This window comes from Rathayibacter sp. SW19, assembly GCF_030866825.1.
Lineage (GTDB): Bacteria > Actinomycetota > Actinomycetes > Actinomycetales > Microbacteriaceae > Rathayibacter_A > Rathayibacter_A soli.
Genome location: NZ_CP133020.1, coordinates 1435940 through 1897312, shown reverse-complemented (window position 1 = coordinate 1897312; position 461373 = coordinate 1435940). Strand labels below are relative to the sequence as shown.

Genomic DNA, 461373 nt, shown 5'->3' with positions numbered 1-461373 from the left:
CTTCCGCCGCCGGATAGCGCACGGTCTTCTGCGTCGCCGCCCTTCCAGACGATTTTGCCGAACTTTTCGCCGCATCGGCGCGCCCAGACGACCCTCCTCGCGACGTTGTGCCGCGAGAATTACGGGTCGGTTTGGTGCTCATAGCCATGGATTACACCGTACTTCCGCGCGCCGTCATTGACCGGGAGGCTGCGGCGAGTGTCATGGAGAGCGATGCTGAGAAGGTGTTCGTGCATTCGATTCCCCGAGGCTCCGCTTCGCTACGCCTCGATACTGTGTTTGCTGCTCAGCGAGGCTCCGCTTCGCTACGCCTCGATGACGAGCGGCACGATCATCGGACGACGGCGATAGCTGGTGTTCACCCATCGGCCGACGGTGCGGCGCACGACCTGCGAGAGGGCGTGCGAGTCGCGCACGCCGTTCTGTGCAGCATCGACCAGCGCGGCCACGATCTTCGGCTTGACAGCGTCGAACACCGTGTCATCCTCCGCGAAACCCTTCGCGTGGATCTCCGGGCCGACCACGACGCGACCCGTCGCGGCCTCCACCACGACGATGATCGAGATGAATCCCTCTTCGCCGAGAATCCTGCGGTCCTTCAGATCGGCATCCGTGATCTCACCGACGCTGGAACCGTCGACGTACACGAAGCCGAGATCGAGCTGGCCGACCACGCGTGCGACGCCGTCTTTCAGGTCGATGACGGTGCCGTCCTCCGCGAGGATGGTGTTCTCCGCCGGAATCCCCGTGTCTTGCGCAAGCTTCGAGTTGGCGACCAGGTGTCGATACTCCCCGTGAACGGGCAACACATTCTTCGGCTTGATGATGTTGTAGCAGTACAGCAGTTCACCGGCAGCGGCGTGCCCGGAGACGTGCACCTGGGCGTTCGCCTTGTGCACCACCGTCGCGCCCAGCTTGGTCAGCCCGTCGATCACGCGATACACGGCGTTCTCATTGCCTGGAATCAGGCTGGAAGCCAGGATCACCGTGTCGCCATCGCCGACCTCGATCTGATGGTCGAGGTTGGCCATGCGCGCCAGCACGGCCATCGGCTCACCCTGCGACCCGGTCGACATGTAAACGATCTTGTTGTCGGGAAGGTCCGCAGCCTTCTTGTAGTCAATGAGAATGCCCTCGGGCACCTTCAAGTAGCCGAGGTCGGCGGCGATCGTCATGTTCCGCACCATCGAGCGGCCCAACAACGCGACCCGGCGGCCGTTCGCCGCGGCAGCGTCGAGCACCTGCTGCACCCTGTGCACATGACTCGAGAAACTCGCCACGATCACCCGACGTGGAGCGCGGGCGATCACATTGTCGAGCACCGGACCGATGGACCGCTCGAGGGCGGTGAAGCCCGGGACATCCGCGTTGGTGGAGTCGACGAGGAAGAGGTCGACGCCGGCCTCGCCAAGCCGCGCGAACGCACGAAGGTCGGTGAGCCGCTTGTCCAGCGGCAGCTGGTCCATCTTGAAGTCGCCCGTGTGCAGCACGACACCGGCACTGGTCGTGATGGCGACCGCGAGCGCATCCGGAATGGAGTGGTTGACAGCAACGAACTCGAGCTCGAACGGCCCGAGCTTCTCGTGCTGCCCCTCCTTGACCGTGAGACTGTACGGCTGAATACGGTGCTCCTTGAGCTTCGCTTCAACGAGCGCGAGCGTCAGCCCGGAACCGATCAGCGGGATGTCGGCCCGCAGCCGGAGCAGATACGGAACGGCGCCGATGTGGTCTTCGTGTCCGTGCGTGAGCACGACGCCGACAACGTCGTCGAGCCGATCGCGCACCGGGGTGAAGTCCGGCAGGATCAGGTCGACGCCCGGCTGGTTCTCTTCGGGGAACAGCACACCGCAGTCGACAATCAGCAATTTGCCGTCGATCTCGAAGACCGTCATGTTGCGGCCGATCTCACCGAGCCCTCCAGTGGGGATCACGCGCAATGTCCCAAGCTGAAGGGCGGGCGGTTCGTATACGGAATTGGGCATATGCCCTCCTAGTCGGTGATGGATGCCATGTGGTCGCGCTCAGAGCGCACCTAGCGTGTCGTTCCGGCGACCTTGGGCAGAGCGCCGCCGGCCGCAGCGTTGCGATCGGGCCGGAAGTTTGTGAAGTCGAGGCCGGGGATGTCGTGGACGAAGTCGAGTTCCTCTTCGATCTGCGCAGCCTCGAAGTCCTCTGGGCCGACAAGCGGCAGCCGAACGCGCGGGCTCGCGATGCGCCCGAGTCCGTGCAGGATGTATTTGGCAGCCACCGTGCCCGGCACGTGTGTCATCACCGCACGCACCAGCGGTTCGAGCTTCTTGTGGGCAAGCGTCGCCGCAGCCAGGTCACCGGCGTTGACGGCGTCGACCATCTGCCGATAGGGACGTGCCGCGATATTGGCAGTCACTCCGACGAGGCCCGTTGCGCCGATCGACAGGTGAGGGAGCACGTTGGTGTCGTCTCCAGAGAAGTACAGCAGGTCGGTGTTGTTGAGAACGCGGCTGACCTCCGCGAAATTGCCCTTTGCATCCTTGATCGCGACAATGTTCGGGTGCTTGGCAGCGCGCAAGATCGTCTCGTACATGATCGGGATGCCGGTGCGCCCTGGAATGTCGTACAAGATGACCGGCAGGTCGGTTGCGTCTGCGATCATGCGAAAGTGCGTGAGCACCCCGGACTGGGTTGGCTTGTTGTAGTACGGCGTGACGATCATCACGCCGTCGGCGCCCGCCTTCTCGCTGGCCTTGTACAGCTGCATCGCGTGGGCCGTCTCGTTCGACCCACCGCCCTGGATCACCTTGGCCCGGCCCGCAGCAACATGCTTTGCCACCTCGATCAGACGCAGTTTCTCCGGGTCTGTCAAGGTCGAGGTCTCTCCGGTCGTACCCGAGATGACGATACCGTCGCAGCCTGCCGTGATGACGTCGTCGATGTGCTTCTCCACGCCGGGCCAATCGACTTCGCCGTCTGCCGTGAACGGCGTGACGAGCGCGACGAGTACTTGACCGAACGGGTTCCGGGACGCAGACATGTCTTTAGGTTATCGGGTCGGCCCAGGCGCGGTAACCCTCACCGTTTTGCCCCGCACTGCGTAATGTTGCGTCACAGATCACGCTTCTGCACAGCGCGAGCGTAGCGTGGATTCCATCATGAACGTTATGCTCGCCGTTGCGCTCGTCATCGGATTGGTGATGGTCACGACCGTGATCGGTCTTGTTGTGCGATCACGGACCGGCCGGATCACCGAAGCCAAAGCGGAGATCGTGCTTGCCGCAGACCTCCCGGCACCCGCCGCTCTGGGATCGCGGGCGACGCTTGTGCAGTTCTCCACAGAGTTCTGCTCGCCGTGCCGCGCAACATATCGCGTGCTCGGAGCGATCGCCGCCGAGCGACCCGGCGTCGAGCACATCGACGTGGATTTGACCGAGCACCCGCAGTTGGCGACGCGATTCAACATTCTCCAAACCCCGACGACACTGCTTCTGGATGAGACGGGGGTTGTGCGGGCGAGGATCGGCGGCGCTCCGCGCAGTGACGAACTGATCGGCCGTCTCGACAATCTGATTGGACGTTCCCATGTCTCAACCTGAGTTCACCCCTAACCGCGTCGGCATCGACCCGCGTGGCCCGAGATTCGGGGCTGCGATCACCGCGGTTCTGCTCCTGATCGTCATCGTGCTCGGCTTGATCGGCGCGAGCGTCGCGGCATTCGTGCTCCTTACCGTCATCGTCGCGCTCTTCGCGTGGGGTTCACTGGCAGGCGTGGCGCGGCATCCGTACGGTGTGCTGTTCAAAACTCTGGTGCGGCCCCGGCTGGCCCCGCCTGCAGAGCTGGAGGACCCGGCCCCGCCGACATTCGCACAGACCGTCGGACTCATCGTCACGGCCATCGGCTTGGTCCTTCAGCTCGTCGGCCTGCCCTACGGTCTCATCATCGCGGCCGCTGCCGCATTCGTCGCAGCGTTTCTCAACTCGGCGTTCGGATACTGCATCGGCTGCCAGTTGTACCTGCTGCTCGTGCGGCTGGGCCTGGTGCGCCGACACTCGGCAACCGCATAACGCGCTGGGCACGAGGCGCGGTGGCATCCGCTGTGAATCCCCCAGGTCCTCGGATCAGCGCGGTCGGCTCGACAGTAAGCTTGGTCACACTCGATGTGCGGGAGGTTTGCCATGGCGATAACAAGCGAGGCAACGACACTCTGGAACGGCGACTTGATGAGCGGGGAAGGAACGCTGGCCCTCGACTCGTCGGAGGCAGCACAGTTCCCAGTGAATTGGAAGGCGCGCTCCTCTGGTGAGACCGGAGTGACGAACCCGGAAGAATTGCTCGCGGCGGCCCATTCGGCCTGCTTCTCGATGGCGCTGTCCAACATCCTCGCAACGTTCGGCACGCCACCGACGAGCATTCAGACCACAGCCGCCGTGACATTCGACCCCGCGCAGGGCATCACGGGCAGCCACCTGTTGGTCAACGCGACGGTCCCTGGCATCGCAGACGAGGACTTCCAGCGCCTGGCAGACGAGGCAGGGCGCACTTGTCCGGTCTCGCGGGCGTTGTCGGGCATCCCGATCACCCTTGAGGCCAGCCTCGCCTGAGATGCCGTCAGCGCAGCCGTCGCAGCCCTTTGGCCCGCCGGTGCCCCCAACGGTCATGACCGTTCTGATCGCGGGCGCCTCCGGCCTGATCGGCACGGAGTTGCGCCGGCAGCTCGAGCAGCACGGTCACGCTGTTTGGCGACTCGTGCGGCGTCCCCCGCGCAGCGCGGGCGAGTTCGAATGGGATCCCCGTGCGCGCATCATCGACACCGCGTTGATCGACGGCGCTGACGCAGTCATCAACCTGTCGGGCGCGTCGCTAAGTCGCTTGCCGTGGACACCGCGCTACAAGCGGCGAATTCTCGAATCCCGGCTCCAGGCGACGAACACGCTGACGGATGCGATGCGGCTGGCCGCCCAGCCGCCGGTCGTCTTTTTGAGCGCATCCGCCGTTGGCATCTACGGTGATCAGCCGGGGCGCCCGCTCCGCGAAGACTCCGCGGCCGGTTCCGATTATCTTGCAGGCGTTGTTCGCCGCTGGGAGGCTGCTGCCGGACGCGCTCCGGAGTCGACCCGCACGGTCATGTTGCGCAGCGGCCTGGTGCTGGCGCGCGGCGGGGCGCTGCGGCCACTGCGCGCGCTAGCCCTCGTGGGGCTGTGTGGCCCGATTGGAACGGGAGCGCAGTACTGGCCGTGGATCAGTCTGCATGACGAGGCCGCAGCCATCCGCCATCTGCTCACCTCGAAGCTGGCCGGACCTGTCAATCTCGTCGGTCCGACCCCGGCCCGGGCTGAGCGCCTGCTTCGCAGTCTGGCTGCGGCGCTGCACAGGCCATACGGTATGCCGCTGCCGGAACGCGTCGTGGAGCTCGCCCTGGGCGACGCTGGTCGGCAACTCTTGCTGGCAGACCAGAACGTGTCAGCCGCGGCGCTGGTCAACGACGGGTTCGCGTTCCGCCACCAGCTCGTTGATCAAGCCGTCGCATGGGCGCTGGCCCGGTAGAGGCGGATCGCCTCGCGGAGTGCGTGTCTGGCACGCTTGCGGTCCCCGGATGCGTCGTATGCCAGTCCGAGCCGGAACCAAGCGCGCCAACTCTGCGGCTGCGATTCGACTTCAGCACGATATGCCGGGAACGTGGCGTCTGCCGCGTCGCGCAACGGACGACCACTGGCGCGATGCGGCAGGTCATCGACGGGCAGTGCACCCTCGGCCTCGAGGATGTGCACCAGCTTCTGCGTGCGCACCCCGAACGCCAACTCGCGCGCTATCGCCCAGATCGCGATCAGCGGGAACACGATCAGGGCAGACCCCATCACGACGCCGGCAGCCTGGCCCGAGAACAGCATCAGAACGGCCTGCTGCCCGACCAGCACGACATAAACCAACAGCAGCGCCGCCATCAGGATTGCGGCAATCCGGCCCTTCATTTCCGGCCCGCCTTCGCACCGCGTGTGTCGACTGAGCTCACACCTGAAGTGCGCGGAAGCGCAATGGACAGGTCGATCAGTTGGTCGAGGCCGACCAGAACACCACGCACCCCGACACTCGCGCGCAAGGCGCTGAGAATCCCGGCCTCATACGCGCTGGAATCGATGGTGTCGTGGCTGATCGTCACGACCTCACCTGGGCCGCCGAGAATCACCCGTTGACTGGCGACAACGCCCCGCAATCGCAGGCTGTGCACGGGGATGCTCGCAACCTGCTGCCCCCGCGCGCGCTGGTCGACGTGCGGTGCTTCGACCGGTCCGCGCGATCCGCGTGCTGCAGTGATCAGCTCCGCCGTACGCACCGCGGTGCCCGACGGCGAATCGATCTTGCCGGCACCGTGCGCTTCGACGATCTCGATGGAGTCGTAGAACCGACCGGCGGCGACCGCGAACGCCGTAGCAAGCGCGGACCCGATAGAAAAATTCGGGATGATGACAACGCCGGTCTTCGGCGCATCGCCGAGTGCGAATTCGAGCTTCGAGATCCGTTCCGAGGACCAGCCGGACGTGCCGACCAGAACATTCAGCCCGTGTTCAACAGCAAAATCGACGATGTCAGGGCTCACCGCGGGCAGAGTCACATCGAGCACGATATCGGTGGGGGCCGAATCCGTGCCGAGCATCGCCTGCAGCGGACTCGATGAATCGAGGGCGGCCACGAGTTCCAGGTCCGCAGCCGCCTCGATCAGGCGGGTTGCGACCGAGCCCAACTTGCCCGTCGCTCCGACGACCGCCACTCGAATTGTCATGGCTTCACGATACCAATCGCCGACGTCATACCCTCGCGCCGGGCGGCATCCGGCACCAGGGGATGCGTACGCTGGAAGCATGCTTCGCTTCATCGACACGGATGTGACGGATGCGCACGCGCACGCGCTGCTGACCGACTATTTCGCCGACCGCACCCGATCCTTCCCGGTGGCTCAAGGCGGATATCGGACGACGTTCCCGGACCGGGCGGCATTCATCCCGCCCGCCGGGGTGTTCTTGCTCGTCGTGACCGACGGCCCCGGCAACCGCGACAACGCGGTTGGCTGCGGTGGCATCCGCCGCATCAAGGCCGACGCTGCCGGAGAGACCCGCTACGAGGTGAAACACCTGTGGCTTCAGCCACGGGAACGAGGTAAAGGTGCCGGGCGCGCTTTGCTGCAGGAGCTCGAGGCCCGCGCTCGCCTGTTCGGCGCCACAGAACTCGTGCTTGACACGAACGTGAGTCTCCTGGCAGCCGACGGCCTGTATCGCTCGACGGGATTCGAGGAGATCCCGGCATACAACGACAACCCGAATGCGACGACCTGGTTTCGCAAGAGGTTGTAGCAGTCGCCGACGCGCGTCACACAGGCTGCAGCTCCGGCATCCCGGTGCGCAACTCGACCGGAAGGTGACCCAGATCGTTGTGCACGACGAGCACAGGAGGCTTAGCCGAACGCACCCGGATGATCGTCAGCCCGCAATTGGCCTGGTTCAGTCCCATCCAGCGCCAGGACGGTGCATCGAACACGTGCCGCACGAACCAGCCGATCACGAAGTTGTGGGTGATCAGAAGATCGTGGCGGTCGCCGCGAGCCGGTGTGAGGAATTCGCTGACAGCATCCGCCATCTGAGCGCTGCCAGCTTCAATCTCTGCCTCGGTCACGGCGCCGTAGAACGACTCGAAGGCTTTGGGCATGTCGGCGCTCGGCCCCGACGGAATGCAGTCGAACAGCAGATTGGACGGCTCTGGGTGAAGCGCCGGCATCCGCTCGCCGATGATCTTGGCCGTTTCAGCTGCCCGCCGCAATGGCGAGTGATACGCATTCGTGAACGGCACGCCGCCCAGGCGCTCGGCGATCAGTGCCGCCTGCCGCTGTCCTTTGGCCGAAAGCGGCCCGTCCGGCATGCCGTACTCGGCGTCCTGCTGTTCGCCATGACGTACCAAATACAAATAGTGGGGCACGAAAATCGGCCTTTCTTATGTCGTGCGTGGGTGTGTCGTGCATGATCGTGTCGTGCATTCGGCCGACGTCAGGATGCGATGCGGGAGAACGTGTCGTCATCGACAGTTCCCACCGCAGCCACCGAAATCGGCCTGTGGGCCAATTCAGCGGCAAGTGCCTGCACGTCTTCTACGGTGACGAGAGCGAGCCGCCGCAGGCTCTCATCGAGATCAGTGAATTCGCCAAGGGTGAGTTCGGCACGGCCAAGGCGCGACATCCGCGTGTCTGAATCTTCGAGTGCGAGTGCGGTGCTGCCGGAGAGCTGACCGACCGCGCGGTGCAGTTCCTCCGGGGTGACCGGGGTGTCGGCCATCCGCTGAAGTTCCGCCAGCATCAGTTCTGCCACCTGCGCGGCCTTCGCCGGCCCGCAACCGGCGTACAGGCCGAAGATCCCTGCGTCCGAGAACGATGCGGCAAACGAGTAGACGGCGTAGGCCAGACCCCGCTTTTCCCTGACTTCCTGAAACAGACGGCTCGACATGCCGCCGCCGAGGATGGAGTTGAGCACGTTCATCGTGCCGCGGCGCTCGTCTGCCGCGACCAGTCCAGGCATCCCCACGAGGATGTTCGCCTGTTCGAGCGGCCGCTGAACGGTCACGATCGACCGCGCACGGGAGATTGCGGCGGGTGCGCTGGGACGGCGCGGCACCGGGCTCGCCTCGGCATCCAGCGCCCAGTTCGCGTCGCGCAGCGCTCGTTCGACATCGGCGACCAGCTGCTCGTGATCGACGGCGCCGGCCGCGGTGATCACGAGATCGCGAGCGCGGTAGTTCGCCTGGTAGTGCTCGAATACGGCGGCGCGGGTTGCCGCCCGGATGGTCTCAGGGCTTCCACCGATCGGCCGGCCAAGAGGATGATCTCCCAGCACCGCTTGGAAGAGGCGTTCCGTCGCAACGTCGGCCGGATCGTCTTCCGCCATGGACAGCTCTTCGAGGATCACCCCGCGTTCGTTCTCAAACTCTCCAGGGTCCAGCAGTGACGACGTCAGCATGTCGGCAATGACCTCGACGGCCATCGGCAGATCGCGATCCTGGACCTTGGCGAAATAGCAGGTGTACTCCTTCGCCGTGATGGCGTTGTGTTCGCCGCCGACAGCGTCGAACGCTATTGCGATGTCCAGGGCGCTGCGCTTTGCTGTTCCTTTGAAGAGCAGGTGTTCGAGAAAATGGGTCGAACCGAAGCTTGCAGAACGCGCCGGGGTGCTTCCGCGTGCAACCCGCGCACCCTCCTCGTCCCGGGAGCCGACGGCAACCCAGTAACCGATCGTGGCACTACGTGCCCCGGGCACATGCTCGCTGAGAATGCGCACACCGCTCGGCAAAACCGATCGGCGAACGATGGCATCACCGGACGCTGTAAAAGAGAGTTCGGCCTTGCCGAGGGGAAGGTCAACGGCGCCGTTCATCACCTCAACCCTACGCTAGCGATTCAACACACCGGGTGTGTCCTCATAAATGCGGACACACCGACCATTCTGTCTGGTTATACTGAGTCGATCTGTTTTCTCAGCGCCGAGCCGAGCCTGCAAGAACCCCGAACTCCCGTCGCGGAGCAGCCTGAAAGGGAACCCCATGGAGACCGCCCACACTCGCGTCGAGAGGCCACCGGCACCGGCGAAGATCAAGATCCTCCAGGTTGCCGACGACCTGTTCTACACAGAGGGCATCCATACCGTCGGTGTGGACAAGATCATCGCCGCCGCCCACGTGACGAAAGCGACCTTCTACAAACACTACCGATCGAAAGATCTGCTGATCGTTGCGTACGTCACAGGACGCGACCGCATCGCCCGCGAATTCATCGCGAGCGAGCTGGAGTCACTGGGAGATGCGCGGGCCGTGCTGCGTTCACTGGCACGCAACATCGTCATGGAGGCGACGCGGGTCGGCTTCCACGGCTGCCCATACATCAACGCGGCGGCGCAGTTCTCAGATCCGACCCATCCGGTGCGAGTTGCCGTGACCGCGCACAGGCAGTGGTATCGGCAGACTCTCATCGACCTGCTCACGTCCATGAACCATCCGAACCCCGCTGAGGGTGCAGACGACCTGCTGCTTGCACGCGACGGTGCACTCTCCGGCGGCAACGTCGGCGACCCGGTGACTGCTGGCGCCGCCCTCTTGCGGGTCTTCGAACGGACGCTGACGGCAGCGTAGGGCGATCCTCGGCTGCGGCTCAGTCGGAGACGCGGTCGAGTTCGAGCATCTGAGCACGGGTGAGGCGGATGCCTGCGGCAGTCATCATATCGTCGACCTGCTCCGGACTGGTGGCGCTTGCGATCGTCGCCGTGACGCTTCGTTTCGCGAGCAGCCAGGCCAGCGCGATGCTGGCTGAGGTCGTCCGATGCATTGCCGCAACACGGCTCAACGCTGTGAGCACGCGGTTGCCTTTGCGACCCAAATAACTGAGCGCGTTCGCCGCCTGCGCCGCGCTTGTCGCCACGACATCTCTTGAGCGGTACTTGCCGGTGAGATAACCGCCGGCGAGTGACGCATACGGCATCACCGCGAGCGACTGTGCGGAGGCGACGACGCGCACATCACCCTCGAACTCGGCGCGGTGCATCAAGTTGTAGTGGGTTTGGATACTGACGAACTGCGGTAGTCCCGTCGACGAGAGGATGCGGGCCTCGATCAGTCGCTCGGCGGAGAAGTTTGCCGCAGACAGGTAGCGTACTTTCCCGGTCTCGATCAGCCATTCCGCGGTGGCCAAACTGTCTTCCAACGGCACTGTGCTGTCTTCGTCATGGAATACGAGGATGTCGATGTGGTCCGTGCCCAGACGAGCCAACGATGCCTCGACGGCTCGGATCATGCTGACCGACCCCAGCCCAGGGTTGTCTGCATTGCGCCCGATCTTGGTCGAAATCAAAACGTGATCGCGATTGCGGCGCGCCCGAAGCCAGCCGCCGATGATCAGTTCGCTGCGACCGCCCGCATAACTGTCCGCCGTGTCAATCAGGTTGCCGCCCTGGTCACTGAATCGGTCGAGGATGTGCATCGACGTATCGGCATCGACCGTCCAGCCGAATGTGCTGCCGCCCAGGGCAACAGGGAACACGGTCAATGCCGATTCGTTGACCCTGCGCTTGGCGACGATCGACAGCGGGCCGGTCAAATCGAAGTCGACCGGCGCGGCGGCGGTCGGTGGCAGCTTCTCCGTCGGAAGCGACTGGTCCGTCGGAAGCGACCGCTCCGTCGGCGACGACTGCTCCATCGGCGACGACTGCTCCATCGGCGACGTTTGGGCAGCGAACGCGCTCAAGCCCGGCCGACCGGCCCGGCTGTTCGCGGTCTGTTCGCGCGCACGAACGGAGAACGGCAACGCCACATTCCCCCCTTTCCGCGCCCGACCCCCGAGCGGACATACTCCCGACGAATCGCTTCGGTGCACCTCACTACGAGCGTAGGTCAGGCCACCGACAAAGCCTCGGGGCTCGCGGCAACTGTTATCAAATCTTTCGCATCGCGATCACCGACGCGCGCGGCGGAGCACCGATTCCGCGTGTCGGAGCACCGGCGCATCGACCATGCGGTCCCCCATCCGGAAGACACCGCCGTGCTCGCGGGCCGCCGCCAGAAGGGCGAGTGCGTCCGCCTCCTCGTCTGGGCTCGGCCTGTAGGCGCCACGAATCACGTCGACCTGACTCGGATGGATGCACGCACTTGCAGCGAACCCGCTGGCTGCGGCATCCTCCGCTTCGGCGCTCAGCCCATCGACATCCGCGATGTCGAGGTGCACGGTGTCGATCGCCGCTTTTCCGGCAGCGGCGGCCGCGATCAGTACCACAGAACGCGCGTATTCAGCGACCGGGCGGTATCGGCCGTCAGAAAATCGGCTCGTCGTTCCGCCGAGTGAGGCGATGAGATCTTCCGCACCCCACATCACGGCAGAGACGTTCGGCGCTGCGGCGATTTCGCGGGCAGCCGAGACGCCCGCCGCGCTCTCGCACAGCGCGATCACGGCCAGCGAGTCGTCAAAGTCCGCGATGCGGAGCAGGTCGGCGGGCGACGCCGTCTTCGGCAGCATCACGTGCGTGTAGCCGCTTGCCGCGACGGCGCGCAGATCCTCAGCGAAGTCGGCGGACTCCGCCGGGTTGATCCGCACGATCACCCGTGCTGCGTCCAAACCGCTGTTGCGCACCGCCTCGCGCGCGGCCGGGCGAGCAGCGGGAGCGACGGCGTCTTCAAGGTCGAGGATGACCGCATCCGCTCGATCGAACGCCTTCCGGAAACGATCCGGTCTGTCTGCCGGACAGAACAGCAAAGCGGGCCCGAACACGAATTGCGCTCGTCTCGGCGTCGGTGCGTGAGCCATCACGGTGTGCCGCCCACCGCCGCATGCGCAGCCTCACACCACATCAGGGCCGAGCGTGACGCGGTTGCGACGATCGTGCCATCCTGGTTGCGCCCGGTATGCGCGAGCGTGACGATGCCCTGACCCGGACGCGAAGCCGACAGTCGCTTGCCGACGACCCGAGTCTCCGAATAAAGCGTGTCGCCGTGGAAGATCGGATGCGGAAACGCGATCTCGCCGAACCCGAGATTCGCTACAAGCGTGCCCTGCGTCAGCTGCGCGACCGAGCTGCCGATCAACGTCGCGAGCGTCAGCATCGAGTTCACCAACCGCTGCCCGAACGGTTGCGTGGCAGAGAATGCTGCATCAAGATGAAGCGACTGCGTGTTCATGGTCAGGGTGGTGAACAACACGTTATCTGCCTCGGTCAGCGTGCGACCGGGTCTGTGGCGATACAGCGTGCCCGGTTCGAACTCCTCGTAGTACAGGCCTCGCTGGGTCACGATGTGCTCCGGCATGGGTTCGCTCATTCTGCATCGCCGCCCTCGGCCAGGCCGCGAGCGATCTGCAACGGGGCTCCCGTCGCCGCGACGATGTCGTCGACTCCGACACCCGGCGCACACTCGACCAGGCGCAGCGCGCCCGGGCCGCCCTCCGCCCGCACGACGTCGATCACAGCCAGATCGGTGATGATGCGGTCGACGCAGCGCCGTCCGGTGAACGGCAGGGTGCACTCGTCAAGGATCTTCGGGTTGCCCGCACGATCGACGTGCTCCATCATGACGATCACGCGCTTGGCGCCGAAGACGAGATCCATCGCGCCGCCCATCCCTTTGACGACCTTGCCGGGGATCATCCAGTTGGCCAAATCGCCATCCGCGGAGACCTGCATGGCGCCGAGAACCGCCAAGTCGACGTGACCGCCGCGGATCATGCTGAACGACGTCGCAGAGTCGAAGAATGCTGCGCCGGAGTTGACCGTGACGGTCTCTTTGCCCGCGTTGATCAGATCGGCGTCGATGTTCTCTTCTGTCGGGTACGGACCAACGCCGAGGATGCCGTTTTCCGAGTGCAACACCACTTCGATGCCATCCGGGATGTAATTCGGGATCAGCGTCGGCATGCCGATGCCGAGGTTGACGTATTGCCCGTTCCGCAACTCGAGAGCGACTCGGGCAGCCAGTTCCAATCGCGTCAGTGCCATCAGCGAGCCTCCTTCACCGGTGAGCCACCAGCGGGAGAAGCCACAGCATCGGAAGCGACCGTTCGACGCTCGATCCTTTTCTCATAGCCGGCCGCGAGCACCACCCGCTGCACGAAAATGCCGGGGGTGTGCACGCGACCGGGATCCAACTCCCCCGCGTCGACGATCTCTTCGACTTCGGCGATCGTGATCCGACCGCACATGGCGGCCAGCGGGTTGAAATTCATCGCAGACTCGCGGTAGATCAGATTTCCGTAGCGATCGCCTTGTGCGGCGTGCACCAGCGCAAAATCGGGCCTTACCGACCTTTCGAGAACGTAGTCGATGCCGTCGAAGTCGCGCACCTCGCGCGGCGCAGATGCCTGGGCGACACCACCAGCGCCGTCATAGCGCTGCGGTAATCCGCCCTCGCTGATCTGCGTGCCAACACCGGCCGGCGTGAAAAAGGCCGGTATGCCGGCACCGCCCGCACGCATCCGTTCGGCCAGAGTCCCCTGAGGCGTGAGTTCCACCTCGAGCTCGCCGGCGAGGAATTGCCGGGCGAACTCCTGATTCTCACCGACGTACGAACTGACGGTGCGTCGGATGCGATGATCAGACAGCAGGATGCCGAGCCCCCAGTCATCGACCCCGCAGTTGTTGGTGATCGTCTCCAACTCACGGGCACCGGCGTCGTGCAGTGCGGCGATCAATGCGGACGGGATGCCGCATAGCCCGAACCCGCCCACGGCGATGGATGCGCCATCCGGTATGTCCGCAACCGCTTCCGCGGCGCTCGAGACCACTTTGTCGATCATCTGCGACCTCCCTGTCTGGCTGTGTCTGAGTCTGGCTGTGTCTGAGTCTGGCCGTGCCGAGTCCGGCTACGATCGAGTCTGCCCTGTCCCAGTCTCGAATCCCAGCCTTCACGCGGTCGCTGAGGCGTCCGAGCCCTGCGCCGGTTCTTCGGTTGTGGCGATCGTGGCGACAATCTGATTCGCCTTGACCAATTCTCCGACGCGGATGCCGATGCTCACCGTTCCCGTGACCGGAGATACCAGTCGGTGCTCCATCTTCATCGCCTCGATCGTGGCGACACTTGCTCCTGCCTCCACCTGGTCGCCGTCTTCGACGTCGACGGTGACCACTGTGCCTGGCATGGGCGAGCGCACCTGCGGGCTGACTGCACTCACATCTCGTACGCGTGCCGCCAGCTGCTCCGCAAGCACCAGCGCGCGGTCACGAACCTGCAATGTTGCGCTGACCCCGTTCTCGGCCAGCCACAGCTGACCATTCTCACGAGCCGCCCAGAATGTGCGGGTGACACCGTCGAACTCCAACCGATTCGGCTCCAAGAATTCGGCACGGCCGGTGGAGTTGTCAGAGCCGGCCGAGCCGGCGATCGCGCGCTCGCCCACCCAAGCGGCCGGACGCAACTGCGCCGGCTCGCCGCCGGCCGCCCGCAGAACGCGCACGGAGGCATCCGTCGGAGCACCGAAGACTTCCACGGTTGCGCTCGCGTTGACATTGCCGCACTCTGCGAAACCGAATTCGTAGCGAGCCGGCGCTGGAGCGCCGACGCGCCATCCGGTCGGCCGCGACCACGGCGCATCCGTTCCGGCCGACCAGGCGGCCGCGTGCATCGCCAGGGCCGCGGCGATGAGCATGCCGTCTTCCACCGGACGGAATGCGATCGACGGCAGTGTTCGCTCGATCAGGCCGGTGTCGAGGTTTCCGGCCTGCACGGCGGCGTCCGCCAGCAGGGCGCGCAGGAATTCCAGGTTGGTGTGCACACCCAGAACGACGGTGTCCCCGAGCGCGTGCTGGAGTCGTGACAGTGCCTGCCCCCGATCCGCTCCCCATGCGATCACTTTGGCGAGCATTGGGTCGTAGCTCGGCGAGATCTCAAGGCCATCGGTCAGGGAACTGTCCACCCGGATGCCGGGTTCGCCACCGGCACCGGGCGACGGTTCGCGAAGCGCGACAATGCGCCCGCTGGACGGAAGAAATGCGTTATGCGGGTCCTCGGCGTACACGCGCGCCTCGATCGCATGGCCGTTCAGCACAACGTCCTGCTGGCCGAGCGTCAGTTTTTCCCCGGCGGCGATGCGCACCTGCCATTCGACGAGGTCGATGCCCGTAACTGCCTCCGTGACAGGATGTTCAACCTGCAGTCGCGTGTTCATCTCCATGAAGAAGAACTCGTCCGGCGCGGCATCAGACACGAGAAACTCGACCGTGCCCGCGCCCACATAGTCGACGCTGCGAGCGACGGCACAGGCCGCTTCTCCGATGCGCTCGCGAGTTGTGGGCGACAGCAGCGGCGACGGCGCCTCTTCGATGACCTTCTGGTGCCGGCGTTGCAATGAGCACTCGCGCTCGCCCAGGTGGATCACGTGGCCGTACGCGTCTGCGAGCAATTGCACTTCGATGTGCCGCGGCGTCGCGACCAAGCGTTCCAGGAACAGTGTGTCATCGCCGAATGCGCCTGCAGCGACCCGACGAGCCGCGGCAAGCGCGTCGGGCAATTCCGCCGCCCCGTGCACCTCGTACATTCCTTTGCCGCCACCGCCGGCGGACGGTTTGATCAGGATCGGAAATCCGATCTCGTCGGCGGCAGCGATCAGCGCTGCGTCGTCCAGCCCGGGTTCCGCGATCCCCGGAGTCACCGGCACGCCGTGGCCGGCGACCTGGTTCTTCGAACGGATCTTGTCGCCCATCGTTTCCAGCGCACGCTCGCCTGGGCCGATGAACACAAGCCCGGCCGCCGCACAGGCGCGCGCGAATTCCACGTTTTCGGAAAGGAACCCGTAGCCGGGATGCACGGCGCCCGCGCCCGTTCGTTGCGCAGCGCGGATGATCGCGTCGATCTTCAGGTAGCTCAATCGCGGCTCGGCAGGGCCGATCAGCACAGCGGCGTCCGCCATTGTCACGTGCAGCGCATTGCGGTCCGCATCGCTGTACACCGCGACGGAGCGAATGCCCATGCGACGCAGCGTGCGAATGATCCGGCAGGCGATCTCGCCTCGGTTGGCGACAAGCACCGTGTCGAAGCGCTCGGCAGCTGTGCGAGGGGTATCAGGGTGTTCTCTCGTCATGACGATCACATCCTGAACAGGCCGAAGGCGGTGTCGGGCAGCGGCGATCGCGAGCAGACGTCCAGGGCGAGGCCGAGCACGGTGCGGGTGTCCGCTGGGTCGATGATCCCGTCGTCCCACAGTCGAGCGGTCGAGTAGTAGGGACTTCCCTGCCGCTCGTACTGCTCGATGATGGGTGCCTTGAACGCGGCCTCATCAGCGGCCGACCAGTCTTCACCGTGTGAATCGAAACGCTCTCGACGAATCGTGGCGAGCACCGACGCTGCTTGCGCCCCGCCCATTACGGAGATCCGGGCGGCAGGCCACATCCAGAGGAAGCGTGGTGAGTAAGCTCGCCCGCACATCGAATAGTTGCCGGCACCGAACGACCCGCCGATCACCACGGTGAGCTTCGGCACTCTGGTTGTGGCGACGGCGGTGACCATCTTGGCGCCGTGCTTCGCGATGCCGCCCGCCTCGTAGTCGCGGCCGACCATGAAGCCGGAAATGTTCTGCAGAAAGATCAATGGCACGCCGCGCTGATCGCACAGTTCAATGAAATGGGCGCCCTTCAGGGCAGACTCGCTGAACAGCACGCCATTGTTAGCAACGATGCCGACCGGATGCCCGTGCAACCGGGCGAATCCGGTCACAAGAGTCGTGCCATATTCCTTTTTGAACTCGTGGAACTCGCTGCCGTCGACCAGTCGCCCGATCACCTCACGCACGTCGTATGGGGCTTGCACGTCCACAGGCACAACGCCGTAGAGTTCCTTCTCATCAAGGGCCGGTGGCACCTCGGGGGCAATGTCCCACACCGGAGCGGGTTCGGCAGGAAGTGTCGAGACGATGTCGCGGACGATGCTCAACGCGTGCTCGTCGCTTTCGGCCAAATGGTCGGTCACGCCGGAGACTCGCGAATGCAGGTCGCCCCCTCCGAGTTCTTCTGCTGTGACTATCTCGCCGATCGCCGCCTTGACCAGGGGCGGGCCGCCGAGGAAGATGGTGCCCTGATTGCGCACGATCACGGTCTCGTCGCTCATTGCGGGCACATATGCCCCACCGGCCGTGCACGAGCCGAGCACGGCCGCGATCTGCGGAATCTTCGCGGCTGACATCCGCGCCTGGTTGAAGAAGATGCGCCCGAAGTCGTCGCGGTCGGGAAACACCTCATCCTGTTCCGGCAGGAACGCACCCCCGGAATCCACCAGGTAAACGCACGGAAGCCGATTCTCGATTGCGATTTCTTGCGCTCGCAGATGCTTCTTCACCGTCAGCGGGTAATACGTGCCACCCTTGACGGTCGCGTCATTGCAGACGATGAGCACGTGTCGCCCGTGCACGAGACCGATGCCCGTGATCAGGCCCGCACCGGGGCTGTCGTCCTTGTACAGGCCGTTGGCCGCCAGCGGCGCAATTTCTAAGAAAGGGCTGGCGACATCGAGAAGTTCGTCGATGCGTGCGCGCGGCAGGAGTTTGCCGCGCGCAACGTGGCGGTCGCGCGAGCGCTCAGGGCCGCCCAATGCGGTCGCCGCCAGACGCTGTCGCAGCTGGGTCACCAACTCACGCTGCTGCGTTTCATTGGCGACGAAGGTCGGATCCGCGGCATCCGCGGTCGATATCAGTGTGTGCATGACAATGTTTGCACGTCAATTTCGGTTAGGGGTTAATAACTCAAACCACGTTAGCGTGTGTTAACTGAGTTGTCTATAGTGGAGGTCACCGAGAGGAGACGCGATGACGGGGACGGTGAACGATCTGCCCACCCAGCGCAGTCAAGCGAAGGCAGACCGACGAAACGCCTTGCTCGACGCGGCAGCCACACTCTTCGCTGAACACGGTTTCAACGGCGTTTCGCTCGAAGACCTCGGCGCGGCGGCCGGCGTCAGCGGACCGGCCGTGTACCGTCACTTTTCCGGCAAGCAGGCGGTGCTCGGGGCCATCCTCGTGGGCGTCAGCCAGAACCTGCTCTCCGGCGGCGAAACGGTGATTGCCGCTTCACACACCGCGGCCGACGCGCTGCGCGGATTGGTGCAATTCCATGTGGACTTCGCGTTGGACAACCCTGACGTCATCCGTGTGCAGGATCGCGATCTGGCCAGCCTGACCGATGCCGACCGGATCGCGGTGCGCACGCTACAGCGCATGTATGTCGAATTGTGGGTACGCGTGCTGACGCGCTTACACCCGGAAACGGATGCCTCGCAGTTGCGGATCAGAGCTCACGCCGTCTTCGGTCTGATCAACTCCACGCCGCACAGCGCGCACGCGCCCGGCTCCGGCGCCGCGCAACTCTCCCCCGAGCTGGTCGGGTCGATCCTGGAGCAATTGGCGCTCGCCGCGCTGACCGCCCCGGCGTGACGCGCCGACTAGACCATGGTCAACGCGAAGCCCGGTTCAGCCAGGATCGCACCGATGTCGGCCAGGAATCGCGAGCCCTGTTCACCGTCGACCATGCGGTGGTCGAACGAGAGGCTCAAGGTCATCACCTGGCGCAGCGCGATCTCACCGCGATACTCCCACGGTTGCCTGCGCACGGCACCCATCGCAAGGATCGCGGCCTCGCCGGGATTGAGGATCGGCGTCCCGGCATCGACACCGAAGACTCCGACGTTCGTAATCGTGATCGTTCCGCCGGTCAACTGGGCGGGAGCGGTGTGTCCGGCGCGCGCAGTCGCCGTCAATTCGCCGAGCGCCGCAGCGAGTTCGAGCAGGGTCAGTTGCTCGGCATCCGAAATGTTCGGTACGAGCAGTCCCCGGGGCGTCGCCGCCGCGATGCCCAGATTGACGTAGCCGTACTGCACGATCTCGGCTGGGGTCTCCGATGCGGATTCCACCCAGTGGGAGTTGACCGCCGGTGTTCGAGCGACGGCGATGCACAATGCCTTCGCCACCATCGTGAGGATGTTGATGCGTGCGTCACGAAACTCGCGCCGGGCCTTCAACGAATCAAGCAGTTCCATCGTCGGCGTGACGTCGACGGTCAGGAACTCCGTGACGTGCGGCGCTGTGAACGCACTCGCGACCATCGCCGCGGCCGTGTGTTTGCGGACGCCGCTGACCGTCATGCGCGTCTCACGCGGGCGATCACCGCCGCGGTGCAGGGCAGTTTCCGCACGGTCGCCGATTGCGCGCTGCTGGACGGCCGCGACCGCCGATCCGGATGCTGCAGAAAATGCCTCAACATCTGCCCGGGTGATCAGCCCACGCTCCCCCGTTCCGGTGACGAGAGTGAGATCAACGCCGAGATCGCGGGCGAGCGCGCGCACCGGCGGCGTGGACCGCGGGCGCTCGGCCGACTGCTGTGCCGGACCGGCAGCCGGCGTGGCAACAGGCTCGGTGGCAGGCGCTGTCGGCGTCACGGGGCCGCCGCCGCGCGCACGGCGTCGCGGCCGCTCACCCGTCTCGATCGCGGGCCCGTAGCCGACCAGCACTGCCTGTCGTCCTGCAGCGGCGCTCGCTGGCACGGTCGCAACGCTGGCAGCGGCATCCGCTTGGCTGGCAGCATCCGACGGTTTGGAGCTGCCCCCGTCCGGCGCTGAGTCGTCGTCGATCTCGAATGCGACGATCGGAGCACCAACCTGGACGGTCGCTCCGGGCTCTGCATACAGTTGGCTGACAACGCCGGCGAACGGCGATGGCAACTCGACGAGTGCCTTCGCGGTCTCGACCTCAGCGATGATCTGATTCAGGGCCACGGTGTCGCCGACGGCGACGTGCCAGGAAACGATCTCCGACTCGGTCAGGCCCTCACCGAGGTCGGGCAAAGCGAATTCTTTCAACACGCTCATGCGCTGTGGCTCCTGCTGCCGGAATTGCTTGCGACACCGTCGCCGGCAGGGCGCCAGTTGCTCAGTGAATTGTGCCGGCCGAGCACGCGGTCGACGGCGTCGAGGATGCGGTCGAGGTTCGGCAGGTATTCGTCTTCGAGTTCTGCGGGCGGGTAGGGCACGTCGAACCCGGTCACCCGTGCAGGGGCCGCCTCCAGGTACTCGAAACAGCGCTCCGTGATGCTCGCGGCGATCTCGGCGCCGACTCCGCCGAACTGTTGCGCCTCGTGGGTGATCACCAACCGGCCGGTCTTGCGAACGGATGCTTCCACTGTTGCGAAATCGACCGGCGACAGTGAGCGCAAGTCGATGACCTCGACCGAGATGCCCTCGTCCGCTGCGGCAACCGCAGCATCCTTCGCCGTCATCACGAGTGGGCCGTATGCAACGAGCGTGACATCGGTACCCGCTGTCACGACGCGCGCCGCCTCGAAGCTCGGCGCATCCGCCGGCAGGATCGGCTCGACAGGAGCCTTCGTCCAGTAGCGGCGCTTGGGCTCGAAGAAGAGCACAGGGTCGTCGGCCTGGATCGCCTGGCGGATCATCACGTACGCGTCCTGTGGATTCGAGCAGCTGATCACGCGCAGACCGGACGTGTGCACGAAATAGGCCTCCGGCGATTCGGAGTGGTGCTCGACCGAACGGATGCCGCCGCCGAACGGCACGCGGATCGTGATCGGCATCCGAACGGCACCCGCAGTGCGGTAGTGCATCTTCGCGACCTGAGTCACGATCTGATCGAACCCCGGGAAGATGAACCCGTCGAACTGAATCTCGCACACCGGCCGGTAGCCGCGATAGGCCAGCCCGACCGCCGTGCCGATGATGCCGGACTCGGCCAGTGGCGTATCGATCACCCGCCGCTCGCCGAATTCCTTCTGCAGACCGTCCGTGACCCGGAATACACCGCCGAGTTTACCGATGTCCTCACCGAGCAGTACCACTTTGTCGTCGGCGGCGAGCTCATCGTGCAAGCCCGCGGTGAGCGCCTTGGCGAGGGTCATTTCCGTAGCGGTCATGACTGCTCGCCGCCGAATTGCTGCAGATAGGCGGCATACTGGCTCTTCTGCCGATCGAGCCAGGTCGTCGGCTCTGTGAAAACGTTGTCGAACACGGTGAGCGGCTCTGGCTTGGTCATTGCGAGGCATCCTGCGCGCATTTCGGCGGCGACGGCATCCGCTTTCGCGGTGATGCGCGCGCTAAATTCGTCCGTCATCATGCCGAGAGACGTGAGGAGGGATCCGACCCGCTCGATCGGGTCCTTCTCGGCCCAGTCGGCGAGCTCCTCCTTGCTGCGATAGCGGGTCGGATCGTCAGAGGTGGTGTGCGGGCCCATGCGGTAGGTGACCGCTTCAATGAACGTGGGGCCGTCACCCTTGCGTGCACGCTCAAGCGCGATGCGGGTCGCTGCGAGCACTGCGAGCACGTCGTTGCCGTCAACTCGCATGCTCGGGATGCCGAACCCCGGTGCACGATCGGCGATCGGCGTCTGCGCCTGAAGCCCAACTGGTTCTGAAATGGCCCAGTGGTTGTTCTGGCAGAAAAACACGACGGGCGCCTTATAGGTCGCGGCGAAGATCAGGGCCTCATTCGTGTCGCCCTCGCTCGTTGCCCCATCGCCGAAGTATGCAATCGCCGCAGAATCGACACCGTCGAACTGGCAACCGAGAGCGTAACCGACCGCGTGCAGTGTTTGGGTGCCGATGATGATGGACGGCGTCGCCATGTTGATGTCGTACGGGTTCCAGCCGGAGAAGACCGAGCCGCGCCACACGCGCAGTAAGTCTGTGAGGTCGACGCCGCGCACGTAGGCGACACCGTTTTCGCGATAGCTGGAGAATACGAAGTCGTCGCTGCGCAGCGCGTGCGCCGAGCCGATCTGCGCGGCTTCCTGGCCGCGCAGAGGAGCCCACAGCCCCAACTGCCCCTGCCGTTGCAACGCGGTCGCCTCTGTGTCGATGCGACGCACGACGACCATGTCCTCGTAGAGCGAGGCGAGTTGCTCGCCGAAGACGTCGGCGACCCACGGATCGTAGTCCGGATCACTCAGTCGCACGCCTGACGGCGTCAACAACTGGATCAAGTTTTCTTCTCGAGTAAGGAGTTCTGCTCCTTGACGGGCACCCGGCATCATCGCACGCCACCTTTGTCTCGGTGTCGAGTTGATCTGGCTTGTGGCCGACCGACTCGCTTCCAGCATCCTTGCCAGAATTACTCTCAGGTTACGTCTGAAGTGCAGTGCGCACAATCACCGGCGTGTCGACTGAGCAATGTGCACTATCTCAGGCTGAAGCGCCGTGCTAAAGTTTCGCATCATGCCCAACCCGGATGCCACCGACCTTCGGCTGCTCGCCGCCCTCACGGACGAGCCGCGCAGCACGGTCGTCGCGCTCGCAGACACCCTCGGGCTCTCCCGCAACACCGTGCAGGCGCGAATGGCCGCCCTGGAGCGCTCGAACGTGTTCCTGCCGTTCGACCGCCGCATCAATCCAGAGGCGCTCGGCTATCCGCTTGCCGCGTTCATTGCGGTCCACGTGCAGCAGCAGAAGCTCGCCGCGATCGTGCAGGAACTGTCGCGCATCCCCGAAATCGTGCAGGCGCACGGCGTCAGTGGGCCGTCCGACCTGATTGTGCGGGTTGTCTGCGCCGACACCGATGAGCTGTTCAGGGTCAACGGCATGATCCTTGCGTGCGACGGGGTCGAGCGCACCGAGACGTCGCTCGACATGGGCGAGTTGATCCCGTTCCGGGTGGGTCCTCTGCTCGACCGCGGGCCGCGTCGCGACTGAGTGCTTCAGTGGTGCAGGCGGATGCCCGCTGTCGCATTCGCTGGACATGATTAGCCATACTTTTGGCCTAGATCGAGGTCATGACTACCGTTCCACTGGGCGAAGCCAAAGACCACCTGTCGGAGTACGTCTCGGAAGTCGAACGAACTCATGATCGCGTCACCATCACGCGGCATGGGCACACTGCCGCCGTTCTGAGCTCGGCTGATGACCTCGCCGCACTCGAAGAGACAATCAACATCCTCGAACACCCCATTCCGCCAGTGTTGCAAGGACCGCTCGAACCCAAGGAACCTCTATCGAGAATTCTCCGTCGCACAGCGATCGTCAACAAAGACGCGCCAAGAGTGGCTTACGCAGGACCGGTTAGCTCGCATTCGACGAGGTCGGCGACGATCATCATGCGACCGAAGTCGCCCTCCAAGGTATACGTCTGACATTGTTGGGTGAACTTGTCAACCCCGTCCCAGGATCTTGTCCCGTCCGCGTCCACCGCCTGTTTTGTGCGGTCAGTCCAGAGAAAATCCTTGACGCCGGTGAACCGGATTACGCCTTCAGGGTAGCGGGCCCATTCACCAGCTCTCGCAGGCAGTAGGTCGGGATGATCTCGAGCTAAAACGAGGTCGGCCTTCAGCTCAACCTTGCCACGGCTCTCGATCACCTCAAGAAAGTAGCTTTCCTCGAGCACATAGCTCGAAAGCGTGGAGATCTGTGTGTAGTCGATCACGCTCCCAAAGTACTCGAACGGTGAATCGCAAGCGCTTTCGTAAGCGGAACGTTGATCGCGCCGGTTTTCATGGCGTTGGGAGGCCTACCCTGACGCACCCCGGCCTGCGTCAGGAGTATGGCGAAGAGGGGGCCACTTCAATTTGACGGTTTCTGTCGCGTTACAGTGAGCACATGCCCCTGCATGTTGCGCGATCCGTCCGCGGACGGATGCGTTTCGCATCGGCTGTCGTCTTGGTTGCGGTGGTGGTCGCAGGGGTCACCGGGTGCACTGGTGGGAGTCGGGCGGCACCGGTGACGACCACTGCCACCACGGGGCAAGCGACTGTGACAACGGCGTCGTCGCATCCATACGCGTGCGCGGACACTGTGTGTTCAGGGTTGGTGGGCATCGGCCACGACCGCAGCATGTATCTGCAATGTCATGGCAGCGGCAGGCCGATCGTTGTCCTTGCGTCCGGTATGGGTGAGCGTGCGTCGAATTGGGCGGTGTTGCCCACAGGCGATTCGTTGGCGCCCAGCCCGGAAGCGGTCTACCCGCAGGTCGGCCGGTTCACGCGGGTGTGTGCCTACGACCGACCCGGCACGTCCAGTCCAACGCCGTCGGGAGGATACCAGGAGACCGCTTCTACTCCCGTGCGCCAACCGGTCACCGCGGCAGGTTCGGCAGCCGACCTTGCCGTCCTGTTGAAAGCCTCCGGCGAACACGCACCATTCCTTCTGGTCGGGCAGTCCTACGGTGGCGATGTCGTGCGGATGTATGCCGACGCGCATCCGGACCAAATGGCGGGGCTGGTTCTGGTTGACGCCCTGTCTGAATACTTGACAGACTACCTATCGCCCGCACAGGTGGCGGACTTCGAAAAACTGAACTCTCCAGAGGTGCAGAAAACCCCGGCCGGCGCCGAAAACCTGAACTTGGAGGCGACGTTCGCCCAGTTGCGCACAGCTACGGCCCCCACCGTGCCAGTGACCGTACTGAGCGCAGACATCTGGCCAATCACGGCCCAGGTCGTGGAGTCGCTCGGTCTGCCCGGTTCCCTGTCGGCGGCACTGTGGTCCGCGCAAGGCAAGGCGCAAGCCCGGCTAGCCGCCCTGTTCCCCGGCGACACCTGGGTCACGAAGACCAACGCCAGTCACTACATTCACCTCTACCAACCTGAACTGGTCACCAACTCGATTCACAACATCATCACAACCATCAGAAAGACACCGAACACCACGCCGGCCCCGCTCACACCAACCCCATTGCCACCGGAAACCACACCAGCAAACCAATAGCAGCACAGCGGTTTCAGTGCCAAGAAACATCACGGCCGGCCTACGCTACTCCACCAAAACACCCGCGTCCGGGGCGGGTGTGACCGCGGTGCCGGCTCAGCCAGGCGCAAGCCTGACGATCAGCAGGCAGGATCTCGACCACTCAGGCCGGCGTAATTGAGACCACTTTTCGGCCCAGGAGGCTGCCCGTAGCTGGAACCTGCTGGGGACAGAGCCATTTGTGTTGGAATCGTTCATGGGATGCTCCGGAGGTGAGTTCCTCCGTTACGTCCGCTTCAGGTACTAACCGATCGAGGAAGCGAAAATACCTGCATCGTTCGACCCGCGCAACGGTCTTTCCAGTGGCGGCGTAGCGCTTGGCGAGCGTTTTGCCCGCCTTTCCCCAACCGATGACCAGCAGGTCCACGTGCAGCGACGATGCCGTCATGATGTCCTCCGTCTGTCTCTGACGTCTGCCGCCGTCGGCCAGGCGACCGGCGGCGGCCTGGACGTCTTTTGCCTACGCGGCGTCCGGAACCAGCGTTGCCCGGACACGCCCGATTCACCACGCTGGGTATGGCCCGCCCGTGATGTCGGTGGAGCCGTATCGCGGTCGTCGCGCTTCGGCTCGATCGCCCCCCGAACGAACGCCCGCGCTGCCGCGGGAGTACATTGATGCCGTGCATGCCCGGAATCGAACGATGTTCGCAGTCACGGTGATCGCGCTGGCGATGATGTGCGCCGGCTGCACGAGTTGGTCGGGGGCGTCGTCGGGAGCACCCGAATCGACGGCGGCGGCCGCGGGCCCGACACCGACAGCGACCTACGCAGTGACGGCACTGCTTGTGGAGTCGATGGACACCGCCCAGATCGTGCGAGGAAGCGACGGCGCGAATCACGTCGAGTACAACCTGCGCCTCGACAACGGTTTCAGCGGCCCGGTCACTCTGACGTCTGTGACCGTGGTCGACCCCGATGGCCACGACCTGATGAAGGTCGACGGAGCGCGCCTCGCGGCCGCGACCCAGTCGTTGTTCGCTGGCACGTCGTCCGCGGTCATCGCCGCATCGGCAGCCGCCGTAGTGGAGGTCGATCTGGTGCTGCCAACCGGTAAGCCGGTCCCCGCCCACGTGTCCAATCAGATCGACTACACGCTTCCCGCGGGTCCCAATGCTGTGATCGTCGAGCGGACCCAGGTGGATGGCATCACAGTCCGGGTCGACCGGACCTCGGCTGTCCAGATCGCACCCCCGCTCACGGGGAACGGCTGGCTTGCCACCAGCGCGTGCTGTTCACCCAATCTGCACCGCGATCTTCGGCTGCCGGTGAACGGACGACGCGTGGCGACACCTGAGACCTTCGCGGTCGACTGGGCGAAAGTGAAGGGCGACCGCGTCTACGACGGCAGCGGAAACACCAACCAGGAGTTCTATGGCTTCGGTGCGAGCGTGCTCGCCGTTGCCGACGGGACGGTCGTGTCGGCCGTGGACGGTATTGCGGAGTCGACCCCGTTCGAGCCCAAAGCCGCCGAATCAAAGGAGAGTTTCGGCGGCAACGCGGTGATCCTCAAGATCGACGACGGCGTCTACGCCTTCTACGCCCACCTCCAGACGGGCAGCGTGACCGTGCATGTCGGCGACGAGGTGAAGACCGGCGATGTGATCGGCAAGCTCGGCAACACCGGCCCGTCAACGGGGGCGCATCTGCACTTCGGCCTTCTTGACAGTCTCGACATCGTCACCGGCACGAGCCTGCCGTTTGTTCTGACGAAAGCCACGCTGACCGGCACCGTCGATTTCGCAGCGATCACGGGCGACACGCTCGTGATCGCTCCTGAATCGCGCATCCTGCGCAAGGCATACCCGCTCTACGCCACCATCGTCGACTTCGAGTAGCCTCGACACCGTTCAGCCAGCTGGGTCAGACGCGACAGTCCGGCGGACCCGCGGCCTCGGCTGTGAAGCTCCGAGTTGCCCGCCAGTGGGTAGACGCCATTCTCAGACACTCAGCGGCTGGATGTCGCCGAGGATCCGCGAGATGCGCGCCTGGTCGCCGCGCAACTTCTCGAGCCGATTCGACGGCGAGGTCTCAGGCCCTGCAAATCCGCTGCTGCGTCTAACAGCTGGAGCTTGCGCACCAGACGCTTGCCGACTTCCGGCGGCACCCGTCGCGGCTCCGGGCTGCCGAACCAATACGCCTCGGTGACCCGGTCCGCGATCCTCATGGACGGATGCTGGTGTAATGGGAGTCGGTGACATGCATCGCTAATCACATCGGCAAGATCATGATGCGCTGGGCTAGCACCGGTTCTATCGAGTAACCAGAGTAGTCCGATATCTTCGCGTAGGTGGGTGCGCCCGTAACCGGGACGCCCACCGGGACACGTCCAGGCGGCTTCGCACATTTGCGATATCGAAACGGTCACTGGATCGTCGATTCCCGTAAGACCGACCGAGAAAGTGCCCGGTGAGGGCAGGCTAAACGCTACAGCAGAATGCATGGCCGAATTGCTCGTCGGCTAACGCGCGCGTCTCGACCAACGACCAGGTCGTGACCGCGCAGAAGAACGCCCTCGCCGCTCTCCGCGCGGACACTGAGATGACTTTCACGGACCACAGGCTCACCAGAACGAATCGCGCCGGGCCAGGACGGCAAGAGGCGCTCGCTACGTACCGGGCGGTGACGCTCTCGTGGTCACACCGCTAGGACGCCGGCGCTGAGTACCGCTAATAGTGCGGACGGATGCCCGTCCGCAGAACGCGGGACGGGCATCCTGCCGCCTTAGCTACAGGCCGTATGGGGCAAGCGCCCATGGGTAAGCCAGCAGATTGCCGAGGTAGTTCGGGTGGAAGTTGGCCGTGGCCAACAGCGGAACCGTCGTCAGATTTATGTATGGCAGCCGCGAGCCGATGCCGTGCCCGGCGAAGGCCGCCGTCGTGTCGACGTAGCTGATTCGTGAGTTTCCGACGGCTGCAACGGCTCCTTCGATGACACTGTTCAGCACGTCGCTCGCCGTGTTGACAGCATCACCGAGCGGTGGCTGCACTCCCGGGTTGAACAGGTGAGGATAGCCCAGCACAAGAATCTTTGCATTCGGTGCCCGTGCTGCGATCGCCCTGTAGAGAACCACAAGCTTCGGGCCGACCGTGGGCAGTGCTCCGGCTGCAGCCGCAAGCGCTGCGGCGCACGCCGGAGCGCTCGGATCGGGCGCGCAGGCCGCCAGCACAGCGTCCGAGCCGGCGTCGATGCCACCCACGGTCAGCGTGATGAGAGCGGTGTTCGCGGGAACAGCCGGCAACTGCAGTGCGGCCACGTCAGCGGTTGTCGCACCAGAGCATCCGAGATTCGCTGTCAGGCGATAGCGGCTGACTGCCGCCGCGATGGTTGGGAAACTCCCATAGCGCGAATGCAGACACGGGCCCGAGTCATAAGGCGGTGCGCCCTGTCCGGAGGTGAAGGAGTCCCCGAGTGCGACGTAGTTGCCCGCCGACGTGAACCACGATGTCCGTTGTAGACCTGCGGTGGATATGCCGCTTGTCGAGGCAGCACTTGTCGAGGCAGCGCTTGTCGAAACCGTGTCGACGGATGCGGCGTTGGCCGGGGCGGCCACCATCCCAATAACGAGCGCCCCCGCCACAATGGCCAGCGCGCTCAGGCGTGATGCAATTCCAAGCCTTTTCTGAGAACTCTTCATCATTGTCACAAGGTATGCCCGGGTGCATCTGATGGCAACAGAAACTTTCACCAACAAAACAGGCCCGCCTGCCGAAGCAGAACGGGCCTGTCTCTCCCGGGCGCGCCTGGCGAGAGGCGACCCGAGAGACCTGTGTGACCTACTCGGTTACAGAAACCTCGACCGGAGCAGCTGCGGGCGCCTCGTCGGCGATCACCGGCTGCAGTGACAGCTTGCCGCGGTCGTCGATCTTGGTGATCTCAACCAGGATCTTCTGGCCGACGCCGAGCACGTCTTCGACATTCTCGACACGCTTACCACCGGCGAGCTTGCGCACCTCGGAGATGTGGAGCAGGCCGTCCTTGCCCGGGAGCAAGGAGATGAACGCACCGAACGTGGCGATCTTGACGACGGTTCCGAGGAACTGTTCGCCGACCTCCGGGTTCGTCGGGTTCGCGATGGCGTTGACCTGCGCGCGAGCCGCCTCGGCGGAGGGTCCATCGACCGCGCCGATGTACACGGTGCCGTCTTCCTCGATCGAGATGTCTGCGCCGGTCTCGTCCTGGATGGCGTTGATCGTCTTGCCCTTGGGGCCGATCAACTCACCGATCTTGTCGACCGGGATGTTGACCGAGATCACGCGCGGCGCGGTCGGAGCCATTTCATCCGGCTGATCGATCGCCGCGTTCAGCACCGACAAGATCGTCGTGCGGGCATCCTTCGCCTGCTGCAGCGCGCCGGCCAGAACCGACGACGGCAAACCGGCGAGCTTCGTGTCCAGCTGGATCGCCGTGACGAACTCACTCGTGCCTGCAACCTTGAAGTCCATGTCGCCGAGAGCATCTTCAGCACCCAGGATGTCGGTCAGCGCGGCGTAGCGCGTCTCACCGTCAACCGTGTCTGAAACCAGACCCATCGCGATACCGGCGACGGGTGCCCGCAGCGGCACGCCCGCATTCAGCAGCGACAGGGTCGAAGCGCAAACAGAACCCATCGACGTCGACCCGTTGGAACCGAGAGCCTCTGACACCTGGCGGATCGCGTACGGGAACTCCTCACGGCTCGGCAGCACCGGCACGAGCGCGCGCTCGGCGAGGAAGCCGTGCCCGATCTCGCGACGCTTCGGGCTGCCGACACGGCCGGTCTCACCGGTCGAATACGGCGGGAAGTTGTAGTGGTGCAGGTAACGCTTCTTCGTGATCGGGCTCAGCGAGTCGATCTGCTGCTCCATCTTCAGCATGTTCAACGTGGTGACACCCAGGATCTGGGTCTCACCGCGCTGGAAGATCGCCGAACCGTGCACGCGCGGGATGACCTGCACCTCGGCGTCGAGCGGGCGGATGTCTGCAAGCCCACGACCGTCCATGCGGATGCCTTCGCGCAGCACGCGACCGCGGACGACTACCTTCGTGACGGACTTGTACGCTGCCGACACCTGCGCGTTGGCACCTTCGGGTAGTTCGCCCGCAGCAACCTTGCCTGCGATGAAGTCCTTGGTGCGGGACTTCAGAGCATCATCGGCGTCCTGGCGGGCGATCTTCTCCGCGATCTGGTAGACCTGCACAAGCTCGTCATAGGCGAAGCCGGCGACCGCATCGTAAGTGGCTTGCTCGTAGGGCGGAAACACCGGGAAGTCGAGAATCGCCTTCGACGATTGTGCCGCCATCTGCGATTGTGCGTCGACGAGCTGCTTGAGGAACGGCTTCGCCGCCTCGAGGCCCTGGGCCACGACCTCTTCGTTCGGTTTGGTGGCGCCGGCCTTGATCAGGTTCCAGCTGTGCTCGGTGGCTTCCGCCTCGACCATCATGATCGCGACGTCTTCCTGGCCGTGCGAGTCCGTCACAAGACGGCCCGCGACGGTGATGTCGAACACGGCCTCTTCCAGCTGCGACGCAGTCGGGAACGCAATCCACTGGTCAGCCGCGGCTCCATAACCGGGGATGAGGGCGAGACGCACGCCACCGATCGGACCGGAGAACGGCAGACCGGAGATCTGCGTCGACGCGGATGCCGCGTTGATCGCGAGCGCGTCGTAGAACTCGCCCGGCGCGATCGACAGCACGGTGATGACGATCTGCACCTCGTTGCGCAGCCCCTCGACGAAAGACGGGCGAAGCGGGCGGTCGATCAGACGGCAGACCAGGATGGCCTCCGTCGAAGGCCGGCCTTCGCGACGGAAGAATGATCCGGGGATCTTCCCAGCGGCGTAAGAACGCTCTTCGACATCCACCGTGAGCGGGAAGAAGTCGAAACCGTCCCGCGGATGCTTGCCGGCGCTGGTTGCGCTCAGCAGCATCGTGTCTTCATCCAGGTACGCCGCGACGGCGCCCTGTGCTTGCTGCGCCAGGCGACCGGTTTCGAACCGGACCGTGCGCGTGCCGAATCGACCGTTATCGAGAACGGCCTCGGCGTATTTGATTTCTGGACCTTCCATTGAGGTCTTACTCCTTAAGTGTTTTCCTCGCCATTCCGGCGAGCGAAACGCGACTGCCCGTGTGGCAGTCGGGTGTGTACTTTTGGAGCAGGGAAGTAGGCAAAACTTGAACCATCCGGCTCATGCTGGCCACCAGTAGAAGGACACGGACGCTTGCGCTTTCCGGATACCACCACCGAGGACCAGCTTCCTGCCAGCCTGCTCCGCACGGTAGGACTGCGCGTTCAGTCTCTGAGCGCGTAGTTAACCTCGTCAAGCTTAGCAGAGCGCGCGTTCTCAGCCTGGGAGCCAACGAGGCGGCCGCACCGTCGTCCCGGGCCGTCGAAGCCCTGCTCTGCTCGCCACTGACGAACTCGATGGCACCACGGCGATTCGCAGCCACGCGTGATCACGCGCTCTGCTCGTTCGCTTTCCTCAGCGCCGCGGCAACACTACCCAGATCCAGTTCGACGCTGAACGGCCGGTGATCACCGATGACGGCCGCCGGTACTCGCAGATAGCGCCCGTCTGCGCGCAATGGCACCAACAGTGCATCCCACTCTTCGCCGAGTTCTAGCGGTAGGAATCCGGCGTGGAAGATGCGCGCGTTCGCTCCGGCGATCAGGTGCACGGCCACGCGATAGCGTCGGCCGAGCCAGCGGGTTGCGCGCGGTACGAGCACAGCACTGAGTGAATCACCGCCGAATGCTGCCGCTGCGTCGATCGCATTCTGGTGACGGATGCTGTCCGCGACAACCGTGCGCGGAACATCGGATGCCGGGGCCGGCACGATGGTCAAACCGTTCAGCGTTGACAGGTTCCCATACGCATCCGGATTGAGACGGCCACGCGCACCCGGGCTGAACAGGCCGGCCACGACGACCAGTGCGGCGACGACGCTCAGCGCAACCAGGATCCAGAAGGCGAGGGCGGGCCCGGTCACCTGCAGCGCACTTGTGACGAACAGCAGCAGGAACAACAGGATGTAGCCGGCCGGCTCCCAGCGCCAGAGCGGTTTTCGACGGTGGGGCATGGGTTCACGATATCGCGCTGCGGTGCCGCGACTGCAGGCGCAGCAATCGGTGGCACGGTGCTCGGTGGCCCGACGCTTGGTCAGGCCGCTGGGACAGACTCTGTTGCGGTCGCTGTCCCCTTCGCCGCCGCAGTCGCCGAGAGGATCGCGTTGTAGTCGCCGCGCTTCCAGGTGTCCCAGTTCCACGCCTGCAGGAAACGCGTGCCACTGCCCAGCCCATTGCCGAACAGCTTCGCTTTGTCTGCCGCCGTCAGGTGGAAGTCCGTGGCTGTGTAGCCGGTCGTGTCCACGAAGATCGTGCGGGAGGCGAACGCCGGGTCCGCAATGTATACGCGATCGTGCGCATCTTGCATCGTGCTCAGGAGAGACTTCGCGAGCTGGAAGTTGTCAGCATCCGGATTCCACGTGCTCGAACTCATATTGCTGCGGGCGGAGAGTTTGACGCCGAGCGTCGGCCATCGCGCGGGCTGGCCGTCATCACGATCGAAGATGTCGATCGGATAGTTCGACAGCATGCCGCCATCGGTGCAGACGACCACGGCGTGGCGCACGATCGCCGGGTCGGCCTTGATCTGGAAGGGTCGAAAAAAGAACGGGATCGACGCGGACGCCCGCACCGCATCGGCGACGGGCTGCTGATCCGGGTCGACCCCGAGCAGCTCGCGGTAATCCCACGGAAGTCTCAGCATGAGGCCGCGGGAGACATCCGAAACGATTACGACGAGCTTGTAACGCTGGTCCGGTGGCAGGGAACTGCCCGGGTCGTCCTGCTTGAGGTCTGCCCAGGTGCGGATGCCGTGACTCTCGAGTGTCTGGGCGATCCACTGATGCAGAAAATCACCGACGAAGATCCCCTCATGGAAGATGAGGCCGAGCGCTCCGCCGAGGTGGGGGATGTGCGCGAACTCTTTCGGCTCGTCTTCGAATTGGGAGAAGTCGAGGTTGTCCATCGTCGTCTTGATCTCCGCGGCGCTCATGCCTGCTGCCACGAACGAAGCGACGATCGCGCCGGCCGACGTGCCGGCAACACGCTCAAAGGTGTATGGTTCCGTCGCCGTCGCGAGAGCGGTGATCGCACCGACCAGGCCCGACCCCTTCACTCCGCCGCCCTCGAGAACCAGGTCTGCTTGTGGCATTTCCGATCGCCCCTTCCCGCGTCACGGCTGTCGCGTTCGGCAGCCGTTCGTGCGTTACGTGCTGAGCGTGCTCCGCGTTGCGAGCGGTGTCAAGATGCAATTCGCGTGCAAAATATATCTTGACATCAAGATACTTTGTGGCAGAGTGAGAAGTGAGGTTAGGCAACCCTAATGAGCCTCCACTGGGGCTCGATTGCCTACGGAGCCGAGCTGATCATGACCGATGTCCGCCAAGCAGAATCCGAAGTTCCCCGGGTCGACTCGGTGACAGGGGTGCCCCCCTTGCCACAGGTACGCCAACTCGCCCAATTTGTCGACAACGCCGCATTCGATGATTTGAGCGCGGATGCACTGCAGCAACTCAAGATTCGCGTGCTCGACACGATCGGCGTGGCGATCGGAGCGCTTGACGCCCCGCCGATCGTTGCCATCCGCGCGCTCGTCGATGACCTCGGCGGCACGCCCACAGCCACGATGATCGGTGGCGGGCGCGCGTCGATCGATCGCGCAGCGTTCGTGAACGTTGCGCTCAGCCGCTACCTCGACTTCATGGATGCCTACCTCGCGCCGGGCGAAACGTGTCACCCCTCCGACAATCTCGGTGCTGTACTTGCGGCGAGCGAGTCCGTCGGCGGCACGGGCGCGGAGTTTCTCACAGCGCTGGCAGTCGCGTATCAAGTGCAGGCGAGGCTCAGCGACGTCGCGCCGGTGCGCGCAAAAGGATTCGACCACACCGTGCAGGGTGCGTACGCGTCCGCTGCGGCTGTGGCCAAGGCACTGCGGCTGCCGACCGACCAGATCGCGAACGCGATCGCCATATCCGGCACCGCGAACAACGCGCTGCGCGTCACACGCACGGGCTCGCTCAGCAACTGGAAGGGTCTCGCATACCCGAATACGGCAAAGGAGGGTACCTTCGCGGCACTGTTGGCCTCGCGCGGCATCACCGGACCGGAATTGGTCTTCGAAGGCAACAAGGGGTTCATGCAGTCCATCGCCGGACCGTTCGAGATCGACTGGTCCGCCGAGGACCTCGAGCGTGTGCGGATGACCATCGTGAAGCGGCACAACGCCGAGATCCACTCTCAGTCCGCGCTCGACGCCGCCATCGACATCCGTTCTCAAACGGGGTTCGATGCCGCACGCATCCGTTCGATTCACCTGCGCACATTCGCAGTTGCGTACTCGATCATCGGCGGAGGTGAAGAGGGCGACAAGCGCACGGTGCGCACCAAGGAGGAAGCTGATCATTCGCTCCCCTACTTGCTTGCTGCCGCTCTCGTCGACGGCGAACTCAGCCCGGCCCAATTCACGCAGGAGAGGATCGTCGCCGGCGACGTGCAGCGCCTGCTCCACACGGTGACGATCGTGCCAGACGACGATTTCTCGGCTCGCTTCCCCGCCGAAATGCCCGCCGACCTCGAAGTCACACTGGACGACGGAGCGGTCTTCCGATCTGAGCAGAACTCGTATGAGGGATTCCACACGAACCCGATGAGCTGGGCTGTCGCGCGCCGCAAGTTCGATGCAGTGGCGCTGCCGTTCACGACGGTTGCGCTCCGCGACCAGCTCGCGGCGACCATCCAGAACCTCGAACACGAACCCGTCAGCGCTCTGACCGCACTGCTCGCCCAGGTGAGCCGCACCCGTACGGCCTGATCCGTGCGTCACAAAACCAAAACAAGAAAGGTCACACCATGACCATCACCGATGCTCCCACCCGGAGCGCAACATCCGATCACGATCATGACGACGGCGCCGCGACGAACCGCAACGCCACCTCGCACGACGTCGCGTTCAACTTCGTCCCGCGCGCCTACCGCCCGGCGAAGCCGCGCACGGTCGGGCTCACCGAAGTGCGCGGCCCGTACTACTCGACGTATGGAACGCGGCACCTCGCCGATGTGCTCGACGTGGCCGGCCAATGGGTCGACGGCGTCAAGTGGGCCGGTGGATCGTTCGCCCTCCTCCCTCGCGAGCAGGTGCGTGCGTTCAGCGACCTCGCACACCAACATGAGGCGTACATCTCATCCGGTGGATGGCTGGAAACCGTGCTTCGCTACGGTCCGGATGCCGTCGACGCGTATCTGAAGGAGGCCAAGGAGGTCGGCTTCGACGTGATCGAAATCTCGGCCGGGTTCATCTCGGTTCCAACCTCGGGGTTGTTGCGGTTGATCGAGCGCGTCAAGAAGGCGGGGCTGAAGGCGAAGCCAGAACTCGGCATCCAGTTCGGCTCGGGTGGAGACTCCGGCGAGGCGGAACTCGCCGCTGAGGGCAAGAAGGACGTCGGCGATCTGATCGCGCGGGCGAACAAAGCCCTCGAAGCGGGCGCGGACATCATCATGATCGAATCGGAAGGCATCACCGAGAATGTGGTCGAGTGGAACACCCGGCCGGTTGCGGAGATCATCAATGGGGTCGGCCTCGAGCACGTGATGTTCGAGTCTGCGGACCCGCCCGTCTACGAGTGGTACATCAAGAACTACGGCAACGAGGTCAACCTGTTCGTCGACCACAGCCAGATCCTGCAATTGGAAGGCCTGCGCCAGAACATCTGGGGCAACAAGTCCACCTGGGGTCGCATCATCAACCCCGCGTGAACAACTGATGGCCGCCGAAGTGCTGGGCTCTAACCCAGCACTTCGGCTGCCAGCAGTTCGACGGCACGCAGCCGTGCCGGCGAAGACGCCACAGCTTCATCCTCGTGTGCAGACGCCACCAGATGCAGCATGACCTCGTCGACACCGAACTGCGAGGCAAGCGCGCGGATGCGGCGTGCCGCGTTGGCTGGATTGTCGATGATCCAGCTCGCGGACATCCGCTCGATCAGATCGGATTGGGCCGGAGTCGGAGTTGTCGCTGCTGCTTGTTCGACCGAAGGCAACTGTGTCAATGCAGCCCCGGTGCGCAGCTTCGCCATCTGCTGCATTTGCGGCAGAGCAAGGGCACGGGCCTCGTCGGCGGTCTCTGCCACGGACACGTTCAGGGTGAGGAAAGTGGTCGGCTGCGCAACCGTCTCGGACGCCGTGAAGTCGCGCCGATAGAGCTCGAGGGCCTCCGTGGTGCTGTCTCCGGAGAAGTGATTCGCGAAGACGTAGCGCATCCCCTCATGTGCGGCGAGGTTCGCTGAATAGCCGCTGGAACCCAGCAGCCACACCTCTGGAACAGAGTGAGCGACCGGCGTGGCGCTGAGTTCGTAGCGCTGCCCATTCTGCAATCCGAGAACTGCGCCTGCAGGATTTAGGAGTGCGGCGATGTCCGCGATGTTCTGGGCGAACGCATCCACATCACTGACGGCTCCGCTGGACCTCAACAACGCTGTGATCACCGGGTCGCTGCCCGGGGCCCGGCCGAGGCCGAGGTCGATGCGGCCGGGGAATGCGGCCTCGAGAATGCCGAATTGCTCGGCGATGACCAATGGCGAGTGGTTGGGAAGCATAACCCCGCCTGCGCCGACGCGGATCCGCTCGGTTGCCCCCGCGATGATGCCGATCAGCACAGGCGGGTTCGTCGACGCGACTGAAGGCATGTTGTGATGTTCGGCCACCCAGTAGCGTCGATAACCGAGTTCGTCGGCGCGCTGCGCAAGCTCGACGGTCGCGGCGATGGCATCCGCCGAACTCTGCCCTACCCGCACCGGGATCAGATCGAGCACCGACAGGCTTAGTCGGGCTTTGTTGGTTGCAGCGTCGTCGGTGGTATTCGTCACAGTAGTCATCATGCCGTGGAACCGTCCGGCACCCGCGCGTATTCCAACCGGGCGGTCCACGGAGGACGCACATCGGGCCGCCACCTTGAGGTGACGGCCCGATTGCAAGAAGTTCGCGTTGTCAGCGAGACCCTGTTCTCACCAGGGACCGCCCTTCGACAAGCTCAGGGACCGCAGAGACTTCTATCGACGGAGGCCGAGGCGCTCGATCAACGAGCGGTAACGGCTGATGTCGATTTCCTGCAGGTAACCCAGCAGGCGGCGACGCTGGCCGACCAGCAGAAGCAGGCCACGACGTGAGTGGTGGTCGTGCTTGTGCTCCTTGAGGTGCTCGGTGAGATCCTTGATCCGCTTGGTCAGGATTGCTACCTGAACTTCGGGGGATCCGGTGTCACCGGGGTGGGTCGCGTACTCTTCGATGATCGCCTTCTTGACATCTGCATCAAGTGCCATAAATGTGATCCCCTTTTCTCTCATTGCGCGGTGCCCGGGGCGGGATGCCTGGGCTCTCTTTATCCGCGGCCGTTCTACGGCAACCTCAAGAGTCTAACAGAGCGCGCCCGGGGTGGCTGTCGCGGGCTATTCGGCCAAAGCTGAGGCGGACGCTGCAGCGTCGCGAGCCCGCTCGATCAGGTGCATGTGCAGCGCGAAGAATCCGTACGCATACGCGAGCAGGAGCGAAATCCCGACAAAGAACCATGGCCAGGCGAGACTGATCGGCCTAGATGCCGTCACCACGACAGCAGCCACGAACGTCACAACGACAAGGGCACCGATCGCACCGCCGATCCATTTGCCGAGTTCACCACGCAGCCCGACCACCGCCTCTTTGTCGAGGGCAGCGAGACGACGTTGTGTTCGAGAATCTGTATACGCTTGCGTGCTTCGATAGATGCGATCCACCGTTGTGAAATACCAGACGGTCACGACGATGATCACGAGTGTCAGCCCTGCAGCCCAGCCGTAAGGCGTGGCGATAGCCCGACCTAGACCAATGGCTGCCGCCACGAACCACGCCGCGATCACACCGACGAACCCGTAGCCAAGCGCGGCCCAGCGCATCGTCCGGCCGAGATCGGCGATGATCTCATCGTCACCGGTCAAGAGTGGATCGTTCTGCAACTGGGTTGGCGTGAACACGGTGCGAGACTACTCGAACGAACTTCTAATCGGCTCTGGCCGCGCCATAATCCGCGACATTCCTCTGCGGCGGTTCATGCGACGGCCAGCTCGGCGTCTTCCGTCTCGGGAAGAGTACCGTCAACTTCGGACTCCCCGGCTGCGGGCTGAATCAGCGAGAACACCGCGCCTTGCGGGTCAGCAACTGCGGCCCACGATCCAACGCCGTCCGCTGAGGCGACTTCCGCGAGCACAGCGCCACCCAGCTCGCGCACCTGCTCAATGCGATCGGCAAGATTTGCGACTTCGAAATACACGCGCCAATGCGGTGGAAGGCCGACAACATCCGATGCACCGACTCCGGCGATCGTGACGCCTCCCACGTCGAGCATCGGATACCCGAGCTCTTCCGCAGAATCGTCCGAATCGCTCAGCGCCTCCGCCTCCGCATCCTCCGCTTCCGCATCGGCATCCTCCGCGAGCTCATCAACAGACTCCGCCGCGTCGGATCCCATCCGCGAAACGGATACGCCCAGAACGCTCTCATAAAACGGCAGCGATTCCTCCGCATGCTCGGCCAGCAGCTCAAACCAGCCGACAGCCCCCTCCTCGTCTCGCAACCATGACCCGGGGTACCCGGTGCCCTGCCACAGGCCGATGACCGCACCGCTGGGATCCGTAACGATCGACAACCGCACCCCGTTGCCGAGATCGCCGGGCGGCAACAACACAGTTCCGCCTGTCTCGCCGACCGCATTGGTCGCGGCATCCGCATCGTCAACGGCGAGATACGTCGTCCAGAACGGAACGGCGCCCTTCTCAGCAAGCGTTTGCGGCAGCAAACCGATCGCACAGACCGCGATCCCGCCGCGGTAAGCGAGCCGATAGCCTCCGGACTGCGCCGGCTCGTGCACCTCCCAGCCCAGCAAAGCAGCATAGAACTCCGCTGCAGCAGCGGAATCAATGCTCTGCAGGTCGACCCAGATGGGCGTTCCTTGGGGGAATCGAGTGACGGTCGGCATCGTGGTTCCTCTCACGCTGTGGACGTGCAACGCGTTCCGGTCGGATGTCGCGCATCCATCCACGCTACGCCGCGCGCACAGCGCCTGCCACCGCTGCACTGTAAGGTGCACCAGGAAGTCGCGCGATAACCGCGTGTGCTCCGGTGGTCCCTATTGAAACGAGATGACTTCATCACCCCAGGCGAGCCGGCGCTTGCGGCGCGGATCCCGAATGATGCGGTCAACCTTGTCGATCACGAGGGTGTTGCGCTGAACAGCGTCATAACTCGGCCAGCTCTGCAGAGCCGGAGGCGCGCTCGACACAGAACCTGCGACGGCGAGCGCATCGGTCGTCGAGTCGGTCGGATTCGGGTTGAGCGTGCGTGCGAAGCTCAGCCAGCGCGTCTGCATGCGAGCGGCGACAACCGCCGCTGTCCTGGCCCCGCCGAGCGGCACAACCGCCAACGGCAACCCGACCGGATTGCCCCAGACATAGGGCAACTCCGCCCCGTGCATCGCACCGAAGCCGATCGCCTTGACCAGGGGGCGAACATAGTCGAATTCGTACAACCAGGTCGGTGCATAGCTGCTGTGAGCGGTCGCCGCCCAGATGGTGGGCATGCGGAAGGCCGCATCCGTTGAAATGTGCAAAGCGCTCGCGCGGCTCGGATAGCCGTCGTACGCCGGGGGGATCATCCACGCTTCGGCGATTCCGAGATTCGCCACCATGGCTTCGATGTCGGCAACGCTGGTCGGCAGAATCGGCGAACGCAGCAGTTTGAACAGCAGCGCCTCATTGCGGTTGGTGCCGATGATCAACGGGATCGGCAGCGCCCTGCCTTCCTCGAAAGCGGTCAGGGGGTATTCCGGCACCAACTCGCCGTCGACGACCGGCGCCACCGCGATCGTGCCCGGATCGATTCCGGGATTGTTCCGCACCAACCGCTCGCACGCGCGCGTCAGCTGGTCCACCGGCACCAGGCGCAACCGGTCGATCTCGTGCTCGGGCACGTCGACAAGCTCGAGAAATCGGGCGGCGAACCGGTGCGCGCGCTCTTGCGAATAGACACTGCCCACCGGCGAGCTTTCCGCGATCGCCGCGCGGAACAGCCCTGTGGCGCTCGGTGATGCCATGAGAGTGGTGATCGCCCCGGCGCCGGCCGATTCTCCGAACACCGTCACGAGGTCCGGATCGCCGCCGAATGCGCCGATGTTGCGCTGCACCCAGGCCAAGGCGGCCAACTGATCGCGAAGCCCGATGTTGCTGTCGAACGATTCGCTCGCACCGCTGAATCCGCTGAAATCGAGAAAGCCGAGCGCGCCGAGGCGATAGTTAAACGTGACAACAACGACGTTGCCATGGCTGGCGAGGCCCGACCCGTCGAAGAGAGGGTCAGCAGAAGACCCGATGTAGTACGCGCCGCCGTGGATCCAGACCATCACCGGTAGCCCGGCGCCACCGAGCGCCGGCGTGAAGACGTTAATGGTGAGACAGTCCTCGCTCGCGGCCGGCAGACGGTTCATCAGCCCAACAGGCGCTGGTTTCGGTGCGGACGCCAGCCCCGGTTGCGGGGCGATGGCACCGAACTCCGACGCACCCAACTCACCATCCCAGGCTTCGGGCGGCCGGGGTGCACGCCAGCGCAGCGGACCAATCGGCGCCGCCGCATACGGAATGCCCTTGAACGAAGAGTTTCCCCCGCGCGTCAGCCCGCGCACGCGGCCGTATTCTGTGTCAATCACCGGTTCTTCGCGGCTCATCGCGACCGCGCCTGGCTCGCTCTTGCTCACTGAGCCAGCTTAGGACGCCGACGCACGAGAGCGCTCAGACGGGGTGTAGCTTCGGTATGCCGTGAAGGAACCGACCGAAACTGACAAGACGACGCGAACCCGTACGCGTGGAAGCTTGTTCGCCGACCTGGCCCCGCTCAAAGAAAGCCCACCGTTCGCGCGGCTCTGGCTGGGTGGGGCGATCTCCGGTATCGGCAGTCAGATGACGATCGTGGCAATCGGGTTACAGATCTACGACATCACCGCGTCCACTCTCGCGGTGTCGCTGGTCGCGTTGTTCGCGCTCGTGCCCATGGTCGTGTTCGGCATCTACGGCGGCATGCTCGCCGATGTCTTCGACCGAAGAAAGATCGCGCTCATCTCGGCAATCGTCGCGTGGACGTCGACGGCGGCGATTTCAATTCTGGCCTGGCTCCAGATCGACATCGTCTGGCCGCTCTACCTGCTGACGACGCTCAACGCTGTCGCTGCGACTGTGATCAGCAGCACGCGGATGGCCATACTGCCGCGCCTGCTCCCCGCTCGACTGTTGCCGGCCGCATCCGCCCTTGCCGGCATCAGCACGGGGGTGATGGTCACCGTTGGGCCGGCGCTTGCGGGCGTGCTCGTCGCCGCCGTCGGGTTCGGTTGGACCTACAGCGTCGACGTCGTGCTATTCGTGTTCGCGTTCCTCGGCATCGCAACTCTGCCGAAGATCGTGCCGGCGGCCGGCGCTCAGAAGCCAGGATTCCGTTCACTGATGGAGGGGGTGCGCTTTCTCCGGCGAGCACCGAACATTCGCATGTCGTTCATCGTCGACATCATTGCCATGACGTTCGGCCAGCCGCGCGTGCTGTTTCCTGCTGTCGGCGTCATGCTGCTCGGCGGTGGCGCCGTCACCGTCGGAATCCTGACGGCGGCCTACGCCGTCGGCGCGCTGCTCAGCAGCATCGTCTCCGGGCCGCTCGGCCGCGTGCGCTACCAGGGACGCGCGGTCGGCAAGGCGATCGTCACGTACGGCGTCTGCATCGCAGCGTTCGGCCTCGTACTCGCCGCGATGGCGACCGGATGGTTCGGCCCGGTCTCCGCATCGATCTCCGGCGCGAACATCCCCGCTTTGATCATCGCATCGGTCGTTCTGGTCTGCGCCGGCGCTGCAGACAACGTCAGCGCAATTTTCCGCATGACGATTCTGCAATCCGCGGCCCCGGACGCGATGCGTGGCCGCATCCAAGGCGTCTACACGGTGGTTGTCACCGGTGGCCCGCGAATCGGTGATCTGTATGCAGGCGTGCTCACCACGATCGCAGCGCTGTGGTGGCCGCCGCTGCTCGGCGGGCTCGTAATTATCGTTGCCGTCGGGCTACTGATGCGAGGCTCGCACACGTTCCGCAACTATGACGCGATCGCCCCGACTCCGTAGCAGCTGGATGCGACGAGGCGGCGCGCTTCAGGCTGGTGTCTCGGCAACACCCAGCAGGTCGATGACGAAAATCAATGTCTTGCCCTGTAACGGGTGTCCGACCGCCGTCGTCTCGCCGTATGCCATCCGCGGAGGCACGACCAGCTTGCGGCGACCGCCGACCTTCATGCCCGGAATGCCCTCGCGCCAGCCATCGATCAGGCCGAGCAACGGAAACGTGGACGGGGTGCCACGATTCCACGACGCGTCAAACTCCTCCCCCGACTCGTACTCGACACCGACGTAGTGCACGGTGACCGTGCCGCCCGGAACAGCCTCTCCGCCCTCCCCGACAACGATGTCGTCGATCTCGAGCAGGCCGGATGCCGGGCCCTCCGGCGCATCGATCTCAGGCTTGGAATTCAGGTCAACGGTCATGAGACCATCCAACCGCGTCGAGCGGGCGCACGTCAAAACGGCTGCCGCGCGGCGGCACTGCCGCAAACTCATGACCAAAACCGATCTTCGAGTTGCCCTTGCGCTTTGCCTGCAACAGAGGCACTCTAGTAGTCAGATCAGGATCATCGATCAATGATCAACTTGTCGTCCGGGAGAGTTGCAGGCATCGCCGCACCGCCGGACGATGAGTCTGTTAACGGCGCAGTCTGTTAACGGCGCAGTCTGTTAACGGCGCAGTCTGTTAACGGCGCAGTCTGTTAACGGCGCAGTCTGTTAACGGCGCAGTCTGTTAACGGCGCAGTCTGTTAACGGCGCAGTCTGTTAACGGCGCAGTCCAGGCCCGTCGACCGATCGTGCGGAACGTCAGCGCAGTGCGATGATCTCGTTGCGATCGGCGACTACCGCGGCCAGCAGCAGTTTTTCATCCTTGAGCGCTCCCCGCCGATCCCGGCCACTGACGATCCGCTGGCGGGTGTACGCCAGTCGTGTCGCGTCCTGAATAAAGCGCTTCATCAGCGCAGACGCAGACGGTTGCCGAGATTTCGCCCAGGCCCGTGCACCCCTGCGCCCGGTTGCCGTGCCCAACATGGTCACGTCGTGGCCGGTGAGCCAGCCCGCATTCGCGTATTCGAGCAGTCGTCGCCGAATCAGCCGCGCCTCGCGCCGCCGAAGCCACAGCACGAGCACGATGGCGAGAGCGAACATCGGCATTTGCACGAGCACGTAGTAGCCGATGAAATCTGCTGCAAGGTAGGCCGCGCTGTTCCACAAAGCATGCAGGAGCACCGCGGTGAGCAATCCGAGCACGAGCGCGATCGCGGTGCGCAGAACCCCCGGCTTGAGCGCGGCGATACCCAACGCCAAGCCGGTGCACGAGGTGAACATCACGTGCGCGAAAGGCGACATCAGCCCGCGCAGAAAAAATGTGCCTGCCAGCTCTCCCCCGCCGCCGTCCGCCAACGCAGACCCGAAATAGATGATGTTCTCGACAAATGCGAAGCCTCCTGCGGTCAACGCAGCGTAGACGACGCCGTCGACCGGGCCGTCGAAGGTGCGTTTCAAGACCAGGAAAAGGATGAAGACGCCGAGGCCTTTTGCGCTCTCCTCGACCAACGGCGCTTGCACGACTGCTTGGAAGAAGTCACTCGGCGGCGGTGCTCCTTGCAGATACTGGAAGACCTGCGAACCCAGGTCGACGAGCAACGCGATCGCCACGGCGGCCCCAGCACCCCACAGCAAGGCGAACCACTGGGCAGCGCTCGGTTCCGGTTCCCAGCGGTCGATCCAGCGAGTCGCCAGCACGACCAACGCGAGCGGAATCAACGCCAGAATGCCACAGCCGATCACGGCCGCCGCGCCGAGCGCCACCGACAGATAGACCAGCACGATCAGTAGAACGAGCGCCAGCGCGCTGAGTCCGACAACCGTAAACACGACGAGGAGAACGCTCGGCGCGATTGGTTCCGGCCGCGTCGCCGGATGCCAGAGCGGTGCGGCCGGTTGTCCTGCGGCCGGCGGCGTGGCGTGCGCGGGAGGCCTCCAGTGGTCGGATGACCCATCCCCCGAACTGAAAGTCATGAACTCACGTTAGAGGACGCCGGATCATTCCTCGAACATGACTCCGGGATTCAAGATGTCTGCCGGATCGAACATGGCCTTCAACTGTCGTTGCAACTGATACGAATCATCGCCCAGTTCCTCACGCAGCCAACGCCTTTTCAACACGCCGACGCCGTGCTCCCCGGTCAACGTGCCACCGAGTTTCAGGGCGGCGGCGAACAGTTCACCGGCAGCGTCCCACACGAACGCGGGAACCTGCTCACCCTGGAACACGAAGTTGGGGTGCAGATTACCGTCGCCGGCGTGGGCGACCGTCGGAATGGAGATCCCGTAGCGGTTCGAGATCTCCTGGATCGCGCTGAACATCTCCGGTAGACGCGATCGCGGAACGGCGACATCTTCAATCAGAACCTGGCCCTGGGCGGCGAGCGACGGGTGAAACGCCCGGCGAATCGCCAGTAGCCGGTCGCCCGTTTCCGGATCCGTCGAAGTGCGTGCTCGGCCCCCGGCATTCTCGATGCAACGCACCGCCTCCGCCCTGACAGCCTCGCACGCTCCGGCGTCGAACTGCACCAGCAGGTAGCTGCCGTCGCCGGTTGAGCCGATGCTTGCACGCATGACATCGTCGCCGATGTATGCCTGGATCACGGCGAGCGATGGCGCATCCAGCAACTCCATCACGGCAGGCCGAAGCCGCGTTGCCGTGATCGCTGCGGATGCGCGGGCGGCGGATGCGACATCCGGAAAAACGGCGCCGATCGTGATCGTGTCGCCCCGTGGGATCGGCAGGGTACGCACGGTTGCTTCGACGATGACGCCGAGGGTGCCCTCCGACCCGACAAATAGCGAGGTCAGATCGTAGCCGGTGACACCCTTGACGGTGCGATGCCCCGTGTGCAGGATGCGACCATCCGCCAGCACGACGGTGAGGCCGAGCACTGCCTCGCGGGTCACCCCGTACTTGGCACAGAGCAGTCCCCCCGCGTTCGTGGCGATGTTGCCGCCGATCGAAGAGATTGCTCGGCTCGCGGGATCGGGCGCGAACCACAGGCCGTACTCGGCGAGCGCATCGTTCAGGTCACCGTTCAACACGCCCGGCTGAACGACGGCGAGTTCATCGTGCGGCTCGATCGACAGAATGCTATTCAAGCCGGCCACGCTGAGCACGACGGAGTTCTTCGAACTGTTCGCCCCGCCGGCCAAGCCTGTGCCCGCACCTCGGGTCACGACGGGCACGCCGAACTCGGTCGCAAGCCGCAGCGTCGTCTGCACGTCAGCAGTGTCGCGTGCATTCACCAGCGCGATCGAGCTGAACTCCGAACGCCAGCCGGATCGATCGGTGCGCATCGCCTCCAACTCATCGGCCCGCACGCTGACGGCGTCGCCGAGCTCGGCGCGCAACCGGGAGAGAAACTCGGACACGATTAGATGATCCCCTGAGCCAGCATGGCGTCTGCAACCCGGATGAACCCTGCGATGTTCGCGCCGAGAACATAATTGCCTGGCTCGCCGTACTCTTCTGCGGTCGTTGCGCAGGACTCGTGAATACCGCGCACAATGTCGGCCAGCCGCTTCTCCGCGTAGTCGAACGACCAGGAATCGCGTGACGCGTTCTGTTGCATCTCAAGAGCCGAGGTGGCCACACCGCCTGCGTTCGCAGCCTTGCCCGGCGCGAACAGCACGCCGGCATCGGCGAAGACGTGCACGGCATCCGGCGTCGATGGCATGTTTGCGCCCTCCGCCACCGCCACAACCCCTCCCTTGACCAGGGTTTCGGCATCGGTCGCGTGCAGTTCGTTCTGCGTTGCGCACGGCAGCGCCACGTCGATGTGGGTTTCGGATGCGATGCTCCAGATATTTCCGCCTGCTCGGTATTCGGATGCGCTGCCACGTTCGTTCGCGTATTCGCTGAGCCGGCCGCGTCGCACATCTTTCAGGTCGTGGAGTAACTCGATGTCGACCCCGCAGGCGTCGTATACGACGCCCGATGAATCGGAGACCGCGACAACGGTTCCGCCCAGCTGATGCACCTTTTCGACCGCGTACAACGCAACGTTGCCCGACCCGGAGACCAGAACTCGGGCACCGTCGAAACTCTCTCCGCGGGTGGCAAGCATTTGCTCAGTGAAGTAGACGGCGCCATAGCCGGTCGCCTCCGTGCGCACGAGCGAGCCGCCCCAACCCACTCCTTTGCCCGTCAGCACGCCGGATTCGTACTGGTTGGTGATCCTCTTGTATTGGCCGAAGAGATAGCCGATCTCGCGGCCGCCGACGCCGATGTCTCCTGCAGGAACGTCACGGTATTCGCCGATGTGGCGATACAGCTCTGTCATGAACGACTGGCAGAAGCGCATCACTTCCGCATCGGACCGACCCTTCGGATCGAAGTCGCTTCCGCCTTTGCCGCCGCCGATCGGCATTCCCGTCAGCGCATTTTTGAAGATCTGCTCGAAGCCGAGAAACTTCACGGTGCCGAGCGTCACGGACGGATGGAAGCGCAAGCCGCCCTTGTAGGGGCCGAGCGCCGAGTTGAACTGCACGCGGAAGCCGCGGTTGATGTGCAAGCGCCCTTCGTCATCGCTCCACGGTACGCGGAAGATGATTTGCCGTTCGGGTTCGCAGAGACGTTCCAGAATCGACGCCTGCGCATAGACGGGATGCTTCACGATCACGCGGCCAAGCGATTCGAATACCTCACGGGTCGCCTGATGGAATTCGGCCTCTCCTGCGTTGCGGCGAAGAACCTCGTCGAAGATCGGCTGAATTGCGGGATCAAGCTCAGTCATACCGTGTGCTTTCTGAAGTTGGGGGTCTCATCGAGCCTAGCGCGCCCGCCGAGGTCGATTTCGAGCGCCGCCGCGCTCGCGCGCGTAGGATCGTTTGTACGAACACGACCCCGGATGTCCGATACGCATCCGCCTTGCGGGGAGGTGCGCACGTTGGGCTCGATCACCGTTGTGATACCTGTTCTGAACGACGCGGCCATGCTTGAGCGGGCGCTTGCGTGCCTGGCGGCCCAGATGCGGCCGGCGGACGAGGTGATCGTCGTGGACAATGGCAGCAGCGACGACTCAGCTGCGATCGCAGCGGCGGCCGGAGCCGTCGTGATCAGTCAGCCGACAACGGGGATCTGGCCGGCGGCCGCCGCCGGCTACGACGCGGCGCGCGGAGATATCATCGCTCGGATCGACGCGGACTCCAGAGTGCCGATCGACTGGCTGCTGCACATCGAGGCCGAGTTCACGGACTCCCCAGACGTCGGCGTACTCACGGGGCCCGGCGACTTCTACGACGGAAACGGCTTCGTCACACTGCTCGGCCAGAATCTGTACATCGGCGGGTACTTCTGGGCGATGTCACTGTGGCTCGGAAATACACCGGTGTTCGGATCGAACTTCGCCATGCGCCGGGACGTGTGGCTGGAGGTGCGCGGGCGAGTTCACAGTGACCTTCGTACCGTGCATGACGACCTCGATCTGAGTATGCACCTGCCACTGGACGCCGTCGTGAGGCTCGACGACACGCTGCGTGTGGGCATTTCAGCGCGCCCGTTCGCCTCCTGGAGCACGCTCGGACGCCGACTCGGCTGGGCCTACCTGACGTTGCGATTGCATTGGCCGGAGCAGACACCGTGGCATCGTCGCCTCGAGCGCGCTCGGCTTGCGGCAGACGAGGACGGGCTGACCGGGGCAGCCTGAGCCGGGTCGCTTCCGATCCTGCCCAGTCCGGTTCAGGGTGCCCAGTCCGGTTCAGGGTGCGGCGTCGAACAATCGCAGCATGTCGGCAGCCAGCTGGTGCGGGGCGGTCTCGCATGGGCTGTGCCCTGTCGCGTAGAGGGCGACCCGCGCTCCGATCTGAGCCGCGAACTTGGTATGCAATCGCTCGGGCCACAGGTCGTGACTTCCGGCTGCGACCAAGAGCGGAACCCCCGCTGCTCTCAGTGCAGGGCGCAGGTCCGGAACGCGCATCATCAGGGAGAGGATGTCGTTCACACTGGAGCGCGTTGTGGACGCAAATCGAGCACGCACGAATGCAAGGCGAGACGGCCCGACCTTGTTCTTGTTCGTGACGATGCCCCAGATCATCAGGCCGGCTGCCGTGCGCCCTCCGACGAAGCGGCTCAGCGGTCCGATCCAGCGCACTCCCCTGAACGATTCTCCGCTCAATGGTGGCGTGGTCAGCAGCGTCAGACTGCGAATCAACTCGGGGCGCACGGCGAGCACCAACTCTGCGACGACACCGGCGAAGGAATAGCCGAGCAGGTGCGCGGGCGCGCCGCTCTCGAGGAACGCGATCAGGTCACCGACGAACAGCGCGTAGTCGTAATGCCCCCCGCCCGGCCGGGGGCCGGCATCCGCCGACTCGTATTGACCAGCGAGGTCGAAACTCTGTACGAAGTACCCCGCTTCAGCGAGCAACGGCGCGACCAGCACGAAATCTTCCTTCGAACCGGTGACACCGGGTGCGAGCACGACGCGCGGGTTGCCCGGATCGCCGAGCGAGAACATGGCCAGCTCCCCGCTCGGCGCGGCGAACCAGCCGCGCACGGCGCCCTCCGGCAAGCGGAACCAATCGATATCTCCCAGCCGGGCGTCCAAACGCTCGGCGGCGGCCGCATTCGTACGCCAGCGAGAATCGCTCGAGGCGTCGTCTGCCTGCGCGCGGGCATCAATAGGCACGGTTCCAATCTATCGGCAGGTATGCAGCGACTAGCCTGAAGGAGTGAGATTTGCGCACCTCGGCGTCGATGCTGAGTCCCCGGCCCGGCTCGCGACCGTCATCGACGATCGTGCGATCTTTCTCGACGAGGTGATGGCGGATGCCCCGTGCGACCTCCAAGCAATGCTCGACTCGGGGGACGCGACCTTGGCGCGCGTGCGCGCATCCGTGGACGAGGCAGCCGCATCGGGCACCCGGTTTTCACTCGTACGGGAGTTGCGTCACGCATCCGCCATTCGGCGTCCACCGTTGATTATCGCGGTCGGCGCCAACTATGCTGCACACGCCTCCGAGTTGGCTCTGAAGGTGGAGAAGGCGCCAACCATTTTCGCACTGTGGCCCAGTTCGCTGACCGGTCACGAATCGACCATCACCTGGCGAGAAGATCTGACCTCCCAAGTGGACTACGAGGCGGAGCTCGGTGTGATCATCGGCAAACCGGCCAAAGACGTGAGCGAACGTGAAGCCCTCGACTATGTCTTCGGCTACACCGTCGTCAACGACGTGACCGCGCGCGATCTGCAGTTCTCGGAGGCTCAGTGGTCCCGGTGCAAGTCGTTCGACGGATTCACGCCGACGGGACCAGTCGTTGTCACCGCAGACGAGATCGGGGACCCGCAAGATCTGTGGCTCACCACGAATGTCGACGGGCGTGTGCTGCAGGATGCCTCAACCGGCGACATGGTGCGCTCGGTCGCTCAGCTCGTCTCCTACCTCTCGCGCACGGCGACTCTCCAGCCGGGCACGCTGATCTCAACGGGCAGCCCCGGAGGTGCCGGATATTCCCGGACTCCCCCGGTATTCCTGCGCGATCGTTCGACCGTTACGGTCACCATTGAGAAGATCGGCTCCCTGACCACATTCTGTCGCGTGATCTGAGCCCTTCGGCTACGCTCAGGGACCGACGCTTCGCGGTTCCTGAGGAGGCCCGGTCCCTGATCCCTGGGCTTGCCGAAGGGCGGACGTCTCGAAGGGCAGGGACCGATCCGAGACCCTCGGCTACTCCGCTTCGACCTCGATGACGGGGATGGCCATCGTGGTTGTCTCCAGTCCGCTCAGCCGCGCGGGAGAGAGCAGCCTGGTGACTTCTTCGCGACTCATCAACTTCGCTTCCACGACGAGGTCGGCGACGTTGTGGTTGGTCAGCAACGCGGTCTTGGCCAGCGCGGCAGCGGCCACGTAACCGATATACGGAGTCAACGCCGTGATCACCCCGACTGAGGAACCCACCATCGTCTCCAGGCGTTCCTCGTTCGCGGTGATGCCGTCGATGCAGTTCACCCGCAACGTCATGAACGACTGCGACATCCAGGTGATCGACTGCAGCAGCGAGTGCGCGATGACCGGTTCGAACGCGTTCAACTGCAACTGGCCCGCCTCGGCCGCCATCGTCACCGTCACATCCGATCCCGCAACGGAGAACGCGACCTGATTGACGACCTCCGGGATCACCGGATTCACCTTGCCCGGCATGATGCTGGAACCGGCCTGCATCGCCGGCAGGTTGATCTCCCCGAAACCGGCCTGGGGCCCGCTGGAGAGCAACCGCAGGTCGTTGCAGATCTTCGACAGCTTGATCGCGCTGCGCTTCAGCGCAGCACTGAACGACATGAACGCGCCGGCGTCACTGGTCGATTCGATCAGGTCAGGGGCCGTCTCCAAATTCAGACCCGTGATCTGATTCAACTGATCGACGACCGTGGCCGCATAGCTCGGGTCGGCCGTGATGCCAGTGCCGATCGCCGTCGCACCGAGGTTGATCTCCGACAACAGCCAGATGGTCTCCTTCAACCGGGCGTGATCCTCTGCCACCGTCGTGGCGAACCCGTGGAACTCCTGCCCCAGGGTCATCGGCACCGCATCCTGTAACTGCGTGCGCCCGACCTTCAATACGTGCGCGAACTCGACGGACTTGCGCACAAAAGCGTCATGCAACAACCACAACTGCTCCAGCATCCGATTCAACGAGAACGCCAGAGCGATCTTCAGCGCGGTCGGATAGGTGTCATTCGTGCTCTGAGACCGGTTCACGTCATCGATCGGATGCATGAATTGATACTCACCCTTGGCGTGCCCGCCCAACTCCAACGCCCGGTTGGCAATCACCTCGTTCACGTTCATATTTGTCGAGGTGCCGGCGCCTCCCTGAATCACACCGACCACGAACTGATCATGCAGCTTGCCATCGATGATCTCCTGGCACGCCTGATCGATCAGGTCGGCCTTGTGCTGCTCCAGCACGCCGATCTTCGCATTCGCCCGGGCAGCGGCCTGCTTGACACTGGCAAAGGCGACGATGAACTCGGGATACACCGAGATCGGCCGTTTGGCGATCGGAAAATTCTCCACAGCGCGCGAGGTGTGCACACCCCAATATGCCTCTGCGGGTATCTCTCGCGGCCCAAGAGAGTCAGTCTCGACTCGTACGGATTCTGCAGTTGCCGCATCCGGAATGACCGGGTTGGTCGTCGTCGGAAGGACAGGGTTGGGGGTATTCACTGGCTAGCTCCATTGCCTCACGGAAAGCGCTTGTGGCTCTTTTCCTACGGTAGCGACTTTACCCGAGCGAATCATGACGCGCGCATTGTCGGTTCGTCCGAATCTTCGGATGCGACACCACAGTCTGCGCGAAGCGTCGCTCAGCCCAGCTTGCGCAGCAACCCGCGAATGAAGTTGTCCTTCTTCTGGGTGTACGGCGGGTAGACCAAGCGCATGGTGTCCGGAGCGAGCGGCTTGGACAGAACCGCCTTCTCGTGGCTGAACGTTGCGACCGATCGCTCGCCATGGTAGGCACCCATTCCGCTGGCACCGACGCCTCCGAACGGCAGGCCCGGAACGACCAAGTGCGCCGCCGGAATGCCGAATCCGATCGCGCCGGAACTGGTTTCTGTGATGAACCGCCTGCGCACCCGATCCGACGAGCTGAAAACGTAGAGAGACAACGGTTTGTCGCCGCCACGGATGAACGCAAGCGCATCATCCAGTCCGCGCACCGTGATGATCGGCAGAATCGGCCCGAAGATCTCCTGCTGCATGACCGCTGAATCGCGCGCGACATCCGCAAGCACGGTCGGCCCAAGGTAGCGCGTGGCAGCATCCGACGCGCCTGCGACAACCCGGCGTCCCTCTCCAAGCAACGTGCCCAAACGATCGAACTGTGCGCCGTTGACAATGCGACCGTAGTCGGCGCTCCCCCGCGGATCGGCACCGTATAGGTCGGCGATCGCGCTCGTGAGAAGCGGTTCGAGCCGTGCCGCAACATCCGCGGCGGCAAGGAGGTAGTCCGGTGCCACACAGGTCTGCCCGGCGTTCATGAATTTGCCCCAGGCGATGCGAGCGGCGGCCGCGGCCAAATCGACGCTGTCGTCAACGTAAACTGGCGACTTTCCGCCGAGTTCGAGTGTCACCGGTGTGAGGTTCTTCGCGGCCGCGGTCATCACGATGCGACCGACGCGGGCGTTTCCGGTGTAGAAGATGTGGTCGAAGCGTTCCGCAAGTAACTGCGTCGTCTCGTCGACGGCTCCTTCAACGACTGCAACCGCGCGTGCGTCCAGGTACTTGGGCACCAGTTCTGCAATCGCCGCCGACGTCGCCGGCGCGAGTTCACTCGGCTTCAACACGACCGCGTTGCCGGCTGCGAGCGCACCGACAACCGGAGTGAGCATCAACTGAACGGGATAGTTCCACGGGGCGATTACGAGGACAACGCCGAGCGGCTCGCGTACGATCGACGCCCGAGCTGGAAGCACCGCGCCGGGCACGCCCACGCGACGCGGCCGCAACCACCGGCGCAAGTGTTTCAGGGTGTGGTCGATCTCCCCGATCACAAAACCGATCTCCACCAGAAAGGACTCGGTCGCGTTCTTGCCGAGGTCTGCGGCCAGCGCGGCCTCGAACGCCGAACTGTGTGTGGTCAGCATCGCCCGCATGGCCCGCAACTGCCCTATCCGCCAGGCGACCGGCTTGGTCGCACCAGCATCGAAACGATCGCGGAGGCCGGCGACGATACCGGCGACATCACCCTGAGTCATGGCTGCAATCCTAAGCTGCGGTGCTCGATGATCTTCGGCTCCCGACCTGGCAGCTCGAATCCGCCCCCGCGACCTTCAGTGGAATGCGTGTCAGTGGTGCAATGCCGGGATGATCAGATAGATGCCGAACAGTACTGCGGCACCGCACAAGGTGAAGCAGCTGTATGCGCCAATGAGCACCAACCGTTGTTGCGCACGGCTCAGTGGGTTGCGCTTGGCGGCCTTGCGGATGCGCTTGGCCTCAGCCGCCGCCTCCGCGGGCGTGACGATCGTGATGGCGTCTGTGAACTCGGCCGGAATCGCGAGTGGCGTCTTGCCCGCCGTGCTCAACAGGCGCAGTCCGAGCGAGAACAGCACAACGACGATGCACGCTGAGAAGATAGCCGCGAACGCGACGACGAAGAACGAGATCCAGTTGATCATGCGGCATCCCTCTTGTCGCTGCGCTTTCCCGTCGACTTCTTCGGCTTGACCTTCCTGATCCGCACCGCGTCAACCGACTGCGCCACTTCGTTGACTCCGCCGAGCGCGTTCTTGCTGTCGACCCTGTTGCGACTGGCGATGCCGAAGATGACGACGATGACGCCGATACCGACGATCCCGACGATCCCGATCCCGATCGGGCCGAGGTGCGCGATGAAGGCGGCAGCTGCCCCGACGACCGCAGCACAGGGAAGCGTCATCAACCAGCCGGTGCCGATCCGGCCCGCCGTACGCCAGCGCACAGACGAGCCCCGGCGGCCGAGCCCCGAGCCGATCACCGAACCGGAAGCGACCTGCGTTGTCGAGAGCGCAAAGCCGAGGTGTGTCGACGCGAGAATGGTCGCTGCGGTGCTCGTCTCAGCGGCGAAGCCCTGCGCGGGCTTCACCTCGGTCAGCCCGGTTCCGAGCGTGCGGATGATGCGCCAACCGCCCGTGTACGTTCCCGCAGCGATCGCAAGCGCACAGGCGAAGATCACCCAGAACTGCGGATCGGTGCCCTGCGCCTGTAGTCCCGCGGAGATCAAAACGAGCGTGATCACGCCCATGGTCTTCTGTGCGTCATTCGTTCCGTGCGCGAGTGCGACCAGCGACGATGAGAAGATCTGCCCGTAGCGGAACCCGGCACGGCCATCCGGTCGATTGTCATAGCGCCGCGTGATCGCATACGCGAGCTTTGTCGACAGATAGGCCACAAACCCGGCAATCAGCGGGGCAAGCAGCGCCGGAAGGATCACCTTGTCGACGAGCACGAGATAGTTGACAGAGCTGAAACCGGCCCCGACAATCGCGGCGCCGATCAGCCCACCGAATAGCGCATGAGACGAGCTTGACGGAAGACCGAACAACCAGGTCACCATGTTCCAAATGATGGCGCCGACGAGACCGGCGAAGATCATTTCGGGGGTGATGCTGACGCCACCGGGTCCTTCATTGATGATGCCGCCGGAGATCGTCTGGGCCACAGCCGTGGAGAGGAACGCACCGACCAGGTTCAAGCACGCGGCGAGGGCGACAGCAACCTTCGGACGCATCGCCCCCGTTGCGATCGGAGTCGCCATCGCGTTCGCTGTGTCATGGAACCCGTTGGTGAAGTCGAAGAACAGCGCCAGTGCGATCACCAGCACCACGATCAGGGTGAGATCCACCGGCGTCTTTCTGTGTGGGTGCGCACAGTCAATCCCGCCCTTCGACACGGGAAGGTGTCGAATTCATCGGGATTTCATGTAATGGAGGTGGCATCGCTTGGTAGCCAACTCGATACTCACACCTGAAACCCGCGAGGTCAACTTGATAGGGCTGCGACCAGAGAAGACGTAGTGTTGCCACGTGAGTAACACGGCGCCCGCCAGTCGCGGAATCAGGGCATGGATGCTCGACGGGCTGATCGACCCCAACGGAACCCACCAAGGCCCGCACGCGCGCGCACCGGAGAAGACGCACTCCTGGTGGCGAGTGATGTGTCTGACCGGTCTCGACTACTTCTCCACACTCGGCTATCAGCCGGCGATCGCGGCGCTTGCTGCCGGACTGATTTCGCCGTTCGCCACTATCGTGCTGGTGATCCTGACCCTGGGCGGAGCGCTGCCGGTGTATCTGCGCGTGTCGAAGGAGAGCTTTCGCGGTTCCGGATCGATTGCAATGCTCGAACGATTGCTGCCGTGGTGGGCGGGCAAACTCTTCGTGCTGATTCTTCTCGGATTCGCCGCGACCGACTTCATGATCACGATCACGCTGTCTGCCGCGGATGCGACTGCCCACGCGATCGAGAATCCATTTGCACCAGCGTGGTTCCACGGAGCACAGGTGCCGCTCACGCTGATCCTCATCGCTCTGCTTGGGGCCGTGTTCCTCAAAGGCTTCAAAGAGGCGATTGGAATTGCGGTCGTCCTGGTCGGAGTCTATCTCGCGCTGAACGTCGTCGTCGTCGCGGTGGCGTTCGGGCAGGTGGCGCAGCATCCGGTCGTGATCACGGACTGGTGGGGTGCCCTGACAGCGCAGCACGGCAATCCGCTGCTGGTCGCCGGAATCGCGTTGATCGTTTTCCCCAAGCTCGCACTCGGCTTGTCCGGCTTCGAGACCGGCGTCGCCGTGATGCCACAGATCACGGGAGCGCCTGGAGACACAGCGGATGCGCCGCGCGGGCGGATCCGAGGCACCGGCCACCTGCTCGCAACCGCCGCGATCATCATGAGCGCCTTCTTGGTCTCCTCCAGCCTCGCCACGACGCTGCTGATTCCGCAAAAGGAATTCCAGCCTGGAGGAGCGGCGAACGGGCGTGCACTGGCCTATCTCGCCCACGAATACCTCGGCCCCGCATTCGGGACGGTCTATGACCTGAGCACGATCTTCATTCTCTGGTTTGCGGGTGCATCGGCGATGGCCGGGCTGCTCAACCTCGTGCCTCGCTATCTGCCACGCTACGGAATGGCACCGCAATGGGCACGCGCCGTTCGGCCACTTGTCATCGTATTCATCCTGATCGCGTTTTTGATCACCCTTATCTTCCAGGCCAACGTCGACGCCCAGGGCGGCGCGTACGCGACCGGGGTGCTCGTGTTGATCACCTCAGCCGCCGCTGCCGTAGCTCTGTCTGCACGGCGAAAACGCCAGAAGTGGCGCACGATCATGTTCACGATCATCGCGGTCGTCTTCGTGTACACGACCGTGGCCAACATCTTCGAACGCCCTGACGGCGTGCGGATCGGTGGCCTGTTCATCCTCGGAATCATGGCCGTCTCGCTCGTGTCGCGCGTGCGCCGATCTTTTCAGTTGCGAGCGACCTCTGTCACGATCGATGACGAAGCCGCGGGTTTCGTGCTGAGAGATGCGGAAGACAACGATTCCATTCGAATCGTCGCGCATGAGCCGAACAAGCGCAGGGACGACGACACGGCGAAGGAGTATCAGGACAAGAGCAGGGATGAGCGCCGCTTCAGTCATATTCCGCAGCGCTCTCCGATCATCTTCCTCGAGGTCCTGCCGTCCGACTCGTCGGATTTCGAGGAGGATCTCATCGTTCGCGGTGTCTCACGCCACGGTTTCCGGGTGCTCGAGGTACACAGCGGCAACGTGCCGAACACGATCGCTGCGATCCTGCTCGAGATCAGAGACTTGACCGGAGTCGTGCCTGAGGTCTACTTCGAATGGACAGAAGGCAACCCGATATCGAATATGCTGCGATTCCTGGTCGCCGGCGCCGGCGAGGTCGCGCCGGTGACGCGCGAGGTGCTCCGCGAGGCGGAGAAGAACGCGAAGCGCAGGCCGTCGGTGCACGTGAGCTAGACGATGATCCGCGGGGTGTCAGCGCAGGCTCACCCGGCGGCCACCGCGGTCACCGGCGCGCTCGTGACGCTGCGCACGAACTGCTGCAGTCGCCGGTACACCTCTTGCGACTCCGGGTAGCGGTAGTTCTGCTGCCAGGTGTGTTCCGTATTGCGGCGGGAACCGTCGAACATCAGCGTCTCGACTCGCACGCCGTGTCTTCGCAGCGCCTCGACGAAGTTCAGGTTCGCCCGATAGAAGAAGTCACGTTCACTTGTCGTGACGAGCACGGGGGCGAAACTCTGATCGAGCCAGTCGATCGGCGAGAGCCAACGCGCGGCACGGGAAAGGGTGAGTCCGCGGCCCTTGCCGGGCAACAGCATCCGCACGAAGCCGAGGCCCATGATGAAACCAGGCTCGAACACGACGGAGAAGTCGAGCGCGCCGCAGTGCAGCACGAGCCCGGTCAGACTGCGGCGCGCCAACGCCGGTGTCAACTCGTAGTGGTCTGCAAGTTCGGCCCGCGTCGACATTGCGGCAAGCAGGGCCGCGATCTGACCGCCTGCGGAGTCGCCGGCAAGCACCAGATTGTCAGGGTCGCCGCCGAATTCCGCAATGTGATCGCGCACCCAGGCGAGTGCATCGTTGCCGTCGTGCAGCAGGTGCTTCATATCGAAGCGGCCTGCCATCCGATAGTTGACGTTGACAACGACCATGCCCTCCGCCGCCTGGCTGGCACAGTATTTTGTCAAAGGCAGCTTGTCGCCGGCGATCCATCCTCCGCCGTGGAAGTACACGTATACCGGCAATCGCTGGCTCGTGCCGCGCGGGCGGAGAACATCGAGGCGATGCGCCCTGATGGCGTCTCCGACATAGTCGATGTCGAGCCGATAGTCGACCGCTTCAATCGGTTCGGTGTTGAAGTGCCGCGTCTGAAAACCGTGCAACTGCGCCATGAGCGCACGCCAGGCCCAAACGGGAACGCGACTCAGCATCGGTCGGGAGTACGGCACAGCGATCACGATAGGCGTCGAATCCTTGTGAGGGCTGGGAATACGCGGATCGAGGCTGGCACCACGGCGAACACCGCGACACGCGGGCGAGCGTCAGGCGAGAGGGGACGTCGAATGCAGAACGAGCGCGAGCAGCGCGAGGGCGTAAGCCTGTGCTGGCTCATCCGCCACGAATTCAGACTGACGGCCCTCGAGCAGCGTCAGCACTCGATAGCGCCCGTCTGACAGTCTGGTCAGTGACAGGAACGCGGCACCAAGCAACTGCCGCAATTGGTCTTCGCGTGGCAGCCAGAGCGCACGCTCGATCGCAACAGAATCCAGTGCCCACTCCGTCGTGCCGTTGAAGCCGAGTATCGTGCCTGTGTCGAACTCGTGTGCCTCGATCGTCATCTCGCTGACAGTGAACACGTCGGATTCGAATTCGGCCGAATCGATGCGAAATGCGTCTCCTGACAATGGATGCCAGCGCAGTCCTGCGTCGCGGAGCCTGCGAGCGAGCTCTGTCGAGATCATGACCCCATTATCCTGCGGCTTCGTCAGCGGCTCGCCTGCGGTTGACCGCTCACATCTCTTCGTGGGTGTTCGGGTCGCCATCGAATAAGCGGCCTGTGTCGCGGCCCAGCGCCGTGATCGCAGTGACTTCTTCGGAGCTGAGGTGGAAACTGAACACGTCGATATTCTCACGTTGCCGCTGCATGTTCGCGGTCTTCGGGATAGGCAGCACTCCTCGCTCAACCTGCCATCGCAGAATCACCTGGGCTTCGGTCACACCGTGGGCCCGGGCCGTCGCGACAATCACATGCTCCTCGCGGATCGGTGCGCGCTTGCCGAGTGGGCTCCACGCTTCTGTGCGGATGCCGTGCTGCTCGTGGAAGGCCAGCAGCTCGACTTGGGGAAAGAACGGATGCAACTCCACCTGGTTCACCACCGGTAGCACGCCTGTTTCGTCCTGCAGCCTGGTCAGAAACTCTTGTGTGAAGTTGGACACACCGATCGAGCGCACCCTGCCCTGCTCCTGCAGCCGAATCATCGCCCGCCAGCTGTCGACGAACTTGCCGACGCTCGGGTTCGGCCAGTGGATCAGGTAGAGGTCGAGGTAGTCGACGCCGAGCGCCGAGCACGAGCGGTCGAACGATGCGAGCGTCTCGTCAAAACCATGATCGCGTCCTGGCAGCTTGGTGGTGAGCTGAACCTGGTCGCGCGGCAGCCCGGACGCTGCAATTCCGCGGCCGACGGCATCCTCGTTCTGATAATTGACCGCGGTGTCGATCAACCGGTACCCGGCATCGATCGCAGAAGCAACGGCCCGAACCCCTTCGTCGCCCTTCAGCGGGTAGGTTCCGAACCCGATCGCCGGCAACGTGCTGCCATCGGAAAGTGTGTATTGCGGAATCTGACTCATAGGTTCCCACTCTGTCACAGGCTGAATGGTGACGAACTGCTCGGTGCCAAGCTACTCGGTGACGACCTATTCTGTGACCAGCACGATTTTGCCGCGCACGTGCCCGGACTCGAGCCTCTCATATGCTTCACGCACGCGCTCGAGCGGATAGATCGAGTCAATCGGCAATTCCAGCTCACCGTCTGCGAGCAACTGCGCCACGTGCGACAGATCATCAGCCGTCGCAGCGGCTCCGCCGACCACCAACACGCCCTCATAGCCGTACGCGGCGATCGTGTTGATCCGGTTCAGCGGAACGCCGAGCCCGACCGCCACCTCGATCGTCGCCGGCCCGTGGTTGTCGAGCACGGCCGTGATGCCCTGCGGTGCGGCTTCGCGGATGCGATCGGCCAAGCCGTCGCCGTAGCCGACCGGCACAACACCGAGCGATCGCAAATAGTCATGATTTGCGGTACTCGCGGTGCCGACGACCGTCGCACCTCTCGCCAGCGCCAGCTGCGCAGCAAGCACCCCGACTCCGCCGGCCGCGGCGCTGACCAGAACCGTGTCGGCTGGGGAGAGCTTGAGTGCGTTGACGCTTGCCCACGCGGTCCGACCCACTACGGCAAGCGAGCCCGCGACCTCGAATGGCAGCCCGGCCGGTTTCCTGATCAGCACGCCGGCGTCGACCACGACGAAATCTGCCTCGGCGAAATTCCTGGAACTGCCGAACACCTCGTCTCCCAGACTCCATTCCGTGACGCCGTCCCCGAGTTCGTCGATCACACCGGAGAAATCGTTGCCGACACCGGAAGGCACGACGGCACCGTATGCCGCCGCAACCGGTCCGCCGTGATAGATCTTGAAATCGACCGGATTCAGTCCGGCAGCGAGCACCCGCACCCGCACCTGCCCAGCGCCGGGATGCGGCGGGTCGACTTCGGCGACTTCAATGACGTCTGGGCCGCCGAATTGCTGATATTGCACGAATCTCGACACGGTCATCCTCTCGCGCGGCGCCAGTGCGCCGCATTGTCTCGGTGTGCGCAACCATCTGGCGCCGCAGATGATTCCCACCATGCGCGGCCGGTACGGTGGATCCATGAAGCACTCGACCGCTCCCGTCGCTCTGCGCGTTCCGCACGAGCGCATCCACCACGGCGACACCGTCATCGACCAATACGAGTGGCTGCGAGAGAAGGACGATCCGCGCGTCATCGCGCACTTGACGGCAGAGAACGCGTACGCCGCCGAGCAGACCGCACACCTGGAGGCTCTCCGCGAGAGCATTTTCGGCGAGATCAAGGCCCACACCCAGGAGACGGATTTGTCCGTGCCGACTCGGCGCGGTGCCTGGTGGTACTACTCCCGCTCTTTCGAAGGCAAACAGTATGCTGTGCACGCCCGGGCGCCGATCACAGACAACGCAGATTGGGCACCGCCGAACATCGCGGGCGCGCCGGCAGACGAACCTGCGCTGCCGGGTGAACACATCCTGCTCGACGGCAATGTCGAGGCGGAGGGTCACGACTTCTTTTCGCTCGGCAGTTTTGACATCTCCGCGGACGGCACGCTGCTGGCATATGCAACAGACACGGTCGGCGACGAACGGTTCACCCTTCGCGTCCGCAACCTGGAATCCGGCGATGACCTCGCGGATGAAGTGCCGAACACCTCGCACGGGGCCGTGTTCTCGCCGGACGGCCGCTTCGTTTTCTACACAACGGTTGACGACGCCTGGCGCCCCGACACTGTGTGGCGGCATGAGGTCGGCGCCGCCGCCAGCGCAGACACCACCGTCTTCTTAGAACCGGACGAACGGTTCTGGGCGGGCGTCGGCAGCACCAGGAGTCGCCGGTATCTGGTTGTCGAGCTCGGCTCGAACATCACCACGGAATACCGCCTGTTGGATGCCGCCGATCCCACCGGCGATTTTCGCGTGGTCTGGCCGCGCCAGGACGGCGTCGAGTATTCACTCGAGCATGCCGTCGTCGGAGGCGAGGACCGCCTGCTGATCCTGCATAACGACGGCGCCCGGAACTTCGAACTGGTGGATGTCGCCGCCAGCGACCCGACCGGCCCGCGCCGGGTCATCCTCGCCCACGATCCTGCAATCCGGTTGGAGTCGGTCGACGCGTTCTCTGATCACCTGGTGGTGGAGTACCGGCGCGACGCACTGTCCCGGCTGGGGGTCATACCGATCACTGCGGCGGGCTACGGACCACTTGAAGAACTGACCTTCGACGAACCCCTGAACACCGTTGGTGCCGGGAGCAACCCGGAGTGGATGCAACCGACGGTGCGCCTCGGCTACGGGTCGCTGGCGACACCGTCGAGCGTGTTCGACTACGACATCACAACCGGCCAGCGACGCCTGCTCAAACAGCAAGCCGTACTCGGCGATTACGATCCAACCCTGTATGCGCAGCAGCGGGAGTGGGCGGTCGCTTCTGACGGCACCCGCGTACCGATCTCCCTGGTTTACCGCCGCGACCTCGTCACTCCGGGCGTGCCGGCACCCCTGGAGCTGTACGGCTACGGATCCTACGAGTCGAGCATCGACCCGGCATTCTCAATCGCCCGTCTAGCCCTGCTGGATCGCGGCGCCGTCTACGCGATCGCCCACGTACGCGGTGGTGGCGAACTGGGTCGCGCCTGGTACGAATCCGGCAAAACCTTGGCCAAGAAGAACACCTTCACCGATTTCGTCGCAGCGGCAGAGCAGTTGATCGCTGCGGGCTGGACGACGAGCGACCGTTTGGTCGCGGAGGGCCGCAGTGCGGGAGGATTGTTGATGGGCGCGGTCGCGAATCTTGCACCGCAGACATTCGCGGGCATCCTCGCCGGAGTCCCATTCGTCGACGCACTGACCTCGATCCTCGACCCGTCTCTGCCGTTGACGGTGATCGAGTGGGACGAGTGGGGCGACCCGCTGCACGATCCCGCTGTGTACGCATACATGAAGTCATACTCGCCGTACGAGAACGTCCGAGAGGATGCGCGCTATCCACGCATCCTTGCAGTCACGAGTCTGAACGACACCCGAGTGCTCTACGTCGAACCGGCCAAATGGGTCGCGCGCCTGCGCGAAGTCGACGCCGCCGTACTGCTCAAGACGGAGCTGAGCGCCGGCCACGGCGGCGTCAGCGGACGGTATGCGGCCTGGCGGGAACGCGCGTGGGAACTCGCTTGGGTTCTGGACGTTCTCGGGCTCGGCGAGACGCCAGTCAGCTGAACGGATTCGCATCGGCAGACGTGACAGCGGCCGGTGCGAGATCGACGGGGCGAGCATCGAGCGCCGACAAGCGATGTCTGCGCTCGATGCGCTGTGCCCACCAAGCACCCACCAGAATCAGGATGCCGCCGCTGACGCCCAGTAGCCCGATCGCCTCGGCACCCAGAGTGACGGCGATGATGACCGCCCACAGCGGTTCGGTTCCGAGCAACAGGCTCGCACGGGTAGCCGACGTGCGTCGGATTGCCCAGAGCTGTGCGAGAAAGGCGAAAACGCTGCAAGCCAGTGCCAGGTAGATGACGCCAACCCAGTCCGCCGGGCCGAACGAGCGCAATGCGGTGCCGAGCCCGCGCGCATCCGCCAGCGAGAATACGAGCGCACAGACCGCCGACTGCACGAGTGTCAGCGTGAGCGAGCTGTGTGTGGTGCCCGCAGTCAGTCTCGCCATCACGGTTACATGAACCGAGCGCACGAGTGCCGCAGCCAGCATCAGGGCGTCACCGACCCCAGGCAGTTGGAAGCCTCGGTCGGAGACGAGAAGCGCCACGCCGACGACGGCGACGACCGCGGCGACGAAGAACGCCGGTGGCAGCCACGCGCGCGCGGCCACCGATTCCAGGATCGGCGTGAACACCAGTGTCAGGCTGATGATCAAACCGGCGTTCGTCGCACTCGTCCGGCTGACCCCGAACGTCTCCAGCGCAAGAATCGCGGCCTGGGTGCAGCCCAGCACACATCCGACCGCTATTTCACGCCGGCCAGGATGCCGCAGGCCCACCCGCCCGGGTGTGCGACCGCTGCCACGCAGCCGCCAGATCGCCCAGACGATAACCATCGCGAGCGTCGTGAGCAGAAATCGCAGCGCAAGCACCGGCAGCACACCGCCATGCTGAGTCAGGTCCTTCGTCGCCAGATAGCTGCTCCCCCAGACGACGGCCACAGCAAGCAGCAGCAGGTCGACACGGAAGCGGGACACGATCGAGAACAGCACGTTTCATGGTGCGTCGTGATAATCACTTAGATCAAGGCTCAGTCTCTAACATGATCATTTAGAATTGCTAAATGGAATTCAGTGGACTTCGAGCCCTGCGCGAGTTGCAGGATCGCGGAAGTGTCGTCGCCGTCGCACAGTCGTTACACGTCACCCCGTCGGCGATCTCTCAGCAACTGGCTGCACTGCAGCGTGCAGCGGGAATCCCTCTCACCCGCAAGCGCGGTCGAGTCCTGGAGTTGACGGATGCCGGCAGGCAACTCGCCGGAGCAGCTGTTGCGGTCTCGAGCGCCCTGGCTCAGGCCGAGAACGCAATCAGCGAATTCCAGGCCGACGAGAATCAAATCGTCACCGTTTCGGCATTCCACAGCGCAGGTACGGCCTGGTTCGGACCGCTCATCGCCCAGCTGCGCGAGGCCGACGGGCCTGCCGTCAGTTGTAGTGATGAGGATGTTGCGCAGCAGGAGTTCCCCACGCTGACGGTCGACCATGACATCGTTATCGCGCACCGCCTGCCAGGGAGTCCGCAATGGCCGAGCTCGGTAGCCAGCACAGCGCTCGCGTTCGAGCCGTTGGATGTCGCACTGCCCGCGACGCATCGGCTCGCCGGACAGCGCTCTGTGACGCCGGCACAGCTGCGCGACGAGCGCTGGATTGCCGTGCATGACGGCTTCCCTTTGATGGACGCGCTGAACACGATCGGCGCAATGGCAGGTGCCAGTCTGTCGATCGCCCACCGCATCAACGACTTCTTCACCGCCGCGAGCATTGTGCGCGCCGGCGACGCTGTCGCGCTCCTTCCGCGCTACACAGGAGCGCAACGAGCGCGCTCCGGCGTCGTACTACGCCCGATTCGGGGAGTACGACTCGGTCGGCACATCGACGCGCTCATACGCCCCGAGTCCGCCTATCGGGCTTCGGTGCGCGCCGTTGTCAAGGCGATCATCGCAGTCGTGGGCGCTGAGTCGAACGCGAATGCCTCGCTGCGCGACGGTGCTCAACCGAACAGAGGCGCCCAGCCGAACAGTGGCGCCCGGCTGAACAGCAGCGCTCAGCCGAACAGCAGCGCGGCCTCGTCATAGCGGTACTGCGGCACGGTGTTGAGCCCACCGGTCGCATCGGCGATGGAGACGTTGACGACATCCGTGCCCTTCAATGCGACCATGGACCCCCACCGCTGATCGACCACGGCGTCGATCGCCGACATTCCCAGCCGCGTCGCCAGCACCCGGTCGTATGCACTCGGAACTCCGCCGCGCTGGATGTGTCCGATCACTGTTGCGCGCGACTCGATGCCCGTGCGCTCCTCGATGAGCGGCGCGAGCATTTCACCGATGCCACCAAGCCTCGGGCGGTTGAACGCGTCCAAGCCCTTGTGCGAGTGCGCCTCCTCCATCGTGTCGAGGTGGAAGCCCTCCGACACGACGATCGTTGGTGCGCGGCCGCGATCCCGCACATGCTCCACCCACGCGCAGATCTGTTCAATCGACTGCGGCTGTTCCGGAATGAGGATGGCGTGCGCCCCGCCTGCCATCCCGGAGTGCAACGCGATCCATCCGACGTGGCGACCCATAACCTCGACGATCATGCAGCGCTGGTGCGACTCGGCCGTCGTTCGGAGCCGGTCGATCGCCTCTGTTGCGATCTCTACAGCAGTGTCGAATCCGAATGAGTAGTCGGTGGCTGCGAGGTCGTTGTCGATCGTTTTGGGCACACCGACGATCTTGAGGCCTGCATCGGTCAGCCGACGGGCGGCGGTGAGTGTTCCTTCGCCGCCGATCGCGATGACCGCGTCGATGTCGTTGTCGTCCAGCATCCGCTGAATATTTTCAGGGCCGGAGTTCTCACCCTCGAATGGATTGGTGCGGCTTGAGCCGAGAATCGTGCCGCCCTGCCGCGAGAGGCCTCGCACACTGTGCCGGTCCAGCGGCATGATGTCGCCGTTGACGACGCCGCGCCAACCATATCGGAATCCCGAGAACTCCGCACCGTAGACACGATCACCCTTGAGTACCGCTCCCCGGATGACCGCGTTGAGCCCGGGACAGTCGCCGCCGCTGGTCAAGATTCCGATTTTCACCGATTTGCCTCCGTAGTCCCCGCATCGATCTTGCCCGAGGCGGCGGGTTCGCACCAAAACGCGCGTGATCCGAAAAGCGGCCTACGAAGTCGCTTCATCGACACCGAGGGCACGAGCCAGCTTAGACGAACTGGGCGACACGACCGCACCGGAGGACAGCAGGATGGCTTCGATTTCGCCGAGCAACGCCGCGCGCTTTGCGCGGGTATCGGGTGCCGCCGCCAGCAGTTCGACTTCCCACTCGCGCCATTCGCGAGTGGCAGCCGTGATGAGGTTTTCAGCGTGAACGTGATCGTCGCTGAGTTCGGCCACTGGATAGCCTGCTGCATCGAGCAGTCTGCGATTCTCGCGCCGGTTCGTGATTCGCGCGACGGCGCGCAGCGGATGCCCGGCCGTCAGCGCCTCAACCTCGGCTTGGAGTTCGGCTGGCACCGCATCGACCTCGCCGGTACCGGCGCGCTGGCCGATCGGCCAGTGCAGCTCGGTACGGCCTTCGGCCTCAGGCTGCTTGATCTTGATGTGCCAGCCCGCGTCGCTGCCGCCTTCACGGCGTCGCAGCGCGACACGATTCGCGGCAAGCTGAAACTCGTCGGTATCGTAGTAGACCGCGTCCAAGTCGATGATTTCAACAGCTTCGACGACTGCGATGGTTCCCGCACCGACCAGATCGGGTATCTCGATCATCGTTGCCACGTCATATTTGCGCTCGATCTCCACCTGGCTGCTGCGACTCATACTTCTTGTCTAGCGCAGGCCGCTCTGCTGCACCAATTCCGGCCGGGTTCGTTGCGTGAACGAGACTGCGCGCGGGCTACTCGGCCGGCGACGGCTCGATCGCGCCGCGCTGACAGCATCGACGATCTGATTCCGCGCTGCACTACTTTCGATTGATGCCCGCCCGGCAACCCACTGGCTAGGCTGACCGCAATGAATAATTCAGCCCCAATTCATTCAGCGCAATTTCATTCAGCGCAAATTCATTCAGCGCTGACGCCGGTCTTCACCGCGCTGCGCGTTGGGCTGCACATCCTGTTCGTCGGGCTCACCCTGTTCGTCGTCGTGCACGCGATGCTCACGGGCGCTGCGGCCGGCGCTTCCAGCACCATCGCTGTCATCGTGCTCGGCCTCGCGCTGCTTGTGGTGTACGGCTCCGCATCGTTCTTCCACCTCTCGACGTCGAAACTGCTCTGGCCGATCTGGCTGGTCGTGCTGGTCGTGCTGTGCCTGTCGCTGATGGCGTTGACGGCGGATGCCGCGTACCTCGTTTTCCCGCTCTTCTTCCTGTTGCTGCACCTGATTCGGCAACCATGGAACGTGATCGCCGTCGCCGCGTTGACCGCATGTGCGATCATCGCGCTCGCCTGGCACATCGCGCTCTCAGTCAGCGTCGTCGTCGGGCCGATCATCGGTGCGGCCGTAGCTGTCGCGATCGGCGTCGGGTATCAGGCGCTCTACCGCGAAGCTCGTGAGCGAGAGGCGTTGATCCGTGATCTCGTGGCGACTCGTGAGCAACTCGCTGCGACGGAACGCGAGGCCGGCGTGCTCGCAGAACGCGCCCGGCTTGCACGCGAGATCCATGACACCGTTGCGCAAGGGCTTTCCAGCATCCAGCTGCTGCTGCACGCGGTCGAACGGGCCGACGAGCATCACCCGGCGATCGACCACGTGCGACTGGCCCGGGAGACGGCGGCCACGAACCTGGCAGAGACGCGGCGATTCATCCGGGAACTGACACCGCCGGCGCTCGAAGAGCAGACGCTCGAGGGGGCGTTGCGCCGGCTGGCCTCGCGCACGACGGAGACGGCAGGCCTGCCGATCCATGTCACCATCAGCGGCGACCCGATCTCCCTGCCGATGGATGTCGAGACGGCCCTTTTGCGGATCGCACAAGGATCTCTTGCGAACGTCACTCAGCACGCGCGCGCGAGTCAAGTGGAACTCACGCTGAGCTACATGGACGATTCCGTCAGCATCGACATCGTCGACGACGGCCAAGGTTTCGACCCGACCGCGCTGCCTGCTCACCCGGGCAGCACACATGAATCGTTCGGACTGCGGGCAATTCGCGGTCGCGCCGAACAATTGGGCGGGTATGTCGTCATCGAATCCCGGCCCGGATCGGGCACCGCCGTCGCCGTCTCCCTACCGCTACCAGAACACGACGACTCGACCATGCGTTCGGAGGAGCCATGATCCGCCTGTTACTCGCCGATGATCATCCTGTCGTGCGCGCGGGGCTGCGCGCGTTGTTCGGCCTCGAAGACGACATGGTCGTGGTCGGCGAGGCTGCGACGGCACGCGACGCGGTGATGCTCGCGGAGCGCGAACGCCCGGATGTCGTGCTGATGGATCTGCAGTTCGGCGGCGATCTTCAAGGTGGTGGCCTTCAAGGTGCTGAGGCGACGCGCCTGATCCGGGCGGAGGCGCGCCCGCCCCACGTACTGGTGCTCACCAACTACGACACGGATGCCGACATTCTCGGGGCCGTTGAGGCGGGAGCCAGCGGCTATCTCCTCAAAGACGCTCCGCCCGAGGAACTCATCGCAGCGGTGCGCGCGGCGGCCGCGGGTGAGAGCGCTCTGGCTCCTGCCATTCAGAACCGCCTGGTCATGCGCGTGCAGGCCTCCGAGGGCCAGCTGAGCCCTCGCGAACGCGAAGTGCTCGCCTTGGTCGCGGCCGGGGCATCCAATCGCGAGATCGGTGAGCGGCTGTTTCTGTCCGAAGCGACTGTGAAGTCCCACCTGGTTCATATCTTCACAAAACTGGGCGCGGCCTCGCGCACCTCGGCCGTTGCCAAGGCTCGTGAATTGGGGCTCATCCGAAGCTAACGCGACGCGATTGGGCGGACGCGTCGGTGAGCACGCGCGGCAGTGCGAGCGAGTTCTCGACCGTGCGACGGCAGCGGCGTACCCTGGTTTCATGAGTGATTCCGGAGTGGAGCGGGACCTTGACGACGACTTCATCAGCGCCCAGAGCGGCGACTATGAGCCGGCGGACGACCCGTTCGAAGATGAAGATGAACGAGCGATAGACGAAGAATTCGACGACGATTTCGACGACGAATTCCCCGACGATGAACGGGTCGTGTACATCGACGATGACGACGAACTCGACGACGGCTGACTCTGCCGAGCACTGACGCGGCCTAGCACGGGCGTCGCCGGAAACGACGTCGCCCGGCATCGGCGTTGCCCGGCATCGGCGTTGCCCGGCTCGGTCGGGAATGAAACGGCTAAGCCACCGCGCCCAGCGCATCCGTCAAGAGTGCGATCAGCGCGTCGAGTTGCACAGAGTCCGCTGACCCCGGTTCGACGTCCGAGCCGTCGAGAGCGCGGGCGGCGAGGCCCTGTTTCGCGTCGATGAGTTCAGCGATCTTGGAGTCGATCGTCTGCGCCGCAATGATGCGCCACGCTGTGACCGGCTCTTCCTGGCCGATACGATGCACGCGGTCGATCGCCTGGGTCTGTTCAGCGGCGGTCCAGCTGAGCTCCGCAAGCACGACGTTGGATGCCGCCTGCAAGTTGAGACCGACTCCGGCGGCAGTGAGCGAGCAAACCGCAACCGACACGGACGGATCGTTATTGAAGGCGTCGATCTCCTTTTGCCTGGCGAGCGCGGTCTGGTCCCCGCGAATCGAGATCGACCGCAGGTCGCGGGCGGCGAACAGATCTTCCGCGGCATCCATCACATCGATGTGCTTGGCAAAGAAGACAACCTTGCCCACCGATCGGGCCAGCTGCGCCGCGTAGTCGGATGCGAGACCCGCCTTGGCCTGACCGATCTTGCGCACCATGGTGAACACGTTCTCACCGTTGGTGGTGCCCTTCGACTCCTCCAGTTCGGCGTGCGCAACCATGCGGATGAGGTGAGCGCGGTGCGCGTCTGCGTCGCCTTCGAACGCGCTGCCGATCCCGGCTGCAGATGCCCGCCGAAATCGAGCGACCAAGCGCGCTGCAAGTTCACGCTCAGCTTCACGGATAGAGCGGCCCAGATCGTCGTCGAGCTCGACCGGCAGGTCGACGACGCGTCTGGACGGCAGATCAGACGCGACATCGAGCTTGCGGCGACGTACGATGCCCATGTCTATCACTGCTGCGCGCGCCTCAGGATAGAACGCTGCATCGGCTGGCGTCAGTCCGGTTTCTTCGAGCTTTTCCATAAGCTCCGCCGTCGGCTTGTTCCCGTCGATCCAGCCGAGAAACTGCCAAATCGCCCGGAAATCGTCGATGTCGTTGATCAAGGGAGTTCCCGTCAAGGCCATCAGCAGCGGGTCACCGGCTGGCGCCGTGTGCCGAATCGCGTCGGCCAGCCCGAGCACGTACTTCGATCGCTGCGAGTGCAGGTTCTTGATGAAGTGCGCTTCATCGACAACCATGCCTCTAAAACCGAGGCGGCTCAGCCAGGAAAGGTGCCGATCCAGCACTTCGTAGTTGACGATGACAACGTCAGCGAAGGCGTCAAGGCCCTGGCCGTCGCCGTGAATCACGGTAGCCCGACGCTGCGGCGTCCACAATTCCACCTCGCGCGCCCAGTTCATCTTGACAACGTTCGGTACGACAGCAAGCAATGGATAGGCGCCGGCAACCGAGGCGGCCAGCACGGACTGCGCCGTCTTGCCGAGGCCGGGCTCGTCCGCAAGTAGGAAACTCCGGTGGCCGAGACGCACGCTTTCGATCACGCGCGCCTGGTGTTTCATCAGTTCCATACCGCGAGGAGAATACCTGTCAACTGCGGGCGCGGGCGGCAGATCCATGCTGGCTGCCTGACCGCCAGACCCGCTTTCAAAGGATTTGAACAGCGGACCGAGCAGTTCCCATGAGTCCAGACGTCTCCGCGGGTGGGCTGCCGTTTCAGATATGTGCGAGAAATCCGGCGCAAGGAACGGGTTCGACATCACCCTGGCTCGTACAGATTGCGGGATCACCTGACGGTCCGCGAGCTCGGGGGGCACAACGGTTTCTTGTTTCACCTTCGGGGCTTCGGTGGTGATGATCAGGTCGTCCGGGCTGAGCTGCGTTCCGGATTCCAGCAGCCAATCGCGGCGCATCTTTTGTGCGCTCGCGCTCGGGGATGCCGTGCTTTCCAGCAGGGCGATCAGCGAGGTGTCACGCGCAGCAGTCTTTGCCAGGATTGTGGCGATACCGTCAAGCCTCTTGAGTTGTTCGAGGCGGGCGGCATCTGTGAGGTCGTGGTCGGCTTTGGCCCGCGCACGTTCTTCGCGCATGAGCAGCGCGATCACTTGGAATTTCGTGCGATTGGTCGGGCCGAGTTTCTTGCCGTCCGCAGCCTTCGCCTCGACTTCGCGAACACGCCGCGCGAGCACCGGAATGAGACCGTCGTTGTTGGCGTGCCGCGATCGGTTGGATGACCGGGATTGGGTCTGCGTACTGCGATCGCCGGAGCGAGGCATGTTCCTCCTGTGAGAGCGGGCAAGCACGAGTCGCACCTGCGGCGCGCTGCCCTGGACTCGAAACGCGCCCAAACGATGACCACGGACCGTGCCTGTGTTCAGCTCCATGTCGCAGCCGTCCGCAACCCCAGGAACCCGCCGACTTTCATCGACGTGCTGGGGCATCGACCGTGCTTGAGCGGACACCGTCGTCACGACGGACTCACGCGCGCTCTTTAGTTTACGCGGGTGTCGACCTGCGTGCTACTCCGCCTCGCCGAGATATTCGAGCAGGGCCACGGCCTGATTGGCCTCCTGGTCGTGCGCCGAGTACAGCAATGTCACGACCTCGTGTTCTGAAGCCCACGAACGTAGCGTCGCTACGGCGGGATTCCGATCGAGCTCGGATCCGTAGCGCGCTTGGAACTCGGCGAACTTCGCCGGCTCGTGGCCGAACCAGGTTCGCAATTCGTTGGTCGGAGCAATGTCCTTCAGCCATTCGTCCAGCTGCGCACGCTCCTTGCTGAGCCCTCGCGGCCACAGGCGATCCACCAGAACCCGGAAGCCGTCGGAACTCGACGGGTTGTCGTACACGCGCTTCACCCGATACGTCATGACTCCACTCTCCCACGCAATGCACAGGATCGGGTAGCGCCGACGGCCTTACTGCTCAGGAACCTTGATGGCGACTCCTGCCGCGACGAACACCGCTGCGCCGACGATGTGCAGCATCCGCAGCAGTAGATCATCGAGGGTGATCGGCCACACCGGGTTCCACAAGACCGCGAGCGGGATCAGTCCGAAGTACCACCAAAACTGCTTCGCCTGCGCGGCGAACACGCACATGATCAACGCAAGGATGCTGGTCGCATAGAGAACGCCGATGTACCAGGCGCCGCCGATCACGGCAAGACCGGCAAGGAGGACGATCGCGCCCAGCAGCCCGGGAATCAGGGCCATCCGCGTGTAAACAGGTTGTGCAGGTGGTCGTGGCATGTCGCTGACGAGTCTACGGCTCCTGAATCGGCGCAGCTTGCAGCGCGAGGATACGCTCACGGGTCGGAATCGAGGACACCGCCCCTGCCTGCTGCACGGCGAGCGCCGCGGCCGCACTCGCGAACGCCGCAGCATCGATCAGGTCGGCGCCGGCGTCGAGCTCGGCGACGAGTGCGCCGCAGAATGTGTCGCCAGCTCCCGTCGTGTCGACGGTTGTGACCGGCATCGCCGGAACGTGCGCGGCAGGCGCGTCGCCCAGCTCTCGGGTCAGAACAACTGCTCCTGCCGCTCCGAGCGTCACAACGACTGCGGGAACCGCGCTCAGCAGGATGGCAAGGATGTCACGCGCGCCGTCCACGGAGATCGCGCGCGGCAACACGTTCGCCGGAGCGAGTTGGGCGGCGCACAAGAGTGCCTCGTGCTCGTTCACGATCAGGATGTCCACGTTGCGCGTGAGCTCGGTCGGCAGTGCCTGCATCGGGGCGGCGTTCAGCACCACGGTGGTGTTGCTCTCGTGTGCGATCGCAGCCGCGGCGACAACTGTGCGGAGCGGGATCTCCAGTTGCATCAGCAGATAGTCCGCGTCCGCGATCGCTGCGCATTCGGCCGCCGTCAAATCGACAAGCGCCGCGTTGGCACCGGGATTGACCACGATGCTGTTCTCGCCTGCGTCGTCGACCGTGATCAGTGCAGTTCCGGTCGGCTCGGCGATCCGCCGCACCAGCTGGTCGACGCGCGCGGAAGTGAGCGTGGCAGACAGGAGGTCACCGTGGCTGTCGTCTCCGATCGCCGCGATGAAGCAGGTGTTCGCTCCGGCTCGTGCCGCAGCAATCACCTGATTGTTGCCCTTGCCACCTGCATGCTCCGAGTACCCTCGCGCAAGCACGGTCTCGCCGCCGCCGGGGAGGCGCCCAACTCGGTACACAAGATCGAGGTTGGCACTTCCCACAACGGCGACGGTCACGCGTCTACGCTAGCAGCGCCCCCTTTTGAAGCAGAAACGCCGTTGACGACGTATCGTCGCCCGCGACCACAGTGAGTTTGGAGTGCTCAGCAAGGCCGGCGAAGGCATCCGGTTCGAGGCACGCCATCGTCACCCTTCGCAGTTCTGCGTCCGCGGCAATACCGCGAACGGCGAACGCCACGTCGGGTAGTTCGCCCTCCTCGGCACTCGCGTCAAGGAAGACAATGGGAGACTCTTCTCCCTTGCCCAGCGGCATGATACTTAATATGGCTATTGCAGCCGCCTCCATTGTTGCTTCTCCCATGTCGACGATTGCAGAATCCGCTGATCGTTCGGAGTAAGTGCGGCCTACTAGGGTTAGCCATTCTCCGGGTTTCATCGAATCTATCGTCGTCAAGAGTTCACCAGACAACAGAGGGTTAATGTTCTTCAGCAAAGTCGGGCCTTTCCTGGATACTGAACGTTACTCAACCCCAGCGTGAGCCTATCGTCTGCGATCAGACCCTTCTAGCCCCCCAAAGGGGAGTAGCGCTCAGCTGATCCGGCCGCGACGTGACAGAAATTCCGGCGGCAGCGGTATCGAACTGCTCATCGGCGGGTGGCTCCGCAGCCGTTCCAGCCCCGGCCGCAGCTCCGCCAGCCAGGCGTCATATCCTGCGTCTTCCAGATGAAGACTGTCCGCAGAATATTCCGGATTCAGAGATCCGTCTTCGAGTGCGAACACCGGCCACAGATCGAGGTATTGTGCGCGCAGACTCGGCGCGAACTGTCTCAGATGCCGGTTGATGTCCTTGATCACATTGGCGTAATCGCGTTCGCGTGGGAGCACCGACTGCACGAGAAGGTAGGACGCCGGCAGCCCCTGGCGTAGTCGTGCCAGAATCGTCTCGATGTTGCGCACGATGTACTCGCTCGACCTTCGCCAGGCGAGGTCGTTCGTGCCGACCATGAGGACGACGCAGGTCGGCATCGCCGCGACGACGTCAGGTATCCGCTCGATCACGTCGTCTGTCGTACTACCGCTGACACCGAAATTCAGGGTCGATTCGCTCGGGAACCAGTCTTCCCAATGACCGCCTGCCGTGATGCTGTCACCGACGAACGCAAGCAGGTCTGCTTCGGGCATCTGGTCCACCCTCCTGTCGCGGCGCTGACTTAATCATCACCCGGATGGCGGATGGGCGCCAGCCCCACGGCACAGCGTTGGGCAGACCTACAGCATGCTCTTCGGATGCCAGACCGTCTTGGTCTCCGTGAAGGCGACGATCCGATCGATGGATGCTGCTGCGGCGTCGCTGCCCTGCTCGGGTGGCAGTACGCGCTTGAGCGTTTCTGCCGCTTGGATCTGGAGGTCTACCCAATCCAGGTCGCCGGCTCCGACCAGGTCGAGAGCGTTGACGTCTGCGTGCGATGCAAGCCAGGGCGCGATCTCGGCAGCGGAACCGGTAAGGATGTTCACGACTCCGGCGGGCACGTCGCTGGTGGCGAGCACCTCTGACAGGCTGATGGCGGCCAGCGGATGCCGTTCGCTTGCGATCACGACCACCGTGTTCCCGGCAACCAGCGCAGGTGCGATCGTGGCAGCGAGCCCGAGCAGTGATGGCGTCTGCGGTGCGACGATCGCGACGACGCCGGTCGGTTCTGGCACGGACAGGTTGAAGAACGGCCCGGCAACGGGGTTGCCGCTGCCGGCGACTTGAACGAATTTGTCTGCCCAACCGGCGTACCAGACCCAGCGGTCAATCGCCTCGTCGACCTGGGCGGCCGCGTCGCGCGCGCTGAGCCCTTCGGACTGGGCGACCTCGTCGATGAACTGGGCGCGGCGCCCCTCGAGGAGTTCGGCGATGCGGTAGAGCACCTGGCCACGGTTGTATGCGGTCGCCGACGACCAGCCGGCCACGGCGCCGCGCGCGGAACGCACAGCATCCCTGGCGTCTTTGCGCGACGCCTTGGCCGCATTGGCGAGGAAGTGTCCTTCCGCGCTGACGACCTCGTAGGTGCGACCGGACTCGCTGCGCGGGAAGGCGCCGCCGATGTACAGCTTGTAGGTCTTCGGAATGGCCAAACGGCTCATTTCGCGGCCCCCTTCTTGGTGCGGCCCGGTGATCGAGTAGCGCGCTCAGCGCGCGTATCGAGATCCCCTGCGGTGCGGCGGGCCTCGATACGCTCGCTGGCGCTCCCTCCGCGACCCACAGGCGACGCAGCGGGCTTCAGGTACGCAGTCAGTCCCTGCCTGCCGCCTTCCCGCCCGTAGCCGGATTCCTTGTAGCCGCCGAACGGACTCGCCGGGTCGAACCGGTTGAACGTGTTCGCCCAGATGACACCGGCCCGCAACTTGTCTGCGACGGCCAGGATCCTGCTGCCCTTGTCGCTCCAGATTCCGGCCGACAACCCATAGGGGGTGTTGTTCGCCTTCGCGATCGCCTCTGCCGGCGTGCGGAAGGTGAGTACGGATAGCACGGGGCCGAAGATCTCGTCGCGAGCGATCCGGCTCGAGGTGGAAACGTTAGTGAAGATCGTCGGGGCGAACCAGAAACCGGCATCCGGAATGACGCAGTCAGAACTCCACCGCTCTGCGCCCTCCTGTTCGCCGATGTCGGACAACGTGCGAATACGCTCCAACTGCTCCGCGGAGTTGATCGCGCCGATGTCGGTGTTCTTGTCGAGCGGGTCTCCGAGCCGCAGGGTCTGCAGGCGCGTCTTCAACCGGTCAACGACCTCGTCGTGCACGCTCTCCTGCACGAGCAGTCGGCTGCCCGCACAGCAGACATGCCCCTGGTTGAAGAAGATGCCGTTGACGATTCCCTCAATGGCCTGATCGATCGGGGCGTCGTCGAACACGATATTCGCCGCCTTCCCGCCGAGTTCGAGCGTGACTTTCTTCTGCGTGCCCGCGACTGCGCGCGCGATCTGCCTGCCCACAGCGGTCGACCCGGTGAACGCCACTTTGTCAACATCCGGATGCTCGACCAGCAGCTTGCCGGTCTCCCCGGCACCCGTGACGATGTTGACGACACCGGCCGGCAAGTCCGCCTGCTGCAGGATCTCCGCGAACAGAAGGGCGCTCAACGAAGTGGTCTCCGCCGGCTTCAACACGACGGTGTTGCCCGCAGCCAACGCCGGCGCGATCTTCCACGCGAGCATCATCAGCGGGAAATTCCACGGGATCACCTGCGCCGCCACGCCGAGCGCCTGCGGGGCAGGCCCGAAACCGGCATAGTCGAGTTTGTCAGCCCAGCCCGCATAGTAGAAGAACCAGGCCGCCACCAGCGGAACGTCGACGTCGCGACTCTCCTTGATCGGCTTGCCGTTGTCCAAGCTCTCCGCCACGGCGAGTTCGCGGGCGCGCTCCTGCACCAGGCGGGCGATGCGGAACAGGTACTTGCCCCGATCTCGACCAGACATGCGAGACCAGACACGGTCGTAAGCGCCACGAGCGGCGGCAACTGCGGAATCGACATCCGCCGCATTCGCGGTTGCAATGGTCGCCAGGTGTTCCTCGGTGGCCGGCGAGATCGTCGAGAACGGGGTGCCGTTGCCCGCGACGAACTCGCCGCCGATGAACAGGCCATAGTCGCTGCGCGGGTTCAGTATCGCGCGCGACTCGGGGGCCGGCGCATAGTCAAGAAAGCTCATGTTCAGTCCACCGTCACATAGTCAGGGCCGGAATAGTGGCCGGTCTTGATCTTCTGCCGCTGCAGCAGAACATCGTTCAAGAGGCTGGATGCCCCGAATCGGAACAGGTGGGGCTGCAGCCATTCCTCCCCCGCTGTCTCAGCGACCGTCACGACGTATTTGACAGCATCCTTCGACGTACGGATGCCGCCAGCCGGCTTCACGCCGATCTTCTCGCCGGTCAGCTTGTACCAATCGCGCACGACCTCCAGCATCAGAAGGGTCACCGGCAGGGTGGCCGCCGGCGAAATCTTGCCGGTCGAGGTCTTGATGAAGTCCGCACCGGCCAGGATCGCCAACCAGGATGCCCGCCGCACATTGTCATACGTGTTCAGTTCACCGGTCTCCAGGATCACCTTGAGATGCGCGTCGCTGCCGTTCGTGCGCCGGCAGGCGTCTTTCACCGCGACGATCTGGTCGTACACCTCGCCGTAACGTCCAGCCAGGAACGCACCTCGGTCGATGACCATGTCGATCTCATCCGCTCCCGCTGCGACGGCGTCCGCCGTATCTGCGAGCTTGACGGCCAACGATGCCCGCCCGCTCGGGAACGCGGTTGCGACGGCCGCGACACTGATGCGGCCGGCGGCGTCAGCGCCGTGTGCACCGCCGAGAGCGGCGATCGCCGTCGGCACCATGTCGCCGTAAACGCAGACCGCTGCCACACGCGGGCAGCTCAGATCCGACGGATCCGGAATCATCGCCTTGGCTACCAGTGAACGCACCTTTCCGGGCGTGTCCGCGCCTTCGAGGGTGGTCAGGTCGATCAGAGAGATGATGGTGTCAAGCGCCCACGCCTTCGAAGTCGTCTTGATCGAACGAGTTCCCAGCGCTGCTGCGCGCTGCTCGAGCCCGACCGCATCAACCCCCGAGATGCCGTGGAGAAAACCACGCAGGCTCGCTTCCGTCAGCTCACCACCCACGAGCTGCCTGGCCAGCATCGGCCGGTCCGTTGTTCGGGCGAGATCGAGTGTCATCGCGTCCCATTCCTCATCTGTCGCCCCTCATTCTGCAAGACCTGATTCTGTAAGGCCTCATCGGGTTGTTCGTCGTTCTGTGCCGCGTCGTCCTGCGTAGCTTCGCCGGATTCGCCGTCGGAATTCGCAAGTAAATAGCCCGCCGTGCGGTCATCGGTCACGAGGATCGAGCAGATTCCGCTGGTGACCAACGCCCGGGTGACCGCGTGCTTGCCCTCACCCGATACGACCGCGATGCTCGTCTCCGCGCTGCGCAGGGCTTCGATGTCCAGGCCGACCGTGCGTGAGTCCAGATTGGCATCCACGGGGTAGCCATCTGCCCCGATGAAGCGGCCGACGACGTCGCCGACCGCGCCCTTGCCGACGAGCACCTTGACGTCTTCAGGGGCCAGATAGCCGCTGACGACAAGAGCAGAGTTGTCGGTCGCCTCGCCGGCGCTGAACAGGTATGCGGATGCGTGCGCGGCGCGATCCAGCACCCCAGCGACGGCGCGATCGCGTTCGATGCCACGCTTCGTCTCGACGTGTTCGAGGATGGCGGGGATCGGCAGCACGTGCGCGGAGCCTGCCGCCTTCTGCGCAATGGTCATCGCCGTCGCTGCAGCCGGGCTGCCGCTCGGGGTCAGGCTCAACCCGCCGTTGATCTGCACGACGCCGACCCCGCGCGCCCAGCCGACCGGCAGGCAGGCAGCGACGTCACTCATGGTGCGACCCCAACTGACGCCGAGCGTCGGCGGCACCGGACGCAATGCCGTCAGGAAGTCGGCGGCGGCCTGAGCCACACGTCGCTGGAGTTCGGCGTCACCCGCGACTCCTGCCGACGACACGACGACGACGTCACGCAACGCGAACCGGTCGCGCAGCTCTCGCTCAACGAGCACACGTCGCGCACGCGGGTGCACGATCTCGATGCGCACAATGCCCTGAGCTCGCGCCTGCGCGAGCAGCCTTCCGACCTTCCAGCGGGTCAGATGCAACGCCGTGCCGATCTCGTCTTGAGTGAGATTCTCGTCGTAGTACATTTCGGCGGCGCGCACGGACAGCAGCTCGTCGGTATCGGTCACTGCCATCCTCGTTCCTGCATCGGGTCACCATACTGCGGCCACTCCATCCCAGAATAGGCGCGAATCGCGCGTGCATCCACATCCGTTGCCCTCTTTGCTCATTTGAGCAGAGCAGTGCGGTCAGCGAATGAGCGTGCGACCCATGATGGCGGCGGCGAGCGCGTCGACGGGCTCCTTCGCGGCGAGCGGATTCGACAGTAGAGTGAAGTCCACTTCGCCGACCTCGGGCAGGCCGAGCCGGTTGGTCACCTTGCGCAGATCCTCCGGGATCAGGGTGCGCGGAAACACGGCGACGCCGAGGCCGGCGCGCACGGCGGCCAGCACGCCGTTAACCTCACGCGTATTGCACGTGATCTTCCAGGTGCGCCCTGCTCCCTCGAGCGCGTCGATCGCCATCTGCTTGCTGATGCTCGGATCCTGGTACGCGATGAGAGGTACAGGCTCGTCCGCGTCGATCTCCGTCTTCTCCAGGCCGATCCAGACCATGGTGTCCGTACTCACCCTGCTGCCCTCTGTGGACCCCGGCGTCTGTTTGATGAAGATCAAGTCGAGCTGCCCCGCCTTCAGCCTGCGATACAGGGGGCCGCTCTGGCTCACCGTCAACTCCATATTGATGTTCGGATGCAGTTGGCGAAAGTCCCGCAGGATGCGCGGCAACTGCGTGATCGCCAGGTCGTCCGCGGCACCGAAGCGCAGCCTCCCGCGCATCGCGGAGCCGGTGAAATAGCTTTCAGCAGCGGCATGAGCGGCCAGGATGCTTCGAGCGAAGCCCGCCATCGCATCCCCGTTGTCTGTCAGACGCACGTCCCGGGTGTCGCGTGCGATCAGCGTCCGGCCTGCCGCCTGCTCGAGCCTGCGCACGTGCTGGCTCACTGTCGGCTGACTCAGCTGCAAACGGGCCGCCGCTTTGGTGAAACTGCGCGTCTCTGCGACGGCGAGAAACGTGGTGAGCAGTGCAGGGTCGAACATCCCGACCTCTATTCGATAATCCAATAGTAGTTATAGGTCCAATTTACTGCCGGAATAATCACACTGCCTATAGCGTCGTACAAGACGCACTCGAAATCGCTACGATACTTGACGCTGGATTCCATACGTGACCTCCGCTACACACACCTTTCTTCCGACTGAGCCGATCCCGGTTATTGCGAATCGCCCGCCATGGCGCGAGACGTTCTCATCACTTCGTGTTCCGAACTTCCGGCTCTACGTCAGCGGCCAGGTGATCGCAACGACCGCGCTGGGAATGCAGCGCGTGACGCAGGACTGGCTCGTGCTGCAGTTGTCCGGTTCGGTTGCCGCCGTCGGAATCACGGTCGCGATGCAGTTCGCACCGATGCTGTTCTTCGGCCTGATGGGCGGGGTGATCGCCGACCGCCACTCGAAACGGCGCCTCCTGATCATCACGCAGAGCACGGCTGCGGCCATCGCTGCGATGCTCGCCGTACTCGTTCTGACGGGAGGCATTCAGGTTTGGCACATCTGGGCGCTCGCGTTCGTGCTCGGACTGGTCACAGTGATCGACAACCCGGCCCGCCAGGTGTTCGTCAATGAGATCGTGGGACCGCGCAACATCCGTAATGCGATCAGCGTCAACTCGTCGACGTTTCAGCTCGGCAGCCTCATTGGGCCCGCGCTCGGTGGCATCGCGATCACGGCGGTGGGCAGCGGCTGGGCGTTCGCGATCAACTCGGCCGCGTGCGTCGTGGTCGTTTGTACGATAGTCGCGATGAACCCAGCCCGGCTGTTGCGCATTCCTCCGATGCCGCGCAGCAAGGGGCAGCTTGTTCAGGGACTGCGTTACGCCGCGCGCAAGCCGGCGATCCTGTGGACGCTGGTCGTGCTGAGCGCTGTCACGATGTTCGCTTTCAACATGCCCGTGCTTTTGGCCGCGTATGCCGACAACGTGTTCCACGTCGGAGCCGGCGGCTACGGGCTGTTCAATGCAATGGTGGCGGCCGGGGCGCTCGGCGGAGCAATGGCATCCGCTCGTCGCGTTCGATTCGGATTGCGCACGACAATTCTCGGTGCCGCCGTGCTTGGGCTGATCCAAGGTGCTGCCGGGTTCGTTCCCGCAATCGCCCCGTTCACCATCATGATCGTGGCAGCAGGCGCCGCGAGCCTGCTGTTCTTCACTGCCGCGAACACGCTCGTGCAGATCTCGTCGAACCTCAGTATCCGAGGTCGCGTGATGGCGCTGTTCATCCTGGTACAGCTGGGCGGGCAGGCAATCGGCGGCCCGATCATGGGCGGACTCGTCGAAGCGTTCGGCGCCAATGCCGGCATGGTGATCTCCGGGGCAGTCCCTTTGGTCGTCGCGTGCGTAGCAGGCGCGATCCTTGCGCACAAGAACCACCTGACCGTCGGCATTCGCGCGGGGAGTCGGATGCGGCGACTTGCGATCGTGCCCCGGAACGACGCGCACGCACAGCACTGATCACCGGGTTGAGTTGATCATCAAGCTCGGCACTCAGCCGTTGCGCACGAACTCCAGTGCTTCGGTGGCGAGCAGTGTCCACGGGCGTGTCGTGCCCACATCGAGCATCAGCCACTGTTTCATCGGCACGCGCTTGTTGGCGTCGTACCGAGTGCCGGCACCGTCCGCAACCAGTTCGTCCACTCGCGCCGTCGGCAGCTTGAGCACGAGCTGTGCGCGGACCAGCATCGCGAAGATCTTGCCGTCGATCCGTAACGCCGACGAACCGAAACCGTCCCCGACACCGGGAGGAATCACGCCGGGCATCGACGCGAAAAACTCCACGAGGTCACCGAATCGGGACTCAGGCAGGCGCCCCACGGCATCCGCGCCAGTCGCAGCGTCATGGTCAGAACCCGCGCCGGCAGTCATCGGCCCCTCCTTGTGAAGTCGGAGATTTGCGATATTCCCAGTCAAGCAGATCGACGGTTGCCTGACGACCCCAAACATCGCACTCGACCCGACGGGCAGCGTCGATGCTGACTATTCGCAAATCCAATAGCAGTTATAGGTTCGATTTGGTATCAAAATACGTATTGCGCGCATAGCCTCGAAGTGAACAATACGAAACTCGTCTAAGAATTCTGACACTTCAGCGCCACACGTGACTTCCCCCTCCGACTCTCTCTTGCCGACGGAGCCGCTCCCTGTCGTCAGTCGAGGTGATTCACATGGCGAGATGTTCTCTTCGCTCCGGGTTCCCAATTTTCGCCTCTACGCCGGTAGTCAAGTGCTTTCGACGACGGCGCGCGGAATGCAACGCGTCGTGCAGGACTGGCTTGTTCTCGAACTGACCGGCAGCGTCACAGCTGTCGGCGTGACTGTGGCAATGCAGTTCGCGCCAACGCTGTTCTTCGGACTCTATGGCGGCGTCATCGCGGATCGGTACCGCAAACGGCCGCTGCTCATCGTGACGCAAAGTCTCGGCGCGGTCATCGCTGCAACTCTCGCGGTGCTGATCTTGACGGGCAGCATCCAGGTGTGGCAGATCTGGGCGCTCGCTTTCGTGCTCGGGCTTGACACCGTGATCGACAACCCTGCCAGACAGGTGTTCGTCAACGAGATCGTCGGCCCGCGAAACCTGAGCAATGCGATCAGCCTGAACTCGTCCACCTTCCAACTCGGCAGCCTGATCGGGCCCGCCCTCGCAGGAGTTGCCATCACAGCGGTTGGCAGCGGTTGGGCGTTCGTCTTCAACGCCGCCGCATACGCGGTGGTCGTGCTCGCACTGATCGCGATGAACCCGACGAAACTGATTCGCACTCCGAAGATCCCGCACAGCAAAGGGCAACTCGTCGAGGGTCTGCGCTACGCAGTCAAGAAGCCGCCGATCCTTTACACCCTGATCGTGCTGGCCGCCGTCGCCACGTTCGCTTACAACATGCCGGTCATTCTCACCGCATTCGCGAACTCTGTGTTCAAGGTCGGTGCCGGGGGTTACGGCCTGTTCAACGCCCTGGTGGCGGCGGGCGCACTGGCTGGTGCGCTGGCGTCGACACGGCGCATCCGGGTGGGGCTACGCACCACGATCTTCGGTGCGATTGCTCTCGGTTTGATCCAGGCCTGCGCAGGTGTGATGCCGTCGATCGCCACGTTTGCGCTCCTGATCGTTGCCGCCGGTGCCGCGAGCATGCTGTTCCTCACGGCGGCGAACACCCTGATTCAAACCTCGTCGAGCCTCAGCATTCGGGGTCGGGTCATGGCACTTTACGTTCTCGTGCAGCTGGGCGGCCAGGCCATTGGCGGGCCGATCATGGGCTGGTTGATCGAACAACTCGGCGCTGACACCGGCATGGTCCTCTCCGGGTTGGTGCCGCTGCTCGTCGCCTCGACCGTCGGCATCATCATCGCCCGCAGGGAGCACCTGTCCATTGCGTTCAGCTGGAGGGGCGCCTGGCCGGGGCTCGCCATCATGGCCCGACCTGAACCCCGCGGGCATGAGCTTCGCAGCCACAAGCTGCTGAACCGTCACCTGCATGCCCGCGGCTGAGTGTGCAGCCTAGTCGCGGCGGACGCCCAGTCGATCCTCAAGCATGTGCGGGCGTGCCACGACGACGCCGGCAACCGCTGCCGCGAGCGCGGTGCACAACAGGAAGACGATCGAGAGCGTCCAGCCGCCGCTGAACTGGTGAAACACGCCGAAGAGTAGGGGGCCCATCGCCGCGATGATGTAGCCGACCCCCTGAACGAAACCGCTGAGGGCTACGGAGCCCTCATGGGTACGAGTGCGCACATTGATCAGCGCGAGTGCCAACGGGAACGTCAACGGCCCGAGCCCGGCCAGTGCGACCCACAGCCAGGTTGCGGTGCCCGGAATGAAGATCAGGCCGAGGTAGCCGACCACGTAGAAGGCCACTGCCAAATACACCAGCAGCGCGACGTTCTTCATCCGGGTGGCCAGCATCGGAACGAAGATCGCCGAGACCAGCCCCATCGCCGCGTACAACGACAACAGGATGCCCGCCTGTGTCGGACTGGCACCCACCGTTTGTGTCAGCACGGCCGGCAGCCAGGCGAACAGGGCATACACGTTGATCGAGGAGACGGTGAAGATCACCATGATGGACCACGCGATCGACGAGCGCCACAGACCGGTCACTGCGGCCCCGATGGGCAGTTCCATCGCCTCGACACCGTTCGCACGGGCGATGCGAGCCTGCCGCCGCATGCCGACGAATGGCACGAACGCGATTAGAACCACAAGCGCCCACACGCCGACCGAGATTCGCCAGCCGGCGGCATCCGCAATCGGCACCGCGACCAGCGGCGGCACGAACGTACTGATCGAGATGACAACGACGTACAGCGAGGTCATCAGGCCGATGCGGTCGGGGAAATAGCGCTTCACCAATGGAGGCAGCAACACATTGCCTACGCCCATGCCCGCGAAGACGACGACGGACCCCACGACCAGAAGCAGAAACGAACCGGCCGCCGCGCGCAGCAGGTCGCCCACGAGCATTGCGGCGAGCGCGAGCACGGAGGTCGCCTCGAGACTCAGCCGCCTGGTCACGAACGGCGCCGCAAAGCCGAAGACGGCGAAACAGATCGGCGGCAGCATGCCCAGCACGCCGACGTCCACACTGTTCAGCGGGATGTCGGCATTGATGTGGGCGATGATCGGCGATAACGCGGCAACCGCAGATCGAAGATTCAACGCGATCAGCAGAATAGCCAGCAGCGCGAGGGACCGGCCGTGCCAGAGCGGTAGTCTTCCCGAATCCGGCATTACCCCATCGTATCGGCCGTCGACAGCACGCCCTCCCGTGCAACAATGCTGCGGCGCAGCGCTATGCCAAGATGCGGCGGGCCCGCTCCACGTCGGCGCCGATCTGATCGATCAATGCGTCCACGCCGGTGAAGGCCACCATGCCCCTGATGTGATCCACGAAAGACACTGCCACGACGCGATCGTAGAGGTCGAGGTCTCGATCGATCACGTACGCCTCGACCTGCCGCTGCGGCACACCCTCGAAGGTCGGGTTGTTGCCCACCGAGATTGCCGCAGGATACCGTTGGTCGCCCACCTCGAGCCAGCCCGCGTAGACACCGTCCGCTGGAATCAGGCCCTCCAGTTCGGCCGACAGATTTGCGGTCGGAAAACCCAGCTCGCGCCCGCGTTTCGCACCGTGCACGACGATGCCGCGCACGAAATGCAGGTGTCCGAGAAGTCGCGCCGCCTGCGCGACATCACCGGCAGCAAGTAACCTCCGGATGCCCGTCGACGAGACCCGCTCGCCCCCCGGCGGCCGCACGTCATCGATCAGATCGACCTCGAAGCCGTACTTCTCGCCAAGGTCGCGCAGGACAACGACGTTGCCGCTGCCACCCGCCCCGAAGCGGAAATCGCTGCCGACCATCACAGTCACGGCACCCAGCCCGTCGACCAAGATGTCCTTGACGAACTCCTCGGCGGTGCGCCGCGAGAGCGCCCGATCGAACGTCAGCATGAGCGTCGCGTCCAGCCCGCTTTCGGCAAGCAGGTCAAGCTTTTGCGGAACGCTCACGAGCGACTCAGGGCACTTGTCCGGCGCCAAGACTTCGAGCGGATTCCGGTCGAACGTCACAACGGCGGATGCGAGCCCCCGCGCGGCCGCGACCCGCTCCAGCTCCGCGATCACGGCGCGATGCCCGGTGTGAACTCCGTCGAACTTTCCGACCGTCACCGCGCTCGGCCCGAAATCCGCCGGCACCTCGGCGGGCGAACGAAAGACCCTCATGCGCTGTCCGTGCGGGTGCCGGCGCCAGCGGCCGGACGGTGCGTTGCCAGCCAGGTGATCCCGAGAATCGGCAACACCAACGGAATGAACAGATAGCCCATCCCGAACACTGACCACACGGTTGAGTCGCGACCGAAGGCATCCGCAGTCGAAGCGCCGAGAACGTCTGGCGCGAAGACACTCAGCGCGCCCACGATCAGCACGCCTGCCAGTTCGAAGCTGATCGTGATCCAGGCGACGCGGTACCAGGTGCGTCCGGGCGTGATCAGCGCGATCGTTGCCACGATATAGACCAGCGCAGAAAGTGCAGACAGCGAGAATGCGACCGGAGCCTCGCCGAACCGGTCGATGATCTGGAAGACGCTGCGACCGGTGGCCGCAAGTGCAAGAACCCCGTAGACGAGAACGAGAACCCGGCCCCACCCACTGATCCGTCGCTGCGGCTTCTTACGGGCGGGGACTCGCTGCGTCAGTTGTTGAATCATGGCTGCTCAATTATTGCAGGCGGCGCTGCACTCGCGATTGCAGCCGCTCACATGCCCTGCACGAACCAGATCTGCCCCATCCGGTACAACATCACCGCGAGTGCAAGCCCGATCAAGCCCAGAATGATGGTGCTCCAACGCGAGCGTTCGATCAGCGCCCAGAAGCCGCCAGCCACGGGCAGGATGATCGCCGAAATCAGATAGACGTAAAACTCCGCGAGGTTGCCGCGCGGCTCGTTGCCGACAAGAGGTGCGACAATCGTCACGACGAGTTGCGCAACCAGCAGTACGGTCACCAGCGCGATCGAGCCGAGGCTGAGGTCGCTCGGCACACGTCCGGCGAAGCCGAGCCCCAGGCACAGCAATCCGGCCAGCAGGGCGACACCGATCTGCACGGCCATGTACCATTCGATCACGCGTCATCCTCCGGTTGCTCAAGGCCCGCTGGCTGGACCGTCCCTGCCGCCTGGTCAGTGCCTGCCGGTTTGACAGTCACTGTCGGCGGCGGCCCGTCGTTCTGCGGAAAGTTCACAAGCGAGCGTGCCGTTGACCCGCGGAACTCGATCAAGCCGACCAGTCGGCCGTTCGGTGCGATTGCCGCCAGCGGCACACCCTGGGGCTGCTCGAACGCCGTAGCGAGCTTCTTGCCATGACCGAGGTCGATCGCCTGCTCCTGCGTCAGAGTGTAGCGGCCGAACAGGATCGTCGCCGCATCGGCGGGCGCGATCAGCGCGCTTCGGACATCGACGCTTTCCAGATCGGATGCCGCAGCCACCACGAACGATCCGACCCGCGTGCGGCGCAGTACCGTCAGATGCCCGCCGACGCCGAGATCTTTGCCGAGATCGCGCGCCAACGCCCGCACGTAGGTGCCGGATGAGCATTCGATCCGCACGGTGAGGTCGAGCGCATCCGCGCCAGCGTTGGCGGCACCCACCGCCACCTGCTCAAGGAGTTCGAAAATTGAAACCGTGACCGGCCTGGCCGGCAGCACGACGTCTTCTCCTCCGCGCACTCGTGCATACGCCCGCTTACCGTCGATCTTGATGGCGCTGACGGAGCTTGGAACCTGCTGAATGCGCCCGGTGAGGCGCGCAATAGCTGCGGTGACGGCATCCGTCGTCAAGTCGGCGAGCGCCCGCGCCGACGCGACGCCGGTGAACTCGCCCTCTGCATCGTCGGTCGTCGTGGATGCGCCAAGCCGGATTGTGGCCGTGTATTCCTTGTCGGCTCCGACCAGATAGGTCAACAGCCGGGTCGAGGAGCCGATGCCAAGAACCAGCAGTCCTGTCGCCATCGGGTCGAGCGTTCCGGCATGACCGACCTTGCGCGTGCCGGCCAGGCGCCGCACCCTGGCGACGACGTCGTGGCTCGTCCAATCCTGCGGTTTGTCAATCAGCAGGATGCCGCTGCGCACGCTGCTCGCGCCGCTTGCGCCGCTTGCGCCGCTCACGCCGTTTTCACGCTCGACGGGCGCGCCGACGTCGTGGCGCTCGCCTGTGCCACAACACCCAGAACAAGGTCGAGTTTGGTTCGGAACGTGCAGTCGATCAGTTCGTCCACTTGCGCGTCTGCACCGTAGGCGTCCGTCATTTTCATCGCGATCAACGTGTTGAAGAGCATGCCGTGTGCCAAGAAATCCACGACGTCATCCGGCTCCAAGCCGGCTTCGTCTCGCAAAATACCGTAGATCGTGAGAAACCCCGTGCGAGCATGCTCGCCAACGACGGGGTCGTGCCCCATGATGAAACCCTGCATCAGCGAGAGCAGAATGCCGCGATCCGAGATCAGATCGGCGTAGGCGGCGCCGATGCGGGCGCCTCGTTGCTCGACGTTCTCGCCTGCCGCCGTACTGTCGGCGATCGCCGCACGGAACGCGAGCACGAGCTTGTCGAGCGCACGCTCGAGCACCTCGACGAACAGGTTCTCCTTGCTGCCGAACATGCGAACGACATACGGCTGAGAGATGCCCGCGGCCTGCGCCACTTGGTCGGTGGTGGCACCCACGTAGCCGCGTTCGCCGAACACGCGGCTCGCTGCCGCGAGAATCTGCTCGCGGCGCTCGCCCGCAGGAATGCGTTCAGCGGCCGCCGGACTCTTCTCTGTCGAACCTTCACCAACAAATGTCGAACTCATGCTTGACATGTTATCAGTCGATAACTAACGTGTCCTCTTGTAATCATTCGATTACCACCATCTTAATCGATTGGAGTGAAGATGCCCTCGTCTCGCATCCGCCGTGTGCCGGTCTGGCTGGCCATCGTGACGGCATCCCTGCCGATGTTCATGGCCACGCTCGACAACCTCGTCGTCACCAACGCCCTGCCGGTGATCAGCCGTGATCTTTCGGCGAACATCCAAGAGCTGCAGTGGGTGATCAACGCCTACGCCCTTGCCTTTGCCACGTTCATGCTTCTTGCGGTCGCGCTCGGCGACAGGTTCGGCCGCCGCACCGTATTCGTGATCGGAATCGCGGTGTTTACCGGAGCATCCGCTCTCAGTGCGCTCAGCACAGAACCCTGGATGCTGATCGCGTCGCGCGCTATCCAGGGGGTCGGCGCAGCTGCGCTCATGCCCCTGTCGCTGACATTGCTCGCCGGATCCGTCAGCGAGAAACTGCGCCCGGCCGCCATCGGCATCTGGGGCGGTATCTCCGGTTTGGGCGTTGCTCTGGGCCCGCTGATCGGCGGAGCCGTCGTGCAGGGCTGGAACTGGCAGGCCATCTTCTGGCTGAACGTGCCGCTCGGCATCATTGCAGTTCCGTTGATCTTCCTGGTCTTGCCGAACAGTTTCGGCGAACGTGTTCGGGCGGATGTCGTCGGCGTCGCCCTTGCAGGCCTCGGCGTGTTCGGGCTCGTGTATGGGATCGTACGCGGCAACGACGCGGGCTGGGACAGCTTCGAAGTGCTCACCACCCTGATCGGCGGCACTGCTCTGTTGCTTGTCTTCATCTGGTGGGAGGGCCGCACGGCCTCCCCGCTGCTGCCGCTGCGGCTGTTCCGCGACCGCAGCTTCACCGTCGCCAACCTGGTGGGCATCGCGTTCAGTTTCGGCATCTTCGGCGCAGTGTTCATCCTGATCCAGTACCTGCAGATCGTGCAGGGCCACACTCCGCTGGAGGCGGGCGTGATGACCATGCCGTGGACGATGGCCCCGATGATCGTCGCACCGCTTGCCGGTCTGCTCGCCCCGCGCATCGGCACCCGGCTGCCGATCGTTGTCGGCCTCGTGCTCTTGGCCGGCGCGCTGACCTGGATTGCCATGACGATGACTCGCACCACGCCGTATGACGAGCTGTTCCCGGCGTTCGCTGTCGCCGGTATCGGCATGGGGCTCGTCTTCGCCCCGAGTGCAACGGCGGTTCTCGCCAACATGCCGCCAGAAGATCACGGCAAGGCCTCTGGCACCAACTCGACTCTGCGCGAGATTGGAACGGCCCTTGGGGTCGCCGTACTCACCGCCGTCTTCACCGGAGCGGGCGGCCAGCTGACGCCGACCGGCTACGTGGATGCCGCCATCCCCGCCGTGTATGTCGGTGCGGCAGTGCTCGCAGCGGCCGCTGTGATCGCACTTGCCCTGCCGAACGGCCGTCGGCCGCGTGTCGCGTCGTCTGGGCCCATCGCGGAGACAGTGGAAGACGAGCTAGTGGCTCTCGGTAGGAGTTCGGTGCTCGAGTAGGCCGCCCGCGGCCGTATCGAGACCGGTACCGCCGGTCGAGTAACGAGCGCCAGCGAGTGTATCGAGACCCGTATTCGCTACGCTCATGCGATCCTCAACCACCGGTACCGCCGGTCGAGTAACGAGCGCCAGCGAGTGTATCGAGACCCGTGCCATACCGGCGCGCTACTCGACCTACGAAGGCCAGCGCACCGCATAGGCTGATTCCATGCGAATCGGAGTGATCGGCGCCGGAGCCATTGGCGGTACGATCGCCGCGTTGCTGGATCGAGCCGGGCACGAGGTCGAGGTGACGGCGCGCGGACGGGGGCTGGCGGCCATCCGGTCGGGCGGATTGCACTTGACTGGGAGGTGGGGCGATCACGTGGCTGCGATTGCGGCGAACGAAGCGCTCACCAGCACGCCCGAACTGGCATTCATCTGCACCAAGGCGCAGGATGCTGCGGCAGCGATCGACACGAACTCGTCCCGTTTGGCGGGCATCCCCGTCGTGATCGTGCAGAACGGTCTGGAGGGGCTGGAGGCAGCAGCGGCCAAGCTGCCGAACTCGACCTGCATCGGAGCGCTCGCACTCTACGCAGCAAACTACACACAGCCAGGATCGGTCATGGTGACCGCGACCGGCAACACGTATCTCGGAGCGGGCACGCTTGAGCCGACCGCCGCCATCCGGACGACGGCGGCGCTGCTCGACACGGCGATGCCGACGCAGGCGGCGGCGAATTTCGTCGGCTGCCAGTGGACCAAACTCATCATCAATGAGGTCAACGCGATGCCGGCCATCACCGGGCTGAGCGTGCAAGAGACAATCGCCGGCCGACACCTGCGCCGGATCATCACAGCCGCAATGCGCGAGGCGGTGCGGCTCGGAATGGACATCGGCATCCGCTTCGGTTCGCTGCAAGGACTCAATAACGCGGCGCTGCGCGCTTTTGCGCGGATGCCGTTGACCGTCGGTCAAGTACTACCCGCGCTGATGGCCCGGCGGATGGGTGCGACCCCGAACCTCGGGTCGACTTTGCAGAGCCTCAAGCGCGGTCAAGCCACCGAAATCGACTACCTGAGCGGAGCCGTCGTTTCCGCGGCAGTCGCGCACGGTCGGCGGGCGCCGGTGAATGCTGCGCTGGTCGCGCTCGTGCACGAGGTCGAACGCACTGGCAGCTTCGCGTCGGTCGACGAGGTCGTCACGGCGGTCGGTCGCTGAGGTCGTCACGGCGGTCGGTCGCTGAGGTCGTCGCGGCGGTCGGTCGACGAGGTCGTCGCGGCGGTCGGTCGCTGAGCGCAGCCGAAGCGCCGACCTGCACAACCGGGAGCCCAGATGCACAGCCAACCCTTTGAGTGCACTCGGGGAACGGGAGTTCGCTCAGGCGCAGGCGCAGCCGTTGTCAGGGAAAATGCGACGTGGATGCACCGGGTCGGTGTTATCGACGACTGCAGAGGCCGCGAACAACGGCGCTGCTTCAGCTACATAGAGCTCCCTGCCGCCGACGTAGCGGGCGTTGGCGGCAGAAGCCGGGTCGGGATCCCGGTTGTCGCGCTGGGCAAGACGCTCGTATGCAAGAGCCGGCGGCACGTCGATTGCGATGGTGTAGTTCCACATTCCGATCAGTTCGGGGCGCAGCAGGAAGACGCCGTCGATGATCAGGATGCCGTCGGGGTCCGCGGTCTGCCAACTCGTCACGACCGGTGCGTCCCGCTTCAGATCGAACGCCGCGGTCTGGAATCCGGTGCTGCCGGCCATCCGAAACGGGTCGATCAGCACACGTCGCAGAGTGCGGTAGTCGTACGAATCCTGGTAGTAGCCCTCCGGTGAGGTGCGGCCGGCCTGGTAGCGGTCGGCGCGCGGTCGGTGGAAGTCCTCCATCGATGCTCGAAAGGTCTCGCGCCCAGTCTCGGCGTACACACGGGACAATTCGTCGGCGAATTCCCCGGCTCCCGAGCCGGCCATGCCGTCGACGGCGACGATCACCCGACCGTGGCCGTAGTTGTGGTCGATCTCTGTGCGAAGGCCGCGGAGAAAGTCGACGAGGGGCGTGGAGACCAGTTGTTGCATACTGTGAGCCTATTCCGCTTCGGCCGTACCTGTGCTGTGACACCAGTTCGACGCCATCGCGTGAACTTGAGAGCGCATACGCTTGCTCTGTGCCTGTTGCGGAAGACCCTTACCCCGCCGCGGTGGCCGCCGGCGTCGCTACTGGGACGCAGCGTGGCCGCTCCTCGCAGGCAACAGGCGCGAGTGCGCTCGCCGTGCCGGCGTCTTCAATGCAGGGCATGGTGATCACGTGGTTCCGCGAGAACGCGCGCGACCTCCCGTGGCGTCGTCCTGGTTTCAGCGCCTGGGGCACGCTGGTCAGCGAGTTCATGCTCCAGCAGACGCCTGTCAGCCGGGTGATCCCCCGTCTGACCGAGTGGCTCGAACGCTGGCCGACACCCGCCAGCCTCGCCGCGGAGCCGCCCAGCGAGGCCCTGCGCGCCTGGGCGTCGCTCGGCTACCCGCGCCGCGCTCTGTGGCTGCACGCCTGCGCAGTCGCGATCGTCGAGCACCACGGCGGCGCCGTACCGAGCGACATCGACGCGCTTCTGGAGTTGCCGGGCGTCGGCGACTACACCGCACGAGCTGTCGCCGTCTTCGCGTACGGCAGGCGGCATCCGGTCGTCGACACCAACATCCGCAGGGTCATCGCTCGCGCGATCGACGGGCAGGGCGAACCAGCACCGCCCAATGCGCGCCGCGACTTGTCGGCAATGAGCGCGCTGCTCCCCCACGACGATGCGGATGCCCGCACCTTCAACGCCGGAATGATGGAGCTCGGCGCGGTCATCTGTGTCGCACGCACCCCGCGCTGCGACATATGCCCGCTGCAGATTGTCTGTGCCTGGCGTGCGGCCGGCTATCCGGAGTATCGCGGACCCCGCAAGGTCGTTCAGAAGAAGTACGAGGGCAGCGACCGGCACGTGCGAGGCCTGATCATGCGCGAGCTGCGTGCCACCCATCGTCCCCTTACTGACGCTGAGATCGAGTCATTGTGGGCGGATGCAACACAGCGCGCCCGCGCGTTGGACGGACTTCTCGCCGACGGTCTCGCAGTGCAGGCGCAGGGCGGCTACGTCCTGCCCGGTCACTAGCGCCGGACTGCCCGTCGATGGTTGCGGACGTCACTCAGCGAGTGTCAACCGGAGGCTGAGCATGCTTGCAGCGTGCAATCGCTATTCTCGAAGAACGACCACCGATTGCCGCAACGCGAAAGTGAATAACCCGAATGCCCGAAAGTCCCCTCTCCGCCTCACCGTATGAGGTGCTGGGGGTCGCCGCATCCGTCAGCCAGGAAGAGCTCAAACGTGCGTATCGCCGTGCGCTGCGGGCGACGCATCCTGATGCCGGTGGCACGGCCACGGCATTCCATGCTGTGCAGCTCGCCTGGCAGCGCATCGGCACATCGCAGAGCCGCGCCGAATACGACCGGGGCCGTTCCTCCGGCGCAACGTGGCAGACCGCATCCACCGATTCGGGCACCCACGTCTGGGAGACCCCTGCGCATCGGCCTCCACGACAGGATTCGCGGCCGCACGCCCGCACCTACGGGCATCCGGGCGGTTGGCGTCGCGAGCACTTCCTCACGCTGATGCGCGAATGGGTTGGACGCGGAGTTCCGATCGCCGACCCGTACGATCCGGCGCTCGTGCGCAGCGCACCCCGCGAGATCCGGCATGCATTGGCGGATGCCCTTGCTGAGGAGGCGACGGCACGGTCGCTGACGACGCTCGGCATCGGCTACACGGTTTGGCACGACGTTGCGGTGCCCGGCGGTCGACCCGGCCAGAAGATCGACCACGTCGTGCTGGGGCCGACAGGCCTGTTCGCCGTTCAATCGGAGGACTGGGGCGGGCGCGTGACCGTTCGACGCGGTGAGCTGACCGGCGACGGTGTCGACGGGCAGCCGCTTCGCTCACTGGCGGCCGACGCGCGCGCCCTCGGCAAGGCGACCGGAGTGCGCGTCGGCGTGGCGGTCGTTGTCGTCCCAGACGACGCAACAGATGATTCATTCACGATCGTCGGCAAGAGCCAGAAGGCGCAGCTGGTGCTCACGAAGCAATCGTTCGTCGCTGCGCTCATGCGCATGGGCGTGCCCAAGACGCCGCGGCCGGATGGAAACGAGTTGTTCGAGGTGCGCACCCGGCTGCAGAACGGCATCCGCTTCGTTTAGGGACGAGGCGGCGCTTCGGCTGCGCTCAGTGACCGGGTGGGTCCCACGCTGCGCCAACTCGTGCGTTGTGCGCCACTACAACTGGCGCACGGCGCTACAGGTGGCGCAGGCGACGCCCTGCCGCGCTTCGACTGCGCTCAGCGACCGAGGTCGCCGAGCTCGTTGTCCTCGTCGTCGAGCTCGCGCGGCTTCACGTACGGGTCTTCGTCGCCGGCGTATTCTGCCGTTGCGGCGATCCCGGCCACTTCTGCATCGCGGTCTCGTGCCTGGCGTAGCAGGCCTTCGATCTGCGCGGCGTTCTCCGGGATCGCATCGAGGAAGAACTCCAGGCTCGGCGTGAGCCGCGCTGTGATGTTCTTGCCGACCTCACTGCGCAGCATACCGGTTGCAGCCTTCAACGCCGCAGCCGTGTCGTTGCGTTCTTCCTCTGTGCCGTACACCGTGTAGAACACGCTCGCGTGCTGCAGGTCGCCGGTCACCTGCACGTCCGTGATCGTGGCGAAGCCCATTCTCGGGTCGCGCAACCCCCGCTCGAGGCGCTTGGCGATGATCACCTTGATTCTGTCGGCGAGTTTTCTCGCCCGTGCCGGATCTGCCATGAGTTCCTTCTCTCCTCGCAGGCGTGCGATCGAACGTGCCGACCCTCGGATGACCAAGGGCCGGCACGGGTTCGATTACGAGCGCGGCTTCTCCCGCATTTCGATCGTCTCGATCTCGTCACCGATCTGGATGTCGTTGAACTTGCCGAGGCCGATACCGGCTTCGAAGTCCGTGCGCACCTCGGTGACGTCATCCTTGAACCGACGCAGAGACTCGATCACAAGGTTGTCGCCGACGACGACGCCATCACGGATGACGCGTGCCTTGGCATTGCGCGTGATCGTACCGCTACGCACCACGACTCCGGCGATGTTGCCGAACTTGGAGGAGCGGAAGATCTCGCGGATCTCCGCGACACCGGACTGCACCTCTTCGAACTCTGGCTTGAGCATGCCCTTGAGCGAGTTCTCGATCTCGTCGATCGCGTTGTAGATGACCGAGTAGAAACGGATGTCCACACCCTCACGAGCGGCACGCTCGCGCGCCTTCGGGTCGGGGCGAACATTGAACCCGACGATGATCGCGTTATCGATCGTTGCGAGGTTGACGTCCGACTCGGTGATCGCGCCGACACCGCGGTGAATGATCCGCAGCTGAACGCTGTCGTCCACCTCAATCTTCATCAGCGACTCCTCCAGCGCCTCGACGGCACCGGAAACGTCACCCTTGATGATCAGGTTCAGCGACTCGACCTTGCCCTCTTCAAGCGCACGCGTGAAGTCCTCGAGCGAAATACGCTTGCGGGCCTTCGCCAACTGTGCATTGCGCTCTGCGGCTTCGCGCTTCTCGGCGATCTGGCGGGCAGTGCGGTCCTCGTCGGTGACGAGGAACGTGTCGCCGGCTCGCGGAACACTGGACAGACCCTGCACCTGCACCGGGCGGGACGGGAGTGCCGCTTCCACCGGGTCGCCGTTCTCGTCCATCATCGCGCGGACGCGGCCATAGGCCGTTCCTGCGACGATCGAGTCACCGACGTGCAACGTTCCGGACTGGATCAGCACGGTTGCAACAGCACCACGACCCTTGTCGAGCTTCGCCTCGATCGCGACGCCGCGGGCATCCTTGTTTGGATTAGCGCGCAAGTCGAGCCCGGCATCCGCTGTCAGCAGCACGGCATCCAGAAGCTCGGTGATGCCGATATTCTCACGAGCAGACACGTCGACGAACATGACGTCGCCGCCATACTCCTCGGCGACCAGGCCGAATTCAGTCAGCTGCTGGCGCACCTTGGCTGGGTTGGCGTCAGGCTTGTCGATCTTGTTCACGGCCACCACGATCGGCACGGCCGCTGCCTGAGCGTGGTTAAGCGCCTCAATCGTCTGCGGCATGATGCCGTCGTCGGCCGCGACCACGAGGATCGCGATGTCCGTCACCTGCGCACCACGAGCACGCATGGCGGTGAACGCCTCGTGACCAGGGGTGTCGATGAAGGTAATGGCACGGTCGCGACCGTCGTGCTCCGCGACCACCTGGTAGGCACCGATGTGCTGGGTGATGCCGCCGGCCTCGCCCGAGACCACGTTGGCGTGCCGGATCGCGTCGAGAAGACGCGTCTTACCATGATCGACGTGGCCCATGACGGTGACAACCGGCGGGCGGACCTCGAGGTCCTCATCGGTTTCCTCGTCGAGTTCTGCCTCGAGGTCGATGTCGAAGCCTTCGAGCAGCTCTTTGTCCTCGTCCTCCGGGGACACGATCTGGATCTTGTAGCCCAGCTCTTCACCCAGGATGCCGAACGTCGCCTCATCGAGAGACTCGGTCGCCGTTGCCATCTCACCGAGGTGGAACAGCACGGTCACCAGGTTGCCCGGGCTCGCATCGATCTTGTCCGCGAAGTCCGAAATGGATGCGCCGCGGCGCAACCGCACAATGGTGCTCCCGTCGCCGCGCGGAACACTCACGCCGCCGAGCGACGGCGCCTCGCGCAGCTCGAACTCTTGCCGCTTCGTACGCTTCGACTTGCGGGCACGGCTCTTGCCGCCGCCGCGACCGAATGCACCGGCAGTGCCGCCGCCTGGGCCACGACCGCGGCCGCCACCACCGGATGGGCGCGGGCCGCCGAAGCCGCCGCCAGGGCGCTGGAAGCCGCCGGCACCGGCGCCGCCTGCGCCGCCGGGGCGCTGGAAACCGCCGCCGGTGCGTGCGCCACCGGGGCCACCGGTACGCGGGGCACCGGGGCGTCCGGCACCGGCCGGGCGGGGTGAACCGGGGCGCGGTGAACCTGGACGCGGGGCGGCCGGGCGTGGGATGTTGCCCGGGGTCGGCCGCTGCCCCATGCCTTGCGAACTCGCAAACGGGTTGTTGCCCGGTCGGGGCACACCGGCTGGGCGCTGCCCCATGCCTTGTGAACTCGCGAACGGATTGTTACCTGGGCGGGGCGTGCCAGGGTGCGGTGCGGATGCGCCGGGGTGCACGGCCGGAGCGACCTTGTGCTCGCCCTGCGGCTCGTGCGTTGCGGCCGGCGCGGCTTCTGCCGCCACGGTGGCAGGCTTCGCCTCGGCTTTCACCGCGGGCGCCGCAACGGATGCTGCCGCCTTCTCCGCCTGTCGGGCACCGGGAACGGGGACTCTGCCTGCTGATGACGGTGTCGGCGCGCCGGACGACGCGGGCTTCGCCGCATCCGGAGCCGAGGCTGTCGCCTTCGCAGCCGTCTTGACTGCGGTGGCGACCGGCGCCGCGGCGGCTTGTGCCGCCGACGCCTTTGCGCCGTCGGCCTCGAGGGCAGCCCTCAGTTTTCGGGCAACCGGAGGTTCAATGCTCGACGACGGGCCCTTGACGAACTCACCCAATTCCTTGAGTTTCGCCAGGGCGACCTTGCTGTCGACGCCGAACTCGCTTGCGACTTCGTGTACGCGTGGTTTTGCAGCCACAATTCTCCTCTTCCGGGCCTGACCCCGGAAAAGGGCAGACCGTTAGTTCTGGACGGGACTCATTTCGAGCCGCTCATTAGTTGTCACTCATTTGATGCCACTGTGCCGTTCAGCCTGTTCTCTAGTAATACTGTTTCAAGCGCGGTCGTTTCGAGTGTTGCGGTTGTCCGCAGTGCCCGCCCGAAGGCTCGGCGCTGCACGGCTTTCCGATAGCACTCGATTCTCGGATGCAGCCACGCACCTCGCCCAGGCAAGGTGGCGGATTCATCCACCACGAGTTCTGAGCCCCGGGCTACAACCCTCAGAAGTGAGGACCGGGAAGCGCGCGAACGGCACCCAATGCACGTTCTAACGGCTTCCATCTTACCCCCTCCGGTTGGCAGCTCCTGCCGCCGCCCTGTGCTCTTCCGCGGCGCCTGCGCCACAGCACGCGTCATGCGCCAGTTGAAGTGGCCCACGACGCCGAAACTAGCGCAGCCCGCTCGCGCGGTCAGTCCTGGTCGAGTACAGAGTCCGGCTGGATGTCCCAACATTCAACCGAGAGCTCGACGCTGGCGCGTCTCCCGCTCGGCGCGAAAATCGACATCACGAGTCCTGGTCGAGTACAGAGTCCGGCTGGATGTCGATTTTCGCGCCCGTCAGCTTCGCGGCGAGTCGGGCGTTCTGGCCCTCTTTGCCGATCGCTAGCGACAACTGGTAGTCGGGCACTAGCGCACGCACGGCCTTGAGCGATTCGTCGATGACGAACGCCTTTGTCACCTTGGCCGGCGACAGCGCACTTGCAACGAACGTCGCAAGATCCGGCGAGTAGTCGACGATGTCGATCTTCTCGTTGTTCAACTCGGCCGTGACGGAGCGCACGCGCTGCCCGAGTTCGCCGATGCACGCACCCTTCGCGTTGATTCCCGGCTGGGTCGCACGCACCGCGATCTTGGTCCGATGTCCCGCTTCGCGGGCGAGCGACACGATCTCCACGACGCCGCTGGCGATCTCAGGAACCTCGAGTGCGAACAACTTACGGACCAACGCCGGATGCGTACGGGACACAGTGATCTGCGGACCCTTGAGCCCCTTTGCCACGCTGGTGACATAGACGCGAATGCGGGAGCCGTGTGCGTAATCCTCTCCCGGAACCTGCTCCTCCGGCGGCAGGATCGCCTCGACACTGCCGAGATCCACGTGGATCATCCGCGGGTTAGGCCCCTGCTGGATGACGCCCGCGACGATGTCGCCTTCGCGCCCGCGGAACTCGCCAAGCACAGCCTCATCCTGAATGTCGCGCATCCGCTGGTTGATGACCTGCTTCGCGGCGAAGGCCGCGATACGGCCGAAGTCGCGAGGGTCTTCTTCCGACTCGCCGATGATGGCGCCCTCGTCGTCGTATTCAGGAACAAAAACAGAAACGTGGCCGGTCTTGCGGTCGAGGTGCACGCGGGCTGGTACCGGTTCCGTCGCATGGCCGTGGTGGTGTTCCGCCTGATCGGTGTGCTTCAGGTATGCGGTCAAAATGGCCTGCTCGATAATCTGGGCGAGTTCGTCGAACGGGATCTCCCGCTCTCGCTCCATCAAACGCAAGACACTGAGGTCGATGTCCACAGCCGGCCTCCTCTATTCAGATAATTGCCCGCTCACCTCCGTGACGGGTCAGTCTTCTACCGTACCCGACAGCGGGGCTTTGCGTCATGCCAGGCGCGTCGCGATATCGGTGATCGGAACCTGTGTGCGTTCTCCCGTTCGACGATCCCACAGCTCGACGAGACCCTCTGCCACGCCGCGACCTGCAATGACGATGACCGGCACACCGATCAGCTCTGCGTCACCGAATTTCACGCCCGGTGACACTTTCGGCCGGTCGTCGAACAGAACATCACGGCCGCTGCGCTCGATGTCAGCGACGATCGATTCCGCGGCCTCATAGATCGCCGGATCCTTGCCCGTCGCAATCACATGCACGTCGAACGGCGCGACAGATGCCGGCCAGATCAAGCCCTTAGCGTCGTTGTTCTCCTCCGCGATGATCGCGAGGATGCGTGTGACGCCGATTCCGTATGAGCCCATGGTCACCGTGACGAGTTTGCCGTTCTCGTCGAGCACCTTCAGGCCGAGCGCCTCCGCATACTTCCGGCCGAGCTGGAACACGTGGCCGATCTCCATGCCGCGGGCCAGCTCGACCGGTCCGGAGCCGTCCGGTGCCGGATCGCCCGGCAGCACTTCGGCCGCCTCGACGGTGCCGTCCGCAGTGAAATCGCGCCCAGCAACCAGGCCGAACACGTGCTTGCTGTCGAGATTCGCGCCGGTGATCCAGCCGGAACCGTCGGAGACCCGCGGGTCCAGCAGATAGCGGATGCCGGTGCTCGACTTTGCACCGAGCACAGGGCCGGCAGCTGACCACGGCCCGATGTACCCCTTCACCAGGCCGGGATGCCGTGCGAAGTCGGCCTCCGTCGCAGCCTCGACCTCGGCCGGCGCGAACGCGACCTCGGCACGCTTCAGATCGACCTCGCGGTTTCCCGGCAGCCCGATGACGACGAGTTCGCGCGAGCCGTCGAGGTGCACGAGCGCGAGCACCACGTTCTTCAGCGTGTCAGCCGCCGCCCAGGCGCGACCATCCGGCCTCGGGTGCTTCTGGTTGGCGACCGCGACCAGCGTTTCGATGGTCTCGCTCTCCGGAGTGTGGAGCACCTCGGCAGGTGTGAGCTTCTCGTAGCCGCGGGCGGCAGGTGCGATCGTCGTGAACGCTTCGACGTTCGCGGCATAGCCGCCCGCCGATCGCACAAATGTGTCCTCGCCAACGGGAGTCGGGTGCAGGAACTCTTCGCTGCGCGATCCGCCCATCGCACCGGCATCCGCTTGCACGATCACGTAGCTGAGGCCGAGCCGAGCGAAGATTCGTTCGTACGCGTCGCGCTGCTTCATATACGCGATGTCGAGGCCGGCGTCGGTGTAGTCGAAGCTGTAGGCGTCCTTCATGGTGAATTCGCGGCCGCGCAGCAGGCCGGCGCGCGGCCGGGCTTCGTCGCGGTACTTGTCCTGGATCTGGTAGATCGCCAGCGGCAGGTCCTTGTAGCTGGAGTACAGGTCTTTCACCAGGAGGGTGAAAGCTTCCTCATGCGTCGGCGCAAGAACGTAGCCCGCGTCTTTGCGGTCGGAGAGCCGGAACATCAGCGGGCCGTACTCGCCGTAGCGGCCGGTGACCTCGTACGGCTCCTTGGGCAGCAGTGCGGGAAAGTGGACCTCGTGCGCCCCCGCGACCGTCATCTCCTCGCGGATGATCTGTTCGATCTTCGCCTTCACTCGCAAGCCAAGCGGCAACCACGCGAAAATCCCGGCTGACTGCCTGCGGATGTACCCGGCGCGCACCAGCAGCTTGTGGCTGGTGACGTCAGCGTCGGCAGGATCTTCACGAAGCGTGCGGAGAAAATAGTTCGTCAGGCGTGTAGGCACGCGTTCTACTTTAGCGGCGCGGGCCGGAGCCGCGCCCGAGCGGCGACGCCAAGCGCCCAGACCACGGCTGCGACGAGAATCAGGCTGAGCACGTTGAGCACGCCGTAGCCTGCCCACGCCAAGACGACCCCCGCAAGAGCGCCACCAGCCGCGCCGCACAGATTCATCAACGAGTCGGAGAAGCCCTGCACGGAGGTGCGCTGTGTGACGGCCACCGACTCCGTCAGCAGGGCGGATGCTGCGATCGTGCTCGCCGACCACCCCAACCCGAGCAGCACCAGGGCCACGGCCACCGCCACCTGGTTGTCGCCGGCGAACCAGTTGGTCACGAGCGAACCCACGAGCAGAACCTGCCCGAGGATGATCACTCTTCGACGGCCGAGACGATCACTGAGGATGCCGAAAACCGGCGACAGCGCGTACATGCCCGCCGTGTGCAGGCTGATCGTCAACCCGATGATCATGATGCTCGCGCCCGCGTTCATCAGATGCACAGGGGTCATGGCCATCACCGCGACCATAACGGTGTTGCTGAGCGCCAGGGTGATCACGGCAACAGCGGCAGCGCGGTTGTTCCGCAGAATCGTGACACCCGCCCATCGGCTGCGTCGCACCGATGGCGCTGGCGCTATCGCCTGTGCCTCGGAGGCCCGCGCCAGGCGCTGTGCAGTGAGCAGTGGATCCGGGCGCAAGACCACGAGATACAGGGCGGCCGCCAGCAACTGGCACACGACGGTGAGCGCGAACGCTCCGGTGAGCGGCGGCAGCCCGAATGCTTGACCGATCTGATCGCCCGGCGGGGCGAGATTGGGGCCGATCACGACGCCGACGGTCGTCGCCCAGATCACCAGCGAGAGGTCGCGACCGCGCGTGCGGTCAGCTGCGAGGTCGACGGCGGCGAACCTGGTCTGCAGGTTGACGGCGCTGCCCGCGCCGACCGCGCCGAAACCGACTAAGACCAGCGGCAGGCTGCCGAGCGCTGCCCCGACAATGACGAGAACTGCTCCTACTGCGGCGATGGTGGTTCCGCACGCCAGCGCGAGCGCTCGGCCCGAGATTCCGGCGAGCCGCGCGAGCGGGATCGAGAACACCGCTGCGCCCAAGGTGACCATCGTCGTGGCGAGGCCGGCGTAGGCATCCGCATGGGCTACCGCGACGACCAGCAGCGAGCCGAGGGAGAGCGCCGCCCCCATGCCGACACCGCCGAGAATCTGACCGAGCGATAGCACGATCAGCACTCGTCGTTGAAGACCCGGTGTGGGCACGGATTCCGGGTGTTTTACGGCGCCGTTCTGCGCCGGCCGAGCCGCGCTATCCAAAGGCCCGGCGGATTCAGACATGCCGTTCAGAATAGCGGCCTCGGCGGCTACGCGGGGCTGACCTACCGCCCCCAAGACAAAATGGTGATGTGGGTCGCACACCGGCGGCTCACTGGTGCAGCGCGCTCACTTCTTCGGGGCGCTGCCCAGGGCGTTGATCGCCCGGATCAGCCGGTACAGCTCACCCACCTGGTGCTGGTCGAGATGGAGCACGATCCTCGCAAGGTCGAGCTTGTCGTCGTCGCGCACCTCGTCTCGAAGCGGCACGGTGCGTTCGATCGCGCCCGAGGCGCACAGCCACGCGAAACGCTCGTTGAGTTCGCCCAGTTCCACGTCGGTCGGGCGCTCGCGCAGGCGCAGCACGAGGGTGTCGTCGACCCAGCGCAGCGAGTCGTAGTTGCGCCAGAATCCGGTGATCTCGGCCACCGCGGCATCCACGGAGTCGGTGATCAGCACGCGATCGAAGTCGTCGGCGTTGATGGTTCCGGATGCCGCCAGCTCGCGCTCAACGTACTGCTGCAGCCCGGCCCAGAAAGTGCCGCCCGTGCCGTCGAGCAGCACGATCGGCACCGGTTCCGCCTTGCCGGTCTGCTGGAGGGTGAGCAGTTCGAACGTCTCGTCGAGCGTGCCGAACCCGCCTGGCAGGCTGACGAATCCGGCAGACTCCTTCATCAGCATCAGCTTGCGCGTGAAGAAGTACTTCATCGAGACGTGGCGGTCTTCGGTCGCCTCGATCAGCGCGTTCGGCTTCTCCTCGAAGGGCAACCTGATGGAGACTCCTATCGAGCGGTCCGGCCCGGCACCTTCGGCCGCCGCTTCCATGATTCCTGGCCCCGCCCCTGTGACGACCATCCACCCCTTGTCCGCCAGAGCTGACGCGACATCGACTGCCTGCCGGTAGAGCGGGTCATGCTCCTTCGTGCGGGCCGAACCGAAGACCGTGATCTTCGGAACACCTTCGTAGGGCGCGAACAGACGGAAGGCATCTCGCATCTCCGTCAGCGCCGCCGAGACGATCTTGAGGTCGAGGCGGTCGGTGCCGTCCTGGCCTAGTTCGATGCCTGTCGACAGGATGCTCGTGATCAGCTTGCGCTGCGAGCGGACGCCGGCCGCATCGAGAAGTGCGGCGATCTGGTCGGCGAGGGGTGCGGCATCCATTCCCCCACTTTCGCACAGCCGGGTGTACCGCGGGCGCGGCGTCGCTCGAGTTCACGGTGGGAAGCCTTCAGGTCGGCGGTCGCGCCTAGAGTTGACCTCGTGCCCCATCGTCGCGCCCGGCTTACGGCATCCACCGTCCAGGGAACGCTCGCGGCCGCGCTGGCCGGCCTGCGCACACAGCTGCAGCTGCCCGACGGCTTCCCGCCCGAGGTGATCGCCGAGGCCGATGCGGCGGTCGCCGCTCCCCCACAGCTCGACCTGCGCGGCATCCCGTTCGTCACCCTCGACCCCGCCGGGTCGCGCGACCTCGACCAGGCGATGCAGCTGGAGCGACTCGGCTCGGGGTGGCGAGTGCGCTACGCGATCGCCGACGTGCCGGGCTTCGTGGCGCCGAACGGGGCGATGGATGCCGAGGCCCGCCGCCGCGGAGAAACGCTCTACGCCGCAGACGGCGCTATTCCGCTGCATCCGACCACGATCAGCGAAGGCAAGGCGTCACTGCTTCCCGGAGTGGACCGCCCCGCCTTCGTGTGGACGTTCGACCTCGACGACCGCGGCGCCGAGCTCGCGCACCGCGTCGAACGAGCCTGGGTGCGCTCGCGCGCACAGCTCGACTACGTCTCGACGCAGGCCGCGCTCGAGCGCAATAACAGCGACTCACCCGCTGCGCTCCTGCCCGAGATCGGCCGCGCGCGACTGGAGCAGGAACGGCTGCGCGGCGGTGCGAGCCTCAACCTCGCGGACGAAGAGATCGTGCGAGACGCCGCCGGCGGCTATGTCGTCGAGCGGCGCCGGCCGCTGCCGCTCGAGGACTGGAACGCCCAGCTGTCGCTGATGACGGGCATGGCGGCGGCCACACTCATGCTCGACGCGGGCATTGGCATCCTGCGCACCATGCCCGCTGCCGATGACGCGGCCCAGTCCGCGTTCCGGGTGCGCACCGTTGCCCTTGGCCTCCCGTGGCCGAGTGGGATGCCGTACGGCCAGTTCCTGCGCGGCCTCGACCGCGACGACCCGCAGACGCTCGCCGTGCTGCAGGCGGCGGTGTCCCTATTCCGGGGTGCGGGCTACGTCGCGTTCGACGGCGCGCCGCCGCCGAACCCCATGCAGGCGGCGGTCGCCGCGCCGTACGCTCACGTGACCGCGCCGCTGAGGCGGCTGGTCGACCGCTGGGGTCTCGTGGTGTGCGCCGCCGTGTCGGCCGGCGCGGCGGTGCCGGACTGGGTGCGGCAGAGCCTCCCCGGGGTGCCGGCCCTGATGCACGCCGGCATCGAACGCGAGTCACGGTTGTCCGCCGGGTCGATCGAGCGTGTGGAGGCCGCGATGCTGCGCGACCGTGTCGGGCAGCAGCTGACGGCGTGGGTGCTCGAGGTGCGTGACGGCAAGGCGCGCGTGCAGCTCACGGATCCGATCGTCACGGCATCGTGCCACGTGCCCGACTCGGTTCTGGCCGGACAGACCATCGACGTGCGCGTGGTGCGCGCCGACATCCCCACCGGCGTCGTGCAGCTCGAACCGGCGGATGCCCCCGACTCTGCGTCCGCGGACGCCCCCGGCCGCGCCCCGGTGTGACGAATTCCACAGATCTCTCGATCAGCGGCGTGGTATCACAAGCGATACCGTGGGCTCTTGGCCATGACACTTCGACTCACAGCTGACGAGACCGAGGCCCTCCGACTCCGCGCCGCCGCTGAGAACAGATCGATGCAGGAGATCGCGCGCGAAGCAGTTCGTCGTTACATTGAGACCACGAGCAAACGCGACCTTCTTGATCGCGCCATCGATACAACCCTGACTCAGTACGCGGAGGCGTTGCGGCGTCTGGGCGACGAGGCATTCCTCTTCACCAAGCGAGTCGCGTCAGGCGAGCTCGACGACGTGCAGGACATCGCGGTCGAAATCGAAGCGCGCCTGCTCGAGCGCACCTGACGTCGCGCGTCACTAACGCAGCATCCGCAATCGCGCCGGCCTCCGGCACGCGATCGAATAGTGCCTCAGTGCCCGACCGTCACCGTGGGCTCACCGGAAGGCTGGCTCTCTGCCAGCTCGGCTGCGATGCGGTTCGCTTCTTCGATGAGCGTCGCCACGATCTCCGATTCCGGCACCGTCTTGATGACCTGGCCCTTAACGAAGATCTGTCCCTTGCCGTTGCCGGATGCGACGCCCAGGTCGGCCTCGCGCGCCTCGCCAGGTCCGTTGACGACGCATCCCATCACGGCCACGCGCAGCGGAACGCTCATGCCCTGCAGACCGGCGGTGACCTCGTCGGCGAGCGTGTAGACATCCACCTGGGCTCGGCCGCATGACGGGCACGAGACGATCTCGAGCTTGCGCTCGCGCAGGTTGAGGGACTGCAGAATCTGCAGGCCGACCTTGATCTCTTCGACAGGGGGCGCGCTCAGCGAAACGCGAATCGTGTCGCCGATCCCCTCCGCGAGCAGAATTCCGAAAGCCGTCGCGCTCTTGATCGTGCCCTGGAACGCCGGCCCGGCTTCCGTCACGCCGAGGTGCAGCGGCCAATCGCCGCGCTCAGCAAGCAGCCGATAAGCCTTGACCATGACAATCGGGTCATTGTGCTTGACCGAGATCTTGAAGTCGTGAAAGTCGTGCTCTTCGAACAGACTCGCCTCCCAGACTGCGCTTTCGACGAGGGCCTCCGGTGTCGCCTTGCCGTATTTCTGCAGGATGCTCGGCTCGAGCGACCCGGCATTCACCCCGATGCGGATGGAGACACCCGCAGCCTTGGCCGCTGCCGCGATCTTGCCGACCTGGTCGTCGAATTTGCGGATGTTGCCGGGGTTCACCCGCACACCGGCGCAGCCTGCGTCGATGGCGGCGAACACGTAGTTCGGCTGAAAGTGGATGTCGGCGATCACCGGGATCTGCGACTTCTTCGCAATGATCGGCAGCGCCTCCGCGTCGTCACGACTGGGAACGGCGACCCGCACGATGTCGCATCCGGATGCCGTCAACTCGGCGATCTGCTGCAACGTCGCATTGATGTTCGGAGTCGGCGTCGTCGTCATCGACTGCACGCTGATTTGGGCGTCACCGCCGACCAGAACCTTGCCGACCCGGATCTGACGGGACTTGCGTCGCGGGGCGAGAACGTCGGGAGCCTTCGGCATCCCCAGATTGATTGCTGCCACCGACTCAGTGTAGATCGCGCCGCTGAGCGTTGAGCAGAACCCTCGACCCCTTCCGCTGGTCGAGTAGCCTGCTAGCTTCGGTCCCTGAGCCAAGTCGAAGGGCGAGCCGGCGTATCGAGACCAAGGGTCGCCTGCCGAAAGTCTCTGGTCTCGATACACGGCGCTCGTTCCTCGCGTCGCTACTCGACCACCGGTACCGCACCTTTCCGCTGGTCGAGTAGCCTGCGAGCGCAGCGAGCAGGCGTATCGAGACCCAGGGCGTCGCACTACAGCGTGCGGTCTCGATACACGGCGCTCGTTCCTCGCGTCCCTACTCGACCACCGCCTCCGCTGGTCGAGTAGCCTGCGAGCGCGGCGAGCAGGCGTATCGAGACCAAGGGTCGCCTGCCGAAAGTCTCCGGTCTCGATACACGGCGCTCGTTCCTCGCGTCGCTACTCGACAGCCGGAGGGGCGCCGAACGGGCCAGCGCGCAGAGTCCGGGCCGGCGTCACAGAATGGCACATGCTCGATGACACATACTGGATTGATGGCCCAGGATCAGAAGTCGAACGTTGCGGTGTTTGCCACGATTGCGTTGTTCGGTGTTGTCGTCGTCAACGCCGGTGCCGTGACGATGGTCATGCTGGCTACCCGAAACATGACCGCGTTCGGCATCGGCGCGATCGGTGCGATTGCAGCAGCGGTGTTCGTTGATTTTCTCGCCGTGCGTTGGTTGCTTGGCCGGCGCCGCGAAAGCCGGTAACCCGCGCACGCGAGCTGCTCAGCCGTGATGGGCCGAGGCAACACAACACCGCAGGGTATGGCGAAACTTGCGGCGTACCTCGATCTACTCGATAGAGGCCCGGCGCGAGCAGTCGACTTTCACAAGTCGAGGACGAATCGCAAAGACCGGTCGATTTCTTGCATCGAGCCAGGATCGACCATTCCTTGCCGAGAGGTGAGCCGCTCGACCGAGACCACCCGCAACTGATCGCATCGGGCGTATGAGGTGTGTTCAAGCCCGCTATTCTCGGGTTCCAATTCGATGTGGCTTCGAAGCCCGTATCCGCGCGTCGTGATCGGCACGACGATAACCAGCCCACCTGCACCGTTATTGAGGATATCGACGGATACCACGACGGCGGGCTGCCTGAAGGCCGGTTCGTGGCCGATCGGCCGGCCGAGATCCACGGAGTAGACCTCCCCGCGCCAGATCAAGCGAGCGCATCCCACTCGATGCGTTCAGCCGCGTAGCGCTCCCACTGTTCAGGATCACTACGCAAACGCTGGTAGTCCTCACCCAGCCCGTGTAAGAACTCGCGCCGCTCCAGCGCGTCAAGGGCGTCGTGCACAACATCAATCACCGAGGTCTCACGAGCCTTGGCGATGAGTTGAAGGCGTTCGGAATCAGGCCGCCGAACGCGCACGGTCGTAGTTTCAGCTGTCATAACTCATTGTAGACGAAATGTAGACTCTCGGCATCCTATGCCAGAGCGCGATGCCAGCCTCCAGCCGCTGTCACAGACCGAGCTGGGCGCGCAATGCCGCACCGAAGGCATCCGGATACTCGAGGTGCGGCGAGTGGCCGCAGTCCGCGAGCGCGAGCTCGGTGTACGCACCGCCGGCAGCCTGGTACTCGTCGAGCACGTGCCTGGTCTGCGTCACCATCGGCTGCGGCGGCGCGACCTCCGCCCCCGGCCAGCCCGGAATCACACCAACCTGCCCGAGCATGTTGAGGTCGAAGTACGAGCCGTCGGACACGATCGCATCCTGTTCGCCGCGCACCCAGAGGATCGGCGGTTTGCGCTCGAGCGCGACGATTCCGCTGAGATCGAGGTACTTGGGTGCCATCGTGTTCAGCACGCCGTGCTCCCCCGGCGCGAAGCCCGGCCAGTTCTCGGATGCGACCGAGTCGCCTGGGTAGTTTCCGTCGCCGAGCGCGGTGGTCAGCATCGACTCGACCCAGAGATCCTCACGCTCTGAGCTGTATCCGGCGGCGACATAGGAGGAACGGAACACCGACCGGGCCGTGGTCGGTGTATCAACGCTGGTGTCGCCGTCGCGGATGCTCCGCACAAAGTCAGGGTTGGCTCCCCCGGCTCCGGTGCCGGCGTTGTCGGCGGTCAGCACGCGGCCGTCTGCGCCCGCCGTGCCGCCGAAACCATAGGGCGAAACCGGGGAAACGAGGGTGACCGAGGCGACGGCATCCGGTCGGTCAAGCAGCTGCTGCAGCACGACACCGCCGCCCATGGACCAGCCGACCAGATGAGCGGATGCGATGCCGAGCGCATCAAGCACACCCCACACGTCGTCCGCGTAGTCGCGCAGTCCGCGGGTCGCATCGACTGGGAGTGTCTCACTGCCGCCGAAACCGCGCAGGTCGATCGCGAGCGCTCGCACGCTCGCCGGCAGTGCCAGCATGGTCGGCTGCCAGAACAGGCTGGATGAGACGTTGCCGTGCACGAACACGACGGTCGCCACCGCCTCGGCGCCCTGCGCGGCGGGACGTTCCAGCACGTTGGCACGCAAGCGGGGTGTCGTGACGCTGTGGGCGTCGATTCCGTCGAACAGGGATGGGGACATGATCGTTTCTCCTCGAGTTGGCGGTGGATGTGTTGGTAACAGCTCGTGCGATCGCTGGGCGACTCCTTGGAGTCACACGGCGTTCGCGGCGTCGAGACGGCCCTGCAGCACGGGCCGCACCTGCGCAACGCCGTGCTCGGACATCAGGATCGTGTAATGGTTGACGTCGTCGACCTCGTGCACGCGAAGTGCGGGGAACAACCGTGCCAATTCGGCCAGCCGATCATCCGGGTAGAGCGGCGGCGTTTCATTCAGCAGGCCGCGCGGCGAATGCAGGAATTCCAGTGGTGGCGACAGCGCGGCCACCGCCTGCGCGTAGCCGTCGCCCTCCCCCATTTGCACGATGTTGGTCGCAACGGCTTCGAGCCGAGCCGAGGATCGGAACGTGTCGCCGTCCGGTTCGAGGTCGTAGTCGATGTAGGCCGCGATGTCGTCGTTCCAGTCGCCGAACGCCGGATGCGCACGCCAGAAGTCGGCGTACGCATCACGACTCGGGTAACTCATCGTGAGCCGCTGCGCTGCGGGCCCGAGCAGCGCGATCGCCTGCTCGAGCGTCGGCGTTGCATCCGCGGCCGGTGCATCCGGGCCCGAGGCATCCGGGCCCGCCAGCGGCAGCCCTCCGTCGATCAGCACGACGGATGCGATTCGGTCCGGATGCTGGTCGGCCAGCCGCACTGCGACGAAGCCTCCCATCGAGTGCCCGACGACGACCGCGCGTTCGATGCCGAGTGCGTCGAGAACGCGAGCGGCGTCATCCGCGTGGTCACGCATCCCCCACGGTGCCGGAAGCCGATTGCTGCGGCCGCGGCCGCGCAAGTCGGGGGCGACCACACGCACATCCGGCAGAGCACGTGCGAGGGTGCGCCACGACTGATGCGACGCGGTGATGCCGTGGATGGCGAGCAGCGGCACTCCTGACGCGTTGGAATGCCACTGCCCGCCGGCCAGCTCAGCGCCGGTTTGTTCAGTGCCTACGGCGGGCACCCGGAATTCTTGATAGTCGTTCATCGCGCGCTCCAGCCGCCGTCCATTGTGTAGCTTGCTCCGGTCACCATGCCCGCGTCGTCGCCGGCCAGCCACAGCGCCAGGCTGGCCACCTCGCGGGGTTCGACCAGGCGTTTGATAGCCGTCTCCGTCAGCATGATCTGGGGCACGACCTCGTCTTCGCTGATGCCGTGCAAGCGTGCCTGATCCGCGATCTGCTTCTCGACCAGCGGAGTGCGCACGTACGACGGTTCGATGCAATTGCTTGTCACACCGTGCGGTGCACCCTCTAAGGCGGTCACCTTTGAAAGCCCTTCCAGACCGTGTTTGGCCGCGACGTAGGCCGATTTGTAGGCGGATGCGCGCAGCCCGTGCACGCTGGACATGTTGATGATGCGACCGAAGCCACGCTCGTACATGCCGGGTAGTGCCGCCCTGATCAGCAGGAACGGAGCTTCCAGCATCAGCCGGATGATCAGCGAGAACCGTGCCGGGTCGAAGTCTTCGATCGGGCTGACATGCTGGATCCCGGCATTGTTGACCAGGATGTCGCAGTTCGCGATGGCAGCGTCACCGCTGAGTTCGGCGAGGGCGGCAGTGTCGGAGAGATCGACAGGCCACGCAGTGCCGCCGAGTTCGTCTGCGAGCGCAGTCGCGGCATCCGCGTTGAGATCGGCGATCGTCACCCGAGCACCGGCCGCAGCGAACGCGCGTGCGCAGGCCTCACCGATGCCACTGGCGCCGCCGGTGACCACCACGGTGCGCCCGGATAGTTGCTGCTGAACGTGATCGGTCATCCGCTGCTCCTTTGCAGACCGGCTGCGGTACCCCGCGTGTAGTGCGCACTCGCGAGATACTGGGTAGTGAGAAGTACTGGCTAGAGAAGTCCGTTCGCGCAGCCTATCCGGTTGCCCGGTCAGTTGCACTCGCACGATGAGTGCACGAATGAATTCTGTGAGAAGAAGGAGTCACCATGACAGACACCGATGTCGTCATCCTCGGCGGGGCACGAACGCCGCAGGGACGCGTTAACGGCCAGTTCGCGACCCTCAGCGCCGTCGCACTGGGCACGATCGCGGTGCGTGGTGCCCTCGAGGCCGCAGGAGTCAGCCCTGACCAGGTGGATGCGGTCTATCTCGGTCAGGTGCTGCAGGCGGGAGCCGGGCAGAATCCCGCCCGGCAGAGCGCGATCGGCGCGGGCATCCCGTGGACGGTCAACTCGATGACGCTCAACAAGGTGTGCCTGTCGGGCCTGCAAGCCGTGGTGGATGCAGCGCGGCTGATCCGCCTCGGCGAAGCGGATGTTGTTGTCGCCGGCGGCCAGGAGTCGATGACACAGGCGCCGCACCTGCTGCCGGGGTCGCGTCGCGGCTGGTCGTACGGCAGCTTCACCGCGATCGATCATGCTGCATACGACGGGCTCTCCGACGCGTTCGACGGGCTCTCGATGGGCGAGTCGACCGAACACCGCAACACGACGCTCGGGATCGGGCGGCGCGAGCAGGATGAGATCGCCGCAGCCTCGCATCAGCGGGCCGCTGCGGCCGCCTCGGCAGGCGTGTTCGAGCACGAGATCGTTCCGGTTTCGGTACCGCAACGCAAGGGCGAGCCGCTGGTGATCACACACGACGAAGGCGTGCGCGGCGACAGCACTGTCGAGACTCTGGCAGGACTTCGGCCCGCGTTCACCGTCGACGGCACGATCACCGCAGGCAACTCCTCGCCGCTCAGTGACGGTGCGAGCGCGCTCGTCGTGACGAGCAAAACGTGGGCGGATGCGCACGGGCTCGCCTACCTCGCAGTCGTCGGCGCGTCCGGTTCCGTCGCTGGCCCGGACAATTCGCTGCACTCGCAGCCGTCGAACGCCATCAGCGCCGCGCTCAAGCGCGCGGGGTGGGGCGCATCAGAGCTGGACTTCGTCGAGATCAACGAGGCGTTCGCGGCAGTGTCGCTGTGGTCGGCACGGGAGCTCGGAATCGATCAGGCGAAGGTGAACGTCCATGGCGGGGCGATTGCGCTCGGGCACCCGATCGGGGCATCCGGGGCGCGCCTTGCGCTGCACGCCGCGCTCGAGCTGTCCCGCCGAGGAACCGGCCGGGCGGCGGTCGCGCTGTGCGGCGGTGGCGGTCAGGGAGACGCCCTGCTGCTTTCCCGTTGACCCGGTGGTCGAGTAGTCCGCGAGTTTTCGGTCCCTGAGCGAAGACGAAGGGCGAGCAGACATATCGAGGCCCGATACGCCGGCGTTGGGGGTCTCGATACGCGTACTCGCTGCGCTCGTGCGCTACTCGACCAACAGGGCGCGTACTTGCTGCGCTCGTGCACTCCTCGACCAACAGGGTGCGTACTCGCTACGCTCGTGCGCTCCTCAACCAGCGACGGTCAGCCGAGGGTGATCGGTTTCACGATGTCTGCGTAGGCGAGCAGCACGCTCATTGCGCCCAGCACGACAACGACAACGAAGGTGACGGGCATCCAACGGGCCATGTCGACTGGGTGCGGCTCTTTGCGGCGGAAGATCTTCGCCCACGCCCGCTTGATCCACTCCCACGCGGCACCCAAGATGTGACCGCCGTCCAACGGCAGCAGCGGGATCATGTTCATCACGAACAACGCGATGTTCAGCGACGCGAGCAGGCTGAGCATCGTCTGCACCTTGCCGATGACCGGGATCACACTACTGCTGGCGATGTCCCCGGCCATCCGGCCGACACCGACGATGCCGACAGGGCTGTCTGCCGCGCGTTGCGATGGGCCGAACGCGGCATTCCAGACGCCGACCATCCGCTGCGGCAGGTCGATCACGATTTTGGTGACGGCTGCGATGTTGTCCCCGGCGGCTGTGAACGCGGTGCCGATCGGCTGCTGCACAAGCTCGGTGCCGGGGCTGATGCCCACGACTCCGACGTCTTGAGTGATTGCCTTGCCCGCCGCGTTCTTCGTGATGTTGCCTTGGCTATCGTAGACGTACTGGGTGCTCGGCGTGGGCGTGACTTCGAGTGTGACGCGCTTGCCGTTCCGCTCGACCACGAGCGCGGTCGTCTTCGACGGCGCGGCCTTGATCAGCTCACTCATCTGGGTCCAGCTGGTCACTGCTTTGCCACCGAACGAGATGACCTTGTCACCGGCGCGGATGCCCGCTGCCGCAGCAGGCGACTGAGGGTCCGACGCATCGCAGGTCTGCCGCGAACTGGTCGCAGGCAGAACACACTGCGACACGCTCGAGACCGTCGTGCTGTACTGCTGCACCCCGATACCGCTGACGATCACGCCGAACAGCACCACCGCGATCACGAGATTCATGAACGGCCCGGCGAACATGATGATGATCCGCTTCCAGGGGGCGAGCCGATAGAAGGCGCGATCGTCCTCGCCATCCGCGACGGTTTCGGCGCTCGCCGTGCGCGCATCCTGCACGATCTGGTTGTAGAAGCCGGTACTCGCGTTCCTCGCCTTCTCCCCCGGATGCTTCGGAGGGAACATTCCGATCATCGCAATGTAGCCGCCGAGCGGGATTGCCTTGACGCCATACTCCGTCTCACCCCGGCGAAACGAGAACAGCGTCTTGCCGAAGCCGATCATGTACTGCGTCACCTTGACGCCGAAGAGCTTCGCGAAACTGAGGTGGCCGAGTTCATGCAACGCGATCGAGACGGCGAGCCCGATCACGAAGATCACAACGCCGAGCACGAACAGAAGTACGGAATCCACAGGGCAAGGCTACAAGTCGTGCACTGCAAGGATGCCCAGAATCAGCCCGTGCGGTGGATGCATGCCTCTTACCCGGTGATCTCACACAGAACCCATAACAAGAGAACCCATAAGATACCGGGGTAGCGTGCTTCTGAAATCAAATACGCACGACGACAACTCGAGGAGTGCAGCACCCCGTGGGAACTGGCAGAGGCGCAAACGGCCCAACCAAGAAGGAGCGTCAGGCGATCGCGCGCGAGCAGGCGCGCATCGCACGTGAACAGGCGCGTGTCCGGGCCCGCCGTCGCAAGTGGTATCTGCAGGGCGGGATCGCTGCGGTCGTACTGGTCGGACTTGCCGTCGCGGGATTCGTGGTCGTCAATGCGGTGCAGCCCGCCGGACCCGGCCCGAAGAACATGGTCAGCGACGGAATCGTGCTGACCAGCACAACATCGGCGGTGGCGACGCCCGCTCTCGCGTCGGGCGAAAAGCCGGTCCCGACCACGCAGGACCTGAAGGACGGCAAGGCCCACGTCACGGTATACCTCGACTATCAGTGCCCGTACTGCCAAGAGTTCGAAGCGGCCAACGCCAGTCAGCTCGGAACCTGGCTCGACAACAACCTGGCGACACTGGAGATTCATCCGATTGCCATGCTCGATTCCTCCTCCAGCGGCACGAAATACTCCTCGCGTGCCGCGAACGCTGCGGCCTGCGTCGCCAATTACAAGCCGAGCGTCTACTTCGCGATGAATACCGCGCTGTTCAAAGACCAGCCGAAGGAAGGCGGCACCGGCTTGCCGAATTCGAAACTGATCTCGATCCTGCAGGGCGTCGGCGCAACCGGATCGACAATCGAGAAGTGCGTCAACGACGGGACGTTCTCGGCGTGGGTCTCGGCATCGACCACGCGGGCGCTGACGAAGCCACTTGCCAACTCAACTGAAAAGTCCGTATCCGGCACGCCGACAGTGATCGTCAACGGTGTCAAGTACCCGGGTTCGGTCAGCGACGCGACAGCGTTCGCCACGTTCGTCAACGGATTGATGACCAGCCAGTCGGGCGCGTCGACGTCAACTCCCACACCGACCGGAACGCCGACCCCGTAGCGGACAGCGCCGTAGCCGACAGCGCCGGAGCCGACAGCGCCGGAGCCGGCAGCGCCGTAGCGGACACCCGGGCGCGCTAGTGCGCGACCAACAGGTCGGCCTTCGCGCGCGCCCAGCGCTCGGCCTCGGCCAGCGAGGACCGACTCAGTTCGTCCGCCGGCTCGTGAACGTCGACGACCCGCTCAATGATTGACACGATGTCCAGGTAGCCGATGCTTCCTGCGTGGAACGCGAGCACCGCTTGCTCGTTCGCGGCGTTGAAGACAGCCGGGTACGTGCCTCCGGCCTGCCCGGCCTGCTTCGCCAGCCGAACCGCAGGGAACGTTTCGTTATCCAACGGTTCGAACGTCCAGGTCTGGGCCGCCGTCCAATCCAACGGACGACCGACGCCGGAAACGCGGTTCGGCCAGTCGAGAGCAAGTGAGATCGGCAATCGCATGTCGGGCGGCGAGGCCTGAGCGATCGTCGACCCGTCGAAGAATTCGACCATCGAGTGCACAATCGACTGCGGATGCACGACCACGTCGATGCGCTCATACGGCACGTCGAAGAGCAGGTGCGCCTCGATCACCTCGAGCCCCTTGTTGACGAGTGTCGACGAGTTGGTCGTGACCATCAGCCCCATGTCCCAGGTCGGGTGCGCCAGCGCCTCCTGCGGCGTTACGTTCGCGAGCGACTCGCGGGTGCGCCCTCTGAACGGGCCACCGGATGCCGTCAGCACGAGCCTGCCCACCTCTCGCGGCTGCCCGGATCGCAGCGCCTGTGCGATCGCAGAATGCTCAGAGTCCACAGGCACGATCTGGCCCGGCTCTGCCAGCGAGGTCACCAGCTCGCCACCGACGATCAGCGACTCCTTGTTGGCCAGGGCGAGAGTGCGCCCCGCTTCAAGCGCAGCCAGCGTCGGCCACAGCCCGACGGACCCGGTGATGCCGTTCAGAACAATGTCCGCGTCAACGTCGCGCACGAGTTGTTCGGCCTCGTCGACCCCGAGCGCTGTGTCGTCGACGTGAAACTCGGCGGCCTGCGCCTGGAGAGCCTCCCGATTGCTGCCTGCAGCCAACCCGACGACATCGAATCGTTGCGGATGCGAACGGATAACGTCGAGCGCCTGTGTGCCGATCGAACCTGTCGAGCCCAGAATGACTACTTTGCGCATGCGGCCATCGTATCGACGGCAGCCGCTGTCGAGTAGCGAGCGCCAGCGAGCCTATCGAGACCTGCGTACGGGGTCTCGATACGCGTGCTCGCTGCGCTCCCGCGCTACTCGACCACCAGGCCGCCGCCTACCTGGTGGTCTTCAGGATGTCGATGACGAAGACAAGCGTGTCAGTGCCCTTGATGCCTGCGCTCGGCTGGCCTGCCGCGCCATAGCCGTCTGCCGGCGGGATCACGATGACGACCTGTGAACCCACCGTCTGCCCAACGAGGCCGGTGGCAAAGCCCTTGATCACACCGGTCGTAGAGAAGGTGGCAGGCGCCTTGCCCCAGCTCTGGTCGAAGACCTTGCTCGTGCTCCAGTTCGTGCCCTGATACTGCACGGTCACAGTGTCGCCGGCCTTGACCGTTTCGCCGGAGCCCTTCTTGAGCACCTCGACCTTGGTCTCGGTCGGCGGCGTCGACTTGGGGATTGTGACAGTCGGCTTGCCGGACGTTGCAAGCTTCACGGTCGGGAAGCCGGCCTGCGGCTTCTGGTCCTTGCCATTGGCCTTTGCCGGCATCATGTCGACGATGTCAGCCACGAACACGATCGTGTCGGTGGCCTTGAGGCCGAGGCTGGATGGATCTGCCGAGCCGAACGCAGTCTTAACAGGCGACGTCGCCACGACACGGGACCCGACCGGCGCGCAGTTGACGACCTGGCTCAGTACCGGAATCAACGTCGCATCTCCGACAGTGATCGGGATCTTCGCGCTCGTGCCGTAGCCGTTGGTGGTCAGCTCCTTGCCGGTTGAGCCGTTGTACGCGACCAACGCGACGTCGACGGTCGTCGACTTCGTCGCGACGGCACCCGAGCCGGTCGTGATGTACGAGCGTTCGGTCGTCTTCGCTGTGAGAGGCTCCTTGAAGCTCACCTTCGGTTCGGCACCGAGCTTGCCACTGACCTTCACGGAGTCCGAGACGGAACCGGACGCGACGCCCTTGCAATTAGCGGATGCTGAGTTGCCGGCCGCGGTGCATCCGCTCAGCAAGAGCGCAGACGCAGCCAAAATGACAAGGGGAAGTGATTTACGCACGAAGATCGCTTTCTTTGGGGCAAGGGCACCCAGTCTGCCTGATCGGGATTTGTCTGTGCTGGGAGACCGCCGATAGGCACGTCACAAGATGGAAACGAGCGAAGCCTAACATTGTCGACATGTCCCGTGATTTCTCCGTACCTCAAAGCCGCCGCCTCGTAACCGAGCTGCCAGGGCCGCGCTCGCTCGAATTGCAGCAGCGGCGCCTCGCCAGCGTCTCTCGCGGAGCGGGAACCCTCGCGAACATCTACATGGATCACGCGTCAGGCGCAGTGCTGGTCGACGTCGACGGAAATCGGTTGATCGATCTCGGTTCCGGTATCGGCGTGACGACCATCGGGCATGCTCACCCCGCGATCGCGGCGGCAGCGGCCGAGCAAGCCGGCAAGCTCACCCACACCCTGTTCACCGTGACGCCATACGAAAACTATGTGCGGGTGGCCGAAAAGCTTGCGGCGATCACGCCGGGTGACTTCGAGAAGCATTCCATTTTGGTGAACTCGGGGTCCGAGGCCGTAGAAAACGCGGTCAAGATCACCCGAAAGTACACCGGGCGGCGGGTGATCCTCAGCCTCGACCACGCCTTTCACGGTCGTACCAACCTGACGATGGCGATGACCTATCGGCCATGGCCCGAGCGAAGCGGCATGGGCCCGCTGCCAGGAGACCTGTACAGCGTGCCGGTCAGTTACCCGTTCCGCGACGGTCTATCCGGGGAGGAAGCGGCCGAACGCACGATCGATTACATCACAACGCACATTGGCGCGGAAGACGTGGCGGCATTCTTCGCAGAACCGATCCAGGGTGATGGCGGCATCAACATTCCTGCGGACGGCTACTTCACCCGGATGCGTGAGTTCTGCACGGCGAACGGCATCGTGTTCGTCGCAGATGAGATTCAGGCAGGCATGGGCCGCACAGGTCGCTGGTATTCGATCGAGCATTTCGGCGTGGTTCCCGACATCGTGCTGACCGCAAAAGGTATCGCGGGCGGCTTCCCGCTCGCCGCCGTCACTGGCCGGGCCGAGATCATGGATGCCGTGCAGCCCGGTGGTATCGGCGGAACGTTCGGTGGTAATCCGGTCTCCACCGCTGCCGCTCTTGCCGTGTTCGACGTGTTCGAAAACGAGAACCTGCTCGAGGAGGCGCAGCGTGTCGAACGCGCCCTGAATGCTCGGATTGGTGACTGGGCGCAGCGGTTCGGTGTCGTCGGTGAGGTACGCGGAAAGGGTGCGATGTTCGGCGTCGAACTCGTTCACCCGGGCACCCGCAAGCCGAACCCGGAAGCGCTCAGCGCTGTGATCGCGCATGCGAGCGCTCATGGGGTGATCGTGCTCGATTCCGGCAGCTGGGACAGCGTGCTGCGCATGCTGCCGTCAGTTGTGATCAGCGAAGATCTCATCGACGACGCGGCGACGGTGATCGAGGAGACGCTCGCCGTACTCGGCTGACGGGACTGCGCTCAGGCGGCCAGCAAGACCGCCTGGTGGCGCACCGTCTCCCCGGCGGGCTCTCCACTCGCAATCGGCGAACCCACCCCGAATCGGGTAGTCAGATCCAGAACCTTCGGTGCCGCTTCAACGGCGGAGAGGTATTCGGCGTCCGTGGCCCGGAGCAGGTCGGGCACGGAAATCCCGAGCACCAGGCAAATCGTCGACAGAATCTCGCTGGATGCCTCTTTGCGGCCGCGCTCGATCTCGGACAGATAGGGAAGCGACACGCGCGATCGCTCCGAGAGCTGGCGGAGCGTCAGGCCGCGCTGCAGCCGCAACCTGCGCAAAGCGGATCCGATCGCATGCCGCAACAGCATGGCGCCTGTCCTTCCGTCGGTTTTCATCGGTCACGGTCGCCAGTCGGTCACGATACCGCGTGAACTCAGGCTATCCGGCTGGCGGCTGTGAAGGCAGCATCCACTCCGATTCGAATTCTGCTGTCAGCAGACACCGCCTTCCAGCACGGCTCCCAAACTCCACCGCTAGGCTCAACGGGTGCCGCCGACGCCAGCTCCGCGCGCATCCCGCGACCGCAGCAAACGCCGGATGCGCTCACCGGTCACGGTGCGTCGGGCGACATACATCGCCGTCGCAATCGTCGCCACCGCCGTCGTTCTCCCGTTCGCACCCGCTTCTGCGGTCTCGTCGCCGGCATCATCGACGCGTACAGCGTCCGCGACTGCCGCATCCGCGCCGGCATCCGTGGCAGCCGCGGTTACGGCGCCCGCTCGCGTGGCACAGAAATTCGACCCCGGTTTCATCATCAGCGACGACAATTTCTATGATGCCAACGCCATGACGCAGCAGCAGATCCAGTCGTTCCTCCGTGCTCAAGCCTGCATCCCGAAAGACGCGGTGTCCTGCCTCGCCGACTATCGCGAGACCACTACGAGCCGGCCGGCTGAATACGCGCACTGCGCACCCTACTCCGGTGCCCGATCGGAGCGAGCAAGCGCCATCATCACGAAGGTCGCGGTCGCATGCGGCATCAGCCCACGAGTGCTGCTCGTGCTCTTGCAGAAAGAACAGTCACTCGTAACAAGACCGAGCACGTACGGCTATCAACGCGCCACCGGCTACGCTTGCCCAGACACTGCCGAGTGTGTCAGCGAATACTTCGGGTTTTTCAACCAGCTCTACAACGCGGCTTGGCAGTTCCGCGAGTACAGCGCTTCGCCGGATTGGCGCTATCACGTCGGCGCCGTGCGCATTCAATACAGTCCGAACGCACAGTGCGGCTCCACGATCGTGACGATTCGCAACCAGGCGACGGCGAACCTCTACAACTACACCCCGTATCAGCCGAATCTGGACACCATTGCCGCTCCCAGCGCACCGCCCACGCCCTGTTCCACCTATGGCAACCTGAACTTCTCCCGTATCTACGCGCAGTGGTTCGGCGATCCGACAGCACCCGGGCTGCCGGACTGGTGGGGCAGTTGCCTGCTTTACATCGGCGGAGACACGTGCCCGACCGACGCCACCGTCGTTTCCGTCCCCGACTGATTCAGGCGAGACGCATTCCGGGGATGGAATATGACCGCGACTATCCTGGAACGGATGCCAGCGAACAACGAGGGTGCCACGGCTGTGACCCACACTTCCGAATCCGGAAGCGATCTGCCAGTTCGCCGACCCGGTTTCCTCTACCTGTTCGGGCGGGTCGTGCTCACCGCGATTGCCCGGGTGCTGTACCGGCCGCGCGTTGTGGGCCGCAAAAACATTCCGAAACACGGATCCGTCATTTTGGCGAGCAACCATCTGTCGTTCATCGACAGCATCGTGATTCCGATCACAGCGCCGCGGCGGGTGCAGTTCCTCGCCAAGGCGCACTACTTCGAAGGCACAGGCCTCATCGGAGGCATCCAACGGGCATTCTTCACCGCAATCGGCGCGGTCGGTGTGCGCAGAGGCGCAGGCCAGGCCGCTCAAGACGCCCTTGAGCAGAGCAAGCAGATCATCGAGACCGGCAGCGCGTTCGCGTTATACCCGGAAGGTACGCGATCACAGGACGGCCGGCTGTACAAGGGTCGCACCGGCGTCGCGTGGCTTGCCCTGTCAACCGGCGCACCCGTCGTGCCGGTCGGCCTGATCGGCACCGATCGACTTCAGCCGCCAGGAAAGGCGATCCCGCGCTTGCGCAGGGTGACGGTCGTGTTCGGGGAACCAATCGACGTCAGCGCGTGCGGCGCTGCGACCTCCGGCAAAGCCCGCCGCCTTGCGACAGACGAGATCATGACCGCCATCCAGAAGTGCAGCGGGCAAGAGCTTGCGGGCGTCTACAACGAGGTACCGGCATCCGGAACCGTCGAGCGCATCAAGCGCGCGGTTCTGAACCCCGAACGTCGCTGACGTGCGCTCGGGGCGTTCTGCTCGCTAGCCGGGGCGCACTAGTCACACGGCGGGATACGTCTCCGGCTCGTGCCTGACCGGAAAATTGACGGATGCCGCGATGAAGCACTTCTGTGCGGCCTCCTCGTGCAAGCTCTGCGCCAGTTCGACCTGCGCAGGGTCGGAGATCGTCACCCGAGGGCGGAGCACGGCGAGCGTGAAGCGGCCGCCGTCTGACGCATCCTGTTGCATGATTCCTGTAGCGGCATCCGAATATGCGAGCACGCGAATGCCGTGCCGAACGGCCACGTGCAGATAACTGAGCATGTGGCATTGGCTCAGAGCCGCCAGCAACAGCTCCTCCGGATTCCATCTGTCCGAGTCGCCGAAGAACACGCGATCGCTCGAGCCCGCGATGTCCGGCTTGCCGTCTGCACTGAGAACATGATCGCGACCGTACTGTTTGTACGCGCTCGTTCCGGTGCCTCGATTGCCGGTCCACTGCATCCTGACGGCGTACTGGTGCTCCAGATTCATGCGCTGCCCTTCAGATTTCGATCATTGCGTGCTGATTCTCTCAAGATACCGCTGCGCGCAGGTCGGTAAACTGGAGGCACCATGACCGATACACTCACGACTCCCGCGTCCACCGAAACCGCTACAACAACGCCCACAGCACCGACGCCAGCCGCGTCCGACGTCGCACAGGAGCGACGCATCGTGACTGCCGTGCCTGGGCCGGCATCCGTGGCGCTGCACGCGAGACGCACTGCTGTCGTGCCGACAGGCGTGTCCTCGGCGCTTCCTGTCTACATTGCCCGCGCGCACGGTGCGATCGTCGTCGACGTCGACGGCAACCAGTTCATCGACATGGGTGCCGGCATCGGCGTGACGACGGTCGGCCACACCGACACCGCGGTCGTCGCCGCAGCTACCGAGCAGCTGCACAACCTCACCCACACCCTGTTCACGGTGACGCCGTACGAGTCGTACGTGCGCGTTGCCGAGTTGCTCGCCGAGCACACTCCCGGCGATCACGCCAAGAAGACGGTGCTGGTCAACGCCGGCGCTGAGGCCGTGGAGAACGGCGTCAAGATCGCCCGCAAGTACACCGGCCGACGCGCCGTCGCGGTGCTCGACCACGCGTACCACGGCCGCACCAATCTGACGATGGCCATGAATTACAAGGCATCGCCGTACGCAACCGGGTTCGGCCCGTTCGCCGGCGACGTGTACCACGCACCGAATTCGTACCCATACCGCGACGGGCTCTCCGGTGCGGATGCGGCAGCCCGGACCATTGCCTATCTCGAGAAGGTCATCGGCGCGTCGGATCTGGCCTGCGTCGTTGCAGAGCCGATTCAGGGTGAGGGCGGCTTCATCGTGCCGGCCGACGGCTTCCTGGTCGCGCTGCAGGAGTGGTGCACGGCGAACGGGGTCGTATTCATCGCGGACGAAATCCAGAGCGGCATGGCCCGAACGGGCGCCTATTTCGCGAGCGAGCACTTCGGCCTCGTACCCGATCTCGTGCTCAGCGCCAAGGGGATCGCAGGCGGCCTGCCGTTGGCGGCCGTGACGGGGCGCTCCGAGATCATGGATGCCGCACAGCCCGGCGGACTCGGTGGAACCTTCGGCGGCAATCCCGTCTCAGCGGCTGCCGCAGTCGCAGTCTTCGGTCAGATCGAGGAGGGCGGCCTGCTCGCACAGGCCGCGCGCATCGAATCGACGTTGAAGCCGGCTCTGCTCGAGTTGCAGACCCGCTATGACATCATCGGCGACGTGCGCGGCATCGGTGCGATGCTCGCGATCGAACTCGTGCAGTCCGGCACGAAGGACACGACCAAGGTGCCGAACGCCGACGCCGTCAACGCGATCGTCGCGGCCGCTGCCCAGAAGGGCGTTCTGCTGCTGAACGCCGGCACCTACGGGAACGTGCTGCGATTCTTGCCGAGCTTGGCCGTCAGCGACGTGCTGATCGCAGAAGTGATCAGCGTGATCGACGAGGCCCTCGCGGCCCTGTGACAGTGGACCCGGCGAACGAAAGCCCAGCCACAGTAGACGCAGCGACCGTAGACCCGGCGACCGTAGACCCAGTGACCGTAGACCCAGCGATCGGCGGCCCGCCGGTTCGCCATCCCGGGATTCAACACCCCGGGATTCAACACCCCGGGATTCAACACGCTGGGATTCAACACGCTGGGATTCAACACACTGTGGGCCAGACGTTCGCCTTCGCGGACGCCGTTGAGCTTGCCGTCGTCGAGCGGGGCGGATTCGTCGAGTCTCGACACGGTGGCTCCGCCATTGTGCTTGCACCCGACGGCTCGGTGTTGCGTTCGCTCGGCGATCCTGCCGCTCCGGTGTTCCCGCGTTCATCGTTGAAACCGTTCCAGGCCGTCGCGGTACTCTCCAGCGGCGTCCCGCTCGAGGGTCCTGCGGCAGTTCTGGCCACGGCAAGTCACGCGGGCACAGCAGAACACATCGCCGTCGTGCGCAGCATGCTCGCACAGGGCTCGCTGCCCGAGTCTGCGTTGCACTGCACCGCGGATTGGCCCCTGGATCGGGACGCGCGCGATGACCTCGTGCGTGCGGGTATCGGAGCCGCACCGCTCTACATGAATTGCTCAGGCAAACACGCGTCGATGTTGCTGGCGTGCGTGCAGAACGGCTGGCCTCTTGCCAGCTATCTCGACCCGCAGCATCCGCTTCAACTGCACATTCGCGACGTCGTAGAACGCTTGACCGGCGAGAAGATCGTCGCGAGCGCTGTCGACGGATGCGGCGCTCCCATTCATGCTGTCTCGCTTGCCGGCCTCGCACGCGGCATCCACCGCATCGCCACGTCGTCGGTGAACTCGCCGTTCGCGCTCTACCGCAACGCCGCGCTGCTCTCGGCGGCGATCCGCCAGAACGGTTGGGCGATCGACGGGCGCGGACGCGCCAACACGGTCGTCATCGACCGGCTGGGCGTGATCGCAAAAGGCGGGGCTGAGGGCGTGATGATCATGGCTGCGGCCGATGGCACGACCCTCGCTCTCAAGATGCTCGATGGCGCCGCTCGGGCGACGACGATCGTCGCGCTGACCCTGCTCGCCCAGGCCGGCGCAATCGATGCGTCGGCACCGGAGAGCCTTGCCGGTGAACTCGGACTCGATGTGCTCGGCGGCGGGCGCCCTGTCGGCCGCATCCGCGCTACGGTCTGACCTGCCGCACACGAAATCCCGCGCGCAACAGGGCGCATAGACAATTGAAACTGAGGAGTCGCCAATGCCTGGCGAATGGAAACAGACTCGATTCACGCGGCTGGCCGGCATCGACCTGCCGATTGTTCTCGGCGCGTTCGGCGGCGCGTCATCCACTGCTCTGGTCGCCGCGGTCAGCAACGCTGGCGGGCTCGGATCGTTCGGCTTGTACGGAATGGGACCGGATGCGATCACCCGCACGGCAACCGAGATCCGGGCGCAGACCTCTGAACCCTTCCTGTTCAATCTGTGGCTGCCGTTGGATGACACCGGGGCCGAGCGCTCGCTCGCCGATGCGGCCGCGACCTCGGAAACCGATGCGGATGCAGATGCGTACAATCTCGCCCTCGAACCGCTTACCCAATACTTCACCGAGCTGGGTCTTCCGTTGCCGGAGCGACCCGAACGTTATCTCGTTCCGTTCGACGAGCAGATCGACGCGACGATCGCTGCGCACCCGTCGGCCCTGAGCTTCGTCTACGGGGTTCCGGATGCCGCCCTGGTCGACCGCTGCCACAGCGCCGGAATCCGCGTTGTCGGCACGGCGACGACCGTCGCCGAGGCGCGTGCACTGGATGCGGTGGGAGTCGACGCGATCATCGCAACCGGCTTCGAAGCGGCCGGGCATCGTGTCTCATTTCTGGAGCCGGCTGAGGACTCCCTCGTTGGAACAATTGCACTTGTGCCCCGGGTCGTCGACGCGGTTCGAGTTCCCGTGATCGCTGCAGGCGGGATCGCGGATGGGCGCGGAGTCGCCGCCGTGCTTGCGCTCGGCGCCTCTGCCGCCCAGCTCGGCACGGCATTCCTCGCCTGCGACGAGTCGGCGGCGAATCCGCCGCATCGCACGGCACTCTGGGAGCAGTCCCAATCTACGTCCGTGCACGCGATCGATGAGACCGTGCTCACCCGAGCATTCAGCGGCCGCCTGGCGCGCGGCATCCCGAATCGCATGAGTCGCGAGCTGAACGGTGAATACGCCGCGTTCCCGGTGCAAGGCTGGATCACGGGTTACCTCAAACGTGCCGCGGCGGCGACCGGCAACCCCGACTTCACGTCACTGTGGGCCGGGCAGGGGGTTTCGTTGATCCGCGAACACACCGCCGCGGCGGTTGTCGAGGCGATCATTCACGACGTGGACGCCATTCTGCGATAGGCCCCGTGGCTGGACGGGGCTTCACGTTCCGAGGATCACGTTCTCGAATTCGGTTTGGTACTTCTGTTCCTCAGCCGGCGACAGAGTGCGGAAGATGTGGGCGTTCGCCAGCGTGTTCTCGTCTGGAAAGATCCACTGGTCCTCCGCGAGCTTCGGGTCGATCTTCGCCGCGGCTTCCTTGGCCCCAACCACCGGGGTGATGTAGTTCACCCACGCGGCAACCTCGGCCGCGACGGCGGGTTCGTAGTAGTAGTTGATGAGCTTCTCAACGTTTGCCTTGCGTGCGGACCCCATCGGAACCAGAAAGTTGTCACTCCACAGCGTGCCGCCGCGCTCGGGCAGCGCGAACACCCAGTTGTCACCGGCCTCGCCATTGAGCTGCGTGATGTCTCCCGACCAGCAAATCGCCGCCAGGGTCGCACCACTTTTGAGGTCATCGAGGTAGTCGTTGCCCTTGACGTTACGAATCTGGCCCTTGGCTACCTGCTGTTCCAGCAGGTCGATTGCGGTGCTGAACTCCTCGTCGGTGAACTTTTCGGAGATATCGACGCCGGCGTCCAGAAGCAGCAGCCCCATCGTGTCGCGCATTTCGCTGAGCACTCCGACTTTGCCGGTGAGCGAGGAGTCCCACAGGTCGCTCACGTTGGTGAGCCCATTCGGAACTTGACCCTTGTTCCAGCAGATGCCGGCGTAGCCGCTTTGCCACGGAATCGATCGTTTCCGACCGGGATCGAAGTCCGGGTTCTTCAACTGCGGTTCGAGGTTTTTCAGGTTGGGAATGTTCGCCGCGTCGAATTCCTGTAGATAGCCGAGTCGCGCCATCCGCGCCACCATCCAGTCGGTGAGGCACACCGTATCTGCGCCGATGCTCTTTCCCTGCGCCAGTGCATCGTGCACGGTGCTGTAGTAGGTGTTGTTATCGTCGACGGTGACGTCGTAGCTCACCTTGATCCCGGCCTGTTTCGTGAAGGCGTTCAGAGACGGGGAGTTTCCGTTGTCGTCCTGATCGATGTACGCCTGCCAGTTGGCCCAGACCACATTCTTGTTCGTCGACGATAGGTCCTTGGCCGGTGTGAGCGGCCCGGAGTCTTCTTCTGCTGGCGTGCAGGCCGCCAGCATCATGGCGAGCGCACCGGCGCCCGCACCGGCAAGAACACTTCTTCGCGTCAGTTGTGCGGCACGCGCATGACGAATGAGTTGACGGATCATTGGGTCTTCTGGCAGTCGCCTCGGTTCCATCGCGGTCGCTCCTTCGAATTGCACTGGGCCGGCAGCACAGTTGTACGTTGCGTCGATACGTGCACAGCGCGATGGCGGTATTCACCTTCGAAACGCAGAAACCGATGACTCGAGTGCACAATTATCACGAAATCCGTGGAAATACGCACAAAAAACAGTCGATATCCGCAGTCTGGCGAGCTACGCTTGCAGCGGGCCGTGCAGTGCGGCGCACTATCTCTTGCCACAGTATCGCTCAAAGGAGAGTCATGAGGATCGCGGTCCCCACCGAAATCAAAGATAACGAGTTCCGGGTGGCCATCACACCCTCCGGTGTGCACGATCTGGTTGCACACGGACACGACGTGTCCGTCCAAGCCGGCGCCGGTGTCGGATCGTCGATCCCAGACGAGGCGTACGCCGCCGCCGGGGCGACGATTCTGCCGGACGCAGCGAGCTCCTGGGCCGCAGCGGATCTGCTTCTCAAGGTGAAAGAACCGATCGCTTCCGAGTACGGCTACTTCCGTGATGACTTGCTGCTGTTCACCTACTTGCACCTGGCAGCCGAGCCTGAACTGACCCACGCCCTGATCGACGCACGGATGACGGCGATCGCCTACGAAACCGTTCAGTTGCCCAATCGGGCACTCCCGTTACTTGCACCGATGAGCGAGGTAGCCGGTCGGTTGGCTCCGATCGTCGGAGCACACACGATGCTGAAGCCGAGCGGCGGCCCCGGCCTGCTCGTGCCCGGTGTTCCAGGCACTCACCCGGCACGCATCATGATCCTCGGTGGAGGGGTCGCCGGCTCAAACGCAATCGGTGTTTCGGTGGGCCTCGGCGCGGAAGTAACCGTGTTGGACACGAACATTGACAGACTGCGTGAACTCGATGCACAGTACGCAGGTCGCATCAAGACAATCGCGTCGAACGGATTCGAGATTGAGAAGGCCGCACTCGAGGCGGATCTTGTCATCGGCTCCGTGCTCGTGCCCGGCGCAAAGGCACCCAAGCTGGTGAGCAACGATCTTGTGTCCAGAATGAAGCCCGGCAGCGTACTGGTGGACATCGCGGTCGATCAGGGCGGTTGCTTTGCCGACTCGCACCCGACGACGCACACGGATCCGACTTTCACCGTGCACGGATCGCTGTTCTACTGCGTCGCCAACATGCCGGGCGCCGTGCCGCACACCTCAACCTATGCGCTGACCAACGCGACCTTGCCCTACGTTCGCGCGGTCGCGAACAACGGGTGGCGCAACGCACTTCGCGCGAATGCAGCACTGGCACGCGGCCTCAACACCTATGACGGTGCTGTGGTCAACCGTGCGGTAGCGACAGCGCATGGCCTCGCAGCGCAGGAACTCCCTGACGTTTTGGGGGCAGCGGCGGCGTGAGCTTGTCACGATGCGTCGTGTGCCCAGCGCGCACGACGCATTGTGCCGTCCGGAGCACAGATCCACACGCGGCCGGGTCCGGCGATCAAGGGCGGTATCTCGCGGGTCTGCATCAGCGACCGTAGTTGCGCGACGTCGCAGCCGTCGAACACGACCGCGCAATCGGCGCGCAGCGCGGCGAATAAGCCCCAACGCGCCTGCCAAGCGTCCACGCTGCCAACAAGAATGGTCGCCTGCGCCGCTTGCGAGCCGTCTGAAACGCGCACGGTGCTCGAGCCCGCCACTGCGCCATCGAGAACAGGGCCGTCGAGAACTGCGCCATCGAGAACAGAGCCGTCCAGAGCACCGGCACCGACGGCACCGACGTCTACTATCGCGCCGCCAGGAGCGGTGGCATCGGCACGCAGTGACCGAACGCGTGTCGCAGGTGAGCGCGTAACCAGGATCGTCGTGCCGTCCGCCCACCGCAGTGCAGGCGGTTGCGCGGCGCGGTTCACATCATCCGGAGCGGCCCTGCGCCCGCGTGGGCTGTGCTGCACAGCGGCAGCGGCCGGTTGTGCAAGCTGGATGCGATTGCTTCTCCACACGCCCGATCCCGGCCCTGCGCCTTCGTTATAGAGCGCGGCCGGCGCCCCTGCTAACACGTGATCTTGTCTGCTGGGCTGCCTCAGCAGTACGGTGCCGGGAAACAGCGCTGCGGCCGCACGCAACGCCGCTGTGACCATTTGGACACTCGCGACGACGCTGATTCCGGCGCCGGTACCGTCTCGAAGAATCCGCACGAGGTGATCCAGCGCCAGATCCTGATACTCCTGGGGCATTCGACCGAGTAGCGCGTCGAGATCATCGATTAGCAGAACGGCCGTCTGATCCGGTTGAACCGGCTCCCCGGATGCGGTTGTACGGCCGTGTGTCGCACACCAGTCGTCCGCCCATTCGAGCGCATCCCAGAGCGCTTCCGCGCTGTCACACGTCGTGCGTACCACACCCCGCCACTGCTGGGCAATCGAGCGCATCAGCGTGCTTTTTCCCGCCCCGTTCACCCCGGAGACCAGCAGGTGACTGCCGGCCAGTTTCGTCTCGACCGCGGACTGCCGCTGCTCGGGCGGCACATCCTCCACACCGAGGACGACGGAACCCGCGGCCGCGGGCTCCAGCGTTTCCAGCAGAATCACGCTGGGCAGCGGGTCGAGCCACGGCCGCCGAAGAGGACTCAATTCGCTGTGCGGGCTCGCGCGCACGATTTGAGCGATGTCGTCAGCGGATGCGCGCGCAACCTGCGCCTGCTCGCTCACGCCGTCTCTGGCGACGATACAACGCCCCGGTTGCCCGGCTGACAGCCGTGACGCGGCATCCGTACCGACGACGGCGACGCTGTCGACACCGTTGTTCACACGGAGCGAGACCCGTAGCGCACAGTTCGCCAGGAGAGCATCGCGCACGACGCCCGCCGGTCGCTGCGTACAGAGGATCGTGTGCACCCCCAGCGAACGGCCCCGCGCGGCAATGTCGACGAAGAGACCGTGCAATTCGGGGAATGCCTCGAGCATCGCGGCGAACTCATCCACAACGATCACCAGTCTGCTGAGCGTCCCCGCGGCTTCCGCGATGTCCCGGGCACCCAATCGCGCGAGGACGCGCTCTCGGTGCTGCAGTTCGGCTTGCAGGCTCTTCAACGCCCGCTCGGCCTCACCGTGCCCGAGGTCAGTGATCAATCCGACGCAGTGCGGCAGGGGCGTCAGCGCGGTGAATGCGCTGCCGCCTTTGAAATCGACGAGGAGAAAGCCAACGGTCTGCGGAGAGTACTGTGCCGCCATGGCTGCGACCCAGGTGGTGAGAAATTCACTTTTGCCACTGCCGGTTGTTCCACCGACCACTGCGTGGGGGCCGTCTGTGACGAGATCCAGACTCAATGGACCGTCACGGCCGCACCCGACGACGACGGCCAGCGAAGCGCCGCTATCCTTGATCGGCCCTCGCTCCAACGTGCCGAAATCCACGGTGGCGGGCAACTGCTGCCGCTCCCGGAGCACACCGGCGGCTGCAGCGTGTTCCGCGAGCCGGCGTGCGTATGCGGCTGCCTGCGCCTCTGTGATCAACTCCGGAACGGCGGCATCCGATGCGAGCTCGTCCGGGTGCCGCAGGATGCGAACCGAACACGGCCCTGTGACCTCGATGATGACGGCGCACGGTGTCGGCAACTCGTCGAGTGATGCGGCCAGCATGATGATCGCATCGGATCCGCGGCCAACCGGCGCGGAGTTCTCCGTTGAGGACTGGACGAATATTCGTGCGCCGACATCGTCACCCGCAGCTGTGCAGTGCGGTAGTTCCGCCGCCCACTCCCAACCCGTTGCCGGGAGCTGCGCGATACGCGCGACGCGCGGCGAGAATGTGTGAGCAAGCTGAAGGAGATAGCCGCGGGCGACGGCACGGATGAGAGTCGGCGATCCGATCAGACCGATCCCGAGTGTTGCATCGGCGACGATCGGTGCGTTGTCGAGGCTCGCCGCCTTCGCCAACAACGCCTCGTCCTCGTCTGTGCACGGCTCCCCGTTCAACCGAACCGCACTGTGCACCTGCCCGGTTCCGATCGTCACGCAGGCGAACCTGTCGATATCGGCGCTCCAACGACCAATTCTGGCCGTCGTCAGCATCACGTCGCGCGCGGTGGGCGTTAGGGCGAATCGCGCGGCCCGCTCGCGCTCGTGACGTTCGCCCACCTCGATCTCCAGTCTGGTTCGCGCCAGCTTGCGAGCGGCGTTGGCGCGTCGCCGCGCGGTGCGGGCATGCCAGCGGCCGTCGACGACGGACGCGACGGCGATCACGGGGCTGAGCGCCGCGAACACCAGCGCGAACGGCGACTGCGTGATCGCCCAAATCAAACCCGATGCCACAAGCGGCGCGACGCTCGCCGCAAACGGGAACGGCGGCGGTGACTGCTGCGACACGCTCGTCGGCAAAGCAAGCGGACGGTCATCGAGTTCGGGTGTTATCACAGCATCCACGGGCACAGCCCATCACAGTGCGCGGCTCGCCCGCGGTGGCCGAGGTATTTCGGTGGAAACAGGCGAAATCCGGCGCCTGTTGAGGACAGCCACCGGAACTGTTTTGAGGGCAGCCAAAGCGCAATCGTGGCGCACCCGGGGAAGAGCGCCGGCCCGAGACGTCAGACGACGTCGAGGTACTGGTCGCCGATTTCGACTCGGGCACCGCGCGCTACCCGATAGCGACGGCCTGGTTCGCACATCCGCGGAGCACGGCCCGGCAGCCGGATCACCGTCCCATTCGCGGAATAGCGGTCACACACCCACAGTTCTTCTGTGTCGATCCCGAACTCAAGGTGCGTCTTCGACACCGATCGTTCGGTGTCGGCGATCGAAACCAACTGCGCGAAGCTCTCCCCCGGCTGCGGCATCGGACGACGCCCGAGAAGGCCAGCGCCCGTGACGACGATCCGCTCGCCCGTGCTCGCGTTGAGCGTGAATGCGACCGGCGCTGCATCCGATTTCTTCGGCGACGCGGTCGCATCGGCCGGCTCGCGGGTGGCACCCTGACCGGCGACACCCGACGCAACGAAGCCGACCGGCTCCGGCAGTTCCACCGCGGAAGGCGTCGGGATAGGCGTTGGTATCGAAATGGAACGAACGTTCGGGCGAGGCCCCGACACGGTCGGGCCCGGTAGCGGTTCGATAATCGTCGTGTCCGAAGGGCGCGGGTCTTCCGCTGCACTGCGACGCAGCGGTGTGGCGGTCACCGAACTGCCGCATTCCCCGCAGAACAACGCGCCTTCGGGCAGCTCGCTGCCACACACTCGGCAGTTCATCGGCTCACATCCCCCTTCGTATCTCCTCCACGGTACCCACCGAACGAAGCCAAAGACACCGCAGCACGAATACGTTGCCATCGTGTCTTGTCCTTGTCGAGCGATGCCCGCAATTCGTCGACGGCGCGCCAGACACGCTCGGCCTCCTCCTGTGACGGCTCATCGGGCGCGAAAACTGCACGATCGGCGACTGTTGCCAACACCAGGGGGCGCACGCCGCCGACGGTATGCGCGACCTCGCTCCTAGTGGCAGAAGACGGCGGGCGGTAGCCGTGATCGATCGCGCTGTCGGCGAATTCTCGCCAACCGCCGGTGATACGCCGCGCCGACGTCTCGGCATTCTTTCGGCGATGTCGACGTCGCCCCTTCGCGACGAGCACCGCGGCAAACGGTGCGAGCACAATCGCGATGCCCAGAATGCTCCAGCCCGCGATCTGCGCGACGAAGAGCAGCGCGCTCAGCAGCGCGTTCGGGGTGGGGCTGTTGTCCGGCGCGACACGGGAGGGTTGCGATGGGGGGGCCGGACGATCCAGGGTGTCCTGAGGCGGCGGAACGACCGACTGCGGGCGCGAGATCTGTTTCGGATCCTGCGGCTGTTTGGCAGGGATCGGGCGCACCGCCGGATTCGGGTCGACCGTGACCCATCCGCTTTGGCTCGTCTGCACTTCGATCCATGCGGACACGTCGGCCCCGGTCAACGTAACGGGCGACGACGTCGACGTGCCGCCCGGAACGAGGAAGCCGAAGACGACACGCGCGGGGAAGCCCAGCTGGCGGGCCATCAGTGCCGCGGTGACGGCGTACTGTTCCTGATCACCGACCATCGGCACGTCGGTCAAAAGTTGCGTGATCCGATCAGCACCGTGTCCGGACCTGCTCACCGGCTCGGCCGGGCCGATGCCGTGACTGATGTAACCTGCGTTCACCAAATGAGTGAGGGCCGCCGTCAGCTTTGCACCGGGCGCCTGATCGGCCCCCGCACTCAACTGCACGGCCTGGTCTATCCCGTCTGGCACGACACCGAGCTTCGGCAGGTTGGCGTTCCCCGGTGTCTGCGTGGCCAATTGCGCGATCGAGCGCACCGGTGCGATTGAGGTTTGCAACCGGTACTGATCATCGGCCCGCACTCCGCCCGCAACCGCAACCGTGCCTGTCACACTGTTGAAGTACACGGAATTCTGCAACCGCTGCGCATCTGGTCCGGCGAAGCGCACGTCGTGCACGATGCCGGTTCCCGGCAGCCACACCCCACGATAGTCGTCGACGGTGATTTGCAGCGTTCGTTCAGAACCGGATGCGGTCGGTTGGCTCAGCTGGCCGGGCACCCTCGCAAACGTGCCGGATGCGCTGGCCGTGCCGGCTGACCCCACGGCGTAGACCACGCCGTCGTAGGTGTCCATCGTCGCGATACGGATGCGCCGTTCTCCGTCCAGTCCGGAAACCGTGAGCATCGGGCGCTCCACCTGGGCAGGCTCCAGGTAGGACCGGAACCCGGTCAGCGGGCTCGGATAGTCGCGCGGGTCGAACGGTTGGGCGAGTGCATTCCGGGCGACGTCGCGCTGACCTGCCGGCGGTACGAGAATCGCGGCCGCAGCGCCGACTCCGCCCGCAAGCACAACGACGAGCCCGGCGGCCGCAATAGAACGGGCGCCGGCTCGTGCACCATCTGACAATCGTCGCGGCTCAGAGGACTTCTCACGCAGGGCGCGCATCGCCGCGGAGCGACGGATACGCCTAAACCGGGCCAACCACAGCAGCAAGACGACAGTGAGCGCCAAGGATGCGACGACTCCCGTGTCGACGCTCTGCGGGCCGAGCACAATTCCGATCGCGAACAGCAGGACAGGCGCGATCAGCGCCCACTCGCCGCGGCGTGCTCGCAGCGCGACCGTCACAGCCACCACACTGGTCAACAGGATCAGCAGAAAGGCCGGCACGAGGAGCGCCTGATACGCTCCGACCGGGGTTGAGATGGTCACGAGCTGCTTCCAGCCGAGCGCAGCGCCTGCGACCAGATCGAGCACTCCCTGGCCGGAGGGCAATACTCCTGCGATCGCCTCGCCGGGCACCGCAAGGGCGACCCCGAAGACCAGATAGGCGCAGATCGTCAGCGTGGCGACGATGGCGCTGGACCAGCGAAAGATTGCGCCGCCCATGGCAATGCAACAACCGATCACGATTGTTGTTGCGGCCATGATGACGAACTCCACACTGTGGTAGGTGGGCCACAGCGTCAAGGAGGCGCACGCCACCGCGACTGCCGCGAACAGCGTCGTCGTCAGCATACGTGTCGTTGACATTCGTGTCGTCGGCATCCGTGTCGTCGACCGGGTGCGATTACTCACGCTGCCCTCGATCGCGCGAGGCTCTTCTGCAGATCCTCCAGGTAGCCGACGCTCAACACGCTCAGTTCGCCGACGCGCCTGAAGCTCGGCACCCCGCCGGGGTCGCAGACGACCGCCACCACCTCGACACCGACCGGGAAATGAGCGGATGCGTTGCGCAGCTGAGCCGGCCCGCACGCGGAACCGCAGACCATGAATGCAACGGATACGCCGGCGGCGCTGTCCGCGGCGACCCGCGCCAGCTCGGGAAGCCGAAGCTGCGCGCCGGCCAATTCGATTCCGGAGAGGTCATCGAGCAAGCGCGTGGGGCTGACTGTGCTGAACCGGCGCATCGCAACCACGACGTGCTTTGCGAAATCGGGGGTGCGCTCACTCGATACGACAGAAACCGTTCTCCCATCCCTCACAGCTCGAACGCCAAGCGATCCGGCCACGCTGACAGCGAGCTCGAACTCGTCATCGTCCGCGTAGTCCGCCGTTGCAAGGCTCAGTGCGACCATCAGATGGCTGCGCCGTGTCTCCTCGAACTGGCGCACCATCAAACTGCCAGTCTTCGCCGAGCTCCTCCAGTGGATGGTGCGTGGTTCATCGCCCGGTGCGTACTCGCGCAATGCGTGGAAGGCGATATCGTCTGCTGTCAGGTCCCTGGTCGGATTCCCTTCGAGGTCGCGAACGAATCCCGTGCTCATGCTTGGAATCGCGATCGTGCGGGGGTGCACGAATAACGTGGCGGTGCTCTCCCATACGATTTCGCGTCGCACCAGGCCGAACGAGTCCCCTCGAGCGCTGCGCAAAGGGCCGATCTGAACAATGCCGCGGCGCACCGTCGGCACCAGGAAAACTTCGCTGAACGTTCCGTCGCGCGGCAAAGCCGGGATGGCGAATTCGGCGAGGCCGAGACCCACCGGCAACTCGATGCTGCCACTGCGCATTCGCCGGTGTGAGCGATTGCGAACCATGACGTCGCCGGCGGCGGTCTCACCGACGACGACCCTGCTCGTCGGCATCGAAACGCGAACCTCCGATGTGCTGTTGCCGAGCACCGCGAGCACACCGCAGGCGAGCACGGCAATCAGCGCCCAGCCGAGCACAACTGCCTCGCTCCAACCGAGCAGATAACCCGCTAGAAAGGCGCAGATTGCTACCAGGAGCACCGCCCAGCCGATTGGAGTCACGACTCGGCTCAGGCGCACCCAGGCCGCAGCGGCGACCTCCCGTGCCGCGTGCACGAGGCGCACAACGGCCACGAGGGCATCCGCAAGTACGCCGTCGCGGGTGCCGACGATCCGCGTGCGAGCGTTGGTCACCTCGAGAGCTGTGCGAGGGCCGGTATCCGTCACATCGGGTTCCGTTCGCTCGGCGGCGGGGTCTCCAGCAGGAGTTGGCCGACCACTCTCTCCGTGGTGACACCGTCAAACTCCGCCTCGGCGTCGAGCACGAGGCGGTGGGCAAGCACGGGCTCTGCCAGCGTTTTGACGTCGTCGGGAACCACATAGTGCCTGCCGTCCGCTGCAGCCGCTGTTTTCGCAGACCGGATCAATGCGAGCGCAGCCCGAACACTGCCGCCGAGGCGAACCTCGCTCGCCGTACGACTCGCATCGATCAGTCTCGACACGTAGTCGTTGATAGTCGGATCGACGAAAACGGTGCGGGCCAGTTTGGACATTGTCACGATAGTGTCGCCGGGTACAACGCTGTGCAGCACCCGTTCGTGCGCTTTCAGGTCTGCACCTTCGAGGATGCGCACGGTCGCGGAATGGTCTGGATAGCCAATCGAAGTCTTGAGCAGAAAGCGATCGAGCTGGGCTTCAGGCAACCGGTAGGTGCCCGCCTGTTCGATGGGATTCTGCGTGGCGATCACCATGAACGGGGCGCCGACAGGATGCCGGATACCATCGATGGTCACTTGGCCCTCTTCCATTACTTCCAGCAATGCAGACTGGGTCTTCGGACTGGCCCTGTTGATCTCGTCGGCCAGCACGATGTTCGCGAACACTGGCCCCGGATGAAACTCGAACGCGGCGCTGCGCTGATCATAGATGTTGACGCCGGTGATATCGCCAGGCAGCAGGTCAGGGGTGAACTGCACCCGATTGCTCGTGCCGCCGACGCTTTCGGCGATGGCGCGCGCGAGCGAGGTCTTGCCGGTGCCGGGAACGTCTTCCAGCAAGAGGTGTCCGTCGCTCAGCAATGCCGTGAACGACAGGCGGATGACGTGTGTCTTGCCAAGCAGAATCTGTTCGACATTGCCGACGAGCCGATCGAAGATCTCCGCGAACCACTGCGCCTGTTCGGCCGTCATGGTCATGGCGGCATCCTTCGTCATTGCGTCCTGCATCTCAGCCCCTGTAGATCTTCGTGTATGTCTGGTTGTTCGCCGTGGCCGCAACGGTCAGTGTCGGACCGGCGCCCGCCGATCCCGTTGCGACGCAACTGCCGGTTGGTGCCATCGGCACGGCGGCTACCTGACCGCTGCACTGCGCCGTGATCGAATCGTAGACGGTCGGCGCTTTCGTCCACGAGTACGTTCCGCCATGTCCCGCGCTGTCGGCGGCGAAACTCGCCCCGACGTCGAGATTGACCGCGACGCCCGCTGCGACATCGGCCGACCATGCACCGGCCAGCACCACACCGCTGCCGTAGTCTGAGATGGCGCGGAATTGCACCGTAGCCGATCGCCCGTAGTTCTGTGGCCCGACATCGATGCTGTCTCCGCGCGCGATCGGTTGCGGGTCGGAGGTGAAGGCACCGACGAAACGGAACTGATAAGTGACGGTGGCCCGGTTAGTGCCCGCCGGAGCACTGATATTCGTCAACGCAGCAAGGAAGGTGAACGCCGCACTGCCGGTCGGCCGCTGTTCGGACGGCAGTGCAACGGCGATCGAGCGCGGCGCGGCCGGCGGCGCGAGCGGTGTTGCGGTCGCGATCGGGGACACAGCACAGCCCTGCCCATTGAAGGCGAAAATGCCGAACGACCACTGCTGGCCGCTTTGCACAGTGAATGTCGCCGTCGACGCTCCCGGGGCAAGAGACTGGAGCTGCCCGCCGCCCGAGACGGCGCCTGTGGCCTGGTCACATGACGGCGCAACGCCGCCCTGGAACGCCGCCGCCGTCAATCGCGTGACATCGGCCCCGTTACCGGAAACCAGTCCGGACCAATTCAGCGTCACGGTTCCGCTGCCGTCCGTTGCGGCGGAAGCCACCGGCGTGCCCGACCACAGCGGCGGTCCGGCCGGCGTGACCGAGGCCGTCGCACTATTCCAGGTCGGCTGCTGCCCGAAGTATGAATTGATCGACGCTACGCTCGCCGTGACAGCGGTGCCGTTGGCGATACTCGGGTCGGTGAGCTCCGTCGTGAAGGTATTGGCCGGGACCGTGACCGAAACCCCGCCGATGCTCACGCGGTAACTTGTGACCGCGCTGGCGCCGGAAGCGGCATCCGGGGCGCTCCAACTCACGCGTGCACCGTGGTCGAGCGGCACGGCCGTCACGGAGCTCGGTGCCGGCGGAACGATGTTCGACCAGATCGCTGCGCCGTAGTTGACCACATCAGACACTCCGATCGCGTTGCGCGCCGTGACACCGATGCGCACGGCGTTGTTCGGGCCATTGCCGCCCGTTGGGACGGTGCAGGTCGTGGAGGTGCAGGTGGTTGTGCTGACTGGTTGGCCATTGTCGTCTCTGGTCACGGTGACCTGATAGTCAAGGATCGCTGAATTGTTGAATGCACCTGCGGCCCAGGCCAGCGAGACGTTCCGGTCACCAACACCGGTCGCCTGCAGGTTCGCGATCGGATCGGGTCGGTCCTGAACAGAAATGCGAACAGTTCCCCAGGCATACCTGCTCGGGTCTCCGGTCGCATCCGCCACTTCGTATTGAAGGTCGGTGTCAGCCGCTTGCGCCGAGGACGCGACACTGACCGTCAGCCGAGAATTGTCCGCGCTGGGGGTCACCGAAACGCCGGCAGGCAACGATCCACTCTCGAGGCCGCGCACGGCAATCACGCGCAATGGCGAGTTCGGGAACGGATTGGTCGCGTTGTCGTTGGCGAGCACGTCAACACTCGTGGTCTGGCCGCGCCGTGCGATCACACTGTCGGGTGCCGGTACTGCCAGAGGCCGAGTCGAGGGCACGACCGTCAGGTTGATTCTGCCAGCCTGCCCGTCGTTGAGCGCATCACGCACGCTGACGAGAACGGTTGCGGTAGTGCCTTTCGCCGTCTTGTCGCCGGCCGAGATGGCCAGTGTGGTGCCGGACAGGCTCAGGGCGAATCCGTCCGGGCGCGGATCGAGGATCTGATAGCTCAGTTCTTTCTGGTCTTTGGCGTACGGATAGCGCGTGAGTTTCAGAAGATCGATCGCCTTCTGCTGTCCTGGTTCGAAATCAATCTGCCCGCCCGTGAACACCGGCGGCTGGTTCTGCCGCGGAGTCACCGTGATCGGCAGAACCAGTGTTGCGACATGGCCGTTCGGGTCGCGGGTAGACGAGCCGTCAGTCACTTCGAACGAGAGCGACGCCGGCCCGAAATAGCGAGCCGCGCTGGTGAACACGAGGGTATCGTCACCCTGTACGAGAGAGGCACCGTTACTGTGCGTCGCGTGCACAGTCGATGCGTCGGTCAACCTCACCTTCTTGCCCCCGACCGCAACGACGTAATCGTTCAGGTGGATCGTGAGGGCGGTCTCGCTGGGCACGGAGAGCTTCGGAGCGTCGCGCTTGAGTTGCGGAAGCGCATCGTCTGTCCCCGGGACCCAGATGAAGCCATACGAAACAACGGATGCGTCATCCGGATGGCTGACTGAGAACGGAATGATCTGCGACTTGGCTGTGACCTTGACATGCACGCGCTTGCGCGCCGTCACCTGCGCCTGCTCCTGGTAGCCGGGCAGCACCCGCACATTGAGGCTGCCGACCGGGCCGTCTGCGAAGAACACGTTGGCAAGAACGTCGACGTTCAGACTCTGTTTTCCGAGAATATCTGACAGCGCCAGCACGGTGTCGCTGACCTGCGGCCGCGCCAGCGGGGCGTCCTTGCGCACCACAACAGTGAGGAAGTTGGAACTCGTGCCGCCCGTTTGATTCTGGATCTCGTAAATGAACCCATAGCGGCCCTCGGCCCGTGGCGTAATCACTTGTATGACATCGCCGACAATCTTCGCCTTCGCACCGCCACCAGTGGTCGGCGTCACTTTCGTGATGGTCAACGGCGAGTTGTCGGGGTCGGAGTCGTTGGCGAGAACTTGCACGGATACCGTGCGCCCGGGCCGCACCGTCACCTCATCCTCAACCGCGACAGGATTGCGCGCCCCGCTTGGCGCAGCGGCTATTCCTATCCGCACGGTTCCGCTGGCGTGCGCTCCGAGTGCATCCACGACGCCGTAGCTGAATGTGTCGAGGCCGGTCGAGTAATCCCCGGCCGTGTAGTCGATCCAGTCGGGACCGATGGCCGTGACGGCGCCTTTGGCGGGGTTGGACTCCTGGCCGACGAGTTTCACGGAGTCGCCGTCGGGGTCGATCCCGTTCAGCGGGATCGGGATGCGCACTGACTCGCCGGCGAGCACTCGAGCCGTGACCGTCTTGGGGACAGGCGGATTGTTGGATGCGGCGTCGAGCTCCCGCACGGCGATGGTGACCAGTGCACTGGCCCACTGACCGTCGGGGGCGTCGACGCGGTATGCGGCGGTGTAGTTGCCCGGCTTGTTCGGCGCAAGGTACCTCAACACAGACCCGGAGGCGAACAGCAGCCCGGCCCCGGGCGGCAATGGCGTCGCGAGCGTCGGATCGAGTGTCAGTTCGTCTCCGTCGGGCTGGGTGTCGTTGCCCAATACCGGGATGTCGATCGCGTCCCCGACACGCACCGAGACAGAATCGGGGTTCGCGACCGGTGGCTGTCGCACGGCTGGGGCGGGAATCTGCACGACGGTCACCGTGCCGTCGGCATCGGCGAGGCCGTTGGTCACGTGATAGTTGAACATGATCGGGGCGTCGAGCGGCCTGGTCAGTGTGACGCGCAGAAGCTGATGCTGCAGCACCTCGACCCGCAGACCGCTGGCCGGCGGCACATTCGTCACTCCGGTGATCAACAGCACCCCACCTGCGGGGTCGATGTCCGTTGCAAGTACATCGACCTCGTGGGTGCTCTGCTCTTGAATGAACACCGTGTGCGGAACGGTGATCGGCTGCGTCTTTCCGTCCGGAGGCGCCTTCACCTCGATCCGTGCAATGCCGTTCGCCGTCGTGATGCCGTCGGTCACCGTGAAATCGACCAGGTGCGTGCCGACGGTGCCACTGGTGAATCGGAACGTTCCCGCGTCGAAGTCTGCTGTGATGACGGCGTCGCCGATTGCCGGCACGGCACTGAGCCGAAGCGTGCCGGAACCGCCACTGGCATGCGCCAGCGGTGCAACGGTGATCTCCTCGCCCGCTGTCGCGGTCTGCACGAACGGCTCGGCCGTGATCGGCACATTCTGCGGATTCGTCACGGTCACGAGCAGTCGGCCGCTGCCGGTCGCTCTGCCGTCGGATGCCGTCAACGCAACCGTTTTCTGCGAACCGCCCTCGCCTCGATCGGAGTACACGACGGTGCCCTGCGGTGTGTACGTGACGCTGTCAGGGCCGTCGATCGTGGCGCTGCTCAGGTAGAACGGATCGCCGTCCGGGTCGTACCAGTCGCTCAGCACTTGCGTTGTCATTCGGCCGCCGCTGCCAACAGTCACCCGTGTAGCGCGAACTTGAACGGGCGGTGAGTTCTCCTCTGGAGTGCGCACCTGCACCGTGACGGCCGCTGTGGCCGTGCCGCCGCGGCCGTCTGAGATCGTGTAGTGGAATGTGAACGAACCGGCCGCGCTCGAAGGGAGGGTCAGCTGCAGTTGCTGGTCGTTCGCGACAATGTCAACGGTGCCGAGCGATGTGGGCGGCGGATCGATGGAAGCGATTACCAGCACATCGCCATTAGGGTCGTAGTCGTTGAGGAGCACGGGCAGGGTCGATACTTTGCCTGGACGGGCACCGAAAACATCGTCCACCGCGACCGGAGGTTGCTGCTCCTTTGCCACGGTCGGTGGAATCTCTTGGTCGTTCTGCTGGGTTTGCTCGCGATTCGTATTCTTCTGGGCGAAATCGGACCAATTGTCGATCAGCGCATTCCCGTGTTGCACCGCCCACGATCGGCCGCTGTCCGTGTCATTCAGCACGACGTCGTGCTGGTTGACACGGAACGACAGTGCCGCGGTGGCCGTCGGTTGCGACAGCACGCCTCGAACGCCCGCAGAGCCACCACAGCGTGAGTAGGTGGAACCGCCCGCCCAGGCAGCGTAGACGCAGCCGTCGACGACGACGGGCGCGGCCGGCTTGCCGAGCGCGCCTCGTAGCACGGTCCGCGCAGGCCCGCCGTTCAGCGGTACTGCTACGAGGCCGGCGTTCGACGCAAGATAAACAACGTCACCCGTGTCGGCGGCCCGTTGCAGCGCAACGTCGAGCCCAAGCCAGGCGGGCAGGTTCACGCGCCCTGAAGCTGTTGACAGCGTGCCGTCCGTGCTGTCAAGTACGGCCCATTGACCCCCAACGGCGCTCACCGCGACACTATGGCTCTTGTCGGCCGTGCGCGTTCGATCGGTTGCGGCGATCGAATCGTTCGTTGCCGCGTCAATCGTGTAGACGGTGCCGGTTTCCGGCAGGTAAGCGAAGAACCGGCCAGAGGGGTCGACCGCCGAGACGATCCGCCCGCCGAGGTCGAGTGTCGGTGCGGTTTGCGCGTCGAATTGGCCGAGCGCATCCGGATTCATCAGCCAGACCTGACCTGTCGCGGCCGAGTCGATGGCCACGCGCGGGCCAACCAGGTTCACCGCTGGTTCGCGTGCGGGCAGCGGCACGGCCTTGCCGACGGATGCCGTTGCCGGATCAACGGTACCCACCGTGTTGTCACCGTGATCCACCAGCAACACGGTGCCGCCGGACTGCACGACATCCGTCGCCGAGCTGGCGGCCGCCACGACGGAGTTCAACTGCTTGATCTCGGTGTTGGCCCGCCCTACCAGCTGCTTGCTCTGGTTGCTGACCCAAACCGCAGCATCTCCCAATTGCATTTGCTGGGCCGTGTAGCCACTGGAGGTGATTGCGATGGTCGCCACGACCGCCAGGATCGTGAAGCCGGACAGCGCTGTGACACTCAATGATTTGTGGGCCGCGAGCCACGCCTTGATCACGATCCGCCGCCCGGTTCCACGCATTTCCGCGCACTCGGTTCGCCGGCTTTGCCGTCGCGATTGACGCTGACCGTGATGCACACGCGCTGGCTGCCCGTCGAGTCGACGCGGAATTCCTGTGACCGCTGCACGCTCGGTGCCGCGTCATCCACCCGCACCTGGTAAACGTCGTTCGCCTGTAGCCCGGGATCGTTCCAGGAGAACACAATGGTGCTGCCGGCCGCGTGGCCGTCGATATTGCGCACGACAGGGATCTGCCCGGCATCGGCGGTGCGCACCAGAACGACAGCCGCAAACCCGCCCAGCACCACGATCAGCACGGCGCACGCGACCATCAGCCACGTCGTTGCGCGCGACATCTTGCCTGCTTCGTGCTTTTGCGCCGTCGTGCTGAAGCCGCCAGACTCCCGCCCCGCCGTGCGCGCCGACGACGAACGCGAGCCGCGGGTGGCCTGCCGCGCCGCACGTCTGCGCTTGCCGACGGACGGATCAACCGCGATCACCCCTTTGACCCGCGTGCGGTCGTCGGGGTCGGATGCCGTCGCAACCGCCCAGTCGTCCATTGCGACTTCAAGCTGTGTCTGGGTGAGCGAGAGCTCTGCCTCCACCGATTGCAGCTCCCTGATGAACTCCAGCACGCTTCCCTGCCGCGCCGCCGGCCGCTTCGACATCGACCTCTCAAGTATGGCCTCGAGCCGCGGCGGCACGTCCGCCCGCCCGATCGGGCCCGGCTTCGCCTTTTGGATTCGCCCGATCAGCTCCGCAGGCGAATTGTCTTTGCCGTCCAGCTCGAACGGCGATCGCCCAGCAAGAAGCGAATAGACGGTCGCTCCGAGCGACCAGATCTCGCTGGCGACCGATCCGGGGGTCTCGTCGAGCAGCACCTCTGGCGCTGACCACGGGATCGACAGCCCGACCGCATCCGACAACTCGGCCTCACCGAGCGTCGAAGCGATGCCGAAGTCGCCGAGTACAGGATGCCCATATGCCGTCATCAGAATATTCGAAGGCTTGATGTCGCGATGCAGTACTCCGGCGCGATGCGCCGTCTCGACGGCGCTCGCGATCTTCACGCCGATACGCAACACCTCGGGTACGGGCACCGGATCCACCCGATAGCGCTGGTTCAGCGAAGGCGAGCACAGCTCCATCACCAGATACGGCCGACCGTCAGAAGAGACGCTGGCCTGATAGACCGTGAGGACCGACGGATGCGCGCTCAACTGCGCCATCACGTTGGCCTCGGCCTGGAACATCTGTCGAACCTGGGGTGTGACGACTTCAGAGAGCAACACCTTCACGGCGACCTGCCGTCTCGGCATGTTCTGTTCGTAGAGAAAGACGTCTGCGAAACCACCGGAGCCCAGAACACGCAAATAGGAGAATCCGGGAAGATTGGGCGGCTGCGAGGGCAACCGTCTGGCCATGGTGCCCCTTCCGCCCGTCGGCATTCGGTGTGGCCGCGGTCAACTGACCCGCTGGTCGGCAGGGGTCGTACGACAAACGTCCACTCATTGTAGGCGGGCCAACTGGTGTTCTCAGCCGATCCGCGCGGCACAGCGGCAGAAGTGAACCCCCAACTTGGGGGTCAGCACGTGGCGGTCAGTGCCTGGTGGTCGGTGCCTGGTGGTCAGTGCTTGTGTGCGCCGTGCGCGCCTTCCCGCGGCGCGCTCTCCGGCGTTTGCAGCACGTCGACGACGACGACGCTGACATTGTCGCGCCCCCCGTTGCCGAGCGCGGCATCCATCAACGCGCCCGCCGCGTCCAGCGCCGACTCACCCTCTGTCAAAAAGTGCCGGATGCCGTGCTCAGTCAGCTCCTTCGTCAGACCGTCGGAGCAAGCAAGCAAGCGCGCTCCAGCAACAACGGGAAGGTAAGAATAGTCAGGAATCGGGTCTTCGTTGAAGCCCACTGCGCGCGTGATGACGTTGCTGTGCGGGTGCACCTCGGCCTCCGCCGGTGTGATGGCGCCTGCATCCAGAAGCTCCTGCACGATCGAGTGATCGAGGGTGAGTTGCGTCAGGGTGCCGTCCAACAGTTGGTACGTCCGCGAATCACCGATGTTGAACACCAGCCAGCACACGGCGCCGTCCATCAGGGCCAGACCGATCCCGGTCACGGTCGTTCCTGTGCCCAGATCCGTTTTGCCGACGCCTCTGCCCATGTCATCGACGGCGGCGCGTAACGCTTCGTTAATCTGTTCCGTGCCGACGAAATCGTCGCGAACCTGACCAGCCAGCCGTGTGACGACCGCTGCGCTGGCGAAATCGCCTGCCGTATGGCCGCCCATGCCGTCCGCGACGGCGAACAGCGGCGACCGTGCGATGAGGCTGTCTTCGTTGGCCGCACGACGATAGCCCTTGTCGCTGAGCGCTGCCCAGCTGAGCACGACATCGCCACCATTCGAACCCGGCACGTGCACGGTGTGCCGCCTACTGCTGCGCCCAATCTGCGTCACGCGCGCTCCCCCGATTTCGGGCCCGCCGGTGAAGTCGATTGCTCAGCCGTCTTCGGGGGCATGATTTCGATGATATTACCGTCACCGATGTCGATCGTTGTGCCGACAAGCACAACGGCGGCCTCTCCCGGGTGCAGCCTCCTTGCCGTGCCACCCGGCAGTCGCACGACGGTGCCGTTTCGCGAGTGCAGATCGGTGACGACGACGAAGTCACCCTGCTGTTCGAGCCTGAGGTGCACAGCTGACACAGCAGCATCCGGAGAGTCGACGGCGATCAACTGCGTCTTCGCAGGTGAAGGCACCCGCCCGCCGACCGGGCGGCGGCCGATCACGACCGGCTCGGTCAACGCGCGCGGCGCAGACTCGCCGAGCCGAAACCGATGCGCTGACGCTAATGGGCTCGACGGCCGGCTCTGATTCGGCAGCACGGGCAGGTCGCGAACTCCAGGGCGCGGTATGAGTACGGTGTCGTCGAGCGCCGAACCGGGCCCGAGTCGTCTGGCCGACAGGATCGTGTGATCCGCACCCGCGCCGCCGCCGTCTGAAGCCTCCCGCTGGCTGCGGGCGTCGCTTGCGGCCGCCGATTCGCCGCCAACCCCGTCGGACGCGGTGAACTCAGCGGATGCGAAGCCGAGCGGTTGCAGCGACCACAACAACTGTTGCGCCCGGACGATTCCCGTGGTCAACGGTAACGCAGCGCTGCCGAGCCTGACTACCGATCGCGCCGGCCGGTCATCACCGCCGACGACGACCGCGGTCACCGAACGAAAGTCCGCAAGCATCCACGGCTGAACCGAACCGGATGCGAATCGACGCGCTCCGCCGACCGAGAAGACATCGACGACGGCGCGACCGCGAACGACCGCCGTGACCATGCGCTCGCCCTGGTCGACGACTGGCTCTGTTCCGAAAACCACGATTGCGAACGAGCGCACGCCGTCGTCGATGCCGAGTGGAATCGTGCCGACGATGTCCTCGACAGAGGCAACCGGGTCGTCGGCGCGCTGCCACAGGCTGTCGATTACCGCGCGCCCGGAGTTGTCGTCTGTTGCGTCGACTGCCGCGAGAAAAGACGCCCCTGCGACGAAAAGCCATTCGTCATGCCCGATCGTCGGAACGTGCCAGAGACAGCCCGGTCTCACGCGTGTCCTCCCCGTTGAACCATGAATCGGGCGGCAGCGGCCCGTCACACGCCCGATCGACTAGTTGCCGATGTACGACATCACATGCTTGATCCGAGTGTAATCGTCGAACCCGTAGCCGGAGAGATCCTTACCGTAGCCGGAATGCTTGAAGCCGCCGTGCGGCATCTCAGCGACGATCGGTATGTGGGTGTTGATCCACACGCAGCCGAAGTCAAGGCCCTTCGCGAATCGCATCGCCCGACCATGGTCACTGGTCCAGACCGACGATGCCAGACCGTATTGCACATCGTTGGCCCAGGACAGTGCTTGCGCTTCATCGCGGAAGCTCTGCACTGTGATGACAGGGCCGAAGATCTCGGTCTGGACGGCTTCGTCGGTCTGGCGCAGATTTGAGACGATCGTCGCCTCGTAGAAATAGCCTCGATCGCCCTGCCGATGGCCACCGACGCGCAGTTCTGCGTGATCCGGCAGCCGGTCGACGAATCCGCTGATCCGGGAAAGCTGATCAGCGTTGTTGAGCGGACCGAACAGGATGTCGTCGCGCTCGGGTGCTCCGGTCGACGCATGCGCTCGAGCGTAGTCGGTGAGAGCCTCGACGAACTCGTCGTGCACGCCCTCCTGCACGAGCAGGCGAGTCGCAGCAGTGCAGTCCTGCCCCGCATTGAAGAAGCCGGCAGCGACGATGCCCTCGACCGCACGCTCGATATTCGCATCGTCGAAGACGATGACGGGCGCCTTGCCGCCGAGCTCCAGATGAACCCGCTTGAGATCGCGGGCCGCGGCAGTGGCAACGGCCATCCCGGCGCGCACTGAACCGGTGATCGACACGAGCTGCGGCGTCGGGTGGTCGATCATCGCGGCGCCGGTGCCACGATCCCCCGTGATCACATTCAGTACGCCCGGTGGCAAGAATTCAGCCGCGACCTCGGCGAGCAGGAGTGTCGAAGCCGGCGTCGTGTCCGAGGGTTTCAGCACCGTCGTATTGCCCGCCGCCAACGCCGGCGCGAACTTCCAGACCGCCATGTTCAGCGGGTAATTCCACGGCGTCACCTGCCCGACAACGCCGATCGGCTCGCGGCGGATGAAAGAGGTGTGGTCCTTCAAATACTCACCGGCGGACTTGCCCTCCAAATTCCGCGCTGCCCCGGCGAAGAACCGGACTTGGTCCACTGACAGCATGATCTCGTCTTCGACGAGGCTCGCTCGCGGTTTGCCGGTGTCCTTCGACTCGACATCGGCGAACTCATCCGCGCGGGCCTCAATCGCATCGGCGATTCGAAACAGGGCAAGCTGTCGCTCACCGGGCGTGGTCTGGCCCCACGTCTCGAACGCACCAGCTGCGGCCGAATACGCCTCTGCGACATCGTCCGCCGTTGAGATCGGGGTGGTAGCGTACACCTCCCCGGTAGCCGGATCGATGATATTCAGTCGCTCATCGGAACGGGAGTCCGCATGGTCACCATTGACAAAATTACGGAATGCGTGCGCTGTCATGCTGAAAGTCTACTGATTTCGTTGGAAGATTGGACCGAAATGTACGGAATCCCTTGCCTACTGCCCAACTGACTGTCAGAATCAGCCTATGACAGCTACGACAGCTACGGCACGCCAGACTTCGAACAAGCCGGTGCAGTTGGACGCTGTCTCCAAATCGATCGTCGAGCAGCTCCAAGAGGACGGCCGACGTTCGTACGCAGAGATCGGCAAAGCCGTCGGGCTCAGCGAAGCAGCTGTCCGACAGCGAGTGCAGAAGCTGACGGAATCCGGTGTGATGCAGATCGTCGCAGTCACCGATCCGATGCAACTCGGCTTCTACCGCCAGGCGATGATCGGCGTCCGCGTCAACGGGGACACCCGTTCCGTCGCTGACGCGTTGGCGGCCCTCCCGGCCGTCGACTATGTCGTGCTCACAGCTGGCGCTTTCGACATCCTGGTCGAAGTCGTCTGTGAGAACGATGACGACCTCATCTCCCTGCTGAACTCGGAGATCCGCAGTATCCCGGGCGTGCTGACGACCGAGACATTCGTCTATCTCAAACTCCACAAACAGCTCTACAACTGGGGAACACGATAATCATGAGCAACACATCAACACTCGACAGTGCCACGGCGCAGTACGACAACGCTGACTTGCAGCGCAAGGCCAAGGACCATCTGTGGATGCACTTCGCGCGCCAGTCTGTGATGGAGTCGGGTGCAGGCGTGCCGATCATCACCCGCGGCGAAGGCCATCACATCTGGGACAGCAACGGCAAGAAGTACATCGACGGGCTCTCCGGCCTGTTCGTTGTGAACGCCGGCCACGGCCGCAAGCGCCTTGCCGAGGCTGCTCGGAAGCAGGCTGAGGAACTCGCCTTCTTCCCGATCTGGTCGTACGCACATCCGAACGCGATCGAGCTCGCCGATCGTCTCGCAAACTACGCACCCGGTGATCTGAACCGCGTATTCTTCTCCAGCGGAGGCGGTGAAGCGGTCGAGACCGCCTTCAAGCTCGCCAAGTACTACTGGAAGCTGCAGGGCCGCCCCACCAAGCACAAGGTCATCTCCCGTGCGATTGCCTACCACGGCACCACGCAGGGGGCGCTTGCCATCACCGGTATCCCGGACATGAAAGCGATGTTCGAGCCAGTGACTCCAGGCGGGTTCCGCGTGCCGAACACGAACTTCTACCGCGCCGACGAAGTGGGTGCGCCGTCCGACAACCTCGTCGACTTCGGATTATGGGCCGCGAACAGGATCGAAGAGATGATCCAGTTCGAAGGCCCTGAAACCGTCGCCGCTGTGTTCGTCGAACCTGTGCAGAACTCGGGCGGATGCTTCCCACCACCCCCCGGATACTTCAAGCGCGTTCGCGAGATCTGCGACAAGTACGACGTACTCCTCGTCAGCGACGAAGTCATCTGCGCGTTCGGCCGCATCGGCAGCATGTTCGCCTGTGACGACTACGGCTACGTCCCCGACATGATCACGTGTGCCAAAGCGATGACAAGCGGCTACTCGCCGATCGGCGCGACGATCATCAGCGACAAAATCTACGAGCCCTTCAAGCACGGTGACACGTCGTTCTATCACGGCTACACGTTCGGCGGGCACCCCGTGTCTGCTGCGGTTGCCCTCGAGAACCTCGACATCTTCGAGGAGGAGGCGCTCAACCAGCACGTGAAAGACAACTCCCCGTTGTTCCGCGCCGAACTGGAGACTCTGCTCGACCTGCCGATCGTCGGTGACGTTCGAGGTGACGGTTACTTCTTTGGCATCGAACTCGTCAAGGACAAGGCCACCAAACTGACATTCGACGACGACGAGTCCGAGCGATTGTTGCGCGGCTTCCTCTCAAAGGCACTGTTCGACGCGGGCCTGTACTGCCGCGCAGACGACCGCGGGGACCCCGTCATCCAGCTCGCGCCGCCGCTGACCATCGGACCGGCAGAATTCGCCGAGATTCGCGGCATCCTGCACGGCGTGCTCTCCGAGGCTTGGACCCGCATCTAGTCCCGCTGACCGCGCACGGCAAAAGTCCGCTTCAGGGCGGGAACGCACGGCACCACGAACTCAACCCCTCGTTACTGCCGCCGCGTACCCGCCCTGATCCTCTGCGGCGGCGCGCCGGGCCGGCGTGCCGGGCCGGCGTGCCGGGCCGGCGCCGTCCATTATCACTGCAACGACGACGAAGACAGGTGAGACACGATCGTGGCGAGCGACAACTACCGCACGGTGAGTTTCTGGTTCGATTCTCTCGCGGCGCGCGACAGCGATGAATTGCGCCCCCGCTCGGCGCTGATGAGCGAGACGACAGCAGACGTGTGCATCATCGGCGCAGGGCTGACCGGGCTGTGGACGGCCTACTATCTGGCGCACGCGCACCCGGAACTCTCGATCGTCGTGCTCGAAAAGGAGATCGCAGGGTTCGGCGCATCAGGGCGCAACGGCGGCTGGTCTTCGGCATTGTTCCCCGTCTCCACGACGGGATTGGCCAGATTGCACGGCATCGAAGCAGCCGTGCGCATGCGTCAGGCGATGATCGACACCGTCGATGAGATCGGTCGTGTCGTCGCCCGGGAGCAACTCGATTGCGACTTTGTGAAGGGCGGCACCGTCGCGTTCGTACGCAATCGTCCTGGCCTTGACGCGGCGCGCGAAGAGGTCGCAGAAGCTCGCCGGTTCGGCGTCGACCACGTCACGCTGTGGGGCACGGATGCGCTGCGGCGGCGGGCGCCGTCTGTCACGGCGTCCGCCGCGACATTCACGCCCGACTGCGCACGGATTCAGCCGGCAGCATTGGCCAGGGGGCTTGCCCGCGTCGTCGAGAGCCTGGGAGTACGAATCTATGAGCACACCCGCGTCACTGATTTCGGCCCTGGGCGCGTCGATGCGCTTGGCGATGGTCCGGTCTCGGTGCGTGCAGGCGCAATCGTCAACGCGACGGAAGCATATGGAAGCGCTTTGCCGAGCGTCGGACGCTCCGTCATGCCGCTGTACTCGCTGATGATCGCAACCGAACCGCTGCCCGAATCGTTCTGGGAAGGCACCGGAATTGAGCACGGACAGACCTTCACGGACTATCGGCACCTGCTGATCTACGGTCAGCGAACAGCTGACAACCGCTTTGCGTTCGGCGGACGGGGCGCGCGCTATCACTGGGGAAGTGCCATCCGCCCGGGTTACGACACGGCGACGAATGTCGCCCATCATCTGCGGCACGCACTCGTCGAGCTGTTCCCCGAGGCCCATTCTGCTCGGATCACACACCGCTGGGGCGGGCCGCTCGGTGTACCCCGCGATTGGCATGCGTCTGTCGGGTTCGCACCGGACACCCGCATCGGCTGGGCAGGAGGCTACGTCGGCGACGGCGTGAGCACAACCAATCTGGCCGGCCGCACTCTGGCCGACCTGATCACAGCGACTGATTCCGCGCTCACGAGTCTGCCTTGGGTCAATCATCGGTCACCGCGCTGGGAGCCGGAACCTCTGCGCTTTCTCGGTGCCAATGCGGGCCTTCTCGGTATGACCGTCGCCGACGCCGAAGAACGCCTCACCCGCCGTGCTTCTGTGACCGCGCGCCTGATGGCGCCTCTGATCGGCCACTAGCTAGCTGCTTGGTTGCCAGCGCGTCGACGGAATCGTCACGACTCGCCGATCCGGGTCGAGTTTCGGCCGCTCGAACGACCACTCGGGGAGCATGCCGTTCTGCAGCATCGAATCGAGTAAATCGGCCAGGCCGTAGCCGGGGTCGATCGCGCGTGCTTGCGCGATGAATCGCCCCGCGGTCGAACCGGATCCCAGTGCCCAGTGCAGCCAGGCAAGCATCGTCACCAGCGGCGCGCGCGCCGACTTTGGTGCGCACGCCGCCAGGTGCCCCAACAGTTCGATCGCTCTGCCGATGCGGCCAACATCGGGCCGAGGCATCCCGATTCCCGCAAGGCCGAGCGCCCCGTCGTCCTCAGGGGTGATGATCTCGCCGCGCTCGTGCTTCTGGTTCAAGCGGCAGGTTCGCAAACCGATTTCGCGCCCCCAGGCCCACTCGAAGAGCAACACATCGCGAAAACTGGGAAGCTCGGCCGTCAAAATGATCCGCGCTGCGAGGTCGGGTGAGATCGTGGCACCGTCGAGTTGCAGGACGAACTCGGCGAATTCGGTGAGTTCCTCCGCGGTATCCACCGAGCCGCTCTCTTCGACAACTTCTGCACACGCACCAACCTCACCGGGGCGGGATAGCTGGGGCGGCGGCTGTGCCCTCAGCCGCAGGATGGCGCGCGTGACTCGTTCTCGCCGGGCGAGGTCCGACTGTGGAAGCTCAGCACGCTCTCGCGGCGAGCGCAGCGACACTCGCTCACCTTCCGGAACCGACGTGTGGACCGCCGACTCGTCGATCATGGCCAGCGGGCGCGGCGAGTCGCGGGCATCCGATTCGTCGAAATAGGAACCCCAACCGTCGGCCGCAACGCACAGCGCGTCCTTCACTGTGAACCCGGCCGTGCGGGCGCGGCCGAGCAACAGCATCGCGAACGTCTCCCGCGGGATCCCCCCGCAGGTGTCGAACCTGTCATCGGTGTAGATGACGGGGACCACACCGTCTGCCCCGCGCACTTTGCACAGCATGCCGATGAGCGTCGTCGCCATCCGCTTATACGCGGCGTCTGCAGCGGGTTCCGGCAGATCAACGCGATACGCGCCACAGGTGCGTTTGGCATCGAAAGCGACGAGAACGAGGCTGTTCTGCGGGCGGAAGCCGACGAGTTGCGGCACCAGGGCGAGCAGGTCGTGCGGTTGAGTTGTCTTGACTATCGTCTGCATGCGAACAGCCTGTCGCAGGCACGCGCACGGGTAGAGGGCTATCGCGCGATCTGTTCACAACTCGCAGACCGCCTGCGCTGTGCATAACTCGCCGCAGGCTCGTGCCTTCCCGCGCCTTCCATTCCCGCGCCTTCCCTTCCCAGTCGTTCGCAGGAAGAAGGCAGTGCGTCAGGTCAGACGTCGTCGACGGCAGCGCCTGCGAACTGGGCGTTATACAGGGTGTAGTACGCGCCACCCGCCGCCAACAACTCGGTGTGCGTCCCCTGCTCCACGATCTGCCCGGCCTCCATCACGAGAATCAGGTCGGCGTCTCGAATGGTTGAGAGCCGGTGCGCGATGACGAAACTGGTTCGATCCTTGCGCAACGCGCTCATGGCCTTCTGCACCAGCAGTTCCGTGCGAGTGTCGACGGAGCTGGTCGCCTCATCCAAAATAAGCACGCTCGGCCGTGCCAGGAACGCCCGCGCAATGGTCAGCAGCTGTTTCTCCCCCGCACTGACATTTCCACCCTCATCGTCGAGTAGCGTGTCGTAGCCCTCCGGCAGAGAACGCACGAATCGGTCGACGTACGTCGCCTTGGCGGCCTCGACGATCTCCTTCTCGGTCGCATCCGGTCGCCCGTATGCGATATTGTCGCGAATCGTGCCCTCGAACAACCAGGTGTCTTGCAGCACCATTCCCATCCGCGAGCGCAAGTCGTATCGGGTCATCTTCGAGATGTCGTCGCCGTCGAGTGTGATTCGGCCCTTGTCGAGTTCGTAGAAGCGCATCATCAGGTTGACCAGCGTGGTTTTGCCCGCACCGGTCGGACCGACGATTGCAACAGTCTGCCCGGGCTGAGCGACCAGCGACAGGTCCGTGATCAGCGGCTGGTCCTCTGAATAGCTGAATGACACGTTCTCAAACGCAAGGCGCCCACGAGTGCCCTCGGGGCTCAATGGCTCGTCGGGGTCGTCGCTCTGCTCATCGGCGTCGAGCAACTCGAAAACCCGCTCAGCGGATGCGACGCCGGACTGCAGCAGATTGGCCATCGACCCGAGCTGGCTCAGCGGTTGAGTGAACTGGCGCGAATATTGGATGAACGCCTGCACATCACCGATCTGCATGCTGCCGGAGACCACCAGGAGTCCGCCGACGGCCGCGATCGCGACATACACCAGGTTTCCGACGAACATCATGGCCGGCATGATGATCCCGGAGATGAACTGCGCCCCGAAGCTGGCCTTGTAGAGTTCCTCGTTCTTCTGCCGGAACACCTCTTCGACCTCGCGGTGCCTGCCGAAGACCTTCACGAGAGCGTGCCCGGTGAACGCCTCTTCGATCTGCGCGTTGAGCGTTCCGGTGTGGGTCCACTGAGCAACAAACAGTTTCTGCGAGCGTTTGGCGATGACGGTGGTGATCACAAGGGTGATCGGGATCGTGACAAGTGCGATCACGGCGAGCAACGGCGACAGCAGGAACATCATCAGCAGCACGCCGACCACGGTCAGTAACGACGTGAGCATCTGACTCAGCGTCTGCTGAAGGCTCTGCGAAATATTGTCGATGTCGTTCGTCACACGGCTGAGCAATTCGCCCCGCTGCATCGTGTCGAAGTATTTCAACGGCAGCTTGTGGATCTTCACTTCGACGTCTTCACGGAGCCGGTACATTGTGCGCTGCGTCACACCGTTGAGCACGAACGCCTGCAACCAGGAGAACACCGATGCCATGATGTACAGCGCCAGAACCCAGAACAGCACGCTCGAGAGGGCTGCGAAGTCGATCCCGCTGCCCGGGGTCAGATGCATGCCGCTGAGCATGTCGGCAAGCTGACCTTGCCCGCTCGCGCGCATCCCGTCGATCACCTGTTGCTGACTGGCGCCTGCCGGCAGGCTCTTCGAGACGAACCCGGCAACGATGAGGTTGGTTCCATCGCCGAGCAACCGGGGCCCGAGCACGGAAAACCCGACGCTCAAAATCGTGAGAACGGTCACCAAGACGATCGGCCAGACCTCAGGGCGCAACCGCCCGAGCAGGCGTTTGGCGCTCGGCCCGAAGTTCATCGACTTCTCGGCAGGCATCCCCATGCCACCGAACGGGCCTCCCCGCCCCGGCCCGCGACGCACGGGCGGCCTGGCCGAGTTGCGGGTTGACGAGTTGGTGCTCATGCTGCCTCCTCGGCTGTCAGCTGCGATGAAACTATCTCGGCGTAGGTCTTCGAACTCGCGACGAGCTCCTCATGGGTTCCCTGCGCAACGATGCGGCCGTCTTCGACGACGAGGATCTGGTCGGCATCGATGATGGTCGACACGCGCTGGGCGACGATCACGAAGGTCGCGTCGCTTTCGTTTCGCCGGAGAGCACGCCGCAATCGGGCATCCGTCGCCAAATCGAGCGCCGAGAACGAATCATCGAAGATGTAGAGTTCCGGTCGCTTGACCAGGGCTCGCGCGATCGCGAGGCGCTGACGCTGCCCACCGGAAACGTTGGTGCCGCCCTGGGCGATCTCTGCGTCCAGGCCGCCATCCATCTGCCGAACGAAATCGTTCGCCTGCGCAATCTCAAGGGCACGCCACAACTCCTCGTCGCTCGCATCGGTCTTGCCATAGCGCAGGTTGGACGCCACGGTGCCCGAGAACAAATACGGCTTCTGCGGCACGAGACCGATGCGCGACCAGAGCAGGTCAGGATCCAGTTCGGCGACATCGACTCCGTCGACGAGCACGGATCCGCTTGTCGCATCGAACAATCTGGGCAGGAGATTGATCAGCGTTGTCTTACCGCTGCCGGTGCTGCCGATGATGGCCGTCGTCGAGCCCGGCTCGACACGGAAGTTGATCTCGCTCAAAACCGGCTGCTCTGCACCGGGATAGGCGAACCCGACTTCGAACAGTTCGATCGACCCGTGCTCCGACAGTGTCTGAACGGGCTTGGCAGGTGGGCGCACCGTTGACTGGGTGTTCAGCACTTCGCTGATCCTGTCTGCACAGACGGCCGCACGGGGAACCATCACGAACATGAAGGTGGCCATCATCACAGCCATCAGAATCTGCATCAGGTAGCTGAGGAAGGCCGTCAAGGTTCCGACCTGCATGGAGCCGTCCTCGATCCGGAACGCTCCGAACCAGATCACCGCGACGCTCGAGACGTTCAGCACGAACATGACGGTCGGAAACATCAGCGCGAAAAGCCTGCCCGCCTTCAGGGCGGTCTCCGTGACGTCGGCGTTCGCCTTCGCGAACCGCTTCGTCTCGATGTCTTCACGCACGAACGCGCGAATCACGCGGATGCCGGTGAGCTGTTCGCGCAGCACCCGGTTGACCGCGTCGATGCGCTTCTGCATCCGGCGGAATTGGGGCACCATGCGCCAGATGATCAGGATGACGGCGATCAACAGAACGGGAACGCTGACGGCGATCAGCCAGGACAACTCGAGATCCTGGTTCATGGCCATGATGATGCCGCCGATACACAGGATCGGAGCCGAGACGAGCAGCGTACAGGTCATCAGCACGAGCATCTGCACCTGTTGCACATCGTTCGTGTTGCGGGTGATCAGCGACGGTGCGCCGAAGTGTGTCACCTCGCGTTCTGAGAACTCTCCGACCCGGTTGAACACCGCGCTGCGCAGATCGCGGCCGACGCCCATCGCCGCCTTCGCGCCGAAGTACACGGCGGCGACCGCACAGGCGACCTGAGCAAGCGTGATGAGCAGCATCACCCCGCCGAGCTGCAGGATGTAACCGGTATCACCCTTGATGACACCATTGTCGATGATGTCTGCGTTCAATGTCGGCAGATACAACGATGCGATGGATTGCGCGAGTTGGAAGATGACGACCGCGAGCAACAATCGCCAATGCGGTCGAAGGTAGCGCCTAAGAAGCTTCAGAAGCATGTGTCGTCCTCGTTCGTGGTCTGATGGCGTGTGGTGGTCGGATGCGCGGCATCCGCCGGATCTGCAGCATCCGTCGAGCTCGCAGCATCCGTCGAGTTTGGCGCATCAGGTGGCGCATCTCCGACGATGCCGTAGAGCACGATATCGGTGAGCTCGTCGAGCGTGAATCCGACAGACTCATTGAATTGAGGGATCGACGTGGAGAACGCGACAAGGCGCAGCAGCGCTCCGATGCGATCCGCCGGCAGGTTCAGCCGATCGAGCTCGGGTTGAACCAGCCCAGCTACGATACCGGCATAATTGCTTCGAGACTTGTCGCGCGCGAACTCGGGCCGCTCGTTGTGGCCGAGTGCGGACATCATGGCGAGCACGCCGCTGAAACGCGCCTGCAGAATGCCGATGGCAGCCTTGATCTTGTCCCTGAGCGGATCCTGCGGCGAAATGTGCGCAAGCTGCGCACGCATCGGCTGCGGATCGAAGTACTTCTCCACGGCCGCCCTGATCAGGGTTTCTTTGTCACCGAACGCCCTGAAGATCGTGCCCTCCGCGATCCCGGCTTCCTCCGCGATCTGGCGAGAAGTGATATTCGCACCATGTTCGAGCAGTAGCGGGATGACTGCGTCGACGATCATCGATTGACGGTCTTCGACCGGCATCGGGCTTGCACGGCGTGTTGTGGTTTCCACCACAGAATTCTAAGTGAGTGTGCGCTCACTCCGCAAGCAGAACTTCGGTCAGGCAGCCTTGGCGCAGACCCAACCCTCCGGCATCCGTCCCGCGCTCAGGAACGCACTCAGCTCAGCGCTGGCCTCCTGGGAGAGCACCGTGTCGGCTTGCGTATAGATGATCGGCTCCTCTTTGGAGTTGTGCGCATCCAACTGGGCCAGCAAACCCTGGCAGGCGGCCAACACCGCCTCGTCATCGGAGTCGGCCGCGATCAGTGCTTCCACCGAATCCATCGTCGCCCACAGTTCGCCGTGCTCGCGCAGCATGACGAAGATCGGCATCATCATGCCGTGTTCCCGCAACGGAGGGAACAGGAACTCCTCCTCCAGGTAGATATGGCGCCGCAGCCCGGTCATTGCGCGGGTCAACGGCTCCGTGTCGGTGCTGCCGACGGCGAGGCCGGCCGTAAACGCCTCGATTCCGCCATCGATATCACGGTGCTCGCGTTCCAACGCGCTGCCCAGTGTTGCCGCTGCCATCTCTTCTTCTTCCTTCTTCTTCTTTGTTCGCTTGTTCGCGTGTTCGCGCGTTCGCGTGTTCGCTTAGTCGCCGGATTCGCGTGTTCGCGTGTTCGCGCATCCGCCCGTTCGCGGTGTGACGGCGCGCACCTGGTGCCGTGATGACCGATCGTCTCGAGGCTACGCCCTCCTCATTCGCCAAGCAGCGTTGCGTCGAACGATTTCGGTCCGGCAACCCCGTCTTCACGCCAGATCACGCGCACACGGGGCGGAGGTCCGCCACGCGAGGCCAGCACGCGGAATTGCAGGTGATCTCCCGGCGGCACATCGCGTGGAATCACCTCATCTGGCCGCACGTACTTCGGCGGTTGGGTGGCGTCGGTCAAGAGCGCAGAATGCGCGCTAGCCGAGCCGATGTTGCGCATCAACCAGCTCGCGGGCTTGACCTGCTCCAGCTGCCAGGCGACAGGATCCTGCACAGCGGATGCCTGCGGCAATTCCGCGCGGAGCGCACCGCGTCCGCCTCGCTCGCCCGCGCCTGCTCCCGGGCCCGCGCCTGGGCTGGCATCTGGGCTCGCGTCTGGGTACGCACCGGGGCCGTCAACGCCGTCGGTCCCGATCGAGCGCTGAACCTGGGCGAGCGCACCGGTGGCCGTGTCTGCGTCGAGCCGCGCACGGTCGGCATCAGCCCGTGCCTTCTCGGCATCCTCCTGGGCAGCCGCAGCGTTCGCCTGTGCCTGCACGATGCTCTGCCGGGCTTGGGTGGCCTGATCCAGCGCTGTCGCGGCGTCGCTGCGGGCGTCACCGGCACGCTCGACGGCTTGAACCGCGTCGCTCAACGCGACCTCGGCGCGTTCGCCGGCACGCGCCGCCGCAGCGGCCGCGATCCCAGCCTTCTCTTCTGCCGAGCGGGCGCGTACCGCTGCGACCACGGCAATTCCAACGGCGACCAACGCAACGACCAGCGCAACGACATCCAACATGCTCACGTAAGCAGTTTATGGCTGTGCCGCCGGCCGTCGGCCGCTGCTCGGATCCGCTCAGTCGGTGAACAGTGCCGAAATCTCAGCAATGTCCTCGATCGTCGGATGCCACGCGGTCGCCGCCTGCGCATTCTGTACGATCTGCTCCGGTTTCGTCGCACCTGCGATCACACTCGTGAGCCCGGGCTGCGCAAGCAGCCACCCGAACGTCGCCTCGAGCATGCTGACCTCGTGGGCCTGGCAGAATTGCTGATAGCGCTCGATCGTGTCCCACGGGGCGTTGTCGGCGAGATGCTTGCGGATCATCATGATCCTGCTATCCACGGGCCCACCCGACCGTGAGAATTTTCCGGTGAACAATCCGTTGTAGAGCGGAAAGAACGGCAGAAAGCCGAGCCCATACTGGTTGACAGCGGGCAGCACGTCGCGTTCGGCGTCCCGCGCTAAGAGGCTGTATTCATTCTGTGCAGACACGAAACGCGGATGCCCACCGAGGCGCGCGGTGAATTCGGCCTCCGCAATCTGCCAGCCCGTGAGATTGGAATGTCCGATGTAACGCACTTTCCCCTCGCGGATCAGGTCGTCGAGCGTGGCAATCGTCTCCTCGATCGGCGTACTCGGGTCGGGCTGATGCAATTGGTACAAATCGATCCAGTCGGTCTGCAACCGTTGTAGCGATGCCTCGACCGCACGTCGGATGTAGCGCCGCGAACCGCGCGCACCCCAATCCGGGCCGTTCGCACCCTGCATGTCCATGCCGAATTTCGTGGCGAGCACGATTCGTTCGCGCTTGCCCTTCAACGCGTTGCCCATCAACGTCTCAGACAGCCCGCGCTCGGCCCCGTAGATGTCTGCCGTGTCGAACAGTGTCACGCCCGCATCGATCGCCGCGTCGATGACCGCGTTCGTTCCCTGCTGAGTTTCTGACGCCGTACCGCTTCGGCCGAAGTTATTGCAGCCGATTCCGATCGTGGAAACCACCAGGCCGGATGAGCCGAGGTTTCGGTACTCGATTTCTGCCATGCGTCAAGGCTATCGGTCGGCTCACCCGGGCTCGCCTCTGCGGTTTCGGACGGCTGGAGCGCGCGCGACGCTGGAACCCGGGGTTCGACTTGCCCTCCACAGCAAGCTGGCCGCGCTGGTTCTCCCCCAACAAGCACGGTCGGCGAGCGGTGTTCGATCCGCCCCGATACCGTCGCAGCATGACCGAAACATTCGACCACATCGTCCGCATCGAAAGCCCGATCGGTCGGCTCGAACTGACCAGCGACGGCGCCCGACTGAACTCACTCACCATTGCGCGCGGTGGAGTGCTGCCTCACGACGACAGACCAGAGCGAAGCTCGCGCGTTCTGGAGCGCGCGCACCGACAACTTGACGGCTACTTCGAATGCACGCGGCGGTCATTCACCATCCCGTTGGCGTATGCCGGCACCCCTTTCCAGAGGCTGGTCTGGCAGAGAATCGCCGCCTTGCGGTGGGGAGAGCGCACCTCCTATCGAGAACTGGGCATTGATATCGGCAGACCCGAGGCGTGTCGGGCCATCGGCGGCGCGGTCGCGGCCAATCCGCTGCCGATCATCATCGGCTGCCACCGCGTCTTGTCCTCGACCGGGCGCGTCGTCGGCTACACCGGAGGAGAGGGCATCCCGACCAAACTCTGGCTGCTCGAGCATGAGGCCATCACGCTCGCCGCTTGAGCCCGGCCTCGCTGCATGGTGTCCGCCGCGACCATCCGGTCACATGCGGAAAGTGTGTTGTGGCAGCGTCGCTTCGCGAGAGGTCGGACCGGCGGCCGCTCACCTGGCGATCGCGCCGACGCTTGAGTGACAATCGTCATTGCACGTGCCCGACCGCAGGCAATAGACGACAGGTGTCACACAATCGGGCGATCGCACTCAGCCGCATAGGGGATGCAGTCTGGGAACGCGATCACGCCGGTCCGACAAACGTGGGGCACTGACGCATGACCTCTGGAGTCACACCGGCCCCGGTTTCAGCTCGGATGTCCTCCGCTCACTCCGCACGACGAATAACTGCTCAGTATTGACCGAACTATTCTGAGCTTAGCTCAGTTTCCCATGATGCCGCTGCTAGGTAAACGATGCGTTCCGAATTACCCCCGCAATTGGGGGCGAGCCGTCTCACACGATCAAGCACAACTCGTCGAGCTCTCCCGGACCCTTGCCGACTCCGGGTTCGAGCCGGAAGCCGTGCTGCGCTGCACATGCCACCAGGTGCTCGACGGATTCGAACTCGACACCGGCTTGCGCGAGAACACGCACCAAAGCGCCCTTCGCGTGCTTATTGAAGTGGTTCAGCGCGCGCCGCCGCCCGGTGCCGTCTGTGGTGACCACGCGCAGGAACGCCGCGGTGGCGCGTCGTGGTGCTGGCCCGAGTCGGGCATACGCCTCGCTGCGCGCGTCCAGAATCAGGCCGGTCTCCGCTGCGAGCGCGGATGCGATCGATTCCGCCCAGTGCGACTTCAGCCGGATGCCGGGCAGCCGCGAGTCATGAGACATCCGGTATGCCGGGATGGCGTCGAGCGCGCCGACCGGTCCGAGCAACGCCGAATGCACGACGACATTGCGCCCGAGGTAGGCGCGCGCTTCGCTGGGCAGCGTCTGAGCATCGAGTGCGTCGAACAACACGCCTGTGTAGCGATCGACGGCGGGCCGGGTGCGCGATCGGGTGACCGACCGGTTGTGCTCGACCTCGCCGTGTTGGGTCGGTCCGAGCGAGAGTGCCGCGATCGACGCCTCCCTGTCGCGAGCGAGTTCACGAAGCGCCCGCACGGTCGTTCTGCGCAGACGATTCAGTTGACCGTAGCGCAACTGCCGATAGTCAAGTTTGGACCCCTCCGTGCCACCGTCGCGCTTGGTCTCGGACGGTGGGAGCAGGATCAGCACCGCGTCACGTCAGCGGTCGAGGAAGGCGAGTGCCGCTGCCACGTTCTGCCCGAGCGGATCCACGGTGTCCAGAGTGATGCGCGGCAGCGAAGCGGCAGCACCCTTCCACTCCTGATAGTCCTCAAGGCTCTGTTCGACCGCGCGGCGAGACTCCTCCTGCAGCTGCGGCAGGCGCTGGATGCGCTTCTCGAGTCTGCGACGATGCAGTCCTTCGTCTGAACACACCACCTCGATCACACGGAGCGCAACATCGGCGCGCGCCGCTAGTTCGCGCCATTGCAGCCGGGCGGGTTCAACAGCGTTGACGGCATCGACGACGACCGTACGCCCCGACATCAGCACCTGTTCGGCGAGCGTGCCTGCCACGAGATACGCGGCCAATCCGGTCGGTTGGTCTGGATCGATGCCTGCCTGCAGGATGCTGGACTCGATCGGGTCGACGGAGACGATCGTGGCGTTCAATCTGGCACCGATCACCTCGGCGATGGTCGTCTTGCCCGCGGCCGGCAGACCGGCCATCGCGACGAGTATCGGGATGCTGACATCTCCGAATTGACGTTCCATCGCCGTAGCCAGTGCCATGCTTCTAGACCAGTTCCGCCCGACCTGCGACGACCGTCACGGAATCGTTCTCCACAGACAGAAATCCGTCAGAGGCGTCTGCCGTGATCTTCTCGCCGCCGGGCAATGTGACACGCACTTCGCCGTGCGCGAGAATCGCCAGAAGTGGTTCGTGGCCGGCCAGGATACCGATTTCGCCCTCGACGGTTTTTGCCACCACCATCGTCGCGTCGCCCGACCACACCTCGTGGTCGGCCGACACAACACTCACATTCAGCGGCGCCGCCATGCTTACCCGTTCTCCTTCTGGATCTGAGCCCACTTCTCTTCGACGTCGGAAATCGCACCGACGTTGAAGAAGGCCTGCTCAGAAACATGGTCGAACTCGCCGCGAGCGATCGCATCGAACGACTCGACCGTGTCTTTCAGTGGCACGGTTGAGCCCTCCACTCCGGTGAACTTCTTCGCCATGTAGGTGTTCTGCGACAGGAACTGCTGAATGCGACGTGCGCGCTGCACGGTGATCTTGTCTTCTTCTGACAGCTCATCGACACCGAGGATCGCGATGATCTCCTGCAGTTCCTTGTTCTTCTGCAAGATTTGCTTGACAGTTGTCGCGACACGGTAGTGGTCCGCGCCGAGGTACCGCGGGTCGAGGATGCGGCTGGTCGAGGTCAGCGGGTCCACGGCAGGGTACAGGCCTTGCGAGGCGATCTCGCGCGAAAGTTCGGTTGTCGCATCAAGGTGAGCGAACGTGGTCGCGGGGGCCGGGTCGGTGTAGTCGTCGGCCGGCACGTAAATCGCCTGCAGCGAGGTGATGGAGTGGCCGCGAGTCGAGGTGATGCGCTCCTGGAGCACGCCCATTTCGTCGGCGAGGTTGGGCTGGTAGCCCACCGCAGACGGCATGCGACCGAGCAGGGTTGACACCTCGGAACCCGCCTGAGTGAACCGGAAGATGTTGTCGATGAACAACAGCACGTCCTGATTCTGCACATCGCGGAAATACTCGGCCATGGTCAGTGCACTCAGCGCGACCCGCAGACGCGTTCCCGGCGGCTCGTCCATCTGGCCGAACACGAGTGCCGTCTTGTCGAAGACCCCTGCCTCCTCCATTTCATGGATGAGGTCGTTGCCCTCACGGGTGCGCTCGCCCACTCCGGCAAACACAGAGACACCACCGTGGTTCTGCGCGACGCGCTGGATCATCTCCTGGATGAGCACGGTCTTGCCGACGCCGGCGCCGCCGAACAGGCCGATCTTGCCGCCCTGTACGTATGGCGTCAGCAGGTCGATCACCTTGATGCCTGTCTCGAACAGCTGCGTTTTCGACTCGAGCTGATCGAATGCCGGCGGCTTGCGGTGGATTGGCCAACGCTCGGTGATCTCGATCGTCTCTCCGGGCACGCCGTTCAGGATCTCGCCTGTGACATTGAAGACCTTGCCCTTGGTGACGTCGCCGACCGGCACCGTGATCGGGCTTCCGGTGTCGCGCACTTCCTGACCGCGCACGAGTCCGTCGGTCGGCTTCAGTGCGATGGCGCGCACCAGGTCGTCACCAAGGTGCTGCGCGACCTCGAGCGTGATCTCGTGCGCCTCTTCCTCGTCTCCGGTGAAGTTGATCGTGGTCTTCAGCGCGTTGTAAATTCCGGGAATCGCATCGTGCGGGAACTCGATGTCGACGACGGGGCCCGTGACGCGGGCAATCCGGCCGACTGAGCCGCCGGCCTGCTTCCTCGCACCCTCGGCCGGGTCGGTGGCGGTCGGCGCGCTTGCGGTCGGTGTCATGTCTTGTTCTCTCTCTGCATACCTGAACAGAATGCGGGTCTCATACGTAACGTTACTTAGTGGAGGACGCCAGCGCGTCGGCTCCACCGACGATCTCGGAGATCTGCTGAGTGATCTCGGACTGGCGGGCGTTGTTCGCCAGACGCGTGTAGTTGGTGATCAGCTTGTCGGCATTATCGCTCGCGGACTTCATCGCCTTCTGTGTGGCGGCGTGTTTGGCTGCAGCAGATTGCAGCATCGCATTGAAGATGCGGCTTTCGATGTAGACAGGGAGCAGCGCGTCGAGCACCGTTTCCGCTTCAGGCTCGAACTCATAGAGCGGGAGGGCGGCACCGGCCTCCGGTTCCTCAACGCCTTCGACTACCTCAAGGGGCAGAAGACGCACGACCTCCGGAGTTTGCGTGAGCATGCTGATGAAGCGGTTGTAGACGATGTGGATCTCATCCACCCCGCCCTGGTCCGTCGGCTGCAAGAAGCGGGCCACGACCTCGGCACTGATCTCTTTGGCGACTTCGAACTGCGGATTGTCCGTGCCACCGACCCAGTAACGCTCGATGGCGCGCTTGCGGAAGTTGAAATATGCCACCGACTTGCGGCCGACCAGATAGTGCACGACGTCTTTGCCCTGAGCGTGCAGCCGGGCCGTCAATTCACCGGCCTCGCGCAGCACATTCGTGTTGAAGGCACCGGCCAACCCGCGGTCCGACGCGAAGATGACCACGGCGGCTCGATCGATTCTCTCCGGCTCCGTGGTCAAAACATGGTCGATGTTCGAGTACGTCGCGACCGCTGAGACGGCTCGAGTGACGGCACGCGCGTACGGCGTCGACGCGGCGACACGGGCCTGGGCTTTCTGAATCCGGGATGCGGAGATCAGCTCCATGGCACGAGTGATCTTCTTAGTCGTCTGGGCAGACTTGATCTTCTGCCGGTAGACGCGAAGTTGCGCTCCCATGTCTCTTCTGCCTTTCTGCTAGTGCTGGCTCAGCCTGCTCGTTCTCGATCAGCGCTTCTGGCGAACGATCTGCTCCTGGGCGATGTCCTCTGGCGCGATCTCCTCGAAGTGCTCGGAACCGGGTGCGATCAACGGCTTGCCTTCTCCTGTCTGGAATTCGAGCTTGAACGCGTCGACCTCCTTGTCCAGCGCGGCGACGGTGTCGTTGTCGAGCACGTTCGTGTCACGCAGCGTGTCGAGGATTTTCGTGTTGCGACGCAGGTGGTCGAGCAGTTCGCTCTCGAAGCGCAGGATGTCCTCCACCGGCACCTCATCGAGTTTGCCGTTCGTGCCGGCCCAGATCGAGACGACCTGATCCTCGACAGGGTACGGGTCGTACTGCGGCTGCTTAAGCAGCTCGGTCAGACGAGCTCCGCGCGCCAGCTGGCGACGACTGGCCGGGTCAAGGTCCGAAGCGAACATCGCGAATGCTTCGAGTGCCCGGTACTGGGCCAACTCGAGCTTGAGCGTACCGGAGACCTTCTTGATGCTCTTGACCTGTGCGTCGCCACCAACACGTGACACCGAGATGCCGACGTCGACAGCGGGCCGCTGGTTGGCATTGAACAGATCGGACTGCAAGAAGATCTGACCGTCTGTGATCGAGATGACGTTCGTCGGAATATACGCGGACACGTCGTTCGCCTTGGTCTCGATGATCGGCAGTCCCGTCATCGATCCTGCGCCGAGCTCGTCGGAGAGCTTCGCACAACGTTCGAGCAATCGGGAGTGCAGATAGAAGACATCCCCGGGGTAGGCCTCGCGTCCCGGTGGGCGGCGCAGCAGCAGCGAAACCGCGCGGTACGCCTCCGCCTGCTTCGACAGGTCGTCGAAGACGATGAGCACGTGCTTGCCGCCGTACATCCAGTGCTGGCCGATGGCGCTGCCTGTATACGGTGCCAGGTACTTGAACCCGGCCGGATCCGACGCGGGGGCGGCGACGATAGTGGTGTACTCCATCGCGCCTGCGTCTTCGAGCGCACCCTTGACCGACGCGATCGTCGAACCCTTTTGGCCGATCGCCACGTAGATGCAGCGCACCTGCTTGTTCGAGTCGCCCGACTCCCAGTTGGCCTTCTGGTTGATGATCGTGTCGATCGCCAGTGCCGTCTTGCCGGTCTGCCGGTCACCGATGATCAACTGCCTCTGGCCGCGGCCGATCGGGATCATCGCGTCGATCGCCTTGATGCCGGTCTGCAGCGGTTCGTGCACACTCTTGCGCTGCATGACGCCGGGCGCCTGCAGCTCCAGAGCCCGGCGACCCTCCGACGCGATCTCCCCAAGGCCGTCGATCGGTGCGCCGAGCGGGTCGACGACGCGACCGAGATACGCATCCCCGACCGAGACGGAGAGAACCTCGCCGGTGCGGGTGACCTCGAGGCCTTCGACGATGCCGGTGAACTCGCCGAGCACGATGACGCCGACCTCGTTCTCATCCAGGTTCTGGGCGAGTCCGAGCGTGCCGTCCGCGAAGCGGATGAGCTCGTTGGCCATGACGCCGGGCAGACCTTCGACGTGGGCGATGCCGTCCGCAGCATCGATGACGTGGCCGACCTCGGTCGCACTCGCCTTGTTCGGCTCATACGACGTAACGAAAGCCTTCAGCGCATCCCGGATCTCCTCGGGGCTGATGGTGAGTTCTGCCATGTTTGTTCCCTATCTGTGTGGGACGATGTCGTCCCGAACGTCTCTCAAAGAATCCGAAACTCTTCGGGCTAACCCGCGAGTTGAAGCTTTACGTCGTTGATGCGTGTGGCAATGCTGCTGTCGATCACGTCGTTGCCGATCTGCACGCGCAACCCGCCGATCAGAGCGGGGTCAATGACCTCGTTGATGCGCAGTTCTCTGTCGTATTGCACGGAAAGCCCGGCAATGAGCCGATCACGCTGATTCGCGCTGAGTGGTCGCGCACTGGTGACCGTTGCAATCGACAGTCCGGACTGGTCCGCGATGATCGCTGCCGTCTGTCGCAGTGCGATCCGGATGCTTCGCCCGCGCGGCTGCGACACGAGCTGCCGGACGAGCGCGATGGTCTGCTCCGACGCCTTGCCCTGCAGCAAGCGCTGAACCAACTCAGCCTTTGAATCAGGCGACGCCAACTTACTGCGCAGTGCCAGTTCCAGTTCGGCATTGCCGGTGACCGTGTGGCCGAACGCGAGCAGTTCGTCGTCCAGCGGCACCTGCGCCGGAGTGGACTGGGCGATCGCGCGGATGCCGATCTCCTCGATGCCGGCCAGTAGGTCATTCTGGTTCGACCAGCGGTGCGTGGCAATCGCCGAAAGCAACGAGAGAGTCTGGGCGGAGACATGTGCACCGAAAACGCGCGCGAGCACATCCGCTTTCGCATCGTTACCGGCCGACGGGTCCGCAAGCAGGGCACGCAATTGCGCTGACTCGCCGAGCACGCGCTCCGCCGCGAAGAGTTCGCGAGCGGTTGCCAGATCGGCCCCGCTGCCGAGCGACGCTAGCGCCTGCCGCGAGGCTGCCAATGCTTGGACTGTCGCACTTCCCATTAGGTGGTCGATCCTGCCTTACGCGCATCGTCGGCCTGAAGCTCTGCAAGGAATCGGTCGACGATCCCCGCCGCCGTCTTGTCGTTCTCCAGGCTCTCGCCGATCACGCCGGATGCGAGGTCCAGTGCGAGAGAACCGACTTCGTTGCGCAGCGAGATGGCCGCAGCGTGGCGCTCCGCCTCGATCTGTGAGTGCGCAGATGCCGTGATGCGAGCGGCTTCAGCAGATGCCTGGTCCTTTTGCTCTTCGAGAATTCGCTTGCCGTCTTCACGAGCCTGGTCGCGGATTCCTGCAGCTTCGCTCCGGGCGTCCGCGAGCTGTGCGGTGTACTGCTCGAGCAACGCTTCCGCTTCATGCTGAGCCGCTCCGGCTTTCTCGATGTTTCCTTCGATCGCTGCCGAACGTTCGTCGAGCATCTTCTGCATCCGAGGAAGCACGAGCCTCCAGAAGAAAATGAGAATGATGATGAAGCAGACTGCTGACCAGACCAGGTCACTTCCCGCCGGGACCAGCGGGTTGGGAGACGCTTCGGCCACCACAACGAGCCCTGTGTGAAGCATCATGCCTCCTTAATCGCTACGTCGTGAATGGTTGTCAGGCTGTCATGAAGAAGTACGTCGCGATACCGATGAACGCAAGCGCCTCGGTGAATGCGATACCGATGTACATCAGAACCTGCAGCCGGCCTGCGAGTTCGGGTTGCCTGGCGACGGACTCGACGGTCTTGCCGACCACGATGCCGATACCGATACCGGGGCCGATCGCGGCAAGGCCGTAACCGACCGTACCGATGTTTCCACTGATCGCAGCGATAACGCTGGTGTCCACGTTGGTTTCCTTCCGTGATGGTGAGTCGAGCGGGCGCCCGACTCGGTTAGTGCTCTTCAGCCAGCGCGAGCTGGATGTAGACGGTTGTGAGCAGGGCAAAGATGTAGGCCTGCAGCAAGATGATCAACAGTTCGAACACGGTGAAGGCGAATCCGAAGGCGAAAGTGCCGATTGCGAACAGCTTGAAAATCCCCGGCGATTCCAGCAGGAACCAGGTGGTGCCCGTGAAGAACAGCACGAGCAGGAGGTGGCCGACGATCATGTTCATCATGAGTCGAAGGGTGAGCGTGAATGGTCGTACCAGGAACGTGGAAATGAATTCGATCGGTGTGATCAAGAGATACAACGGCTTGGGCACACCGGCAGGGAACAGTGAGTTGCGGAAGAAATTGCCCGGACTCTTCTTGACGCCGGCGTAGATGAACGCCACGTAGGCGATGAGGGCAAGCAATGCCGGCACACCGATGACGGAAGTTCCTGCGACGTTCAACCCCGGGATGACGCCCGTGACGTTCATCGCGAAGACCATGAAGAAGACGGCGGTGATCAATGGCAGAAAACGGCGGCCGTCTTTCTTGCCAAGCAGATCCTCCGCAATGCTGACCCGAACGAAGTCGAGGGCCATTTCGATCAGGTTCTGCCCTCGGCCCGGCACGAGTTTGAGACGACGGGTGCCCAACCAGAAGACCAAGACGAGCGCGACCAGCGCAATGAAACGAACCAGGATGATCCTGTTGATCTCAAATGCTGTTCCCTGAAACAGAAAGACCGGCGGAAAAAACTCGTCGATAGAGGGCCCTACGAAGGGCGGGACGTCAGTGGCAGTCTGAACAAGCAGGTGCACAGCGTTAGCTAACAGCGCTATCTCCTGATTTTGATGCGAGCATTCACAGCCCGGCAGAGGAACATGAAAGGATTCTGAAACGCCTCGCGGACCCACGAAAAATCGCGGCACAAGGCGGTTAACCTAAGCGCTACCTTACTAGAAAACCGCTCTCACCACGAATCGAGATCGCCTGCTATTCGCGCTCAGGGCTGGTCTTCTCCCTGTGTTTCCTGCGTCGGTTGCGGCAGGGTGACATCGCTCGCGTATGGCACTCTGCTGCGCGCGACGACGACCACATCGACCACCAGGGATCCGACCACTCCGGCAACAATGCTGATGAAAAGGATCAGCGGATTCACCCATGGCTGCCCCTTCAGTGCGATCGACAGCACGATGAAAACCACGAACTTGATCAGCCAGGAGCCGAGCACGATCCCGAAGAACGCGCCAACGAACAGGTCTGTGCCGGTGAAGCGGTTCGCAAGCAGGATGCTTGCGGCAGTGATGCCGGTGAAGACCAGGGCCATGGCGGTGCCGATCAGCGCGCCGACCACACCCGGACCGCCCGCAACGATGGCTCCGATGACGCCCATCACGACCGCGATCGCCAGCGCCAGGAGGGCGCCGTACTTCAAAGCCCGTTTGAGCACCGGATTCGACGTTGGTACCGTGCGCGAATTCGGGGCGGGCTGCGAGGGTGTCGTGCTGGTCATCGTGCGTCCTTGTTCACTGTGTTCACTGTGGGCTGAAGCGGTGGCTGCTCACGCGCGGGCTCGCCTGCGAGGGCGGCATCGCCCGCGGTGGCCGGCGGCAGACCGGTCTTCTTCCGACCGAGCGGTGCGAGCGTGATCGCCGTGCACACGATCAAACCGACGGCGAGGAACCCGATTGGGATCCAGATCTGACGCGCCACGAAGAAGAGCAAGCAGCCGATCGAGATGACAGCAGTCCAGCCGTAGAAGATGAGCACGGCGTGCAGGTGCGAATGCCCCATGTCGAGCAGTCGGTGGTGCAGGTGTTTACGGTCAGCGCTGAACGGGGATTTGCCCGCCTGCAGCCGGCGCACAACGGCCAGCCCGAAGTCCAGCAGCGGAATCACCAGGATGGCGAACGGAAGGATGATCGGGATGAAGGTCGGAAGCAGGTTCGAGCGCCCGAGCCCCTCAATGGCGGTCGTGTTCAGCTGCCCGGTCACGGCGATCGCGCTGGTCGCCATCAGCAGACCGACGAGCATTGCGCCGGTGTCACCCATGAACATCTTCGCCGGGTGCCAGTTCAACGGCAGGAATCCTGCGCACGCTCCAACCAGGATCACGGCGATGACGGAGGCGAGGCTGAAATAGTTCGACGGGCTTGTCCGCACGGTGAGCAAATAGCTGTAGAGAAAGAACACACCGTTGGCGATGAGCGCGACGCCGGCGACCAGTCCGTCGAGCCCGTCGATGAAATTGATGGCGTTCATCACCAGGACAATCGCGATCACCGTCATCGCGACGCTCATCCAAGGCGAACCGACCGTCATGCCGCCGATCGGCAGCGAGTAGATCTGCACGCCGAGCCAGGCGACCAGTCCAGCTGCGACGAACTGCCCTGCGAGCTTGGTCATCCAGTCGAGATCCCACAGATCGTCGGCGATCCCGACGAGCACGATCAACAGCGCGGCTCCGAGGATGGCGAAGACCGGCGCGGGGTCTGCGAACACGACCCCGACGACCGAGATGCGAGACGAAGCGAGATAAGCGATGCCGAACGCCACGACGATGCCGAGGAACATCGCAACACCGCCCAGCCGCGGTGTCGGCCGCGTGTGCACGTCACGCGATCGGATCGCGGGATACAGCTTGAACCGCAGCGCCAGCTTGTAGACCACCACCGAGAACCCGAAGGTCACGATGGCGGTTGCCAGTGCGAGCAGAACCAGGAAGGTCACGTCGCGGACGCACCCTCGTCTTCGAGCACGTCACCGACGACGTCACGCAATTGCCCATCCGAGATGACACCGTGCCGAAGAATACGCAGGCCGCCCGTTCCCGCGGCCAGCTGCGTCGCGTCGACGATGGTGGACGCCTCGTGCGCGAAATCGCCGTCCGGATCAACCATTCCGACACTGCCGCCGTCCAGATAGACAGCAACCGAATCGCCGAGCATGCGTTCGGCATCCTGTGCGGTGTGTGCAGCCGGTTCGCCGGTGAGATTCGCCGACGAAACGGCCAATGGGCCGGTCTCGGCAAGCAGTTCCAACGCGATCGTGCTACTCGGCATCCGCAACGCGACCGTGCCATGAGTCTCGCCGAGATCCCACGCAAGCGACGGCTGCGCTGGCAGCACCACAGTCAATCCGCCCGGCCAGTAGGCAGCCACCAACGCCCGAACTTCATCAGGAATCTCTGTGGCCAGGGCATCCAACGTGGGAAGGCCCGGGATGAGCACCGGCGGCGGCGACTGACGGCTGCGCCCCTTCGCCGCCAACAGCCGTGCGACGGCCGTCGCGGTGAAAGCATCTGCGGCGAGACCGTACACGGTATCGGTCGGGATGACGATGAGTTCGCCTCGCCCGATGGCGGCGCGCGCCAATCTGGTGCCGGTGAGAAGTTCGGTGTTGACGGAGCAGTCGTAAAGTGTGGGCATGTCGGCACAATGATAGTTGAGGCTGCTCAGGCGATACTGGACGCGATGAACCTCTACTTCTTCGATTGTGATGACACGCTCTACGATTACGACTTCCGCAAGCGGCTGCCCGCCCTGGCCCGACTGACAGGGGCTAGCGAGTATCACCTCGCATCGACCTGGTGGGCCGGTGGCCACGAACGCGCTGCAGAGGCAGGCGTGTACACAACCAGCGAGGAATATCTGAAAGCCTTTCGCCTGGTGACAGGGGCAAAGCTCAGCCTCGACCAGTGGCGGCGTTCCCGAGCCAGCGCGATGACCGCGATCCCAGGCAGCATCGCCGCACTCCGCTGGGCCGCGGGCCACGGAACAACCTCGCTGTTATCCAACAACCCGATCCCGTTCTACGACTGCCTGCCGGAATTGGCACCGGAGGCGCACGCGCTGTTCCAGGGTAACGATCTGATCTCGGCGATCCTCGGCGCTCGCAAACCGGAGCGTCGCATCTACACACGGGCCCTCGGCCGCTTCGGGGTCCGGGCGGACGACGCTATCCTGATCGACGATTCTGCCGCGAATGTGCAGGGCGCCATCGACACAGGCATGCACGGCTATCAACTGCGTCGCACCGACCACGGCTACGACACCGCCGGCCTGCAGGCCGCGCTCGAGGCGTTCGCCGCTCGCTGATCGAGCCGGCGCCCCGCCGCCTCACCCCGCCGCATCACCCCGACACCGTTCAAAACGACGGTGATTTTCTGCGCAACACTGAGCCAATTGAGCCGTGACCGGCGCGTCGCCAGTTTTCTCCGTCGTTTTGATGCGCACCCCAACGGCACGAAAAGGTCTTGACGCATCTGCTGTCACTGTGTATGGTCTACACATTGTGTAATACATACACATAATGTACGAGCTAAACAGATTCAACGGAGGAGACCATGACTGCAACGCGACCGATGATCGCCGTGCACGGGCTGAAGAAGCGCTACGGAACGATGAAAGTGCTCGACGGGATCGACCTGAACGTGGAGACCGGCAACATTTTCGCGCTGCTCGGCCCCAACGGAGCAGGCAAGACGACGACCGTGAACATTCTGACGACCCTGATCAAGCCGGATGCCGGCACCGTGCACGTCGACGGAATCGACGTGCTCCGCAATCCGCGGGCGGCACGCGGGGTGATCAGTCTGACCGGCCAGTACGCATCCGTCGACGAGTTCCAGACGGGTGAGGAGAACCTCGCGATGATGGCCCGGCTCGCGCATCTCGGCGGCCGAGTCGGCCGCGCCCGCACGCGCGAGTTGCTCGAGCAGTTCGATCTGGTCGCAGCCGCACACCGGCCGGCTCGCACCTACTCGGGCGGAATGCGGCGCAGGCTCGACCTGGCCATCAGCCTGATCGCGCGCCCGCCCGTCGTTTTCCTGGACGAGCCGACCACCGGGCTCGACCCACGCAGCCGGACGCAGATGTGGGCGGTCGTGCGCGAACTCGCGGATGCAGGGACCACCGTCCTCTTGACCACGCAGTATCTCGAGGAAGCCGACCGGCTGGCCGACATGATCGCCGTTATCGATGGCGGCACGGTGATCGCCGGCGGCACGGCGAGCGAGCTGAAGAGTCGCGTGAGCGGCGAGCACATCGAGCTCGCTTTCGAGGATCAGCGCAGTTTCGACACCGCGACCTCACTCGCGCTGCCGCGGGCAGTCGCAGACACCGAAACCCTGAGCATCCGTGTTCCGACGACGGGGCCCGTCGCCACGATCCGCGATCTGCTCGCCACTGCGGATGCCCGTGCCCTTGCGGTCGCGAACATCGCGATCATCAAGCCAACACTTGACGACGTGTTCCTGGCGTTGACCGGGCACGTGACATCCGCCGCGGACGCAGCGCGTGAAGCGGATGCGTCAATCGAACAGAACCAGACCGAACAGAACCAGACCGAACAGAACCAGGAGGTCGCAGCATGAGCGCGCCGATCATGAATGCGCCAGCCACGAAATCCCCGGCCATGAAAACTCCGGCCACGAACGCACCAAACATGTGGAACGCAGCGCCCCGGCCGCTGCGACGTGGCCGTGCCGACACGCTCACCGACATTTCGGCGATGGTCGGGCGGGAGTTGCGTAGAACCCTGCGCAGTGTTGACGGGCTGATCACCGCGTTCGCGATCCCGGTCTCGATCATGCTCGTGTTCGTCGTCATCTTCGGAGGTGCGATCCAACAGGATGGCGGTTACGTCAACTACGTCGTGCCCGGCACGCTCATCCTGTGCCTGGGCTTCGGTTCGGCGGCCACCGCGGTCTCCGTGGCCCAAGACATGAAGAGCGGCACGATCGACCGGTTCAAGACGCTGCCGATTTTCGGCTCATCCGTGTTGTTCGGCCACGTGATCGCCAGTGTCGTGCGCAATCTCGCCGCGATCGTGCCGGTCATCGGCGTCGCACTGCTGCTCGGCTGGCGGCCGGCCGCGGATCTCGGCGGCTGGACCCAGGCGATCGCCTTTGCCGTCTTGGTCATTCTGGCCTTCACCTGGCTGGCGTGCGCTGCGGGGCTTGTGCTCAGCGTTGATGCTGCGGCGAGCATCAACTTCGTGTTCCTTTTCCTGCCGTACGTCTCAAGCGGGTTCGTTCCGGTCGACACCATGCCGACCTGGCTGCACGGCTTCGCGGATCACCAACCGTATACGCCGATCATCGAGACACTGCGCGACGTGCTGACCGGCACCAGCCCGGATGCCGGCGTCATCTGGCCTGCGCTGGCGTGGCTGACCGGCATCCTGGTGGTCGGCTACGCCGCCGCGGCGTGGCTGTACCGCACGCGCGTCGCGAAGTAGGTGGCGCAGGCACCCCGCGTGAGGGCGGACACGGCAACCGGTCGTGTCCGCCCGGGCGGTTCACGACCCCTACCAGGTGCGCCCGAACGGTCGCACTAGACTGACTGCTCGTATCGACCTGCTCGCACCGAACGTGACGTCGAGCGGCCCGCCAAAGGAGACCAGATGGGCGAGATCCCCGACAATGCGCTCCCCCATGCCATAGCCCTCTCGTGGGGTGTCGCGGAGTCGCCGCAGCGCGGGCCGAAGCGAGAGATGAGCATCGAGCGCATCGTCGAGACCGCGATCGAGATCGCCGACGCAGACGGGCTGAGCGCCGTCTCGATGAGCCGGGTTGCCACCTCGCTCGGTTACACCACGATGTCGCTGTATCGCTATGTCACCGGTAAGGACGATCTGCTGCTGCTGATGCAGGATGCCGTTGCCGGCTTCGAAATGCCGCCCGCGGGACGCGGCGACGACTGGCGCGCGCAGTTGCGCGAGTGGACGCTCGCCAGCCTCAGCGCGCTCCGGAACCACCCGTGGTTCGTGGAGATCCCGATCTCGGGCGTGCCGATGACACCGAACCAGTTGCGCACCGTCGACTCAGGACTGCGCGCGTTGGCGACGACCGCGCTTTCCGACCAGGAGAAAATGGCCACGATTCTGCTTGTCAGCGGGTACGCGCGCACAGTCGGCGGCATCGAGCACGATATCAACTCGGCCGTGGGAGCAGTGGCAGATCACGGAACCGTATCCGGGGTGCCCTTTGCAGCGGCGCTGGGCGAACTGGTCACGGAGGAACGTTTCCCCTACCTGCGACCGGTGATCATCTCGGGCGGATACACCGACGACTCATTCGACGACTTCGCGTTCGGGCTCGAGCGGCTGCTCGACGGCGTGCAGCACTTTTTGGAGACGCGCAGCTTGGAGACGCGCAGCTTGGACACACGCAGCTTGGATACCCGCAGCCCCGCCTCACGCGCGAGCGGGACCACCGACGCCGACCACGCGCCCGAATACGACGAAGCGCGCGAGCGCGGCGAGGTGTATGCGAAAGATCCGGCCGTGCGGGAGATCGCCAAGAAGCGTCGCGAGGCGGAGGTGCGGTTGCGTGACCTGCAAAAGCGTGAGCGGGAGGCCGTGGCGAAAGCGCGCGAACGTGCCGCGAAACTGGCGGAGAAGGCAGCGAACAAGCGCGTCTGAGTACGCCTGGCTCAGCGCAGTGCCGTCGTCGCCCGATCGCGTGTCGTGAGGTCGGGATGCGTGGCCGCGGCGCGCCATCCGTCTGCGGTGAGCAGTTCACGGATCGCCGCCCCCTGCAACTCGCCGTGCTCGATCACGAGGGTTCCCCCCGGGTGAAGCAGACGCAGTGCGGTCTGCGAGACGCTGTGAACGACATCGAGGCCGTCTGCGCCGCCGTACAGCGCATGCGCGGGGTCGAACAGCCGCACCTCGGGGTCGCGAGGGATCGCGTCCGTCGGCACGTACGGCGGGTTGGAGATGACGACAGACACGCGCCCGTCGAGCTCGGGCAGGGCATCCGCAAGGTCGGCGAGTACTGCCGTCGCATTTCCGCGACCGATATGGCGGAAGTTGCGGATCGTCCACTCGAAAGCCTGCGGTGAATTCTCGACGCCATACACGCGCGCGTGCGGCACCTCGAGCGCCAGCGATAGGGCGATGGCACCGCTGCCCGTGCCGAGGTCGACGGCGATCGGCTCGGCACCGGCGGTAGCCTTGAGGGCATCGATGGCGAATTGCGCCACCAGCTCCGTTTCAGGCCTTGGCACGAACACGCCGGGCCCGACGGCCAGCTCGATCGACCGGAACGCCGCGCGGCCGGTGATGTGCTGCAGCGGCTCGCGCGCTGCGCGTCGCGCCACCAATTTGAGAACGGATGCCGCCTCGGCGGCCGGCAACGCCGCATCCGTCATCGCAAGCGCCTGAATGCGCCCCCGACTGGCATTCAGAACGTGCCCGATCAGCAGCTCGGCATCCACGCTCGGGTTGGGCACACCTGCTTGCGTCAAAACCGCCACGGCGTGCGTGAGTGCGGCGCTGACGGTGGAACCCTGAGCGTCGAGATCGGTCATCAGGTTGCTGCGCTTTCTCGGGGCCGGAATAAAGGCGGTTGGAACGGGTTCTCTTCGGTGGAGCGTTTCCTTGGTGGAGCGGGGATATGACTGAGCGCAGTGCGTAACACGACGCCGGTAGCCGCCCGTCAAGAATATGCTGAAGACTCAGGCCCACCGAATGCCGCCCAGTGAAAGGTTGCACCATGACTGCACACGTGTACTCGAACATCACTGAGGTCGTAGGGCGCACTCCACTCGTGCGACTGAACCGGGTTGTCGGCGACGCGGGTGGCACTGTGTTGGCGAAGCTCGAGTTCTACAACCCTGCTGCAAGCGTCAAGGACCGTATCGGCGTTGCAATCGTCGACGCCGCGGAAGCCGCAGGTGCGCTGAAACCGGGCGGCACGATCGTGGAGTCGACCAGCGGCAACACCGGAATCGCGCTTGCCATGACGGCGGCGGCGCGCGGCTACAAGGCGATCCTCACCATGCCGGCCTCCGCCAGCGTCGAGCGTCGCGCCGTGCTGCGCGCGTATGGCGCCGAGCTTGTTCTGACGCCGCCCGAGGGCGGAATCCGCGTCGCGATCGAGAGGGCGAAGGAGATCGTTGCCAGCACCGAGAACGCCGTGTGGGCTCAGCAGTTCGCAAACCCCGCGAACCCGGACATCCACTACGCCACCACGGGCCAGGAGATCTGGGACGACACTGACGGTGCCGTCGATATCTTCGTCGCGGGTGTCGGCACCGGCGGCACCGTCACCGGCGCGGGACGACTGCTCAAGGAACGCAACCCGAACGTGCAGGTCGTCGCGGTCGAGCCGGACACCTCGCGCGTTCTCGCTGGGTTACCGGCCGGACCGAATAAGATCCAAGGCATCGGCGCAGGATTCATTCCCGACGTGATGGATGTCAACCTCGTCGATGAGGTCTACCCTGTCAGTTTCGAGGAGTCCATCGCGATGGGCCGTGCGCTTGCGACCGACGAAGGCGTCCTCGGCGGCATCTCGGCCGGTGCGGCGGTGCACGCAGCGGTGCAGATCGCGAAGCGGCCAGAAAACGCGGGTAAGACGATCGTGGTGATCGTGCCCGACTTCGGCGAACGCTACCTGTCCACCGCGCTCTACGAGAACACGGTCGATTGAGCCAACGCCGTGAGCATTCTGTCACGACTGCGCGAAGACATCGCCAACGCGCGCGCGCATGACCCGGCCGCGCGCAGCAGTCCGGAAGTGTTCCTCGCCTACTCGGGGCTGCACGCCATCTGGGCATATCGTGTCGCCCACCGCTGGTGGCGTTCTCCCGGCCTACGACTGCCCTCACGCCTGCTCTCGCAGGTCATCCGCTTCCTGACCGGGGTCGAGATCCATCCCGGTGCGCAGATCGGCCGCCGATTCTTCATCGATCACGGTATGGGCGTCGTTGTCGGCGAGACCGCGATCATCGGCGATGACGTGATGCTCTACCACGGCGTAACGCTCGGCGGAAAGTCGCACGGCGCTGGCAAACGGCATCCGACGCTCGAGGACGGCGTCATGGTGGGCGCCGGCGCGCAGGTGCTCGGCGACATCCGGATCGGGGCTCGCAGCGTCATCGGCGCGAATTCGGTGGTTGTGCATTCCGCCCCTGCGGACTCTGTGATCGTCGGCATCCCTGGTGTTGCCCGCCCCCGCTCGAGCGCCCAGGCTCCCGCGCAACGCGTTGCCGCCCGCGACGAGGCCTGGCTCGACCCCGCCATCTACATCTGACGCAGCCGCACACCCACACCCACAAATTTTGCCGAGTGCGTCTATGTGGTCGTGATGAGCGCTCGAGAGCGGGCTGAAGCGACCACGTGGCCGCACTCAAGCAGCAGGCGGAGGCGCCTCGCGCGCCTTGGGCCGCACGGGTGCCGGGCCCGGGCCCGGGTGGGTGGAGAGTGTCAGGACTGGTCGCCGAGGTCGGCGAGTTGCGCCTCTTCGTCGGCGCGGATCGCGGACTCGATCACCGGGTCGAGTGCACCGTTCATCACCTGATCGAGGTTGTACGCCTTGTAGCCCGTGCGGTGGTCGGCGATCCGGTTCTCGGGAAAGTTGTAGGTGCGGATGCGCTCGGAGCGATCCATCGTGCGAATCTGGCTGTGCCGTGCATCGGATGCCGCAGCTGCCTGCTCTTCCTGCTGCCTCGCCAGGATGCGCGCGCGCAGCACCCGCATACCGGCCTCGCGGTTCTGCAGTTGGCTCTTCTCGTTCTGCATCGAAACGACGATTCCGGTCGGAAGGTGCGTGATCCGTACCGCCGAGTCGGTCGTGTTGACAGACTGGCCGCCAGGACCGCTCGAGCGATAGACGTCGATCTTGAGGTCGTTCTGGTTGATTTCGACTTCTTCGGGCTCGTCCACTTCTGGGAACACGAGCACGCCGGTGGTCGAGGTGTGGATGCGCCCTTGCGATTCGGTCACAGGAACGCGTTGCACGCGATGCACTCCGCCTTCGTACTTGAGGTGCGCCCAGACGCCTTGCGATGGGTCCGTGGCGTTCGACTTGATCGCCACTTGCACGTCTTTGTACCCGCCGAGGTCGCTCTCGGTGCGATCGAGCAGTTCCGTCTTCCAACCTTTGGACTCCGCGTAGTGCAGATACATCCGCAGCAGGTCGGCCGCGAAAAGAGCACTCTCCGCGCCACCCTCGCCACCTTTGATCTCCATGATCACGTCACGGCCGTCATCCGGATCGCGCGGAATCAGCAGGCGGCGCAGCTTCTCCTGCGCGCTCGCATACTGCTCTTCGAGCCCGGGGATCTCCTCGGCGAACGTGTCGTCTTCCTTGGCAAGTTCACGGGCCGCCGCCAGGTCGTCACCGAGCGCGTTCCACCCGTCGTATGCGGCCTTGATCTGACTGAGTTGCGCATACCGGCGGTTGATCTTCTTGGCGCGCGCGGCATCCGCATGAACGGCGGGGTCGGACAGCTGCACCTGCAACTGTTCGTGTTCCTCGAGCAGAACACTGACGGATTCGAACACGGGACGTACCTTACTGTGCGATTGATGTCGAAACGGACGAGTGATGGCGCCTGTGCACCATCACTCGTCCGATCGACTATCGCTCAGCGAGGGTGCGCCATGTGGAGCAGTCCAACATGCGGCTGCTCGGCCTGCGCATCGCTAACGGTGGTCGTTGTCGTGGCCGTGCGAGTGCGCTGTGCCGGCCGTTGTCTGCGGCATCGACTTCTGCACCTGCATCAGGAACTCGACGTTCGACGAGGTCTCTTTCAACCGGTTCAGCACGATTTCGAGGGCCTGCTGCTGGTCGAGTCCTGCAAGGGCGCGACGCAGCTTCCACGTGATCTTGACCTCATCTGCGCTCATCAGCATCTCTTCGCGGCGCGTGCCGGATGCGTTCACGTCGACCGCGGGGAAGATGCGCTTGTCGGCCAACTGGCGCGACAGCCGCAGTTCGCTGTTGCCGGTGCCCTTGAACTCTTCGAAGATGACGTCGTCCATCTTGGACCCGGTCTCCACCAGCGCAGATGCCAGGATCGTAAGCGACCCGCCGTGCTCGATGTTGCGAGCGGCGCCGAAGAACCGCTTCGGCGGGTAGAGTGCGGAGGCGTCGACACCGCCGGACAGGATGCGGCCGGATGCCGGTGCGGCCAGGTTGTATGCGCGGCCCAGTCGTGTGATGGAATCCAGTAGCACGACGACGTCGTGGCCCAGCTCGACCAGTCGCTTGGCGCGCTCGATCGCCAGCTCTGCGACCATCGTGTGGTCTTCCGCCGGCCGGTCGAACGTGGATGCGATGACCTCGCCCTTGACCGTGCGCTGCATGTCGGTGACCTCTTCAGGTCGCTCGTCCACAAGCACGACCATGAGGTGGACCTCAGGATTGTTCGTGGTGATCGCGTTGGCGATCTGCTGCATCACGATGGTTTTACCGGCCTTCGGCGGCGCCACGATGAGACCGCGCTGACCCTTGCCGATCGGTGCGACAAGGTCGATGATGCGCTGGGTCAGCTTGCCGGGCTCCGTCTCCAACCGCAGACGCTCCTGCGGGTACAGCGGAGTCAGCTTGCTGAACTCGATGCGATTGGCTGCCTCTTCAATGCTCTGACCATTGATCGAGTCGATCTTGACGATCGCGTTGTACTTCTGGCGCCCGGTGTTCTCACCTTCGCGAGGCTGACGGATCGCGCCGACGACGGCATCGCCCTTGCGCAGGTTGTATTTCTTCACCTGGCCGAGCGACACGTAGACATCGCTCGTGCCGGGCAGGTAACCGGTCGTGCGCACGAACGCGTAGTTGTCCAGAACGTCGAGGATTCCGGCGACCGGGATGAGCACGTCATCTTCCGTGATCTCCGGCTCCAACTCATCGCCTGCTGCGCTGCCGCGACGCTTGCGGTCGCGGTAACGATTGCGGCTGCTGCGGTCACCGTCGCGCTCGGTCTGCGCATCGTTTCGATCACTCTGCTGGTTCGAGCGGTTGCCCTGCTGGTTGCTGCCCTGCTGACCGCCGGACTGCTGGTCGCTCTGCTGGCCCGAGCGTTCTCCGCGCCCACGGTTGCGATTCTGGCCCTGCTGGTTGCCGCCTTGCTGGTTACTTGTCTGCTGGTTGCCCGACTGCTGGCCGCCAGCTTCTGGCTGCTCCGTTGCGGCCTGGTCGTTGTGCGTGCCCTGACCACTCTGCTCACGGTTCGTACTCTTGTTACGGTTGCGGTTGCGGTTGCGACCCTGACGGGGTTGCTCGGCCTGCTGCTCATCGGGCTGGGCGTCTGCGGCGGTCCTATCGGCCGCGGATGCGTCGGTTGCAGTAGCGCCGGATGCAGAAGTTTCGGACGCTGAGGTATCGGCCGCCGTGGTATCGGCCGCCGACGGATCGACAGCGGGCACCTCGGCCCTCTGAACCGATTCCGAGTCTGCGGCGATCGCAGTGACGCCGGTCTCGCCCGCGTTGACGTGACCTGCGGCCGGCACGGTGGCGGCAGCCGGAACGGCGTCCGCGCTGGTGGCACGGCGGGATCCGCGACGGCGGCCCGTTGTCGTTGGCGCTTCTTGGAGCGCTGCAACGCGCGGCCGCTCTGTGCCGCCCAAGTCGACCGAGGGGTGCGCGTCTCGGTCGGTCGAGAGGGTCTCGGATGCGGTGGAGCGACCGACTGCGCGCAATTCGGCTGCGAGCAAGTCAGCGACGATCGCGGCGGCCTGAGGCGCGCTTTGCGTAAACTCTGCTGCTGCGCGCTTTGCCTCAGCAGGCTCGGCTGCTGGGCGCTCTGCCACCGCGGGCTCTGCCGCGCTGTTCGAGCCGCGCGCCGCGGTGATTGCGTCGACGAGCTCGCCCTTGCGCAACTTCGCTACACCGGTGACGCCAAGTTGGCTGGCTAGGGCCTGCAGTTCGGCAACACGCAAATTCGACAGATCGGTATTCGGGTCCACACCGGCGGCATGGAGATTGACATTGGTCACTGAGAGGATTCCTTCCCTCCGGCGAGCGCATGAAAGCTTCGCCAGGAGTGCGTACCGCAGGGAACTGTTTGCCGACGCATGAATTCTGACTCACACACGACGGCCGCCAGCGAGAGACGCGGGCGCACAAACAGGTGCGGCACAAATAAGTTTCTAGAGGTTCACCCGGAAAGCAGATTCTCGCGTTGGGCGGTTTCCACCGGGTGCGTTGTCAGTCTAACACCATCCCTTGCCCGGCTTGCTCACACACGGACGGGCGCGTCCGGGGCATTCGCGGGCACTGCCGTGACGGTTGCGCCTTTGAAATCGACCGCCAGCATGAGCGCCTGCCACGGCGTTACTGCTTGCTTGGCAACCAGTTCTGCTGCGGCAAGCCGCTGTGCCGGATCGTTGCACAGCACGAGGATGGATGGTCCTGCGCCGGACACGACGGCCGCAAACCCGGAAGCGCGCAGCAGCGTGATCAGCCGATCCGTTTCGGGCATCGCAGAGGCGCGGTAGCTCTGGTGGAGCTTGTCCTCTGTCGCCGCCAGCAGGAGTTCGGGGCTCTGGATGAGAGCCGCGATCAGCAGGGCGGACCGCGAAACGTTGAACACAGCATCCTCGTGCGGCACCGATTGCGGTTGCAGGCTGCGAGCGAGTGCTGTTGACATCTCTGTTTCCGGCACGAACACCAACGGCGACACACCTCGGTGCGCCATCAACTTCTTGGCCTGTGGGCCGTTCTCGTCGACCCAGGCGATCGTCAATCCGCCGAAAAGCGCCGGGGCCACATTGTCGGGATGCCCCTCCATCTCCGTGGCGAGCGTCAAAAGCTCGTGGGAACTCATCGCGACGATCCCCTGAAGGAGCCCGCGGGCTGCCATGATGCCGGACACGATCGCCGCACCAGAAGACCCGAGGCCTCGCCCGTGTGGGATCACGTTGTGCGCAATGAGCTCGAGGCCGGGCAGTTCGAGGCCGTAGTGCGTGAAAGCGTGCGCAATCGCCTGTGCGACGAGGTTCGTCTCATCCGTCGGAACCTGGCCTTCGCCGATGCCGTGCACCTCGACGTGCACCCCTGGCTCCGCGCGAACGCTCACCTCGAGTTCGTCATACAGCGACAGTGCGAGTCCGAGTGTGTCAAAGCCAGGACCGAGATTGGCGGTGGTAGCGGGCACCTTCACTGTAACCCGCCGGCCGACCACTGCACCGGCAACGCGTTCGGTCACCGCATCCGCACCGAGCGCATCCGCACGGACCGCATCCGCACCGAGCGACGAGTCTTGCGCAACCGTCATGCGTCGGCCTCTGCGGCGCGGGCAACGGGGTCAAGCCCGACGACCGCAGCGACCGCTGCCGTGTCGGCTGCGACAACCTTTGGTTGCACATCACTGCCGTCCGCGCGGCGCAGCGCCCACTGCGGGTCTTTGAGCCCATGGCCGGTGACGGTGAGCACGACCGTCGAACCGGCGGGGATCACTCCGGCCGCGCTGCGCTCGAGCAGCCCGGCGACGCTGATCGCACTGGCCGGCTCAACGAAAATGCCAACCTCTGCCGCGAGCAGACGGTATGCCTCGAGGATCTTCGTGTCGTCGATCGCTCCGAAGTATCCGCCGGTCGCATCTCGGGCCGCAAGCGCCAGTTCCCACGACGCGGGGTTGCCGATCCGGATCGCGCTTGCGATCGTCTCGGGGTTCTTGACGGGCTGGCCAAGCACGATCGGAGCGCTGCCGGCTGCCTGGAAGCCGAGCATCCGCGGCAGCTTTGTCGTCGCACCGCGGTCGAGTTCCTCAGAGTAACCGCGGGTATACGCGGTGTAGTTGCCGGCATTGCCGACCGGAACGATGTGGATGTCCGGGGCATCCCCGAGCACCTCGACGATTTCGAAAGCCGCAGTCTTCTGGCCTTCGATGCGGTCCGGGTTCACCGAATTCACCAGGTGCACGCGGTAGTGCGCAGCCAGTTCCCTGGCGATGTCCAAGCAGTCGTCGAAGTTGCCCTGCACCTGGATCAGTTCAGCATCGTGCGCGATGGCTTGGCTGAGTTTGCCCATCGCGATCTTGCCCTCGGGCACGAGCACCACTGCCTTGATGCCGGCGTGGGCCGCATAGGCCGCCGCAGACGCAGACGTGTTTCCGGTGGACGCGCAAATGACCGCCTGCGCGCCATGCTCGATCGCCTTGGAGATCGCCATCGTCATGCCGCGGTCTTTGAATGACCCTGTCGGGTTCATGCCCTCGTACTTGATGTGGATGTTCGCGCCGGTTCGCTGCGAAAGTGCCGGCGCGGGAATGAGCGGTGTTCCCCCTTCGCCGAGCGTCACGATGGGGGTTGCGTCGGAGATATCCAGACGGTCCGCATACTCGCGCAGAACGCCCTTCCACTGCCTGTTCACGATCTTGTCCGACAAACTCAGGCTCCTTCAACTCGGAGAACGGATGCGATGGCGCTCACCGCATCGCTTTCGCGCAGGGCGGCGACGGTCGCGGCGAGCGCGGCCTCCGACGCTTGGTGGGTTCCGATTACCAGGGTAGCGGTGGCGGGCGCCGGGGGTTCACCGGGCGCAGAGCGATCGATCGCCGCCGACTGCACGAGCGTCTCGACCGAGACGCCGTGATCGCTGAACACTTGCGCGATTCGGGCGAGCACGCCCGGCTCGTCGACGACGTGGAGCGTGATCTGATATCGGGTGGTGATGCTGGAGATCGGCAGGATCGGCAGGTTGGCGTGGGTCGACTCGGCGACGCCCGGCCCGCCTGCGACATGCCGTCGTGCGGCAGAGACCACATCGCCGAGCACAGCGGATGCCGTTTGCAGGCCGCCTGCGCCGGCCCCGTAGAACATCAGGTCGCCCGCAGCCGCAGCCTGAACGAAAACCGCGTTGTTGCCACCGTGCACGGCGGCCAGCGGGTGATCGCGCGGCACGAGCGCCGGATATACGCGTGCCGAGACGCCTGTCTCACCCGAGCCCGCATCGGTGAGCCGTTCGCAGATCGCGAGCAGCTTCACGACGTAGCCGGCACGACGTGCCTCGTTCACCTGCTCGAGGGTGATGCCCGTGATGCCTTCACGATGCACGGACTCCAACGGCACCGTTGTGTGGAATGCGAGGCTGGCGAGGATCGCAGCTTTCTGGGCGGCATCGTAGCCACCGATATCGGCGGTCGGATCCGCCTCCGCGAAACCGAGTTCCGTCGCGAGGGCGAGCGCTGTTTCGAGGCTGTCGCCGAAGGTGTCCATGCGGTCGAGGACGAAGTTCGTCGTGCCGTTGACGATTCCGAGGATGCGCGTGACTTGATCGCCGGCAAGGCTGTCGCGCAATGGACGGATGATCGGAATCGCGCCGCCCACCGCGGCCTCGTAATACAACTGGGCGCCGACCTGTTCAGCGGCTTCGAACAGTTCCCGGCCGTGCGTGGCCAGTAGCGCCTTGTTGCCGGTGATCACGTCTGCGCCGGAGTTCAACGCCTGCAACACGTGGCTGCGCGCCGGCTCGATTCCGCCCATCAGTTCCACGACGATGTCGGCGCTGAGGATCAGTGAGGACGCATCCGTCGTCAAGAGCTCGCGCGGCAGTTCAACGTCGCGTGCGGCATCCAGATCGCGCACGGCGATTCCGACGAGTTCCAGGGGTGCACCGACACGTGATGCGAGTTCCTCGCCTTGCCCGAGAAGCAAACGCGCGACCTGGGAGCCGACCGAGCCGGCGCCGAGCAAGGCCACTTTCAGGCCCCGGTATGCGATCACAGCTGCTCCTTGGTTGTCGATGAGGATTCCAAAGCGGGCAGGCGGACATCATGAGCAAGCAAGTCGTCCTCTGTCTCGCCGCGCACGATGATGCGAGCGTGGCCGTCCAAGACAGCAACAACGGCCGGCCGCGGCAGGTAGTTGTAGTTGCTCGACAGCGACCAGCAATATGCGCCGGTCGCGGGCACCGCGAGCAGATCACCGGGGGCGACATCGCTCGGCAGGTAGTCGGCATCGACAACGATATCGCCGGATTCGCAGTGTTTGCCGGCGATCCGCACCAGCGCCGGCGCGGCATCCGATGTTCGGTTTGCAATGCGAACAGAGTAGTCGGCGCCGTAGAGAACGTAGCGGGCGTTGTCGCTCATGCCTCCGTCGACGCTGACGTAGAGACGATCAGCGCTCGCCCCGTCGATCAGTACGCTGACCGGCTTGGTCGTGCCGACCGTGTACAGGGTCAGGCCTGCCGGTCCGACGATCGCCCGGCCCGGTTCGAAAGCGACGGTCGGCACCGGGATGCCGAGCCGGTCGCACGATGCCGCGACGGCGCCCGCGATCTGGGAGGCGAGCTGCGCGAGCACCAACGGTTCATCGACGCTCGTATACGCGATGCCGAAGCCGCCCCCCAAATTGAGTTCGGGCACTGGGCCGTCGGCCAGCAGGCGCGCGTGAACGTCTAAAACGCGGGCCGCCGACTCTGCGAATCCGTCTGAGCCGAAGATCTGCGATCCGATGTGGCAGTGCAGTCCGAGGAATGACAGGCTCGATTCTGCGCGAATCGCCGACCCGAGTCGCTGCGCCTGGTCCAGCGGCACGCCGAACTTCTGATCCTCGTGGGCCGTGGCGAGAAATTCGTGAGTGTGCGCGTGCACTCCGCTGTTCACACGCAGCCGCACGCGTTGCACGACACCGTGTTTGCGCGCCGCCGCCGCCACGCGAGCGATCTCCTGCTCGCTGTCGATGACAATCGCACCAACACCGACGGCCACGGCCCGATCGATCTCCGCAACCGACTTGTTATTGCCGTGGAAACCCAGCCGCTGCGGATCGACCCCCGCCGCAAGCACAACGGCGAGCTCTCCCCCGCTGCAGACATCGATGTTGAGGCCGGCATCGGAGACCCAGCGCGCGATCTGGGTGCTGAGAAACGCCTTGCCCGCGTAGTAAACCTTCGCGGATGCGCCGATCCGGCCGACCGCATCGGTAAAGGCCGCGAGCGCGTCGGCGGCGCGCGCACGGACATCCGCTTCGTCGATGATGTACAGGGGCGTGCCGAACTGCGCGGCCAGCTCCTGCGCACTCACGCCGGCGATGCTCAACGCACCGTCGTCGCTCCTGCGGCTAGCGGCCGGCCAGAGGCCAGGCTCGAGCGCATTGGCGTCGGCCGGCTCGTGCAGCCACGATGGGGCGAGCGGGTTGGCGACCACGGATGAAACCTCGCAGGGCAGATCAGACGACTAGACATAAGGGGATGGCGAGCGGACCCGGATTGGCCCCTGAAGCCGTCGGTCGCGCGGGCGGCGAGCCGATTGCGAACGTGTCGAAGTCTACCGAGAATGCCGACCCGCCGATAATTGGTTACGAACAGCGCGCGTGGGTGTCGAACGTGGCCTTGTCGAGAACGATGTCCTCGGCAGACACGGTGACGACTGCGGCATTCGACGTCACCTCGACATTGGTGACAGTGGCACCTTTCGGCAGATATTGCGCGACGCAAACAGGGAACGGTTTGTTCCCGATCAACTGGGTGACCACGGCACCAAGGTCGACCTGGGCTGGCCCGCCGGTGATCTTCACCGATTTCGGTGCCAGCAGGATGTCCAGCCCGTCGGCTTTCGGCGTCGCGGTCGCTTCGAACGAGATCGGGAAGCCGAACACGTGCGCTGAACCGCTGTAGCCGATGGTGCCGGCCCCGAACACAAGTTGGGAGGTCGCCCCGGGAACCGTGACAAGCTTGTTTGCGGCATCCTCGGAGATCGTCAGCGTGCTCGTGATCGACTTTGTCGGCTTGGCCAGGTCTGTGGGCACGCCGTGACCGACGATCGTAGCGTGCACCGGCACGCCGTTGATCGTCACCTGTTTCGCGGTCAGCGTCACCTCATCGAACGACCCGGCAAGATATTGCCCGATCACTGAGACGCCTCCGATCTGAACGGTCAAGTCCTTTGCCACAACGTTTGCGGGCAGCTCCGAACTGATCTGTTTGGCGACGCCGGTCTCGGCTGATGACCGGATGATCGCATCCGCAACGAAGAAGAATGCCGCGAGCACGACCACGGCGGCGAATACCGACGCGAAAATGAGCAACCAACGGGGTCGGCGCGGCGCGGTCGTCCGAAGCGGTATGAACCTTTCCGTCGTTGCGGAATCGCTGATGGTTTCTCTGGCCGTCAACGCGCCCTCCGATCGCCGATCAGGTCTATGCCGCTCATCGTCATACTTCGTTCCCCGCTACATCCGTTCTGGAGCGGACACGCCGACCAGGCCGAGCCCGTTGCGGATGACCTGGCCCGCTGCGTCGTTCAGCCACAATCGGGTGCGATGCACGTCACCGACGGGCTCGTCGCCGAGCGGAATGACCCGGCAGTTGTCGTACCAGCGGTGGTAGAGCCCGGCGATCTCTTCGATGAAGCGGGCGATGCGATGCGGCTCACGCAATTCGGCTGCAAGTGCGACGATCCGCGGATACTCCTGCAAAGCGCCGAGCAGCGCCGATTCGGTCTCGTGGGTCAACAGCTCAGGGGCGAACGCGCTGCGGTCGACTCCGGACGCCGCCGCGTTGCGGTCAACGGACCGGGTGCGTGCGTGCGCGTATTGCACATAGAACACAGGGTTCTCGTTCGTGTGCTTGCCGAGCAGGTCGAGGTCGATCTCCAGCGGCGAGTCGCTGGAGGAGCGCACGAGTGCATAGCGGCCGGCATCCACACCGACGGCGTCGACGAGGTCGTCGAGGGTGACGATGTTGCCTGCGCGCTTGGACATCTTGACCGGTTCGCCGTCGCGCAGCAGGCTGACCATCTGACCGATCAGGATCTGCAGGTTGATGCCGGGCTCGTCGCCGAACGCCTCGACCATAGCCATCATGCGGCCGATGTAGCCGTGGTGGTCGGCGCCGAGCATGATCAGATTCTGATCGAAGCCGCGCTCACGCTTGTTCAGGTAGTAGCCGAGGTCGCCGGAGATGTACGCCGGCTCGCCGTTGCTGCGGATGATGACACGGTCGCGGTCGTCCCCGAACGTGGTAGTGCGCAGCCAGATGGCGCCGTCCTCCTCGAAAACGTGGCCGAGTTCGCGCAGCCGCTCGATCGCACGGTCGACCGCACCGGATTCGTGCAGGGAGTCCTCGTGGAAGTAGACGTCGAAGTCGACGCCGAACCCGTGTAGCTTCGATGTGATCTCGGCGAACATCAGTTCGGTGCCTATTGAGCGGAACACTTCCTGCTGGTCCTCGCGGGGCAACGCCGCGAGGTCTCCGTCGTAGCGGGTGACGACCTGCTCGGCGATGTCGCCGATGTAGGCTCCCCCGTAGCCGTCTTCCGGGGTCTCCTCGCCGAGGTACGCGGCGAGGAGACTGCGGGCGAATCGGTCGATCTGCGAACCGTGGTCGTTGAAGTAGTACTCGCGGGTGACCTCAGCACCCTCTGCCGCGAGCACGCGCGCGAGACTGTCGCCGACGGCCGCCCAGCGCACTCCGCCCATGTGGATCGGCCCCGTCGGGTTCGCAGACACGAACTCGAGATTGATCCGGATGCCGTCGTACAGATGACCTGTGCCGAACGCCTCCCCCGCGTCGACGATCGTCTTCGCGAGCAGTCCTGCGGCCGCCGCGTCCAGGCGGAAGTTGATGAAACCGGGCCCGGCCACTTCTGCGGATGCGACGCCGTCGATTCCGGATGCGGCATCCGCAATCTCTGCGGCCAGCTCGCGCGGATTCGCTCCCAGCGGCTTGGCCAGCCGCATCGCGACGTTGGTGGCCCAGTCGCCGTGCTCGCGATTCTTCGGGCGTTCCAACGCGACCGCACTCGGTTCGAATGCCAGGTCGGAGCCGTTCGACTCACGGCGACGCGCGACAATCGGCTGAATGATGTCGTACAGGGTCGCAGCAAGTTGTTCGGGAGTCACGAGCATCGATTCTACCGGGGGGCGGCTGGGCGTCTGATGCGCATTGTTCCGCGCGATTCCGCGGTCGGAAGCTGGAATCGGCGTGCCGTCAGCATCGCAAATGCGGGAACGCACATGCATCAGTTGATAGGGTTCCTGAGCACGCGTCCTCGCGTCGCATGAGCGGACCACCGTCGGACCGCGCACTTCGTTCTCGTGTCACGAAGGTCGTCATATGCTCCAGTACTCACCTCATCGGCGCCCAGGTCTTCGGCGCGCAGCGGGCGCTGTTTTCGCTTTTGCCGTCGGGCTCACCATCGTCGGGACGCTCGCAGCGTGCACCGGTGCTCCGTCATCGCCCGCAACGACTGCGGGCGGCACTCCGGCCGGTGTGCCGAGTTCCACCGCGACCGTCACCTCGACCCCGACACCCGCGGATCCGCCGACGCCGGTCAGCCTGACGTGTGATCAGGTGGTCACTGCGCAGCAGCTGTACGACTTCAATCCGAATTACGGCACGGACCCCGGCTACAGCCCGAAGGCGAACACGAATCCGGCCGCGGCCGTCGCGATGAAGGGCGTCTCTTGCGGGTACCTGAACCAGACAAGCAATGCCGTCATCGAGGTGGCGATCGCGCACCCGGCCGCATCCGCCGTGACGGGGCTGAAGGACACGGCCGCGACGAGCAGCCATGTCGTGCCGACCTACGGTGTTCCGCCGACCGTAGAGGGTTACTTCACGGTCGTCGGCGGCATCGGCGAGGTGCAGGCTTTCTCGAACGGCTACTGGGTCGTCCTGCGTTCGGCGGACTTCGCGGAACCAGGGGACCCGCAGCCGCTGGTCGCTGCGGTGCTGGGCAACCTGCCCAAAGGCTGACGCAGCATCCGCCGGTGGATGCTAATGTTGACGAGCACTCCCGGGCCCCCATAGCTCAGGGGATAGAGCGTCTGCCTCCGGAGCAGAAGGCCGTAGGTTCAAATCCTACTGGGGGCACATATTGTGACCGACCCCGCTCGGTCGAGCTCTTGCCACCGAGAGTTGACGACGGCCGTATCTTGGATGCGCCCGGGACGCGATTGTCGTGGGGGACGGATCGTGGTCTACGTCTGGATTGATATCGACTCGAGGGACATTGCGTGCGTCGTCGGCACCCGCGATGCTGCGACAAATCAACGAGTTCGGAACGCAGAAACTGGCTTACGATCTGAACGTGCGCGACATCATCGGCTCCCTGTATCAACTCGAGCGACCGCGCGCCGGCAACGCCTACCTCATCGAATTGGATGACCGCTCCGTCCTCGTCGACACAGGTCTCCCGTCCAGTGCGGGCGCAGTCGTCAGCGAACTGGCTGGTGCGCGCATCCGCCCGATAACGGACATCGTGCTGACGCACTACGACGCCGACCACATGGGCGGTGCAGCCGCCGTGCAGAACGCGACGGGTGCTCGAGTGTGGCTAGGGGCTGCAGACATAGCGATCGTGCGCCGCGAAGCAGCACCCTCGACACGCATGCGACGCTGGATGCTGAACTCGGGATTCCTTGGCCGTGCCGACCTCCCCGAGTTCACCGAACTACCCGACCACGACGAGGTCGAGATCGCCCCAGGGGTTACCGCAGTGCCCGCACCCGGCCACACGCCGGGGCACCATGTCGTGCGCTGGAGTGGTGTGGCGTTCATCGGCGATGCCGCTCGAATCTCGCGAGGCCGACTCGTTCGGCTGCCGAACTTCCTGACCAGCACCCGCCCCCAGGCGGAGATGACGATCCAAGCGATCACGGCTTCCCACCCGCGTCTGGTGTGCCCGGGCCACGGGCGGCCGGGCCCACTGAAATAGCCCGTCGCGGCGCTTGAACTCGGTGGGCGAACGCAACCCGTTGTCGCAGCACGAGTCAGCTCGCATCGGGGCCAGTTCGCATCGGGCCAGCTCGCATCGGGGCCAGCACTCCGGGCTTGGACGCTCACCCCGGCATCTGCGCCAATTCGCGGTACCGCGGGATGAGTTCCATCCACCGGTCGTGCCACACGCTGGCGTCGCGTCCGTCGAGATAGGCGGTCAAGTCTTCGATGTGGGCCCGCCAGCCGGCACCGTGATCCGCGTACTCGTCCAACGGCAATCCGCGTTCCTCGATCACCAACCTGGTTCTGCCGTTGTCGTCGGCGAGCGTTGCCTCGATCACCGTCTCGTCATCAGCACCGGGGCTCATGGTCGCCATCAGACGGCGCGGTGCGTCGCACACGTCGACTCGCCCGGGCCCCTCCCAACTGCTGGTGAAGCGAGCCTGGAACAGCCCCCCGAGCCTGAGTTCACCCGTGACCTCGGCAATCCAGCGAGCGAGCCGGTCTGGCTCAGTCAGCGCCGACCACAGGTCGACGACGGTGGTGTCGTAAACGTCCTCCATGCGTACTGTTCCCCTGCCGTTCTCGACGCGCAAGCTGCCGGTTACATGACTGATAGCGGATGTCATGGTGTTCTCCTCTGATCGTCGTTTTTGTGTTCATGGTGACTCTGTTCGTGGTGACCCTGTTCGTGGCGACCCTGATCGCGTTTGCCTCGAGCAATTTCGGTGTGCAGCGCGTCCAGGCGTTGCTCCCACACGGTGCGGTACTGGCCCAGCCAGGCGTCGAGTTCGGCGAGCGGCTCAGGGCGTAGCGAGTACACGCGCCACTGCGCCTCGTAGCGCGCTTCGACCAGCCCGGCATCTCGAAGTACGCGCAGGTGCCGAGAAACTCCGGGCCGAGCGATCGGCAATCGTTCGGCCAGTTGCCCGACCGTGGCTGGTCCGAGCCGCAAGGTGTCCAACATCGTGCGGCGACTGGCGTCGCTCAAGGCGTGCAGCACAGCATCCATGACGTTAATGTACCCATCTGGGTACATACGCGTCAAGCTCTTTTCTTCGCCCGTGAACGATCGCCGCCGAGGTCACCCGGCGCGCGAAGAGAGACTCGGCGACACCTGGCTTGCGGTCGGCGTGCGCGCAACCACCGCAACACTGAATCCGGCCGCCCGGTCCGGGCTTCAGCCGCGCGAGCTGTCGCCAAGCGACGACACGAGAATCCTGCGCACGCTCTCGAAATTGCTCGCCCAGACGAGCAAGTCAGCGAGCTGAATAGGCTCGTCTCCGTGCTGGAGACTGACGGCGCGGTGAAACGTCAGTTCAGGCGAGCTCACACTCAAGGTCTCCAGAAGCGATGCGAGGTTCGTTCTGCGTGCGGCCACCTCCTCGCGGATGGCGTTGGCCACCCAATGCTGCACGCTTGCTGCCACAAACCGGGCGTCTTCAACCGAAATTCCGTCTGCCGGTTTCATCGGCTTGCCCCACTGGCCGAACATCTCCGGCTGGTGCACCAGGTCGCGCGGGCGTGCCGCAACGGAGTCAGACGTGGAATCCGCGACCGGGCCTGCGACGAAGGTGCCCACCGTATCCTGCCTTTCACTTGGCCTTTCACTTGGCCTTTCACTAGGCCGTTCACGTGGCGGCGCCGAACTTCGAGGGCGGGCGCCGTACTTGATTCTTCGCGGCATCGACTCGCAAGGTCAAATTGAGCGGATAGTTCGTGGCGGGTGGCGGGTCAGCGTAACGCCGGTCTTACCGGGCCCCCGCGCGACGCGTGAGGAAAATCGGTACGGCACTGAACGCAAGGAGCGGGATCACCCACAACGCCGCATCCGCGTACCCCTGTTCGCTCGGGAACACCGAGCCGGCAGGTGTCGCCGCAGCGAGCAGCAGGCCGGCCAGCGCACTGCCCATGCTGAAACCGACGCTCCGGACGAGCTGATTGATCGAAAGGACACTCGCGGTTTCTGGCTGAGGAACGTCCACCAGGACAAGCGCCGGCATGATCGCGGACACGCCGCCGACCCCGAACCCCAGAATCGCCATAGCGAGCAGGACGGCCGGCAGCGAATCAGACACCAACGCGAACAGACCTGCGGCGATCATTACGGCGAAGGCGGCTGCGAGGTAGACCCATTTTCTCGAGAAGCGCCTGGCGGAAATCGGCGTGAGTTTGCCGGCGACGAACCCCAATACGGAGAACGGAATCAGCGCAGCTCCGGCCAGCACGCCGGGTAGTCCGAACCCGTAGCCAACCGTGACGGGGGTTTGTACGTAACGCGTCAGCAGGCTGAACAAAAGGTACATGCCAACGCCGGCGACGAGCATCCCGATGTTCGCGCGAAGCACTCCCGGTTGGCCAAGCAGCCGAAGGTCCGCCAACGGCGCGCTCGTGCGCAGTTCAACGACAACCCAGGCACCGAAAAGCACGAGCGCGCTGGCGAGGATCGACCCGCCGACCCACGGCTCGCCCCAGACAGCAGGCTGCGCGATGACGAGCAGGACCCCGAGTATCGCTGCGCCGAGCAACAGTGCGCCAGCCACATCCACGCGCACTCTGACTCCGCCACGAAGCACCGGCGCATCCGCCGGCAGCGCTCGCCAGGCGATGACGAGAGAAACAAGCGAGAGAATCAGCCCGAGTCCGTACGCGACGCGTAGCCCGGCGATCTGGTCGAGTAGCCCGACCAGCGGGTACCCGACACCGATGCCAACCGTCGAGGCCACCGACAATGTTGCGATCGTCGAGGCCGATCGCCGCGCCGGGAACTGATCGCGCGCAACGCTCATCAGCAGCGCGATAACGCCGAGCCCGAGCCCCTGAAGTGCGCGCCCCAGCAAGAGGAAAGCAAAGGAGAACGGAATCGTGGTCAATGCTCCGCCGAGTGCGACGAGCGCGAGGGTGACCAGGATCGTGACTCGCCGGCGCGAGCCTGAGCCGAGTCGAGCCACAATCGGCCCTGAGATCGCCCCGGAGAACAGCGTGATGGTCAGCGTCCACTGCGCTGCGTCGAGCGACACGTGCATCCCGGTGGCCACCGGCGTGATCAGCGGCGCGCCAAGACTGCCGATCACCGCACCGAGCAACCCGATCGTAACGAGCGCTCGCCCGAGGCGTCGTGCGGCCATCGGCTCGGCCACGGGTGTCAGCTCGGTGCTCATCGGATCTTCGCTGCGCGGAGGTTATCGACTATCTCCGAGCTTCGCTTCCGGGATCGTCGGCTCGAACAGTTCGACAGGGTTGCCCGACGGGTCGTCGACAATGATCTGTCGCCCGCCGACGCCCTCGACGATGTCGTTCCGAAAAGTGCGGCCATGCCCGCGCAGTGCCCCGACTGTCGCATCCAAATCGTCGACCTCGATCGAGAAACGATTCCAGCCGCCCGGCTGCGGCAGCGTGCCGTCCGGCATCGCCTGCCCGCCGCCTGCTCCCCCGCCGGGCCGGCTCAGCACCAGCCGCAACGGCCCGCGCGACATCATGGCGAATGCCGGTGCCGGGTGCATGACCACCTCGAAGCCGAGCTCGTCTCGATAGAACGCGATCGCCGCATCCACGTCGTTGACGATGTATCGGATGCTCACACTCTGCACGGAGGCCACCTCGCCATTCTGCGCGTGGCTGCAACCGTGCGCAATTCGTGCTGCCCGCTGCGGGCTGCCCGCCGCGGCGTTTCGGCCGCACTGGGTCGGGCGCGGCTAACCGACCGTGACGAAGTCGATCAGCTGCTCCACGCGACCCAGCAGCGCCGGCTCCAGGTCGGCGTATGTCGACACGCGCGACAGGATGCGTTTCCACGCCCGCGCCGTGTCGGTCTGTGTCTGGTGCGGCCAGCCGAGCGCGGCGCAGATGCCCTTTTTCCACTCGATCGAGCGCGGAACCTGGGGCCATTGCTTCAGCCCAAGTCGTTCCGGCTTGACTGCGGCCCAGATGTCGATGAACGGATGCCCCACCACCAGCACGTGCGCGCCATGCGGCCCGCGCGCCACGGCCTGCGCAATGCGCGACTCCTTCGAGCCCTGCACCAGATGGTCCACGAGCACACCGACGCGCCGGTCTGCACTCGGCGCGAACTCGCGCACGACGGCATCGAGGTCGTCGACTCCTTCCAGATACTCGACCACGACGCCTTCCACCCGCAGATCGTCGCCCCAGACTTTCTCGACCAGTTCTGCGTCGTGCTTGCCCTCGACGAAGATCCGGCTTGCGCGGGCCACGCGAGCGCGGGCATCCGCAACGCTGAAGGAGCCGGATGCAGTGCGGCCACGGCCGGTCGTCGCGTCGGCAGCCGCGACGGGTGCGATGAGCACGACCGGCTTTCCGTCGATCATGAAGCCGTTGCCCAGCGGAAAGACCCGCACACGACCGTGCCTGTCTTCGAGGTGCACGAGCTTGTTCTCGATCCGCGTGACGGCACCGCAGAAGCCAGTCTCGACCTCCTCGACCACGAGTTCGCGCTCGGCCGGCACCGTGTGCACGGTCGGCAGACCGCGGGCGCGCCAGTTCGTGGCCAGAACGTCAGATCCGTACGGGTCGTCAAATCTCACCGTTCGACGCTACCCTCTCCCCCTGTCTCCGCGCCGCCAGCCACGCCCGCGCGCCCGTTTCTGCCGCCGAGTGCGCCCGAATGGCCGTTGTGGGCACGCCTCACCCGGTCATTCCGTCCACTTGGACGCACTCGGCCGGTCGGGGGCGGCGAATGTGAGCCACCGAGATGAGAGGATCGGAGCATGAGCCAGAAAAGCATCCTCTTCCTCGGCGGTACCGGCGTCATCAGCGCGGCCTGCGTCACGCGCGCGGCTGCGCTCGGGCACGACGTGACCGTGCTCAACAGGGGGCGCAGCAGCATCCGCCCGGTGCCGGATGCCGTCCGGTCCATTCATGCAGACATCCGGGATGCCGCCTCGGTGCGCGACGCGCTGGGCGACCGCGAGTTCGATGTGGTGGCCGAGTTCCTCGCCTTCACTCCAGACCATGTCGCCCAAGACGTCGCGCAGTTCGCCGGGCGAACCGGGCAGTACGTGTTCATCAGTTCGGCATCGGCATACCAGACGCCGCCATCGCGGCTTCCTGTCACGGAGTCGACGCCGCTGCGCAATCCGTTCTGGCAGTATTCGCGCGACAAGATCGCGTGCGAGGATCTGCTGGTGCACGAGTATCGCGACAGCGGTTTCCCGGCGACGATCGTGCGTCCTTCGCACACGTATGACCGCACGTCGCTGCCCACCATGGGCGGCTGGACCGACATCGCCCGGATGCGTGCCGGCAAACCGGTGGTCGTGCACGGCGACGGCACGAGCCTGTGGACCATCACGCACACCAGCGACTTCGCCGTTGCGTTCGTCGGGCTGCTCGGCCGCCCGGAGGCCGTCGGCGACAGCTTCCAGATCACCGGCGACCACGCGCCGACCTGGGACCAGATCTACTCTGCTTTGGCACGATCTGCAGGTGTCGAGCCGAACCTGGCGCACGTCGCATCCGAGACCATTGCGGCGATCTACCCCGACCTCGGCCCCGGCCTGCTCGGCGACAAGGCGCACTCGATGGTTTTCGACAACAGCAAAGTGAAGGCGCTCGTACCCGAGTTCCGCACGACGGTGACATTTGCGGATGCCGCCCAGGACATCATCGACTGGTTCGACGCGCATCCGGATCACCAGATCGTCAACGCAGACCTCGACGCTTCCTTCGATCGCATGGTTGCTAGCATCCCGGCCTAGCCCGCGCCACAGAAGTGCTCACGGCGCCGTTGCAAGCCGTTCGCCGCATTCGGTGCCGAGCGTCGGCTAGGAGAGCCTCTTCACAGTCGTGGACTCGAACGATCCCGCTGGTCGAGTAGCGAGGAACGAGCGTATCGAGGCCCGCACGAGGTCTCGATACGCTCGCTGTCGCTCGCTACTCGACCACCGGGCGGCGCATTCGACGACATTGCAAAGGCCCGATTCGGCTGGACGCGCTCGGACGGGCCCCTCTAAACTCGGCTCAAGGCTGGCGGGGAAGGCAACCGATGCGAACTCGACGAATGTGGTGGGCGGTAGCGATCGCAGCGGCGATGGTGCTGGCCGGAGGTGCCGCAGCATCCGCCACCGACCCCGTCGACATCGACACAACGCACGTTGTCGACCCTGCCGGGGTGCTCGGAGGCAAGACCGCCGCAGTCACGAAGGCCATCGACACGCTGTATTCGAATACGGGGATCGATTTGTACGTGGTCTATGTCGACACGTTCACGAACCCGCCGACTGCTCAGGAATGGGCGAACACCACGGCGGAAAAAAATGACCTCGGCCCGAACGACTACCTGCTGGCGATAGCGACACAGGGTCGCTCGTACTATTTGTCCGCAGACTCGACCGGGCCGCTCAGCGAAAGCCAAATCGCCCAGATCGAACAAAAGAACATCGAGCCTGCCCTGCATAACGACGACTGGGCGGGTGCAGCGATCGGCGCCGCAGAGGGCATCGGCGCGGCCACTGGCGGAGGCGGCGGAAACGGCTGGGGCTTCTTCTGGTTTGTGCTCATCGGGCTCGCAGCCGTCGCGGTCATCCTGTTCTTCGTGTTGCGCGGCCGCAAGAAAGAGGCCAGGCAACCCGCCGTCGAGGCAACCGACCCGCTTGCCGGGCTCTCGCTCAAAGACCTCGAGCGGCAGGCCGGAAGCGCCCTCGTGCAGACTGACGACGCCGTCAAGACCAGCGGCGACGAACTGGGGTTCGCCATCGCGCAATACGGTGATGCGGCTGCGGCTCCGTTCACGGCCGCGCTGGCGACCGCGACGGATCAGCTCAGGCAGGCGTTCAGGCTGAAGCAGAAGCTCGACGACTCAATCCCGGATACAGACGATGACAAGCGCGCGTGGAACGTGCAGATCATTCAGCTCTGCACTGAGGCCAACGCGGGCCTCGACCAGCAAGCCAAGGCATTCGACGAGTTACGCGATTTGGGCAAGAACGGGCCTGCAGCATTGCGCGCCGTGCAACAGAAGACCGAGGCGGTCCGCGCGCGGGTGCAACAGGCATCCGAGTCGCTCGCGGCGCTCGGCACGAAATATGCAGCGGAAGCCCTCGTCACCGTGCACGATAATCCGGTGCAGGCGACCGAGCGGCTGTCTTTCGCCGCGGCAGCGGCGCAGGATGCGCAGGCAAGACTCGACGCAGCCGATCCTGGTCACGCAGCTGTCGGCATCCGTGCGGCGGAAGAGTCCGTTGACCAGGCGGGCCTGCTGCTGGATGCTGTGGATCGGGTAGCGACGGATCTCACGGACGCGACCCAGGCCATACCGGCCGTGATCGCCGAACTGTCCGGCGACGTCGCACAGGCGCGCGCCTTCGCCGCAACGGGCACGCCGGCGGCGGAGACGGTCGCGGCCGCAACGCAGCAGGCGCTGGATGCCGCGAACGCACAATTGAGTGCTGATCGGCCGAACCCCGTCGAAATCATGCAACGGTTGCAGGCCGCGAACCAGCAGATCGCCGCTGTACTTCAGGGTGTGCGTGACGGACAGCAGGAACGGCAACGCGCACAGCAGTCGTTGGACAGCACTCTGACGACGGCGCAGGCGCAGATCTCCGCTGCCGAAGACTTCATCACGGCGCGGCGCGGCGCAGTGGGTGCGGATGCCCGCACCCGCCTTGCCGAGGCCGGCCGCCTTGCCGTGCAGGCGCGGGCAGCGGCGGGCACGGACCCGGTTTCCGCACTCGGCCAGGCGCAGCGCGCAAGCCAGCTCGCAACGCAGGCAATCCAGCTCGCACAAAGCGACGTCGGCGTGTTCCAGGGCGGTGCGAACGGCGGCCCATTCGGCGACGGCTCCGGCGGGGGAATCAGCGGTGGTATCGGCGGCGGCAACGGGGCGATGGGAGCGATCCTCGGCGGCATCATCATCAACTCGATCCTCGGCGGCGGCAACGGCGGCGGGTCCGGAACCAGCGGCGGCGGGTTCGGTGGCCCTCGCTCCGGCGGAAGCGGCGGCAGTGCTGGTGGCTCTCGAAGTGCAGGCAGCTTTGGCGGCGGCGGAACTCGTTCACGCCGCGGCGGAGGACGATTCTGACCACAGCAACACTGACCACTTTGTAGGAAACCAGGGCAACACCTGACGAAAGGAAACACCATGGCAAAGCAGTCGATTCTCGGGCGGATCACCCAATTGATGAAAGCAAACGTCAATGCGCTGATCGACCAGGCGGAAGATCCGGAAAAGATGCTCGACCAGATGGTCCGCGACTTCACAAACAACATCGCGGATGCGGAGAGCGCGATTGCCGAGACGATCGGCAATCTCCGCCTGCTGGAAGACGACCACAAGGAAGACGTCGAAGCAGCCGCAGAATGGGGCACGAAAGCGCTGGCCGCAAGCAGGCAGGCCGACACGCTTCGGGCGGCGGGCAACACGGCCGACGCCGACAAGTTCGACAACCTGGCCAAGGTGGCCCTGCAGCGACAGATTCAGTCGGAGAACGAGGCAAGAGCAGCCGAACCGCAGATCGCTTCGCAGACCGTCATCGTCGACAAGCTCAAGAGCGGCCTGAATGGCATGAAAGACAAGCTCGAGCAACTCAAGTCCAAGCGCAGCGAACTTGTTGCGCGGGCCAAGAGTGCCGAAGCCCAGAACAAGGTGATGGATGCCGTCAAGAGCGTCGACATCATGGATCCGACCAGCGAAGTCAGTCGGTTCGAAGACAAAATCAAGCGCGAAGAGGCGCGAGCGCGCGGCGCAAGCGAGCTGGCGGCATCCAGTCTCGATGCACAGTTCAACGAGCTCGACGATCTTGGCGAGTTGACCGAGGTCGATGCCCGCTTGGCCGCGCTGAAGGCATCCGCCGCTCCGGCCATTCCAGCAGTTGAGGCGGCACAGGCGCCTGCTGCGCCCTGAGCCCTGCGCTGAAACAAAACGACGGAGATTCTTCGCGACCCGCCGGCGGCCGGTGACCTGAATCAGCGTGTCACCGAGAATCTCCGTCGTTTTGTACGGTACCCAAGGGAATAGGGCGAGAGCCGTGGCCGTTGCCGCAACCATGACAACAATCGGGCTCATCGGAGCTGGACACATCGGCAGTCAACTCGCACGCCTTGCGGTCGCGCACGGCTATCACGTGGTGGTGAGCAATTCGCGCGGCCCGTCCACTCTCACCGAACTGGTCGCAGAACTCGGCCCGCAAGCTCGCGCCGCCAGCTCAGCGGATGCCGCTGCTGCGGCCGATATCGCGATCGTCACGATTCCGCTGAAGAACGTCGACAATGTGCCCGTTGAGCCGCTCGCCGGCAAGGTCGTCATCGACACGAACAACTACTACCCGCAGCGTGACGGCAATATCGCGAGTCTCGATGACGAGAGCCTGACGGTTTCCGAGCTGCTGCAGCAGCACCTGCCCACTTCGAAGGTGGTCAAGGCTTTCAACCACATCACTTTTGGGGATCTCACCACCGACGGCTCAGCTGCTGGCACCGACAACCGCCGCGCGCTGATCGTCGCCGGTGACGACGCTGCCGCAAAAGAGACCGTGACAGCGCTGATCGATTCTTTCGGGTTCGATGTCGTCGACGCCGGCCCGCTCGCCGAAGGCTGGCGTATTCAGCGCGACACCCCCGGCTACGTCAAGCGCCTGAACGCGAGCGAGCTTCGCACGGCGTTGGCGAGCGCCAAGCGCTACCGCGACATGTGACCCGGTCTGCGGCGCAAGTGTGGCCCGCTCACGGGTAGGGTAAATCCCGTGTCGACTCACTTTCTCGTCGTGCCCGAGTGGCAGGGTTCCGGCTCTTCGCGCGCAATGCGCCTGATCGACGGTGCGAATGCGATTGTGGGCGATCTGCCTTCGAGCGCCACAACCGTCGTCGAGATTCCGACCGAGGCGGGAGAGTCGCTCGGCACCGGCGTACACCGTTACTCCGCACTGCTCGGCGTGCGCGAAAAGGTTGAAGCGGCATTGCGCGCCCTTCCCGACACCGTCGTACTGATCGGCGGCGACTGCGGGGCCGATGCTCCGGCCGTTGCGCGTGTCGTGATGGCAGCGGCGCCTGGCAGTGTCGCACTGCTCTGGTTTGACGCCCACGGCGACCTCAACACGCCGGAATCCTCCCCGTCGGGGTCGTTCGGCGGCATGGCGCTTCGGGCTTTGCTTGGCGACGGTGCCGAGGGCCTCGCGTCGAGGGGGCTGGCCGTGCTCAGACCGGATCATGTCGTTCTGGCAGGAACGCGCGCGCTCGATGACGCGGAAAGCACGTACATCGAGGAGTCTGGCATCCGCCTGATCGCGGTTGAAGATCTGGTGACTCCGGATGCCGCGCTCGCCGCGCTCGAGGCCACCGGCGCGACCTCCGTGTACGTGCACGTCGACCTCGATGTTCTGGATCCGTCCGCGATCGACGGGGTCGGCTCCCCCGAGCCGTTCGGGGTGGCACCCGACGCTCTCGCCGAGACGATCCGCGCGGTTCGGGCACGATTTCCGTTGCGCGGTGCGGCCGTCACCGGCTTCGCGCCGTCCTCGCCGGATGCCGCGAGCGCTGACCTGTCGGTCATCCTGCGCACGCTCGCCGCGCTGACGGCGCCGCTGTAGCGTTGGAGAATGACTGAAGATCGCCCGGCAGAGTCCGAACCGCGCATCCTGACCGAACGCCGCGGGCATGTCTTTCTAATCGGCTTCAACCGGCCGGAAAAACGCAACGCCGCTGACTTTGGAATGCTGCAGGAGTTGAGTCTCGCGTACGGCGAGCTCGAACGTGATCCGGAGTTGCGGGTCGGCCTGGTCTACGCCGTCGGCGATCACTTCACCGGCGGCCTCGACCTCGCCGATGTGGCTCCGCGGATCGGCAGGGACGGCATCGAAATGGTGCCGGCAGGTGGAATCAATCCGTGGCAGGTCGACGGCACCAGGTTGAGCAAACCGGTCGTGATCGCCGTGCAGGGCACCTGTCTCACCTTGGGGATCGAGCTGATTCTGGCCAGTGACGTCGCTGTGGCGGCCGCCTCGACCCGGTTCGGCCAGGTCGAGGTGACCCGCGGCATCCTGCCGTTCGGTGGCGCCACGCTACGTTTTCCGCGCGCGGTCGGCTGGGGCAACGCGATGCGCTGGATGCTGACCGGCGAGCTCTTCGACACGACGGAGGCGCATCGCATCGGACTCGTGCAGGAGGTCGTCGCAGACGGCGACCAATTCGACACCGCCCTCGCGATCGCCGAGCGCATCGCCGCGCAGGCACCCCTGGCCGTGCAAGCGGCCCTCGTGAACGCGAAGCGCGCGGTAAGAGACGGCGACGCTGAAGCCGAGGCCGAACTGCAACCGACCCTCGTGCGGCTGGCCTCCAGCGAGGATGCCGCGATCGGCATGCGCGCGTTCCTCACCCGAAGCGCACCAGACTTCGTCGGCCGCTGACCGTGGACCGGATGGCAGGCCGACCGGAAGGCAGGCAGAACAGCGTGCGCGGCGTGAAAGCATTCCTTCTCGACTCGCCGCTGAGTGCGGCCGGATACGCGTACGCCACCGCAGTCGGCTTGGTCTGGGGCTTCGTCTGGAGCACCGGGCGCGTCGAGCGCCGGGCGGGCCTGTTCGTGTTCCGCGGCATGCCGAAATGGACTTTCGGCCGCGGAGGCTCTTGCGTCGGCGGCTGCTACCTGACGCAGGAGAATGTCACAGATGATGTGCTCGAACACGAGTCGGTGCACAAGAGGCAATGGCAGCGCTACGGCATGCTGATGCCGGTTCTGTATCTGATCGCCGGGCGCGACCCGTTGAAGAACCGGTTCGAGGTTGAGGCCGGGCTGGAGAAGGGCGGTTACCGGTGAGCAAGGAAGCTCCGATCATCGTGCTCACGGGAGCCAGTTCAGGCATCGGCGCGGTTGCCGCGATGGCTCTGGCCGACCAGGGCGCTCATCTCGCTGTCGTCGGGCGCAACGCCGAACGCACCAGGGCGATGGCATCCAGGATCGGCGGCGAGGCCTACCTCGCCGATTTCGATCATCTGGATGACGTCCACGCTCTGGCCGAAGCACTGCTGACCCGTTACAACCGCATTGATGTGCTCGCCAATAACGCCGGCGGGCTCGTGTCGAAGCGCGCGCTGACCGTCGATGGCCATGAGCGCACGATCCAATCGAACCACCTGGCCCCGTTTCTGCTCACCAATCTGCTGCTTCCCCGGCTGATTGATTCGGCGGCGGATGCCCCTGTCCGGGTCGTTTCGACGGCAAGCATGGCCAACCTGTTGGCACGCCTGCGCCTGGACGACCTGGACTGGCAGACCCGCCCGTGGCTCGGCGGCTGGGGTGCGTACGGTGCGTCGAAGCTCGCGGATCTGCTCTTCATCCGAGAACTGGCCGAGCGGACAACCGGCACCGGCATCCGCGCATACTCGTTCCATCCCGGCACGGTCGTCACCGGCTTCGGTGCCACATCACCGTTGATCAAGCTGGGGCATCTGGCTACAGGTAGCCGGTACGGGATCCGGCCTGAACAGGGAGCCGTACCGCTGATCGCCCTAGCGGGCGGAACGCTGACCGGAAACGCACCGATCGGTGCGCCGACCGGCACGTATTTCGACAAGTTGACACCGGGCGGCCGGGTGAACGCGCAGGCGCGGGACCCGCAAGTCGCGCGCGATCTCTGGGCGGTCTCTGCGCGCGCGGTCGGACTCAAGCAAGACTAGGCGGCGGGCACAGCACGAGCCGCAACAGACGCGAGCTGCAACAGACGCGACCTGAATTAGTGCGGGCCAGACAGGCGGAAGGCGCTCGGCGTGGCGATCGAGGAGACCGGCATGGCGACATCCTCGACCAGGTGTTCGTAGACGTCGGCGACTGCGCGATAGTCACCGGTCAGAATCGCGTTGGTCGACCCGGCTCCGTCACACAGCATCTCGGCGGTCCAGGCCCGCACCGCGCGCGACACCGCCTCGCCTGGCGCACAGCGTGCCGCAGTGCCCGGCCGGCCGGCACGGGCGGAGCGCGAAAGCCAGGTCACGGTCATCCGCAATGGAACGTCAAGAATAAACTCGTCGTCCGGCCCACCGACTTCGACGAACACGCGGCCGCGAGCACACAGAGGCAATAACGCGAGCTCACTTTGCAGTTGGCCGAGCGACGTCTCGTCACCGATCACGAGATACTGGGCGCGGTCGTCGTGATGCGCTGTGCGACTCGTGTGCGTGGCGTGGTCTGGCTCAAACATTTCGCTCTCAGTATAGGCATGCCTTACCTAAGGTTGCCGCACCGACCGCACCCGCCGACGTGCGGACTTTGGTCGTAATGCCAGGGGCCATACCGACAGAAGTCCGCACCTCAGCTGAGGTGGCGCGCACACGCGCGGCGGCGTGGGCTCGCACGAGCATTACCAGAACGCCGGGTGCCGTTCCTGCCAGCGGATGCGCCGCTCGAGTTGTGAGCCGAGCGCCAGTAGCGTCGCTTCGCCGCCTGGGCGCCCGATCAATTGCACCCCCATCGGCAACCCGTCCGCGGTCTGATACACCGGCAGCACGATCGCGGGCAGCCCGGTGACGTTCACCATCGAGGTGAATGGGGTGTATTGCACCTGCTGTTCGAAGTTGTGCTCGGCGTCTTCGCTGTCATACCAGCCGATCGGCCGCGGCGTCATCGCCAGCGCTGGAGTCAGCACCGCGTCAAAACCCGCCAACTGAGCGATGAACGAACGCTCATAGGCCGCAAGCGTCGAGAGAGCGGAACTGAGGGTGCGAGCGCTGAGGCTCCGACCTTGCCGCACAAGCCAGCGCGTGAGCGGTTCGAGCAGTTCCTCGCCCGCGTTTTCGGCGGGAATCCGGGCTGCGCCGGCTTGCCAGATCGTGCGGAAGGCATCCGCATAAGTCCCTTCCGCCGTCAGCGCCGTCTCCTCGATGCCGTGGCCGAGTGCCGCGAATTCGGAAACCGCCGCATCGAGCGCCACCCGTGCCTGTGGATCGATCGTGATCTCGTATGCGCTGTCCCAGGCCGAGGTCGTCATCACGCCGAGCTGGAAACGGCCCTCGCCGCGTACCGCGCTGGCGAGATACGGTTCGTCGGCGCCTGGCGCTCGCAGCGTGAAATGATGATCGATGCGACCGTGCGTACGGGCGATCATTCCGTCGAGCAGCAGCGCGGCATCCGCCACCGTTCGAGCGAGCGGTCCGTCGACGACGAGACCCGCGAGTGAGTCGATGCCACTTCCGGCGGGCACGAGGCCGCGTGACGGTTTCACCCCGACGAGCCCGCATGCCGCTGCCGGAATACGAATGGAACCGCCCCCGTCTGAGCCCGGCGCGAACGGCAGCATGCCGCTGGCGACAGCCACAGCAGCCCCACCGCTTGAACCGCCGGCGCCCAGCATCGGATTCCACGGGTTGCGCGCCGGCGGCGCTGCGAGCGACTCGGTGTACGACGGCAACCCGAATTCCGGCGCGTTCGTCTTGCCGAGGCTGATCGCACCGGCGGCATCGAGTGTCTGCACGATCTCATCGGTCGTGTCAGGCACATAGCCGGCCATCAATCGTGAGCCGAATCCGGCAGGAACGCCGGCGCGAAGCCACAGGTCTTTGTCTCCCGACGGCAGGCCCCACAACGGGGCAGAGGTGGGAACGGATGCCGCGACCTGCGCGGCGCGCTCACGCGCGGCATCCGCCGTCACGGTCACGAATGCGCCAAGTTCCGGGTTGAGCCGCTCGATGCGCTGCAGGTAGTGCTCGGTCAGCTCCAGCGGCGAGAATGTGCCTTTCCGCAGTTCCTGCCACTGTTCGAGGGCGGTGAGATCATGCAATTCGGCCATGTGTCGAGCCTACGCGGCGAGGGCTGCCCGCTAGGGTGAAACCGTGACGACGCCGCAGCCCCCACAACGAGCGCAGCGCCCGGAGTCGCTCGGATTTCTCCGCCCTCGCCTGCGCGGGACGAGTCGTTTCGCGCGCCGCGTGGATGCGATGCTGCCTGACTTCGTCGTACGCCATGGCCTGCTCCTGATCTGGTTGTGGGTGGCGGTCTGGGCGGCTGTTGCGCTGACCGAGGAACTCACCGACATCCCCAATTGGGTGTTCACGCTGGCCACCGCGCTGATGGTGGTCCCTCCGCTGATCGCGACAGGATTGTGTCTGTGGGTAACCCCGCGCTACCAGCTTCTGCATACTGAGTCGATACTGACGCACTTCGTCGGTCGCTTCGTGACGGTCGTTTTCGCGTTCGTCGCCTGGACGATCTCGATCGTGATCGGTGCCTCGATCTCGTCGTTCATCCAGCTTCTCGGCGAGAACAAGGAAACGCAGGTGCTCGGCACCGGCTTCGAGTTGATGGGTGCGATCACCCCGCTCGTCGCGATACTGATCTGGCTGGGGCTGATCATCCGTTGCTCCTGGTTCCTGGTGCGGTTGCGCGGCTGGAAGGCTGAGCCGGTGCGCAGTGAGCTGCCGGACACGTTTCTGGATGCGGCGCCACGCGTTCGACGATTCACGATCGCTCTGGCACACCCAGGCACGCTCGCGGTCGCCGGCGTGCTGTCGACGGTCGGCAGCATACTGGTGGCGATCGGGCACAACGGGTTCACTATCACGTTGTGACGGGCTGCTGGAATGGGCTGTTGGAATGGGCTGCTGGAACGGCAGCAGCCACCTCGCCCTACGCGCCGCCGACGGCCGTGAAACGCGGTCGGCGTGCGCGAGCTCTCCGAGCGTTCCCGGTCGCGGGTGCTTCGGGCACGATCGTGCCTTCCGGCCCGATGTGCCGGAACATCTGCTCGATCACGGTCAGGATGTGCGGGTCGTCGACCCGGTACAACTGTCGGCGACCCTCGCGCCTGGCTGCGACGATGCCTGCAGCTCGAAGCTTGGCCAGCTGCTGACTGGTCGCCGGGATCGCCTGACCGCTCCTGCCGGCCAGCGTGCTGACATCGGATTCGCCAGACGCGAGGAGCACGACGAGGCTGAGCCTCGGGGCCACCGAAAGCAGGTCGAACGTGGCGGCAGCGACCTCGAGTTGGGCATCCGTGACGGACAGCGGATTGACGTCCATGATCAGACTAGGCTGGCACAGTCGCTTCATTTGCGCAACTGGTTGACTATAAGCGCCGATCGATCTATAGTTGGCGAGGCCGCCCGCGCTCTGCCGGGTTCAAACACGCGATATACCGGAGGTGAGACGCATGCAGTCAGACAGTCATAGTCCGTGCATCTCACCCCGACCCCAGCCATAGGCCGACGCACAGCGCTCAGCCCCTGGCACCTCGCCCGTGTCCCCGGAGGCCGCCATGACACTCCTGCGCCCGTTCTCTCACGAGGTGGGCATCCTCCGCTCCCCTGGGCGTCTTGCGGCCGATGCGATCGTGTTGATGGCTGTTGTTGTCTCGTTCTACGTGGCGATCTCCCTGTCTCACGGCATCCTCTCGCCGTTCACCGCGCAGACCGCGCCGACGACCGTGTCGACGAACCCGTGGGATCTTCCCTACTACGCAGCACGTTCGCTGTTCCGGATGTTCGTGGCCCTTGCGGTGTCCGTCATCTTCAGCCTGATCTATGCGACGGCCGCTGCCCGCTCGCGCCGTGCCGGCGCCGTCCTGATCCCGATCCTGGACATACTGCAGTCCGTGCCCGTGCTCGGGTTCCTTTCGGTGACACTGACGGTCTGGCTGACCCTGTTCCCGAACAACATGCTCGGGCTGGAATGCGCGTCGATCTTTGCGATCTTCACATCGCAAGTGTGGAACATGACGTTCGCCTTCTACCAGTCGCTGATCACTCAGCCGCGCGACCTGGATGAAGCTGCCCGCCTTCTGCGGTTGACCAAGTGGCAGCGATTCTGGAACCTCGACGTTCCGGGCGGCATGATCCCGCTGGTCTGGAACGGCATGATGAGTTTTGGCGGTGGCTGGTTCTTCCTCGTCGCCAGCGAGGTGATCAGCGTCAACAACAAGACCTACGCGCTGCCGGGAATCGGCAGCTATGTCGCCACAGCGGCCGACGACGGGGACATCGGCAAGATTCTCCTGGCGAGCGCTGTCATGGTGATCATGGTCATCGGTGTCAACTTCGTCTTCTGGCGGCCGCTGACCGCGTGGGCCGAGCGTTTCCGCAACGAGGACTCAGAGAGCGGGCAAGGTCCACGCAGCCTCGTCTTCGACGTGCTCCGCCGGTCACGACTGCCACACCTGGTCGGCCTGACCCTGCGACCGGTCAGCAGACTTCTGGATGCCGCGACCCGGCCGTTCGGGATCGCAGACGTGCGGATGGGCGCGAACCTCGCCCGCCGCCGCGCCGGTGACATCGTGTTCTGGTCGATCGTCGGCGCCGCCGTCCTCTGGGGTGCCATCGAAATGCTGAGCTGGACGGCCAGCGCCGTCGGCCTGGCAGAGTGGGGTCACGCGTTCCTCCTCGGCTTGGCGACGTTCGCACGCGTCATCGTGCTGCTTTTCTTCGCGACGATCGTCTGGGTGCCGATCGGAGTCTGGATCGGCATGAACCCACGGGTCAGCAGACTGGCACAGCCGATCGTGCAGGTGCTCGCCAGTTTTCCGGCGAACTTCCTCTTCCCGATCGTGACAGCCGGGCTCGTCGCCACCGGTATCAGCCTGAACTGGGGCGGAATTCTTCTCATGGCGCTCGGAGCGCAGTGGTACATCCTGTTCAACGTGATTGCAGGGGCCAGCGCGATCCCGAACGACCTGCGCGAAGCATCCGCCAATTTGCGGCTCGGCCGCGGCCTGCGCTGGCGCACGCTCATTCTGCCTGCGATCTTCTCCGCGTATGTCACCGGCGGAATCACGGCGGCCGGCGGCGCCTGGAACGCGTCTATCGTCGCGGAGGTGGTCAGTTACAACGGCCACACCCTCACCGCGATCGGGCTCGGCGCATACATCACCGAGGCAAGCATGCACGGCGACGCCGCACGCACGCTGATCGGTGTCGCGGTGATGAGCGTCTTCGTCGTCAGCGTCAACCGACTGTTCTGGCGGCGACTGTATCGGCTTGCCGAAACCAGATTCTCGTTTTGACGAACCGGTCGCACGAAGTCAGAGCGCCACACGCACACGAAGGAGGCATCATGACCAACACCACTCGCGGCCCTGCGACGGCCACCGCTCCGATCATCACGGTCGAACACGTGTCGAAGACCTTCACAAGCGCGGCGGGCACGAAGTTGTCCGTGCTCGACGACATTTCCCTTGAGCTGTATGCCGGGGAGATCGTGGCGCTGCTGGGAAAGTCCGGTTCGGGCAAGTCCACGCTGCTGCGAACCATCGCCGGGCTGATCGAACCGACCGATGGAATCGTGCGAGCAGGCGGGGTGCAGTTGACCGGCGCGAACGCATCCGTCGGTATGGTCTTCCAATCGTTCGCACTGATGCCGTGGCTGAGCATTCAGGCCAACGTGGAATTGGGGCTGGAGGCCCGCGGCGTGCCAAAGGACGAGCGGCGCCAGCGCGCATTGGATGCCATCGACCTGATCGGCCTCGACGGGTTCGAGACCGCATACCCGAAGGAACTCTCCGGTGGGATGCGGCAGCGCGTCGGCTTCGCCCGTGCGCTCGTGCTCCAGCCGGACGCGCTGCTGATGGACGAACCGTTCAGCGCCCTGGACGTGCTGACGGCCGAGAATCTGCGGTCGGAGCTCATGGCATTGTGGGCGCGCGAGGACTTTCCGACCAAGAGCATCTGCATTGTCACGCACAATATCGAAGAAGCGATCATGCTGGCCGACCGAGTGCTGGTGCTCGGAGCGAATCCAGGCCATCTCAAGGCCGAGGTGCCCGTGCGTCTGGGCCGGCCACGCGATAAGCGCGGCCTGGCATTCGAAGCGCTCGTAGACGAGCTGTACGAGCTGTTGGCAACGGACGAGCCTGCACGCTCCCGCGCGCACGCACAACCGCAGAAGGGAACACCGCTGACCACGCTGCTGCCGGAGGCTACCGCCGGTTCGCTCGCCGGCCTCGTGGGAATTGTCTTCTCCCACAACGGTCAGACCGATCTGCCGGATCTCGCGTCGGAACTGCTGTTCGAGGTCGACGACCTGCTGCCGCTGGTCGATGCCGCATCGATGCTCGGGCTCCTCGAGCTCGACGGCGTTGACGCGTTCCTGACCGAGACCGGACGCGACTGGTACACCGCTGACATCCAACGCAGCAAACAGCTGTTCTCCCGACTCGTCGTCGAACGCGCGCCGCTGGTGCGAACGATCTGCCGAACGCTGGAGAACACAGACGACGGTTCGATCCGCGACGATTTCTTCCTGGATCTCTTGCGCCGGGGTCTGTCCGATGCGAACGCGAAGCGCCAGTTGGAGATCGCGATCGACTGGGGCCGGTACGCCGAGTTGTTCGACTACGACGCCGATAGCGGCGAACTGGTGCTGACCGAGGTCTTCGCAGCGCTTCAGGAAGATGGCAGTGTCCCCGAGGGGTAGCAACGCCCTCCCCAGATGGACAGGGCCCGCATCTCAGACGAGAGATTGCGGGCCCCGATTAATTCATCACACCACCTCGGCCACCTCGTTCGAGTCAGCCGTTGATGACGGTGAGGCCAATCTACGACGGCACCGCGCGAAAGGCCAGCAAAAGTAACAGATTGATAACGCGCAGCCAGCGAATACTCAGAATCCTGATCACGGGGGCTCTGGTTCGATACGCGACAAACGAATCGGCCATTGCGCGTGGGTTCTATTTCAGACTCTTCTGCATCAGGATCGTGCCGAGCCAGCGGTCGAACTTGTAGCCGACCTTGCCCATCCTGCCGATCTCTGTGAAGCCGAAGCTCTCGTGCAGCCGGATCGACGCGTCTGCGCCCTTGTCCGCGACAACGGCGATGATCTCCTTGAGCCCTGCCGACTTCGAGCGGTCGATCAAGTCGGCGAGCAGTGCCCGCCCGAGACCTTTGCCGGTGGACGCGGCACCCAGGTAGATCGAGTTCTCCACCGTGAAGCGGTATGCCCTCTTCTGTTTCCACGGGGACACCAGCGCGTACCCGAGAATCTGACCGCGCGGCGAGACGGCGACGATGAACGGCATCCCGAGCCGGTGCAGGTACGCGAATTTCGATCGCCACTCCCTCAACGTCATCGCGTCTTCATCGAAGGTGACAGTGCTGTTTGCGACGTAGTGGTTGTAGATCTCGCGCACGTCGGGCAGGTCGCTTTCGTGTGCGTCGCGGATGGCGTACTCGAAAGGCGCATCCGGCGGCTGCTTCTTGCGCAACTGCGGCGGCAGACGCCTGCGGGTCTCGTATTCCTCTTCCAGCACGCGCTCCAGAGTAGTCGCCGTGCATGTCCGGCATGTTACGTCGGCAGCGCCCAGTCGATTGGCTCCGCACCCTGCGCCGCCAACAGTGCGTTCGCTCGGCTGAACGGTTTCGATCCGAAAAATCCGCGGTCGGCAGACATCGGGCTCGGATGCGCAGAGGCGATGATCGGCGTACCTCCCAGCAACGGCCGCAGCGTGCCGGCGTCCCGGCCCCATAGGATTGCGACCAGCGGCGCCGTGCGCGCAACCAACACCGCAATCGCGTGCTCCGTGATCTGTTCCCAGCCTCGGCCGCGGTGCGAACCCGGGTTGCCCGGCTGTACTGTCAGCACCCTGTTCAACAGCATCACGCCGCCGGCGGCCCATGCGGTCAAGTCTCCGTGCGCAGGCGGCACAACACCGAGGTCGGCACGCAACTCCTTGTAGATGTTCTGCAGGCTGCGCGGAATCGGCCGCACCTGCCGGTCGACAGCGAACGACAACCCGATCGGATGCCCCGGTGTCGGATACGGATCCTGCCCGACGATCAGCACCCGCACGTCATCCAACGGATATTCGAATGAGCGCAGCACGTTCGCGCCGCGTGGAAGATAACCGCGCCCTGCGGCGTTTTCAGCTCGTAGGAACTCCCCCATCGCCGCGATATTGCCGGCGACAGGCTCCAGTGCGTGCGCCCACCCCGGATCCATCGTTCCGTCGGCGGCCAGCTCGGCCAGGGACTTGGCGCCGGTCATACTCCGACGGTCACCGGGGGTAGCGCAGACCACGGGAAGGCGATCCAGCGATCGGTCTTGTGCCACACGTAGTCAGGTTCGCGCACCGTGCGCGGCTTGCTGTACAAGCACACGGTCTGCACGATCGCACCGGATTTCTCAAGCAGCGCCACCACCAGGTCGAGCGTGCGGCCCGAATCGGAGACGTCGTCAACCAGCAGCACGCGTTTTCCGGTGATCGCCGTGCTATCGAGCATCGGTGGCAGGAGCACCGGTTCCGGCAGACGTTCGTCCACCCCGGTGTAGAACTCCACGTTCAGCGCGCCGCAGGCTTTGGTGTCAAGCGCATAGGCGATTGCGCCGGCAAGCAGCAGGCCACCGCGCGCGATCGCAATCACGAAATCGGGTTCGAATCCCGCCTCGAGCACTGCCGTCGCCAGTTCGCGCGATGCGTCTCCGAACTCGAGCCAACCCAGCACTTCACGTTCGTCAGAGGGTTCCGTCACTGTCGCTCTCCCGTCGTCGGTGCTACGTCGAATACGTTACCGCGCGCGAGGTCATGTGCTCAGCCGAGTTCTGCCACTTTCAGCGCACCTTTGTGGAAGCGTGTCGGTGCGGCCTGGGCAACTGGCTTGATCACGATCAGGTCGAGATCCACGTGCGACGGGCGTTCCAGAGCATTGACGATGGTCTCAGCGATGTCCTCTGCGGTGAGCGGTTCCGGCACATCGTCGTAAACTGCGTCGGCCCTGGCCTGATCACCGCCAAAGCGCACAAGCGCGAACTCTTCGGTGTGCACCATCCCAGGCGCCACCTCGATCACCCGGATCGGTTCGCCGTTCAGCTCCAGCCGCAGGACTTCGGTCAGGGCGTGTTGCGCGAACTTCGCGGCGTTGTAGCCGCCACCGCCGAGATAGGCGATGTGCCCTGCTATCGAGGTCACTGTGAGGATGTCGGCGTAACCATCGGATGCCGCAGCCCTGCGCAGCAGCGGAAGCAGCGCACTCACCATCCGCTTCGTTCCGAGCACGTTGACGTCGAACATCTGCTGCCAATCCGCAGCCTCGGACTTCTCGATGCTGTCCAGGCCGATCGCACCGCCGGCGTTGTTGACCAAGGCGTGAACCGGTCCGCTCTCCTCCAACTCGAGGCGCACACGATCGACCTGCGACTGATCGGTGATATCGGCGACGATGATGCCGGCACCGGTTTCTGCGGCAAGTGCCTCCAACCGGTCGCGGCGCCGCGCTATGGCAACCACCTCCCAGCCGTGCTCGCGAAACAGCCTGACACTGGCCGCCCCGATCCCCGAACTCGCCCCAGTCACCACAACCCGTCGAATCGCCATGACCCTATTTTGCTGCGTGCGAGCGCACAATCCGGAATCGATCGGCGGCCGCAATGATTACGAAGCATTGCGACCGTGTTTGCCGTTCATTACAACAGTGCATAGTCTCAGCAGGATAGGGGGCGTAGTCTGCCCCGCCCACCCGAAGACCATCGACTCGAGGAGACACCATGACCGACGCCGCGCACTGGCAGTTCGAGACCAAACAGATTCATTCGGGCGCAGCGCCCGACCCCACCACGAACTCGCGTGCGACGCCGATCTACCAGACCACATCGTACGTGTTCAACAGCGCAGAACATGCCCAGAATCTGTTCGCGCTTGCCGAATTCGGCAACATCTACACGCGCATCCAGAACCCGACCACGGCGGTCGTCGAAGAACGCGTCGCGGCGCTCGAGGGCGGCACCGGCGGGCTCGTGCTCTCGTCCGGCATGTCTGCAACCACCTTCTCCGTGCTGAATATCGCGCAGGCCGGCGACCACATCGTCTCGTCAGCCGCTGTCTACGGCGGAACCTACAACCTGTTCAAATACACGCTTGCAAAGCTCGGCATCGAGACCACGTTCATTGAAGACCAGGACGACCTGGACGAATGGCGCCGTGCCGTGCGCCCGAACACCAAACTGTTCTTCGCTGAGACCATCGGAAACCCGAAGATCAACGTGCTCGACATCGAGTCGGTCGCCGAGCTGGCACACAGCAACGGAATCCCGCTGATCGTCGACAACACCATCGCCACCCCGTTCCTGCTGCGCCCGCTCGAGCACGGCGCGGACATCGTCGTGCACGCCGCGACGAAGTTCCTCGGCGGACACGGAACGGTGATTGCCGGCGTCATCGTCGACGGCGGGCACTTCGAGTGGTCGAAGAACGTCGAGAAGTTCCCCGGCCTGACACTTCCCGACGAGTCGTATCACGGTGTCAGCTACACCGCTGCCGTTGGTGACGGCCTCGCCTACATCATCAAGGCCCGCGTGCAGCTGTTGCGCGACCTCGGTTCAGCAATCGCCCCGGCCAGCTCCTGGCAACTCATCCAGGGCATCGAGACCCTCTCGTTGCGCATGGAGCGACACGTGCAGAATGCGCAGGAGATCGCCGAATGGTTGGAGAGCCACGAGGACGTCGCATCCGTCGCTTACGCCGGTCTGCCGTCGAGCCCGTGGTACGCGCTCGCCAACAAGTACACGCCGAAGGGTGTCGGAGCCGTGCTCTCGTTCGAGCTGAAGGGCGGTGTGGATGCCGGTCGCGCACTGGTCGACAACCTCAGCCTGTTCAGCCACCTCGCCAACATCGGCGACGTGCGTTCGCTCGTCATCCACCCGGCCTCGACGACGCACTCGCAGCTCTCACCGGAACAGCAACTGACCGCCGGCGTGACGCCGGGGCTCGTGCGCCTGTCCGTCGGCCTCGAGAACATCGACGACATCAAAGCCGACCTCGAGGTCGGCCTCGCAGCCGCGCGCGCCGTGGCGCAATCGCGCACGTCCGCGTAACACGACGCACCGTTGAGGGGCCGGGCGGCGCATCACGTGCCGCCCGGCCCTTCGCCGTCCCGATCGGGTCTCGCAAGGGCGCCCCACACCACTTGTGTACGTAACATGGCGCGGGCAGGCCTCGCAGACGGGCACAATTAGGCCATATGGAGTGGCAGACATCAGCGGACACGGTGCCGTCGCGTTTCATCACAGACACCGACGCGCGCGCACTGCTCGGTAAACCGCCCGCAAGCGGCGCGTGGCGTGAGAGCGACCCCGAAGACGGGCGCCTCTTCGCCGGTGTGCAGGCGTTCGAGTTCGAGAGCGGCTGCTCGCTTCCGTACCTGCGCATCGCCTACGAGACCTGGGGTCAGCTGAATGCCGAGCGCGACAACGCCGTGCTCGTGCTTCACGCCCTGACCGGCGACAGCCACATGGTCGGCACGCCGTCGCCGGGGCATCCGACACCAGGCTGGTGGGGTGGGATCGTCGGCCCTGGGCTCGCGATCGACACTGACCGGTGGTTCGTCGTCGCACCGAACATGCTCGGCGGCTGCCAGGGAACAACCGGGCCGGCATCGCTGGCCCCCGACGGTTACGAGTGGGGCCCGCGCTTTCCGTTCACAACGATCCGCGACCAGGTCGCGGCGCAAGCCGCACTTGCGGACGCAATCGGTATCGGTCGGTGGGCGGCCGTGGTGGGCGGCTCGATGGGCGGCATGCAAGCGCTGGAATGGGCGATCGAATATCCGGAACGCGTCGACAATCTCGCCGTGATTGCCGCCCCACCGTATTCGACAGCAGACCAGCTTGCGCTGAACTCGGTGCAGGTCGAGGCGATCCAGACCGATCCGCTGTTTCGAAGCGGTCATTACTACGAGGCTGCCGACGGCGATGGGCCTCACCGCGGCCTCGCGCTGGCACGCAGAATGGCACTGCTCAACTACCGAAGCGCCAGCGAGCTGAACGCCCGGTTCCTGCGCACCTGGCAGAGCGAGATCAGCCCGCTCGGGCAGGGCGGGCGGTTCGCGGTCGAGTCGTACCTGGATTTTCATGGCAACAAGTTCACTCGGCGCTTCGACGCGAATAGCTATATCACCCTGGTCGAAGCGATGAACTCGCATGACATCGCGAGGGGTCGTGGCAGCGTTGCACAGGCACTGCAGCGCATCACGGCTCGCACGCTCGTAGTCGGAATCGACAGCGACAGGTTGTTCCCGCTCGAGGGCCAGATCGAAATTGCCGCACACGTCGCGGGCAACATCGACGGCACCGGGATCGCTCTGATCAACTCGCCGTTCGGGCACGACGCCTTTTTGATCGAAGATGACGCGATCGGCAGGCAACTGAGGCGGCTGCTCGACGACTAAGGTGAATCCAGGTGCGCACCGTGCGGTGTGTGAGGGGATGTTGCAGCGCCTATGCCACGCAGTCGCAGTGAGAGCAGCCGGTTGCTGTCTGAAACGGGCAGATGCATGTGCCTGGCAATGACCGGCGGTGCGCTCGTCTGCGTCAGTGTGCCCGGGGCGCTGCCCAGCACAGCGCTGTACGTCGCTGTCGCAGCATGCCTCGTCGTGATCGGCGTGTCTTCCGTGCGGATGCCGCGTTCACGTTCGCACGTCGAGCCATTCGCGGTCGCCGTGGTCGCGATTGCGGCGATCCTGTTGATCGGTCTGCTCGGCGGGCTGGCGAACCCGGCCACCTCGAGCGCGCTCGTGCTGATCGGGGGCGGCTGCGTGGCATCCGTCACGATCTCGGTGGGCATCGATCGGCGCAGTCTCTGGCTGCTGATCGCCGCATTCGTTTTCACAATCGGCGCGCTTGGCCTCGCATTGGCCGTCTCGAGCGGCCCGGCGCCTCGCGCGATCGGCCTCACCCTGATCGGCTGGATGTTCTGCGTCTCGCTGGCGAGCTGGCTCGGCAGAATGGCACCGCAGACCGTGCGCAGAATCACCAGTATGAGCCGGGCATACAGTGCAGAGCGCACGGCGAGCGAGATGGAAGCACGCCGCCGACAGGACGCCAGACTCCTGCACGACACGGTGCTGGCCACGTTGACGTTGCTCGCTCACTCCGGCGTCGGCGTCAGCGAGCGCGCGCTGCGCGAACAAGCGGCGGAGGATGCCGCACTACTGCGGCAGTTGCGCATGGGAATGACCCCTGAGCCGTCCGCCTCTGGCGACTACAACCTCAAGCCGGTCGACGAATCGACGCTCGGAAACACCCTCGAGTCTGTCAAACAGCGGTTCCGGCGTATCGGGCTTGAGGTGAATTGGCACGGCACCGGGCACGTGCTGCTGCCGAGCGAGACACTGGATGCCTTTTTGCTGGCTCTTGCGGAGTGCCTGGAAAACGTGCGCAGACACTCCGGTGTCGATGAGGCGCATGTGACGATCACGGATGACGAGGCGACCGTGCGCGCCATGGTCACGGATGCCGGCGTCGGCTTCGACTTGGAGGCGGTCGCCCCGGGAAGACTCGGGTTCGCAGAATCGATCGTCGCTCGGCTCAGGGACGTGGGCGGCAACGCGCGATTGTTCTCCTCGCCTGGTTCGGGTACCACTGTCGTTTTGGAGGTGCCGAAATGAGTTTCGGCACCGAGTTGCGCGACGAGCAGTCGACCCTCGCGCTCGAACGGCTCGGCCGCGGCCTGAACCTGTCCGCATGCGCGGTGATCGCCATGCAGCTCATCTCGCTGGCGCTCAACGCCTACCGGTATCCGGCCCTGGGTGCGTCGGTCGCCGCCTGGATCCTGCTGATTGCGACGATGGCGTTCCTGATCGCTCGGTGGCCGGCGCGCGAGCTCGACGACTGGGTGTTCCCGATCGTGGTCGCAGCCGGCGTCGTCATCGTGATCCTCGACGTGATCGGCAGCTGGACCGGCACGATCGACGGCCCGTATCCGGCAGCGGCGACCGCGGTGTCAGGATTGCTCCTCGCGTGCGCGAACTCGCAGCGGCTGCGCTGGGTGCTCGCTGCGACCGCGGCCCTGTGCGCGGCACTGGCGGTTGTCTACCTGACCGCCTCAATCGGAGACCCGCTTTCGCTCGGGCCGCGGGTCGTGGTCATGGTACTCGCGGGCCTGCCCCCTGTGCTCGGCGTCAGTGTCGTGCGCTCGTTCCGGTCGCTGGTACGGGTGGAATCCGATCGTGCGCAGGCGCAGGCCACCACGTCCGTTCCGGGCAATGCGCTGGGGCTGATGGCATCACAGGAACTGGCCCGGCTCGATCTGGATGCGGAGCGGATGCTCGACTCTGTCGCAACCGGCCAGGCGACGCTGCCGCTGGACGCGACCGCATCCACGGCGGCGGCAGACATTGCGATGGAGTTACGGCTGCACCTGATCGCTGGCCGAGGCAAAACCTGGCTGCATCACGCCGTGTCGGAATCCGCCGTACTCGGGCCTCTTGTGACGGTCACAGACCCTCACGGCCTCGCGGCGCAACTGTCTCGACCGCAACGCGACGCGCTCCTGGCGGCCATCTGGCTGTTCGCGGGCGATCTCGCCCGCGGAACGCAATCGCTGCGTGTCGACCTGCAGCAACGAGAGTCCGAGGCGGGGGAACTGCGCACCATCGCAATCGGTTTCGACGCATTCGGAGTGCCGCGAAAACAGGTAGACCCAGCGGTGTGGCAAGCTATCGGTAAGGTCGGGCGTTACGCCGAATCCAGCCGGGGGCCCGTACTCCGAGTCGACGTTGATTGCCTGATCGAGACTCAGCCAGATTTCTGAGGCGAAGCCGACCAGTTCGCAAAAGCGAATCGACCGCGGTGAAGGTTCTGGGGGAAGAACGAGGCCCGGCCACGTGAACAGTAGGGACAACTTGTGACGGACAAACGCAAACCGATCCGCATCGCCATCGTCGACGACCACAAGATGCTCCTCGGAGCACTGACCGAATGGATCCGCAGTGCCGCGGACGACATCAGCATGGTCGCAGCGGTCACGACGTGGCCCGAACTCCTGACGCATCCACAGTTTCCCGTCGACGTCGTGCTGCTCGACCTGGACCTGAAAGACAACATTCCGGTCTCGGTGAAGCTGTCGACGCTGAAGACCACCGGCGTCAAGACCGTGCTGATGAGCACATACTCCGACCCGAACGTCGTGCGCGAAGCGTTGGCGGCCGGCGCACTCGGTTACCTGGTCAAAAGCGAGGGTGCCGAGATGATCGTCGAGGCGATTCGCGCGGCGTTCATCGGTGAGTCCTACATTTCCGCGGAACTCGACCTCGCACTCAGCCAGGTCGAAACCGGCGGCGCCCCCAAACTCAGCGCGCAGGAGCGGCGGGTGATGGCACTTTACGGCGCCGGTGAGCCGGTGAAGGCCGTCGCGTTCAAACTCGGCATTTCTGACGAGACGGCCAAGAGCTATCTCAAGCGCATCAGGGAGAAGTACCGCGTCGCCGGGTACGACGTCGGCACGAAGGTCGCCCTGCGCAAGCGGGCGATCCTGGACGGGATCCTCCTGCAGGGCGACTGAACAACCGCCACTCCGCGGTACGAGAGGCTCACAGCACTCACCACACTCACAGGACTCACAGGACTCACAGCATCCAAGCGCTACACCGCCGCAATCGGAACCGTAGGCACCGCGCCCGTCGACGGCGGCTCCTTCCAGCCTCGCCGGACGCGAGCACGATCAACGCCGAAGGAGCCAAGCGCGATCCCGAGGCCCAGCACGCTGACGGCGAGCCCGACCCACACCGGCGCCTTGAACCCGAAGCCTGCTGCGATCACTACGCCGCCCAGGTACGCGCCGAGCGCGTTTCCGATATTCAAAGCCGAGTGGTTGAGAGCAGCGGCGATCGACTGGCTGTCGCGCGCGACATCCATCAATCTCGTCTGAATGGCCGGTGAGATCGCTGCCGCAGAGCCGCCGATCACGAACACCCCGACCCACAGAGCAATCGGGAACTGCGCGGTCAGACCGACCCAGGCGAGCGCTGCGATCAGCACACAGAAGAACAACAGCATGGTGCGTTGCACACTCCGATCAGCCATTGCGCCGCCGAGCAAGTTGCCAACAGTCATGCCGAGGCCGACCACGACGAGGGTCAGCGGCACCGCGAATTCCGGCAGCCCGGAGACCTCGGTGACGATCGGCGCGATGTAGGAGTAGACGGCGAAGAAGCCGCCGAAGCCGATGGCACCGACTGCGAGCGCGAACCAGACCTGAAGGCGTGAGAACGCCCGCAGCTCGCGGCGCATCGTCGCGCGCGGGTTGCCCGCCTGGAATGGCACGGCCAGCAGCACCGCGACAAAGGTGAGCGCGAAGATCGCCGCAACCACGAGGTAGGCCGCGCGCCAGCCGGCATGCTGACCCAGCCAGGTGATGCTTGGAACGCCGATGACGTTGGCGATCGTCAACCCGGAGAGCACGAACGCAACACCGCGCCCGCGCTTGCCGGGCCCCATCAACGATGCGGCGACCAGGGATGCGATGCCGAAATACGCTCCGTGCGGCAGACCGGCGATGAAGCGCGCAGCCAGGACCAGGCCGAAACTCGGCGCCAGTGCTGATGCGATCGTGCCAAGCGTGAAGACGACCAAGAGACTGAGCAGCAGCTTCTTGCGTGGCCATCGGGCCGCGAACGCCGCGATCGTGGGGGCGCCGACGACGACACCGAGGGCGTACGCCGAGATGAGCAGTCCGGCCTGCGCGATTCCGTCCGCGTTCGATGCCTTATACACCGTGGGCAGCAGGTCTTTCGCAAGGTTGGGCAGGAGCCCCATCGCGACGAATTCGGTCGACCCGATGCCGAACCCGCCCAGGGCGAGAGCGAGCAGCGCAAGACGAGTACGGGCCGGCGACAACGTCGTCGGCCCGTCGGTTTGTTGGGTCATGGATTCATCGTAGAGGGCGAGAACCTGATTTATCGAATCGATTCGACCTGTGTCAATTCGACGTGATTCGATTCGACCTGATTTGGTTCGACCCGGGGTGATGCGGCGGGTGAGATGATGGGCGGGGCGACAGGGGCCGCCTCATGCGCTACCTCCCGCGCCGCTCGGCAAGCGCGGCTTCGAGCCGTTCGACCTTGCCGGTGAGCTCACCGGTGTGGCCAGGCCGGATGTCCGCCTTCAGCACCAGCGACACCCGGCTGCCGAACGCGCCGACCGCCTCGGTTGCACGCTTGACGACATCGAACACCTCGTCCCACTCTCCCTCGAGCTCCGTGAACATCGAGCCGGTGTGATTCGGCAATCCGGATGCCCGCACGACCTCGACCGCAGCCGCGACCGCGTCGTGAACCGAGCCGTCTGAATTTCCGTCACCGCCGGGAGATACAGAGAAAGCAACAATCATCATTCAGTCCTTTCGATCGGTTACTGCCGGATACGGCCAAGATGCCGCCTCGGCGGATGCGTCGTGTCCACCTTCATGCGCCGCGATCTCGGCGGCAGCCTCTGCGGCCGTGTCGGCAGCAGCCTCACCCGCCACGCGCACGCTGTGCCATAGGGCCCACAGACTCCAGAGAAGGATCACGAACAACATCACGTTGCGCACGGTCAGGATTGCGACCATTACGACATCTACGTTGAGCAACCAGATGTACAGATACGGGTACACCAGTTGTGTGAGCGCCGCCGTGACGGCAACGAGAATCGCCGGTGTTCGAAACGCGCGACCCGCACAGACGATTCCGAGAATGACGGGTGCAGCGAACCAGGTGATGTACTGCGGCGACCCCACTTTATTGAACGCGATCAGCGTCGCGACGAGCCCGAGCATCAACAACGGCAGCACGGTGAGGCTGGGAACACCGCTGTAGGTCGCCCAAGCCCCCACCAGCAGCACGAGCACGACCATGGCGACCAGCAGCGGGGTCATCAGGGCGATGGCGGTGTCGATGTTCGGGCCGGCCACCTGAAAGGTCAGCAGCGCCCGGTCGTAGTAGACGAACGAGCCAGGGCTGTGCAGCGCGGCAGCCCACATCCACGGAGCGCTGATCGGCGCCTCGATCTGCAGGCCGCGCCCGGTTTGCTGCGTGACGAAGCTGAACACGTTGACGCCATTGCCGAACGTGAGGCCGAGGATCACGATCACGACGCTGGTCGAGGCAACGGCAAGCAGCATCCGCCATCGGTCGCGACTGACGACGAAGACGGCTGCGATGGCGGCGACGGGCCACACTTTGATCCAGGTGGCCACTGCGAGCAGCACGGCGGCGACCCGGGGGCGTGAGCGCAGCCAGAGCAGCGCAACGATCACGATCGCGACTGAAACGGCATCCAGCCTGGCCACGGCGATCGGCCCCAGCAGCAACAGAAACGCGAGCCACCACCACGCCGCTGAGGTCGCGCGGTGTCCGCGACGCACCGTCAAGACCGCGAATGCGACTGCGTCCAGGATGAGTACCATCGCCAGCCAGCCGCCGGCGTATTGGTCTTGCCCGACGATCAGCGGGAGCAGGATGGGGATCAGCGCCAGTGGCGGATAGACCCACGGCACGTCGAGGCCAACGATTGCCATGCCTGATTGGGCCTGCAACGCCCACGGCTTGTAGACGAGTGTGACGTCGCCGAGCGGCAACCCGTCTGCGTTCAGGCACAGGTAGCCGAGCACCAGGTGTACGAGCAAGAACGCGCTCCACAGTGTGATCGGATGCCGGATGATCGCGCCTGCGCGTTCCGCCCGCCCCGCGCGCACCGCGTTCGCAGAGCGCTGCGGCCGACCCGGCCGTGTGGCGTTGGATACGGAGCCGGACGCCATGCAGACCATGCTAGTGGAGTGTCTCGGCCATCCGGTCTACTGCTGGGCCGCGCCACCGGTCAGAAGGCTCGCGATCGTGGCGGGCACGGTGTCCGCGACGTCGAGCGCGGCGATCGGGCCGCCCGCGGATGCGCGGGCCGCAGCGAGCCCGTGCACGAGCGCTGCCGTCGCACCGAGGCGCACCAGTACCCGATGACCGCCCTCCTCGATGTTGCGGGCGTGGGTTGCCACCAGGGCGCCAAGGATGCCGGCGAGCACGTCTCCGGTTCCGGCGGTGGCCAACCAGCTGGGCGCCCCGGAAACGGTCAGCAGTTCCCCGTTCGGCGCCGCAACGTACGTGGTCGCACCCTTCAGGAGCACCGTCGCAGCCAATACCTCGGACGCTGCCCGCGCCCAGTGCGGTGGATCGTTTGCGATCTGGTCGGTCGAGCACTCGATGCCCCGCGCTGCCAGGGCGCGGGCAAGCTCCCGAAAGTGCGGGGTGATGATCACGGGTCCGCTTGCGGCAGCAACGAGGTCGAGCGCGCCAGCGTCGAGCACGAACGGCACGGCCTGCCCGAGAGCATCCGCCAACAGTGCGGCCTCTGCGGGAGTGCGCGTCGCGGCATCCTGTCCGGAGCCGAGCAACCAGGCCTGCACCCGCCCTTCACCGGTGACCACCTCGGGACGTCTGTGCAACACCAGATCGGCCGCACGCGCATCACCGAGATAGCGCACCATCCCGACGCCGGTGCGCACCGCTGCGTCGGCGCCGAGAACCGCCGCGCCCGGATACTGCGCGGACCCGGTGACCAAACCGAGCACACCGCGCGAATACTTGTCGTCGGATGCCGCGGGCACCGCAATCCATTCGCGCGCGTCCGCGCGGGTCCAGTTCTGTGCAGGCGGGTTCATATGCTCACGATAGGTTGATTCCTGAAAGAAGGAGCGCAGCCCATGCCGATCTCGATCCCCGATCGTGTCATCGTGTTCGACTACGGCGAGGTCATCTCGGTGACCCCGACGGAGGCGGACCGCGCCGCCCTGGTGGCGATCGCCGATGTCGACCCCGACCTGTTCTGGCCGTCGTATTGGCGGCACCGCAACGGCCTCGACGAGGGCACGCTGGCGATTACGGACTACTGGCAGTTGGTCGCCTCAGATGTCGGCGCTCAGTTCAGCGACACGAAGATCCATCAGTTGTGGGTCAGCGACTTCCGCAGTTGGCTCAGCGCGGATGCGGACACCCTCGATGTGCTGTTCGAACTGCGGGCCGGCCGCACCCGGATGGCATTGCTCTCGAATGCCGGTCGTGACTTCAGCAGCTATTTTCGGCACGGGCCGCTCGGCGCCCTGTTCGAGGGGGTATTCGTCAGCGGAGAGCTCGGCATCATCAAGCCGGCGGCGAAAATCTTCAGGCACGTCATGGGCAAACTGGCTATCAGCGCCGCACAGATGGTCTTCGTCGACAACAAGGAGGAGAACGTGCGAGGCGCCGAAGCTCTCGGTATCACCGGACACGTCTACACGGATGCTGCGCACTTGCGCGCATTCCTGGAATCGCTCGGCACCGCTCGCTGAGCGAGCGGAAGCGCCCGCCGCCCCGGGTCGCTGAGCGAAGCCGAAGCGCCCACTCCTCGGTCGCTGAGCGAAGCCGAGGCGCGGCACGCGGCGACCCTTCGACTGCGCTCAGGGAACGACAACCACCACTCCCCGGTCGCGGAGCGAATCCGAAGCGCCCACTCCTCGGTCGCTGAGCGGAGCCGAAGCGCGCCACACGGCGACCCTTCTGTAATGGTTGTGGCTGGTCTGGTACTGGCTGGCAGACTGGCGTTTTCAGCTTTGTCTGGTGTGACTCACCGCCCTTCCGACCGCGCGCAGCGTGTGTCTTGCAGTCGACATGTCCACCAGGCAGGGCGGGAAGCGCCGGCCTGACCGCGTGAACATGGCTTGATAGAAGCTCGTCCGGGACCTTGTAAGAGATCCCGTGACTCATTACAGAAACGCCTGCTCGACGACCAGACCGGCACGTAATAACACCCCCTACAGAAGGAGTTACCGTGCCCATCGTCTCACAACTGGTTTGGCAACAGTACGACCACGTCATCGGGGTCGACACGCATGCCAGGACCCACACCCTGGCCGTGCTCAGCAGTGCCGGAGCGCTGCTGAAGTCGGCGACTTTCCCGACCAGTAAACCCGGGCTGGACCGCGCCTACGCGTGGATGCTGCGCGAGGCACCAGGCCACACCCTGGTCGCGATGGAAGGCACCGGCTCCTACGGGGCAACCTTCACCGACCTGCTGAGTGCCCACCGGGTGGAAGTCACCGAAACGAAACCACCGAAACGAGGTGTCCGCCGGGCCGGTAAAAGCGACGTCATCGACGCCGAACACGCCGCCCGCCACGCACTGGCCCTGCCCGTGGACCGGCTGATGATCCCCCGCACACACCACGGCGACCAGGCCGCACTGCGAGTCCTTTTGACCTCCCGGAAAGCACTGCAGAAGAACAAAACCGCCACCAGCAACGCGTTGACCGCGCTGCTGCGTGGCTTTCCCCTCGGCATCGACGCCCGCAAGAAACTGACGAAAGCACAAATCGGCCAGGTCGCCGCCTGGCGCACCCGCAGCACCGACACCCCCGCACAGAACACCATCCGAGCCGAAGCAACCCGGATGGCCCAGGAAATCCACACCCGGCAGGGCGAGATCGCCACCATCAACGCCAAGCTGACCATCCACGTCACCGCACTGGCCGCCTGGCTACTGGAAGAGAACGGTCTCGGACCCTTCACCGCCGCCCAACTCCTGGTCTCCTTCTCCGCCCACGGCCGCATCCGCTCCGAGGCCGCATTCGCCCGCCTCGCCGGCGTCGCCCCGATCCCCGCGTCCTCCGGGAACACCACCCGGCACCGCCTGCACCGCGGCGGCGACCGGCAACTCAACCACGCCCTCTACATCATCGCCTCCCACCGCATGCTCAACGACGAGCCCACCAAGGCCTACACCGCCAAACGCCAAGAACAAGGCCACAACCGCCGCGAAACCCTCCGCAACCTCAAACGCCACATCGCACGCTCAATCTTCCGAAAACTCAACGCCAACACTTGACAAAACCCATAGAAGCGTCGACTGCGCTCAGGGAACGACAACCACCACTCCCCGGTCGCTGAGCGAAGCCGAAGCGCCCGTCCGCCAGTCTCCCGGTCGCTGAGCGAAGCCGAAGCGCCGACCATCCGCTCCCCTGTGGATAACTTTCGCGCGCACATCTTCTGCTTCGGCATAATGCTTCGTATGCCGTATGTCTACATCCTGGAGTGCGCCGACGGGCACTACTACACGGGCAGCACCTACGACCTTGAGCGCAGACTGTGGGAGCACAACAATGAGCTCGGCGCCAACTACACTCGTCGCCGTTCACCGGTGCGACTTGTTTGGTGTGAGAACACCGATCGGGTCGAGGATGCGTTCCGACGGGAGAAGCAGATCCAGGGTTGGTCGCATGCGAAGAAGCAGTTGCTGATCGAGGGCCGCGTGGATGAGCTCAGCGGCTGGAGCGCCCGCGGAAGGAGCGCTGACGACTCCGGTCGCTGAGCCAAGCCGAAGCGCGGCACACGGCGACCCTTCGACTGCGCTCAGGGAATGACAACCACCACTCCCCGGTCGCTGAGCGAAGCCGAAGCGCTCAGCGGTTGCCGGGGCCGCGACGCGTGGCGTCCTGCACCTCGCCGACAAGCTCCTCGATGATGTCCTCGAGAAAAAGCACACCGGTCGTTGCGCCTGCCGAATCGACCGTCCGCGCCAAGTGCACACCCGATCGGCGCATGGTCGCGAGCGCGTCTTCAGCGTCGGTGCCCGCGAAAATGGAGATCAACTGCCGCACCCTGCTCGCCGGTACCGGTTGGTCGAACCCTGCCGTCTCCAGATCCAGCACGTCCTTCAGGTGCAGATAACCTGTCGGCTCGCCCTGGGCGTCCTGGATGACATAGCGTGAGAACCCGTGCCTGGCGACGGCCCGTTCAACCTCGTTGGGTGTCACCGTGGGCGGCAGTCCGATCAGACCGTGCAGCGGCAGCGCGATGTCACTGGCCTTCTTTTCCGTGAACTCGAACGCGGCGATCAGTGCACCGGTTCGATCGGTGAGCACTCCCTCCCTCGTCGACTGATCGACGATGCTGGCCACTTCCTCCAGCGTGAACGTGCTCGCGGCCTCCGACTTCGGCGTGATTCCGAACAGTCGCACGATTCCGTTCGCCGTCGCGTTCAATGCCACAATGATCGGCTTGAACACGCGCGCGATGCCGACGAGCGGCGGGGCGAAGATCAACACAGCCTTGTCCGGCATCGAGAACGATAGGTTCTTCGGCACCATTTCACCGAACACGACGTGCAAAAAGGAGACGATCAGCAACGTGACGATAAAAGCGATCACGCCGATCGCATCCGCAGACAATGCCGTCAACCCGAGCGGAACCTCCAACAGGTGATGAATCGCGGGTTCAGACACGTTCAGAATGATCAACGAGCAGACAGTGATGCCGAGTTGGGTCGTCGCCAGCATCAGCGTCGCATGCTCCATCGCCCACAGCGCCGTCTTGGCGGATGCCTTTCCACGGTCGGCCGCCGGCTCGATCTGCGAGCGCCGAGCCGAGATGACTGCGAATTCAGCCGCAACGAAGAACGCATTCGCAAGCAGCAACACGAACAACCAGACGATGCCCGCCCAGTCAGCCACGATCGGCCTCCGCCGCCGTTTCGTCCTCTGCCTGTGGCGTCGGCGTGTAACGCAACCGATCGATCCGGCGACCGTCGAGTCGTTCGACCCTCAGAGCGCCGCCTTGCACCTGCACTTCGTCGCCGACGACCGGCAGCCGACCGAGCGCATCCATGACGAAGCCGGCGACGGTCTCATACGGGCCGTCTTCCGGCACCTGCACGCCCGCGCGTTCAAGAAGTTCGTCGGGTCGCAGCATGCCCGGAAAGGTCAGGGAGTCTGTACCGCGCACCACATCGATTCGAGCTTTGTCGTGTTCGTCGGCGACCTCTCCGACGAGTTCCTCGACGAGGTCTTCCAGTGTCGCCACGCCGGCCGTGCCGCCGTACTCGTCGACGACGACCGCGAGCTGATAGCTGCGGCCGCGCAACTCGCCGAGCAGCGTGTCCAGACCCATCGTTTCCGGCACCCGAAGCGCGTCGCTCTGCAAAGCAGACACGGGCACAACAGTGCGCCGTTCGCGCGGCACGGACACCGCCTGCTTGACATGCACGACGCCGACGATGTCGTCCGCATCCTCGTCGTAGACGGGAAAGCGCGAATAGCCGGTGTTTCGGGCCAGGTCGATCACGGCCTGTGCCGGTTCGCCCCTTTGCACGCTGGCGACGCGCAGGCGCGGGGTCATGACATCCGCCGCGATGTGTCCGCTGAATTGCAGGGTGCGGTTCAACAGTGTCGCCGTGTCCGACTCGAGCAGCCCGGCACGGGCGGAGCGACGCACAAGCGAGGACAGCTCCTCGGCCGACCGCGCTCCGGAGAGCTCCTCCTTCGGCTCGACGCCGAGCATGCGCAGGATGCCGTTTGCACTGCCGTTCAGCACCACCACGGCCGGGCGAAACACTGCCGTGAACGCGGTCTGAAACGGGATCACGATCTTCGCCGTCGCCCTCGGCAGCGCCAGGGCCATATTCTTCGGCACCAACTCGCCGATGATCATCGACACGAGCGTTGCGACGACAATCGCGACGGTCGTTGCGATCGCCGGCACAACGGCGGATGCGACCCCCCACGCCGCCAGCGTCGGCGATAGCAGCGTCGAGATCGCCGGTTCCATCGTGTAACCAGTCAGTAGCGTCGTCAAGGTGATGCCCAGCTGAGCGCTCGAGAGGTGCGTCGAGGTGATCTTCAGTGCGGCGATCGTCATGCCGAGCCGGGTCTCACCGCGATCGCGGCGTGCTTCGAGGTCGTGCCGATCGAGATTGACCAGCGCGAACTCGCTGGCGACGAAGAAGCCCGTTCCGACGGTCAGGACGATGCCGACGAGGAGCAGAATCCACTCATACACGGCAGTCACTGCCCCCGGTCACGGGCGAGGGTCTATGGCTGGGCGAAGATGCAGGAGGAGGGTCGTCCATTGTTCTGTCGATTATACCGGCGACCGCCGTTCACTCCTCGCGTGGCCCTTCGACTGCGCTCAGGGAACGACTGCGCTCAGGGAACGACTGCGCTCAGGGAACGAAACCGGATGCACCTACCAGCTGACCGGCAGCGCCTTGCCTTCCTCATAACCGGCGGCGGACTGGATGCCCACCAATGCGTGCTCGTGGAACTCCACAACAGAACGCGCCCCAGCGTAGGTGAATGAACTGCGCAGTCCGGTCGTGATCATGTCGAGCAGGTCTTCGACGGATGGCCGCAATGGGTCCAAATAGATCTTGGACGATGAGATCCCCTCCGCGAACAATTCCTTGCGGGCGAGGTCGTATGCGTCCAGCCGCTCGAAGCGTTCGTGCACCGCTTTGGTCGAGGCCATCCCCCAACTCTCCTTGTAGAGGTCGCCGTCCTCGTCGACGCGCAGATCGCCCGGCGCTTCAATCGTGCCTGCGAACCAGGACCCGATCATCACGGATGACCCGCCCGCTGCCAGCGCCAGCGCGACGTCGCGTGGGTAACGCACACCGCCGTCTGCCCAGACGTGCGCACCCAACTCGCGCGCGACATCCGCGGTTTCCAAGACGGCGGAGAACTGTGGGCGGCCGACGGCCGTCATCATCCGGGTCGTGCACATCGCCCCCGGGCCGACCCCGACCTTGAGGATGTCGGCACCCGCTTCGACGAGATCGCGCACGGCACGGCCAGTGACGACGTTGCCTGCGACGATCGGCAGACCGAGACCGAGCGCCTTGACGGCGGCGATCGCCGTGCGCATGCCGCCCTGATCGCCGTGTGCGGTGTCGATGACGAGCACATCGACTCCGGCGGATGCCAGCGCCCGCGCTTTTCCTGCAACGTCTCCGTTGATCCCGACCGCTGCCGCGACCCGCAACCGGCCGTGCCCGTCGAGGGCGGGTGGGTAGATGGTCGAACGCAACGCACTGGTTCTGTTGAGCGTTCCAATCACTCGGCCGTGCTGCAGAACCGGCGCAAAATCGATTCCCGCCTCACTCATCAGGTCGAATGCCGCACGGCCATCTGGAACGTCGTCTGCGTCGAGAGCGGTCGACGCCCCATGCAGGAGATCGCCGAGCGGAGCATCCGGAAGCGCATCGGCGAGGTCCTCTGCCGCAACACAACCAAGGTAGGTTCCCGTGTCGTCGAAGAGCACCACACCGTGAGCGGCGATGGCAGGCACCCGCAGTAGCGCGGCCTCCACACTGTCTTTCGGGCTCATGATCAGCGGCGTGTCGTAGGCGACCGGCTGATCCTTGACCCAGCGGATGGCCGCGTCGAGGTCTTGCAGGTGCATGTCCTGAGGCAACACCCCGAGCCCACCACGGCGGGCAAGCGTTGCGGCCAACCGCGGCCCCGTCACAGAATTCATGTTCGCGGACACGATCGGAATGGTCGCGCCGGTGCCGTCGCCTGGGGCCAGCGACACGTCGAGCCTGCTGGTCACGTCGGAGCGACTCGGCACCAGGAACACATCGGAATAGGTCAGGTCGTGTGTCGGGGTCGTCCCATAGAACTCCATGAACCAACGGTAGCGTCCCAGCAGCCTTACAGCGAGGCAGGTGCAATGGGATTAGGCTTGATCATTGGACAGGGGCGTCGGGTCACAAGCCCGTCGCAACCGCACAGAATTGCAGCAACATAGATGTGCAACCGCACGGATTTGCAACAGCAGAGCATCAACGGAGAGTGGGCGATCGACTGTGTCGAGCCAGTTGACCGGAGTAGGCGCCGACCACGGGGCTTCTAGTGAGTTCGGAGCCAACGAATGGCTCGTCGATGAACTCTACGAACAGTACAAAGTCGACAAGAACTCCGTCGACAAGTCCTGGTGGCCGATCCTCGAAAACTATCAGCCCGGTAGTGCAGGTGCCGCAGCTGTGGCGCCCGGCGCCGACGATGTGACGGCGGCCGCACCGACTCTTCCGGCCGTTGCCGACGTCGTCGAAGCACTGGCGGCTGAGCCTGTAACGCAGGCTTTCGCACCGGTCGCTCCGCCCGCCCCGGTTGTGCCGGCGGCACAGCCCGCCCCGGTCGCACAGCCCGCTGCGGTGCCGGTTGCCGCTGAATCAGCGGCCGTGCCATCGGCGGACACGCATCCGGCGGACACGCATCCGATCACCGCTCCGATTCCGGTCATCGGCGCGCAGCCGGTTGCGCGGACGACGTCGATTGCTCCGCGCCCTCAGCCGGTCCCGGCCGATGCTCCGGTCACAGCCCCGCAGCAGGTGGTCGGCGCTACCGGCGAGATCGAAGACACGGCACAGGATGTCGTCTCGCCGTTGCGCGGCATGGCCAAGGCTCTTGCGACGAACATGGACGCAAGCCTGACGGTGCCGACCGCCACCAGCGTGCGCACCATTCCGGCGAAGCTGATGATCGACAACCGCATCGTGATCAACAATCACTTGAAGCGCGCACGCGGCGGCAAAGTGAGTTTCACACACCTGATCGGCTGGGCGCTCATCCGCGCCCTGAAGGATTTCCCGAGCCAGAACGTCTACTACAGCATCGTCGACGGCAAACCATCTGTCATCTCCCCCGCGCACGTCGGTCTCGGCATCGCGATCGATCTGCCAAAGCCCGACGGCACGCGCGCCCTGCTCGTGCCTGCGATCAAGCGCGCGGATCTGATGACGTTCGGCGAATATCTTGCGGCTTACGAAGATCTCATCACCCGCGCACGCGGCAATAAGCTCACCGCGGACGATTTCGCAGGCGCCACCGTCTCTCTCACCAACCCGGGAGGCATCGGCACGGAGCATTCGGTGCCCCGCCTGATGAAGGGCCAGGGCTGCATCATCGGAGCCGGCGCCCTCGAATACCCGGCCGAGTTCCAGGGGTCGAGCTTGAAGACGCTGACAACACTTGGGATCGGTAAAACGATCACGCTGACAAGCACGTACGACCACCGCGTCATCCAGGGCGCGGGCAGTGGCGAGTTCCTGAAGATCGTGCACGAGCTGCTGATCGGCAAACGCGACTTCTATGAAGAGATCTTCGCAGCGCTGCGCATCCCGTACGACCCGATCCACTGGGCACCAGACATCAGCGTCGACCTCGCCAGCGCCATCGACAAGACAGCGCGCGTGCAGGAGCTCATCAATTCGTTCCGGGTGCGTGGCCACCTGATGGCGGACATCGACCCGCTCGAATACAAGCAGCGATTTCACCCCGACCTGGACATCGCGACACACGGGTTGACCTTCTGGGACCTCGATCGAGAATTCGTGACAGGTCAGTTCGGTCCTGATCGTCGCCAGATGCTGCTGCGCGACATTCTCGGCGTGCTACGCGACTCCTACTGCCGCACCATCGGCATCGAGTACATGCACATTCAAGACCCGGCCCAGCGCAAGTGGATTCAGGCCAAGGTCGAGCGTCCGTACGCTAAACCGACGCACGACGAGCAGCTGCGCATCCTCGGCAAGCTGAACGAAGCCGAGGCGTTCGAGACGTTCCTGCAGACCAAGTACGTGGGCCAGAAGCGCTTCAGTCTCGAAGGCGGCGAATCGACGATCGCACTGCTCGACACGATCCTGCAGGGCGCCGCGGAAGCAGGCATGGACGAGGTGGCGATCGGCATGGCCCACCGCGGCCGGCTGAATGTGCTGACGAACATCGCTGGCAAGACGTACGGGCAGATTTTCCGCGAGTTCGAAGGAACGCAGGACCCGCGCACGATCGGCGGATCCGGTGACGTCAAATACCACCTGGGCACCGAGGGCACCTTCAAGGGCCGCGACGGCGAGGAGATCCCGGTCTATCTGGCCGCAAACCCGTCGCACCTGGAAGCCGTCGACGGCGTGCTCCAGGGCATCGTACGCGCGAAACAGGATCGTCGGCCTGCAGGCACGTTCTTGACGCTGCCGATCCTGATCCACGGCGATGCCGCGATGGCGGGCCAGGGGATCGTCATGGAGACGATGCAGATGTCGCAACTGCGCGCATACCGCATCGGCGGCACCATTCACGTCAACATCAATAACCAGGTCGGCTTCACGACGCCGCCAGAGGAAGGCCGCACGTCTGTCTACTCGACCGACGTCGCGAAAACGATCCAGGCGCCGATCTTCCACGTCAACGGCGACGACCCTGAGGCGGTCGTGCGGGTTGCCGAGTTGGCATTCGAATTCCGGCAGGAATTCAAGAAGGATGTCGTCATCGACATCGTCTGCTACCGGCGCCGTGGGCACAACGAGGGTGACGACCCTTCGATGACGCAGCCGCTGATGTACAACCTGATCGAAGCCAAGCGTAGTGTGCGCCGCCTCTACACCGAGGCGCTCGTCGGCCGCGGTGACATCACAGAGGAAGAGTACGACCAGGCTCATCGCGACTTCCAGGACCGCCTGGAGCGCGCGTTCCTGGAGACGCATGCTGCACAGACCGGCTCGATCCCGATCATCACAGGCGACAATCATGCGGTTGCGGACCTTGAGCGTCCGGATGCGCAACAGGACGACGGCTCGGGCGAGCCCGAGACCACAGGGGTCAGCGAGGCGGTTGTTCTGCTCGTCGGCGATGCGTTCAACAATCCACCGGCCGGGTTCACGGTGCACCCCAAGCTGCAGCAGCTGATGGTCAAGCGGCGCGAGATGAGCCGGAACGGCAACATCGACTGGGCGATGGGCGAATTGCTCGCGCTCGGTTCGCTCGTGATCGAAGGCACACCGGTGCGCATGGCCGGGCAGGACACACGCCGCGGCACGTTCGTGCAGCGACACGCCGTGCTGCACGACCGCATCAACGGCCAGGAGTGGCTGCCACTGGCGAACCTGAGCGACAATCAGGGCCGGTTCTGGATCTACGACTCACTGCTCAGCGAATATGCGGCGATGGGCTTCGAATACGGTTACTCGGTGGAACGGCCAGATGCCCTGGTGCTGTGGGAAGCGCAGTTTGGAGACTTCGCCAACGGGGCACAGACGATCGTGGACGAGTTCATCTCGTCGGCGGAGCAGAAGTGGGGGCAACGCTCCTCGCTCGTACTACTGCTGCCGCACGGTTACGAAGGGCAGGGGCCCGACCACTCGTCCGCCCGCATCGAGCGTTTCTTGCAGTTGTGCGCCGAGAACAACATGACCGTTGCCCGTCCGTCAACCCCGGCATCGTACTTCCACCTGCTGCGGCGACAGGCATACGCTCGCCCCCGCAAGCCGCTGATCGTGTTCACTCCGAAGGCCATGCTGCGTTTGCGCGGCGCCTCCTCCACCGTCGAGGAGTTCACGACCGGCCGGTTCGAGCCGGTCATCGACGACGCACGGATCACGGACAAGGCGGCCGTCACGCGTGTGCTGATGATGTCGGGCAAGATCTACCACGACCTCAAGAATGAGCTCGAGAAGAACCCCAATCCCGCCATCGCACTGGTGCGGCTCGAGCAGTACTATCCGTTGCCGGCGGCCGAGCTCAAGGCTGTTGTCGCGTCTTATCCCGACGCCGACTTGTTCTGGGTGCAAGACGAACCGGAGAACCAGGGCGCCTGGCCGTTCATGATCCTTGAGACCTCCAAGCTCGGACCGCGCGCCCTCGGTGTGATCTCCCGGGCAGCATCCGCCTCGCCCGCCGCGGGGTCTGCCAAGCGTCACGCTGCAGAGCAGAGCGATTTGATCCGCAGGGCACTCACGCTCTGACAATTCTGACAGTCACAGGACGGACACATTATGGCCGCTCCACTTTCCGATCACAGGGTGATCGTGTTCATCCAAGAGAACAAGACCACCGACTTCTACTTTCCGACAATGGTGGCGTGGGGTGCCGATGTCGCCGATCACGGCACGCTGTTGACTGCGCCTCCGGATTTTGATCAGCCGCACGATCGGAACGCGTGGGTGCACTACGCCATGGGCGACTACCCGGCCGTTGCCGACCAGCTCGACAATGACTCGGTGATTCCGTTCTACAGCTGGCTTGCGAAACAGTTCGTGTTCAGCGATCACCATTTCGGATCCGGCTCGAACTCGACGCCCGGCCACATGCTCGCGATCGGCGGTCAGATGCCGACGCTGAAGAATCCGCCGTTCGTCGGCAAGGCGCCCGTTTGGGACCTTCCGTCGATCTTCACCGTCGCGGAGGCGGCGAAGGTCTCCTGGGCCGCGTTCCCTGACCAGAGCGGCTACCCGACGAAGTTTTACACAAGTCTCACGACGACCCCCGGCAATGAGAACGTGTTTCCGCCGAATGCGTTCATACCGATGGCGAAGGCGGGCACCCTGCCGCGGGTCTGCTACGTCTGGAGTCCGGCCGGCTACGACGAGCATCCGCCGCACGTGAGCACCCCCGACTACGTCACGAAAGGGCAAGAGCTCGTTTGGCAGCGGGTGCAAGCCGTCATCGACGGCGGCGGCTGGGAGAACACCACGTTCATCCTGACCTGGGATGACTGGGGCGGCTATGCGGACTCCGTACGGACTCCGGTGATCGAGACGGTGCCCGATCAGCTGCATCCGCAGGGGTTCGCCGTGATCGGCGGCTCCCGGATTCCGTTGCTCATGTTCGGCGGATGCGTGCCGCAGCGCATCGATCCAGAGTGGCACTCGCACGCCTCCATTCCGAAAACCATCATCGATGCCCTCGGCCTGCCGCCGATGGGCGTACCGCGGGTGGATGACGCACCATCACTGGCCTCGATGATCGATGCGACGCTCAGCCGACCCGTGCCCCCGCCACCGGGCACGACGATCAGTCAACCGGCACCCCCGGTACCGACGCCGACACCGGTTGCGCCGGGACCGTGGCCGGGGCCTCTGAATGTTCCCATGCCCGCTCTGGTCACAGTGGACGGCAGCGTCATCCCGGCACCGAGCGACGGGGTGGTGAACCGCACCCCGCCGAAGCCGCCGAAGCAGTAGCGTGTCAGCCTGCATCGGCGGCCTGTTGGCTCCAGTCAAGCTCGGTCAGGTATCGGTTCGGGTCAGTTCGGTTCGCGGTGTGATAGAGCGCTCGGCCACCAGATGGCTCGCCCGATGTCATGGCTGAGCGACGGCACCAGAAGCGATCGCACGATCAGCGTGTCGATCAGCACTCCGAGTGCCACGATGAACGAGATCTGAGCCAGGAACAACACCGGCAACACGCCGAGCGCAGCGAACGTCGCAGCCAGCACAATTCCCGCTGAGGTGATCACGCCCCCTGTTGCCACCAGGCCACGCAGAATTCCCTGGCGGGTTCCGTGCGCAAGCGACTCCTCTCGAACGCGCGTCATCAGGAAGATGTTGTAGTCGATTCCGAGAGCCACAAGGAACACGAAGCCGAACATCGGCACGGTCGGATCCGCCCCCGGGAACCCGAGGATCGAATTGAACACCACCGAAGATAGACCGAGCGAGGCCGCGTAGGAGAGAACGACGGTCATGATCAAGAGCACAGGAGCAAGGATCGAGCGCAGCAGCAGCATCAGGATCACCAGGATCACACCGAGCACGAGCGGGATGATCAGGTTACGGTCATGGATCGCCGCATCGTTGGTGTCGATCGCTGTTGCTGCGACACCGCCGATCAGCACATCGCTGCCCGACTGAGCAAAGCTGCTGCGCAGTTGCCTGACGGTGTTCTCGGCCGCTGTCGAGTCGCTGGCGCCGTCCAGGGTCGCCTGCAGCATCACGCGGCCGTCCACAACCGTCGGTTCGGCGGCAGCCCGCACAGCACCGGGCGCACCCGGCGGGTTCTGCACGCCGGCGGTCGTGACCGGAAGCGTTCCGCTCGGCGAATCCTTCGAGATGACGTTGAGCGAGGACACCCCGCGCTGATTCAAGATCGTGTTCGCCATCGCGTTCAGGTCGTCTTTCGGCCCGACCACAATGGCCGGTGTGCCTGCTCCGCCGGGGAAGTGCTTGACGAGAACGGCTTGGCCGTCACGCGCCTGCGATTGGCCGATGACGAAGTCCATCTGAGACACGCCGTCGGCCTTCAGCCCGAGCAGACCGAACGCCGCAACCGCCAGCAGGAGGGTGCATGCCACCCAGATCAGTCGAGCACGACGCGAGACCAGTCGGGCAACGCGGGGCCACAGCCCGCGCGCGCCGTCGACGCTCTGATGCGGCGATCCGAGTGCGGGCCGCACCGGCCAGAATGCGGTGCGACCGGCCCAGAACAGCAGTGCCGGCAACAGTGTCATGGCCGCCAGATAGGCGAAACCGATGCCGATCGCGGCCACGGGACCGAGTGCGATGTTCGAGTTCAGTTCGCTGAACATCAGGCACAACAATCCCACGACGACCGTGCCCGCAGATGCGAGTATCGCCTGCCAGGAACCGCGCAACGCGGCCCAGGTCGCGTCCCATTTGCGTTCGTTGTCGCGCAATGCCTCACGGAATCGGGAGACGTACAGCAACGAATAGTCCGTCGCAGCGCCGATGACCAGGATCATCAGGATGCCCTCTGTTTGCCCGGACAGCACAACAACGCCAGCCTTGGCAAGCGCCACCACGGTGAACATCGCCGCGGTCAACGCCACCAGGCTCGTGCCGAGCACGATCAGCGGCAGCAGCGGCGAGCGGTAGACGATGATCAGGATCAAAAGGACGGCAGCGAGCGCCACGATCAGAAGCATGCCGTCAAGGCCGCTGAACGCCCCGACGATATCTGCCGAAAGCCCTGCAGGCCCCGTCACATACACCGAGAGGCCTGCAGGACTGCTTTCGCCGAGCAGCGTGCGCATGGCCTTCACCGTGTCGGCGGGTTTGATGCTCGTCTCCAGCGGTACGATCACCTGCACGGCTGCTCCGTCCTTGGACGGGATCGCCGGCGATACTGCATTCTTGGCCACACCGTTCAGCGATTGGAGCTTGGTCAGCTGGGCATCGATCGCGGTACGGTCGGCGGCCGTCACCCCGCCCACGCGCTGGTACACGACAACGGCTGGGATGACATCGTCACCGCGGAACGCCGCCTGAAGCTTCTGCACCTGGGTGGCATCCGCGCTGGCCGGAAGGTGCTCGATCTGGTCATTCTGGGCCACCGAGTTGACCTGACTGAACGACGAACCGCCCGCCGAGAACACGGCGAACCACGCCAGAATCAGCACGACCGGGATGAGCACTCGCAGCCAACGCGGAACACCCGATTTCCGTGGGCGGGAATTACTCGGGAATGTCGAGTTCTTGTTGTCAGCTGTCTCGTTGTCAGTTAGGGTCACACCTCAACGCTACGAACCGCGCGCGATCGACACGACGTCCGAAAGTTTGAATGTTGGGGGTCTCGGGACGGCCGCGGGCTTCAACCCTCGACCACCATCAGGTCAGTGCGTGGCCTGTATGGTCCTGATCCGTAGCAGAACCTGCGTGCGCAGGTCTTCCGGAGCGGTCTCGGAGCAGGCACGCTGCACGACCTCGGTCAAAAGTTGCCCGAACTGGTGTTCTTTGTTGCAGTCCGGGCAATTCTCGAGGTGCTCACGGATGTCTGCGGCGTCTTCCTTGCGCAGTTCGTTGTGCAGGTATTCTTCAAGGTCGTTTTTGGCCTTCTGGCAGCCACAGTCCGTCATGTCGTGCTCCTGGGTGATTGCGCGGCGGTCAGTCCCCGCTCGTGCGCGTAGTCCGTCAAAAGGTCCCGCAGCATCCGCCTGCCTCGATGCAGTCGGCTCATCACGGTTCCGATCGGGGTCTTCATGATGTCGGCGATCTCCTGGTAGGAGAATCCTTCGACGTCTGCGAAGTAGACAGCCATGCGGAAGTCCTCCGGGATGGCCTGCAGTGCGTCTTTGACTGCGCTGTCCGGCAGGTGATCAATGGCTTCGGCCTCGGCTGACCGGCTTGCGCGAGCCGTGGTCGACTCCGCACCGCCGAGCTGCCAGTCTTCGAGCTCGTCGATCGTGCCTTGATAGGGCTCGCGCTGCTTCTTACGGTAGCTGTTGATGAAGGTGTTCGTCAGGATGCGATAGAGCCACGCCTTCAGATTGGTGCCCTGCTCGAACTGTTTGAAGGCGGCAAACGCCTTGACGTAGGTCTCCTGCACCAGGTCCTGTGCGTCGGCGGGATTCCGGGTCATCCGAAGTGCCGCTGCGTACAACTGGTCCATGTACTGCATCGCTTGGCTCTCGAACAACGGCCCGAGGTCTTCCATTACAGTCGTCATCATCGGCCAGTCTACGTCGCCGACGTATGCACGTGATGGTGCCTCGAGTACCGCAGCTGCCGTCACAGACTTTCCCTCCCGCTCGCCCCAAACGTCGATATTCTGTAACGGATGCTCACCACCAAATATTCCAAGCCCGAGTTCGACCCATACGGCGACAACACCCTCGTCGAATCGAACGAGCTCTGGGCCGCGCCCGTTGCACATGAGCCGATCAACGCCACGCTTTCCCTGCCCGGGTCCAAGTCGCTGACGAATCGGGAACTCGTGCTGGCCGCGCTTGCGAATGCGCCGTCGCTGTTACGCTCCCCGCTGCACTCGCGCGACACCAATGGAATGGTCGAAGCCTTGAAATCGCTCGGCGTCGGCATAACGGAGCAGCCCGGGGACGGCTCATTCGGGCCGGACTGGCTGGTCGCTCCGCCGGAGGAGTTGCTCGGAAGCACCACGATCGACTGTGGGCAAGCCGGTACGATCATGCGATTCGTCCCCGCCGTTGCCGGTCTCGCCCTCGGACCGACCACGTTCGACGCTGACGACACAGCACGTGCACGCCCGATGAAGGCGATCATCGCCGCACTGCGAACGGCCGGCGTCGATATCAACGACGACGGTCGCGGCAGCATGCCGTTCACGGTGCACGGCTCGGGTCGCGTCGCGGGCGGCAACGTGACCATCGACGCGTCGGCGTCCAGTCAATTCGTCTCCGGATTGCTGCTTTCTGCTCCTCGGTTCGAGAACGGGCTGCACCTGACTCACGCCGGCGAGCACCTGCCGAGCCTGCCTCACATCGAGATGACGATCGCAACGCTGGCGGACCGCGGCGTGAGCGTCGACTCGCCGAGCGTGGGCGAATGGATCGTTGCACCGGGAACGATCGAAGCCCGCGATGTCGACATTGAGCCTGACCTGTCGAATGCCGCCCCGTTCCTTGCCGCCGCGCTGGTCACCGGCGGTAGCGTCACCATCACCGGCTGGCCGGAGCACACCACACAGGTGGGTGCTGAGCTGGCCGAACTGCTCCCCCTCTTCGGTGCGCAGGTCACGCGCACTGCGGATGCCATTACCGTCACCGCGGCTGGGCCGCTCCACGCCGTCCACATCGATTTGAGCAGTGCAGGAGAATTGGCCCCGACTCTGGTGGCGCTGGCCGCGTTGGCCGACGGGCCGAGCGAGATCACCGGTATCGGCCATCTTCGCGGCCACGAAACTGATCGACTGGCAGCCCTCACCACAGAAATCAACGGCCTCGGCGGCCAGGTCGAGGAACTCGACGACGGTCTCCGGATCGAACCGAAGCCGCTGACCGGCGGGGTCTGGCGCACCTATTACGACCACAGGATGGCCACGACCGGCGCGCTGATCGGCCTCGCGGTCGCCGGAGTCGAGATCGAGAACATCGCAACCACGGCGAAGACGTTGCCGCAATTCGCGGAGCTGTGGCGCACCTTCCTGCAACAGAATCACGACGGCTTGCAGCAGAATCGCGCCCGTGTTCAACTGGACCAGGGCGCCAGCCAGAGCGGTATCGGCGGTCGACAACAACTCGACGGTCCCCAAAAAACCGGGCTTGAATGAGCTGGCTGAGTGACGACGACGATGAAGCGTACGGCGAGTACGACGAATCGTCGGCGCGAGTGCGACCGAACCCCAAGGGCAACCGGCCGCGCACGAAGACCCGCCCCGATCATGAGGATGCGCAGATCGGTCGTGTGCTCGCGGTCGACCGTGGCCGCTACACCCTCATGCTCGACGAGGGCACCCGGGCAGAACGCCGGCTGACGGCTGCTCGCGCGAGCGAGTTGCGCAAGCACGCAGTTGTCACCGGCGACCGGGTCGACGTCGTCGGTGATCTGAGCGGCGCTGAGGGTTCGCTCGGGCGGATCGTACGCATCCGCGAGCGCGCAACGCTGCTGCGACGCAGCGCGGACGACACTGACGAGGTGGAGCGCGTGATCGTTGCGAACGCCGACCAGATGCTCATCGTGGTGGCTGCGGCGAATCCGGATCCGCGCATCCGTCTCGTCGACCGCTATCTCGTGGCCGCGTACGACGCGGGGATCGCTCCGCTGCTCGTGGTCACCAAGACCGACCTCGCCGACCCCGCGGCGTTCCTGGACAACTTCGCCGGCCTCGACCTTCCGGTGTTCACCAGTTCTGAAGAACGGATGCCGTTGGCTGAGCTGACCGGCGCGCTGGTCGGTCACGACACGGTCGCCGTCGGCCATTCCGGGGTCGGCAAGTCGACGTTGGTGAATGCCCTGGTGCCGGGTGCCGACCGTGCGATCGGCCGCGTCAACGCCGTGACCGGGCGCGGGCGGCACACGTCGTCATCGACCGTGTCGCTGCGACTCGAGTCTGCGGCAGGCACCGGCTGGATCATCGACACCCCGGGTGTGCGCTCGTTCGGCCTCGGCCACATCGACACCGCGAACATCCTGCGCGCGTTCACCGATTTGGACGCAATCGCGGCAAACTGCCCGCGAGGCTGCACCCACCTGCCAGATTCACCAGACTGCGCGATCAACGAGGCCGTCGCCGCTGGCGAGTTGGGCGAGCGCGGCCGCGCCCGGCTGGACTCGCTGCAACGCCTGCTGCTCACCTTCGCGCCGAGCAGGGCACGCGCGCCGGAGTAGCCGGCTGGCAGTATCAGGAGGAGAGGAAGCCGCCATCGACGGGGATCGCTGCACCCTGAACATAGCTTGCCAGGTCGCTGGCCAGGAAGAGAACGACCTTCGCGACATCGTCGGCGTTACCCCAGCGTCCGTTGGCCAGACGCTGTTGAAAGTCGTATCCCGTCTTAGCCAGATCGAACTTGAATCGGAGGATCGCATTTTTCACCAACGACATCGTTCCCGAGGTCGTGATACCTCCCGGAATCACCACGTTCGTGCGAAATCCCCGTGCACCATAGTCGCGTGCCAGAGAGCGGGTGAGTGAGATCACTCCGGCCTTACTCATGGAGTAGTGCACCATGTCCTTCTTGAACGGCAGAACCGCCTCAACGGACGACGTGTTGACAATGATCCCGCCACGCTTGGCACGGCGGGAAATGAACTGTTGGCACATCCACAGCGTCGAGTTCTGGTTGATGTCGAGGGTGCGCTGCAGGAACGCCTCGTCAAGGCGAAGGAAATCCTCCATCGGGTAGATGCCCGCATTATTGACGAGAACATCAGGGAGAGACCCGGAGGGCAGTGCCTCCCAGAAAAGATCGATTCCCGATTTGTGTTCTAGGTCGAGTTCGTATTCCTCATGCCCGGTCCCTGTCAACGTTGCGAGCGTGGCATCCAGACCGACGCCGTCGCGATCCAAAAGCAGCAGACGTGCGCCGGCCTCATCGAAACGTGTCGCTATCGCACGCCCGATGCCTGATGCCGCTCCAGTGATCAGAACAGTCTTCCCGGTGAACGAGAGCATGTCGTTCAGGGCTACCTCGGGGCGAGCCATCTTCGCTCCTTCCGAACGGTATGGCGGATGCCACGACCCGAACGCGCGTACCAGCATCCTACAATGGTGGTCGACTCAGGAATCCCGGCGACGGACACCTCCTCCGGGCAGCTGGCCGTCAGCTGTCGGACAGCAGTGCGACCCGGCTGCTTCGCCCGCCGCGAGGTAGCGTGGAGGCATGACCGATAGGACACCTCTTTCCGCCGGCGACGCTGCTCCGGACTTCACGCTGACCGACCAGGAGGGGGCATCCGTATCGCTGCACGATTTCTTGGGTACCAACGTGATCGTGTATTTCTACCCGGCCGCGATGACCCCCGGCTGCACGAAGGAGGCCTGCGACTTCCGCGACAATCTGAACTCTCTGAAAGCGGCCGGCTATCAGGTGCTCGGCATATCCAAGGATGCTCCGGCAAAGCTCAAACTCTTCCAGACGCAAGAGCAACTGAACTTTCCGCTGCTGTCGGACACAGACCTGGCCGTGCACCAGGCCTATGGCGCATACGGCGAGAAGACCCTGTACGGCAAGGTGATCACCGGAGTGTTGCGATCGACCGTTGTCGTTCAGCCGGATGGCGCCGTGCGGCTGGCGCTGTACAACGTCAAGGCGACGGGGCACGTCGCCCGCTTGCGCAAGCTGCTCGGCGTCGACGCCTAACCGTTTCGCTCACCTCGAGGAATCAGTCTGCGGGTCCGCCCGTGTGGCCGTCGGCTTGCCTGTCGCCGCCGTGTTGCCTGTCTGCGTCGTGTGGCCTGTCTGCGTCGTGTGGCCTGTCTGCGTCGGTTCGAGGATCGCGCCGCGTGGCGCGGGTGACCGACGGCGAAAGGACGAGCAGCACGACGACGAGCGCGGGGATCAACAGGGCCCAGCCGAGTGCCGGCTCTGCATACAATCCTTGGAAGCAGCCGAGCGCGACGGCGGCCTGCACCAGCTGCCAGCTGATGGCTGCACCGCGCATCCAGGAGCGTCCGCGAGCCGCACCGACGGCGGCCGACAACACCCAGAGAGCGCCGATCAGGCCGAGCACCACGATGGCGACGCCGCCGGCGAGTGAGTGCGGCGCGGCCGCCATCAACTGCAGCAGAAGCCACGCGACAACGGCGACCATCAGGGCGCCCTCAGCGAACAAGAGCACGGCAAGCGCGATCAACAATGCGGGTCTGCGCGCGGGTCGTTCAGGGGCTGCCACGGTATCACGCTCGTGTTTCCGGCTGGTGTTCACAGGGTTATCCCATACAAAACTATTGATTTGGCTCTACCAGTATGGGACCATAATTGAGGTCGAGTTGACGCTCACAGGGTCGTGGGCAGGTCTCAAGCGATAAATCAGAAGCCTACGTAGATCTTTCATCCTGCAACTCGAAATACACCGCAATTCTTGGGTCTACACCCATGTCTCGCAATAAAGGAGCACCTCCATGGACTGGCGCGATAGGGCTGCCTGCCTCACCGCTGACCCCGAGCTTTTCTTTCCCGTAGGGAATACTGGGCCCGCCGTCGATCAAATCGACAAAGCAAAGGCCGTGTGTGCCCGGTGCCCTGTCACCGAGATCTGCCTGCAGTACGCACTTGAAACCGGCCAGGATTCCGGCGTTTGGGGTGGCCTTTCCGAAGACGAGCGTCGTGCCCTCAAGCGGCGTGCCGCCCGCGCTCGCCGCGCGTCCTAACCGCCCGGTAAAGCCTCGCACGTCGTCCTTCCAAAACGGCATCCTCCAAAACGACGGAGAAATTCAATGACACGCCATCGAACCTCTCGGGGGCACGGCGAGTCCGCCAAAAAGTCCGTCGTTTTGAAAACGCACTTATCCGTCGTTTTGAAAACGCACTAAATCAGGGGCGCGGTCAGATAGCGCAGCGGCACCTCGATGGTCACTTCTGTGCCCTGCCCCATCATGGTGTGCCAGTCGATCGTTCCGCTCAGTTCGCCCTGAATCAGCGTGCGCACGATTTGAGTGCCGAGCCCCGCTCCGACCTTGCCCTCCGGCAGGCCGGAACCGTTGTCGACCACCTTCACCGTCAGCAGTTCGTCCGATCGGTCCGAGATGATCTCGACCCGGCCCTCTCGCCCGGCGAGCCCGTGCTCGACCGCGTTGGTGACCAGTTCGGTCAGGGCGAGTGCGAGCGGCGTCGCATACTCGCTCGGCAGCACTCCGAAGCTGCCAGACGAGACCGGGTGCACCGTCGTGTTGTGACTGGATGCCACCTCTGCGATCAGTTTCAGCACGCGGTCGAAAACGGTGTCGAAGTCGACGCTCTGCGACAGGCCCTCCGACAGTGTGTCGTGCACGACCGCGATGGCCGAAACGCGGCGCATTGCCTGGGCGAGAGCCTCGCGCGCCTCATCCGAGTGCGTTCGCCGAGCCTGAATGCGCAGCAGCGACGCGACGGTCTGCAGATTGTTCTTGACCCGATGGTGGATCTCGCGGATCGTCGCATCCTTCGTGATGAGCTCGCGTTCCTGATGCCGCAGTTCGGTGACATCCCTACTGAGAACGATCGCACCGATCCGTTCTCCCCGACTGCGCAGCGGAATCGCACGCAGCGACACCGTCACGCCGCGCGCCTCGATGTCCGTGCGCCACGGCGCGCGCCCGGTGACGACCAGGGGCAGGGACTCGTCTACGACGATCTGCCCGCTGAGCAGGCTGGTCGTCACCTCGGCGAGCGATTCACCCTCGAGTTCGTCTGGAAACCCCATGCGATTGAAAGCGGAAAGCGCATTCGGGCTGGCAAACGTGGTCACCCCGTCGACGTCTAGCCGGATCAGACCATCGGATGCGCGCGGCGCCCCGCGCCGTGGCCCCGTCGGCGCCCCCAGATCCGGAAAATCACCGGTTGCAATCATGCCGAACAGATCGTTCGCACACAGATTGAATGTCAGTTCCTGACGGCTCGGCGTGCGCGCCTCACTGAGATTGCTGTGCCGCGTAATGACGGCGATCGGCGCGGCCGTGGTCTCCGCGCTGTGCGAAGACAATCGGCGCACAACCGGGATCGCAAGCACGCGGGTCGGCATCTCTTCGTACCAGTCCGGCATCGAGGAGTCGACGAGCCGGCTGGTCTCGAAGGCCTCTGTGACCTGAGCCCGCCACTCGGGCCGGATCGACTGCCCGACGAAGTCGCGATAAAACAGCGTCGCGGCGCTCGACGGCCGGGAATGTGAGACGGCGGCGAAGTCGTTGTCTTGTGTCGGCACCCAGAGCACGATGTCGGCGAAGGCCAGGTCGGCCAGCAACTGACAGTCGCCGACAAGCTTGTGCAGCCAGTCCACATCAGCCTGCGTCGACCGGCCGTGGGCGATCACCAGTTCATTGAGCGTTGACACACGCCTAGCTTATGCGGCGTGGCCTCCCGTTCACGTTGTCACGATGCGCGCATTCTTGCGACGCGAATGGCTGAGCCGGGCCGACCGGCGCGTCCGCTCCACGACGGGAGCGGGCAGCAATTCCGATTCGATCAGTTGGATCAGCGCAGCGCGCACAGGAGACTTCGGTGCTGCGTCGCGCAGGGTGCGGCCGGTCAGCACCGCGGTGTCGAGGCCGATCCGGTCTTCGGGCAGGAGCGCAGCAGCTTCGAGGCCGGCGAACCGACCGAGGGTGGACGCCACCTGCCCGCGCGGATTCAGGCCGACCGCGCTTGCCCGCACACGATTCATCACGATACTGATCCGCACATCGGGCACGACCTCGATGAGTTCGACGTGACTGCGCAGAAAACGGGACATTCCGACGGGGTCCGCCAGCCCGACTGCGACGACCCGATCGGCGGCCCGCAGCGCAGCAAGCGTCGCCGCGTTGCGGCGCGGAGCGAACAGGTCGCTGGAAATCTCCTCGTCGCTCTCCAGGCTGAAGCCGGTGTCGATGACGACATAGTCGACCCACTGCACGCACGCCGCGATCGTCGTGCTGACTCGTTCCGCGGACAGTTCGCTCCAGCGCGAGGGTCTGCCGATCCCGGTCAGCACCCAGAATGCGCCCTGCGGCGAGTTGTAACGGGTTGCGATGCGTTCCAGCTCCTGGCGCGTCAGGCTTTCTGTTCCCGCGAGCCGGCAGGCAGCCGCGAAGCCGGGGGCTTCGTCGAGCATGCCGAGAGCCGGGGCGACGGTGCCGCCGTAGCTGTCGGCATCCGCAAGTGCAACGGTGTGCCCGTGGGCGGCGATCTCGGCGGCGAGGTTGATGGCCAGCGTCGTTCTGCCAGGCGCTCCGGCCGGCCCCCACACGGCGATCGTTGTGCCGGCCGCCCGTGGCGCCGCGGAGGTTGCGGCCATCCGCAGGGGCAATTCGGTGCCTGCGCGCATGAGTCGTTCGATTTCTTCAAATGAAGCGTTCTCTTCAACGACTTCGAACAGCCCGAGCGTCGCCGCGTGCCTGCGTTCGAGTTCGCCCGAGGTCAGCGCCACCAGGCGCACGCCGTGCTCATCGCACGCGGCGAGCACCCGCTCGGTCAGCCGACGTCGGGATGCCGATACGAGGGCGACCTCCGCCTCGCCGCGAGCGACCGCATCCGTCAGCTCACCAGCGCTCTGCACGCGTGCCACAACGATGTGGCCGGCCGCAATCAAATCGGCGATGATGCGGTCCTCGACCGCAGCATCCAGCGCGAGAACGAGGGCGCTCAACGGTCGACGCCGCTCGAGGCCGGTGCCGGAACCAGCGAGATCGCATCGTTGTTCGCGATGGCCTGCAGCACGGCGGCAACAGAGCCGCCGGGTACTCGCACCTCGATCGACCGACCGTCTCGCCCGGCCACCAGGCCGTCACTTTGAATCAAACGCACAACCGTCGCCCCGCCGACCAGCACCGTCGGCGCAGCATACGTCGCATGCTCTTTGACCGCGGCCGACCACACGTCGACGCTCGAGCCTGGTCCGACGGATGCCGCGAGCTCGCCTTGCACGCGCAGCACCACGCTGGTCTGCGATCCGTTCGACTCATCGCTGATTGCAGACGTGGGAACGAGTTCGCCTGCTGCGAGGCTGCGCGAGAGGATCACCGTGTGCTCACCCAACTCGCCGCGCCGCAGATAGAGGCGATCCGCCGTTCCGAGGCGCACCGGCGTCACGACGAAGTCTGCGGCGTCGACACGGTCGCCCGCGGCGAGTGGTCCGCGCGCGGTGTACACGTCGGTGCTTCGATCGGCGGCGGCGATGATCGTGTAGACGCCGACGACGGAACCGACGACCAGGAGCAGTCCGATCGCGAATCGTGGGTCGAACCAGAACGGTCGGCGCGCGCGATTGGGCGCTGCTGGTGTGGTCATCGTGCCTCCTCGGGCGTCGCTCACAGGAAGTGCCCACCGGGTGGGCCTGTTCCTATGGTGCCAATTCTGAAGAAGCCGTGGGAAAGTTATCCACAGGCCGACTTCGGGCGGCCGCCGCAGGCCATAATCAAGTCATGAGCGCTGACAACCCCGATGCCGTCGGCCGCTTCCTGACGGTTGCTGACACGGCAGAGATTCTCAACGTCGAAGCTGCAGACGTGATGGCACTCGTGCGCTCGGGCGAGCTGCCGGCGATTCGTGTCGGCGGATCCGGGCAGTGGCGGGTCGAACGTGCCGTGCTCGAGACCTATATCGAGGCCATGTACGAAGAGGCTCGCCGACGCTCGCTGTGGGAGCAGTCCGATTTTGCGAACATTCCAGAGCTCTCCGGCGGGCGGATCATCCGGCCAGAACCCTGACGGCCGCAACCCTGAGAGCGACACCGCAGTACGAGATCGACTTAAAGCCGGACGAAAACGATCCGCTCGAGCGGAAGCATCCGGATATCCGTCACGTTCGTTGCGTGCCTGGTGCTGCCCGGTTCGTGCACGGCCAGATCGAGATGATCGCGTCCGACGCGGTCGATGGTGCCATGCACGGAGCCGGCCGTTGTGACCAGCTCGAGGTTCTTGCGTCGCCTGCACAGGTCGCGCAGCACGAACGGCAGCCCGATGCGGTCTACGAGTTTGCCCTCGCGGCTCGCCACGACCGACTCCAAGCTGCTGCGCAATTGCGTTTGGCTGAGAGAGATCGCAGCGACAGACGCGAGTGGCAGCACGCACTGTGCTCGCGGTGCGCCGCCGATCAGCTCGGCCGCAAGCCAGTCCTTGCCGAACGTTGTCGGCTGCAGCAGTAGAACGCTCCCCGTGATCAACTGGATGCGCAGGCTCGCGCCAGCCTGCGACCCCGCCACGCCGCTGATCGACAGGATGCGGTCGCGCAGCGACAGTCGCCCGAGACGCAGCCGCTCCTCTTCTGCCAGCAGATCGAGTTGTTCGGCGTCGTGCTCCTGTTCAAGTTGGCTCTCGAGATCGTCGAAGAGGTTGTCCCATCGCATGAACCGACCGTAGTCGGTCGACGCGATTTCGCGCAGATCTTATCCACAGGGCACCAACGCCGTGGACAGTGCGCACAGCGGACTGCTTGAGTGTCATTCCAAGCACGCTCCCCCCGCTTGGGGGGCGCGGAGGTGCCATCCGCTCGTGCGATGAAGCAGTCCGCTCCGACCACACGGGAGAAATAGATGAGCAATGCAGCCACGGGGTTCGCCGCCGCCTTGGACGAACCGGCGGATGCCCCGGGCCGGCCCCATGAAGCACCGGCACCTGCGTCGAATCGCGGCTCTGCGAGCACCGAGGCGCTGATCAACCTGGAACCGGCCGAAGCGGACGAGTACTTCGGCGTCCAGTCCACACGGGCAGCACACCTGCCTGACCCGGAACCCCTGCTCGTCAACCTGACCCGATCCGTTCTGGAAGTACTCGCGGGTGCTCGCGAGCTGGATCAGCTCATCCGCTGGGTGACGCAGGAAGTCTACGAGACGCTGCTCAAACGCGTCGTGCTGGCCGCCCGTGCGCGTGCCGCAACGGGTCGGCCGGTCAATCGACCTCGGCTGACCGTGCTGCGCACCCTGGTCTCCGAGCCGGTCGACGGCGTCGTCGAAGCGGTCGTCATCGTGCAAACGCCGGTGCGCGTGCGTTCCATCGCCATCCGCTTGGAAGGTCTGGACAGCCGCTGGCGGGCCAGCGCGATCAGCGTGCTGTAACGCCCTGGGAAACACCTTCTGCGGCGTCGGCACCCGCTGAGCGATCGGATCCCGCTGCGCCGTCGGCACCCGCCGAACGGTCGGATCCCGCCGCGGCGTCGGCACCCGCCGAACGGTCGGCACCCGCCGCGCCGTCGGATCCAGCTGCGACGGGCTTCTTCGTCTCCGCCATGATGCGGCTGCCGAGTGCGAGGAACAACAGCACAAGGGCGATCGAGAGCAGGATGTGCCCCATCCCGGCGATTCCGGCAATGGCCGACATCCCGCTGCCGGAATCCTGTCCCAAAACGGTGAGACTGCCGTGCACGACCATCATTCCGGCCGTGACCAGTAGGCCGGCGTTGTACACCCAGAAGAACCAGGAGAACAGTGGGCTCTTCGACAGAGTGAAAACTTTCTCCAACAGCAGCACGATCAGTAGGACGATGAAGCCGAGCACGAGCAGATGCGTGTGCACGACGGCCAGCTGCGTGAACGCGTTTTCGGAGAAATGGTTGGCCTTGGTGAATTCACGGTAGAACAGGCCGGACAAGACGCCGAGCACCATGTAGGCGAACGCGGCATAGAAGAGCTTCTTCACGGGGAATCCATTTCGTCGGAGGGACACCCCCAGCCTTGCGTAGCGCGCCGGAACATACATCATTCGAAAGTTCGAACAATGCCGTTCGGGCGACCGAGGTCAGTGCCGCTTGCGCTCCTGCGCACGGCGTTGCGCGCGGTTCGTGGGCGCCTCTGTCGCGACCGCATCGGTCTTCTGACCGAATGCACCGCGCCCACCCGACTGCTGGCTCTGCGCCGCTTGCTGACCCTGGGCTTGCTGACCTTGGGCCTGCTGACCCTGAGCTTGCTGTCCTTGGGCCTGCTCGCTGGCCGCGACCTCGCGCAGGCGCGCTCGTTCGGCGCGGTCGGTTGCACCGCGCTCGATCTGACCGCGTGCGTTGCGCACTTCCACGCCGCCGGCGTCGCTCGGAGCGGTGTAGCTCAGCTGCGGCTGATCGGACTCCTCCTGAGTCAGCCCCTTCGCAGCGACACCGGTCACCTCGCCGGATGCCTGGGTGACCTCGACCTCGAGGTTGAACAGAAAGCCGACCGTCTCCTCGCGAATGGCGCCCATCATCTGCTGGAACATCGAGTAGCCTTCGCGCTGGTACTCGACGAGCGGGTCGCGCTGTGCCATCGCACGGAGGCCGATGCCGTCCTTGAGGTAGTCCATCTCGTAGAGGTGGTCGCGCCAGCGTCGGTCGATCACCGACAGCACGACGCGTCGTTCGAGCTCGCGCATGGCGGGCGATCCGAGCTGCTCCTCCCGGTGCTGGTAGGCGATGTGCGCATCCGACAGGATCTCGCGCCGCATGAAGTCACGGTTGATCCTGCCGCGTGCTCCCGCCTCGGAGACCACCTCATCGATCGTCAAGCCGATCGGATACAGCGTTTTCAGCTCGTTCCACAGTGCGTCGAAGTCCCAGTCCTCCGCTGTGCCCTCGCCGGTGTGACCCTCGAGAATGTCGTCGATCACGTCGTCGAGGAACCGCTGAGTGCGCTCGTGCAGGTCGTCGCCCTCGAGCACTCGGCGGCGATCGTCGTAGATCGCTTCACGTTGCCGGTTGAGCACGTCGTCGTACTTGAGCACATTCTTGCGAATCTCCGCGTTTCGCGCCTCGACCTGCGATTGTGCACTGCGGATGGCGCGGCTGACGACCTTGGATTCGATGGCCAGGTCATCGGGCACGTTATTGCGGCTCATCAGGCTTTGCGCTGCGCCTGCGTTGAACAGTCGCATCAGGTCGTCGGTCAGCGACAGGTAGAACCGGCTCTCCCCCGGGTCGCCCTGACGGCCGGAGCGACCGCGCAGCTGGTTGTCGATCCGCCGGGACTCGTGGCGTTCCGTGCCGAGCACATAGAGGCCGCCCGCTTCGATGACCTTGTCGGCCTCTTCACCGACGCCGGCCTTGACCCGATCGAACACGGTATCCCACTCCGCCTCGTATTCATCCGGCGTCTCGATGGGGCTGAGGCCCTTCGCGTTCAGCTCGGCGACGGCAAGGAATTCGGCATTGCCTCCGAGCATGATGTCTGTTCCGCGACCGGCCATGTTCGTGGCGACGGTGACAGAGCCGAGCCGCCCGGCCTGCGCGACGATCGCCGCCTCACGGGCATGGTTCTTCGCGTTCAGCACCTCGTGCCGAACACCCTTCTTCGCCAGCAGGCGGGAGAGATACTCGCTTTTCTCGACACTCGTCGTGCCGACCAGCACCGGCTGACCCTTCTCGTGCCGCCCGACGATGTCCTCGACCACCTGGCCGAACTTCGCCTCCTCGTTCTTGTAGACGAGGTCAGGCTGGTCGATGCGAATCATCGGCTTGTTGGTCGGGATCGGCACGACCCCGATCTTGTAGGTCGACATGAACTCGGCAGCTTCGGTCTCGGCCGTACCGGTCATGCCGGAGAGCTTCTTGTAGAGGCGGAAGTAGTTCTGCAGAGTCACCGTCGCCAGCGTCTGGTTCTCCGCCTTGACCGCGACACCCTCCTTGGCTTCGATCGCCTGGTGGATGCCCTCGTTGTAGCGGCGACCCATCAGGATGCGGCCGGTGTGTTCGTCGACGATCAGAACCTCACCGTTCATCACGACGTAGTCCTTGTCTTTCTTGAACAGCGCGTTCGCCTTGATGGCGTTGTTCAGGAAGGAGATCAGTGGGGTGTTCGCCGATTCGTAGAGGTTGTCGATGCCGAGGTAGTCCTCGACCTTCTCAATTCCGGGCTCGAGCACACCGACGGTGCGCTTCTTCTCGTCGACCTCGTAGTCGACTTCTGCGACCAGTCGAGTGGCCAAGCTCGCGAATTCGTTGAACCACCGGTTGGCTTCGCCGCTTGATGGGCCCGAGATGATCAGCGGCGTGCGTGCCTCGTCGATGAGGATCGAGTCGACTTCGTCGACGATTGCGTAGAAGTGGCCGCGCTGCACCATGTCGGATGCCTGCCAGGCCATGTTGTCGCGCAGGTAGTCGAATCCGAACTCGTTGTTGGTGCCGTAGGTGATATCGGCCGCGTACTGTTCGCGCCGCTCTTCCGGGGTCTGGCCGGCGAGAATCACCCCGGTCGACATGCCGAGGGCACGAAAGACGCGACCCATCAATTCGCTCTGATAGTTCGCCAGGTAGTCGTTGACTGTGACGATGTGCACGCCTCTGGCGGCAATCGCATTGAGATAGGCGGCTGTCGTGGCCACGAGCGTCTTGCCTTCACCGGTTTTCATCTCGGCGATGTTGCCGAGGTGCAGCGCGGCGCCGCCCATGATCTGAACGTCGAAGTGGCGCATTCCAAGCGTGCGCACGGAGGCCTCACGCACGGCGGCAAAGGCTTCAGGCAGTAAGTCGTCGAGCGACTCCCCGTTGGCGTACCGCTCGCGCAATTCGACCGTCTCGTCGCGCAGGTCGTCGTCCGAGAGCTGTTTGAAGTCGTCCTCAAGCGCGTTGACCGCCTTCGCGTAGGCCTGAAGACGACGCAGTGTTCGACCTTCGCCGACACGAAGAACTTTTTCGAGAACTGAGGCCACGGATGCACTCCACTATTCACTCGGGCGCCGTTTGGCGCCTCACGTCTGGTCGGACGCGCGAACACCGACCGCAGCCGGCAACTATAGCAATGTTAGTGGTGTGGCTCTTGTGTTGGCCGAGTAGCGCGAAACGGGCGCGCTACTCGACCAACAAGTCGGTCAGTGAGCGAGCTTCCGGCTGGCTGTTGCGACCTCCTGCAGTTCATCGGCTTCGTCATCCAGGGCGATGACGCCGTAATCCCAACCCTTGCGCCGATACACGACGCTCGGCCGTTCGGTTTCCTGATCGATGAACAGGTAGAAGTCGTGCCCGACGAGTTCCATGTAGTACAGGGCGTCGTCGACGGTCATCGGCACAGATGCGAAGACCTTCTTGCGGATGACGACCGGACTGTAGTCGTCCGCCTCTTCGACTGCCTCAACATTCGACTCCTGCACGGGCACCGCGCCTGTTCGCACCTGTTCCAGTACGGCAACTGGTGCCGGCGTGATGTGCACAGCACTGAACCCGCCAGTGGACGCCTCGCGGAGCGAGGTCGGTCGATGCTGCCCGCGATGCACCTTTCTTCGGTCCTTCGCTCGGCGCACCCGTTCCAGCAGCCGGCCGAGGGCGACATCGTATGCCGCGTATTTGTCCGTGCCTGTCGCCTCAGCTCGCACCACCGGACCCGGCCCGTACAAGGTCATCTCCACCCGGTCTTCGCCGTTCTGACCGGTCGATTTCTCGTTGTGGCGACTCACCTTGATCTCGAGAGCAAGGGCACGATCTGCCAGATGAGAAACCTTTTCAGCCTTCTCGTTCGCGTAGTCGCGAAAGCGATCCGTGATCCCCAGGTTGCGTCCGACGATGCTGATTTCCATGACGTCCTCCCAGATCCGACGTGAGACTCGCCCGGCCGATCAGGGCGAATCTTCCACGCCTTTTCACCAACCGTAGTGCCGCAGTCTCGATAAGTCATCAGGTAGCACCGCGGGTCCACAGCACATGCTCAGCGGAGGCTTTGCCTGCGCTCGGTATTCGCAAGAACCGCCGCCGCGAGCACCACGCCACCCGCCGCCTCGATCGCCCGCCTGGCTTCGCGCAGCGTCGCACCTGTCGTGAGAATGTCGTCGACCAGAATAAAGATCCGACCGCTCAATGTGCGCCGTGCCCGCAGCGAACCGTCTCGGTTTGCGCTGCGCGCATCGATGCCCAGCGCCGCCTGGTCCAGCGTCTGACGCGCGGCCCGCAACGGATGCGACGCCCGCAGGCCCGCGTGCGCCAAGACCAGTTCTGTCGGATGATAGCCACGCACCCGAAACGCCGCCCGAGTCGACGGGATCGTTGCCAATTCAACACGGCCGCGCAGCACCATCGCCGCCGGGTGGCGATCGGCGGTACCGCCGGCGCGCTCGCAGGTGTGAAGCGCACCAGCGACGGCGGCGCGCGCCGCGCGGGCCAGCGCGGGCGCGGCATCCGTTCGACCGCTCTCCTTGACCGCAAGCAGCACGCGCCGCGCAACGCCCTGGTAGCGCAGCCCGCAATGCACCACAAGGGTCCGCTCGTCGCCAACCGCCACCGCCGTCACGTCCGGTTGCAACGCTGCCGCGCACGGCTCGCACAGTGCGCGGTCGTCGAGGCCGCATCCGCTGCACGTTGTCGGTGCAAACACCGCCAGCGCGTCCAGCGCCGCACCGCGCAACGACGTGAGGTCAAGCAGGGGCATCGCACCAGTTTGCCGGGCCGGATGCCTGGGCTCCTACCCTCACACCGCAACCGTGCACACATTCCGCAGGCGTGCCGCTGTTGGGGGGAAGTCCGACCACCAGCGCCGTCGGACCCCGAGGCGGGAAATGGTGCCGGCAGCGCCGTTCGACGGAGATAGTGGCGTTTGAAGGATGCTTTCAGCAGATCGATCCTTCACAGCTGCCTATCTCCTTCAAACCGCCTGCCCCTTCAGCTAGTCGAGCCGCAAAATGCAGGTCTCAGGAGGGCTTGCCCAGCTGGGTGGCCAGGAGGGCGATGCCGCTGCTCTTCTGCTGCCATCCGGTGCCACGAGGCCCCTCGAGCGATTGCTGCGGCGCGAGCACCCAGTACGGTGGCGCATTGTTACCGCCGACGAGCACATTGCCTGCCGCCGGGCCCGAGCTCACAGATTGATCGCCGCCGATCACCTGCGTGACGATTGTCGTCTCGCCATTGGCGTCTGTCGCCAGTGACGCGACCGACAGCTCGTCCAGCCAGGTGAGTGAGCGAGCATTCTTGCCGGTGACGGCACCGAAATCGACCGGGTCGGTCAGATGGTCCGGCCGGTTGGCGTCGCCGCGCACGATTCCGGCTGCCATCACGTGCTGCTCGTTCGCAGTCTGCACCAGCACTGCAACGCGCGTGCCGTCTCGCGAGACGGCGATCGATCGGATCGCAGACGCATCCGGCCAGCCAGGGTCGATAACACTTGAGGTTCCGTCCGCTCCAGTGACCTGCAGTGCGCTCGGATCGTCGGCGGGCACCGACCAGACGAAGCCGAGGTTGTCCAAAGACGGCGCGATCAGACCGGGCCGCGAATCGACGAGTTTCGGGGTGTCGACGCTGGAACGCACATCGTAAACGCCGCGCCCGGTCAGGACGGCCGCCGTGTCGTGGGCGGCGGACAGCGTCACAGCGCTCGGCTGCAGGGCGACGATCTTGTCAGACATGTTCGGCACCGCAGAAACGGTGCTGCCGGAAAGGAAGCCGAACGCTCCGCCCTTGAGCACGAGCGGGTTCACATCGACGACGGGATCCTGCAGCGGAGTGGAACTGCCGAGGTCCGCGACGGAGCGTTCAACGCCGGCGATGCTGATTGTCACCCCTGTGACGCTCGAGACGTTCGCCAGACTCTGGGTGAGCTGCAGTTTCATTCGGCCGAGCGTGAGCGCGGTCGCACTGCCCGACCCGTTCGCCGCACTGTTCAGCGGCACTTGCGCCTGACCGTCTGCCGAGATGCTGACGGAATCGACGGCCAGTTTCGTGCCCTGCGGGAAAGCGGTCACGACAGCTCCTGTGAGCCACTTCGCCGGTCCGGAGACCAGTGCCTTGACTACCCGGGTCTGGGTCGAAGCGCGAGACGGGAACCAGCGCTCGTCCGGCACCAGATAGCGAAAGTCCGGGCTGAAGAAATACAGCGTGTGTGCACTGAAGACGTTCGGAAAGCGCGTCGCGTCGATGACGACACCGTCGGGTGCTTTGGAGATGCGCCACTGCCCGCCCACCTTCTCAAAGGCATACGGCTGGGTCAGAGCGGTCGAAGACTCCGAGCGACGATAGTTACCGTCGACGTCAACGAACGCGGTCGGCGTCACACTGAGTTGCAAGTGCGTCTTGTCGATGACGGACTCCGTTCGCCCGGTTCCCGTGTCGATCGTGACCGACGCATCCGGGTTCCACGTTGAGGAGAACTTCGGTGTCAGAAACTCCTGCGCGACCGCATAACCGTTCTGTGGGCTGACGGCCGCATCGACGAAGCCGCGCAAGATCTCTTTCTGCGTGGCGCCGTTCGACGGGCCGGATGGCAGATAATCGACGGGGCCGAACCCGGCGTCCTGCCCTTGAACGGGCAGGCCCTGTTCGACCGGCCCGGAGCGCGGGATCGTTGCGCAGCCGGTCAGGCCGATCACGAGGAGCGCGGTCAGTGCCGCGAGCATCCGCTTCGCCTTCATGCGGCCACCTCCGCATCGAGCGGCGGCAATGGCAGCGGTGACGCCTCGATCGGTGAGCCGGGCACGCGCGGCAGTGTCAACCGGAAGCACGAGCCTTTTGCGGGGCGTGACCAGACCTCGATCACACCGCCATGCACGCTCGCATCCTCCAGCGAGATCGCCAACCCCAGCCCCGTGCCGCCGATCGTGCGCCGCCGAGACGGATCTGCCCGCCAGAACCGGTCGAACACGTGCGAAATGTCCTGCTCCGTCATGCCGAGGCCGTAGTCGCGCACCGAAATTGCAACGGCGGTCTCATTGCTGTCCACGGTGAGCACGATTGGCTTGCCCTCGCCGTGTTCGATCGCGTTGCCGAGGAGATTCCAGACGATTCTACGGATGCGGCGCGCGTCGATTTCGACATCGAAATAGCCCCCGGGGGCGTCAACCCGCAACGGAGACCCGCCGTTCGCCACGAGTGCGCTCATGCTGTCGGTCGCCTCTTCAACCAGGCGCACCAGGTTCGTCGGCTCCAATTCCAGCGCAACGGACCCGGCGTCGTAGCGGCTGATCTCCAGCAGATCGGAGAGCAGTCGGTCGAAGCGCTCGACCTGCGTGTGCAGAAGTTCCGCGGTGCGGGCCGTCGCCGGCGGGAACGCCTCCCGTTGGTCGTAGATGACGTCGCCGGCGAGCCGGATTGTCGTGAGCGGCGTGCGCAACTCGTGCGAGACATCCGAAACGAATCGTTGTTGCAGTTGCGACAGCGCCGCCAACTGGGTGATCTGCTTCTGCAGGCTGTCGGCCATGCCGTTGAATGATCGCGCGAGCGTGGCTAGCACGTCCTCACCCCGCTCCGGGATGCGCACTTCGAGATCGCCGCCGGCCAAACGCTGGCTCGTCTCGGCCGCAAATCGGATCGGGGCGACGACGAACCGCACCACCACCCAGGTGACTGCTCCGATCAGCAGAATCAGCGCGAGGCCTGCCAGGAGCAGCGTGCGTTGCACGAACAGCAGTGTCTGCTCGGAGTCGCTCAGGTCGTAGCCGATGTACAACTCATATCGTCCAGCGCTCGGCAGTACCAGTTCTGTGCCCACGACGATGCCCGGATCGGTGCTGTCGTCGGATGTCGGCAGCGCCACCGACTGCCCATAAAGCCTGCCATCGGCCTGTTGCACCTGTTTGCGTAATTCCGGTGTGATCAACTTCGACGGCAGCCCGGTCGTTGCGAAGTCGGTCGGTGCGAATGGGTCGCTGGGTTGGCCGGGCTCCCGAAACGCCGCGACGAGCCGCGTCGAGGTCGCCGTCTGGATGCCGCTGCGCGCGGATTCCCACAGGTCCTGCACCGCAGCGGGGTCTGTCGCATCCGCCGCGTCAAGCGTGGCTTGCGCGCTGGTTCGTGCCCTGCCCGAATCCCGGAATGCCTGATCGAGCCGGGATTGATAAAGATCGCTTCCGACGCTGTATGAGACGACAAGGCCGGTCACCAAAATGGCAACGCCCGCGAGAACGACCGTGATGAACGAGGTGCGGAACTGCAGCGAGCCCCGCCACAATCCGGAAATCGTGGCAACCGGTTCACGCCATCCCCGCCAGTCGCGCACCGTGCGCCAGGCCGTGCGGCCCTGCGGGTCGGCATTGCCCTGCCGCACGTGCGGGTCGGCATCGCCCGGCCTGCCGGGCGCGGAGGCGTTGCCCTGCCTGCCGCGTAGAGGGGCGTCGCGCGGCGCTGCGTCGCCCTGCGCTGCGTCGCCCTGACCACGCGCGTTCGCCGTCATGATCCGCTAGGCGACAGCACCGGCCCGATAGCCGACGCCTCGCACAGTCATCACGATCCTGGGGTTGTCCGGGTCGTCCTCGACCTTCGCGCGCAAGCGCTGCACGTGTACATTCACCAGGCGCGTGTCCGCCTTGTAGTGGTAGCCCCATACCTGCTCGAGCAGCATTTCGCGGGTGAAAACCTGCTGCGGTTTCGAGGCAAGAGCAAGTAGCAGATCAAACTCGAGCGGTGTCAGGTTGATCGCCGTCGGCCCTCGGCGCACCTCGTGCGCGGCGATGTCGACTTCCAAGTCGCCGATCTGCAACTGTTCGGATGTCGGCCCAGTCGGAGCAGGCCGCAGTCTCGTGCGAATGCGGGCGACGAGTTCCTTCGGGTTGAAGGGTTTGACCATGTAGTCGTCCGCGCCTGATTCCAACCCTTTCACCACGTCTGCTGTGTCGGATTTCGCCGTCAGCATGATCACCGGCGTACCCGATTCGGCGCGGATGCGCGCACACACCTCGATGCCGTCGAGCCCCGGCAACATCAGATCCAGCAGCACCAGGTCGGGCTTCGAGGTGTGGAAGGCATCGACGGCAAGAGCGCCATCCGCACAGAAGTGCGGTTCGAACCCTTCGGTGCGCAGCACGATGCCGATCATCTCTGCAAGAGCAGTGTCGTCATCGACAACCAGAATGCGAGCGGTCATAGTCCCAACTTCATGGCAGGGTTCGTGCGACTCGGGTGGCACGAACCATCGAACTTCTGGCATAAGAGTAGTCGAGACTGTCTGGGAGCGGCCCAGAGCACCCCCAACGGGCGTCACGATATGCCAGCATTGATCTGATAACGCGAGTGTGAGACGCCCGCGAAGAGAGGGCTGAGGTGACCGACGACCAAAGCTGGCAAGCCCCGGACGACCCGGCCAACGCACCCCGCTTCGGCGGGAACACACCACAGCCACCGAATGCGCCCCCACCGGCCGGCTATCCACCGCCACCACCCGGGTACGGGCCGCCACCCGGATACGCTCCACCGCCACCGGGGTACGGGCCGCCACCACCGGGGTACGGTCCACAGCCGGGTTCCGGCGCGCCGGGCGGCTGGACTCCGCCACCGAAGCCCGGCCTGATCCCGTTGCGGCCGCTCAGTTTCGGCACGCTGATGGGCGCGCCGTTCCAAGTGTTGCGTCGCAACCCGAAGCCGACATTCGGCAGTGCGCTTCTGATCCAGGCCGTCATGGTTATCGCGTCGTTGCTGGTCGTCGGAGCAGCCGTCGCACTCGCGGTCGGCCGCATCGACATGGCGAGTGCGGCCGACCGCGACGCTGTGACGGCCGGAGCGATTGTGTCAATCGCGCTGTCGGCCCTGGTGCCGGTCATGTTGAGCCTGATCGGCTCGGCTCTCCTGCAGGGCGTGATCGTGAACGAGGTCGCCCGCGGCACCGTCGGCGAGAAACTGTCGATGCGGGCGCTCTGGCGCGGCATCGTCGGGCGACGCTGGGCGCTGATCGCGTGGGTACTGCTGATCGCCGCTGCGGTGCTCGTTGTGGCCGCCGTGCTGGGCGGTATCGTCACCGGCCTCGTGCTTCTCGGCCCGGCGGGGATCGCCACGGGCGTGATCGTGGGTATTCTCGCCTTTCTCGGGCTCGCCGTGCTCGCCGTCTGGATCGGCACGAAGATTTCGCTTGTGCCCAGTGTGATCGTGCTCGAGCGCGCGTCGATCCGCGCGTCGATCGGCCGTTCCTGGTCGCTCACGCAGGGCTACTTCTGGCGCACGTTCGGCGTTCAGGCGCTGATGGCCGTCATCTTGAACATCGCCAGCCAGGTGGTCTCCGGAGCCATTTCGATCGTGTTCTCGTTCGTGCTCGTGCTCGTCGCACCAACGGGCACGGACTCGACCGGTGGAATCGCCGCGTCGATCGTGCTGATCGCGGTCTCCTATCTGGTCACCATCCTGATCAGCCTCGTGATCAGTTCGATCACCTCGATCGTGCAATCTGCCGTGACCGCGCTGATCTACATCGACCTGCGGATGCGCAAAGAGGGCTTGGAACTCACGTTGCAGCGTTTCGTCGAGAACCGTCAGGTCGGCACGGTCGGTGCGCAGAACCCGTTCGCGGCACCATCCTCGTTCACCGCTTCGGCCGCGTCATCCGCACAGTACCCGTTCGGCGGGCCCGGCCCGGCGGCACCTCCGTTCGCATGAGCGCACTCGGCACCCTGTTCACGGTCGTCGGCTCGGCCACCGGCGTTCCCGTCGATCCGGATGCGCCGCACGCGCACGACCTGCTCGTCAAGGAGCTGAGCAACCCGGCCTACCAGGCGGCGAAGCCGACCTGGCTCGACCTCGCAGCGCAGGCCATACAAAACTGGCTTGCCTCACTGTTCGCACAGGGATCCGGCGTCACCAGCACGTTCGCGATCGTCGGCATCGTCGTGCTGGTCTGCCTCGCTGCCGGTGCGCTGATCGTCTTCGGCGTCCCCCGGCTCAACCGGCGTGGCGCGCAGGATCACGCGGTTCTCGACCCAGACGATGCGCGCACGGCGGCCGAACTGCGCTCAGCCGCCGCCGCGTCCGCCCGGGCCGGGCTGTGGCGCGAAGCGGTCATCGGTGTGTTCCGGGCGATCACGCGCGGGCTCGCAGAGCGCACCATCGTTGCCGTGCAGCCGGGCACGACCGCGCACGAGGTCGCCGCCCGCGCCGCGGACGCCTTTCCCGAATTGCGCGAACCGTTGGCCAGCGGCGCGAGCATCTTCGACAGCGTGCGCTACCTCGGGCAGCCAGGCACCGCCCAGGATTACGAGCAATTGCGCGAGCTCGACGCGCGACTGAACGCAGCGCATCCGCAGAACCTCGCACAGCTGCAATCCGTTCAGGCCGTGCCATGACCGCGCCCGCGAGCCCCGCGATCGCGAGCCCGGCGATTTCGCTGTCTCCGACGCTGCGCGGCCGGTCGCGTCGCGCACGGTTCTGGATCATCCTCGTGGTGATCGGGCTGGCCACTGCGATCGGTGCGTTCCTGCTGAGCGGCACCGAGCGGGCTGCAGGGCCGGCGCTCGGCGCGGACAATCCGGCGCCAACCGGCGGGATGGCCGTTGCCAACGTGCTCCGGCAGCAAGGCGTGCACGTCGTCACGGCAAGCACACTGGCCCAAGCGGCTGCGGCCGTGCGCTCGGCGTCAGACAGCACCATCCTGATCTACGATCCGAATGCTTACCTCAGCGCTCAAAAGCTGCGCACCCTCGACAACCTCGCAACGACGACGGTGCTCGTGCGGCCCGGCTTCACCGCCCTTCACACGCTGTCACCCGCCGTCACCGCGGCCGGTGCCCCGAAATCCGCGGCAACTGCGCCGCTCGCGCATTGCTCGTTGCCGGCAGCGGTCAAGGCCGGGCGTATTTCGCCTCCGCAGGCCGTCTATCGGGTGCTGAACAGTGCCTACACCGGCTGCTTTCCGACCTCAGATGGAGAATTCGCCCTGGCAGGACTCGATGGCGCCAGAGCGGATGGCACCGGTCACGCCCAGTGGGTCATCGGGTCGACGAGCGTGTTCGACAACCAGAATGTGCTGCGCGACGGCAACGCCGCCCTCGCGTTGAACCTGCTCGGCTCACGCGACACGCTCGTCTGGTATTTGCCGACCCTGGCCGACGTTGACGCGACCGGCCCGCCGAGCCTCGGCGTGCTGACGCCGGGCTGGGTCACGCCCGCAGTGCTACTGATGATCGCCGCAGCGATCTCTGCCGCCGTGTGGCGCGGGCGCCGATTCGGCCCGCTCGTGATCGAGAATCTCCCCGTCGTCGTGCGCGCGGAAGAGACCATGGAGGGCCGCGCTCGGCTGTATCAACGCTCCTCCGCCCGGCTGCGAGCACTCGATGCCCTGCGCATCGGCGCTGCCGGCCGGATCGCCGCCCGCTTGGGGCTCCCGCACACGGCAACAACAACCGAAATTGCGGATGCCGCCGCCGCCCTGACCCACGTCGACGCATTCCCGGTGCGCGACGTGCTGCTGTACGCGGAACCGCGATCCGACACCGAACTCATGCGGCTGTCCGGACAACTGCGCCGGCTGGAAGACGCGGTCGCGGCAGAGACACGTGGTGCCGCGCATCCGGAATCCGACAACCGCCCCGATCGATCGAGCACGGGAGAATAAACCCATGACAGACCCCACCCCGACGCAAGCCACCTCGACGCCAGCCGCCCCAGCGCCAGCCGTCCCGAACCCGTTGCGCGGCGCCCTCGCGCAGGTGCGCACTGAGGTGGGTAAGGCGGTCGTCGGTCAGGACGGTGCGATCACGGGTCTGATCATCGCCCTGCTGGCACGCGGTCACGTGCTCTTGGAGGGTGTCCCCGGCGTCGCGAAAACGCTCCTGGTGCGTGCACTCAGCCAGGCGCTGAGCCTTCAGACGAAGCGGTTGCAGTTCACCCCGGACCTGATGCCGGGCGACGTGACCGGCTCGCTCATCTACGACGCCAAGGCCGGCGAGTTCGAGTTTCGCGAGGGGCCGGTGTTCACGAACATTCTGCTGGCAGACGAGATCAACCGCACGCCGCCGAAGACGCAGTCGGCGCTGCTGGAGGCGATGGAAGAGCGGCAGGTCAGTGCGGACGGCGTCACCCGTCCGCTGCCGCAGCCGTTCATCGTCGCGGCGACGCAGAACCCGATCGAGTACGAAGGCACGTACACGCTGCCGGAGGCGCAGCTCGACCGGTTCCTGCTGAAGCTGAGCCTCGACCTGCCCGAGCGCGACGCCGAGTTCGAGATCCTGCGCAGGCACGCGGCCGGATTCAATCCTCGCGACCTGGCCGGCGCCGGTGTGACGGCAGTGCTCGGGGCAGCCGAGCTTGCGGCGGCGCAGCAGGCGGCAGCATCCGTCGGTGCAGGAGCGGACGTACTGGCCTACATCGTCGATCTGGCGCGCGCGACGCGGCATAGTCCATCCGTTCGGCTGGGGATCAGTCCGCGTGGGTCGACGGCGTTGCTGGCATCCGCAAAGGCTTGGGCCTGGCTCAGCGGCTACGACTGGATCACCCCCGACCACGTGCAGGCCATGGTGCTGCCGGCGTGGCGGCATCGCCTGCAACTGCGGCCGGAAGCCGAACTCGAGGGCGTCTCGGCGGACTCCATCCTGCGCTCGATCGTGCAGCAGGTGCAGGTGCCGCTGTGAGTGCCACGCGGGCACAGTGGCCGGCAGCACGCCGTGTCGCAATACGATGCTGGGCAACACGATGCGCGGCGACATCGGGCGCGGCGACATCGGGCGTGGCGACATTGGACGCGGCAGCACAATGCGGGGCGCCGCGTTGGGCACGGGCGGCGACCGCTCCGTGACCGTCAGCGGCCGCTTTGTTGCGCTGGTCTGCCTCGGCATCGTTCCGGTCGTCGCATTCGGAGCGGATGCCGGCACGGCCGCGCTCGTGCTGCTCGGCTGGTTGGCGCTCGCGTGCCTGCTCGGGGCGATCGACCTGATCGTCGCAGCGTCGCCGCGCGCCGTCGCCTTCGACCGAGAGCTTCCTGCACGGGTGCGGCTCGGCGAGAGCGTGACGAGCCTGCTCTATGTGACGAACGTCGGTTCGCGGATGCTGCGCGCACGCATCCGCGACGCCTGGCAGCCGTCCGCAGGCGCGTCGTCGACGCGACTGCCGGTGCAGATTCCGCCCGGTGAACGACGCCTCGTTTCGCTCACGCTGACGCCGGTGCGCCGCGGCGAACGTCGGGTCGCCCAGGTGACGATTAGGTCGGCAGGGCCGCTGCGCCTCTGGTCCCGACAGGCGACGCTGGCAGCGCCCGCGCGCATCCGTGTGCTGCCGCCGTTCCTCTCGCGCAAACACCTGCCGTCCCGTTTGGCGCGGCTGCGTGAGCTCGATGGACGCACGAGCGTCATGATCCGCGGGCAGGGCACGGAGTTCGACTCGTTGCGCGAGTACGTGCGCGGCGACGACGTGCGCTCGATCGACTGGCGAGCGACGGCGCGCCGCACCGACCCGAACTCCGCTGCGGACTCGAAGCTCATGGTGCGCACCTGGCGCCCCGAGCGTGACCGCCGCGTCGTCATCCTGATCGACACGAGTCGCACCTCCGCCGCGCGCATCGACGACGAACCCCGCATCGACACAGCGTTCGAAGCCGCGCTGCTGCTGGCAGCGCTCGCCTCGCGTGCCGGTGACCGCGTCGACTTGCTGGCCTACGACCGGCGGGTGCGCGGGCGCGTGCAGGGTGCCACTGGTGCGACGTTGCTCTCCCGCATGGTCGACGTGATGGCGGGGATCGACCCCGAGCTGATCGAAATGGACTGGACCGCCGTGCCCGCACAGGTGCGCGCGGTGACCAGTCATCGGGCCCTGGTCGTGCTGTTGACCGCTGCCGAGGCGCCGGGGGCGAGCGAGGGGCTGCTGTCGGTGCTGCCGCAGCTGACGAAGAGGCACACGGTTCTGGTCGCATCCGTTACCGATCCCGGGGTGCTGGCCGCAGCATCCGAACGTGACGACAGGGAACAGGTCTACCGAGCGGCCGCAGCGGAACGGGCGCTGCTCGACAGTGCACGTGTCGGGGGCGCCATCCGGCAGCTCGGTGCGGAGATCGTCACCGGCGCGCCAGCAGAGTTGCCGCCCGCCGTCGCAGACCGCTACCTCGCCTTGAAAGCCGCCGGTCGGCTGTGAATGCGCGGTCAATGCCGTGTGTCGCATTGCGGCGGAGGCCTTATTCGACTGCGTTGCGGCGGCGTTATTGCGACATACGGGCCGATTAGGCACGCACACCTGCCCGCATCCAATAACGTCGTTGTCATACCGCATGTTTGCGGCGTACTCACTTCTCGCATCTACGAAAGAAGAGGTCATGGCTGACGCATCCACTGCTGCCGCCCCCACACTCACCCCGACGTTCGGCTCCCGGCTGGCCGCCGAAGCCGTCGGAACCTTCATCCTGGTCTTCGGCGTCGTCGGGACCGTGCTGTTCGCGGCCGGGTTCAACAAGGGCGTCGGCGGGCTGAACGTGGGTTTCGTCGGCGTCTCGCTCGCCCTGGGTTTGACCGTCGTCGTCGGGGCATACGGTCTCGGTCACATCTCCGGGGCGCACTTCAACCCCGCCGTGACGATCGGGCTCGCCGTCGCAGGACGCTTCTCCTGGAAGGACGTCGGCGGCTACATCGTCGCGCAGCTCATCGGCGGTATTATCGCGTCGAGCCTGCTGCTGGCAATCCTCGCAGGCGGCAAGGACCTCAACCTGACGAAGCAGTTCGCGGGTGCATCAACCGGTTTCGACAACATCTCCCCCGGGCACTACAGCCTGGTGGCCGTGCTCCTGATCGAAATCATCACGACCGCCGTCTTCCTCTGGGTGATCATCGGCGTGACCAGCGACGGCGCCCCCAAGGGATTCGCCCCGCTCGCGATCGGCCTCGCCCTGACACTGCTCGCACTCATCGCCATCCCGGTCTCGAACGCCTCGTTCAACCCGGCACGTGCGATCGCCACGGCGATCTACGGCGGTCCTGATGCCTTCGCCCAGGTCTGGGCGACCGTCGTCGCCCCGATCGTCGGCGCGATCATCGCCGGCGCGACCTTCAAGGGCCTGTTCGAGGGCACTAAGAAGGCCTGACGGCCCGCCGGCCCATGCGCTGAACAACCGCGCGCGAACCAAAAAGACGGAGATTCTCGGCGACACGCCAAGTGGCAGCATCCGCTACCGGCGGGTCAGCCAAAATCTCCGTCTTTTTGTGTGCGCTCCCCTCTCCGCCCGATGCCCACCCTCTCCCTCCTTCTCCCGCCCCCGGATGCCGTCGGCTGATTCGCCAAGCGCGGCCAGGTGGCCGTTATCACCCACCAAATCAGACCCAGACCGGCCACTTGGACGCACTCGGCCACTGTGCGGGGCGGCGGGCACGGCTGCGGGCGCTGCTGACGGCGGTCGGCGCGGTCAACCGGCGATGATGCGGCGGGCGCCGGCCTCGAACTCTCCGAGGTCGCCGGTCTCGCCCGCCCGTGACGCCCGGCCGCCGACGAACAGCATGTAGAACAAGAACGCCGCGAGCGCCAGCGCGCCGATCCCGATCTTGATCGGCCACGGCAGCGATGACGGTGTGACAAACCCTTCGATGATCCCGGAGACGAACAGGGTCATGACCAACCCGATCGCCACGGTGAACAGCGCCCGGCCATCTTCGGCAAGGGCCTGCCCGCGCGTTCGGGCGCCCGGCGCTATCCACGCCCAGAAAATGCGGATGCCCGCCGCCGCCGCTACGAAAATCGACGTGAGTTCCAGCATCCCGTGGGGTGCGATGTACTGAAAGAACACGTCGCCTTTGTCGTACGCGAACATGACGGCGCCGGTGACGCCGATGTTCTGCGCGTTCTGCAGCACCACGACGGGCACGTACACGCCGAGAATGCCGAATGCGATGCACTGCGCGGCTATCCACGCGTTGTTTGTCCAGACCTGGCCGGTGAACGATGCGGCAGGATTTTCGGAGTAGTAGTCGACGAACTGGTGGTCGACGAGTTGCCGGAGTTGGGCATCCGAACCGAAATTGGCGAGCACGCTCGGGTTGCTGAGCGCCCACCAGGCGTAGAGCCCGGCGATGATCGCCGAGGCAACGGCCACGGCCAGGGTGAGCCAGCGCAGTCGATACAGCGCCGCGGGCAGTTGGCGCACAAAGAACCGCGGCAATTGCGACAGTACGTTGCTGCGTGTGCCGGTGAAGCGCTGCCGCGCGCGCGAGAGCGCGATCGACAGTCGATCGCCCTGCACGGTCGAGCCCGCAGAGGTCTTCAGCGTGGACAACTGGGTCGCCCCGGACTGGTAGCGGTCGATTAGCTCGTCGGCCGCAACGCCGGAAAACGACCGCTGTCGCGCGAGGGCGTCCAGCCGGTCCCAATCATCACGGTGTGCGGCCGTGTACGCGTCGACATCCATCTGCTTAGATGATAGCCATGATGGCCCGCAGCCCCAGCGCAGCAGCGCCATGGGGTGTTACCGCGGCGCTCGAGGATGACAGAGACTCAGAGCTGATGACCGGCGAGGCGGTCGGCCTCGACGTGCGCCCGGCCGGTTTCGTGTTGCGCGGCGCCGGCGCAGCAATCGACTGGATCGTCTACGTCGGTCTGTTTCTCGCCCTGCTTGCGCTGATCCAGCTCGTCGCGAACGCATCGGGCGATCAGTCGCTGACCACGGCGCTCGTCATCGCGAGTCTGGTGATTTCACTGGTGATCGCACCGATGAGCGTTGAGATCCTCACCCGTGGACGGTCGCTCGGCAAGCTCGCTGTCGGCGCCAGGATCGTACGCGACGATGGCGGGGCCGCGCAAACCCGGCACGCATTCATCCGAGCGCTGACCGGCGTGCTCGAGCTGTACCTGACCTTGGGTGGCATCGCAGCGCTGGTCGGCCTGCTCAGCCCGCGCTCGAAGCGCCTCGGCGATCTGCTGGCCGGCACGTACAGTCAGCACGAGCGAGTTCCGCACGTGGTGCAACCGGTCTACGGTGTCCCGCCGGCACTAGCAGGCTGGGCAAGAACTGCGGATGTCGCCAAGCTGCCCGATCGTCTCTCCCGGCGCATTGCCGCTTTTCTGCGGCAGGCCGGCGCGATGACCCCAGCAGCGCGTTACGGCATTGCCGCAGAGCTCGCCCAGGAGGCCGCCGCCTACGTGTCGCCGCTGCCTGCGACCTCAGCCGAACTCTTCCTGGCCGCCGTCAGCGCCGTGCGACGGGATCGCGACTTCAACGCGCTCACACTCGAGCGACGCCGCCTTGAGGGTGTCGACGCGGTGCTGACCGGCCTGCCGCACGCGTTCCCCGACCGCTGAGCCGGCCGCAGCAACCGCAGGCGACCGCCAGCTGGCCGGACGTCAGTTCCGGCCGGCCGGACGGTCAGTACCTGTACTGCTCGACCTTGTACGGCCCGTCGACCTCGACGCCGATGTATGCGGCCTGCTGCGGCGTGAGTGTCGTCAGCTCGACGCCGAGCGCGTCCAGGTGCAGACGCGCCACCTTCTCGTCGAGGATCTTCGGCAGAACATAGACCCCGAGCGGATAGTTCTCCGGGTGGCACCACAGTTCCATCTGCGCGAGTACCTGGTTCGAGAACGAGTTGCTCATTACGAACGACGGATGCCCGGTCGCGTTCCCGAGATTCATCAGGCGTCCTTCGCTGAGAATCAGGATGCTGCGCCCAGTCGGCAGCCGCCACTCGTGCACCTGCGGCTTGATCTGAATCTTCGTGGCGCCGGCGACCTGCTCCAGCCCCGCCATGTCGATCTCGTTGTCGAAGTGCCCGACGTTCGCGACGATCGCCTGATGCTTCATCGCCAGCATGTGCTCGACCGTGATCACGTTGAGGTTACCGGTGCAGGAGACGAAAATGTCGGCCTCGCCGACGACCGACTCGATGCGTGCCACCTGGAAGCCGTCCATGGCCGCCTGCAGGGCGTTGATCGGGTCGACCTCACTGACGATCACCCGTGCACCCTGACCGCGCAGCGCCTCTGCTGCGCCCTTGCCGACGTCGCCATAGCCGACCACGAAGGCGATCTTGCCGCCGATCAGCACGTCGGTCGCGCGATTGAGGCCGTCGGGCAGCGAGTGCCGAATGCCGTACTTGTTGTCGAACTTCGACTTCGTGACGGAGTCGTTCACGTTGATCGCGGGGAACAGCAGCTTGCCGTCGCGAGCCAGCTCGTACAACCGGTGCACGCCGGTCGTCGTTTCCTCCGTCACGCCGCGGATGTCGGCGGCGATCCGCGTCCACCGGCCGGCGTCGGCGGCCAGCGACGCACGCAAAGCTTCCAGAACGACGCGATACTCGTGGCTGTCGGCATCCGTCGGGTCGGGAACGGCGCCGGCCTGCTCGAATTGGCGGCCGAGGTGCACGAGCATCGTCGCGTCGCCGCCGTCGTCGAGGATCATGTTCGGGCCGCGCCAGTCGGCTCCGGATGCTGCCGCCTCGGCACTCCAGTCGAAGATCTGCTGGGTGCACCACCAGTATTCCTCGAGGCTCTCGCCTTTCCAGGCGAACACGGGCACGCCGACCGGCTGCAGAACCGTGCCGGTGGGTCCGACGGCCACCGCGGCCGCCGCCTCGTCTTGCGTGGAGAAGATGTTGCAGCTGGCCCAGCGCACCTGAGCGCCGAGGGCAACGAGGGTTTCGATCAGCACGGCGGTCTGCACGGTCATGTGCAGGGAGCCGGCGATGCGCGCGCCGGTCAGCGGCTTCGATTCGCCGAACTCGGCGCGCAAGGCCATCAGGCCCGGCATCTCATTCTCGGCAAGTCGCAGCTGGTGGCGACCGGATTCTGCCAGCGACAGGTCGGCGACCCGATACGGCAGCGACGCGCTCCGACTCGCCGGCGTGGCTGTTGTCTCGGACTCGGGCGTGGTCAGATCAGGGTGCAACGAAGTCATTGCCCCATTCTCGCATTCTCCCAGCCTCGGTTCCCGCCGTTCACCAAAACGACGGACTTCTTCGGCGACACGGCGCGCAACTCGTACGCCGGCCGGCGCGTCGCCGTGTTTCTCCGTCGTTTTGAACACCGAACGGATGCCGTCGGCCGGCACCTCAGACTCGGCCCGGCTCGGCGGGTCCTGGCCCGCGCCCGACGGGAACTCAGCCGCCGTAACCGGTTTCGCCGAAGACCGCGTGCCGGATGATCTGCCAGCCCTTCGGTGCGGACAGCCGTTCCGCGTGCCCGGCACACAGATCGTAGCTGTGCGGCTCGGGTGTAATGCTGAGCGGGCCGAGAACGGCCATCGAGTCCGCGTAGACATACGTGAGGGTGGCCACGGCATCTTCGGCACAGGCCACGCGCGAACACAATCGTCTCGGCATCGCCGTCCAGACTATCGCGCGGTGCTCGACGTAGGATTGCGACATGCCTCGTTCCCGTGCCGCTCATGTCGAGTTGCCGAATTCCCCTGTGGTCACGCGCAACCGGCACGGCCGCGGCGCTCGCGGCCCGATCACCGGCCCGCACCTGCCGATGCTGCACAACAGGATCGACTTCTTCGACATGACGGTCGCATCAACAGCCGACTACTTGAAGGGCCTCTGGCCGAAGGAACTCGAAGACGTGCGCTTCGAGGTCGCTGCGGCACCGGCAACCGCGCTCGGCGACGATGAGGTCGAACGCTGGCGCGTCGATCCGGCCGAGCGCATCGTACTCTTGTTTCGTGTGCCGATCCAGCGGTTGAGCAAGCTCCACCGCAACGACGAGTTCCACCGCCGTCTGCTGGTCGAAAGCTGTGTCTTCCGGGCTGTCGCCGAACTCCTCGGCAAGGATCCCTGGGATCTCGCGCCCGAGCGCTTCCGCCACTACTAAACCCGCCCACTTCGCGTTTGTGGTGCGCAGAGTGCTCTGCCGCCCGACCGCAGACAACGACACCTTGCGCACCATTAACGACCCGCAACAGCCAGCCCCAACAACCCGAACAACCCGCGCAAGCAGCACAAGCAGCACAAGCAGCGCAAGAGCCCAGCGGCGCCTACTTCGGATACACCGCGATCGGTGACGCGAGCGCGCCGGGCGGTTCGACCGGGAACGACGACGAGAGGCCGCTGCCTCCATAGCTGACCGACGCGTAGAGTCCCTTCACGCCGCCCAGCGTGTAGGTGAGCCCCGTGCGCACCGCGACAGCAACGGCAGAGTTGGCGGCCACCGTGACGGTCTGCTCGCTGGCGCCCGCTGTGCTGTGAAGTGACACCGTCGCATCCGTCGTGGTCGGATTCGTCAGGTGCACCGTCGCGCCGGGGCCCGGTGCAACAGCGATCATCGTGTCTCCGACCAGCGCATCGGATGCCGCATACCAAGCGAAATCATTGCCTGCCGGCCCCGACGTGGAGACTCGCGCAGCGACCACAACGGGCTGGTCGGCGTCGACGGTCACGGTGAACGACCCGTTGACCAGGTTGTCGAGCGGCAGTTCCTGCGCGGTCTTCGGCTGTAGGGTCGCCTGGGTCGACGTGCCCCCGGCCGTGCCCTTCTCTGGGGTGATTCCCACTCGCACCGTCGCCGGCTTGCCACCGGGAACGAGCACGCGCAGCGCGGGCATCGTGTCCGCATAGCCGTCGACGGCGCCGGCCTGCGCGGCGAGCCCTGCGATGACGAGGCCGGAGATGACCTGATGTTTCGCAGGGGCGCTGGTCGGTGCGGCCAGTTCGACTCCGCCGGGAGTCAACCCGCGCACGACACTCTGCTGCAGGGTCGCCACGACGCTGCCTCCGGTGGACTCGACATGCACAACAGGCGCCTTCACATTGGGCGCGATCCCGGCTAGCGCAATGACCCTCTGGCTGCCCGCATCGACCAGGATGCCCTGCGCCCCCGGCGCTTGGATCTCTCCGGATTCCGCGTACACACTGAGATTGACGGATGCCTGCACCGCCGTCGGATTACTCAACAACACCAGGCTGGTCTGCCCGAGATCGCTCGCGCCGGCCACCAGCCAACTGCTTCGGCTCGCGTCACCGCAGCCTGCGGCTGCGAACCCGGCGAGATCCTCCTGTACCGCCGTCTGCGACTGCGCTCCCGCGATCAGCGGCGCAGCGCTCTCGCCCGGCTTTGCCGAAACCGACACCACTTTCGGAGCGCCAAAGTGTCCACCCAGATGATCGTCCGGCGTCTTCAGCGACGACGTCTGCGCCTCACCCGGGCTCGCATCGAATACCGAGGCCGGCGATCCGAATGCGCTTGAGGCGGTCGCATCCGTCGAATCGGCTGCCAACTCCAGCAACGGGCCAGGGCAGGTCCTCTGCTGGTCCGCGGGCACAGGCGTGACCGTCTGCGATGGGATCGCGGCGGTCACACTCGGCAGCGGCAGCCACGTGGCCGCGATCACGGCAGCAGCAGCGACTCCAATGCCGACCAACCCGGCCACCGCGCGCACACTGCCGTGCGCGAATGCGCGCTTACTCGGCATCTGCGCCTCCCTCGTCGAGCGCCCGGGCTGCCTTCTTGGCGGCTTTCCTCGCGGCCTTTTGTGCCGCTTTCTGTGCCGCCTTTTCAGGGCCCGTGACGGATGCCGCCCCCGGCCCAGCCGCAACCGCCGACTTCAGCGCGGCTCCGGTTTGCAGCTCGTGCTCGGGTGCCGCGTCGGAGTTGGGGTCTGTTTCCGCTTCGGACGCGGGTTCGGTCTCGGGGTCTGTGGCACGTTCGGACGCGGGCTCGGCCTCCGAGTCGGGCTCTCCTTCGGGCTCCGGCTCGGGCCCATTGTCCGGCTCAGCCTCAGCCTCGGGCTCGGGCTCGGGTTCAGGCTCCGGCTCCGGCTCGACACGCGTCGTGACCGCACCGATTTCGGCGGCGGTCGGCCGCCGCAGCACACCACGTTCTGCGCGCCCTGTCGGAATCGACAGCAGCAGCACTGCACCGAACACGATGCCAAGCACCGTGAAGTACAGCGGGCGCAGCCAACCGCCCGCGTCGGCCGGAATCGCTGCGGCCTCGGTCGAGTGCGACGCCGTGACGCTCCAGAGCTGCCCGAACTCGGTCGTGCCCACCGTTGCGAGCAACGGGTTGCCGTCCAACGCGGTTGCTGCGCGCGTCGTCGTCGCGGCCGCGCGCGGCTGCACCGATTCGTGCGGCACAGTGGCGGGCGGTGCCAGCAGCACGAAGTCGATGCCGAAGCGCTTGAGCGCAGGGGCGGCATCCATTCCGCTGGAGGAGGCCAGGTTGCCCGCAACAACCGCCAACGCGCGTTCGTCGCGGCTCAGTGTCTGCCGTGTGTTGCTCAAGGTGCTCTGCACATCGAGGGTCTCGCCGATGCCACGCACGACCTGCGCGGCCAGTTCGCCGCCGGGCTGCGGTGTCAAGCGAAGCGTTCCGATCCGCGGATGCTGACCGGCTTCGGCCGTGACATACGCCGGCAGCGTGCTGGTGCCGGCTGCCGCCACCGCCGAGTTGCCGAGCGGGAGCGCAGCGGCCAGCGGCGCAACCGCGACGACGAACGCAACGAGAGCGACCCACGCCGGCGCCACGGCGAATCGGCCGAGCGCGGCGAGCCCCAGCACGGCGGCCGCACTGAGCCCGAGCCAGTACAGGCTGAGCCCCGCGCCCGGCCACACGGCCACGTGCTGCGACCCGTTGGACGCAAGAATCAGCTGCCCGGCCGCGACCGCGGTGGCGAAACCGAGCAGCGCGACGATCAGACTCAGCGTCGCCCTGATGGTGCCGCGCAGAAACAGGGCGAGCAACGCGAGCACGACGATCGGGGCCAGCAGTGCCGCGACGATGATCGTCGGCGCCTGCCCGGCCAGCCCGACGGATGCCGCAAGCGAGCCCCAGCCGCCGAGCGCGGCATCCGCTCCGCCGAGAGCCAACTGCCAACCGGTCGAATGGCTCGCGGCAAGCGGCGCTCCCGGGTCTGCGAACGCGGCCAGCCCGTTGCCGCGCATCAACTGCTGCAAAACGAGCGGCGCGAATAGAACGATCGCGGGCAGCGGCACCATGATCACCCGCGCGATGCGCCGCCCGCTGGTGACGAGCCAGATCACCCACAGCACGGCGAGCGCCGGCGCCAGCGACGGTGCGCACGCCAGCACGGCCGCGGTGAGCAGTGCCGTCGTGGCGGATGCCGCCCAGGAGCGTCGCGCGGCATACCCGGCGAAGAACAGCCACGGCAGCAGCAGATGGGCGAGCACGGCAGCCGGGCGACCGGACTGCAACGCATCCAGCAGCATCGGTGCGAGCGCCCACAGGATCGCGAACAGCGCCCGCAGACCCGGCCGCGTGGTGATGCGGGTGGCGCAGAACCATGCCCCCAGGGCTGCGAGTGGTAACGCCGCGAGCCACAGCAGCACAAGCACTAACGACGGCTGCCAGAACGTCAAGGAGCCGAGAATGGCCAGCACGATCGTGAACGGGTCGGCAGTGGCCGCAAAGCCGAGGCCGATGTCGCGCCAGCCGTATCCGGTGTTCTGCCAGAGGGCGGCAACCTGATCGTTTAGCGGAAGAAGCGCGCCGCCGCCGATCCGGGAGCTGCCGAGCAACGTCACGAACAAGCCGATGCTGACAATGAGCATGCCGATCACTGTCCACGCGCCGCCGCCGGAAAAGAAGTTGAACTCCACTCGCTCACCGCGGGTGCGCATGAGTTCGGACTCGCGACGCAACGCCCGCGCCCGCCTCACCTCGGCCAACGGGATGCGCAACGGTGCGATGGCGCTCCAGCCGACGGTCTTGACACGCGCCAGCGCCGCGCGAGCCTGGCCGATGCCGCTGGCACCGAACGCGACGGCGAACGCTGCCGCCAACTCACCGCCGATCGCGCCCGGCTGCTTGCCGAGCAACCAGCCGATCGAGCGGATCACCGCCAGCGGCACAAGGCTCAACCAGTGCAACACCAGCATCGCCGCGGGCGCGTAGACCATGCGGCGATGCAGTTGGGCTTTTCGCCGTTCACGGTACAGCCTGCGGCGGTTGGCCCACCGATTTGAACGGCTCGGGCCGGCGATGCCATCCCCGGCGCTGGCAACGGATGCGTCGGGCACCAGCACAACACGGTGGCCGGCCAGTCGTGCCCGCACACAGAAGTCCAGTCCGTCGTCGACGACGGCAAGCCCCGGGTCGAAGCCGCCGATGGCATCCCACACGGTGTGCCGCACGATCATGCCGGCCGGCACGACGGCGAGCACGTCGCTGAGTCCGTCGTGCTGAGCCTGGTCGAGTTCGTCCTGTACGAGGGCAACGGATGCCCCGAGCGGCGTCATCGATTCGCCCAGCTCGCGAATCAGGGCGTCATCGTCCCAGTCGACGATCTTCGGCCCGGCAACGGCAACCGACGGCGACACCTCGACGGTGTCGAGAAGGCGGCGCAACGCATCCGGTTCTGCTGCCGTGTCTTGAGCGAGCAGCCACAACCACTGGTGCTCGGTGGTCGGTGCGGGCGCCAACCGGAGCGCGGCCGCGACGGCCGCACCGTACGGGAGTTTTTCCGGCGAGACGACGAAATGGGTCGGTGCGGCGTCTGCGACGACTTTCGCGACAGCATCCGATGAGCCGTCGGCGATGACGATCACCGCATCGGGGGGTCGCGTTTGCGCCGTCAGTGCCGTCAGGGTGCGGGTGAGGTGCTCAGCCCCCGTGCGGGCGACGACGATTGCGGTGACTGTCGGATCCATCGCCAGTCAGCCTAGGTGCCCGCCGGCACTTCCCCATCGACGCGCCAGGGCGAGCCTGGAATTAGGCGGCTAAACGGCTCGTTTGCGCAACTTGCGCCGCTCGCGTTCGGACAGCCCGCCCCAGATGCCGAACCGTTCATCATTGGCGAGCGCATACTCAAGGCATTGCGCCCGAACCTCGCACGATGCGCAGATCTTCTTCGCATCGCGTGTGGACCCGCCCTTTTCCGGAAAAAAAGCTTCCGGATCGGTTTGTGCACACAGCGCGTCGGACTGCCATGCCAGAGGATTGTCTTCTTCTTCGCTCGCCCCACGAACCCCAGGCACCCCCAACCGGACAGGATCAACGAACCAGTCATCGGGTACCCCAGAGCGATATTCAGGTATTGCCATATCGATCTCCCCACCCCATTTGTGTTGCCGACACATTTTTCAATGCGTCGCACTAATTACATCGGTGTAGTTCGACTGAGTCAAGTCGCAAATGGTAAAGCCTCAACCCCGCGTGGAGACTTCGCGACGCGCCGAAGAGTCGCAACGATTCCGCTACGTGCGAACGTTCTACCCCCATTGCCTGCGCTGAGCTGCGCTGTGGGCCTCAAAAACCCTCCCGCTGGTGTCGCCTTTTACAAAACGACGGACAAAGGCGATGACACGCCGAACCTGTCTGCAACACTTCGGCGCGTCGGCAAATGGTTCCGTCGTTTTGTAAAAGTCGCTGCGCGATTTCGGGCCAAAACGGAAAACAACCGATTCAGGATGCCGCGCGGCGCGCCGCCCACGCGCTCGCGACCATTTCCCGCAGCGAGTAACGCATCCGCCAATCCAGATCGCGCGCAGCGAGTTCACCGGATGCGACGATCCGGGCCGGGTCGCCGGCCCGCCGCGGACCCACCTCCGGCACAAAGGCAATGCCGGTCACCTCGGCGACGGTCGTCATGATCTCGCCGACCGAGACGCCATCGCCACTGCCGAGGTTGTAGACGGGTTCGATGCTGGCGTGAGCATCCAGTCGTTTGGCGGCCGCGACGTGCGAAAGCGCCAAATCGGCGACGTGAATGTAGTCGCGCACACAGGTGCCGTCCGGCGTCGGGTAATCATTGCCGTTGATGCGCGGCGTGCGGCCGGCCAGCAAGGCGTCGAACACTAGCGGGAACAGGTTGTGCGGGCTCGAGTCGAAAAGATCATCAGCACCGGAACCGACGACGTTGAAATACCGCAGGCTGACATGCCGCAACCCGGCGGCAACCGCTTGATCGCGCAGCAGCCACTCGCCGATCAGTTTGGACTCGCCGTAGGGAGATTCCGGTGCCTTCGCGGTCTCCTCGGTCACGAGATCGGTGTTCGGCGTGCCGTATACGGCGGCGCTGGACGAGAACACCATCGCGCCGACACCGGCATCCTGCATCGCCGCGAGTAGCGTTGCTGTGCCGGTCACATTCTGCTCGTAGGTGTGCAGCGGTCGCTGTACCGAGACGCCGGCGTACTTGAATCCGGCGACGTGCACGACCCCGGTGATCTCATGCTGGTCGAAGATCTCTTGCAAAAGGGCACCGTCGAGGATCGAGCCCCGGTAGAACGCGATCGCGGGCGGCACGAAGTTCGCATGGCCGCTGGAGAGATCGTCGATGACGATCGTCTCGATGCCCTCGCCCTGGAACGCGCGCACGATGTGCGATCCGATATACCCGGCTCCCCCGGTCACCAGCCATGCCATCGCCCGACCTCCACTTCGCCGCGCCCGCCGCAGCCACCGCTACTGTATCGGCTCCCGTCTGCTCTGCGTCATCCGGATGCGCCGCCTAGCGTCGCGTGCGCCGCACCCGCTCCAGATCGGCGGGAATCCGTTACGTGCGAGCGACTCCTACGCGGCATGGAATTCCGGCTATCTGGCAGGTCAGGCCTCGAGTGATGCACGGACGTCGCCGAGCAGCACGTAGAGATGTAGCGGATCGGTTGGGGAGGGCTTGAATCCGAGTGCAGTGTAGAAGGCGGCTGCCTCCCGGTGAAGCGCGTGAACGATAAGGAGGCGAACACCGATGTGATCTGCCGCCGCGAGCGTGGAGAGGAGAGCGTCGCGCACGAGGAGTTTGCCGAGGCCAGAGCCTTGTGCCGTGCGATCGACAGCAAGCCGCCCAAGCAAAACGGCGGGCACGGGATTCGGCGAATTGCGTCGGGTGCGCCCGGGAAGCTGTCGATGTTCGACCGCGACGGCCGACAAGGTGTAATAGCCGACAACCTGGTTGTTTTGGTCCTCTGTGCAGACGTAGCAGCGCGCCAGGCCGGCGACGTGGTTGGCCAGTGCGCGTTCGACCAGGTAGCGGTCGAGTGAATCTTCGCCCGAGTTGAAGCCAACGGTGCTGTCTGCCGCCTCGATCGGGCGCGGAGCGTGCAGCTTCACTCAGACTCGTCCCACGGCGGTTGCTCCGCCAGCAACTTCGCGAGCTCGGGAATGCGCTGTGCCGGGCGATCGAGGATCGCGTCGAATTGTGCCCAGGCGAAGTCGTCGAGCCTGAACACGCGACGGTCGGCGAGGGCATCTTCGGCGCGAGCGACGGCTGCCGTTGTGACGAAGTCGGTTAGCGACTGGCCGGAGAGAGCCGCTGCGTCTCGGATAAGCGCATCCTGGTCTGGTGTTAGGCGTACGGCAAGGCGGGCTTGCTTGCGCCGGATAGTTTCGGGAACGGTGGCCATGCCACAATTGTACGCCTGTTGGGCACACAAGCTCATTGTTCTGCCACTGTGCGTTCGACCGGCATCCCCGCCCGCGCCTTCGCGCGTTGCTTCTTCCGATGTCGTTTCGAATTCCTCCAGTTGGGTCGATCGTTCTCAAAACGACGGGGATTTTCGGCGCCACGCCGGGAACGGCCGCGCATCGGCGGCCCGCCGCGGCAAACCTCCGTCGATTTGGTCAGCGCAGCGTCTTCTGCGAGTGCCTGCGACATGACGTCCAGGCAGAAATCCCAATCGTCCTTCACCTGTTTGTTGGTGAAGTTCAAGACTCGGTTGCCCCAGAGTGTCGACTGCGCCTGCCTGCGATGATCCTCTTCGAACTGTTCGACATTGAGGTGATGCTCGACGCTGTTCAGCTCGACGTAGGTGTGCGGCCCGATCCGGCCGTCGTGGTGCTCGACGCCTGGAACGGGACTCTGCGGCACGAAATGGATACCGGCCTCTTCGCACGCGAGTCTGAACTTGGTCTCGCCTCCGCTTTGCGCGCGACCATCGACGTCTGCACGCCAGGGTTGCACCCTCGCCGGTGCGCGGGCGAAGACCTCATCCAGCTGCGCTGGACTGATGCCTTCGAGATGGCTCTTGCCCTCGTCTGTTCTCTGCTGCACGTTCAGTGCAGAATCCAGACAGACGATAGCCGTTTCTCGATCTGCCGTGCGCAGGACATGCACGAGCGCGTCGACCACACTGACGCGCCACGGGCTTGGGCTCCTGCTCAGCGTCGCATCATCGGTCCAACTGATGGCGAACTGCTTCGCCTTCTCCTTTTTCAGCGTGGAAAACCTGACTTGCTTGTCCGTCGCGGACCGCAATGCACGGGCATCCGACGGTACGACGACGTGCAACTTGTCGGTTTTCGGAGCCCAATGACCGTACGTTTTCAAGGCACTCAGTCCGGTCAAACGTCCACCGATGCGCACCGCCTTGAGTGCGTCGGGCACCGCATCCGGAAGCGAGTAGTGCCCCTGCCGAACCCGAATAATGCGCCCAGCGTGCAACTCCTTACGGATCTGGAAGTCGGAATAGCCCAGCGCAAGCAGGTCGCGCCGACGCTGAAAGAGTCCGTTCTTCCTGATCGCTGCCGGGATGCTGAGCATGCTTCCAGCCTTGCTGAACGCGGCGGTGCCTGAGCCGCCAACTGACCAATCTGTGGATCGATCGGATCCGCACCAACCTGTTGAGGTCAAACTGGCGGTCGCCGTTGGTCTTTCAAAACGACGGACTATTTCATCGACACGACGGCATCAAGTGCCGGCTCGCGGCGGGTCACCGAAATACTCCGTCGTTTTGAAACGAGCCCTCCCGAAACCAGCTCGCCAAAACAAGCCCGGCCCGGCCCAGCGCGGCGCTACGCGTTGCCTGTCGCGATGAAGAGCGTGCCATCGCCGACGATCGTGACGGATGCCTCATCCGGCGTCACATACGCCGCCTCACCCCGCCGCAGCGTCACCTCACCCAGCGCGCCGCGCAGCCGCAGCCCGCCGTCGGTGCAGAGCACGATAGCCGGCCCGTTGAGCGCGACGCGCGATTCCGTCGTCTCCGGATCGTCGGCATCCGTGCCCAGTGCAACGCGCACGAGCTGAAAATCGGGCACATCCGGCCGAAAGATCTCGATGTCGTCCCCGTGCAATTCCGGTCGCAGATACGGTACGGCCCGCGGCGCAAAATGCAGCACACTCAGCAGTTCTGGCACGTCGATGTGCTTGGGCGTCAGCCCGCCACGCAGCACGTTGTCGGAGGCCGACATCAGCTCGACTGCAAGCCCGTTCAGATACGCATGGATGTTCCCGGCCGGCAGATACAGCGCCTCACCCTGCTTCAGACTCACCCGGTTCAGCAGCAGCGACAGCACAATCCCCGGATCCCCCGGGTAAGCGGATGCGAGAACCCCCACCGTCGCAAATGGCAGAAGGTCGTCCGACGGGGTTGGGGCTCCTGCCGCCGGGGACACCGCGGTCGCGACAACCCGCGCGGCCGCGTCGACAACCTGAGCCACCAATGCGGACACGTTCGGGGCCGTCCCGCTGCCGAGACCGGCACCAGCGGCAACCGCGCCGCCCGCTCGACTCGCCTCGGCGGCTCCAGCCTCGGCATCCGCGCCGGTAGCACCGGCACCTGCGGCACCGACACCCGCCGCGCTGACACCCGCCGCGCTGACACCCACGCCACCGACACCCGCGGCACCCGCAACGCCGGCGCCCGACCCCAGCAGCCACGCGACGACACTGCGCAGCACCTGCGGCGCGTCGGTCTGCACCGCGAGGCGCGCGCGGAACGCGGTAAGCGCATCCGTCGGTTGCAGCGCTTCGCTGGCGGCAGCGATCAGTCTGTCGAGGTCCGCGATCGAATCGGCCAGCGGCCGAAACCCGCACAACGCCTCGAATCGCTCGCTGAGGGCGAAGACAAGTTCCGGCTTGTGAAAGGGATCCTTGTAATTGCGCACCGGCGAATCCAACGGCACACCAGCGGCATTCTCGCGCGCGTACCCCTCCGCGGCCTGAACCGACGACGGATGCGCCTGCAACGACAGCGGGCCAGCCGCCGCCAGCAGCTTCAACAGAAACGTCAGGCGCGGTGCATCTGCACCGACTGCGCTGCCCGCACCACGAGCATCCGCACCGCGCGCACCGGCCGCACCGGCCGCATCCGCCGCACCGCGAGCATCCGCCCCGCCAAGCGCAGCCCGCGGGTCGCGCGCGACCCACTCGGCCAGGTTCGTCGCGCCACCGGTCAGCGACGGGTCCACGATCCGGCTCGGCGATCCCGGATGCGCCCCCAACCACAGTTCCGCCTCGGGCCCTCCCGATGCCGGCCGGCCGAGCAACTGCGCGATGGCAGTCTTGGAGCCCCACGCATAGTCGCGCGGCGTGTTGTCGATGCGCACAAACATCCCGTGAAGTCCCTTCGAGTTGGTTAGACCAAACTACCAATCGTCTTGGTGCGGCGCGGCCACTTCCGTAGGCTGACACCGTCGCGCTCGACCGACGTAACGACCAACCCACCCACACGACCCACAACCCCACTGGAGCAACGATGGCATTCACGCCGCTCGCGAGTGATTTCTATGGCTACGAGAACGAACTCACCGACCGCGAGAAGGAAGCGCTGACCACGCTGCGTTCCTACCTCGAGACGGAGGTCAAGCCGATCGTCAACGAGTTCTGGCAGAGGGCGGAGTTCCCGATGCAGGTGATCAAGCCGTTGCACGACCTCGGGGTTGCGTCGTGGGCGTGGCCGGAGACCGCTCCGTTCCCGAACTCGACGGTGTTCCGCGGCTTCGCCGCTTTGGAGCTGGCGCGGGTAGACGCCTCCATCGCAACGTACATCGGTGTGCAGAACGGCCTGGCTGCCGGCGCCGTCCACGCGTGCGGCTCGGACGAGCAGAAGGCAGAGTGGCTGCCGAAGCTTGCCAGCGGCGATGTGATCGGCGCGTTCGGCCTGACCGAGCCGCAGTCCGGCTCGGATTCCGCTCAGGGGCTGCGCACGACGGCGAAGCGTGACGGTGACAGCTGGGTGTTGAACGGCTCCAAGCGCTGGATCGGCAACGCCACGTTCAGCGACATCACGGTGATCTGGGCGAAGGATCCAGACGACGGCCAGGTCAAGGGATTCATCGTGCCGACGACGACGCCCGGCTACACCGCCACCCGCATCGAGGGCAAACAGTCCCTGCGCATCGTGCAGAACGCCGACATCACGCTCGAGAACGTCGTCGTGCCCGAGCGTCTGCGCCTGTCGAACGCGAACTCGTTCAAGGACACCGCGCGGGTGCTGCGCGCCACCCGCGCCGAGGTCGCCTGGGCGGCGGTCGGCAACTCGGTCGGCGCCTACGACGCTGCGGTCGCATACGCGAAGGAGCGGGTGCAGTTCGGCAAGCCGATCGGCGCCCACCAGCTGATGCAGGATCTGCTCGTGAAGAGCCTCGGAAACATCACCGCGTCGATCGGCATGGTCGTTCAGGTGTCGAAGATGCTCGACGCCGGCACGCAGCGCGACGAACACTCCGCCCTGGCGAAGTCGTTCACCACAACGCGGATGCGCGAGACCGTCGCGTGGTGCCGCGAACTGCTCGGCGGCAACGGCATCGTCATCGACTACGACGTGGCGCGCCACTTCATGGATGCGGAAGCCCTCTACTCCTACGAAGGCACCCGCGAAATGAACACGCTCATCGTCGGCCGCTCGATCACGGGTCACGCCGCCTTTGTCTGAGCGCATCCGAAACCCAAAAGGCAGTCCCAGCGATACGCGACCGCTCCAAAACGACGGAGCTTTTCACCGACGCACCGTTGAATGACCGCCGCGCCCAGCGTGTCGCGCAAAATCTCCGTCGTTTTCGAACCGACCAACAGACGAGCGGATGCCTCGCGCGGCACACCCGCGCCGCTCCCGCCCCATATTCTGATCACATGACATCCGACGACACGCCGCGCACCGGGCGGCGCCGCGCCGCCACCGGCCGCAGCACCAACGCCCGCGGCAGCTCCCGCAGCAACACGAGCCGCAGCCCGGCCACCGGCGCCGGCACCAGCGCCGGCACCAGCAGCAGCAGCAACAACAACAGCAGCAGCACCAGCATCGGCGCCCACACCCGCTCTGGCAGCGCACTCGGCCTGTTCGCCGCTTTCGCCCTGTTCACCCTGTTCGCGGGTGACTTCTGGCGCAACCTGATCGGCTGGGGCGGCTATCTCACGCTCGCCGCGCTGGTCACCATCGGCAGCGTCGTCTGGCTCATCGTGCTGCGACCGAAGCCGCCGGCGCGCTGGCTGCCATTCCGCAAGATGCCGAAGACGCTGGCCCTGTTCCTCGTGTTGGCGACGGTGTCGATCGCTTGGTCGTTCTACCCGGGAGCGAGCGCCCTCGGCGTCGCCGCCCAGTGGTGCACGACGGCGGCCGGCGTGTTCCTGGCCCTGTGCCTGACCTGGAAGCAACTGTTGCGGGCACTCGGCACCGCCCTGCGCTGGCTGATCGGCCTCTCGCTCCTGTTCGAATTGATCGTGGCCGCGTTCGTTCGCCACCCGGTTCTGCCGTTCTGGGTGCACTATGACCAGCACACGATTCCGCAAGCCTTCTACTGGAGTCGCGGCCTGCTCTTCCACGGCGGCCAGCTACAGGGCATCCAGGGCAACAGCAACCTGCTGGCGATGTCGACGCTGCTCGCGCTGATCGTGTTCAGCGTGCAGCTCGCCGACCGCACCGTGAAACGCGGTTGGGGCCTCACCTGGCTGATCGCGGCCGTCGTCACGTTCCTGCTCACACGCTCCTCCACGGTGATCATCGCGGCCATTCTGGTGGCGTTGGTGCTGCTTCTTGCGTTGTGGACGCGCCGCCGCGACCCGCGCAAGCGCGCACCGGTCTACGCGACCGCATTCGGCGTGATCGTCGTGGGAATCGCATCCGCAGTCGTGTTGTGGGGTCCGATTCTCAAGCTGCTCGGCAAGAGCGAGGACCTCACCGGACGCCTGACCATCTGGAAGGCGGTCACCGACCTGGCGCTGCAGCGCCCCGTGTTCGGCTGGGGCTGGATCAGCTATTGGGCGCCCTGGGTCGAACCGTTCAAGACGCTTGCCATCCGCAAGGGCGTCACCTATCTGCAGGCGCACAACGCCTACCTTGACGTCTGGATGCAGCTGGGCATCATCGGGCTGATCATCTTCATTCTGCTCGTCGGCTCCACACTCGGCCGCAGTTGGTTCGCCGCGGTCGACCGGCCGCGAACCGGCCCCGCCGACACGGCGCGCTACACAGCCATAACCCTGTTGCCGTTGTTGCTAATCGCCGCGCTGATCGCGCAGAGCGCTGCAGAAAGCCGGATGCTCTCCGAAGGCGGGTGGGCTCTGCTCGTTCTGCTTGCGGTCAAGACCAAAGCGGATCGGCCATAGCGACGGAGCGACGGGCTGGCGACTAACGGTCCCGACCGGCCAACCGGCCATAGGATGAAACCATGGCTGCGGCATCCGTCAGATTCGAGCAGAGTGCGATGAGACGCGAGCGAACCTCGATAAGACGCGAGCACCGTGCCGGCTAACCGAACAGGCTGGCACGTTCCGGAGCGGATTCGCACGTTCTTCGAGTCCGCACAGCTGGCGTCGGCACTGTCGTTGACGATCGTCGGCACGGCGTTCGGAACATATGCCATCCGAAGCATGATCGGATGGCCGGGGCTGCTCGGCATTCTGGCCGCCCTGACCGTGCTGGCGATCGGTTCGTTCATCGCTCATCGTGGTGCGATCGAATGGCAGGGTCTGCTGCCGATCTCGATCCTCGCGTTCGTCGGCTGGTGTGGCCTGTCGATCATCTGGAGCGGCTATCAGTGGGCGACCTTGGCCGCGATCATCTATCAGGTGGCGTTCGCCTTCCTGGCCGTCTACCTCGCCCTGGTGCGCGACGCGATCCAGATCGTGCGGACCGTCGGAGACGTGCTGCGGGTGCTACTGACGCTGTCGCTGGCGCTGGAGGTGCTGAGCGGGCTGCTGATCAACCTGCCGATCGCGTTCCTCGGCATCCAGGGCAACATTGCAGAAGGTGGGCCGCTGCAGGGCATCTTCGGCACGCGCAACCAGCTCGGCCTCGTCGCCCTGATCGGCCTCGTGACCTTCCTGGTCGAACTGCGCACCCGTTCGGTGCAGCGTGGCCGGGCGATCTTCTCGATCGCGTTGGCCGCAGCTTGCACGCTGTTGAGCAACTCGCCCGTCACCGCGGCCGTCGCGGTGCTCGTGCTGGTGGCGACGCTGGCGCTGTATGGCCTTCGCAAGGTGAAAGCCGCACACCGCACTTATTGGCAGATCGGGCTCGGTGTGTTCGCAGTGGCCGCCCTGGTCGTCGGCTACCTCACGCGGGCGCGGATCATCGAACTGCTCAGCGCCGGCAGCGTTCTCAAGGTGCGCTACAACGTCTGGATTCAAATGTGGGATCTGATCCCGACCAACCCATTGCAAGGCTGGGGCTGGATCGGCTTCTGGCGGCACATCCCGCCATACTCGATCATCGACGCGAACGTCGGCACCCTGCACGCGAACGGCCTCAACGCCTACTTGGACCTCTATCTGCAGGTCGGTCTGATCGGCCTTGCACTGTTCGTCGTCATGATCGCGCTGGCCTTCGCCCGGTCCTGGCTGCTCGGCTCGAACAAGCGCAGCGTCATCTACGTCTGGCCGCCGCTCGTGCTCGTCGCGATGCTCGCAACGGCGTTCGCGGAGAGTTCGCTGCTGATCGAATACGGCTGGTTGCTGCTGGTGATCTGCGCGGTCAAGGGTGCTCAGGGCATGAGCTGGCGCAATGCGCTGCCGCACACCTCGCACGCGGGCCTCTCACCGGCGCCGCGGCGGTCGTAGCGGGCGCGCCGGCGCGCCAATCTCGCACGGTCGCCTCAGGCGGGCTGCAGCAGGTCACGCACGACGTCCATGAGGCCCTGGCTGCAGTACCGCTGATAGTCGCCGGATGCCGCGCGCCGCAGCACCGGGAGCACCCGACGGATGCGTGCTGCCGGCAACTGCGCACGGAACGTCTCGATCTCGACCTTGCGCCGTGCGCGGTCGATGACGCCGGGCTCCGACTGGAGCGCCACGAGCCGCTCGAGCAGCAGCCGAGAGCGCTCCGCCAACCCGCGGTTGCGATCGCCGCGCGGCTGCAGCACACGGGCGATCTTGCGGCGCAGCGTCGGTTCGACCACGCCGATCTGATTCGCACCATGCTGCCGGTAGCCGATCAGCTGTTCGGTCGACACGGCGACACTCTCGCGCACCGCGGCAAAGATCGTCAACCATTCGTCGTGCACCCAAGCCGCCGGAATCGGCAGTGCCTCCCCGAGCAATTCCCGTCGAAACGCGACCGTCGCCCCTGTGGCCAGATTTCGCTTCAGCAGCGTCTGGAACGCGCGCCCGTCGACGAGCGCAGCCCGCGTCTGAGCGTCGATCTCGAGGGCGGCGAACAGGGAGCCGCCGAGCGGTGACCCGTCCATGTCGATGAGCGAAGCATCCGAGAACTGCAGCAGCGCGCCGTTTGCGAGGCCCTGCACCGCCGCGGCAACCCGGTTCGGGTGCCACACGTCGTCCTGGTCACAGAGGATCACGATGTCACCGGTGGTCGCCCGGATCGCCTGCTCAAAGTTGACGGTAACACCGAGCGGCGGGTCGTTATGCAAAATGGTCACTTTCACACTGCCGATCGAGGCGAGTGTCGCGCGCACGATTTCGAGGGTCGCGTCCGTCGACGCGTCGTCGCTGACGACAATCTCATCGACCGGACGCGTCTGCTCCAGGATGCTCACAAGTTGCGTCTGCAAATACGCGGCACCGTTGTGCGTGCACAGGGCGACCGAGATGGTCGGGGATGCAGTCGGCTGTGGGGTGCTCACCCCGTGAGCCTACCGATCGCCGGCAGTCAAGCATCCAATTCTGCGCGCAATTGGGTGAGATCAGATTCGACCATAAGCCGAACCAGTTGGTCGAAGCCGATTGTTGGCCTCCAGCCAAGCCCGCGGAGTCTCGTGGCATCACCGACCAATCGCTTGGGGTCGGCTGGTCGATAGAGTGCCGGATCGATGACGACATAGTCATCCCACTCGACGATGCCGACCGATCGGAACGCGGCATCGACAAAGTCACGCACCGTGTGCGCCTCGCCCGTGGCCACGATGTAATCGTTCGCGCTGTTGGCCCGCGCGATGCGCAGGAGCGCATCGACATAGTCGGGCGCGTAACCCCAGTCGCGCTCAACGTCGATGTTGCCGAGCACGAGTCGGTCAGATTGCCGAAGTGCGATGCGCGCGACCTCGTGCGTGATCTTGCGTGCAACAAAAGAATGCGGCCGTGTCGGCGACTCATGATTGTAGAGGATCGCCGAACTGGCATGCATTCCGCGGCTTCGGTACATGCCGACCAGATCCTGCGCGAACGCCTTCGCCGCACCATACGGTGTTACCGGAACGCGCGGCGTGGTCTCATCCTGCGGGCTGACCTCGGTGTCACCGAACACCTCAGCGCTCGAGGCTTGCACGAATCGAACAGCATGCCCGCGCGTGGTCTGCAGCCGCCAGGCTGCATCCAGGATGCGTACAGGTCCGACTCCGATAACGTCCGCGGCCTGCGCCGGGTAGTCCCAGGATCGAGCGACCGAGCTGTTACCCGCCAGATTGAAGATCTGTGTGGGCTGGACGGCGGCGATGAGCACGCCGACGGCCGCGGCATCCGCAAGATCCACTACGTGGGTCCGGGCCGCCGGTGTCCGGTCTGAGACGCGTTCCGCTCCCTGCGTCGAATGGCACATGGCGTGCACGAGGTGGCCCTCGCTCAGCAACCGGTCAACCAGGTAACCGCCATCCTGCCCTGCGGCTCCGGTGACGAGAACGACGTCCTGCCCGCTTTCAGTCGTCATCGGGCGTCACCTCTCCAGTGCACTTCGGTAGGCAGCGACGTGGGCTTGGCGGCAACGGTCCCAGGTGAACGTGCGGGCGTGCGCGACGCCGGCGTGCGACAACTCGGCTGTGCGTGCAATCGCCTCGTGAATGCCGCGGGCGATGTCCGCGGGGTCATGCGGATCGAACAGCACGCCGGCCGTCCCGACCACCTCCGGAATCGAGCCTGCGTTGGATGCCGCGACCGGGCATCCGGATGCCATCGCTTCCAGCGGAGGAAGTCCGAATCCTTCGTACAAGCTGGGAAACACGAGTGCGCTTGCCGTGCGATACAACTCGCCCAGCTCTTGCTCACTGACGAGCCCGCGCCGATCAACCCACTCCGGCACCGTACCGAGCGACTCGAGTCCGCCTCCTGTCAGCACCAACCGCAGCGACGGTCGAGCGCGCCTCGCGAGCTCCATCGCTTCGAAGAGTCGAGCATGGTTCTTGTGCGGCCATGGCCGTGCTGGGTACAGCACGAAGTCACCACGTGCGCCGAAATTCGGCACAAAACGGTCGGCGTCAACACCCAGTTGGGCCACATGCACGCGATCGGCATCCAGCCCCGCCAACTCGACCATCCGCTGTTTCGCAAAGTGGCTGATCGTGATCAGGGCGTCTACATGTCGAGCGGCGCCCTCGTAGTAGCGTCGCCGAAACATCAGTTCCCCTTTGCTGAAGAGCGCCGGTAGCTCAAGGTGCTGCACGTCCAACAGGCTTTGCACGAACGCGCTGCTTTTCGGCGGCTTCGGCATCGGCAGCGTAAAGGGAAAGTGAACAACGTCGAATTCCTGCATCGTCCTACGAATAGACGCAGCGTGCATGTTGATTCTCGCGATTCCGGCAAGTCGCTGAGGCGTGCTGCGCCCGATCCGGATGCCGTCGATCACGCGTTCTTGTGCGGCCTCGCTGAATCCCCGCGCACTCGGCGGAACGAAGGCCTCGACATGCACGTGCGGGTCCTCGGGCAGCGTGCGGGTGAGCGCGCGCGCGTACGTTTCGCTGCCGCCCATGCTGCCCGGCACGAGCGTCAACATCGACAACGCTACGCGTAGGTCTGTCGGTCCCGCGTGCGGCGCAGAGTTCACGCGAACGCGACTCGGTCTATCCAGGGGCGCCCGCTCGCCTCGAGCGCTTCGATGTCCGCATCGACCATGAGCCGTGCCAGGTCGGGCGTCAGCGTCTTCGGCGTCCAGCCGAGAAGACGCTCGGCCTTCGAAGCGTCGCCGACGAGCGCATCGACCTCGGTCGGGCGCAGGTAGCGTTCATCGAATTTGACGTACTTCTCCCAGTCGAGCTCAGCATGCTCGAACGCGATTTGCAGAAAGTCGCGAACGGTGTAGCGCGCGCCCGTTGCGACGGCGTAATCCGATGCCTCATCGTGCTGCAGCATCCGCCACATCGCCTCGACGTATTCGGGGGCGTAGCCCCAGTCGCGAACAGCGTCAAGATTGCCCATGAACAGTTCAGTCTGCGTACCGGCGGCGATGCGCGCGACAGCACGCGTGATCTTGCGCGTCACGAACGTGTCCCCACGGCGCGGCGACTCGTGATTGAACAGAATCCCGTTCACCGCGAACATTCCGTATGCTTCGCGGTAATTCTTCGTGATCCAATACGAATACACCTTGGCAGCGCCGTAGGGCGAGCGCGGATAGAACGGTGTTTCCTCGTTCTGCGGTGGCGGCGTTGCGCCGAACATTTCAGAGCTGCTGGCTTGATAGAACCGGCAATGCAGTCCCGTCATGCGAATTGCCTCAAGCAGTCGCGTCGTGCCAAGCCCGGTTGCGTCACCGGTGTATTCCGGCTCGTCGAAGCTGACGCGCACGTGTGACTGCGCGGCCAGGTTGTAGACCTCGTCGGGCCGGATCTGGGCCAGCAGTGTGACCAGTCGCGAGCCATCGGTCAGGTCGCCGTAGTGCAAGAACAGCCGGGCATCCTCTTCGTGCGGGTCCTGATACAGGTGATCGATGCGGCTCGTGTTGATGGTGGAGGACCGACGAATCAACCCGTGTACCTCGTAACCCTTCTGCAAAAGCAACTCGGCGAGATAGCTGCCGTCCTGACCGGTGATGCCGGTGATCAGGGCGCGCTTGTTGTTCGTGGAAGTCATAGGGTTCATTATCCAGTGCGGAACATGAGCCTTCGCCCGGTGTCGTGTCGAGGCGACGGCTCGATCGTCAAAACGTAGCAATCCTAGCGCAGGGCTCAATCGCACTTGCGACTACCATGATCCGCGTGATTTACGCTTGTCTGGGGCGTCCGCATGCTGACCACCACTTTCGCGGTCGGAAGTTTTGCGCGGGCGAGGCCGTTGTATGCGTCGAGCAGCCAAACACAACCGAAACTGGTGGACAACTAAGTGGTAAACGAACTCAATAAGGACGCACGGATCTATGTGGCGGGCCACCGCGGCTTGGCAGGCTCAGCCATTTGGCGCCGGCTCGAAGCTGCTGGCTTCTCGAACCTGATCGGGGCATCGTCGTCGGAGCTGGATCTTCGCGACCGCGAGCGAGTTCGCGATTTTCTCGCCGACACGCGGCCTGATGTGGTCATTGACGCAGCCGCTCGAGTCGGCGGCATCCAAGCAAACAACACCTTCCCGGCCGATTTTCTGAGCGAGAACCTGCAGATCCAAGTCAACCTGATGGATGCGGCCAACGCCGCCGACGTCGACCGGCTGCTATTCCTCGGGTCGTCCTGCATTTACCCGAAGTTCGCAGAGCAACCTATCAAAGAGAGCTCACTGCTCACCGGCGAACTGGAGCCGACCAATGACGCTTACGCGATTGCGAAAATCGCCGGCATCATGCAGGTGCAAGCCTCGCGGCGCCAGTTCAACCGGAGCTGGATCTCCGCAATGCCGACCAACTTGTACGGCCCCGGTGACAACTTCCACTCGAGCAATTCCCACGTGCTGCCCGCTCTGCTGAAGCGGATTCATGAGGCAAAAGTGGCGAACGACCCGTCCGTCACGATTTGGGGATCAGGCAGGCCGCTTCGCGAATTCTTGTTCGTCGACGACCTTGCGGATGCGGTCCTCTTCCTTCTCGAGAACTACGACGACCCGCAGACGATCAACGTCGGGGTGGGCGAGGATCTGTCGATTCGAGCACTGGCTGAGACCATTGCCAAAATCGTCGGATACGAGGGTGAACTGGTACAAGACGAGTCCAAGCCTGACGGCACTCCGCGGAAGTTGCTGGACGTGAGTCGTTTGAACGATCTCGGCTGGAAAGCATCGACCTCACTGGAGGACGGCATCCGATCGACCTACGAGTGGTACCTCGAGCACCTCTCGTCGTTGCGCTCGAAATAGTTATGCGCGAGCGCTGATCCGAGAGGCCGCGATGCCGGACGCCCAGCGAATCGGGTAGTTCCATGCGGGACTGATCGGGCGCAAGACGCGGGGCAGATGGTTGCGTTTGACACGTTCCGATTCCAAACTCGAGTCCAACCGGTTGGCGACCGTGAGCGAATCCGGATGCCACCGGAACGCCGAGACGGCGACACGGGTCCACACGAAACGGCCATGCGAGCGTAGCTTCAAGAACGCGTCCAGATCCATTGCGAATTTGAGCGTTACGTCGAATCCGCCGATTGACTCGAGCGCGTCCAGCCGGATCATCGTTCCTGGGTGTGGGATGAGGTCCGGGCCCCACGGCAGCAGGAACTTGGCGAACCCGCCGGCGTTGCTCATCGCGAGGATCTTGCCGGTCGGGTCGATGTACTCGCATCCGCCGTACGCGAGCACGGCGTCAGGGTGCTGGTCGAGCAGCGCCTTCAGGGTTTTCAGGCCACTCGGCCGAAAGAGATCGTCATCGCCGACCCAGGCATAGAAGCGCTCGGTCGTCCGTGCGGCCAGACCCCGATTAATCGCGGCCGATATTCCCTCTTTCGGATCGTCGACGATCACGGCTCCATATGATTCCGCGAGTTGCCGGGCTTCTGTTGCACTAGCGGGGAGTACCACTGCGAGCGTCAGTGACACCGTTCTGCGCTGTTCGACGATCGACTCGAAAGTTTCTCTTAACGTATCGATCCGGTCGCCTAGCGTCGGGAGAATCACGAGAATGTCTGAGGTTTCCATCTGGCCCTTCGCAAATGACTGTGCCCACTCGATCAAACGTCGAGCCGCCGCACGCGTCGGCCATACCCCGCCTGCCTGCGGCAGTACAAGGATAGACGGGATGCCGCGTTGATAAGATCGTCGTCATGGCCCTCCCTCTCTCGCGGACTCTGATCGTCATGCCCGCGTTCAATGAGGAACAGTCCGTTGCCGCGGTTGTCCATGAGGTTTTTGCGAAATTGCCTGGTGTCGCGTGTCTCGTCGTAGACGACGGCTCGCATGACCGAACTTCGTCTGTTGCCCTGCGGGCGGGGGCTCGGGTGGCAAAATTACCCTTCAACCTCGGAGTCGGCGGCGCTATGCGCACCGGCTTTCGATACGCACTTGAGAACGACTTCGACGTCGTTGTGCAGATCGACGCCGACGGCCAACATGATCCCTCTGGAGTAACAGCCTTGCTCGCCGCGCTCGAAGATGCCGACATCGCAATCGGAGCAAGATTCGCGGGCGAAGGTGACTACGCCGTGCGGGGACCGCGCCAATGGGCAATGCTCGTGCTCGCACGCGTACTCAGCCGCCTCGCACACACAAAACTGACGGATGCAACCTCCGGATTCAAGGCAAGTGGGCCGCGTGCTGTGCAACTGTTCGCCGACCATTACCCTGCTGAATACCTCGGAGATACGATCGAAGCGCTCGTAATCGCGTCCCGCGCGGGCTGTCGAATACAGCAGGTTCCTGTGGCCATGCGACCCCGTGCTGGCGGTCGACCATCTCACAATCCTTTCAAGTCGGCTGCGTACCTTGGTCGGGCTTGCATGGCGCTGGCTTTCGCGCTTATCCGACCGCGAATCGAATTGAAAAGTGCAGAACCAGCATGAGCATCACGAGTTACATCTTTGGAATACTCGCTTCACTCATCACGCTTGCCGTTGTCATCGAAATGTTGCGACGCCGACGCCTGCGCGAGCGCCATGCCATCTGGTGGCTCATTGCCGGGCTACTTGCGCTGGTCGTCGGCGTCTTCCCGGCCACGCTGGTCTGGGCTGCCAACCTGGTCGGCGTTCAGGTGCCGACAAACCTCGTCTTCTTCGTGAGCATAGCGATCTTGTTCTTGGTTTGCATCCAACACAGCGCCGAGCTCACACAGCTCGAAGAACAAACCCGCACACTCGCCGAAAAACTTGCATTGCAGGAGATGCGAATACGACGCGCTGAATCTCATCTTCCACCGGGCACTCAGCCCGGGAGCGATCTCTCCAGCGACTGAGGCTTGCGGGTTCCCCGCACCACACCGACGACGTGAGTTGCAACCCCGACAACCGGGCCAACTGCAAGCGATATGAGCATCCGCGGTACCAATTCGCCAGGCACCAGCAGCAGAAGAATGGATGTCACGGCAGCAAGAACCCAGCCGGTCACGTACACGCCGTGTTGTGAGAGCCCAAGTGCGAGCGGCCCACTGACGCACAGCACGCCAAGCATCCCCGACGCGCCAACGAGCGCAGCAACGACCCAGCCGTCAAGCACATAGCCTCGACCGAACAGTCCGAGCAGGAATGGGCCGAGTAGCCAGGCCAACGCCGAGAGCACGATAGTCGTTGCAATGATCATGCCCGCGACCTTCAGAAACATGCTCAGCGCTGCACCCGCAGCGGTGCGAAAGCGCACGACAAGATAACTTTGCAACGAGAGTACAACGATCACCAGCGGCGCTCTGATGAGATTGATCGAGAGATTGACGGTGGCCAACTCGTGCTTCGGAGTCGATGGCGACGTCGCGGCTAGAAGTAATGGATACCCGCTGATCAGAACACCGGTCGCTGCCGACGCCACGATGGTGCGCAGCACGTTCCAAGTGAGCGCAGGGGCAGCTACATCGAGCTCCGACTTCTTGACAATCGATTTTCGGACGAAGAACCAAAGCGCAAATGGCGTGAGGGGAAACGGGAGCACGACCGCCCAGAACAGCCCGACGGTCCCCGCCCCAAGCAGAAGTGCGACGACGACGCCGAGCAATCTCAGAACACCGTCGACGCCGATCATCAGACCGACAAGCTTCCACAGTTCGAGTCCGTACATCGTGCCGCACAGAACCGCGACAAGAATGTACGACGCCGTTCCGATGGCCAGCGGAACGGCGAGCGCCCAGCCGTTCCCGCCGACCACGGCGGGCAACCACCAGATCCCGGTGATGAGAATGACAAGTCCGGTGGCCGCTGAAGCAACAACAGCGAAACCGCGCACGGGGCTCGCCGCCACAGTCGGATCCTCGACCGCGCGTCGCTTGGTCGCTCGCGTCACCTCCTGCTGTACGCCGGAAAGCGCCGCAATGATCAGGTAGAGCGCCGACCACAGAATGCTGAAGTCGGCATATTCCGCCTGTGTTCGAAATATTGGCACGATCGCGTTGACGATGTACCCGGAACCACCGGCAACAACCGTCGCTAGCAAGATCGGCGCAATCCCAATGGGGAGCGAACGCAAGAGTCTGGGCACGCAACTCCTTCCCAATGACCACCCGCACAGGCACCAATCGGGCGGGCAGGGTCCGACTGCATGGCCGAGTCTGTCCTATCCTAAGTGGTGGCCCGACGTGGGTCGCCTTCTACTCGGCTCCGGATGAACAGCGGTTAGTGATGACGCAAATCCCGCTCGGCCCACGAACCGCGCGCGCCTCGGACAGTCGCTGGCGGAACTTTCTTGTTGCGTTTGCCGTCTTGTTCACACTTCTCGGGCTCTGGGCAGTGGGCATGCCCATATCGTCTGCCCCGGATGAGCCGTCGCATATTGTCCGCGCTGTAGCGGTTGCGCACGGTGATCTGACCGGTCGCGTGTACCCGGCCGACCCATCCAAGATCCAGGTGGTGGTTCCGCAGTGGGCGTCCAACTCGTACAATCTTGCGTGCTTCGCATACCAGCCGAACACATCGGCGGACTGCCAACCACCGACGCCACAAGATGCTGACAGACAGTCACCCACGCCGACGACTGCCGGTATCAATAGCCCCGTCTTCTATGCGATAGTCGGGCTCCCGTCTCTCGTTCTCAGCGGCACACCTGCGTTGTACGCCATGCGCCTCATGAGTGCGGTCGTCTGTGCCGCGCTACTGTCCTTCATGTTCATGGCTGTGCGGCAATTGCCGAGATCACGTTGGTCAGTGGCAGCGGCAGCTATCGCAGTCACGCCGATGGTTCTTTTCTTGGGCGGATCCGTCAACCCGAACGGCGTGGAAATAGCCGCCACCGGGGCACTAACCGCAACGATGATCGCGGTGATGAGGACGCCTTCGACGACGCGAATGCTATGGGAACGAGGAGCGATTGTTGTCTGCAGTGCTGCCCTTCTCGCAGGAACCAGAAACATCGCCCTGGTCTGGATTCTCGTCGCACTGACCTGTGCTCTTATGCTCAGCCACGCGATTGTTCTCAAGGATCTTCTCAAGCGCTCGGCAACGTGGGTTACTGGCGGTGTAAGCGCTTTGGCCGTCATCGCGTCCCTTGTCTGGTACCTCAAGCCGGCCATCACAACCGCTACGAGGCCGACCACGGGAGCCAAGACCGGCGTACTTGCTGCGTTCACCACGATGATCGCGCAATTCTTCGATTTTGCGCGCGACTGGATCGGCAACTTTGGCTGGCTCGACCGCCCGGCACCCGCGCTGGCCGTTGTCGTCTGGACAACGCTGATAACTGTGCTGGTCACGTCGGCCCTCATGTTCTGCCGAGGGCGCGCCCGCGCCGCCGTGCTGCTGGTTGTGGTCGGGCTCGTGCTCATTCCGGCGTTTTCGCAGGCTGCCATCGTGCACCAGATGGGATTCATTTGGCAAGGGCGCTACATGCTTGCCCTGGTGGTGTGTCTGCTTCTCGTCGCAGGCGCAGCATTGGACGCGGCACTACCGCGCGCGCTGTTCAGCGCCGCTGGCAGTCGCGCTCTGACTTTCGCATTTGTCATGCTTGGAGTAGCGCAGATCGCATCGTATGTATGGGCTCTCAAAAGATATGTCGTCGGAGCAAGCCCGTCCTGGATAACGATGGTCACACACCCCGCGTGGCAACCGCCGCTCGGGTGGGAAGCTCTGACTGGCATCATGTGCTTCACACTGGCAACCATCACATGGAGCATGCTCCGAAGTATGAGAACACGAAACGTCCTCGGGCCGCAGGAGTTACCCGACGACCACACGGTACGCTGATGGCTGCCACTTTTCTTGAACTTGAAAGGTCACCTGCGCGTGACGATTGACGCACCGACCACACCATCACTCCATACTCGCAGATCTCGCCTGATCCGTGCCTTTTGGGTTCCAATCGTCTTGGTCATCGCGGCCCTAGGCGTATCGGGTACCATCACGCTCCTGCACACGGCGCAGCTTTCCCCCGTCGACGAATGGGTGTATGTCGACTATTTGTACAAACTCCCGACTCAAGGCGTTGTCCATCGGGGCGAGAACATCGGCGAGCAAGCGCTCCAGATCATGGCCTGCGACGGCGTCAAGGTCTACGGCCCGATGGGGCCAAAGTGTGGCAGCGACTATGCCGCTCAGCTCAAGAAGTTTCCGTATGAAGGTAAGACATCCGCGGATCTATACACGCCGATCTATTTCGGCATCACGTGGGTAGTGGGCGGCGCAATTCATCTGGTGACGGGGTTAGACCTTGTCACGTCGTGGCGGCTGACCGGCCCCCTATGGCAAGCGATGGGCATGGTTCTCCTGTTCTTCCTTATGCGAATGTGGAAGATCAGACCGCTGACGATTCTGGCTCTCGGACTTGCCGTTATCGCTTCACCGTTCTCATGGTGGACCTACACCTATATCAGCACAGACGCGCCCTCTTTCATCCTGGGCGTTCTTGCCCTGATCGCCGCCATTAAGTTCGTGAGAGCTCAGTGGTCCGGATGGTGGGTGGTCCTGATATCCGCGATCGCGATCACATTCAAGGGCACAAACATCCTCGCCATCGGTCTCGTCGGATTGTATTTGCTGATTCAGTGGTTGTGGGAGCGGAAGTCGACGACCTGGTCCGGCTGGTCGACGACGCGCCCTGGCCTGCCGGAGCGACGATGGCTAGCCTTGCCAGGAATAGCCGCCCTATCCGGCGTAGCGGCAATCGTCGTGGAACTCGTTTGGCTGGCGATTCGCAATGCCATCGCCGTGGGCCCGCCACCGGAACAAGGCCTCGTGGCACCTCTTGATTTCAACAGCCTGGCCGCACAAATATGGAATTTTCTTCCCAACACGATCACGTCGAATGTAGTCCTTGTGGGAACGACCCAACTGGCATATCGGATCCCGCCGTGGGTAGTCGTGCCGCTTTCTTGGATCTGCATCGCCGGTGTGCTGGGTGCCTTCTGGGGACTACACAAAGGCGCGACGCGCACCCCAGTCGTCGTTGCCGTTGTCGCGATCGCTCTGATGGCCGGGCCGCTCCTGGCTATCAGCGTCCTCGTGCAGGGCGGAAGTTACTTCCCGCTCCCACCACGTTATGGAGCACCTATACTCGGCGGAGTCATCCTGCTGGCGGGGATGACTATCAAGTACCGCTGGGCCGTGTGGGTGCTCCTCGGCTATTCGGTCGCGCTCACGGCCGCGGTGCTCGTGACGGCACCTCGGTTCGCTTAGATTCCCGCTCGCGCTAACTGCGTGGCACGCCGAACCGATTCCAGGCCTCGATCGCTGCTTGCATGTCGTCCAGCGACGCGAGCGCGGCGACGGCATCACGATTCGGCGACCCCGTGTATGCCCGCAACGCCGCATCGATCGACGCAGCGCGCATGCCGCTTCGTTCCATTCCGATGCGGTTCGCGCCCCGAATGCGTGCTGGATTACCGAATGCCTTCGCGAACGGCGGGATATTGCGGGTGACGACAGAGCCCATGCCGAGCATGACCCCGACGCCTATGTATATTCGCTGGTGCACCTGTGCCCCGAGTCCGAGGTTCGCGCCCGAACCGATACGCACGTGACCTGCGAGCAATACGCTCGAGGCCAGAGTTGTGTGATTCTCCACTTGGCAGTCGTGGGCGACGTAGCACTGATTCATCACGAAGTTCTGATCACCGACGCGCGTCACGTCGCTCCACCCCTGGTGGATTTGAACATATTCTCGGACGATGTTGCCCGAGCCGAGCTCAATGCCTCCGCCCGAGCTGGGGTGCATCGCATCCACCGGGTGTGGCCAATCGCGCACTTCCGGTGGTGCCCCAATGAGCGCACCGGTACCGATCCAGTTATCGTCACCGATCGTAACGGGGCCAATGATCACGGCAAGCGGCCCAATGGTGTTCCCGGCGCCGATGCTCACCTCACCAATAAGCTGCGCGCTCGGGTGGATTGAGTTCATGACGGCGAATGCACTTCGATCAGCGACAGCTTCATTAGAGGCGCGCGTTGTTCATTGACCACACTGCAATCTATCGCACGAGACCGATGCCAACACTCGAGTCATCCCGGCCCTTCCGGCACAGCACTCATGCGAAACTGCGGCGGAGCACGGTCGACTGGCCACTTGGTTGTAGGGTCAACCTACAGTTGCAGTTGCACTGGATCGGTGCGGCAGGTTTTGGCGCCTAGTCGTCTTGCCAGCCCATCGTGAGACACGCGGTCCTTGGGGGAACCTACAATGCGGTCAATCTGTTATTTCGTCGTAGCCCTTGCCGCGGCGGTCAGCATCGCTGTCGGACCCATCTCCAGCGACGTGAATGCCGCGCCTGTGGCCCCTGGCAAGAACCAGACAGACATACAGACTGCGACAGCTACGCCCACGTCGAGCGGGACGTCGACCCCAACATCGTCGGCCACCTCGGCCCCTACGCCATCACCCGCTCCCAGTCAAACGGTCGTCCCGACGGCACCCGATGCTGCATTAACCTCGAGCCCGGTGCCCACCCCAGGTCCCACCCCCGCGACGCCAGCTCCTGATCCGTCGCTGGCCGAGATGAATGCGACACACAACCACGCAATGGGGTCGACCGTCGCCGCCAACAACCCCGGTCTCACCGCTGGAACCCAGAGCAAGTTCTCCGCCAGGTCGCTCATGGCAACGACCAGCCAAATCCCACCCGGCACTCCGGGTTTGGATGTCAGTGGATGGCAGGTGTTGACCGCTGCAAATTGGCGTCAGATCTGGACCAACGGTGGACGATTCGCCTACGTCAAGGCGACTGAGAGCACCAACTACACCAGCAGCCAGTTCAGCGAACAATACAACGATTCCGCTGCCGCCGGTCTAGTGCGTGGCGCATATCACTTTGCCACGCCGAACACATCATCCGGCGCGGCGCAGGCCAACTACTTCGTCAGCAACGGCGGCGGCTGGACAAACGACGGCCGCACCCTACCGCCGCTTCTCGACATTGAATACAATCCGTACGGTCAAACCTGCTACAACATGAGTCCGAGTCAAATGGTCGCCCGGATCACCGATTTCTCGAACACGGTCAAAGCCCGAACGGGTCGGCTACCAGCTATCTACTCAACGACCGGCTGGTGGTCGTCTTGTACCGGTAACACGGCTGCATTTTCGGCGAACCCCCTCATGATCGCGAACTGGCCGAGCAACGTCGCTAGCGGCCCCGGAACCCTTCCCGCCGGATGGACCAACTACTCGATTTGGCAATTCGCGGATGCGACGTACGCGAACGGTCAGCCCGGGTTGTTTCCCGGCGATCAAGATGTGTTCAATGGAACATTCGCACAATTGCAGGCATTTGCGGGAGGCATGAGTCTTGCCCGCACCGTAGACAACAGCACGGTGTACCTGATATCTAGTGGGAACAAGTACCCGATTCCGAGCATGGACCTCTTCAACGCGTTCTCGGTACTCGGTCCGCTTTACTACGTCTCACAACAATTCCTTGACGGATATGCAACCCAACAGAACGCGAGCCGGGTGCTTCGATCGCCTGACGGCACGATCTACTTCACGGATGTCGGCATCAAGCTCCCGTTCGGGTCGTGCGCACTGGTAGCCGACTACGGCGGCGCATGTAATGCGTCCGGCTATGTACAACTCTCAGACAGTCAATTGAACCTGTTTGCGAGTGGCCCTGCGATGACTCCCGTGCTCGGAACAACTGCTGGTGCGCGCTACTACGTGACCGGCGCCACCAAGCGCGAGATCCTTGATAACCAGTCTCAGGCGGCGGCCGGTCTTCCGGGCGGGTACAACATTCTGACCGAAGCGGCCGTAGCGAACCTGCCATTCGGACCACCGATCGTGAGAGATGCCGTGTTCGTCGTCCAACGTGGAACCAGCAGCTATTCGTACCTGGGAAACAACGCACGCTATCCGGTCGATACCGGAGCTGTGATGAGCAGCGACGCACCACGACGCGTCGCCGGAAGTCTTTACGCTCAGAGCCTCGCGTTGATTCCGGCTAGTTCATCCTCGTTCAGCGGAATTGTTCAGCCGAGCAGCTCGGCAACCAAGAGTGTTTTGGCGGGCGATGGCAGGTACGACTGGGCTGGCGCATCGTCGGCTGCCCTACCGGCAGTTACCGTTCCGCAGACCTTCATCGACAGCTATCCAAGCGAGGGGTCGATCGCGCCCGGGTCAATGATCAAAACTGCCAGTTCGGCGACGGTATATATCGTGATGGAATCACAAATCTTGCCGGTCGGCGCATGGGTGTCGCTCGTTGCGCTGGCTGGCGGCGGTACTCCGACCATCCTGACGGTGCCGAGCCAACTGGTGAGCGTCCTTCCTCAGGGCCCAGTGGCATTGACCAGCAACACCCTGGTCAGATCCGCGGCAGATGCGACCGTGTATCTGATCAATGGCGTGACTGACAAAATCGCGATGTCAAACTTCGCCTTCGCCAACGAAGCGGGAATCGCGGCATTCAGTTACACGACGCAAGCTCGGCTCGATGCATATCCTCGTGCGAAGAACCTTCTCGGATTTGGATTGACCTGCGGAACTACTAACTATGTGAGCGCGGGCGGGAGCGTACATGCGGTGTCCTCGAGCTCACTGCCGCAGTTCCCCTTCACATACGTCCCGCTCGATCAATACACATGCCGACTGCTAACGATAGGAGCCCCGGCAACAGTGTTCATCCGCACACCGGACGGCACAATCTATTACTTGAATGGCGGCCAAAAGCACGCCATCACGTCAATGCAGAAATATCAGGCATTGAGCCAAGGCCAGCCGTGGATGAATGTTGTGCCGCTGTTCGCCTCCGCAATCCCGTCCGGACCCAACGTCTGATTGGCGATGACGCTGGCTCGGGCTAGTCGGATCGAACCGTCGTAGCGCGTGCATCCCACGCAGACCGGACGATGTCGACCAGGCTGCGCCGCGCTGCCCAGCCAGTGATTTCGGTGAGGCGACGCGGCGAGGCCACAACCACTGCCGGGTCGCCTGGGCGCCGGCCGACGATGCGCGGATCGAGTGATGAGCCTGAAACATGCGAAATCGCATCGACCATCTGCCGGACGCTTGTCCCTCGTCCCGTTCCAACGTTGAAGACAGAGTGTCCGCTCATGCCCGTTGCGAGCCGATCGAGAGTCGCGATGTGCGCTTCGGCGAGGTCGAGGACGTGCACATAGTCCCTGACGCACGTGCCGTCGGGCGTCGGATAATCGTCACCGAAGATGGCTGGCGCCTCTCCGGCATCGATCCGGTCGAAAACCATCGGAAGCAGATTAAGCCCGACATGATCTCCCAGATCTGGCCATCCCGCACCCGCGACATTGAAGTACCTCAGACTGCTCGCTGTCAGCCCAAATGACCGCGAGGCCGCAGAGACGAGACTCTCGCCAACGAGCTTTGTCTCGCCGTACGGATTGATCGGCGATGTCGGCTCAGACTCGGAGATCGCTGTGCCCTCCGTAGCCCCGTAGACGGCAGCCGAGGAAGAAAAGACAAGGATGCCTGTGTGCGCTGATTCCATCGCCATGAGGAGGTTGGCGAGCCCGCCGATGTTCTGACGGAAGTACCAGGCAGGGCGTTCAACCGACTCGGCAACCTGTTTACGCGCCGCGAGGTGTATCACCGATTCGATCCGTTGCTCGCGCAAGATGGACTCTAATCGGGCGGTCGCCTCGTCAGTCTGCAATTCGATCCGTTCGACGGCGCTACCTTCGAGCCTATCTATCTCTCCAGTGCTCAAATCGTCGACAACCACAACATGGTCCCCGCGCTGCTTGAGGAGACGCACAATGTGAGCACCAATGTAACCGGCACCGCCCGTAACAAGAATCCGCATGAGAGCCGATTCTATGCGACGGCTCTGCCCGTTAGGGGCGCAGGCTATTGCCCGTGTCCCTGACGCGCAACTCACTCGGGTCTTCGGGTGATGGCGCTCGATCGATAGCAATGACTCGAGCGAGCTCAGTGAGTTGTCGCTCCGTCTGCCGATGGCGACGCTGCGCCAGAATCGAGTTGCCGATGAAGATCACGATCAGGCCATAAAGCAGCAGGTCAGTGCCACGCCCTACCCCTAGAAGGTGAGCCATATAGTTGATCGTCACCGGGAACACGACTGCAAGCACCGTCAACGCGAGTATGGCGAGCATCGCCAGACGTCGGATCGCCAGATGACGTGCCCCTCGCCCTGGCAGCATCAGAAACACGGCGAATGCAGTAAAAGCCGCGATGAGCACTATTTTGATTGCCAGCTGGCCGGTGTCCATGACATCACCTACTTCATGAAGAGATCATTGAGGATGTTGACTAGATTCCACACAGACTGCCCTTTCGAGCGCGAGTAGTCCGTGTAGATGACGTGCACGGGCTGCTCTGAATAACGCAGTCCCTGCCTGCGGATCTCGAACACGATCTCCGACGCGTGCGCCATGCGGTTCTGATGTATTTGTATCGAAGTCGCGGCGCGGCGATTCATGGCCCGCAGTCCATTGTGTGCGTCCGTGAGACGCACACGCGTGCTCAGCCGCTCGAAAAGGATGGCCGCTTTGAGAACCACGCGCTTGATAACGGCCAGGTTGGTCTTCCTATCCAGGAAGCGTGAACCGACGACGATGTCGAGCGGTTCCGCGTCTAGGCGGCGCACCATCTTCAGAGCGTCACTAACCTGGTGCTGGCCGTCAGCGTCGAACGTGACGAAATAGTCCGCGCCGCTGTCTTGCAGCGCATAATCGAGGCCAGTCCTAAGGGCCGCGCCCTGACCGAGGTTGATCGGGTGCTGCACGACGCGAGCTCCACCCGCATGTGCTTCCGCGACGGATGCGTCGGTGCTACCATCATCGACGCACACGATTAACGGGAAAGTTTCCCGGGCCGTTGCCACGACGGACCGAACGACAGTGGCTTCGTTGTAGAGCGGGATGACGAGCCACGTACGTCGCTCAACCGGCGTCTCGATGGTGATCTCTCCTCCGGTTCACGATCCAAGCAACGTTCGATCCTGAGGCGATGCCGACTGGCGCGCCAGATTGCACGCCGTCCATTCTAATTCGTCTTCACCGCGCGAGTGTGTGCGGCCCCACTTACCGCGCAGATCACCAAGGCCGCATGATAGCTTCGTAATCGTTATGCGCCGATTCGCTAAAATCCGTCGACCGACTCCCAATCCGTTGCCTCGCGACGGCGGGGGACGTCGTGGTAACCGTGATCTGGCGAAAATCGGACATGTCTTTGAAGGACCCGTATGAGCATAAACCGTAGCTTCATTCCCGCAGCGAAGCCGATCATCGGCGACGACGAGCGCGCGGCCGTCGATGCGGTGCTTGCGTCGGGAATGCTCGCACAAGGAACAGAAGTAGCCTCGTTCGAGAGGGAATTCTCAAGTGAACTGGTCGACGGACGACACGCCATTGCCGTCAATTCCGGCACGGCTGGCCTCCACCTCGGCTTACTCGCTGCGGGCATTGGGCGCGGCGATGAGGTGATCGTGCCGTCGTTCACGTTCGCTGCGACCGCAAACTCGGTGGCGCTGACCGGTGCGACACCGGTGTTCGCCGACATCGAGCCCGATTATTTCTGCTTAGATGCCGCCGCCGCTGAATCCGTCATCACTGACAAAACCGTCGCGATCCTGCCAGTGCATCTTTATGGGCATCCCGCGGATATTCCGGCGCTGGCTGCAGTCGCCGCTCGGCACGGGCTTCGATTGTTCGAGGACGCCGCACAAGCACACGGAGCAACACTCGGCGATGCGCCCGCCGGCAGCTTCGGTGCGTTCGCAATGTTCAGCCTGTACCCGACGAAGAACATGACCTCGGGTGAAGGGGGCATGGTCACGACGGCTGACGACGAGATCGCCCGTCGGGTGCGGCTGCTGCGCAATCAGGGCATGGAAAAGCAGTACGAGAACGAACTCATCGGCTTCAACGCAAGAATGACGAACGTACACGCTGCTATCGGCCGGGTGCAACTTACCAAGGTGCGCCGCTGGACGGCGCAACGCCAGCAGAACGCGGCGTTTTTCAGCGAGAACCTCCGTGGGGTTACCACTCCCCCTGTCGCGCCTGGTGCCTCACATGTGTATCACCAGTACACGATTCGAGTGGCCGAGGATCGCGATGGCTTGGCTGCTGCACTCCGCAACGAGTATCAGATCGGCACCGGCGTCTACTATCCGATTCCGAATCATCGGTTGCCGTCCTTCCACCGCGAAGAACATCTGCCTGAAACCGAACGAGCAGCGCAGCAGGCGCTGTCGTTGCCCGTGCACCCTTCGCTCGTACAGGGAGACCTAGACCGCATCGTGGCGGCAGTCAACGCGCTCGTGCGGGCAGGCGCATGATGGCGGACATCCGGATGGGACTGATCGGTTTGGGCATGATGGGTCGACACCACGCCCGCGTGATTCGCGAAATCGATGGCGTCGACCTGGTGGCCGTTGCCGACCAACTCGGCGACCCGCACAGGGTCGCGGGCGATCTGACAGTCTGTGGTTCGGTTGCGGAGTTGATTGAGGTCGGCGTCGAAGCCGCCGCCGTGGCCGTTCCCACTATGCTGCATGAACCGGTCGCACTAGCGCTCGCGGCAGCCGGCGTGCACGCACTTGTCGAAAAACCGATCGCGGTGGATGTCGAGGCAGGCACCCGTATCGTCGAGGCGTTCGAGGCGCGTGGCCTGGTCGGCGCGGTCGGGCACATCGAACGCTTCAATCCGGCGCTCCAGAGCCTGCGGAAACGCATCGAGGCGGGCGATCTGGGTGACGTTTATCAGATCGCGACGCGTCGTCAGGGCCCGTTCCCGGCGCGCATCGCCGACGTGGGAGTGGTCAAAGATCTCGCCACCCACGACATCGACCTCACGGCGTGGCTGGCGCAGAGCCACTTCATAACCGTATCGGCTCACACGACCATTCGCAGCGGCAGGCAATACGAGGACATGGTCTCATTCACCGGCAAACTGGGCAACGGCACAATCACGAATCATCTGGTCAATTGGCTGTCGCCCATGAAGGAGCGCGTCACGGTCGTGACGGGAACGCGCGGCGCCTTCGTCGCGGACACGCTGAGCGGCGATCTTTCGTACTTCGAAAACGGAACGACGACGACAGAGTGGGACTCCGTTGCGGCCTTTCGCGGGGTCTCCGAAGGTTCGATGACACGTTTCGCCCTCACCAAGCGGGAGCCGCTACGCCTGGAGCATGAGGCATTCCGCGACGCAATTCTCGGCATCCGCAACGACATCGTTACGATGCGCGAGGGGCTCGAGACCGTGCGGGTAGCGGAGGCCGTGTTGCAGTCAGCTGCGCAATCGGCCGCCGTGAAACTGTAAGCGTGGCCACGCGTCCTACTCGGGTGCTGATCGCGACCCGACTATTTGCCCCAGAAGTGGCTGCTGCAGCGTTCCGCCTCCGGGCCCTCGCGCGTGGGCTCGCAGAAGCCGACGCAGCCGTCACCGTCGTGACAACGCGGCCACCGAAGCATGGCGCCCCAGCTTGGGACGACGCCGGCGTCGATGTCTCGCGGATGCCGGTAATGCGAGATGCTGGCGGAAACGTGCGCGGCTACGTGCAGTACATGAGCTTCGATCTCCCGCTGTTCTTCAGACTGCTCTTCCGCAGAGCGGACATCGTCGTTTCGGAGCCGCCGCCGACGACCGGCTTCGTCGTCGCGGTCACGTCGTGGCTGTCACGCCGACCGTACGTCTACTACGCGGCGGACATTTGGACCGACGGGCTGATCGCATTAGGCGCCGCTCGCGTGCTCATCGGGATCATGCGCCGTCTTGAGGGAACTGTGCTACGCAAAGCCACCAACGTGCTGGCGGTCTCCGACGAAGTCGCCGACAAGGTGCGGGAGTTCGGAGTTCCAGAAGAGCGAATCGCGATCGTCGGCAACGGAATCGACACCGAGGTATTCCGACCTGACGGGCCTGCCGTCACCGACGGCCCGATCACGTTCGTCTACAGCGGCATCATGTCCGAGTGGCAAGATCCGTCCGTGTTCGTCAGAGCCATGCCTGAACTGCTCGCCGACTTTCCTGACGCCCGCCTGCGGTTCTTCGGACACGGCGCCGAAGAACCAGCCTTGAAGTCGCTCGCTACCGAACTCCATCTCGACTGCGTGACCTTCGGCGGGGTCGTTCCGCCCGCCACGGCGGCCGAGTGGCTGCGTGGTGCCACAGCCGCACTCGCCAGCATCAAGCCCGGTCTCGGCTACGACTTCGCGAAACCGACCAAGATCTACGCCGCCGCGGCGTGCGGCACGCCCGTTATTTTTGCGGGCATCGGCGCAGGTGCGGAACTGGTCGAGGCAAACGGACTGGGCTGGCGCTGTGACCATGAGGTCGGTTCCGTTGCGACTGCGATGCGCGCCGCGATCGCCAGCCCACAAGCGAAGCCTATTGCGGGAATGCGCGCGAGCAGTGTGGAATGGGTGCGGCTCAACGCGTCCGTCACGGCATCCGCTGCAAGGGCAGCAGCGGCGACGCTGGCGGTGATCAGACGCCCCCGGTGATTAGACCAGCACGATGATCAACAGTGCTCGTCGAGCGCCGTGACAACGCGACGGGCAGCGTGGCCGTCCCCGTACGGTGCTGCATCGGTGTCAGCCGGCCACGGACGCGAAACCGACGCCGTGATGCGCTGCAGCTCGCTTCCCACCAACACATTCCAGCCGAGTTCCACCGTCTCCACCCACTCGGTCTCCGGACGAACTGTGGTGCACGGCACGCGCAGCAGAAACGCTTCCTTCTGCAACCCGCCGGAGTCCGTCACGACACCGACGCTATGCATCACCGCATGCACGAGCTCCGGGTAGGCCAACGGTGCGGTTGGCCGAATGGCGCCCTGCGCCAAATCGATTCCCTGGTCGGCCGCTGCGTGGGCCAGTCGTGGATGAACAAGTAACGCGACCGGCCGGTCCACGGCCGCAAGCTGCTTCACGATCTCACGCAGCCGCTCAGGATCGTCAGTATTGTCCGGGCGATGAATGGTCGCGACATAGTAGTCGCCCGGCCGCACACCTTCAGGCAGCAGCCGAGGCGCGGCAGAGACGAAGTCACGCACCCGGAACAATACGTCGGTCATGACGTCTCCAACGAGAACGCTGCGCGCGGCCAGTCCCTCGTCGCGCAGGTGAGACATCGCCACCTCGGTCGGAGCAAGCAGAAGGTCTGCCGCGTGGTCCGTGAGTACGCGATTATGTTCTTCGGGCATCCGTCGATTGAATGACCGCAGCCCAGCCTCGAGATGAGCCACTGGCAGATGCAACTTCACGGCCGCAACGGCCGCAGCCAACGTGGAATTCGTGTCGCCGTAGACCAAGATCCAGTCCGGCTGGTAGCGCTCGAAAACCGGTTCGATGGCGCGCAGCATGGCGCCGGTCTGCTCGCCGTGCCTACCCGACCCGATCGCGAGGTTGACGTCCGGGGCCGGAATGCCGAGATCCCTGAAAAACACATCTGACATCAGTTCGTCATAATGCTGGCCGGTGTGCACCACGATGTGCTCGGCGCGGCCGGCCATAGCGCGCGCAATCGGAGCCAGTTTGACAAACTGCGGGCGGGCACCGACCACGCTGAGAACACGCATGGATTCGAGCCTAGCGCCTGACCGCATGGGTCCAAGCGACCAGTGCCTCAATGGAACACGCGCGTATACGGATTCCAGGCGTCTCGGAGAAAGAGCTGACCGTAGATGCCGACCAGTGACTGGCCGCGCAAAGTCCGCCAGCCGAGCTGAGCCTGGCTCATCGGCCCGATCAAGCGATTGAACGTCATGTGATGATGCAGTACGGCGCGCGTCGTGAGCACCCGCTGGGCGGCCTCCTCCAGGCCCACCGCCCGTAGCACCGACTTGACGGCACCCCGTGTCGACTCTCGCACAGACGTCGGCGCGAAGTAACCGATTTCCGTTCCGGTCTGCGCGGCGAAGACCTGGTCGACATAGTTCTGATACCAGCTGCGATCTCGAGTGATGTCGATGTCAAGCGACTGCCACATCAGGTACATCTCCGTGTCGAGCATGGGCAGTGCCCAGTCGAAGCCGAAGAATTCGTAGACACGCACCGAGTTGTTGATGTACTTCGCCTGGCGCTCGGCAACGTTGAAGTATTCCATCGCCGTGGCACGTGATCGGGGCGTGCCGTCGTACTCGATGTCCGCCAGAAAGCGCTCGAGGAGCGCGTCGATTTCGGGATGGGCAAGCACCTCGCGGCTACGCCCAAGCAGCGAGAAGTGGTAGTCCGCGAGAACCTCCTTCATTTGCTCGCGGCTCACCAGGCCGGGCTCATCCAACAGCCCGGGCGCGTTGATGTTACCGACCACGGTGTGCCCCGGCAAGATAACGGCGTCGGCATCGAGCACCCCGCGCTGCTTCAGAACCGACAGCGCATACCAGTCCTGAACGTGCGGAACCGCGCTGGCCGAGTGGCCGTATTCGATGAACCGGCCAGCCTCCTCAGTCGCCCACGCGTGCGCGATTTCTGTTGGCTCGTACGGCACGAAGTGCCAGGGCTGTTCGAGTAATTCCGCCACGCGCTTGCTCACGGCGATCTCGCTCGACCCCGGACGTCCGTACGTGAAGTTCACGACGTTGTCGTAGCCGATCGAATGCAAGCGCGCACTGAGCAATCGGGAGTCGAGCCCACCGCTCAAAGGAACTACGAGCTGACGCCCGTTCACCCTGCCCAGCATGCGATCGAAACCCGCGGTGAACGCCGTGTCGAATCGCGACTTGACTTCATCGGGCCGGTTGGGCTGCGTCTGCGAATAGGAGAATCGGCGGTAGAGCCGTTGGGTCGCTTCGTAAGGGGGCTCGCCGTTCAGCACCACGAGCTCGCCCGCGCGCACCTGGCTCAAGCCCGCGAACAGCGTGCGACTGCCTGTGACGAAACCGGCGTGAGGGAACCAGCGCGCCGCTTCGACGTCGATGACCCTGCAACCGTCGAGCACAGCTTCCGGGTCGTCTCCCACCCACCAGCCACGCTCGGTGCGCCGGTAGAAAACCGGAACACTGCGGATCTGATCTGTTATCAATGTGATCTCTGTCGCATCGATCACGATCACAGCGAAGCTGCCGGCCCAGCCCGCGACGTCCTCGGCGGAAATTGGACCAGCAGTCGCGGCGAAGTTGACATCACGCCCGTTTGACTGCGGATAGCCTCGCACGTAGATTCGCCGACCCGGCCTCACGGAGCTGTGCTCCACCCAGAATCCGCGCCTGACCCGAACGGTTGCTTCCTGCACGAGTTCCCTTGATCGATGTAAGAACGCCTGAACCGCGGTGCCAACTTGAGCGGCCGGGCTCGAATGCTGCCCGTGTAAGATACTGCCAGATCGATATGAGGGGACCACAATCTCGGTGCTCCGGGCGGCGGGAGTGAGATGCTTTCTTGGGCGAAGGCGTTCCTTGACCGTAGCGAGTTGTTGCGCCATGCCGCGATTCTCATGGCCGGGACCGTCGTAGCACAAGTCATCGTGCTGGCGCTGACGACCGTGCTGACCCGCATCTTCTCGCCGACTGCGTATGGGCAGTTCGCCGTCTACTCATCCATCGTGGCGATCATCACCGTGATCGCCACGCTTCGCTATGACCTGGCAATCATGCTGCCGAAGTCCGACTCTGACGCGGCCGTTCTGAAGGGCGTGGTCACACGGGTCGTCATTGTGGTCAGTGTTTTGGCGACTCTCGCGTGCGGGATCGCGGCACCCCTGCTCGCCAATCTGTTCAACTCGCCTGGAATTCAGGGCTGGCTGTGGGTCGCTGGGGTCAGCGTATTCACGCTGGGTGAACTCTCCGGGCTCATCTATTGGCTCAACCGCAAAAAGCGCTATCGCGAGATCAGCATCAACCGCATCCAGCAAAGCGGCACTACCGCGCTCGCTCAACTTGCGCTGGGATTCGCGAGCTTTGCGGGTGTCGGCGGCCTGATCGTTGGCTCGATTATCGGCCAGGGCGCGGCTGTAGCCACGCTCAGATGGAAAACGCGCGGTGTAAAGGAGCTTCGCGCGGAGTCAACGCACTCTCGACGGAGCATCATGAAGCGGTACCGGAAAATGCCTCTGCTGAATGGTCCGACCGCGTTGATCGATGCAGTTCGTCTGAACGGCATCAACATCTTGATCGGCGTCTATTCCGTCGCAGCATTGGGCCAGTTCTCGATGGCCTGGCGCCTTCTGGAGGTGCCGGCAGCATTGATCAGCGGCGCACTTTCTCAGGTGTTCTTCCAACGGTTTGCAGTGACCCAAAAGGGCTCCATGCTGGCCTCCGCCCGTCGGAGTGTGGTGCGCACCGGTCTGTTAGGAGTCGTTCCGTTCGGTCTCATCTACTTCTTGGCGCCCTGGCTGTTCCCGATAGTGCTCGGGCCGCAGTGGGGCGATGCCGGATACTACGCACAAGCGCTCGTGCCGTGGCTGTTCATGAACGTGATCACCTCGCCGATTTCGACACTGTTCGTGGTTGCAGAAGCGCAGCAATACCTTTTCGCATTCTCGGTCGTCTACATGGTTGTCCCACTGACCATCCTCACCCTTTTGCGCTCAGACATGCTGCTGGCGATCACCGCCGTCGGCTGGGCCATGGCGGCAATGCTGTGTGTGTTCATTGTCATGGCTTTCTGGGTGGCCAAACGGCACGATCGTGACGATGGAACAGCCGTGCTCAAATCGGAGGCTGCGTAGTGCACATTCTTCTCGTGCCGTCTTGGTACCCTCAAACACCGCAAGACTTCAACGGAAGTTTCTTCCGCGAGCAGGCGCAAGCAGTGGCATCCAGCGGAGCCCTGATTGGGGTGCTGGCGGTCCGCGGAATCCCGATCTACTCGACGCAGGCAGTGCGCGCGCGCCGTCGTGAGATCGATTTCGAGGATGACGAAGGAATCCTCACGGCCCGCGCCGACGCCGTGTTGCCTGTGCCCAAGGCCCATAGTCTGAACTACGCCGTGCATTACCGCCGCCTCACGCATGCATTCGCCGCATACGTCGCGCGCAATGGAACGCCGGATGTGCTCCACGCCCACGCCCTCTTTCCCGGTGGCATCCTGACACACCGGTTGGCCGCCGAGTTCGGTATCCCGTTCATCATCACCGAACATCGTCCGTCGTCGATGCAACGCGTTACGCGTGGCTGGTTTCGTCGGCGCGGCGTCACTGCGGCGCGCGCGGCCGATCGGCGGATCGCCGTAGCCGCTGAGTTCGCAAAACAGTTGACCGTCGCGTACGGTTCGGCGGACAAGCCTTGGGAGTACTTCCCGGGTCTCCTGAGTCCGCAACTTGAGGCATCCGCCGTGCGGAAGGCACCGCACCAGCCCCCCTTCGTCTTTGCGCACGTCTCGCACTTGGATCCTGGAAAGCGGGTCGATCTGCTCATCGACGCGTTTGCCGATCGATTCGCCGGAGATGAGCGCGCGGCGCTCCGAATTGCCGGCAACTCAGCCGAGCGAGCAAGCCTCGAAGTGCAAGCACAACGGCGCGGAGTTTCAACACAGGTCGACTTCATTGGTGCCGTTCCGCGCGAGGCGATCGCAGCCGAATTCGCCGCTGCTCACGCGTTCGTGCTTCCGAGCGAGAAGGAAGCCTTCGGCACTGTGATCTGGGAGGCGATGGCATCGGGGCTCCCTGTGATCTCCTCACGTACCTGGGCTGGCCTGAATGCGGTGACGGATGAGGTCGGACTCCTGTTCGATGTCAATGATCGCGAACGGCTCGGTGATGCGCTGGCGGCCATGCGAGAATCATTCGCACGCTACGACGGTGACCGTATTCGCGCCATCTGCATCGACCACTGCGGACGGGGTGCATTCAACGCCCTTTACCTCGAGGCCTACGAACGCGCCATTCGCAATGGCTTCCCCGCAACGTCCCTGCGAGCGCGAAAGCAGCACCGATGACGACAATGGTCTACCACGCGCCGTACCCGCTCAACGCGGCAGCAACATCGGCGAGCGGCATCCGACCGGTACGGATGCTCGAGGCATTTCGCGAACTCGGCTACAACGTGCTCGAGGTGACCGGATACTCGAAGGAGCGCAAGCGCGGGATCCGCCGAGTCAAAGAATTCGTGCGCAGTGGGGGGGCGATTGCGTTCGCCTATGCGGAGAGTTCAACGATGCCGACGACGATGACCGACCCGCACCATCTACCGCTGCACCCGTTTCTCGACGCAGGACTCTTTCGATATTTGAAGCGGCAGAGGATTCCGCTTGGGGTGTTCTACCGTGATGTGTATTGGAAGTTCCCGGAGTACCTCCGCTCGGTTAACCGACTGATCGCGATCGGAACTCGGACGCTGTACCGATACGACCTCTTGGTATACCGGCGGTGGGCCACCCGTGTTTACTTGCCTTCGCTGAGAATGGCAGCAGAAGTTCCGCTCGTGAATCGGTCTCAACATGAGGCGCTGCCACCCGGTTGCATCGTGGTCGATCCAGACGGTAGCCCCGATGCCGAACTCACGGTATTCTACGTCGGCGGACTCGGGGACTACTACCGCTTGCATGAGGCGATGCGTGGCGTCGGCATGACCCCGGGCAGCCGGCTGATCGTGTGCACTGCAGCGGAGCAGTGGCAGGCGCGAGCACACGAGTACAACGACGTCATCAATCGCAACGTCGAGATCGTGCACGCCCGCGGCGCCGAATTGGAACAGTACTACCAGCGGTCATCGCTGTGCTCGCTGTTTCTTGAACCGATTGCCTATCGCGAATTCGCAGCGCCGATGAAGCTGTACGAGTACATCGGGCATGGTCGCCCTGTGATCGCGTCGGAAGGCACGCTCTCGGCAAAGTTTATCTCGGAGAACGAACTCGGCTGGGCGCTGCCCTATCGTGCCGAAGACTTCGCAGCGTTGCTGGCACAGCTGCGCGACGATGCCGATGTCGTCCAACGTGTGGCCCTGCACGTCCAGGAAGAGCGGCACAAGCACACGTGGGTGGCCCGCGCGCGCCAGGTTGCAGAAGGCCTCTCCGGCCACGTTTGTGTGGACCGCACGACTCCGGCCTAATACGAGTCATCGTTGCAAGAATATCGATACAGAAGAAATAGAGAAGAAAAGGAACAGACTGCATGGGTGGCTGGCTCAGCAGGCGCACTAACGCCCTCGTGCGCCGGGTCGTGCGCGGTCGTGCCGACTGGCCGCGACCCGTGCGACGTGCGTTCGATTCCATCGCCGCGCGCGACACCTGGTTGAGCAGGCTGGCGCTGCGCGCTTCCGGCGCCGACGTTCCCGCGGCGATTGAGATTCCCAGCAAACACACGCGGCTCTACATCGGACCGGCCAATTACGCCGGCCAGGCCTTCGAATGGGCCAGAGCAGCTGAGCGGCTATATCCGGACGTCGCTGCGCGCAACGCGGCGTTCGTGATGCCCGGCGACTTCGGGTTTGCGGCCGACTACCGGGTTCCAGTGGCAACGTATCAGGCCTCCGGCGCATGGCAAACGGCGCAGCTCGCGAGCATCGAGCAGTACACGCACGTTCTAATCGAATCATTCACGTCGCTGCTCGGCAATCACTGGGGCGGGGACCTGTTCCGAGAGGTCAGCGAGCTGCGTTCTCGAGGATTGGGTGTCGCGTTCATGTGCCACGGCACGGACATCAGGCTGCCGAGTCGGCACCGACTGAACAATCCCTGGTCGCCATTCGGCGACGACGAGCGCAGCCGCGCGCTAGAAGCAACCGCTGCGGCCAATGAGAAGCTGATCCGGCGACTCGGCGGGCCTGTTCTCGTGTCCACGCCGGACCTGCTGATCGACGCTCCCGACGCCCAATGGTGCCCCGTGGTTGTGAACGCTAATCGGTGGGCCATCGGCAGGCACGAACCACTCAAGCGGGCGCTCCCCCGCGTCGTTCACATTCCCAGTGCAGGGCCGGTCAAGGGCACGCAGCTGATCGCCGCTGCGATGGAAGGCCTTGACGCAGCGGGGTTGATCGAGTATCGCCTAATCACCGGCGTGCCCGCTGCGAAGATGCCTGAGCAGTATGCCGACGCCGACATTGTGCTCGACCAGTTCCGTATCGGGTGCTACGGCGTGGCTGCATGTGAGGCGATGGCAGCGAACCGCATCGTCGTCGGCCACGTCACAGCGCAGGTGCGTGACGAGGTGCGTGGGGCGACGGGACTCGAATTGCCGATCGTGGAAGCGAACCCGACGAACATCGAGAGTGTCGTGCGAGAAATTATGACTGCCCCAGACGCCTATCGCAACGTCGCGGCAGCCGGAGAGCACTTCGTGCGAACGCTGCACGACGGCTCGATGTCTGCGCGGGTGTTGGCGGACTTTATGGGCATCAGCCGCTAGAACCCGTGCCGATCGGCACCGACGCCGAACACGGCCGTCTTGCAATGCATCCTAGAATTAACCGGGAATTGAGCGCCCTAATAAGACAACTGAAAGAGACAACGTAGCATGAATATTGCCGTCATCGCACTGGGCAAGATCGGACTGCCGTTGGCTGTTCAGTTCGCCTCGAAGGGCCACAAAGTAGTCGGCGTCGACATCAACACCCGCACGGTCGAACTGATCAACAGCGCGATCGAACCGTTCCCTGGTGAGCACGGACTCCAAGATCGACTCAGGCAACTGGTGCCGAGCGGACGGCTGCGCGCAACGACGGACTATGCGGATGCCGTACCTGACGCGGATGCAGTCGTTCTCGTGGTTCCACTCTTCGTCGACGCGGATGCGCACCCCGACTTCGGTTGGATGGACACCGCAACCGCATCGCTGGGCGCACACCTGACATCGGGAACGCTAATTTCATACGAGACAACGCTGCCAGTGGGCACGACCAGAACGCGCTGGAAGCCAATGCTGCAGCAAGCATCCGGTTTGAAAGAGGGAGTTGACTTTGATCTCGTCTTCTCACCCGAGCGCGTTCTGACCGGGCGAGTCTTTGCCGATCTGCGCAAATACCCCAAGCTGATCGGTGGACTCTCCTCGCGTGGGGCAGAGCGCGCTATCAGTTTTTACGAGAGCGTGCTCGATTTTGACGAACGACCGGACCTGAAACGACCCAACGGGGTCTGGGACTTGGGATCCGCCGAAGCCGCGGAGCTTGCCAAGCTTGCAGAAACGACCTATCGGGATGTGAACATCGGCCTCGCCAATCAGTTTGCCCTCTTTGCAGAGACTGCCGGGATTGACATTTATCAGGTCATCGAGGCGTCCAACTCGCAGCCTTACAGCCACATCCACCGCCCCGGAATCGCCGTCGGGGGGCACTGCATTCCCGTCTATCCGCGCCTCTACCTGTGGAATGATCCGGATGCGACCATCGTGCGTTCAGCACGCGAAGCAAACGCCGGCATGCCCGCACACGCGGTCGCAATGCTCGAAGGTGCATACGGACCGTTGAACGATGCGAACGTCGTGGTGCTCGGTGCCGCCTACCGCGGCGGAGTGAAGGAGACGGCGTTTTCAGGGGTGTTCCCCACTGTGGCTGCGTTGCGGTCACACGGCGCGAATGTGCGCGTGCACGATCCGATGTACACCGATGACGAGTTGAGGAAATTGGGGTTCGAGCCCTATCACTTCGGTGAGGCCGTGGACGCCGCCATCGTCCAGACTGACCACGCCGACTATCGCGGGATTGGCCCGACCGACTTACCGGGCCTCACTGTCATCATCGACGGCCGACGTGTGAGTTCGGCACGCGCGTGGCCCGATGCAATCTACCGCGTGATCGGCACAGCCCCGACTACGGCGTCGTCCTGACTTGTGCGCCGCGAACCAATAGTGACTTCCCTGAGGCTGATCACGACTGCCGCGGCGAATGCCACACCACCGATCAGCCAGACCACCATCGGCGAGGCCGCGACGCTCCACCACCAATGAACGCTGTGATTGAGATTCCAGTCGTACGCGCTAGCGCCCGAAACATAGTGCTGAATCGTTGCATGCAAAGCGACAACCCCTGCGACGCAGACGGCCAACGCGATAGCCGCTATCTGGAGTCGAGTGAACACGATGGCTCGCGGGCCTGCCTGCAACAATGCGATCCCGGCGAACAGAATCAGAAGTGGCAGCACATAGCGCGGCTGTACCTCCTCGCCCACAAGCGCGCGACTTTGCAGGAGGACCCAACTTGGAACCGCCACAAGCATCCCCAGTGCGAGCACCAAAGCGATCAGCTTCCGAGCCGAGTGCGAGGTGAGCCCCACGAATGTCATCGCGCCGAACGCAAGAATCGCGAGCGTCCAGACGGCTGCAGGCATCGCAACGTCAAGCCACCCCAGATTCCAGGTGCCGAGCGCACCCGCCCACAAGTTTGGAATTTGTATGAAGTTGTTCCAGATGAGGGCAAGCACGTTCGTCACCACGGCGTCGTGGTGTGCGGAAAGTCCGGACTCCGACACTGATGATTGGCGCGATGTGAGGTAGAAGGCAATCGATGCGAACACCAGCGCAATCGGAAGGACCGCTTTGACCCAGAAGCGCCGAGTTCTTTCAGCGGTCAATACGAACGCTATGCCGATTGCGACAACACCATAAATCGCCGCGTCGGCGCGAGCGCCGGCTCCCATCAAGGTGAATACTGCGGCAAGGATCCCGAAGGGCCAGCGCCGCGTTCCCTCCGCCTCAAGATAGCCGAGCGTTGTCAGCCACAGCGACCCTCCGGCGATAACAGCCCACGAACTCGGGTTGTTCGACGCGATCAGAAACGTTCCGAGCGGCACGAGGCTGATCATCCACATCCAAATGAGCGTTCGTCGGCGACTGCCGCCCAGCAGGAGATAGAGGGCGCTCGTCAGGCAGACGAACAGCAAAGCGTTGACCACGCGCATCACAATTGCCGACACCTCAAGGTTGGTGCTGGCAAAGATGCCCATGAATGCGTAGTAAACGGGCGGGTAAGACCCAACGAAGTTACCCCGGTCAGTCGTGATCATCCCGCTCGCTGATGTTGTCCCTTCAACGCACAGCTTGCTTTTGCTGGGGTACACGGGGTTGCAGGCGACGTGGTACGGCACCATCCGTTCGTTCGGGTGCCCCGGGGCTGCCTCACATAATCCCGGTCGATCGCCGAGCCCACACCAAGCGCTAGCGAGGTGGAAGTCGTCATCAGGGCTACTCCCGACCGGCGACGCGATTGCCCAGCACATCAGCGCGATCAACATGCAGATCGGCGCAAGCATCATCAACCGGAATCGTGTGCCGCGCTTCGCGCCCCTTCGGTTTGCAATCACCACAGAAGCCTACCGGCCGCACAAAGCACGATGCCGGGCTGCAAGTACGTACCTACGTCTGAGGCCCCGATGGAATCCCGCTGGCGAACAGTGTATCCACTGCCAGCCACGCCTGACCCTGGCTCAATTCGTTGAACCTCGCCATCGACGTGATCGCGTGCTTCTGGCCCCCACCCAAGAAGTAGATAGTGCCGTCGGGCGTGCGGATGAAGGGGGTAGCCGTTGCACCGATCTTGAGCAGTTGACAGGTGTAGGCATCCAAGGTGACGTAGGTGAAGGGAAACTGTGCGAGCAGACTTGAACTCACCGAGTGCACGCTTCCGCCTGCGCTGACGTACTTCGTGGCTCCGCAGGTCAGGCCGAAACCAAGCAAGGCCTTCTGCCGGGGATACGCGTCCAGGCGCGCCTGCGTTGTGTAACTGAATCCGGTGATTCCGGCCTCGGTCGCAAACGCGAAGTTGGACAACGCGATCTTGCTGGTGACGCCGTCAATCAGATACACGGTTGCGTCGTCAGGCGACCGCACCAACGTGTTGCTCGTCAATGCGACGGGACCTTTCGGCAGCGCCGCTATAAGTTGGTCCGGAACCGTCACGATGACCGGAGTCTTGCCACCGGCCAGCGCTACGAGAGATTCCCATGCGCCGACGGGAAGTATCTTGCCGTCCATGACGATATAGACGGTTCCCGATGATGCAGTCTTTATCATTGATCCGACCGCGAGTGTTCCTTTCACTGCATACGAATCAACAAAACTCTGCGGCACAGAAACCGCCGTGAGTGCGGTCCCGGTTGCACCTGCCCATTCGTATCGACCACCGTCCGCCAGGATCTGCTTGCTCGTTGACCCGGGCACCTGAACGATCGCGGCGAACGGCGCCGCCCCTGACGTGATCTTTGCCAAGCTATCCGCGTTCAGACTGCCAACTGAGCGTTGCGGGAGTCCGACCCCACTGGCAACCACAGGGTCTACCACATATTTAAGTCCATTGCCGAGATAGAAGGAGTTCGCGCTCCCTCGCTGCGTCGTAAAGACAGCGTCACGGATAATTGGTGCACCGAGCGGCAACGAGGAGACGGCATCCTCTGTGAGAACGTTGTAGCCAGCCGGAATTCCCGCGGCCGCTTGCGACTGACTATCAAGGATCTCCCGCTTGGTACCAGCAGTGATGAAGTATCGCGATCCTGCTGTGGTTCCAAGCACTGGGCCCATGGCGGGCCCCGTCGCGAACTGGCTGAGTTGTTCCGCGGTCAGCTGCACGAATCCCGACGTGTCGCACTTGCCGCCATAGTCGACGACGAGGCCACAGGACGAGAAAGGAAGCTTGATTCCCGAGTCATAGAAGTAAATGGTGCCGTCTGGTGAACGCAGGATCCTGCCGACGTTTTGCTGGGTGGCATATGAGTCGAGATACTGCTGCGACACGTACCCCAACGGGCCAAGTGGCGCTAGAGCGTTCAGCAATTGGAGACTGGGCACCGGGTATTTGTTGGTCCCGGAAGTCAAGTACACGGTTGCGTTTGAAGCTGTCCTCACCAAGCTGGTACCAGCCGTCGTTGCACCGAACCAGTCGGTGTACAAGCGCCAGAAGTTCCGGTTGCCATAGGAACTGCAGCCATCACCGGTGCCGTAGAGGTTGGCCAGCGCTGCCGCGTTCGGTTGGTACGGCGTGTAGTTGTACAGGCCCGCGGTGGCTTGATTCTGGATGAAGACGGCTCCCGTGCCGCAAGCAGCGTTCGGGTTGTAACGGATGTTGTTCACCCGACCTGCGATATGGTTCCAAGCGGTCGGGCTCGCCGCGTACCGTTTGAATTGAAGCGCGGCGCTATACACCTGATTGAAGAACCCATAGTACGCGGCGTCGCATCCCGACGTGTCAGGGCATGCATATCCGGTGGCGCTGCGGTACTGACCCGCGCCGGGCCAATCGTCCGTGACCAGACTCTGCTCCTTCTCCAGCAGGACGATGAGCGCCTTCTGGCTGATCCCGCATGCGGAACCGACTTTAGCGATGATGGCCGCGGCCGACTCGTTCGCGGCACCGATATAGGCGGCACAGCGACCGGATTCGGCTGCCTTCGTCGTCGTCGATTGACGATAGTCCTTAAGGCACGTGTAGCCGCTACGGCACGTGGATACTTTGCTGTTGAGGAATGACTGTACGTCCGTCGCCGACATCGCCGCACCGTCGAAGAACAGCGCGTCGCTGATGATGTCTCCCGCATCAAATTTGCTGCCAACAGCCGCGTGCGCTACCTGCGGAGCCGACGAGATTGCGCCGAGAAGCCCGCCAAGGAGCCCAATGACGGCGAGTAGAGGAACGGTGTACTTCGTGCGGCGATTCACGGGATCTCCACTGCCAACGGAGTCGACTCAACGACTCGATTGCCAGAAGTGAAGCCAAGCACCGCGGACCAGCTACCGCGACCGAACCGCGCGATCGGCACCTGCACCGAGCCACACGACGTAGACATCCGATCCGCCTTGCCTGTGCTGTCGACGATCACGCTTTCGCTTGTCGTCGCGCCCTTGAACGTGAAAACACAGGTGCCGCCATCCTCCACGACCCCTGACACATAGCCGGATGCGGTGACATGCTGGCCATCGACATCCACGCCCGCGACTACGAGGACGGGCTCGATAGTGCTTCCAACTTGTGAGTCCTGCGCGGCGCTCGCCGAGGGTTTGGTTGCGGAAGGTGAAGCTGTCAACCCGGCCGGCCGCGGTGCACCTTCTATAGGTGTACAGCCGGAAACCAGCAAGAACGTGCCGACCATCACGATTGCAATGATCGACGATTGTTTGGTTATCTCCAACGATGCCCCCAGATCGCGGTAGGCCGACAACGGTCGGCTAGACTCACGGCATTTATCAGGCTAGCGTCGATGCAGTTGATATGAAAGCTGCAGTGAGTAGCTTGACGCGGATGCGAGTTCCAGATCAGGCAACGGATTGTGGGTGTTCCGAGGTCCTCGGGATACGATTACGTGTGCTTCCGCTACATGCGCGACGGCACAGTCCGCCTTCCAGCTTTCAACTGCCCGACAACCTTCCCGAAGAGGTGCCCCGTTTGAACGTGCTCAGAATGAGCGAGCGACCCGGCGGGCTGTCGATCACAAGGAACCCAGTATGAGCAAAACCGACTCCGTCCCGCACGTCGAATTGACCGACGCGAACGCACGAGCCGAACTGATCGAGCGTCAGCCGTTGCAACTCATCGGGCAGCGTTCCGGACTGTTCAGGGGAACCGGCGGCTCGCTGGCGGACATCTGGGCGCACCGAGAGCTTCTCGGCCTACTAGTCCGCCGTGAGCTGAAGGCTCGCTATAAGGACAGCAGTCTGGGCGTCGTCTGGAGCCTCTTTCGCCCGCTGGCCCAATTGCTGATTTACTACTTCGCCATCGGGCAGATTCTTGGAGCAGCTCGGGGCACGCCGGATTTCGCAATCTTTGTTTTTGTCGGTCTGACAATGTGGGGACTGTTCTCCGAGATCGTGTCGGGGAGCACCACCTCCATCATGTCCAACTCGGGCCTGGTCAAGAAGGTATATCTTCCGCGTGAGATCTTCCCGCTAAGCGCCATCGGCGGAGCGCTGTTCAACTTCTTGGTCCAGCTGGTGGTGCTCGTAATTGCAATCGTTGTGCTCTCCAGTTTTCCGTTCGTCTTCGGTTGGCAGCTCTTGCTGGCACCTCTTGCTGTGGTCACGCTCGTCGTCTTCTCGACAGCACTCGGGCTCGTTCTCTCGGCCGTCAATGTCTATTTGCGTGACACCGAACACCTCGTCGAAATCTTCATTATCATCCTCTTCTGGGCTTCGCCGATCGTGTATTCCTTCACCTACGTGAACAGGCTGCTTCACGGTGGTTGGATCGAGCAGTTGTATCTCGCGAATCCCGTCACGGTTGCCGTCATCGCAATGCAGAAGGCCGTGTGGGCCGCCGGAACGCGCGCAACCGGTGACTTGGCTCAATCCTGGCCGAGCGATCTTGGGATCCGGCTCATCATCACCCTCGTAATCAGCCTCGTCCTGCTCTGGCTCGCGCAGCGAGCGTTCGCGCGCTTGCAGGGCAACTTCGCACAGGAACTCTAATCGATGACAACTCCCCAACTCGTGAGCGTCAACAATGTGTCCAAGCGCTTTCTGCTGCATAAGGACAAATCGTTCAAAGAGCGCATCGTCAATTTCGGTGCGTCCCGGCGGCATCGTGACGACTTTTGGGCACTCCGCGACATTGATCTGCAGGTCAACCTCGGCAGCACGGTCGGGCTGATCGGTCATAACGGTTCAGGCAAGAGCACCCTGCTCAAGGTGATCGGGGGAATCATCCAACCGTCAATCGGCTCCGTCACTCGGCGTGGCAGACTGGCGGCGCTGCTTGAGCTCGGTGCGGGATTTCACCCGGATCTCACGGGTCGCGACAATGTCTATTTGAACGCTGCGATCCTCGGCCTCACGCACAAGGAAACCGACCGCTACTTCGATGAAATCGTGGATTTCTCGGGCATTGAATCATTCATCGATACTCAGGTCAAGTTCTACAGCTCAGGTATGTATGTACGACTCGCCTTTGCCGTGGCAGTACATGTCGACCCCGATTTGCTTCTCGTAGACGAGGTGCTCGCTGTCGGTGATGAGCCGTTCCAGCGCAAGTGCATGGAGAAGATCTCCCAATTCCAGACCGAAGGCCGAACGATCATTCTGGTCAGCCATTCGGCGGAACAAGTCGGCAGCCTGTGCGATCGCGTGGTTGTCCTCGATGGTGGCCGTGTTCAGCATGACGGCGATCCGGGCGAGGGCATCCGCATCCTCCGAAGCGGGTATCAGGCAGTTCGGGAGAGCGTTCAAAAGGCCGCAGATGGGTCCCGCGCCCGACTTGCATACGAGGTCGCATCGTTCGAAACTCAGACGATCATCGATGGTGAAACGACGACGCTCATCGCGCGCCTGGGTGTCGACATCAACGATCCAACACCTCACTGGGGCGTCGGCTTTTCAATTGAGAACACTCTTGGCCTTCAGCTGTACAACATGACGACGTTCAAACAGATTGACCTACCGAATACCATAGGCCGCCACAACCTGACGTTCGAGATCCCTGACCTCCCGTTGGCGCCCGGGCAATACCTCGTCAACGTAGGACTCGGGAACCTCGCGGGCCAGAACTTCGATCTGAAGACGCCCGCCGGCTCCTTCGACATCGTCGGCGATGATTATGGCAACGGCTTGCTGCGCCTCGCTCCGCGGGTTTCTGTTGAGTGATTTCCGATCCCAACCAACCCGATCCGGCTGGATTAGTCGACTACCTTGCGGATAAGTCAGCGTCGTGCCGGTTCTTACGCCGGTGTTCAAGCGACCCGGCCCGAATCGCGCCGTGATCCTCTAGATCAACTAATGTCGAGCGTCGGTAGCTGCTCCATTTGCGCTGCTGATACGCCGGATTCACGACGAGCCAATAGAGCTTCCTGCGCCACGAGTATGCCTTGTCTCGCGAAATTCTGAGAGAATCACCGAGTGTGCCTCGCACGGTATGTTTGACGGCTTCCAGCCGACCCATCGGTGGAAAGGCGTGGCCGATCTGTCGCAGCCCAACTGTCTCGTCAAAGATTCGGTGACCATACTCCTTCAAAGTGAGGTCATTTGAATGCGTCACCATCGCACGTGGGGCATACGCCTTCGTGTATCCCGCCTCGATGAGGTCCCGACCGAACATCTGATCCTCGGCGTATCGCACGTCACGATAAGAAATAACATCGGTCAAGAAGCTCCGGCGGGCTGCAGAGTTCACATCGGAGTAGTACGACATTGCGTCCAGCGCCGCCACGTCCTTGAGAAATGGCAAATCATAGAAGAGCGTTGTGCCAAAGTCCGGACCGAGATTTCGAAACATTCCATGGATTTCATACTTCTGAAGTGGGAACGCCTTCGACCTCGCGACCTGCTTGCCCAGCACTGCGACGACCTGCGGGAATCGGTGGAATGGGTCAATCAGTTCGGTCAGCCAGTGTTTCGTGGTCGGGACAGCATCGTGCGTCAAAAACGCCACAAACTCGCCCCTTGCCTCTTGCGCCGCTAAATTGCGCGTGCGGCCGTGTCCAAACTCCTTGTTGGGGATCTGGATCAGCCGCACCTCGGGATGACTTGAAATGATTTCGAGGGTGGAATCAGTAGAGCCGGAGTCGATCACGAGAATTTCGAACGACTCCGCAAACTCTTGCTTCGCAAGTCGGTTCAGGATCTTGCCGAGATACCTCTCGCCGTTGTAAGTGAGAATCGCGACCGTGACGGTTGGGTTTTCAGACACCGAGTTCTTCCTCTATTTCTGCCAGTGTCAATCGCACGCCATCGTCGAGTGAGGTGAGGGTTTCGCCACCGAATTCTGAACGAAAGCGTCTCGTATCGAGAACCACTCGATCCACAAAGGTAGGCGGTGTCGGTTGATGTTCAATCGAGAAGTCGATTCCGCTGACACGGCGTAGAGACTCGAACACCTCGGACACCGAATATCCTATTCCGCTGCCGAGATTGTAAACGTCAAATGCCGTTTCCCGGTCGACCGTCGCAACGATCATCCGTACAAGGTCTGCAACATACACGTAATCACGCACCATCGATCCGTCGCCATACTGGATGACCGGCTTACCCAGGAGAACCTGGCGCAGCGCGATCGGAATCAGACCCTGCTTCTTACGCGGATGCTGACGGGTGCCGTATGGATTAGAGATACGGAATGTCGTCGATGCGAGTCCGTGCGTTGCATCGAAATATCGCAAGTAGCGCTCAATCGCGAGCTTTCCGATGGCATACGGCGAGATCGGCATCGTTTGATCCGTCTCCGCATACTCACTCCTACCCTGCTGGCCGTAGATGGCGCCGCCGGTCGAAGCGAAGTAGAAGTGCGCAATTCCAGCATTGGCACATGATTCGAGTAATTCGACGGTCTGAGCCAGGTTGGTGCGGATGTCCAGCGTCGGATCCGCCTCAGCCGTCGCGGGCGACGTCGTCGACAGAAAATGGAAAACCAAATCCTGCCCCTGCACGACTGTGTCCAAATCAGCTCTGCTCAAGAACTCTCCAACGCAGAGCCGGACGTCGGACGCCTGAAACGTCGGGGTACGGGAACTGAACCGGTCGAACGCGGTAACCTCGTGGCCAGCGCGTGCCAACTCATCGACAAGATGCGATCCGATGAAGCCATTGGCTCCGATGACGAGCGCCTTAGCCACGCATCGCCTGCTCAAACGCTGTGACGAACTGAACGCCGGAATCCGCCCAGTCGACAGTTGCGACAGACTGAGACATTGCGACCGCTCGTTGCGGCGCGTCGGGCCTTTCAATAACCTCGACGAGGCGCTTCGCAACGGCGATCGGAGAAAGTGGCACATACTCAATGTACGGATTGTCGGACACCATCCGGTTGTTCGCTCCGTCATTGACCACTGGTGCGACACCGCTCGAAATCAATTCCAAGGGAAGCAGTGACATGTTCGACAGAGACATCACCAACCCTGCCGCGCACCTGTTGTACACCTCATTGAGTTCCGAGATCTCCAAGCTTGCGAGGTTCTTGTAGTCGAATGGGATGTTCCAGTTCGACACATCCCAGCCGGCCATGTTGATTGTGATATCCGGTCTGAGCCGAGCGAACTCGGTGAGCGCAAGTACTCCGAGTTCGAACGCCCTCCGAGGCGTCACTGGTCGGGCATAGAAAAAGATTTCGTCGCGCCGCTGCGTGTTTGTGACGCTATAGCGACTCTTGTCGACCGCGAAGTCGAAGTGGTCGGTCTTCATCCCATATTCCGCGTTGAGCTTGTGGGAAAGCCAACCCCCCGCAGTAATGCCGTGGAACCCGAAGCGGTAGGTATTCTCGGCAAGAATAGATTCGCTGCCCAACGGGTAAAAGCTCGGCTCGAAGTCTTGAACGAAGTAGAACCGACGGGCACGCGAGCCGTCAAGGTATGCGGGATAAGCAGTCTCCCACCCGGTTGCAAATAGCGCTTGGGTGTCGGCGTCGACACCTTTACGCGTGTCGTACATACGGATGTCTGCATCAAGGTGCGGATAAGCGTCGGTCGACGACAACATCGCGTTGACCTCAGGAACGCTGACCGCGCCACCACTCGACGTGTACAGGTAGATGGTGCAGCGGTGACCAGCTTGTTCTGCAAACTTGATGAAACGGAAGAGATTCTGATGGCCACCCGATTCTTTTCCGGGCGGTGACATGATCCACGCGATCTTTACCGGGCCATCAGCGACCGTGATCGGATCGGCCAGTTGCGCTGCCGGCTGGGTCCAGTCCACCCCGGCCGCGTCATCCATCGCAACAAGCATCATCGGACTGTTCACGCTCACCCGCTGGTAGGCCTTGCCCAACAGCCGGGCAGTCAGCGACCGCGGGCCTTCGTCGCGGAGAATGCGAAAAGGCCGGAGCACCACCCGCGACGATTTGGCAAAGAACGCCTTGGCGCCTTGTTCCCGGATGACTCGAATGCTTCTGTTCAACACGCGCGCCGCAACCCCTCTTTCTCAGATCTCGCTACTGCGCGATTCGGCCGACAGTCAGCGTGAAAGCTTACCAATCGGTGCCTGTGCATTCATGGGGCACAAACAACCGACCCGACCGCTAACCATTCAATAGCCCTTTGACGTATGCACCGTATCCGCTCTTCAACAGCGGTTCGGCCAGCCGCGCCATCTGCGCATCGTCGATCCACCCAGCGCGCCACGCGATCTCTTCGATGCAACCCACCTTAAAGCCTTGCCGGTCTTCGATCACCCGTACGTAGTCAGACGCCTGCATCATCGATTCGAAGGTCCCGGTGTCGAGCCATGCTGTTCCCCGATCGAGAACCTGCACCTGCAGCTTGCCCGCGGTGAGATACCTCTCATTGACTGTTGATATCTCCAACTCGCCTCGGGCACTCGGCTCGATCGCCTTAGCAATCTCGATGACCGAGTTGTCATAAAAATAAAGGCCAGGCACGGCGTAGTTGCTCTTGGGCGTATCCGGCTTCTCTTCAATCGAGACCGCCCTGAAGTCGGCGTCGAACTCGACAACGCCGTACGACGTCGGATTGCTGACGTGGTAAGCGAAGATCAGCGCACCGTCGATATCACCATGCGCGCGTAATGACGATCCCAGGCCAGCCCCGTGGAAGATGTTGTCGCCCAGCACCAATGCCACCGATTCGTCGCCGATGAACTCCTCGCCGATGATGAACGCCTGCGCCAGGCCATCGGGAGACGGCTGAATCGCGTAGTCCAGGTGAATGCCGAGATCGGAGCCATCACCAAGCAATGCGCGAAACTGCTCGTTATATTCAGGGGTGGTGATGATCAAGATCTCTTTGATGTCGGCCATCATCAGCGTCGACAACGGGTAGTAGATCATCGGTTTGTCGTAGATCGGCATGAGCTGCTTTGAAATGCCCTTGGTGATCGGCCACAGCCGCGTACCTGACCCGCCGGCGAGGATGATGCCACGCATGATCTAGTCGTCCTTGCTGTTGAGAGAGGCACTGTCCAGGGATGCATATAAGCTGCGCGCCGCTTCCCAAGTAGGCAGGAAGCCGGATGCTGCGGCGTCAGTGAGGCCACTTGCCTCTGTGTCTTTCGGGGACAGCAGAAGCTCGCCGGCCTCTGGCGGAAACACAAGCGCGATGTCGGGGTCGAGCGGATTGATGCCGTGCTCGTGCGAGGGGTTGTAAACGTCCGTCACGAGATAGCTCACTGTCGCATTGTCGGTGAGCGCAACAAAGCAGTGCCCAAGGCCTTCGGCAACATATATCGCTCGACGATCCGTGTCGTCGAGCAACACGGAGTCCCATTTGCCGAACGTCGGAGAACCCACGCGGATGTCAATCACGTAATCCAGCACGGCGCCGTGTGTAGCTGTCACGTACTTGGCCTGACTCGGTGGAATGTCCGCGAAATGGATGCCGCGCACCGACCCGCGCTTTGAGACGGACGTGTTGCCCTGCCGAAGATTCAACGAGTGCCCGATCGTCTCTTCGAGCCGATCGAAGCGATACCACTCCAGGAACACACCACGATCGTCGGCGTGTAGTTGAGGAGTAATCTCATAGGAATCGGGAACTGCTAACTCACGGATCTGCACCCGCCGAGTCTAACAATCAGCGCTCCGGTAGACTCGACGGGCGATTCGCGGACAGAAAGCATCCCCTCACACAATGAAGATTCTCGTCACCGGCGGAGCCGGTTTCATCGGTTCCAACTTCGTGCACTATGTGCTGCAGAACACCAATCACGACGTAACGGTTCTCGACAAGCTCACGTACGCCGGCAACCTTACTTCGCTTGAAGGTCTCCCTACCGACCGGTTCAAGTTCGTCAAAGGCGACATTGCAGACGCTGCTGTCGTCGACGACCTATTTGCGGGCCACGACGCCGTCGTTCATTATGCCGCCGAGAGTCACAACGACAACTCGCTCGACAACCCCCGCCCATTTCTCGACACCAACATCATCGGCACGTACACGCTGCTTGAGGCTGCTCGCAAGCACAACACGCGCTTCCATCACATCTCGACGGACGAGGTCTACGGCGACCTTAAGCTCGACGACCAGCAACGTTTTACCGAAAGCACGCCGTACAACCCGTCGAGCCCATATTCGTCGACCAAGGCCGGGAGCGACCTCCTGGTGCGCGCCTGGGTGCGCTCCTTCGGCGTTCAGGCGACGATCTCGAACTGCTCCAACAACTACGGCCCATACCAGCATGTGGAGAAGTTCATCCCGCGCCAGATCACCAACGTGTTGCGGGGCGTGCGCCCGAAACTCTACGGCTCCGGTGAGAACGTGCGCGACTGGATCCACGCCAACGATCACTCCTCCGCCGTGCTGACGATTCTCGACAAGGGCACCATCGGCGAAACATATCTCATCGGCGCAGACGGTGAGAAGAACAACAAAGACGTCGTGCAACTGATCCTGACCGAACTCGGCCAACCGGCAGATGCCTATGATCACGTCATCGACCGACCCGGCCACGATCTGCGCTACGCGATCGACTCCAGCAAGCTCCGTCGTGAGCTCGGCTGGGCACCTCAATTCTCGGACTTCCGGGCGGGCCTGGCAGACACGATTAACTGGTATCAGAACAACGAAGCTTGGTGGTCGCCGCAGAAAGACGTCACCGAGGCCCGCTACACCGCACAAGGACAGTGAGCGTGCGCTACCTCGTCACCGGAGCATCCGGAATGCTGGGCCGCGATCTGCAGGCCGCATTGGTCGGCCGTGACGTCTCCGCGCTCGGTCACGCCGATCTGGACATCACCGATCCCGACGCGGTTCGAGCCGCTGTTGCCGGGCACGACGCCGTCATCAACGCCGCTGCTTATACAAAAGTTGATGACGCCGAAACTCACGAAGATGATGCACACGCGGTAAATGCGACGGGCGCGCAGAATCTGGCGATCGCATCGGCAGAGATCGGCGCACGACTGGTGCAGGTTTCGACGGACTATGTGTTTCGTGGGGACGCGACCACACCGTACCCGGAGGACGCTCCCCGCGACCCCATCAACGCATACGGCCGGACTAAGGCTGATGGCGAGCGTCTCGCGATCGCTGCGCATCCGGACGGCACCTACGTAGTCCGCACGGCTTGGATTTACGGCGAGCATGGCTCTAACTTCGCCAAGACCATGCTCCGGTTGGCCGGGTCGCACAAGACGGTAAGCGTGGTGACAGACCAACTCGGGCAGCCGACTTGGACCGGTGACCTCGCCGCCCAAATCGTGCAGCTGCTCGACGCGGATGCTCCGGCCGGCGTGTATCACGGCACAAACTCGGGCGAGGCGAGCTGGTTCGATTTCACCAAGGCGATCTTCTCGGCCGTTGGCTTGGACCCGGCACGCGTGCTGCCGACGGATAGCTCTTCGTTCGTTCGACCTGCTCTGCGCCCCGCCTATTCCGTGTTGGGGCACGACGCTTGGGCCGCAGTCGGCCTCAGCCCACTGCGCGATTGGCGCGAGGCGCTGGCCGAGGCTGCGGCGACGGGTGCTCTCGAGTGACGACTGAGCAAACCTCCGCTCGCCCCTCTGGCGGTGCTGTCGATGATGCTCTTGCGTGCGTCACCGTCAGTTTTCGTTCCGGGGACGCACTGGCCGACCTCGTTCGTTCTCTCGAGACGGGCACTGTGTTACCTGCGCACACCGTTGTTGTGAACAACGCGCCGGATGACGCTATCGAGATCGGATCCTCCGTCCTCTCGATCGAGATTGTCGAGGCCGGCCGCAATCTCGGCTACGGCACCGCCGTCAACCTCGCTGTACGCAAGCTGAGTGACGCCATCGAGTGGGTGCTGATCACGAACCCCGATGTGCGGATCGATACGCACGCACTCGAGCGGCTTCTCGACACGGCTCAATCGTTGCCGCTCGCCGGGGCATTGGGTCCGCTGATCCGGGACGGCCGTGGCAAGGTTTACCCTTCTGCGCGCGAGCTTCCTTCGTTGCGTACCGGCATCGGGCATGCCCTGTTCGCCAATGTGTGGCGGGGCAACCCGTGGACAAAACGCTACCGCGGCCAAAATCGGCCTGCTGGCACGTCCTGGCGACAGACCGGGTGGCTCAGCGGCTCCTGCCTGCTGGTACGACGCGCGGCTTTCGATGCCATCGGCGGGTTCGATGAAAGCTACTTCATGTACTTTGAAGACGTCGATCTCGGCAAACGGTTAGCTGAGGCCGGTTGGCACAACGTATACATGCCGACGGCGTCCGTCGTACACACCGGCGCACATTCCACGGCGACATCGGCATCAGCCATGCGCACGGTGCACCACCACAGCGCATATCAATACCTGGCACGCAAGTACAGCTCCTGGTATCTGTGGCCGCTGCGCGTCGCGCTGCGCGTCGGACTGGCGCTGCGTTCGCGGCTGACGCGCGGCGGTTGATCCATACCGGTCCGGGTGGTTGCCTGCCTGCTACCCTCACAATCAAACATTGTGATCGGCACCTACGCTTAGTTTTTGGAGATCAATGACAACAACGCTGCAGGTGATCGCGGAACAAATGGCCGCGCTGGTTCCTAACGGCATCGGCCGGTACAGCGAGGAACTGACGCGTGAGCTGATCGCCTCCGCACCGGCCAGGTGTGAGGTCGAAGCAATCGTCGCAGCACATCCGAAGGACGAGCTTGCCAAGATCCGCAATCGTCTTCCAGGGCTCGCTCACCTGACGACCGCGCCCCTGCCACCGAAGGAGCTTGCCAGGGCCTGGCAGTATGGCGTTCGGGTGCCGATCGGTGGCAACGGTATGGTGCATTCGCCGAGCCTGCTCGCCCCGTTGTTCAAACACGACCGTCTCAACCATGGTGGGCAAGTTGCCGTCACGATTCATGATGCCGTTCCTTGGATGCACGGTGCTGAAATGCACACCTCTGCTCGCGGATGGCGAAAAGCGATGGCAAAGCGTGCGCTCAAGCATGCTGACGCTGTCATCGTTCCGACACACGCCGTCGCACGCCAGCTCGATGCGGCGCTCGACTTCGGTGACAGGATCCGGGTAATCGGGGGTGCGGTCGGATCGACCCTACGCGTGCCCTCGGACAGTGACGCTCGAGCTCGCGATCTTGGGCTGCCGAGCGACTACGTGCTCGCCATCAGTTCGCTGAATCCACGGAAGGCACTCGGCTCGTTGATCGAAGCGATGAGTCTGCCAGGTGCCGCCGGGCTACCCCTCGTCGTTGTCGGGCCCGAGGAGTGGCACGGGCAACGTGTCTCGACTGCCGCGATGGAAGCAGGCCTGCCTGAAGGACGGGTGCTCACACTGGGTCCACTCGATGACGGGGACCTGTCGGTCGTCCTGGATCGAGCCGGCGTCTTCGTGTATCCCAGTCTCGCCGAAGGCTTTGGGCTGCCCGTGCTCGAAGCATTCCATTTCGGCACGCCCGTGATTCATTCGGACGACCCAGCTCTCCTCGAGGTCTCCGGCGGAGCGGGCATCGCCGTCGAACGTACTGCAACGGGCAGCAGTTATCCCGAACGGCTCGCCGATGCCATCGGGCTAGTGCTCTCCGATGGCGAATTGGCGGGCCGTCTCCGCGTGTTCGGTCAGGATCGCGTGCGAGCGTTCAGTTGGCGTGACTCTGCACAACTCGTCTGGCAGCTGCACGCGGACCTCTGACGGAGTGGCCTCAACCAGCCGTCGGCGACGGCGTCGCCGGCGCCAGCGCCTTCTGCACCAACTGGTGGATCTCCGTGTAGTCCGGGTCGGTCGTGTCGATCAGGGGCGGCACCAACTCAAGGTTGGTCACCGGCAGCTTGCGGGTCTTCATACCGAGGTCTACGAAGTAGCCGAGCATCGACTGCGGAATATCCGTCTTGACGACCTGTGTTCCGGCCTTGGCGATGTCGTTGAACTTCGTGACGACGTTCACAGGATTGACCTGCTTGAGAATCGCGTCCTGCAGCTGCCGCTGCCGCGCCATCCGGTCGTAATCACTCGTGCCATGCCGCGAACGCGCATACCACTGCGCCGTGTAGCCGTTCATGTGCTGCTCACCGGGCATGATCCAGCTGACGACACCGTTCAGGTTCTCATCGCCGCCGATCGGCAACTTCTGCGTCACGTTGATGTCCACGCCGCCGAGGGCATCGATCAGGTCTGCGAAGCCCTGCATGTCGATGAGCACGTAGTACTGAATCTTGAGCCCCGTCGCACCCTCGAGCGCGTCCCGCATCGCCTCGATACCCGGCTCGCTGTTCTGCTTGGTGGCGTTCGGGTACAGGTTCGCCTTGTAGAGCTCGACCTCGGTGTAGATCGAGTTGAGCTGGCAGACATCCACATCGCACTTGTCGTTGTAGCCGTAGCCGTTCGGATACAGCGCGTGCATCGGTGAATCGGCCGAGAACGGCGTGGGATTCAGATCGCGTGGCAGGCCAATCGTCACCGCTTTGCCCGTGTCGGCGTCGATGCTCACCACTGACATGCTGTCCGGTCGCATGCCGTCTCGGTCAGGCCCGGCATCCCCGCCGAGCAGCATGATGTTGTACCGGCCGTTGACCGGCGGCTGACTCGGCCCTGCGGAGAAAATACCGCTCAGCGCCCCACGTGCACCGCCGGCGATCACGGCGCCGTACGCCGCGGTGCCCGCGACAACGACCAGGAGCAGCACAGAGAATGCCGCAATCAGCGCCCTCGCGGCCGGCGCGGCTTTGACCAGCCTCACCAGCCGCAGCGTGTCCAGGGTCAGGATAATCCACAACACCACGTAGCCAACGGCCACGATCTGAACGGCCCACAGCATCAAAGTTTGAGTGAAGAGCGTGTAGATCACACTTGGCCAGAGCAGATAGACGACGAGGGCCACGATCGCCAGGCCCCAGAGTGTCAGCGTCGAAACGAGACCGAAGCGGCCGAGCCTGCGGTTTCCGGCAAGCACCTGCACAGACCCCGGGATCAGCACATTGAGCACCACGAGCCACCAGCCGCGGCGCGTCATCAGCTGTGTGGAACCGGTGTCCGGATAACGGATCGGGCTTGCGATGCTGCTCATAGCGCCGAAAGGAGTTTCGCGTTCTTCTGCTCGACGGATGCCGCCAGCCCGGCAGCGTGCGCCGCCAATTTTTCAGTCAGCGCGGCATCCGCTGTCGCAAGAATTTTCACGGCGAGCAGCCCCGCATTGGTCGCACCGCCGATCGACACCGTGGCGACCGGAACACCGGAAGGCATCTGCACGATCGACAACAGCGAATCGAGGCCGTCAAGCCTGGCCAGCGGCACGGGCACACCGATGACGGGCAGTGTCGTGACCGCGGCCAGCATCCCGGGCAAGTGTGCTGCTCCCCCCGCCCCAGCGATGATCACCTTGATGCCGCGTCCGGCGGCTTCTTTGCCGAACGTGATCATCTTCTCCGGTGTGCGGTGGGCTGAAACCACCTCGACCTGATGTGCGACGCCGAAGTCGCTGAGTGTCTGACTTGCGTCGCTCATGACAGCCCAGTCGGAATCCGAACCCATCACGACGGCGACCACGGGCTGCGCGGAATTCAGAAGAGGCATGGCCTCCATGCTATGGCTCAGCCTTGGAAGAACGCGGCTGCGCCACGCGCTTGGTACACCACCTCGTCGAGGTCGTCACCGCTGGCGGTCACATGGCCGACCTTCCGGCCCGGCCGCGACTCCTTGACATAGCTGTGCACCTTGACGAGCGGATGCGCCGCGAACGCATCCGCGTATCTCTCGACCATGCTCTGCCCGGTTGGCCCACCCAGAATGTTGACCATCACCGACCAGTCGTCGCGCATGCCCGTGCCGCCAAGCGGCAGGTCGAGCACCGCGCGAAGGTGCTGTTCGAACTGGCTTGTCGTCGAGCCGTCGATCGACCAATGCCCGCTGTTGTGCGGCCGCATCGCTAGTTCATTGACGAGCAGCCGGTCATCCGTGGTCTGGAACAGTTCGACGGCAAGCACCCCAGTCACGCCGAGTCCCGTGGCGACGCGCACCGCGATGTCCTCTGCGACTTCGGCAAGTCGCCCGGCCGAACTCGGAGCTGGCGCGATCACCTCTGCACACACGCCGTCGCGTTGCACCGTCTCGACGAGCGGCCAGGCGACGACGTCGCCCGATGGTCGTCGAGCGACCTGCTGGGCGAGTTCCCGTTGGAAGTCGACGAACTCTTCGATCAGGAGCCCACCGCCGCGGCCGTCCTCCGCCAGCGCCGTGAACCAATCGTCGGCTCCGTGCGCTTCGGAGATGACGCGAACGCCTTTGCCGTCGTACCCGCCGCGAGCAGTTTTCACCACGGCGCGCCCGCCGTGCGTCGCCAAGAATGCGCCGACCTGCTGGGAGTTCTCCACCCGCGCCCAATCCGGCACCGGCACGCCCAACTCCGTGAGTTTCTCGCGCATCAGCAGCTTGTCCTGTGCATAGAGCAACGCGTCTGGCCCGGGATGCACGGCAATGCCTTCGTCGACCAGTGCTCGCAACACCGACTGCGGCACGTGTTCATGATCGAACGTCACAACGTCGACAGTGCGGGCGAAGGCCAAAACGGTCTCGATTTCACGGTAGTCACCGGCTGCGGTGGCGGCCAGATCGGCGGACATGCCGACCGTCTCTTCGAGCACGCGCAACTCAAGCCCAAGATTCACGGCGGCCGGAATCATCATTCTGGCCAGTTGGCCGCCGCCGATCACTCCGACGATCTTGCGTGTGGTCATTGCGATGCGACTTCCTATCGTTGTCTTAGAGATCATTCAGAAAGCAGCAGTGAAACTCACAGCGCGCGGCTGCGGAACCCGCGTAGGCTTTCGAACGCTCCTTAATCTTCGTCCATCAGGCTGGTAGAGAACATGTCAGAACGCATCGCCCCTCGCAAAGCGCGTTCGGCGTTCGTGCTGCAACTTCTGAAGTTCGGCACCGTCGGTGGTGTTGGTTTCATTGTGAACCTGGTCGTGTTCAACGCACTGCGGGCGACGATCTTCAACCCGAGCGTAGAGCACTACGGGCCGCTGTATGCCACGATCGTCGCGACCATCGTCGCCATCACCGTGAATTGGATCGGCAACCGGTTCTGGGCATTCTCCGATGGCCGACAGACGAATACCGCCCGTGAGGGCGTCGAATTCTTCGCCGTCAGCCTGGTAGGCATGCTGATCCCGCTCGCGTGCGTGTGGATCTCCCACTACCTGATGGGGTTCACGTCACCCCTCGCGGACAACATCTCGAACAATGTGGTCGGGCTCGGGCTCGGCACCCTGTTCCGGTTCGCGCTCTACCGCTGGTGGGTCTTCTCCCCGCGCCGCCCGCACGCGCTTCGCGCAGCCCAGGACGCGGCATCCGCAGCGGCTGTGGCAGATGCGGTCGCGGCAGCGACGGCGAGCACACCGACCGCCTCCGCCCTAGCGGCGGCCGAAGACCCCGGTCTGGTCGGGGAGCGCTGACTGCTGTTGCGCCTGCTCCTGCGCGCGACGCGCGTTGAGCAGGTTCTGGCTGTTCTCCATCAGGTCGTGAAGAGCGCCCTGCACGAGATTGGCCTTGGGAACGTCTTTGAGCACCACCGGCTGGTCCACGCCGGACTCGATCCGGATATCACCAGAGCCGAACGCCGCTTGCAACCAGTTCTTCTTCACCGTGACGTCGTAGCCGCGGCTGTGCATGACTTCCCGCCGCACACGCACAAAGAAGCCACTTCGCAGGATCATCCGCCGGGTCGTGATCGTGTAACGCGTGCTCAGCCAGAACGCGAGCGGCAGAAGAAAAAGCAGCAGCACGATCAGGGCGGCAGCGCAGAATACGGCCAGGTTCTGCCAGAATTCCGGCAGGTTGCCACCCCAATAGCCGACCGCGCCGCAACAGGCGATCAGAACGATGCTCGGCCAGAAGAGGATTCGCGCGTGCGGCCGTAGCCGCGCGATCACGCGCTCGGCCGGCTGCGCCAGGCTCGCCTCAACAGTGGTCATGAGTCATTAATACCTCAAATGCGTGACGTCGCCCGCGGCCACCGCCGTGAGGGCGTCATTCGTGTCCACAATGAGACGCCCAAGCTCGTCCAAACCCGTCGCGATGCCGGTGAGCGGCGCGCCCCCAGGCACGTGAACCTGCACGGCTCGGCCGATCGTGTCACAGGCGGATGCCACCTCGCGGTGCAGCCCGCTCGCCTCGGCATCCCCATTGGCGGCCACAAAGCCGCGGTAGAGGGATTGCAGTTCGGTGAGGTAGGCCGCGAGCGCGGCATCCGGATCGGGGTTGGCGAGCCCGGCAAGCGCCAGCGAGGTCGCCGTATCGACGGGTAGTTGATCGGCCGTGATGGACACGTTCAGCCCGGCCCCGACGACCACACCGGCACCATCCGGCAGGAGCTCGGAGAGGATGCCGCACAGCTTCTTGCCGCCGACCAGCACATCGTTGGGCCATTTCAGGGTGGCGTCAACGCCGAGGCTGCGCACCGCGCGGGTCATTGCAAGGCCTGCAAGGAGTGGAATCCAGCCGACGCTGTCGACGGAAAACTCCGGTGCGGATGTGCTGGGCCGCAGCAGTACCGAGATCGCGAGCGAGGTGCCCGCTGGGGCGCTCCAGACGCGATCCAGCCGCCCGCGCCCGCTGCGCTGGTCGTCGGTGACGATCACCGAGAGCTCCGGCCAGGATGCGGCATCCGCCCCGGTCGCAGCGCGAACGAGCTCGTCATTGGTCGAGCCAGCGTACTCGAGCACGCTCAGTCGCGGAACAAGGGCTCGGCTCTGAGGAAAGTCCATACCTCCATTCTCCCTTGCAGCCCCCGCTGCGGTTACAAAACGACGGAGATGTTCGCAGACACGCCACTCGCCCAGCCACTCGGCCGGCGCGTCACCAAATAACTCCGTCGTTTTGTAACCGCTGACGGCCGAGGCGGGCAGGCTGCGGCGAGCGCCACACAGGCCACGGACCAACTGCAAGCCCCAGCTTTGTGTGATTCCGACAACGAGTTGGCCCACACACCTGCCGGTAGAGTGAACGGCGTGACGCAGAACGAATCAACGGTGAGCGAGAATCTCGCCACGACGGCAGGAAAACTCGCCGATCTCAAGGCCCGCTACCACGAAGCCGTGACCGCAAGCGGGCTCGCCGCGGTGGAAAAGCAGCATGCCAAAGGCAAGATGACGGCGCGCGAGCGGATTGACCTGCTGCTGGACCCGGGTTCGTTCGTCGAGTTCGACGAGTTCGTCCGACACCGCACCACCGCGTTCGGGATGGACGCGAACCGACCGTACGGCGACGCCGTCGTCACCGGCGTCGGCACGATCCACGGCCGCAATGTCGCCGTGTACTCGCAGAACTTCACCATCTTCGGCGGTTCGCTCGGCGAGGTCGCCGGCGACAAGATCATCAAGGTGATGGACCACGCGCTGAAGACCGGCGTGCCGATCATCGGCATCCTGGACTCGGGTGGCGCACGCATCCAAGAGGGTGTGATCGCGCTCGGCAAGTACGGTGAGATCTTCCGCAAGAACACCGCGGCCAGCGGTGTCATCCCGCAGCTGTCGATCATCATGGGCCCGGCGGCGGGCGGCGCGGTGTACTCCCCCGCGCTGACCGACTTCGTGATCATGGTCGACAAGACCAGCCAGATGTTCGTCACCGGCCCAGACGTGATCAAGACCGTCACCGGCGAAGACGTCGGCATGGAAGAGCTCGGCGGCGCTCTCACCCACAACAAGATCTCCGGTGTCAGCCACTACCTGGCCAGCGACGAACCGGATGCCCTCGATTTCGCCCGCACGCTGATCAGCTTTCTGCCCGACAACAACCTCGCCGAACTGCCGGTCTACGAGAGCGAAGCACAGCTCGAAATCACGGATGCCGACCGCAAACTCAACGAAATCATCCCGGATTCACCCAACCAGCCCTACGACGTGACCACGATCATCGAGCATCTCGTCGACGAAGGCGACTTTCTCGAGGTACAGCCGCTGTTCGCCCCGAACATCGTGATCGGCTTCGCACGGGTCGAGGGCCGCTCAATCGGCATCATCGCCAACCAGCCGAACGCCATGGCCGGCACACTGAACATCGACGCCGGCGAGAAGTCGGCCCGCTTCGTGCGGTTCTGCGATGCGTTCTCGATTCCGATCCTGACCCTCGTGGATGTGCCCGGCTACCTGCCCGGCACCGACCAGGAGTGGACCGGCGTCATCCGCCGCGGCGCGAAACTGCTCTACGCGTACGCCGAGGCCACCGTGCCGCTGGTCACGGTGATCACCCGTAAGGCCTACGGCGGCGCCTACATCGTGATGGGCTCCAAGCAGCTCGGTGCGGACATCAACCTCGCGTGGCCGACCGCGGAGATCGCCGTGATGGGCGGGCAAGGTGCCGTCAACATCCTGTACCGAGGTGAGATCAAACGTGCCGAGGAGAACGGCGAAGACGTGGCCGCCGTGCGCACGCGACTCGCCAACGAATACACCTACAACGTGGCCAGCCCGTTCCTCGCAGCCGAGCGCGGTGAACTCGACGGGGTCATCGAACCGGCAGCAACCCGCGTCGCCGTCATCAAGGCGCTACGATCACTCCGAACCAAGCGCGCCAACCAACCGCCGAAGAAGCATGGGAACATTCCGCTCTAACGCGCCACTGGCCGACCTCGCGGAACACACGCCGGGTTCGCGAGACAGACGCCGAGTTCGCGAGAGCGCACGCTGATCAAGGAAGACACACGCCGATGAATGCACGACACTCTGCGGATGCCGACACTCCCCTGGACATCGCCTTCCACACCGCGAACCTCTCGCCCATCGAGATCGCTGCCGTTACCGCCGTCGTGACAGCAGCGCTGGACGCACAGGCGTCGATCGAAGCGGATGCCCCGACCCCGCCCTCTGCCTGGCAACACAGCCAGCGCCGACTGCGCACGCCCATTACGCCTGGCCCCGGAGGGTGGCGAGGCTTCTCCGCCGATCGATGAGGTTCGATCGGCGCGATGCTGAGCGTCGATCGCGGCGGCTCTGTACCCCGATCGACCACGTCGAATGTTGCGCAACACACGCAGTTCTTGCAGACTGGTGATTGCGGATCGTGATATTGTCCCCCAGTGGTCCCCCAAAATGACGACTATACGCCACGCATAGAAGCAGGGATATTAGTACTGCTAGGTGTCTCTCATCGAGTTACACCGCCAATCATTCGCCGACTAGGGTAAGCGGGCGAATGTTTGGGGGCGAGTCGGGGCGATATTCGGGTTATCGCCCCGACTCGGGGCTTTACAAGAGGGTCGGCTTCATGCCGGCCCTCTTTATTTTTGCCCCGATGCCGCCGGACGACCGATGGCTCTGGACGCCCGATGCCTCTGGACGCCCGGTTGTCCCAGGGCGCCCGGTTGCCTATGGACGACCTGTTGCCGCTGGACGCCCGGATGCCTGCTGATCCGATTCGTCCGATTGAGTGCGCGGGATCTCCAGCCACAGCTCGACCTCGTCTTCGACTTCTTCCGCGGACTCACCCTGTTCGACTGTGCGCAAGCCGACAACCGTGACGGCGATCTCGGATGAACGCGGCACCGTACGCACGATCAGCGTGTCCACACGCGCGGTGTGAACGGCACGGGCGAGGCCGTGCAGCACGAGCTCGAGCGCCGGGGCATCCAGATCGTCGAGGCCGCCCTCGTCGAGCAACGTCACGGTCGTGCCGCGACGCCTGGCCGCCCCGACCTCGGTGCGCACCTCATCGTTCAGCAGTTGCCGGCCACGGATCTCGTCACGCATGGTCGCTTCGAGGAGCCTGCACTCCCTGCGCTGACTCGCCGTCAGGTCGCCGCGGTTCCGCACGATCTCCGTCAGCAGGGGCGCCGCCATCCGGTAGGTGTGTGCCAGCCGGTGCTGCCTCTCAGACAGATGCGCCTCCTGCGCCGCCTGCCACTGAGCAGCCTGCCGTTCGGCCAAGATGAACTGCTGCGCGTCGCGCGCGGCTTTGGTCAGCGCGTGGGCGAGCAGCACGGCCGCCGCGACCCAGACCACGCTGCCGACCACCCCCAGGCCGCCGAGGGCAAGCACACTGCCGGTCCACACGACGGTCTGCACGACAAGGAACCCGACGCCGAGCCAGGCGAACAGCTGCCGGCGCCGCACAGCGACGATCGTCATCAGCGTGCCGACCGCCGCAACGTACCAGGTGGCGTAGCCGTTCTGTGCCGACGCATCCAGCTGGCTCGTCACGAGGAGCGGAAGCGCCGCGGCCACGGCGAAGTCGAAGGCGGCGAGCCAGGTCGGCATCCGCGCGGCCTTCGTCGACCACAGCGTGGCCGCTGTCGCAACGGCGTAGAGCACGATCGCGACGATGATCGGGGCGACGTGCTCCGGTGTGCCGATCGAATAGAGCGCCAGGAACACGTGGTAGCCCGAGAACAGGGCAGCCAACGCAATGAGCAGCGCCCGAGGAATCGTGATCATGCCGGCTCACCGCCGCGCGACGGCTCGTCGCCTGCTGCCTCGACAGCGCCCGTCTCGGCAGCGCCCGTCTCATCGATGTTGACCTCACCGGTGCCCGCGTCAACAGTGCCCGCGTCAGCGGGGCCCGCATCACCCGTGCCGGCCTCACCGCCCCAACTCATTGCGATGGTTGTGCCGTGTCCAGGAGCCGAGCGCACGACGACCTGACCGCCGACCCGCGCTACCCGCTCCTGGATCGAGACGCGCAGCCCCAGCCGCTCGGGCCCGAGCGTCGCCGGATCGAAGCCGACTCCATCATCCGTGACCGAAACCTGCACGCCGTGCGGCTGCAACGCGACGATCGATACGGAACGGTGCACGTCTGTTCCACCCGCATGCTGCATGCTGTTCACCATCGCCTGCACGGCCGCAGCGTGCAGGGCGTCCGCGACGGTGGTCGGGATCGGGGCATCCGTCATCTCAGCCTGCGTCACGGCGAACGGCGCAGAGAACGAGCGCGCGGCAGACGAGATGCGTTCGCTCAATCGGTCGAGACTGAGAACCGCGCCCTCGGCGGGCACGGCGTCGGCAGCGGCGTCCAGGTGACCGATCGCCTGCGTTGCCATGCGCGCAGCCACGGCCATTGCTTCCGGTGAGCGCGCTCCCGCCGCGGCAAGCAGAGTGGTCAGCACACTGTCATGCACGATGGCATCGACCTCAGCGCGCTCGGCCTCGCTGGCATGCTCGCGTGCGACCGCCGTGTACCTGTCGAGAGCGGCCGCCTGCGCGAAATCCACACCCGATGCGGCCTGGCGCACCATCGTAACGATGATCAACAGGGCTCCGCCGAGAATCACCGCGTAGATGACGTCGAGGATGGCGCCCGTGAGCGTGGAAGTGCCACCGTAGGGGGAGGCCCGCAGCACACCGTAGATAACTGGCGTCAGCACCGTGTAGGCCGCCGCGACGGGCAGAGTGAACGCAATCGCGGCATACGCCGTTGCCACCGTGCACAGGTACCACAGCCAGGGTGTCGGCGGAACCGCAGCGACGTTGGTCACGAGCAGCGGCCAGGTCAGCAGCGACAGCACATAGACGATCGCGGCCGTGCCCATACTCACCGCGACAGCGCGCTGCACCAGGGCCGCCACCACCACCCACACCATGGTCGCGAGCAGAACGCACGCGCTGACCAACGTCCACGGTTCTGCCAGCAGTCGCACCGCATCCGTCAGCCCGGGAATGATCTGCACAGCGAACACGACACCGAACACGGCGACAACCCTGCTGAAAAGCCGTTCGATGCGGGCACGGCTCAGCGGTTTGCCCGTCGTCGGAACGCCGAGCGGTTGCGGCAGCATCACTGGGTCAGAAATGGCCATTGGGTGCATCCGCGTCAAGACCGGGCAGAATACCGTCCTCAACGGCGCGACGCAGCAGATCCACCTTCGTCGGTGCCGGTCGGCCGACTTCGACGTATTTGGCGCGCACCCGGTCGAGGTATTCGCGCGCCGTCGAATGCGCGATGCCCAATTGCCCGGCCACCGCTTTCAACGGCAGCCCAGAGGCATAGAGGTGCAGCACGTCACGTTCGCGTCGGCCCAGCTGGGCCTTGGCGAAGTCATTGTCCGCGTCGATGGCGCTCGCCCACTCCACATTGTTCAGCACGTTGCCGGACGCCACTGTCGCGATCGCGGCCATCACCGTGGTGGTCGGCGCGGACTTCGGGATCACCCCCGCCGCCCCGGCCGCCAGCGCCTCGCGCACGCTCGCCACCCGATCGGCAATGCTGTGCACGAGCACGGCGAATCCGTGTGCCTGAAGCCGCTTGACATTGTCCGTCACAACCGAGCCGTCGCCGAGCGAGAGATCGAGCACGACGATGTCGCACTCCCGGCCGCCGAGTTTGCGTTCGAGCTCTGCCACGTTCGCGCCTGCTGCTGCCACTTCGAATCCGGCGTCCTGACAGGCAGCACGCAGTCCTAGTCGCACAGACTCGTGGTCGTCGACGATCGCTACGCGCACCATGCGACTCATCGTACCCATCGGATCGCCGCTCATCGGGTCAGCCGGGCAACAAGTTCGACGTGGTGCGTCTGCGGGAACAGATCGAACGCCCGCAACGCACTCACCTGGTAGCCGCCGGCAGCGAACAGCGCGGCGTCACGAGCGAACGCGACGGGGTCGCAGGCCACATAGACGACCTGCGCAGGCGACAGCGCCACCAGCGCGTCGACGACGTCTTTCCCGGCCCCGGACCGCGGCGGATCCAGCACTACAGTCGCTGCCCGTTGACGATCGCGTTCGTGAGCGGATGCCTGCGCCAGCGACCGCGCAACAAACCGGTCAACGCGGTCTGTGATGGCGGCCGCGCCGATCCAATCCACCAGATTGCCCGCTGCGAAGTCCGTGGCCGTCGAATCGGATTCGACCGACGTGATTCGAGTCGACGGGCCGAAGCGATCGCCGACGGCTGCCGCGAGCAGTCCGACGCCGCCGTAGAGATCAAGGTTGGCGGCATCCGGATCGAACAGCGCGGCATCCACCGCCTGCTGCACGGCCGCGGTGAGCGCGGCGGGGGCACCCGCGTGCACCTGCCAGAAGCCGCGCGCATCCAGCCGGAACTCACGCTCACCGACCCGCTCGAGAATCGGATGCGGCGCCGGCCGCTTGCCTTTCGCCCCGGCGCCCTTGCGCTCGCGTTCGTTCACCAGCACGATCTCGCCGCCCGTGCTCGGCCCGATCACGTCGACGGATGCAGAACCCTCGAACCGCCCGCGCAACGGCGCCGCAGCGGCGACAACGGGCGTGGCCAATGGGAGGTCGTCAACGGGCACCACCCGGTGGGATCGGGCGGCGTACGGCCCAACAGTGCCGTCCTGCGCCACCTGGAGGCGCACTCGAGTGCGCCAGCCCAGGCCGCCCGGGGCGGAGGTCGCGGCAAGCGTGGGCGCGGCGGCGAGCGCGGGCGCGGCGGCGGGTGCGGGCGCAGCGGCGGGCGCGGACCCGGCGGGTACGTCCGCGACAGGTGCGGTGGGCACCGGTTCAACGTCGGGCATGAGCTCAATGTGAGCCATGCGGCTGAGGGCGTCGGCGATCACCCGCGACTTCAGTGCGCGCTGGTACTGCAGGTCGATGTGCCCGAACTCAGCGCCGCCCGCGCGCTCCTCAGCGGCACGGTCGATCGATGCTGCCGCCCACACGTGTGCACGCCGATGCGGTGATGCTTCGATCACCTCGACGGCTTCTGCGCGCCAAAAACTGCCGTGGCGAGCCTCCGTCACGCGAGCACGGATGCGTTCACCCGGCATCGTGTCGCCGACGAACACGACGCGGCCCTCGTGCCGGGCAACGAACACGCCTCCGTGCGCGACGTTCGTGATATCGAGCTCGATCTCCGTACCGACGAGGGCGGACTCTTCTGCCGCTACCGCCGGACGCCGATGATTTCTGTTTTTGGCCACCCGTCGAGCATTCCACACCCGCGCCCTACCCGGTGGTCGAGTAGCCAGCGAGCGAAGCGAGCCGGCGTATCGAGACCTTCTGCACCGTCACCAGGTCTCGATACACTCGCTGGCGCTCGTTACTCGACCACCGGTGTACGGCGCGGTCAGTAACCTGAAGAGATGCGCCTGTACCTCGCCTCGACCTCCCCCGCTCGCCTTGCACTCCTGCGGGCGGCCGGAATCGAACCGATCGTCGTGCCGTCGCACGTCGACGAGCCTGCCGCCGTGGCAGCTGCGGAAGCGGCCACGGGCAAGCCACTGAGTTCAGCCGAGCTCGTGCAGCTGCTCGCCCGCGCAAAAGCAGAAGCCGTCGCCGACCTTCTCGTCGACGGCGCACCAATTGACGGCTTGATCCTGGGCGGTGATTCCGCTTTCGAGCTCGACGGCGTCAGCTACGGCAAACCGCATGAGCCCGAGGTCGCCCGCGCACGCTGGCACCAGCAGCGCGGGCGCACCGGCGTGCTGCACTCCGGCCACTGGCTGATCGACCACAGCGCCGCAGGTGCAGGTGCCGCCGCAGGTGCAGGTGCGGGTGCGGGTGCGAGTGCGAGTGCAGGTGCAGGTGCAGGTGCCGGGCCGGCGGTTGGTGCGGTGGCAAGCGCATCCGTCACGTTCGCGAGTGATGTCACCGAAGGTGAAATCGACGCGTACGTCGCATCCGGAGAGCCGCTCGCGGTCGCCGGCGCATTCACCATCGACAGCCTGGGCGGTCCGTTCATCACGAACGTCGACGGCGACCCCAGCACGGTCGTCGGACTTTCACTGTCAACCCTGCGCACGCTCGTCCGCACGCTCGGCTACGACTGGACGAGTCTCTGGAATCGTTTGTAGACATCCCACCGGGTTGTGCAGCATTTTTGTGGGCACCAACCAAAACGGCGGCCGTGCAGCCGAATAGGCTAGGGAACTGTGCCGCGAATAACGAAAGTCCTCATAGCCAACCGGGGCGAAATCGCCGTTCGAGTGATCAGAGCGGCGAAAGACAGCGGGATCGCATCCGTCGCGGTGTATGCGGATCAGGATCGTGACGCTCTGCACGTGCGACTCGCAGACGAGGCGTACGCTCTCGGCGGCACCACCAGTGCCGAAACCTATCTCGTCGTCGATAAATTGCTCTCGATCGCTCGGCGCAGCGGGGCGGATGCCGTGCACCCCGGATACGGATTCCTCGCCGAAAACGCCGACTTCGCCCGCGCAGTGATCGGTGCCGGCCTGATCTGGATCGGCCCGTCGCCGGACGCGATCGAACGCCTCGGCGACAAGGTTTCTGCCCGGCACGTCGCGGAAAGCGTCGGCGCGCCGCTCGCGCCCGGAACCCTGAACCCGGTCGAGGGCGCCGCCGAGGTGCTCGCCTTCGTCGACACGCACGGCCTGCCCATCGCGATCAAGGCGGCATTCGGCGGCGGCGGGCGCGGGCTGAAGGTGGCGCGGACCCGTGAGGAGATCCCTGAACTTTTCGAGTCAGCCACCCGGGAAGCTGTTGCAGCATTCGGGCGCGGCGAGTGCTTCGTCGAGAAGTATCTCGATCAGCCGCGTCACGTCGAGACGCAGTGCTTGGCGGATGCCGCGGGCACCGTCGTCATCATCTCCACCCGCGATTGCTCCCTCCAACGCAGACACCAGAAGCTCGTCGAAGAGGCACCGGCACCGTTCCTCACCGAGGAGCAGACCGCGGAATTATACCGAGCGTCGAAGGCGATCCTGAAGGCTGTCGGCTACGTCGGCGCCGGCACCTGCGAATTCCTGATCGGAAAAGACGGAACCGTCTCGTTTCTTGAGGTGAACACGCGGCTGCAGGTCGAGCATCCGGTTTCTGAAGAGGTCACCGGAATCGACCTGGTGCGCGAGCAGTTCCGCATCGCTGCGGGCGGGCTGATCGACTATGACGACCCGCCACCACGCGGCCATTCCTTTGAATTCCGCATCAACGGCGAGGATGCCGGGCGCGGCTTCATCCCGTCGCCCGGGCCGATCCACGTATTCAAGCCCGCGGGTGGGCCCGGTGTGCGCGTGGACAGCGGCGTGCAGTCCGGAGACGAGATCTCGGGCGCGTTCGACTCGCTTTTGGCCAAACTGATTGTGACCGGCGCGACCCGCGAGGATGCTCTCGACCGCGCCCGCCGCGCCTTGAACGAGTTCGAGGTCGCCGGGCTGCCGACCGTGCTGCCTTTCCATCGCGCCGTGGTGAACGACCCGGCGTTCGCCCCGGCAGACGGCAAACCGTTCAGCGTGTACACCCGCTGGATCGAGACCGAGTTCACAGGTGAGATCGAACCGTGGAGCGGCGAAGCCGAGGCGGCACGCCCCGCGGAGGTCCGGCACAGCGTCGTCGTGGAGGTGGAGGGCAAGCGCATCGAGGTGAGCCTGCCGACCCGGCTGCTCGGCCGGGCCGGCGCGCACGCCGCAGCGTCCCCGTCGCCGAAGCGTCGCGGCAGTTCACACGCGGTTGTGACGTCGACCGGCGATTCGGTCACAGCGCCGATGCAGGCCACCATCGTCAAACTCGTGGTCGGCGAAGGCGACGCCGTTGTCAAGGGCGACCTGATGCTGGTGCTCGAGGCGATGAAGATGGAGCAGCCGATGACCGCCCATAAGGACGGCACCGTCGCCGAGCTCAACGCCGAGGTCGGCTCGACGGTGTCCTCGGGCCACCGCCTGCTCAACATCGTCTGAGAGCGTTCGTCGGCCTCGATACGCCCGCTCGCTCGTACCGGTGGTCGAGTGCGCATGAGCGCAGCGAATACGTGTATCGAGACCCGACTCTGTGACGCCGGACGCCCTCGGTCTCGATACGCCCGCTCGCTGCACTCGCGGGCTACTCGACCAACAGTTCCGGTGGTCGAGTAGCGAGCGCTAGCGAGCGTATCGAGACCCCACAAGGGTCAGCCGATGTGGCCGCCCGCGAGGGTTTCTTCTTCGACTTCGGACTCGTGTGAAGCCTGTTCGATGTACTTCTTGATCGTCTCGGTCGGCAGCGTGATCTTGACGGCGATGTAGTAGATCACCGCTGTGATCACGAGGTTGATCAGGAACACCCAGAAGAACATGTCCGGGTGGCTCGCCGGGTCGAACAGCCAGCTCACCAGTGTCATCAGCGCGAGCCACGGCAGCACCCAGAACGCGCTCGACTTGAAGTCGAGCGGCGGGCGGTCCGGCCGCTTGCTCGTCAGCTGGTAGATCACAAGGAAGACGTAACCGATCAGAATGGCGATCATCAGGTCCATGTTCGTCGCCCAGCCGGCCCAGTACACGATCATGTTCGTGCTGTAGAAGGCGAGGAACGGGATGATGTCGCCACCGGGCAACCGGAACGGGCGCTCATGGTTGGGCAGCTTGCGACGCATCACCGCGAGTGCAAGCGGGCCGGTGCCGAACGACAGCACCGTCGCGCTGGTGATGAATCCGACCAGCTGCTGCCAGCTCGGGAACGGCAACAACAAGATGATGCTGACGAAGAACGACAGGATCAGACTCCAGATCGGCACCCCGTGCTTGTTGTTCGTTGCCAGCCAGCGCGGCCCGTTGCCGTTACGCCCCACGGCGTACGACACGCGCGAGGTCACTGTGGTGTAGATGAGGCCGGTGTCCAACGGCGAGATGATCGCATCGAAATACAGCACGTAGGCCAACCAGCCGATGCCGGCGATCGTCGCGAGTGCGGCGAGCGGCCCGAAATCGTTGGTGAATGAGAGGCCCGCCCATCCGCCGTGCGATAGCGCTTTGGCCGGAACCATCATCGTGAAGGCGACCTGCAGCAGCGCGTACAGCACCGCGGTGATCGCAACCGACCCGATGACGGCCAGCGGGATGTTGCGCTTCGGGTTCGTGGTCTCCCCCGCCAACTCGATGCCCTGCCGGAAGCCGAGGAACGAGAACGTGATGCCCGCTGTGGAGATCGCGACGAAGACGGCGGCGAATCCCTTGGGCGCAAACCCATTGGACCCGAAGTTGCCGATCGCCTGCGCACCCGAGGTCGCCAACGCCGTCAGGATGAAGACGACGATCACCAGTGCAATCACGAAGATCTTCCACCAGACCAGCACGGTGTTCACCTGAGCGAACAGGCGCACACCGAAGTAGTTGATGACGACGAAGACGGCAAGAAGGATGATCGCCACGACCATCCCCAGGGGTGTCAGCACGTGAGCGGAGGTGCCGCCATCCTTGGCCAGCACCGTGAACGGCGCGTATTTGGTGCCGTACGTGAGAGCACCTTCCACCTCGATGGCCGGCACCGCCGCCGAAGCAATCCAGGTGATCCAGCCCATCGTGTAACTGCCGAACGAGCCCCACACCATGTGCGGAAAGCGGACCACCCCGCCTGAGATCGGGAACATCGGCCCGAGCTCCGCGTAACACAGACCGATCAAGATAATCATGACGCCGGCGATCAACCAAGAGAAGATGGCGGCCGGGCCGGCAATCGCCGACGCGTTGAACGCACCGAACAGCCATCCGGAGCCGATGATCGAACCGATCGCTGCGAACAGCAGGCCTATCGGTCCAACGTGCCTCTTGAGTTTCACCTCCGGACCTGCAGTAGGGCGTTTGCTGGTGACACTCGACATCGTCGTCTCCTTATGGGTCGGGATCCGTCCCGGATCGCGGGCAGGAACCACGAGGTTGTACTTCGCGGTACCCGCTGAGAAAAATACTCTCCCGCCTCACGGATCAGCTCACACTGATAGCGAATTCATATGCTCGGACGGCTTTCCTGTACAGATTCGCAGAAATCTCGCAGCCCAAATCCAGGCGGATGGGTGCGTCGACACCGCTCGCGCAGCTGTCTACAGAGCGGCCTAGAGCACTGCCTACAGCACGATATGCATCGCGCGCGCGGCATCCGAAATGGAGCCGGACAGCGACGGATACACCGTGAACGCACGGGCAACCTGGTCGACGGTGAGGCGGTGTTCGACCGCGAGCGCGAGCGGAAAGATCAGCTCGCTGGCGCGCGGCGCAACGATGACGCCGCCGATCACGGTGCCGCTGCCGGTGCGCGCGAACAGTTTGACGAAGCCGTCCTTCATTCCGATCATCTTCGCTCGCGGGTTCGACTTGAGAGGCAACTTGTAGATGTCGCCCTGCGCGATGCCCTCTTCAATCTGCTTCTGCGTCCAGCCGACGGTCGCGATCTCGGGTTGCGTGAAGATGTTCGAGCTGACGTTGCGGAGTTCGATCGGGCTGACCGCGTCGCCCATCGCGTGGAACACGGCCGTGCGCCCCTGCATCGACGCGACGGATGCCAGCGGCAGCAGATCCGAGCAATCCCCGGCCGCGTAGATGTTCGGCATCGAGGTTCGTGCAACGCGATTGACGCGGATGTGGCCGGATTCGGTCAGCTGAACACCGGCATCCTCAAGGCCGATGCCGGCGGTGTTCGGAATCGAACCGACCGCCATCAGGCAGTGGCTGCCCTCGACCGTGCGTCCGTCAGAAAGGGTCGCCAGCACGCCGTCTTCCGTGCGCTCGACGGATTCGGCGCGCGATTTGGACAGCACCGTCATGCCGTTGCGCTTGAAGACCTTCTCGATCACACCTGCGGCATCGGCGTCTTCGCCGGGCAGCACTCGCTCGCGACTGGAGATCAGCGTGACCTTGGAACCGAGTGCCATGTAGGCCGAAGCGAATTCGGCGCCGGTGACTCCGGAGCCGACGACGATGAGGTGGTCGGGCACCGTTTGCAGCTCGTACAGCTGCGTCCAGGTGAGGATGCGTTCGCCGTCCGGCATCGCGCTGGCCAGTAGGCGCGGGCTCGCGCCGACCGATACGACGATCGTGTCGGATTCGATCCGGTCGAAGTCTGTGCCGTTCTTGCCTTTGGCCGTGGACACGATGACCGCCCCGGGGCCGTCGAGTCGCCCCTCACCTGCGATGATGTGCACGCCGGAGCGCACCAGTTCAGAGCGCATGTCCTCCGATTGCTGCCGGGCGAGGCCGAGCAGGCGCTTGTTGACGGCGGCGAGGTTGACCGCCACTTCGGGGCGAACCGGCTTGCCCGTCTCGTTTCTGCTGAAGAACTGCACGCCGAGGTCGGCCGCCTCGCCAATGGCGTGGGCGGCATCCGCGGTCGCGATCAGCGTCTTCGACGGCACCGCGTCGGTGAGCACGGCGGAACCGCCGACGCCTGCCCGCTCGACGAGCGCAACTTCCGCTCCGAGTTGTGCCGCGGTAAGTGCGGCCTCGTACCCGCCGGGCCCGCCCCCCACGACGGTGATTCTCTGCTTGCGCTCGAACTCAAAGGCCATTGCTCTATTGTCGCGTAGCCACGGCACAGTGCGAAACATGGCACGTTTACAAAACGACGGATAATTATCGTGACACGCCGCGTGCTGCTCATCTGCGCAGGCGCGTCGAAGAAATTGTCCGTCGTTTTGTGACTCGCTTAGAGTGGGACAATGCCAGAATCAACGCAGAACCCGCTCGACGATCCGCAGGTGGATCCGTTCGCTGTCGCCCGTGACGCCGCGGCCCGGATCGCGGAACTCACGGGTGTCGAACATCACGACATCGCCCTCACGCTGGGCAGCGGATGGGGCAAGGCGGCCGACCTGATCGGCGAGACCACCGCCACGATCGCAGCCACGGATGTCGTCGGGTTCGGCAAACCTGCGCTCGAAGGTCATGTAGGCACATTGCGTTCGATCCTGCTGGAAAGCGGCAAGCGGGCGCTTGTCATCGGTGCGCGCACGCACTACTACGAGGGCCACGGCACTCGGAGGGTCGTGCACAGTGTGCGCACTGCCGCCGCGACCGGCGCGACCGTGATGGTGCTGACCAACGGCGCCGGCGGCATCAAGGAGACCTGGAAACCCGGCTCCCCCGTGCTGATCAGCGACCACATCAACCTGACGGCGGATTCACCGCTCGAGGGCGCGACGTTCGTCGACCTCAGCGACCTCTACACGCCGCGGTTGCGTGACCTTGCCCGCTCGATCGACCCGAGCCTGGACGAAGGCGTGTACTGCCAGTTCCGCGGCCCGCACTACGAGACACCAGCCGAGGTGCAGATGGCCAAGACCATCGGCGCGCAAATCGTTGGCATGTCCACGGCGCTGGAAGCGATCGCCGCCCGCCAGTCCGGCATGGAGATCCTCGGCATGTCGCTCATCACGAACCTGGCCGCGGGCATCCAGAAGACGCCGCTCAGCCACCAAGAAGTGATCGAGGCGGGCCGCACCGCGGAACCGGTTATCAGCGCACTGCTCGCACGGATTGTGAACGCACTGTGAGCGGCACAGGGCACGCCGACCTGTTCGAGCGCGTGCGCAACTGGATCGCGCAGGACCCCGACCCGGAAACCCGCGACGAACTGCAAGCGCTGCTGATCGCGGCAGAAGCCGGCTCAACTGAGGCGACGGATGACCTGCACTCGCGCTTCGACAGCCGGCTCGCGTTCGGCACGGCGGGCCTCCGCGGCGAGATCGCGGGCGGCCCGAATCGGATGAACCGAGTGCTCGTCGCGCAGGCGGCCGCCGGGCTCGCCGCCTATCTCATGGAGCACGCGGAGGGCACGCGGCCCTCCGTCGTGATCGGCTACGACGGGCGCAAAAACTCCGAGGTCTTCGCACGCGACACGGCCGAGCTGATGACGGGCGCAGGCATCCGCGCTGTCCTGCTCCCCCGCATGATGCCGACCCCCGTTCTCGCGTTCGCGGTGCGCCACCTGCACGTCAGCGCCGGTGTCATGGTCACCGCCAGTCACAACCCGCCGAACGACAACGGCTACAAGGTCTATCTCGGCGACGAGAATCACGGCTCGCAAATCGTGCCGCCGGCCGACAGCGGCATCGCCGCCCACATCCTTCGCGTGGCTGAGGGCAGCATTGCCACGCTCACCCGATCGGATGCCTACGAAGTCGCGCCAGAATCCGTCGAGGCAAGCTACATCGAGGCAACCGCATCCGTCGCAGCGTCCATCGCACCGCTGGACGCCGTCTCGTTCACCTACACGGCGATGCACGGCGTTGGCTGGCGCACCGCCGAGCGGACCTTCGCCAGGGTCGGCCTCGCTGCCCCGACGGTTGTCACCGCCCAGATCGACCCCGACCCGGCGTTCCCGACGGTGGCGTTTCCCAACCCGGAAGAGCCCGGCGCGATGGACCTCGCGTTCGCCACTGCACGCGAGGCCGGGTCCGACCTCGTCATCGCGAATGATCCGGATGCCGATCGGCTCGCCGTCGCAATTCCTGATCCGTCGGCGCCGGACGGCTACCGGCGCCTGAGCGGCAACGAGGTGGGCACCCTGCTCGGCTGGCGCGCGGCGGAGCTCGCCGAGGCTGCGGCAACAGGCGACTCCGCGGCGGGCGGAGCACTCGCCTGCTCGATCGTCTCCTCGCCGGCGCTCAAGGCGGTCGCAACCGCGTACGGCCTCGATTTTGAAGACACACTGACCGGCTTCAAGTGGGTGTCGCGCGCCCCCGGACTGATCTACGGCTTCGAGGAGGCTCTCGGTTACCTGGTGAACCCGGACACGATCCGCGACAAAGACGGGATCTCGGCGGCCGTCGCGTTTCTCGACCTGGCGAACTCGCTGGCGGCAGAGGGTCTCACGATTGCAGATCAGCTCGACCGGTTCGCGCAGAAGTTCGGCTTCTTCGCATCCGGCCAGATCTCAATCCGGGTCACCGATCTGGCGGACATCACGCGGATCATGTCCGCACTGCGACGCGAACCCCCGGCCTCGCTCGGTTCCGTGCGGGTCACACAGATCGACGACTTGAGTGACGGCTTCGGGAGCCTGCCGCCGAGCGATGTGCTGCGCATCCTGCTCGAGGACGGGTCGCGCGTGATGGTGCGGCCGAGCGGCACCGAACCGAAGCTGAAGATCTATATCGACGCGTCGAGCGACGAGGGCACCGTCGAGGAGCGCCGCGCGGTAGCGGAGTCGCGGGTCGCGGCCCTCGGGGCGGCGATGCAGGCGTTGACGCAGGCCTGATACGTCGGCAGGGTCGTGGTTTCGAGACGCGGCCTCCTTCGTCGGCTGCTCCTCAACCAGCGGTACTCGCTGGTCGAGTAGCCCGCGAGCGCAGCGAGCAGGCGTATCGCTCGGTGGTCGAGTAGCCCGCGAGCGCAGCGAGCAGGCGTATCGAGACCCCACACACCGGCTCCCGGGTCTCGATACGCTCGTTCCTCGCTACTCGACCACCGGGCCACACCGGCTCACAGGTCTCGATACGGCCGCGAGCGGCCTACTCGACCACCGGCAGTCGCCGGTCGAGTAGCCCGCGAGCGCAGCGAGCAGGCGTATCGAGACCCTCCTACACCGGCTCACCAGGTCTCGATACGGCCGCGGGCGGCCTACTCGACCAGCGGGAGGGTCAGCCGAGGGCCTCGTCGAGCTTGCCCTCGAGTTCGTCGAGGTCGAAGTAGTTCTCGATCACGACGATGTCGGCGTTGGTCGGTCCGATGCGGTCCACCAGCTCAGGCGACGTCAGGATCACCTGTGCGTCTGCCGCGGTAGTGGCGAGGCTTGCGACGTCCGATGCCGTGACGTCCGCTGCGATATTCAACCGCTCGAGCACACGTTCCGCATTCACCTTCAGGATGCCGGAGGTGCCGACCCCCGCCCCGCAGATGGCGACGATCTTCATCCGATGACTCCATCAGGCTGAGCTTCGCGCTGATCGATCGCGAAGATGCGCCGCACCTCGTCCGGGTCGCTGGCGGCGGCCAGCTGCGTGGTCGCATCCGGGTCATTGAAAACGTTCGCGAGGGCCGCGATCGTCGTGACATGCGCATCCGGTGTCGCAACGGCCAGCCCGATCACAATCGAGACCGGGTCGTTGTGCGGATGCCCGAAAACGACCGGGCTCGACAGCGTCACGACGCTCAGACCGTCGCGACGCACATCCGGCCCCGGCCGGGCGTGCGCGAGGGCAAGCCCCGGCGCGATCACGATGTACGCGCCATAGTCGTCGACGAGCTGCTCCATCCGATACGTGTACTCGGCGCGCGTCGCGCCGGAACGGCTCAACGCCTCACCCGCCAGTCGAACCGCATCGCGCCAATCCAACGCTCGAACTCCGAGGGAGATTGCAGCATCCGGCAACGGTGGGAGAGGCATACCTTCAGCGTATCGTCACAACGGATGCGATCCCGCTGAGTCTAGGCTGACACTCAGCCGAACGCTCAGCCGAGCACGCAGCCCGTACGCAGCCTGTACTCAGCCCACATCATCACGGCGGCCCGCCGTCACACGTCGTCGAAGCCGGCAGCGAGCGCATCGGCCAGGTCCTCGCGCTCCTCGAGCGGCAGGAATGCGCCTGCTGCCGCGTTGAGCTGGAACGCGAGCAGGTCGTCGAGGTCGTAGTCGAACGTCTCGGCCAAGAGCGCCAGCTCGCGGCTGAGCGTCGTTCCGCTCATCAGTCGGTTGTCGGTGTTGACCGTCACGCGGAAGCCGAGCTGGTAGAGCAGGTCGAACGGGTGGTCGACCATGTCGTCGCCCCACTGCGCGATCGCGCCGGTCTGCAGATTCGACGACGGGGAGGTCTCCAGCACGATCTCACGATCCTTGACCCACTGCGAGAGCAGACCGAGCGACACGTAGGTGTTCTCGTCGTCCTGTCGCTCCACGACGATGTCCTCGGCCAGCCGCACGCCGTGCCCGAGCCGCAGCGCCCGGCCGTCGATCAAAGCACTGCGGATGCTGTCCAGCCCGTCCGCCTCCCCCGCATGCACCGTCGCGGGAAAGAAGTGTTCAGCGAGATAGTCGAACGCCGTGCGCAAGTTCGCCGGCGGGAACCCCGCCTCGGGCCCGGCGATGTCGAAGCCGACGACACCGTTGTCGCGGTGTCGCACGGCGAGTTCCGCGATCTCGAGGCCTCGATGCGCGTGGCGCATGGCGCTGACGAGCTGGCCGACGCGCACCTCGCGGCCGTTGGCGGCGGCATCCGCAATGCCCTCTTCGATGCCCTCCTGCACGGCCTCGACCGTCTGATCGAGGGTGAGCCCTCGGGTGAGGTGCTGCTCAGGGGCCCAGCGCGCCTCGCCGTAAACAACGCCGTCTGCGACGAGATCCTGCACGTATTCGCGGGCGACGCGAACCAGGCCTTCACGGGTCTGCATGACGCCGATCGTCACGTCGAAGGTCTTGAGATACTCGACCAGCGACCCGGAATCTGCCTGAGACGTGAACCAGTCACCGAGGGCGACGGCATCCGTTTCTGGAATTTCGAGGCCGACCGCGTCTGCCAGCTCGATGATCGTCTGCGGGCGCAGCGCACCGTCCAGGTGGTCGTGCAGCGACACTTTCGGCAGGGTGCTGATGCTCTCCCCGCCGGCCAGCAGGTACTCTTCGGGCACAGTGTTCACAGTCCGCTCCTTCAACGCTCTGCTGCGCACGAGTACGCGCGCCGGGTCAAGTCTACGAGGCGAGCGGCCACGAGATCGATGCCGCAGCCGATTCGATTTCAGCCGTCACCGCATCGGCATCGTGCGCGCTGTAGCTCGTCGCGACGTAGGGCACGGTCAGCGCGGCGACGGCCGTTCCGTCCGCTCCGAAAACCGGGAAGGACAGATCGAGGATGCCCGCCTGACGGGCGTCTTCCTCGCGGGCGTATCCTCTCGAGCGGATGCGTTCGATCCGGTCATCGAGAGCCTCGTTCGCCACGCCGCCCTCGGCCAGCGCAGCGCGCAGCGCGTCGTGCTGATCCGGCGAGCAGAATGCCAACAGCGCTGCACCGGTCGCGGTCGTTCCGAGCGGGAACGCTGCACCGACACGCACCCGGAAGCCGAAGTCGGCAGGGCTCTCCTGCTGGGCGATGATGCGCACCTCTGCGCCGTCGAGCACCGCGAGGTTGCAGGACTGTTCCGTGCGCTTCGCGAGCGCGCTCATCGGGCCGGCCGCCCGCAGGATCAGACCGCGCAGGGCGGGCTGCCTACCGGCGAGATCGAGCAGCCGGGTCGTCAGCAGGTACAGGCCGCTATCGGCGTCCCGTGAGATGTATGCGCGGCTCTCCAGCGTTTGCAGCACCCGGAAGAGCTCACCGGTCGATCGGCCGAGCTGCGCCGCGATCGCGGACTGGCCGAGCGGGGTCGCCGTGTTCGCGAGCAGTTCGAGCACGTCGAGCCCCTTCTCCAGGGCGGGAACGGTGTAGTCGGGCATCGGCTTGTGTCAATCCGCGCCGGATCAGCGTGCGCTGTCGAGGGCGCTCAGGAACGCGCGGGCTATGCGCCGCTCGATGTCGCGCGGCACCGGCTGTGGGCCTGCGAGCAGGGCGTGTGCGGTCGAGTCGTGCGCGGTCGAGTCGTGCCCGGCAGCGTCGTGCACCGTCGCGACACGTTCGAGCGAGAGCACCTGCAGCATGAAGCCGAGATCCATGGCCTCGAGTGAGTTGCCCTTCGGGTCGCGCCCGGCGAGGTTGACCATGCGGCCCTCCGCAAGCAGGATGACATGACGCCCGTCTGGCAGGTCGATGCGTTCGAGCGCGTCGGCAATCGTGCGTGAACCGGTGCTGGCTGCGTGAAGCGCCGGCACGTCGATTTCCCAGGGGAAGTGGCCACTGTTCGCCAGGATGACACCGTCGCGCAGGTGAGCAAAGTCAGCCGCGTTGAGAACGCCGGGCTGCCCGGTGGCGGTGATCACCACATCCGCCCAGCCGAGAAGTTCGGCCGTGCTGCCGACGCGGAAGCCGTCGAGCGCGGCCTCGAAGCCCTTCAGTTCGTCGACCTCGGCGACCGCGACCTGAGCTCCGAGCGCGCGGAACGATTCTGCGATGCCGCGGCCACACCAGCCGTAGCCGATGACGAGCACGTGCCGGCCCGGCACCATGACGTTCGTGATGCGCATGAAGCTCTCCAGTACGGACTGGCCGACCCCGTGCCGGTTTTCGCCGATCGCTTTGAGCATGCTGTCGTTAATCACGATCATCGGGAACGGCACACGCCCCGCCAGTTCGCCGCGCAGGCGCAAGCCGCCGGATGTCGTTTCCTCGGTTCCGCCGATGACGTGCGCAGCAGCATCCCGAGCCACGATTCCGGCAGCGAGATCACCGCCGTTGTCGAGCAGCATGTCCGGGTTCGAATCAAGCACTGCTGCGATGTTGGTGTGGTGCTGTTCGATGCTGTCGTCGCGGCGCCCGAACAGGGTCATGCCGGTTTCGCGGAGGGCCGCGACGACGTCGTCTTGAGTGGAGCCGTGGTTACCGGTGGCAACGATCTCGGCACCGCCGGCGGCCAGCGTCTCGAGCAGAACGGCTGTCTTCGGCTCCAAGTGCAGTGACATGCCGATTCGATGGCCGGCGAACGGTGTGGTCTGCTGTAGTTCGGAGCGGATTTCGGCGAGCATGGTCATCCGAGAACGGATCCATTCGATTCGCGCTGCACCCTCTTGGGCAAGTGTTGTCATTCGTCTAGTCTTGCATATACAAAGTTTAATTTCACCCACGAAAATGGAACGAGATCGCACCATGTCACGCACGATCATTCTCGATTGCGACCCCGGGCACGACGACGCCATTGCGATGTTGCTCGCGCACGGCAGCGCCGAGATCGAACTGGCGGCCATCACGACGGTCGCCGGAAACCAGACGCTCGAGAAAGTCACCCGAAATGCCTTGGCCGTCGCGACCATTGCCGGCATCACCGATGTGCCGATCGCGGCGGGCCTGGACCGCCCGCTCGTGCGGGCGCGGTCGTTCGCGGAAAGTATCCATGGCGACAGCGGTATGGACGGGCCCGAGCTCCCGGTGCCGACCGTGTCGCTGGACGACCGCCACGCCGTCGACCTCATCATCGACACGGTGATGAGCCACACGCCCGGTGAGATCACGCTGGTGCCGACCGGCCCGCTGACCAATATCGCGATGGCCGCGCGCCGCGAACCGCGCATCGTGGACCGGGTGCGCGAGGTGGTGCTGATGGGCGGCGGCTACGCGACAGGCAACTGGAGCGCGACCGCGGAGTTCAACATCATCGTCGACCCCGAGGCCGCACACATCGTCTTCAACGAGCGCTGGCCGTTGACGATGGTCGGCCTGGATCTCACCCACCAAGCGTTGGCAACCCCGGATGTCGTCGAGCGCTTCACCGCGATCGACACGGGTCCGGGGCGGCTCGTCGTCGATCTGCTTGCGTTCTTCGCTCACTCGTACAAGGATGCCCAGGGCTTCGACTCGCCACCGGTGCACGACGCATGCGCCGTGGCGTATGTGATCGATCCGACGGTGATGACCGTGCGCACGGCGCCACTGGATGTTGAGCTCACGGGCACCCTCACCCTCGGAATGACGGTTGCGGACTTCCGCTCCCCCGCACCGGCAGACTGCACGACTCAGGTCGCCGTCGACCTGGACGCGCCGAAGTTCTGGAACCACGTGGTCGATGCGGTGCGCACGATCGGCTGACTACCGGGGTCTCGATACGCTCGCCGGCGCTCGCTACTCGACCAACAGTGCCGCCGGTTGAGGAGCAGTAGTGGTTTCGAGACGGCCGCGGGCGGCCTCCTCAACCAGCAGAAGTTGTTGGTTGAGGAGCACCGCGAGCGCAGCGAGCAGTGCGTCTCGAAACCAGACCGTGTACCGCACAAGACACAGGTTTCGAGACGGCCGCGGGCGGCCTCCTCAACCAGCATTACCGCCGGTTGAGGAGCACCGCGAGCGCAGCGAGCAGTGCGTCTCGAAACCAGACTCTGTACCGCACAAGACCCGGGTCTCGATACGCTCGGTGGCGCTCGCTACTCGACCGGCGAAGGGGGTCAGGCGATGCGCTCGGCGACGATCGGCCCTCGCGGCGTGTATTCGGCCGCGTCGCCGATGCGCCAGGCGCCGTCGAGCGCGGCAAGCGCCCGCTCGAAGCGCGCAGGCTCATCCGCACTCAGCGTGAACAGCGGCTCGCCCGCGCGCACAGTGTCACCCGGCTTGGCGTGCAAGTCGATTCCTGCGGCATGCTGCACGGGATCCTGCTGCCGGGCACGGCCGGCACCCAGGCGCCAGGCTGCGATGCCGAACGGCAGCGCATCCTGTTGCACGAGCACACCGTCGCGGTCCGCGACGACAACGTGAGTTTCGCGTGCAATCGGCAACGCGGCATCCGGGTCGCCACCCTGGGCTCGGATGACTGCACGCCAGCTGTCCATCGCGCGGCCGTCTTTCAGGGCCGCTTCGACATCAGCGTCCGGCTGACCTGCGAGGGTCAGCATCTCTCGGGCGAGCGCAATCGTGAGCTCGACGACATCCGCAGGTCCGCCACCGGCGAGCACCTCGACGGATTCGCGCACCTCGTTCGCATTGCCGATCGTCAGGCCGAGCGGCACGTTCATGTCGGTCAGCAGAGCGGATGTCGCGACTCCAGCATCCTGCCCGAGCGCCACCATCGTCTCGGCCAACTCACGCGAACGCGCGATGTCGCCCATGAACGAACCAGAGCCGAATTTGACGTCGAGCACGAGGGAATCTGTGCCCTCCGCGATCTTCTTCGACATGATCGACGACGCGATCAGCGGGATCGCCTCGACCGTGCCGGTGATGTCGCGCAGGGCGTAGAGCTTCTTGTCCGCCGGGGCCAGCCCGGAGCCGGCCGCGCAGATCACACCGCCGTAGTCGCGCAGTTGGGCAAACATCTCCTCGTTGGTCAGATCGGCACGCCAGCCCGGAATGGATTCGAGCTTGTCGAGGGTTCCGCCGGTGTGGCCCAGTCCGCGGCCTGACAGCTGCGGTACCGCGACGCCGAATGATGCAACAAGGGGCATCAGCGGCAGGGTGATCTTGTCGCCGACTCCGCCGGTCGAGTGCTTGTCGACTGTGGGCTTGCCGAGGCCGGCGAAGCTCATCCGCTGGCCGCTGGCGATCATCGCCAGGGTGAGGTCGTGGATCTCGCGCCGGTTCATACCGTTGAGCAGGATCGCCATGGCAAGCGCGGCCATCTGCTCATCGGCGACGAACCCGCGGGTGTATGCGTCGACGAGCCAATTGATTTCGGGTGTAGACAACTCCCGGTGGTCGCGCTTGGCTCGAATCAGGTCGACAGTGTCGAAGGCTTCAACAGCAGGATCAGTCATCATGTCCTTAGTAGCGGAGTCTCAGTGGTCGGAGTCTCAGTAGGCGGAGTCTCAGTGGGTGAAGCCTCAGTGGTCGGAGTCTCTGCGTTCGGCCGCCGAGTGGTCTGAAGCCCGGTACGCGGAGAGTTGACGAGGACCGAAGGCATCCGGGAGGACCTCGTCGATGGTGCGGATGCCGGAAACGGTCTCCAGCAACATGCCCGCGACTGAGTGTTCGTAGAGCAGCTGGCGGCAACGACCGCACGGCATGAGCGTCTCGCCGTTGCCGTCGACGCAGGTGAAGGCGACGAGCTGGCCGCCGCCGCTCATGTGCAATGCGGAGACGAGCCCGCACTCTGCGCACAGCGTGACGCCGTAGCTGGCATTCTCCACGTTGCAACCGGCGACGATGCGCCCGTCGGTGACCAGTGCGGCGGCGCCGACCGGGAACTGCGAGTACGGCACGTAGGCGTTGCCCATCGCGTCAAGCGCCGCCTCGCGGAGAGCACCCCAATCGATGTCACCCGACAACGGTGCGTTCTCGTCCGAGCTCATGATTTTATGTACGGCTTTCCGTCGGCCCCCGGAGCACGTGAGAATCCGACCAGGCCGGCTACGGCGAAGATCGTCACGACGTAGGGCAGCATGTTCATGAACTCGCTCGGCACCGGCGCGTTCAACAGGCTCAGCACGCTCTGCAAGTTGTCTGCGAAGCCGAACAGCAGGGCAGCCATGGTGGCGCGAATCGGGTCCCACCGGCCGAAGATGACGGCAGCCAGTGCGATATATCCGGCACCGTTAGTCATGTTCTGCACGAAACCCACACCGGAGCCGAGTGTGAAGTATGCCCCGCCGAGGCCTGCGATTGCGCCGCCGGCCGTCACCGCCCAGAACCGAGTGCGGTTCACGTTGATGCCGACGGTGTCCGCAGCCTGCGGATGCTCGCCGACTGACCGCACACGAAGCCCCCACCGTGTGCAGAAGAGGAACACGGCCACGAGGGCAACGGCGATGTAGGCAAGGTAGACGATCAGCGTCTGTTTGAACAGCACAGGCCCGATCAGCGGAATCGAACTGAGCACCGGTATCGGCACCGTCGGCAGGCTCGGCGGAAGGTTGAACGCCTCCGTGTTGTTCGCCAGCAACGACGAATACAGGAACCCGGTAATGCCGGCGATCAGCACGTTCAAGACGACACCGACGATGACCTGGTCGACGATATAGGTGATCGAGAAGACCGCCAGAAGCATCGAGACCAGCATCCCGGCAACCATCGCTGCGATCAACCCTGCGGTCAGCGACTTAGTGATGCTCGCTACGAACGCCGACGTGAATGCGCCGGCCAGCAGCTGACCCTCGATGGCGATGTTGACCACGCCGGACCGTTCGGAGAGCACGCCGCCCATCGAGCCGAAGATCAGCGGAACGCTCAGCCCGAGTGCGCCCGCCAGAAGGCCGGCGATGGGCAGTGTCTCACCGACAACGGACCAGGTGAGGAAGCCGAACAAGACCACAAGCGAGAAGACGATCCCGATCCAGCGAGGAACCTTGCGCCCGTTCGCCACGTAGATTGCGCTGGCAATGGTCAACAGCACAGCGATGATCGACACGGCGATTCCGACGGGGACTGCTGAGACCGTGATATTCGGCAAGTGCACGAAATCGGTGCCTGTAGCGAACGAGAACGTCGAATTGCCGGGGCGTCCCAAGACCACGAACAGCACGATGCTGACGATGCTGAAGATGCCGAAGATGATCGGCAGTTTCCAGCTGGTCACCACTACGGTGGCGGCCTTGAATGCTGATGCGGCGCTGGGCGCTGAAGCTGTGCCGGCGGGCGGCGTCACGGCGGTCATCCCGCAACCACCTTACTCGCGGCCTTGCCGCGTTTAGACGTGCGTTTGGCGACCGGAGGAGGCAAACGGAAGATAGCCCGCACCAGCGGCGGTGCGGCGATGAACAAAACGACAACGGACTGGATGACGGCGACGACCTCGACCGGCACTCCGACGGCGGCCTGCATGGACGGACCACCGTTCTGCAGAGCACCGAACAGGATGCCTGCGACGAAGACGCCGAAAGGACGGGACCGGCCCAGCAGGGCGACCGTGATCGCTGTGAAGCCGATTCCGGCGTCGATGTCGCTGCCGAAGCCGCCCAGCAGTGTCGTACCGAGCACCTGGGATGCCGCGGCGAGGCCGACCAAGGCTCCGGAGATCACCATGGTCCAGACGTAGATGCTTTTGACACTGATGCCGGCGGTGCGCGCTGCTGCTGGATTCTCTCCGACGGCTCGGAATTTGAATCCGAGGCTCGAGCGCTCCATCAGCCACCACACCACGATCGTCACGAGGATCACGATGATGAAGCCGATGTCGATGCCGTAGGAGTGTCCGAATAACGGAGGATATTGAGCCGAGGGCAGGATGGGCAGTGTTTTCGGGTCATTCGATCCCGGTGCCTGGAGCACTGGTGTCGTCAGCAGGTAGCTCAGCAGATACAGTGCGATGTAGTTGAGCATGATCGTCACGATCACCTCGTGAGCGCCGGTGCGCGCCTTGAGGAAGCCTGCAATACCCGCCCAGAGTGCGCCTCCGACCAGCGCCGCAGCCAAAGCGACGATGATGTGGAGACCGGCCGGAAGGTGCAGGTCGAAGCCGATCAGTCCCGCCGCGGCCGCAGCGATGAGCATCTGCCCCTGACCACCGATGTTGAACAGTCCGACGCGGAAGCTCAACGCGATGCCGAGCCCGGCCGCGATGATCGCCGTTGAAATACTCAAGGTGTTGGTGAACGACTCGATGCCGAGCGCAAATGTCGGAGCGGAGAAGTTGTAGATGGCGCTGTTGAACATCGCGCTATAAGCCCCGCCGACGGCGTTGCCGATGGCGGCGAACGTATCTCCCGGGGCCGCGAAGAAGTATCCGGCGGCCTGTTGCACCTGCGGGTTCGTCACGGCGATGAGGATGGCGCCGGCAACAAGTGACAGGAAGATCGCCAATACTGAGATCGCGAACGTGCCGGTCGTTGCGGCACGCAGCGCTTCTGTCCAGCGCGATTCCGGCTCTCGGTCGGGTTCGCTCGCCTTTGGTGCCAGCTGCTGATGCGGGATCTGATCCTTCTCGAGACCCTCTGCCTGCACCTCGACCGCATCCGGCTGGAGGGCGGTGGGCAACTCCGGGGCTTCGGGTTCCTGACCGGTCGTCTCGCTCATACGGATGCTCCCTGAGTTTCCAGCGCAATTGCCTCCGGCGGATTCTCGCCGGCCATCATCAGACCGAGGATTTCTCGCGGGGTGCTCCCCGGCACGATTCCGACGATTCTTCCGCGGTACATGACGGCGATTCTGTCGCCGAGTGCGGTGATTTCGTCGAGCTCGGTCGAGACCACGATCACCGGTACGCCGGAGTCGCGCGTCGCGATGATGCGCTCGTGAACGAATTCAATCGAACCGACATCCAGCCCGCGCGTCGGCTGAGCGGCGACGAAGAGCCTGAGGTCGCGACTCAACTCGCGCGCGAGCACGACCTTTTGTTGATTTCCGCCCGAGAGTTGCCCTGCTCGCGTGTCAATGCCTTGCGCACGCACATCGAACTCGGCGATCTTCTCCTTGGCGAAGTCATCGCGGAAGGTCAGGCGCAGCCCGCCGCCTTTGACGAAGGGAGCACCATCGGAGCGATCGAGCATCAGGTTCTCCGCAATCGTGAACTCGGCGATGAGACCGTCTTCGTTGCGGTCCTCTGGAATGAAACCGACGCCGGCGTCGAGCACATTGCGCACGCTGCGTCCGATCAGTTCCTCGCCGTCCAGGGTGATCTGACCGGAGACGCGGTTCTGCAGTCCGAGGAGCGCCTCCGTCAGTTCGGTCTGACCGTTGCCCTGAACACCGGCAATCGCCAGGATCTCGCCGCGCTTGACGTCGAAACTGATGTTGTCGATGGTGACGATACCGCGGGCATCCACGGCGGTGAGACCTTTGACGACAAGTGCGACCTCGCCCACCTTCGGCGGGTCTTTGACGACGGACAGGCCGACCGACCGGCCAACCATCAGCGAGGCCAGTTCCTCGTTCGAGGCCTTGGGGTCGGCTTCGCCGACCACCTTGCCGAGTCGGATGACGGTGATGCGGTCGGCGACTTCTCGCACCTCGCGCAGTTTGTGGGTGATGAACACGATGCCCGTGCCGCGCTCTTTGAGCTGCGTCATGATGATCATCAATTCGTCGGTCTCTTGCGGTGTCAGCACAGCGGTCGGCTCGTCGAACACCAGCACCTTCGCGTCACGGGACAGCGCCTTGATAATCTCGACTCGCTGCTGGACGCCGACGGGGAGATCTTCGATCAGCGCATCCGGGTCCAGGTCGAAACCGAACTGCGCGGAGATCTCACGCACGCGCGCACGCGCCGATGCAAGATCCAGTCGCCCGCCGAACTTGGTCGGCTCGTGGCCGAGCATCACGTTCTCTGCGACCGTGAAGACCGGGATCAGCATGAAGTGCTGGTGCACCATTCCGATGCCGGCGGCCATCGCATCGCCGGGGCCCGCAAAGTGCTGCACGACACCGTCGATGAGGATCTCGCCCTCGTCGGCCTGATACAAGCCGTAGAGAACGTTCATCAGGGTTGATTTGCCTGCCCCGTTTTCACCGAGTAGGCAGTGGATTTCGCCGGGCTTAACGGTGAGGTCGATGTGGTCGTTTGCGACCAAGGCCCCGAACCGCTTCGTAATGCCGCGAAGTTCTAGCTCCATGGATGTCAATCTACCTTCTGCGACCCACGTCATCGTGGATCAAATGGATGCAACACGCGAGCGGGAGGGTCAGCCGAAGCCGACCCTCCCGCATGAAGGTCGCGTGCCTTGATTACTTGTTGAATCCCGAAGGCGATTCGACCTTGATCGTGCCGTCGATGATGCTGGCCTTGATCGTGTCCAGCTCGGCCTGCAGGCCGGAGTCGACCTTGGAGGCGAACGAGTGGAACGGAGCAATGCCCACACCGTCGTTCTTCAACGTGCCGACGAACTGGCTGTTGTCGAATGTGCTGCCCGACGCGGCCTGCTCGACGATCGTGGTGACCGTCGGCTTGATGTTCTTCATGATCGAGGTGAGGAACAGATCCTTGAAGCCGCTCTGATCGGTGAGGTAGACATCCGCGTCATTGCCGAGGAGGGCAACATCCTTGCCGGAGGCCTTGATCGCCGCACCGGCGCCCTGGTAGATCGGGCCACCGATCGGGGCGAGGATGTCGGCGTTCTGGCCGAGCATGCTCTCCGCGAGCGTCTTGGACACGTTCAGGTCGGTGAAGCTGTTGGTGAACTGTCCGTCCTGCGAGGCGACGTCCCAGCCGATGACCTTGACGGTCTTGCCCTTCTGGGTGTCGTAGTACTTCACACCGTCGGCAATGCCGTCCATGAAGATCGTCACAGACGGAAGCTTCTGGCCGCCGTAGGTGCCGATGACGCCGGTCTTCGTGTAGCTCGCTGCTGCGTAGCCGGCGAGGAATCCGGCCTCATCCGTCTCGAAGACGACGGGCTTCACGTTCGGGAGCGTGATGCTGTTGTCGTCAACCATGACGAAGTTGACCTTCGGGTTCGCGGTCGCCGCGGCCTTCACTGGCGCGACGAGGTTGAAGCCGGAGGCAACGATGATGTTGCAGCCCTGGCTGATCAGGCTCTTGATGTTCGGCGCGTAGTCGTTCGCGGTCTTCGACTGCACCTCCTTGAAGCTGGTGCCGAGCTTGGTCGCAGCTGCTTGCACGCCTTCCAGACCGAGCTGGTTGAACGAGCGGTCGTTGAACCCACCCTGGTCCGAGACGATGCACGGAAGGAATTTGGATTTTGCCGCTCCAGTCGTCGAGCTGCTGCTGGGAGCTGATCCACAGCCGGCAAGCATCGCAACAACGCTCGCGGCTGCAAGGCCGATAAGAGCGGCCTTTCGAGCTTTTACAATCAAGGTGTCCTCCAAAATCGCTTGGCTGCGCGAGTGCGCGCACGCTTGCTCAAACGTTACCGAACGTGGCGAACCCGGTGAATGACGGCGTCTTTTCTTTACATCAGCGTTATATTCGGGTCATTTTTCGGCCATCGGCCACTATCGCCTGCTCAGATGAGCAGCACACAGCGCACACGCTGCTCATCTGATCAAAGCCGCTGCGTGCCCAGTGTCCCCCGAGTGCGGGTCACAGCACATCGCTGGAGCCGGAGAGCTTCAGCGCGTCGACGACAGCCTTGACCCGCTGCGCATTTTCGCTCGTGGTGACCAGGAGGGCATCCGGGGTATCGACGACGACAATGTCCTTCACTCCGATCAGGCTGATCACGCGATTGCTCTGGCTGACCACGATGCCGCTGGAGGCATCCGAGAGCACCCGTGCGTTTGCGCCGAGGATCGCCAGATCCGACTTGCGGCCCCCATTGTTCAGCTTCGCGAGCGACGCGAAGTCGCCCACGTCGTCCCAGTCGAAGTGGCCCGGGATCACGGCAAGCCGCCCGGCTGCGGCGGCGGGCTCCGCCACGGCGTAGTCGATGGCGATCTTCTTCAGCTCCGGCCAGATGCGATCGACAGCGGGGCCGCGCAACGCCGGGTCATCCCACACCGCGGCGAGTTCGGTGAGCCCGGCGAGCAACTCCGGCTCGGAACGGCCGATCTCTTCGAGCAATCGATCGGCGCGGGTGATGAACATGCTGGCGTTCCAGAGATAGGTGCCGTCCGCGAGGAACTTCTTCGCCGTGCGCAGCACCGGTTTCTCAACGAAGGACTTGACTGCCCGGGCACTCGGCGCCCCATCGATGCTCAATGCTGCGCCGTAGTGGATGTAGCCGAAGCCGACCGCAGGCTCCGTCGGCTCTATGCCGATCGTCGCGATATAGCCCGCATCGGCGGCCGCGATCGCCTCCGTCACAGCAGCATGGAACAGTCGCACATTTCTGATGACATGGTCGGCGGCGAAGGAACCGATGATCACTCCCGGCTCACGGCGTTCGAGAATTGCAGCCGCCAGCCCGATCGCTGCCGTCGAATCGCGCGGCTCGCTCTCCAAAACGACGTTCGGGTCCGCCAGATCCGGCAACTGCGATTCGACAGCCGCACGGTGCGCGCGCCCGGTGACGACCATGATCCGCTGGTCGCCTGCGATCGGTGCGAGCCTGTCCCAGGTGTCGCGCAGCAGCGTCTGCCCCGAGCCGGTCAGATCGTGCAGAAACTTCGGCGCATCCGCCCGCGACAGCGGCCACAACCGTGAGCCGACCCCGCCAGCCGGGATCACACAATAGAAACGGTCGAGTGGGCCAGTCGATGCGGTCATGCCCACAGGATAGCCGCTGGTCGATGTCGCTTCGCCTGGCCGGAGGCTCCTGGGTGACAATGGGGTGACGGCGGGGTAACGGCGGGCTGGCAGTGGGCCGGGAAATCAGGGGGTGGGAGATGGCAGGTCGCAACAGGCGCGGCATCACAATGCCGTTCGTGCAGCGCAACCGGCGGATGCAACCCATCGCGCCAGCCGAGACTCCGACCGAGCCGGCGGAGTCGAAGCGCCCCAGCCTGATCGACACCGCCATCTATGCGGCCGGCACTCGCATCTCGTCTCCGGTCACCTTGGCCGAGACCTTTCGCGCGTTGCATGACACTCCCGACGGCGTCGCCTGGATCGGGCTGTACCGCCCCACCGAGTCAGAATTGCACGAACTCGCCTCGGAGTTCAATTTGCACGAACTGGCGATCGAAGACGCGATCAGTGCCCACCAACGGCCCAAGCTGGAACGCTACGACGGCGTGCTGTTCGTCGTACTGCGCGCAGCCAGCTATGTCGACTCGCTCGAGGAGGTGGCATTCGGTGAACTGCACGCGTTCGTCGGCCCCAACTTCGTGATCACGGTCCGCCACAGCGAGTCACCGGACCTGTCGTATGTGCGGCAACGGATGGAGGCGGATCCGGAATTGCTCGCTCTCGGCACCCAGGCCATCCTGTACGCGATCATCGACGCGGTCGTGGACGGTTACGCTCCGGTGGTCGCCGGCGTGGCCAACGATGTCGACGAAATCGAAACCCAGGTCTTCGACGGCGACGCGCGGGTGTCGCGGCGAATCTACGAACTTTCACGCGAGGTGATCGAGTTTCAGAGGGCGACGCATCCGCTCAGCGCTGTCATGAACGCACTGGAAAAAGGCAGTGCGAAATACGGGGTGGGCCAGGAGCTGCAGCGCAGCCTGCGCGACGTCGCAGACCACCTCACACTCGTCAACGAACGGGTCGACGCGTTCCGCCAGCTACTGCGAGACATGCTGACGGTCAACTCGACGCTCGTCTCCGAACGACAGAACGAGAACATGGTCTCTCTGGCCGAAAGCAGCAACCGTCAGGGCGAAGAGGTGAAGAAGATCTCCTCGTGGGCGGCCATCCTGTTCGGGCCGACGCTGATCGCCGGCATCTACGGCATGAACTTCACACGCATGCCTGAACTCGAATGGCCACTCGGTTATCCGATGGCGATCGGGTTGATGATTCTGACCAGCAGTGTGCTGTACTTCGTGTTCAAGCGACGCAACTGGCTGTAGCGCACGGGCTCTGTGCGAGCGGATGCCGGCGGCCAACGACCGCAAATATATCTCGATATCGAGATAGTTAGGCTTGCCTAAGCAACGTCCAGCCGGGGCGGGTCGTAGACTGGGGGCGCGCATCACGCGTCACTTCTTGCGGATCCCCACTCGCGGCATCCGATGACAACCAGGGAGGGTTGTTTCGTGGCAAATCAAGCGACAGGAACTCTGGCGCCGAAGACATCAAGGCCAGGAGGCACCCTTTACCGGGGGCACGAGGGAATGTGGTCCTGGGTGTTTCACCGCATCACAGGGCTGGCGATCTTCTTCTTCCTCCTCGTGCACATCCTCGACTCGGCAGTGCTCGGCATCAGCCCACAGGCGTATAACGCCGTGATCGGCACCTACAAGAACCCGATCATGGGGCTCGGCGAGACCGTGCTGGTGATGGCGATCGCCTTCCACGCGCTGAACGGTCTACGCATCATCCTGATCGACTTCTGGGGCAAGGGGGCGAAGTACCAGAAGGTCATGTTCTGGATCGTCATCGTGCTCTGGGTCGTGCTGATGGCCGGCTTCGTGCCGATCCACTTGGCGAACGTTTTCAGCGAAGGGCACTGAGATGACCACGATCGATGCTCCCCGCACCCCTACGCGCCCCGTTCGCAAGGGCGGCGTGAACTGGGAAAAATGGGGCTGGATGTACATGCGCGTTTCCGGTGTTCTGCTGGTCGTGCTGATCTTCGGCCACCTGTTCGTGAACCTGGTTCTCGGCCAGGGCATCAAGGCCATCGACTTCGCCTTCGTCGGCGGCAAGTGGTCAGACCCGTTCTGGCAGGTGTGGGACGGCCTGATGCTGTGGCTGGCGCTCATCCACGGCGGCAACGGCATGCGCACCCTGATCAACGACTACGCCCGCAACGGGACGGTGAATCGCATCCTCAAGTTCGCGGTGCTCGCCGCGGTCGTCATTCTGATTGCAATCGGCACGTACACGGTGACGGTGTTCAACCCGTGCCCGTCCGGAACGCCGGCGAACCTGCTGCCCGACTTCTGCGCCACGATCGGAAAGTGATCCGCGCACGATGACAGCCCACCGCTCGACACCCACGCCCACCTGCCACGCCCACTGAAAGCTGCGGAACCTTACGTGACTGACCAGAATACGGACTCGACCGTCATCGACGGCGTTCACCACCACCAGTTCGACGTCGTGATCGTCGGCGCCGGCGGCGCAGGCATGCGCGCGGCGATCGAGGCGGGCCCGCACGCGAACGTCGCTGTGATCTCCAAGCTGTATCCGACGCGTTCCCACACCGGCGCGGCTCAGGGCGGCATGGCCGCCGCGCTCGCCAACGTCGAAGAAGACAACTGGGAGTGGCACACCTACGACACCGTCAAGGGCGGCGACTATCTCGTCGACCAGGATGCCGCGGAGATCTTGGCAAAGGAAGCCATCGAAGCGGTCATCGACCTTGAAAACATGGGCCTGCCGTTCAACCGCACCCCTGAGGGCAAGATCGACCAACGCCGATTCGGCGGCCACACACGTGACCACGGCAAGTCGGCCGTTCGCCGTTCTTGCTATGCGGCGGACCGCACCGGCCACATGATCTTGCAGACGTTGTTCCAGAATTGCGTCAGGCTCGGCATCAACTTCTTCAACGAGTTCTATGTGCTCGACCTGATCATGGTCGACGTCGAGGACGTCGACGGTGCGACGATCCGGAAGCCGACCGCGGTGGTCGCCTACGATCTCGCGACCGGCGAGTTGCATGTCTTCCATTTCAAGGCCGTCATCTTTGCAACAGGCGGCTTCGGCAAGATCTTCAAGACCACCTCCAATGCGCACACCCTGACCGGTGACGGCGTCGGCATCATCTGGCGCAAGGGCCTTCCGCTGGAAGACATGGAGTTCTTCCAGTTCCACCCGACCGGCCTGTACGGTCTCGGCATCCTGCTGACGGAGGGCGCCCGTGGTGAGGGCGCGATCCTGCGCAACGCGTCTGGCGAGCGGTTCATGGAGCGCTACGCCCCCACGATCAAAGACCTTGCCCCGCGCGACATCGTCGCACGGAGCATGGTGATGGAGGTCGCAGAGGGACGCGGCGCTGGCCCGCACAAGGACTACGTGCTGCTGGACTGCACCCACCTCGGTGCAGAGGTGCTGGAGACCAAACTCCCGGACATCACGGAGTTCGCCCGCACCTATCTCGGCGTCGACCCCGTGACAACTCCCGTGCCCGTCATGCCGACCGCGCACTACGCGATGGGCGGCATCCCCACAAACAACAACGCGGAAGTGCTCTCGAGCAACACAACGATCGTGCCAGGACTCTACGCCGCCGGCGAATGCGCGTGCGTCTCCGTGCACGGCTCAAACCGCCTCGGCACCAACTCGCTGCTGGATATCAACGTGTTCGGCAAGCGGGCAGGCAAGAACGCGATCGAATACGTGAAGACCGCGGAATTCGCGCCGCTGCCGGATGGCGCGGCCGACGGCATCCGGATCATGCTGGAAGGCATGCGCGCCTCGACGGGCACCGAACGGATCGCCGCGATCCGCAAGGAGCTTCAGGAGGAGATGGACCGCAACGCGCAGGTCTTCCGCACCGACGATTCACTCAACCAGGTGACCCAGACCATTCACCGTCTGCGCGACCGGTTCAGGAACGTGGGCGTGCAAGACAAGGGCAAGCGGTTCAACACCGACCTGCTCGAGGCTGTCGAGTTGGGTTTCCTGCTCGACCTGGCCGAAGTCGTGGTCTACTCAGCGCGCAACCGCCTGGAAAGCCGCGGCGGGCACCAGCGCGACGACTATCCGAAGCGCGACGACGTGAACTACATGAAACACACGATGGCCTACCTGACCGGCGACCCGCACTCGTCCACCGCGGGAGACCACATCAAGCTCGATTGGAAACCCGTCGTGATCACCCGCTATCAGCCCATGGAGAGGAAGTACTGATGTCCAACGCCGTCCTCGAGACCCCTCCTGCAGCCGAAGCGCCCATTCAGTCATTCACCGTCACGTTCATCATCCGCCGGTTCGACCCCGACGTGGATGCCGAGCCGCACTGGCAAGATTTCGACGTCGAAATGTACGCGACCGACCGGGTGCTCGACGCCCTGCACAAGATCAAGTGGGAGCAAGATGGGTCACTGACCTTCCGCCGCTCTTGCGCACACGGCGTCTGCGGTTCGGATGCGATGCGAATCAACGGACGGAACAGGCTCGCCTGCAAGACCCTGATCAAAGATCTCGACATCTCCAAGCCGATCTACATCGAAGCTCTCAAGGGCCTGCCCCTCGAGAAGGATCTCGTCGTCGACATGGAGCCGTTCTTCGAGTCGTACCGGGCCGTGCAGCCGTTCCTGCAGGCGCACAGCACCCCGCCGGAGGGTCGCGAACGCCTGCAGTCGGCCGAGCAACGCGCCCGGTTCGACGACACGACGAAGTGTATTCTCTGCGCGGCATGTACCTCGTCATGCCCGGTGTTCTGGACCGATGGACAGTACTTCGGCCCCGCCGCAATCGTCAACGCACACCGGTTCATCTTCGACTCGAGGGACGACGCCTCCGGTGTTCGCCTCGACATTTTGAACGACAAGGAAGGCGTGTGGCGCTGCCGCACAACGTTCAACTGCACGGAGGCGTGCCCCCGCGGCATCCAGATCACGCAGGCGATCGCCGAGGTCAAGCAGGCGATAATGCGCGGTCACGCATGACCGCTCTCTAATTCCTGCACTACCATCGCCCGTGCCTGAAGCGCACTGGTCGCCTCGAGCGCGCGAGCGGCGCAGCGGCGTGCAACCTTCATGCTGACATCGCCGAGAACGTGCCGCACGTCACTGAAGGCCGCCGGTGCCATCGAGAGTTCGTTGACGCCGAGTCCGACGAACACGACGGCAAGCAACGGGTCGGCCGCCGCCTCGCCGCACACGCCGACCGGGATCCGAGCAGCCGTGCCCGCGTCTCCGATCATCTTCATCAACCGCAAGACCGCCGGATGCCACGTGCTCTGATACGCGGACACAGAACCGAGCATGCGGTCTGCTGCCATCGTGTACTGGGTGAGATCGTTCGTGCCGATGCTGACGAAGTCCACGAGCCCGACCAGTTGTTCGGCCAAGAGAGCGGCGGAGGGCACCTCGATGGTCACACCGAGCGAGCCCAGGCCGAACTCTCGGCCGAGCTCTACGAAATAGCGGGTCTCCTCTGCGTCGGCGACCATCGGCGCCATCACCCCCAGCCGCGCCTGGGTCGCGTCCTGTGCCTGCGCAAGCGCGCTCAGCTGGTCGCGCAGCACCTGCTCATGCTCTCGCAGTGCGCGGATGCCGCGGCGCCCAAGCGCCGGATTCTCCTCGTGGGTGTGCCCGAGAAACGCGAGCTGCTTGTCCGCACCGGCGTCCAGCACACGCACGATCACCTTCTTGTCCGGGAACGCGCGGAGCAGCTTGATGTATTGCGCCCGCTGCGTCTCGACGGATGGCGCGGACCCGGCATCGAGGAACAGGAACTCGGTGCGCACCAACCCGACGCCCTCCGCTCCGAGCGCGACCGCAGCCGCGGCATCCTGCGGGGAACCGAGGTTGGCCATCAGCGGGATCGGGGTTGCGTCTTTCAGGGAACCGGGCGTAATCGGCCGAGCGGGCGCAGCCGCCGTCGCTCGGCTGAGCGCCTGCTTCAGTTCTTCGGATGCGGGATCAGCCGTGACCTGGCCGGCATCCGCGTCGACGATCACCAGCTGCCCATTGATCAGTGCATCGGCGCCTGGTGCGCAGACCACGGCGATGAGCCCCTTCGATCGTGCAAGGATCGCCGTGTGCGAGGTCGGCCCGCCGTCGCGGGTGACCAGCGCGAGCACCTTGTCGAGTTCGAGCAGTGCTGTGTCTGCCGGGGCGAGGTCCTGGGCGACGAGCACGAATGGCGCGTCGGAGCGGGGAACGCCGGGCATGGCGACGCCGCTGAGCTGCGCGACTGCGCGACGCGACACGTCGCGTAGGTCCGCCACTCGTTCCGCCATGTCGCCGCCGACGCCCTGCAGCGCCGTTTGAAACGTCTGGAAGGCCTCGAACACGGCGCGCTCCGCAGTTTTGCCCGCATCGATGCGCTCGTGCACGTCCTCGATCAGGGCCGGGTCCTGCGCCATCAGTGCGTGGGCCCTCAGAACGTCCCTGGCGTCGCCGTTGGCGAGTTCCGCGCGGTCGAGCATGTCTCCGGCCGTGACGGAAAGGGCCTTCGCGACGCGGGCGTACTCCGCGTAGGGTTCGGCGAACGAGTGGATGTCCGGCGGATCCGGCAACGGCGGCGGCATCCGCAGCACAATGCCGACTGCGGCGCCATGGCCGATACCCACCCCGTGCAGTCGAATGCTCGTCCCCACCACGACACCAGCCTAGGCCCGGCGAACCGGTGCTGCGCGCCCCAATCGGCACGCACGACCTAAGCTGAACCTGTGAGTTCGCAGCCCGCCCGCGACGCCCGGTCGCACGACCACGACGAGCGCGCCGCCGGCCCGAGCGCCCGGGGTTCCCGCGACCGCGAAAAGCACGAACCGGAACACGACGAGGCCGACCAGAACGAGCCGGGCCGGCAGGAGGGCGATCCGCGCTGGCACAGCATCCAGCCAGCCCTTGAGCAATTGGACAAACTTGCCGCCCCGGTCAAGCAGACGGTGCAGCAGAACGTCGCGCGCGCATCCCTCGCTGTGAACTGGTTGGGCCGGTTCCGCTTGTATCGGGTCGGCCTGCGATTCACAAGCCGTGACGGCAATTTGCTGGCGGCGGGAATGTCGTATCGTGCGATCTTCGCGATCTTCGCTGCCCTGTGGTTGGGGTTCTCGATCGCCGGGTTTCGAATCGCGAGCAACAATGCGTTTCAAGAGGCGATCGTCGGCATCATCGATCGCGTTGTGCCCGGGTTGATCGGCCCGAACGGCGCGATTTCAGAGGCAGAGCTGGCCTCGCTCGGCGGCGCACTGGGCTGGACCGGCGTGATCGCCGGTATCGGTTTGCTGTGGACGGCAACCAGTTGGCTCAATGCGGTGCGGCTCTCCGTGCGAGTGATGTTCGACCTGGGCAGCGTCAAGGTGAATCTCGTTCTTGCACGTCTCGGCGATGTGGTGCTGGCGCTCTCTTTCGGGGTCGTGTTGGTGGTCGCGGCGACCCTATCGCTTGCGAGCACCAATATTCTGACGACCCTGTTGACCTGGATCGGCATCACCAGCGATTCGTTCTGGGCCGAGGCCATCGCGGGCGGGGCCAGCTTCGTGGTCGTCGCCGCCCTGAATGTGCTGGTGTTGGCGATCATGTTCCGGGTGCTTTCGCGCGTTGCCATTCCGTTTCGGGCCCTCCTGGTCGGAGCGACACTCGGCGGGCTGAGCCTGTCCGTGTTGAGCACCGCCGCAGGATTCCTGATCGGCGGTGCGTCGAGCAACCCGCTTTTGGCGTCTTTCGCGGTGTTCTTCGGACTGCTGCTGTGGTTCAACCTGGTCTGTCGCGTCATCTTGCTGGCAGCCTCGTGGATCGCCGTCGGCATGAGCGACCGAGGCATCTCGCCCGTCACGTTCACCGCTGAGCAGCTCGAGCGGGATCGCGCCCGCACCGAATACCTGGCCCGCTTGAACTCGGCAGAAGCAGATGTGGCCGAGGCGCAGCACGAGTATGAGAAAGCACGCGGGCTCGGCAGGATATTCGCCAGCCGCCGGCTCACCAAGGCACATTCCCGGCTCGGCGCGATCGCCGCTGACCGCGCAGAGCTCGCGGAGCCGCCAACGCGCCTCGGCCGTGGCAACGACCGCCTTGACTAGGCTGCAGGCGTGGCGAAGGACGCGGGCGATGACACAGGTGCGGATGCCGACACAGGTGCGGATACGCACACAGCCGCGCCGACAGGCATCCGCCGTCTGATCGCTCGCGTCACCCGTATCGTGCACTGGGTGCAGGCGACCACTCCGATGCGGGCGTTCACGCGCTTCAGCGGCAAGCGAGGCGGGCTACTCGCGGCCGGAATGTCGTATCAGGCCTTGTTCGCGGTGCTCGCGGCGCTGTGGCTGGTCTTCGCCGTGGCCGGCCTGTGGCTGTCATCGAATCAGGAACTCTTGAAAGCACTGATCGAGCTGATCAATCAGGGTGTGCCTGGCCTGATCGGCGCGGACGGCGTCATCTCGGAGGCGGCGTTGTCGCGGCTCGCAGGAACCCTCGGCTGGACAGGCCTGATCGCAGCGATCGGACTGCTGTGGACGGCGATCGGCTGGCTCGCATCGACTCGCGAGGCGATTCGCACGATGTTCGACGTTCCCGACGACACTCTCAACGTGATCCTGCAGAAGCTGCGCGACCTGGGTCTCGCCCTCGGATTCGGCATTCTGCTCACCCTCGCTGCCGCCGTCTCCCTGCTCAGCACCTCGCTGCTCGGCACGGCGCTGAATTTCTTCGATGTTCCGGCCGACTCATTCTGGGCGACCTTTGCGGGTCGGGCAGTGAGCTTTGTCATCGTCGTTGCGCTGAACACGGTCACCCTCGCCACGATGTACCGCGTGCTGTCCCGGTTGGTCATCCCCTGGCGAGCGCTGTTGGCCGGCGCCGCAGCCGGCAGCGTTGCTCTGGCGGTTTTGAGCACCCTGAGCGGTCTGGTGCTGCGCGGTGCGAGCAACAATCCGCTCGCCGCGTCGTTCGCCGCGGTGCTCGGCCTGCTGATCTGGTTCAACCTGGTCTGCCAGGTCATCTTGATCGGGGCCGCGTGGATCTCCGTCGCGCTGGAAAGGCGGGGGCTTCCCGTCCACCGACCGGTCGCCAAGCGCCGTCGCCGAAAGCCTGCGGCAGCCGAGCTCGCACCTGAAACGGCAACGTCGGACGCCCCCCATAAACTGTAGGAATGGCCTCTTCCCACAAACCGCTCCGCATCGCCAGCGTCAACGTCAACGGCATCCGCGCCGCCTTCCGCAGGGGCATGGAGAGCTGGGTGAACAGCCGCGATGTCGACATCATCGCGTTGCAGGAGGTCCGCGCGTCGACCGAAGATCTTGAGGGCCTGTTCGGAGACGGCTGGCACATCCTGCATGACCCCGCGACGGCAAAAGGCAGGGCCGGGGTTGCGCTGGTCAGCCGAAGAGCGGCATCCGCTCACCGGGTCGAACTGGGTGCTGCCGACTTCGACAGCTCGGGCCGCTGGCTCGAGGCGGACTATGAGGTGAACGGCAGGCCCGTCACGGTCGTCAGCACGTACGTGCACTCCGGCGAGGCAGACACGCCGAAGCAGGTGGAGAAGTACAAGTTTCTGGACGCCATGATCGAGCGGATGCCCGCGCTCGCGGCATCCAATCCGCTGTCTGTCATCATGGGCGACCTGAACGTCGGCCACCGCACTCTGGACATCAAGAACTGGAAGGGCAACGTCAAGCGCGCCGGCTTCCTGCCGGAAGAGCGCGCGTACTTCGATCGGTTCTTCGGTGCGGAGGACGACCCTGCCTACAACGCGGGCGCCGGCCTCGGCTGGATCGACATCGGCCGCAAGTGGGCAGGCGAGACCGACGGGCCTTATACCTGGTGGTCCTGGCGCGGTCAGGCGTTCGACAACGACACCGGCTGGCGCATCGACTATCAGGCAGCCACCCCCGCCCTCGCAACACAGGTTGTGGACTATACGGTCGACCGCGCGGCCGCCTATGACCAGCGATGGTCCGATCACACACCTGTCGTCGTCGATTACGCGTTGTAGGGCAGCGATGCACGCGGGTCTCGATACGCCTGCTCCTTCGTCGCGGGCTACTCGACCAACGGGAGCTGCTCCTTCGTCGCGGGCTACTCGACCAATCGGGGAATCACAAACTTTTTCTAAGGACAACTCATGACTGACAAACCCCGGCTCTATTCGGGCATTCAACCATCCTCGGATTCGCTTCATCTGGGCAACTACATCGGCGCTCTGCTGCAGTGGAGGCAGTTGCAGCAGGAGAACGAGGCGTTCTTCTGCGTGGTCGACCTGCACGCCATCACGGTTCCGCAAGACCCGAACGAGCTCGCAGCCCACACTCGGCGCACGGCTGCGCAGTACATCGCCGCCGGCATCGACCCGTCGGCGTCGACGCTGTACGTGCAGTCACAGGTGCCCGCGCACGCGCAACTCGCCTGGATCCTCAACACGATCACCGGGTTCGGCGAGGCATCGCGCATGACCCAGTTCAAGGACAAGTCGGCGCGTTACGGTGCAGAAGGCACCACGGTCGGACTGTTCGCCTATCCAATGCTGATGGCCGCGGACATCCTGCTCTACGACAGCGAGCTGGTGCCGGTCGGCGAAGACCAGCGCCAACACGTCGAACTCACGCGTGACCTCGCCGAGCGTTTCAACTCGCGGTTCGGCCAGACATTCGTGATACCGGAGGCGGTGATTCAGAAGGAGACCGCACGTATCTACGACCTGCAGAATCCCACGTCGAAGATGTCCAAATCTGCCGATTCGCAGGCCGGGATCATCTGGCTGCTCGACGAGCCCGGCGTCACGCGCAAGAAGATCATGCGGGCGGTGACCGATAACGACGGCGCGGTGCGGTTCGACCGCGCCGCGAAGCCCGGCGTCGCCAACCTGCTCACGATTTACTCGGCATTGACCGGTCGCACGATCGCGACCCTCGAAGACGAGTACGCCAGCAAAGGTTACGGCGACTTCAAGAAGGACCTTGCCGATGTCGTTGTCGGCGAATTCGAGCCGGTGCGCGCCCGCGCGCTTGAGTTGCTGGCTGACCCGGCGGAGCTGGATCGCCTGCTCGGGGCCAACGCGGCGCGCGCATCCGCGGTGGCCGAGAAGACGCTCGCGACCGTTTACGACCGCGTCGGCCTGCTGGGCCGCGCCTGAGGATCGCGACACATGAAACCGATCGTGCTCTCCTCAGCACGACTCGAACTGAGAGCACCGGGCGTCGCCGACATTGACACGATCACGCAGTGTTGCCAAGACGCTGATGTGCAGCGCTGGACCACGGTGCCGTCGCCGTATTCGCGCGAAGACGCCGAACAGTTCGTGCGCGGAGTGGTCGAGCCCGGCTGGCGAATGGGCACCGGCGCGATCTGGGGCATCCGCACGGATGCACGGCAAGCGCTCGTCGGAATGATCGGCCTTCACGGAATCGCGCACGGCGGCGGGGAGCTGGGTTTCTGGCTCCGACCCTCCGCACGTGGTAAGGGAATCATGGGTGAGGCCGTGCAACTGGTCTGCGACTTCGGGTTCGCACCGGCCGCGAACGATGGCGACAGTGGCGCAGAGACTGCCGGACTCGGGCTGAGACGAATCCAATGGCATGCGATCGCCGGAAATGCTGCGTCTGCGACGGTCGCGCGGCGCGCCGGCTTCCAGTTCGAAGGAGTCAAACGCCTGGGCGGAGTGCAGCGCGGCACGCGCGTTGACGCATGGAGTGCAGGGCTGCTCTCCACCGATGACCGCACGCGAGCGACGGGTTGGCCGCCCGACACACTGGTCACGTCGTGATGACCACCCGCCGTCAGAGGGGCGCTTGCAAAACGACGGACATTTTCGGCGACACGCAGGCAGGTGTGCAATGACCAGCGGCGTGCCGCGAGATTCTCCGTCGTTTTCGAACGCCCCGAGTTCAAGGGCCCCGAGTTCGAAGGCACCAAGGTCAAATGACCCGAGGTTAAATGTCACGGGGCCGCAACTCGTTCTGTTCGACCTCGACGACACTCTGTTCGCCCATCGAGGGGCCATGGATGCCGGCATTCTTGAGTACTCGCGAGTGCTCGGCGGCCCATACACGGGAGGCGAGCCGGAGGCCGAGATCGCCTTCTGGACCGAGCTTGAAGAACGGCACTACCACTCGTATCTTGCTGGTGACCTCGATTACGAAGGCCAGCGAATCGCGCGTGCGCGCGACTTTGCCGCGCGACACGAGGTGGTGCTCGACGACGCTGCCGCATCCGCCTGGTACACCGAGTTCTTCACTCATTACATCGACAATTGGCGGCTGCAGGAGGACGCGCTGCCGTGCCTGGACCGCATGGCCGCGCGCGGCATCCGGATCGGTTTGATCACGAACGGCGATCTCGACTACCAGTTGCGCAAGATCGAGCGGGTCGGGCTGACGCCTCGCTTCGAACACATTGTCACCTCGGGTGCGTTCGGCATTGCAAAACCGGATGCGCGGATCTTCCAGCACGCCTGCGCTCTGTTCGGCGTCGAACCGGCCGACGCCGCGTATGTCGGCGACCGGCTGGCGACGGATGCGATCGGTGCAGCACGCGCCGGCCTCACCGGCGTCTGGCTCGATCGCGTCGGCGCAACGGTGGCGTCAGCAACCGCAGACGCAGCGGCGGCGGCCGCCGGAGTCATCCGTGTCACCTCGCTGGATGCCTTGCCCGCCGCGTTCGACCGGCGCTGAAGGCATCGCCGGTGGTTGAGTAGCCCGCGAGCAGGCGCCAAGACCAAGTGCCTTCCGCCGTACGGTGACGGGTCTCGATACGCGGCGCTCGTCCCTCGCGACGCTACTCGACCACCGGAGCGCTCAGGCGCCGGTGAATGTCGGCCGCCGCTTTTCAGGGAACGCTTGGAGCGCGACGCGGTGATCGAGCGACGCCGCAGTGCGCACCATCCCGCCGGCCTCAAACGCGAGCGCGTCATCAAGACTGGAGAATTCACTGTGGTTAACGGCTGCTTTGATCGCGCCCAAGGCCAGCGTCGGCCCGGCAGCTAACTCAGCGGCGAGGCGCGCGACTTCGCCCGCGAACTCCGCGTCCGGCACGACCGCGTTGACCAGTCCAAGCCGCAGTGCCTCCTCCGAGTCGACTGCCCGGGGCCGCAGCAGCAGGTCAAGCGCGCGTGCACGGCCTACAATGCGCGGCAGCGTCCACGAGATGCCGGTGTCGCAGGCCAAACCGACGTCAGCGAATGCCGTTGTGAGTTTCGCGGATGTCGCAGCGATGCGCAGATCACAGGCCAGCGCGATCGACAGTCCAGCGCCTGCCGCCGTGCCGTTCAGTGCCGCGATCACCGGCTTCGGCATGCTGGTGATCGCGCGCACGATCGGGTTGTAATAGTCGGCGATCGTGGCGGCGACCTCATCACCACTCGGATGCGCCGCGAATTCGGCCAGGTCTTGGCCCGCGCAGAACGCGCGCCCGGTGCCGGTGATGACCACGGCGCGCACCGCGGTGTCGTCCGCCGCGACCAGCAGGGAGTCTCGCAACCGGGTCTTCACCGCGGTCGTCAGCCCGTTCATCTTCTCTGGGCGGTTGAGCCGGATCGTCGTGACCGCTGCGTCGAACGTAACCACCACGTCTGCCGATGCCTGTGGTTCTGTCATGTTCACTGCTCTTTCACTCATGCGCTCGTCGTGCGCGTGCTGTGGCGGTCTGCTGCTCCAACGCCGAAGCCGCCTGATCGTATTGTTCGGCAAAGCGCGCGATCAGCTCTCGCGCCGACAATGAAGTGTGGATGGCGCCGATCACCCCGGATTGGCACTGCGCAGTCACAAGCTCCGACCCTGACGCGATGAACATCGGCGCGCACACGAGCGGCAGCGTCGGTGGTCGGGCGAGGATTTCGGGGAGAGCCATCCAGCATCCTTCGTTGTTACTTCACGTCGGCGTCGACCCAGCCGTATGTCTTCGTGACCGCCTTCTGCCAGCCGCGATACAGCCGATCGCGCTCCTCCACTGCCATCGTCGGCTCCCAGCGCTTGCCCTCGCGCCAATTCGCGCGCAACTCGTCGAGTCCGCTCCAGAAGCCGACCGCAAGGCCCGCCGCGTACGCAGCGCCGAGCGCCGTCGTCTCGGCCACCACCGGCCGCACGACCGGAATACCCAGGATGTCCGCCTGAAATTGCAGCAACAGATCATTGGATGTCGCCCCGCCGTCCACGCGTAACTCCGTCAGCGGGACGGCCGCGTCCGCGTTGGCCGCGTCCAGAACGTCGCGGGTCTGATACGCGATCGACTCGAGTGCCGCCCGGGCGATGTGCCCTCGATTCACGAAGCGGGTCAGACCGAGGAGTGCGCCACGGGCATCCGGTCGCCAGTACGGGGCGAACAACCCCGAAAACGCCGGCACGAAATACGCTCCCCCGTTGTCATCGACGCTGGCCGCGAGTTTTTCAATCTCGCTCGCGTGCGAGATCAGGCCGAGGTTGTCACGCATCCACTGGATGAGTGAACCGGTCACGGCAATCGAGCCCTCGAGCGCGTAGCGGGGTGCGTCATCGCCCAGCCGATAGGCGACGGTCGTCAGCAGTCCGCGCGGCGAGTGCACGATCTGCTCCCCTGTGTTGACGATGAGAAAGTTGCCCGTGCCATAGGTGTTCTTCGCCCCGCCGGCGTCGAACGCCGCCTGCCCGAACGTGGCCGCCTGCTGGTCTCCCAGGATGCCCGCAATGGGCGTTTCGCGCAGCAGGCTCGAGCTCTCGGCAATCCCGTAAATTTCGGACGATGACCGCACCTCTGGCAGCATCGACGCAGGCACATCGAAAACGTCGAGGATGTCCTGCCGCCAGGCCAGTGTGCGCAAGTCGAGGAACATCGTGCGAGACGCGTTCGTCACATCCGTGGCGTGCACCCCACCATCGGGCCCGCCGGTCAGATTCCAGAGCACCCAGGTGTCCGTCGTGCCGAACAACAGGTCACCCGCCTCCGCACGAGCACGCGCACCGTCGACGTTCTCCAGAATCCAGGCGATCTTCGTACCCGCAAAGTACGTGCTCAACGGCAACCCGACGACCTCGCGAAAGCGATCGACACCGCCGTCGGCCGCGAGCCGGTCGACGATCGCCTGCGTGCGCGTGTCCTGCCAGACGATCGCGTTGCACACCGGTTTGCCGGTGTTCTTGTCCCATACCACGGTGGTCTCGCGCTGGTTGGTGATGCCGACTGCTGCAATATCGTGCCGCGTGAGGTTCGCTTTGCCGAGGGCGCGACCGATGACCTCGCGCGTGTTCTTCCAGATCTCGAGCGGATCGTGCTCCACCCAGCCCGCGCGTGGAAAGATCTGCTGATGTTCCAGTTGCCCGGTCGCGACAATGGACCCGGCACGATCGAACACGATCGCACGCGTGCTCGTGGTGCCCTGGTCGATCGCGAGAACGTAGTTACTCACTTGGACAGCTCCTTCGATGGCCGGGCCTTCGATGGCCTGGTCATGTGCTCACCCTATAGAAGCTGTGGCGGTTGGCCGTGCAACGTATAGGTGCACACCGTGTCGCTCGGCCAGCAGCAACGTCGTTGTCTCGATCTCCACCTCGCGTATCGCTTCGTTCCAGCCGAGCACACCACCGGCGACGGATGCGAGCTCCTCGAGCAGCGCCCGTGTAACCCGCCCCGTGAAGGCCAGGTTCGTTCTCCGCAGCACCAGATCGGTCAGGTGCACGACGTGCTCCGCGCGCACGATGTGCCCGACCTCGCGCACGCCGAAATCGGGCGCGTGCGTCAACGGCGCGTCCGGCAGCATCCCGCCGTCCCATCCGACGGATGCCTCGATCACCGCGGCCGCCTTCGTACCATACCGGGCGAGCAACTGCTCGGCCCGCTCACGGCCGATCTCGTCGGCGTGAGCTGCGATCCATACCGCGTGCGCGGCATCCGTTGTAGGAAATCCGACGCCGCCGCCGATCGGCAACCCGGCCGTGCTGCGCCCCCGAGTGCGCCCGAGCAGTTCGAGCGCTTCGTCGCCGAGCCGTTCCGCGAGCGCTCGGAACGTCGTCCATTTTCCGCCGACCAGACTCAGCACCGTCACGCCAGGGGCTGCCGGCGCGGTGTCGCGCTCGATGCGATAGTCGCGGGAAACGAAACCCGGCTGCGTGTCGTCATGCTTCGGCAGCGGGCGGATGCCGGCGAACCGGAACACGATATCCTCGCGTTTCACACTCACCGTTGGGAACACGTGGCGGATGAGTTCGAAGAAATAGTCGACTTCGGCTTCTGTGCACACTGCGGGAGCCTGCACATCTGCCTCGAGATCCGTGGTGCCGACGAGCACGCGGCCGTTCAGCGGGTAGATCAGCACGATGCGCCCGTCGCTGTGTTCGAAGAACAGCTCGCGGCCGTTGCACGCTGCAAGCAGCTCGGGGTTGTCCAGAACGATGTGCGAACCTTTCGTGCCGCCCATGAACGCCGTCTCGGCGCCGAATGCGCCGTTGGTCAGATCGGTCCACGGGCCGCTCGCGTTGATGACGACTTCTGCGGTGACGCGGAAAGTCTCGCCGGTGAGTGCATCGCGCAGCTGCACACCGTCGCCGTCCAGGCCGATCGCCTCGACATAGTTGGCGGCGCGTGCGCTGCCCGCGCTGCCGGCGCTGCCCGCGGCGTCCAGCCCGTCCTGCAGCACGTCCAGCGCCAGCCGTTCCGGATCGTGCACTGAAGCATCGAAGTAGGTCGCCGTGTATTTCACGGCGGGGTTGAGCTGTGGCAATTCCGTCAGCGAGCGCCGCTTGCCGCGGAAAGCGTGTCGGGGCAAGCGACCGCCGTCGCGCGAGAAGGAGTCGTAGAGCACCAGGCCGGTCTTGATCAGGGCGGCGCCGCGTTCACTCGGTTTGCCGGAGGCGTGGGTGATGAAGCGCAGCGGGGCAGCCAGCAGCCCTGCGAATGTCGAGAAGATCGGCACCGTTGTCTTCAGTGGTTTGACGTAGTGCGGCGCCGTCGCAAGAAGTCCGTTGCGCTCCTGCACGGATTCCTTCACGAGCCGGAACTCGCCGTTCTCCAGATATCGGATGCCGCCGTGAATCATGTGCGACGACGCTGCGGATGCGCCCGAGCACCAGTCGCTGCGCTCGACGAGCACCACGTCAACGCCCTGCAGGGCGAGATCGCGAAACGTGGCGATCCCGTTGATGCCCCCGCCCACGATCAGGACCTCTGCTCGCGGTCGCGACCGTAGTGCATCCATCGAACGTGCGCGCGAGCCGCTCTCGTCCGCATCCGCCGGTTCCTGATGGCCCCGCATCGTTATGCTCCGCTCTCGTGTGCTTCGCCGCTTGCATCGCAGCGATTTCTCTGACTGAATAGATCGTGAGCACGTTTGCACGTTCGGTCAAGCATGCTGCACATATGTGCACTCAGAGGGCACGGGAATGCGAATCGATCGAGAACAACAGGCGAATTCTTCGACTCGCGTTCAGGACGCCCTGCACGCCGCGCAGCTGTACTACATGCAAGATCTGACGATGGATGCGATCGCGCGCGAATTGCGCACGTCGCGTTCCTCGATTTCCCGGCTGCTGAGTTTCGCCCGCAGTACGGGGCTGGTCGACATCCGCATTCAGTCACCGCTCGGCGCACCGGGCCGGCTGGAGAACGAGTTCATGCTGCGCTACTCTGTCGCCGCTCAGATCGTTCCGGTTCCGGATCAGACCAGTGACGTCGACAGGCTCGAGCGCGTGGCGATCTCCGCTGCACGGATTCTCGGCCGATACTTCGACTCGAACATGATCATGGGCGTCGCCTGGGGGTCGACGGTCAGCGCGATCAGCAGGCAGCTGACCGCTAAGCAGACGCACAATTCGCAGATCGTGCAGCTGAACGGCGCAGCGAACTATCGCACGACCGGCATCCTGTATGCCAGTGAGATCCTCAGCCGATTCGGGGAGGCCTACGGGGCGTACGTGCAGCAGTTTCCGGTTCCAGCGTTCTTCGACGACCCGGAAACGAAACGGGCGCTGTGGCGCGAGCGCAGCATCCGCCGAGTGCTCGACATTCAGGCGCACATGGATGTCGCACTGTTCGGCCTGGGCTCGCCCTCAGCCGAGGTGCCCAGCCATGTCTTCAGCGGCGGCTATCTCAACCGAGAAGATTTTCGTTCACTGGCCAAACAGGGTGTGGTCGGTGATGTCGCGACCGTGTTCTACCGTATCGACGGGTCTTACAGTGACCTTCTGCTGAATGCCCGATCGTCCGGGCCGGATCTCGGTCTGCTACGCCGCGTGGCTCGCCGAATCTGCGTCGTCTCGGGCAAAGCGAAGCTGGCCAGCCTGCGCGGAGCCCTGAACGCCGGCATCGTCACAGACTTGATCGTGGACGAGGGGACGGCGCACGCCCTGATCGAGTCTGAGGCGTAGCGCCGCAGCCGGCAGCTCTCGTGAGTTGCTCTCGCGGTGCTACCCACGGATGTGGTGCCACCAGTCACCCGATCACGCGAATACGGCAGCGAAGGCCAGGTGCCTTGGCGAGCTTTTTGTCGCCCGTGACCAACACGACCTCCAGAAGTTCTGCGAGGGCGACGTATGCGGCGCCGTAAAGCGTCAGATTCTCACGAAGAGCCCAGCAACGCGTGAGCAGTGCCCGATGTGACACCCGCTGAAGCGGCAAGACGTCGAGGTCTCTCAACGCGAGGTCCGCCTTGCGAGGGTCAAGCTGTCCGGTCGAAACGTGCCGTCGCCAGACGGAAGCCACTTCGAGGTCGATCAGTTCGGGCGCGATGAGCGTCTCGCCGCGCAAGACGTCTCGCGCGGCGTCTCCATCGGACGTGTCGTCCGCGAGCGCGGGAGCCAGAACGCTGGCGTCAACGACGATCACGTTCCTCCCTCAGCAGCTCGGCCGCCGCAGCAATCGGCACACGTCCACCGGCTCTGCCGCCTGCACGGTCGAGGATCTCCTCGAGAGTCGGGGCAGCTGCGTCTTGGACCAATTTGCTTCGGAGATATTCCTGAAGCGATTGATGGGCTGCCGCAGCACGCTGACGCAACACTGCGTGGGTGCGCTCTGGAACATTCTTGATTTGTATGCTGGGCATGGCTCCATTATGGCGCCACGGGCGCCAATGAGCAATCGCTCTACCGTGGTGAATCGTGACGCTCAACATTGGCGGGCTCGGCTCCGCCCTGTGCAGAAAGCGATCGGGCGCAGAAAGCGATCGGACGCAGAAAGCAACCCGGCGCAGAGAGCAAAGCACCACCGGAGACGCCGGAATAAACGATGCGGCCCGGCGTTGATTAGACTGTGCATAAGCAAACGTGCTCCGGGGTCGGTGAAAGTCCGAACCGGCGGTGATAGTCCGCGAACTCTGCGCGACCATGGTCTCGCAAGGTTGAGCCGGTGAAATTCCGGCACCGACGGTAATGAGTGAATGCCTTACGAGGCATCCGCTCTCAGTCCGGATGGGAGGAAGCACGCACGCACGAACGGCGCCCGCCGACTCGTGCGTGAGCGGCGATCTGCCGAACCAGCCCCGGAGCCCGTCTCAGACAACCTGACGGAGACCGGATGAGCAGCGAGCGCTACGACGTGGCGATGCGCCGTGCGCTCGAGCTCGCCTCTCGCGGACCGGACCGCGGTGTCAATCCCCGCGTGGGCTGCGTCATTGTGGACACCTCGGGCACCGTCATCGCAGAGGGCTGGCATCAGGGCGCCGGCACGCCGCATGCCGAGGTCGCCGCACTGCAGTCGATTGGAAGCGATGACGCACGCGGGGCAACAGCGATCGTCACCCTCGAACCGTGCAACCACACCGGGCGAACCGGACCGTGCAGCGAAGCACTGATCGCGGCGGGCGTCGCTCGCGTCGTCTTCGCAGTATCCGACCCCGACCGCGCAGCCGCGGGCGGAGCCGCCCGTTTGCGCGAAGCCGGAGTCGAGGTGATTTCGGGGGTTCTCGAGGCAGAGGCGACCGCATTCCTCGGCGACTGGCTTATTGCCGCCCGCCTCGGCCGCCCGTTCATCACCCTCAAATGGGCCAGCAGCCTGGACGGCCGCACCGCGGCGGCCGACGGGTCAAGCCGGTGGATTACCGGAACGGCCGCGCGGCAACGCGTGCACGAGCAGCGCGAAGCATCCGATGCAATCATCGTCGGCACTGGAACCGTCCTCGCTGACGACCCAGCGTTGACCGCCCGCGGCGACGGCGGCGAACTCCTGCCGCGGCAACCCGTGCCGGTGATCATCGGGCACCGCGAGATTCCGGCGGATGCCGCTGTGCGACGTCACCCACGCACGCCGGTCTTCGCGCGCAGCCACGACCTCGACGCGCTTCTTGCCGACCTGCGGCACCGGGGCATCCGGCGTGCGTTTGTCGAAGGCGGCCCGACCCTCGCCAGCGCCCTGGTGTGCGCCGGCCTCGTCGACGAATACCTGATCTACCTGGCACCGACGCTGCTCGGCGGAGACCGCATGGCGCTGGGCGACATCGGCGTTCGCACCATCACAGAACAGCACCGACTGGAGTTCTCCGCGATCGAACAACTCGGCCACGACCTGCTCGTCGTCGCGCGGCCGGTGGCGAGCCGACCAACGGCCCCAGCAGACCAGACAGACCAGACAGACCCAGCAGACATGACAGACCCAGCAGACACGACTGACCAGACAAGAGGTGCCTAACCGTGTTCACCGGAATCATCGAAGAGGTCGGCGAGATCACCGACGTGCAGCGCACGGCAGACGCCGCACGGATCACCGTGCGCGGCCCGCTCGTCGTCTCGGACGCCCGTCACGGCGACTCGATCTCAGTCAGCGGCGTCTGCCTGACCGTCGTCGACCACACCGCAGACAGCTTCACCGCCGACGTCATGGCGGAGACACTCACGATGAGCACTCTCGGCACCGCGGCTATCGGCCGCCGGGTCAACCTTGAGCGGGCTGCCGCCGTCGGCGACCGCATCGGCGGCCATATCGTGCAGGGGCACATCGACGGCACCGCGCGCATCCTCTCGACGACGGATGGCGGCGCCTGGCGCATTGTGCGACTGAGCCTCGCCGCTGAGCTGGCACCGCTGGTCGTGCGCAAGGGGTCGATCGCGATCGACGGCATCTCGCTGACGGTCAGCGCCGTCGGCGCCGATTCGGATGCCCCCGGTCTGCGCGACGCCTGGTTCGAGGTCTCCCTCATCCCCGAAACGCTGACGGCCACCACGCTCGGGGAAGGCGTCGTCGGCGACGCCGTCAACATCGAGACGGACATCCTGGCCCGCCACGTCGAACGGATGCTTTCGGTCGGCGCGCTCGCGTCGTCACCGATCAGCGCCACGGCAGGCGCCCACGCCACAGCGCTCACCAACGTCACACCCCTTATCAGCGACACCGCGCTTACGAACGACACAGCAGAATCCGACCGCTATCACGCAAGGAGCGAGAAATGAGCCTCGCAACAATCCCCGAAGCCCTGGCGCAGTTGCGCGCTGGGCGACCGGTCATCGTCGCAGACAACGAGAGCCGCGAGAACGAGGGTGACGTCATCCTCGCAGCAGAGTTGGCATCGCAGGAATGGATCGCCTGGACGGTGCGCAACACCTCCGGTTTTCTCTGCGCACCGATGACAAACGAACGCGCCGATTTTCTCGGTTTGCCCGTGATGGTCGTCGACAACGAAGACGTGCTCGGCACGAACTACACGGTCAGCGTGGACGCTGCGGACCGGCTGAGCACCGGCATCAGCGCAGCGGACCGCGCCCACACACTGCGGGTTCTGGCCGATCCGGCTGCAACGGCAACCAGCCTGCACCGCCCCGGCCACATCCTGCCGCTGCGCGCACGCGACGGCGGTGTGCGTGAACGCGGCGGCCACACCGAGGCCACCGTCGACCTGCTCAAACTGGCGAACCTGACCCCGGTCGGTGTGATCGGCGAGATCGTCGCTGACGACGGCGAGATGATGCGCCTGCCGGAACTGATCGAGTTGGGCGAGAGGGAGAGCATCCCAGTCATCACGATCGAAGCGTTGATCGAGTATCTTGACGCAATGCACGGGGACACTCCCGTCGGAGTCACACCGGTCGAGGCGATTCCGGAATCCGCGCGGGTGATCTTCGAGGTCGAGACCACCGTGCCGACCACGCACGGGCCATTCAAGATCAGGGCGTATCGCGACCGAATGACCGGTGCAGACCACGTGGCGATCGTCGCAGGCGACACGTCCGCGACCGGCATGCTGGTGCGCGTGCACTCGGAGTGCCTCACCGGCGAGGCATTCGGCTCACTCAAATGCGAGTGCGGGCCGCAGTTGAACGCGGCCCTCGACACGATCCAGCGCGACGGCGGGGTCGTCGTCTACCTGCGCGGGCACGAGGGTCGTGGCATTGGACTGATCAACAAGCTGCGCGCATACAAACTGCAAGAAGAGGGGCTCGACACCCTCGACGCGAACCTCGCGCTCGGCCTGCCGATCGACGCGCGTGACTACGGCGCGGCATCCGCAATTCTGGAGGACCTCGGCATTCACTCCGTGCGGTTGCTGACCAACAACCCGGAAAAGGCACGCCAGTTGCAGGCGCACGGAACCGCCGTCGAGCGGATGGTACCGCTGATCGTCGGCGCCGGCGCTGAAAACGAGCACTACCTGGAGACCAAACGAGACCGGATGGGGCACACCCTGCCCTTTCCGCTCACCACCACGATCGCCCCGGAAGGAACACGCGCATGAGCGGAGCAGGAGCACCCACCGCAGCAGAACCCGCAGACGGAACGGGACTGCGCGTCACCGTGGTCGCAGGAACCTGGCACGAGCAGATCGCAACCGGCCTGCTCGACGGCGCTACGCGGGCGCTGACCGCCAGCGGTGCGTCCTTCGACGTGCTGCGCGTGCCCGGCAGTTTTGAGCTGCCTGTCGTCTGCAAGGCGGCCCTGGAATCCGGGGCGGATGCCGTTGTCGCCCTCGGCGTGATCATCCGCGGCGGGACTCCGCACTTCGACTTCGTCGCCTCGGCAGCGACGGATGGCCTGACCCGTGTCGCGTTGGACACCGGAAAACCGGTCGGCTTCGGCGTGCTCACCCTGGACGACGAGCAGCAAGGCCTTGACCGCGCCGGCTTCGCAGGATCGAAGGAAGACAAGGGCGCAGAAGCAGCCAACGCGGCAGTGGCGACCGCGCGCATCCTGGCGTCGGTGCGCGACCAAACGCGCTAGCGTTGGGCCATGATGAATCGACGGAGGCTCGCCCTCATCGCCATCATCGTGATCGTCGTATTCGTCGTGTTCTCGGTCGGCACGACGCTGCTGTTCAACCTGCGATAGGCCAAGAGTGCGCACGGCTGTGCGGACCCAACAGCCGCACGGAGGATTCGGGCTACGGCTTCCAGACCATCAGCACGACGACGGCCAGCAACAGGAGCGATGCGATTCCCGAGCCGGCGGCGATCGCGGGGTACCTGCTGGCGGCTGGCGCTGCATCCGCTGCGCTGCCGGACCCGGCTGGCGCCCCGGCGGTGCCCGATGTCTGCAGCGCGGCCGCTGCCTTGCGCATGGTAGGAACGACAAGCACCAGACTCAGGATCAGCGCGATCGCGTAGAGCACGATCGACAGCCAGATCCAGGTACTGGCGAACGTCGGAATATGCTTCCCGCTCGCCATGCCGAGGACGCCAAAGCCAAACACGACGACGAGCAGTGACAGCAGGGTGAACAGGTTGGTCGACTTCGCGAGCCGGGCAACTTGAGCGCCATCGCCGGCTCGCACCGAGCGCATGGCGGTCATCGGAAGTATGGCCATCGGCCCGACGATGAAGACGGCACCAGCCACGTGAAGAATTGAAAGTACTGTATCCATCGCACCAGCCTAACGAACCCGCCCTCTCGTGCTTCACCCTGGTGCCGGCGGGTGATCATTCTCCGCGAACGGTCGAACAGGAATAGTGTGTCTACCGCATCCATTCGATGAAGTCCGCAGGAGTTTCTCTCATGACGACCCCCTTGTCCGCGACAGTCGTTCCGTCCCAACCGGCCAACCCGCGCGGTCGCGTGATCCTCGCGAGCATGATCGGCACGACCATCGAGTTCTACGACTTCTACGTCTATGCGACGGCAGCCGTGCTCGTGTTTCCGCATTTGTTCTTTCCTACCGGCAACCCGACGACGGCGCTTCTGGCGTCGTTCGCGGTGTTCGGAGCGGCCATGGTGGCCCGCCCGATCGGCGCGATCTTCTTCGGCCACATCGGTGACACACACGGACGCAAGGTCACGCTGGTCGCCTCACTGATGACGATGGGCATCGCGACGTTTCTGATCGGTTTCCTGCCCACCTATGCGCTCGCGGGCTGGTTCGCCCCGCTGTTGCTGGTCATCCTGCGGCTGGCGCAGGGCTTCGCGCTCGGCGGAGAGTGGAGCGGTGCAGCCCTCGTCGCGACAGAGAACGCCCCGGCCGGCAAACGCGCTTGGTATGGCACATTCCCGCAACTCGGCGCCCCGCTCGGCTACATCGTCGCGAACGGCCTGTTCCTCGTGATCGCCGCCGTGCTTCCCGGCACCGGCGGCGCTCCGTCGGATGCGTTCCTCGCCTGGGGCTGGCGGGTTCCGTTCTGGTTCTCGGTAGTCATGGTCATCATCGGCGTGTGGGTGCGGCTGCACCTGGTCGAAAGCGCTGCGTTCACCGACACCGTGAAGAGGGGCAAGGTCAAGAAGTTGCCGCTTGCCGCGGTGCTAAAAGACAACTGGCGTCAGCTGATCCTCGGCACCTTCTTCATGCTGGCCACCTATGTGCTGTTCTACCTGATGACCACGTTCGTCTTGAGCTATGGAACCTCGGCTACGGATGCCGCGCTTCCGGGCCTCGGCTACAACTACACGACATTCGTCATCATGTCGATCGTCGGCGTTGTGTTCTTCGGAGCGTTCACCATGCTCTCCGGCCCCTGGGCCGATCGGTTCGGGCGACGCAAAACCCTGATCTGGGTGACGATCTGCATCATCGTGTTCGGGTTCCTGTTCGTGCCGATGCTCGGCGCCGGTTTCGTCGGCGTGATGCTGTTCCTGATCCTCGGCTTCACCCTGATGGGCGCGACGTTTGGGCCCATGGGCGCCCTGCTGCCCGAACTGTTCCCGACCAACGTGCGTTACACCGGCTCGGGCATCTCATACAACGTCAGCTCGATCCTCGGCGCAGCGGTCGCACCGTTCATCGCCGTCGCTCTATGGTCTGCGGGCGGCGGCAGCCCGTTCTGGGTCGGCCTCTACCTCTCGGCAATGGCCGTGCTGACCCTCGTGGCGCTCCTGATCAGCCGCGAGACCAAAGACGTCGACATCGACACCTGACTGCCCTCCCCCTCCCTCCCCGTCGCCTCTGCCGCTGAGGTGCGGAAATGGGTTGGTCGGGGCGAGGTGCGCGAGGGTGGGTTAATCCAGGAAGAGGGTGCGCAGGCGACGGGTGGTCAGGATCAGACCCAGCACAATCATCACCACGAAGTAGAGCACGTGCCAGAGCAGCGCCACATTCACGACGCCCGTGGTCAGGCCGCGGATCAACTCGACGCCGTGCCACAGTGGCATCGCCTGAATAATCCATTGGATCGCGGGCGGATACACGCTGAGCGGAAAGAACGTGGCCGACAGCAGGAACATCGGCAGCATGATGAAGTTGATCCAGTCCATTTGCTGAAATGTCTTCATGTAGCTGGTGATCCCCATGCCGAAACTCGCGAACCCGAACGCAATCAACAGCACAGCGGGCAACGCCAGCAGCGCCCACCACGACAGATTCAACCCGATCGCCTGCATGACGATCATGAATCCGATCGCGTAGATTCCGCCACGCGCCAGGGCGAGCAGAATCTCGCCGAGCGCGACATCCAGCGGTCCGAGCGAGGTGGACAGCATGCCCTCGTACAGCTTCGCGAACCGCATCTTGAAGAACACGTTCCAGGTCGAGTCGTAGACAGCACCGTTCATCGCGGCCGTCGCCAGCAGTGCAGGCGCGATGAAAGCCGCATACGGAATTGGTCGGCCATCCGCAACGGCCACCGTGCCGACCAGGGACCCAAGCCCGATACCGAGTGAAAGCAGGTAGAAGATCGGCTCGAAGAAGCCGGAGAGCATCACCAGCCAGTTGGTGCTGCGCGTTGCCAGCCAACCTCGCTGCAGCACCGACGTCGCGTTGCCGGCATAGAGCGATTTCAGCGGACGCCCCGCACGAACGGATGCCGTCAGCGGCGCGGACGCATCGACCTGCGTCTTGCCTGTCACCGGCTCAACCCCGTCATTAGCTCAACCCCGCCATCGGCTCAACCCCGTCATTTGTCCATCCCGTCATTTGTTCAGCCGCTTCGCCGCGATCCGGCGCGACCACAGCCATCCGCCCGCGACGAGCGCGAGCAGATAGCCGGCGTGCACCAGGGTGAGCCAGAGCGGTTCCTGCAGCCCGTATGCGAAGACGCGCGATAGTTCTGTGCCGTGCCAGAGCGGGGAGATCCAGCCAATCCACTGCAAATAGACGGGCATCACCGACAGCGGAAAGAACGTGCCGGAGAACAATGTCAGCGGCAGCAGCACGAAACGCATCAGCATGGCAACCTGACCGCTATCCTGCTCGATGGTCGCAATGTAGGCCATCTCCGGCGTGCCGAACGCGAGCCCGGTCAACACTGCAACGAAGATCGCGATGAACCCCCAGGGCGAGGGAACGGCACCGAACAGCAGCATGAAAACGTAGTAGATCACGCAGGTGCCCAGCAGCCGCGCGATCACCGAGTAGACGATGCCGTCGATGATCTGCCCCGGACTGATCGGCGCGGCGTTCATGCCGAAGAAGGTTGGATTCCATTTGAAACCGAGCAACACCGGGTAGGTGAACTCTTCGGATGCCGCCGTCATCGACGCCGTCGCGAGCAGCGCCGGGGCGATGAAGACGAGATAGCTCACCCCGTTCATCGACTGCGCGCCCATGTTGTTACTGACCAGGCTGCCGAGCCCGACCCCCATCGCGAACAGATACAGGAACGGGTTGCCGATGCCCGTGACCAGCACCGTCTGCAGGTACGAACGCATCACGCGGAAGCGGTGCTCGGCGACATACCAGGCACCGAACCGGCGCGGTTTCATGCCGGCCGCGACGGCGCGCTGCGCGTTGCTCGCGGGCGGCGCTGCCTGCAGATGCGGGTCTCGATACGGGTCTCGATACGGGTCTCGATACGGGTCTCGATACGGGTCTCGATACGCTCGCTGGCGCTCGCTACTCGACCACCATCTTTGGCGCTCGCTACTCGACCACCATCTTGGACGCTCGCTACTCGACCACCGGGACGGATTCGTCATTCGATCAGGCTCCGCCCGGTCAGGCGCAGGAACACATCCTCCAGGCTCGATCGCCGCACCAAGCTTGTGATCGGCTGAAGCCCACGTTCCGTCACCCGCTTCAACGCGGCCTCGCCGTCTGCGTCATAGACGAGGATGCGGTCGGGCAGCACCTCGATCCGGTCACCGATGTCGGTCAACCGGGTCGCAACCTCGGCATTCTTCTGGGATCCGAATCGCAGTTCGAGCACTTCGCGCGAGGAGTACTGACGGATCAGCGCGGCCGGTGCGCCCTCGGCCATGATCGTGCCGTGGTCGACAACGACCAGCCGATCACACAGCTGCTCTGCTTCGTCCATGTAGTGAGTGGTCAACACGAGCGTGGTGCCCTGCTCCTTGAGCCGGAACAGGCGATCCCAGAGAATGTGTCGCGCCTGCGGATCCAAACCGGTCGTCGGCTCGTCGAGCAGCAGGATCTTGGGGTCGTTGATCAACGCACGCGCGATCGTCAAGCGTCGCTTCATTCCGCCGGAGAGATCGTCGACTTTCGACTTCGCCTTGTCTTCCAGCTGAGCGAACGCGAGCAACTCATCAGCACGATGCCGCACCCGGCGGATCGGCAGGCCGAAGTAGCGACCGTAGACGATCAGGTTGTCGCGCACCCGCAATTCAGTGTCGAGGTTGTCGGCCTGCGGCACGACCCCGAGCTGAGAGCGGATCTCCGGACCGTAGGCATTCGGGTCCAGGTCGAGGATGCGCAGCTCACCGCTTGTTCGCGTGGAAACGGCGCCGACCATGCGCATCGTCGTGGACTTTCCGGCGCCGTTGGGGCCGAGCAAGCCGAACGACTCCCCCGGTGCGACCTCGAAGGAGATTCCGTCGACGGCGGCGAAGTCTTTGAACTTCTTGACGAGGTTTGTGGCGGTGATGACGGGCGCTGACACAGTTCAAAACTGTAGTCGTCGCCCCCGACAATCGCAGCGGATGCCGGTGGCCGGCACCGCGCACTCGGCACCGCGTGCGTCCGTTCAGAACGCGCTGATACCCGCGCCGATCAGCACGATGCCCACGATGAACATGACGGAAGCGATGAGTGCGGAGTTATGCGCGACCAGCCACTCGTGCAAATTCTCCAGCGGCCCGTCGAGCTTCGACGCCGCGATCAGATAGGCGATCACCGGAATCAGCACAGATGACGCCGCAACGATCACGAAAACACTCGTGCTGATCGCCAACTGCCAGAACTCAAGGCCCGCGGCGCCCATGATCAGCCCGCCTGAGATGAGAAGCAGAAGATTCTTCGGCTTGGCGACCGCGAACACCAGACCGAATATTCCGGCATGCGCGACCGTCAGGGAGTCGATCGCGTTCAGCCAACCCGGAAGTCCGGCTTCTTCACCTTCACCCGGCCGGGTGCGAAGCTGACCGGCTGCAAGCAGCACCAGCGCGACGCCGATCACGACCGCGATGACACCGAAGATGACGGGCGCTGCTGCAGGAGAGGTGGCCGGGATGATGGACTCCAACGCGGTGAACGCGACGACGCCGATAAGGATGCCTAACAGCCATCCGATCAGAAACGCGACGCTCTTTCCCTTGCCGTCGGGAGAACGCAGCATCACAATCACAGCGATGATCGGAACCGGGCTGAGCGCTATCGCCAACGCACTGGGCAAGACAGCACCGATGACCTCATTCACGCCGGTGTTCTCCTCGTCGTCGGATCTGCAACCCCCGCAACGGCTGCGATCGGCATCCGTCGGGTTTCCCGGAGGTCCCGTGACGATAATGGTACTGCCGTCGCACTCCAACGCGACGCGGCGCAGCGGCAACTTCCACTCCCCCGACACACTGCTGCGCTCCCGAGAGATTGTTCCGCCCCGAGAGAACACGAAGAAGACCTATGAGCCAATCGACCGCTCCTCGCGCGTCGCATCGCCGCCGCGCCGAAAGCCCGGCCGGGCCGCGCGCGAAGTTCAGCCAGCTGCTGCCGTACCTGTTCGAACACAAGGGCGTGCTGGCCGTCGTCGTCGTGCTGAGCGTGCTCGGCGCCGCCGCGAGCCTTGCCCAGCCGCTCCTGGTCAGTCAGGTGATCTCGATCGTGCAGGCCGGAAACCCGCTCGGCGGGCTCGTCTGGGCGCTTATCGCCCTGGTGATCATCTCTGGGCTGATCTCCGGTTACCAGCACTACCTGCTGCAACGCACGGGCGAAGGCGTGGTGCTCTCTTCACGCCGCCGGCTGGTCGGCAGGATGCTGAACCTGCCGATCAGCGAGTTCGACACTCGCCGCACCGGCGATCTCGTCTCCCGCGTCGGCAGTGACACCACACTGCTGCGCGCGGTACTGACCCAGGGTCTGGTCGAGGCGATCGGCGGCTCACTGACGTTCATCGGCGCCCTGGTCGCGATGCTCATCATCGACCCCGTGCTACTCGGCCTGACGGTCCTCGTGATCGCGGTCTCAATCGTCGTCGTGGTGACGTTGTCCCGTCGCATCCGGGTGGCCAGCCTGAAGGCGCAGACAAAGGTCGGCGACCTGGCGGCATCCGTCGAGCGTGCGATCACCGCGGTGCGCACCATCCGCGCGGCCGGCGCAACCGAGCGCGAGATCGCTGGCGTCGACGCCGACGCGCTCGGCGCGTGGAAGATGGGAATCCAGGTCGCGAAAATCTCGGCTCTCGTCGTGCCTGTGGCCGGGATCGCGATGCAGGTGTCGTTCCTGGTCGTGCTCGGCGTCGGCGGCTACCGGGTCGCCAGCGGCGCGATCACGGTCGCGAACCTGGTGGCGTTCATTCTGTTCCTGTTCATGATGATCCTGCCCTTGGGCCAAGCGTTCGGCGCGGTCACGAGTGTGAACGCCGCACTGGGGGCGCTCGGCCGCATCCAGGAGATCGTCGACTTGCCGAGCGAAAGCCAGTTCGATCGCGCCATCGCACCCGATGTGGCGATCATCGTCGGACCGGCGAACGGCTCCGTGAATCCTCATACAGCGGCGATCGCACTCGAGAACGTCCACTTCGCATACGCGGCGCCCGCGAAGCCGCTTGCGGATGCCGCCGCGGATGCGCCCGCCCGGCTCGCCGATGCCAGCCCCAGCGCCGTAGATTCCAGCGCCGTAGCTTCCAGCGCCGTAGCTTCCGTCGCCGCCCATTCCGTCGCCGCCGACTCCGTCGCCGCGTCTTCCGTCGCCGCGTTCGAAGGACACGACATCGTCGCGGAGGCCGAGGAGGCTGCCGGCATCGGGTCAACCCGGTCGAATCGCGACGCGGTCACGGGCGCACCGCGCCGGAGCCGCGAACGCCAGCACACTGCGGTGCTGCGCGGGGTCACGTTCGAGGCACCGCGAGGCAAGCGCACGGCGCTGGTCGGGCCATCCGGTGCCGGGAAAAGCACGATCTTGGCGTTGATCGAACGGTTCTACGATCCGGCGTCAGGGGTGGTGCGTTTGGGCGGGTTGGACATCCGCACGCTCGAACGCACGGCGCTGCGGGCACAGATCGGCTACGTGGAGCAAGACGCGCCCGTGCTCGCCGGCAGCCTGCGCGACAATCTCACGCTCGCCGCAGAAGACGCGACCGATGCGCAGTGCATCGATGTGCTGCATGCCGTGAATCTGACCGAGGTGCTCGAACGCAACCCGGCGGGCCTGGCCGCACCGGTCGGCGAGGGTGGCATCATGCTTTCCGGCGGTGAACGTCAGCGCCTGGCGATCGCCCGAGCGCTGCTGGCAGCCCCTCCGATCCTGCTTCTGGACGAGTCGACCTCGAGCCTGGACGGCAGAAATGAGCAGTTGATGCGTGAGGCGATCGATGCTGTGGCTGTCGATCGAACGCTGATCGTGATAGCACACAGACTGTCGACCGTCGTCGACTCCGACCAGATCGTCGTCTTAGACCACGGCGAGGTCATCGGGGTCGGGACGCACTCGGAACTTGTGGTCTCGACACCCCTGTACCGCGACCTCGCAAAGCATCAGTTGCTGGTCTGAGCCCGCCGTCACGGCGCGAGATGAGATGAGGACGACATCATGACCGACTACGGACACGATTTGCAATTCGGGGTCTTCATCACCCCGATGAACAAGCCCGTGCTGCACGCCGTCGAGCTGGCAACGGTCGCGGACCGCGCAGGCCTCGACCTGGTGACCTTCCAGGACCACCCGTATCAGCCGCGCTTCCACGACACGTGGACTCTGCTGTCGTTTGTGGCGGCGCTCACCGGGCGCATCCATCTCGGCCCGAACGTGGCCAACCTTCCGCTGCGGCAGCCGGCCCTGCTTGCCCGGAGCGCTGCCAGTCTCGACCTGCTCAGCGGCGGCAGGCTCGAACTCGGCCTCGGTGCCGGCGGCTTCTGGGATGCCATCGTGGCCATGGGCGGTCGCCGGCTGACCCCAGGGCAATCGGTTGAGGCCCTCGAAGAGGGCATCAGCATCATCCGTGACATCTGGCGAGCCGACCAGCCGGGTGGTGTTCACATCAGGGGCGAGTACTACACGGTGGACGGAGCCAAGCGCGGGCCGACCCCCGCCCACGACATCGGCATCTGGGTGGGCGCATACAAGCCGCGCATTCTGCGGATGACCGGTCGCGCGGCAGACGGCTGGCTGCCCTCGCTCGGCTATCTGAAAGGCGGACCCGCCGACTTGGCGGCGTTGAACGCGCACATCGACGAGGGGGCGGATGCTGCGGGTCGCTCCCCACGCGCCATCCGGCGCTTGCTCAACATCGGCGGCGCCTTCGAAGCGACCAACGGCGGACTCTTGCAGGGCCCTCCCGCACAGTGGGTGGAGGAGCTGACCGGCATGAGTGTGGACTACGGCATCTCCGGCTTCATCCTGGCAGCCGACGACGCGCAGACCATCGAGTACTTCGCACGCGAGGTCGCACCCGGGGTGCGCGAAGCGGTCGCGAAGGAGCGCGCGCGCTGAGGGAACGCGCGACAGACGGCTGCGGCCGTCTGGCGGCCGACTGGCGGCCGGTTCAGCGCTCGGCGACTGACAGCACGAGCTGCGACCATCGATCGGCCACCGTCGACCAGATCGTGCGCAGCGTCGGCTCCGCCTGTCGCATCGTCGCGACCACGGCTGCGGATGTCGTGCCCACCGAGGCCAGCGTGTCACCGTCGTCGCTCCCCCACGCCCCGGCAGTCTCCGCGAGCGCTTCGAGGTGGAACTGCAGCCCCCACGCGACCGGGCCGACCCGGAACGCCTGATTCACGCAGTGGTCGCTCGTGCAGAGGGACACCGAGCCGGCGGGGAGCTCCTGAACTTCGAGCGAGTGCCACTGAAGCGAACGCAAGGGTGCGGGAAGGTCGTGCAGCAGGGGGTCGTCGGCGCCGGCATCCGTCACGGTGAGTTCGCCGAGGCCGATCTCCGGGCCAGCCGGAATGCGATCGACGGAGCCGCCCGCAGCGACGGCCAGCAACTGCGCGCCCAGGCAGATGCCGAGGAGCGGAACCTCGTCGCGCAAGCACTGAGCCATCAACGCGCGCACGGTCGGCAGCCACGGGGCCGTTTCGTCATCGGTCGGGCCGGGTCGGCCGCCGAGCACCACGACGCCGTCGAAGCCGTCTGCGGTTTCCGGGATCTCGCGGCTGGTGCTTGGGCCGGCCGTCTCGGGGCCGACGGTGTGCAGTTCGACGCCCGCCGCACGCATCCGCTCGCCGACCAGGCCGATGCCCGCATCGGTCTCGTGTTCGACCACCAATACCCGCGCCATCCGCGTCAGGCCTCCGCGACCGTGTCGACGGCAGGTCCCATCACGCCGGCGGGATCCGCCAGCAACGGCGCAAAAGCCAGCTCGGCGGCACCGACCATGAGCAGATCCAATCCGAGTTCCGCTCGAGCAAATCGCACATCGTCGCGCGGGCCGACGATCGAGGCGCCCCGCACGGCAGCCTCCAGCCGCTGCGGTGCCGCCGCATAGAGGGTGCCGAGGAACCCGCCGAACAACACGAGTTCCGGGTTCAGCCCGTTGACGATGTCTTTGAGCGCTACGGCAAGAAAATCAACTTGTCGATGCACCAGTTCGCGCACCTCGGCGTTCGGTCCGCCTGCGCGGGCGAACTGTTCGAGCAGAAGTGCCTCAAGGTTGTCGCTCTCCGCGTCGCCAAGACCGAGAACAGACAGCAGAGGGGCTCTGCTGACCTCGGTTTCGAGGCATCCGGTCGCACCGCAATGGCAGAGCGAACCAACTGAATTCACCAGGGTATGGCCGAATTCGCCGGCATACCCGCTCGCCCCGGTCAGCAACGCACCGTTGATGGCGATTCCGCCGCCGATCCCGCTCGCGCCGCCGTTGAGATAGATGAGATTGCGCACGGCGCGACCGGCGCCGAAACTGCTCTCCGCGATGACGCCGGCCGACGCGTCATTCTCGGCGGTCACCGGCAGCTCGAGGGCCGCGCTGAGCATTTCCGCGAACGGCACGTCGTGCCAGCCGAGATGCGGCGCAAGGATGACTTCCCCGGTGCGTTCGCGAACGATTCCGGGCACAGCTACCCCGACTCCGACCGTATGGAACGAACTGTCGAGTTCTCCGCGCATCCCCGCGACGACCGCTGCGACGATGTTGACAACCTCCTCCACCGAGGGCACCCGCGCCGTGTTGTACCGGATTCTCTTCAGGACGCGGCCCGAAAGCGACACGAGCCCGATGGTCACCGCATCGATTTCCGGGTTCACGGCGATCGCCACGACATCATCGCGCGGGGCGATGATCGGGCTGGGGCGCCCGGCATGGCTACGCGCCCCCGGATCGTGCTCCTCGACAAGGCCGAGTTCGACAAGTTCCGCGGCGAGCGCACCAATGGTCGAACGGTTCAAGCCGGTTGCCCGGGTGAGTTCGGCTCGGGAGACCCGCCCCGACAGGTGTGCGATGCCCAGAACGATGGCGAGATTGTTCTTGCGAACATCGTCGACAGTGTTGCGCTGGCGCAGCTGCCGTGACCCCGAGTCAGCCCTGGTTGCCAATCATTTCACCTCTTCAGACGGCCCTGAGACGTGCAATGCACATGAGCCGGATAAATGTTAGTCCTCCACGGTGTGGCCGCGCTCCACAGGGGTTACCACGGTTCGACGCGGCGGTTCGACGCGGCCACCCGCAACTATCCGTTCACCGCGAACTGAAAGCTGCGTCGAAAGCGGCCTCGGGCGCGGCAAACGCGTTCTGCTTGACGAACTCGAGCGCCTCAGGTGCCCCCAGCAACCTGTCCATGCCGGCATCTTCCCATTCGACCGAGATCGGGCCGTCGTAGCCGATGCTGTTGAGCGCTCGGAAGCTCGCCTCCCACGGAACGTCCCCACGGCCGGTGGAGACGAAGTCCCACCCGCGTCGCAAATCAGCCCAGGGCAGATGAGAGCCCAGGCGACCGTTGCGGCCGTTACCCAGCCGGAGCTTCACATCCTTGCAATCGACGTGGTAAATGCGGTCGGCGAATTCGAGAATGAAATCCACGGGATCCAGCTGCTGCCAGATGAAATGGCTCGGATCCCAGTTGAGTCCGAAGGTTTCGCGGTGTCCGATCGCCTCGAGCGCCCGCACGGTGGTCCAGTAGTCATAGGCGATCTCGCTTGGATGCACCTCATGGGCGAAACGCACACCAACCTCGTCGAAGACGTCGAGGATCGGATTCCACCGAGCAGCAAAATCCTCGTAGCCGGCGTCGACGAGTTCTTGGGACACCGGCGGAAACATCGCAACATACTTCCAAATGCTCGAACCGGTGAAGCCCACGACGGTCTTGACACCCAGCTTTGCGGCGAGTCGGGCTGTGTTCTTCATCTCTTCGGCCGCACGCCGACGCACGCCCTCCGGCTCGCCATGGCCCCACACCGCGTTGGAAAGCATGCCGCGATGCCTCTCATCGATCGGGTCGTCGCAGACCGCCTGCCCGGTTAGGTGATTGGAGATCGTGAAGACCTTGAGGTTGTGCTTCTCGAGCACGGCGAGTTTTCCGGCGACGTACGCGTCGTCGTTCCACCGAGTCGAGTCGAGATGGTCACCCCAGCAGGCGATCTCCAGGCCGTCGTAGCCCCACCCGGATGCCAGGCGTGCTACCTCTTCGAAGGGCAAGTCAGCCCACTGGCCGGTGAACAAGGTGATTGGTCTGGTCATGTTGAGCTCCTCGGTTGGGAAGGGCGGGTTGGCAAGGGCCGGTTGGGAAGGGCGGGTTGGGCAGTGTCGGTTGGGAAGGGCGGGTTGGGAAGGGCGGGTTGGGCAGTGTCGGTTGGGCAGCGGCCGGTCGGGTAGGCGGCCGGTCGGGTAGGTGGCCGGTCAGACGGCGGGTGGGTACGAAGAAGGGGTGCTCCTGCGCAAACATGAGCACCCCTTCATCGACGGGTTTAGGACGCGAATGCGGCCCCGATATATGTGTCCACGTTCTCCTTGGTAACGACCGGTGCGTCGAGCACAACGCGGTTCGGCACACCCTTCGTAACGAGGTCACCGAAGTGCTGGCCCTGAGCGATGAGACGTGCCAGCGCAATCCCGTCGGCAGCCTGCGTCGACGGGTAGATGACCGTCGCCTTCAGCACGGAGTCACCGGCCTTGATTGCTTCCATCGCATTCTTGGAGCCGGCACCGCCGACCATGAAGAACTCACCGCGGTTTGCGGCGTCGATGGCCGCAAGCACGCCGATTCCTTGATCGTCATCGTGGTTCCAGACGGCGTCGATCTTCGGAGCGGATGCGAGCAACTGGGAAGTCGCCGCCTCGCCGCCCTGCACGGTGAAGTCTGCAGCTACGCGGTTAGTGACCTTGAGGCCACAGTCCTTCAATGCGTCGGCGAAGCCCTTGCTGCGGTCCTGGGTGAGCGGCAGGCTGTCGATACCGGCAATCTCCGCGACCACGGCGTTCTTCTTACCGTCGAGCTCGTGACAGATGTAAGTGCCGGCGCTGACGCCCATGCCGTAGTTGTCACCGAGAACGGTCGTGCGTGCAGCAAAGGTGCTGCTGAATTCACGATCGACGTTGATGACGGGGATTCCAGCCTGCATCGCCTTGATAGCCACATCGGTCAGCGCGGCACCATCCGTCGGCAGCAACACGATCGCGTCGACCTTGTCGTTGATGAAGGTCTCAACCTGGCTGATCTGCAGACTCGCGTCGTTGGTGCCTTCTGCCACGACAAGCTTCACGTCGTCGAAGCCTTCCGCTGCTTTCAGCGCAGCGCTGTTGATGGCGCCGAGCCAGCCGTGGTCTGCGGCGGGCCCGGAGAACCCGATCGTCACTGTGCCACCGGACTTGCCGGACTCGGACGATTGGCTTTTCGACGTGCCGGCCTCGGGGTCAGCCGACCCGGGCGTGCACGCAGTCAGGAGTGCCCCGACGGACAGTGCTGCGCCGGCTGCCATGAGCAATCGGCGGCGTTGTGGGCGTGATGGAACCATTGTGTTTCCTCCAAGTGTTGTGACGCTTGTGGTTGGTGCAGGTGCTGTTGCTTGCCGGTGCGGAGCTATCAACCGGTCCTGATGCACGGTGCCGGTCGAGCTATCCGTTTTGACGTTCCAGGCAACATATCAGGCATTTTGAGAATGTGCCACCTCATTACACCCAGGTGATAGCAGTGATCGAAGTAATTGTTTGTTTCGGTGAACAAACGATTTGTCGCTGAATCTCAGCAATTCTGCCAATACCCGGTCTGGCAGTTAATGATTTGTCCTGTTATGTTGTCTGCATGGCAAAAACTGCTCCCGACGAACCGCTGCTGACGGTGCGCTCGCTGACCAAGGGGTTTGCCGGGGTGCAAGCGCTCAAGGGCGTCGACCTCGAAGTGCTCCCGGCGAGGTGCACTGCCTGCTCGGGCAGAACGGCGCGGGCAAGTCCACTCTCATCAAGATTCTCTCCGGCGTGTACCCGCCGGACAGTGGTGAAATCCTCTGGCACGGCGAACCGATCGCGATCGCCAGTCCGGTGGAAGCGCTGCAGCTCGGCATCGCCACGATGTATCAGGAGCTCGACGTCGTCGACGGCCTCAGCGTTGCGGAGAACATCTTTCTCGGTCACGAACACGCTGTGGCAGGCGTAACGGATCGGCGCACGACGACTCGAATGGCCCGCCAACTCATGGCGAGGCTCGGGCACGCGAAGATTTCACCTCACCGCGAAGTCGGTACCCTCTCCGCCGCGAACAAACAGATCGTCAGCATGGCACGCGCGCTCTCGCACGACACCAAGCTGATCATCATGGACGAGCCGTCGGCCGTGCTCGACGCCCAGGAGGTGCGGAACCTCTTTCGAGTGGTGCACGAGCTCAGCGCATCCGGCATCGCCGTGATCTACATCTCACACCGCCTCGAGGAGATCCGGCAGATCGGCGACCGGATGACCGTCATCAAAGACGGACGCTCGGTGGCCACGAGCCTGCCCGTCGCTTCCACCCCGACTGCCGACCTGATCAAACTCATGACCGGCCGTACGGTTGAAAACGTCTTCCCGCCGGCCACCGATCTCGATCAAGACGCTCCCGTGGTGCTCGACGTGCAGAACCTGGCACTGGCCGGAGTCTTCTCCGACGTCGACCTGACCGTTCGCGCGGGCGAGATCGTTGGGCTCGCGGGGCTCGTGGGTTCGGGGCGGTCCGAAATCCTCGAGACGATCTACGGCGCCAGGAAAGCCACATCCGGAACCGTCGCCGTGTCGGGGCGTCCCGTCACTGCCGGTTCTGTGCCATCCGGAGTGATGGCCGGCATGGGACTCTCCCCCGAAGAGCGCAAGAGTCAGGGCCTGATCCTGGACGAACCGATCTACAGGAATGTCACGCTGGCCAGTTTCGCCCGTTGGGCCAAAGCGGGCTTCGTCAATGAGAAGGCCGAGCGCGAAATCGCCCACGAGCAGCTGGTCGCGCTCGAACTGCGACCCGCAGACCCCGAACGAGTGACCCGCACTCTCTCCGGCGGCAACCAACAGAAAATATTGCTCGCCCGATGGCTGGTGCACGGCACGCGTGTGCTGCTACTCGACGAACCGACTCGCGGAGTCGATGTCGGTGCGCGCGCTGAGATCTATGCCTTGATCCGCCAACTCGCCGACGACGGCACCGCCATCGTCGTCGTCTCGAGCGAAATCGACGAGGTACTCGGCCTTTCCGATCGCGTACTGGTAATCGCAGAGGGCCGCGTCATCCACACGTCGCGAGCCGATGCCATCGACGAGCACGACGTGCTCGATCTGGTCATGAAAGGAGCCCACGTATGAGTGAGCACAACCCGGCTACCAACACGGTTGTCGACACGCGTCCTTCAAGCGATTCCTCCGGAGAACTCGCGGGAGACTCGGCGGACGCCACTCGCGGTCTGCTCACCCGGCTCTTCAGCGGGTCGAGCGGGCGCTCGATCGGTTTGATCATCGCACTCCTGCTGCTCATCATCGTCGGTGTTCTGACCGCGGGAGACCGATTCGCCAGCGTCGGCAACATCCTGGTGATCCTGCGGCTGGCGTCGGTCATCGGCGTCATCAGCATCGGCATGACCTTTGTCATCACCGCGGGCGGCATCGATCTTTCGGTGGGGTCTGTCATGGGCCTCACCACGGTTGTCGCAACGCTCTCCTGGGTGCAGGCGTTCGCCGACCAGACCAGCTGGATCGCGATGGTGCTCGTCGCCCTGCTGGTCGGAGTAGCGGTCGGATTCGTCAACGGGGTGGTCGTCGCATACGGCGGGGTGGTCGCCTTCATCGCAACTCTTGCCATGCTTGTCGGTGCACGCGGGCTGGCCGAGCTCCTGGCCAACCGAACCACGCAGCTCGTGACCGTCAGCGGTTTCAAAGATGTCTTCACCGCGAACTTTCTTGGCGTACCGATCCTGATCTGGATCTTCGCCCTGGTCAGTCTCGCCGGCTGGTTTCTCCTGAACCGCACAACGTTCGGGCGCCGAACGGTAGCGATCGGCGGCAACCTCGAAGCGGCCCGCCTAGCCGGCATCAACGTGAAGCGACACACCATGTACCTCTACGCACTGGCCGGGCTGGCCGCGGGTATCGCCGGGGTGATGATGCTCGGTCGCACGACAGCCGGCACGTCGACGCACGGCCAACTCTACGAGCTCGACGCCATTGCCGCCGTCGTTGTCGGAGGAACCTTGCTGATCGGCGGACGCGGCACCATCATGGGTACCGTACTCGGCGTTCTGATCTTCTCAACGCTGACGAACGTGTTCACGCAGAACAATCTGTCGACGTCTGTGCAGGCTATCGCGAAGGGCGCGATCATCGTCATCGCCGTGCTTCTCCAGCAGCGCTTTGCGAACCGTTCGGCCACGAGCAGTCGAACCGTGCGCGCGGCAGTGAAGTCGCCGTAATAAGCCGCCGGGCGCGCTCAGCGCGCCAGTTTGAGCAGTGTGCGCCAGTTGAACTGGCGCACGCCGCGCGAAGTGGCGCACGGCGTGCATCCGCGCACACCCGTGGCTCAGTGCCTCAGGTGGTAGCGCAGCGCAGCCAACTCGGCGTTCAGCGCAGCGGGAACGCGCCCGTCGAACTGAGCGAAGAACTCCTCGGTCATGTCGCACTCTGCCAGCCAGGACTCTGCGTCCACCGCGAACAGTGCGTCGAGGTCGGCGTCCGACACGTCGAGCCCCTCGAGTTCGAGCTCGTCGCGCTGCGGCAGACGGCCGATCGCAGTGGAGGTGGCACCGACTTCGCCCTCGAGACGCTCGGCAATCCACGCGATCACGCGTGAGTTTTCAGCGAAACCCGGCCACAGGAATCGGCCGTCTTCACCCTTGCGGAACCAATTCACCTGGAAGATCGCCGGCGCCTTGATGCCGAGCTTGTCGCCCATCTTCAGCCAGTGCCCCCAGTGGTCTGCCATGTTGTAACCGCAGAACGGGAGCATCGCGAACGGGTCGCGACGTAGCTGCCCGACCGGTCCTTCGGCCGCCGCAGTCTGCTCTGACGCAACTGTTGCACCGATGAACACACCGTGCCTCCAGTCTTTCGCTTCGACGACGAGCGGAACGTTTGTTGCCCGTCGACCACCGAAGATGATGGCGTCGATCGGAACGCCACCTGCGGCATCCCAATCGTCGGAGATCGTCGGGCACTGGTCGGCCGCGACAGTGAAGCGCGAGTTCGGATGCGCAGCTGGGCGCCCCGAATCCGGCGTCCAGTCGTTGCCTTGCCAGTCGATCAGGTGGTTGGGCGGCGTGTCTGTGAGGCCTTCCCACCAGACGTCTCCGTCGTCACGCAGAGCGACATTCGTGAAGATGGTGTTGCCCCACATGGTGTCGATCGCGGTCGCGTTCGTCGATACGCCGGTGCCCGGCGCGACGCCGAAGAAGCCGCGTTCCGGGTTGATCGCCCACAGGCGCCCGTCCGGGCCCGGTCGCAGCCAAGCGATGTCATCGCCGAGTGTTTCGACCTTCCAGCCGGGAAGCGTCGGACGCAACATCGACAGGTTCGTCTTGCCGCACGCGGACGGGAATGCCGCTGCCATGTGGTGCACGTCGCCGGCCGGCGAGGTCACCTTGATGATCAGCATGTGCTCGGCCAGCCAGCCCTCATCGCGACCCATGGCCGAGGCGATCCGCAATGCGAAGGCCTTCTTGCCGAGCAGCGAGTTGCCGCCGTAGCCGGAGCCGTAGGAGAAGATCTCGCGCGTCTCGGGGAACTGAACGATGTACTTCGTGTCGTTGCAGGGCCACTGCACCTCGTCGCGACGAACCCCGTTCGCGTCGATCAGCGGGTAGCCGACGCTGTGCACAGCGGGAACCCAGCTCTGCCCCGCCTCGATCAACTTCAAGGCGCCGGCGCCCATCCGGGTCATGATTCCCATGTTGATCACGACGTACTCGGAGTCGGTGATCTCGACGCCGAGCTGCGAGATCGGCCCGCCGAGCGGCCCCATCGAGAACGGCACGACATACATCGTGCGGCCGCGCATGCTGCCGGCGAACACCTCGCGCAGGTTTGCACGCATCTCGCTCGGCTCGCGCCAGTTGTTCGTCGGCCCCGCGTCGATCTCCTCTTTCGAGCAGATAAAGGTGCGGTCTTCGACGCGTGCGACATCCGCGGGGTCCGTGCGGGCCAAGAAGCTGTTCGGCCGCCACTCCGGGTTCAGCCTGATCAGCTTGCCTTCCGCGATCAACAGGCGGGTCAGTTGGTCGGCCTCGCGCAGTGAGCCGTCGCACCAGACGATCGCGTCCGGCTGCGTGAGCGCGGCAACATCAGCAACCCAGGCGCTGAGCTTGGCATCGCTCGTGCCGCGCGGGTAGGGCTCAGGGGTCGAGGCTGTGTGGTTGCGAGGGGAGTCAAGGATCGTCATCGGGGTTCCTTTCGACGGTTGACAGTGCGACGTTTTTCGTTGCAGAGGTGTTGAATTTCGGTGGCCTACACCCACAATGCGGCCAAAATCGCCGTCGCACGGTCGATATTGGCACTCAAGAATCGCGATTCTTTCGCTATTGTGAAGAGATGGAGCAAAGCAGCCCTGATATCGCGACAATCGGCCATCGCATCCGCCATTTCCGCGGCAAACGCGGGCTGACATTGGATCAGCTTGCGGCGACATCCGGAATCGCAGCCAGCCAGCTGTCACTGATCGAGAACGGCAGGCGCGAACCCCGCTTGTCTGCGCTGCAGACGATCGCAACAGAGCTCGGCGTGGCGTTGAACGATCTGCTCGTGAACGAAGCTCCGGATGCCCGGGCGGCGCTGGAAATCGAGCTCGCGCGGGCGCAGCGCGGATCCCTGTATGGTGCGCTGGGCCTGCCGATGGTGAAGCCGACGCGGGGTACGCCAACGCAGACGCTCGAGGCGATCGTCGGCCTGCATCGCGAGCTGGCCCGACACGCCAAACTCGCGATCGCGACGCCGGAAGAGGCTCGGCGGGCGAACACCGAACTGCGCGAAGAGATGCGCGCCAAGAACAACTATCTGCCCCAGATCGAGAAGATCGCGCAGGAGCGGGTGAAGGCATCCGGTCATACGACGGGAGCGCTCACGCACCGTGAGGTCAGCGTGATGGCCGAACAGCTCGGGTTTCAACTGATCTACGTGAGCGATCTGCCGCATTCTGCACGGTCGGTCACCGACCTCGCCAATGGGCGCATCTATCTGCCGCCCGCATCGATTCCCGGCGGGCACGGGCTGCGTTCGATGGCATTGCAGGCGATGGCGCACCGCATTCTCGGGCATGAGCGGCCGGACAGCTACGCGGAGTTTCTACGGCAGCGGCTGGAGATCAACTACTTCGCAGCGTCGTGCCTGATGCCGTTGGACGCCTCAGTGACGTTCCTTCAGAACGCGAAGAAGGAGAAGGATCTCGCGGTCGAGGACTTTCGCGACGCGTTCGGCACCACCCACGAGTCTGCAGCATTGCGGATGACCAATCTGATGACCGAACACCTGGACATGACCTTCCACTTTCTGCGGGTCGGCGACGACGGCGCCTTGTACAAAGGCTACGAAAACGACGGACTCCCGTTGCCGGCCGACGTCACCGGCGCGATCGAGGGCCAGCTGGTCTGTAAGAAGTGGAGTGCCCGCGCGGCGTTGACGCAGACGAATCGCACGACGGAGTTGTATCAGTACACGGACACGCCGGCGGGCACGTATTGGTGTGCGACACAGACGGGTACGACCTCCGCCGGCGGATTCTCGATCTCGGTCGGCGTGCCGTTCGCGCAGGCGAAGTGGTTCCGCGGGCGGGAGACGACTGTGCGCGCCGAGTCCCGATGCCCGGACCCGTCCTGCTGTCGCAACCCTTCGAGCGACCTAGCCGACCGCTGGGCCGATCAGGCGTGGCCCAGCGCGCGCCTGCACGCGCACATCCTGTCGCCTCTGCCGACCGGAACGTTTCCGGGCGTCGACGATTCAGAGGTCTACGCGTTCCTGGAGGAGCACGCGGAACTGCCGTGACACTCGTGCCCCGGTGGTTGGTCGCTGAGCGACTTATTGAGGTTCAGGTTGGCGGTCTCGATACGCTCGCTCGCCGCGCTCGCTGGCTACTCGACCAACGAACCCCGGTGGTCGGGTAGCGAGCCACCGCAGTGAGACCCGTGTTGGCGGTCGCGATACGCCTGCTCGACCGACGAACTTCGGTGGTCGAGTAGCGCATGAGCGCAGCGAATACGCGTATCGAGACCCGCGCTACTTCGGCTGCATGCGGATCGCACCGTCGAGTCGGATGACCTCGCCGTTCAGCATCGGGTTCTCGACGATGTGCCGCACCAGCGCCGCGTATTCGGAAGGGTTGCCCAGGCGAGACGGATGCGGAACCTGCTGGCCAAGCGACAACCGCGCCGCCTCCGGGAGGCCCGCCATCATCGGCGTGTCGAAGATGCCCGGTGCGATCGTGACGACCCGCACCAGGCTGCGTGCCAGCTCCCGGGCGATCGGCAGCGTCATCGCGGCGACGCCGCCCTTGGATGCCGCATAAGCGGGTTGACCGATCTGACCGTCGAACGCCGCGACCGATGCCGTGTTGACAATCACGCCGCGCTCGGCGTCTCCCGGCACGTCCGGCCGCCCGAGCGGTTCGGTCTGAACCATCGCGGCCGCCGCCAGCCGAATCACATTGAACGTGCCGATCAGATTGATCCTGATCACTCGTTCGAAGTCCGCCAGCGGAAGCACGCCGTCGCGGCCGAGCACCTTGCCTGGGGTGCCGATCCCTGCACAGTTGACCACGATCCGCAGCGGCGCCATGTCCGATGCTTCTCTGACGGCAGCCTGCACCTGGTGCTCGTTGGTGACGTCAGCGGCCGCGAACAGGGCGCGACCGCCGAGCTGCTCGGCGGCATCCTGCCCCGGTGAACCCGGCAGGTCGACGATGACGACGGATGCGCCTGCATCCGCCAGCGTGCGCGCCGTGGCGAACCCGAGCCCGGACGCCCCACCCGTGACGATCGCGGAACATTCCTCAATGTGCATATGACAACCTCCGTGGTATTAGTCGGTCAGTGCAGAGTTGTTCGATCAGAGTCGCGCGACAATAGCCGCCACGGTCACAGCCGCTCGATGACGGTCGCGTTGGCCATTCCGCCGCCCTCGCACATCGTCTGCAACCCCCAGCGGCCGCCGGTGCGCTCGAGTTGGTTCAGCAGGGTGCCGAGCAGCCGGGTTCCGGACGCGCCGAGCGGATGCCCGAGAGCGATCGCGCCGCCGACCGGGTTGAGCCTGCCCGGATCAGCGTCGAAATCGTGCAGCCAAGCCAGCGGCACCGGCGCGAACGCTTCGTTGACCTCGTATGCATCGAAGTCGCCGATGCTCATGCCCGTGCGTTCGAGGATCTTCGCCGTCGCGGGCAGAACGCCGGTCAGCATGTACAGCGGGTCGCTGCCCACTACGGTGAACGCGTGGAACCGGGCACGCGGCGTCAGCCCGAGCTCGCCGGCCCGCTTCTCGCTCATGATCAGTGCAGCGGATGCCCCATCGGTCAGCGGCGACGAGTTGCCTGGGGTGATCTGCCAGGTGAGCTCGGGGAACCGCTCGGCGAGCGCATCCGTTCGAAAAGAGGGCGCAAGCCCGGCGAGGCCCTCGACGGTCGTGCTCGGCCGCACGGTCTCGTCGGTGTCGACGACGGTGCCGTCTGGTCGGGTGACGGGCACGAGTTCCCGGGCAAAATCACCGCGCGACGACGCCTGGGCCGCACGCTGGTGCGAGACCGCGGAGAAGGCGTCGAGAGTCTCCCTGTCGAAACCCCACTTGTGCGCGATGAGCTCCGCCGAGACGCCCTGGTTCACGAGCCCGTCGGGGTAACGTTCGGCGAGTCGGTCCCCGTACGGGTCACGGCCGAGCGTCGTGATGCCGATCGGCAGCCGGCTCATCGACTCGACACCGCAGGCGATCACGATGTCGTGCATGCCGGTCGTGATCTCCTGCGCGGCGAACGTCGCGGCCTGCTGGCTCGAACCGCACTGCCTGTCGATCGTGGTGCCGGGCACGTGCTTGGGGAAGCCTGCGGCGAGCGCCGCATTCCGGGCGACGTTGAACGACTGTTCGCCGGCCTGCCCGACGCATCCGGCGATCACATCGTCGATCAGATCGGGGTCCACGTCGTTGCGTCTCACCAATTCGGCGAGCAGATCGGCGAGCAGATCGACAGGGTGCACGCCGTTCAGCGCTCCCCCGGGCTTGCCGCGCCCGCTTGGAGTGCGCACCACATCGATAATCACGGCATCGTTGCTCATGCTTCCAGCCTAATCGCGAGGCGATTTCTCCGCATGACCCGCAAGACCCTGCGCCGCCGGCAAGATTCGCCAGCACGACCCTTCGGTTGACAAAACGACGGACCTTTTCAGCGACACGCCGGGCGCCTGTACCTTCCACTGGCGCGTCGCCCAGAATGTCCGTCGTTTTGTAAACAGCAGACGCATGGAGGGGTAGTCGCCAGGCTGCGCGCAGCTATTCGATCGTGATGCCCAGGTGAGCCGCAAACAACGGTGACAGCTCCGCAAGTTGATATTCGGTCATCGTCGTACCGCGCAGATTATCGATGCCCCGGATGCCGCGCAGCTCGGCCCCGCGCACGTCGAGATCGGCGAACGTCGCGTGCGTCGCATCCAGCAACCGGATGCTCGAGTCAGCGAACGCGACCCGCGTCGCCTTCGCGCCGCCAAGGTCGAGCTCATCGATTGTGCAGTCCGAGAACAGCACATCGCGGAGCGTCGACCCGCGCAGGTTGAGGTAGCCGATCTTGCAATGGCTGAAGAGCACTGCGTTCAGGCCAGAGTCGTACAACTCGCCGGAGCCGACGCGCGACTGAATGACTTCGACTCCGCGCCAACTCGACCGCGACGCCTTCAGCACGGGTGCGTTCATGCGTGTGAGCCGGCAGTCGTTGAATCGCGCGGCACGCAGGTCGGCATCGTCAAGGGTCACGTCGATGAACTCGCAGTCGCTGAAGGTGGATCCGGCGAGGTTGCGGCCTGCCAGATCGGCATCCCGACAGCTCTCCGCATCGACACTGACGTCGTAGTCCAGGTCGCGGACATCGCCCGATGCGAGCTCGGGCAGGCGCACGGTCGTGATCCGGGGCGCGGCGGTCGTGGATCTCGCTGTCATCGTGCCGTCAGCCTATCCGCTGACCAGCATCGGCCGCCCGCGTCCGCCCGCCCCGGATCGCTGCTATACCGCAACTGCCAGTGATGAATTTTGTATGAATCCTCTCAGAGACGACAACAGGCAGAAATCGCCGGAATCACGCGGGCAAATGTGGGTGCGGAGCTAACGGCATCCGCGGTTCGTGCGACAGTGTGCGGCCACAGACGCTTGCGAGCGGATTGTGCCCAGATCCCCGGTTTACCGTTTTGTGACGGTCGCCCTCAGGCACGGGCGCCCAATTCTGCGTTGCGACTGGGAGGGTGCGAGACGATGAACGATCATCCTCTGCGGCGCCCGCGGGTGCGCGGAACTATTCCCGTGCGTCATGGCAGATTGAGCCGATCGGCGCCGCTGGTCGGCATCGCGAAGATCGCCGTGGCTGTGCTCGCCGTTCTGGCGGTCAGCGCTGGTTCGATCACCGCATACGCCGCCTGGGATGTCGTCAGCAGCGTCAAGCCCGGCGTGCATCTGGCAACCCTGCCCGGGCACACTGCGCAGCCGATCCCGAACGTCGCGGCGATCAAGGGTGGCGTCAACCTCCTGCTGGTTGGAACGGACACCCGCACCGGTCAGGGCGGTGCGTTCTCCAGTGCCGACGAGTTGAACGGCAGTTCTGGCGCCGGAAACAACGACGTGACGATCCTGCTGCACATCGCGCAGAATCACCAGAGTGCCAGTGTGATCAGTTTTCCTCGCGACATGGAGGTGCCGATTCCGGCTTGTCCGCAATCCGGTGGCGGCTCGTCTTCACCGCAAGACCAAGCCATGATCAATACGACCCTGTCGGTCGGCGGGCTCTCCTGCACCGTCCTGACGGTCGAACAGCTCACCGGCGTGACGATCCCGTTCGCGGCCGAGATCAGTTTCGACGGCGTCGCGGCGATGTCCAATGCGGTCGGCGGCGTCACGGTGTGCCTGGCCACACCGGTGACGGACCCGTACACGAACCCCCAGCTGAACCTCCCCGCCGGGCAACAGACACTCGTCGGCGCGATGGCGCTCTCGTTCCTGCGCAGCAGACACGGCGTGGGCGACGGCAGCGACCTCGGCCGCATCAGCAGTCAACAGGTCTTCCTGTCTGCACTTGTGCGCAAGATCGCCAGCGCAGGCGTGCTCGGCAACCCGGTCACTCTGTATGCGCTGGCCAAGGCAGCCACGCAGAACATGGTGCTCTCCGACACATTGACCAGCCCGACCAGCATGGTGAGCATTGCGCTCGCCCTGAAGAACATCGGGCTCGGCAACATCGTCTTTTTGCAATATCCAACGGATGCCGACCCCGCCGACACCAACCGCGTCATTCCGGATGCGTCCTCCTCCGCAATCGTGAACACGGCGCTTCAGGCAGACCAACCGTTGCAGCTCACGGGAATCCCCGGCCGTGCGGCGCAACTGAGCCCAAGCGCGACGCCCGCACCGGCGAGCACCACACCGACGAGCACCGCGACGAGTTCGCCGTCCGCACCCGCAGCATCCGCAACGCCCGCCCCGACCTCAACGGCAGTTGCTCTGCCGAGCAACGTGACCGGCCAGACGGCCGCAGAGCAGACCTGCACGGTCGGCAACAACGGCTAGCCCACGCCGGTCGCACATGCCGTTTACAAAACTACGGACTATTTCGGCGACAGGCCGTGTGCGAAACTCATGCGTCGGCGTGTCTGTGAAATAGTCCGTCGTTTTGTAAAAGCCGACGACGCGGTCTGCGACGTCACGCCGCTCGCGACCGGGGCTCTGATCGCTTAGGCGAAGGGGTCTGGCGTCAGCGTGTACTTGGTCGAGAGGTACTCGTGGATGCCTTCGAAGCCGCCCTCGCGACCGAGCCCGGACTGTTTGACCCCGCCGAACGGTGCTGCCGCGTTGGAGATCACGCCGAGGTTCAAGCCCATCATGCCGGTCTGCAGGCGTTCGATCATCCGCTGACCGCGCGCCAGGTCGCGAGTGTACACGTAGCCGATGAGTCCATATTCGGTGTTGTTCGCAGCGTCGACGGCCTCGTCTTCCTCGCTGAACCGGGTGATCGACAGCACGGGGCCGAAGATCTCCTCGGTCAGGATGGCGCTGCCCGGCTTCACGTTGTCGATCACGGTCGGCTCGAAGAACGTTCCGGCACCGTCGATCGCGTGGCCGCCGCTGAGAAGTGACGCACCGCGGGACAGCGCATCTTTGACCAGCTCGTCGGACTTGGCTACCGCGCGATCGTCGATCAACGGGCCGATCGTCACGTTCGCCTCTGTGCCGCGACCGATGCCGAAGCTCTTCACCCGCTCGGTCACCCGGGCGGCGAACTCGTCGGCGACGGACTCGTGCACGATGAACCGGTTGGCGGCCGTGCAGGCTTGACCGATGTTGCGGAACTTCGCCGCGATCGCCCCGTCAACGGCCTTGTCCAGGTCGGCGTCCTCGAACACGACGAACGGCGCGTTGCCGCCCAACTCCATCGAGGTGCGCAGCACACCCTGCGCGGCCTGCTTGATCAGCGCCCGGCCGACCGGGGTCGACCCGGTGAACGACAGCTTGCGCAACCGCGGATCCGCAATGATCGGCTCAGAAACCGCACCCGACGTAGAGGTCGTCAGCACGTTGACCACACCGGCCGGCAGCCCGACATCCTCGAGCAGCTTCGCGAAATAAAGCGTTGTCAACGGCGTCAGTTCAGCCGGCTTGACAACGACCGTGCAGCCTGCGGCGAGCGCCGGTGCGATCTTGCGGGTGGCCATCGCGAGCGGAAAGTTCCACGGCGTGATCAGATAGCACGGCCCGACCGGGTGCTGCGACACGATCATCCGCCCGGTGCCCTCCGGATTGATGCCGTAGCGCCCGGTGATGCGCACGGCCTCTTCGCTGAACCAGCGCAGGAACTCGCCACCATAGGTGACTTCTCCATTGGATTCCGCGAGCGGCTTGCCCATCTCCAACGTCATCAACAGGGCGAAGTCTTCGCGACGCTCCTGCAGCAGGTCGAATGCACGGCGCAACAGTTCACCACGTGCGCGCGGCGGGGTGGCTGCCCAGGATTCCGCTGCGGCCACCGCGGCATCCAGCGCGCGGATGCCGTCGGCCGGGTTCGCATTCGCGATCGTCTTGATCACGGCGCCGGTCGCCGGATCGTGCACCTGGATCGGCGTGGGAGCCGAGCCCGCCACCCATTCACCGCCGATGAACAAGCGGTCTGGAACCCGGGCGAGCAGCTCTTGCTCGGTAACTGCCATGATGATTACTCCCTCGTCGTTGCTTCTGTTGCGTCTGATGCGACCGTTGCCGCCGTTGCAGGCGTTCCGGCCGTTGCAGGCGTTCCGGCTGTTGCGCGCGTTGCCGCCGTTGTGCGCCGAGCAGGCAACTGCCTGTTCACGGGTACAGTCCGCGCAGTTTGTGTGCTTCCGCCACGCGCTCGACGGCCAAGCAGGTCGCGGCGGCGCGCAATGAGAGCCGTCTTCTGCCAGCGTATGCCAGTACCTCGTCCCATGCGCCGACAAGCTTGTTCTCGAGCTTGCTTTCAACCTCGCTGGCGTTCCACCAATAGGCCTGATTCGCCTGCACCCACTCGAAATACGACACGATCACTCCGCCGGCATTGGCAAGAATGTCGGGTACGACCAGCTGGCCGTTCTCGGCAAAGATGCGATCTGCACTCGGCGACGTGGGGCCGTTCGCGCCCTCGACGATCACCTTCGCCTTTACCCGCCCCGCGTTGCCTTCGTGCAGAACGCCCTCGACGGCGGCCGGCACGAGAAGATCGATGTCGAGCTCCAGCAGGTCCTCACCCGGCAAAGCGCCTGCTCCCGGAAATCCGACGACCGATCCCGTCTCGGCCACAAACGCTGCCAGGGCAGGCACGTCGAGGCCGCTGTCGCGTCTCACTGCCCCGTATTGATCGCTGATCGCGACGATCCGCACGCCGGCTTCCGCCAAGAACAGAGCGGCATCGCGCCCCACCTTGCCAAACCCCTGCACGGCCGCAGAGGTGGCACCCGGCTTCATCCCACGATGCGCGAGCGCGGCGAGCGCAATGTGCGTCACCCCACGCGAGGTCGCGCTGGCGCGACCTCGGGAACCGCCCAGGCTGATCGGCTTGCCGGTGACCACGGCGGGCACGGTGTAGCCCTTATTGACGGAATAGGTGTCCATCATCCAGGCCATGGTCTGCTCGTTGGTGCCGACATCGGGTGCGGGGATGTCGCGCTCCGGCCCGATGATCGGCATGATCTCGCTCGTGTAGCGGCGAGTCACTCGCTCCAGTTCTGCCATCGAGAACTGCCGCGGGTCGATGGCGACGCCGCCTTTTGCACCGCCGTACGGCAAGTCGACGAGGGCACATTTCCAGGTCATCCACATCGCCAACGCGCGAACCTCGTCGAGCGAAACGTTCGGCGCATAGCGCAGCCCGCCCTTCGCCGGCCCGCGCGAGAAGTTGTGCTGCACGCGATAGCCCATCAGCAGCTCACTCGCGCCGTTGTCGCGCCGCAAAGGAACACTCACGGTGAGTTCGCGACGCGGAGTGGCCAGCATCGAGTGCAATCCCTCGTCATAGCCGAGCAAGCGGACCGCTTCGGCGAGCTGAGCGTGCGCGTCCACAAGCGGGGTGGCCACCGGCGAGGGGGCCACCCGGGCGGATGCCGCAAGCCCGGATGCCGCAAGCCCGGATGCCGCGGCGCCGACAGTCGCCGCCCCTCGCGTTTCGATCGTCGCGCTGGGTGTCTCCTCGATGAGCGTCATGCGGCAGCCAGCGCATCAGACACGACCTGCAGGCCTTCGCGAAGCAGTTCATCCGAGATGGTGAACGGCGGCAGGAAGCGGATGACGTTGCCGAAGGTTCCACAGGTGAGCACGATCACGCCCGCTTGATGGGCTGCGGTTGCGACGCGCGAGGTGAGCGCGGCATCCGGTTCGCCCGTGGCCGGGTCGACGAGTTCGATCGCCATCATGGCGCCGCGGCCGCGCAGGTCGCCGATGCGGGCATCCGTCTGCTTGACCGCGCCGAAATGCTGCGCGATGACCTCGCCGATGTGGCTCGCGCGGGCAAGCAGATCGTCCTCTTCGTAGGCGGTGATGGCGGCGAGCGCTGCCGCGCAGGCCAGCGGGCTTCCCGCATAGGTGCCACCGAGGCCGCCGGACTGCGGCGCGTCCATGATCTCGGATCGGCCGGTGACCGCAGACAACGGCAGGCCGCCCGCGATGCCCTTCGCCGTGACGACGAGGTCTGGAACGATGCCCTCGTGATTGCACGCGAACATGTCGCCGGTGCGGCCGAACCCGGTCTGCACCTCGTCGGCGATGAAGACAACACCGTTGGCGCGCGCCCAGGTCAGCAGCGTCGGCAGGAACCCGTCGGCGGGCACCACAAACCCGCCCTCGCCCTGAATCGGTTCGATGATCAGCGCCGCGAGATTGCTAGCGCCGACCTGCTTCTCGATCATCGTGATCGCGCGGCGTGCGGCGGTGACGCCGTCGAGGCCTCCGTCGCGCAACGGGTAGGACATCGGCGCCCGATAAATCTCGGGGGCGAACGGGCCGAAGCCGTTCTTATACGGCTGGTTCTTCGCGGTCAGTGCCATCGTGAGGTTTGTGCGCCCGTGGTAGGCGTGGTCGAATGCGACGACCGCCTGGCGACCGGTGTAGTGCCGCGCGATCTTGACCGCGTTCTCGACGGCTTCCGCGCCGGAGTTGAACAGGGCGCTGCGCTTGGCGTGGTCGCCGGGGGTGAGCCGGTTCAGGGCCTCCGCGACCTGCACATAGGAGTCGTAGGGGGTGATGGTGAAGCACGTGTGGGTGAACTGTTCGACCTGGGCGCGCACGGCTTCGACGACGCGGGCGTCGCTGTTGCCGACGCCGGTGACGGCGATGCCAGAGCCGAGGTCGATGAACGAGTTGCCGTCGATGTCGACGAGCACTCCGCCACCGGCCGCGGCGGCGAATACCGGGATGGTGTGACCGACTCCGGATGCGACGGCCTCTGCTTTGCGGGCCAGCCATGCGGTGGACTTCGGCCCGGGGATCGCGGTGACGATGTTGCGGCGCTGCGGGAGGCCTGGGCCCCCTACGAGTCGCTCGGAGGTTTCTGCGACGAGTGTCATTGCTGCTCCAACGGTGAGAAAGCGGGACGCACCGCGCTGAATCCGCGCCGATGCCGATGCGTAATGGTAAGCAGGCCGAAGTCACTCTGACGCTATACACTCTGTACAAGATTAATCGCAGCTTTGGCCTTCCTGTACAGACGCCAGTTTCGGAGGAAACCGATGCCCGCCACCGTGCGCCGCTTGCTGGGGGACCCAGCGCTCGGCCTGCGCCTGCTGACGCCGGAAGCGCAGTTGCCGACAGGAATCCTCGGGCTGCCGGTGTCCTGGGTTCACAGCTCAGACCTGCCCGATCCGACACCGTTTCTGTCGCCAGGCCAGGTGCTGCTGACGACAGGGACACAGTTCCCGGCTGACGACGATTCGACGTCGGCACAGCGAAGCGTCGACGACTACGTATCGCGCCTGATCACGCACGGAATTGTCGGCCTCGGCTTCGGCGCCGATGTGGTGCGCGCGGGGATGCCGCAATCGCTCATCGACGCATGCCGACAGCAGGGCTTGCCGTTGTTCGAAGTTCCGTATCGCACGCCGTTCATCGCGGTCGCACGCCTGGCGGCCGACATCGCGGCGCAAGATGCCTACGCGCGAAGCACATGGGCTTTGCGCGCCCAGCGGGCGATCTCGGTGGCAGCGACGCGCCCGGATGGGCTCTCCGCAACTCTGAGCGAACTGTCCCGGCAACTGGACCATTGGGTGGCACTGTTCGACGCGGCAGGAACGCTCGACCGCATGTTCCCGCACAGCGCAGTTCCGCCTACCCACCTCGTCGACCAGGGCACGATCGAGGCCGGCACGATCGAAGCCGGCACGATCGAAGCCGGCACGATCGAAGCCGGCACGGTCGAAGCCGGCACGATCGTGGCGGTGCGCGCCGAGGCTGTTCGCCTGCTGCGTCGCGGGCAACGGGCGAGCGCTACCGTGTCGGTCGGAGCGGAAACGCTGACCCTGCAGACGCTCGGAGCGCGCGGTCGGCTGCGCGGCATCCTGGTGTTCGGCGGGTCGGTCGGCGGATCGGCCGGCCTGGATGAGGCCGGTCAGCAGGTTGTTACGAGCGTCGTCGCCCTTGCAGGGCTCGCTCTGGAGCAGAATCACACGCTCGACCGTGCGCGCGCCCACCTGCGCACGGGCCTGCTGCGGCTCTTGGCCAACGGTGAGATTGAATTGGCTGAAAATATCTCGCGGGAGATGTGGGGGGCGCTGCCGTTCGAGCCGGTGATCGCAGCTGTCGCGGATCTGCCCGTCGAGCAGATGGAGGCCATCGCGGAACAACTTGAACTGCGCGCAGCGGATGCCAGCGGACGGTTGTTCTTTGCGATGGACGGCCCGCGAATGGTGCTGTGCGTCAGCGCAGACTCGCCGGCACTCGTGGCTGAACTCGCGGACGAGCTTGGCCTACGCATCGGCGTTTCTGAGCCGCAACCATGGGCGGAGCTGAGCCGCGCGCTCGCCCAGGCCGACCACGCTCTCGACCGTGCACGCGTCGGCGACGCCGTCACCGACTTCGCCGACGTCGCTGCGCGAGGGATGCTGGCCCTTCTCGACGGTTCGCAGGCACGCGAGGTCGGGCTGCAGGTGCTCGCGCCGCTACTGGGCCACGATCAGGTCAAGCAGAGCGAGCTGATGGCGACACTGCGATCCTGGCTCTCGCACAATGGCGAGTATGAGGCTGCCGCACGGGAACTCGGCGTGCATCGACACACGGTGCGCGCACGCATCGGCACGATCGAACGTCTGCTGGGCCGCGACCTTTCACCGTTTCAAACGCGCGCAGAGTTGTGGGCAGCGCAGCTGGCGGTCGAAACTGACGCGGCTGATGCGCGTGCCGCGGTGCTGGGCGAGTCGGAGGCGGCTGGTGGGATGCGGTGATTATCGGCCCGGCAGGCGCGTCTTGATCTCCGAGACTTCGAGCGTCATTGACGCGGTCATGTCGGCTTCTCGCTCACTTTTCTTGTGTTCAGTCGGTAGGTTTCAAGCAGACGAAGCCAGATCTCGCTCACCGTCGGGTATGAAGGAACTGCGTGCCACAGCCGCTGGATAGGAACCCGTCCGACGATGGCGGTGGTCGCGGCGTGCAGGAGATCGCCGACATCCGGGCCGGCGAGCGTTACTCCCAGGATGATCTGGCGGTCGTCGTCGACAACCATCCTCGCCTTGCCCTTGTAGTCGTCCGCCCGAACAACCGCGCCTGCGACCCAGCCGATCTCGTAGTCCGCGACGCTGACCGTGTATCCAGCGGCTTTCGCCGCCGCGGCGGTGAGACCAACGGATGCGATTTCCGGCTCCGTGAAGGTGACCTGCGGAACCGCCTCGTGGTCGGCGGTCGCGACGTGGGCACCCCACGGCTGATCATCCACGACCTCGCCATTCGCCCGGGCGGCGATCACGTCACCAGCGATCCGCGCCTGATATTTTCCCTGATGAGTCAGAAGCACACGATGAGTCACATCACCGACGGCATAGAGCCAGTCGAAGCCGGGCAGACGCATCGTGTCGTCCGTCGGCAGCCAGTCGCCAGGAGTCAGCCCGACGTTGTCAAGCCCGATATGTTCAGTGCGCGGTTTGCGGCCGGTTGCAACCAGGATTTCCTTTGCGACGATCGGGTCGCCCGGTGAGATCTCGATCTTGACACCGTCTGCGGTCCGGCCGATCGTCGAGATTGCTGTGTCGAGCAGCACCGTGACGCCCAGCGCACGCAACGAATCAACCACCATCTCGCCCGCGAACGGCTCCATGTTCGCCAGCAAACCGCCACGGGAAATCAGCGTGACTGCACAGCCGAACCCGGCGTACGCGGTCGCCATCTCGGCACCGACCACTCCACCCCCGACGATCGCAAGGCTCTCGGGCACGGTCTTGACGCTGGTCGCGTCACGGCTGGTCCACGGAGCGCTGTCACGCAGCCCCGGGGTGTCGGGAATGACCGGGTCAGAGCCCGTCGAAACAACGACTGCCGTGCGAGCCGTCAACACCAACACGGATCCGTCGGCCGCGGTGACCTTCACCTGCTTGGGCGCCACGATCTCCCCGTGGCCACGCACCAGCGCGATGCCGGCACCGTCGACCCAATCGACCTGGCTCTGATCGGACCAGTCGTGCACAAGACGGTCCCGCCGGCCCAGAACGGCGCCGACATCAATCCTGCCCGCGACGGCCTCGGCCGCACCCTCAACCGCACGCGCTTCCCGCACCGCCTGCGCAGGCCGCAGCAGGGCTTTCGAGGGGATGCATGCCCAGAACGAACACTCCCCGCCAACCAGCTCATGCTCCACCAGCACCGCGGTCAGCCCACCCTGGACTGCGCGCTCCGCAACGTTCTCCGCCACCGCGCCGCCGCCGATGATGACGACGTCATACTCGCTTTTTTGCATAATGGTTTCCCCTGCGCCACGTCAACTCGGCCACGAATGGGCCGCACCACGACGACGGGCAGCTATACGCGCCAAGCGGTCGACAGCCTACGACCGCAGAGGCATGAAATCAATGAGAAATAGGCCACCATGGCCGATCGAGTCGCATCGGTGCCAACGCGCGATCCTGTCCAGTGGGGCAGCCTCGTGCCTAATACCCCAACTCGTCTTCTTGGAGTTCAGACGAGAGGCCGGAGTTGTTGCCGTAGCGGTAAGGAAATAGCACTGCCGCGAGCGGAGAAGCGACGATCACCTCGGCGATCGTCGCGAGCAGCGTGCGTTCGCCTTCTGCGTCCCGCGCCTGCGGGCCGAGGATTCGAAGAAGACTTCCGGGTCGCGCAACCTCGACGTCGGTCGCAAATCGCGCAAGAGTGGTGGGCTCGGCGTCGATCGGCCTGTCTGCGACGGTCGTCGCATTTTCAACAAAACGAGTGAAGATCACTCTCAACTGTTCACTCGACAACCGGCCGAAGGCCTCAACGTGCATCTTATCGATCATGTCCGGCTGGGCTATTGCAAGCAGGTATTCATATCTCGCGACAGCAGCACCGTCGCCTTGCTTCAGACCGGCTTCGTGCTTGGGATGTCTTTTGGGCAGTGACATCAGCGGTCCCCTCTGTCAGCGGCACCCGCAACGGTGTTGCCGCATCAGTGTAGACCGCGGTCGAGCTGCGCGCGCTGCGCAACGAGAAACGCGGTTGACGCCGGGGGTGGCAGGGTAGAAGATCGTTGCGTTGCCACGACGCGACAACGGGTATCGAGGAAACGAAACGACCCGCGCGTGGAGGAGATCGGAAGCTCTTCGCCGTGCTCGGCTGAGGCGATTCATGCGATCAAACATCAAGGCAGGCGGTACTTTTCCGGACTACACCCTGCCAGACCGCACCAACACATTGCGGACGCTGAGCGACTTACAGGGCGACGACCCGTTGATCCTCACCTTGGCGCGGGGTCACTACTGCCCCAAGGAGCACCAGCAGCATCTGGAGCTCGCCGCGAACTATTCGAAAATCGCCGTCGGCTACACCCGGATCGTCACGATCTCGACGGATGACCATCACACGACGCAAGAATTTCGCGCCTCGGTCGGCGCCCAGTGGACTTTCCTGTCCGATCCCGGTCCCACCATTCAAAAGGACCTGGACATCCAGGAATACACGGACCCTGAGCACAATCCGATGATCCCGCACGCGCCGGTGCTCAAGCCCGGTCTTGTGATCCACAGCATTTACAACGGGTATTGGTTTTGGGGGCGTCGTCGCGCAGGGATGGGAGGCCGGCGGACACGTCAAAGGGTAGCTCGCCACTCTTCCGTTGGTGGTCGGCCTGTAAAGAGGACTCTTTAGGTTTGCACGATCGGGTTCCGACCGCGTCACGAACGGGGTGAGCAGCCCCACAACTCAGGAGGCACCGAATGGCCAATATCACCCCATCCGAAACAGGTATCGTGCTCGCCCACTTCATCGTGTCAAACGACGTCGAGCGCTCCAAACATTTCTACACCGACGTTCTTGGCGGCACAGTGGTCTTCGACGGGGAGGTGACCTACGTCGCATTGGCCAACAGCTTCATCATCATCAATGTCGGCGGCGGCCCGACGGACGACAAACCCACCGTCACTTTGGAGGCCCCGACCGACCCCGACCGTGTCAGCAGCTTCCTCAACATTCGTGTCGAGAACATCTACGCCGTCTACGCCGAATGGAGCGCCCGCGGAGCGCACTTCCTGACGCCGCCGAAGGTGCATGAATTCGAGATCCGATGCTACATCCGTGACCCTGACAACCATTTGATCGAGGTCGGCCAAACCACCGACCCAGACGGCGACTGGTCGGCGTGGCTGTCGCGTCTGTCGACCACATGAACACGTCGATCAACGACTCCGCCCGGCCCGAGACCCCTGCCAGGTTCGAGGAAATCAACCCGGGACAGAGCGATGTGGACGCGCCATGGAGTTCTTAGTCGACATGGTGACGACCGTCCCCGACGGCACTACCGAAGACGTCGTCGCGGCGATCCGCGCGAGCGAGGCTGCGCGTTCCAGAGAGCTGGCCGCCCAAGGACACTTGCTGCGACTGTGGCGACCGCCGCTTGCGCCGGGCGAATGGCGCACCTGGGGATTATTCAGCGCCGACGACGAGGACGAGCTGGAGCAGGTACTCGCCTCGATGCCCTTGCGCGTCTGGCGGCATGACACCGTGACACCCCTGGCGCCTCATCCGAACGACCCCGAGCATGATGGCTCCGGCTCGCAGTCTCACGGACGGCGATGATCGGATTATGAGTACCGTGCCGGGGACCGAGCCGCAAAAAGTTGCCATCATCAGCGGTGCATCCCGCGGAATCGGTGCCGCTTTGGTCACCGCCTACCGCGGGCTTGGATACGCGGTCACCGCAACAGCGCGGTCCATTGCCGCGTCCAATGACCCGTGCGTGCTGAGCGTGCCAGGCAACGTCGCAGAACCCGGCGCCGCCGCCCGGGTGGTCAGCGCAACCGTGGCGCGGTTCGGCCGTGTCAACACGCTGATCAACAACGCCGGCATCTTCATCGGCAAACCGTTCACGGATTACACCGACGACGACTACGACGCGATGGTCGGCGTCAACGTACGTGGGTTCTTCGAGTTCTGCCGGAGCGCCATCCCCGCAATGCTTGAGCAGAACGGGGGGCACATCGTGAATATCTCGACCAGCCTGGTGGATCACGCCAATTCAGGGCGTCCGTCTGCACTCGCATCGTTGACGAAGGGCGGTTTGAACGCAGCCACGAGGTCATTAGCCATTGAATATGCGGCACGCGGCATTCGAGTCAACACGGTCTCGCTTGGCGTGATACGCACGTGGGGGCGGCCAGCGGACTCGGACGATGGCCTCGCCGCGCTGCACCCGCTCGGCCGAATAGGTGAGATCGATGATGTTGTGAACGCGATTGTTTACCTCGAGACCGCGTCATTTGTCACGGGAGAAATTCTGCACGTCGACGGCGGCCAGAGCGCTGGGCACTGACCGATCAATCGCACGAGTGTCGAATCCGAAGACACCTCAGGAGTGCGCGCGCAACCAGTCCAACACCTGCTGGGCGTGGGTGTTGGGCGGGAAGATCGGGTAAAACACATGCTCGATCGCACCGTCACGGACAACCAGGGTGAGTCGCGTGTAGAGCCGGTCGTGGCCGGGGGCAGCGAAGGTGGGGAGGTTCAACGCGTCGGCGAGAGCGAAGCCCTGGTCAGAGAGCATCGAGAAGGGTAGGCCCAAACGTTCGACGACCTCGCGCTGATAAGCGGGGTCCTGGCTCGAGAGCCCATAGATCTGCACGGCACCCGCGTCGTGCAGCACCGAAAAGTTGTCACGAAAATCGGCCGCCTCGGTCGAACAGCCGCGAGCGCCCGGAATGGCGTCCCATCCTTCAGGAAGGTCGGTGCCTGGAACGCCGGTCATCGGGTATGCGTAGATGATGGTCCGACCCGGCTGAAGCGCGGCGAGGTCCACGCGAGTGCCGTCCGAGGTGGTGAGCGTCAGTGCCGGCAGTGTGCGACCGACGAGGTGGTCGGCCGCGCCGTCATCGACCGGCACAGGCAGATCGTCTGGCAGTTCTTTTGAGTAGTCGATCATGGTGCGAGTGCCGGTCAGGCGCGGGTGAGCGCTACGACGGGAATGGTGCGCACGCCCACGGTCTTCTTCTCGTAGTCTGCGAAGCCGGGATTCCGCCGTGCCTGCTCTGCATAGATACGGTCGCGCTCGGTGCCGGTCACGTCTTCGACCGTGACGGGGTAGGTTTCAGTGCCAACTTCGACTTCGGCCTGCCCGGCCGCGATCAAGTTCTTGTACCATTCCGGATTGGTCGGCGCGCCGCCTTTGGTAGCGAAGACATAGATGGTGTCCGGCCGCGAGTCCACCAGGTACATCACCGGCGAGACGTACGCGTGGCCGCTCTTTCGCCCGGTGTGGTGAATGAGAACGAGCGGCGCGCCAGCGAAATTGCCGCCGACCTTGCCATCGTTCGCGCGAAATTCTTCGATGAGCTGATCGTTCCAATTGGCCATAGAACGCACAACCGGCTGAGGACCACAGCTATTCCAATCCGCGCCCGGGCCATCCCCGAGCGTCGACTCCGTGCTCCGGCTCCCCGGCCATTGGCCATCCGTGTTTCTGGTGCGCGAAGTGTCCTCTGCGCTGGGTCGCGGTCCAGCGCAGTTCGCGCACCATAAACGTCGGCGAGGGCGCGCACCATCAAAGTCGGCGACGGCACACGCCGGTGGCGATGGCGAACGCCTGCGGAGATGCCGCACGCCGCCCGCGATCCTGCGCGCCTAAACTTATGAAACTCCCTGCCCGGATCGCATCGTGGAATCCGCCCATCGAGTTGAGCCATTCGGCGACACGAACAAGCGACAGGGGGCGGAGAACCATGCCATCAACAGCAGTCATCACGGGCGCGAGCAGCGGAATCGGGCTGGCGACAACGCGCGCGCTGGCCATGGCCGGCTGGAGCGTCATCGCGACCGCCCGACATCCGGAATCGGCGAAATCGCTCCGTGCGATCGTCGACGAGTTCGACGGCGCAGAAGTGAGAGCCCTCGACGTCACAAGCGATGAGTCGGTCGACTCGTGTATCAGCTCGATCCTCGCAGATCGCGGCAGAGTCGAACTGCTGGTCAACAACGCCGGTGCCGGCCATCGCGGAACGTTGGAACAGCTCAGCATGCAGGAGCTGGCACAGTCGATGGACCTCAACTTCTTCGGCGTCGCACGCGTCACGAAAGCAGTGCTGCCCGGCATGCGCGAAGCGCGAGCCGGTCGCGTCATCACCGTGACCAGTTTGAACGGCATCGTTGCGTTGCCGTTCAGCGACGCGTACAACGCCGCCAAGTTCGCCGTCGAAGGTCTGATGGAAGGGTTGGCAACGGTGATGCGCGAGTTCGGCGTGTTCATCTCGGTGTTGGAACCCGGCCCGGTGCAAACAGCGTTCTTCACCAACGTCGGCGGACACGTCGACAACATCGCCGAAGCTGACCCGTACGCGGAATTGATCAATCGCTTCAACGAACGGATCACCGGCATGGGCTCGGTGGGGCAATCCGCAGAATCCGTCGCTGAAGTGATCCGTGAGATCGCCGCAGACCCGGCACCCGCCTTGCGCTACCAGTCCTCTGATCAGGCGCGCGCCATGGCCGTGCGCAAGCTCGTCGATGGCACCGGACGCAGCATTCTGGCCGCCACCGGGGCTCTACTTCAGCCCTGACGCCGAGTCGAAACACGAGCCGTGCGCCACTTGGTGCGCGGTGCGCCAGTTGAACTGGCGCACCCCGGTCCAACGGGCGCAACGGGTGGGCGTGTGGCTGAATCGCGACTCTTTGGTGCGATCCTTACGAAGCGGATGCCTCTCGACTGATCGAATAGCGCCGATGCGTTAGCGCGGGGTTCTTTTCGCGCGCCGCGAGGACATCCGCAGGGTCGAGGTCGAACGTGCCGAGCGCGGGCGGTTCGTCGAGCTCGCCGACGACCGCGCCCAGCGGGTCGACGAGCACACTGCGCCCGATCGACACCGGCGGCGTTTGCGAGACGGCACCGACGAAGTACGAATTCTCGATGGCCCGGGCTTGGGCGAGCACGCGCCACTGGCCGGCCTTGCCCTCCCCCGGCACCCATGACGAGCACACGAGCACCAGTTCGGCGCCCGCATCTGCCAGTTCGCGGCCTAACTCGGGAAAGCGCAGGTCATAGCAGGTCATCAGCCCGACGGTGATGCCGTCGACGTCGAACACGACCGGCTCAAGGCTCGGCGCCGGTGCGATGCACGCAGACTCGTGAAAACCGTAGGAGTCGAACAAGTGGATCTTGCGGTATCTCGCCTGCACCCGCCCGGTTTCGTCCACTACGAGAAGCGTGTTGAACGGCCGAGGATCATCCGGATTGCTCTCGACGATGCCAACCACGAGTGTCACACCGTGCTCGGCGGCGATCGCAGACAGCGCGGTGACGAAAGGCCCGTCGAGGGGTTCGGCTGCGCCGGCGAATGTTCCGTCGACGACCTTCTTCTCATACATTGAGAACTCGGGAAACGCGACGAGGCGTGCTCCAGCAGCGCGCGCATCCGCCACCCCGTTACGAACCAGGTCAAGATTGCGGGCCTTGTCGACGCCGGCGTCGATTTGCACGAGGCCAACTCTCATTTGATTTCCCCAGCTCTCTTCGTTACCCGGGTACCATGGTAGGCCGCAGCCGAGCGATGCATGCGTCGGCTCGGACCGGAGCGTCCGGACCCGAGCGGGCCTGCACCGCACTCACCAGCACCCGTGCACAACGGTGCCCCGCCCCAACCGGTGACCGGTGAGACGGGGCACCGAAACCATAGCTAACGGCGAAACCGGCTCACTGTGCGACGGCTTGCAATTCTTCGTCTTCGACCTCGACATAGTCCATCTCCGGGGGGCGGCGCCTGAAGCCGTGAGTGAGGACTGCCAGCACGATGATGCCCAGCACGAGCCAACTGCTGCCGAGGATGAGCGCGTCCATATCGAGCTGGGTCAGCAGATAGAGCGTGATTATGGCACCGACGATCGGAGCGATCAGATAGAGGACAACGTTGGTGTGCACGCCCGCCCTCCGTTGCCGGAAATAGTAGAAAACCACAGACACGTTCACCATCGTGAATGCGGTGAACGCACCGAAGTTGATGAAGGAGGTCGACGTCGCCACATCGAGGAACAGGGCGATGAATCCGATCACTCCGATGACGAGCAGGCTGAGCACCGGCGTCTGGAACTTCTTGCTGATCTGCGCGAATATCCGCTTGGGGAGCACGCCGTCGCGCCCCATTGCGAACAAGAGGCGCGATGCGGATGCTTGCGCTGCGATCCCCGATGCGAACTGTGTCACGACCAACCCGGCCAGGAACACGGCGCTGAATAAGGATCCGCCGATCTTCGCCGCAATCTCGAACGCGGCGGAGGACTCATCTGCGAAGTGGAATCCGGGGTGTACGAGCTGGGTGGAGTACGCAACCACGACGAAGATGATGCCGCCGATAAGTGCGACCAGCAGGATGGCACGGGGCACGGTTTTGGTCGGATTGCGCGTCTCCTCGGTGAAGGTTGTGATTGCGTCGAAACCGAGGAACGAATATGCGGCGATCGCTGCGCCACCCGAGATCGCTGTGAACGATGAGTCAGGGTTCGTGAACGGGTCAAGTGTCATCCCGTGGCCGCCCGCAATAACGTTCATAATCGACAGCACGACGAAGATGACCAGCACCAGGATCTCAAATGTCATCAGCGCGAAGTTCGCCTTGTCTGCAACCTTGATGCCGAGAATGTTCAAACCGGTGGTCACCACGATGAATGCGACGATCCAAACCCAGCTCGGCACGCTCGGCGCCGCCTGTTTGAGGAATGCCGCGCCGATCAACCAGATGACCATCGGTAGGAACATATAGTCGAGCATCACCGCCCAACCGACGAGGAATCCGGCCCGGATGTCGACGACCTTGCCGACATAGGTATACGCGGAACCGGATACTGGGTAGGCGGCAGCCATCCGGCCGTAACTCGATGCCGTGAACAGCATGGCGATCAGCGCGAGGATGTACGCGCCTGCCGTTGCGCCCTTCGACACGGTGGCGACGACACCGAATGTGCCGAGCACAATCAGCGGTGCCATATACGCAAGCCCGAAGAGTACGAGCGAGCGCAACCCGAGGGCCCGTTTGAGGTGCGGGGTAGTAGCAGTCATGCGATGACGTCCTGTTCAACAATAGAGGGGGTGGAATGGAGAGGTGTGTGTGGGTGCCAGCGCGCCGGTTCGATTCGGCCGCCGTACAGCGGCAGCTCGAGGGGCGCGTCGGTGGGGAGGAATTGCGACCACATTCGGTTGTAGCCGGCAGTGCCGTGCTCACGAACGCGAGTGACGGCATCCAGGTCGATGGTTTCGACCAGGATGGTGGGCTGGGCGACGCCGGAGGACTGCAGCACTCGGCCCTCCGGGTCGACGATCAGGCTGCGGCCTTCACCGATGGGGCCGGCGCAGTTGACGCTGACGGTGAAGGTCTGGTTGACGATGGAGTTGGCCTGCGCCAGGACGACCTCTTGGGTTCGATCCGGCGTGGTCGTCTTGACGATGTTGATGACGGCTTCTGCGCCCATCCAGGCCAGGTGCCGGGTGGCCTCGGGAAACCACGCGTCGTAGCAGATCGACAGCCCAAACCGGCCGATTTGAGGCATGTCGAACACGACGAAGGTGTCGCCCAGGTCATACGGCTCGTAGGGGCGCCACGGGAAGATCTTGCGATAGTGCGCCACGAGCTCGCCGCTCGGCGAGAAGACGAGGGCGGTGTTGAACAGCGCGCTGTTGTTCAGTGCATCGGCCGGCCCGCGCTCGCAGATGCTTCCCGGAATCAACCAGACACCCGCGTCCCGGGCGATGGCGCCGAGCTGATCGATCAACTCACTGTCTAGCGATACTGCGGATGCGCGCAGCAGCGCGTTTCGCTCCTCTTGCGGCTCGCCCTCGGAACCGAACAGGTGCAGCTCCGGGAATACGACGCACTGCAGCCCCGGATGCTCCGAAACAATCGAGCGCACGCTGAGCGCGAACTCTTCGAGGGACGCACCGATGGGCAGCGGTGCGGCCTGCACTGCGGCGATGCGCAAGCTACGTGACATCGATGCTCCTTCTGACGACAACGTCTGACTCAGCTAAAATAGATCATAATGATCGCTTTTGTCTAGGGCCGACGCCATATTGTTGAAGAAATAGTTCTCACAGCCGATTGGAGGTCGAATGAGGGAGCACACCGCTGTTCCGGCACTGGTCGCTCCGGCCGTCTCCGGCATCACACGCCTGAGCGCAACGGACACGGTTCGAGCCCGAATCGCACTCGCGATCGAGTTGGGCCTCCTGGCGCAGCGCGAACAGCTCCCCTCCGATGCCGAAGTCGCGGCCGCGCTCGACGTGAGCGAGATCACGGCGCGCCGCGCGCTGAAGAGTCTCGCCGATGACGGCGTGCTCGAGCGCCGGCGCGGCCGCACCGGAGGCACCTTCGTCGCCGCTCGAGCTGATGCGTCTGCCATCGACGCCGTGACGACCTATCGAGCGGATGCCGCGGTGGTCCACCGCCTGATCGACCGGCGTGCACTCATCGAGTGCGCGCTCGTTCAGCGGGCTGCGGGCACCGCGACGCCGGCGAACCTCGACGAACTCGATCGACACGTTCGCGCCGGTGCGCAGGCTCAAAATTGGACCGATTATCATGCGGCCGACGAGAAATTCCATCTGGCGGTCGCGGCGTCCAGCGGGCTCGACTGGGCACTGCCGCAATACCACGAGGTGCTCTACGCGCTCTACCGCTACTTTCTCCCCTACCCGGTGGACTATTTGCACGGTGCGAACGAGGAGCACGCGGCGCTGGTGGAGGCGCTGCGAAAGCGGGACGCGGCATCCGCTGTCGCAATCATCGAGCACCATGTGCGCGTGCTGCACGAGACGATGTTCGTCGGACTGCGCGACTCTGTCAGCAATCGCGATGTTTGATCTATAATCGAACATCGCGTTCCGAATCGGAACGATCGCTCGTGCGCGTGCAGTGCGCGACGGCAATCCGGAGGATGAGGCGGATGCGACTCAACGACACGACGACGAACTCGCCGGACGGAAGGTCGGGGGCTGGTCCAGCAGTGTCTTCTGGTACAGCAGTGTCTTCGGGTCCAGCAGTGTCTTCGGGTCCGGCAGTGTCGTCGGGCGCGGCGCCAGGCGCCGCGTCGGGCGCGGCTCCCCATTCCCAGACGCTGTCCCGCGGCATCCAGATGCTCGAGCTGCTTGCTGAGCACGGCGAACCCCGGTCGATCGCCGACCTGGCGCTCGCCCTCGGCGTGCACCGGTCGATCGCATACCGGATTCTGCGCACGTTGGAGGATCACCGGCTGGTCATCCGCGATTCGGCCGGGCTCGTACAGCTGGGTCCGCGGATGGCTGCGCTGGCGCGTGGTGTGTTCCACGATCTGCAATCTGCCGCGCTCCCGGAACTGACCGTCGTCGCCAACGAACTGGCGATGACCGCTTTCCTGGTCGTGCTGGACCACGACGAATGTGTGACGCTGGTGAGCGTGGAGCCGCGGCATGCGGTCGCGACGGTTGCGCAGCATCCGGGAACGAGGCATCCGCTGTCGGCCGGTGCGCCGGGCATAGCGATCCAGTCCCGGCTGACGGTGCAGCAGTGGGCTGCGCTCGGCCCGGATATTCAGATGCGCGATGAGGCGCTCGAAGCCCGGCAGTTCGGTTACGCGGTCAGCCACGACGAAGTCATTCCCGGTCTGCGCTCTGTTGCGGCCCCCTTGGTCATCGCCGGACAGGCACCCGCCGCCGCAGCGATCGTGTACGTCGCGACTGATCGCGACGCCGACGAACTCGGCGCGCGCCTCATGCGGGCCGCAACCACGATCGCCGAGTCGATGCGCTGAGCAGTTGGCGAGTTGCGCACGCTAAGCACTTCGCTGAGCAGAAGCACCGGGCGGCGCTGCCAGGATTCATAGTGCGCGATAGGTCGGAATGACTCGGGAATCGAGCACTATGCGCACTGCGAACGCCACGGTGGAATCCGCAGCGCCGCATTCAATCGCTCGCGACTGCCTCGCGTTGGAGGATCGGTGCAAAGAATCCCGCCAGTTCAGCGGTCGCGGTCAGCGGCAGCACATTCGCCACGTACATGTCGGGGCGCACCACCACGATGGCGCCGGCGCGGTCGATGCCGCGCTCGTCGAAGATGTCGCTACCTGTGCCACCTGGTCCCGTGCCTGCGGCATAGACCTTTTCCCGGTCGACGAGCTGGAATTGGCCGACAGACGGTGTGAAAACAGTAGGAACGCGGGTGATATCCACCTCGTCGAAGCGTTGCTGGTAGATCACTTTCGCGTCGAACCAGGCATCGCGATCCAGGGCCGCCGGCGTCAGCGTGACCGGCGAGTCAGGCGCACTGGCCAGCCACTCGGCGAAGTCGGTCAGAGCGGATGCCTCGCCCGCGGCCGCACCATCGGCAAACGCGTAGATGCGCCAGCGTCCGTCTGCGCGCGCCTGATGGCCCAGTTCGAGTGGATAGGTGTCGCAGACACGCACGACCGGTGAAGACCGGAAGCGTTTGCCGACGGGGAAGCCCGTCGCGAGTTCCTGGTGGGTGGCGTCGCCGGTGATCAGCGACGGCGCATACTGCGTCATGAATCCGGCCGGGAACTCGAATGTCTTGATGTAGAACTTTTCGACTTCATCAGGGTTCGCGAGATCTTCCGGCTTGGTAGCCATCAGCGTCGACCACGTGCGGTCGAAGTCGATCAGCTCCTTGGCGACGACCTGCCGCTCGGTCGAATACGTTTTGAGCAGTGCGGCCGGGCTGCGGCCGTCGAGCACGTGGCCGAGCTTCCAGGCGATGTTGAAGCCGTCTTGCAACGAAACGTTCATACCCTGGCCGGCCTTAGCGCTGTGCGTGTGGCAGGCGTCACCTGTGATAAAGACGCGCGGCAACTCGGACCTGCCGGGCCCGCCATCGTCGCGCTGGCCGTCGCCGCGCGCGTCGTCGTCGCTCGCATCGTCATCGCGTGCATCGTCCTCGCGTGCATCATCCTCGCGTGCATCGTCGAAACGGTCGGTCAGCCGGTGCGCCACTTCGTAGACGCTGTGCCAGGCAACGTGGCGTACGTCGAGGGTGTACGGCTTTAGGATTCGGTTCGCATGCGCGATGATCTCGTCAATGGAGGTCGCCCGCACCGCACCGTTGTCGTGTTCGTCGACCTCGCCGAGGTCGACGTACATGCGGAACAGGAAGCCGCCCTCACGTGGAATGAGCAGGATGTTTCCACCGTCGTGCGACTGGATCGCGCACTTGGTGCGAATGTCCGGAAAGTCCGTGTTTGCGAGCACATCCATGACACCCCACGCGTGCATGGATTGGTCGCCGGTCATAGTGCGCCCGATCGCGGAACGCACGGCGCTACGCGCCCCGTCGCATCCGATCACATACTTCGCGCTGACGGTACGTTGCTGACCTTCTTGTGCGCCCGCGGTGCCGCGCAATCGTACGGTGACCGGGTATTCCTCCGAGTCGCCCTCGATGTCCAGTCCCACGAATTCCCAGCCGTAGTCCGGCTTCATACGGGTGGGAGAGTTCGCCATTGCCTCGGCGAAGTAGTCCTGGATGCGGGCCTGATTGACAATGAGATGCGGGAACTCGCTGACTCCCGTCGGATCATCAGCGGGCATACCCGTACGCACAATATGCGTCGGATCTTCGGGGTCGGGCCCCCAGAACGCCATGCTGGTGATGTGGTAGCCCTCGTCCATGACCTCGCTGGCGAAACCGAACGCCTGGAACGTCTCGACCGAGCGGGCTTGAATTCCGTCGGCGTGTCCGAGCGCCAGCCGTCCGCCACGACGCTCAATCAGCCGGGTGGTGACGCCCGGGAACTGCGCGAGCTGCGCGCCGGCGATGTGGCCGGCGGGGCCAGCACCGACGATCAACACGTCCATCACGTCGGGCAGCTCGTCGGGGCGATTGAGACCGGCTCCCGCAGCTGGCTGTATCCGGGGCTCGCCTGACACGTATCCATGGTGATGGAATTGCACGGATTCTCCTCACTCCGCCGTCGACGGCGCGGTGCCGCGATTGACGTGATCGGCGCGGTGCCTCAATCGGTGTGATTGTGTGACACCGTCATCGCTCAAGTTCGATAATAGAACTCTACGTTCCAATATCGATGAGGAAATCATAGGGCCGCCCACAGCGGCCCGCAACCTCGTGCCCGCCCCGCCCCGCCCCGCCCCACCCCGCTCGTCGCGAGCCGTCACGTTTGGCTGCCCAGGCGCCGAATTTGCAGCCAAACGTGACGGGTCGGCACGGCAAGGTCACTCAGAAGCCGCGCGGCGAATCCCGGTTGTATCAGCCGGCGAGGCTCCGTGCTTCCTTCGTCTCGGTCAGGAGTGCCTGCGACGCTGTGCTGTTCATCAGTGGGAGCACGAACACGTTGCCGTAGCGCGCGCACGGATGGCGTGACCCGATTTCGACCGCGGTCTCGATATCAGGTGCGTTGATCAGATCGAATCCTGCGAACCATTCCTTGTATTCGGCAAAGGGTCCTTCTGTGACCGTGACGGCACCGGCGCGCTTGGCGACCATTCGGGCGTCCTGGGCGGCCGTCAGGCGTTCTCCGAGAACGCGGATGCCGCCCGGATCGACGCTGTCAAGCCAATCGGCGATGTCGTCGTCTTCTGCGCTCCACGGCTCTCCGTCTTCAGCGCTGACGTACAGCATCAGGTATTGGTTATCGGTGTTTTCAGTGCTCATCAGTCTTTCTCCTCTTCTTTTGTGGTGCTTTGCAGTCGACGCACTTGCGCCTCAAGCCAGCGTCGCTCTGCGACGTTGTCCGCTCGCATGCCTGCTTCGGCATACGCGCCACGGGCGGCATCGATAGCCCCCGAGCGTTCCAAGAGCCCCGCGCGCACCGACAACAGCCGATGCGAATGGGCAAACCTTTCGTCAGATTCCAGGCTGGCGAGCTCGGCAAGGCCGGCGAGCGGGCCAACGGACATGCCCAGCGCTGCCGCACGGCCGAGCTGAGCGGCCGGCCCCTGCTGCAGGCGGACAAGGGCGTCATACAGCGCGAGGATCTGCGGCCAGTCGGTGCTGCTCGCATCGGCTGCGGCCGCGTGTACGGCAGCGATCGCTGCCTGAATCGCAATTGGTGAGAGCGGGCCACCCGCAAACGCGTCGGCTGCGAGCTGGCGCCCTTCGCGAATCTTTGCCTGATCCCACAGCGAACGGTCTTGGTCAGGCAACGCGATGAGCTGTCCGTCGGCGTCGACGCGCGCACCCGTGCGCGCGTCGCTGAGCAGCATGAGCGCCAGCACTGCCGTCGTCTCCTGGTCGTCGGGCAGAGCCTGACGAAGCATCCGGGTGAGCCGGATGGCCTCGGCCATGAGCTCGGCATGGACCGGCGACTGGCCGATTGTTGGCGCATGCCCCTCTGTGAACATGAGGTACAGCGTCATGCGCACCGCTTCGGCGCGATCGCGGAGCTCGTGTTGGTTCGGCCATTCGAAGCGTCGCCCGGCGTCATCGATGGTGCGCTTGGCTCGCGTGATCCGCCGCGACATGGCCGCCTCTGACTGGAAGAACGCGGCAGCGATTTGTGCGGTCGTCAGGCCGCAGACCGCGCGCAGTGTCAGCGCGACCTGTGAAACGGGCTGCACGGCTGGGTGGCAGCACAGCACCAGCAGCGCAAGCGAGTCGTCGTGTGTCGAAATCTCCGCGCCCCGGGGGTCGAGCAATGCATCGTGGTCCTCGCGAGCCCGGCGGGCGGCATCCGATCGAACCGAATCGATGTAGCGGCGCCGCGCGACCGTGTAGAGCCACGCCCTGACATCTCGCGGGCGGCCGTGCGTCGGCCAGCTGTCGAACGCTTCGACGAGCGCCTCCTGAACGGCGTCTTCGCAGGCCGCGAAGTTGCCGTATCGGCGCACGAGTGCCGCGGTCACGAGCGGGATCACGGCGCGCACATTGGCATCGAAGATAGTGATCTGCGCTTCGGGCATCGCCGCCTCCCTCCGCATAGACGCAACCCTTTCACAGATGGGTCGGAGCCGAAAGCGCAGATCCGACATGCCGATCGAACACATCTGATCCACCAGATTTGATCCGCCAACGTTCGATCCGACAACAGCCGCTCCAACAACAGCGCCGCGTGCAACGATTTCAGCCCTGGCGGGAGCCGGATCGCGGCTCCGTCTACTCGATAACGACGTGGAGTGCCGCTCCACATCGCCCAATCGAGAGGAGTCGATAATGACTGAGACGCATGGGATCCTCATCGCTGTGCCCGCCGACAACACGGTCGCTATTCAGCGATTGCGAGCGGAGCTTCGCGCGGCGAGACACAGGCGAGCCGATGAGCGTCGCGTCGCGATGTTCGCAACCGTTCGGGCGTTGCCTTTCGGTGGCGTCAATGCGAATGGCAGTTGACGTACTTCGAAGGCGGGTCGATCGTGGATCGTGTTGGACGGCCCAGATCGACGCATTGATGTGAAGTGTGCCGGGCAAGGCGCATGGAGATTGATGGACCCATTTGGAATCCTTCGGTCCACCGGTTGAGTGCTCGGGCTCGAAGGCGCGCAGTAGTTCTCGATGTCGTCGATGATGCCGTCTGGGTTGCCTTGAATGATCACGTTCGTGTCCCGCATCGCACTTTTAGGCATCGAGCGTTGCGTGCTCTATATGATCGCGAGAGCGCGAAAGCATCTCGACGACTTCCGCACGACGATCGTCATGGGTCTCCAGGGTCTGATTGAGCTGCCGCCGTTCCTGTCATAAGGCCGGGCGCGCACTTGTAATCGCGAACGACGCTTTTACACCTCCTCGCTGTGCGCGAACCCTGGCACCAGCCTCCAATTTGTCTTCGGGTCAGGGATAACCATGCAATCCGTCTCGAGTGATTGACGCTTATTCATGGCGCGTTGTAGCCTCAGCGGCGGATGCGTTGATGCGCATATGAGCAGGCGCGTACGAGGGAGTGCAAAATGACCGATTTCAGCGAACAGCACGGGCCGGGCCTTCGCAAGAATGCCATCGGGCTCCTCGGCGCGGTGATCATGTCTGCAGCACTCATGGGGCCGGCTGTGTCGGTCTATTTCAACCCACAAGTTTCGGCAGCCAGCGCTGGCGTCGCGACACCGTTCGTTTTCGTCTTGGCCTCGTGGTCATGCTCATTGTTGCAAACGGCGTCATGGAAATGTCGCGCGTACTTCCGAGCGCCGGATCCTTTTACACATACGTATCCCGCGGCATCGGGCCGCGCAGCGGCTTCGTCACGGGCGCACTGATGTTTCTCGCATACGCACTGTTGGTTCCGGCAGAGCTCGCGCTCATCGGGACGTATACCGAGGACGTGCTTGCAGGCTACGGCATCCACATCAGCTGGCTGATCATCTCCGCATTCTTCACCGTGCTAATGATCTTTCTCTGCCTTCGGGGCATCGTCGGTTCGATTCGCACGGCAACAGTACTGTTCCTTGCGGAAGTTGCTGTCATCATCGTTCTGAGCGCGATCATACTGGCCAAAGGAGGTGCACACGGGCTCACGCTTGCGCCGTTGAATCCGGTGAATTCGCCGACTGGTGTTTCCGGACTCGCACTGGGAATGGTATTCGCTATCCTGTCGTTCGTTGGCTTCGAGGCTGCAACGACGCTTGGCGAAGAAGTTCGCCGTCCGCGTCGCAACGTGCCCCGGGCAATGTTCTTTGCTCTGCTTTTTGTAGGCCTGATCTACGTCTTCGCCACTTACAGCGAAATGGTGGGCTTCGGCGTCGATGGCGTTCACAAGCTGGTGGCGGATGTCGCGCCATTCACCACGCTCGCAAATGAGTATGCCCCGTGGCTCAATCTCCTGGTCGGACTCGCCGGCATATCGAGCATCTTCGCCGTCACGATGAACACGAACAACGGAGTCGTTCGCATCATCTTCGCTATGAGCCGCGAAGGGATGTTGCCTAAGCGACTTTCGCACGTGCACCCGGTGCACCGCACCCCAACCACCGCAATTTGGTTCGTTGGCATCTTCGCCGTCGTACTCACGTTCGGAGTCGGCCTGCTCTCCGGTCCGTTCAACGCGTACGTATACCTTGGCTCGATTCTCACCTTGGCAATCATCCCGGTTTACATCCTGACGAATATCGCCGCCATCCGGTACTTCGCGAGTGCGCGACGAGCGGAGCGCTCGATCCTGCGGCACGCGGTACTGCCGGTATTGGGAATACTTTTGCTCGCAATCCCGATCTACGGCCAGGTTTATCCTGCGCCTGCCGCGCCTCTAGTCTTCTTCCCGTACCTCGTGCTGCTGTTTATTGTCGTCACCGCGATCATCGCAGTACAGCTAGGCAAGCGCCGACCTGAAGTTCTGCTTCGCGCAGGCGCAACACTTGCTGCTGGTGACGCCGATGATGGCCTCCACCTGACAACAGACGATCCAGCAGATCGAGAAGGCTCTGAATCTGAACCGGAGCCACAGCCATGACACTCGCAATCACCCTGTCGATTGCGCTCGAACTCATTGCTGCAGCGCACCAAGAGGCAGCGCGCCGAGACACTGCAATATCGGCGGCAATCGTCGATGCGGGCGGAAACCTGATCGCTTTCGGCCGCATGGACGGCGCCGAGATCGCTGGCGCCACACTCGCCACAGACAAGGCGTTCACGGCCGTTGCGCACAGCATACCCACCGAAGAGCTCGGTGTGCTTGCTGCACCCGGCGGCGAGTTGTTCGGGCTCCAAGCCAACGGAGGCGGCCGCTATGTGATCTTCGGAGGCGGCATACCGTTGCTTCGTGAACGACACATCGTCGGCGGCGTTGGCGTAAGCGGTTCCACGTCTAAGAACGATGTCGCGTGCGCTGAGCAGGCGGTGTTGCGATTCGCAGAGCTGGTGCCGAGGCAGCCGCCCTCAAGATGACACACGAGCAACGGTCTTCAATGTCATTGAAAATGTCGTCCAGAGCGCGCTGATCGCTCTCATGTCAGACACAGTCATATTCGTCAGTGACAACATCCACCACATCCTGATCGCGTGAACAAGAAAGCTGCTCCAGCTCTTGCTCGACTTCGTGCGGAACTTGCAGCTGCGCAAAGAGTTTGAGTTGCCCTTTGATGGAATCGGGCTTGGCCGCGTCCGCTTGATCGACTGGCGTCAGAACCAACTTTGGCCGCCCGTTAGCGGTCACCGCCGCAGCTTATTCAGCGATTGCAGCAGGGTTCGCCTTGAAACGACTCATGGGCACACGGAGAGGGCCATTTGGCGCACTAGCTTGCATTGCAGCACTTGCTTATCCTGTACTGACCTAAGGTATCAATTCAGCGCTCAGAGTGTATCCCGGTGTCACTGTCGAGAGAGAGAGCAGTCGCCAAGACGCTTCTGGCTGCTGATATGATCAACGTCACAGATCGTATACAACGTCGTCGCGTCCTCAAAGAGGTGATTTGCAATGCCGGCGAACCCGCTGTCGAGCGTTCGACCCGCTTCGTCGCTGACTCGAGCGCGGTCGACGGTTGTGAGCACGGCGATCGCCACCAACATCAGCGAGTTTCGCACGGCCGTCTCCGAGTCGTTCGTTCCTCTGCACGTGACCAGCGATCGCCCCGACCCGTTTTTCGGACGCATCCGCTCCAGCAGTGTTGATGATGTTCACGTCTGCGAGGTCACGGCCTCGCAGCACGTCGTGGAGCGCACGCCCGAGCTCATTGCACGCGGCGATCTGCACTATTACAAGCTCAGCCTGCAACTGGCGGGCACCGGCCTGCTCATTCAGGACAACCGAGAATCGGTGCTCCAGCCCGGGGATCTTGCGATCTACGACACCGACCGGCCGTACTCGCTCGTGTTCGACGACGACTTCCGCACCATGGTCGTCATGTTTCCGCAGCACCTGATTGAGCTCCCGCCGGATTTGGTCGGCCAGGTCACCGCTGTGACGATGTCGGGCAAGCAGGGTCTTGGTGCGATGATCGCCCCGTTCCTCGCTCAGCTGGTGGGCAATCTCGACCAGCTTGCCGGAAACACCGGAACACGACTGGTGCACAGCACACTTGATCTCGTCACCACGATGCTGGCCAGCGAACTCGATCTGGACAACTCGGCGGGAAACGGCCATCAAGCGCTGATGCAGCAGATTCGCCAGTTCATCGACGCCAACCTGTCCTCACCCGAGCTTGGTCCTACCCAGATCGCGGCCGCGCACTTCATCTCGACCCGCCATCTGCACGGCATCTTCCGCGAGCAGGGCACCACCGTTTCGGCGTGGATTCGATCCAGACGGCTCGAGCGCTGCCGCCGCGACCTGATCGACCCGATCTATGCGCATCGCCCTGTCGCTGCGATTGCATCCCGCTGGGGCTTTGCGGATGCCGCGCACTTCAGCCGCGTATTCAAGGCCGCGTTCGACCAATCGCCGAGCGAACTGCGCAACATGGCACGCGCGGCCGCGTAGCCGCGCGGCATCCGCCACCACCCGGCGATGCGCCGGTTGCCGCGCCCTGCGCCAGTTGAAGTGGCGCATGACTCGCAAAGTGGCGCACGGGTGCGGTTTAGAGTCGCATCCGCCTCCTTGCACTGGTGCGCTAGCGACGTGCACGCGACGACAACGCAACCACGCGCTGAGTGCGGCAGCATTCCATGAATGGGGTGTGCTGCGGTGAGCGCCGCACGACTTTATCCGTCGTTTTGTGCAAAGGAGCATCGTGACTGAGGTCAAACAAACATCAACCGGCACCGCGGGCGTGCTGAAGGCGAATGCCCTCGGAGTGGCGGGCATCGTCTTCCTCGTGCTTGCGGCCGTTGCACCGCTCACGGGAATCGTCGTTGTAGCGTCAATCGCGATCGCCCTCGGCAACGGCGGAGGAACACCGGCCTCGTTCTTCATCGTCGCCATCGTGCTGCTTTTGTTCTCCATCGGCTACGCGCAGATGTCGAAGCAGCTGGTCAACGCCGGCGGTTTCTACGCGTTCGTCGTCAGGGGGCTCGGCCGCACCGGCGGACTCGTGGCCGGGTTCATCGCCACGATCGGGTACAACTTCTTCGTCGTTGGCACGATCGGCACCAGCGGATTCTTCATGCAGACGGTAATCGCCGACCTCACCGGTTTCAACATGCACTGGTACATCTGGGGACTCGCGTCGATCATCGTCGCATTCATCCTTTCCCGCCAGGGAATCGGCTTCAGCGCCAAGGTACTCGGCGTCTCACTGATACTCGAGACGCTGATCCTGGTGGTCTTCGACTTCTCGGTGCTGTTCCAGACCGGATTCAGCTTCGAGGCATTCAGCCCGACCGCGATCTTCTCCGGCTCACTCGGCATCGGTCTGCTTCTTGCCGCAACGGGCTTCCTTGGCTTCGAAGCCACGTCGTTGTTCAGCGAGGAGGCCAAGAATCCACTCCGCACCATCCCCCGGGCCACTTACACAGCTATCTGCCTGATCGGCGCGATCCTCGGGTTTACGAGCTGGGCCGTCGTCAGCGCAACGGGCGTCGCCCAGGCACAGGCCGTCGCACTCAAGCACCTGCCCAACGGCGACCTGATTTTCAGTTTGTCGGAGAAGTACCTGGGCACCGTCATGACGGACATCATGATGATCCTGCTGCTGGTCAGCCTATTCGCGGCCATGCTCGCGTTCCACAACTCGGCCACCCGCTACCTGTACTCACTCGGCCGAGCACACGTGCTGCCACACGCGCTTGCTCGCACCCGAAAGAACGGCACCCCGCAACTTGCCGGCATCGTCCAGGCCTCGTTTGCTGCGATCGTGGCCGGACTTTTCGCCTGGGCGCAGCTCGACCCGATCGGGTCACTGGTGCCGAGCATGATCGGCTTCGGCACGCTGTGCGTGCTGGTGTTGCAGATGCTGGCTGCCCTGGCGATCGTCGTGCACTTCCGGCGCGCTCATGACCCGCGGTGGTGGTCGACATTCGTCGCCCCGGGCGTCGGATTCCTGGCACTCGCGAGCATCGTGACGATGGCGATCGCCAACTTCAGCATCGTCGCCGGGTCGGACGCACTGGTCGTCAATCTGCTGCCGCTGCTGCTGCTGGTCGCCCTCGTCGGCGGCATCATCTTCGGCATCTACCTGAAGAAGCGCAAGCCGACAATCTATGCCGGCCTCAGCGACGACCTGGAGAACTTCAACAAGACCCTGGTCGACCCGCAGCATGTGTCAGAGAGCGACATCGCGGGCGGGCTGTAGCGCGATGCGCGGTCCGCGACCACAGCAAGACCGGCGGCCGCGTCTCGAGACGGCCGCGTCTCGAGACGGCCGCGAGCGGCCTCCTCGACGACCGGGCTCGACCCGTGAGCGGCCTCCTCGACCACCGGGTAGGACGACGGATGCCTACATGCCGGCGTGTTCGAAGGGCAGCGTCGGCAGATCTACGATGTGAGCGCCGCCGTCGGCCACGATAACCGTGCCGGTCATGATCGACGACTCCCCCGAACCGAGAAAACGCACAATGGATGCGATCTCCACCGGTTCCGCAGGCCGGCCGAGCGGCACATCCGCGGTGACCCGCGCATACGCCTCGTCGCGGCCAGTGATCCCGGCATGTCGGGCGAACTCGTCCATCTCTTCGTCCGCCATCGGCGTGCGCACCCAACCGGGACACACCGCGTTGACCCGCACCCCGTTCTTGCCATAGTCGCGCGCCAGCGATCGCGTCAGCCCGATCAGTGCGTGCTTGCCGACCGTGTAACCTGCCGCGCTCGGCCCGGCGAACAAGCCGGCCAGCGACGAGACAATCACGATCTGGCCTTTCGACTCGATCAGGTGCGGCAACGCCTCACGCGTGAGCACAAAGGCACTGCTCAGGTTGGCTCGCAGGCTGGCATCCCACTCGGCGTCGGCGGTCTCCCCGACCGTGGCGAAACCGTGACCACCCGCATTCGCGACGAGCACATCGATCGCGCCTAACGCATCCGCAACTCGCGCGATCGCATCACGCGTCTGCGCCGTGTCGCTGACATCGGCGACGACGGGCAGGGCACCGGTCTCGGCCGCGACCAGCTCGAGCGGATCACTGCGACGACCCAGGATCGCCACACGGGCACCCTCCGCCGCATACCGGCGCGCAACGGCGGCGCCGATCCCGGTGCCGCCGCCGGAGACGACCACCATCTTGTTCTCGACGGATGCGCCCGTGAACGTCATCTCGACTCCTTCTTTCTCAGCGCGGCCGCGCTCGAGTTCCACCGGCCGCCCGTCACACACCCTGCTCCGCGAGCACCTGGAGAATCCGCTCGTGCACGTCGGGGAGCACGGCTTCGCTCTCCGGTTTCATGACGACGCTGCGTAGGATGCGTGCAGTGTCGGCATCCGCCTGCACGTCGTGCCCGCGCGCGGCGAACGCCGACGCCGGCGCCGTGTACGTCGCCAGGTAGATGGCTTCGTCGGGTGGCAGCGCCATGCCCGCCTCGAAGACCCGCTCGGTGAGTCGATCAACCTCACTCAGGCTGTGAGCGGTCGGAAAGAACGTCACGATGTCCAGTTGCGGTTTCTGGAACAGGGTCAACGCATCCGTCTGCTCGATCAACTCGGCCCAGTGCAGCGCAGCGCGGCGACCCGGGCGCAAGGCCGCACCCAGTCGGTCCGCCGTCAGCGGCAGCACCTGCAGCGTGAGCCACAGTGCGGCGGCTGCGGCACCCGCCCTGGAACACTCCAAGGAGATTTCGCCGAGGTGGAGCTCCTCCGACGTGAAGTACGTGTAGGGCGAATCGTGTTTGTAGAACCGGCCGATGGCCGGATCGCGGAACAGCACAGCACCGCATCCGTAGGGTTGCAGCCCGTGCTTGTGCGGGTCGACCACGACGGAGTCACACTCCGCGATCGCTTCGAACGGTGCGGCCGCGACCCCGTCGGCGGTGTCGTCGGCAATCAGCCGGAAGAACCCGCCATACGCGGCATCGACGTGCACGCGCACGCCGTGTTCGCGGCACAGTGCCAGCGCCTCAGGAATCGGGTCGATCGCGCCGAGGCCGGTGGTTCCGGCAGTCAAGACGACGGTGCCGATCGATTCGGCGCGCAACAGGTCGGCGAGCGCGTCGAGATCGAGCCGGCCGACGGCATCCGTTTGCACGGCATGGCCGCGAACGCCGAGAAGGTGACACATCCTGCTGTGCGTGTAGTGCGCATCCGCGCTGTATGCGATGCCCTTGTCCGGATGCGTTTCGCGGGCCACGAACAGCGCCTCCAGATTCGCGATCGTGCCGCTGGTTGTCAGGTGCCCGAGGTGCTCGTCGGGAGCGGAGCCGAATCCGAACATGCCCGCGAGCTGTGCGACGACCTCGCGCTCCATCCGCGCGGTGGCCGGGCCGCCGTCGAGGGCGTGGTTGTTCGGGTTGATCAGCATGGCGGCGACGTAGCCGGCGACGGCCGCGGGGTGCGGCGGCTTGAGCATCTGGCCGACATAGCGCGGGTGGAAGAACGGGTAGTTGTCTCGCAGTCGTTCCAACAGTTCGGCGTAGGCGGCGTCGAACGCGCCGTCGGCGACGACGAGCGACGGATGCGCCGCAAACGCGCCGAATTCGGCCTGCCAACCATGAATTGTCTCGACCGCTTGCGCCAGCGCATGCTCCAATTGCATCTTCGTCAACTCCTTGCGATCCATACTGGCATCGGGCGCAGCCGGCCTCCATCGCAACCATTGGCCCACCGGGCACGGTTGTTGTCTGCAACTGCACAGCCCGCGCCAGGCCTTCCCCGCCTCGCGGCGCGCAGTGAATATTGAAGAGACGCACGACAGCTAAGGATCCACGATGACCCACGAAAGCCACGAGCAGGCCGGCCAGGAGCACTCGGGCCACGATCACTCGAGCCACACGCACTCGACGCTCCTTTCGACGCCGACGACGGTGACGCATCCGCTTGACCCGGTGACAGCCGAGGAGCTCGCGCTCGGACGCCAGATTCTCGTCGACGCCGGCAGAGTTGGGGAGACCACGCGATTCCCGAACGTGCTGCCGGTGGAGCCGGCCAAATCCGTCGTCGCCGCGTTCCAGCACGGCGACGCCATCGAGCGCCGGCTGCTGTTCGTGCTGCTGGATACCGCAACCGGCCGCAGCGCGGAGGCCGTCGTCAACGTCACGGCCGGCGTGGTCGAGTCGCACACCGATTTGACCACAGACCAGGCGCCCTACGGCCAGCCGCAGTACCTGTTCGAGGAGTACGAGCGCGCCGCCGAGATCGCGAAGGCGGATGCCGGTTGGCAGGCCGCGATGACCCGTCGCGGCCTCGCCGACCAGATCGAGCACGCGTTCTGCGCACCGCTTGCTCCGGGCTTCTTCGGCCGCGCCGACGAAGCGGGGCACCGCGCCATTCGCTCGCTGACTTTCCTGCGTGCCGACGCGAACGACAGCCCGTGGTCGCACCCGGTCGAAGGCCTGATCGTGCACATCGATCTCACGCTCGGGCGGGTGCTGCGCATCGAAGACGACGGCGACACCCCCGTGCCCCAGCACGACGGCAAGTACGACGCCGCGACCATCGGTCCAGCCCGAACCAGCCTGAAGCCGATCGAGATCAGCCAGCCTGAAGGCCCGAGCTTCCACGTCGACGGCGCCGCGGTCAGCTGGGAGAACTGGAAGTTCCGCGTCGGCTTCAACGCCCGCGAGGGTCTCGTGCTGAACCAGGTCAGCTTCCGCGACGGCGACGAGGACCGCCCGGTGCTGTACCGGGCATCCGTTCCTGAAATGGTTGTGCCCTACGGCGACACCACGCCGACCCGGTTCTGGATCAGCTACTTCGACGCCGGCGAATACCTGCTCGGCAAGAACGCCAACCCGCTCGCGCTCGGCTGCGACTGCCTGGGTGTTATCCACTACTTCGACGGTTTCGTCGCCGACGATCACGGCAACCCGGTGAAAATCCCGCAGGTGATTTGCATGCACGAGGAGGATTACGGCATCCTCTGGAAGCACACCGACCTCGCCGGCCATCCCGAGGTGCGCCGCTCCCGCCGCTTGGTCGTCAGCTATTTCTCGACGGTCGGAAATTACGACTACGGGTTCTTCTGGTACTTCTACCTCGACGGCACGATCCAGGTCGAAGCGAAGGCCACCGGCATCGTCTTCGCCGGCGCCGGCACTCCCGGCGAAGCCAACCCACACGCACCGGAAATCGCACCGGGACTCTTCGCGCCGGTGCACCAGCACCTGTTCTGCGCACGCCTCGACGTCGCGATCGACGGCGAAGACAATTCGGTCGCCGAAGTCGACGTCGTCGGCGTCCCCATCGGCGAGGACAATCCATACGGCAACGCGTTCACCTGGCAGAAGCGTCCGCTGACGACCGAGGCGGATGCCGGCCGGCTCGCCAACGCTCCCACCGCACGGCTCTGGGAAGTGACGAGCTCCCACCGGCGCAACGCCGTCGGCAAACCGACCGCGTATCAGTTGGTTCCGCAGCCGAGCGCCACCCTGATGGCACAACGGGATTCGACCGTGTTCGCTCGCGCGACGTTCGCGACCAAGCACCTGTGGGCCACCGCATTCGACGCGGCCGAGCGTTTTCCGGCGGGCGATTACCCGAACGGTCACGCCGGCGGCGCGGGCATCCCGGCGTGGACAGCGGCGAATCGCAGCCTTCAGGACACCGACATCGTGCTCTGGCACACGTTCGGCCCGACCCACATTCCGCGCCCGGAGGACTGGCCGGTGATGCCGGTCGATTACTCCGGCTTCCTGTTCAAGCCCTACGGCTTCCTCGACCGCAACCCGGCGCTGGACGTGCCCGAGGTGTCGGCCGCGGCATCCGGATGCTGTTCCGCCCGTGGCGAGTGCAGTTGCGAACACTGATTCCAGCCGACTCACAACCAGCTGACTCGCAAGCGGCCGACGTACAACCCGGGGCTTGCCCAGAATCAGAAGCATCCTCGCAACCCGAAAAGGACCCCCCATGACGAACTCAACTCTGACCGACACGTCGACCTGGCTGCCGCTGGACGGCCTGGCGCCCGGCTTCGACGCGAATAAGGCGCCGCTATCCCCCGACCTGGCTGGTCGCACGGTCGTCATCACGAACGGCGACGGCAGCGAACCCGGGTCTGTCATCGCTCATGAGTTCACAGCTGATCGGGTGCGCTGGCACTACGAAGCCGTCGCAACCGACCCGCATGGAACGGCCGACGGTGACGACGCATACGAGGCGATCGAGGTCGACGACGATCTGTTCTATGTGCAGTTTCAGACGCGGTCCCGATCGGAGAACGCGGTTTCGCTGTTCCTCGACTTCGCTTCGGGCCGCGCGCTCACTGTCGTTCAGGCCATCCATGAGCGAGCGGATGACAACACCTGCGTCTGGCAGGCATTCGTCCCTGGCACCATCGATAGTATCGAAACGACCGGCGAGGAACCGGCCCCGACCAACGCACTCATCGGCCGCCGGGTCGTCTGGGACTACAGCCCGATCCATGCCTACGAGCACATCTACCTGAGCCCCCAGTGGTACACCTGGCAGTGCTTGGCCGGCCCGGAGAAGGGGCTCGCCGACACCGACCAGAACACCGTCTACCGGCTGCGTGAGGGTATTTACGTGTTCGCCTGGCGGGAGAAGGTGATCCCGTGCGCGTCGGTCACGGTGGCCGACCACCGCAACGTGCGCGCCATCCGCTCGCACGGGGTGCTGTTCGGCCTGGACGAGACCGGCAGAACGCCGATGCACTTCACGTTCGGCGCCTACGGTCGCCTGCTCAGTGTGACTGTGCACCCCGACCGCCTCGATCCGGCGTTGTAGGTCGGCGGCCGCCCGGCAGCGAATCCACCATCCGCGTGTTATAGCAGATGATATGATTGCCGCCATGAACGAGGTGCGGCGCCTCCGCCTACGCGCAGGCCTCACGCAGGACGAATTGTCCGAGCGCTCCGGAGTTGCGCAGCCGAATATCGCCGCCTACGAGAGCGGAACGCGCACGGCATCTCCTGCCATGCTGAGTCGGCTCCGTGCTGTCGCGGCACCACGTCCGTCGGAAGTTCTCGCCGAGAATCGCGAATCGGTACTCGCCTTGGCCCGTGAACATCGGGCAGGGGATGTGCGCGTGTTCGGCTCGATTGCGCGGCACGAAGACGTTTCCGGCAGCGACATCGACTTGCTCGTACGGTTTGATCCCGGTGCCGATCTGTTCGACTTGGCCGACCTGAAAGCCTCGTTGGAAGAACTCACCGGCCTGCGCGTCGACGTCGTCTCCGAACGAGGCTTGCGCGCCGGTCCGAACCCGATCCGGGACGAAGCAGTTGCCCTCTGACCGGCGCGCTGTGAGAGGTGCGGACGCATCCGACCGGATGCGAGTCACTCGCACACTTCGAGATCTCATCGGATTCACCGATACCGCCGCACGCCTCGTCGCCCGAGGCAGAACGAATTACGACTCCGACGAGGCGCTGCGGCTTGCAGCCGAGGCCATCATGCACAAGATCGGCGAAGCCGTTGCCCGATTGCCAGCAGAGTTCATCGGCGAGCACCCGGATGTCGCCTGGCGCAGCATGAAGGCTACGCGCAACATCGTCGCGCACGACGACGAGCAAGTCGACTACGACATCTTGTGGAACGTTCTGGCCAACCGGATGCCCGCGGAGGCCGAGCGAATCCGGGCTGCTCTGAGGTCGGTCGGCAGCACCGAATAGCGCCGCTGTGGCTTCCGTGTTGATGCTGTCGTCAGTGCTTGATCCCGTCAGTCAAATTGATCCCCGCGGAACGATCCACCTGTGCTTGAAGGTTGGCACGACCTCGGCGACATAGTCAAAGTCACTGTCGAGATGAAGGACGGCCGCGTCGTTGGCCATCGCGTATGCCGCGATGAGGGCATCCATCGCGCCGACGGAACGCACCAGCCCGCCTGTCCAGAGAGCATTTTGGATGTTGAGGACTTCAAGGGACGTGGGTGCAACAGGGCAGTCGGGGAACGCTCCGAGGGATTTCATGAGCTTCGTATGATCTTCGCCATTTCGGGCACTGAATCCAACTTCTGCAACGACCGGAGCGCAGATCATGATTGCTCTGGGACTGTAACGACTAACAACGGTTTCGAAGGCGGCTTTGACGACGGGGGTCGTGCTAAGGCGTGCCCAGACGCTGTTGTCAACAATGAATGCGGCATTCTTGGCGTGTCCAGAGCCCGGTTGGGCTGCCGGGTCGTGCTGGACTCTTCTCGGGGCAGATGTTCCGGGACGTGTAACGGCCTGAGAGGTCCCTTCGCGCTGTGGTAAACGAGTGCGCGAGTCGCTAACGCTCATACGTGACCTTTTCTGCCGACTCATCCAGTTCAATCGCTGCGATCTCTTCAATCGCAACGAGCTGGCGCTGTCTCATCACGGTTTCCTGGAGGGCGAGGTTGATCGCCTCCCGATTTGTGCGCACCCCGTACGCTTGCTTCGCCTGGCGCAGAATATCTGCATCGACGTCAACACTCGTGATCGGCATAATGCCCTCCCTTATATAGGATTGCCTTTGTTCATATATAAGACTAGCATCTGAGCCAATGTCTGTGGGTCAACGCGAGCGGTGCCTTGTGGTCAAATTCTTGGTTACTCCGTCGAGATGCCATGCGCGCTGTCAGGTCTACTAGGCTGCCTCTGCGCCGACCGTGATCGCCTCGACAATCTCGCGTACTGCGGATTCGTCTGGCAGTCCGCCGAGTTCGCCGGCGAAGAGTAGATGCCCGGTCCCGACTATGGCTTGCGCAAGTGTGTCCGGCTGCGCACCGGCGAGGATGCGGCCGGCGCGTTGTTCGGCAGTCAGGTAAGTGCCGAACCCAGTGACGGCTTCAGCGAGGAACGGGATGCCTGGTCTCGTGCCCGGACGCAGGCGGGCACGGAGTTCGTCCCGAGACAGAATAAGGCGAATGAGTGCGAGCCCGAGCGGGCGGAACAGTTCGGAGAGCGCGGCGGAAAGGTTTCCGACAACGGTGCCGGAGCCGGCGTGGTCGACGAGTTCGGCCGTCATGCGGTTTACGGCAGTGATCTGGTTCTGGGCGATCGCCCACTTAGAGTGGGCGCATGGTCACTCTACCTTCACCGCCTCCCACTTCGGGAGGAGCATCGCACCAACGGCGCGAGATGGCCGAGTCCTTCGGCGACGATGCCGCTCGCTACGATCGGACCCGGCCGCACTACCCGGATGCGTTCATCGACGAGATCGCCCGCCGCATTCCCGGCAGGGCGATCCTTGATGTCGGCATTGGTACCGGTATTTCGTCGCTGCCATTCCGCGATCGCAGATTCACCGTGCTCGGTGTCGAGGCTGACCCGCGGATGGCCGAGTTCGCCCGCCTCAAGGGTTTCGACGTCGAGGTAGCCCGGTTTGAGGAGTGGGACGCTGCCGGCCGCATGTTCGACGGTCTCATCGCTGGGCAGACCTGGCATTGGGTCGACCCCCTCGCAGGGGCTGCCAGGGCCGCGGACGTGCTCCGGACCGGCGGCTTGTTGGTGCTGTTCTGGAACGAGGCGCGCCCGCCGGTCGAACTCGCGGCACAGTTCGGGAAGGCCTTGGCTTCGCTCGATACCGGGCTGCCGTTCAACCCATGGGCGACGCCGCCGCAGCGCGGTGCTTACAACGGGATGATCGACAGGGCTGAAACCGGGATCCGCGCCACGAACGCTTTCAGTCCGATCGAGCGCGTCGCCTTCGACTGGGAGGCGACCATCAGCCGAGACGCATGGCTGGCGCAGACATCGACCGCTGGCGGCATCAACCGCCTGCCCAAGGATAAACTCGAAGCCCTTCTGGCCGGTATGGGGGCCGCGATCGACGAGGTCGGTGGTGAGTTCGTGCTCGCGTACACGACCGTGGGCGGGATCGCGGAAAGGCAAGCCTCGTAGTGCTTGAGGGTGTATGGGGCGAGCGTTAAGGCACATCGCCGTCAATTCTGACGTTGTTGCCGTTCGGGCAATGCCATTGCTGTAGTCGTCGTGGATGCCGTTGTGCGTGACCTGCCCCGGACCCTACCGATGTATGCTCCCGCGAGCGCGCCAGCGGCTGAGAGAGAGCCCGCGACGATCAAGGCCGCCTGGAATGCGGGAGCGAGAGTCTGCGGCGCGCTGAAGTTTCCTCCTGCCGTGGTGAACACGGTTGCGAGCAAGGCGACCCCCACGGCGCCGCCTAGCTGCCGCATCGCGCTGTACACGCCGGACGCCGTGCCGATGTCTGCCGGGTCGACCGCGCTGACGGCCGTGTTCTGAACGGCGGGCATCGCCGCCGACACTCCGACTCCGGCGAGCACCATCGGTGCGATCATTGCGTCGTATCCCGCTCCTGAGCCGGCGGCCAGCGCCATCCAGGTGAATCCCAGCGCCTGCGCCAGCAATCCCGTCCAGGTCAGCGTGCGTGCACCGATCCGGTTGAGCTGCGCCCCCGCGATGGGCGCGATCACGAAGAGCGAGGCGGTCCACGGCAGAAGATGGAGGCCTGCAGCCAGCGCGCTCAAGTGCAGGCCCGCCTGCAAATACTGCGCCAGGAAGAATGCAGCCCCGAAGATCGAGGCAGACATCAGCAATCCGCTGAGGTTGGCTGAGCCGAATCCGGGCCGCGCGAACAGTCGCAACGGCAACATGGGCGCTTTGACGCGTCGTTCCGCCACGACGAAGGCGATGAGCAGCGCAGCCCCGCAGCCAAGACCGAGCAGCACAGTCGGCGACGTCCATCCGGCGCTCGTTGCGTGCACCGCGGCCCAGACCAGCGCGCACACCCCGAGTCCGGAGGTCACCAGGCCCGCGACATCCCAGCTGCGAGCTATCCCGGTGCTCTCTGCGAGCCGTCCTCGGCCCACCACCACAAGCACAATGCCGAGCGGAACATTCAGCCAGAAGATCCACTGCCACGAAATGCCCTGCACGACCGCGCCTCCCAGCACGGGGCCGCCGAGGACGGCGATTCCGGTGATCCCGGCAAGGATCCCCATGGCTGCGCCTCGCCGCTGGGCCGGGAAGGCGACGCTCACGAGCGCGAGCGCCGTGGGGATGACCATAGCGGCGCCCGCGCCCTGAACTGCGCGTGCCGCGATGAGTGCGCCTGCATTCGGAGCAAGCGCACATGCCGCCGACGCGGCCGTGAACACGACAAGGCCGAGGGTGAAGACCCGTCGACGGCCGAATCGCTCGCCGATTGCGGCCGCCGTCAACATCAGCACCGCGAAGGCGAGCGTGTAGGCGTTCACCACCCACTCCAGATCCTCGATGCTCGCGCCCAAACGCATCCGGATCGTGTTCAGGGCCGTTGCCACGACCAGTGCGTCCAGGCTCACCATCAGTGAGGCGAGGGATGCGACTGCTAATGTCCAGCGTTGACGTGCATTCATGACGATCGTTCCTTCGTTCGTGTCCTTGAGTGGTCACGAATACATACCGCCGATCGCTCCCGGATTCATCGGTCGTTGACAAGAATCTTTGTGTCATCATGTAGGGATGTCGTCACTCGCCGCGGAGATGGTAGAGACGGCGGAGCCATATCGGCGTGAACTGCTCGCCTACTGCTATCGGATGACCGGCTCGTTGCATGACGCGCAGGATTTGGTACAGGAGACCATGATCCGGGCGTGGCGTTCCGCGCACACCTACGACCTGGAGCGCGGCTCCGTTCGTACCTGGCTGTATGGCATCGCCACGAACCAGTGCCTCAACACGCTCAGCAATGCGCGGCACCGAGTGCTTCCGGTAGACCTCTCCGAGCCAAGTATCGTCGCCAATCTTGTCGGCATGAAGCCGAACCGCGAGGTGCCGTGGCTCGAGCCTTTCCCTGGCAGTGCCGGCCATCCCGCAGACCCGGCAGCGGTGGTTGAGGCTCAGGAGAGCATCCGGCTCGCCTTCATCGCCGCGCTGCAACATCTCGCACCGCTGCAGCGAGCGGTGTTGATCCTTCGCGACGTACTTGCATTCTCGGCAGCCGACTCCGCCACCCTGCTGGGAACCACGCCCGCGGCAATCAACAGTGCACTTCAGCGCGCTCACGACAAGCTCGACCACGTCGCTCCGGCCGAAGACAGTTCTGGCGAGCTGACCGAGGCAGAGAAACGCAACTTTCTCGATCGCTACGTCACGGCGTTCGAGACACACGATATCGACGCACTCACTCGGCTGCTGCGTGAGGACGTGCTGCTGCAGATGCCGCCACAACCGGCCTGGTTCGCCGGACGCGATCAAGCCTCCGCGTTTCTGGCCAGGAGCTTCGCCCACGGGGGACGCTACCACTTGGTGCCCACGACGGCCAACGGATGCCCCGCGTTCGCGATGTATCGCAAACTCGGCGCCCCCGCGTTCGAGCTGCTCAACCTCCAGGTGCTCACGCTCGCGCCCGGCGGCGTGGCACGCATCGACGCCTTCCAGGGTTCTGAGTTGTTCGCCGCGTTCGAGCTGCCGGAGCGGTTGCCGGAGCAGTTCTGATCCACTCAGTGTCCTGAATTTGTGGGGCGCCGAGCCGCCCGCACTGCCGCGCGCGGGGCTGTGATCCGTCGCGTCGCACTGGACAGTCTGGACGCCTCCGTCGACAGTTCTGGCGTGGCGGCGGGTGGCGGAGCCACGAGCAAGGCGGCAAGCGCTTGGGCCTGGTCTTCTCGCCGGCAGACTCGCGCCAGGACCTCAGACCCCTATCGCAAGGGTGACTCGTTTTCGGATGTTTGCCAACTGGGTGGGAGTAATGCGCGAGTCGGTCGGGGTAACGCGTCGTAGAGACACACTGGTGATGTGGTGGGCCAAGGCCCAGCATGTCGTCTCGGCCCCGTTTTCGACCGTCGGCTCGATCTGTTCAGCGAAGGACCGATGTGCCAGACCCTCGTTGCGGGTCAACGGAACGACGAGCATGTTGGGATATCTGTCGGGGAACAGCGCCTGGTCTTCAATAACCACCGCGAGACGCAACGTGTTTGGCTCACTGGGTAAGCAACCTTCGCGCATCGTCAATACCTGTGCCGGGCACGGCAAGACGCCCCACACTGTCGCACCTATCGTGGAAGATGTACCGGACTCATTGGCCGGACTCAGCTGCCGGACCGACGACACCGGACTGACCGCGCCGCGCTCACAGTGGAGGACACCATGGACACCTTGGACACCCACGACGGCCTGCTCGCCGCAATCACACCGACGTCGGGCGTGACCCGCGAGATTCACGACCCTGCGACGGGCGAGGTGGTCGGCATCGTCCCTGTGCACACCGCGGATGACGTCGATCGCGCGGTCGAGGCGGCCGCAACGGCCCAGCCGGGCTGGGCCGCGCTAGGCCACGAGCGGCGAATCGAGTTCATGCTGCGCGCCGCCGACGCGATCGACCGTTCTGCGGAAGCGCTCGCCCAGCTACTCTCTCGTGAGCAAGGCAAGCCCCTCAACGGACCCAACGCGCGCTTCGAGGTCGGCGCATGCTCCGCCTGGCTGCGTGCAACCGCCGCCACACCTCTCGACGCCGAGGTGGTCATCGACGATGGCGAGACACACGCGGAGCTGCACTATCGGCCGATCGGCGTCGTCGGCGCGATCGGCCCGTGGAACTGGCCCATGATGATCAGCGTCTGGCAGATCGCCCCGGCGCTGCGCATGGGCAACACGATCGTCGTCAAGCCCTCCGAATACACGCCGCTCAGCGTGCTCGCGCTGGCCGCCGTCATGAATCAGGAGCTGCCAGAGGGCGTGCTCACAGTGGTCGCAGGCGACCGCGAGGTCGGCGCGCGGCTGTCGTCGCATCCGCAGATCGGCAAGGTCATGTTCACCGGGTCGACGGCCACGGGCAAGGCGATCATCCGCAGCTCGGCGGACAGCATCAAACGCCTCACGCTCGAACTCGGCGGAAACGACGCCGGCATCGTGCTTGCGGATGCCGACCCCGCGGCAATCGCGGAGGGCCTGTTCTGGGGCGCCTTCATCAATACCGGGCAGACCTGTGCGGCGCTGAAGCGCCTCTACGTTCACGACGACATTTACGATGCCGTGTGCGACGCGCTGACGACCTTCGCTGCTGCCGTGCCGATGGGCGTCGGCCTGGACGAGAACAATGTGCTCGGCCCGCTGCAGAACAAGGCGCAATTCGATATCGTAAGCGGCCTGGTCGAGGCGGCGAAGGCATCCGGCGCTCGTGTTCTGCTCGGCGGCAACCCGCAAGCCGACCAGCCAGGCTATTTCTACCCGACCACCTTGGTCGCGGACATCGACAACGACAACCCGCTCGTCGCGAAAGAGCAGTTCGGCCCCGCGCTGCCGATTATTCGGTACACCGATGTGGAAGATGCCATCGCGATGGCGAACGGGGTCGATGTCGGGCTCGGCGCGTCGGTGTGGTCGGCTGACGCGGCGAAGGCGCGCGAGGTGGCTGCACGCATCCAGGCGGGCACGGTCTGGATCAACTCGCATGGTGGCGTGCACCCGATGATCCCGTTCGGCGGTGCGAAGCAATCCGGTTACGGCCTCGAGTTCGGCGTCGACGGGCTCAAGGCACTCGGCGTGCCGCAGGTGATCAACGGCTGAGGATCGCTCGCCAGCGCAGCTGTAGCTCAGGACGCCTGACCAAGCGAGCGAGTGATCGTATACGATCAAGTTGTCAGCTTGGCAGGGCCGAACACAGACGACAATGACGACAACAACGGCGGCGGCAACGCCGGTGCTGGCGTCTACGAGACCGCCGACAACGAGGTTGGAGAACACGTGCTGCACCATTCGATCATTGAAGCGATCGCCGACGAACTCGCCGCCGCTGAGCGAGACCACGCGACTGTGCCGCTCATCACGGCGCGGCATCCGGAAATGACGGTGGACGACGCCTATGCCGTGCAGAACGTCTGGAAGGAACGCGGTTTGGCCGCCGGCCGCCGCATCGCCGGCCACAAGATCGGGCTGACCTCCAAGGTGATGCAGGTGGCCACGGGCATTACCGAGCCGGACTACGGGGTGATCTTCGATGACGCGGTCTACCAAACCGGGTCCGTCATCCCGTTCGACGCATTCTCCAATGTGCGCATCGAGGTCGAACTCGCGTTCGTGCTCGGCAAGCCGCTCGCCGGCCCGAACTGCACCCTTTTCGACGTGCTGGATGCCACCGCCTACGTCGTTCCGGCGCTGGAGGTCCTGAGTTCCCGCGTCGAGCTGGCCGGCCGCACGATTGTCGACACCATCTCAGACAACGCGGCCCTCGGCGCGATGGTCGTCGGCGGGAGCCCAGTGAAGGTCGACAAGGTCGATCTGCGCTGGGTGTCTGCACTGCTGTATCGCAATGAGACGATCGAAGAGTCCGGGGTTGCAGCCGCGGTGCTCGGGCATCCGGCCGCTGGGGTGTTCTGGCTGGCCAACAAGCTCGCCCAGCACGGCACCGTGCTCGAGGCCGGCGAGATCATTCTGGCCGGATCGTTCACCCGGCCGATGTGGGTGTCGAAGAGCGACACTGTGCACGCCGACTATGGGGACCTGGGAGCTATCACATGTCGTTTCGAGTAGAACTGCCGCCGACGTTCGCCGATCGACTCGCGGCGTCGACGCGCCCGCAGATCGGCATCTGGGTGTGCTCGACGAGTCCGCTCGTCGCCGAAATCTGCGCAGGAAGCGGCCTGGATGCGTTGCTCATCGACGGCGAGCACGGGCCGAACACACTCGAGTCGGTCCTGGCGCAGCTTCAAGCTGTCGCCGCGTACCCGATCACTCCGCTCGTGCGGCTGCCGTCTGCCGACACCGTGCTCGTCAAGCAACTGCTCGACGCCGGCGCGCAGAATCTGCTCGCGCCTATGGTCAATTCGGCTGACGAGGCCCGCGCCATGGTGCGCGCGATGCGCTACCCTCCGCTCGGCGTGCGCGGCGTCGGCAGCGCCCTTGCCCGCTCATCGCGGTGGAGCCGCGTCGACGACTATCTGGCACGCGCACACGAACTGGTGTCGTTGTTCGTGCAGATCGAGACCGCGGAGGCGGTCAGCAACGCCGAGGAGATCGCCGCCCTCGAAGGCATCGACGGCATCTTCCTCGGGCCGGCCGACCTCGCCGCGTCGATGGGGCACCTCGGCCAGCAGGACCATCCGAATGTCGTCTCCTCCGTCGAGCACACCATCACCGTTGCGAAACGGCTGGGCACACACGTCGGCGTCAACGCATTCGCACCGGCGATGGCCAACCACTATCTGGCCGCCGGGGCCGACTTCGTCTTCGTCGGATCGGATGTAACGCTGCTGGCGCGCGGTGCCGAAGCCCTCGCGGCTGCTTACCTGCCTGCCGACAGCGAACCGGATGCCGCAAGCGGCCCGACCGCGGATGAGTAGCGAGCGCCAGCACCCCCGGTGGTCGAGTAGCGCATGAGCGCAGCGAATACGCGTATCGAGACCCGCATCGAGACGCAGATGGTGCAGCGCGAAGTACGGGTCTCGATACGCCAGCTCGCTTCGCTCGCGGGCTACTCGACCAGCGGTGCCGGTCGAGTAGCGTGCGCCAGCACCCCCGGCGGTCGAGTAGCGCATGAGCGCAGCGAATACGCGTATCGAGACCCGTACGAGACGCGGATGGTGCAGCGCGAAGTACGGGTCTCGATACGCCAGCTCGCTTCGCTCGCGGGCTACTCGACCAGCGGTGTCGGTCGAGTGGTGCAGCGTATCAACCAGCGATAGCAGCTATTTACGAATCCCATTCGATCGTATATGATTTGTGATACTACCTGAAACGGAGACGATGACGTCATGAGCGAATCCGCAACAACCGGTGCCGCCCCTTCGACAAGCTCAGGGAACGAAAGACGGCCGGGCAAGATCATAGCGGTGCACCTGAACTACCGTTCGCGCGCCGAGCAGCGTGGGCGCACGCCGGCGCAGCCGTCCTACTTTCTCAAGCCCGCAACATCCGTGGCCGCATCGGGCGGAACACTCGAACGCCCAGCCGGCACGGAATTGCTCGCCTTCGAGGGCGAGATCGCACTGATCATCGGCCGCACGACCCGCCGAGTCAGCCCCGGCGAGGGTTGGGCCGCCGTCTCAGGCGTCACGGCGGCGAACGATTTCGGCGTATACGATTTTCGCGTTGCGGACAAGGGTTCAAACCTGCGCTCGAAGGGCGGCGACGGGTTCACTCCGCTCGGGCCGGTCGTGATCCCGGCCGAGGGCATCGACCCGGCCGCACTGCGCGTGCGCACCTGGGTGAACGGCGAGCTCGTGCAGGATGACAGCTCAAGCGGACTGCTGTTCCCGTTCGCCAGGCTGGTGGCCGACCTGTCACAGCTGCTCACGCTGGAGCCAGGGGATGTGATCTTGACCGGCACACCGGCCGGCTCCTCGGTGGTGCAGCCGGGCGATGTCGTCGAAGTCGAGGTGGATGCACCCACCGCGCCGGGCGCACCGACGTCCGGACGACTGCGCACCACCATCGCTCAGGGAACCGTGCCGTTCGGCGACTTCGGCGCGCAGCCGAGCGTGGATGAGACGCAGCGGGCGGAGGCGTGGGGGGTTGCCGCCGCGGGGGTTGCGCACGCGGGTCTCGATACGCTCGCTGGCGCTCACTACTCGACCACCGAAAAGCGTGAGGACGCGGGTGTCGATACGGGTCTCGATACGCTCGCTGGCGCTCGCTACTCGACCACCGACGGGGGCGCTCGCTACTCGACCACCGAACAGCCGGTCTTCGTACTGACAGACGAATGGCGCGCGAAGCTCGCGGAGACCGCCGTTGCCACACTCAGCGCGTCGCTGCGCAAGCGCGGCTACCATGACATTTTCATCGAGGGTGTGCACAGCAACAAGCCGGGCGCGCATCTGGCGGGGTTGGCTCGCACACTGCGGTTCATCCCCTTCCGCCCCGACCTGTTCGCGAGCCACGGCGCCGGTTACAACGCGCAGAAACGGGCTTTCGACGCGGTGAACCCCGGCGAAGTGCTCGTGATCGAGGCACGCGGCGAGCTCGGCACCGGCACGGTCGGCGACGTGCTCGCCCTTCGCGCTCAGGTGCGCGGAGCCGCCGGAATCGTCACGGACGGTGGCGTGCGCGATTACGACGTGGTCGCAGAACTGGAGATTCCTACGTTCTCGAAGGGACCGCATCCGTCGGTGCTCGGCCGCAAACACGTGCCGTGGGAGACCGACCTCACGATCGACTGCGGCGGCGCCGCGGTGCAGCCAGGCGACCTCATCGTCGGTGACGGCGATGGCGTCATCGTCATCCCGGCCGCAATCGCCGCCGAGGTCATCGACGAAGCGCACGCCAAGGAGCGCGAAGACGCCTGGGTTGCCGAGCAGGTGGCGGCCGGTGCTGCCGTGGACGGCCTGTTCCCCATGAACGCAGAATGGAAGGCTCGGTACGCGCAGTGGCTTCAGCAGCAGTAACGACAACGCCAGCACTTTCAACACAGGTTGCTTCAACAGCCGTAGCCCCACCGTCGGCCGCGTCAATAGTAGCCGACACGGCGAGCGCCCCGAGCAAGTCGCAACTCGCGTACGACTGGATTCGGGACCGGATCAATGGCGGCAACTACTCCCCCGGTTATCGGCTCGTGCTCGCCCAGCTCGCCGGTGACCTCGGAATGAGCGTCGTGCCTGTGCGCGAGGCCATTCGACGGCTCGAGGCAGAGGGCCTCGTCACCTACGAACGCAACGTCGGCGCGCAGGTCGCGATGGTGCACGAATCCGAATATGTCTACACGATGGAGACGCTCGCCCTTGTGGAGGGTGCGGCGACGAGACTCGCGGCACCGTTCGTCACCGCCGATCACATCGCGCGGGCACGAACGATCAACGATGAGATGATCGCCTGCCTCGACGACTTTCGGCCGCACCGATTCACCGAGCTCAACCTCGAGTTTCACGCCGTGCTCTTCGAAGAGTGTACGAACCCGCACATCCTCGACCTCGTGCACCGCGGCTGGAACCGGCTGCGCGTGCTGCGGGATTCGACCTTCGGCTTCGTTCCGGGTCGCGCCCGTCAATCCGTCGTCGAACACGAAGACCTGCTGCGCCTGATCGAAAGCGGTGCGGAGCCCCTCACGATCGAACTGGCCGCCCGCGCGCATCGCACGGCAACGCTCGACGCGTTCCTGACCTACCAAACCGAGCACAAGCATCCGTCAACTGCCGTTCACACAGCCGACATTCACACAGCCGACAATCACACAGCCCCCGTTCAAGCCACCGCCGTTCAAGGAGATCGACACCGATGAGCCACTTCATCCCCGACAATCTGCCCAGCCGAATTCAGCACTTCATCGACGGAAAATTCGTCGACAGCGTCTCCGGCAAGACCTTCGACGTGCTCGACCCGGTGACCGGCGAGCCCTACACAAAGGCCGCGGCCGGCCAGAAAGAGGACATCGACCTCGCCGTCGCCGCAGCGACCCGCGCCTTCCGCGACGGCCCCTGGCCGCGGATGCTGCCCCGCGCTCGCTCGCGCGTGCTCAACAGAATTGCGGATGCTGTCGAATCCGAAGACGCGAAACTCGCGGAACTCGAGACCTTCGACACCGGCCTGCCGATCACCCAGGCGCTCGGGCAGGCGCAGCGCGCGGCGGAAAACTTCCGCTTCTTCGCCGACCTGATCGTCGCCCAGGCTGACGATGCGTTCAAGGTGCCCGGCCG

At 64.5% G+C, this 461373-nt stretch carries 420 protein-coding genes, 1 tRNA gene, 1 pseudogene and 1 riboswitch (2 of these 423 only partly in view); of the genes and pseudogenes, 169 read left to right on the top strand and 253 right to left on the bottom strand.

The window, feature by feature from the left end:
* The 3 genes from QU604_RS08610 to dapA form a co-directional block, all read right to left on the bottom strand.
* Positions 1 to 148: the 5' portion of an FtsK/SpoIIIE family DNA translocase gene (locus QU604_RS08610; RefSeq protein WP_308468397.1), read on the bottom strand. Its footprint begins 2735 nt before the window's first position; 148 of the gene's 2883 nt are visible here — the first part of the coding sequence; its start codon is at positions 146 to 148; its stop codon lies off the left edge, out of view.
* A gap of 157 nt (positions 149 to 305) precedes the next feature.
* Positions 306 to 1982, bottom strand: coding sequence for a ribonuclease J (locus QU604_RS08605; protein ID WP_308468396.1), 1677 nt, complete (start codon positions 1980 to 1982; stop codon positions 306 to 308).
* A gap of 50 nt (positions 1983 to 2032) precedes the next feature.
* Positions 2033 to 3010, bottom strand: a complete 978-nt coding sequence (gene dapA, locus QU604_RS08600) for a 4-hydroxy-tetrahydrodipicolinate synthase (RefSeq protein WP_308468395.1) — start codon at positions 3008 to 3010, stop codon at positions 2033 to 2035.
* Between the two features lie 118 nt (positions 3011 to 3128).
* Here dapA and QU604_RS08595 point away from each other — a divergent pair, with 118 nt between their 5' ends.
* From QU604_RS08595 to QU604_RS08580, 4 genes are all read left to right on the top strand, one after another.
* Positions 3129 to 3569 carry a thioredoxin family protein gene (locus QU604_RS08595; protein WP_308468394.1) on the top strand — a complete coding sequence of 147 codons (441 nt, stop codon included), beginning with the start codon at positions 3129 to 3131 and terminating at the stop codon, positions 3567 to 3569.
* Positions 3556 to 4038: a DUF4395 domain-containing protein gene (locus tag QU604_RS08590; RefSeq protein WP_308468393.1), complete on the top strand. Its 483-nt coding sequence runs from the start codon at positions 3556 to 3558 to the stop codon at positions 4036 to 4038. The genes QU604_RS08595 and QU604_RS08590 overlap by 14 nt, the downstream gene beginning before the upstream one ends.
* Positions 4039 to 4149: 111 nt before the next feature.
* Complete coding sequence (locus QU604_RS08585; RefSeq protein WP_308468392.1) at positions 4150 to 4575, top strand: OsmC family peroxiredoxin; 426 nt, start codon at positions 4150 to 4152, stop codon at positions 4573 to 4575.
* 55 nt (positions 4576 to 4630) lie between these two features.
* Positions 4631 to 5518, top strand: coding sequence for a TIGR01777 family oxidoreductase (locus QU604_RS08580; RefSeq protein ID WP_308468391.1), 888 nt, complete (start codon positions 4631 to 4633; stop codon positions 5516 to 5518).
* Here the strand turns inward: QU604_RS08580 and QU604_RS08575 are convergent.
* Together QU604_RS08575 and dapB are read right to left on the bottom strand one after the other, a co-directional pair.
* The gene (locus tag QU604_RS08575) at positions 5488 to 5943 is read right to left on the bottom strand and encodes a tetratricopeptide repeat protein (RefSeq protein ID WP_308468390.1); all 456 of its coding nucleotides are present in this window, start codon (positions 5941 to 5943) and stop codon (positions 5488 to 5490) included. The two genes, QU604_RS08580 and QU604_RS08575, sit on opposite strands and share 31 nt — an antisense overlap.
* Positions 5940 to 6752, bottom strand: a complete 813-nt coding sequence (gene dapB, locus QU604_RS08570) for a 4-hydroxy-tetrahydrodipicolinate reductase (protein ID WP_308468389.1) — start codon at positions 6750 to 6752, stop codon at positions 5940 to 5942. The genes QU604_RS08575 and dapB overlap by 4 nt, the downstream gene beginning before the upstream one ends.
* 79 nt (positions 6753 to 6831) lie before the next feature.
* Between dapB and QU604_RS08565 the strand changes: the two genes are divergently transcribed.
* Positions 6832 to 7320 (top strand): GNAT family N-acetyltransferase, encoded by a 489-nt coding sequence (locus QU604_RS08565; RefSeq protein ID WP_308468388.1) that lies wholly within the window; start codon positions 6832 to 6834, stop codon positions 7318 to 7320.
* Positions 7321 to 7336: 16 nt separating this feature from the next.
* Here the strand turns inward: QU604_RS08565 and QU604_RS08560 are convergent, their stop codons facing one another.
* The gene (locus tag QU604_RS08560; RefSeq protein WP_308468387.1) at positions 7337 to 7939 is read right to left on the bottom strand and encodes a histidine phosphatase family protein; all 603 of its coding nucleotides are present in this window, start codon (positions 7937 to 7939) and stop codon (positions 7337 to 7339) included.
* A gap of 68 nt (positions 7940 to 8007) precedes the next feature.
* Positions 8008 to 9384 (bottom strand): M16 family metallopeptidase, encoded by a 1377-nt coding sequence (locus tag QU604_RS08555; RefSeq protein ID WP_308468386.1) that lies wholly within the window; start codon positions 9382 to 9384, stop codon positions 8008 to 8010.
* 166 nt (positions 9385 to 9550) lie between these two features.
* Between QU604_RS08555 and QU604_RS08550 the strand changes: the two genes are divergently transcribed.
* On the top strand, positions 9551 to 10135 hold the full coding sequence (locus QU604_RS08550) for a TetR/AcrR family transcriptional regulator (protein WP_308468385.1): 585 nt from the start codon (positions 9551 to 9553) through the stop codon (positions 10133 to 10135).
* Between the two features lie 19 nt (positions 10136 to 10154).
* Here QU604_RS08550 and QU604_RS08545 read toward each other — a convergent pair whose 3' ends face one another.
* The 7 genes from QU604_RS08545 to QU604_RS08515 form a co-directional block, all read right to left on the bottom strand.
* Positions 10155 to 11309: an aldo/keto reductase gene (locus QU604_RS08545; protein ID WP_308468384.1), complete on the bottom strand. Its 1155-nt coding sequence runs from the start codon at positions 11307 to 11309 to the stop codon at positions 10155 to 10157.
* A 141-nt stretch (positions 11310 to 11450) separates the two neighbouring features.
* A complete protein-coding gene (locus QU604_RS08540) occupies positions 11451 to 12296 on the bottom strand; it encodes an HpcH/HpaI aldolase/citrate lyase family protein (RefSeq protein WP_409350026.1) in 846 nt (281 codons plus the stop codon).
* A complete protein-coding gene (locus QU604_RS08535; RefSeq protein ID WP_308468382.1) occupies positions 12296 to 12793 on the bottom strand; it encodes a MaoC family dehydratase in 498 nt (165 codons plus the stop codon). Before QU604_RS08535 ends, QU604_RS08540 begins: the two co-directional genes overlap by 1 nt.
* Positions 12794 to 12801: 8 nt before the next feature.
* Complete coding sequence (locus QU604_RS08530; RefSeq protein WP_308468381.1) at positions 12802 to 13479, bottom strand: 3-oxoacid CoA-transferase subunit B; 678 nt, start codon at positions 13477 to 13479, stop codon at positions 12802 to 12804.
* The gene (locus tag QU604_RS08525) at positions 13479 to 14276 is read right to left on the bottom strand and encodes a CoA transferase subunit A (RefSeq protein WP_308468380.1); all 798 of its coding nucleotides are present in this window, start codon (positions 14274 to 14276) and stop codon (positions 13479 to 13481) included. Before QU604_RS08525 ends, QU604_RS08530 begins: the two co-directional genes overlap by 1 nt.
* Before the next feature lie 108 nt (positions 14277 to 14384).
* Complete coding sequence (locus QU604_RS08520; protein ID WP_308468379.1) at positions 14385 to 16556, bottom strand: acetyl/propionyl/methylcrotonyl-CoA carboxylase subunit alpha; 2172 nt, start codon at positions 16554 to 16556, stop codon at positions 14385 to 14387.
* Between the two features lie 5 nt (positions 16557 to 16561).
* A complete protein-coding gene (locus tag QU604_RS08515; RefSeq protein WP_308468378.1) occupies positions 16562 to 18169 on the bottom strand; it encodes a carboxyl transferase domain-containing protein in 1608 nt (535 codons plus the stop codon).
* A gap of 103 nt (positions 18170 to 18272) precedes the next feature.
* On the opposite strand from QU604_RS08515, the gene QU604_RS08510 reads away from it, so the two are divergent.
* Complete coding sequence (locus tag QU604_RS08510; RefSeq protein ID WP_308468377.1) at positions 18273 to 18896, top strand: SACE_7040 family transcriptional regulator; 624 nt, start codon at positions 18273 to 18275, stop codon at positions 18894 to 18896.
* Between the two features lie 8 nt (positions 18897 to 18904).
* Here QU604_RS08510 and QU604_RS08505 read toward each other — a convergent pair whose 3' ends face one another.
* The 3 genes from QU604_RS08505 to pdhA are packed head-to-tail and all read right to left on the bottom strand — an operon-like array spanning position 18905 to position 22499.
* Complete coding sequence (locus QU604_RS08505) at positions 18905 to 20326, bottom strand: dihydrolipoamide acetyltransferase family protein (RefSeq protein ID WP_308468375.1); 1422 nt, start codon at positions 20324 to 20326, stop codon at positions 18905 to 18907.
* The gene (locus tag QU604_RS08500) at positions 20323 to 21384 is read right to left on the bottom strand and encodes an alpha-ketoacid dehydrogenase subunit beta (protein ID WP_308468374.1); all 1062 of its coding nucleotides are present in this window, start codon (positions 21382 to 21384) and stop codon (positions 20323 to 20325) included. The genes QU604_RS08505 and QU604_RS08500 overlap by 4 nt, the downstream gene beginning before the upstream one ends.
* Positions 21381 to 22499, bottom strand: a complete 1119-nt coding sequence (gene pdhA, locus QU604_RS08495) for a pyruvate dehydrogenase (acetyl-transferring) E1 component subunit alpha (protein ID WP_308468373.1) — start codon at positions 22497 to 22499, stop codon at positions 21381 to 21383. The genes QU604_RS08500 and pdhA overlap by 4 nt, the downstream gene beginning before the upstream one ends.
* A 181-nt stretch (positions 22500 to 22680) precedes the next feature.
* Between pdhA and QU604_RS08490 the strand changes: the two genes are divergently transcribed.
* Both QU604_RS08490 and QU604_RS08485 read left to right on the top strand, forming a co-directional pair.
* Positions 22681 to 23154 carry an Lrp/AsnC family transcriptional regulator gene (locus tag QU604_RS08490; protein WP_308468372.1) on the top strand — a complete coding sequence of 158 codons (474 nt, stop codon included), beginning with the start codon at positions 22681 to 22683 and terminating at the stop codon, positions 23152 to 23154.
* Positions 23155 to 23234: 80 nt separating this feature from the next.
* The gene (locus tag QU604_RS08485) at positions 23235 to 23591 is read left to right on the top strand and encodes a type II toxin-antitoxin system Phd/YefM family antitoxin (RefSeq protein ID WP_308468371.1); all 357 of its coding nucleotides are present in this window, start codon (positions 23235 to 23237) and stop codon (positions 23589 to 23591) included.
* On the opposite strand, the gene QU604_RS08480 is transcribed toward QU604_RS08485, so the two are convergent.
* Positions 23507 to 23881, bottom strand: coding sequence for a hypothetical protein (locus QU604_RS08480; protein WP_308469028.1), 375 nt, complete (start codon positions 23879 to 23881; stop codon positions 23507 to 23509). The genes QU604_RS08485 and QU604_RS08480 overlap by 85 nt on opposite strands.
* Positions 23882 to 24054: 173 nt before the next feature.
* On the opposite strand from QU604_RS08480, the gene QU604_RS08475 reads away from it, so the two are divergent.
* Positions 24055 to 25161 (top strand): alpha/beta fold hydrolase, encoded by a 1107-nt coding sequence (locus QU604_RS08475; RefSeq protein ID WP_308468370.1) that lies wholly within the window; start codon positions 24055 to 24057, stop codon positions 25159 to 25161.
* A 142-nt stretch (positions 25162 to 25303) separates the two neighbouring features.
* Here QU604_RS08475 and QU604_RS08470 read toward each other — a convergent pair whose 3' ends face one another.
* Positions 25304 to 25588 carry a hypothetical protein gene (locus QU604_RS08470; protein ID WP_308468369.1) on the bottom strand — a complete coding sequence of 95 codons (285 nt, stop codon included), beginning with the start codon at positions 25586 to 25588 and terminating at the stop codon, positions 25304 to 25306.
* Between the two features lie 253 nt (positions 25589 to 25841).
* On the opposite strand from QU604_RS08470, the gene QU604_RS08465 reads away from it, so the two are divergent.
* Positions 25842 to 27035, top strand: a complete 1194-nt coding sequence (locus tag QU604_RS08465; protein ID WP_308468368.1) for a M23 family metallopeptidase — start codon at positions 25842 to 25844, stop codon at positions 27033 to 27035.
* Between the two features lie 890 nt (positions 27036 to 27925).
* Here the strand turns inward: QU604_RS08465 and QU604_RS08460 are convergent.
* The 4 genes from QU604_RS08460 to QU604_RS08445 form a co-directional block, all read right to left on the bottom strand.
* Positions 27926 to 28837: an SGNH/GDSL hydrolase family protein gene (locus tag QU604_RS08460; RefSeq protein WP_308468367.1), complete on the bottom strand. Its 912-nt coding sequence runs from the start codon at positions 28835 to 28837 to the stop codon at positions 27926 to 27928.
* 136 nt (positions 28838 to 28973) lie between these two features.
* Positions 28974 to 31247, bottom strand: coding sequence for a polyribonucleotide nucleotidyltransferase (locus QU604_RS08455; protein ID WP_308468366.1), 2274 nt, complete (start codon positions 31245 to 31247; stop codon positions 28974 to 28976).
* Positions 31248 to 31635: 388 nt separating this feature from the next.
* The gene (locus QU604_RS08450; RefSeq protein WP_308468365.1) at positions 31636 to 32259 is read right to left on the bottom strand and encodes a hypothetical protein; all 624 of its coding nucleotides are present in this window, start codon (positions 32257 to 32259) and stop codon (positions 31636 to 31638) included.
* Between the two features lie 80 nt (positions 32260 to 32339).
* Positions 32340 to 33395 (bottom strand): patatin-like phospholipase family protein, encoded by a 1056-nt coding sequence (locus tag QU604_RS08445; protein WP_308468364.1) that lies wholly within the window; start codon positions 33393 to 33395, stop codon positions 32340 to 32342.
* A gap of 171 nt (positions 33396 to 33566) precedes the next feature.
* Between QU604_RS08445 and QU604_RS08440 the strand changes: the two genes are divergently transcribed.
* Both QU604_RS08440 and QU604_RS08435 read left to right on the top strand, forming a co-directional pair.
* Positions 33567 to 35054 (top strand): MmgE/PrpD family protein, encoded by a 1488-nt coding sequence (locus QU604_RS08440; RefSeq protein WP_308468363.1) that lies wholly within the window; start codon positions 33567 to 33569, stop codon positions 35052 to 35054.
* 38 nt (positions 35055 to 35092) lie between these two features.
* Positions 35093 to 35995 carry a phosphosulfolactate synthase gene (locus QU604_RS08435; RefSeq protein WP_308468362.1) on the top strand — a complete coding sequence of 301 codons (903 nt, stop codon included), beginning with the start codon at positions 35093 to 35095 and terminating at the stop codon, positions 35993 to 35995.
* A 29-nt stretch (positions 35996 to 36024) separates the two neighbouring features.
* Here the strand turns inward: QU604_RS08435 and QU604_RS08430 are convergent, their stop codons facing one another.
* From QU604_RS08430 to QU604_RS08410, 5 genes are all read right to left on the bottom strand, one after another.
* On the bottom strand, positions 36025 to 37116 hold the full coding sequence (locus QU604_RS08430) for an LLM class flavin-dependent oxidoreductase (RefSeq protein WP_308468361.1): 1092 nt from the start codon (positions 37114 to 37116) through the stop codon (positions 36025 to 36027).
* Between the two features lie 171 nt (positions 37117 to 37287).
* Positions 37288 to 37557: a 30S ribosomal protein S15 gene (gene rpsO, locus QU604_RS08425; RefSeq protein WP_022901720.1), complete on the bottom strand. Its 270-nt coding sequence runs from the start codon at positions 37555 to 37557 to the stop codon at positions 37288 to 37290.
* A gap of 126 nt (positions 37558 to 37683) precedes the next feature.
* Complete coding sequence (locus QU604_RS08420; RefSeq protein ID WP_308468360.1) at positions 37684 to 38244, bottom strand: hypothetical protein; 561 nt, start codon at positions 38242 to 38244, stop codon at positions 37684 to 37686.
* A gap of 74 nt (positions 38245 to 38318) precedes the next feature.
* Complete coding sequence (locus QU604_RS08415) at positions 38319 to 39245, bottom strand: VOC family protein (protein WP_308468359.1); 927 nt, start codon at positions 39243 to 39245, stop codon at positions 38319 to 38321.
* A 150-nt stretch (positions 39246 to 39395) separates the two neighbouring features.
* Complete coding sequence (locus QU604_RS08410; protein WP_308468358.1) at positions 39396 to 41015, bottom strand: carboxylesterase/lipase family protein; 1620 nt, start codon at positions 41013 to 41015, stop codon at positions 39396 to 39398.
* A gap of 61 nt (positions 41016 to 41076) precedes the next feature.
* On the opposite strand from QU604_RS08410, the gene QU604_RS08405 reads away from it, so the two are divergent.
* The gene (locus tag QU604_RS08405) at positions 41077 to 42417 is read left to right on the top strand and encodes an MFS transporter (RefSeq protein ID WP_308468357.1); all 1341 of its coding nucleotides are present in this window, start codon (positions 41077 to 41079) and stop codon (positions 42415 to 42417) included.
* A gap of 27 nt (positions 42418 to 42444) precedes the next feature.
* Here QU604_RS08405 and QU604_RS08400 read toward each other — a convergent pair whose 3' ends face one another.
* The 4 genes from QU604_RS08400 to gdhA all read right to left on the bottom strand — a co-directional run bounded on the left by QU604_RS08400 (position 42445) and on the right by gdhA (position 47201).
* Positions 42445 to 42834: an FKBP-type peptidyl-prolyl cis-trans isomerase gene (locus QU604_RS08400; RefSeq protein WP_308468355.1), complete on the bottom strand. Its 390-nt coding sequence runs from the start codon at positions 42832 to 42834 to the stop codon at positions 42445 to 42447.
* Positions 42835 to 43218: 384 nt separating this feature from the next.
* A complete protein-coding gene (locus QU604_RS08395) occupies positions 43219 to 44433 on the bottom strand; it encodes a PrsW family intramembrane metalloprotease (protein WP_308468354.1) in 1215 nt (404 codons plus the stop codon).
* Positions 44434 to 44457: 24 nt separating this feature from the next.
* On the bottom strand, positions 44458 to 45837 hold the full coding sequence (locus tag QU604_RS08390) for an FAD-binding oxidoreductase (RefSeq protein ID WP_308468353.1): 1380 nt from the start codon (positions 45835 to 45837) through the stop codon (positions 44458 to 44460).
* A gap of 2 nt (positions 45838 to 45839) precedes the next feature.
* Positions 45840 to 47201: an NADP-specific glutamate dehydrogenase gene (gene gdhA, locus QU604_RS08385; RefSeq protein ID WP_308468352.1), complete on the bottom strand. Its 1362-nt coding sequence runs from the start codon at positions 47199 to 47201 to the stop codon at positions 45840 to 45842.
* 114 nt (positions 47202 to 47315) lie between these two features.
* On the opposite strand from gdhA, the gene QU604_RS08380 reads away from it, so the two are divergent.
* A complete protein-coding gene (locus QU604_RS08380) occupies positions 47316 to 48113 on the top strand; it encodes a glycosyltransferase family 2 protein (RefSeq protein ID WP_308468351.1) in 798 nt (265 codons plus the stop codon).
* Positions 48114 to 48164: 51 nt separating this feature from the next.
* On the opposite strand, the gene QU604_RS08375 is transcribed toward QU604_RS08380, so the two are convergent.
* Positions 48165 to 49094: an alpha/beta fold hydrolase gene (locus QU604_RS08375; protein WP_308468350.1), complete on the bottom strand. Its 930-nt coding sequence runs from the start codon at positions 49092 to 49094 to the stop codon at positions 48165 to 48167.
* Between the two features lie 43 nt (positions 49095 to 49137).
* Here QU604_RS08375 and QU604_RS08370 point away from each other — a divergent pair, with 43 nt between their 5' ends.
* Complete coding sequence (locus QU604_RS08370) at positions 49138 to 50013, top strand: fumarylacetoacetate hydrolase family protein (RefSeq protein ID WP_308468349.1); 876 nt, start codon at positions 49138 to 49140, stop codon at positions 50011 to 50013.
* A gap of 120 nt (positions 50014 to 50133) precedes the next feature.
* Here QU604_RS08370 and QU604_RS08365 read toward each other — a convergent pair whose 3' ends face one another.
* From QU604_RS08365 to QU604_RS08350, 4 genes are all read right to left on the bottom strand, one after another.
* Positions 50134 to 51588 (bottom strand): aspartate ammonia-lyase, encoded by a 1455-nt coding sequence (locus QU604_RS08365; protein ID WP_308468877.1) that lies wholly within the window; start codon positions 51586 to 51588, stop codon positions 50134 to 50136.
* 185 nt (positions 51589 to 51773) lie between these two features.
* Complete coding sequence (locus QU604_RS08360) at positions 51774 to 53174, bottom strand: aldehyde dehydrogenase family protein (RefSeq protein WP_308468876.1); 1401 nt, start codon at positions 53172 to 53174, stop codon at positions 51774 to 51776.
* Between the two features lie 81 nt (positions 53175 to 53255).
* On the bottom strand, positions 53256 to 53588 hold the full coding sequence (locus QU604_RS08355) for a peptidase (protein WP_308468348.1): 333 nt from the start codon (positions 53586 to 53588) through the stop codon (positions 53256 to 53258).
* The gene (locus QU604_RS08350) at positions 53585 to 54793 is read right to left on the bottom strand and encodes an inorganic phosphate transporter (RefSeq protein ID WP_308468347.1); all 1209 of its coding nucleotides are present in this window, start codon (positions 54791 to 54793) and stop codon (positions 53585 to 53587) included. Before QU604_RS08350 ends, QU604_RS08355 begins: the two co-directional genes overlap by 4 nt.
* A gap of 223 nt (positions 54794 to 55016) precedes the next feature.
* On the opposite strand from QU604_RS08350, the gene QU604_RS08345 reads away from it, so the two are divergent.
* On the top strand, positions 55017 to 56930 hold the full coding sequence (locus QU604_RS08345; protein WP_308468875.1) for an APC family permease: 1914 nt from the start codon (positions 55017 to 55019) through the stop codon (positions 56928 to 56930).
* A 29-nt stretch (positions 56931 to 56959) separates the two neighbouring features.
* Here the strand turns inward: QU604_RS08345 and QU604_RS08340 are convergent, their stop codons facing one another.
* The 4 genes from QU604_RS08340 to QU604_RS08325 all read right to left on the bottom strand — a co-directional run bounded on the left by QU604_RS08340 (position 56960) and on the right by QU604_RS08325 (position 60308).
* Positions 56960 to 57931, bottom strand: a complete 972-nt coding sequence (locus tag QU604_RS08340; RefSeq protein WP_308468346.1) for an alpha/beta hydrolase — start codon at positions 57929 to 57931, stop codon at positions 56960 to 56962.
* Positions 57932 to 58015: 84 nt separating this feature from the next.
* A complete protein-coding gene (locus tag QU604_RS08335; RefSeq protein ID WP_308468345.1) occupies positions 58016 to 58435 on the bottom strand; it encodes a hypothetical protein in 420 nt (139 codons plus the stop codon).
* A 49-nt stretch (positions 58436 to 58484) separates the two neighbouring features.
* Positions 58485 to 59324: an aldo/keto reductase gene (locus QU604_RS08330; RefSeq protein ID WP_308468344.1), complete on the bottom strand. Its 840-nt coding sequence runs from the start codon at positions 59322 to 59324 to the stop codon at positions 58485 to 58487.
* A gap of 66 nt (positions 59325 to 59390) precedes the next feature.
* Positions 59391 to 60308 carry an NADP-dependent oxidoreductase gene (locus QU604_RS08325; protein WP_308468343.1) on the bottom strand — a complete coding sequence of 306 codons (918 nt, stop codon included), beginning with the start codon at positions 60306 to 60308 and terminating at the stop codon, positions 59391 to 59393.
* A 97-nt stretch (positions 60309 to 60405) separates the two neighbouring features.
* On the opposite strand from QU604_RS08325, the gene QU604_RS08320 reads away from it, so the two are divergent.
* Entirely contained in the window at positions 60406 to 62538 is a 2133-nt protein-coding gene (locus tag QU604_RS08320; RefSeq protein WP_308468342.1) for a S9 family peptidase, read from the top strand.
* On the opposite strand, the gene QU604_RS08315 is transcribed toward QU604_RS08320, so the two are convergent.
* Complete coding sequence (locus QU604_RS08315) at positions 62531 to 63529, bottom strand: DMT family transporter (RefSeq protein ID WP_308468341.1); 999 nt, start codon at positions 63527 to 63529, stop codon at positions 62531 to 62533. The two genes, QU604_RS08320 and QU604_RS08315, sit on opposite strands and share 8 nt — an antisense overlap.
* A 71-nt stretch (positions 63530 to 63600) precedes the next feature.
* On the opposite strand from QU604_RS08315, the gene QU604_RS08310 reads away from it, so the two are divergent.
* Complete coding sequence (locus QU604_RS08310; RefSeq protein ID WP_308468340.1) at positions 63601 to 64611, top strand: LysR family transcriptional regulator; 1011 nt, start codon at positions 63601 to 63603, stop codon at positions 64609 to 64611.
* Here QU604_RS08310 and QU604_RS08305 read toward each other — a convergent pair.
* Both QU604_RS08305 and QU604_RS08300 read right to left on the bottom strand, forming a co-directional pair.
* Positions 64581 to 65609 carry a 6-phosphofructokinase gene (locus tag QU604_RS08305; RefSeq protein ID WP_308468339.1) on the bottom strand — a complete coding sequence of 343 codons (1029 nt, stop codon included), beginning with the start codon at positions 65607 to 65609 and terminating at the stop codon, positions 64581 to 64583. The genes QU604_RS08310 and QU604_RS08305 overlap by 31 nt on opposite strands.
* An 81-nt stretch (positions 65610 to 65690) precedes the next feature.
* A complete protein-coding gene (locus tag QU604_RS08300; RefSeq protein ID WP_308468338.1) occupies positions 65691 to 66344 on the bottom strand; it encodes a CYTH domain-containing protein in 654 nt (217 codons plus the stop codon).
* A 192-nt stretch (positions 66345 to 66536) separates the two neighbouring features.
* Between QU604_RS08300 and QU604_RS08295 the strand changes: the two genes are divergently transcribed.
* From QU604_RS08295 to QU604_RS08285, 3 genes are all read left to right on the top strand, one after another.
* Positions 66537 to 67802 carry a sensor histidine kinase gene (locus QU604_RS08295; RefSeq protein ID WP_308468337.1) on the top strand — a complete coding sequence of 422 codons (1266 nt, stop codon included), beginning with the start codon at positions 66537 to 66539 and terminating at the stop codon, positions 67800 to 67802.
* Positions 67799 to 68437, top strand: a complete 639-nt coding sequence (locus QU604_RS08290) for a response regulator (RefSeq protein WP_308468336.1) — start codon at positions 67799 to 67801, stop codon at positions 68435 to 68437. The genes QU604_RS08295 and QU604_RS08290 overlap by 4 nt, the downstream gene beginning before the upstream one ends.
* Positions 68438 to 68528: 91 nt before the next feature.
* Complete coding sequence (locus tag QU604_RS08285) at positions 68529 to 68732, top strand: hypothetical protein (RefSeq protein WP_308468335.1); 204 nt, start codon at positions 68529 to 68531, stop codon at positions 68730 to 68732.
* 109 nt (positions 68733 to 68841) lie between these two features.
* Here QU604_RS08285 and QU604_RS08280 read toward each other — a convergent pair whose 3' ends face one another.
* The 11 genes from QU604_RS08280 to QU604_RS08230 form a co-directional block, all read right to left on the bottom strand.
* Positions 68842 to 71019 (bottom strand): DEAD/DEAH box helicase, encoded by a 2178-nt coding sequence (locus QU604_RS08280; protein ID WP_308468334.1) that lies wholly within the window; start codon positions 71017 to 71019, stop codon positions 68842 to 68844.
* A gap of 243 nt (positions 71020 to 71262) precedes the next feature.
* A complete protein-coding gene (locus QU604_RS08275) occupies positions 71263 to 71613 on the bottom strand; it encodes a DUF488 domain-containing protein (RefSeq protein WP_308468333.1) in 351 nt (116 codons plus the stop codon).
* 48 nt (positions 71614 to 71661) lie between these two features.
* Positions 71662 to 71994, bottom strand: coding sequence for a DUF6804 family protein (locus QU604_RS08270; RefSeq protein ID WP_308468332.1), 333 nt, complete (start codon positions 71992 to 71994; stop codon positions 71662 to 71664).
* 13 nt (positions 71995 to 72007) lie between these two features.
* Positions 72008 to 72958, bottom strand: coding sequence for a ribokinase (locus QU604_RS08265; protein ID WP_308468331.1), 951 nt, complete (start codon positions 72956 to 72958; stop codon positions 72008 to 72010).
* Positions 72959 to 72962: 4 nt separating this feature from the next.
* Positions 72963 to 73394 carry an RbsD/FucU domain-containing protein gene (locus tag QU604_RS08260; RefSeq protein WP_345784278.1) on the bottom strand — a complete coding sequence of 144 codons (432 nt, stop codon included), beginning with the start codon at positions 73392 to 73394 and terminating at the stop codon, positions 72963 to 72965.
* A gap of 96 nt (positions 73395 to 73490) precedes the next feature.
* Positions 73491 to 74084, bottom strand: coding sequence for a GDSL-type esterase/lipase family protein (locus tag QU604_RS08255; protein ID WP_308468329.1), 594 nt, complete (start codon positions 74082 to 74084; stop codon positions 73491 to 73493).
* Between the two features lie 87 nt (positions 74085 to 74171).
* Positions 74172 to 75032: an aldehyde dehydrogenase family protein gene (locus QU604_RS08250; protein ID WP_308468328.1), complete on the bottom strand. Its 861-nt coding sequence runs from the start codon at positions 75030 to 75032 to the stop codon at positions 74172 to 74174.
* On the bottom strand, positions 75029 to 76594 hold the full coding sequence (locus QU604_RS08245) for an aldehyde dehydrogenase family protein (protein ID WP_308468327.1): 1566 nt from the start codon (positions 76592 to 76594) through the stop codon (positions 75029 to 75031). The genes QU604_RS08250 and QU604_RS08245 overlap by 4 nt, the downstream gene beginning before the upstream one ends.
* Positions 76595 to 76596: 2 nt before the next feature.
* Positions 76597 to 77610 carry a deoxyribose-phosphate aldolase gene (gene deoC / locus QU604_RS08240; RefSeq protein WP_308468326.1) on the bottom strand — a complete coding sequence of 338 codons (1014 nt, stop codon included), beginning with the start codon at positions 77608 to 77610 and terminating at the stop codon, positions 76597 to 76599.
* Entirely contained in the window at positions 77607 to 78680 is a 1074-nt protein-coding gene (locus QU604_RS08235; protein WP_308468325.1) for a sugar-binding transcriptional regulator, read from the bottom strand. The genes deoC and QU604_RS08235 overlap by 4 nt, the downstream gene beginning before the upstream one ends.
* A gap of 114 nt (positions 78681 to 78794) precedes the next feature.
* Positions 78795 to 79643, bottom strand: a complete 849-nt coding sequence (locus QU604_RS08230; protein ID WP_308468324.1) for a LysR substrate-binding domain-containing protein — start codon at positions 79641 to 79643, stop codon at positions 78795 to 78797.
* A gap of 127 nt (positions 79644 to 79770) precedes the next feature.
* Between QU604_RS08230 and QU604_RS08225 the strand changes: the two genes are divergently transcribed.
* Positions 79771 to 81111 (top strand): MFS transporter, encoded by a 1341-nt coding sequence (locus QU604_RS08225; protein WP_308468323.1) that lies wholly within the window; start codon positions 79771 to 79773, stop codon positions 81109 to 81111.
* 33 nt (positions 81112 to 81144) lie between these two features.
* On the opposite strand, the gene QU604_RS08220 is transcribed toward QU604_RS08225, so the two are convergent.
* Positions 81145 to 81522, bottom strand: coding sequence for a hypothetical protein (locus QU604_RS08220; RefSeq protein ID WP_308468322.1), 378 nt, complete (start codon positions 81520 to 81522; stop codon positions 81145 to 81147).
* A gap of 307 nt (positions 81523 to 81829) precedes the next feature.
* Here QU604_RS08220 and QU604_RS08215 point away from each other — a divergent pair, with 307 nt between their 5' ends.
* Positions 81830 to 83140 carry an MFS transporter gene (locus QU604_RS08215; RefSeq protein WP_308468321.1) on the top strand — a complete coding sequence of 437 codons (1311 nt, stop codon included), beginning with the start codon at positions 81830 to 81832 and terminating at the stop codon, positions 83138 to 83140.
* Between the two features lie 9 nt (positions 83141 to 83149).
* On the opposite strand, the gene QU604_RS08210 is transcribed toward QU604_RS08215, so the two are convergent.
* The 6 genes from QU604_RS08210 to QU604_RS08185 form a co-directional block, all read right to left on the bottom strand.
* Complete coding sequence (locus tag QU604_RS08210; protein WP_308468320.1) at positions 83150 to 84379, bottom strand: MFS transporter; 1230 nt, start codon at positions 84377 to 84379, stop codon at positions 83150 to 83152.
* A gap of 61 nt (positions 84380 to 84440) precedes the next feature.
* Entirely contained in the window at positions 84441 to 85370 is a 930-nt protein-coding gene (locus QU604_RS08205) for a bifunctional riboflavin kinase/FAD synthetase (protein ID WP_308468319.1), read from the bottom strand.
* Positions 85367 to 85855 (bottom strand): hypothetical protein, encoded by a 489-nt coding sequence (locus QU604_RS08200; protein ID WP_308468318.1) that lies wholly within the window; start codon positions 85853 to 85855, stop codon positions 85367 to 85369. The genes QU604_RS08205 and QU604_RS08200 overlap by 4 nt, the downstream gene beginning before the upstream one ends.
* A 47-nt stretch (positions 85856 to 85902) precedes the next feature.
* Positions 85903 to 86271 carry a hypothetical protein gene (locus QU604_RS08195; protein WP_308468317.1) on the bottom strand — a complete coding sequence of 123 codons (369 nt, stop codon included), beginning with the start codon at positions 86269 to 86271 and terminating at the stop codon, positions 85903 to 85905.
* Positions 86268 to 87308 carry a tRNA pseudouridine(55) synthase TruB gene (gene truB, locus QU604_RS08190; protein WP_308468316.1) on the bottom strand — a complete coding sequence of 347 codons (1041 nt, stop codon included), beginning with the start codon at positions 87306 to 87308 and terminating at the stop codon, positions 86268 to 86270. Before truB ends, QU604_RS08195 begins: the two co-directional genes overlap by 4 nt.
* A complete protein-coding gene (locus QU604_RS08185; protein WP_308468315.1) occupies positions 87305 to 87991 on the bottom strand; it encodes a TetR/AcrR family transcriptional regulator in 687 nt (228 codons plus the stop codon). The genes truB and QU604_RS08185 overlap by 4 nt, the downstream gene beginning before the upstream one ends.
* A gap of 81 nt (positions 87992 to 88072) precedes the next feature.
* Between QU604_RS08185 and QU604_RS08180 the strand changes: the two genes are divergently transcribed.
* Together QU604_RS08180 and QU604_RS08175 are read left to right on the top strand one after the other, a co-directional pair.
* Positions 88073 to 89533, top strand: a complete 1461-nt coding sequence (locus tag QU604_RS08180) for an MFS transporter (RefSeq protein WP_308468314.1) — start codon at positions 88073 to 88075, stop codon at positions 89531 to 89533.
* A 208-nt stretch (positions 89534 to 89741) separates the two neighbouring features.
* Positions 89742 to 90737 carry a ketopantoate reductase family protein gene (locus QU604_RS08175; RefSeq protein WP_308468313.1) on the top strand — a complete coding sequence of 332 codons (996 nt, stop codon included), beginning with the start codon at positions 89742 to 89744 and terminating at the stop codon, positions 90735 to 90737.
* 159 nt (positions 90738 to 90896) lie between these two features.
* On the opposite strand, the gene QU604_RS08170 is transcribed toward QU604_RS08175, so the two are convergent.
* Entirely contained in the window at positions 90897 to 91586 is a 690-nt protein-coding gene (locus QU604_RS08170; protein ID WP_308468312.1) for a nucleoside/nucleotide kinase family protein, read from the bottom strand.
* Positions 91587 to 91795: 209 nt separating this feature from the next.
* Here QU604_RS08170 and QU604_RS08165 point away from each other — a divergent pair, with 209 nt between their 5' ends.
* The gene (locus tag QU604_RS08165) at positions 91796 to 92659 is read left to right on the top strand and encodes an HhH-GPD family protein (RefSeq protein ID WP_308468874.1); all 864 of its coding nucleotides are present in this window, start codon (positions 91796 to 91798) and stop codon (positions 92657 to 92659) included.
* Positions 92660 to 92793: 134 nt separating this feature from the next.
* Entirely contained in the window at positions 92794 to 93738 is a 945-nt protein-coding gene (locus tag QU604_RS08160; RefSeq protein WP_308468311.1) for a J domain-containing protein, read from the top strand.
* 137 nt (positions 93739 to 93875) lie between these two features.
* Here the strand turns inward: QU604_RS08160 and rbfA are convergent, their stop codons facing one another.
* The 7 genes from rbfA to QU604_RS08125 form a co-directional block, all read right to left on the bottom strand.
* On the bottom strand, positions 93876 to 94337 hold the full coding sequence (gene rbfA / locus QU604_RS08155; RefSeq protein ID WP_308468310.1) for a 30S ribosome-binding factor RbfA: 462 nt from the start codon (positions 94335 to 94337) through the stop codon (positions 93876 to 93878).
* A gap of 75 nt (positions 94338 to 94412) precedes the next feature.
* Complete coding sequence (gene infB, locus QU604_RS08150) at positions 94413 to 97208, bottom strand: translation initiation factor IF-2 (protein WP_308468309.1); 2796 nt, start codon at positions 97206 to 97208, stop codon at positions 94413 to 94415.
* Positions 97209 to 97291: 83 nt separating this feature from the next.
* The gene (locus tag QU604_RS08145) at positions 97292 to 97570 is read right to left on the bottom strand and encodes a YlxR family protein (RefSeq protein ID WP_308468308.1); all 279 of its coding nucleotides are present in this window, start codon (positions 97568 to 97570) and stop codon (positions 97292 to 97294) included.
* A gap of 223 nt (positions 97571 to 97793) precedes the next feature.
* On the bottom strand, positions 97794 to 98804 hold the full coding sequence (nusA, locus tag QU604_RS08140; protein WP_308468307.1) for a transcription termination factor NusA: 1011 nt from the start codon (positions 98802 to 98804) through the stop codon (positions 97794 to 97796).
* A gap of 84 nt (positions 98805 to 98888) precedes the next feature.
* The gene (locus QU604_RS08135; RefSeq protein WP_308468306.1) at positions 98889 to 100652 is read right to left on the bottom strand and encodes a proline--tRNA ligase; all 1764 of its coding nucleotides are present in this window, start codon (positions 100650 to 100652) and stop codon (positions 98889 to 98891) included.
* Positions 100653 to 100657: 5 nt separating this feature from the next.
* Positions 100658 to 101992, bottom strand: coding sequence for an MFS transporter (locus tag QU604_RS08130; RefSeq protein ID WP_308468305.1), 1335 nt, complete (start codon positions 101990 to 101992; stop codon positions 100658 to 100660).
* A gap of 105 nt (positions 101993 to 102097) precedes the next feature.
* Positions 102098 to 103129 carry an LOG family protein gene (locus tag QU604_RS08125; protein ID WP_308468304.1) on the bottom strand — a complete coding sequence of 344 codons (1032 nt, stop codon included), beginning with the start codon at positions 103127 to 103129 and terminating at the stop codon, positions 102098 to 102100.
* A gap of 99 nt (positions 103130 to 103228) precedes the next feature.
* Between QU604_RS08125 and QU604_RS08120 the strand changes: the two genes are divergently transcribed.
* Positions 103229 to 104701, top strand: coding sequence for an RNB domain-containing ribonuclease (locus tag QU604_RS08120; RefSeq protein WP_308468303.1), 1473 nt, complete (start codon positions 103229 to 103231; stop codon positions 104699 to 104701).
* 63 nt (positions 104702 to 104764) lie between these two features.
* Positions 104765 to 105058, top strand: a complete 294-nt coding sequence (locus QU604_RS08115) for a ribbon-helix-helix protein, CopG family (protein WP_308468302.1) — start codon at positions 104765 to 104767, stop codon at positions 105056 to 105058.
* Positions 105059 to 105123: 65 nt separating this feature from the next.
* Here the strand turns inward: QU604_RS08115 and ispG are convergent, their stop codons facing one another.
* Positions 105124 to 106278: a flavodoxin-dependent (E)-4-hydroxy-3-methylbut-2-enyl-diphosphate synthase gene (ispG, locus tag QU604_RS08110; RefSeq protein WP_308468301.1), complete on the bottom strand. Its 1155-nt coding sequence runs from the start codon at positions 106276 to 106278 to the stop codon at positions 105124 to 105126.
* Between the two features lie 527 nt (positions 106279 to 106805).
* Between ispG and QU604_RS08105 the strand changes: the two genes are divergently transcribed.
* Positions 106806 to 107021 (top strand): hypothetical protein, encoded by a 216-nt coding sequence (locus QU604_RS08105; RefSeq protein ID WP_308468300.1) that lies wholly within the window; start codon positions 106806 to 106808, stop codon positions 107019 to 107021.
* Between the two features lie 119 nt (positions 107022 to 107140).
* Here the strand turns inward: QU604_RS08105 and QU604_RS08100 are convergent, their stop codons facing one another.
* The 5 genes from QU604_RS08100 to QU604_RS08080 form a co-directional block, all read right to left on the bottom strand.
* Positions 107141 to 107476, bottom strand: a complete 336-nt coding sequence (locus QU604_RS08100) for a type II toxin-antitoxin system PemK/MazF family toxin (protein WP_308468299.1) — start codon at positions 107474 to 107476, stop codon at positions 107141 to 107143.
* Complete coding sequence (locus QU604_RS08095; protein ID WP_308468298.1) at positions 107473 to 107706, bottom strand: hypothetical protein; 234 nt, start codon at positions 107704 to 107706, stop codon at positions 107473 to 107475. Before QU604_RS08095 ends, QU604_RS08100 begins: the two co-directional genes overlap by 4 nt.
* Before the next feature lie 70 nt (positions 107707 to 107776).
* Positions 107777 to 108841, bottom strand: coding sequence for an alpha/beta fold hydrolase (locus QU604_RS08090; protein WP_308468297.1), 1065 nt, complete (start codon positions 108839 to 108841; stop codon positions 107777 to 107779).
* A gap of 72 nt (positions 108842 to 108913) precedes the next feature.
* Positions 108914 to 109849 carry an alpha/beta hydrolase gene (locus QU604_RS08085; RefSeq protein ID WP_308468296.1) on the bottom strand — a complete coding sequence of 312 codons (936 nt, stop codon included), beginning with the start codon at positions 109847 to 109849 and terminating at the stop codon, positions 108914 to 108916.
* Complete coding sequence (locus QU604_RS08080) at positions 109846 to 110622, bottom strand: 3-hydroxybutyrate dehydrogenase (RefSeq protein ID WP_308468295.1); 777 nt, start codon at positions 110620 to 110622, stop codon at positions 109846 to 109848. Before QU604_RS08080 ends, QU604_RS08085 begins: the two co-directional genes overlap by 4 nt.
* A gap of 176 nt (positions 110623 to 110798) precedes the next feature.
* Between QU604_RS08080 and QU604_RS08075 the strand changes: the two genes are divergently transcribed.
* On the top strand, positions 110799 to 111983 hold the full coding sequence (locus tag QU604_RS08075; protein ID WP_308468294.1) for an acetyl-CoA C-acetyltransferase: 1185 nt from the start codon (positions 110799 to 110801) through the stop codon (positions 111981 to 111983).
* A gap of 221 nt (positions 111984 to 112204) precedes the next feature.
* On the opposite strand, the gene QU604_RS08070 is transcribed toward QU604_RS08075, so the two are convergent.
* Positions 112205 to 113533: a M50 family metallopeptidase gene (locus QU604_RS08070; protein ID WP_308468293.1), complete on the bottom strand. Its 1329-nt coding sequence runs from the start codon at positions 113531 to 113533 to the stop codon at positions 112205 to 112207.
* Between the two features lie 179 nt (positions 113534 to 113712).
* Here QU604_RS08070 and QU604_RS08065 point away from each other — a divergent pair, with 179 nt between their 5' ends.
* Positions 113713 to 114624 carry a DsbA family protein gene (locus QU604_RS08065; protein ID WP_308468292.1) on the top strand — a complete coding sequence of 304 codons (912 nt, stop codon included), beginning with the start codon at positions 113713 to 113715 and terminating at the stop codon, positions 114622 to 114624.
* A gap of 76 nt (positions 114625 to 114700) precedes the next feature.
* Here the strand turns inward: QU604_RS08065 and dxr are convergent, their stop codons facing one another.
* On the bottom strand, positions 114701 to 115780 hold the full coding sequence (gene dxr, locus QU604_RS08060) for a 1-deoxy-D-xylulose-5-phosphate reductoisomerase (RefSeq protein WP_308468291.1): 1080 nt from the start codon (positions 115778 to 115780) through the stop codon (positions 114701 to 114703).
* Between the two features lie 127 nt (positions 115781 to 115907).
* Entirely contained in the window at positions 115908 to 116858 is a 951-nt protein-coding gene (locus tag QU604_RS08055; RefSeq protein WP_308468290.1) for an FKBP-type peptidyl-prolyl cis-trans isomerase, read from the bottom strand.
* Positions 116859 to 116977: 119 nt separating this feature from the next.
* Here QU604_RS08055 and QU604_RS08050 point away from each other — a divergent pair, with 119 nt between their 5' ends.
* Positions 116978 to 118309 (top strand): aminotransferase class III-fold pyridoxal phosphate-dependent enzyme, encoded by a 1332-nt coding sequence (locus QU604_RS08050; RefSeq protein WP_308468289.1) that lies wholly within the window; start codon positions 116978 to 116980, stop codon positions 118307 to 118309.
* Positions 118310 to 118320: 11 nt separating this feature from the next.
* Here QU604_RS08050 and QU604_RS08045 read toward each other — a convergent pair whose 3' ends face one another.
* Entirely contained in the window at positions 118321 to 118668 is a 348-nt protein-coding gene (locus QU604_RS08045; RefSeq protein WP_308468288.1) for a helix-turn-helix domain-containing protein, read from the bottom strand.
* Between the two features lie 178 nt (positions 118669 to 118846).
* On the opposite strand from QU604_RS08045, the gene QU604_RS08040 reads away from it, so the two are divergent.
* Both QU604_RS08040 and QU604_RS08035 read left to right on the top strand, forming a co-directional pair.
* On the top strand, positions 118847 to 119857 hold the full coding sequence (locus QU604_RS08040; RefSeq protein WP_308468287.1) for a LasA N-terminal domain-containing protein: 1011 nt from the start codon (positions 118847 to 118849) through the stop codon (positions 119855 to 119857).
* Between the two features lie 30 nt (positions 119858 to 119887).
* Complete coding sequence (locus QU604_RS08035; protein ID WP_308468286.1) at positions 119888 to 120703, top strand: lysophospholipid acyltransferase family protein; 816 nt, start codon at positions 119888 to 119890, stop codon at positions 120701 to 120703.
* Between the two features lie 42 nt (positions 120704 to 120745).
* Here the strand turns inward: QU604_RS08035 and QU604_RS08030 are convergent, their stop codons facing one another.
* Positions 120746 to 121219, bottom strand: a complete 474-nt coding sequence (locus QU604_RS08030) for an OsmC family protein (protein ID WP_308468285.1) — start codon at positions 121217 to 121219, stop codon at positions 120746 to 120748.
* 81 nt (positions 121220 to 121300) lie between these two features.
* Here QU604_RS08030 and gabT (QU604_RS08025) point away from each other — a divergent pair, with 81 nt between their 5' ends.
* From gabT (QU604_RS08025) to QU604_RS08015, 3 genes are all read left to right on the top strand, one after another.
* Positions 121301 to 122704 (top strand): 4-aminobutyrate--2-oxoglutarate transaminase, encoded by a 1404-nt coding sequence (gene gabT, locus QU604_RS08025; RefSeq protein ID WP_308468284.1) that lies wholly within the window; start codon positions 121301 to 121303, stop codon positions 122702 to 122704.
* A gap of 191 nt (positions 122705 to 122895) precedes the next feature.
* On the top strand, positions 122896 to 123885 hold the full coding sequence (locus tag QU604_RS08020) for an asparaginase (protein ID WP_308468283.1): 990 nt from the start codon (positions 122896 to 122898) through the stop codon (positions 123883 to 123885).
* Positions 123886 to 123949: 64 nt separating this feature from the next.
* Positions 123950 to 125077: an NAD(P)H-dependent flavin oxidoreductase gene (locus QU604_RS08015; protein WP_308468282.1), complete on the top strand. Its 1128-nt coding sequence runs from the start codon at positions 123950 to 123952 to the stop codon at positions 125075 to 125077.
* Between the two features lie 21 nt (positions 125078 to 125098).
* Here QU604_RS08015 and QU604_RS08010 read toward each other — a convergent pair whose 3' ends face one another.
* Positions 125099 to 126316: an ABC transporter substrate-binding protein gene (locus QU604_RS08010; protein ID WP_308468281.1), complete on the bottom strand. Its 1218-nt coding sequence runs from the start codon at positions 126314 to 126316 to the stop codon at positions 125099 to 125101.
* A 248-nt stretch (positions 126317 to 126564) separates the two neighbouring features.
* Here QU604_RS08010 and ald point away from each other — a divergent pair, with 248 nt between their 5' ends.
* The gene (gene ald / locus QU604_RS08005) at positions 126565 to 127692 is read left to right on the top strand and encodes an alanine dehydrogenase (protein ID WP_308468280.1); all 1128 of its coding nucleotides are present in this window, start codon (positions 126565 to 126567) and stop codon (positions 127690 to 127692) included.
* A gap of 5 nt (positions 127693 to 127697) precedes the next feature.
* Here the strand turns inward: ald and QU604_RS08000 are convergent, their stop codons facing one another.
* The 11 genes and pseudogenes from QU604_RS08000 to QU604_RS07955 form a co-directional block, all read right to left on the bottom strand.
* Positions 127698 to 130700, bottom strand: a complete 3003-nt coding sequence (locus tag QU604_RS08000) for an FtsK/SpoIIIE domain-containing protein (RefSeq protein WP_308468279.1) — start codon at positions 130698 to 130700, stop codon at positions 127698 to 127700.
* Positions 130701 to 130861: 161 nt separating this feature from the next.
* Positions 130862 to 131296, bottom strand: a complete 435-nt coding sequence (locus QU604_RS07995; protein WP_308468278.1) for an FHA domain-containing protein — start codon at positions 131294 to 131296, stop codon at positions 130862 to 130864.
* A gap of 156 nt (positions 131297 to 131452) precedes the next feature.
* Positions 131453 to 131518: pseudogene (locus QU604_RS22105) on the bottom strand (zinc-ribbon domain-containing protein); the annotation flags it as partial.
* Positions 131515 to 133818, bottom strand: a complete 2304-nt coding sequence (locus QU604_RS07990) for a transglutaminase TgpA family protein (protein WP_308468277.1) — start codon at positions 133816 to 133818, stop codon at positions 131515 to 131517. The gene QU604_RS07990 and the pseudogene QU604_RS22105, both read right to left, overlap by 4 nt.
* 41 nt (positions 133819 to 133859) lie before the next feature.
* Complete coding sequence (locus QU604_RS07985) at positions 133860 to 135203, bottom strand: DUF58 domain-containing protein (RefSeq protein WP_308468276.1); 1344 nt, start codon at positions 135201 to 135203, stop codon at positions 133860 to 133862.
* Positions 135200 to 136171: an AAA family ATPase gene (locus QU604_RS07980; protein ID WP_308468275.1), complete on the bottom strand. Its 972-nt coding sequence runs from the start codon at positions 136169 to 136171 to the stop codon at positions 135200 to 135202. Before QU604_RS07980 ends, QU604_RS07985 begins: the two co-directional genes overlap by 4 nt.
* Before the next feature lie 31 nt (positions 136172 to 136202).
* The gene (locus QU604_RS07975; protein ID WP_308468274.1) at positions 136203 to 142091 is read right to left on the bottom strand and encodes an Ig-like domain-containing protein; all 5889 of its coding nucleotides are present in this window, start codon (positions 142089 to 142091) and stop codon (positions 136203 to 136205) included.
* The gene (locus QU604_RS07970) at positions 142064 to 143494 is read right to left on the bottom strand and encodes a serine/threonine-protein kinase (RefSeq protein WP_308468273.1); all 1431 of its coding nucleotides are present in this window, start codon (positions 143492 to 143494) and stop codon (positions 142064 to 142066) included. Before QU604_RS07970 ends, QU604_RS07975 begins: the two co-directional genes overlap by 28 nt.
* A 203-nt stretch (positions 143495 to 143697) precedes the next feature.
* Positions 143698 to 144525 (bottom strand): PP2C family protein-serine/threonine phosphatase, encoded by an 828-nt coding sequence (locus QU604_RS07965; RefSeq protein ID WP_308468272.1) that lies wholly within the window; start codon positions 144523 to 144525, stop codon positions 143698 to 143700.
* Entirely contained in the window at positions 144522 to 145667 is a 1146-nt protein-coding gene (locus QU604_RS07960) for an FHA domain-containing protein (protein WP_308468271.1), read from the bottom strand. Before QU604_RS07960 ends, QU604_RS07965 begins: the two co-directional genes overlap by 4 nt.
* Positions 145668 to 145727: 60 nt before the next feature.
* Entirely contained in the window at positions 145728 to 147164 is a 1437-nt protein-coding gene (locus tag QU604_RS07955) for a gamma-aminobutyraldehyde dehydrogenase (protein ID WP_308468270.1), read from the bottom strand.
* 88 nt (positions 147165 to 147252) lie between these two features.
* Between QU604_RS07955 and QU604_RS07950 the strand changes: the two genes are divergently transcribed.
* The 3 genes from QU604_RS07950 (at position 147253) to QU604_RS07940 (ending at position 150758) form a co-directional block, all read left to right on the top strand.
* Complete coding sequence (locus tag QU604_RS07950; RefSeq protein ID WP_308468269.1) at positions 147253 to 147744, top strand: Lrp/AsnC family transcriptional regulator; 492 nt, start codon at positions 147253 to 147255, stop codon at positions 147742 to 147744.
* A 2-nt stretch (positions 147745 to 147746) separates the two neighbouring features.
* Positions 147747 to 149162 (top strand): aspartate aminotransferase family protein, encoded by a 1416-nt coding sequence (locus QU604_RS07945; RefSeq protein ID WP_308468267.1) that lies wholly within the window; start codon positions 147747 to 147749, stop codon positions 149160 to 149162.
* Positions 149163 to 149360: 198 nt separating this feature from the next.
* Positions 149361 to 150758, top strand: coding sequence for an NAD(P)/FAD-dependent oxidoreductase (locus QU604_RS07940; protein ID WP_308468266.1), 1398 nt, complete (start codon positions 149361 to 149363; stop codon positions 150756 to 150758).
* On the opposite strand, the gene QU604_RS07935 is transcribed toward QU604_RS07940, so the two are convergent.
* From QU604_RS07935 to QU604_RS07905, 7 genes are all read right to left on the bottom strand, one after another.
* Positions 150759 to 151964, bottom strand: a complete 1206-nt coding sequence (locus QU604_RS07935) for a DUF4192 domain-containing protein (protein WP_308468265.1) — start codon at positions 151962 to 151964, stop codon at positions 150759 to 150761.
* Positions 151965 to 152137: 173 nt separating this feature from the next.
* Entirely contained in the window at positions 152138 to 154114 is a 1977-nt protein-coding gene (locus tag QU604_RS07930; protein WP_308468264.1) for an ABC transporter ATP-binding protein, read from the bottom strand.
* Positions 154111 to 155844 (bottom strand): ABC transporter ATP-binding protein, encoded by a 1734-nt coding sequence (locus tag QU604_RS07925; RefSeq protein ID WP_308468263.1) that lies wholly within the window; start codon positions 155842 to 155844, stop codon positions 154111 to 154113. The genes QU604_RS07930 and QU604_RS07925 overlap by 4 nt, the downstream gene beginning before the upstream one ends.
* Positions 155835 to 156530 carry a TetR/AcrR family transcriptional regulator gene (locus QU604_RS07920; protein ID WP_308468262.1) on the bottom strand — a complete coding sequence of 232 codons (696 nt, stop codon included), beginning with the start codon at positions 156528 to 156530 and terminating at the stop codon, positions 155835 to 155837. Before QU604_RS07920 ends, QU604_RS07925 begins: the two co-directional genes overlap by 10 nt.
* A gap of 48 nt (positions 156531 to 156578) precedes the next feature.
* Positions 156579 to 157049 carry a hemerythrin domain-containing protein gene (locus tag QU604_RS07915; RefSeq protein ID WP_308468261.1) on the bottom strand — a complete coding sequence of 157 codons (471 nt, stop codon included), beginning with the start codon at positions 157047 to 157049 and terminating at the stop codon, positions 156579 to 156581.
* A 170-nt stretch (positions 157050 to 157219) separates the two neighbouring features.
* Positions 157220 to 158017, bottom strand: a complete 798-nt coding sequence (locus tag QU604_RS07910; protein ID WP_308468260.1) for a hypothetical protein — start codon at positions 158015 to 158017, stop codon at positions 157220 to 157222.
* A gap of 51 nt (positions 158018 to 158068) precedes the next feature.
* Entirely contained in the window at positions 158069 to 159034 is a 966-nt protein-coding gene (locus tag QU604_RS07905) for an aldo/keto reductase (protein WP_308468259.1), read from the bottom strand.
* A 179-nt stretch (positions 159035 to 159213) separates the two neighbouring features.
* On the opposite strand from QU604_RS07905, the gene QU604_RS07900 reads away from it, so the two are divergent.
* A complete protein-coding gene (locus tag QU604_RS07900) occupies positions 159214 to 159711 on the top strand; it encodes a methylated-DNA--[protein]-cysteine S-methyltransferase (protein WP_308468258.1) in 498 nt (165 codons plus the stop codon).
* 444 nt (positions 159712 to 160155) lie between these two features.
* Here QU604_RS07900 and QU604_RS07895 read toward each other — a convergent pair whose 3' ends face one another.
* From QU604_RS07895 to QU604_RS07835, 13 genes are all read right to left on the bottom strand, one after another.
* Positions 160156 to 160920, bottom strand: coding sequence for a YaaA family protein (locus QU604_RS07895; RefSeq protein ID WP_308468257.1), 765 nt, complete (start codon positions 160918 to 160920; stop codon positions 160156 to 160158).
* Between the two features lie 9 nt (positions 160921 to 160929).
* Entirely contained in the window at positions 160930 to 161502 is a 573-nt protein-coding gene (locus tag QU604_RS07890; RefSeq protein ID WP_308468256.1) for a P-loop nucleotide/nucleoside kinase family protein, read from the bottom strand.
* 4 nt (positions 161503 to 161506) lie between these two features.
* On the bottom strand, positions 161507 to 161770 hold the full coding sequence (locus tag QU604_RS07885) for a F0F1 ATP synthase subunit epsilon (RefSeq protein WP_308468255.1): 264 nt from the start codon (positions 161768 to 161770) through the stop codon (positions 161507 to 161509).
* A 2-nt stretch (positions 161771 to 161772) separates the two neighbouring features.
* Positions 161773 to 163266, bottom strand: a complete 1494-nt coding sequence (gene atpD, locus QU604_RS07880) for a F0F1 ATP synthase subunit beta (RefSeq protein ID WP_308468254.1) — start codon at positions 163264 to 163266, stop codon at positions 161773 to 161775.
* A 52-nt stretch (positions 163267 to 163318) separates the two neighbouring features.
* Complete coding sequence (locus QU604_RS07875; RefSeq protein WP_308468252.1) at positions 163319 to 164221, bottom strand: F0F1 ATP synthase subunit gamma; 903 nt, start codon at positions 164219 to 164221, stop codon at positions 163319 to 163321.
* A 48-nt stretch (positions 164222 to 164269) separates the two neighbouring features.
* Positions 164270 to 165907: a F0F1 ATP synthase subunit alpha gene (atpA, locus tag QU604_RS07870; RefSeq protein ID WP_308468251.1), complete on the bottom strand. Its 1638-nt coding sequence runs from the start codon at positions 165905 to 165907 to the stop codon at positions 164270 to 164272.
* A 68-nt stretch (positions 165908 to 165975) separates the two neighbouring features.
* A complete protein-coding gene (locus QU604_RS07865; protein WP_308468250.1) occupies positions 165976 to 166773 on the bottom strand; it encodes a F0F1 ATP synthase subunit delta in 798 nt (265 codons plus the stop codon).
* Positions 166773 to 167333: a F0F1 ATP synthase subunit B gene (locus tag QU604_RS07860; protein WP_308468873.1), complete on the bottom strand. Its 561-nt coding sequence runs from the start codon at positions 167331 to 167333 to the stop codon at positions 166773 to 166775. Before QU604_RS07860 ends, QU604_RS07865 begins: the two co-directional genes overlap by 1 nt.
* 34 nt (positions 167334 to 167367) lie before the next feature.
* Positions 167368 to 167601, bottom strand: coding sequence for an ATP synthase F0 subunit C (atpE, locus tag QU604_RS07855; protein WP_308468249.1), 234 nt, complete (start codon positions 167599 to 167601; stop codon positions 167368 to 167370).
* A gap of 46 nt (positions 167602 to 167647) precedes the next feature.
* Entirely contained in the window at positions 167648 to 168445 is a 798-nt protein-coding gene (atpB, locus tag QU604_RS07850) for a F0F1 ATP synthase subunit A (RefSeq protein ID WP_308468248.1), read from the bottom strand.
* Positions 168446 to 168630: 185 nt separating this feature from the next.
* Positions 168631 to 169140 carry a Cg1360 family ATP-synthase-associated protein gene (locus tag QU604_RS07845; protein WP_308468247.1) on the bottom strand — a complete coding sequence of 170 codons (510 nt, stop codon included), beginning with the start codon at positions 169138 to 169140 and terminating at the stop codon, positions 168631 to 168633.
* Positions 169137 to 170357, bottom strand: coding sequence for an MraY family glycosyltransferase (locus QU604_RS07840; protein WP_308468246.1), 1221 nt, complete (start codon positions 170355 to 170357; stop codon positions 169137 to 169139). The genes QU604_RS07845 and QU604_RS07840 overlap by 4 nt, the downstream gene beginning before the upstream one ends.
* Positions 170354 to 171055 (bottom strand): L-threonylcarbamoyladenylate synthase, encoded by a 702-nt coding sequence (locus QU604_RS07835; protein ID WP_308468245.1) that lies wholly within the window; start codon positions 171053 to 171055, stop codon positions 170354 to 170356. Before QU604_RS07835 ends, QU604_RS07840 begins: the two co-directional genes overlap by 4 nt.
* Before the next feature lie 45 nt (positions 171056 to 171100).
* Between QU604_RS07835 and QU604_RS07830 the strand changes: the two genes are divergently transcribed.
* The 4 genes from QU604_RS07830 to QU604_RS07815 all read left to right on the top strand — a co-directional run bounded on the left by QU604_RS07830 (position 171101) and on the right by QU604_RS07815 (position 175052).
* Entirely contained in the window at positions 171101 to 171724 is a 624-nt protein-coding gene (locus QU604_RS07830; RefSeq protein ID WP_308468244.1) for an HAD-IA family hydrolase, read from the top strand.
* 248 nt (positions 171725 to 171972) lie between these two features.
* A complete protein-coding gene (locus tag QU604_RS07825) occupies positions 171973 to 173001 on the top strand; it encodes an efflux ABC transporter ATPase subunit, DrrA-related (protein WP_308468243.1) in 1029 nt (342 codons plus the stop codon).
* The gene (locus QU604_RS07820) at positions 172998 to 173867 is read left to right on the top strand and encodes an ABC transporter permease (RefSeq protein ID WP_308468242.1); all 870 of its coding nucleotides are present in this window, start codon (positions 172998 to 173000) and stop codon (positions 173865 to 173867) included. Before QU604_RS07825 ends, QU604_RS07820 begins: the two co-directional genes overlap by 4 nt.
* 165 nt (positions 173868 to 174032) lie before the next feature.
* Positions 174033 to 175052 carry a TetR/AcrR family transcriptional regulator gene (locus QU604_RS07815; RefSeq protein ID WP_308468241.1) on the top strand — a complete coding sequence of 340 codons (1020 nt, stop codon included), beginning with the start codon at positions 174033 to 174035 and terminating at the stop codon, positions 175050 to 175052.
* Between the two features lie 11 nt (positions 175053 to 175063).
* Here QU604_RS07815 and prmC read toward each other — a convergent pair whose 3' ends face one another.
* On the bottom strand, positions 175064 to 175942 hold the full coding sequence (prmC, locus tag QU604_RS07810) for a peptide chain release factor N(5)-glutamine methyltransferase (protein ID WP_308468240.1): 879 nt from the start codon (positions 175940 to 175942) through the stop codon (positions 175064 to 175066).
* Positions 175943 to 176127: 185 nt separating this feature from the next.
* Here prmC and cysK point away from each other — a divergent pair, with 185 nt between their 5' ends.
* Positions 176128 to 177066, top strand: a complete 939-nt coding sequence (gene cysK / locus QU604_RS07805) for a cysteine synthase A (RefSeq protein ID WP_308468239.1) — start codon at positions 176128 to 176130, stop codon at positions 177064 to 177066.
* A 9-nt stretch (positions 177067 to 177075) separates the two neighbouring features.
* A complete protein-coding gene (epsC, locus tag QU604_RS07800) occupies positions 177076 to 177669 on the top strand; it encodes a serine O-acetyltransferase EpsC (RefSeq protein WP_308468238.1) in 594 nt (197 codons plus the stop codon).
* 173 nt (positions 177670 to 177842) lie between these two features.
* Here the strand turns inward: epsC and prfA are convergent, their stop codons facing one another.
* The 8 genes from prfA to argS form a co-directional block, all read right to left on the bottom strand.
* Entirely contained in the window at positions 177843 to 178922 is a 1080-nt protein-coding gene (gene prfA / locus QU604_RS07795) for a peptide chain release factor 1 (protein WP_308468237.1), read from the bottom strand.
* Between the two features lie 141 nt (positions 178923 to 179063).
* Complete coding sequence (gene rho / locus QU604_RS07790; protein WP_308468236.1) at positions 179064 to 181358, bottom strand: transcription termination factor Rho; 2295 nt, start codon at positions 181356 to 181358, stop codon at positions 179064 to 179066.
* 242 nt (positions 181359 to 181600) lie between these two features.
* On the bottom strand, positions 181601 to 182638 hold the full coding sequence (thrB, locus tag QU604_RS07785; protein WP_308468235.1) for a homoserine kinase: 1038 nt from the start codon (positions 182636 to 182638) through the stop codon (positions 181601 to 181603).
* Positions 182635 to 183750 (bottom strand): threonine synthase, encoded by a 1116-nt coding sequence (gene thrC / locus QU604_RS07780; protein WP_409350008.1) that lies wholly within the window; start codon positions 183748 to 183750, stop codon positions 182635 to 182637. Before thrC ends, thrB begins: the two co-directional genes overlap by 4 nt.
* A gap of 2 nt (positions 183751 to 183752) precedes the next feature.
* On the bottom strand, positions 183753 to 185087 hold the full coding sequence (locus tag QU604_RS07775; RefSeq protein ID WP_308468234.1) for a homoserine dehydrogenase: 1335 nt from the start codon (positions 185085 to 185087) through the stop codon (positions 183753 to 183755).
* Entirely contained in the window at positions 185084 to 186514 is a 1431-nt protein-coding gene (gene lysA / locus QU604_RS07770; protein WP_308468233.1) for a diaminopimelate decarboxylase, read from the bottom strand. The genes QU604_RS07775 and lysA overlap by 4 nt, the downstream gene beginning before the upstream one ends.
* 151 nt (positions 186515 to 186665) lie before the next feature.
* The gene (locus tag QU604_RS07765; RefSeq protein ID WP_308468232.1) at positions 186666 to 187481 is read right to left on the bottom strand and encodes an LmeA family phospholipid-binding protein; all 816 of its coding nucleotides are present in this window, start codon (positions 187479 to 187481) and stop codon (positions 186666 to 186668) included.
* A gap of 57 nt (positions 187482 to 187538) precedes the next feature.
* A complete protein-coding gene (gene argS, locus QU604_RS07760) occupies positions 187539 to 189209 on the bottom strand; it encodes an arginine--tRNA ligase (protein ID WP_409350007.1) in 1671 nt (556 codons plus the stop codon).
* Positions 189210 to 189423: 214 nt separating this feature from the next.
* On the opposite strand from argS, the gene QU604_RS07755 reads away from it, so the two are divergent.
* From QU604_RS07755 to QU604_RS07745, 3 genes are all read left to right on the top strand, one after another.
* Positions 189424 to 190065 (top strand): iron ABC transporter ATP-binding protein, encoded by a 642-nt coding sequence (locus tag QU604_RS07755; RefSeq protein ID WP_308468230.1) that lies wholly within the window; start codon positions 189424 to 189426, stop codon positions 190063 to 190065.
* Between the two features lie 44 nt (positions 190066 to 190109).
* Positions 190110 to 190182 (top strand) — tRNA-Arg (locus QU604_RS07750).
* Positions 190183 to 190345: 163 nt separating this feature from the next.
* Positions 190346 to 191026 carry an MBL fold metallo-hydrolase gene (locus QU604_RS07745; protein ID WP_308468229.1) on the top strand — a complete coding sequence of 227 codons (681 nt, stop codon included), beginning with the start codon at positions 190346 to 190348 and terminating at the stop codon, positions 191024 to 191026.
* Between the two features lie 124 nt (positions 191027 to 191150).
* On the opposite strand, the gene QU604_RS07740 is transcribed toward QU604_RS07745, so the two are convergent.
* The 6 genes from QU604_RS07740 to QU604_RS07715 all read right to left on the bottom strand — a co-directional run bounded on the left by QU604_RS07740 (position 191151) and on the right by QU604_RS07715 (position 195572).
* Complete coding sequence (locus QU604_RS07740) at positions 191151 to 191657, bottom strand: SRPBCC family protein (RefSeq protein ID WP_308468228.1); 507 nt, start codon at positions 191655 to 191657, stop codon at positions 191151 to 191153.
* On the bottom strand, positions 191654 to 192040 hold the full coding sequence (locus QU604_RS07735) for an ArsR/SmtB family transcription factor (protein WP_308468227.1): 387 nt from the start codon (positions 192038 to 192040) through the stop codon (positions 191654 to 191656). Before QU604_RS07735 ends, QU604_RS07740 begins: the two co-directional genes overlap by 4 nt.
* Before the next feature lie 168 nt (positions 192041 to 192208).
* Positions 192209 to 192610: a hypothetical protein gene (locus tag QU604_RS07730; RefSeq protein ID WP_308468226.1), complete on the bottom strand. Its 402-nt coding sequence runs from the start codon at positions 192608 to 192610 to the stop codon at positions 192209 to 192211.
* A 169-nt stretch (positions 192611 to 192779) separates the two neighbouring features.
* Entirely contained in the window at positions 192780 to 194189 is a 1410-nt protein-coding gene (locus tag QU604_RS07725) for an MFS transporter (RefSeq protein WP_308468225.1), read from the bottom strand.
* Between the two features lie 21 nt (positions 194190 to 194210).
* Entirely contained in the window at positions 194211 to 194627 is a 417-nt protein-coding gene (locus QU604_RS07720; RefSeq protein ID WP_308468224.1) for a VOC family protein, read from the bottom strand.
* A 96-nt stretch (positions 194628 to 194723) separates the two neighbouring features.
* A complete protein-coding gene (locus QU604_RS07715) occupies positions 194724 to 195572 on the bottom strand; it encodes a DUF3097 domain-containing protein (RefSeq protein ID WP_308468223.1) in 849 nt (282 codons plus the stop codon).
* 183 nt (positions 195573 to 195755) lie between these two features.
* Here QU604_RS07715 and QU604_RS07710 point away from each other — a divergent pair, with 183 nt between their 5' ends.
* From QU604_RS07710 to QU604_RS07675, 8 genes are all read left to right on the top strand, one after another.
* Positions 195756 to 196745: an SDR family oxidoreductase gene (locus QU604_RS07710; RefSeq protein WP_308468222.1), complete on the top strand. Its 990-nt coding sequence runs from the start codon at positions 195756 to 195758 to the stop codon at positions 196743 to 196745.
* A gap of 287 nt (positions 196746 to 197032) precedes the next feature.
* Entirely contained in the window at positions 197033 to 199069 is a 2037-nt protein-coding gene (locus QU604_RS07705; protein WP_308468221.1) for a TPM domain-containing protein, read from the top strand.
* A gap of 60 nt (positions 199070 to 199129) precedes the next feature.
* On the top strand, positions 199130 to 199891 hold the full coding sequence (locus QU604_RS07700) for a PspA/IM30 family protein (RefSeq protein WP_308468220.1): 762 nt from the start codon (positions 199130 to 199132) through the stop codon (positions 199889 to 199891).
* A gap of 124 nt (positions 199892 to 200015) precedes the next feature.
* Complete coding sequence (locus tag QU604_RS07695; RefSeq protein ID WP_409350006.1) at positions 200016 to 200681, top strand: NADPH-dependent F420 reductase; 666 nt, start codon at positions 200016 to 200018, stop codon at positions 200679 to 200681.
* A gap of 48 nt (positions 200682 to 200729) precedes the next feature.
* Positions 200730 to 201572 (top strand): arginase family protein, encoded by an 843-nt coding sequence (locus QU604_RS07690; RefSeq protein WP_308468219.1) that lies wholly within the window; start codon positions 200730 to 200732, stop codon positions 201570 to 201572.
* A gap of 9 nt (positions 201573 to 201581) precedes the next feature.
* Positions 201582 to 202388: a crotonase/enoyl-CoA hydratase family protein gene (locus QU604_RS07685; RefSeq protein ID WP_308468218.1), complete on the top strand. Its 807-nt coding sequence runs from the start codon at positions 201582 to 201584 to the stop codon at positions 202386 to 202388.
* Between the two features lie 11 nt (positions 202389 to 202399).
* The gene (locus QU604_RS07680) at positions 202400 to 202798 is read left to right on the top strand and encodes a Fe-S oxidoreductase (protein ID WP_308468217.1); all 399 of its coding nucleotides are present in this window, start codon (positions 202400 to 202402) and stop codon (positions 202796 to 202798) included.
* A complete protein-coding gene (locus tag QU604_RS07675; RefSeq protein ID WP_308468216.1) occupies positions 202795 to 203658 on the top strand; it encodes an SDR family NAD(P)-dependent oxidoreductase in 864 nt (287 codons plus the stop codon). Before QU604_RS07680 ends, QU604_RS07675 begins: the two co-directional genes overlap by 4 nt.
* Before the next feature lie 56 nt (positions 203659 to 203714).
* Here QU604_RS07675 and QU604_RS07670 read toward each other — a convergent pair whose 3' ends face one another.
* Together QU604_RS07670 and QU604_RS07665 are read right to left on the bottom strand one after the other, a co-directional pair.
* Positions 203715 to 204179, bottom strand: coding sequence for an SIP domain-containing protein (locus QU604_RS07670; protein WP_308468215.1), 465 nt, complete (start codon positions 204177 to 204179; stop codon positions 203715 to 203717).
* Between the two features lie 159 nt (positions 204180 to 204338).
* Positions 204339 to 205763, bottom strand: a complete 1425-nt coding sequence (locus QU604_RS07665; protein WP_308468214.1) for an amidase — start codon at positions 205761 to 205763, stop codon at positions 204339 to 204341.
* Positions 205764 to 205806: 43 nt separating this feature from the next.
* Between QU604_RS07665 and QU604_RS07660 the strand changes: the two genes are divergently transcribed.
* Positions 205807 to 206541: a hypothetical protein gene (locus tag QU604_RS07660; protein WP_308468213.1), complete on the top strand. Its 735-nt coding sequence runs from the start codon at positions 205807 to 205809 to the stop codon at positions 206539 to 206541.
* Between the two features lie 58 nt (positions 206542 to 206599).
* Here the strand turns inward: QU604_RS07660 and QU604_RS07655 are convergent, their stop codons facing one another.
* Positions 206600 to 206992, bottom strand: coding sequence for an ArsR/SmtB family transcription factor (locus tag QU604_RS07655; protein WP_308468212.1), 393 nt, complete (start codon positions 206990 to 206992; stop codon positions 206600 to 206602).
* A 235-nt stretch (positions 206993 to 207227) separates the two neighbouring features.
* Here QU604_RS07655 and QU604_RS07650 point away from each other — a divergent pair, with 235 nt between their 5' ends.
* Both QU604_RS07650 and QU604_RS07645 read left to right on the top strand, forming a co-directional pair.
* A complete protein-coding gene (locus QU604_RS07650) occupies positions 207228 to 208967 on the top strand; it encodes an ABC transporter permease (protein WP_308468211.1) in 1740 nt (579 codons plus the stop codon).
* A 50-nt stretch (positions 208968 to 209017) separates the two neighbouring features.
* Entirely contained in the window at positions 209018 to 210376 is a 1359-nt protein-coding gene (locus QU604_RS07645) for an ABC transporter ATP-binding protein (RefSeq protein ID WP_308468209.1), read from the top strand.
* A 253-nt stretch (positions 210377 to 210629) separates the two neighbouring features.
* Here the strand turns inward: QU604_RS07645 and QU604_RS07640 are convergent, their stop codons facing one another.
* From QU604_RS07640 to QU604_RS07625, 4 genes are read right to left on the bottom strand one after another with little or no spacing between them, the layout of a single operon-like run.
* Positions 210630 to 211208 carry a GNAT family N-acetyltransferase gene (locus tag QU604_RS07640; RefSeq protein ID WP_308468208.1) on the bottom strand — a complete coding sequence of 193 codons (579 nt, stop codon included), beginning with the start codon at positions 211206 to 211208 and terminating at the stop codon, positions 210630 to 210632.
* 35 nt (positions 211209 to 211243) lie between these two features.
* Positions 211244 to 211942 (bottom strand): uracil-DNA glycosylase, encoded by a 699-nt coding sequence (locus QU604_RS07635; RefSeq protein WP_308468207.1) that lies wholly within the window; start codon positions 211940 to 211942, stop codon positions 211244 to 211246.
* Positions 211939 to 212427, bottom strand: coding sequence for a phosphoribosyltransferase (locus QU604_RS07630; RefSeq protein WP_308468206.1), 489 nt, complete (start codon positions 212425 to 212427; stop codon positions 211939 to 211941). Before QU604_RS07630 ends, QU604_RS07635 begins: the two co-directional genes overlap by 4 nt.
* A 59-nt stretch (positions 212428 to 212486) precedes the next feature.
* A complete protein-coding gene (locus QU604_RS07625) occupies positions 212487 to 213269 on the bottom strand; it encodes an SDR family NAD(P)-dependent oxidoreductase (RefSeq protein ID WP_308468205.1) in 783 nt (260 codons plus the stop codon).
* Between the two features lie 170 nt (positions 213270 to 213439).
* Between QU604_RS07625 and QU604_RS07620 the strand changes: the two genes are divergently transcribed.
* The 5 genes from QU604_RS07620 to QU604_RS07600 all read left to right on the top strand — a co-directional run bounded on the left by QU604_RS07620 (position 213440) and on the right by QU604_RS07600 (position 219230).
* On the top strand, positions 213440 to 214765 hold the full coding sequence (locus QU604_RS07620) for a bifunctional o-acetylhomoserine/o-acetylserine sulfhydrylase (protein WP_308468204.1): 1326 nt from the start codon (positions 213440 to 213442) through the stop codon (positions 214763 to 214765).
* Between the two features lie 146 nt (positions 214766 to 214911).
* Positions 214912 to 216117: a homoserine O-acetyltransferase MetX gene (gene metX, locus QU604_RS07615; RefSeq protein ID WP_308468203.1), complete on the top strand. Its 1206-nt coding sequence runs from the start codon at positions 214912 to 214914 to the stop codon at positions 216115 to 216117.
* 51 nt (positions 216118 to 216168) lie between these two features.
* Positions 216169 to 217335 (top strand): sensor histidine kinase, encoded by a 1167-nt coding sequence (locus tag QU604_RS07610; protein ID WP_409350005.1) that lies wholly within the window; start codon positions 216169 to 216171, stop codon positions 217333 to 217335.
* Positions 217332 to 218480, top strand: a complete 1149-nt coding sequence (locus QU604_RS07605; RefSeq protein WP_308468201.1) for a hypothetical protein — start codon at positions 217332 to 217334, stop codon at positions 218478 to 218480. Before QU604_RS07610 ends, QU604_RS07605 begins: the two co-directional genes overlap by 4 nt.
* A gap of 93 nt (positions 218481 to 218573) precedes the next feature.
* Entirely contained in the window at positions 218574 to 219230 is a 657-nt protein-coding gene (locus tag QU604_RS07600; protein WP_308468200.1) for a response regulator, read from the top strand.
* 80 nt (positions 219231 to 219310) lie between these two features.
* On the opposite strand, the gene QU604_RS07595 is transcribed toward QU604_RS07600, so the two are convergent.
* The 4 genes from QU604_RS07595 to QU604_RS07580 form a co-directional block, all read right to left on the bottom strand.
* Entirely contained in the window at positions 219311 to 220594 is a 1284-nt protein-coding gene (locus tag QU604_RS07595) for an MFS transporter (protein ID WP_308468199.1), read from the bottom strand.
* 148 nt (positions 220595 to 220742) lie between these two features.
* Positions 220743 to 221057 (bottom strand): thiamine-binding protein, encoded by a 315-nt coding sequence (locus QU604_RS07590; protein WP_308468870.1) that lies wholly within the window; start codon positions 221055 to 221057, stop codon positions 220743 to 220745.
* 3 nt (positions 221058 to 221060) lie between these two features.
* On the bottom strand, positions 221061 to 222464 hold the full coding sequence (locus tag QU604_RS07585; protein WP_308468198.1) for a glycosyltransferase 87 family protein: 1404 nt from the start codon (positions 222462 to 222464) through the stop codon (positions 221061 to 221063).
* A gap of 36 nt (positions 222465 to 222500) precedes the next feature.
* Positions 222501 to 223358: an ADP-dependent NAD(P)H-hydrate dehydratase gene (locus QU604_RS07580; RefSeq protein WP_308468197.1), complete on the bottom strand. Its 858-nt coding sequence runs from the start codon at positions 223356 to 223358 to the stop codon at positions 222501 to 222503.
* Between the two features lie 42 nt (positions 223359 to 223400).
* Here QU604_RS07580 and QU604_RS07575 point away from each other — a divergent pair, with 42 nt between their 5' ends.
* From QU604_RS07575 to QU604_RS07565, 3 genes are all read left to right on the top strand, one after another.
* Positions 223401 to 224024, top strand: coding sequence for an HAD family hydrolase (locus QU604_RS07575; protein WP_308468196.1), 624 nt, complete (start codon positions 223401 to 223403; stop codon positions 224022 to 224024).
* Between the two features lie 479 nt (positions 224025 to 224503).
* The gene (locus QU604_RS07570; RefSeq protein ID WP_308466613.1) at positions 224504 to 225556 is read left to right on the top strand and encodes an IS110 family RNA-guided transposase; all 1053 of its coding nucleotides are present in this window, start codon (positions 224504 to 224506) and stop codon (positions 225554 to 225556) included.
* Between the two features lie 183 nt (positions 225557 to 225739).
* A complete protein-coding gene (locus tag QU604_RS07565) occupies positions 225740 to 226039 on the top strand; it encodes a GIY-YIG nuclease family protein (protein ID WP_308468195.1) in 300 nt (99 codons plus the stop codon).
* A gap of 91 nt (positions 226040 to 226130) precedes the next feature.
* On the opposite strand, the gene QU604_RS07560 is transcribed toward QU604_RS07565, so the two are convergent.
* The 3 genes from QU604_RS07560 to guaB1 form a co-directional block, all read right to left on the bottom strand.
* Positions 226131 to 227180 (bottom strand): hemolysin family protein, encoded by a 1050-nt coding sequence (locus QU604_RS07560; protein WP_308468194.1) that lies wholly within the window; start codon positions 227178 to 227180, stop codon positions 226131 to 226133.
* Positions 227173 to 228504: a hemolysin family protein gene (locus tag QU604_RS07555; RefSeq protein ID WP_308468869.1), complete on the bottom strand. Its 1332-nt coding sequence runs from the start codon at positions 228502 to 228504 to the stop codon at positions 227173 to 227175. Before QU604_RS07555 ends, QU604_RS07560 begins: the two co-directional genes overlap by 8 nt.
* Before the next feature lie 186 nt (positions 228505 to 228690).
* Positions 228691 to 230130 carry a GMP reductase gene (gene guaB1, locus QU604_RS07550; RefSeq protein ID WP_308468193.1) on the bottom strand — a complete coding sequence of 480 codons (1440 nt, stop codon included), beginning with the start codon at positions 230128 to 230130 and terminating at the stop codon, positions 228691 to 228693.
* Between the two features lie 181 nt (positions 230131 to 230311).
* Here guaB1 and QU604_RS07545 point away from each other — a divergent pair, with 181 nt between their 5' ends.
* Both QU604_RS07545 and QU604_RS07540 read left to right on the top strand, forming a co-directional pair.
* Complete coding sequence (locus QU604_RS07545) at positions 230312 to 234244, top strand: multifunctional oxoglutarate decarboxylase/oxoglutarate dehydrogenase thiamine pyrophosphate-binding subunit/dihydrolipoyllysine-residue succinyltransferase subunit (RefSeq protein WP_308468192.1); 3933 nt, start codon at positions 230312 to 230314, stop codon at positions 234242 to 234244.
* A gap of 30 nt (positions 234245 to 234274) precedes the next feature.
* On the top strand, positions 234275 to 235462 hold the full coding sequence (locus tag QU604_RS07540; protein WP_308468191.1) for an alkaline phosphatase family protein: 1188 nt from the start codon (positions 234275 to 234277) through the stop codon (positions 235460 to 235462).
* 62 nt (positions 235463 to 235524) lie between these two features.
* On the opposite strand, the gene QU604_RS07535 is transcribed toward QU604_RS07540, so the two are convergent.
* From QU604_RS07535 to QU604_RS07525, 3 genes are all read right to left on the bottom strand, one after another.
* Positions 235525 to 237747, bottom strand: a complete 2223-nt coding sequence (locus QU604_RS07535) for an MMPL family transporter (protein ID WP_308468190.1) — start codon at positions 237745 to 237747, stop codon at positions 235525 to 235527.
* A gap of 102 nt (positions 237748 to 237849) precedes the next feature.
* Positions 237850 to 238092 (bottom strand): mycothiol system anti-sigma-R factor, encoded by a 243-nt coding sequence (gene rsrA / locus QU604_RS07530; protein WP_308468189.1) that lies wholly within the window; start codon positions 238090 to 238092, stop codon positions 237850 to 237852.
* Positions 238089 to 238685, bottom strand: coding sequence for a sigma-70 family RNA polymerase sigma factor (locus tag QU604_RS07525; protein WP_308468188.1), 597 nt, complete (start codon positions 238683 to 238685; stop codon positions 238089 to 238091). Before QU604_RS07525 ends, rsrA begins: the two co-directional genes overlap by 4 nt.
* Before the next feature lie 108 nt (positions 238686 to 238793).
* Between QU604_RS07525 and aroA the strand changes: the two genes are divergently transcribed.
* Together aroA and rsgA are read left to right on the top strand one after the other, a co-directional pair.
* Positions 238794 to 240260, top strand: a complete 1467-nt coding sequence (gene aroA / locus QU604_RS07520) for a 3-phosphoshikimate 1-carboxyvinyltransferase (RefSeq protein WP_308468187.1) — start codon at positions 238794 to 238796, stop codon at positions 240258 to 240260.
* The gene (rsgA, locus tag QU604_RS07515) at positions 240257 to 241318 is read left to right on the top strand and encodes a ribosome small subunit-dependent GTPase A (RefSeq protein WP_308468186.1); all 1062 of its coding nucleotides are present in this window, start codon (positions 240257 to 240259) and stop codon (positions 241316 to 241318) included. Before aroA ends, rsgA begins: the two co-directional genes overlap by 4 nt.
* Positions 241319 to 241331: 13 nt before the next feature.
* Here the strand turns inward: rsgA and QU604_RS07510 are convergent, their stop codons facing one another.
* Positions 241332 to 242132, bottom strand: coding sequence for an SDR family NAD(P)-dependent oxidoreductase (locus QU604_RS07510; protein WP_308468185.1), 801 nt, complete (start codon positions 242130 to 242132; stop codon positions 241332 to 241334).
* Positions 242133 to 242310: 178 nt separating this feature from the next.
* Between QU604_RS07510 and bcp the strand changes: the two genes are divergently transcribed.
* A complete protein-coding gene (gene bcp, locus QU604_RS07505; protein WP_308468184.1) occupies positions 242311 to 242790 on the top strand; it encodes a thioredoxin-dependent thiol peroxidase in 480 nt (159 codons plus the stop codon).
* A gap of 22 nt (positions 242791 to 242812) precedes the next feature.
* Here bcp and QU604_RS07500 read toward each other — a convergent pair whose 3' ends face one another.
* Entirely contained in the window at positions 242813 to 243322 is a 510-nt protein-coding gene (locus QU604_RS07500; protein ID WP_308468183.1) for a hypothetical protein, read from the bottom strand.
* Positions 243323 to 243551: 229 nt separating this feature from the next.
* Between QU604_RS07500 and QU604_RS07495 the strand changes: the two genes are divergently transcribed.
* Positions 243552 to 243800 carry a WhiB family transcriptional regulator gene (locus QU604_RS07495; protein WP_308468182.1) on the top strand — a complete coding sequence of 83 codons (249 nt, stop codon included), beginning with the start codon at positions 243552 to 243554 and terminating at the stop codon, positions 243798 to 243800.
* Positions 243801 to 243958: 158 nt separating this feature from the next.
* Here the strand turns inward: QU604_RS07495 and QU604_RS07490 are convergent, their stop codons facing one another.
* From QU604_RS07490 to QU604_RS07480, 3 genes are read right to left on the bottom strand one after another with little or no spacing between them, the layout of a single operon-like run.
* Positions 243959 to 245458, bottom strand: coding sequence for a sensor histidine kinase (locus tag QU604_RS07490; protein ID WP_308468181.1), 1500 nt, complete (start codon positions 245456 to 245458; stop codon positions 243959 to 243961).
* A 30-nt stretch (positions 245459 to 245488) separates the two neighbouring features.
* The gene (locus QU604_RS07485; protein ID WP_308468180.1) at positions 245489 to 246751 is read right to left on the bottom strand and encodes a CpaE/TadZ family protein; all 1263 of its coding nucleotides are present in this window, start codon (positions 246749 to 246751) and stop codon (positions 245489 to 245491) included.
* Positions 246748 to 247392: a hypothetical protein gene (locus QU604_RS07480; RefSeq protein WP_308468179.1), complete on the bottom strand. Its 645-nt coding sequence runs from the start codon at positions 247390 to 247392 to the stop codon at positions 246748 to 246750. Before QU604_RS07480 ends, QU604_RS07485 begins: the two co-directional genes overlap by 4 nt.
* A gap of 134 nt (positions 247393 to 247526) precedes the next feature.
* Here QU604_RS07480 and QU604_RS07475 point away from each other — a divergent pair, with 134 nt between their 5' ends.
* Positions 247527 to 247811, top strand: coding sequence for a helix-turn-helix domain-containing protein (locus tag QU604_RS07475; protein ID WP_308468178.1), 285 nt, complete (start codon positions 247527 to 247529; stop codon positions 247809 to 247811).
* A gap of 41 nt (positions 247812 to 247852) precedes the next feature.
* Here the strand turns inward: QU604_RS07475 and QU604_RS07470 are convergent, their stop codons facing one another.
* Entirely contained in the window at positions 247853 to 248449 is a 597-nt protein-coding gene (locus tag QU604_RS07470) for a hypothetical protein (protein ID WP_308468177.1), read from the bottom strand.
* A gap of 186 nt (positions 248450 to 248635) precedes the next feature.
* Here QU604_RS07470 and QU604_RS07465 point away from each other — a divergent pair, with 186 nt between their 5' ends.
* Positions 248636 to 249157, top strand: coding sequence for an Rv3235 family protein (locus tag QU604_RS07465; protein WP_308468176.1), 522 nt, complete (start codon positions 248636 to 248638; stop codon positions 249155 to 249157).
* Here QU604_RS07465 and QU604_RS07460 read toward each other — a convergent pair.
* The 7 genes from QU604_RS07460 to mtrA form a co-directional block, all read right to left on the bottom strand.
* Entirely contained in the window at positions 249144 to 249737 is a 594-nt protein-coding gene (locus tag QU604_RS07460) for a DUF2871 domain-containing protein (protein WP_308468174.1), read from the bottom strand. The genes QU604_RS07465 and QU604_RS07460 overlap by 14 nt on opposite strands.
* Before the next feature lie 99 nt (positions 249738 to 249836).
* Positions 249837 to 252710, bottom strand: a complete 2874-nt coding sequence (gene secA / locus QU604_RS07455) for a preprotein translocase subunit SecA (protein WP_308468173.1) — start codon at positions 252708 to 252710, stop codon at positions 249837 to 249839.
* 159 nt (positions 252711 to 252869) lie between these two features.
* Complete coding sequence (gene hpf, locus QU604_RS07450) at positions 252870 to 253571, bottom strand: ribosome hibernation-promoting factor, HPF/YfiA family (protein ID WP_308468172.1); 702 nt, start codon at positions 253569 to 253571, stop codon at positions 252870 to 252872.
* Positions 253572 to 253699: 128 nt separating this feature from the next.
* Positions 253700 to 254416 (bottom strand): ComF family protein, encoded by a 717-nt coding sequence (locus tag QU604_RS07445; RefSeq protein ID WP_308468171.1) that lies wholly within the window; start codon positions 254414 to 254416, stop codon positions 253700 to 253702.
* A gap of 259 nt (positions 254417 to 254675) precedes the next feature.
* Positions 254676 to 256388: an LpqB family beta-propeller domain-containing protein gene (locus QU604_RS07440; RefSeq protein WP_308468170.1), complete on the bottom strand. Its 1713-nt coding sequence runs from the start codon at positions 256386 to 256388 to the stop codon at positions 254676 to 254678.
* Positions 256385 to 258145 carry an MtrAB system histidine kinase MtrB gene (mtrB, locus tag QU604_RS07435; RefSeq protein WP_308468169.1) on the bottom strand — a complete coding sequence of 587 codons (1761 nt, stop codon included), beginning with the start codon at positions 258143 to 258145 and terminating at the stop codon, positions 256385 to 256387. The genes QU604_RS07440 and mtrB overlap by 4 nt, the downstream gene beginning before the upstream one ends.
* Before the next feature lie 6 nt (positions 258146 to 258151).
* Complete coding sequence (gene mtrA / locus QU604_RS07430; protein ID WP_308468168.1) at positions 258152 to 258835, bottom strand: MtrAB system response regulator MtrA; 684 nt, start codon at positions 258833 to 258835, stop codon at positions 258152 to 258154.
* Positions 258836 to 259011: 176 nt separating this feature from the next.
* Here mtrA and QU604_RS07425 point away from each other — a divergent pair, with 176 nt between their 5' ends.
* The 6 genes from QU604_RS07425 to QU604_RS07400 all read left to right on the top strand — a co-directional run bounded on the left by QU604_RS07425 (position 259012) and on the right by QU604_RS07400 (position 265732).
* Positions 259012 to 260334, top strand: coding sequence for a glycerophosphodiester phosphodiesterase family protein (locus QU604_RS07425; protein WP_308468167.1), 1323 nt, complete (start codon positions 259012 to 259014; stop codon positions 260332 to 260334).
* Positions 260331 to 261017: a DUF4129 domain-containing protein gene (locus QU604_RS07420; RefSeq protein WP_308468166.1), complete on the top strand. Its 687-nt coding sequence runs from the start codon at positions 260331 to 260333 to the stop codon at positions 261015 to 261017. Before QU604_RS07425 ends, QU604_RS07420 begins: the two co-directional genes overlap by 4 nt.
* Positions 261014 to 262285 (top strand): DUF4350 domain-containing protein, encoded by a 1272-nt coding sequence (locus QU604_RS07415; RefSeq protein ID WP_308468165.1) that lies wholly within the window; start codon positions 261014 to 261016, stop codon positions 262283 to 262285. Before QU604_RS07420 ends, QU604_RS07415 begins: the two co-directional genes overlap by 4 nt.
* A 4-nt stretch (positions 262286 to 262289) precedes the next feature.
* Positions 262290 to 263300, top strand: a complete 1011-nt coding sequence (locus tag QU604_RS07410) for an AAA family ATPase (protein ID WP_308468164.1) — start codon at positions 262290 to 262292, stop codon at positions 263298 to 263300.
* Positions 263301 to 263460: 160 nt separating this feature from the next.
* Entirely contained in the window at positions 263461 to 264792 is a 1332-nt protein-coding gene (locus QU604_RS07405) for a DUF58 domain-containing protein (RefSeq protein WP_308468868.1), read from the top strand.
* Positions 264793 to 264970: 178 nt separating this feature from the next.
* Positions 264971 to 265732 (top strand): aquaporin, encoded by a 762-nt coding sequence (locus QU604_RS07400; protein ID WP_308468163.1) that lies wholly within the window; start codon positions 264971 to 264973, stop codon positions 265730 to 265732.
* A gap of 318 nt (positions 265733 to 266050) precedes the next feature.
* Here QU604_RS07400 and QU604_RS07395 read toward each other — a convergent pair whose 3' ends face one another.
* Positions 266051 to 267046 (bottom strand): stage II sporulation protein M, encoded by a 996-nt coding sequence (locus QU604_RS07395; protein ID WP_308468162.1) that lies wholly within the window; start codon positions 267044 to 267046, stop codon positions 266051 to 266053.
* A 17-nt stretch (positions 267047 to 267063) separates the two neighbouring features.
* On the opposite strand from QU604_RS07395, the gene QU604_RS07390 reads away from it, so the two are divergent.
* Positions 267064 to 267936, top strand: a complete 873-nt coding sequence (locus QU604_RS07390) for an RDD family protein (protein WP_308468161.1) — start codon at positions 267064 to 267066, stop codon at positions 267934 to 267936.
* Positions 267937 to 268000: 64 nt separating this feature from the next.
* On the opposite strand, the gene ahcY is transcribed toward QU604_RS07390, so the two are convergent.
* Positions 268001 to 269530: an adenosylhomocysteinase gene (gene ahcY, locus QU604_RS07385; protein WP_308468160.1), complete on the bottom strand. Its 1530-nt coding sequence runs from the start codon at positions 269528 to 269530 to the stop codon at positions 268001 to 268003.
* Positions 269531 to 269732: 202 nt separating this feature from the next.
* A complete protein-coding gene (locus QU604_RS07380; RefSeq protein ID WP_308468159.1) occupies positions 269733 to 269999 on the bottom strand; it encodes a DUF3499 family protein in 267 nt (88 codons plus the stop codon).
* Here QU604_RS07380 and QU604_RS07375 point away from each other — a divergent pair.
* Positions 269998 to 270444, top strand: a complete 447-nt coding sequence (locus tag QU604_RS07375) for a metallopeptidase family protein (protein WP_308468158.1) — start codon at positions 269998 to 270000, stop codon at positions 270442 to 270444. The two genes, QU604_RS07380 and QU604_RS07375, sit on opposite strands and share 2 nt — an antisense overlap.
* A gap of 163 nt (positions 270445 to 270607) precedes the next feature.
* Here the strand turns inward: QU604_RS07375 and QU604_RS07370 are convergent, their stop codons facing one another.
* The 8 genes from QU604_RS07370 to QU604_RS07335 all read right to left on the bottom strand — a co-directional run bounded on the left by QU604_RS07370 (position 270608) and on the right by QU604_RS07335 (position 280860).
* Positions 270608 to 272041, bottom strand: a complete 1434-nt coding sequence (locus tag QU604_RS07370; protein WP_308468157.1) for a DUF5719 family protein — start codon at positions 272039 to 272041, stop codon at positions 270608 to 270610.
* Positions 272031 to 275237: a glycosyltransferase family 2 protein gene (locus tag QU604_RS07365; RefSeq protein ID WP_308468155.1), complete on the bottom strand. Its 3207-nt coding sequence runs from the start codon at positions 275235 to 275237 to the stop codon at positions 272031 to 272033. The genes QU604_RS07370 and QU604_RS07365 overlap by 11 nt, the downstream gene beginning before the upstream one ends.
* A gap of 69 nt (positions 275238 to 275306) precedes the next feature.
* Positions 275307 to 275630, bottom strand: a complete 324-nt coding sequence (locus tag QU604_RS07360; protein WP_308468154.1) for a WhiB family transcriptional regulator — start codon at positions 275628 to 275630, stop codon at positions 275307 to 275309.
* A 361-nt stretch (positions 275631 to 275991) separates the two neighbouring features.
* Entirely contained in the window at positions 275992 to 276954 is a 963-nt protein-coding gene (gene galE / locus QU604_RS07355) for a UDP-glucose 4-epimerase GalE (protein ID WP_308468153.1), read from the bottom strand.
* A 180-nt stretch (positions 276955 to 277134) separates the two neighbouring features.
* Complete coding sequence (locus QU604_RS07350; RefSeq protein WP_308468152.1) at positions 277135 to 277638, bottom strand: GNAT family N-acetyltransferase; 504 nt, start codon at positions 277636 to 277638, stop codon at positions 277135 to 277137.
* Positions 277635 to 277931, bottom strand: a complete 297-nt coding sequence (locus tag QU604_RS07345; protein WP_308468151.1) for a type II toxin-antitoxin system TacA family antitoxin — start codon at positions 277929 to 277931, stop codon at positions 277635 to 277637. Before QU604_RS07345 ends, QU604_RS07350 begins: the two co-directional genes overlap by 4 nt.
* Before the next feature lie 32 nt (positions 277932 to 277963).
* Positions 277964 to 279067 carry a type IV toxin-antitoxin system AbiEi family antitoxin domain-containing protein gene (locus tag QU604_RS07340; RefSeq protein ID WP_308468150.1) on the bottom strand — a complete coding sequence of 368 codons (1104 nt, stop codon included), beginning with the start codon at positions 279065 to 279067 and terminating at the stop codon, positions 277964 to 277966.
* Between the two features lie 251 nt (positions 279068 to 279318).
* On the bottom strand, positions 279319 to 280860 hold the full coding sequence (locus QU604_RS07335) for a type I phosphomannose isomerase catalytic subunit (protein WP_308468149.1): 1542 nt from the start codon (positions 280858 to 280860) through the stop codon (positions 279319 to 279321).
* 143 nt (positions 280861 to 281003) lie between these two features.
* On the opposite strand from QU604_RS07335, the gene QU604_RS07330 reads away from it, so the two are divergent.
* From QU604_RS07330 to QU604_RS07320, 3 genes are all read left to right on the top strand, one after another.
* On the top strand, positions 281004 to 282182 hold the full coding sequence (locus tag QU604_RS07330) for an acyl-CoA dehydrogenase family protein (protein WP_308468148.1): 1179 nt from the start codon (positions 281004 to 281006) through the stop codon (positions 282180 to 282182).
* A gap of 197 nt (positions 282183 to 282379) precedes the next feature.
* Positions 282380 to 283852, top strand: a complete 1473-nt coding sequence (locus QU604_RS07325; RefSeq protein WP_308468147.1) for an O-antigen ligase family protein — start codon at positions 282380 to 282382, stop codon at positions 283850 to 283852.
* A 135-nt stretch (positions 283853 to 283987) separates the two neighbouring features.
* On the top strand, positions 283988 to 285304 hold the full coding sequence (locus QU604_RS07320) for an O-antigen ligase family protein (RefSeq protein ID WP_308468146.1): 1317 nt from the start codon (positions 283988 to 283990) through the stop codon (positions 285302 to 285304).
* Positions 285305 to 285339: 35 nt separating this feature from the next.
* On the opposite strand, the gene QU604_RS07315 is transcribed toward QU604_RS07320, so the two are convergent.
* From QU604_RS07315 to gmd, 4 genes are read right to left on the bottom strand one after another with little or no spacing between them, the layout of a single operon-like run.
* The gene (locus QU604_RS07315; RefSeq protein ID WP_308468145.1) at positions 285340 to 286326 is read right to left on the bottom strand and encodes a glycosyltransferase family 2 protein; all 987 of its coding nucleotides are present in this window, start codon (positions 286324 to 286326) and stop codon (positions 285340 to 285342) included.
* Positions 286327 to 286352: 26 nt separating this feature from the next.
* On the bottom strand, positions 286353 to 287345 hold the full coding sequence (locus QU604_RS07310) for a GDP-mannose 4,6-dehydratase (RefSeq protein ID WP_308468144.1): 993 nt from the start codon (positions 287343 to 287345) through the stop codon (positions 286353 to 286355).
* A 6-nt stretch (positions 287346 to 287351) separates the two neighbouring features.
* Complete coding sequence (locus tag QU604_RS07305; RefSeq protein ID WP_308468143.1) at positions 287352 to 288404, bottom strand: glycosyltransferase family 4 protein; 1053 nt, start codon at positions 288402 to 288404, stop codon at positions 287352 to 287354.
* Between the two features lie 47 nt (positions 288405 to 288451).
* The gene (gene gmd, locus QU604_RS07300) at positions 288452 to 289480 is read right to left on the bottom strand and encodes a GDP-mannose 4,6-dehydratase (RefSeq protein ID WP_308468142.1); all 1029 of its coding nucleotides are present in this window, start codon (positions 289478 to 289480) and stop codon (positions 288452 to 288454) included.
* Positions 289481 to 289729: 249 nt separating this feature from the next.
* On the opposite strand from gmd, the gene QU604_RS07295 reads away from it, so the two are divergent.
* Complete coding sequence (locus tag QU604_RS07295) at positions 289730 to 290686, top strand: GDP-L-fucose synthase family protein (protein ID WP_308468141.1); 957 nt, start codon at positions 289730 to 289732, stop codon at positions 290684 to 290686.
* Here the strand turns inward: QU604_RS07295 and QU604_RS07290 are convergent, their stop codons facing one another.
* The gene (locus QU604_RS07290; protein ID WP_308468140.1) at positions 290687 to 291457 is read right to left on the bottom strand and encodes a glycosyltransferase; all 771 of its coding nucleotides are present in this window, start codon (positions 291455 to 291457) and stop codon (positions 290687 to 290689) included.
* Between the two features lie 125 nt (positions 291458 to 291582).
* Between QU604_RS07290 and QU604_RS07285 the strand changes: the two genes are divergently transcribed.
* Together QU604_RS07285 and QU604_RS07280 are read left to right on the top strand one after the other, a co-directional pair.
* Positions 291583 to 292317, top strand: coding sequence for a glycosyltransferase family 2 protein (locus tag QU604_RS07285; protein WP_308468139.1), 735 nt, complete (start codon positions 291583 to 291585; stop codon positions 292315 to 292317).
* Positions 292314 to 292706, top strand: coding sequence for a DUF2304 domain-containing protein (locus tag QU604_RS07280; RefSeq protein WP_308468138.1), 393 nt, complete (start codon positions 292314 to 292316; stop codon positions 292704 to 292706). Before QU604_RS07285 ends, QU604_RS07280 begins: the two co-directional genes overlap by 4 nt.
* Here the strand turns inward: QU604_RS07280 and QU604_RS07275 are convergent.
* Positions 292676 to 293935 (bottom strand): hypothetical protein, encoded by a 1260-nt coding sequence (locus tag QU604_RS07275; RefSeq protein ID WP_308468137.1) that lies wholly within the window; start codon positions 293933 to 293935, stop codon positions 292676 to 292678. The genes QU604_RS07280 and QU604_RS07275 overlap by 31 nt on opposite strands.
* Before the next feature lie 14 nt (positions 293936 to 293949).
* Here QU604_RS07275 and QU604_RS07270 point away from each other — a divergent pair, with 14 nt between their 5' ends.
* Positions 293950 to 295632, top strand: a complete 1683-nt coding sequence (locus tag QU604_RS07270) for a DUF2142 domain-containing protein (RefSeq protein ID WP_308468136.1) — start codon at positions 293950 to 293952, stop codon at positions 295630 to 295632.
* A 39-nt stretch (positions 295633 to 295671) separates the two neighbouring features.
* A complete protein-coding gene (locus tag QU604_RS07265) occupies positions 295672 to 297060 on the top strand; it encodes a hypothetical protein (RefSeq protein WP_308468135.1) in 1389 nt (462 codons plus the stop codon).
* A gap of 13 nt (positions 297061 to 297073) precedes the next feature.
* Here the strand turns inward: QU604_RS07265 and QU604_RS07260 are convergent, their stop codons facing one another.
* Entirely contained in the window at positions 297074 to 297781 is a 708-nt protein-coding gene (locus QU604_RS07260; protein ID WP_308468134.1) for a UDP-N-acetylglucosamine acyltransferase, read from the bottom strand.
* 537 nt (positions 297782 to 298318) lie between these two features.
* Here QU604_RS07260 and QU604_RS07255 point away from each other — a divergent pair.
* Positions 298319 to 300652 carry a lysozyme gene (locus QU604_RS07255; protein ID WP_308468133.1) on the top strand — a complete coding sequence of 778 codons (2334 nt, stop codon included), beginning with the start codon at positions 298319 to 298321 and terminating at the stop codon, positions 300650 to 300652.
* A gap of 22 nt (positions 300653 to 300674) precedes the next feature.
* Here the strand turns inward: QU604_RS07255 and galE (QU604_RS07250) are convergent, their stop codons facing one another.
* Genes galE (QU604_RS07250) through QU604_RS07240 form a run of 3 tightly spaced genes read right to left on the bottom strand, consistent with a single transcriptional unit; the run spans position 300675 to position 302732 of the window.
* Positions 300675 to 301652 carry a UDP-glucose 4-epimerase GalE gene (galE, locus tag QU604_RS07250; protein ID WP_308468132.1) on the bottom strand — a complete coding sequence of 326 codons (978 nt, stop codon included), beginning with the start codon at positions 301650 to 301652 and terminating at the stop codon, positions 300675 to 300677.
* 31 nt (positions 301653 to 301683) lie between these two features.
* The gene (locus QU604_RS07245) at positions 301684 to 302079 is read right to left on the bottom strand and encodes a DUF2304 domain-containing protein (protein ID WP_308468131.1); all 396 of its coding nucleotides are present in this window, start codon (positions 302077 to 302079) and stop codon (positions 301684 to 301686) included.
* An 8-nt stretch (positions 302080 to 302087) separates the two neighbouring features.
* Positions 302088 to 302732, bottom strand: a complete 645-nt coding sequence (locus QU604_RS07240) for a glycosyltransferase family 2 protein (protein WP_308468867.1) — start codon at positions 302730 to 302732, stop codon at positions 302088 to 302090.
* A 327-nt stretch (positions 302733 to 303059) separates the two neighbouring features.
* Between QU604_RS07240 and QU604_RS07235 the strand changes: the two genes are divergently transcribed.
* Genes QU604_RS07235 through QU604_RS07225 form a run of 3 tightly spaced genes read left to right on the top strand, consistent with a single transcriptional unit; the run spans position 303060 to position 306321 of the window.
* Positions 303060 to 304151 (top strand): DegT/DnrJ/EryC1/StrS family aminotransferase, encoded by a 1092-nt coding sequence (locus tag QU604_RS07235; protein ID WP_308468865.1) that lies wholly within the window; start codon positions 303060 to 303062, stop codon positions 304149 to 304151.
* A complete protein-coding gene (locus tag QU604_RS07230) occupies positions 304151 to 305137 on the top strand; it encodes a Gfo/Idh/MocA family oxidoreductase (RefSeq protein WP_308468863.1) in 987 nt (328 codons plus the stop codon). Before QU604_RS07235 ends, QU604_RS07230 begins: the two co-directional genes overlap by 1 nt.
* Positions 305138 to 305139: 2 nt before the next feature.
* Positions 305140 to 306321 carry a glycosyltransferase family 4 protein gene (locus tag QU604_RS07225; protein WP_308468130.1) on the top strand — a complete coding sequence of 394 codons (1182 nt, stop codon included), beginning with the start codon at positions 305140 to 305142 and terminating at the stop codon, positions 306319 to 306321.
* A 17-nt stretch (positions 306322 to 306338) separates the two neighbouring features.
* Here QU604_RS07225 and wecB read toward each other — a convergent pair whose 3' ends face one another.
* Entirely contained in the window at positions 306339 to 307397 is a 1059-nt protein-coding gene (gene wecB, locus QU604_RS07220) for a non-hydrolyzing UDP-N-acetylglucosamine 2-epimerase (RefSeq protein ID WP_308468129.1), read from the bottom strand.
* 47 nt (positions 307398 to 307444) lie between these two features.
* Entirely contained in the window at positions 307445 to 309013 is a 1569-nt protein-coding gene (locus tag QU604_RS07215; protein WP_308468128.1) for an asparagine synthetase B family protein, read from the bottom strand.
* A 177-nt stretch (positions 309014 to 309190) separates the two neighbouring features.
* Between QU604_RS07215 and QU604_RS07210 the strand changes: the two genes are divergently transcribed.
* The 5 genes from QU604_RS07210 (at position 309191) to QU604_RS07190 (ending at position 315517) form a co-directional block, all read left to right on the top strand.
* The gene (locus QU604_RS07210) at positions 309191 to 310486 is read left to right on the top strand and encodes an oligosaccharide flippase family protein (protein ID WP_308468127.1); all 1296 of its coding nucleotides are present in this window, start codon (positions 309191 to 309193) and stop codon (positions 310484 to 310486) included.
* Entirely contained in the window at positions 310486 to 311694 is a 1209-nt protein-coding gene (locus tag QU604_RS07205) for a glycosyltransferase (protein ID WP_308468126.1), read from the top strand. The genes QU604_RS07210 and QU604_RS07205 overlap by 1 nt, the downstream gene beginning before the upstream one ends.
* Positions 311691 to 312806, top strand: coding sequence for a glycosyltransferase (locus QU604_RS07200; RefSeq protein ID WP_308468125.1), 1116 nt, complete (start codon positions 311691 to 311693; stop codon positions 312804 to 312806). Before QU604_RS07205 ends, QU604_RS07200 begins: the two co-directional genes overlap by 4 nt.
* Positions 312807 to 312868: 62 nt before the next feature.
* Positions 312869 to 314101, top strand: coding sequence for a glycosyltransferase (locus tag QU604_RS07195; RefSeq protein WP_308468124.1), 1233 nt, complete (start codon positions 312869 to 312871; stop codon positions 314099 to 314101).
* A 108-nt stretch (positions 314102 to 314209) separates the two neighbouring features.
* Complete coding sequence (locus QU604_RS07190; protein ID WP_308468123.1) at positions 314210 to 315517, top strand: nucleotide sugar dehydrogenase; 1308 nt, start codon at positions 314210 to 314212, stop codon at positions 315515 to 315517.
* Here QU604_RS07190 and QU604_RS07185 read toward each other — a convergent pair.
* From QU604_RS07185 to QU604_RS07175, 3 genes are all read right to left on the bottom strand, one after another.
* Entirely contained in the window at positions 315475 to 316905 is a 1431-nt protein-coding gene (locus QU604_RS07185) for a DUF2142 domain-containing protein (RefSeq protein WP_308468862.1), read from the bottom strand. The two genes, QU604_RS07190 and QU604_RS07185, sit on opposite strands and share 43 nt — an antisense overlap.
* A 136-nt stretch (positions 316906 to 317041) precedes the next feature.
* Positions 317042 to 319336 (bottom strand): hypothetical protein, encoded by a 2295-nt coding sequence (locus QU604_RS07180; protein WP_308468122.1) that lies wholly within the window; start codon positions 319334 to 319336, stop codon positions 317042 to 317044.
* Positions 319333 to 319605: a hypothetical protein gene (locus QU604_RS07175; protein WP_308468121.1), complete on the bottom strand. Its 273-nt coding sequence runs from the start codon at positions 319603 to 319605 to the stop codon at positions 319333 to 319335. Before QU604_RS07175 ends, QU604_RS07180 begins: the two co-directional genes overlap by 4 nt.
* Positions 319606 to 320119: 514 nt before the next feature.
* Here QU604_RS07175 and QU604_RS07170 point away from each other — a divergent pair.
* Entirely contained in the window at positions 320120 to 321079 is a 960-nt protein-coding gene (locus QU604_RS07170; protein ID WP_308468120.1) for an ABC transporter permease, read from the top strand.
* A gap of 3 nt (positions 321080 to 321082) precedes the next feature.
* Positions 321083 to 322249, top strand: a complete 1167-nt coding sequence (locus QU604_RS07165; protein WP_308468119.1) for an ABC transporter ATP-binding protein — start codon at positions 321083 to 321085, stop codon at positions 322247 to 322249.
* Positions 322250 to 322289: 40 nt separating this feature from the next.
* Here QU604_RS07165 and QU604_RS07160 read toward each other — a convergent pair whose 3' ends face one another.
* The 5 genes from QU604_RS07160 to QU604_RS07140 all read right to left on the bottom strand — a co-directional run bounded on the left by QU604_RS07160 (position 322290) and on the right by QU604_RS07140 (position 327107).
* Positions 322290 to 323291 (bottom strand): glycosyltransferase family 2 protein, encoded by a 1002-nt coding sequence (locus QU604_RS07160; RefSeq protein ID WP_308468118.1) that lies wholly within the window; start codon positions 323289 to 323291, stop codon positions 322290 to 322292.
* The gene (locus tag QU604_RS07155) at positions 323284 to 324213 is read right to left on the bottom strand and encodes an NAD-dependent epimerase/dehydratase family protein (RefSeq protein ID WP_308468117.1); all 930 of its coding nucleotides are present in this window, start codon (positions 324211 to 324213) and stop codon (positions 323284 to 323286) included. The genes QU604_RS07160 and QU604_RS07155 overlap by 8 nt, the downstream gene beginning before the upstream one ends.
* Entirely contained in the window at positions 324206 to 325495 is a 1290-nt protein-coding gene (locus QU604_RS07150; RefSeq protein WP_308468116.1) for a rhamnosyltransferase WsaF family glycosyltransferase, read from the bottom strand. The genes QU604_RS07155 and QU604_RS07150 overlap by 8 nt, the downstream gene beginning before the upstream one ends.
* A gap of 118 nt (positions 325496 to 325613) precedes the next feature.
* The gene (gene rfbA / locus QU604_RS07145) at positions 325614 to 326477 is read right to left on the bottom strand and encodes a glucose-1-phosphate thymidylyltransferase RfbA (protein WP_308468115.1); all 864 of its coding nucleotides are present in this window, start codon (positions 326475 to 326477) and stop codon (positions 325614 to 325616) included.
* 3 nt (positions 326478 to 326480) lie between these two features.
* Positions 326481 to 327107, bottom strand: coding sequence for a dTDP-4-dehydrorhamnose 3,5-epimerase family protein (locus QU604_RS07140; RefSeq protein WP_308468114.1), 627 nt, complete (start codon positions 327105 to 327107; stop codon positions 326481 to 326483).
* Between the two features lie 73 nt (positions 327108 to 327180).
* Here QU604_RS07140 and rfbB point away from each other — a divergent pair, with 73 nt between their 5' ends.
* The 4 genes from rfbB (at position 327181) to QU604_RS07120 (ending at position 331139) form a co-directional block, all read left to right on the top strand.
* Entirely contained in the window at positions 327181 to 328176 is a 996-nt protein-coding gene (rfbB, locus tag QU604_RS07135) for a dTDP-glucose 4,6-dehydratase (RefSeq protein ID WP_308468113.1), read from the top strand.
* A 2-nt stretch (positions 328177 to 328178) separates the two neighbouring features.
* Positions 328179 to 329024: a dTDP-4-dehydrorhamnose reductase gene (gene rfbD / locus QU604_RS07130; protein WP_308468112.1), complete on the top strand. Its 846-nt coding sequence runs from the start codon at positions 328179 to 328181 to the stop codon at positions 329022 to 329024.
* Positions 329021 to 329908: a glycosyltransferase family 2 protein gene (locus QU604_RS07125; protein WP_308468111.1), complete on the top strand. Its 888-nt coding sequence runs from the start codon at positions 329021 to 329023 to the stop codon at positions 329906 to 329908. The genes rfbD and QU604_RS07125 overlap by 4 nt, the downstream gene beginning before the upstream one ends.
* An 85-nt stretch (positions 329909 to 329993) precedes the next feature.
* On the top strand, positions 329994 to 331139 hold the full coding sequence (locus QU604_RS07120; RefSeq protein WP_308468110.1) for a glycosyltransferase family 4 protein: 1146 nt from the start codon (positions 329994 to 329996) through the stop codon (positions 331137 to 331139).
* A 10-nt stretch (positions 331140 to 331149) separates the two neighbouring features.
* Here QU604_RS07120 and QU604_RS07115 read toward each other — a convergent pair whose 3' ends face one another.
* Genes QU604_RS07115 through QU604_RS07105 form a run of 3 tightly spaced genes read right to left on the bottom strand, consistent with a single transcriptional unit; the run spans position 331150 to position 334177 of the window.
* A complete protein-coding gene (locus QU604_RS07115; RefSeq protein ID WP_308468109.1) occupies positions 331150 to 332511 on the bottom strand; it encodes an LCP family protein in 1362 nt (453 codons plus the stop codon).
* Entirely contained in the window at positions 332508 to 333026 is a 519-nt protein-coding gene (purE, locus tag QU604_RS07110) for a 5-(carboxyamino)imidazole ribonucleotide mutase (protein WP_409350004.1), read from the bottom strand. Before purE ends, QU604_RS07115 begins: the two co-directional genes overlap by 4 nt.
* Positions 333027 to 333034: 8 nt before the next feature.
* Entirely contained in the window at positions 333035 to 334177 is a 1143-nt protein-coding gene (locus QU604_RS07105; protein WP_308468107.1) for a 5-(carboxyamino)imidazole ribonucleotide synthase, read from the bottom strand.
* 132 nt (positions 334178 to 334309) lie between these two features.
* Here QU604_RS07105 and QU604_RS07100 point away from each other — a divergent pair, with 132 nt between their 5' ends.
* Entirely contained in the window at positions 334310 to 334900 is a 591-nt protein-coding gene (locus QU604_RS07100; protein WP_308468106.1) for a GtrA family protein, read from the top strand.
* Here the strand turns inward: QU604_RS07100 and QU604_RS07095 are convergent.
* Both QU604_RS07095 and QU604_RS07090 read right to left on the bottom strand, forming a co-directional pair.
* Complete coding sequence (locus tag QU604_RS07095; protein WP_308468105.1) at positions 334859 to 335419, bottom strand: PH domain-containing protein; 561 nt, start codon at positions 335417 to 335419, stop codon at positions 334859 to 334861. The genes QU604_RS07100 and QU604_RS07095 overlap by 42 nt on opposite strands.
* 6 nt (positions 335420 to 335425) lie before the next feature.
* Complete coding sequence (locus QU604_RS07090) at positions 335426 to 336211, bottom strand: biotin--[acetyl-CoA-carboxylase] ligase (protein ID WP_308468104.1); 786 nt, start codon at positions 336209 to 336211, stop codon at positions 335426 to 335428.
* 234 nt (positions 336212 to 336445) lie between these two features.
* On the opposite strand from QU604_RS07090, the gene QU604_RS07085 reads away from it, so the two are divergent.
* Positions 336446 to 338059 (top strand): acyl-CoA carboxylase subunit beta, encoded by a 1614-nt coding sequence (locus tag QU604_RS07085; protein ID WP_409350003.1) that lies wholly within the window; start codon positions 336446 to 336448, stop codon positions 338057 to 338059.
* A gap of 95 nt (positions 338060 to 338154) precedes the next feature.
* A complete protein-coding gene (locus QU604_RS07080; RefSeq protein WP_308468102.1) occupies positions 338155 to 338397 on the top strand; it encodes an acyl-CoA carboxylase subunit epsilon in 243 nt (80 codons plus the stop codon).
* Positions 338398 to 338812: 415 nt separating this feature from the next.
* Here QU604_RS07080 and QU604_RS07075 read toward each other — a convergent pair whose 3' ends face one another.
* Genes QU604_RS07075 through QU604_RS07060 form a run of 4 tightly spaced genes read right to left on the bottom strand, consistent with a single transcriptional unit; the run spans position 338813 to position 343320 of the window.
* On the bottom strand, positions 338813 to 339877 hold the full coding sequence (locus QU604_RS07075; protein WP_308468100.1) for a DUF8320 family protein: 1065 nt from the start codon (positions 339875 to 339877) through the stop codon (positions 338813 to 338815).
* Entirely contained in the window at positions 339874 to 341238 is a 1365-nt protein-coding gene (locus QU604_RS07070; RefSeq protein ID WP_308468099.1) for a sensor histidine kinase, read from the bottom strand. Before QU604_RS07070 ends, QU604_RS07075 begins: the two co-directional genes overlap by 4 nt.
* The gene (locus QU604_RS07065) at positions 341225 to 341884 is read right to left on the bottom strand and encodes a response regulator transcription factor (RefSeq protein WP_308468098.1); all 660 of its coding nucleotides are present in this window, start codon (positions 341882 to 341884) and stop codon (positions 341225 to 341227) included. The genes QU604_RS07070 and QU604_RS07065 overlap by 14 nt, the downstream gene beginning before the upstream one ends.
* A gap of 29 nt (positions 341885 to 341913) precedes the next feature.
* A complete protein-coding gene (locus QU604_RS07060) occupies positions 341914 to 343320 on the bottom strand; it encodes a class I SAM-dependent RNA methyltransferase (RefSeq protein WP_345784277.1) in 1407 nt (468 codons plus the stop codon).
* Positions 343321 to 343482: 162 nt separating this feature from the next.
* Here QU604_RS07060 and QU604_RS07055 point away from each other — a divergent pair, with 162 nt between their 5' ends.
* Together QU604_RS07055 and QU604_RS07050 are read left to right on the top strand one after the other, a co-directional pair.
* Entirely contained in the window at positions 343483 to 344193 is a 711-nt protein-coding gene (locus QU604_RS07055; RefSeq protein WP_308468097.1) for a Maf family protein, read from the top strand.
* A 78-nt stretch (positions 344194 to 344271) separates the two neighbouring features.
* Positions 344272 to 346035, top strand: coding sequence for an ATP-binding protein (locus QU604_RS07050; RefSeq protein WP_308468096.1), 1764 nt, complete (start codon positions 344272 to 344274; stop codon positions 346033 to 346035).
* A 209-nt stretch (positions 346036 to 346244) separates the two neighbouring features.
* Here QU604_RS07050 and QU604_RS07045 read toward each other — a convergent pair whose 3' ends face one another.
* Positions 346245 to 347930 carry an APC family permease gene (locus QU604_RS07045; protein ID WP_308468095.1) on the bottom strand — a complete coding sequence of 562 codons (1686 nt, stop codon included), beginning with the start codon at positions 347928 to 347930 and terminating at the stop codon, positions 346245 to 346247.
* Between the two features lie 243 nt (positions 347931 to 348173).
* On the bottom strand, positions 348174 to 349610 hold the full coding sequence (locus QU604_RS07040; RefSeq protein WP_308468094.1) for an NAD(P)H-quinone dehydrogenase: 1437 nt from the start codon (positions 349608 to 349610) through the stop codon (positions 348174 to 348176).
* Between the two features lie 150 nt (positions 349611 to 349760).
* Here QU604_RS07040 and QU604_RS07035 point away from each other — a divergent pair, with 150 nt between their 5' ends.
* Positions 349761 to 350594 carry a purine-nucleoside phosphorylase gene (locus QU604_RS07035; RefSeq protein WP_308468093.1) on the top strand — a complete coding sequence of 278 codons (834 nt, stop codon included), beginning with the start codon at positions 349761 to 349763 and terminating at the stop codon, positions 350592 to 350594.
* On the top strand, positions 350591 to 352300 hold the full coding sequence (locus QU604_RS07030) for a phospho-sugar mutase (RefSeq protein WP_308468092.1): 1710 nt from the start codon (positions 350591 to 350593) through the stop codon (positions 352298 to 352300). Before QU604_RS07035 ends, QU604_RS07030 begins: the two co-directional genes overlap by 4 nt.
* Before the next feature lie 382 nt (positions 352301 to 352682).
* On the opposite strand, the gene QU604_RS07025 is transcribed toward QU604_RS07030, so the two are convergent.
* From QU604_RS07025 to QU604_RS07005, 5 genes are all read right to left on the bottom strand, one after another.
* Complete coding sequence (locus QU604_RS07025; RefSeq protein ID WP_308468091.1) at positions 352683 to 352955, bottom strand: PTS sugar transporter subunit IIB; 273 nt, start codon at positions 352953 to 352955, stop codon at positions 352683 to 352685.
* On the bottom strand, positions 352952 to 353428 hold the full coding sequence (locus QU604_RS07020; RefSeq protein WP_308468090.1) for a PTS sugar transporter subunit IIA: 477 nt from the start codon (positions 353426 to 353428) through the stop codon (positions 352952 to 352954). Before QU604_RS07020 ends, QU604_RS07025 begins: the two co-directional genes overlap by 4 nt.
* 128 nt (positions 353429 to 353556) lie before the next feature.
* Entirely contained in the window at positions 353557 to 354675 is a 1119-nt protein-coding gene (locus QU604_RS07015; RefSeq protein WP_308468089.1) for an adenosine deaminase, read from the bottom strand.
* A 52-nt stretch (positions 354676 to 354727) separates the two neighbouring features.
* Positions 354728 to 355468, bottom strand: coding sequence for an IclR family transcriptional regulator (locus tag QU604_RS07010; RefSeq protein ID WP_308468088.1), 741 nt, complete (start codon positions 355466 to 355468; stop codon positions 354728 to 354730).
* Between the two features lie 24 nt (positions 355469 to 355492).
* Positions 355493 to 356788, bottom strand: coding sequence for an adenosylhomocysteinase (locus QU604_RS07005; protein ID WP_308468087.1), 1296 nt, complete (start codon positions 356786 to 356788; stop codon positions 355493 to 355495).
* On the opposite strand from QU604_RS07005, the gene uriH reads away from it, so the two are divergent.
* Positions 356772 to 357707, top strand: a complete 936-nt coding sequence (uriH, locus tag QU604_RS07000) for a uridine-preferring nucleoside hydrolase UriH (RefSeq protein ID WP_308468086.1) — start codon at positions 356772 to 356774, stop codon at positions 357705 to 357707. The two genes, QU604_RS07005 and uriH, sit on opposite strands and share 17 nt — an antisense overlap.
* 350 nt (positions 357708 to 358057) lie before the next feature.
* On the opposite strand, the gene QU604_RS06995 is transcribed toward uriH, so the two are convergent.
* The 7 genes from QU604_RS06995 to QU604_RS06965 all read right to left on the bottom strand — a co-directional run bounded on the left by QU604_RS06995 (position 358058) and on the right by QU604_RS06965 (position 366639).
* Positions 358058 to 359359, bottom strand: coding sequence for a thymidine phosphorylase (locus QU604_RS06995; protein ID WP_308468860.1), 1302 nt, complete (start codon positions 359357 to 359359; stop codon positions 358058 to 358060).
* Between the two features lie 66 nt (positions 359360 to 359425).
* Positions 359426 to 359893 (bottom strand): cytidine deaminase, encoded by a 468-nt coding sequence (locus tag QU604_RS06990; protein WP_308468085.1) that lies wholly within the window; start codon positions 359891 to 359893, stop codon positions 359426 to 359428.
* Entirely contained in the window at positions 359890 to 361194 is a 1305-nt protein-coding gene (locus QU604_RS06985) for an ABC transporter permease (protein ID WP_308468084.1), read from the bottom strand. Before QU604_RS06985 ends, QU604_RS06990 begins: the two co-directional genes overlap by 4 nt.
* Positions 361191 to 362552: an ABC transporter permease gene (locus QU604_RS06980; RefSeq protein WP_308468083.1), complete on the bottom strand. Its 1362-nt coding sequence runs from the start codon at positions 362550 to 362552 to the stop codon at positions 361191 to 361193. Before QU604_RS06980 ends, QU604_RS06985 begins: the two co-directional genes overlap by 4 nt.
* Entirely contained in the window at positions 362549 to 364087 is a 1539-nt protein-coding gene (locus tag QU604_RS06975; RefSeq protein WP_308468082.1) for an ABC transporter ATP-binding protein, read from the bottom strand. The genes QU604_RS06980 and QU604_RS06975 overlap by 4 nt, the downstream gene beginning before the upstream one ends.
* A 112-nt stretch (positions 364088 to 364199) precedes the next feature.
* The gene (locus QU604_RS06970; RefSeq protein WP_308468081.1) at positions 364200 to 365288 is read right to left on the bottom strand and encodes a BMP family lipoprotein; all 1089 of its coding nucleotides are present in this window, start codon (positions 365286 to 365288) and stop codon (positions 364200 to 364202) included.
* 226 nt (positions 365289 to 365514) lie between these two features.
* Positions 365515 to 366639 carry a mannose-1-phosphate guanylyltransferase gene (locus tag QU604_RS06965; protein WP_308468080.1) on the bottom strand — a complete coding sequence of 375 codons (1125 nt, stop codon included), beginning with the start codon at positions 366637 to 366639 and terminating at the stop codon, positions 365515 to 365517.
* Between the two features lie 119 nt (positions 366640 to 366758).
* On the opposite strand from QU604_RS06965, the gene QU604_RS06960 reads away from it, so the two are divergent.
* The 5 genes from QU604_RS06960 to QU604_RS06940 all read left to right on the top strand — a co-directional run bounded on the left by QU604_RS06960 (position 366759) and on the right by QU604_RS06940 (position 371600).
* Positions 366759 to 367889 carry a magnesium and cobalt transport protein CorA gene (locus QU604_RS06960; protein WP_308468079.1) on the top strand — a complete coding sequence of 377 codons (1131 nt, stop codon included), beginning with the start codon at positions 366759 to 366761 and terminating at the stop codon, positions 367887 to 367889.
* A gap of 162 nt (positions 367890 to 368051) precedes the next feature.
* Positions 368052 to 368492 (top strand): succinate dehydrogenase, cytochrome b556 subunit, encoded by a 441-nt coding sequence (gene sdhC, locus QU604_RS06955; RefSeq protein WP_308468078.1) that lies wholly within the window; start codon positions 368052 to 368054, stop codon positions 368490 to 368492.
* Position 368493: 1 nt separating this feature from the next.
* The gene (locus QU604_RS06950) at positions 368494 to 368946 is read left to right on the top strand and encodes a succinate dehydrogenase hydrophobic membrane anchor subunit (RefSeq protein WP_308468077.1); all 453 of its coding nucleotides are present in this window, start codon (positions 368494 to 368496) and stop codon (positions 368944 to 368946) included.
* Between the two features lie 75 nt (positions 368947 to 369021).
* Positions 369022 to 370839, top strand: coding sequence for a succinate dehydrogenase flavoprotein subunit (gene sdhA, locus QU604_RS06945; RefSeq protein ID WP_308468076.1), 1818 nt, complete (start codon positions 369022 to 369024; stop codon positions 370837 to 370839).
* Positions 370839 to 371600 (top strand): succinate dehydrogenase iron-sulfur subunit, encoded by a 762-nt coding sequence (locus tag QU604_RS06940; RefSeq protein WP_308468075.1) that lies wholly within the window; start codon positions 370839 to 370841, stop codon positions 371598 to 371600. Before sdhA ends, QU604_RS06940 begins: the two co-directional genes overlap by 1 nt.
* On the opposite strand, the gene ptsP is transcribed toward QU604_RS06940, so the two are convergent.
* Positions 371591 to 373261: a phosphoenolpyruvate--protein phosphotransferase gene (gene ptsP, locus QU604_RS06935; RefSeq protein ID WP_308468074.1), complete on the bottom strand. Its 1671-nt coding sequence runs from the start codon at positions 373259 to 373261 to the stop codon at positions 371591 to 371593. The genes QU604_RS06940 and ptsP overlap by 10 nt on opposite strands.
* A gap of 69 nt (positions 373262 to 373330) precedes the next feature.
* On the opposite strand from ptsP, the gene QU604_RS06930 reads away from it, so the two are divergent.
* The 6 genes from QU604_RS06930 (at position 373331) to QU604_RS06905 (ending at position 379267) form a co-directional block, all read left to right on the top strand.
* Positions 373331 to 374683 carry a YihY/virulence factor BrkB family protein gene (locus tag QU604_RS06930; RefSeq protein ID WP_308468073.1) on the top strand — a complete coding sequence of 451 codons (1353 nt, stop codon included), beginning with the start codon at positions 373331 to 373333 and terminating at the stop codon, positions 374681 to 374683.
* Between the two features lie 9 nt (positions 374684 to 374692).
* Positions 374693 to 375748: a YihY/virulence factor BrkB family protein gene (locus QU604_RS06925; protein WP_308468072.1), complete on the top strand. Its 1056-nt coding sequence runs from the start codon at positions 374693 to 374695 to the stop codon at positions 375746 to 375748.
* Positions 375749 to 375750: 2 nt separating this feature from the next.
* Positions 375751 to 376593, top strand: coding sequence for an exodeoxyribonuclease III (locus tag QU604_RS06920; protein WP_308468071.1), 843 nt, complete (start codon positions 375751 to 375753; stop codon positions 376591 to 376593).
* Positions 376594 to 376722: 129 nt separating this feature from the next.
* Positions 376723 to 377730, top strand: coding sequence for a tryptophan--tRNA ligase (gene trpS, locus QU604_RS06915; protein WP_308468070.1), 1008 nt, complete (start codon positions 376723 to 376725; stop codon positions 377728 to 377730).
* A gap of 12 nt (positions 377731 to 377742) precedes the next feature.
* Positions 377743 to 378360 carry a GNAT family N-acetyltransferase gene (locus QU604_RS06910; protein WP_308468069.1) on the top strand — a complete coding sequence of 206 codons (618 nt, stop codon included), beginning with the start codon at positions 377743 to 377745 and terminating at the stop codon, positions 378358 to 378360.
* Between the two features lie 193 nt (positions 378361 to 378553).
* Entirely contained in the window at positions 378554 to 379267 is a 714-nt protein-coding gene (locus tag QU604_RS06905) for an HAD family hydrolase (protein ID WP_308468859.1), read from the top strand.
* A 123-nt stretch (positions 379268 to 379390) separates the two neighbouring features.
* Here the strand turns inward: QU604_RS06905 and QU604_RS06900 are convergent, their stop codons facing one another.
* Genes QU604_RS06900 through QU604_RS06885 form a run of 4 tightly spaced genes read right to left on the bottom strand, consistent with a single transcriptional unit; the run spans position 379391 to position 383814 of the window.
* The gene (locus QU604_RS06900) at positions 379391 to 380188 is read right to left on the bottom strand and encodes an enoyl-CoA hydratase (protein ID WP_308468068.1); all 798 of its coding nucleotides are present in this window, start codon (positions 380186 to 380188) and stop codon (positions 379391 to 379393) included.
* A gap of 13 nt (positions 380189 to 380201) precedes the next feature.
* Positions 380202 to 380441: a hypothetical protein gene (locus QU604_RS06895; RefSeq protein WP_308468067.1), complete on the bottom strand. Its 240-nt coding sequence runs from the start codon at positions 380439 to 380441 to the stop codon at positions 380202 to 380204.
* Between the two features lie 16 nt (positions 380442 to 380457).
* Positions 380458 to 381972: a glycerol kinase GlpK gene (gene glpK, locus QU604_RS06890; protein WP_308468066.1), complete on the bottom strand. Its 1515-nt coding sequence runs from the start codon at positions 381970 to 381972 to the stop codon at positions 380458 to 380460.
* A 48-nt stretch (positions 381973 to 382020) separates the two neighbouring features.
* Positions 382021 to 383814 carry a glycerol-3-phosphate dehydrogenase/oxidase gene (locus QU604_RS06885; protein WP_409350002.1) on the bottom strand — a complete coding sequence of 598 codons (1794 nt, stop codon included), beginning with the start codon at positions 383812 to 383814 and terminating at the stop codon, positions 382021 to 382023.
* Positions 383815 to 383941: 127 nt separating this feature from the next.
* Between QU604_RS06885 and QU604_RS06880 the strand changes: the two genes are divergently transcribed.
* On the top strand, positions 383942 to 384925 hold the full coding sequence (locus tag QU604_RS06880) for a sugar-binding transcriptional regulator (RefSeq protein ID WP_308468065.1): 984 nt from the start codon (positions 383942 to 383944) through the stop codon (positions 384923 to 384925).
* 64 nt (positions 384926 to 384989) lie between these two features.
* Here the strand turns inward: QU604_RS06880 and QU604_RS06875 are convergent, their stop codons facing one another.
* Positions 384990 to 385382, bottom strand: a complete 393-nt coding sequence (locus QU604_RS06875; RefSeq protein WP_308468064.1) for a type II toxin-antitoxin system VapC family toxin — start codon at positions 385380 to 385382, stop codon at positions 384990 to 384992.
* A complete protein-coding gene (locus tag QU604_RS06870; protein WP_308468063.1) occupies positions 385369 to 385599 on the bottom strand; it encodes a FitA-like ribbon-helix-helix domain-containing protein in 231 nt (76 codons plus the stop codon). Before QU604_RS06870 ends, QU604_RS06875 begins: the two co-directional genes overlap by 14 nt.
* 217 nt (positions 385600 to 385816) lie before the next feature.
* Positions 385817 to 385980: riboswitch (FMN riboswitch) on the top strand.
* 89 nt (positions 385981 to 386069) lie between these two features.
* Between QU604_RS06870 and ribD the strand changes: the two genes are divergently transcribed.
* Genes ribD through ribH form a run of 4 tightly spaced genes read left to right on the top strand, consistent with a single transcriptional unit; the run spans position 386070 to position 389699 of the window.
* Entirely contained in the window at positions 386070 to 387179 is a 1110-nt protein-coding gene (ribD, locus tag QU604_RS06865) for a bifunctional diaminohydroxyphosphoribosylaminopyrimidine deaminase/5-amino-6-(5-phosphoribosylamino)uracil reductase RibD (RefSeq protein ID WP_308468062.1), read from the top strand.
* A 2-nt stretch (positions 387180 to 387181) separates the two neighbouring features.
* Positions 387182 to 387937: a riboflavin synthase gene (locus tag QU604_RS06860; protein WP_308468061.1), complete on the top strand. Its 756-nt coding sequence runs from the start codon at positions 387182 to 387184 to the stop codon at positions 387935 to 387937.
* Positions 387934 to 389217: a GTP cyclohydrolase II gene (ribA, locus tag QU604_RS06855; protein WP_308468060.1), complete on the top strand. Its 1284-nt coding sequence runs from the start codon at positions 387934 to 387936 to the stop codon at positions 389215 to 389217. Before QU604_RS06860 ends, ribA begins: the two co-directional genes overlap by 4 nt.
* Positions 389214 to 389699, top strand: a complete 486-nt coding sequence (ribH, locus tag QU604_RS06850) for a 6,7-dimethyl-8-ribityllumazine synthase (protein ID WP_308468059.1) — start codon at positions 389214 to 389216, stop codon at positions 389697 to 389699. Before ribA ends, ribH begins: the two co-directional genes overlap by 4 nt.
* Positions 389700 to 389859: 160 nt before the next feature.
* On the opposite strand, the gene QU604_RS06845 is transcribed toward ribH, so the two are convergent.
* Entirely contained in the window at positions 389860 to 390339 is a 480-nt protein-coding gene (locus QU604_RS06845; RefSeq protein ID WP_308468058.1) for a DUF2269 family protein, read from the bottom strand.
* 131 nt (positions 390340 to 390470) lie between these two features.
* On the opposite strand from QU604_RS06845, the gene QU604_RS06840 reads away from it, so the two are divergent.
* Positions 390471 to 391820, top strand: a complete 1350-nt coding sequence (locus QU604_RS06840) for an MFS transporter (protein ID WP_308468057.1) — start codon at positions 390471 to 390473, stop codon at positions 391818 to 391820.
* 81 nt (positions 391821 to 391901) lie between these two features.
* Here QU604_RS06840 and QU604_RS06835 read toward each other — a convergent pair whose 3' ends face one another.
* The 4 genes from QU604_RS06835 to QU604_RS06820 all read right to left on the bottom strand — a co-directional run bounded on the left by QU604_RS06835 (position 391902) and on the right by QU604_RS06820 (position 395494).
* Positions 391902 to 392711: an ABC transporter permease gene (locus tag QU604_RS06835; RefSeq protein ID WP_409350025.1), complete on the bottom strand. Its 810-nt coding sequence runs from the start codon at positions 392709 to 392711 to the stop codon at positions 391902 to 391904.
* 99 nt (positions 392712 to 392810) lie between these two features.
* Positions 392811 to 393602: an ABC transporter permease gene (locus QU604_RS06830; RefSeq protein ID WP_409350024.1), complete on the bottom strand. Its 792-nt coding sequence runs from the start codon at positions 393600 to 393602 to the stop codon at positions 392811 to 392813.
* 209 nt (positions 393603 to 393811) lie between these two features.
* Entirely contained in the window at positions 393812 to 394738 is a 927-nt protein-coding gene (locus QU604_RS06825) for an ABC transporter ATP-binding protein (protein ID WP_308468054.1), read from the bottom strand.
* An 84-nt stretch (positions 394739 to 394822) separates the two neighbouring features.
* Positions 394823 to 395494, bottom strand: coding sequence for a GAP family protein (locus QU604_RS06820; RefSeq protein WP_308468053.1), 672 nt, complete (start codon positions 395492 to 395494; stop codon positions 394823 to 394825).
* 203 nt (positions 395495 to 395697) lie between these two features.
* On the opposite strand from QU604_RS06820, the gene QU604_RS06815 reads away from it, so the two are divergent.
* Together QU604_RS06815 and QU604_RS06810 are read left to right on the top strand one after the other, a co-directional pair.
* Entirely contained in the window at positions 395698 to 397782 is a 2085-nt protein-coding gene (locus QU604_RS06815) for an ABC transporter ATP-binding protein (RefSeq protein WP_308468052.1), read from the top strand.
* A gap of 39 nt (positions 397783 to 397821) precedes the next feature.
* On the top strand, positions 397822 to 398721 hold the full coding sequence (locus QU604_RS06810) for an LLM class flavin-dependent oxidoreductase (protein WP_308468051.1): 900 nt from the start codon (positions 397822 to 397824) through the stop codon (positions 398719 to 398721).
* Positions 398722 to 398773: 52 nt separating this feature from the next.
* On the opposite strand, the gene QU604_RS06805 is transcribed toward QU604_RS06810, so the two are convergent.
* The 4 genes from QU604_RS06805 to QU604_RS06790 form a co-directional block, all read right to left on the bottom strand.
* Positions 398774 to 399511, bottom strand: coding sequence for a type 1 glutamine amidotransferase (locus tag QU604_RS06805; protein ID WP_308468050.1), 738 nt, complete (start codon positions 399509 to 399511; stop codon positions 398774 to 398776).
* A gap of 5 nt (positions 399512 to 399516) precedes the next feature.
* Positions 399517 to 400764 carry an ROK family protein gene (locus tag QU604_RS06800; RefSeq protein WP_308468049.1) on the bottom strand — a complete coding sequence of 416 codons (1248 nt, stop codon included), beginning with the start codon at positions 400762 to 400764 and terminating at the stop codon, positions 399517 to 399519.
* A 142-nt stretch (positions 400765 to 400906) separates the two neighbouring features.
* On the bottom strand, positions 400907 to 401908 hold the full coding sequence (locus QU604_RS06795) for a sugar phosphate isomerase/epimerase family protein (RefSeq protein ID WP_308468048.1): 1002 nt from the start codon (positions 401906 to 401908) through the stop codon (positions 400907 to 400909).
* A gap of 227 nt (positions 401909 to 402135) precedes the next feature.
* Positions 402136 to 403182: a substrate-binding domain-containing protein gene (locus QU604_RS06790; RefSeq protein WP_308468047.1), complete on the bottom strand. Its 1047-nt coding sequence runs from the start codon at positions 403180 to 403182 to the stop codon at positions 402136 to 402138.
* A 397-nt stretch (positions 403183 to 403579) separates the two neighbouring features.
* Here QU604_RS06790 and QU604_RS06785 point away from each other — a divergent pair, with 397 nt between their 5' ends.
* Together QU604_RS06785 and QU604_RS06780 are read left to right on the top strand one after the other, a co-directional pair.
* The gene (locus tag QU604_RS06785) at positions 403580 to 404989 is read left to right on the top strand and encodes a sugar ABC transporter ATP-binding protein (protein WP_308468046.1); all 1410 of its coding nucleotides are present in this window, start codon (positions 403580 to 403582) and stop codon (positions 404987 to 404989) included.
* Positions 404986 to 406089 carry an ABC transporter permease gene (locus tag QU604_RS06780; protein ID WP_308468045.1) on the top strand — a complete coding sequence of 368 codons (1104 nt, stop codon included), beginning with the start codon at positions 404986 to 404988 and terminating at the stop codon, positions 406087 to 406089. The genes QU604_RS06785 and QU604_RS06780 overlap by 4 nt, the downstream gene beginning before the upstream one ends.
* Before the next feature lie 107 nt (positions 406090 to 406196).
* Here QU604_RS06780 and QU604_RS06775 read toward each other — a convergent pair whose 3' ends face one another.
* Positions 406197 to 408050: a phosphoenolpyruvate carboxykinase (GTP) gene (locus QU604_RS06775; protein ID WP_308468044.1), complete on the bottom strand. Its 1854-nt coding sequence runs from the start codon at positions 408048 to 408050 to the stop codon at positions 406197 to 406199.
* Between the two features lie 149 nt (positions 408051 to 408199).
* On the opposite strand from QU604_RS06775, the gene QU604_RS06770 reads away from it, so the two are divergent.
* Entirely contained in the window at positions 408200 to 409645 is a 1446-nt protein-coding gene (locus tag QU604_RS06770; protein ID WP_308468043.1) for a helix-turn-helix domain-containing protein, read from the top strand.
* 231 nt (positions 409646 to 409876) lie between these two features.
* Here the strand turns inward: QU604_RS06770 and QU604_RS06765 are convergent, their stop codons facing one another.
* From QU604_RS06765 to QU604_RS06755, 3 genes are all read right to left on the bottom strand, one after another.
* Complete coding sequence (locus tag QU604_RS06765; RefSeq protein WP_308468042.1) at positions 409877 to 410659, bottom strand: 3-hydroxyacyl-CoA dehydrogenase; 783 nt, start codon at positions 410657 to 410659, stop codon at positions 409877 to 409879.
* A gap of 74 nt (positions 410660 to 410733) precedes the next feature.
* Positions 410734 to 411918, bottom strand: coding sequence for a thiolase family protein (locus QU604_RS06760; protein ID WP_308468041.1), 1185 nt, complete (start codon positions 411916 to 411918; stop codon positions 410734 to 410736).
* Between the two features lie 214 nt (positions 411919 to 412132).
* Positions 412133 to 412792 carry a pentapeptide repeat-containing protein gene (locus QU604_RS06755; protein WP_308468040.1) on the bottom strand — a complete coding sequence of 220 codons (660 nt, stop codon included), beginning with the start codon at positions 412790 to 412792 and terminating at the stop codon, positions 412133 to 412135.
* A gap of 309 nt (positions 412793 to 413101) precedes the next feature.
* Between QU604_RS06755 and QU604_RS06750 the strand changes: the two genes are divergently transcribed.
* On the top strand, positions 413102 to 414406 hold the full coding sequence (locus QU604_RS06750) for an LCP family protein (RefSeq protein WP_308468039.1): 1305 nt from the start codon (positions 413102 to 413104) through the stop codon (positions 414404 to 414406).
* Between the two features lie 164 nt (positions 414407 to 414570).
* Here QU604_RS06750 and QU604_RS06745 read toward each other — a convergent pair whose 3' ends face one another.
* From QU604_RS06745 to gabT (QU604_RS06735), 3 genes are all read right to left on the bottom strand, one after another.
* Positions 414571 to 416040 carry an NAD-dependent succinate-semialdehyde dehydrogenase gene (locus QU604_RS06745; RefSeq protein ID WP_308468038.1) on the bottom strand — a complete coding sequence of 490 codons (1470 nt, stop codon included), beginning with the start codon at positions 416038 to 416040 and terminating at the stop codon, positions 414571 to 414573.
* A 136-nt stretch (positions 416041 to 416176) separates the two neighbouring features.
* A complete protein-coding gene (locus tag QU604_RS06740) occupies positions 416177 to 417544 on the bottom strand; it encodes a Glu/Leu/Phe/Val family dehydrogenase (protein WP_308468037.1) in 1368 nt (455 codons plus the stop codon).
* Positions 417541 to 418902, bottom strand: coding sequence for a 4-aminobutyrate--2-oxoglutarate transaminase (gene gabT / locus QU604_RS06735; protein ID WP_308468036.1), 1362 nt, complete (start codon positions 418900 to 418902; stop codon positions 417541 to 417543). The genes QU604_RS06740 and gabT (QU604_RS06735) overlap by 4 nt, the downstream gene beginning before the upstream one ends.
* Before the next feature lie 162 nt (positions 418903 to 419064).
* On the opposite strand from gabT (QU604_RS06735), the gene QU604_RS06730 reads away from it, so the two are divergent.
* Positions 419065 to 420771 (top strand): PucR family transcriptional regulator, encoded by a 1707-nt coding sequence (locus QU604_RS06730; protein ID WP_308468035.1) that lies wholly within the window; start codon positions 419065 to 419067, stop codon positions 420769 to 420771.
* A gap of 56 nt (positions 420772 to 420827) precedes the next feature.
* Here QU604_RS06730 and QU604_RS06725 read toward each other — a convergent pair whose 3' ends face one another.
* Both QU604_RS06725 and QU604_RS06720 read right to left on the bottom strand, forming a co-directional pair.
* Positions 420828 to 422273 carry a dihydrolipoyl dehydrogenase family protein gene (locus tag QU604_RS06725; protein WP_308468034.1) on the bottom strand — a complete coding sequence of 482 codons (1446 nt, stop codon included), beginning with the start codon at positions 422271 to 422273 and terminating at the stop codon, positions 420828 to 420830.
* 190 nt (positions 422274 to 422463) lie between these two features.
* Positions 422464 to 422811 (bottom strand): hypothetical protein, encoded by a 348-nt coding sequence (locus QU604_RS06720; protein ID WP_308468033.1) that lies wholly within the window; start codon positions 422809 to 422811, stop codon positions 422464 to 422466.
* 328 nt (positions 422812 to 423139) lie between these two features.
* Here QU604_RS06720 and QU604_RS06715 point away from each other — a divergent pair, with 328 nt between their 5' ends.
* From QU604_RS06715 to QU604_RS06700, 4 genes are all read left to right on the top strand, one after another.
* Complete coding sequence (locus QU604_RS06715; RefSeq protein WP_308468032.1) at positions 423140 to 423658, top strand: redoxin domain-containing protein; 519 nt, start codon at positions 423140 to 423142, stop codon at positions 423656 to 423658.
* A 68-nt stretch (positions 423659 to 423726) separates the two neighbouring features.
* On the top strand, positions 423727 to 424176 hold the full coding sequence (locus QU604_RS06710; protein WP_308468031.1) for a VOC family protein: 450 nt from the start codon (positions 423727 to 423729) through the stop codon (positions 424174 to 424176).
* Between the two features lie 85 nt (positions 424177 to 424261).
* Complete coding sequence (locus QU604_RS06705) at positions 424262 to 424585, top strand: muconolactone Delta-isomerase family protein (protein WP_308468030.1); 324 nt, start codon at positions 424262 to 424264, stop codon at positions 424583 to 424585.
* A gap of 7 nt (positions 424586 to 424592) precedes the next feature.
* A complete protein-coding gene (locus tag QU604_RS06700) occupies positions 424593 to 425318 on the top strand; it encodes an SDR family NAD(P)-dependent oxidoreductase (RefSeq protein ID WP_308468029.1) in 726 nt (241 codons plus the stop codon).
* Positions 425319 to 425354: 36 nt separating this feature from the next.
* Here the strand turns inward: QU604_RS06700 and QU604_RS06695 are convergent, their stop codons facing one another.
* Together QU604_RS06695 and QU604_RS06690 are read right to left on the bottom strand one after the other, a co-directional pair.
* A complete protein-coding gene (locus QU604_RS06695; protein ID WP_308468028.1) occupies positions 425355 to 425924 on the bottom strand; it encodes a peroxiredoxin in 570 nt (189 codons plus the stop codon).
* Positions 425925 to 425938: 14 nt separating this feature from the next.
* Positions 425939 to 426355 (bottom strand): nitroreductase family deazaflavin-dependent oxidoreductase, encoded by a 417-nt coding sequence (locus tag QU604_RS06690; RefSeq protein WP_308468027.1) that lies wholly within the window; start codon positions 426353 to 426355, stop codon positions 425939 to 425941.
* A gap of 365 nt (positions 426356 to 426720) precedes the next feature.
* Here QU604_RS06690 and QU604_RS06685 point away from each other — a divergent pair, with 365 nt between their 5' ends.
* On the top strand, positions 426721 to 427554 hold the full coding sequence (locus tag QU604_RS06685; protein ID WP_308468026.1) for an SDR family oxidoreductase: 834 nt from the start codon (positions 426721 to 426723) through the stop codon (positions 427552 to 427554).
* Between the two features lie 124 nt (positions 427555 to 427678).
* Here QU604_RS06685 and QU604_RS06680 read toward each other — a convergent pair whose 3' ends face one another.
* The 3 genes from QU604_RS06680 to QU604_RS06670 all read right to left on the bottom strand — a co-directional run bounded on the left by QU604_RS06680 (position 427679) and on the right by QU604_RS06670 (position 430972).
* Positions 427679 to 428470: a carbon-nitrogen hydrolase family protein gene (locus QU604_RS06680; RefSeq protein ID WP_308468025.1), complete on the bottom strand. Its 792-nt coding sequence runs from the start codon at positions 428468 to 428470 to the stop codon at positions 427679 to 427681.
* Between the two features lie 214 nt (positions 428471 to 428684).
* Positions 428685 to 430043, bottom strand: coding sequence for an APC family permease (locus QU604_RS06675; protein WP_308468024.1), 1359 nt, complete (start codon positions 430041 to 430043; stop codon positions 428685 to 428687).
* Positions 430040 to 430972 (bottom strand): carbon-nitrogen hydrolase family protein, encoded by a 933-nt coding sequence (locus tag QU604_RS06670; RefSeq protein WP_308468023.1) that lies wholly within the window; start codon positions 430970 to 430972, stop codon positions 430040 to 430042. Before QU604_RS06670 ends, QU604_RS06675 begins: the two co-directional genes overlap by 4 nt.
* Before the next feature lie 118 nt (positions 430973 to 431090).
* Between QU604_RS06670 and QU604_RS06665 the strand changes: the two genes are divergently transcribed.
* Together QU604_RS06665 and QU604_RS06660 are read left to right on the top strand one after the other, a co-directional pair.
* Entirely contained in the window at positions 431091 to 431840 is a 750-nt protein-coding gene (locus QU604_RS06665; RefSeq protein ID WP_308468022.1) for a FadR/GntR family transcriptional regulator, read from the top strand.
* 179 nt (positions 431841 to 432019) lie between these two features.
* Positions 432020 to 432766 carry an IclR family transcriptional regulator gene (locus QU604_RS06660; protein WP_308468021.1) on the top strand — a complete coding sequence of 249 codons (747 nt, stop codon included), beginning with the start codon at positions 432020 to 432022 and terminating at the stop codon, positions 432764 to 432766.
* A 151-nt stretch (positions 432767 to 432917) separates the two neighbouring features.
* On the opposite strand, the gene QU604_RS06655 is transcribed toward QU604_RS06660, so the two are convergent.
* The 3 genes from QU604_RS06655 to QU604_RS06645 all read right to left on the bottom strand — a co-directional run bounded on the left by QU604_RS06655 (position 432918) and on the right by QU604_RS06645 (position 436883).
* On the bottom strand, positions 432918 to 434918 hold the full coding sequence (locus QU604_RS06655; RefSeq protein ID WP_308468020.1) for an FAD-dependent monooxygenase: 2001 nt from the start codon (positions 434916 to 434918) through the stop codon (positions 432918 to 432920).
* 313 nt (positions 434919 to 435231) lie between these two features.
* Positions 435232 to 435636, bottom strand: a complete 405-nt coding sequence (locus QU604_RS06650; protein ID WP_308468019.1) for a YciI family protein — start codon at positions 435634 to 435636, stop codon at positions 435232 to 435234.
* Positions 435636 to 436883 (bottom strand): RNA polymerase sigma factor, encoded by a 1248-nt coding sequence (locus QU604_RS06645; RefSeq protein WP_308468018.1) that lies wholly within the window; start codon positions 436881 to 436883, stop codon positions 435636 to 435638. The genes QU604_RS06650 and QU604_RS06645 overlap by 1 nt, the downstream gene beginning before the upstream one ends.
* A 250-nt stretch (positions 436884 to 437133) precedes the next feature.
* Here QU604_RS06645 and QU604_RS06640 point away from each other — a divergent pair, with 250 nt between their 5' ends.
* The 4 genes from QU604_RS06640 to QU604_RS06625 all read left to right on the top strand — a co-directional run bounded on the left by QU604_RS06640 (position 437134) and on the right by QU604_RS06625 (position 439791).
* A complete protein-coding gene (locus QU604_RS06640) occupies positions 437134 to 437310 on the top strand; it encodes a hypothetical protein (protein WP_308468017.1) in 177 nt (58 codons plus the stop codon).
* A 195-nt stretch (positions 437311 to 437505) separates the two neighbouring features.
* On the top strand, positions 437506 to 437658 hold the full coding sequence (locus QU604_RS06635; RefSeq protein ID WP_308468016.1) for a hypothetical protein: 153 nt from the start codon (positions 437506 to 437508) through the stop codon (positions 437656 to 437658).
* Positions 437659 to 437857: 199 nt separating this feature from the next.
* Positions 437858 to 439357, top strand: coding sequence for an APC family permease (locus tag QU604_RS06630; protein ID WP_308468015.1), 1500 nt, complete (start codon positions 437858 to 437860; stop codon positions 439355 to 439357).
* Entirely contained in the window at positions 439354 to 439791 is a 438-nt protein-coding gene (locus QU604_RS06625; protein WP_308468014.1) for a GlcG/HbpS family heme-binding protein, read from the top strand. Before QU604_RS06630 ends, QU604_RS06625 begins: the two co-directional genes overlap by 4 nt.
* Before the next feature lie 64 nt (positions 439792 to 439855).
* Here QU604_RS06625 and QU604_RS06620 read toward each other — a convergent pair whose 3' ends face one another.
* A complete protein-coding gene (locus QU604_RS06620) occupies positions 439856 to 440059 on the bottom strand; it encodes a hypothetical protein (RefSeq protein ID WP_308468013.1) in 204 nt (67 codons plus the stop codon).
* A 261-nt stretch (positions 440060 to 440320) separates the two neighbouring features.
* Here QU604_RS06620 and QU604_RS06615 point away from each other — a divergent pair, with 261 nt between their 5' ends.
* Together QU604_RS06615 and QU604_RS06610 are read left to right on the top strand one after the other, a co-directional pair.
* Entirely contained in the window at positions 440321 to 441322 is a 1002-nt protein-coding gene (locus QU604_RS06615) for an AraC-like ligand-binding domain-containing protein (RefSeq protein ID WP_308468012.1), read from the top strand.
* Between the two features lie 250 nt (positions 441323 to 441572).
* Positions 441573 to 443072, top strand: a complete 1500-nt coding sequence (locus QU604_RS06610) for an APC family permease (RefSeq protein WP_308468011.1) — start codon at positions 441573 to 441575, stop codon at positions 443070 to 443072.
* Between the two features lie 144 nt (positions 443073 to 443216).
* Here QU604_RS06610 and QU604_RS06605 read toward each other — a convergent pair whose 3' ends face one another.
* Positions 443217 to 444029, bottom strand: coding sequence for an SDR family NAD(P)-dependent oxidoreductase (locus tag QU604_RS06605; protein WP_308468010.1), 813 nt, complete (start codon positions 444027 to 444029; stop codon positions 443217 to 443219).
* A 52-nt stretch (positions 444030 to 444081) separates the two neighbouring features.
* Entirely contained in the window at positions 444082 to 445461 is a 1380-nt protein-coding gene (locus QU604_RS06600; protein WP_308468009.1) for a pyridoxal phosphate-dependent decarboxylase family protein, read from the bottom strand.
* A 172-nt stretch (positions 445462 to 445633) separates the two neighbouring features.
* On the opposite strand from QU604_RS06600, the gene QU604_RS06595 reads away from it, so the two are divergent.
* The 4 genes from QU604_RS06595 (at position 445634) to QU604_RS06580 (ending at position 449494) form a co-directional block, all read left to right on the top strand.
* Complete coding sequence (locus QU604_RS06595) at positions 445634 to 447670, top strand: primary-amine oxidase (RefSeq protein ID WP_308468008.1); 2037 nt, start codon at positions 445634 to 445636, stop codon at positions 447668 to 447670.
* A gap of 100 nt (positions 447671 to 447770) precedes the next feature.
* Positions 447771 to 448607, top strand: coding sequence for a molybdenum cofactor biosynthesis F family protein (locus QU604_RS06590; RefSeq protein WP_308468007.1), 837 nt, complete (start codon positions 447771 to 447773; stop codon positions 448605 to 448607).
* Between the two features lie 64 nt (positions 448608 to 448671).
* Complete coding sequence (locus QU604_RS06585) at positions 448672 to 449115, top strand: type II toxin-antitoxin system RelB family anti-toxin (RefSeq protein WP_308468006.1); 444 nt, start codon at positions 448672 to 448674, stop codon at positions 449113 to 449115.
* A 10-nt stretch (positions 449116 to 449125) separates the two neighbouring features.
* On the top strand, positions 449126 to 449494 hold the full coding sequence (locus QU604_RS06580; protein ID WP_308468005.1) for a HepT-like ribonuclease domain-containing protein: 369 nt from the start codon (positions 449126 to 449128) through the stop codon (positions 449492 to 449494).
* Between the two features lie 51 nt (positions 449495 to 449545).
* Here QU604_RS06580 and QU604_RS06575 read toward each other — a convergent pair whose 3' ends face one another.
* The 3 genes from QU604_RS06575 to QU604_RS06565 all read right to left on the bottom strand — a co-directional run bounded on the left by QU604_RS06575 (position 449546) and on the right by QU604_RS06565 (position 450812).
* Positions 449546 to 450103, bottom strand: coding sequence for a PIN domain-containing protein (locus tag QU604_RS06575; RefSeq protein WP_308468004.1), 558 nt, complete (start codon positions 450101 to 450103; stop codon positions 449546 to 449548).
* Positions 450093 to 450290 (bottom strand): type II toxin-antitoxin system VapB family antitoxin, encoded by a 198-nt coding sequence (locus tag QU604_RS06570; RefSeq protein ID WP_308468003.1) that lies wholly within the window; start codon positions 450288 to 450290, stop codon positions 450093 to 450095. The genes QU604_RS06575 and QU604_RS06570 overlap by 11 nt, the downstream gene beginning before the upstream one ends.
* Before the next feature lie 141 nt (positions 450291 to 450431).
* Complete coding sequence (locus tag QU604_RS06565; protein WP_308468002.1) at positions 450432 to 450812, bottom strand: hypothetical protein; 381 nt, start codon at positions 450810 to 450812, stop codon at positions 450432 to 450434.
* 113 nt (positions 450813 to 450925) lie between these two features.
* Between QU604_RS06565 and QU604_RS06560 the strand changes: the two genes are divergently transcribed.
* Positions 450926 to 451687 carry a class I SAM-dependent methyltransferase gene (locus QU604_RS06560; protein WP_308468001.1) on the top strand — a complete coding sequence of 254 codons (762 nt, stop codon included), beginning with the start codon at positions 450926 to 450928 and terminating at the stop codon, positions 451685 to 451687.
* Between the two features lie 41 nt (positions 451688 to 451728).
* Here QU604_RS06560 and QU604_RS06555 read toward each other — a convergent pair whose 3' ends face one another.
* Entirely contained in the window at positions 451729 to 453162 is a 1434-nt protein-coding gene (locus QU604_RS06555; protein WP_308468000.1) for a DHA2 family efflux MFS transporter permease subunit, read from the bottom strand.
* A 106-nt stretch (positions 453163 to 453268) separates the two neighbouring features.
* Here QU604_RS06555 and QU604_RS06550 point away from each other — a divergent pair, with 106 nt between their 5' ends.
* Positions 453269 to 454243 (top strand): RNA polymerase subunit sigma-70, encoded by a 975-nt coding sequence (locus QU604_RS06550; protein ID WP_308467999.1) that lies wholly within the window; start codon positions 453269 to 453271, stop codon positions 454241 to 454243.
* 195 nt (positions 454244 to 454438) lie between these two features.
* Here the strand turns inward: QU604_RS06550 and QU604_RS22185 are convergent, their stop codons facing one another.
* The gene (locus QU604_RS22185; protein ID WP_409350023.1) at positions 454439 to 454753 is read right to left on the bottom strand and encodes a type II toxin-antitoxin system PemK/MazF family toxin; all 315 of its coding nucleotides are present in this window, start codon (positions 454751 to 454753) and stop codon (positions 454439 to 454441) included.
* A 150-nt stretch (positions 454754 to 454903) separates the two neighbouring features.
* On the opposite strand from QU604_RS22185, the gene QU604_RS06545 reads away from it, so the two are divergent.
* The 7 genes from QU604_RS06545 to hpaE all read left to right on the top strand — a co-directional run.
* Positions 454904 to 456313 carry an aldehyde dehydrogenase family protein gene (locus QU604_RS06545; RefSeq protein WP_308468857.1) on the top strand — a complete coding sequence of 470 codons (1410 nt, stop codon included), beginning with the start codon at positions 454904 to 454906 and terminating at the stop codon, positions 456311 to 456313.
* Positions 456314 to 456490: 177 nt separating this feature from the next.
* Positions 456491 to 457276: a 2-oxo-hept-4-ene-1,7-dioate hydratase gene (hpaH, locus tag QU604_RS06540; RefSeq protein WP_308468856.1), complete on the top strand. Its 786-nt coding sequence runs from the start codon at positions 456491 to 456493 to the stop codon at positions 457274 to 457276.
* The gene (locus tag QU604_RS06535; RefSeq protein ID WP_308467998.1) at positions 457261 to 458085 is read left to right on the top strand and encodes an HpcH/HpaI aldolase family protein; all 825 of its coding nucleotides are present in this window, start codon (positions 457261 to 457263) and stop codon (positions 458083 to 458085) included. The genes hpaH and QU604_RS06535 overlap by 16 nt, the downstream gene beginning before the upstream one ends.
* 33 nt (positions 458086 to 458118) lie before the next feature.
* Positions 458119 to 458427, top strand: a complete 309-nt coding sequence (locus QU604_RS06530; protein ID WP_308467997.1) for a hypothetical protein — start codon at positions 458119 to 458121, stop codon at positions 458425 to 458427.
* A 69-nt stretch (positions 458428 to 458496) separates the two neighbouring features.
* Positions 458497 to 460128, top strand: coding sequence for a fumarylacetoacetate hydrolase family protein (locus QU604_RS06525; RefSeq protein ID WP_308467996.1), 1632 nt, complete (start codon positions 458497 to 458499; stop codon positions 460126 to 460128).
* Between the two features lie 65 nt (positions 460129 to 460193).
* On the top strand, positions 460194 to 460958 hold the full coding sequence (locus QU604_RS06520) for a GntR family transcriptional regulator (RefSeq protein WP_308468855.1): 765 nt from the start codon (positions 460194 to 460196) through the stop codon (positions 460956 to 460958).
* Positions 460955 to 461373 carry the beginning of a 5-carboxymethyl-2-hydroxymuconate semialdehyde dehydrogenase gene (hpaE, locus tag QU604_RS06515; RefSeq protein ID WP_308467995.1) on the top strand. It continues 1099 nt past the right edge of the window, so only the first 419 of its 1518 coding nucleotides appear in the window; the start codon lies at positions 460955 to 460957; its stop codon lies off the right edge, out of view. The genes QU604_RS06520 and hpaE overlap by 4 nt, the downstream gene beginning before the upstream one ends.

Excerpts from the sequence above, each read along its gene's own strand:
- gabT (WP_308468284.1), top strand. The coding sequence starts at position 121,301 with ATGACCGATACACTCACGACTCCCGCGTCCACCGAAACCGCTACAACA.
- thrB (WP_308468235.1), bottom strand. The coding sequence starts at position 182,638 with ATGACGGTTGCGCAAGACTCGTCGCTCGGTGCGGATGCGGTCCGTGCG.
- QU604_RS06805 (WP_308468050.1), bottom strand. The coding sequence starts at position 399,511 with ATGGCGCGGGTATTGGTGGTCGAACACGAGACCGATGCGGGCATCGGC.
- QU604_RS06775 (WP_308468044.1), bottom strand. The coding sequence starts at position 408,050 with ATGACGATCCTTGACTCCCCTCGCAACCACACAGCCTCGACCCCTGAG.
- QU604_RS06690 (WP_308468027.1), bottom strand. The coding sequence starts at position 426,355 with ATGGCCAATTGGAACGATCAGCTCATCGAAGAATTTCGCGCGAACGAT.
- QU604_RS06670 (WP_308468023.1), bottom strand. The coding sequence starts at position 430,972 with ATGTCACGTAGCTTGCGCATCGCCGCAGTGCAGGCCGCACCGCTGCCC.
- QU604_RS07980 (WP_308468275.1), bottom strand. The coding sequence starts at position 136,171 with ATGACCATGACGGCCGAACAGGCGCAGTGGTTCGCGGAGATCTTCGAT.
- QU604_RS08175 (WP_308468313.1), top strand. The coding sequence starts at position 89,742 with ATGCGAATCGGAGTGATCGGCGCCGGAGCCATTGGCGGTACGATCGCC.
- QU604_RS07875 (WP_308468252.1), bottom strand. The coding sequence starts at position 164,221 with ATGGGAGCGCAACTTCGCGTCTACCGGCAGAAGATCAAGTCTGCCCAG.
- QU604_RS08270 (WP_308468332.1), bottom strand. The coding sequence starts at position 71,994 with ATGCCACGACCACCTGCACAACCTGTTTACACGCGGATGGCCCTGATT.
- QU604_RS08500 (WP_308468374.1), bottom strand. The coding sequence starts at position 21,384 with ATGACCGCTACGGAAATGACCCTCGCCAAGGCGCTCACCGCGGGCTTG.
- QU604_RS08535 (WP_308468382.1), bottom strand. The coding sequence starts at position 12,793 with ATGCCGGAGCACATCGTGACCCAGCGAGGCCTGTACTACGAGGAGTTC.
- QU604_RS08380 (WP_308468351.1), top strand. The coding sequence starts at position 47,316 with ATGTCCGATACGCATCCGCCTTGCGGGGAGGTGCGCACGTTGGGCTCG.
- QU604_RS06975 (WP_308468082.1), bottom strand. The coding sequence starts at position 364,087 with ATGGAGCTAGAACTTCGCGGCATTACGAAGCGGTTCGGGGCCTTGGTC.
- QU604_RS07465 (WP_308468176.1), top strand. The coding sequence starts at position 248,636 with ATGAGCAATGCAGCCACGGGGTTCGCCGCCGCCTTGGACGAACCGGCG.
- QU604_RS08105 (WP_308468300.1), top strand. The coding sequence starts at position 106,806 with ATGGCCCAGGATCAGAAGTCGAACGTTGCGGTGTTTGCCACGATTGCG.
- QU604_RS06960 (WP_308468079.1), top strand. The coding sequence starts at position 366,759 with ATGGCAGGTCGCAACAGGCGCGGCATCACAATGCCGTTCGTGCAGCGC.
- QU604_RS07845 (WP_308468247.1), bottom strand. The coding sequence starts at position 169,140 with ATGACCAGCACGACACCCTCGCAGCCCGCCCCGAATTCGCGCACGGTA.
- QU604_RS08325 (WP_308468343.1), bottom strand. The coding sequence starts at position 60,308 with ATGACCGTGTCGAGATTCGTGCAATATCAGCAATTCGGCGGCCCAGAC.
- QU604_RS06760 (WP_308468041.1), bottom strand. The coding sequence starts at position 411,918 with ATGAGCAACGATGCCGTGATTATCGATGTGGTGCGCACTCCAAGCGGG.
- QU604_RS08310 (WP_308468340.1), top strand. The coding sequence starts at position 63,601 with ATGGAATTCAGTGGACTTCGAGCCCTGCGCGAGTTGCAGGATCGCGGA.
- QU604_RS07400 (WP_308468163.1), top strand. The coding sequence starts at position 264,971 with ATGGCTGACGCATCCACTGCTGCCGCCCCCACACTCACCCCGACGTTC.
- QU604_RS06940 (WP_308468075.1), top strand. The coding sequence starts at position 370,839 with ATGTCCAACGCCGTCCTCGAGACCCCTCCTGCAGCCGAAGCGCCCATT.
- QU604_RS06910 (WP_308468069.1), top strand. The coding sequence starts at position 377,743 with ATGAAACCGATCGTGCTCTCCTCAGCACGACTCGAACTGAGAGCACCG.
- QU604_RS06700 (WP_308468029.1), top strand. The coding sequence starts at position 424,593 with ATGAGTACCGTGCCGGGGACCGAGCCGCAAAAAGTTGCCATCATCAGC.
- QU604_RS07260 (WP_308468134.1), bottom strand. The coding sequence starts at position 297,781 with ATGAACTCAATCCACCCGAGCGCGCAGCTTATTGGTGAGGTGAGCATC.
- QU604_RS07210 (WP_308468127.1), top strand. The coding sequence starts at position 309,191 with ATGCTTTCTTGGGCGAAGGCGTTCCTTGACCGTAGCGAGTTGTTGCGC.
- QU604_RS07625 (WP_308468205.1), bottom strand. The coding sequence starts at position 213,269 with ATGGCGATTCGACGGGTTGTGGTGACTGGGGCGAGTTCGGGGATCGGG.
- QU604_RS06740 (WP_308468037.1), bottom strand. The coding sequence starts at position 417,544 with ATGACGCTCATCGAGGAGACACCCAGCGCGACGATCGAAACGCGAGGG.
- QU604_RS07170 (WP_308468120.1), top strand. The coding sequence starts at position 320,120 with ATGAGCAAAACCGACTCCGTCCCGCACGTCGAATTGACCGACGCGAAC.
- QU604_RS08475 (WP_308468370.1), top strand. The coding sequence starts at position 24,055 with ATGCCCCTGCATGTTGCGCGATCCGTCCGCGGACGGATGCGTTTCGCA.
- QU604_RS08010 (WP_308468281.1), bottom strand. The coding sequence starts at position 126,316 with ATGGAACCGAGGCGACTGCCAGAAGACCCAATGATCCGTCAACTCATT.
- QU604_RS07390 (WP_308468161.1), top strand. The coding sequence starts at position 267,064 with ATGATGGCCCGCAGCCCCAGCGCAGCAGCGCCATGGGGTGTTACCGCG.
- QU604_RS22185 (WP_409350023.1), bottom strand. The coding sequence starts at position 454,753 with ATGCGCGAAGGTTGCTTACCCAGTGAGCCAAACACGTTGCGTCTCGCG.
- QU604_RS08050 (WP_308468289.1), top strand. The coding sequence starts at position 116,978 with ATGTCCCGTGATTTCTCCGTACCTCAAAGCCGCCGCCTCGTAACCGAG.
- QU604_RS08250 (WP_308468328.1), bottom strand. The coding sequence starts at position 75,032 with ATGAGCCGTTTGGCCATTCCGAAGACCTACAAGCTGTACATCGGCGGC.
- bcp (WP_308468184.1), top strand. The coding sequence starts at position 242,311 with ATGACCGATAGGACACCTCTTTCCGCCGGCGACGCTGCTCCGGACTTC.
- pdhA (WP_308468373.1), bottom strand. The coding sequence starts at position 22,499 with ATGATGCCGGGTGCCCGTCAAGGAGCAGAACTCCTTACTCGAGAAGAA.
- QU604_RS06765 (WP_308468042.1), bottom strand. The coding sequence starts at position 410,659 with ATGCACATTGAGGAATGTTCCGCGATCGTCACGGGTGGGGCGTCCGGG.
- QU604_RS08505 (WP_308468375.1), bottom strand. The coding sequence starts at position 20,326 with ATGAGCGTGTTGAAAGAATTCGCTTTGCCCGACCTCGGTGAGGGCCTG.
- QU604_RS07010 (WP_308468088.1), bottom strand. The coding sequence starts at position 355,468 with ATGCCCGACTACACCGTTCCCGCCCTGGAGAAGGGGCTCGACGTGCTC.
- QU604_RS07700 (WP_308468220.1), top strand. The coding sequence starts at position 199,130 with ATGGCAAAGCAGTCGATTCTCGGGCGGATCACCCAATTGATGAAAGCA.
- QU604_RS07915 (WP_308468261.1), bottom strand. The coding sequence starts at position 157,049 with ATGGCAGCGGCAACACTGGGCAGCGCGTTGGAACGCGAGCACCGTGAT.
- QU604_RS08130 (WP_308468305.1), bottom strand. The coding sequence starts at position 101,992 with ATGTCTGAATCCGCCGGGCCTTTGGATAGCGCGGCTCGGCCGGCGCAG.
- QU604_RS07285 (WP_308468139.1), top strand. The coding sequence starts at position 291,583 with ATGGCCCTCCCTCTCTCGCGGACTCTGATCGTCATGCCCGCGTTCAAT.
- QU604_RS08095 (WP_308468298.1), bottom strand. The coding sequence starts at position 107,706 with ATGACAGCTGAAACTACGACCGTGCGCGTTCGGCGGCCTGATTCCGAA.
- QU604_RS08540 (WP_409350026.1), bottom strand. The coding sequence starts at position 12,296 with ATGGCTCACGCACCGACGCCGAGACGAGCGCAATTCGTGTTCGGGCCC.
- QU604_RS07310 (WP_308468144.1), bottom strand. The coding sequence starts at position 287,345 with ATGACGACTGAAAGCGGGCAGGACGTCGTTCTCGTCACCGGAGCCGCA.
- QU604_RS07410 (WP_308468164.1), top strand. The coding sequence starts at position 262,290 with ATGACAGACCCCACCCCGACGCAAGCCACCTCGACGCCAGCCGCCCCA.
- rpsO (WP_022901720.1), bottom strand. The coding sequence starts at position 37,557 with ATGGCACTTGATGCAGATGTCAAGAAGGCGATCATCGAAGAGTACGCG.
- QU604_RS07950 (WP_308468269.1), top strand. The coding sequence starts at position 147,253 with ATGACAGCTACGACAGCTACGGCACGCCAGACTTCGAACAAGCCGGTG.
- QU604_RS07380 (WP_308468159.1), bottom strand. The coding sequence starts at position 269,999 with ATGTCGCAATCCTACGTCGAGCACCGCGCGATAGTCTGGACGGCGATG.
- QU604_RS07190 (WP_308468123.1), top strand. The coding sequence starts at position 314,210 with ATGAATATTGCCGTCATCGCACTGGGCAAGATCGGACTGCCGTTGGCT.
- gdhA (WP_308468352.1), bottom strand. The coding sequence starts at position 47,201 with ATGACTGAGCTTGATCCCGCAATTCAGCCGATCTTCGACGAGGTTCTT.
- QU604_RS08220 (WP_308468322.1), bottom strand. The coding sequence starts at position 81,522 with ATGACTGCCGGCGCGGGTTCTGACCATGACGCTGCGACTGGCGCGGAT.
- QU604_RS06720 (WP_308468033.1), bottom strand. The coding sequence starts at position 422,811 with ATGATCGATAAGATGCACGTTGAGGCCTTCGGCCGGTTGTCGAGTGAA.
- QU604_RS06525 (WP_308467996.1), top strand. The coding sequence starts at position 458,497 with ATGAGCGAATCCGCAACAACCGGTGCCGCCCCTTCGACAAGCTCAGGG.
- QU604_RS07590 (WP_308468870.1), bottom strand. The coding sequence starts at position 221,057 with ATGATTGTTGCTTTCTCTGTATCTCCCGGCGGTGACGGAAATTCAGAC.
- QU604_RS08400 (WP_308468355.1), bottom strand. The coding sequence starts at position 42,834 with ATGACCGTTGACCTGAATTCCAAGCCTGAGATCGATGCGCCGGAGGGC.
- QU604_RS08080 (WP_308468295.1), bottom strand. The coding sequence starts at position 110,622 with ATGACCGATCACGTTCAGCAGCAACTATCCGGGCGCACCGTGGTGGTC.
- dapA (WP_308468395.1), bottom strand. The coding sequence starts at position 3,010 with ATGTCTGCGTCCCGGAACCCGTTCGGTCAAGTACTCGTCGCGCTCGTC.
- QU604_RS07480 (WP_308468179.1), bottom strand. The coding sequence starts at position 247,392 with ATGACCACACCAGCAGCGCCCAATCGCGCGCGCCGACCGTTCTGGTTC.
- QU604_RS06965 (WP_308468080.1), bottom strand. The coding sequence starts at position 366,639 with ATGACCGCATCGACTGGCCCACTCGACCGTTTCTATTGTGTGATCCCG.
- QU604_RS07955 (WP_308468270.1), bottom strand. The coding sequence starts at position 147,164 with ATGACAGCGCACGCATTCCGTAATTTTGTCAATGGTGACCATGCGGAC.
- QU604_RS07230 (WP_308468863.1), top strand. The coding sequence starts at position 304,151 with ATGGCGGACATCCGGATGGGACTGATCGGTTTGGGCATGATGGGTCGA.
- QU604_RS08180 (WP_308468314.1), top strand. The coding sequence starts at position 88,073 with ATGCCCTCGTCTCGCATCCGCCGTGTGCCGGTCTGGCTGGCCATCGTG.
- QU604_RS08275 (WP_308468333.1), bottom strand. The coding sequence starts at position 71,613 with ATGACGTATCGGGTGAAGCGCGTGTACGACAACCCGTCGAGTTCCGAC.
- QU604_RS06615 (WP_308468012.1), top strand. The coding sequence starts at position 440,321 with ATGCCGGCGAACCCGCTGTCGAGCGTTCGACCCGCTTCGTCGCTGACT.
- deoC (WP_308468326.1), bottom strand. The coding sequence starts at position 77,610 with ATGACACTCGATCTCGCCCGAACAACGGACCGGCCGATGCTGGCCAGG.
- QU604_RS07115 (WP_308468109.1), bottom strand. The coding sequence starts at position 332,511 with ATGAGCAGCATCGCAAGCCCGATCCGTTATCCGGACACCGGTTCCACA.
- QU604_RS06770 (WP_308468043.1), top strand. The coding sequence starts at position 408,200 with ATGGAGCAAAGCAGCCCTGATATCGCGACAATCGGCCATCGCATCCGC.
- gmd (WP_308468142.1), bottom strand. The coding sequence starts at position 289,480 with ATGACTTCCACGAACAACAAGCGCGCCCTGATCACCGGCATCACCGGT.
- hpf (WP_308468172.1), bottom strand. The coding sequence starts at position 253,571 with ATGGAAATCAGCATCGTCGGACGCAACCTGGGGATCACGGATCGCTTT.
- metX (WP_308468203.1), top strand. The coding sequence starts at position 214,912 with ATGGAGTGGCAGACATCAGCGGACACGGTGCCGTCGCGTTTCATCACA.
- QU604_RS07335 (WP_308468149.1), bottom strand. The coding sequence starts at position 280,860 with ATGTTTGTGCGCATCGACAACACGCCGCGCGACTATGCGTGGGGCTCC.
- QU604_RS08565 (WP_308468388.1), top strand. The coding sequence starts at position 6,832 with ATGCTTCGCTTCATCGACACGGATGTGACGGATGCGCACGCGCACGCG.
- QU604_RS08395 (WP_308468354.1), bottom strand. The coding sequence starts at position 44,433 with ATGACTTTCAGTTCGGGGGATGGGTCATCCGACCACTGGAGGCCTCCC.
- QU604_RS08200 (WP_308468318.1), bottom strand. The coding sequence starts at position 85,855 with ATGATTCAACAACTGACGCAGCGAGTCCCCGCCCGTAAGAAGCCGCAG.
- prmC (WP_308468240.1), bottom strand. The coding sequence starts at position 175,942 with ATGACCGATCTCGACGCTCAGGGTTCCACCGTCAGCGCCGCACTCACG.
- QU604_RS08035 (WP_308468286.1), top strand. The coding sequence starts at position 119,888 with ATGACCGCGACTATCCTGGAACGGATGCCAGCGAACAACGAGGGTGCC.
- QU604_RS08490 (WP_308468372.1), top strand. The coding sequence starts at position 22,681 with ATGCCCAACCCGGATGCCACCGACCTTCGGCTGCTCGCCGCCCTCACG.
- QU604_RS08230 (WP_308468324.1), bottom strand. The coding sequence starts at position 79,643 with ATGTTCGACCCTGCACTGCTCACCACGTTTCTCGCCGTCGCAGAGACG.
- QU604_RS07005 (WP_308468087.1), bottom strand. The coding sequence starts at position 356,788 with ATGATCGTGCGTGACATGGTGCGATCTCGTTCCATTTTCGTGGGTGAA.
- QU604_RS08245 (WP_308468327.1), bottom strand. The coding sequence starts at position 76,594 with ATGAGCTTTCTTGACTATGCGCCGGCCCCCGAGTCGCGCGCGATACTG.
- QU604_RS08580 (WP_308468391.1), top strand. The coding sequence starts at position 4,631 with ATGACCGTTCTGATCGCGGGCGCCTCCGGCCTGATCGGCACGGAGTTG.
- QU604_RS07375 (WP_308468158.1), top strand. The coding sequence starts at position 269,998 with ATGCCTCGTTCCCGTGCCGCTCATGTCGAGTTGCCGAATTCCCCTGTG.
- QU604_RS07095 (WP_308468105.1), bottom strand. The coding sequence starts at position 335,419 with ATGACCACTGTTGAGGCGAGCCTGGCGCAGCCGGCCGAGCGCGTGATC.
- QU604_RS07705 (WP_308468221.1), top strand. The coding sequence starts at position 197,033 with ATGCGAACTCGACGAATGTGGTGGGCGGTAGCGATCGCAGCGGCGATG.
- QU604_RS06810 (WP_308468051.1), top strand. The coding sequence starts at position 397,822 with ATGACCGACTACGGACACGATTTGCAATTCGGGGTCTTCATCACCCCG.
- QU604_RS07565 (WP_308468195.1), top strand. The coding sequence starts at position 225,740 with ATGCCGTATGTCTACATCCTGGAGTGCGCCGACGGGCACTACTACACG.
- trpS (WP_308468070.1), top strand. The coding sequence starts at position 376,723 with ATGACTGACAAACCCCGGCTCTATTCGGGCATTCAACCATCCTCGGAT.
- QU604_RS08170 (WP_308468312.1), bottom strand. The coding sequence starts at position 91,586 with ATGCAACAACTGGTCTCCACGCCCCTCGTCGACTTTCTCCGCGGCCTT.
- QU604_RS06605 (WP_308468010.1), bottom strand. The coding sequence starts at position 444,029 with ATGACGTTCACGGGCGCATCCGTCGAGAACAAGATGGTGGTCGTCTCC.
- purE (WP_409350004.1), bottom strand. The coding sequence starts at position 333,026 with ATGGAGGCCATGCCTCTTCTGAATTCCGCGCAGCCCGTGGTCGCCGTC.
- QU604_RS07370 (WP_308468157.1), bottom strand. The coding sequence starts at position 272,041 with ATGCCGAGTAAGCGCGCATTCGCGCACGGCAGTGTGCGCGCGGTGGCC.
- QU604_RS07680 (WP_308468217.1), top strand. The coding sequence starts at position 202,400 with ATGGCAGGCCGACCGGAAGGCAGGCAGAACAGCGTGCGCGGCGTGAAA.
- rsgA (WP_308468186.1), top strand. The coding sequence starts at position 240,257 with ATGAGCTGGCTGAGTGACGACGACGATGAAGCGTACGGCGAGTACGAC.
- QU604_RS06725 (WP_308468034.1), bottom strand. The coding sequence starts at position 422,273 with ATGCAAAAAAGCGAGTATGACGTCGTCATCATCGGCGGCGGCGCGGTG.
- QU604_RS06570 (WP_308468003.1), bottom strand. The coding sequence starts at position 450,290 with ATGCCGATCACGAGTGTTGACGTCGATGCAGATATTCTGCGCCAGGCG.
- cysK (WP_308468239.1), top strand. The coding sequence starts at position 176,128 with ATGACTGCACACGTGTACTCGAACATCACTGAGGTCGTAGGGCGCACT.
- QU604_RS07925 (WP_308468263.1), bottom strand. The coding sequence starts at position 155,844 with ATGCTTCTGAAGCTTCTTAGGCGCTACCTTCGACCGCATTGGCGATTG.
- QU604_RS08215 (WP_308468321.1), top strand. The coding sequence starts at position 81,830 with ATGTTCTCTTCGCTCCGGGTTCCCAATTTTCGCCTCTACGCCGGTAGT.
- aroA (WP_308468187.1), top strand. The coding sequence starts at position 238,794 with ATGCTCACCACCAAATATTCCAAGCCCGAGTTCGACCCATACGGCGAC.
- QU604_RS07745 (WP_308468229.1), top strand. The coding sequence starts at position 190,346 with ATGCTGCGACAAATCAACGAGTTCGGAACGCAGAAACTGGCTTACGAT.
- QU604_RS08465 (WP_308468368.1), top strand. The coding sequence starts at position 25,842 with ATGTTCGCAGTCACGGTGATCGCGCTGGCGATGATGTGCGCCGGCTGC.
- QU604_RS06755 (WP_308468040.1), bottom strand. The coding sequence starts at position 412,792 with ATGACAGCGAGATCCACGACCGCCGCGCCCCGGATCACGACCGTGCGC.
- gabT (WP_308468036.1), bottom strand. The coding sequence starts at position 418,902 with ATGACACTCGTCGCAGAAACCTCCGAGCGACTCGTAGGGGGCCCAGGC.
- QU604_RS07945 (WP_308468267.1), top strand. The coding sequence starts at position 147,747 with ATGAGCAACACATCAACACTCGACAGTGCCACGGCGCAGTACGACAAC.
- QU604_RS08575 (WP_308468390.1), bottom strand. The coding sequence starts at position 5,943 with ATGAAGGGCCGGATTGCCGCAATCCTGATGGCGGCGCTGCTGTTGGTT.
- QU604_RS07865 (WP_308468250.1), bottom strand. The coding sequence starts at position 166,773 with ATGGGAAGTGCGACAGTCCAAGCATTGGCAGCCTCGCGGCAGGCGCTA.
- QU604_RS06665 (WP_308468022.1), top strand. The coding sequence starts at position 431,091 with ATGAGGGAGCACACCGCTGTTCCGGCACTGGTCGCTCCGGCCGTCTCC.
- QU604_RS06830 (WP_409350024.1), bottom strand. The coding sequence starts at position 393,602 with ATGAAACCGCGCCGGTTCGGTGCCTGGTATGTCGCCGAGCACCGCTTC.
- QU604_RS06710 (WP_308468031.1), top strand. The coding sequence starts at position 423,727 with ATGGCCAATATCACCCCATCCGAAACAGGTATCGTGCTCGCCCACTTC.
- QU604_RS06990 (WP_308468085.1), bottom strand. The coding sequence starts at position 359,893 with ATGAGCTCGGACGAGAACGCACCGTTGTCGGGTGACATCGATTGGGGT.
- QU604_RS06950 (WP_308468077.1), top strand. The coding sequence starts at position 368,494 with ATGACCACGATCGATGCTCCCCGCACCCCTACGCGCCCCGTTCGCAAG.
- QU604_RS08160 (WP_308468311.1), top strand. The coding sequence starts at position 92,794 with ATGCCCGAAAGTCCCCTCTCCGCCTCACCGTATGAGGTGCTGGGGGTC.
- galE (WP_308468132.1), bottom strand. The coding sequence starts at position 301,652 with ATGCGGATTCTTGTTACGGGCGGTGCCGGTTACATTGGTGCTCACATT.
- QU604_RS06535 (WP_308467998.1), top strand. The coding sequence starts at position 457,261 with ATGTCGTTTCGAGTAGAACTGCCGCCGACGTTCGCCGATCGACTCGCG.
- QU604_RS08075 (WP_308468294.1), top strand. The coding sequence starts at position 110,799 with ATGACAGACACCGATGTCGTCATCCTCGGCGGGGCACGAACGCCGCAG.
- QU604_RS06880 (WP_308468065.1), top strand. The coding sequence starts at position 383,942 with ATGCGAATCGATCGAGAACAACAGGCGAATTCTTCGACTCGCGTTCAG.
- QU604_RS07990 (WP_308468277.1), bottom strand. The coding sequence starts at position 133,818 with ATGTCAACGACACGTATGCTGACGACGACGCTGTTCGCGGCAGTCGCG.
- sdhC (WP_308468078.1), top strand. The coding sequence starts at position 368,052 with ATGACAACCAGGGAGGGTTGTTTCGTGGCAAATCAAGCGACAGGAACT.
- QU604_RS07655 (WP_308468212.1), bottom strand. The coding sequence starts at position 206,992 with ATGGACGTCAATCCGCTGTCCGTCACGGATGCCCAACTCGAGGTCGCT.
- QU604_RS06550 (WP_308467999.1), top strand. The coding sequence starts at position 453,269 with ATGTCGTCACTCGCCGCGGAGATGGTAGAGACGGCGGAGCCATATCGG.
- QU604_RS06900 (WP_308468068.1), bottom strand. The coding sequence starts at position 380,188 with ATGACAGAACCACAGGCATCGGCAGACGTGGTGGTTACGTTCGACGCA.
- atpA (WP_308468251.1), bottom strand. The coding sequence starts at position 165,907 with ATGGCAGAACTCACCATCAGCCCCGAGGAGATCCGGGATGCGCTGAAG.
- QU604_RS06790 (WP_308468047.1), bottom strand. The coding sequence starts at position 403,182 with ATGGTTCCATCACGCCCACAACGCCGCCGATTGCTCATGGCAGCCGGC.
- QU604_RS08280 (WP_308468334.1), bottom strand. The coding sequence starts at position 71,019 with ATGCCTCGCTCCGGCGATCGCAGTACGCAGACCCAATCCCGGTCATCC.
- QU604_RS07290 (WP_308468140.1), bottom strand. The coding sequence starts at position 291,457 with ATGGAAACCTCAGACATTCTCGTGATTCTCCCGACGCTAGGCGACCGG.
- QU604_RS08520 (WP_308468379.1), bottom strand. The coding sequence starts at position 16,556 with ATGACGAGAGAACACCCTGATACCCCTCGCACAGCTGCCGAGCGCTTC.
- QU604_RS08525 (WP_308468380.1), bottom strand. The coding sequence starts at position 14,276 with ATGATCGACAAAGTGGTCTCGAGCGCCGCGGAAGCGGTTGCGGACATA.
- QU604_RS07495 (WP_308468182.1), top strand. The coding sequence starts at position 243,552 with ATGGACTGGCGCGATAGGGCTGCCTGCCTCACCGCTGACCCCGAGCTT.
- QU604_RS06870 (WP_308468063.1), bottom strand. The coding sequence starts at position 385,599 with ATGCCCAGCATACAAATCAAGAATGTTCCAGAGCGCACCCACGCAGTG.
- QU604_RS06625 (WP_308468014.1), top strand. The coding sequence starts at position 439,354 with ATGACACTCGCAATCACCCTGTCGATTGCGCTCGAACTCATTGCTGCA.
- QU604_RS07105 (WP_308468107.1), bottom strand. The coding sequence starts at position 334,177 with ATGACCACACGCAAGATCGTCGGAGTGATCGGCGGCGGCCAACTGGCC.
- QU604_RS07080 (WP_308468102.1), top strand. The coding sequence starts at position 338,155 with ATGAATGCACGACACTCTGCGGATGCCGACACTCCCCTGGACATCGCC.
- QU604_RS07360 (WP_308468154.1), bottom strand. The coding sequence starts at position 275,630 with ATGGCAATACCTGAATATCGCTCTGGGGTACCCGATGACTGGTTCGTT.
- QU604_RS07025 (WP_308468091.1), bottom strand. The coding sequence starts at position 352,955 with ATGAAGATCGTCGCCATCTGCGGGGCGGGGGTCGGCACCTCCGGCATC.
- QU604_RS08530 (WP_308468381.1), bottom strand. The coding sequence starts at position 13,479 with ATGGCACTGACGCGATTGGAACTGGCTGCCCGAGTCGCTCTCGAGTTG.
- QU604_RS07185 (WP_308468862.1), bottom strand. The coding sequence starts at position 316,905 with ATGTGCTGGGCAATCGCGTCGCCGGTCGGGAGTAGCCCTGATGACGAC.
- QU604_RS06795 (WP_308468048.1), bottom strand. The coding sequence starts at position 401,908 with ATGACCAGACCAATCACCTTGTTCACCGGCCAGTGGGCTGACTTGCCC.
- QU604_RS06895 (WP_308468067.1), bottom strand. The coding sequence starts at position 380,441 with ATGGCTCTCCCCGAAATCCTCGCCCGACCACCGACGCTGCCGCTCGTG.
- QU604_RS08205 (WP_308468319.1), bottom strand. The coding sequence starts at position 85,370 with ATGAGGGTCTTTCGTTCGCCCGCCGAGGTGCCGGCGGATTTCGGGCCG.
- QU604_RS08285 (WP_308468335.1), top strand. The coding sequence starts at position 68,529 with ATGAGTGATTCCGGAGTGGAGCGGGACCTTGACGACGACTTCATCAGC.
- QU604_RS08210 (WP_308468320.1), bottom strand. The coding sequence starts at position 84,379 with ATGCCGGATTCGGGAAGACTACCGCTCTGGCACGGCCGGTCCCTCGCG.
- QU604_RS08455 (WP_308468366.1), bottom strand. The coding sequence starts at position 31,247 with ATGGAAGGTCCAGAAATCAAATACGCCGAGGCCGTTCTCGATAACGGT.
- QU604_RS07040 (WP_308468094.1), bottom strand. The coding sequence starts at position 349,610 with ATGGCCTTTGAGTTCGAGCGCAAGCAGAGAATCACCGTCGTGGGGGGC.
- ribD (WP_308468062.1), top strand. The coding sequence starts at position 386,070 with ATGAGCAGCGAGCGCTACGACGTGGCGATGCGCCGTGCGCTCGAGCTC.
- QU604_RS06695 (WP_308468028.1), bottom strand. The coding sequence starts at position 425,924 with ATGATCGACTACTCAAAAGAACTGCCAGACGATCTGCCTGTGCCGGTC.
- QU604_RS07445 (WP_308468171.1), bottom strand. The coding sequence starts at position 254,416 with ATGCCCCTGCTTGACCTCACGTCGTTGCGCGGTGCGGCGCTGGACGCG.
- QU604_RS07670 (WP_308468215.1), bottom strand. The coding sequence starts at position 204,179 with ATGTTTGAGCCAGACCACGCCACGCACACGAGTCGCACAGCGCATCAC.
- QU604_RS06685 (WP_308468026.1), top strand. The coding sequence starts at position 426,721 with ATGCCATCAACAGCAGTCATCACGGGCGCGAGCAGCGGAATCGGGCTG.
- QU604_RS06555 (WP_308468000.1), bottom strand. The coding sequence starts at position 453,162 with ATGAATGCACGTCAACGCTGGACATTAGCAGTCGCATCCCTCGCCTCA.
- dapB (WP_308468389.1), bottom strand. The coding sequence starts at position 6,752 with ATGACAATTCGAGTGGCGGTCGTCGGAGCGACGGGCAAGTTGGGCTCG.
- QU604_RS07075 (WP_308468100.1), bottom strand. The coding sequence starts at position 339,877 with ATGATCACGATTCCTCGGGCGCTGCTCATTGCGTTGGCTGCCCTGTTC.
- QU604_RS07820 (WP_308468242.1), top strand. The coding sequence starts at position 172,998 with ATGAGCGCGCCGATCATGAATGCGCCAGCCACGAAATCCCCGGCCATG.
- QU604_RS07685 (WP_308468218.1), top strand. The coding sequence starts at position 201,582 with ATGACTGAAGATCGCCCGGCAGAGTCCGAACCGCGCATCCTGACCGAA.
- QU604_RS08510 (WP_308468377.1), top strand. The coding sequence starts at position 18,273 with ATGACGGGGACGGTGAACGATCTGCCCACCCAGCGCAGTCAAGCGAAG.
- QU604_RS07935 (WP_308468265.1), bottom strand. The coding sequence starts at position 151,964 with ATGCAGACGATAGTCAAGACAACTCAACCGCACGACCTGCTCGCCCTG.
- QU604_RS08595 (WP_308468394.1), top strand. The coding sequence starts at position 3,129 with ATGAACGTTATGCTCGCCGTTGCGCTCGTCATCGGATTGGTGATGGTC.
- QU604_RS06715 (WP_308468032.1), top strand. The coding sequence starts at position 423,140 with ATGCGATCAAACATCAAGGCAGGCGGTACTTTTCCGGACTACACCCTG.
- QU604_RS06635 (WP_308468016.1), top strand. The coding sequence starts at position 437,506 with ATGATCACGTTCGTGTCCCGCATCGCACTTTTAGGCATCGAGCGTTGC.
- rsrA (WP_308468189.1), bottom strand. The coding sequence starts at position 238,092 with ATGACGGACTGTGGCTGCCAGAAGGCCAAAAACGACCTTGAAGAATAC.
- QU604_RS07905 (WP_308468259.1), bottom strand. The coding sequence starts at position 159,034 with ATGGCAGAAATCGAGTACCGAAACCTCGGCTCATCCGGCCTGGTGGTT.
- QU604_RS08355 (WP_308468348.1), bottom strand. The coding sequence starts at position 53,588 with ATGATCAACTGGATCTCGTTCTTCGTCGTCGCGTTCGCGGCTATCTTC.
- QU604_RS07975 (WP_308468274.1), bottom strand. The coding sequence starts at position 142,091 with ATGCGTGGAACCGGGCGGCGGATCGTGATCAAGGCGTGGCTCGCGGCC.
- QU604_RS08085 (WP_308468296.1), bottom strand. The coding sequence starts at position 109,849 with ATGAACGACTATCAAGAATTCCGGGTGCCCGCCGTAGGCACTGAACAA.
- QU604_RS07970 (WP_308468273.1), bottom strand. The coding sequence starts at position 143,494 with ATGGCCAGACGGTTGCCCTCGCAGCCGCCCAATCTTCCCGGATTCTCC.
- rfbB (WP_308468113.1), top strand. The coding sequence starts at position 327,181 with ATGAAGATTCTCGTCACCGGCGGAGCCGGTTTCATCGGTTCCAACTTC.
- QU604_RS07020 (WP_308468090.1), bottom strand. The coding sequence starts at position 353,428 with ATGCCTCTCCCACCGTTGCCGGATGCTGCAATCTCCCTCGGAGTTCGA.
- QU604_RS07725 (WP_308468225.1), bottom strand. The coding sequence starts at position 194,189 with ATGAGCACCGAGCTGACACCCGTGGCCGAGCCGATGGCCGCACGACGC.
- QU604_RS07755 (WP_308468230.1), top strand. The coding sequence starts at position 189,424 with ATGCTCCAGTACTCACCTCATCGGCGCCCAGGTCTTCGGCGCGCAGCG.
- QU604_RS08445 (WP_308468364.1), bottom strand. The coding sequence starts at position 33,395 with ATGCCACAAGCAGACCTGGTTCTCGAGGGCGGCGGAGTGAAGGGGTCG.
- QU604_RS06995 (WP_308468860.1), bottom strand. The coding sequence starts at position 359,359 with ATGACTGATCCTGCTGTTGAAGCCTTCGACACTGTCGACCTGATTCGA.
- QU604_RS08235 (WP_308468325.1), bottom strand. The coding sequence starts at position 78,680 with ATGGCAGTGACCGATACCGACGAGCTGCTGTCCGTGCGCGCCGCCGAA.
- QU604_RS07665 (WP_308468214.1), bottom strand. The coding sequence starts at position 205,763 with ATGGCCGAATTGCATGATCTCACCGCCCTCGAACAGTGGCAGGAACTG.
- QU604_RS07325 (WP_308468147.1), top strand. The coding sequence starts at position 282,380 with ATGACATCCGACGACACGCCGCGCACCGGGCGGCGCCGCGCCGCCACC.
- QU604_RS08585 (WP_308468392.1), top strand. The coding sequence starts at position 4,150 with ATGGCGATAACAAGCGAGGCAACGACACTCTGGAACGGCGACTTGATG.
- QU604_RS07740 (WP_308468228.1), bottom strand. The coding sequence starts at position 191,657 with ATGACATCCGCTATCAGTCATGTAACCGGCAGCTTGCGCGTCGAGAAC.
- ribA (WP_308468060.1), top strand. The coding sequence starts at position 387,934 with ATGAGCCTCGCAACAATCCCCGAAGCCCTGGCGCAGTTGCGCGCTGGG.
- QU604_RS08015 (WP_308468282.1), top strand. The coding sequence starts at position 123,950 with ATGCCTGGCGAATGGAAACAGACTCGATTCACGCGGCTGGCCGGCATC.
- QU604_RS06980 (WP_308468083.1), bottom strand. The coding sequence starts at position 362,552 with ATGAGCGAGACGACCGGTCAGGAACCCGAAGCCCCGGAGTTGCCCACC.
- QU604_RS07395 (WP_308468162.1), bottom strand. The coding sequence starts at position 267,046 with ATGGATGTCGACGCGTACACGGCCGCACACCGTGATGATTGGGACCGG.
- QU604_RS06780 (WP_308468045.1), top strand. The coding sequence starts at position 404,986 with ATGAGTGAGCACAACCCGGCTACCAACACGGTTGTCGACACGCGTCCT.
- QU604_RS06885 (WP_409350002.1), bottom strand. The coding sequence starts at position 383,814 with ATGCGGGGCCATCAGGAACCGGCGGATGCGGACGAGAGCGGCTCGCGC.
- QU604_RS06985 (WP_308468084.1), bottom strand. The coding sequence starts at position 361,194 with ATGACCGCCGTGACGCCGCCCGCCGGCACAGCTTCAGCGCCCAGCGCC.
- QU604_RS07580 (WP_308468197.1), bottom strand. The coding sequence starts at position 223,358 with ATGAACCCGCCTGCACAGAACTGGACCCGCGCGGACGCGCGCGAATGG.
- QU604_RS08165 (WP_308468874.1), top strand. The coding sequence starts at position 91,796 with ATGCAGGGCATGGTGATCACGTGGTTCCGCGAGAACGCGCGCGACCTC.
- QU604_RS07930 (WP_308468264.1), bottom strand. The coding sequence starts at position 154,114 with ATGAGCACCAACTCGTCAACCCGCAACTCGGCCAGGCCGCCCGTGCGT.
- QU604_RS06640 (WP_308468017.1), top strand. The coding sequence starts at position 437,134 with ATGACTGAGACGCATGGGATCCTCATCGCTGTGCCCGCCGACAACACG.
- QU604_RS08045 (WP_308468288.1), bottom strand. The coding sequence starts at position 118,668 with ATGCTGTTGCGGCATGCGATCGGATCCGCTTTGCGCAGGTTGCGGCTG.
- QU604_RS08145 (WP_308468308.1), bottom strand. The coding sequence starts at position 97,570 with ATGGAAGCCGTTAGAACGTGCATTGGGTGCCGTTCGCGCGCTTCCCGG.
- QU604_RS08555 (WP_308468386.1), bottom strand. The coding sequence starts at position 9,384 with ATGAACGGCGCCGTTGACCTTCCCCTCGGCAAGGCCGAACTCTCTTTT.
- QU604_RS08330 (WP_308468344.1), bottom strand. The coding sequence starts at position 59,324 with ATGAGTCAGATTCCGCAATACACACTTTCCGATGGCAGCACGTTGCCG.
- QU604_RS08590 (WP_308468393.1), top strand. The coding sequence starts at position 3,556 with ATGTCTCAACCTGAGTTCACCCCTAACCGCGTCGGCATCGACCCGCGT.
- QU604_RS06585 (WP_308468006.1), top strand. The coding sequence starts at position 448,672 with ATGAACGAGGTGCGGCGCCTCCGCCTACGCGCAGGCCTCACGCAGGAC.
- QU604_RS07245 (WP_308468131.1), bottom strand. The coding sequence starts at position 302,079 with ATGGACACCGGCCAGCTGGCAATCAAAATAGTGCTCATCGCGGCTTTT.
- ahcY (WP_308468160.1), bottom strand. The coding sequence starts at position 269,530 with ATGACTTCGTTGCACCCTGATCTGACCACGCCCGAGTCCGAGACAACA.
- QU604_RS08430 (WP_308468361.1), bottom strand. The coding sequence starts at position 37,116 with ATGATGACTACTGTGACGAATACCACCGACGACGCTGCAACCAACAAA.
- QU604_RS07090 (WP_308468104.1), bottom strand. The coding sequence starts at position 336,211 with ATGGACTTTCCTCAGAGCCGAGCCCTTGTTCCGCGACTGAGCGTGCTC.
- QU604_RS07900 (WP_308468258.1), top strand. The coding sequence starts at position 159,214 with ATGACCGAAACATTCGACCACATCGTCCGCATCGAAAGCCCGATCGGT.
- QU604_RS08115 (WP_308468302.1), top strand. The coding sequence starts at position 104,765 with ATGACACTTCGACTCACAGCTGACGAGACCGAGGCCCTCCGACTCCGC.
- QU604_RS08255 (WP_308468329.1), bottom strand. The coding sequence starts at position 74,084 with ATGCCCGAAGCAGACCTGCTTGCGTTCGTCGGTGACAGCATCACGGCA.
- QU604_RS07510 (WP_308468185.1), bottom strand. The coding sequence starts at position 242,132 with ATGGCTCGCCCCGAGGTAGCCCTGAACGACATGCTCTCGTTCACCGGG.
- QU604_RS07710 (WP_308468222.1), top strand. The coding sequence starts at position 195,756 with ATGAGCCAGAAAAGCATCCTCTTCCTCGGCGGTACCGGCGTCATCAGC.
- QU604_RS07280 (WP_308468138.1), top strand. The coding sequence starts at position 292,314 with ATGAGCATCACGAGTTACATCTTTGGAATACTCGCTTCACTCATCACG.
- QU604_RS07195 (WP_308468124.1), top strand. The coding sequence starts at position 312,869 with ATGGGTGGCTGGCTCAGCAGGCGCACTAACGCCCTCGTGCGCCGGGTC.
- QU604_RS06845 (WP_308468058.1), bottom strand. The coding sequence starts at position 390,339 with ATGGATACAGTACTTTCAATTCTTCACGTGGCTGGTGCCGTCTTCATC.
- QU604_RS06595 (WP_308468008.1), top strand. The coding sequence starts at position 445,634 with ATGACCCACGAAAGCCACGAGCAGGCCGGCCAGGAGCACTCGGGCCAC.
- QU604_RS08515 (WP_308468378.1), bottom strand. The coding sequence starts at position 18,169 with ATGCACACACTGATATCGACCGCGGATGCCGCGGATCCGACCTTCGTC.
- QU604_RS07120 (WP_308468110.1), top strand. The coding sequence starts at position 329,994 with ATGACAACAACGCTGCAGGTGATCGCGGAACAAATGGCCGCGCTGGTT.
- QU604_RS07595 (WP_308468199.1), bottom strand. The coding sequence starts at position 220,594 with ATGACCCAACAAACCGACGGGCCGACGACGTTGTCGCCGGCCCGTACT.
- mtrB (WP_308468169.1), bottom strand. The coding sequence starts at position 258,145 with ATGACGGCGAACGCGCGTGGTCAGGGCGACGCAGCGCAGGGCGACGCA.
- QU604_RS07610 (WP_409350005.1), top strand. The coding sequence starts at position 216,169 with ATGCCACGCAGTCGCAGTGAGAGCAGCCGGTTGCTGTCTGAAACGGGC.
- QU604_RS07830 (WP_308468244.1), top strand. The coding sequence starts at position 171,101 with ATGAACCTCTACTTCTTCGATTGTGATGACACGCTCTACGATTACGAC.
- guaB1 (WP_308468193.1), bottom strand. The coding sequence starts at position 230,130 with ATGGAGTTCTATGGGACGACCCCGACACACGACCTGACCTATTCCGAT.
- QU604_RS06675 (WP_308468024.1), bottom strand. The coding sequence starts at position 430,043 with ATGACTGCTACTACCCCGCACCTCAAACGGGCCCTCGGGTTGCGCTCG.
- QU604_RS07045 (WP_308468095.1), bottom strand. The coding sequence starts at position 347,930 with ATGTCGAGTGTCACCAGCAAACGCCCTACTGCAGGTCCGGAGGTGAAA.
- QU604_RS07165 (WP_308468119.1), top strand. The coding sequence starts at position 321,083 with ATGACAACTCCCCAACTCGTGAGCGTCAACAATGTGTCCAAGCGCTTT.
- QU604_RS08415 (WP_308468359.1), bottom strand. The coding sequence starts at position 39,245 with ATGCCGACCGTCACTCGATTCCCCCAAGGAACGCCCATCTGGGTCGAC.
- QU604_RS06530 (WP_308467997.1), top strand. The coding sequence starts at position 458,119 with ATGAGCGCAGCGAATACGCGTATCGAGACCCGCATCGAGACGCAGATG.
- QU604_RS07470 (WP_308468177.1), bottom strand. The coding sequence starts at position 248,449 with ATGCGATGGGACAACCTCTTCGACGATCTCGAGAGCCAACTTGAACAG.
- QU604_RS08345 (WP_308468875.1), top strand. The coding sequence starts at position 55,017 with ATGCTCGACGGGCTGATCGACCCCAACGGAACCCACCAAGGCCCGCAC.
- QU604_RS08290 (WP_308468336.1), top strand. The coding sequence starts at position 67,799 with ATGATCCGCCTGTTACTCGCCGATGATCATCCTGTCGTGCGCGCGGGG.
- QU604_RS07415 (WP_308468165.1), top strand. The coding sequence starts at position 261,014 with ATGACCGCGCCCGCGAGCCCCGCGATCGCGAGCCCGGCGATTTCGCTG.
- QU604_RS07305 (WP_308468143.1), bottom strand. The coding sequence starts at position 288,404 with ATGTTGACGCTCGTGCCGGGCAGCATGGGCGGCAGCGAAACGTACGCG.
- QU604_RS07825 (WP_308468243.1), top strand. The coding sequence starts at position 171,973 with ATGACTGCAACGCGACCGATGATCGCCGTGCACGGGCTGAAGAAGCGC.
- QU604_RS08440 (WP_308468363.1), top strand. The coding sequence starts at position 33,567 with ATGAGCCTCCACTGGGGCTCGATTGCCTACGGAGCCGAGCTGATCATG.
- uriH (WP_308468086.1), top strand. The coding sequence starts at position 356,772 with ATGTCACGCACGATCATTCTCGATTGCGACCCCGGGCACGACGACGCC.
- QU604_RS07330 (WP_308468148.1), top strand. The coding sequence starts at position 281,004 with ATGGCATTCACGCCGCTCGCGAGTGATTTCTATGGCTACGAGAACGAA.
- QU604_RS08605 (WP_308468396.1), bottom strand. The coding sequence starts at position 1,982 with ATGCCCAATTCCGTATACGAACCGCCCGCCCTTCAGCTTGGGACATTG.
- mtrA (WP_308468168.1), bottom strand. The coding sequence starts at position 258,835 with ATGACCGCTCGCATTCTGGTTGTCGATGACGACACTGCTCTTGCAGAG.
- QU604_RS06600 (WP_308468009.1), bottom strand. The coding sequence starts at position 445,461 with ATGCAATTGGAGCATGCGCTGGCGCAAGCGGTCGAGACAATTCATGGT.
- rfbA (WP_308468115.1), bottom strand. The coding sequence starts at position 326,477 with ATGCGTGGCATCATCCTCGCCGGCGGGTCAGGTACGCGGCTGTGGCCG.
- QU604_RS07345 (WP_308468151.1), bottom strand. The coding sequence starts at position 277,931 with ATGGCCACCGTTCCCGAAACTATCCGGCGCAAGCAAGCCCGCCTTGCC.
- QU604_RS06565 (WP_308468002.1), bottom strand. The coding sequence starts at position 450,812 with ATGACGGCCGAACTCGTCGACCACGCCGGCTCCGGCACCGTTGTCGGA.
- QU604_RS08460 (WP_308468367.1), bottom strand. The coding sequence starts at position 28,837 with ATGATGAAGAGTTCTCAGAAAAGGCTTGGAATTGCATCACGCCTGAGC.
- QU604_RS06705 (WP_308468030.1), top strand. The coding sequence starts at position 424,262 with ATGGAGTTCTTAGTCGACATGGTGACGACCGTCCCCGACGGCACTACC.
- QU604_RS07070 (WP_308468099.1), bottom strand. The coding sequence starts at position 341,238 with ATGGCCATTTCTGACCCAGTGATGCTGCCGCAACCGCTCGGCGTTCCG.
- QU604_RS07420 (WP_308468166.1), top strand. The coding sequence starts at position 260,331 with ATGAGCGCACTCGGCACCCTGTTCACGGTCGTCGGCTCGGCCACCGGC.
- QU604_RS07035 (WP_308468093.1), top strand. The coding sequence starts at position 349,761 with ATGCCAGAATCAACGCAGAACCCGCTCGACGATCCGCAGGTGGATCCG.
- QU604_RS07055 (WP_308468097.1), top strand. The coding sequence starts at position 343,483 with ATGCGCCTGTACCTCGCCTCGACCTCCCCCGCTCGCCTTGCACTCCTG.
- rbfA (WP_308468310.1), bottom strand. The coding sequence starts at position 94,337 with ATGGCAGATCCGGCACGGGCGAGAAAACTCGCCGACAGAATCAAGGTG.
- QU604_RS08435 (WP_308468362.1), top strand. The coding sequence starts at position 35,093 with ATGACCATCACCGATGCTCCCACCCGGAGCGCAACATCCGATCACGAT.
- QU604_RS06745 (WP_308468038.1), bottom strand. The coding sequence starts at position 416,040 with ATGGCAGTTACCGAGCAAGAGCTGCTCGCCCGGGTTCCAGACCGCTTG.
- QU604_RS06920 (WP_308468071.1), top strand. The coding sequence starts at position 375,751 with ATGGCCTCTTCCCACAAACCGCTCCGCATCGCCAGCGTCAACGTCAAC.
- QU604_RS07575 (WP_308468196.1), top strand. The coding sequence starts at position 223,401 with ATGCCGATCTCGATCCCCGATCGTGTCATCGTGTTCGACTACGGCGAG.
- ribH (WP_308468059.1), top strand. The coding sequence starts at position 389,214 with ATGAGCGGAGCAGGAGCACCCACCGCAGCAGAACCCGCAGACGGAACG.
- QU604_RS07340 (WP_308468150.1), bottom strand. The coding sequence starts at position 279,067 with ATGCTCAGCATCCCGGCAGCGATCAGGAAGAACGGACTCTTTCAGCGT.
- QU604_RS07100 (WP_308468106.1), top strand. The coding sequence starts at position 334,310 with ATGTCAGAACGCATCGCCCCTCGCAAAGCGCGTTCGGCGTTCGTGCTG.
- QU604_RS06750 (WP_308468039.1), top strand. The coding sequence starts at position 413,102 with ATGAACGATCATCCTCTGCGGCGCCCGCGGGTGCGCGGAACTATTCCC.
- QU604_RS07835 (WP_308468245.1), bottom strand. The coding sequence starts at position 171,055 with ATGCCCACACTTTACGACTGCTCCGTCAACACCGAACTTCTCACCGGC.
- QU604_RS07065 (WP_308468098.1), bottom strand. The coding sequence starts at position 341,884 with ATGGTGCGCGTAGCGATCGTCGACGACCACGAGTCTGTGCGACTAGGA.
- QU604_RS08185 (WP_308468315.1), bottom strand. The coding sequence starts at position 87,991 with ATGAGTTCGACATTTGTTGGTGAAGGTTCGACAGAGAAGAGTCCGGCG.
- atpD (WP_308468254.1), bottom strand. The coding sequence starts at position 163,266 with ATGACACCGACCGCAAGCGCGCCGACCGCCACCGACCCGGCCGAGGGT.
- QU604_RS07620 (WP_308468204.1), top strand. The coding sequence starts at position 213,440 with ATGACCGACGCCGCGCACTGGCAGTTCGAGACCAAACAGATTCATTCG.
- QU604_RS06560 (WP_308468001.1), top strand. The coding sequence starts at position 450,926 with ATGGCCGAGTCCTTCGGCGACGATGCCGCTCGCTACGATCGGACCCGG.
- QU604_RS08335 (WP_308468345.1), bottom strand. The coding sequence starts at position 58,435 with ATGATCTCGACAGAGCTCGCTCGCAGGCTCCGCGACGCAGGACTGCGC.
- QU604_RS06575 (WP_308468004.1), bottom strand. The coding sequence starts at position 450,103 with ATGAGCGTTAGCGACTCGCGCACTCGTTTACCACAGCGCGAAGGGACC.
- wecB (WP_308468129.1), bottom strand. The coding sequence starts at position 307,397 with ATGCGTGTTCTCAGCGTGGTCGGTGCCCGCCCGCAGTTTGTCAAACTG.
- QU604_RS08030 (WP_308468285.1), bottom strand. The coding sequence starts at position 121,219 with ATGAATCTGGAGCACCAGTACGCCGTCAGGATGCAGTGGACCGGCAAT.
- QU604_RS08450 (WP_308468365.1), bottom strand. The coding sequence starts at position 32,259 with ATGCCCCACCGTCGAAAACCGCTCTGGCGCTGGGAGCCGGCCGGCTAC.
- QU604_RS07890 (WP_308468256.1), bottom strand. The coding sequence starts at position 161,502 with ATGGCACTGGCTACGGCGATGGAACGTCAATTCGGAGATGTCAGCATC.
- QU604_RS06645 (WP_308468018.1), bottom strand. The coding sequence starts at position 436,883 with ATGCCCGAAGCGCAGATCACTATCTTCGATGCCAATGTGCGCGCCGTG.
- QU604_RS07645 (WP_308468209.1), top strand. The coding sequence starts at position 209,018 with ATGACCAACACCACTCGCGGCCCTGCGACGGCCACCGCTCCGATCATC.
- QU604_RS08295 (WP_308468337.1), top strand. The coding sequence starts at position 66,537 with ATGAATAATTCAGCCCCAATTCATTCAGCGCAATTTCATTCAGCGCAA.
- ald (WP_308468280.1), top strand. The coding sequence starts at position 126,565 with ATGAGGATCGCGGTCCCCACCGAAATCAAAGATAACGAGTTCCGGGTG.
- QU604_RS06730 (WP_308468035.1), top strand. The coding sequence starts at position 419,065 with ATGCCCGCCACCGTGCGCCGCTTGCTGGGGGACCCAGCGCTCGGCCTG.
- dxr (WP_308468291.1), bottom strand. The coding sequence starts at position 115,780 with ATGCGCAAAGTAGTCATTCTGGGCTCGACAGGTTCGATCGGCACACAG.
- QU604_RS07525 (WP_308468188.1), bottom strand. The coding sequence starts at position 238,685 with ATGATGACGACTGTAATGGAAGACCTCGGGCCGTTGTTCGAGAGCCAA.
- QU604_RS08550 (WP_308468385.1), top strand. The coding sequence starts at position 9,551 with ATGGAGACCGCCCACACTCGCGTCGAGAGGCCACCGGCACCGGCGAAG.
- QU604_RS08090 (WP_308468297.1), bottom strand. The coding sequence starts at position 108,841 with ATGTCCCCATCCCTGTTCGACGGAATCGACGCCCACAGCGTCACGACA.
- QU604_RS08485 (WP_308468371.1), top strand. The coding sequence starts at position 23,235 with ATGACTACCGTTCCACTGGGCGAAGCCAAAGACCACCTGTCGGAGTAC.
- QU604_RS07635 (WP_308468207.1), bottom strand. The coding sequence starts at position 211,942 with ATGACCGGCGCCAAGTCCCTGGCCGAGCTGGCCGCCGACGGAACGATG.
- QU604_RS06840 (WP_308468057.1), top strand. The coding sequence starts at position 390,471 with ATGACGACCCCCTTGTCCGCGACAGTCGTTCCGTCCCAACCGGCCAAC.
- QU604_RS07885 (WP_308468255.1), bottom strand. The coding sequence starts at position 161,770 with ATGGCGGCGCCGCTGAATGTGAGTGTTGTGTCGGCCGACCACGAGGTG.
- QU604_RS08320 (WP_308468342.1), top strand. The coding sequence starts at position 60,406 with ATGAAGCACTCGACCGCTCCCGTCGCTCTGCGCGTTCCGCACGAGCGC.
- galE (WP_308468153.1), bottom strand. The coding sequence starts at position 276,954 with ATGGCATGGCTGGTGACCGGGGGAGCCGGGTATATCGGATCGCACATC.
- QU604_RS07605 (WP_308468201.1), top strand. The coding sequence starts at position 217,332 with ATGAGTTTCGGCACCGAGTTGCGCGACGAGCAGTCGACCCTCGCGCTC.
- QU604_RS08125 (WP_308468304.1), bottom strand. The coding sequence starts at position 103,129 with ATGGATGCCGCACCCCTCGCCGACCAGATCGCCGCACTTCTCGATGCG.
- QU604_RS07365 (WP_308468155.1), bottom strand. The coding sequence starts at position 275,237 with ATGGATCCGACAGTCACCGCAATCGTCGTCGCCCGCACGGGGGCTGAG.
- QU604_RS08300 (WP_308468338.1), bottom strand. The coding sequence starts at position 66,344 with ATGAGTCGCAGCAGCCAGGTGGAGATCGAGCGCAAATATGACGTGGCA.
- QU604_RS06815 (WP_308468052.1), top strand. The coding sequence starts at position 395,698 with ATGAGCCAATCGACCGCTCCTCGCGCGTCGCATCGCCGCCGCGCCGAA.
- QU604_RS07735 (WP_308468227.1), bottom strand. The coding sequence starts at position 192,040 with ATGGATGCTGTGCTGCACGCCTTGAGCGACGCCAGTCGCCGCACGATG.
- QU604_RS07270 (WP_308468136.1), top strand. The coding sequence starts at position 293,950 with ATGACCACCCGCACAGGCACCAATCGGGCGGGCAGGGTCCGACTGCAT.
- QU604_RS07440 (WP_308468170.1), bottom strand. The coding sequence starts at position 256,388 with ATGAAGGCGAAGCGGATGCTCGCGGCACTGACCGCGCTCCTCGTGATC.
- QU604_RS07585 (WP_308468198.1), bottom strand. The coding sequence starts at position 222,464 with ATGGCGTCCGGCTCCGTATCCAACGCCACACGGCCGGGTCGGCCGCAG.
- QU604_RS07815 (WP_308468241.1), top strand. The coding sequence starts at position 174,033 with ATGGGCGAGATCCCCGACAATGCGCTCCCCCATGCCATAGCCCTCTCG.
- QU604_RS07475 (WP_308468178.1), top strand. The coding sequence starts at position 247,527 with ATGAGCGCTGACAACCCCGATGCCGTCGGCCGCTTCCTGACGGTTGCT.
- QU604_RS06590 (WP_308468007.1), top strand. The coding sequence starts at position 447,771 with ATGACGAACTCAACTCTGACCGACACGTCGACCTGGCTGCCGCTGGAC.
- QU604_RS08470 (WP_308468369.1), bottom strand. The coding sequence starts at position 25,588 with ATGACGGCATCGTCGCTGCACGTGGACCTGCTGGTCATCGGTTGGGGA.
- QU604_RS07200 (WP_308468125.1), top strand. The coding sequence starts at position 311,691 with ATGACGACAATGGTCTACCACGCGCCGTACCCGCTCAACGCGGCAGCA.
- QU604_RS06650 (WP_308468019.1), bottom strand. The coding sequence starts at position 435,636 with ATGAGCACTGAAAACACCGATAACCAATACCTGATGCTGTACGTCAGC.
- QU604_RS07860 (WP_308468873.1), bottom strand. The coding sequence starts at position 167,333 with ATGCTTCACACAGGGCTCGTTGTGGTGGCCGAAGCGTCTCCCAACCCG.
- QU604_RS07540 (WP_308468191.1), top strand. The coding sequence starts at position 234,275 with ATGGCCGCTCCACTTTCCGATCACAGGGTGATCGTGTTCATCCAAGAG.
- QU604_RS07650 (WP_308468211.1), top strand. The coding sequence starts at position 207,228 with ATGACACTCCTGCGCCCGTTCTCTCACGAGGTGGGCATCCTCCGCTCC.